Genomic DNA, 461,373 nt, shown 5'->3' with positions numbered 1-461,373 from the left:
CATCGTGGTGCTGGAAAACGACCTCTACACCCGGACCGACAAGGCCCGTGTGGACGCCGCCCTGAACGCCGCGAAAACCGTGATCGTCGCCGACCACCAGAAGACCGCCACCACCGACCGTGCCCAGCTGGTGTTGCCGGCGGCGAGCTTTGCCGAAGGCGACGGCACGCTGGTCAGCCAGGAAGGTCGCGCCCAGCGCTTCTTCCAGGTCTTCGACCCGCAATACCTGGACGCCAGCATCCTGGTCCACGAAGGCTGGCGCTGGCTGCATGCCCTGCGCGCCACCCTGCTGAACCAGCCGATCGACTGGACCCAACTGGACCACGTCACCGCCGCCTGCGCGTCGAGCAGCCCGCAACTGGCTGCCATCGTCGACGCCGCGCCGTCCGCCGCGTTCCGCATCAAGGGCATGAAGCTGGCCCGCGAGCCGCTGCGTTACTCCGGCCGCACGGCCATGCGCGCCAACATCAGCGTGCACGAACCGCGCACCCCGCAAGACCAGGACACCCCATTCGCCTTCTCCATGGAAGGTTACTCGGGCTCCGCCGAACCGCGCTCGCAAGTGCCGTTCGCCTGGTCGCCGGGCTGGAACTCGCCGCAAGCCTGGAACAAGTTCCAGGACGAGGTCGGCGGTCACCTGCGTGCCGGTGACCCGGGCAAGCGCCTGATCGAAAGCCAGGGCGATGGCCTCAGCTGGTTCGCCAGCGTGCCGCGCGCCTTCAACCCGGCACCAGGGACCTGGCAGGTCGTGCCGTTCCATCACCTGTTCGGCAGCGAAGAGAACTCTTCCAAGGCCGCACCGGTGCAGGAGCGCATCCCGGCCGCCTACGTGGCGCTGGCCAAGTCCGAAGCCGATCGCCTGGGCGTCAACGACGGGGCCCTGCTGAGCCTGAACGTGGCGGGCCAGACCCTGCGTCTGCCGCTGCGTATCAATGAAGCGCTGGGCGCCGGCCTGGTGGCGCTGCCCGCCGGCCTGGCCGGCATCCCACCGGCGATATTCGGCAAAACCGTCGACGGTCTGCAGGAGGCAGCGCAATGAGCTGGTTCACCCCTGAAGTGATCGACGTGATCCTGACGGTCCTCAAGGCCATCGTGATCCTGCTGGCCGTGGTGGTCGCAGGTGCACTGTTGAGCTTCGTCGAACGTCGCCTGCTGGGCTGGTGGCAGGACCGCTACGGTCCGAACCGCGTCGGCCCGTTCGGCATGTTCCAGATCGCCGCCGACATGGTGAAAATGTTCTTCAAGGAAGACTGGACCCCACCGTTTGCCGACAAGGTGATCTTCACCCTGGCACCGGTCGTGGCCATGAGCGCCTTGCTGATCGCCTTCGCGATCATCCCGATCACCCCGACCTGGGGCGTGGCGGACCTGAACATCGGCCTGCTGTTCTTCTTCGCCATGGCCGGCCTGTCGGTGTACGCGGTGCTGTTCGCCGGCTGGTCGAGCAACAACAAGTTCGCCCTGCTGGGCAGCCTGCGGGCCTCGGCCCAGACCGTGTCCTACGAAGTGTTCATGGGCCTGGCGCTCATGGGCATCGTGATCCAGGCCGGCTCGTTCAACATGCGTGACATCGTCGAGTACCAGGCGCAGAACCTGTGGTTCATCATTCCGCAGTTCTTCGGCTTCTGTACCTTCTTCATCGCCGGCGTGGCCGTGACTCACCGTCACCCCTTCGACCAGCCGGAAGCGGAACAGGAACTGGCCGACGGTTACCACATTGAATATGCCGGCATGAAATGGGGCATGTTCTTCGTCGGCGAGTACATCGGCATCATCCTGATCTCGGCGCTGCTGGTCACGCTGTTCTTCGGTGGCTGGCACGGTCCGTTCGGCATCCTGCCGCAATTGTCCTTCGTCTGGTTCGCCTTGAAGACCGCGTTCTTCATCATGCTGTTCGTCCTGCTGCGCGCCTCGATCCCGCGCCCACGCTACGACCAGGTGATGGACTTCAGCTGGAAATTCTGCCTGCCGCTGACCCTGATCAACATGCTGGTGACCGCTGCGATCGTTTTAATGAACGCGCCTGCGGCCGCGGTTCAGTGAGGATTTGACCCATGTTCAAATATATTGGCGACATCGTTAAGGGTACCGGTACCCAACTGCGAAGCCTGGTCATGATCTTCGGCCATGGCTTTCGCAAGCGCGACACCCTGCAATACCCCGAAGAGCCGGTCTACCTGGCTCCGCGTTATCGCGGCCGCATCGTCCTGACCCGTGATCCCGACGGCGAAGAGCGTTGCGTGGCGTGCAACCTGTGCGCCGTGGCCTGCCCGGTCGGTTGCATCTCGTTGCAGAAAGCTGAAACCGAAGACGGTCGCTGGTACCCGGACTTCTTCCGCATCAACTTCTCGCGCTGCATTTTCTGCGGCCTCTGCGAGGAAGCGTGCCCGACCACCGCGATCCAGCTCACGCCGGATTTCGAAATGGCCGAGTTCAAACGTCAGGACCTGGTGTACGAGAAAGAAGACTTGCTGATTTCCGGTCCCGGTAAAAACCCTGATTACAACTTCTATCGTGTTGCAGGTATGGCCATTGCCGGTAAGCCCAAAGGCGCCGCGCAGAACGAAGCCGAACCGATCAACGTGAAGAGCTTGCTGCCTTAAGGAAGAAAGATGGAATTCGCTTTCTATTTCGCATCGGGTATCGCGGTGGTGTCCACGCTTCGTGTGGTCACCAACACCAACCCCATCCATGCCCTGCTCTACCTGATCATTTCGCTGATCGCCGTGGCCATGACCTTCTTCGCCCTCGGCGCGCCGTTTGCCGGTGCGCTGGAAGTGATCGCCTACGCCGGCGCCATCATGGTGCTGTTCGTGTTCGTGGTGATGATGCTCAACCTGGGCCCCGCCTCGGTGCAGCAGGAGCGCTCCTGGCTCAAGCCCGGCATCTGGGCAGGGCCGGTGATTCTCGCCGTCCTGCTGCTGGGGGAACTGCTGTACGTGCTGTTCGCCCACCAGAGCGGCCAGGCCATCGGCCACACCACCGTAGGTCCAAAGGCCGTGGGCATCAGCCTGTTCGGCCCATACCTGCTGGTGGTCGAACTCGCCTCGATGCTGCTGCTTGCCGCAGCCGTCACGGCGTTCCATTTGGGCCGTAACGAGGCGAAGGAGTAATCACATGCCTGCTATCCCTCTCGAGCATGGCCTGGCAGTCGCCGGCATCCTGTTCTGTCTCGGCCTGGTCGGCCTGATGGTCCGTCGCAACATCCTGTTCGTGCTGATGAGCCTGGAGGTCATGATGAACGCCTCTGCCCTGGCCTTCATCGTGGCAGGCGCTCGCTGGGCGCAACCGGATGGACAGATCATGTTCATCCTGGTGATCAGCCTGGCAGCCGCCGAGGCCAGTATCGGCCTGGCGATCCTGTTGCAACTGTATCGCCGCTTCCACACGCTCGATATCGACGCTGCCAGTGAGATGCGCGGATGAACATGATCTTTCTGACTTTCGTATTTCCCCTGATCGGTTTCCTGCTGCTGTCGTTCTCCCGGGGACGCCTCTCGGAAAACCTCTCGGCACTGATCGGTGTCGGTTCCATCGGCCTGTCGGCGATTGTCGCTGCCTACGTGATCTGGCAATTCAACGTCGCACCACCTGAAGGCGGGCACTACACCCTGGTGCTGTGGCGCTGGATGGCGGTGGAAGGCTTCACGCCGAACTTCGCCCTGTACATCGACGGCCTGTCGATCACCATGCTCGGCGTCGTGGTTGGCGTGGGTTTCCTGATCCACCTGTTCGCGTCCTGGTACATGCGCGGTGAAGACGGCTACTCGCGTTTCTTCGCCTACACCAACCTGTTCATCGCCAGCATGCTGTTCCTGGTGCTCGGCGATAACCTGTTGTTCCTGTACTTCGGCTGGGAAGGCGTGGGCCTGTGCTCGTACCTGCTGATCGGTTTCTACTACACCAATCGCAACAACGGTAACGCGGCACTCAAGGCGTTCATCGTCACCCGCATCGGCGACGTGTTCATGGCCATCGGCCTGTTCATCCTGTTCCAGCAGCTGGGTACGCTGAATATCCAGGAACTGCTGGTCAAGGCCCCCGAGCACTTCAAGGTCGGCGATTTCTGGATCGTCCTGGCGACCCTGATGCTGCTGGGCGGCGCTGTCGGTAAATCGGCGCAACTGCCGCTGCAAACCTGGTTGGCGGATGCAATGGCCGGCCCTACCCCGGTCTCGGCACTGATCCACGCCGCAACCATGGTGACCGCGGGCGTCTACCTGATTGCCCGTACTCATGGCCTGTTCGCCCTGGCGCCGGACATCCTGCACCTGGTGGGCATCGTCGGTGGCGTAACCCTGGTACTGGCCGGCTTCGCCGCGCTGGTGCAGACCGACATCAAGCGTATCCTCGCCTACTCGACCATGAGCCAGATCGGCTACATGTTCCTGGCCCTGGGCGTCGGTGCCTGGGAAGGCGCGATCTTCCACCTGATGACCCACGCCTTCTTCAAGGCCCTGCTGTTCCTTGCTTCCGGTGCGGTAATCGTTGCCTGCCACCACGAGCAGAACATCTTCAAGATGGGTGGCCTGTGGAAGAAACTGCCGTTGGCCTACGCCAGCTTCATCGTTGGCGGCGCGGCCCTGGCGGCCCTGCCACTGGTCACCGCCGGTTTCTATTCCAAGGACGAGATCCTCTGGGAAGCGTTCGCCAGCGGTAACCAGGGCCTGCTCTATGCCGGCCTGGTGGGTGCGTTCATGACCTCGCTGTACACCTTCCGCCTGATCTTCATCGCGTTCCACGGTGAAGCCAAGACCGAAGCCCACGCCGGCCACGGCATTGCCCACTGGCTGCCGTTGTCGGTGTTGATCGTGCTGTCGACCTTCGTCGGCGCCATGATCGCCCCGCCACTGCACGGCGTACTGCCGCAAAGCGTCGGCCATGCCGGCGGCGAAGCCAAGCACAGCCTGGAAATCGCCTCGGGCGCCATCGCCCTGGCCGGGATCCTGCTGGCCGCCCTGCTGTTCCTGGGCAAGCGTCGTTTCGTCACCGCCATCGCCAACAGCGGCCTGGGCCGTGTCCTTTCGGCCTGGTGGTTCGCCGCCTGGGGCTTCGACTGGATCTACGACAAACTGTTCGTCAAGCCATACCTTGCGATCAGCCACATTCTGCGCAAAGACCCGCTCGACCAGACCATTGGCCTGATCCCGCGCATGGCCAAGGGTGGCCACACCGCCCTGAGCCGTACCGAGACCGGTCAACTGCGTTGGTATGCGGCTTCCATGGCGGCTGGCGCCGTGCTGGTTATCGGCGCCATCGTGCTGGTAGCGGTCTGATATGAACCTTGCGAACTTGCGAAAGGAAACGAGCCCGTCATGATTCTGCCCTGGCTAATCCTGATCCCCTTCATCGGCGGCCTGTTGTGCTGGATCGCGGAGCGCTCCAGCTCCACGCTCCCGCGCTGGATTGCGCTGCTGACCATGTCCCTGGAACTCGCGCTCGGCCTCTGGCTGTGGGCGACCGGCGACTTCACATTTGCCCCGGCGCCTGGCGCCGAGCCGACCTGGGCGCTTGAATTCAAGCACCTGTGGATCGCGCGCTTCGGCATCAGCGTGCACCTGGCCCTCGACGGCCTGTCGCTGCTGATGATCCTGCTGACCGGCCTGCTGGGTATCCTCTCGGTGCTCTGCTCCTGGAAAGAGATCCAGCGTCACGTCGGCTTCTTCCACCTGAACCTGATGTGGATCCTGGGCGGTGTCGTCGGCGTGTTCCTGGCGCTGGACCTGTTCATGTTCTTCTTCTTCTGGGAAATGATGCTGGTGCCGATGTACTTCCTAATCGCGCTCTGGGGTCACAGTTCCTCGGACGGCAAGAAGACCCGGATCTACGCGGCGACCAAGTTCTTCATCTTCACCCAGGCGTCCGGCCTGATCATGTTGGTGGCGATCCTTGGCCTGGTGCTGGTCAACTTCAACAACACCGGCGTGATCACCTTCAACTACGCCGACCTGTTGAAAGTGCAGATGTCGCGCACCACCGAGTACGTGCTGATGCTGGGCTTCTTCATCGCGTTCGCGGTGAAGCTGCCGGTGGTGCCATTCCACTCCTGGCTGCCCGACGCCCACGCCCAGGCGCCGACCGCCGGTTCCGTGGACCTGGCCGGTATCTTGCTCAAGACCGCGGCCTACGGCCTGCTGCGCTTTGCCCTGCCGATGTTCCCCAACGCCTCGGCCGAGTTCGCGCCCATCGCCATGACCCTGGGCCTGATCGGGATTTTCTACGGTGCGTTCCTGGCGTTCGCCCAGACCGACATCAAGCGCCTGATCGCCTTCTCCAGCGTCTCGCACATGGGCTTCGTGCTGATCGGTATCTACTCCGGCAGCCAGCTGGCCCTGCAAGGCGCGGTGATCCAGATGCTCGCCCACGGCCTGTCGGCGGCGGCGCTGTTTATCCTCAGCGGCCAGTTGTACGAGCGCCTGCACACCCGCGACATGCGCGAGATGGGCGGCGTCTGGTCGCGCATCGCCTACCTGCCGGCCATCAGCCTGTTCTTCGCGGCCGCCTCCCTGGGCCTGCCGGGTACCGGCAACTTCGTCGGCGAGTTCCTGATCCTGATCGGCTCGTTCGTCAGTGCCCCATGGATCACGGCCATCGCCACGTCCGGCCTGGTGTTCGGTTCGGTCTACTCGCTGATCATGATCCACCGCGCCTACTTCGGTCCGGCCAAGTCGGATGAAGTGCTGCGCGGCATGGACGCTCGCGAACTGATCATGGTGCTTGGCCTTGCGGTGCTGCTGGTATACCTCGGCGTTTCCCCGCAACCGTTCCTCGACACCTCTGCCGCCACGATGCATGGCGTGCAGCAGTGGCTCGGCACCGCCTTCTCTCAACTCGCTTCGGCCCGGTAAGAGCGCTATGGAATTCACGATTCAACACTTTATCGCGCTTGCGCCGCTGTTGATCACCAGCGCCACGATCATCGTGGTGATGCTGGCGATCGCCTGGCGGCGCAATCACTCACAGACCTTCCTGCTGTCGGTGGCGGGGCTGAACCTGGCCCTGCTGTCGATCCTGCCGGCCCTGAAAGTCGCGCCCCTGGTGGTCACGCCGCTGATCCAGATCGACAGCTTCGCCTGCCTGTACATGGCGTTGATCCTGGTCGCCACCCTCGCCTGCGTCACCCTCGCCCACGCCTACCTCGGCGATGGCGGTTCGGGTTACCCGGGCAACCGCGAAGAACTGTACCTGCTGATCCTGATGGCCGCCGCCGGTGGCCTGGTCCTGGTCAGCGCGCAGCACCTGGCCAGCCTGTTCATCGGCCTGGAACTGCTGTCGGTACCGGTCTACGGCCTGGTGGCCTACGCCTTCTTCAACAAGCGCTCCCTGGAAGCCGGCATCAAGTACATGGTGCTGTCGGCGGCCGGTTCCGCGTTCCTGTTGTTCGGCATGGCGCTGCTCTACGCAGAAGCCGGCACCCTGAGCTTCGTCGGTATCGGCCAGGCCCTGGCGGCCACCGGCCTGCCAAGCCCGATCGCGCAACTGGGCCTGGGCATGATGTTGATCGGCCTGGCGTTCAAGCTGTCACTGGTGCCCTTCCACCTCTGGACCCCGGACGTCTACGAAGGCGCCCCGGCACCGGTGGCGGCGTTCCTGGCCACCGCGTCGAAAGTGGCGGTGTTCGCGGTGATGGTTCGCCTGTTCCAGATCTCCCCGGTGGCCAGCAGCGGCGTGCTGAACGACGTGCTGACGATCATTGCCATCGTGTCGATCCTGTTCGGTAACCTGCTGGCACTGACCCAGAGCAACCTCAAGCGCCTGCTGGGTTACTCGTCCATCGCCCACTTCGGCTACCTGCTGATCGCGTTGATCGCCAGCAAGGGCCTGGCGGTGGAAGCCATTGGCGTGTACCTGGTCACCTACGTCATCACCAGCCTCGGCGCGTTCGGCGTGATCACCCTGATGTCCTCGCCATACAACGGCCGCGACGCCGACGCCCTGTACGAATACCGTGGCCTGTTCTGGCGCCGTCCGTACCTGACCGCCGTACTGACCGTGATGATGCTGTCCCTGGCCGGCATTCCGCTGACCGCCGGCTTCATCGGCAAGTTCTACATCATCGCCACCGGTGTCGAGGCGCACCAATGGTGGCTGGTCGGCTCCCTGGTGCTGGGCAGTGCCATCGGCGTGTTCTACTACCTGCGCGTCATGGTCACCCTGTACCTGATGGAACCGAACCTGCGTCGCCACGACGCCGAGCTGCACTGGGAGCAGAAGGCAGGCGGCGTGATGCTGCTGGCTATCGCCGTACTGGCGTTCTTCCTGGGCGTGTACCCACAACCGTTGCTGACCCTGGTCCAGCAAGCGGGCCTGGTGGGCTGATCGCCTCGGCAGCACCGCTGTGAAAAAACCCGTATCGCGAGATACGGGTTTTTTTATGGCTGGGTTCTGAAGAATGACAAATCGTGGCGAGGGAGCAAGCTTCCTCGCCACGGGCCAGGTGTGTCAACAGGCGCTTTTAGCCGCGCGTCAGCGCAAAGTGCAACGAGCTTTTACCCCGGGTCTTGCAGCTTGCACGAAGCCGGAACTTACCACTCATCCAACTCTTTGTTTTACCTGTACTTTTTTATAAGCGCTGGCTGGCATGGCTGATGCAATTTACCCCGTACGCGGCGTCGGCGCTTGAAGCCTACCCGCAACCGTGAATTGCCAGGAGCTACTTATGAACGCCATCGACCTTTTGAAAGCCGACCATGAACGCGTGAAAGCGATTCTGACCCAACTGAGCGAATCCACTGATCGCGCCATCAAGAAACGCACCGATCTGTTGGCGAAACTGGAAATGGAAGTGACCATCCACACCCGCCTGGAAGAAGAGATCCTGTATCCGGCTTTCAAGCAAGCGGGTGGCAAGGACGAAGCGGAAATGTATTACGAGGCCAAGGAAGAGCATCGCACCGTCGACTCGCTGGTGCTGCCGGACCTGAAAGCCACCGATCCATCCCAGCCTGAATTCGCCGGTCGGGTGAAGGTGGTCAAGGAACTGCTCGAACACCACATCGAAGAGGAAGAAAAGGAGATGTTCCCCCAGGCCAAGAAAGTCTTGGGCAAGGCCAAGCTGGATGCCTTGGGCGCGGAAATGGAAACCATGAAAGCGCAGTACAAAAAGGAACTGGGCAGCGCCAACCTCGCCGCCTGATCCTTGCCTCGAATGCTTCAGCCGTCTCCGGACGGCTGAACGTCGTTATGGGGTCCTGTACTAACCGATCCAGCCCCGTGCGTCACGGCTGCATCTGTTCGCGCAGAAACTCCACCAGCGCCTGTACCGGGCGCGAGCCCTGCCGATGTTGCGGGTAAACCGCTGACAGCGTCAGTGGCTCGGTCTCGTAACCCTCCAGCACCCGGGTCAATCGACCGTCCTTCAGTGCATCGCCGAGAATGAAGGTGGGCAGGTAGGTGATGCCCATGCCGGCAATGGCCGCGTCCCGAAGCAGGTCACCGTTGTTGGCCCGCATGCGTCCGGTGACATCCAGGGACAAAGGTTTGCCACGTCCTTCGAAGCGCCATTGGACTTGCCGGCTGTGACCATAAGGCAGGCAATCGTGATTGCGCAGGTCTTCAGGTCGCTCGGGCGTACCGCGTTCTGCCAGGTAGGCCGGGCTGGCGCAATACAGCCGCTCGATGCTGGCGATACGCCGGGCAATCAGCGTCGAGTCCTCCAGCACGCCAATGCGCAACGCCAGATCGTAGCCCTCCCCCAGCAGATCCACCGAGCGGTCGCTCAAATCCACTTCGACGCTGACGTCGGGGTAGCGTTGCAGGAACACCGGCAGCAGGCTCCCCAGGTGCGCCACAGCGAACGACAGCGGCGCGCTGAGGCGAATGGTGCCGCGGGGCGCGTCGGTCTGGCCGCTGATGCCCTGCTCCACCTCTTCGATTTCACTGAGCAGGCGCAATGCTGATTCGTAATAACGCTGGCCCAAGGGGGTAATGTCCAGGCGCCGCGTCGAACGATTGAGCAGGCGCACGCCCAGACGCTGCTCCAGCTCCATCAGCTTGCGGCTGACGAACTGCTTGGACAGCCCGAGCGTGTCCGCCGCCGCGGTAAAGCTGCCCGACTCCATGACCTGGACGAAAATGCGCATGTCTTCGAAGGGGTTCATTGGGGATCCGTGGGTGAATAATCAAGAACTTTATAAAGGTGTTCAGGGTGAACTCAACCCTGTGGCGAGGGGATTTATCCCCGTTGGGCTGCGCAGCAGACCTGATTACTGACTCCGGTAAACAGTCTGACACACCAGGTGATCAACTTTGGGGCTGCTACGCAGCCCAACGGGGATAAATCCCCTCGCCACAGGTTTTCGCCAGGCAAAAAGATGCCCGCACGATGGCGGGCATCCGTTTAGCCTGTGAGCTCAGCTTACTTGGCGGTCAGCGCCGAGTAGCTGTTCATCAGGTTGCGGTAGTTCGGAATGCGCTGGGACAACAGGTTGCCCAGGCCTTCGATGTCGTTGCGCCAGTCACGGTGCAGCTCGCAGGCCACCGAGAACCAGTTCATCATTTGCGCGCCAGCGGCGGTCATGCGGACCCAGGCGGCTTGTTGCACGGTTTCGTTAAAGGTGCCCGAAGCGTCGGTGACGACGAACACGTCAAAACCTTCAGCCAGTGCCGACAGGGTCGGGAACGCTACGCAGACGTCGGTCACCACGCCAGCGATGATCAGTTGCTTGCGGCCGGTGGCCTTGATCGCCTTGACGAAGTCTTCGTTGTCCCAGGCGTTGATCTGGCCTGGACGCGGGATGTACGGTGCGTCCGGGAACATTTCCTTGAGTTCCGGCACGATCGGGCCGTTCGGACCTTTTTCGAAACTGGTGGTCAGGATGGTCGGCAGTTCGAAGAACTTCGCCAGGTCAGCCAGGGCCAGCACGTTGTTCTTGAACTCGTTGGGCGAAAAGTCCTGGACCAGAGAGATCAGGCCAGTCTGGTGATCGACCAGCAGGACCACAGCGTCGTCTTTGTTCAGGCGGTTGTAGCTGGGAACATTGCTCATGGGATGACTCCTTTGGATGGATGTTACAAGTCCTGTGGGAGCGGGCTTGCTCGCGAATGCGTCGGCACATCCGACGACGTCGCAAGCTGACACACCGCTTTCGCGAGCAAGCCCGCTCCCACAGGGGGATGTTGGTGTTCGTCAGAACGCGAAGCAGGAACAGCCGAACGCGCCCCAGAAGCCTTGGAAATCGCTGACCGGAACGTTCGACAGGCGTGCCCGTTCATGGCTGTGGGCGTGCACCGTGCACGGCCCGCTGCACTGGTGGACTTGCGCCTGCAACGGCGAGCTCGGGCGCCAGTGACCAGGGACCTTGACCACTGGCGACCAGTCCGGCAGCACCGGAACGCTGGCCGGGCCGAGCTTCTCGAAATCGCCGGCGGCGTAGACCACCTTGCCGCCCACCACCGTCAGCACGGACTCGATCCACTTGATGGCTTCTTCCTCGACGCTGAAGAAGTCCGCGCTCAGGGCTGCCACGTCCGCCAGCTGGCCGACCTTGATCTGGCCTTTCTTGCCCTGCTCCGAGGAGAACCAGGCGCTGCCGTGGGTGAACAGTTCCAGGGCGGTCAGGCGCGGCAGACCTTCTTCGTGCAATGCCAGGCCGCCGACGGTGCGGCCGCTGACCATCCAGTACAGCGAGGTCCATGGGTTGTAGCTCGACACCCGGGTGGCGTCGGTGCCGGCGCCGACCGGCACGCCTTCGGCCAGCATGCGCTTGATCGGCGGCGTGGCTTCGGCGGCCTTGGCGCCGTAGCGGTCCACGAAGTACTCACCCTGGAAGGCCATGCGGTCCTGGATGGCGATGCCGCCGCCCAGCGCGCGGACCCGCTCGATGTTCTGCGGGGTAATGGTCTCGGCGTGGTCGAAGAACCACGGCAGGCCGTTGAACGGGATGTCGCGGTTGACCTTCTCGAACACATCGAGCATGCGGCTGATGGATTCGTTATAGGTGGCGTGCAGACGGAACGGCCAGCGCTGTTCCACCAGGTGCCGCACCACCGGTTCCAGGTCTTGCTCCATGCTCGCCGGCAGGTCCGGACGCGGTTCGAGGAAGTCCTCGAAGTCGGCCGCCGAGAACACCAGCATTTCGCCGGCGCCGTTATGCCGCAGGAATTCGTCGCCCTGGTGCAGCTTGACGCTGCCGGTCCAGTTCTTGAAGTCGCTGAGCTCTTCCTTGGGTTTCTGGGTGAACAGGTTGTAGGCGATGCGCACCGTCAACTGCTGTTCCCGGGCCAACTGCTCGATCACGGCGTAATCGTCCGGGTAGTTCTGGAAACCACCGCCGGCATCGATGGCGCTGGTCAGCCCGAGGCGATTGAGTTCACGCATGAACTGGCGGGTGGAGTTGACCTGGTACTCCAGCGGCAACTTCGGTCCCTTGGCCAGGGTCGAGTAGAGGATCATCGCGTTAGGTCGCGCCACCAGCATGCCGGTCGGCTCGCCGTTGCTGTCACGCACGATCTCGCCGCCGGGCGGGTTCGGCGTGTCGCGGGTGTAGCCGGCCACGCGCAGCGCGGTGCGGTTGAGCAAGGCGCGGTCATACAGGTGCAGGACGAACACCGGGGTGTCCGGGGCCGCCTGGTTGAGTTCTTCCAGGGTCGGCATGCGTTTTTCGGCGAACTGGAATTCGTTCCAGCCGCCCACCACACGCACCCATTGAGGCGTCGGCGTGCGGTCGGCCTGGTCCTTGAGCATGCGCAGAGCATCGGCCAGGGACGGCACGCCTTCCCAGCGCAGTTCCAGGTTGTAGTTCAAGCCACCCCGGATCAGGTGCAGGTGCGAGTCATTGAGCCCGGGGATGACGGTGCGGCCCTTGAGGTCGATGACCTGGGTGCCGCTGCCGCGCAGGGCCATGGCTTCGGCGTCGGTGCCCACGGCAACGAATTTGCCCTGGCTGATCGCCACGGCGCTGGCCCGGGGGTTTTCCCGGTCGACGGTGTGGAACTGGCCATTGAACAGAATCAGATCGGCGTTCATAGGGTTTTCCTTCAACGATCAAAAATAGAAATTGTGGCGAGGGGATTTATCCCCGCTGGACTGCGAAGCAGTCCTGAAAGAGCGGCCGCTACGCGACCGAGCGGGGATAAATCCCCTCGCCACAACAGTGCTCGGCGCAACACTCAACAAGCTAAGGCTCCAAATGCTCATGCGCCTTCGAAGCCTCCATCCACGGTGCGAACAGACGGGTCGCCAGCGGCATGCACACGTAGCAGACCGAAAGCACGATGGTCAGGGTGATCAAGAACGTCGCGACCACGTAGTTGGAAAGAATCGCGTGGAGTTGCAGCACGGGCCCCCAGATCAGCGGCACCAGCAAGGTGTGCGGCAGGATCACCAGCAAGGTCACTACGGCCTGCTTCCAGCGCGGTGGCGGTGTGGCGGCGTCCGCCAGCGGGGTGAACCAGAACTCCTTGTGGGACGCGACTTCGGTCTGGTCGCCATCGGCCAGCAACGGCGCCGCCTCTTGCACCAACTCGCTGCGCTCGGGCGAATCCAGCCAGCGCTGCAAGGCCTCGGTGGAACAGAAGCGCAGCACGCAGGTGAACAGCGACAGGCCGTCCTGCTTGCCTCGCACCACGTCCACCCCCAAGTGCCCTGGCCAGCCACCGGCGACGCGCACGATGCGCCGCAGCCAGGCCTCGTAGGCCGCGTCCTGGCCGGCCTTGATCCGGTGCTTGACCACCAGGGTGACGATTTCGTCGACGCCAGGCTTGGCCTTGGGCTCAACGGTTTGCAATTCAGACATGACGAAGCACTCCAACAAAGCGCGTGTTCATCGCCAGGCGGCCAGGGCCGGCGATGAAGACGCTGGTAAATACAATCAGCAGCAACCAACCGAACTGCCCTTCTTCCAGGCTCCACTGCGGGTGCACCACCAGCAGCGCCACGGCCAGCAAAAACAGGATTGGCAGGCAGGCCAGGCGCACCAGCACGCCGGCCATGATCAGCAGCGGGCACACCACTTCGGCGAAGATCGCCAGGATCAGCGTGGGCGCCGCGCCAAGGTGAAACGGGTCTTCGATGCGGGTCAGTTCGGCGCTGTAGTGCAACAGCTTCGGCAACCCATGGACCCACAGCAAAAACAGCGCGCCACTGAGGCGCAGGAACAGCAAGCCCAGATCCTGCATCGGGCGTTCATCGGTGATGTTCATCGGTGGGCTCCGTCCGAATCTGCGTAAGCCGCGGCCGGCAACGGTTGGGACATGTGGGTGGCAATGCGCGAGCGCAGCCAGCGCTCGGCAGGGTCGTTGTCATGCACGCCGCTCCAGACCATCGACAGTTCCGCCGCGTTGATCTCGAACGGTGGGTCCTCGGCCCGCAGCGCGCAGCCTTCGACCAGGGCACAGGCGGCATAGTCGGGCACGGTGGCGATCAGCTCGGTGCCTGCCAGCAAGGCGCGCAAGCCACTGAACTGTGGCACCCCGAGCACCACCTTGCGGGTCCGGCCGATGCGGGCCAGGTCCAGGTCGATGTTGCCGCTCAGGTCGCCCGAAAACGACACCATGGCGTGGGGCCTTGCGCAGTACTCATCCAGGGTCAGTGGCCCTGGGCGATTGTCGCCGCGCAAGACCTTGCAGGGGATGTCCCGCAGCTTCTTGCGCTTGGCATTGGCCGGCAAATCGGTGGTATAGCTGACGCCCACGCTGATTTCGCCACTGCCCAGCAACGACGACATCAGCAGATAGTTGGCCCGACGCACCACCACGATGATGCCCGGCGCTTCTTCACGCAGTTGGCTGAGCAAGGGTGGAAACAGGCCGAACTCGGCATCGTCCGACAGGCCGATGCGAAACACATCGCAACTGGTGGACGGGTCGAACGCCTTGGCCCGGCTGACCGCGCCGGAAATCGTGTCCATGGCCGGTTGCAGTTCCCGCAGAATGGCCAGGGCCCGAGGCGTCGGCTCCATGCCACGACCGTGGCGGATCAGCAACGGGTCGTCGAACAGATCCCGCAGCCGCCCCAACGCCGCGCTCACCGCCGGCTGGCCCATGAACAGCTTCTCGGCGACGCGGGTCAGGTTCTTTTCGAACATCAGCGCCTCGAAGATCACCAGCAGGTTCATGTCGAGACGGCGTAAATCGTTGCGGTTCATCGGGTTATTTGATCCTGTTGAATGGCCAGGGATGGGTGAAGTCCCTGTGGGAGCGAGCTTGCTCGCGAAGGCGTGCCGACCTTCAACATCCTCGTCGACTGACCCTGCGCTTTCGCGAGCAAGCTCGCTCCCACATTAGGTTTTGTGGCTTGCCCCAAGCATCAGGGCAGCCCCCTTCAGCCCCGGATAAACGCCAGCAAATCAGCGTTCAGACGGTCCTTGTGGGTATCGGTCAGGCCATGGGGCGCGCCGGGGTAGACCAGCAACTGAGCGTTCTTGAGCAGCTTGGCGGCGGCGATGCCGGCGGCTTCGATCGGCACCACCTGGTCGTCGTCGCCATGCACCACCAAGGTCGGCACGTCGATGCCGCGCAGGTCGTCGGAAAGGTCGGTTTCCGAGAACGCCTTGATGCAGTCATAGGTGTTCTTGTGCCCGGCGAGCATGCCTTGCATCCAGAACCAGTCGATCATGCCCTGGGAGACTTTGGCGCCCGGACGGTTGGCGCCAAAAAACGCGCTGGCCACATCCTTGTATAGCTGAGAACGGTCGGCCAGGGAGGCCTGGCGGAAGCCGTCGAACACCTCGATGGGCAAGCCGCCCGGGTTGGACGCGGTCTTGAGCATCAGCGGGGTCACCGCCGAGATCAGGCCGAGCTTGGCGACGCGCGCGGCACCGTGGCGACCGATGTAGCGCGTCACTTCGCCACCGCCGGTGGAGAAGCCCAGCAACACCGCGTCCTTCAGGTCCAGTCGCTCGATCAGCTCGGCCAGGTCGTCAGCGTAGGTGTTCATGTCGTTGCCGTCCCAAGGCTGGCTGGAGCGACCGTGCCCACGGCGGTCGTGAGCGATCACCCGATAGCCGTTGGAAGCCAGGAACATCATCTGCGCTTCCCAACTGTCCGAGTTCAATGGCCAGCCGTGGCTGAACACCACCGGTTGCCCACTGCCCCAATCCTTGTAGTAGAGCTCGGTGCCGTCGCGGGTGATGAAGGTACTCATGCCATGATTCCTTGAGGTGAGTGAATGGCTTCATGGTCTGGTCAGCAGGGGTGTGAGCGTGAGTTAAACGTTGTTAATTTTTTGTCGGAGCAAGACCCTCCCGCGATGAGGGTGTGACGTTTCCTGCGGGCCGAAGCGGCTTCATCACGAGCAAGCTTTTGCGCCTGCAAGGCTCTAAACCGTTGCACTTGCCGACAAACCTGAGGAACATGCTCGGGTATACCCGCCCTGCACCGGGACAGAATATCGAGCGCATGATGAGTCAATCCCCCAGCCTGCCCGTCGACCAGACGGTGCATTTCGGCCCTTACCGGGTCCACCCTCGACAGCGCCTGGTGATGGAAGCCGGGCAACCGTTGCGCCTGGGACGACGGGCGGTGGATATCCTGCTGGTGCTGCTCGAACACGCCGGGCAGGTGGTGAGCAAACAACAACTGATCGCCCGCGTCTGGCCCAAGAGCGTTGTCGAAGACACCAACCTGCGGGTGCACGTCGCGGCGCTGCGCAAGGCCCTGGGCGACGGCCAGGCTGGCCAGCGCTACATCATCACCGTGGCGCAGCGCGGCTACAGCTTCGTGGCCCCCGTGTCATTGGCCCCTCTTGAACCATCGGCGCCCACGCCCCACCCTTCCCTGGCGCACAACCTGCCGCTGCGGCACACGCGAATGATCGGACGCCACGCCCTGCTGGAAAACCTGGTGGCGCAACTGCCGCGCAAACGCTTCATCACCCTGGTGGGCACCGGCGGCATCGGCAAGACCACCGTTGCCCTGCGGGTCGCCGAACGGCTGATCGGCCGCTACCGTGATGGCACCTACCTGCTGGACCTGGCCCCACTGAACGACCCGGTCATGATCGCGCCCAACCTGGCGGCGCTGCTGGACCTGCCGTTGCAGGACGGCGACCCGCTGGAGACCATCACCCGGCAACTCAAGGAACGGCACCTGCTGCTGGTCATCGACAACTGCGAACACCTGATCGACGCCGTCGCCCAGCTCAGCGAAACCTTGCTGCGCGGCGCCCCGCACCTGCACATCCTCGCCACCAGCCGCGAAGACCTGCGTGCCGAAGGCGAACACGTCCAGCGCCTGGACGCCCTGGCGTTCCCACCGCCGGAAATGCCCATCGAAGGCTTCCCGGCCCTGGCGTACCCGGCCTTGCAGTTGTTCGCCGAGCGCGCGATGGCCAGCCGCGACGACTTCGAGCTGACCGACGCCGACGTGCCGCTGGTGGTGGACATCTGCCGGCGGCTGGACGGCATTCCCCTGGCCATCGAACTGGCCGCCGCGCAGATCAGCCGCTTTACCGTGCAACAGCTGCACCGGCAACTGCTGGACAGTCTGGCCTTGCTTCACAACAGCGGCGATGCCGCCCCTCGCCAGCAGACCTTGCGCGCCACGCTGGACTGGAGCTTCGCCCTGCTCACCCCTTGCGAGCAAACCTGCCTGCGACGGCTGGCGGTGTTCATGGGCAGTTTCAACCTGGTCTCGGCGGCGGCGGTGATCGTCGGCCAGCAGGTGGCGCCCGAGCAGGTGCTGGTGTCTGTCAGCCAGTTGGTGGCCAAGTCATTGCTCAACGTCGAGATCGGCGACGAAGAGGTGCGCTACCGCCTGCTGGACACCACGCGCAGTTATGCCCTGGAAAAACTCACCGATGCCGCAGAACTGTCCGCGAGCCGGGAACGTCACGCCGAGCGCTGCCTGACGCTGATGGAACAGGCCGAGGACGATTGGCAGACCACCCCGACGCGACTGTGGATCGGCCGTTACGCGGCCTATCGCGACGACATTCGCGCGGCGCTCGACTGGGGGTTGGGCGCGCAAGGTGTGCGGGCCGTGGCGATCCGCCTGACCGCCCGAACCTTGCCGCTCTGGCAGGAGTTGTCCTTGCTCAAGGAGCATGGCCTCTACGTCAGCAAGGCGCTGGCCTTGCTGCGGGCCACGCCCACGCCATGTCCGAAGCTGACCCTTGCCCTGGAACTGGCGCACGGCAGCTACCGTTACCACACCGAAGGCGGCACCCCGGCCACCATCAATGCCTTCATCACGGCGCGTCGGCTGGCCCGGCAAAGCCAGGACCTGGCCGGCGAATTGCGGGCGGTGTCCGGCCACATGGCGGTCAACCTCAGTTGCGGCAATTACCGCCAGGCGCTGGAGCAGAGCCAGGATTTCGACCGGCTGGGGCCTCAGGGCGACCCGATCCTGTCCCTCAGCGCCCAGCGCCTGCGTGTCCTGGCGCTGCACTTCGCCGGGAACCAGGCCGTGGCCCGCCGCGACGCCGAGCAGGTGATCCAGCGCATGGCCCAGAGCGGGCATCTGAGCCGTTTCACCCACGGTTTCGGCGTGCAGTACGACCAGAGTGTGGCGTCGCTGACCATTCTGGCGCGCATCCTGTGGCTACAGGGCTTCGCCGAGAAAGCCCAGCGGACCGCCGACCTGGCGTTGCAGATTGCCTTGCAGATCAACCATGGCACCTCGATCTGCTACACCCTGGCGCTGGCCAGTTGCGTGATAGCCCGCTACAACGGCGATCACGCAACCGCCCAGGACAGGCTCGACCTGTTGCAGCACCAGACGAAAAAGCACTTCGTGATGTTCTTCCACGACTGGGCCCGGCATTACGTCCGCGCTTTCGATAACCCGCCGCCGGAGATCGACTCGACCAGCGCGCGGTTGGTCCAGGACATCGTCACCACCCTGCGCGCCGATTGCGTCACCCCGGCACAACTGGAACGCGCCCACAGCGGCGCGGCGGGCTGGTGTGCGGCGGAGATCCTTCGGGCCGACGCGCAAACCCTGCTGGCACGCAACGACCCCGCGCTGGAGGCGCGTGCCGAAGAACAATTGCTCAAATCACTGGCGGTGGCCCGGCGAGACAACGCCCTGGCCTGGGAACTGCGCAGCGCCACGACCCTGGCGCGGCTGTGGCAACGTCGGGGCCAGGACCTGGACGCACACGGGTTACTCGGCCCGGTCTATCGGCGCTTCACCGAAGGCTTCGACACCCCCGACCTAATGGAGGCCGACGCGCTGCTCCAGGCCTTGTCGGGGCGGTGCGGGCCTTGAATGCAAGGGTTTGACGGCGTCCTGCAAGAGGTAGCGCCGGTGGTACAACGACCACTGGCCGCTGCGCCGGAGCTTTTCCAGGGCATAGGCGCGCGTGGTATTGAGCCAGAAAAACCGGACGCCATTGGCACAGGCCTCGACCATCACCAGGGACTGGCTGGCCAGGCGTGACAGCAACCACGGCAGTTGATCCACGCCCAGCTCCGGGCAACTGATGACCGCCATCGCCGCCTTCAGGGTAAAGGGCCGCTCAAACACCGCCAGCCGTTGGAACACCCGTTGCTCGGCGGCGCTCAGGCGTTCGAAACTCCAATCCAGCATCGCCTCCAGGCTTTGATGCCGGGCCACCGCGGTACGCCGCCCGTGGCTCAACAACGACAGCCCCTGCTCCAGTTGCTCCAGCACGCCGGCCACGCCCAGCACCCCGACCTGGGCCGCCGCGAGTTCCAGCGCCAGCGGCAAGCCGTCCAGGCGCTGGCAGATTTGCGCGATCGCCACCAGGTCGCGGTCGGTGGCGGCGAACCCTTGCTGCCGGGCGCCAACCCGTTCGATCAGCAGCTGCGTGGCCGGGCTCGCCAACAGTTGCGGCTCAAGTTCAAGGGGCGACACCCGTGCCAGGCCTGGCAACTGCACGGTGCATTCATCGACCATGTTCAAGGCTTCGCGGCTGCTCAACAGCAATGTCACACCGGGCGCCGAGGCGCCCACCCTCAGCGCCAGCTCCCGACAGGCCTGCAACAGATGCTCGCAGCCATCGAGCACCAGCAACAGGCGCCGGGCTTGCAGTTGCCGGATCAGGGCGTCGGGCGCGAGCCCCAGGGCCTGCGCCACGTGTGCCTGCAACTGGTGCGGCTCGGTGAGGGCGGCCAGGTCGACAAACCAGGCGCCGTCGGCAAAATGCTCCAGCAACAGCTCCGCCACCCGCAGCACCACGGTGGTCTTGCCGACGCCACCCGGGCCGGTCACGGTGGTCAGGCGCTGACGGGGCACGTCGGCCAGCAACCGCCCCAACACTTTATCGCGACCGATCACCGGGCTCAGCCGGGCCGGCAGGTTGTGTCGTTCAAGGTCGGTCGTCGGGGCCAGGGAGGCGGCAAGGCAATAGCCTTGCCGGGGATCGTTGAGAATGTACTGGCTGCCGTCCTGCCCGTCGCCAAAGGCTCGGCGCAGGGCGGCGATGTGCACCCGCAGGTTGATTTCCTCGACGACGCTGTCCGGCCAGACGCGGGTCAACAAGGCTTGCTTGCTGACGTAGGCGCCGGCGTGCTCCACCAGCACCTGGAAAATGTCCAGGGCCCGCCCCCCCAGCACAAGCGGTTCGCCATCGCGGGTCACCAGACGTTGCTGGGGGTAGAAGACAAACGGACCGAAGCCCACCGCCGCTTCGGTATCGGGTGTGACGAGACTGTTCATGAGCAATCAAGCGCCGGATCACCGCGGCGGGCATGACGTCGCGAATCAACGAACGCGTCTGCCCCGGCTCCTGCACATCCTTTCCAGAGGGTGTGCCGTTATCTTGGCAGCCATCGTTTGCAGAACAATGCTGGCACAGGACGCACCACGGACATGACGATGCCCTGGACGGACATCTTCGGCTCAACTGAACTGTTGGCGGTACTGGACGGGGGTCAGGCCGAGCTTTTCACTGAACAGCGAGCGCATGTGCCGGACACTGCCGAAGCCGCTGCGAAAGGCCACGGTCTTGAGCGGCAGGTCGGTGCTTTCGAGCAACTGGCGGGCCCGGTCAATGCGCGCGCCTTGCAGGAACTCCATCGGGGTCATCTTCACTTCGCGAGCGAACAGCCGGGCGAAATGCCGCGAGCTCATGGAAGCCAGCGCCGCCATGCGCTCGATGGTGAACGGTTCCTCCAGGTGTTCCATGACATGGTTCTGCACCCGGGTAATGGCCGATTCCTGCGCCGCCACCGCGGCCACCAGCGGACTGAACTGCGCCTGGCCGCCCTGGCGCTTCATCACCACCAACAACACCTTGGCCACGTCCAGCGCCACTTTGCGGCCGTGATCCTGGGCAACGATGGACAGCGCCAGGTCGATACCGGCGGTGACGCCACCGGACGTGATCAGGCGCCGGTCCTGCAGGAAGATTTTATCGGTCTCCACCAGCGCCTTGGGGAAACGCTGGATCAGCCGCTCGGTGTAGTGCCAGTGGGTGGTGACGCGGTAACCGTCAAGCAACCCGGCCTCGCCCAGTACAAAGGCGCCGGTGCAAATCGAGCCGTAGCGCGTGGCCCGCTGCGCGGCGGCCTTCAGCCAGATGTGCAAGCCCGGGTGCCGGTCGTTGTAGGCGCCCGGCCCGCCCGGCACCAGCAACACGTCGTAGGCGGCCCACGCCTGGTCGATGTGGATGTCGGCCTGCACGGTCACGCCGTTGGAAGCGCGCATCGGGCCGCGCTCGGTGCCCAGGGTCAACAGTTGATAATGGTTATCCGCGTCGAGGTACCGATTGGCAATCGAAAACACTTCCAGCGGCCCGGCCATGTCGAGCAACAAGAAATCGGGGAACAGCACCATTGCAACGGTTTTCATCAGTAGAAACGCCAGGAAATCAGAGAGACACAGTAAACGTTCAAGCCCACAAGGTCGGTGGAGGGGCATTATGACGAAGCCAAGCGCCGGGGGCGAGCTGACTATTGTCCACTCACAAGAGACAGTATTTCGTTTTTCATCTACTTATCGAAGATTACGATAACCATTAATCTTCTTCTGAACCCGGCGAACGGCCCAGCCGCCGCCCACAGACATCAGGAGAATCCATCATGCTGACCCTTCGCAAAGCTTCGGATCGCGGCATCGCCCGCCACGGCTGGCTGACCTCGTTCCACACCTTTTCTTTCGCCAACTACCGGGACCTCAACCAACAGGGCTTCTCCGACCTGCTGGTCATCAACGATGACCGCGTCGCCGCCGCCAAAGGTTTCGGCCAGCATCCCCATCGGGACATGGAGATTTTCTCCTACGTGCTCGAAGGCGCGCTGGAACACAAGGACACCCTGGGCACAGGCTCGGTGATTCGCCCCGGCGACGTACAGTTGATGAGCGCCGGCAGCGGCGTGGCCCACAGTGAGTTCAACCACAGCGCGGACGAACGGGTGCACTTCCTGCAAATCTGGATCGTGCCCAATGTCAGCGGCGCCAAGCCACGCTACCAACAGGAGCACTTCAGCGCCGAGCAGAAACGCGGTCGCCTGCAACTGATCATCTCCCCGGACGGCGCCGACGGCTCGCTCGAGGTGCGCCAGGATGCACGGGTCTATGCCGGGCTGTTCGACGGCAACGAAAGCGCCACCCTGACCTTGGCACCGGACCGTTACGCCTATGTGCACGTCGCCCGGGGCTCGGTCGAACTCAATGGCCTGTCACTGCAGGAAGGCGACGGCGTGCGAGTCCGCGAGGAACAGGTGCTGACATTGAGCAACGGCGTGGATTCGGAAGTGCTGGTGTTCGACCTGCAACCGCGGGAACTGCCGCAAATGCCATGAGCCGCGACAGGGCTCCGGGCATGACCGAGGCAACGTTCAAGCGACCGCAATACCCCACAAGGCGCAGGCCTCGTCCGACAAGACGAGGCCTCGGCGCATTCCCCACCCGCAGCGTTTATTTGCGCGCGAACGTCGAACGGTAGCTGCCCGGCGGCACGCCGAAGAAGTCCCGGAAGCGCCGTTGGAAGTGCGGCGAGCTGACGAACCCCGTTGCCACGGCGATTTCCGTCACCGAGCGATTGGTCTGCTGGATGAGCTGGCGGGCGCGGGTCAGGCGCAGCTCCAGGTAGTAACGCGTCGGGGTCGCCCCGAGAAAACTGCAGAAACGCCGCTCCAGCTGGCGCTTGGAAATCTTCACGCAGGCCGCCAGCTCATCGATCGTCAGCGGCTCCTCGACGTTTTGCCACATCAATTCCAAGGCCAACTTGAGGCTTTCCGGCAGCGTTGGGTCGGTCTCGACGAACACCGGCGGCAGGTCCGACGCATCGCCCGATTCATCACAGCGCAGGATTTCCTCGATCGCACCCACCAGCGCCTCGCCGCCCGTCTGGCGGATCAACTGGAGCATCATGCGCAACGAACTGTTGGCCCCGGCGCAGCTGACGCGTCCGCGGTCCAGGACATAGGCACGGCTGGACACTTTCACGTTGGGGAACACTTCGGCCATCATCGCCCGGCTTTCCGGGTGGACGGCGCACTCGAAACCCTCCAGCAGGCCGGCGTCGGCGACAAAGAACACACCGTTCCACAGCCCGCCCATGATCGCCCCGGCCGTGGCATTGGCGCGCAGCTTGCGGCGCAGCAACGGATGACCTTGCAGTTTCACGCGAAAACCGCCGGCGACGATCATCACGTCCTGGTTTTCCGGCATCTGTGCCAGCTCGATGTCGGTCGAGATGACAATTCCCAGGTCACTCGTCACCTGCCCACCCGAGACGCCCACCGTCAGCACCTCATAGAGGGGCTTGTCGCTCATCAGGTTGGCGGTCACCAGCGCATCGACCGCGCCGGTGAAAGACATCATCGAGAAATTGTCCATCAATACAAACGCGACGCGAATGGGCGCTTGGCTGGCCGGGGTCGCCCCCTGGGGTCGATAAGCCATGTTCTTGTTTTTAAGTACGCTCTCGAATGCGCTTGGCATAGGGCCTCGTGAATACAGAAGACGATCAGGACTTGCTTCACTTTTGCGTTCGCGCAAAGGCGGCAGGGCCATCCGCGCTATTTTCCAGCCTGGCCGCGTTCGCTGCAATCACCTTGCTGCGCGGCGCAGCGGCCGGTCCAAATTACGCTGAATGGTCTCAAGTGCCTACGACTTTGGTCGATATACCGGGTGTGGGCATGGGCGCTTTTCCCTTTCCAGAAACTCGCAACGCCAACCGCTATCGTTTCCGCCGTTCCAACATCAAAAATATTCCGCGGGAGAAGTCATGAATATCAAGCAAAAGCTGACATGGGCGTTCGCGACCATTGCCTGCCTCCCGGTTATCCTGGTGGCGGTGCTCGTCGTATTGAACCTGCGAGACGCGGCAAAGACCAACTTCCTGGACAGCAGCGGCCGCGAGATCCGCCAGATCGACAACGGGATGAAGATGTTCTTCGACGGCATCAGCCAAAACGTCGAGTTCTTCGCCAAGGATCCGCGGATTGTCTCGGCCAAGGGATTGAAGAACTATTCGAGCGCCGACGCCGCACAAATTCCCCTGACGGAAACCAACCAGCAGTTGCTGGCGATCTTCGACGGCTTCGCCAAGTCCCATCCGACCACCGCGTACCTTTCCCTGGGCCAGAATGACGGCGGCTACGCCAGCTGGCCTGACGACGCCAAGTTGTCCAACTACGACCCGCGCGTGCGCCCCTGGTACAAGGCTGCCCTGGCCTCGCCCGGCACCACCACCCGCACCGACGCCTACTATTGGGCGCCGGACGACGTGACACTGATCTGCACGGTCCACACCGTCACCGACGCCAACGGCAAGGTCATCGGCGTTGTCGGCCTGGACGTGTCGCTCAAGCAACTGACCGAACTGGTCAAGGCCATCAAGCTGGGCGACAGCGGTTACCTGATGCTGATCGAGGGCAACGGCAACGTGCTGGTGGATGCCAGTGACGCCAAGCACAACTTCAAGCCCCTCGCCGACCTCGGCCCCAACTATGCCGAACTGGCCAAGAGCGGCGACGGCGTGACTCAGATCGAGATCGACGGCGTGCCCTACATGGCCAACGTGGTCAGTTCCAAGGGCCTGGGCTGGCGCTTCATCGGCCTGATCAAGCGCGACGAAGTGATGGCCGAGGCGTCGAGCCTGACGTGGCTGATCGCAGTGATTGCCGCCGTACTGGCCGCGGTGTTCGCGGTGGTCGGGGCGAGCTTTGCCAGCGTGATCGTGCGTCCGATCCGCGGCGTGGCCAACGGCCTGCAGGAAATCGCCGAAGGTGAAGGCGACCTGACCCGTCAGCTCAGCGTGCAAGGCAAGGACGAAACCGCCACCCTGGCGAGCTGGTTCAACCAGTTCCTGGGCATGATCGCCCAGCTGGTGCAACGCATCGGCAGTGCGTCGTCCGATCTGCAGAGCGCCGCCGCCGATACCAGCGATGTCGCCCAGAACATGAACGAAGCCGCCGGGCGCCAGCGCCAGGCCGTGGAACTGGTGAGCACCGCGTTCAACGAAATGGTCGCCACCGCCAACGAAGTGGCGCGCTCGTGCAGCGAAGCCGCCTCCAGTGCCGACACCGGCTACCGTGACGTACACGACGGCCAGCATCACATCGGCGAAGCCACCGGCAGCGTGTTGAAACTGAGCGAGGACCTGCAGAAGTCGACCCAGACCATGCAGGCCCTGGAGCAGGACAGCAAGAACATCAACACCATCCTCGACACCATCCGCTCGATTGCCGAACAGACCAACCTGTTGGCCCTCAACGCCGCCATCGAAGCCGCGCGCGCCGGCGACCAGGGCCGCGGGTTCGCCGTGGTGGCCGATGAAGTACGGGCACTGGCACGGCGCACCGCCGACTCCACCGGCGAAATCGACAGCCTGCTGGGCAACCTGGCCCGACGGACCCAGGAAGTGACGCAGCAGATGCAGAGCAGCCTGCAAGTGTCGCAAACCAGTGTCGAGCGCATCCAGCAGGCCCGCGACAGTTTCGACAAGATCCGCCACTCGGTGGACTCGATTCGCGACCAGAACACCCAGATCGCCACGGCCGCCGAGGAACAGCATCAGGTGGCGGAAGACATCAACCGGCACATCGCGCAGATCCATGCCGACGCCCAGTTGGTCGAGGAATTCGCCCACTCGGCACAAACCGGTTCGGGCCGCCTGACGGACATTTCCGGGCAGCTCAAGGGGCTGGTGGGACGCTTCAAGTTCTAAGAGATGGCCCCAAGGGAGCCAGGGACGGCTCCGGGGTCAGACTGTCTAATGCATCGCCTGATCGATCAATCGTCATCAGCGACGATGCTCCTGCAAAAACTGCCAACGAAACCGGTGCCCCTCACCGTCCATCAAGGGCACCGGCCCGCCCCATCACTCAACGCCGGCGATCATTGCTGGCCCGTTGTCGCGGACGCCGTCTGGTTGCCGAACATGGCTTCGAAACGCGGCTTGTTCGCGGCGTAGTACTCGGCAACCACTTTGTCAGCCGAGCTGTCGCGGGCGCTGGCCATCAACTTCTCAAGATCAGCCTGGGGAATCTTGAAATTGGCGAAAAACCGCGCGACGTCAGGGTGCTGCGCGCTGAAGCCTTTGCGGGCAACGGCGTGGATCTGCTCGGCGCCGCCAAAGATCTGCTTGGGATCATCGAGGTAGCGCAGCGACCATTTGGAGAACATCCAATGGGGACTCCAGGCGTTGATCAGTGACCACCGGTCACGCTTGAGGTTGCGGTCCAGCTCGCTCAGCATGCCGGACTCCGAGGACGCGACCATCTTGTAGCCATCGAGCTTGTAGGCCTGGATGGCTTTCTCGGTGAGCTTGTACTGCCCATTGCCCACTTCGGAGGTGAGGATCTTGCCGCCGAGTTTCTCCCGCACCTCAGGCTTGTTGAGGTCTTCGACGCTGGCCAGTTCGCTGGTGGGAACGGACGTCGGCACCGCCATGCCGATCCGCCCCTCATACAGCCAGCCCAGGTCTTCGAGCTTGTCCTGGTACTTGTCATAGAACGACTTGTGCGTGTTCGGCAGCCAGACCATCGGAATCAGGTCGATGCTGCCGTTGGCGAGTGCCTGGAACTGAATGCCGATATCGGCCAGGACCAGCTTGACCGGTTGCTTGAGATGGTCTCGCAGGGCCGTGTCTGCCAGTTTCACGGCGATTTCCGTATCCGACCAATTCACCCACCCGATCCGGATAGGCGTGGGTTCCTCGGCTTGTGCAACCAGGCAACTGGAGGCCATCGCCAGGCCGGCGAGCCAGCCGATACAGCTTCTACTGGATAACGTGATCATGGTGCGTCTCCGCGTCTGTATTAATGGTTATTGGCAGGGCAGTAGAAAAAATTTCAAGCCGATAGTAATCCCGGCCTTGGGGTTGGGCAAGGGAAATGTACACCAGTGTCACAACCGTTGACACAGGTGAACATTGCACATACCGTCATGTCAAAACCCAGCCTGATGTTCTGTTCCCGGAGCGCAACACCATGTCCAGCGATCCCTTGCTGCAGCCCTACCAGATCAAACACCTGACCCTCAGAAACCGGATCATGACCACCTCCCATGAGCCGGCTTACCCAGTCGACGGCATGCCGAAAGACCTGTATCGGGCCTATCACGTCGAACGTGCCAAGGCCGGCGTGGCATTGACCATGACCGCCGGGTCCGCCGCGGTATCGCGGGACAGCCCGCCGGTGTTCAACAACGTGCTGGCGTACAAGGACGAAGTGGTCAAATGGATGAAGGACCTGACCGACGAGTGCCACGAGCATGGCGCGGCGGTGATGATTCAACTGACCCACCTGGGGCGGCGCACACGCTGGGACAAGGCCGACTGGCTGCCGGTGGTCTCGCCCTCGCATCGCCGCGAGGCCTCGCACCGGGCCTTCCCGAAAAAGCTGGAAGACTGGGACATCGATCGCATCATCAAGGACTACGTCGACGCCGCCGAGCGCATGAAGGCGGCCGGACTCGATGGCTTGGAATTGCAGGCCTACGGTCATCTCATGGACCAGTTCTGGTCGCCCCTGACCAACGACCTCGATGGCCCCTACGGCGGTTCGTTGGAGAACCGCTTGCGCTTTACCTTCGATATCCTGCGCGGCATCCGCCAACGCTGCGGCGAAGACTTCCTGCTGGGGATTCGCTACACCGGCGATGAAGACCTGCCCGGCGGTTTCGGGGCCAGCGACGGCCTGCGGATCTCCCATATGCTCAAGGACAGCGGCCTGGTCGACTTCCTCAACGTCGTTCGCGGGCACATCGACACCGACGCCGGCCTCACCGATGTGATCCCGATCCAGGGCATGCGCAATTCCCCGCACCTGGACTTTGCCGGCGAGATCCGCTCGGCCACCGGTTTCCCGACCTTCCACGCCGCCAAGATTCCCGACGTCGCCACGGCACGCCACGCCATCGCCTCCGGCAAGGTGGACATGATCGGCATGACCCGCGCGCACATGACCGATCCGCACATCGTGCGCAAGATCATTGAAAAACGCGAAGAGGACATCCGCCCCTGCGTGGGCGCGAACTACTGCCTGGACCGCATCTACCAGGGGGGCGCGGCGTATTGCATCCACAACGCCGCCACCGGGCGCGAAACCACCATGCCCCACGAGATTTCCAAGGCGCCGCTCAAGCGCAAGGTGGTGGTGATCGGCACCGGCCCGGCAGGCCTGGAAGCGGCACGGGTGGCCGGTGAACGCGGGCATGCCGTCACGGTGTTCGAGGTGGCGGACCAACCCGGCGGGCAGGTCCGCCTGACGGCCCTCAGCGAACGCCGCCGCGAGATGATCAGCATCATCGAATGGCGCATGGCGCAATGCGAACGCTTGGGCGTCAAGTTCCACTTCAACACCTGGGCCGAGGCCGAGACGGTATTGGCCGAGGAACCGGACGTGGTGATCGTCGCCACCGGCGGCCTGCCCCACACCGAGGTGCTCAAGCACGGCAATGAACTGGTGGTGTCGACCTGGGACATCATTTGCGGCGACGTCAAACCCGGCAGGAACGTGCTGATCTTCGACGACGCGGGCGACCACGCCGCGCTGCAGGCGGCCGAAGTCATCGCCAGCAGCGGCGCGAAACTGGAGATCGTCACACCGGACCGGTCATTCGCCCCGGAAGTGATGGCGATGAACCTGGTGCCCTACATGCGCAGCCTGCAAGACCTGAACGTCACCTTTACCGTCACCTACCGGGTCGACACCGTCGAGCAACGCGACGGGCAACTGGTGGCCACCTTCGGCAGCGATTATGGCCAGGTACACAAGCAGCGCGTGGTCGATCAGGTGGTGATCAACCACGGCACCCTTCCCCTCGATGATCTGTACTTCGAATTGCGCCCTTACTCGCGCAACAACGGTGCGGTCGAGCAGCAGGATCTGATCGCCGGCAAGCCCCAGAACATCGTGACCCACCCGGAAGGCCGCTTCCAACTGTTCCGCATCGGCGATGCCGTGTCGGCACGCAATACCCACGCGGCCATCTATGATGCACTGCGCTTGCTCAAGGACATTTGAGGTCTTGCCCCCCTGTGGCGAGGGCTCTTGCCACAGGGGTTATCCGTCTCAGCCGTGAAGCCCTTTGCGAGCCACCGCCGCCCCGGCCTGCAAGGCTTGGCCGAGGTGTTCTTCGAAGCGGCTGTCGGCCATTGACTGCAACGCCGCGGCCGTGACGCCCCGATAGGCCACCAAGGCCTCGATCATTTGCTGCGCGTCATGGGTTTGCAGCAGTTGGCTGCTATTGACCACCACGTTCCTGGCGGCCAATTGCGCGATATCGGCAGGCAGGCCGGCGGCCATTGCCTGGTTGGCCAGCGCGGTCATCAGCAAGGCCGGAAAAGCCGGGCCGGTGCCCGACAGCGCAGACAGGTAGTCGATGAACCCCTCCTCCCGGACCTCTGCCGCCGTGCCCACGGATTCGAACAGTTGCTGCACCAGCTCTCGCGTCGCGGTGTCCACCGTCCCCGAACAGAACCAGGGCGTAAAGGACTGCCGGATTTCCACCGCCGCGTTGGGCATCGCCCGCACCACCGCCGAAGCCGAGGTCTGCGTGGCAATCGCCTGCGCGGTGATCCCGGCCATCAACGAAATGACGACCTTGCCTGTCGCATCGATGTCCAGGCTGGCGAAATGCTCGGGTCGCACGGCAATGATCACCACATCGCTGCGCGCCACCAAGGCCTGGTTGTCCGTGACCAGGCATACACCTTGCCCGGCCAGCGGATAACTGCCCGAGCGGTTGGAGAGCACCAGGTTAGCGGCCGGCAGCCGCGCAGTGGCCAGCAACGCGTGGGCGATTGCCCCGCCCAGCCAGCCGGTTCCGCCGATGATGCCCAGGGTCTTACTGATCATCACCCGCCCCTTCCTCGAACGTCTCTGCCAAGGGCACGAAGACCCCCGGTTCTTTTTCGGCGTAGCCGAACTTCCCATAGAAACGATCCAGCTCGCGCTGCTTGGGCACCTTGCCGGTGAAGATGCTCACGTAATGCGGAATACGCTCGAAACGCGTGGTGATCAGCTCACGGGTGTTCATGCTGATGTAGCCGATCTGGGTCAGATAGATCGTCCGGGCCCGGGTGTCGGCCCCCTGGCTGTCGTAGCCAAAACGCTTGAACATGCTCGCCAGCGCATTCATCCGCTGTTCATCCACGGTAGCGACTTCCTGGGCCACCTCCGCCGACTGCAGCGCCCAACTGCGCACCGCGAACTCGAATTGGGAGTCGAACAGTTGCGGGTTGAGCCAGCACTCGAACACGTTCAGGATCGCTTCGGAAATGCTCTCGGCATAACTTTCGGTCTGGCGGATCAGTCCGCCGGTGTTGGTCTCCCGCCAGCGAGAGAGCAAGGCCGCCAGCAACTGTTCGCGATCCTCGAAAAACCAGTAGAAGCTGGTTCGCGACAGACCCAGGCGCTTGGCGAGCGGCATGACCCTGACGGCGTCGATGCCCGATTCCTTCAAGGCGTCGTAGGCGGCCTCCAGCCAACCTTCCGGCGACCCGCGCCAACCGCTGTCCTGGGCCTTGCCACGCGCCTTCCCTAACTGGGACATCTCGCTTCACCTTCTTCAAAAAACCTGAACCGAATGTACCCTGCCGACCGAAAAATGTACATCTGAGTACATTTCATTGACCAAACAGTTGAGAGCAGGCAGGCTTGATCCGGTTCGTGTTCTTCGGTGCAAACCCCGCCCATGAACGCCCACAAGCCCCGTAGCGGAATGTGCCCATGCAACCCAGCGAGATGGATAAAAAGGTCAAGGGCTATCGACGGTTGATCCCGTCCATGACCGCCCTGTTGGAGTTCGAAGCCGTGGCGCGGCTTGCCAGTTTTACCCTCGCGGCCCAGGAGCTGGGTGTGACCCAGGCGGCCGTCAGCAAGCAGATCCGCCTGCTGGAAGATACGCTGGGCACCAAGCTGTTCCATCGTCTGCACCGCGCCATCAAGCTGACACACGAGGGCTATCTGCTGCATTCGGTCGTGGCCGAATCCATTCACCGCATGGCCAGCGTATTCGACAAGATTGCCGAGGGCATCGGCGAACAGGAGATCACCCTGGCCTGCACCGGGGCGTTTTCCCACATGAGGATCCTGCCTCGGTTGATGTCGCTGCGTACGCTGCAACCGCAATTGAAACTGCGCTTGATCACGCCGTTGCTTTCGACGGGCGCCTATCGGGATGACGCGGACCTGGCCATCCGCTTCGGCAACGGCAAATGGGATGACGGCCGCTCGATCTTCCTGTTCGACGAAGAAGTATTTCCCGTGTGCTCGCCCGCCTGGCTGGCGGCCCACCCGGCGCCAACGTCGATCGATGATTTCCTGGACGTGGCCCTGATCGACTCCGACGCCACCCTCGAAGGCTGGATGACCTGGAACGGCTGGTGCCGGGAACTCGGGGACATGCATCCCAAGCTGAATTATTCACTGCGGTGCAGCGCCTACAACGACGCGATCCAGGCCGCTCTCCAGGGGTACGGCATCGCGCTGGGCTGGGGCCGACTGATTGCGCACCTGCTCAACAGTGGCGAACTGGTCAGGATCACCCCCTACGTGGTCAAGCCCAAGGACGCCTACTACGTGGTCGTGCCCACCGGTCGAGAACCGGGCGCGATCACTCCCACGTTAGTTGATTGGTTACAGGACGACAGCCACCTGAAACATTGATCGACCGTAATACTTTGCTGGCATAACTGCGGGTTATGCCAAGGTGAAAATAAAGCGCGTTGACGGAAAAATACCCCGTTTCGATACTGTACTGGCCGCCCACTTAGCGACTTTTATTAGTTCGAGCGAGATCCCTCAATGACCCTCAGCGCCGTGAAAACCCACCGTGAACTTCTGACTGATCGCGAAACCGGGCACGGCCTGCCCGGCGGCCTGTTCGGTCGACAGGATGTCTTCGAAAACGACGTGGATATCTTCTTTACCCAGCATTGGATACTGGTCGGTGTGACCAGCGACATTGCCGAGCCCGGGGATGTCTCCACCCTCGACATCGGCAAGTCTTCGATCCTCCTGATACGCGACGATGACGAGCAGGTGCAGGCGTTTCGCAATGTCTGCCGGCATCGCGGGGCGCGCTTGAAGCCGGCGGGCAAATCCACCGTGGGCCTGTTGGTCTGCCCTTATCATCAGTGGACTTATGACCTGGACGGCAGTTTGAAACATGCCGCGCACATGGGCCAGAACTTCGACCCTACCTGCAAGCGCCTGATACCGGTTCACACCAAAGTAGTCGGCACGCATATATTCGTTTGCCTGGCTGACGAAGCGCCGGAAGATATCAGTTACCTTGACCACGTCATGTCACCGCGCTTTGCCCAATACGAACTTACTTATTCAAAGATTGCCCATGAATCGGAAATTATCGAGAACGGCAATTGGAAGTTGGTCATCGAGAATAACCGTGAGTGTTATCACTGCGCCGGTACTCATCCCGAACTGACAGCATCGTTCCTGCCGGAAGATTTCGGCTTCTGCACCGACGGGCTCAGCGAGGACTCGCTTCAGGTGCTCGACGAATACCACCGTCGCAATGCCGACACCAAGCGCAACTGGGAGAACGAGGGCTACCTCTGCGACGCCGTCGAACACCTGGGCGAGGACGTGGTCACTCAATTCCGCTCGCAACGCCTGGTCATCGCCGGCCATGGCGAATCCCAGACCCTCGATACCCGAGTGGCCTGCACGCGCCTGTTCGGCCACCTCACCCGCCGTGACCTGGGAGACATGCACCTGTGGACGCACAACTCATGGACGCACGTCATGAGCGACCACGCCGTGATCTCCTACATCATCCCCCTGGCACCGGACAAAACCCTGGTGCGGACCAAGTGGCTGGTCCACGCGGACGCCATCGAGGGCGTGGACTACCAGTTGGATAAACTGACCGAAGTCTGGGCCGCGACCAACCTCCAGGACGCCAGCCTCGTGGGCATCACCCACAGCGGCACCCAGGACCCGGCCTACGCACCGGGACCGTTCTCGGCCTTCACCGAATCCTATGTCGATCAGTTCTCGCGCTGGTACTCGGCGCGCCTGGCCGCCCATGGCGTGTGAGCAATGGACATGACAACTTACGAAAACCTTGCCCCCCTTGAGCCTACCGACGCTGCCAGACGCTTTACCGACCCACAGATGTGGAGCACGTTTGGCGCGCAATGGAACAGCGGCGAACAGAAAACCCTGGTGTGCTGCGCCGTGTACCCGGAAACCCATGACGTGAAGACGTTCGTGTTTCGCTGCGCGGACTTCAGCGCGCTGAGTTTCGAAGCGGGCCAATTCATCACGCTATCACCGGTCATCGCGGGCCAGCCCATCGCCCGCTGCTACACCGTGTCGTCGTCCCCCACTCGCCCGTTCGCGTTCGCCATCACCGTCAAGCGGGTGCCGGGCGGGCTCGTGTCGAACTGGCTGCACGACCGCCTCCAGCCCGGGGACTGCCTGCGCGCGTCCGGCCCGGCGGGGAGCTTTACCCCGGTCGGCATTCCGGCGAAGAAATGGCTCTACCTGTCGGCGGGCTCCGGCGTGACGCCCCTGATGTCGATGACCCGCACAGCCTTCGACATGGCCAGCGACCTGGACATCGTCTTCGTGCACAGCGCCCGTACGCCGACCGACATCATCTTCCACGACGAACTCCAGGGCATGCAGGCGCGCATGGCCGGCCTGCGCGTGCTGCACGTCTGCGAAAGCCCGGGCACCATCGTCGACTGGCAACACCCCATCGGCCGGCTCGATTTGCCTTTGCTCAGCCAACACGTCCCGGACTTCAGGGAGCGCGAAGTGTTCACCTGCGGCCCTCAAGGCTACATGGAGGCCGTCAAATCGCTGCTCAAGGACGCGCGGTTCGATTTCGCCCACTACCACCAGGAAAGCTTCGACATCACGGTGCTGAACGCAGAGCCGGTGATCGAACAAGCGCCTTCGCTGGATCAGGCGAGCCTGTTCACGGTGACCCTGTCCCGCTCGGGAAAGACCTTCACCATGACCGGCACCCAGACCGTGCTGAGTGCCGCCAAGAAAGCCGGCGCCATCGTGCCCTCCTCCTGCAGCCAGGGCGTGTGCGGCACCTGCAAGACGGCGCTGCTCGAAGGCACGGTGGACATGAACCACAACGGCGGGATCCGCCAACGGGAAATCGACAAGGGCCTGCGCCTGCTGTGCTGCAGCAAGCCGACGTCGGACCTGGTGATCGATCTCTGACAAGCTCTGCTGGAGCCCCTGACGAGCCCTGTGGGAGTGAGCCCACAGGCTTGATCGGTCTGGGTGCAGGCACCGCCTGCCAAGGAAAAAATCATATTGCCATCAGGCGACCTTGCAAAAACACCATGCCCGTCTAGATTCAAGACTGTCTTCACCGGCATGACCGCACGGTCATGAAAACCAGCCATCGAGGCGAGGGAATCCATTGATCTGAAACGCACCAGACGCTGCTTTTAATTGCTGACACGGACTCTGTCAAAAATAAAAGAGGGATGCTTGATGAAGCGCAGCCGTTGGTTTCGTGCGCTCTCGAAAAGAGGGCCAGCCGGTTTTTTCTGGCTGTCGTTGTTTGGCTTCTCGGGCCTGGTCATCGCCAGTTTCCTGCTGTTCGAGCAACAGCTCCAGGATGTGCTGACCCACCTTACCCTGTTCCTGCCCTCGACCCCGGCCCAGACACTCGGCCTGGCGCTGCTGCTGATCGCCCTGCTGGCACTGGACGTGGTGCTGCCGGTGCCTTCCAGCATGGTGGCCCTGCTGGCCGTGGCGATGCTCGGCAGCCTCGGCGGCTACTTGGCGATTTTCATCGGTCTGTGCCTGGGGGCCTGGCTGGGTTACGCGCTGGGGGCCGGATACTTTCGCCTGCTGTCCGGGCGCCTGGGCCTGCACCAGCGTCAGCCGGGGCACATGGCGTATCGCTTGGGCACGTTGTCGTTGGTCTGCCTGCGTGGCGTGCCGGTGTTGGCGGAAACCTCGGTGGTCGCCGCCGGCATGCAACGCTACCCACTGCGCGCGTTCATGCTGGTCACCACCCTGGCGAACGCGGGCCTGGCCCTGGCCTACAGCGCAATCGGCACCTTCCTGGTGGAACAGAACGCGTTGCTGGTGACCCTGCTCGCCGGCATGGTATTGCCCGGGCTGTTCATCGCCGGCCACAGCCTGTTCAAGGCCTTGCGTGGCAATGCCCCGGAGCAGCCGCTGCGTGGGCGCTTCGAGGTCCGTTACGACTACCCGGTGCTGTTCACCGATCATCTGTTCGACCCACTCAATCCTTGCCTGCATCGTCAGCTCACCGCCCAGGCCAGTGGGCCGGTGACGGTGCTGATGTTCGCCGATGAACTCCTGCTGCAAAGCGCCCCACAATTGCGGGAGCAGATCGACGGCTACTTTGCCGTCCATCGGGCGGACCTGCGCTTGCAGGCGGCACCCATTGCGGTACCGGCCGGTGAACTGAGCAAGGACGCGCAAGTGTTGCAGCAGCTGTACCTGGACATGCTGCACCACGGGCTGGACCGGCATTGCTACGTACTCGCCCTGGGCGGCGGCGCGGTGTTGGATGCAGTGGGCTACGCCTGTGCGACCTTCCATCGCGGGATTCGCCTGATCCGCATCCCGAGCACAGTGCTCGCGCAAAACGACGCTGGCATCGGGGTCAAGAACGGGATCAACGCCTTCGGCCAGAAGAACCTGCTGGGCGCCTTCTATCCCGCCACCGCCGTGATCAACGACTTCCAATTGCTGACCAGCCTGGGCCGGCGCGACCAGATCGCCGGGCTGGCCGAAGCGGTAAAAGTCGCGCTGATCAAGGACGTGGTCTTTTTCCAATGGATGGAGCAACACACCGACGCCCTCGCCCACTTCGACCACGCGGCCAGCCGCTACGCCATCCGCCGCTGCGCCGAACTGCACCTGGCGCACATCACCGGGGCGGGCGATCCTTTCGAGCGCGGTAACGGCCGGCCGCTGGACTATGGGCACTGGGCTGCGCACAAGCTGGAGAACCTCAGCCAGCATCGCCTGCGCCATGGCGAGGCCGTCGCGGTGGGCATGGCCCTGGACGGGCTCTACGCCAATGCCTTGGGGCTGTTGAGCGATGCCGACAGCGACCGGGTCCTGCGCCTGTTGATCACGCTCGGCTTCTGCCTGAATCCGCCGGAGCTGGACTTGAAGGATGCCCAGGGCCGTTCACAGGTGCTGCTCGGCCTGGAGGAGTTTCGCCAGCACCTGGGCGGGCAGTTGTCCATTCCCATGCTCAGCCGCATCGGCGAATCGGTGGACCTGCATGAAATCGACACCGCGCGAATGGAGCAGGCGCTGCAACGGCTGTCCCGCGGCTTCGATCCGGCCCCGATCCTCAACGCAGGCTGCGCGCAATGAACTCGCCGGCGCTGAACCTGAAGACCTGGATGACCCTGGGCCGGGTGTCCAACCTGCCGACGGTGTGGACCAATGTCATGGCGGCCGCCCTGCTCGCCAGCAATGCCGGCGCCCTGGCACCGCCCTCGTCGCTGGTGTGGGTGTTGCTGTTGGCCGCGCTGTCACTGCTGTACCTGGCCGGCATGTTGTTGAACGACCTGTTGGACGCCGACTGGGACCAGCAACACCAGAACCCCCGCCCCATCACCCTCGGGCTGGTCAGCCGCCAGCAAGTGAGGTTGGCCACCACGCTACTGCTGGCACTGGCCGCCGCCGCGTTGCTGGGCCTGAGCCAACGGGTCGATCAACCGCACTGGCTGCTGGGCAGCGCCGCGCTGCTGGTCGGCTGCATCCTCGGCTACAACCTGCTGCACAAGAAATACACCCACAGCGTCTGGCTGATGGGCGCCTGCCGCTCGACGCTCTACCTCACCGCCGCCGCCAGCCTGGCGGTGCCGCCGGAACCGATCTGGCTGTGCGCAATCTTGCTTGGCGTGTACATCAGCGGCCTGACCTACCTGGCCCGCCAGGAACACCGCAACCAGTTGCTCAGCCGTCTTCCCCTGGCCTTGATGCTCAGCCCGCTGGCCCTGGCGTTCTATGGCGACAACGCCTGGTTCTGGCCGGTGTTGCTGCTCTGGCTGGGTTGGCTGGGCTGGCACTACTGGCGCCACCTGGCCAACCCTCGGCACCGGCAAGTGCGCGCATTCATCGGCGCGGGCCTGGCCGCCCTGCCGCTGTTCGATGCCTTGGTGCTGGCCGTGGCGGACCAGCCACTGGGCAGCCTGATCGGGGTCTTGGTGTTTTTCCTGCTTCCCCACTTGCAGCGCTGGATCAAACCGACATGAACACGGACGTTAATACGCCGTCATCGACGGCCCTCGACCTGCGCCAGGACTGCCTCGCCGAGTATCGCCAGGTTTTCAGCCTGCAACTCGATGACAGCGAGTTGCAGTGGTGGCGCCAGGCGCAGGCACAACTGGCGCAACACCCGGACGCCAGCACCGCGGCGCTGTTGAGCAGCCAGTGCAAGCGCCATCTCAAGGACCATCCGCTGCCCGGCTGTGGCAGTTGGAGCAACGTGCAACTGGCGCGGGCGTTGTTACTGGCGCAAGCGCTGGAGCAACACACCCCGGCCGAGCAAGTGCCCTTGTTGCGTCAACTGTTCCTGTGGGGTGACGACCAGGAAAAGATCGCCACGCTCAAGGCCCTGGACTGGCTCGACAGCCAAGGGCTCTGCGTGGAGCTGGCGTTGCAGGCCGGGCGCACCAGCAACAGCCAGGTGTTTGCCGCCCTCGCCCTGGACACCCGCTACCCGTCACGCCACTACAGCGAACGGGCCTTCCATCAACTGGTGCTGAAAGCGCTGGGCATGGGCCTGGACGTTCGGCGCCTGGTCGGCCTGGAGCAGCGCCAGGGCGTCGCCCTCAACCAGCTTGCCCTCGACCTGCTGGACGAACAACTCGCCGCCCAGCGAACGGTGTCACCGGGGCTGCCCCTGGCGATTGCCTTCAACCTGCTCAGCCCGGCGCAACGCCAGCGCCTGGTTGGCCTGAACCAGCAGCAATGCCTGCCGCCGGAATGGCACGACCACCTGGCCGAACGCCCGGCGAACTGATGCCCCACGGTCCGATTTTTCCTGATGAGGATTCACCATGCCGCGCTATTTCGACCCGCATATCCATATGGTCAGCCGCACCACCGACGACTACCAGAACATGGCCGCCGCCGGCATCACCGGGGTCATAGAACCCGCCTTCTGGCAGGGCCAGGCCAGGACCAGCGTCGGCAGCTTCATCGACTACTTCGACACCCTGCTGGGTTGGGAACGCTTTCGCGCCAGCATGTTCGGCATCCATCACTTCTGCACCATCGGCCTCAATCCCAAGGAAGCCAATGACCTGTCGATCGCCTACGAAGTGCTGGACATCCTGCCGCGCTACCTGGTGAAGGATGGCGTCGTGGCCGTCGGTGAAATCGGCTACGACGACATCACCCCTGAAGAGGATCGCTTCCTGGCCGCCCAGTTGGAACTGGCCAAGCAATTCAACCTGCCGGTGCTGGTCCACACCCCGCACCGCGACAAGATCGGCGGCACCAAGCGCACCCTGGCGGTGATACGCGAAGTGGGGATTGCCGAGCATCAAGTGATCATCGACCACCTCAACGAACTGACCCTGCCCCTGGTGCTGGACAGCGACTGCTGGCGCGGCCACTCCATCTACCCCAACACCAAGATGTCGGAACAGCGCATGGTTGCCCTGCTGCAGCAGTACGGCACCGAGAAAATGGTCGTCAACAGCGCCGCCGACTGGGGCATCAGCGATCCACTCAAGGTGCCCAAGACCGGCCAGGCGATGCTGGCGGCCGGCTTCAGCGAAGCCCAGGTCGAACAGGTGCTGTTTCACAACCCGGTGGATTTCTTTGCCCAGAGCGGCCAGTTGGACAAATCGCTGGTCAGCACCCCGCTGCCCATCGACCAGCGTCGGCAATGGCAGGAGAACTCCGCCCTGCGGGCCAGGAACCGGTGATCAAATGATGGCCGGCAACGGTTGGGCGGCCTCGCAAGTCGGGTATTGCAGCAATGTACACCCGACTCGCGACCTGGCCGGGCTGCGCGCCTGCATCGAAAGCCATTTCCAGCAGGTGCGAAGCCTGCGCGGGTTGGACGAACAGGACAGCGGACTGTGGATCAGCGCCCTCGCCGCTGCGCAGCTACAGCAAAAATCGGCTCGCATGGACTTCCTCAAGCTGCTGCAACGCAGCGGGCTGCGCCTGACGTCGCTCAACGGGTTTCCCTACGGCCAGTTCCATGAAGGAGCGGTCAAAGCCGAGGTCTACCAGCCCAGTTGGGCCGATCAGAAGCGCCTGGCGTACAGCTTGAACCTGGCCTGGATTCTCGCGCAGGCCCTGCCGCCGGACTGTCACCAAGGGGTGATTTCCAGCGTACCGCTGGGCTATGCCGCCACCTGGAACCCGATATTGCAGGAGCGCGCCGAATACCACCTGCGCCAACTCACCGCCTCGTTGGCCAGGCTGCATCGGGAAACGGGCAAGAAAATCGTGTTCTGCCTGGAGATGGAACCGGACTGCGTGCTGGAAAACACCGACCAGGCCATCGCCTTCTTCCAGGCCGTGCAAGCCACGGACCCGCACCACGATCACCTGGCGCTGTGCTTTGACGTCTGCCACCAGGCCGTGATGTTCGAGGACTGTTATCAGTCCCTGAACACGCTGCGCCAGGCCGGGGTGCCCGTCGGCAAGATCCAGCTGTCCAACGCGCTGATCTGTCGCCTGCCGGCGGATGTCGAACGCCGCAGGCACGTGCTCGCGACCTTGGGCGACTTCGCCGAAACCACCTACCTGCATCAAGTGAAGGCGCGCGACAGCCAGGACCGACTGTCGGCCTGGGCGGACCTGCCCATCGCCCTCGACGCCTGCGCGAACAACCCACGGCCACACCCCGAACTGCGGATTCACTTCCACATTCCGCTGTTCAGCGAACAGCTGCTGTTGCCCGAACTCAGCGGCAGCCAGGTCGCCCTGGCGCAAACCTTCGACTTCCTGGCCGACCACGGCGATTTCCGCCCGGTCCTGGAAGTGGAAACCTACAGTTGGGGTGTCTTGCCGGCGTCGTTGCGGCCCACCACCGAGCAAGCCCAGCTCCAGGGCATCGCGGCGGAACTGCATTGGGTCGAAGCGCAACTGCACCAGCGCCAGTTGCTGCAGTACCCGGCGCAAGAGGCCTACGCCAATGCCCGCTGAGCGCCCCCGGCAGCCGCTGCTGCTGATCAATGTGGTGGGGCTGACCCCAGCGCTGCTAGGGCCGGCGACGCCCCACATCAATGCCCTGTTGAAAACCGCCAGGATGGCCCACCTGCAACCGGTGTTTCCAGCCGTCACCTCGACGGTGCAGGCGTCGATCCTCACCGGCCAGGCGCCTTCGAAACACGGCATCGTGGGCAACGGCTGGTACTTTCGCGATCAGGCCGAAGTGCGTTTCTGGCTGCAACCCAATACCCTGATGCAAGGAGAAAAGGTCTGGCAGACGCTCAAGCGCCAGCTCCCCGGCTTTCGCTGCAGCCAGTTGTTCTGGTGGTACAACATGTACGCGGACGTGGACGCCGCCATCACCCCGCGTCCTCACTACCCTGCCGACGGACGCAAGCTGTTCGGCCTGTATTCGTCGCCGGCCACGCTGCACGAACGCATCGAAGCGCAGATCGGCGAGTTTCCGTTCCCCAGCTTCTGGGGCCCGGCGGCGGGCATCGCCTCAAGCCGCTGGATCGTCGATTGCGCCATCGCCGAGTTCCAGCTCGATCGCCCCGACCTGCAGTTGATCTACCTGCCTCACCTCGACTACAGCCTGCAACGCCTGGGCCCCGATCACCCGTCGATTGCCGACGAGGTGCGGGCCATCGACAGTGAAGTCGGTCGCCTGCTGGCCTTCGCCCAGGCACAAGGCGCGGCGGTGATGCTGCTGTCCGAGTACGGCATCGAAGCCGTCCGGCAATCGATCTCCATCAACCGGCTGTTGCGCGCCGAAGGCTGGTTGCAGGTGCGCCAGTCGCTGAGCTGGGAGCTGCTGGACCCCGGCGCCAGCGCGGCCTTCGCGGTGGCCGATCACCAGGTCGCGCATGTCTACGTGAAACAGGCGCAGGACATCCCCCAGGTCAAGGCGCTGTTGCAGCGCCAGCCCGGCATCGAGCGCGTACTGGACAAGGCCGAACAGCAAGCCTGGCAACTGGACCACCCACGCAGCGGCGAGCTGGTGGCCGTGGCCGAACCGGGCCATTGGTTCGATTACTACTACTGGTTCGACGACCGCAAGGCACCCGACTTTGCCCGCACCGTGGACATCCACCGCAAGCCAGGCTACGACCCGGTGGAACTGTTCGTCGATCCGGCCATTCGTTTCCCCAAATGGAAAGTGGCGCGCCGCCTGCTCCAGAAAAAGCTCGGCTTTCGCTACTACATGGACCTGATTGCGCTGGACACCGGACTGGTTCGCGGCAGCCACGGACGCCTGCCCGACACCCCACAGACTGGCCCGCTGCTCATCACCAATTGTGATCTGCCGTTGCCGCAGCACCTTGCAGCCACGGCAGTGAACCAACTGCTCCTCGAACACTTCCTGGGGCGCTCTCCTACCGACACGGCCAATGCCAAGGAGCTTCCATGCGGCGAGCCATTTCCATAACTGTTCTCAGTGCCCTGGCCGGTTTGGCTCAGGCCCAGAACCCCACCACCTTCGATTGCAGCAATTTCCTGCAATTTGGCCCCAACATCGACCAGACGCGGGCGGCATTTGCCAAGAGTCCCGAGACCATGGCCTGGAACTGGTTCGTATGCCTGAACCAGCCGGCCGCCGGAAGTCCCAACCTCGAATGGGAGACCATGAAACCCTCCGACCAGGTCTACCTGCCCAATGGCGCCAACCCCGGCGCCTACGCCAACCGCGTGCCGCCGCCGGACGCGGTGCTGCAGCAGGCCAAGTCCCAGGGCATGGACACCCAACGCCTGATCCACAACCTCAATGCCACCCAGCAGGTCGATGGGCTGATCCTGCAAATGGGCGGTGCCGTGCCCGCAGACCAACAGGGCAACGCGGTGCGTTTCCAGTTGCTGATGGGCCAGGACACCTACGACTACATCCTCAAGAACAACGTCTACAACATGAACGGCCAGGCGGCACTGGCGAACAACCTGACCTTTCCATCCACGGCCTGGGAGCTGAAATCCGCCTGGCTGTGGGTCGGCACCGACACGGCCTACAAGCAGACGCTGCAAAAAGACGGTTATTACATCGCCCAGGCCTATTACAAGAATGACGACGGCACCTACACGGTCGGCTACGCCGCCCTGAGCGGCCTGCATGTGGTCAACAAGCTGGACGCCAACTGGGTCTGGACCACCTTCGAAAACGTCAACAACAGCAAGTACACCGTGACCAACGCCGCGCCGTCCGCGCCGATGACCAACACCACCGGGCCGACCCCGGCGGCCAAGCCGGTCAATACGCAATTCCAGGCCAGCACCCCGGCCTTGTCGCAGTACGAACTGATCGGTGTGGAGTTCAAGCCCATCACCCAGGTGCTGGCCAACTCCCAGCTGGAGTCGGCGTTCCAGAGCACATCATCGTGCCTGGCCTGCCATGGCACCGCCGCCTATTCGATCGATCAGGGCTACTTCAATTTCGCCATCGCGCACAAAGGCGGCATCGCCTACCCCACCACTCCGCTGCCGGACTCGGCTTTCGCCGGTTACAAAAAACTGGACTTTGTCTGGTCGCTGAAACGCGCCCAGTGGCAACGCTAAGGAGCATGACATGAGCGTATTGAATTTCCCCCGCATCTACCTAAACGGGCACATGTTCTGGAACCCGCCGACGGCCAATAACAATGATGTGCTGCCGCTCTACGACGCGGTCAAGATGGACATCAACTGGCCGTTCGTGGAAACGTACGGGATCACGCCGGACAACGCCCCCACCACCCTGATGCCCTGGGCGATCAAACCCGTGGAGACGGTCCCGACCTATGTGGCGCAGGTGCCGACCAATGGCAGCCCGACGCCGTTCATACCCGCCGAATGGGACCTGTTCGGCGACAATGCCTGCGGCACGGTGAGCTACAACCAGACTCAATCGGTGGTCATCGGCGGCGAGTTGCAGGCCAACACCTACATCGACCAGGATGCGCTGGTCGGCAAAAGCTACCAGTTGTACGGGAACCCTTTTGGCACCACCGGCCCGTCCGCGGCTCGCTTCGTGGACATCAGCCCGTGGCAGAACACCTTCACCGCGCTGTATTTCGACAAGCTGGTGCTGGGAGACGAAACCTGCGGCCTGACCCTCAATCGCCAGTACCGCATGCTGGACCGTTTTCTCAACTTCAAGTGGGCGCACCTGGGTGGCCTGTCGTATGTCACCACCACCTGGCAGAGCTGTTTCACCCAGGACAGCCTGGAATGGGCCGTCGGCAACTCGTCCCTGTTGAACAACCTGCAACAGCAGATGAAACAGCAAAACGCCCAGGGCCTGATGTTCAGGTTTTCCACCTACCTGACCTGTTACGACCGGAACGGCGTGTTCAATGATTTCCCGCCGATCGACACCCGCTCGACGACCAAGGAGGCCATGGAAAAGGTGACCAGGATGTATGAGGCGGGCCTGGCCAACGTCTCCAAGATTTTCTTCAACCCCGCCTACAGCCGCACCGTGGCCACCCTGGGCCTGTGGTTCGCCAACGAATACCCCACCGCACCCGCCGGGCCGCGCCTGGTGCCCGTCGATGCGGTCGACCTTTATCAAGGCACCCAGTCGCAACCCATGACGCTGGGGGTGACGTCGGCGCAGATCACCGGCAACACCTTGTCGCTGGATCTGGCGAACACCTTCCCGTTCTATCCGGTCGACCCCAAGGCGCCGATCCTGACCGCCGAAAAATACCAGGCCGGCGACTACCAATTGGGCGCGCGCCAGAACGGTGTGTTCACCCCGGTGGTCAATTTCGGCTTCGAACAATACCGGCAATCGGCCTTCGACCAACGTTCGGGCCTGCTGGACTTCACCCTCAGCGACGCAGACAAGGCCACCTTGCAGTCAGGCCCGCTGGAACTGCACCAACAGGGCCCGGCACCGGCGTCCCCTGTGATCGCCGCCGCCCAGCAGGAGTGGACTGCCGAGGTGATCGAGAGCGGCAGTTTCATCGACGTGGGTGACCACAAGACACTGCAGATCATGGTGCAGAAAAACGGCGTGCCAGCCGCCAACACCACGCTGTGGGTGGCGGAGTACGGCAATCCCTACAGTGTGACCACCAGCGACTACTACCTGGCCTTCAGCAATGCGGCCGAGTTCATACTGTTCTACGACAATCCGTCGGACCGCACATTGAACACCGCCAACCTGCCACGGTTCGAGAACGCCCCGCCGACGTCCCCTTACCTGGCAACCGGCAGTGGTCGCCGGCTCACCGCCCTGCAATTCGTCGACACGCCGACGGGCACGCCCATCGGCTATCAAGCGTTCCTGCACGGCCCGAGCAGTGCGATCGCGGTCGACCTGCGTCCGTGCCTGGCCTTCGACGCTGCCACCTACACCACCGCGAAGCTGGACAACAGCCAGGCCAGCCCGATCGACTATTCGTACGTCACGACGACCACCGACGACAATGGCATCGCCCAGCTGAGCTTCCGCGCAGTGGCGCCGGGCTTTCCCACGTTGCGTTTTTTCGTCAAGGAAGACCAACACGACCCCGTCATCCCCTTCAGTTTCAAACTGCCCCAAGCCTACATCGACTTCCTCGCCCCACTGCGGGTCCTGCCGCTGGACGTCAAGCTGCAACAGGACTTCGTCAACACATGGAACGACCTGTACAAGGACCCGAACGCGCCCAAGAAACTGTGGGACACCTTCATTTTTCCCCGCGTCCTGCAAACGTTCTATTACCTGTACCCGATCATGAACAAGTACATGCCGCTCGACTCCCAGACCCGGGTCGAAGGTGCCATCGACCAGTTGATCGTATTGATCAGCAAGCCATACCAGGAAGAAAGCACGCTCTCGATGCCCATCACTCGCGACATGTCACAAAGCCGTCGCGCCGTCCTGGAGCTGTGGGCCAAGTTCCTGGTCAAGCGCAACTACCCGCCCATCGCGCTGAAGATGAGCGACTACGACAAGCTCTGACGGTTTGACAGGATCACCGGGTGGCATGCCAGCCACCCGGCACTTCACAGGAGTGTCATATGAAAGCCAGCATTGTGAAACGGCTGTTGCTGCTGACCCTGCTGCTCAGCCCCGCACTTTTTGCCCAGCCAGACAGCGGGGCCGTCTACTTCACCATGGGGGTGCACAACAACGAAGGTTGCAACGCGCAGAACGGCAACTGCATCACCGAACGCGCACCGGGCGACCCCTCCGATCCGTTTTTCCCGGCGTTCTGGATCAGCGACTGGACCCTGTACCGGGTCATGCACAACTACCAGAAGAATCCGCCGCCCTATAGCAATCCGCCCAGCACCCTCACCCCGGCGGATTACACCGTGTCACGGGGGACCAGCTACTACGACACCACGTACATCCCGCCGGATGGCGACGGTTTCGGTGCGATGATGGAGCACTACGAGAAATACTGCCTGCCGATCTTCCCGATCAAGAACAACAACTACACCTGCTCCTTCGTGTCCCTGGGCAACAAGGCGTACTTCCTGACCTACCCGCAGGACCGCCCCAAGGACATGCCGGCCTGCTGCATGTTCTCGCCGATGAATCATCCACCGCGCCAGGACTTCATCCAGCATCTGCCCTACAGCGCCGAACGCAGCAAGCACCTCGATGGCAGCGTGCAGGCCTACGCCCTGGATCTCGATTCACCGCAAGGTCCGATCCTGTTCGGCTACGCCTTCTACAAGCAGATGTCGGGGCAGCCGCCCTATCGGCCGCCGCAGTCGTTCTACTTCTCCGGTGACACCAGCGTCGCCAACGCGCCCATCGTCAGCCAGAACTACACCCACTTTCGCATCGCCAAGCCCGATCCGGCCCAGACCTGGGCACAGGTGGCCGCCATGTGCCCGTCGAACCCGCCGCCCTGCCAACTGTTCGAGCCTGCGGCGTCCCAGAGCAATGGCCAGAAGGCCCAGTGGAACAAGCTGATGCAGCGCAAGCCCTGAACACTTGACTCAAGGCGTTGAAAGGGTCAGCGGCAAAGGGACTGACTGTGGCGAGGGCGCTCGCCTCCGTGAATCGACTCAAGACGAAGGATTGCCATGAAAACGTTCACCGTGATGTTGCTGGGGCTCGCCAGTCTGCCGGCCCTGGCCCTGGATCAAACCCAGACCTCAACCGAACCTACACAGGCCAGCAGCCTTGATTGCCAGCCCCCCACCACGGCGCCGGCAGCCACTGCCAGCCAGGACCTGTTCGATCAATACAGCTGGCAGTTGTTCATTGCCTTGAACTGGCCCGCCCAGAACGGCCAGCGCGGTGACCCCGATTGCAGCAAGCAACCCGGGGCCTCCGGCTACACCGTCTGGCAAACCTACAAGACCGTCGAAGACATCTTCCTGCCGCAGGGCGCCAATCCCGGCCCCTGGAATACCCCGCAAAAAGCCAAGAGCCTGGGCATCATCAACATCGCGGCCTTGAAGAACAGCACCCAGGTCAATGCCGTCGACCAGGCCGTCGGTGGCTGGCTGATCGACCAGGCCGGCAACCCGACCTACTACGACATCTCCGCCAACGAGACTTCCTACGACTACATCGTCAACAACCAGTACTACAACGCCGACGTGGTCTCCAAGGCCAACAACATCAACTTTCCCAACGGTGTCATCGAGGTCAAGTCGAGCTGGCGCATTCTTACGCCCAAGGACAATGCCAGCCACTACCTGACCCAGTTCGCCCGCGTCGCCACCTTCGACGCCCAAGGCCAGCGCACCGGGGTCACCGAGGCCTACCTTGGTTTGGTGGGGCTGCACCTCATCACCAAGGTGAACGGCTACCCGCAGTGGATCTGGTCAACCTTCGAGCAGATCGACAACGTCCCTCCCAAGCAGCAGGTGCACGGCCAGTGGGTCGATCAGCCGGCAACCGGCACCGCCTATGCCTACTTCAACGCCGATGCCCCCGCCGCCAGCCTCAACCAGTCGCCCTGTGACTGGCAGGCCCAGGGCGCGCACCTGGTCTGCGTGCCCAAGCCAGGCACGACCTTCCAGACCCCGAACCCGCTGAACCGGGTCACGCCGATTGCCGAGGTGACCAATGGCGTCAACGCCCACTACCGCAGCCACCCGGACCTGCAGAAAAGCGTGCTCAAGTACTACCAGCTCATCACCACCCAACGCCCGTTGATGCCCGACAACCCCAGCAACCCACTGGGCCAGCCGACCCCGGCCCTGGCAGCCAACGTGACCATGGAGAGCTACATCCAGCCCAACAGCAGTTGCATGAACTGTCACTCCATGGCGACACCGGTCAAGAGCCCCTACAAATCGGACTTCTCCTACCTGTTCAAATTCGCCAATTCGCCGGTCATCAAACCCATCAAGGACGAGGAATAGCGCATGAGTATCCTGAACGGACCACGATTGAATTTCTGGGGCGGCATTCGCACGGACGTTAGCTTGCCGAACAACTCGCCCACCATTCCCTACGACGGCAATGACGACTGGCCGCTGTTCGACCTGACCACCTCGACCCTGGCACCGGGCGCCCAGTCCTACACCGATGACCAGTTGAACGACATGATCAACGCCCCCAATGGCAACTACTACACCGCCGGCGGCTGGAATCACTATGGGCAGCACGTCGTCGACATGCAGAACGCCTTGATCAGCTCCCAGGGCGTTGCGGGCAGCATCAGCACCACCGGCGACCTGGTCGGCCAGCCGGTCTACCTGCTCGGTTCAGTGGACCCGGTGACCCGACAGCCCCCGGTTTCCGGCCCGATGATGGTGGACCTGGACCCCACCGCCTCGACCACCACGCAGATTTTCGCCGGTGGCCTGCAAATCGGTGGCAGCAACGATATCCAGCTGTTGATCCACAACGACACCGTGTGCAGCAGCTTTGACGTGAAGGGCCGTGTGCTGCTGCCAGCGAAAATGGACGCACCGGGCTCCTTTCACGCCAGCGGCACGTTCCAGCTGACCTTTCCCCTGAGCAGCATCGTCATCTGGAACCAGAACAGCGCCGGCCTGCGCTCGATCATCCAGGCCCCGGGAGCGACCGGGATCGTGTTGCGCTTCGTCATGTTCGAAATGTGCCCCACGATGACCACCGCCCAACTGGACGCCGACTACGCCGCCGGCCAATACACCCCAACCCGAGCATCGGGCGGGTCATTGGCACACTGGCACCGGCCTTCGCCGACGAACCGCTGGGTTGCCCGCCGGGCCGGCAGTTGGTCAACCAGAGTACCCAGAACGCCGGTTATGCCGACCTTGGCAGCAACAACGGCTACCTGAGCATCGACATGGTGAACCTCATCCCCAAGCAAACCTTCCGCGCCGTAAGGGATGACATCACCAGCCCCATCGGGCCCAACGCCAATTACGGCACGGTCACTATCAAGGCCGGGACCACCGCCCTGGCGACCCTGGACCCGACCAGCAGCCCGCTGCTCGACTACTACGTGTACGGCGGCATTGTCGACCTGCCCATGACCGCCGCCCAACAGCAAGCGGTGCGCACCAGCGCCCTGGCAATCACCGCGCCCGGCCAGGTCGCCGGCACCACGCTGCAAGCCACCGAGTCGACCTATCGGATCTACGCCGACCAGCGCAACGTCTATCTCGAGGACTACCCCAACGGCCTGTCGATCACCCTTCAGGTCCGGTACCTGGGCGCTGCGGTGCCCAACACCACGGAAATCGACCTGCAGGCCGCCCCACCTGAGGCCTATGACCAGCCGCAATATTGGGATTTCCTTGAGTTCCCCTCCTCACTGACGATCAATGCTGGCCAACTTTCCGTCAGTTTCCCCGTCACCCTCAAGCCCGACAGCGCTGCACAGGCGGGTTTCGTCGCACTGACCTGCACGGTCAAAGGCTTCGCCAGCAGCGCCTACTTCACCAACTTGCGCAAATACGCCCAGACCGACTTCGGCATTCCCGCCGGCACCACCATCACCTGGCCGCTGATGTACCCCAACGTGCTGCGCTTTCACTACCTGGCCTTCCCCGCCATGTCGCGCTACATCCCGCTGAACCAGCCCGATGCGATCATGGGCGCCAAGAACCCCATCCTCGCCCGAACCTCGGACGCCTACAAAGGCACCACCCTGTTCATGCCCGTGGTGCGCTCGATGTCGCCCTGCCAACGCGCGCTGCTACGGGCCTACCTCACCGGTGAACCGTGGCAGCCACCGCAGTAGTCGCCCCTTCACTCACACGGAGAAACGCCCATGCTCATTCATGTCCCAGCGCACCCCAGCGAAACCCTGTGCGCGAGCAGCGTGGTCGCCGAGGGCCTGCTGAACCCTCGCGGCCTCTGCGTGCAGGCCGATGGCAGCCTGCTGCTGGTCGAGGCCGGCTCAGGCCTGCCGGACCAGACGTTCAGCGGTCGTATCAGCCGGCTAAGGCCGGACCCACACAGCGCCGGTGCCTACCTGCCTGCGCAAATCCTCGCCGACGGCTTTCGCGCCATGAACATGCAAGCACGCATGTTGCGCGATGAAATCATGGGGCTGTCGGACATCGCCTGCGGCGACGGACGCTGCCTGGCCAGCCAGACCGATTACGTGGCGGGCTCCAAGTTGCTGGACCTGCAATACACACCGCCCGAGCCGGTGTTCCACAGCCGCGGCAATCTCAACGCCCTGTGCTACCACCCGTCCCGCCGCAGTTGGCTGGCCGTCAAACCCGACACCAACCAACTGGTCGAATTCATCCCTGGCCAGGACGAACGCTTGCTGGTCCAACTGCCCGACCTCGACCAGGGCCAGGAAGCCGTGCCCGTCACCCTGGTGCACGAACCGACGACAGACGCCGTACTGATCAGCCTGTTCTCTGGAGAACTGCACAGCGACCCTCACCGCAAAGGCATCGACTTCGCCGATAAGGCCGGCCGGGTCATCCGCGTCTGGCCAGACAGCGGGCAGATCGACCCCCTTATCGATGGCCTGCAACTGCCCACCGGACTGGCCCTGTGCCCGGACGGCAATCTCCTGGTCCTGGAACTCTGCGACAGCCTGCAACAACCCCTGCCACCGGACTGGAACGGCGCCCCCCTCCACGGCGGCTTCACGCGTTTCAGCGGTCGACTGCTGCGCTGCAACCTGCACACCGCCGACGTCACCGTCCTCGCCCGCGACCTGGACACCCCCTCCAACCTGTGCGTGGTGGACGGTGCGGTATTGATCAGCGAAGGCATGGGCTTGACGGGACGGCCGTTACCGGCGCCGGGGGGGCGGATTGTGCCGTTGGGTGGGAGGGTGCGGCGGGTGGTGATTTGAGAGGACTGAGGGGATGTAGGCACGCGCCCGACCTGTTTTGGGTTGGGCTGGATGCGGGAAACACACCGTGTGAGCACGGGGTCGCTTTGCGCAGGTTTTACGCAGGCACAAAAAAGCCGATCTAGCTGATCGGCTTAAGTGTCTGATTTTACTCAGAAAATATGGTCGGGACGGAGTGATTCGAACACTCGACCCCTAGCACCCCATGCTAGTGCGCTACCGGACTGCGCTACGCCCCGACTAGGCGTGAATCTTGTTTCGCTTCTCAGCGGAACGCTCAGGAATATATCGCAAGCTTTTGAAAACTGGAAGTATTTAAAAGCAGAAATTTTATTTCTTGAGCACCACCAGCACATCTTCAAGCTCGGCGATCATCTGGCGGATCATTTGTTTGTACTGGGTAGTGTCGTCTTTGGCCTCGTCACCCGACAAGCGCAGGCGTGCGCCGCCGATGGTGAAGCCCTGGTCATAGAGCAGCGCGCGGATCTGCCGGATCATCAGCACGTCCTGTCGCTGATAGTACCGGCGGTTTCCGCGGCGCTTGACCGGGTTGAGCTGAGGAAACTCCTGCTCCCAATAGCGCAGCACGTGCGGTTTTACCGCACACAGCTCGCTGACTTCACCGATGGTGAAGTAGCGTTTGCCTGGGATGACGGGTAGCTCGTCGTTATGACTTGGTTCCAGCATAAGCCTCAACTCGGGCCTTCAACTTCTGCCCTGGACGAAAGGTGACCACACGGCGAGCCGTGATCGGGATTTCTTCTCCCGTTTTTGGATTGCGGCCAGGCCGCTGGCGTTTGTCCCGCAGGTCAAAATTGCCGAAACCGGACAACTTGACCTGTTCGTTGTCTTCAAGAGCGTGCCTGATTTCTTCGAAAAACAGTTCAACCAGTTCTTTGGCTTCCCGTTTATTCAGGCCCAGCTCCTCATACAGACGTTCCGCCATCTCAGCTTTCGTCAGAGCCCCCATACGTCACTTCCTTAACGTGGCGTTCAACCTGGTTTCGAGCGAGGTGAGGATGTTTTGCGTTGCGGTATTCACCTCATCGTCGTTAAGAGTGCGCGATGGATGCTGCCAGGTCAAGCCGACTGCAAGGCTTTTTCTATGCGGATCAATGCCTTTACCCTGATACACGTCAAATAGCCTGAGGTCCGTCAGCCACTCGCCTGCATTTTCACGAATTACGTCCAATACAGCACTGGCCGCCACTTCGCGATCAGCCAGCAAGGCCAGGTCACGACGTACTTCAGGAAAGCGCGATAACTCCTGGAATTTCGGCATTTTCCCCAGTGCGACTTCGGCCAGGATCAGCTCGAAAACGAACACCGGCCGATCGAGGCCCAGGGTTTTCGACAGTTCAGGGTGAATGGCGCCGACATAGCCGACTTCACGCCCATCCCGCTCGATGCGCGCAGTCTGCCCCGGGTGCAGGGCCGGATGCTTGCCCGGCACGAAAGTGAACGCGTCGAGCGCACCGGCGAAACCGAGGACCGCTTCCACGTCAGCCTTGACGTCGAAGAAGTCGACGCCGTCGCGACCTTGCGCCCAACCTTCCGGCAGGCGGCTGCCACAGACGACACCGGCCAGCATCGGCTCCTGCTTCAAGCCGTCCAACTGACCGACAAAGCGCAGGCCGCTTTCGAACAGGCGCACGCGATCCTGTTGGCGGTTCAGGTTGTGCTGCAGCGACTTGACCAGACCCGGCCACAAGGACGAGCGCATGGCCGCCATGTCGTTGGAGATCGGATTGGCCAGCAACAGCGGCTCGACGCCGGGACTGAACAGCTCGAATTGGCGCGGATCGATGAAGCTGTAGGTGATCGCTTCCTGGTACCCACGGGCCACCAGCAGGCGCCGCAGTTCCGGCAGGCCGCTACGGGCTTCAGCCTTGGCCTGCGGGGCCAGGCGGGCTTGCGGGTAGCGGACCGGCAGACGGTTGTAGCCGTACAGGCGGGCCAGCTCTTCGATCAGGTCGACTTCCAGGCTGATATCGAAGCGGTGGCTGGGCACCTCCACACGCCACTGCCCTGCTCCGTCGGCGCTGATGCCCAGGCCGAGGCCACTGAGCAGACGCTCGACTTCGCTGGCGTCCATGTCCATGCCCAGCATCTGGGAAATGCGCTGGGCACGCAGGGTGACCGGAGCGATCTTGGGCAGGTGCTGTTCGCTGACGGTTTCAATGATCGGGCCGGCTTCGCCGCCTGTGATCTCCAGCAGCAGGCCAGTGGCGCGCTCCATGGCTTCACGGGCCAGTTGCCAGTCCACGCCACGCTCGTAACGGTGCGAGGCATCGGTGTGCAGGCCATAGGAACGCGCCTTGCCAGCGACCGCGATCTGGTCGAAGAACGCACTTTCAAGGAACACATCACGGGTCGTCGTGGAGACACCGCTGTGCTCGCCACCCATCACGCCGGCAATCGCCAGGGCGCGGGAATGGTCGGCAATCACCAGGGTATCGCTGCGCAGGGACACTTCCTGGCCATCCAGCAATACCAGCTTCTCGCCCTCTTCAGCCATGCGGACACGGATGCCGCCATTGATTTCGGCGAGATCGAACGCATGCAGCGGTTGACCCAGCTCCAGCATCACGTAGTTGGTGATGTCGACGGCGGCGTCGATGCTGCGCACGTCGGCGCGGCGCAGGCGCTCGACCATCCACAGCGGCGTCGGCTTGGACAGATCGACGTTACGGATCACACGACCCAGGTAACGCGGGCATGCCGAGGGAGCCAGCACTTCGACCGAACGCACTTCATCGTGCACAGCCGGCACGGGCGCGACCACCGGACGTGTCACCGCCGTGGCGTACAGCGCGCCGACTTCACGGGCCAGGCCGGCCAGGGACAGGCAGTCCCCACGGTTCGGCGTCAGGTCGACCTCGATGCTCGCATCGTCCAGGCTCAGGTATTCACGGATGTCCTGGCCGACCGGCGCATCGGCTGCCAGTTCCATCAGGCCATCGTTGCCTTCGCCGATCTGCAGCTCGGCCTGGGAGCACAACATACCGTTGGACTCGACGCCGCGCAGCTTGGCTTTCTTGATCTTGAAGTCGCCCGGCAGCTCGGCACCGATCATGGCGAACGGGATCTTCAGGCCCGGGCGCACGTTTGGCGCGCCGCAGACGACCTGGAAGGTCTCCGCGCCATTGCTGACCTGGCAGACCCGCAGCTTGTCAGCGTCCGGATGCTGCTCGGTGCTCAGCACCTCGCCCACCACCACACCGCTGAACGCGCCGGCAACCGGCGTTACGCTATCGACCTCAAGGCCGGCCATCGACAGGCGAGCAACCAGCTCGTCCCGGCTAACCTGCGGGCTTACCCAGCCGCGCAGCCATTGTTCACTGAATTTCATCCTGCTCTCCTAATAGATTCGTTACGGGCCCGCGACCTAGCGAAATTGCGCAAGGAACCGCAAGTCGTTGTCGAAGAACAGGCGCAAGTCATTCACACCGTAACGCAGCATGGCCAGACGTTCGACGCCCATGCCGAAAGCAAAACCCGAGAATTCTTCCGGATCGATCCCGGACATGCGCAGCACGTTCGGATGAACCATGCCGCAGCCCATGACTTCCAGCCAGCCCGTCTGCTTGCAGACACGGCAGCCTTTGCCACTGCACATCACGCATTCCATATCGACTTCGGCGGATGGCTCGGTGAACGGGAAGTACGAAGGGCGGAAACGTACCGCCAGCTCTTTCTCGAAGAACACCCGCAGGAACTCTTCGATGGTGCCTTTGAGGTCGGCGAAATTGATGTCGCGATCCACCAGCAGGCCTTCGACCTGGTGGAACATCGGCGAGTGGGTGATATCGGAGTCGCTGCGATACACACGGCCCGGGCAGACGATGCGGATCGGCGGACGTTGCGACTCCATGGTGCGGACCTGTACCGGCGAGGTATGGGTGCGCAACAGCATGTTCGCATTGAAATAGAAGGTGTCATGCATCGACCGGGCCGGGTGGTGGCCTGGGATGTTGAGCGCTTCGAAGTTGTGGTAGTCGTCTTCGACCTCGGGGCCTTCGGCAATGCCGTAGCCGATGTGGGTGAAGAACTGCTCGATGCGTTCCAGGGTCCGGGTTACCGGATGCAGGCCGCCGGAGGTCTGGCCACGGCCAGGCAGGGTCACGTCGATGGACTCGGCGGCGAGCTTGGCAGCCAGGTCGGCCTCCTCGAACAACGCCTTGCGCGCATTGAGGACTTCTGTGACACGTTCCTTGGCGACGTTGATCAGCGCACCGACTTGCGGACGCTCTTCGGCCGGCAGGTTCCCCAGGGTCTTCATCACCTGAGTCAACTCGCCCTTCTTACCAAGGTAGTGAACCCGGATTTGCTCCAGGGCATTGATATCTTCAGCGCTTTGCACAGCCTCTAGTGCTTGAGAGACCAGCGCATCCAGGTTTTCCATGTACAGACTCCAGATACAAAATAGGGGAAGAGCTTTAAGGCTCTTCCCCTATTTATGACGTTTAACACCCAGGCCCACAGAGGTGGACCCCGGTGACTGCCGGGGGTACTTAAACCAAGGTGGCTTTAGCTTTCTCGACAATCGCAGCAAACGCCGCTTTTTCGTTCACTGCCAGATCAGCCAGAACCTTACGGTCGATCTCGATGGACGCCTTTTTCAGGCCAGCGATCAAACGGCTGTAGGACAGACCGTTGGTACGAGCACCAGCATTGATACGAGCAATCCACAGAGCGCGGAACTGACGTTTTTTCTGACGACGGTCACGGTAGGCGTATTGGCCTGCCTTGATTACGGCTTGCTTGGCAACACGGAATACGCGGGAACGCGCACCGTAGTAGCCTTTAGCAAGTTTCATAATTTTCTTGTGACGCTTACGGGCAATGACGCCACGCTTTACACGAGCCATGAGTTACTTCCTCTATTCTTGATCCAAAAATTAACGAAGGCGCAGCATGCGCTCGACTTTTGCCACGTCAGACGGATGCAGCAAGCTGCTACCGCGCAGTTGACGCTTACGCTTGGTCGACATTTTGGTCAGGATGTGGCTCTTGAAAGCGTGCTTGTGCTTGATACCGTTAGCAGTTTTCAGAAACCGCTTAGCAGCACCACTCTTGGTTTTCATCTTTGGCATGTTCGGATACTCCGCATTCAGTTGATAAACATAATCGCAAGGCCTGCCGTGCCCTGGTGATTACTTCTTCTTTTTCGGGGCGATGACCATGATCAGCTGGCGTCCTTCCATCTTAGGATGCTGTTCGACCGAACCGTACTCGAGCAGGTCTTGTTCAACCCGCTTGAGGAGTTCCATCCCCAGCTCCTGGTGGGCCATCTCACGGCCGCGGAATCGCAAGGATACCTTGGCCCTGTCCCCGTCACTCAGGAAACGTACCAGGTTGCGCAGTTTTACCTGGTAATCCCCTTCCTCCGTCCCTGGACGAAACTTGATTTCTTTTACCTGAATCTGCTTCTGGTTCTTCTTCGCCGCGGCAATCTGTTTCTTCTTCTCGAAGATCGACTTGCCGTAGTCCATCACCCGGCATACCGGTGGGACTGCGTCTGCGGAAATTTCTACCAGATCAAGCTTGGCTTCTTCAGCAATTCGAAGCGCTTCATCAATCGAGACGATGCCAATCTGCTCGCCGTCAGCGCCAATTAACCGAACCTCGCGTGCCGAGATATTCTCGTTGATCGGGGCTTTCGGTGCAGCTCGTTTATCTTGTCTCATATCACGCTTAATAATAATTACTCCGAATCTGGGCGACCACGCCGGGAAACCGCTTGCGCGAGAAACTCGGCGAATTGGGCGACGGGCATCGAGCCCAGGTCAGCACCTTCACGAGTACGCACAGCGACAGTCTGCATCTCGACCTCCCGATCTCCGATAACCAAGAGAAAGGGAACCTTGAGCAAAGTATGCTCGCGGATTTTAAAGCCGATCTTTTCATTTCTCAAGTCAGACTTGGCACGAAATCCGCTTTGGTTGAGAGTTTTTTCGACCTCGGCGGCAAAATCTGCCTGTTTATCAGTGATATTCATGATCACTGCCTGGGTCGGCGCCAGCCACGCGGGGAACGCGCCCTCGTAGTGCTCGATCAGAATCCCGACGAAACGCTCGAAGGAACCGAGGATCGCGCGGTGAAGCATGACCGGGTGCTTGCGACTGTTGTCTTCGGACACGTATTCGGCGCCCAGACGGATCGGCAGGTTGAAATCGAGCTGCAAGGTACCACATTGCCACACGCGACCGAGGCAATCTTTCAGCGAGAATTCGATCTTCGGACCATAGAAGGCCCCCTCGCCCGGCTGAAGCTCGTACGCAAGGCCCGCGCTGTCGAGGGCTGCGGCCAGTGCCGCCTCGGCGCGATCCCACAATTCGTCGGAGCCGACGCGTTTTTCCGGACGAGTGGACAGCTTCATCTCGACTTCGGTGAAGCCGAAGTCACGGTAGACGTCCATCGTCAGCTTGATGAACGCGGCGGATTCGGCCTGCATCTGCTCTTCGGTGCAGAAGATGTGCGCGTCGTCCTGGGTGAAGGCGCGCACGCGCATGATGCCGTGCAAGGCACCCGATGGCTCGTTGCGGTGGCAGGCACCGAACTCAGCCAGGCGCATCGGCAGCTCGCGGTAGCTTTTGAGCCCCTGGTTGAACACCTGCACGTGGCAAGGGCAGTTCATCGGCTTGATCGCGTAGTCGCGGTTTTCCGACTGGGTGGTGAACATGTTGTCGGCGTAGTTGGCCCAGTGCCCGGATTTTTCCCACAGGCTGCGGTCCACCACTTGCGGTGTCTTGATCTCCAGGTAGCCGTTTTCACGCTGGACCTGGCGCATGTACTGCTCGAGCACCTGGTACAGGGTCCAGCCGTTCGGGTGCCAGAACACCATGCCCGGCGACTCTTCCTGGGTGTGGAACAGGCCCAGGCGCTTGCCGATCTTGCGATGGTCGCGTTTCTCGGCCTCCTCGATGCGCTGGATGTAGGCTGCCAGTTGCTTCTTGTCGGCCCAGGCCGTGCCATAGACGCGCTGCAATTGCTCGTTCTTGGCATCGCCACGCCAGTAGGCGCCGGACAGCTTGGTCAGCTTGAAGGATTTCAGGAAGCGGGTATTGGGCACGTGCGGGCCACGGCACATGTCGACGTATTCTTCGTGGTAGTACAGGCCCATGGCCTGCTCGTCCGGCATGTCTTCCACCAGACGCAGCTTATAGTCCTCGCCACGGGCCTTGAACACTTCGATGACTTCGGCGCGCGGCGTGACCTTCTTGATGACGTCGTAATCTTTCTCGATCAGCTGCTGCATGCGCTGTTCGATGGCGGCCATGTCTTCCGGCGTGAAGGGACGCTCGAAGGCGATGTCGTAATAGAAGCCTTCGTCGATGACCGGCCCGATGACCATCTTCGCGCTCGGGTACAGCTGCTTGACCGCATGACCGACCAGGTGCGCGCAAGAGTGGCGAATGATCTCCAGCCCCTCTTCATCCTTGGGCGTGATGATTTGCAGCGTAGCGTCGCTGTCGATGACGTCACTGGCGTCGACCAGCTTGCCGTTGACCTTGCCGGCCAGGGTGGCCTTGGCCAGGCCCGCACCGATGGATGCGGCGACCTCGGCTACGGAAACCGGGTGGTCGAATGAACGTTGACTGCCGTCGGGAAGAGTAATAGTTGGCATGGCGCCTCCTCTCCTAGTGGTGACCCCTACCAAAGGTCACGTGGGTTGGGATGAGCCAGTACAAGATCCAGTCCAGGCCATTCAATGACGAACGCCTGCCTTACAGCGGCAGGAGCCTTGCGGCCAACCGTGGAAACCGAACCAGAGTGACTGGGATTCAAATCAGGGTTAAATCGAACATTTGCCGCCACCGGGACCCGTGGTCATCCGGGGCCTTGAAAATACCCGAGCCCGGCATGCTAGCACAGATGAACGGTCATCGCCGCGCTCGAATCGCCGCCAGCGTAAATCCACGGTTTTTATGCCACAGTGCTGAACTGAAACGAGCCCAACGCCTCAGATAACAAGACATTGACCCAAAAGGAGCATCTTCGCATGCGTCTGAATACCTTGCTCGCAGCCGTCGCCCCCCTTGTCCTGCTGCTTCCGCTGTCCGCCCATGCCGACTGGCCCAAGGGCGAGCGCGACAAATACATGGCCCAGTGCACCCAAGCGGCTACACCACAGATCGGAGAAGCGGCGGCCAAATCCCATTGTGCGTGCGGCGCCGATGCGATCAAGTCCTACCCGGCCGCCGATATCCAGGCCCTGATGGACAACAAGGCACCCGAGGCCCTGCAACGCAAAGCCCTCGGTGAAATCGCCAAATGCAAGGCCCAGGCTCCGGCGAAAAAGTGAGCCAGGCAGGCTTTTGAGGTGACCCTGAATCGATAAAACCTGCCGAATCAGCCTTTTTTCCGACGATTAACGCAGGTTTTACAGCTTTTTTTATCGCCTTTACTTTCCGCTGACAGCCTTTAAAACCGGGGCTTCCAGCGTGTTCAGACGGTAAAGAAAACACGACTGATTGGCAAACAGCGCCTGCGGGGGGCTCCCAAATCGAACATTTCGACTATGATACCCAGGTGTGCCCAGTTGGCCTGAGCAGCACAGTACACTGAAAATATATGTTTCTTGGAGATACACCATGTCTAATCGCCAAACCGGCACCGTTAAATGGTTCAACGATGAAAAAGGCTTCGGCTTCATCACTCCTACAGGTGGCGGTGACGACCTGTTCGTACACTTCAAAGCTATCGAAAGCGACGGTTTCAAGAGCCTGAAAGAAGGCCAAACCGTTTCCTTCGTGGCTGAGAAAGGCCAAAAGGGTATGCAAGCTGCACAGGTTCGCGGAGAGTAATTTCTCGGCGCGCTAAAAAACCCCGTCCATGTGACGGGGTTTTTTATGGGCGGCGGTAAACCTTACGCTTAGCCGCAGTTGACTCGATTGACCACCAGCTTGGCATCGGTCGTGAGGTTCAGCCGATCGGAACGGTACTCGAGCGTCACCATGTCATTGGGCTTGAGGATGCGAGCGTTCTGCGCCCCGGCGCGCGTACGGGCCTGCTCCAGCAATTGCGGCGAGGCCTGCTTGCCAATGGCGAATTCAGCGCCCTTGGCGTCGCAGCGGCCGTTACCGGCTTCGGTGGCCACTGGATCGGGGGTCGACTCGGATGTGCTGCTGCAACCGCTCAAGAGCGCAACGACCAGCGCAGTACTCAATGACGCAAGCTTCCAAGGCATGAAGCCTCCTTTCTTGATAAATAAACAGAGAACGTGCGACAGCCTAAACGGCGCTTTGGTTTCAACACCGGCCCTATCAGCCTGCCACCTGCGAAAACCGGCAGTTTGCCTGAGGCCAACGCCCCGTTCAGCGCTCAATCGTGACTGAATATGAACGCCGCTCAGTAAACGTCGATGTAATCGAAGGGTGGATTCGGCCAGTTGTCTTTCAGCGCGTTATAGATCTGCATCACCCAGACCTCATCGCTGGCGGCGACCCACCCCACGTAGCCGGAACCTTTCGCCCAGGTCTCGAGGCGGAACAGCAAGCCACCGATATCGGTGCCACCGACCACACCCGACGACAGGTAGGCGATGCCCTCCCGGGTCACACGCAGCTGGGTATGCTCATCATCGCTGGCTGAGGCAAGCAATTGGCGAACCGCCTCCAAGGTCAGGCCGCCTGGCGCGTTCAAATCGATCTGCACTGCAGCTCTCCCTGAAAGAATCAAAGGCCAAGTGTCGCACAGCCCTCCCCTGATGCCTAAGTCGCAGTGCCAAACCCCGGGCAAAAATGTTTAACTCAGCCCACAGCCCTCCAACGCGCGAGCATCACCATGAGCACCCTCAGCATCGAAGCCACCATCAAGGCCAAATGGTCGGAGGGCCACAGTTCCTATAGCCCGAGCAGCCCGGAAGAGCTGGCGATCATCGGCATAGAACTGTTGGTGAAGGAGTTGGGAACGGAAGTCGCCCGCGGCTTTATCCAGCAGGCATTCGAGCGCTATCCGAGCCTGATCGATGCGGTGGATTGAGGCGACATGAAAAACCCGTGGGAGCCGAACGGGCCCCACAGGTCTGTTGCTTGAGACCGCTTACTTGAGCCGCGCCAGGCGCTCGGTCAGCAGGTCGAAAAAGCCCTGGGCATCACCGTTCTCGACCCAGAAGGCGTTCTTCGGCGCTTTCAGGCCATCGTACCAATCGACGATGGTCTGGCCGAACGTCGGGCCCTCGCGACTGTCGACCACGACATTGACCGAACGACCAGTGAACAGTTGTGGCTTGAGCAGGTAGGCAATCACCGTCGCATCATGCACCGGGCCGCCTGTCAGGCCATAGTGTTCCATGTCGCCCTTGATGTATTCGTTGAGGATGTCGCCGACCAGTTTGCTGGCATTGTTGTTGACCGCCGCGATCTGCTTCAGGCGCGCTTCGCTGGTGAGCATCTTGTGGGTCACGTCCAGCGGCAGGTACGTCAGTTTCACCCCGCTCTTGGCCACCACTTCGGCCGCTTGGGGATCGGCGAACAGGTTGAACTCAGCCACCGGCGTGATGTTGCCGCCGTTGAAGTGCGCGCCGCCCATGATCACCACTTCCTTGATGCCCTGGACAATGTCGGGCTCCTGGACCAGCGCCAACGCCAGGTTGGTCTGCGGACCGAGCATGGCAATGGTGATGCTATGGGGTTTGGCGGCCTTGAGGGTGTCGATCAGGTAGTTGACGGCGTTGCCCTTGGCCAGGCCTTTCTTCGGCTCGTGCACGGTGACGCCCGACAGGCCTTCCTTGCCATGGATGTTCTCGGCGTAGATCGGCGTACGCATCAGCGGCTTCGGCGCCCCGGCATAGACCGGCACCTCTTCGCGCCCTGCCCATTCCCGCGCCAGGCGAGCGTTGCGCGAGGTCTTGTCCAGGCGCACATTGCCGGCGACGGTGGTCAGGGCGCGGATGTTCAGTTCCTCCGGCGAAGCCAGGGCGAACAACAGCGCCACCACGTCATCGGCGCCAGGATCGGTGTCGATGATCAAGTCGATTTTTTCCGCCGCGTGGGCGCTCGTAGCGGTGATCAGGGACAAAAGCAGCAGGCTCCGGAACAGGTGATGCATTTTCTGAGCATAGCGGTGCATGGCGCACTCCTTGTGCAAGGTTGAAAGAACACGACAACGACGGGTTAGAACGTGACCCCAGCGATCAGCACGATGTTGCAGTACGGAGAGCATTCTCCTGTGCGAATGATCGCCCGAGCCTGTCGGCTAAGAATCTTGAACTGCTCGTGGCTGCCCATCGTCCGCGTGCCCAGCGCACCCTCGGCCTGCAGGGCATCCAGTGTCGTCAGGGCCGCGGGTTGCTTCTCGAGGATTTCTTCGGCCAGGACATGGCTTTCCACCTGCATCTCACTGAGCACCACTTTCAGGGTGCTGACAAAATCAGGAATGCCATGGGTCAACGCCAGGTCGATCAACTCGACGCCTGGCGGCACCGGCAGGCCGGCATCGCCGATCACCACTTTGTCGCCATGACCCAGCGAAGCGATCAGTCGCGACAGTGCCACATTCAACAACGGAGTCTTTTTCATGCCTTGAACGCCTGTACTTCCTGCAAGGTGGGGATAGAGGGCTGCGCGCCCGCGCGGGTGACCGACAGCGCGGCGGCAACCTGGCCGAAACGAATCGCCTCGACCTCGCTTTTGCCGCTCGCCAGGGCGGCGGCGAAACCACCGACAAAGGTATCGCCTGCCGCCGTGGTGTCCACTGCCTTGACCCGGGGCGCCGGGAAATGCTCGAAGCTGCTGCCGTTGGCGAACATCAGGCCCTGGGCCCCAGGGTCACGATCACCTTGCCGGCGCCCGCACTCATCAACTGCGTCGCGGCGGCTTCGGCGGTGTCCAGGGAGTCCACCGCCAACCCGCTGAGGACCGCGGCTTCGCTTTCATTGGGGATGAGGTAATCGACGTAGCCGTACCAGTGCGCCGGCAACGCATGGGACGCCGGTGCCGGGTTGAGAATGACGATTTTGCCCAGTTCGCGGCCACGCTTGAGGGCGTGCCCCACGGTGGCGTCCGGCACTTCGAGCTGGCAGATGATCACATCGGCGCCTTGCAGCACCTCATCGACGCTGTCCAGCACGGCGGGAGTCAGCGCACCGTTGGCACCGGCCACGATCACGATCGCATTCTGGCTGTTGTCATCGACCACGATCAGGGCCACGCCACTGGAGCCTTCCACGACACCGACCGCCTGGCAATCGATCCCCTCGTCCAGCAGTGCTCCACGCAATTGCTGGCCGTAGGCATCGCTGCCCACGCACCCGACCATGGCCACCTGCGCGCCCAGGCGCGCGGCCGCCACCGCTTGGTTGGCGCCCTTGCCGCCGGGGATGGTGGAGAACGACTGGCCGATCAGCGTTTCACCGCCACGGGGCAGGCGCGGTGCCCGGGTGACCAGGTCCATGTTCAGGCTGCCTATTACCACTACTTTTGCTGGCATACATCAGTACTCATCAATTCGGTTCAGCGGTATTGGGCGAATGTGCCGGACAGCGGCGCAGTCGACTCTCGCAAGACAATGCTGGGCGTCACGATCCGCTGGTCAGTGGCGAGGCCCGGCGTCGCGATGCGGCGCAGCAGCACCTCGGCGGCCATTTCGCCCAGTTGCAGGATCGACTGCCCGACCGTGGTCAACGCCGGGTAGACGTAGCGGCTCATCTGGATGTCATCGAAACCGATCACCGACAATTCGCTGGGCACGCGCACGTTGCGCTCAGCGGCGGCGCGCAGCACGCCGATGCCGATCATGTCGTTGGCCGCGAAGATCGCGCTGGGCGGCTGCCGGTCAAGCAGTTCGGCGGCGGCACGGTAGCCACCGGTGCTGGTGAAATCGCTTTCAAGCATGTGTTCGACCGGCCGTTCGATCCCCGCCTCTTCCAGCGCCCGGCAGTAACCCGCCAGGCGCATCTGCGCCACACTGGTGTCGGCCGGCCCGCCGATGAAGGCGATGTCCCGGTGGCCCAGTTCCAGCAGGTGGCGGGTCGCCAGGTACGCGCCGAACTCATGATCGATGCGCACCAGGTCGGCGTCGATGCCGTCGAGCCCACGGTCGACGATCACCATGGGTGTACGCACCCCAGTTAAGCCTTCCACCAGGCCGACATCGCCGCCGGCCGAGGCGACGATCAGGCCGTCGATGCGTTTTTCCAGCAGCACCCGCAGGTAACTGCGCTGCTTGTCCGGGTTGTCGTCGGAATTGCACAGGATCACGCAGTAACCGTTGCGCTCACAGTAATCCTCGATGCCCCGGGCCAGCTCGGCGAAATAAGGGTTGAGGCTGTTGGGCACCAGCAGGCCGATGGTCGCGGTGGTCTTGGCCTTGAGCGAACGGGCCACCGCGCTGGGCACATAGTCCAGGCGCTCGATGGCCGCCTCGACCTTGCGCCGCACCTCCTCACTGACCGGCCGCGTCTTGTTCACCACGTGGGACACGGTCGTGTAGGAGATCCCCGCGAGCGCCGCCACATCCTTGATCGTTGCCATGGTTCAGCCTCGCCGACTGGCGCGATGGCTGCGGTAGGTATCGAGCACGACCGCCACCACGATCACCGCACCGGTGATGATGCGCTTGGTCGGCTCGCTGGCGCCGATCTGCGCCAGGCCTGCCGCGAGCACCGAGATGATCAGCACGCCAAAGAAGGTGCTGATGACCGAGCCACGCCCGCCCATCAGACTGGTGCCGCCGATCACCACCGCCGCGATCACCTGCAATTCGAGCCCGGAACCGGCGTTCGGGTCTGCGGCTTCCAGGCGCGAAATCTGGAACAGCGCCGCAACACCCGCAAGCAGGCCCATGAGGCTGAACACCAGAATCTTGTACGGCTTTGGATTGATGCCCGCCAGGCGCACGGCCTCTTCGTTGGTGCCGATGCCGATCAGGTAGCGACCGAACACCGTGCGGGTCAACACGGCCTGGGCAATGAAGATCACCAGCAAGGCGATGATGAACGAAGGGGAAATGCCGAAGGCAATCGGGTTGGACAGCCAGGCGAAGGAATCGCCGATGTAGGCGGTTCGCGAGCCGGTCATCTGGTACGCCAGGCCCCGGGCCATTTCCAGCACGCCGAGGGAGACGATGAACGACGGGATCCGCCATGCCACGGTAATCGAGCCGGTGACCGTGCCCGCCAGCGCCGCCACGGCCATGCCGAGCAAGGCCGACGGCCAGACGCTCCAGCCCCAGCCGAGGACGGCCACGCTGACGGTCGAGGCCGCCAGCGCCAGCACCGACCCCACCGACAGGTCGATGCCGCCGATAATCAAAATGAACGTCATGCCGACCGCCAGCACCATGAGGTCGGGAATCTGGTTAGCCAGGGTACTGAAGGTGTCGTACGACAGGAAATGGCTGCTCAGGGTCGAGAACAGCGCGACCATCGCCAGCAACGCGCCGGCCAGGCCCAGGTAAGTGCCCAGGCCATAGAAGTTGCCACTCGATTTACCGACGGCGGATACGGTTTTCATGAGAGTTCCCTAGGCGCTGCCTCGTTGAGCAACGCATCACGTTTCTGGTAGCCGGCGAACGCGGCCGCCAGCAAGTCATCCTGGGTCCAGCTGTCGCGCTCGAAGGTGTCGATCAGGCGCCCGGCGGAGAGCACGCCGATCCGGTCGCAGATCAGCATCAGCTCGCGCAGGTCACTGGACACCACGACCAGCGCCTTGCCCTGGCGAGTCAGTTCACCGAGCAACGCATAAATGTCGAACTTGGCACCCACGTCGATGCCACGGGTTGGCTCGTCGAACAGCAGCACCGAACAGTCGCGTTCGAGCCAGCGGCCGATCACCACCTTCTGTTGATTGCCGCCCGACAGCTCGGACACCAATTGCGTGGGGCTGGAACTGCGGATGCGCATGGCATCGATCTGCCGCTGCGCAAGGCTCAGCTCTGCATCGCCATTGACGACGCCGGCACTGGAAATCTCCGGCATGTTGCCCAGCGCGATGTTGGCGGCGATGGATTGAGTCAGCAACAGGCCTTCGCCCTTGCGGTCTTCGGTGATCAGCGCGATACCGTGGGCCACCGCATCGGCCGGGGAGCGAATGCTCACCGCCTTGGCTGGCGAACCCAGCGCCACGCTGCCGCTGTCGGCGGTATCGGCACCGAAGATCAACCGCAACAGCTCGGTACGCCCGGCCCCGATCAGGCCGGAGATGCCGAAGATCTCGCCGCTGCGCACTTCGAAGGACACATCGCGGACTTTGTCGGAACGGGTCAGGCCCTTGACCGTCAGCGCCGGCGCACCGATCTGGCGGGGGCCCAGGTCGATATGCTCGCCCAGCTCCCGGCCGACCATCAGGGTCACCAGTTGCTCACTGTTGTAGTTGGCCATCGGCTCGACGCAGACCAGGTTGCCGTCACGCAACACCGCGATGCGCTGGGCCACCCGTGCCAGTTCTTCGAGGCGATGGGAAATGTAGATGATCGACACGCCCCGAGCCTGCAGGCGGGTGATCTGTTCGAACAGCATCTCGACTTCCCGCGCCGTCAGCATGGCGGTCGGCTCATCGAGAATCAGCACACGGCAATCGCCGATCAGGTTGCGGGCGATCTCGACCATCTGCTGGTGGCCGATGCCCAACTCACCCACCGGCGTGTCCGGATCGATCGCATCAAGCCCCACTTGGGCCATGGCCTCGATGGCTGCCTTGCGCAATTGCTTGCGGCTGATCCAGCCACCGCAACTGGGCAAATTGTCGAGAAACAGGTTCTCCGCCACGGAAAGGGTCGGCAGCAGGTTGAGCTCCTGCATCACCATGCGTACGCCCAACTCTTCCGCCTGGGTACGGCTGCCGGGACGATAGTCCTGCCCCAGAAATTGCATCTGCCCGGTCGTCGGCGTCACCAGCCCGCCGATGATCTTGGACAAGGTGCTTTTGCCGGCGCCATTTTCACCGGTCAGCGCCAACACTTCCCCGCGCATCAACGTCAGGTCGATGCCGGTCAGTACTGGCTGGGCATAGGTTTTACCGATGCCGCTGACAGACAGGACAGCGTTCGGGTCAAAAACGGACATAAAGACTCTCCATGCGCTCGCCCGGATGGGCGAGCACCGCTACATCGCCAGGATGATTACTTCGTAACCAGCTCGACCGGCGTTTCGATCACGCCGTTGGCACCGCTGTCGACTTTCTCGCCCTTGAGCATCTTCAGGGCCGTCTCGATGCCGAACACCGCCTGCTTGGCAGCGAACTGGTCGGCCGTGGCCAGGACGCGACCGTCCTTGAGCATCGGCTTGATGGCATTGATGTTGTCGTAGCCGACCACTTGGACCTTGCCCGCCTTGCCCGCCGCGCGCACGGCGGAGACGGCGCCGACCGCCATGCTGTCGTTGCCGGCCAGCAGCGCCTTGATGTCCGGGTATTCGCTGAGCATCGAGGCGGCCACCTGGTTGCCCTTGTTGATTTCCCAGTCGCCCGATTGCAGGGACACGACCTTGATCTGCGCCGCTTCCATCGCGTCCTTGAAGCCTGCGGTGCGCGCCTGGGCGTTGGTGGTGGTGGAAACACCTTCGATGATGCCGACTTCGTCACCGGCCTTGAGCTGCTTGGCCAGGTATTCACCGACCAGGCGGGCGCCCTTGCGGTTGTCCGGGCCTACGAACGGCACATTGATGTTCTTGCTCTTGACCACGGCGGGATCGAGTTGGTTATCGATGTTGATAACCGTGATACCGGCGTCGACGGCTTTCTTGATCACCGGCACCATCGCCTTGGAATCGGCGGGTGCGATGACCAGTGCATCGACCTTGGACACGATCATCTGCTCGACGATACGGATCTGGTTGGCTGTGTCGGTTTCATCCTTGATCCCGTTGGAGATCAACTCGAAATCGGCGGAGTGTTCCTTCTGATAGGCCTTGGCGCCGTCTTCCATGGTGAGGAAGAACTCGTTGGCCAGGGATTTCATGACCAAAGCGACCTTGGGTTTTTCAGCGGTCTGGGCAAATGCCGAGGAGAGAGGCAGCGCAGCGGATGCGGCCGCGAGCATGGCGACAGCGAGGAGACGTCCAGCGAATGGCAACTTCATGGGTTCACTCCGATCTTATGATTATTGTGGGCAAATCAATGCACGGAACGCCGCGCAAACGTTTGCGTGAAGTGAACTATGGTAAGGGTTTGCTGATTTGTCAACGTCGCGATAGGCGCGATCGAGTGCCCGGCCCAGGCCACCGGTTGAAGGTACAGCGGTCGGCTTTATCTGTCGCGGCTGCAAATAAAAATTCTCCTCCTACATCAAAACGCCAAAAGCGCTGTCAGACGATTTTCTTGAATTTTAAGTAGTTGCGTAAATGCCTACGGTTAAATACTGTATGCACGTACAGCTTAATAAGGATAATCCTGTGGCCCCGCCCTCCGCTGCAACTTCCCCTTTAGACGCCTACGCACGACTCGCCCTTCGCGTCTCGAAAATCATCAACGGTCCCACCGCCCAAAAAGCCAAGTCCGCCCTGATCTTCCGTCTTCCCGATGAGCCGGTGGAAGAGTGGGAACGCCTGCTGGAAGAAATCGACGAGAACGACAACGTGACCCTCGCCTATCGCGACGATGGCGGTGTGCAGGTTTTCTGGGTTGTGCCGAAGGAAGATTGAGCGTGATGAGTGTTCGCTGTTTTGCTTTATTGCTGGCTTTCGCCGCGATGGGGGCACAGGCCGCTGCGCCGCGCACCTTCAACGAAGCCAAGAAAATCGCCTGGAAACTCTACGCGCCGCAATCCACCGAGTTCTACTGCGGCTGCAAGTACACCGGCAATCGCGTGAACCTGGCGGCTTGCGGCTACGTGCCGCGCAAGAATGCCAGCCGCGCCGCGCGCATCGAGTGGGAGCACATTGTCCCGGCGTGGCAGATCGGCCATCAGCGCCAATGCTGGCAGGAAGGCGGCCGCAAACAATGCACCCGCTACGACCCGGTCTATCAACGAGCCGAGGCCGACCTGCATAACCTGGTGCCGAGCATTGGCGAAGTGAATGGCGACCGGAACAATTTCAGCTTCGGCTGGCTGCCGGTGCAGAAGGGCCAATACGGTTCGTGCCTGACCCAGGTGGATTTCAAGGCCAAGAAGGTCATGCCCCGCCCTTCCATTCGCGGCATGATCGCCCGCACCTACTTCTACATGAGCAAGCAGTACGGCCTGCGCTTGTCGAAACAGGACCGACGCCTGTACGAAGCCTGGGACAAGACCTACCCGGTCGAAAGCTGGGAACGCCAACGCAACCAGAGTGTGGCGTGCGTCATGGGGCACGGTAACGAGTTCGTCGGGCCGGTGGACCTCAAGGCCTGCGGCTGACTCACCCGAGTGACAACGCAATCGGCTGTGGGAGCGAGCTTGCTCGCGATGGCAGTGTATCAGCCAACATCAATGCTGACTGATCCGACGCTTTCGCGAGCAAGCTCGCGCCCACCGTTGATGGGGTGCTGCCCGATTATTGGGCCGTCGGGTAATCCACCACCAGGGTCTCGATGTTGCGCTTTTTCGCCCGGACCAGGGCAGCGGTGATTTTCTCCTGACCTGCTTCAGCGTCGGCCTTGGAGTTGAATGGGCCGACCAGCACCCGCTCCTTGCCATTTTCCCGCACCACGGTCGACATGAAGCTGTGCTCGATGAGCCACCCGGTCAGGTCGCTGATCGCTTGCGGGGTCTCGCCTCGAACCTCGACCGCCCATTGCGGCGCGGCAGCGGCAGCCGGCGCGGAGGTCGCGGCGGGTTTGGGCTTCGGTGCCTCGGCGTCACGCCCTTCACCACACCCAGCCAGCATCAATACCGCGATAACCCAAGCCAATTTGCGCACAACGTTTCCCCTGGAAGACATGAGGCACGGATTTTAACACTCACATCCAGCAAGAACCCCGCGAACGACGCTCAAAACACGAGAATCCTGCCCGACGTCTCTGTATAGTCGCACCCTGGGAATTCACTCTGGGAATTAATGCTGCGTCTGCACGTCAGAAAGAGGCACCCACGTTGTGACACTTAGCACTAATCTATAAGCAGTACCGACATCTGCACTGTCTGAATCAGGTGCCCTATAAAGCAATCAAGGAGAACACCATGCTGATACTCACCCGCAAAGTCGGTGAAAGCATAAACATTGGTGACGACATCACGATCACCATTCTGGGCGTTAGCGGCCAACAAGTCCGGATCGGCATCAACGCCCCGAAAAACGTCGCGGTACACCGCGAAGAGATCTACCAACGTATTCAGGCAGGCCTCACCGCCCCCGACAAGCCGCAAACGCCCTGAGCCTTGCAGCAGTCCGTAGCCAGCCCGTTTGCATCGCCGCAATGGCTGGCTAAAGATTCAGGCCGATCGAGCCTTACCCCGATCCACCCCGCCTCTTGATTGTCGTCCAGCCCGTGAACCGATACTAATGGCATGGCTCGTAGCCTGGCTGTCAGACGTTTCGTTTTAATGGCGGTGAAGCAGGCGCGCGTGGCAGCTCAGCCCAGGCTCACACCCCGCGCCATGCCGGTGGCCGCCACCACCATCAAGACCAGCAGCAAGGCTTCGATGTGGCTGACCCGGGCAAACCGGCCAGCCCGTGACGGATCGACAGCCATGCCCTTGGCCAAGGCTATGCGCCATTTGACCAGGGCGATCATTGGCGCGATTTCCAGCAACAGGATCAGCAGCAACAGCGTCATCTTCAGGTGAAACAGCGGTTGATGCAGGTAGTAGTCAGAACCTTTTTCGAACCCCGCGAACGCCCGCATCCCCCCGGTCACCAACAGCACCAGCGCCGACACGCCCCACACGTTATCCGCCACCAGCACGTTGCGAACCGCGTCCGCGCCATCCGCCACGCGCCGCAGTGCCGTGCCGCGCGTCAGCACCGCCCAGAAGCCAAGGGCGAAGGCCAGGAGATGAATTGCCGCGAGAGACCAATGAGCCAACATGAGAGAGGCGCCTGTCAGTGAACGTCGGGTCGACCTGACAGTACTAGCTCATAAAACAATGATTGCCAGGGTTGGCATGCAAAAAAACTGTGGGAGCGGGCTTGCTCGCGAATGCGGCGTATCAGTCAACAAATCACTCACTGATACACCGCATTCGCGAGCAAGCCCGCTCCCACAGGGGTATTGCGAACGCTAAAAGATTTTAGTCGGCCAGACGCCAGGTCGTGCCGCCCTTCCCGTCTTCCAGCACCACGCCCATGGCGGTGAGCTGATCGCGGATACGGTCGGATTCGGCCCAGTCCTTGTTGGCCCGCGCGGTCAGGCGCGCCTGGATCAATGCCTCGACCTCGGCGGCGTCCACGCGGCCTTCGGCACCGGCCTGGAGGAAGTCATCCGCCTCGAGCTGCAACACCCCCAGCACATTGGCCAGTTCCTTCAGGCGTGCCGCCAGGCCCGCCGCCGCATTGAGATCGCTCTCGCGCAGGCGGTTGATCTCACGCACCATTTCAAACAGCACCGCGCAGGCTTCCGGCGTGCCGAAGTCGTCGTTCATCACTTCGGTAAACCGCGCCACGTAGGCTTCGCCACCAGCGGCAGGCACGCTCGGCAGGCCTTTCAACGCATGGTAAAAACGCTCCAGGGCGCCCTTGGCGTCCTTGAGGTTGTCTTCCGAATAGTTGATGGCGCTGCGGTAGTGACTGGACACCAGCAGGTAACGCACGACCTCGGGGTGGTACTTGTCGAGCACGTCGCGGATGGTGAAGAAGTTGTTCAAGGACTTGGACATCTTCTCGCCGTTGATCCGGATCATGCCGCAATGCATCCACGCGTTGGCGTAGGTCTTGCCGGAAGCCGCTTCGCTCTGGGCGATCTCGTTCTCGTGGTGCGGGAACTCCAGGTCGCTGCCGCCGCCATGGATATCGAAGGTCTCGCCCAGGCAGCAGGTGGACATCACCGAGCACTCGATGTGCCAGCCCGGGCGCCCGGCGCCCCACGGCGATTCCCAGCTCGGCTCACCCGGCTTGGCGGCTTTCCACAGCACGAAATCCAGCGGGTCTTCTTTCGACTCGCCGACCTCGATGCGTGCGCCGATGCGCAGGTCTTCGATTTTCTTGCGCGACAACTTGCCGTAGCCCATGAACTTGGCAACGCGGTAATACACGTCGCCATTGCCCGCTGCGTAGGCATAGCCCTTGTCGATCAGGGTCTGGATCATCGCCAGCATGCCGGGAATGTGATCCGTGGCACGAGGCTCCAGGTCCGGCTTGAGGATATTGAGGCGCGCCTCGTCCTCGTGCATGGCCTCGATCATGCGGGCGGTCAACGCATCGTAGGGCTCGCCGTTCTCGCGGGCCCGGTTGATGATCTTGTCTTCGATGTCGGTGATGTTGCGCACATAGGTCAGGTCATAACCGCTGTAGCGCAGCCAGCGGGTTACCAGGTCGAAGGCGACCATGCTGCGGCCATGCCCAAGGTGGCAGTAGTCGTACACGGTCATCCCGCAGACGTACATGCGCACCTTGTTGCCATCCAGCGGCTTGAAGACTTCTTTGCTCTTGGTGAGCGTGTTGTAGATCGTTAGCACAGGGTTTCCCTTAAGACTTGATCACTGACCCCAGGAATCACGCAAGGTCACGGTACGGTTGAAGACCGGACGACCGGGTTTTGAGTCCTTGATATCCGCGCAGAAGTAACCTTCGCGCTCGAACTGGAAACGGTCTTCCGGCTGTGCGTTGCCCAGCGATGGCTCGGCACGACAACCGGTGAGTACTTGCAGGGAGTCAGGGTTGATGTTGTCCAGGAAGCTGGCGCTGTCTTCGGCCTTCTCCGGGTTCGGTGAACGGAACAGGCGATCGTACAGGCGCACTTCGCACTCGACGCTGGCGGCAGCCGGCACCCAGTGGATCACGCCCTTGACCTTGCGCCCTTCCGGGTTCTTGCCCAGGGTGTCCGGGTCATAGGAGCAGCGCAGCTCGACGATGTTGCCATCGGCATCCTTGATGGCTTCGTCGGCGCGGATCACGTAGCTGCCGCGCAGACGCACTTCACCGGCTGGTTCCAGGCGCTTGTAGCCCTTTGGCGGCTCTTCCATGAAGTCGTCGCGGTCGATGTAGATCTCCCGGGCGAACGGCAGGACGCGCACGCCCATGTCCTCTTTCGGATGGCACGGCAGCTCGAGGTTCTCGACCTGGCCTTCCGGGTAATTGGTGATCACCACCTTCAGCGGGCGCAGCACGCACATGGCGCGCGGGGCGCTGTGGTCGAGGTCGTCACGGATGCTGAACTCCAGCATGCCGAAGTCCACCACGCCGTCGGAACGGTTGGTGCCGACCATCTCGCAGAAATTGCGGATCGATTTCGGCGTGTAGCCACGACGCCGGAAGCCCGACAGCGTCGACATGCGCGGGTCGTCCCAGCCGTTGACGTGCTTCTCGTCCACCAGTTGCTTGAGCTTGCGCTTGCTGGTGATGGTGTAGTTCAGGTTCAGGCGGCTGAATTCGTACTGGCGCGGGTTGGCTGGCACGGGCAGGTGCTCGAGGAACCACTCGTACAGCGGACGATGGCTTTCGAATTCCAGGGTGCAGATCGAATGGGTAATGCCTTCGATGGCGTCCGACTGGCCGTGGGTGAAGTCATAGTTGGGGTAGATGCACCACTTGTCACCGGTCTGGTGGTGATGGGCGTGGCGGATGCGATACATGATCGGGTCGCGCAGGTTCATGTTCGGCGAGGCCATGTCGATCTTGGCGCGCAACACCCGCGCACCGTCCGGGAACTCACCGGCGCGCATGCGGGCGAACAGGTCGAGGTTCTCTTCCACGCTGCGGTCACGGAACGGACTGTTCTTGCCCGGCTCGGTCAGACTGCCACGGTATTCCTTGGCCTGCTCGGGGGTCAGGTCGCAGACATAGGCGTTGCCGGCCTTGATCAGCTCCACCGCCCAGTCGTGCAGTTGGTCGAAATACTGCGAGGCATAGCGCACTTCACCGGACCATTGGAAGCCCAGCCACTTGACGTCGCTTTCGATCGCGTCGATGTATTCCTGGTCTTCCTTGGCCGGGTTGGTGTCGTCGAAACGCAGGTGCGTGACGCCACCGAACTCCTCGGCCAGGCCAAAGTTCACGCAGATCGACTTGGCATGGCCGATGTGCAGGTAGCCGTTGGGTTCCGGCGGGAAACGGGTGACGATCTGTGTGTGCTTACCCGAATCCAGGTCCGCCTGGATGATCGGGCGCAGGAAATTGACCGGCACGGCCGGGCCGGTCTTGGAATTCGAGGTAGGGTCGACAGTGGGCTTGCTCATAGGATCCTTGAACAGACAAGTGCGCGGCCGGGTGCGGCCTGATAAATCAAAGCCCGTATCATAGCCGATGCTGTCAAGCACCTGACAGGCCAGGCCGGCAAACGATTGAATTTAATCGACGACCCGATGAAAAACAGCCTCGAAATTCGTGCCTGGCAGGCTAAACTGCCCAGCCTGGCCGATCATAGCCAGACCGGTTGCGGGCCTCACGGCCCCAAAACCCAAGAATTCCTAGAAAGAGTAGCGATCATGAGCAAAGTCAAACTGACCACCAACCACGGTGACATCGTTCTGCAACTGAACAAAGAAAAGGCGCCGCTGACCGTCGCCAACTTCATCGAGTATGTCCAGGCCGGTCACTACACCAACACCGTCTTCCACCGCGTCATCGGCAACTTCATGATCCAGGGCGGCGGTTTCGAGCCAGGCATGAAGGAAAAGAAAGACAAGCGCCCAAGCATCCAGAACGAAGCCGACAACGGCCTGCCGAACAAGAAGTACAGCATTGCCATGGCCCGCACCATGGAACCGCATTCGGCCTCCGCGCAGTTCTTCATCAACGTGGCAGACAACAGCTTCCTCAACCACAGCGCCAAGACCGTACAGGGCTGGGGCTATGCCGTGTTCGGTGAAGTGATCGAAGGCACCGACGTGGTCGACAGCATCAAGGGCGTTTCCACCACGTCCAAAGCTGGCCACCAGGACGTCCCGGCAGAAGACGTGATCATCGAGAAAGCCGAGATCATTGAGTGATACTACTGATTTCAGATTTGCATCTGGAAGAGGAGCGCCCGGACATCACCCGGGCGTTTCTGGATTTACTCGCCACCCGCGCCCGCTCGGCGCAAGCGTTGTACATCCTGGGCGATTTTTTCGAAGCCTGGATCGGCGACGATGCCATGACCCCGTTCCAGCGCTCCATCTGCCAGGCCCTGCGCGCATTGAGCGACAGCGGCACGGCCATCTTCCTGATGCACGGCAATCGCGATTTCATGCTGGGGCAGGCCTTCTGCAAGGCCGCTGGTTGCACCCTGGTCAAGGACCCGAGTGTCGTGCAGTTCAACGGCGAGCCGGTGCTGCTGATGCATGGCGACAGCCTGTGCACCCGCGATGAAGGCTACATGAAGCTGCGGCGCTGGCTGCGCAACCCGGTCACGCTGTTCATCCTGCGCCACCTGCCCTTGGGCAGCCGGCAGAAACTGGCGCGTAAACTGCGCAGCGAAAGCCGGGCACAGACACGGATGAAGGCCAATGACATCGTCGACGTCACGCCTGAAGAAATCCCGCGGATCATGCAGCAGTACGGCGTACAGACCCTGATCCACGGCCACACCCACCGCCCCGCCATCCACAAGCTGCAACTCGGCGAACATGCAGCGAGACGCATCGTGCTGGGGGATTGGGACAAGCAAGGCTGGGCGCTGCAGGTGGATGAACAGGGCTACACCCTCGCCCCCTTCCCCTTCACCCCTGCGCCCCAACTGGCAGGCCCCACTCACTGAGCCGTCCTTTCTCTACCGTGAGAGTGGAAGCTGCTTGCGAAGCATTCTGTGTGTTCACCACAGATCCCCTTGTGGGAGCGGGCTTGCCCGCGAAGAGGGTGGATCAGTTGATGAAGATGTTGGCTGACCCACCGCCTTCGCGGGCAAGCCCGCTCCCACCAGAAGATCGCCCCCACTGAAGAATCAATGTCCCGCCGAAGCCGGCCCCGCCTTCGCCGCAAACGGCGGCTTCGCCAACCACACCAACACAATCAACCCCATGAACGCCCACCCCAACAACGTGAAGTAATCCACGGTGGAGAGCATGTACGCCTGACTGGTAAGAATCTGATCGAGCTGGGCATACGCCGGCGCGCTCGCGCCGCCGAGCTGGTTGAGGGCCTCGCGGGTACTGGGTTCGAACGTGCTGATGTTCTCGCTCAGGTAGGCATGATGCATGTCGGCCCGACGGATCCAGATCCAGGTGGTGAGCGACGCCGCAAAGCTGCCGCCCAGGGTCCGCAGGAACGTCGCCAACCCGGCGCCATCGGCAATCTGGTGCGGCGGCAGGTCCGACATCAGGATGCTCAGCGTCGGCATGAAGAACAACGCCACGCCGATGCCCATGAACAACTGCACCAGGGCGATGTGCTGGAAGTCCACTTCGTTGTTGAAGCCTGCCCGCATGAAGCAGCTCAGGCCGATGGCCAGGAACGCCAGCCCGGCCAACAGGCGCAGGTCGAACTTGTGGGCGTACTTGCCGACGAAGGGCGACATCAGCACCGGCAGGATACCGATGGGCGCCACCGCCAGCCCGGCCCAGGTGGCGGTGTAGCCCATCTGGGTCTGCAGCCACTGCGGCAGGATCAGGTTGATGCCGAAGAACCCGGCGTAGCCACCCACCAGCACGATGGTGCCGATACGGAAGTTGCGATAGGCGAACAGCCGCAGGTTGACCACCGGATGGCGGTCGGTCATTTCCCAGATCACGAACACCGCCAGGGCGATCACCGAAATCAACGCGCCAATGATGATGAAGTTCGACTCGAACCAGTCCAGGTCGTTGCCCTTGTCGAGGATCACCTGGAGCGCACCGACGCCGATGATCAGCGTGATCAACCCGACGTAGTCCATCGGCTGGCGACTGGTGACCACCGGACGCGCCTTGAGCTGCTGCTGCACCACCATCGCCGCGAAAACACCGATGGGGACGTTGATGAAGAAAATCCACGGCCAACTGTAGCTGTCGGTGATCCAGCCGCCCAGGATCGGACCGGCAATGGGCGCCACCACCGTGACCATCGCCAGCAACGCCAGGGCCATGCCCCGCCTGGCCGGCGGGTACACGGCAATCAGCAAGGTCTGGGTCATCGGGTACAACGGCCCGGCCACCAGGCCCTGAAGCACGCGGAAGCCGATCAGCTCGGGCATCGAGGTGGAGATACCACATAGAAAGGAAGCGAGCACGAACAGCATCGTCGCCCACAGGAACAGCTTCACCTCGCCAAACCGGCGGCTCAACCAACCGGTCAACGGCAGCGCGATGGCGTTGCTCACCGCGAACGAGGTGATCACCCACGTGCCCTGCTCCGAGCTGACGCCCAGGTTGCCGGAAATGGTCGGCAAGGCCACGTTGGCGATGGTGGTGTCGAGCACTTGCATGAACGTCGCCAGCGACAGCCCGATGGTACTGAGCAACAGGCTGGGCGGTGTGAAGGACGCGTTATTGCTCATTACGAAACCCTATGAAGCGAAGGTGGCGGAATCGTCCAACTCAAGACACAGATACAGAACCTGTGTGAGCGGGCTTGCCCGCGAAGGCGATTCCACATTCAATAATTGCTGCCTGAAACTGCGCATTCGCGAACGAGCCCACTCCCACATCGGGCCCGGGCGCTCGCAGGATCGGTGTTCACTGCAATTGCCCGTGGGAGCGCGCCATCAAGGGCTAACGCTGTACCGTCTTGCTTGCCGCGGCGCTGTTCTCGTGGATCAGCCGGGCAATCATCGCGTCGGCATCGGCCAGTTGGCGGTCGTAGACCTGGGTGCTGAAGGTGGCCTTCTGCGGAGGCTGTTGAGCCAGGACCGGGCCGCTCTGGTCGTGCAGGTTGACGTTGACCAGGGTCGACAAGCCGATCCGCAAGGGATGCTCGCTCAGTTCCTGGGCATTGACATGAATGCGCACCGGCACCCGCTGGACGATCTTGATCCAGTTACCCGTGGCGTTCTGCGCCGGCAACAAGGCAAACGCGCTGCCGGTGCCGGCACCGAGGCTGTCGATCGTGCCGCTGTATTTCACGTCGCTGCCGTAAAGGTCGGTCTCGATCTCCACGGGTTGGCCAATGCGCATGTCACGCAATTGGGTTTCCTTGAAGTTGGCGTCGATCCACAACTGGTCCAGCGGGATCACCGCCATCAACGCCGTCCCCGGCTGCACCCGCTGCCCCAACTGCACGGTACGCTTGGCGACGTAGCCGGTGACCGGTGCGATCAAGGTGCTGCGGGCGTTGGCGAGGAAGGCCTGGCGCAGTTGCGCGGCGGCGGACTGCACGTCGGGATGGGACGACACCACGGTGTCATCCACCAGGGCGCTGGTGGTCTTGAGTTGCTGCCGGGCATTGGCCAGGGCATTTTGCGCCGAGGTCAGGTCGTCCCGGGCATGGGAGAGTTCTTCCTGGGAGATCGCCCCGCCGGCCGCCAGGTTGCGGCGCCGGTTGTAGTTCTCCTGGGCTTTCTGCACCTCGGCTTCCTGGGCATTGACCTGTGCGCGCATGCCGTCGACGTTGCTGTACAAGCCACGCACCTGGCGCACGGTGCGGGCCAGGTTGGCCTGGGCACTCTGCAGCCCGACTTCGGCATCGTTCGGGTCGAATTGCACCAGAATCTGACCTTCGCGCACCAGGTCACCGTCGTCGGCGCCGATGCTCACCACGGTGCCGGTGACCTGCGGCGTGATTTCCACCACGTTGCCGTTCACATAGGCATCGTCGGTGCTTTCGTTCCAGCGCCCGTACAGCTCGTGCCAGGCCCAGACGCCCAGGCCGCAGAGGATGACGATGACCGCGAGGGCCAGCAGCATGACCTTGCGCTTGCGCGGGTTGCCGCTGTCCTGCGGGTTTTGGGTAGGTTGCGTAGTGTCGGCAGTGGCCATGACAAGTCCCTCGAATCAGTTATTCGGCGCAGAGGCCGGTGTGGCCGCGGCCAGGGCCTGGGGTTCGAAACCACCGCCCAGGGCCTGCATCAGCTGGATCGACAGGTCGATCTGCTCGGCATTCAGGTTCGCCAATTGACGTTGGGCCTGGAGCAATTGCTGCTCGATGCTCAGCACGTCCAGGTAATTGCCGATGCCCGAGCCGTAGCGCTGGACCACGGTGTCGTATGAGCTTTGGGCGATATCAGTGGCATGTTGCTGGGCGCCAATCTGGCGGGCGATGTCACGCAGCTGGTTGATGGTGTCGCTGACATCCCCCAGGGCCTGGACCAGGCTTTTGTTGTACTGCGCCACCGCCAGGTCGTAGTCGGCGTCCCGGGCATCCAGGTCAGCCCGCAGGCGTCCGCCATCGAAGATCGGCAGCGAGACCGTCGGCGCCACGTTGAAGAAACGACTGGGCGAGCCGAACATCGCATCGCCCAACAGTGACCGCACCCCCGCCGCCGCGCTCAGGTTGAGGTTGGGGTAGAAGTTGGTCTTGCCGGCCTCGATGTCCTTGCTCGCCGCTTCGACCCGCCAACGAGCGGCCACCAGGTCGGGGCGACGGCCCAGCAACTCGGCCGGCAGGTTTGACGGCAAGGCGACCGCGCTCGATTGCAGCACGTTGGGCCGGGCGATTTCGCTGCCCCGGTCCGGGCCTTTGCCCAACAGCACCGCCAAGGCGATCTTGGCGCTTTGCAGGCGTTTCTCAGCGTCGATCAAGGTCGCATCGGCGCTGGCCTCCAGGCTTTCGGTCTGCTGGAACTGGTACTCGCTGTCGATCCCGGCGTTGAGACGGCGCTTGCTCAGGTCGAGCATCTGCCGGGTGCGCTTGAGGTCTTCGGCCGCCAGGTCACGAATGATGTGGGCTTGGCCCAGGTCGCTGTAGGCCCGGGCCACATCGGCGGCCAGGGTCAGTTGCGCTGCCTGGCGGTCGATCTCGGCGGCACGGGCCTGGCCCAGCGCGGCTTCCCAGGCGGCCCGCTGACCACCCCAGAGGTCGAAGGTGTAATTGAAGTTAACCCCCAGCGTGCGCAAGGTGCTGTAGGCACCGCCCTCGCCCGCCGGGTCCTCGTCGCGGGACAGACGCGAACGGCTGACACCGCCGCTGGCATCCAGGGTGGGCAGGCGCGCCGCATTGGCGGCGTAGGCGGCGGCACTGGCCTGATGCACCCGGGCGCTGGCGATCTGCATGTCCGGGCTGTCGCGCAAGGCTTCACGGATCAGGCCGTCGAGCTGCGGGTCGCCCAGGCTTTTCCACCAATCGTTTTTCGGCCATGCGGCCGGCGACAACTTGACACCGTTCAGCGATTGCCCGGCCTTGAGGCTCTGGGCCTCAAGGCTGACGCCTTCGGTCTTCAGGCCGCTATAGCTGGCGCAACCGGCCAGGCTCATGGCGAGCAGCACCAGGCTCAGGCGGGTACGCAAGGTCTTACGCTTCATTTGTCCCCCAATCGCAACACGGTGATGGGATCACCGGCGGCAAGCAGAATTTTCTTGAGAATCTGTTCGAGGGTTTGCAGCTCCTCGCGGCTGATGGCGCTGGCCAACTGGTTCATGGCGTCGGCACCGATCACCGGCAGCCGATCCGCCAGGGCCTGGCCGGCGTCGGTCAGCACCAGCAGCACTTGCCGCCGATCATCCACCGAACGTTGACGAGCGAGGAAACCTTTCTGTTGCAAGCGATCGAGCATGCGGGTCATCGAACCGCTGTCCAGGGACAGGTAGCGACACAGCTCGGCGGGTGTGTCGATGCCGTGCTGGGCCATGATGATCAACACCTTGAACTGCGCGGCCGTGATGCCGACGGGTTCCATGTGGGTATCGATGATCCGATCCTTGAGCAGCGCGGCGCGTCCGAGCAGCATGCCGAGATGGCACTTGTGGAATTCGTCTGGGGTGAAATGCTTCATCTGAGCACCGTTTGCTGCCTAGGCAGTGAATGTATGTCGAGATATTACTGCTTAGGCAGCAAATGTCAAATAAAATAGTTAGCTTGCTATTCATGAGGGCAGGCACAGAAACAAAATGTGGGAGCGGGCTTGCTCGCGAATGCGGTGGGTCAGCCAACATCTTCATCAGCTGATTCACCCTCTTCGCGAGCAAGCCCGCTCCCACATTGAGGTTTTGGGGAACGGTTAGAAATCGCGCTTGTAGAAGATGTCCAGGGAGCTGGCGACCCCACTGGCGGCTTCGAGGTAGACCTTTTTGCTGAGCTTGTAACGCAAGGCGATGGTGTTGGCCGGTTCGAACACGCCGACGCCGTAGCGCAGGCTGAGTTTTTCCGACAGGTTGCCGCTGGCGACCACACTGGTGGTATCGCCGCTGCCCTGGGTGTCGAGTTGGAAATCACTGATGCCCAGGTTGTTGGCCAGGCTGGTGGTCACCCCGGCACTGCCCATCAGGCCCAGACCCAGCGCCGCTTGGGCGAGCATGTTGTTGTCCTCGCCCGTGGTGCTCAGCGGCCGACCCAGCACCAGATAGGACAGCGCCTGTTCCTGGCTCATGGCCGGTTCCGAGAAGATCTGCGTGGTCGGCTGCTCGGCGCTGCCGCTCAAGCGGATGCCGGCAATCACATCGTCGGTCTGGCGGATTGCCTCGATGTCCAGGTAAGGCTGGTCGATAGGCCCAGCGAACAGCAGGCGCGCGCGACGGACCGTCAGCCGTTGCCCATAGGCCCGGTAGCGACCGTCGTTGAGCCAGAGTTCGCCGCGGGTGTCCATGTTGTCGCCGATGTGCACCTGGCCTTGGACGTTGGCGGTCAGGCCGAAGCCTGCAAACGCGAGTTTGTCCTGGCCGACAATCACGTCGATGTCCATCGCCATGGCCATCGGCGGCTTGCCCTCCTCGGTCTGGTGCCCAACGATCACCGTGTCGTCCGAGACCTTGACGGTGGAAGGTGGCAGTTCGCGAATGGTGATCTCACCCTTGGGCACCAGGACCTTGCCGGCAATGGCCAGCCGTTCGCCTTGCAGGGTGATGTCGAGGTCCGGCGCCACATCCAGCACCGCGTACGGCTCGACCGTGACCGGCAAATGCGAGCCCTTGAGCGCCAGGTTCATGCTCAAGGCCTCGCCCCAGCCGATGTCCCCGGTCAGGCTGCCCTGCCCGTCCTTGCCGCTTTTCCAGTCACCGTTGAGCCGCATTGTGTCGCCGGCGATCATCGCGCGCACCTGCAGGGCTTCGAGGCTGACCGGCAGTTGAGGCCCGGACACTTCGCCGTCGCTGAGCACCAGGTTGCCGTTGACCTGGGGCGCCAGCAAGCCCCCGGACAAGGTCCCGCTGCCGTTCAGGTGGCCGGTGAGGGTTTGCACCATCGGCACGAATGGCCGGGCCACGGACAGGTCCAGGCCGGTCAGGCGGAACGAACCGCTGAGGGGTTTGCTGGCCGGCAGCGGGTTGATTTGCGCCTGGAGCATCAGCTCACCGAGCCGGGCGCCGACGAAATTCAGTTGGGTGTCGATGCGCTTGGGGGTCAGGCGGCTGTCCAGGGTCAGGGTCTGGTAGGGGAAGTCCAGCCACGGCGCCTGCTCGTGTTCCTTGTCGCGGATGCGCAACGTGCCGCCACTGGCGTCCACCAGGATCCGCCCGTTCGGGCCGCTGGCCGGCAAGTCCAGTTGCAGGTCGGCATTGAGCTGGCCCTTCCAGGCGAAATCCTTGGGCATCCACTGGGCCAGGCTTTCGATGGGGAACTGCTTGAGGTGATAGCGCAGCTTCGGCTCCGGCATCAGCCGCTGGTCTTCACCACACAGGCTGGCCTGGCCGGAACGCCAGCAATGGGCGCCCACGTTGAGCGTGCCGTTGGCCAGGCGCTCCAGTTTCGCCGGGGCTTGCAGGCGCCAGGCCTGGCCGCCGGCCTGGACGTCACCGCTGGCCAGGCGTCCGCGCCAGTTGCCCTGGTCGAGCCGGCCATCCAGCGCCAATGTCGTGTCGAGTTGCGGCCCCTGCAAGTCCAGGGTGAGTGTCTGTTGCTTGATATCACCCTGCCCGCTGACGGTCAGCACACCCAGCGCCGTGTCGCCGGCGCGAATGCCACTGGCCTTGAGGTCGACCTTGCCTCGCTGCGCTTTGTCCAGGGTTGCGTCCAGGTTCAGACGTTGAAGATGGTTGTCCTGAAACGCCAGTTGGGTGCCTTGCAGGCCGAGCTTGCCCTGAGGGGCCTTGAGTGTCCCCGCGACCTCGACGCGCCCCATGACCTGGCCGCGCAATTGCGGCCAGAGCTGGGCCAGACGCGCGAGCTTGATGTCGACCTGGCCGGTGAGCGTCTGTTGCAGGCTGGCGCTGCCGTTGATGCGGTTGTCCCCCAGGCGGATGTCCAGCGCGCTGAGGTTCCATTGTTCGCCGGCGCCGCTGGCCCGGGCCTGGAACAGCGCCGGTTGACCGCGCAGCTTGCCCTTGAGGTCCAGGTCCGCGTCGAGGTTGAGGGTGCCGTTGTTGATCGACCCCTTGCTGCGCAACGGCCCCGCCAGGGTGCCGGGCAATTCGCCGAGCCAGTACGCCGGGTTGATGGCCGACAATGCCAGGGCCGTGTCCCAGGCAATACCCTCGGCAAATTGCAGGTCCAGGTGCCCTTCGGCCTTGCCTTGGCCGGCGGTGAGCTCAAGTTGCGGCAAATGGATCTGGGTCAGGTCGCCGCTGAACGGGCTGCCCAGGCTGAAGACGCCGGCGGGCCCATCCAATGCGGCCTGGAAATGGCCGAGGTAGTTGCCATCGGTGTACGAGACTTCGCCGTCGAAGCGGCGCACGCTCACTTGTGGCTCATCGATCAGCGGGTAAAGCCGATGCCAGGGGAAATCCAGCCAGGCGATCTTGGCGTCGGCGCTCAGGCCCTCGCGCCAGTCCACCTGGCCGCTGAGCTTGAGGCTCTGCTGCTCGCCAGCGTCCAGGTCCAAGGCGGCGATCTGCGCGCCTTTGGCGTCCACCTTGCCTTGCAGCAGCAACGCCACGGGGCCTTTCTCGGCCGGCAGGGTCGCCTTGCCGAGCAGTTGGTAACCGGTGTCCAGGTCGCCCTCGCCGGTCAACTCGAGCTGATTGAGCACCAGGGTGTCCGGCAGGTCGGCGCTGGCCTTGAAGCCGTCGGCGGTGATGCGCACCTTGGCCGGCAGGTGGTCGGCCAAGGGTTGCAGCTCGCCCACCAGACGGCCTTGCAGGTAACCGCGGCTGTCAGCGCTGAGGTTGAGCGTCTTGAGCAGGTCGCCATCGACGTTCAAGTCCAGGGTCCAGGGCACGCCTGTCGGTGCGGGCAGAGTCAACTGGCCGGCGGCCTTCAGCGGCCAGTCCGCGCCGGGCTTCAGCAGACCGGAAAGCTGTAGGCTCAGTGCGTCGCGTTGCAGTTGCAGCGAGTCGATCCGCAAGCCCTCGGCCGTCCAATGGGCCGCCAATTGCAAGCCCTTGAGTTGCTCGCTGCCATTGAACAGCAGGCGAGCGACCTGCACCTCTCCCAGTTCGATGGCCACCGGCAAGTCCAGGTCGGGCAAGCTGATCGGACCGCTGCTCGGCTCATCGGCGGAAGGCGGAAATTGCAGGCTGATCTGATCGGCCTTGAGCCGTTCGATGCACAAGGTCAGACGGGTCAGGCACAGCGGCGACCAGGCGAAGATCAGCCCATCGATTTCTACCCGACTGCTGTCCTGTTGCCACAGCAGATGATCGGCGCTCCATTGCCCGCCAAGGCGCCCCTGGAAATTGTCCACGCTCAGCCCGGGCACCAGGCCAAGGGCCCAGCGGCTGCCGAATGCGCTGCCCAGGATAAGGCCCAGCGCCAATACCACCACGGCCAGCAGCGTACCCAACGCCAGCAGCGTTACCTTCAAACCACGACTCACAATTCGGGCCCCATGGAAAAGTGCAAACGAATGCCACCCTCATCGTCCAGCGCATGGGCCAGATCGAGGCGGATCGGGCCCACCGGCGACACCCAGCGCACACCGATACCCACGCCGGTCTTGAGGCTTGGCAATTCAAGATTGTTGAACGAATTGCCCTGGTCGACGAAGGTCGCCACCCGCCATTTCTCTGCGACCGAATACTGGTATTCGAGACTGCCGGCCACCATGTAGCGGCCGCCGATGCGATCACCCTCGGCGTTCTCCGGTGACAGGCTCTGGTAGTCGTAGCCACGCACGCTCTGGTCGCCGCCGGCAAAAAAGCGCAGGGACGGCGGGATGGATTTGTAGCCATTGGTGGCGCTGCCCCCGACCTGGGCGCGGGCCAGCAGGCGGTGCTTGTCGAACACGGTGGTCAGGCCCTTGACCATGGCGGTGCCGTAGACGAGGTTGTTGTCCGAACCCAGCCCTTCCTTGGCGACCTTGGTGTCGAACTGCAAGCGGTAGCCGTTGTGCGGGTCGATGCGGTTGTCGCTGCGCAGGTAGGAATAGCTGACGCCCGGCATCAGCAACGTGCTCAAGCCCGAATCGTCGCCGAGGCGGTATTCCTCGCGCTGCCATTTGAGCGATACCACCCGTTGCCAGCCGCTGGGCAACTTGCTGTGCCATTCCGGGCCGACGGTCAGCAGCTTGCTGAGGGTGTCGGTGCCGGCCAACTCTTCGTACTGGTAGCCGCCGGCGTAGCGCAGCTTGTCGGTCAGCGGTGGGTCCAGCGGCACGTCGTACCACAGGCCGACGTTCTGTCGGGGCGCCGAGACTTCGGCCTCCCAGCCATAACTGTGGCCCTGGGGATTGACCCAGTGACGCGTCCAGTTGGCCTTGGCCCGCGGGCCGACGTCGGTGGAAAACCCCAGGCCCAAGCCCATGGTACGGGGCTTGCGGGTGTCGAGCTTGACCGCCACCGGGATCACGTTATCGGTGGCCGCGGTCGGTGCCGCGTCGACCCGCACGCCTTCGAAGTAGCCGCTCGACTGCAAGGCCTGGTTGAGCTCGGCAATGAGTTCGGAGTCGTAGGGGGTGCCCGCCTTGAACGGCACCATGCGCCGCAGCAGGTCTTCGTCGAACGGCGTATCGCCCTCGAAATTCACCGGGCCCAGGGCGTAACGCGGGCCGCTGTCGTAGATCAATTCGATGTCGGCGATACCGGCCTGGGGGTCCACGGACAATTGCTGGCGAGTGAATCGCCCACTGAAAAAACCGTAGCGCGAGGCCTGGTTCTGGATCAGTCGCTTGGCGTCTTCGTAACGACCGTGGTTGAGCACCGCACCGGGCTTGAGGCCGGGATCGTCCGGCAGGCGAAACGCCTTGAGGGACGCCGCCGGGCCCTCGACGCGCAGGGTCACGTTGCGCAGATGCACCGGTTCGCCAGGGTCAATGCTCAGGACCAGGCGCGGGTCCTTGCCGCCCTTGACCTCGCTGTCGATCTGCGGCTGGTAGTAGCCCAGCGCCTGGGCAGCCTTGCGGGCCTGCTCCTCGGCGCCGCGGCTGAAGCGCAACAGCGCCTCTTCGTCGCGATCGCCCACCCCACCGATGTAACCTTCTACGTTGGCCTTGAGTGCGTCGTTGGCCGGCTTGACCCGTACCTCCAGTTCACTGTTCGCCAGCGCCGCGCAGCTGAGGGACAGCATGAGCACGCCGCTGGTCATTCTTCCTGAAACATTCATGGAGCGGATGCTATCACGGGCTTGGGAGCCTGATAGAGCCAGACTCGTCCTAAAAGTTCGTCCGATCAGGCCGTTGCGCTGTGCAGGACCTGCGGATTGGCGTGGAAAAACACGTGTTCGCGGATCGGTCCTACGGCAATCTCGCCGATTTCCTCGTAGCCTTGGCGCTTATAAAAATCCAGGTAACGGGGGTTGCCGGTGTCCAGCACAACGCCTTGGGAATGCTCATCCACCGCGCACCAGTTGTGCACGGCCGTGAGTAATTGCTCGCCATAATGCTGGCCTTGGAACTGTGGGTGAATGCCCAGCAACGGCAACACATGAACCGCATCCGACGGCAGGCAGGCCGTGACCGCCGCGTGGTACTCCAGGTAGCGCCGGGTGCAGCGAAACCCCGTGCTCAACACCATGCGCAACCGCCACGCCCAGCTTTCGGTGATGCCCAGGCGCCGCTGTGGCGGGGCGATCAAGGCGATGCCGATAAGCCGGTCATTGACCAGCAGGCCGATGGCCGGCAGGTCCTGGAGAAAATGCTGCTTCACCAACTCCCGCACCGTGGCCCGCACTCGCTGCTCGTAGCCGGGACGCTCGGATTCGAACAGGAAGCTGAAGGTCGGCTCATGGCGATAGGCCTGGTACAGCAACGAACGGGCTTCGCGGGAATAACCGCTGTCGAGCATATGGATGTCGGCGAGGGCGGTGGCGGTTTCAGGCATGGTGGCGGATCTCCTGGGCGGGCTCGGTGAGGCCCTGCTCTTATTGACTACGAACCCGGCAGGGCTGTGATCGTTCCTACAAGCAAAGGACATTAGCAGCGCATTTGTCCTACTGCCACGCTGGCCCCCTTCCGACATGTCAGCTAGCATCGCAGTTTTGCCAGGACTGCCGACCATGAAGATCGTCTCCTTCAACATCAACGGGCTGCGCGCCCGTCCTCATCAGCTGGCGGCGCTGATCGACAAGCACCAGCCGGACGTGATCGGACTGCAGGAAACCAAGGTCCACGACGAGCAGTTCCCGCTGGCCGAGATCCAGGCCCTGGGTTACCACGTGCACTACCACGGGCAAAAGGGCCACTACGGCGTCGCCCTGCTCTCCCGCCAGCCGCCACTGAGCCTGCACAAGGGTTTCGAAAGCGACGACGAAGACGCCCAGCGGCGTTTCATCTGGGGCACCTTCGCCGATGCCAACGGTGTGCCGGTGACGATCATGAACGGCTATTTCCCACAAGGTGAAAGCCGCGACCACCCGACCAAATTCCCCGCCAAGGAGCGGTTCTACAACGACTTGCAGCAATTGCTGGAAAGCCGCTTCAGCAACGATCAGCCGGTGGTGGTGATGGGCGACGTGAACATCTCCCCGCAAGACTGCGACATCGGCATCGGCCCGGACAATATGAAGCGCTGGCTGAAAACCGGTAAATGCAGCTTCCTGCCGGAAGAACGCGAGTGGATGGCCCGCCTGAAGAACTGGGGCCTGGTGGACAGCTTCCGCCACCTGAACCCGGACGTCTGCGACCGCTTCAGCTGGTTCGACTACCGCAGCCGCGGCTTCGAAGACGAACCCAAGCGCGGCCTGCGCATCGACCTGATCCTCACCTCCCAGGGGCTGCTGCACCGGGTCAAGGATGCCGGCGTCGACTATGAACTGCGGGGCATGGAAAAGCCGTCGGACCATGCACCGATCTGGCTGCAACTGAGCTGACCGCAACCACAGGTACTGGGCCACCACAGGGGTTGGGGTTTGCCTTGAGCCTGTGATCGCCACAGAATCCATTGTGGGAGCGGGCTTGCCCGCGAAGGCGCCGGGTCAGTCGATGGCGAGGTTGGCTGTAACGCCGTCTTCGCGGGCAAGCCCGCTCCCACAGGTTTTTTGGGTTTGCCTTGAGTCTGTGATCGCCACAGAACCCATTGTGGGAGCGGGCTTGCCCGCGAAGGCGCCGGGTCAGTCGATGGCGAGGTTGGCTGTAAGGCCGCTTTCGCGGGCAAGCCCGCTCCCACAGTTTTTTTGGGTTTGCTCTGGGTCTGTGGTCGCCACAGAACCCATTGTGGGAGCAACTGTCTTACCTCTGCCACCCGTCACCGCCATTCAGTGCCGTCTCGAAGCATGACATTCAGTCTGATTAGCAATATTCGCATGCAGGCGATGAGCGCGACTTTCGCGCTCTTGCCTCGCCCTCGAAGTGCTTCGTACCGGGCCTTGAAGTCGGCGTGATAGCGGATGACAACCCAGCACGACATATAAAGCGCACGTCTGACCCGCGCTCTTCCTCCGTAAATCTGACGTTTGCCGCTGTGATTGCCACTGTCGTCGTTGTAGGGGGCGATTCCCGCCAGGGACGCGATCTCTCTGCGATCAAGCTCACCGAGCTCAGGCAGGTAAACCAACAAACTAGCAGTCGCCACAGTGCCGATCCCTTTAACTGATGTGAGTCGGTCGGCTTTCTCCGCATCCAGCTTACGCATGCTTTGATTAATGGCTTTGCCAAACTGCTTGATTTGGATTTGCAGGTAGCGAATATGATCTTTGATCACCTCGATAACCGCCGGAAGCTGAGCCTGCTGTAGCCGGCGCTTGTTGTCATCTCGTTGTTGGACGAAGTGTTCGCGCAGCTGAATCAGCTCCCGCAGTGCTTCACGCTCAGGTGAAATGGGCTTTTCGTGAGACGCATGCAGAGCTTCGGCAAAATCGGCAAGAACAGCCGCATCGATGGGGTCGGTCTTGGCATTCTTGCCCATTGCTACGGCGAAGGCTCTAGCCCGACGAGGGTTGATCCTGAGCACATTGAAACCTGCCTCCTGCAGTGCTGCCATAACCTTTCGTTCATAGCCGCCCGTGGCTTCCAGTAACACCCGGCCAATCGTGTACGGGCTTAGCTGTTCGACCAGTTGTGCAAAACCCTCAGGCGTATTGGGGACCTCGTAGCCTTGGTTCTGTGGTCGAACCCAAACGACGAGATTTGATTTGGATATATCGATACCGACCCAGGAAATCATGGCAAAACCCTCTTACACTCAGAAATGAGAGTGCTCTGGCTTTGCCCACGCTTGTGATTCGAGTGCCGCTCGTCCAACTGTTCGGGCTTATGGGCCAGAGTAGAAAGGTAGATGGCAGCTTTGCTCCCACTCGTGCTTCAAGCACCGCGGACTCACAGCTTGCCATCTACCCCTCTCACCCCAGAGTTTATTCCCTTACTCAGACACAAGCGGGCTTGCCCGCGAAGGCGGTGGGTCAGTCGATGGCGAGGTTGGCTGCAAGGCCGCTTTCGCGGGCAAGCCCGCTCCCACAGTTTTTTTGGGTTTGCCTTGGGTCTGTGATCGCCACAGATGGAACGGTCGCCTTGCTGTCATCTTTCAGTCACCTGACTGACTTAATCTTCCGGCACTTCCTCAGGTTCTGAAGGTGCCGGCATGCGGCTGTGGTTGGGTGTGTTGATGGGGCTCTGGTTGCCGCTCGCGACATGGGCCGGCAGCTTGCCGGTGCCTGAGCGTGGACCGGCACTGCGCATCCAGGGCTCCAACACCATCGGCGCGGCGCTGGGGCCGGCGTTGGTCAAGGGCTTGATGGAAGATCAGGGCCTGCTCAAGGTCAGTGCCGAAATCACCGGCCGGGATAACGAACAGCGCATCGTCGGCCAGACCCGCGATGGTCGTCGGGTCGAAGTCGACATCGCTGCCCACGGCTCCAGCACCGGTTTCACCGCCCTCAAGCAGGCCAGCACCGACCTGGCGGCCGCATCCCGGCCGATCAAGGACAGCGAGCTGAAGGAATTGTCCGCCCTCGGCGATCTGAAAAGTCCTGCCGCCGAGCAGGTCATTGCCATCGACGGCCTGGCGATCATCCTTCATCCCCAGAACCCGCTGCGTCAGCTCGATACCGTGCAACTGGCGAAGATCTTCAGCGGCGAGGCAAAGACCTGGGAAGCGGTGGGCAGCGTGGGCGGGCCGATCCACCTTTACGCCCGGGATGAACAATCGGGCACCTACGACACCTTCAAGGAACTGGTGCTCAGCCGACAAGACAAGCGGCTGGATCCTACAGCGCGACGCTTCGAATCCAGCGAACAGTTGTCGGACGCCGTCAGCCAGGACCCGCAAGGCATCGGTTTCATCGGTTTGCCCTACGTACGCCAAGCCAAGGCACTGGCGATCGTCGACGGCGATTCCCAACCCATGTTGCCGCTGAACACCCTGATCGCCACCGAGGACTACCCGCTGTCCCGCCGGCTGTTCTTCTACCTGCCGCCGTGGGACCAGAACCCCTGGGCCCAGGCATTGGTCGACTTCACCCAGAGCGACAAGGGCCAGGCCATCGTCGCGGCCAACGGCTTCATCGCCCAGACCGTACGGGCCATGTCGGTGACGCCAAACGCGCTGATGCCCGAGGGTTACCAGGCCCTGAGTCGCCATGCACAACGCCTGTCCGTGAACTTCCGCTTCGAAGAAGGCAGCGCCAGCCTCGACAACAAGGCCCACCAGGACCTGGGGCGGGTGCTCGACTACATAAAGCAGCACGGCAAGCTCGATCGACGCGTGACGCTGGTGGGTTTCGGCGACGCCAAGGACGACCCGGCACGCGCCGACCTGTTGTCCAAACTGCGGGCCATGGCCGTGCGCCGCGAACTGGTCAAGAACGGCGTGACACTGCGCGAGGTACGTGGCTTCGGCGCGCTGATGCCGGTGGCGGCCAACAGCGAGGATGAAGGCCGGATCCGCAATCGGCGGGTGGAGGTGTGGGTTTATTGAGACCTTGGCAGCTCCCTGTGTCCCTGTGTCCCTGTGGCGAGGGGATTTATCCCCGCTGGGCTGCGAAGCAGCCCCAAAGCCAGACGCTGCGGTGTGACAGAGGAACCGTGTCAGCCGGTTTTACGACTGCTTCGCAGCCGAACGGGGATAAATCCCCTCGCCACAGGAAACGCGTGTTTACTCCGTTCGTTTCGGTGTAGGCACAGGCGCCCTTACCTTGCGCCATTGCCTACAACTACGCCAGAATCCGCCGGCTTGTGCACCTTGGGGCTGGGTTTTATCGTTTCCCGGTCGCTGACAAATCAGTGATCGGGTTTGGTAGCCCGGGGAAAACTAAGGTTCACAGCTTCGGCAACTACATTCTGCTGACGATCGTGTCAGCAGATTTGTTATGGCAGCTGTGCGCAGGGCGCCCTTGTGGCGCGCTGGGGTTTCCTTGGTACCCGGTCTACCAACCTGCGTATAGCCGCCACCTAATGTTTGGTAGCAATAGGTTGTGGCTCCATAACCAAGGAGTTTCATCCATGTTCAAAGTCACCCCCAACCCACCGGAAACCGATCCGGACTCAAGCGCCTTCGACAAAGCCGCCGACCGCGCCCTCGACTTCTACCTCAAGCCCAAGCCCACAGAACCCACCTCCGATCCAGGCCAACTTTTCACCGTCGTCAACGGCATCGACACCGAATGCCTGCTTGCCAACCTCAGCGAAACCCTGGCGTCGGCCAATGCGATGGTCAGCGACCTGGCGTTTGAACTGGACGGCTCCAGGCGGCATGTGGCGCTGGGCATCCAGCAGTTGATCGAGCTCGGCAGCCTGCTGGCGAACCGGGCGCTGGATAACGTCGACCCGCGTTAGTCAACCAACACATAACCCTTGTGGGAGCGGGCTTGCTCGCGAAAGCGGAGTGTCAGGTACCCTTCATCAACTGACACACCGCCTTCGCGAGCAAGCCCACTCCCACAGGGTTTGAGTCGATCACACTATTGGGAGTAACTATCGCTTCGCCAACTCCATGATCATCCGCGACAACAGGTAAACCCGCGGCACCACGCTCTCCACCTCGGCGTATTCCTCGGGGGTATGAATGTTGCCGCCGACGATGCCAAAGCCGTCCAGCGTCGGCGTGCCGACGCCGGCGGAGAGGCTGGCATCCGCCGCGCCGCCGCTGCCTTCTTCGGTGAGTTTGCGGCCCAGTTCGCCATAGATGCCTTGGGCCATCGCCATCAGGCGATCCGATTCCGCCGTCTGTGGCATCGGTGGCAGGCCGCGCTTGAGGCTGGTGGTGACCTCGGTGTCGGCGATCAACTTGTCTTGTGACACCCGGGCCAGGTCTTTTTCGAGGCGGTCGAACTCTTCCGGCACCGCCGCGCGCACGTCGGCCTTGGCGCTGGCCTTGTCGGGAATCACATTGGTGCGGTCACCGGCCTGGATCACCGTGAAGTTGATGGTGGTTTTCTTTTCGGCATCGCCCAGCTTGCCCAGTTGCAGGATCTGGTGCGCCGCTTCCATCGCCGCATTGCGCCCCAGCTCCGGCGCAACACCGGCGTGGGACGCCTTGCCCTTGACCTCCAGCAACGCCGTGGCACTGCCCTTGCGCCACACCACCAGGCCATCCGCCGGGCGGCCCGGCTCGAGGTTGAGGGTCACGTCATGGGCCTTGGCGGTTCTTTTGATCAGGTCGGTGGCGGCGTCCGAGCCGGTTTCTTCGCTGGCATCGAGCAGGAAGGTGATCTGTGCGTAGTCCTTGAAATCCAGATCCTTGAGGATCTTCAAGGCGTAGACCCCAGCGACGATGCCGCCCTTGTCATCCATCACCCCCGGCCCGTAGGCCCGCCCATCCTTGATATGGAACGGACGCTCGGCGGCAGAGCCCTCCTTGAACACGGTGTCCATGTGGGCCATCAGCAGAATCTTCGCCTTGCCGCTGCCCTTGAGGGTCGCAAGGATGTGCTGGGTGCCGTCCGAGTTCGGCACTTTCTCGATGGTGGCGCCCAACTTTTTCAATTCTTCGATGGTGATGTCGCCAACCTGGGTCAGGCCCGGCACATACCCGGAACCGGAGTCGATGTTGACCAGTCGTTCCAGCAGTTTCAGGGCCTCGCCCTTGTACTGTTCGGCGTGGGCCAGGACCTGCTGCTGGGGCTGCGCGAAGGCAACGGGCGAGAGCGCGCCGAGGGCCAGGCTCAGGCCGAGGCTGACGGCCAGGCGGGTGCGAAGAGCGGTCATCGTCATGATTTCATCCTTGTTCGTTGCGAAAGAGTGCACAGGCACCCTACCCGACTCTGGACCAGGGCTCTAGACCGCAGAGGGCTGATTGGGACATTTGCCGAGGCTTGCCTCATCAAAAGGCTTGGCTCGCCGTGAATTTTGGCTATACATGACAAGGGGGTCCGGCACATCCCGAGGAAGGAGGCCCATGGGCAGTTACCAGGTGTTGATCATCGGCAGCGGGTTTGGAGGCCAGTGTGCGGCGGTCAATCTGCTCAAAGCAGGGTTCGAGGATTTCCTGATGCTCGAGCGTCGGGACTTTTTCGGCGGCACCTGGTGCCAGAACACTTACCCTGGCGCGGCGGTGGACGTTCCCTCTCCCCTGTATTCCCTGTCGTTCGCCGCCTACGACTGGCGCCAGATGTTCGCCGGGCAGGATGAATTGCACCGCTACACCCAAACCGTGATCGCGCGTTTCAAGCTGCGGGACAAAGTGCGGCTGGGGACGAACGTAGAGCGTGTGGAATGGGACGACAGCGCCCGGCAGTGGGTGGTCCAGACCAACCACCAGGTCTATCGCGCACAGTTCCTGATCAATGCCACCGGGCCCCTCAGCCAGCCGGTGATCCCGGCGTTCGACGGTCGGGAGCGCTTCAAGGGCCAGGCCTTTCATACCAACCAGTGGGACCCTGCCTACGACTATCGCCACAAACGCGTGGCCATTGTCGGCAGCGGTGCCAGCGCCGCCCAGGTGATTCCGGCCATCGCCCCCCAAGTCGAGCACCTGCACGTGTTCCAGCGCACGCCGCACTGGGTGCTGCCACGTCCCGATCACACGTTCAACCGCCTGGAGCGCTGGCTGCTGGGCCTGGCCCCGGTGCGCACACTGTTGCGCTGGTCGATCTACTGGCAATTCGAGACCCGCGTGATTGCCTTCAAGTATTCGCGGCCGGCGGTGCGCATGGTCCAGCGCAAGGCATTGAAACTGCTGAAACGCCAAGTGCCCGACCCGCAGCTGCGCAAGCGCTTGACACCGGACTACCTGATCGGCTGCAAGCGCGTCATCCTCTCCAGCACGCTGTACCCGGCGCTGTGCCGGCCCAACGTCAGCGTGCACGGGCAGGAACAAGGCATTGCCGCCCTCGACGAAACCGGCATCATCACCCGCGACGGCCGGCACATCGCCTTGGACCTGATCGTCTGGTCCACCGGCTATGACGCCACCGACGGGGTGATTTCCTACCCGGTGACCGGCAAGCACGCCACCGAGCTGCGCGCAGTCTGGGACCCATATCCACGGGCGTACCTGGGCACCAGCCTGCCGGGCTTTCCCAACCTGTTCATCGTTACCGGGCCCAACACCGGCATCGGCCACACCTCGGCGCTGTTCATCATCGAAGCGCAGATGAACTACATCCTCGACTGCATCCGCACGGTGAAGCGGCAAAACCTGCGCTGCATCGAAGTGCAGCCAGCGGCGGAACGACGCTACACGGACATGATCCACCGGGAAATGCAGCGCACGGTCTGGAAGTCCGGAGGCTGTCACAGCTGGTATCAAAGCAAAAGCGGCCATGTGATCGCGATGTTCCCGGGTTTCAGCTTCACTTATTACTGGCTGACCCGCCGGCTGAAGCCGGCGGATCACATCCTGTCGTAACCCATGGAGGGCGTGACATGCTGGTGTTGTGCGCAGTTCTTGCCGTGTTTATCGCCTGGAGCTGGTTGACGTATCCGGGCATCGGCCATGTGTTGTATGACCTGAGCATGGCCCTGGAGGCGCGACTTTACCGGTTGCACAAGATCACCGTGCCGATCAGCGAGATGACCGTATCGACCTGGCAGGGCGGACCCTATGAAGCGTCCGGCAGCATCCTGATGCTGCACGGCTACAGCGCTGACAAAAACCTCTGGCTGCGCTTTGCCCGGCACTTTGTCGGCGACTACCGGGTGGTGGTTCCCGACCTGGCCGGCCATGGCGAGACCGGCTTCAAGGCCGGCGGCGGTTACGACATCCCGACCCAGGCCCGGCGCGCCATCGAGTTGCTCGACGCCTGCGGGCTGGACAAGGTCCATGTGATCGGCAACTCCATGGGCGGCTACCTCGCGGCATGGCTGGCGGCCACCTATCCCGAGCGCGTATCGACCCTGGCGCTGATCGACCCCGCCGGCGTCACCGCACCCGAGCCGAGCGACATGGAGCGTCACCTGGCCGCAGGGCATAACCCGTTCCTTGTGCACTCGCGGGATGAGTTCGCGCCGTTCTACGCCATGACCATGGCCTCGCCGCCCTGGGTGCCGAGCGTGGTGCTGGCGGCATTGGCGCAACGCTACGAGCAGCGCCGGGATGAACTGGCGGAGATCTTCGTCGACTTTCGCGCCAGCCCGCCGATGGAACCGCGCCTGTCCCAGATCCGCGCGCCGTCGCTGTTGCTCTGGGGCCGCAAGGACCGGCTGATCGACGTCAGCAGCGTGCCGGTGTGGAGCAAGGGTATCGCGGACCTGCGGGTGGAAATCTGGGACGGGGTCGGCCACATGCCCATGGTCGAGAAACCAAGGAAAACCGCGGCGTTGTACCGGGAGTTTCTCAAGGGTCTGGGGCAGTAGCCGCCCCCTGGCACCGGTCAGTCCCTGGCAGAATGAAGTCCTGAAGATTCTTCGTTTGTCGGCACCGGCGAAGGCTGCGATCTTTCGTGCAACTTCTTCCTCCCGATAGCCATAGCCAGGAACGCCCACCATGAGCTTCGTCAGCCCCGACCTGATCCGTCAACGCTTCTCCCGAGCGATGTCCGACATGTACCGCGACGAGGTGCCGTTGTATGGCGCGTTGATGAAGCTGGTGGAGCACACCAACGCCCAGGTGCTGGCCGAAGACCCGTCACTGGCCGCGCACCTGCGCAGCACCGGCGAACTGCAACGCCTGGACCTGGAACGCCACGGTGCGATCCGCGTCGGCACCGCGGCAGAGCTCAACACCCTGGGGCGACTGTTCGCGGTCATGGGCATGCAGCCGGTGGGCTACTACGACCTCACGCCGGCCGGGGTGCCGGTGCATTCCACCGCGTTCCGCGCCGTGCATGAAAGCGCGTTGCAGGTCAGCCCGTTCCGGGTGTTTACCTCCCTGCTGCGCCTGGAGTTGATCGAGAACACCGAACTGCGAGCGTTTGCCGAATCCGTGCTGGCCAGGCGGCAGATCTTCACCCCTGGCGCGCTGGAACTCATTGCCCTCGCCGAACGTGAGGGAGGCCTGACCGAGCCCCAGGCGGACGACTTTGTCCGCCAGGCCCTGGAAACCTTCCGTTGGCACCACAGCGCCACTGTCACGGCGGACCAATACCGACAACTGAGCGCGCAACATCGGCTGATCGCCGACGTGGTGGCCTTCAAGGGCCCGCACATCAACCACCTGACGCCGCGGACCCTGGACATCGACATCGTCCAGGCCCAGATGCCCGTGCAGGGCATCACGCCCAAGGCGGTGATCGAAGGCCCGCCCCGTCGCCAATGCCCTATCCTGCTGCGCCAGACCAGCTTCAAGGCCCTCGATGAACCCGTCGCTTTCACCGATCAGCCCGACGGCCAGGGCAGTCACAGCGCCCGTTTCGGCGAAATCGAACAACGCGGCGCCGCCCTCACGCCCAAGGGCCGAGCACTCTACGACCAACTGCTGAACGCGGCCCGCGATGCGCTGGGCGAGTTCCCCAACGAGGCCAATGCTCTACGCTACGACGCATTGATGAGCGAGCACTTCGCGGCCTTCCCGGACGACCACGAAGCGCTGCGTCACCAGGCACTGGCCTACTTCCGCTATTTCGTGACGCCAGAAGGCCTCGCCGCCAAGGGCACCCTCGAACCGCAGGCCCCTCTGGAACGCTTGTTGGAACTGCGCTACCTGCGCGCCGAACCCCTCGTGTACGAGGATTTCCTGCCCGTCAGTGCCGCTGGCATCTTCCAGTCGAACCTTGGCGACGCCGCCCAGAGCCACTACGCCGGGCAATCCAACCGCCAGGCCTTTGAAGAAGCCCTGGGACGCTCGACCATTGATGAACTGGGGCTGTATGCGCAGACGCAGCAGCGCTCGATCGATGAATGCATGGCCGCGCTGGGCGTGTAGGAACGGACTGTAGGGTACGTCGGCAGGAAACTGCGTTGATCCGCGCAAGCCTTGAGGCGCTTTTCCTGCCCAGATGCGATAGCCATAGGCCGACAACTCACTCAATAGATTGATTTATATGATCTTTTAAGAAATGGCATAGCTCTTGATAACCGTCGGGTCCCCTGGCACGACTTCCGTCCCAGGCTATCCAGGAAGGAGAGCATCCATTGGCTACCCCCGCGTACATGGTTATCAAAGGTCGTAAGCAAGGCCTGATCACAGCCGGTGCCTTTTCGGCCGAATCGGTTGGCAACATCTACCAGGAGGGTCGTGAAGACCAGATCATGGTGCAAGGTTTCCAACACCACATTACCCGCCCGCGAGACTCCCAATCCGGTCAAACGACCAGCCAGCGCGTGCATCATCCTCTGATCATCACAAAAGTGTTCGACAAGGCCACGCCTCTGCTACAGCAAGCGCTCACAAGTGGTGAAACCTTGGAAAAAGTCGAGATCCAGTGGATGCGGACTTCGGCTGAGGGCACCCAGGAACACTACTTCACCACCACGATGCTTGACGCGGTCATCGTCGAGATCAAAGACTACATGTTCAACTGCCAGGATCCGGCGAACGCGCACTTCACCCATCTGGAAGACGTGCATTTCTCGTATCGCAAGATCACCTGGAACCACGAGGTCTGCGGCACGATGGGCAGCGATGACTGGCGCGCACCTGCCGCAGGCTAGGTCCAGCCAGATGCTCGATGCACCCGCCAGGGCTGGTTTGGCGGTGTGCACGGGAAGAGGAGAACATTAACGCCAAGGGTGTTCGCCCAGTGCAATGGCCTCGGCATTCCATGCACTGGTAAAGAGCCTGACACTGGGCGAACGGACACAATCATAGTGGAAGCTGCAGAGTATGTCCGCCGACCACGTTTAAATAATTGTTTATGTATGGCGCACTGTTTAAAACTCAGGGTTTTATTACAGTGCCGAGTGCAACCACCGTGTCGGTAACACTTATACAGACACGTCTACAAAAACAATCAAGCAGTACAAAAAAACTTCATGCCGAGTCCTGCAACGGGACTCGGTAAGTTAAACAGCCATTGACCCGTCTCTTCTAAAATCGGCAACGCCGAGCACTTAAGCGCCCCGCAACCGAGTGAACGGGCATACAACGCATCAACCACGCCGTGCGGTTTTCTGCGCGTCGGTATCCCCCGCCTGTTCATCGCCGCCCTCATGCTTGCGCTTGGCCGGATCATTAGGGCGTAGCGCGTCGTTGTCGCGCTCCACCTCACCGGGCATCGCCGGTTCGTCAGGGTTGTGCTGGGTGGATTCGGTGCGGTGTTTCATGACGGACTCCTTGAGTCTTGTTCAAGCGTGCAATCAGGCATCGGGGTCGTCGACTTCTTGTGCGACGTTGGCCTGCGGGGAGCGTTGGTGCAGTTGCTCGGCCTTGGTCTTCAACGCCTGCCACTGCGCCAGGTCGATGGCACCCTGGCCGAACAGGTCGTTGGCCACCTGCATCAGCGCGGTGAAATGAGCATCGGGCGATTGCTGCCAATAGGCCTGGTCGTCGAACAGCCGCTGCCAATCGGCCAGCGACCCAGGTGTGAGGTCATCGCTCATAGCGGGCTCCTGCGAGACGTTCATAAGCTATGAGGGCCGAGGTTCGCGGGGAGTTCCGGCGATTATCAATAGCCAGTCATTTCCAGATAGCCGTTGCCGCCGTGGCTGCCCTCCAGCCGCACCGGCCCTTCCCAATAAGGAATGCGCAGGTCCATCCAGGCGGCAGGGTTCAAGGCTTCGGTGGTCACGTCCAGGTGCTTGCCGGGCACCTTGATCGACCAGCGCACCGGCATTGCACGGCCGGCGACCTTGGCCGTGCCCAGCGGCGCCAGCTCGATGTCACCGGCCTGCAACGCTTGCGAATGGCCCTGGGCATCGATCCAGGTGCCGGTAAGGTAGGGCGCGCCGTCCTTGTGGCGCATGCGGTAGAGCATCAGGTGTTCGCCGCTGTCCAGGTGCAGGGAGAACCAGTCCCAGCCAGTCTGGTTGGCCGTCAGCGGTTGGCTGCTCCACTCCCGATCCAGCCAGGCCGGGCCACTGACCGTGTAGCGCTGGCCGTCGATTTCCAACTGGCCGCTGGCCTGGAAAAACGGCTGGCTGTAGTAATACGAAGCCTGGCCCTGCTCGGACTTCTGGCTGAAACCGTTGTCCCCCTGCAGCACCAACGGTCGGGTCGAAGTAAGCCGCAGTGCGTAGCTGAACCGCGAGTCGTGGGCCTTCAACTGCATATCCGCCAACGGATCGGCACCCGACGCCTGGGTGCCGAACTGCCAGTCATCGATCCAGGCATTGAAAGGCACCGCCTGCACCCCGGCCTGCCCTACGCCACCACGGGCATAACGCTCGGCGGCATGGTGCACGGTGGCGGACGTGACCGCCGCGTGACCGAGCCAGATCGTCTGGTTGCGCCAGCCGTCGGCCTGGGGCGCGGCGTCCAAGGCGCTGCGAAACAGGGTCCACTGCACGCCGAAGTCACGGCCCTGAGCGTCCTTGAGATTGGCGGTGACGTACCACCACTCGATACGAAAGCCTTCGTGGGCGCCATGATCGGCCGGGAAACTGAACGTGCGCCCCGGCACCACCGGGGTGAAGGCGACGGCCTGGTCGCCGAGGCCGGCAAAGCCCTTCTCCGGCGCCGGCGGGTTGTCGCAGCCGCCGAGCAACGACGCCAGCAGCATCAGGCCAACGCTGAGCTTCATGGGCCCTCCTCGGAAAAATGCCTGAGCAAATCCGCAGGTTGCGTACGGTACAACGCGTACAGCGGCCAGGCCGATGCCAGCAGCGTGGCGAACATCGCCAGGGCCAGCAAATGGGCCAGTTGCAATGGGAAGACCTGCAACGGCAGCCGCCAACCAAAGGCCTGCACGTTGATCACCGTGTCCAGGCACCAGGCCAGGGCGATGCCCAGCGGCAAAGCGAGCACCAGGGTCAGCAACGCCAGCAGCCAGGTCTGGCCGAGGTTGAGCAGCATCAACTGGCGGCGGGTCACCCCCAATGCCCACAACGGAGCCAACTGGCCGAGACGACTCTGGCTCTGGGTCAGCAGGCTGATGAACAACGCGACGCCGGCGACCGCCAGGGTCAGGCTGTTGAGGGCGGCGGTGGCGGCAAAGGTGCGCTCGAACACCTGGGTCGACCAGCCTTTGAGCCGGGCCTGATCGACGATACGGCTGTCATCCAGGTGGAAGCGACTTTGCAACGCGTTCACCAACGCCGGGATCGCGGACGGCTCGATCCGCAGATTGAAGCGATACGGCGTCAAGTGCGGCCAGTGCGCCAGCAGGTGGTCGGCGTTGATCAGCACGTGGCCCTTGGGGTTGCCGTAGTCGGCGTAGATCCCGACGATCCGTGGCGTCCATGGCCCCTGCGGGGTCGGCAGGGTCAAGCGCTCACCGATCGTCACCTTGAGACGCCGCGCCAGTTGCTCACTGAGCATCAGCGTGTCGGCATCGGCCAGTTGCGCCCACGGGTCGCCGTCGGACGCCTCCAGCAGTGGCCAGTGCTGGCGATACGCAGGGTGATCGATGATGCCGAAGAGGTCTGTCGGCCACCCGCGCAGGGGCACCGAGACTTGCCAGTTGGGCAGCACCGCGGTGACGGCCGGTTGCTGCTTGAGCCAGGCGTGCAGCGCTGCGGCCTGGAGCGGGGTTTGCGGGCTGACATACAACTCCGAGGTCAGCCGTTGTTCAAGCCAATGGTTGAAGGTCTGGCGGAAACCCGAGGTCATGCTGCCGGCGCCAATGTTCGCCGCCAACGCCAGCAACAAGGCCATCAGCGCCAGGCTCAGCGTCGGCAGTTGCTGGCGACAATCGGCGAGAAACCACTGCCCCAGCACCGAGCGGCTACGACGCAACAACCCATCCAAGGCGCCGTTGAGCAGCACGGGCAAGGCCAGGGCGGCGCCCAGCAACAGCGCCGTCATCAAGACAAAACCGCTGGCCAGACTGTCGCCCCAGATCAACGCCGACGCGCCGATCGATGCGACCAACGCCGCTATCCAACCCTGGCGGCGCAACCGGCGTGCATGGGCCTGGTGCCAGGCCTGGGGGTTGGCCAACGCCAGCAAGGGCAGGCGCGCCGCCCGCAGCAGGCTGTCGGCCCCGGCCAGCAGCGCACCCAGCAGGCTCAGGCCGATTCCGCTGAGCCACCACCACGGGCTGAGGTTCAAGTGCCCGGCCACTTCGGCGCCGTACAACCCGCGCAAACTCGCAGCGACATCCGGCAATAACAGGCTCGCCAGCCAATACCCGCTGAGCACCCCGGCCACGCCGCCGAGCAACGCCAGCACTCCCAGTTCAAGGGCCAGGCTGGCGACCAGTCGCCGCGCACTGACCCCGCAGGCCCGCAAGGTTCGCAGCAGGCCGCGGCGTTGCTCCAGCGCCAGGCCGATCGCCGCGTGAGCAATGAACAGCCCCACCACGAACGACAGAAACCCCAGGGCATCGAGGTTCAGGTGGAAGCTTTCGGTCAGGCGCGACAGGTTATTTTCTTCATCGGCGCGCTTGAACTGCAACCGGCCATTGAACGCCTCCGGCAAGGCTGCGTTGAAGGCGGCGGGCAGCAGCAAGCGCGACACCTGGTCCGGCAGCCCGAGGGCTTGCTGGGCAAAGCCGATGTCCATCAACAGCATGCCTGGGGCCATGTCCGGCTGGACGTGCAAGGGTGGCAAGGATCGTCCATCGACGGTCCGAGGCCGATCGCCCTCGCCCATCCCCAGCGCTTGCAGGGTCTGCGGGGCGATCCAGGTGCGCCCCGGATCGCTGAAAAACGCCACCACCTCGCTCATGTCCCGCGCCTGCCCTGCCAGTGCCGCACCGGGCGGCAGCGACACCGGGTCGATGCCCATCAGTTGCAGGCGCAGGTCATCGTGCCCTTCAAGGTTCACCCGGGCCTGCACCACCGGCGACACCGGCCAGCCCTGGCGGCGCAGATCGACAAACCACTGCTGGGGAAACGGCCCGCCGCCGGGGGCGCTGAGGCTGGCCTGCGGCTCGCCGCCGATGAGCTGGCTGGCCCGGGCGTAACTGTCCCGGGCCTGACTGTTGAGTGCCAGCACGCCGGTCAACAGGCTGGTGGCGAGCCACAGCCCGGTGAGCACGCTGAAAAATTGCACCGGATGCCGGCGCCAATGGCTGAGCAGCGCCTTGAGGGTCTGAAGAAAAATCATCACCCCTGGGCCACCTGCGCGAGCCGCCCCCCCTGCAACACCACACGCTGCGCCAGGCGGGCGGCCACCCGAGGGCTGTGGGTCACCATCAACAGGCTGGTGGGACTGTCGGCCAGCAATTCCAACAACAATTGCAGCACTTCGTCACTGGTGGCCTCGTCAAGACTGCCAGTGGGCTCATCGGCCAACAACAACGGCGGGCGCGATGCCAGCGCCCGACCCAGCGCCACCCGTTGCTGCTGGCCGCCGGACAACTGCTCGGGATAACGCCGCAGCAGATCTGCGAGGCCAAGCCGCCGCACCAGGTGCGCCTGCCACGCCGGGTCGTGCCGACCACACAGCCGCGCCTGGAACGCCAGGTTGTCCGCCACCGACAGGCTGCTGATGAGGTTGAACTGCTGGAACACCAGGCCGATTTCCGTACGCCGCCAGTTGGCCAGCTGACTTTCGCTCATGCCGTCGAGCCGGTACTCGCCACTGCGGATGCTGCCGCGATCGACCTTGTCCAGCCCGGCAACCAGATGCAACAACGTGCTCTTGCCGCTGCCGGACTCCCCCATCAACGCCAGGCTGCTGCCCGGCGCCAGCGTCAAATCGACGCCCTGCAACACCGGCAGCGGGCCCTGGGGCGTAGGGTAGCTTTTGAAAACGTCGCGGACTTCCAGCATGGACAGGCTCGGATGGGAAACGTGAGGCTCAGGATAGCGGAGTTATGCGCCAAGCCCCTTCGTTGGTGCATTGTTATTGCGCTCGCCCGCTTGTCAGAGGCTGGAGGCACGTTCGTTTAGCGTTAATTTCCAGCGATCAGTCAGGGCCCGACCTGGCACGATCCCACAGGCCCAACAGTGGGCGACCTGATCAATGCCCCACGGCCATTTCTGCCTGGGTCGGTTTCGGGGTGACGATGTGGCTCAGGTCGATGTGCCGCCAGGCCGGTTTCGCCCCCAGGCGCGCGTTGAAGCGGTAGTTGAAGGTGAAATCGTCATCGGTAGGCTGGACCAGCGACCTGCCATAGACCGACTCGACGCCAGCAGTGTCGTAGCCCATCAACTGCAACAGGGTCGGGAAGATGTTGTAGTGACTCGAACGGTCCTTGTTCTGCGCCAGGGCATCACGCCAGTCGAGGGTGTGCAAGGCCTTGCCCTGGATGACCACCAACGGCACCAGCCCCTCCTCTGCCACCGGGTCGCCGCCGCAGTGGGTGTTCAGGCCCGGGTTGCCGCGCTCATGCAGGTCCTGGCCATGATCGGAGGTGTAGATCACCACGGCATGGCTCAGGTCGGCCTGCTGGAAAATGCGCCTGAAGAACTCCCCGACATTCCACAGCAACGTGTTCTGATAGGCATTGCGGTACAACACCCAATCGTCGTTCTGGCCGTTGAAACCGTCGCGCTTGCCGGTGTCGGCCACGTCCTGATACTGCCCGCGCGGCAGGGCCGGTCGATAGCTCATGAAATCGTCGGGGTATTTGTCGTGGACCGGGAAGTGCGCGCCCATCTTGTTGATCACCACCAGCTCGGCCTGGCCGTCACCCAGCAGTTCGACCAGCTTCGCCGCGGCCGCCATGTCGCGGTCGCGTACGCGCACCTGGTCGAACTGGACGAAGGCGTCGATGTCCTGTTTTTCCAGGTCGGTCATCAGGTTCTGCAAGTTGCCGCCGGTGCGCTGGGCGTCGATGTAGACCGTGCGCAGGCCCGCTTTCCTGGCGTACTGCCAGATCGATGGCAGGGTGCTGTTGATGCGCATGTAGTCGGCGCGCGTGCCGCCATAGCGCAGGGTGACGTTGGTGTCGGCGCTGCAATTGGCGATGGAGGCGGCATAGCCGTAGTTGAAAATTTCCACGCCGTCCGGCGCCGTTTCCAGGCCACTGTGCACGCCGGAAGGGGTATTGATGTCGAGGTAGTTGCCGGCAATGCTTTCATCGATGATCAGCACGATATCGTGGTCGATGGGCGCCGTTGACCGCGCAATATCCACCGGTTCCCGAGGGCCGACGGTGTTGTGCCAGGCCTCGTAGAGAAACAGGTTCAAGTAGGCCAGCGGCGTGTACATCACCGGTAACCCGCGGGCACCTTCCCCCGCCCGTACGAACAGCACCCCACTGAGTAACAGCACGCCCAGCACCGGTGCGGCGATGGGCAGGTGTCCGGGGATCGCCAGCCGCCGCCGCGGCTTGAGCCCGACACCCAGCAACAGCAACAGGCCTCCGGCCATGGCGCTGATGATCACCTCACGGTACTGGTAGGCCGCCTCCTGGATGAACCCACCCGAATACACCAGCGACACGAACTGGCTGTAGGTCAGGTAGCTGTCGGTGACCCGCGTGTACACCTCGAAGAACACCGCCGAGACGAACAACACCAGGGCGAACAGGTGCCGCACAAGCGCCAGGCGAATGTGCGCGGCCAGCCATAAGGCAATCACCAGCACCACGAACATCGCGCCGAACAGCAGTGTGGCAACACCCACGCCCAGCGCGCCCAGACGATCGAGGTAGTACTCGTGACCCCGAACCAGATATAGCACCAGCAACAGTTCCTTGAGGTATCGGGTCATGACGTTCTCGGTGGGGTCGCGACGTTGAAAAGAGGCGCGTTCCGGCGCCAGTAAAGCGGCGCTTTTGCGGTGCCCGGACAGGCTTCGTTTCTGCACAGTAGCAGCGGCCTTCCAAAGTGCAAGAAATGCCCTGACCAACGAGCGCGTCAAAAAAAAGTTAGCCCAAAAATGACACGATTAAGGCTCTTAAAATCGAAAAATCTATGGATTATGACCGTTCATCGCTTTCTTAAACGCCTCTAAAACCCTTTAAAACCGAGACTTTTCCAAGACAGTCAATAACTTGATATCAAAAGGCCCTGTTCTTTCGAGTTTTGCCAACACTGACAACTGTCATTTTGCTGACACGCTTTTCTGAGGCTGCGCTATACCCCCTCATAACAGTTTCATCCGAGTTACATAAACAGGTTTTTTCGAGGCGCGCCAAGAATGGACGTGAGCGTATTTGGAACGGGGTATGTGGGGCTGATCCAGGCCGCCGCGCTGGCCGATGTCGGGCATCGCGTGCTGTGCATCGACATCGACCCGAACAAGATCCGGCAACTGCAACAAGCGGTGCCGCCTATCAGCGAACCGGGCCTGTCCGGCTTGCTCGAAGAGAACATCAAGGCCGGGCGGCTGGCGTTCAGTTCCCAGGCCAGCGATGCGGTCAATCACGGCGAATTGATCTTCATCGCCGTCGGCACGCCCGCCGATGAGGACGGTTCAGCCGACCTGAGCCATGTGCTGGGCGTCACCCGCCAGATCGCCGACTTCATGGACAGCGACCGCACCTTGATCATCAAGTCCACGGTGCCGGTGGGCACGGCCGACAAAGTTGCCGACTGCGCCCGCCAGGCGCTGGCACGCCGAGGCCTGAAGCAACTGAATGTGCGGGTGGTGTCCAACCCCGAATTTCTCAAGGAGGGCAGCGCCCTCGCCGATTGCATGCGCCCGGACCGGATCATCGTCGGCACCGCCGATCAGTTGGCCCGCGACCAGATGAGCGAGCTGTACGCGCCCTTCTGCCGTAACCACGAAAAACTGATGTTCATGGACAACCGCAGCGCCGAACTGACCAAGTACGCCGCCAACGCGATGCTCGCCACACGCATCAGCTTCATGAACGAGCTGGCCAACCTCACAGAACGCCTGGGGGCCGACATCGAAGCGGTGCGCAAAGGCATCGGTTCAGACCCGCGCATCGGCTATCACTTCATCTACCCCGGCTGCGGCTTCGGTGGCTCGTGCTTCCCCAAGGACCTGCGAGCCCTGCTGCACACCGCCGAACAGAGCGGCATGCCCCTGCGCCTGCTGCGTAGTGTCACCGACGTCAACGACAGCCAGCGGCACATCCTCTTCGAGAAACTCGCCAAGCAGTTCCCCGACGGCCTGTCCGGCAAGTCGATTGCCATCTGGGGCCTGGCCTTCAAGCCCAACACCGATGACATGCGCGAAGCCCCCAGCCGCTACCTGATGGAAGCGCTGTGGCGCGAAGGCGCCCGGGTCCAGGCCTATGACCCGGAAGCCATGTCCGAATGCCGCCGTCTCTACGGCTACCGCAAAGACCTGAACCTGTGCGCCACCCGCGATGACACCCTGGAAGACGCCGACGCCCTGGTGATCTGCACCGAGTGGAAAAACTTCCGCGTAGTGGACTTCGACCTGCTGGCCAGCAAGTTGCGCGCCCGCGTGATCATCGATGGCCGCAACCTGTACAACCCCGAACACCTGGCCGCCGCCGGGCTGTTGTATCGCGGCATCGGCCTGCGGCACACCCCGCCGGACACCGCTGCACCAGGGCCGCAAGCGTGAATGTCCTGGTGACCGGCGCAGCCGGGTTCATCGGTGCACATTGCGTGCTGCGCCTGCTGCGCGACGGCCATCGGGTGTGCGGGCTGGACAACTTCAACGACTACTACGACCCGCAGCTCAAGCACGACCGCGTTGCCTGGGTGCACGAGCAGGCCGGCGAGTTCCCGCTGGCCCGGATCGACTTGAGCGACGCACCGGCCATCGATGCGCTGTTCCAGCACCACCGCCCGGAGGTGGTGATCCACCTCGCCGCCCAGGCCGGCGTGCGCTATTCCCTGGAGAACCCGCGGGCCTATGTCGACAGCAACCTCGGCGGTTTCCTCAACATCCTGGAAAGCTGCCGCCGCTACCCGGTCAGGCACCTGATCTACGCCTCTTCCAGCTCGGTGTACGGCGCCAACCCGCACACCCCGTACTCGGAGCAGGACAACGTCGACCATCCGTTGTCGCTGTACGCGGCCAGCAAAAAAGCCAATGAGCTGATGGCCCACAGCTACAGCCACTTGTTCGGCATCCCGTGCACGGGGCTGCGCTTCTTCACCGTATACGGCCCCTGGGGCCGGCCGGACATGTCGCCGATCCAGTTCGCCCGCGCCATCACCGAAGGTCGGGTGCTGTCGCTGTACAACCACGGCGAGCACCAACGGGATTTCACCTACGTCGACGACATCATCGAGAGCATCGCCCGGCTGGTCGACCGCCCGCCCCATGTCACGCCCCAAGACGCCTGCGAACAACCGGGCCCGGCCACCAGCCGGGCGCCCTGGCGGATCTTCAACATCGGCGGGCAGCACCCGGTGGCGCTGCGCAGCTATGTGGCGCTGCTGGAAAAACACCTGGGCCGCAGCGCCCGCATCGAACTGCTGCCCCTGCAAGCCGGGGACGTACTCAACACCTGCGCCGACGCCAGTGGCCTGGCGCGGGCCACCGGGTTCCAGCCGCGCATCGAATTGGACGAAGGCCTCGGCCGCTTCATCGCCTGGTTTCTGGAGTACTACGCGCGGCCTGCTGCCCACCCGCCGCTCGCGGCTGAACCTGCGCACGAACCTCAGCGGAGGAGTCTATGACCCGACATGAGCATGACCTACCGATCAACGCACCCGGACGCGACAAACGTGTCGACCCCGACCACCGCAGGCGCCTCGACGCGGCCATCCACCGCCAAGGCCGGGGCTGGCTGACCGGCCGCGACGGCGGCCGGCCCTGGACGGTCTCACGGACCAATCGGGTGATGGCCTGCCTCGGTGCCCTGACGATTCTGCTGATGCTCTGCCCATTGCTGCTGGGCCTGGCGCTGCTGGTCAAGTTCTCAAGCCCGGGGCCGGTGCTGTTCGTGCAGAAGCGCACCGGCTACCGCGGCCGAGTCTTTGGCATGTACAAGTTTCGCACCATGGTCGCCGACGCCGAAGCCCTCAAGGAGTCGCTGCGCCACCTCAACAAACACGGCGTCGATGCCATCGACTTCAAGATCGACAACGACCCGCGCATCACGCCCATCGGCCGGTTCCTGCGACGCAGCAGCCTCGACGAACTGCCGAACCTGATCAATGTAGTGACCGGCGACATGCGCCTGGTGGGCCCGCGGCCGACCTCGTTCAACGCCTACCGCTACAAGGACAACCACCTTGTGCGCCTGAGTATCTACCCCGGCATGACCGGCCTTTGGCAGATCTCCGGGCGCAGCAATATCGACTTCGACCAGCGCGTGGAATTGGACCTCAGCTATATCGCCGAGCAAAGCCTGATGCTGGATTTGAAGATCCTGATGATGACCCCCTTCAAAGTGTTCAGCGGCCACGGAGCGAGTTAAATGGACGGTTCGACGAATATTCTCACCATAGCAAGCCCGAGCGAGACCAACCTGACCTCGACCGTGCTCGACCCTTCCTTGCGGATACTGCTGCTGACGGCCGCCAACACCGGCACCGGCACCAGCACCAGCGCCATGGCGCTGGCCGCTCAACTGGCGCAGATGAGCACGGGGCGCGTGTTGCTGGTAGATGCCAGCCATTCGCCGCGCAACCTCAGCCAGCAACTGTCGCTGTACAAGGAGCGTGGCTTCAGCGACCTGCTGTTCAACAGCCTCGCCCCGCCCCTGTTGCAGGACTGCGTGGTGCAGATCTCCAGCCTGCCCTTCGACTTCCTGCCGCTCGGACGCCTGGGCCGCAATGCCGAACGCCTGAGCCCCGAGCAACTGCGCCCGCTGTTCCGGCAACTGGCGGCGCAGTACCGCTTCGTGGTGATCGACGCCGACGCGGTGTATTCGGCCTGCGACACGCTGGTGCTCAGCACCCAGGTGGACGGCGTGGTGCTGGTGGTGCGCGGTGAAGACACCCGGTGGGAAGTGGCCCAGGCCACTCGCCAGCGCTTGTCCCAGGCCGGCGCGAAGGTGGTGGGCAGCGTGTTCAACCGCCGCAAGTACTACATGCCCAAATGGCTCTACAACAACCTGTAAGCGTGCAGAAGGATGACGAGATGAACGCCAGAATACTTGTCCTGCTGTTGCTGCCGCTCGCCGGTTGCTCCAGCACCACCGATACCCGTTCGATGCCGGTGCAGATCCTCACGGCCGCGCCGGCCAACGCCCAGGCCACCGACATGCCCAAGGTCGAGCAGACCCTGCGGCCTCAGGATGTGCTCGATGTGATCTTTCACATCAGCACCACCGGCCCACAGGCCTACCGCGTACAACCGGGTGACCAGGTGGCCCTGAACTTCACCGCCGCCAGCCAGCTCAACGGCACGCAACAGGTCATGCCCGATGGCAGCATTGAACTGCCGGGCGCCAACACCGCGGTCAAGGTCGCCGGCTTGACCACCGACGAAGCCCGCCTCGCGGTGCAACGGGCCTACGACCAGAAAATGCTCTTCCAACCCAACCGCAACCAGTTGACGGTGCTGGTCACCAGCCCGCTGGCCGGCGAGAACAACCTGCGCAGCACCTTGAGTCACCCCGGCACCGGCATGAGCCGGGAAATCACCGTGGGCCGGGACGGCTATGCGAGCTTTCCGGAAATCGGGGCCGTGCCGCTGCAAGGCATGACCGTCACCCAGCTGGAGGCGTTTCTCAATGAGCGTTACGCCCAACTGCCCGGGCACATGACCGTCGATGTGCTGCTCAAGTCCACCGCCGGCAACGAGATCTACGTGCTCGGTGAAGTCGCCCAACCCGGCTCCTACCCCATCCGCCGGCCGATCTCGGTGCTTGAGGCGCTGACCCTGGCCCGCGGCACCAACGTCAAGGCCCGGCTCGATTCGGTGGTGATCATGCGCCGCAACGGCAACCAGGTCGAAGCCCGGCATTACGACGTGGAAAAAGCCCTGAGCGGCGACGCGTCGCAAATCGCCTACCTGCAACCCGAAGACATGCTGTTCGTACCCAAGACCAAGCTCGCCAGCGCCGGCGAACTCGCCAGGCAACTGGCCGACGTGGTGCTGTTCCAGGGCGTGGGGGTCAGCTTCGGCTACCGCCTCGATAACAAAGGCAGCAACAGCAACTGACCCAGGTGATCGACATGAATCCCAAGGAAAATTATCTGCACGAGTTCTTCAGGATCTTCTTCGCCAACAAGCAGTGGGTGAAGCGTGTTTTCCTGATTTTCGCCGTCATCGCCCTGGTGTTGCCGCTGATGCTCAAGCAGAGCTTCGATATCACCGCCCAGGTGATCGTGCAGTCGAAAAAAATCTCCCAGGGCGACGCCACCACGTCGCTCAACCAGGAGAACGCCACGTTCATTCCACCGTCCCTGGCGGACATGGAAACCGAGAGCAATATCCTCCGTTCGCCCGCGCTGATCCGCCAGACCATCAGCACCCTGCGCGATCAGGGCGAGTACACGCCCAGCCCCGGCATCTTCAACAGGTGGGTGAGCGATCCGTTCAAGCGCTACATCACCACGCCACTGCGTGAGTACGCCATCAACCCGCTGCGCGACGCGCTGGGGCTGGAGGTGGATCCGGTGCGTGACACCGTGCTCGATACCCTGACCGACGAAGCCGTCGAAAACCTCAAGATCGAGACCCTGCCCGGCTCCAACGTCATCTCCATCGTCTACAGCTTCGGTGACCCGGCCCAAGGCACCCGGTTCGTCGCACAACTGCTGCAGAACTACCTCGCCAGTCGCCAGGAACTGCAATCGATCGAGCTGCCGCAAACCTTCTACGAACAGAAGAAAAGCCAGTACCAGCATCGCCTCGACGGCCTGGAAAGCACCCGCCTGACCTTGCTCGAAGGCGTCGGCTCGGCGGATCCGAAGGAGGAAATCACCTTCCGCCTGAACGCCATCAACACCGAAGAACAGGCCCTGAACCTGTACCAGGATCGCCTGCTGCAAAGCCAACGCTGGCTCGACTACCTCAAGACCAGCCTGGCGTCGGCGAACAGCTCGCGGTTCAACGACTACACCTTCCCGTTCACCTTCACCACCACCGTGGACAACATCGCCTTCGAAGACCGGGAAATCAAACAGTTGGGCGAGCAACTGACCGGCCAGGTCGCCCGCTACATGAATGACCTGGCGATCTTCCAACCCGGCAGCGAACCGATGCTGCTGGCCCGGGAGCAGATCGTGCGCACCCGCCAGCAGTTCCTGAAGGTGGTGAGCAACCGGATCCAGGAACGCACCACCGACCTGGCCGTGGTCAGCTCGGTGATCAACCAGAAGGTCGAGCGCATCGCCGAGTTCAAGGAACGCATCCACCAGTTGCAGGAAACCCAGAGCAAGCTGCGGCAGATGGACACCGAGATCGACGCCCTGCATGCGGCGTTCTCCACCTACGCCCAACGGTTCGCCGAAGCCAGCACCGCCCGTTCGCTGGACAGCGACCTGTCCAACGCCCGGGTCCTGAGCCCACCCTTCGAACCGACCGCCCCGGCGTTCCCCAAACCGATGCTGATCATCGCGTTCGGCCTGTTCAGCGGCCTGTTGCTGGCGATCGCCCTGGTCTATGTGCGTGAGTTCTTCGACCATCGCTTCAAGCATCCGGCCCAGATCAGCCAACAACTGGATGTACCGGTGCTGCTGGTGATCAACGAGCAGTCCCCCGACCAGGTCAACCCGCACCGCAACTGGAGCCTGCCCAGCCTTGTCCATTGGGTGCGCAATTGAACGCGCCGTTCGGCCCGACCCGCCACAGCAGCCCCCTGTCGATCATTCACCTGCTCGACAGCGGCGGCTTCTACGGGGCCGAGCGGATGCTGCTCGATCATTGCCTGGCCACGCCCGGACAGCACCAGGTGCTGTTCCTGGCGGCGCCGCCGACCTTGATCACGCGCTTTCGCCAGGCCGGGGTCGACTGCCGCCATTGCGCCAATTGGGCCGAGCTGTTGCAGCACCTGCGCCAGCGCCGCGAGGACCGGCCGCTGATCAACACCCACAACTTCAAGGGGCTGTTGTTCGGCTGGTCCGCCGCCACGTTGCTGCGCCTGCCACTGGTGATCACCCAGCACGGCTTCACCCCGCGCAGCCCCAAGCAGCGCTTCTACACCTGGCTGAGCCTGCAACTGTGCCGCACCGGCTCGGTCAAGCGAGTGGTCTGCGTGGCCGAGAGCATTGCCGCCCTGCACCGCCAGGCCAGCGTGCGCGCGTCGAAACTCGACGTGATCCCCAACGGCTTGCCGGCGGTCACCGCGCCGCCGGCCCACCGCGCCGATGAACAGCGCTGGCGGGTCGGCTACGTCGGGCGCTTGAGCAGCGAGAAAGGCCCGGATCTGTTCCTCGACGCCATGATCCCGCTGTGCCAGCGGCATTCGTCACTGCATGCGGTGATGCTCGGCGACGGTCCGGAACGCCAGACGCTGCTCAAGCGCATCAACGACGCCGGCCTGCCGACGCGCATCGAGCTGCCGGGCTACCAGACCGACATGAACGCCTGGTGGAGTCGCCTCGATGCCCTGGTGATCAGCTCGCGCACCGAAGGCACGCCGATGATCCTGCTCGAAGCCATGCAGGCCGGTGTGCCGGTGGTGGCGTTCGGCGTCGGCGGCATTCCCGATGTCCTGCAGGACCGGCACAACGGCCTGCTCGCGACACCGGCCGACAGCCACGCACTGGCGCAACAGATCGAGACGCTGTTCAGCGAACCGCCCCTGGCGCGGATCCTCGCCGACAACGCCCGTCGCACCCAGCAGGATCGCTACGACCTGCGCACGCTGGCCGAGCGCTGGTCGCAGCTCTACATCCGCACGGCACAGGAGGCTCACCCATGATCGTCCCGCTCTCGATCATCAGCCTGCTGGGCCTGGCTTGCCTGGCGTTGCTGGCCAGTCCTTATCCGTTCCTGGCGCCAGGCGCGGTGCTGGGCCTGGTCGGTGTCGCCGTGCTGTACCGCAAGCCCGGCTGGGGGCTGCTGGGCATCGCCGCCCTGGTGCCCTTCGAAGGCCTGTTCAAGGACAACGCTTTCTCCGGCACCAAGTTCTTCGGCCTGGCCCTGGCGCTGATCCTGATGTTGCAATTGGCTGTGCACCAGATTCCCGCCACGCGCCTGCGCAGCAACATCTGGCGGCCGTTGATCGGCTTCATGCTGCTCTACGGCTTGAGCATGCTGCTGACGGAAAACATGGACTTGTCCATGACCCATTTTCGCGAACTGAGCGTGGGCCTGATCCTGTTCGGCATCACGTTGCTGATCGGCCGCGAACTGAACCTGGACATGTTTTGCCGCCTGGTGACGTTGAGCGTGACCGCCACCTGCGTGCTCGCGATGTTCTCGGCCAAGTACCAGGACCAGGGCCGCGCGTCCGGCCTGCTGGAAGACCCGAACGCCTTTGCCCTGCTAATCGCTTTCACCGTGCCACTGGCCCTGCTGCTGATCGTGCGTGGCCCGTACCTGCTGTACCGGTTGTTCTGGGGTGGCTGCCTCGTCCTGCTGCTGGGCGGGATGACCAAGACCGAATCGCGCTCGGGGTTGGTGGTGCTGCTGCTCAGCCTGATCATCGGCCTGTACCACTACCGCGCGCAGTTGCCACGGATCCGTCCGCGGCACCTGGGGTTCGCGATGCTCGGGCTGGCGCTGATGGTCCCGCTGGCGGTCGCGGTGCTGCCGGCCGGCTACGTGGCACGCATCCAGTCGCTGAGCATCCTCAGTGCCGGCGCCAATGCCCACAAGGACGAGTCCCTCGGACGGCGCGCCTCGTACATCGTGGTCGGCAGCCAGATGATCCGCGAGAACCCGGTGCTGGGCGCAGGCCCTGGGACCTTCCCCCTGCACTACGCACCCACCGGTTACGCCAAGGCGTTCTCGGCCAATCGCAAGCTGGGGGACCTGTATCGCCGGGCCCACAACACTTACCTGGAGATTTTCAGTGAGATCGGCATACCGGGCGGCTTGATGTTCGTCGGCATGCTCGGCCTGGGCCTGTACAACCTGATGCACGCCCGCCAGCTCTGGCTGCAACGCCGGGACTGGGCGCAAGCCGACCTGCTGACGCACCTGGGCATGAGCTTCCTGTCGCTGACCCTTTTCCTGATGTTCCTCAGTGCGCCGAACCACAAGTTGCTGTGGATCATGCTCGCCCTCACCAGCGTGCTGCGCTACGAAGCCGAACAGGGCGCGCCACGGGAGACCCAGCCATGAAGCGGATCAGCATCGTCATCCCGATGTACAACGAGGCCCGACACATTGGCCGGACACTGCTGGCGGCCCGGGAAGCGGCGCGTCAGGCCGAGCTGGAGTGCGAGCTGATCGTGGTGGACAACGGTTCCGACGACCGCGGCCCACACATCGCCAGCGAGCTGGGCGCACGGGTGCTGATCGTGCCCGGCGTGCACATCGGCGCGCTGCGCAACCGCGGTGCGGCGGTGGCTCACGGCGACTGGCTGGCGTTCATCGACGCCGACATCGAAATGCCGGCCAACTGGCTCAAGCTGCTGCTGGAACTCGAAGGCCAGCAGGGCGATGTGCTCGGCCTCGACCTGGACACGCCGCGCCAAGCCCCCTGGTTCGCCGAAGCCTGGCAACGTCGCAGCCAGCGTCCGGGGGCCCATCGCCTGCACCGGGTGCAGTGGCTGCCCAGCGCCAACCTGTTGCTGCGCCGCACCTGGTTCGCCCAGATCGGCGGTTTCGACGAAACCCTGCGCACCGGCGAGGACAAGGATTTTTCCCTGCGTCTGCGCCAGGCCGGCGCGCAGCTGCTGCTGGTCAACGAAAGCGTGGCCCTGCACTGGGGTTACGAAGGCAGCTGGCGCGAATGGATGAGCAAGGAGTTGTGGCGCCAGGGCAGTCATCTGCAACTGCTGCGCAGCCATGGCCCGAGCCTGCGGCTGTTGCGCTTCCCGGCGCTGTCCGTGGGCGCCTGGGCGCTGGACGTCCTGGCCCTGCTCGCCTTGCTCCAGGGCCAGCCGCGCCTGGCCCTGATGCTGCTGCTGATCACCGCACTCCCGCCGCTGTTGCTCAGCCTGCGCCAGAGCCGGCGTGACCCGCGCCTGACCTTGCAACTGTGGGCCTTGCATGGGGTGCGCCTGCACCTGACCGGCGCCGCGCTATTGCTCAATCTTTGTCATTGGACCGTCAGGAGACCTGCCCGTGGCTGAATTCATCTATTGGTCGTGCCTGTTGCTGCCGGTGTACGCCTACCTTGGCTACCCGGTGATCCTGAGCCTGCTGGCCCCCTTGTTTCCGCTGCGCTACTACGCCAAAGCGGTGCCGATGGACGTCAGCATCGTGATTGCCGCCCATAACGAGGCGCGGCACATCGAACAGAAGTTGCGCACCTTGCTGGCCCAGGATTACCGGGCCCATTCGCTGCAGATCATCCTGGCCAGCGACGGCTCCAGCGACGACACGGTGGCCTGCGCGCGCAACGTGGCGGACCCGCGCATCACCGTGCTCGACCTGCCCCGCCAAGGCAAGGCCGCCGCCCTCAACACCGGGGTGGCCCACAGCCGCGGCGCGATCCTGGTTTTCACCGACGCCGACAACCAATGGGCCACCGACACCCTCGGCCACCTGTTGGCGCCGCTGAGCGACCCGGAAGTGGGCGCGTGTGCCGGGCACATGGAAATCCCCGTGCCAGGCAAAGGCCTGAGCCTGGGCGACAGCCTGTATCGCCACTACGAAGGCTGGCTGCGCCGGGTGGAAAGCCGCACCGGTTGCATGGTGTCGGCCGACGGTGCGCTGTTGGCACTGCGGCGCGAACTGTTCGAACCCATACCGGCGCAGGTCAACGATGACTTCTTCCTCAGCACCTGCGCGCCGGCCGCCGGCAAGAGCATCGTCTATGCGCCACGGGCTCGGGTGCTCGACCAGGGCGTGGACGAGGCCGACAAGCAGTTCCGTCGCCGCCAGCGGGTCACCGTCGGCGGCCTGCAAAGCCTGGCCCAGCGGCGCGCGCTGCTCAACCCACTGCGTCATGGGCTCTACGCCATCGGGTTGATCAGCCACAAGTTGATCCGCCGCCTGGCGCCGGTGCTGTTGCTGCCGTTGCTGCTGAGCAATGCCTGGCTGTGGAACGAGCATCCGTTCTATCGCCTGAGCCTGCTGGCACAACTGATCGGCTACAGCATGGCGCTGCTCGGGCTGATGGACTCGCAGCACCGCCTGCCCAGACCCTTTCGCCTGGCCGCGTTCGTGCTGGTGACGCTGGCGGGCATGAGCATCGGGCTGTGGCAGTTTCTGCGGGGCCAGCGCTACAGCCAATGGAACCCCGAGCAGAACCGCTGAAAAGGAGGATGGCCGATGTCGATCAAACACGTTTTCAAGCGCACCGGCGGTTGGCTGTACCTGAACACGGCCCTGGGTCGCGGGCCCCTGCGCGGTGCCGGGGTGATCCTGATGCTGCACCGGGTGCTGAGCAACGACCGCGCCGCCGAACTGCCCCATCGCAACGAGCTGTGCGTCGGCCCGGAAGCCTTCGAGCACCTGCTGCTCTGGCTGCAACGCCACTTCGATTGCGTGCCCTTGATGACGCTGCTGCTGGCCGACCCGGAACACGTGCCAAACCGCCCACGGGTGGCACTGACCTTCGACGACGGCTGGCGCGACAACGCCATGAATGCCTTTCCACTGCTGCGCCAGTACCAGGTGCCGGCGAGTATTTTCCTGTCCACGGACTTCATCGGCAGCCGTCAACATTTCTGGTGGGAAACCCTCGGCGAAACCCTCTGGGGCAGCCACGGCCAGGTGGCGCGTCACTCGCTGATCGAACATTTGCATCAGGTCGGCCGGCCACTGCCGGTGCTGCTCGATGACATCGACGACGACCGCCGCAGCCTGGCGCTCGTGCACTACCTGCAAAGCCTCAAGAGCCTCGACCCACAGGTGCTGAGCGACCTCACCGAAAGCTGTCCCCATGGCGCCCAGCCCCAGGCGCTGGACTGGTCCCAAGTACGCATGCTGGAAGACTCCGGCCTGATTCGCTTCGGCCCTCACGGCGCCAGCCACGCGATCCTCACCGGGCTGGACGACCAGCGCCTGCACGAAGAACTGTCGCGCAGCCGCATCGCCCTGGAAAACGGCTGCGCACAACCCCTGCCGGTGTATTGCTACCCCAACGGCGACCACGATGCCCGCGTGCGCCAGCAGGTGGCCGCCCACGGTTATCCGTTTGCCCTGGGTACCGAGACCGGCCTGTACCGCCACGACGGCGACCCCTTGAACCTGCCGCGCTTCGGCGTCAGCCAACGCAACGCTCATCACCCTGAACTGCTGGCCTGGCGAATTCGCCGAGGAACACGCTCATGAGCCGTGGTCATTACCTCAAGCATCTGCTGTTGAGCATGGGGACGCGCCTGGCGATGATCGGCCTGCGCCTGCTGCGTAATGTGCTGCTGGCACGGGTGCTCGGGCCCAGCGAACGGGGACTGTTCGCCCTGCTCAGCACCCTGCCGGACCTGATCAGCGCCGCCACCAGCGGCGGCCTGAACTCCGCCGTCGGCTACCAGGCAGCGCAGCAGCGTTCGATGGGTTTGTTGCTCAGCCAGGTGCTGGTGTTCGGTTGCCTGCTGGCCGGGCTGCTGACCTTGCTGGTGGTGGCGCTGGCGCGCGAGTTTGGCACTGACCTGGACGTCACCACACAATTGGGGTTACTGGCCTGGCTGCTGTTGCTCGCCGTGCCGTTGACCGTGCTCAAGAGCGGCCTGCTGACCCTGCACAACGCGTCCGGCGGCGTCGGCGCCTTTAATGCCCTGCGCCTGGTGGAATCGGTAGCGCCGCTGTTGCTGTTCCTGGCGTTGTTCTGGCTCTGGAAAGACGCGGCCCTGGAAGCGGCGTTGATCAGTTGGCTGGCCGGCCTGAGCCTGGTGGTGCTGGCCGGTTGGGTCTGGCTGTGCCGGGACCAGGACGTCACCCTGCAATGGGATCGCAGCGGCCAGAACGAGCTGCTGCGCTACGGCGCCCGCAGCCACCCGGACCTGTTGTTCCAGCAAGTGATCTTGCGCTCCGACTACCTGTTCATCGGCGCCCTGCTGGGCAGCACCGCCCTGGGTCACTACGCGATGGCCAGCGCCGCCGCCGAGCTGCTGCTGATCGTGCCGGAAGCCGTCACCACACCGCTGATGAAGCGCCTGTTGCAGCAGGACCGGGACATGCAGCGCCTGACCCCACTGGCCTTGCGCCTGACCGCCACGGTGATGCTGGGGGCCTGCCTGAGCATGGCCTTGATCGGCGAATGGTTGATCGTCACCTTGTTCGGCGTCGCCTACCAACCGGCGTATCCGGCGCTGCTGGCACTGCTGCCGGGGCTGTTCGGGCTGTGCTACGCGAGCATCCTGCGCCTGGACCTGCTGGGCAAGAACCGGCCCGGTGCTGTCTCGTTTTTGATGGGCTTGGGGGCGCTGCTGAACCTGGCGCTGAATGTGTTGCTGATCCCGCGCTATGGCATCGTCGGTGCCGCCGCCGCATCGTCCATCGCCTACCTGGGCGTGACCCTGGCGCTGCTGGCGATGTATTGCCGCCTCAGCGGCGTGGCGCCGTGGCAGACACTGATCATCCTGCCCAGCGATTTACTGCCGATGCGCCAGATGCTACTGGGGAAATCGGCATGAAGTTTCCTGGCGCCTGGCCGTGCGCCTTCGCGAGCTGGCTCGCATCCACAGGCGCGGCACCGAACCCTGTGGGAGCGAGCTTGCTCGCCAAAAGGACGACGCGGCACTGGGCGTTGGGCGCCTGCCTGTGGGCGCTGGCGCTCTCGGCCCATGGCGCATCCATGGCCTGGACCGGCATTCGCGACGGCAGCCTGTACTTGCAGACCGATCGGCCAGACACCGTGACCGTGCGCTGGGTGCCGGCCTGGCAAGCCAACGCCAATGCCGAGCATATCTACCTGCTCAATGGCCAGGGCCGCCTGGTGGGTGAACGCCTCATCAAGGCCGAGCAGGAACGCGGCGAGCAGCAATGGCCCTTGCTGCCCGGCCCCGCCAGCTATCGGCTGGAAATCCCCGGCTACAGTTTCCGTCGCTATACCCTTGAACACGATGCACGCACCCAGGCGCTGTTCGCCCCGGCCAAGGTGCACTTCAGCGCCGAAGCCCATGACGGCGACGAACTGTACTTCAAGGTCGCCGCGGGCGAGCGTGCCGTGCTGGCGGGCAAGTTCCACGGTGGCGTGCGCGGCCTGCAAGCCCGGCGCGTGGCCGACGGCAAACAACTGCAACTGAACCTCAAGCCGTACCCCGCCTATTGGCAGTTCGACCAAGTGGCCCTGCCGGTCGCCGACGTCGAGCAGGTCTGGCGCCTGCACTTGCTGGGCAACGGCAAGGCGGCGTTCTGGCTGGACGGCACTGCCAACCTGTTCGCCCAAGCCCCGGCGCAACTGCAGCCGCTTCGCGAAGACCCGGGGCACGTGCAGTTGAAGGTCTACCCCGAGGTGCTGGGCGACACGCCGAAACTGGGGGTTTCGCTGCCTTACGTCATGCCGCCGCCCGCCGCCTACGCGGTCATCGATGCACTCAAGCCCCAGGCGGCCAGTTACTACAGCATGGTCGACGTGACTGCCGCCAAGCCCGACCACGAGGATCGGTTCCGGCGCCTGTACCAGGATCGCTTCGGCATCAACCAGGACATTACCCTGCTCGCTGGCAGCGGACGCAAGGCCGACCTTGTGGCCGATCGGACCAGCAACAGCGGCCTGCAAGCCTGGCTCAAGTCCACCCGCGCCCTGGGCGGCAAAGGCGTGCATTACTTAGGTTTCGCCGATGAGCCGAACCTCAACTACCCCGACTTCGCCAGCTATCAGGCGGTGTTCGAGAGCATGGCCAATGAGGTCCGCGCCCTGCCCGCCAACGTCCGCGCGGGGGTGCGCATCGCGATCCCGGCCAGCTCCCGGTTCACCAACGGTCCGCTGGCCGAAAACGCCGCCGACAAACGCGGCATCGACTGGGCCCGGCGTCTGCTGGCCCGGTACGGCGACCAGGTCGATGCCCTGGCCTGGCACGAATGGATGATTCGCGACCTGCTGGCGACGCGGGTGTATCGCAGCAGTGTGCGGCGCGCGGCCAGGCTGGTGGGCCTGGACGCCACGGGCCGGCCACGCAAGGCGCTACTGCTGGACCAGACCAATATGTCCAGCGGCTCGAGCCTGAGCCCCTACGACCAGGAAACCCACTACGCCGCCCTGTGGTGGACCTCGGTGGTGATCAACGCCTCCGCCGATGGCCTGCTCGACATGCTCAACTGGTTCCAGGCCGCCGACGAGCCGGAGTACCCCAAGGGCATGGTGAGGGTCCTGGACAACGATCGCTTCGAGCTCAAGCCGGTGGGCCTGGCCCAGCAGTTCATCCAGCAGCACTGGTTCGACCAGGTGTTACGCCTGGACAACGACGCCTTCGAAGTCGACGCACTGGCCATGGCCACCGGCATGCAACGCGGCCTGCTGGGCGTGAACAAAAGCACCCGGGCGCAACAGGTCGATATCGACGCCGGGCTCTGTCCACAGGCGCAGGCAACCCTGGTGTATTTCGGCCCGGACAACCGCAGCCGCAGCGCCTCATTCACCTGCGAAGTCGGACAAATCCATTTTCTATTGCCAGGGCAAACCCTGTTTGCCCTGGGCTGGACCACCTCTTCCATTCCTCAACCCGCCACCCGTCAGGAGGCACCATGAACGTACTGCAGAAACTGCGTGATCGCATCCAGAAGAAAGGCCTGCGCGCCGTGTTCAAACAGGTGATCCGGCACTTCGTGTTTTTCCACTCGCAACTGGTGTGGCTGGAACACGACGTGCGAGTCCCGCTACCGCCCCATAACCTCAAGCCCTACCCGCCGGCGCGCCGGGAATTCATCACGGTCAGCAATGCCGACGCGTTTGCCAAGTACTTCGGCGACCGCGTCGAAACCATGCGCGAACTGGCGGCCGAAGGCTACACCGGCTTGATGTACCTGGATGGCCAGGGCGACGCCGTGGGGTTTGCCTGGGGCAGTACCCGAGATTATTTCGATCGGCATTTCTATCGCTGCCTGTTCCCGATCAAGCCGGGCGAGTATTTCCAGTTCGGTGGGGAGATGACCCGCGCTTACTGGGGAACCCAGATGTCGGCGGACGTCCAGCAGGACATGTGGAGGATCATGGCGGAAAAAGGCTGCACCAAGATGGTCGATGTCTGCGACTTGCAGAACATCCCGGCGATCAAGATGCACATCCGCATGGACTTCAAGGAGCGCGGCCAGATCACTCACGTGTATTGCCTGTTCGGGCGTTGGCGCTTCTTCCGCGATACGTTCTACACCGGCTCGGTGCTGGATACCTTTCGCAAACCGGCCCAGCCCGCCCCCACGGCGGCGGCGGCCTGATGGCAATCCGCTTCGAATGGCGACGCTCACTGCTCGCCACGGACTTCCCGGCTACGGCTTATGAGCAGCTGCGCACCCGGGTGGCCGACTACACGCCGTTCAATAACCTGGCCTGGCTGCAAGCGGCGGAACTGGCGCTGCAACCCGGTCAGGACCTGCACGTGCTGCTGGGCTGGCAAGACCAGGCGCTGAGCCTGTGCCTGCCCCTGGTCAGCGCGCGCGAGCGCATCGGCGGGCTGCGGTTCCGGGTGCTGCGTCACCTGGGTTATCCGCTGGCGGACCGCATCGCCCTGCTGGTGCGCGTCGACGCTGACAGCATGGGCCAGGCGTTGATGCAGATCCGGCAACAACTGCCCCACGCGTTGCTGCAATTGAATGAAGTGGTCGAGGCCGTTGGCGAGCAAAGCGCGCTGAGTGCCTGGATGGCATTGAGCTCCACCGGGGAGCGACGGTTGAGCTGCCGGGTCCCGGTGCATCTGATCAGCGACAGTGACCATCAGGAAATTTCCGGCGATCCACGCTATAAGTTACGTAAGGCACGCAAGCGTATCGCCGCATGCGGCGCACAGATCCGTCGACTGACCCCCGATGCCATCAGCATGGGCCTGCTGCTGCAGGAACTTGCCGAGGTCGAGTCGGCCAGTTGGAAAGGTGAAGAAGGCGTCGGCATTTTCTCCGACCCGGTGCGCCGGCAATGGATGAAACACGCCTTCACCGCCCTCGCCGCCCAAGGCCTGGTGCGCGTGGTGGTGCTGGAGCTGGAAGGACGCTGCATCAGCTACCGACTGGGCCTGCTGGAACAGGGCCGACTGTACGACTACAACCTGGCGTTCCTGCCGGAGCATGCCGACCTGGGCAGCGGCCGGGTACTGCTGGAGGAATGGATCCGCTGGGGGCTGGAGGACAACTGGCGCTGGGTCGATGCGTCCCGGGTCAGCCTGGAAAACTCCAGCCATCAACTGCATGAACGCATGACCGGACAATTGGAACACTGGCGTTGGAGTTTTTATTCATGGCAACCCGGCGGGCTGGTCCTGGGGTTCGCCTTGCGACTATGGAAGAGTCTCAAGCCATGGCTACGCAAGCGCCCGGCCGCCGCAACACCTTTGCCCCCCACTTCCAAGCGCCAGGAGAACGTGAATGCCTCAACAAGTGATCGTCAACGCTGACGATTTCGGGCTCTGCCTCAGTGAAAACGCACTCATCCTGCGAGCCTTCGAGGCCGGCGTGATCAGCTCCGCCACCGCCATGGCCAACATGCCAGGGTTCGAACAGGCTTGCGAGCTGGCCCGTCAACCCCTGCTCAACGGACGTATCGGCTTGCATTTCAACCTCAGCCACGGTGCGCCGCTGAGCCAGGCAATCACCTCGCGACCCGCGTTCTGTGCCCCCAACGGCGAATTCGACCTCAACGTGTCGCGCTACTGCCTGCGCCTGGGTTCAAAAGACCTCGCGGCGGTGCAAGACGAACTTGAGGCGCAATGGCAACATTGCCTGGACCACGGCCTGCACCCCAGCCACCTCGACTCCCACCAACACGTGCACAACATCTGGCCCATCGGCGAGCTGGTGGCCCGTTTCGCCGAGCGCCATGGCGTGCCCATCCGCTTGGCGCGCAACCTGGGGGCAAACCTGAACGTGCCCAAACGCATCTTCAAGACCCTACTCAACCGACGCATGCGCAGCCTCAGCGGCGCGACGGCCGACTACGTCTGCACCCCGGCCGACCTGGACCACGCAGCACCGCCGGAGCATGGCTCACTCGAAGTGATCGTCCACCCGCAGGACCTGGACGGCGACTTCGGCGACGCCAGCCTGGCACCCGGCGAATCACTGACCCAGGTGCTGCACAAGCGCCTGGCGGGCGTGCCCAAAGTGCCCTACGGCAGCAAGCGGCAGCCTCTGAGGTTGGCTGAGTATGGGGACGTGCACTGACCGGCGGATAATGGACATCACGCTGCCCCCAACCGGTTCGCCACTGGCATCCGTCGCCGCCGCGCCCGCCTGTTCCATTCGTCCGGGTCTGGTCTCTGGAGGCCTGAGTCATCATGGCATCGTCCTCAATGTTTTAGGGGGTCAAGTTTTCGAGTGAGGCGAAGCCAAAGACTTCGGTATGGGCCGTGAAAGTCTCTATAAGGCCTTCGCTCCGGGGGCGAAGCCGCGCTTTGATACCGTACTCAAGGTCGTCCACGCAATGGGTATCGATTGATGTGCACGCCCCACTCCCACGCAGAATCCGACGACCGCATGAGCGAAAGCCCGCAACCGTCTGAAATCACGCCATCCTTCGGGCGAATCTGTTAAAAAGCATCTTCTGTCTTGAGTAGCGAAACCCTTTGATGCGTGCTTTTTTTCTTCCTCGTCCTGATCGGCGCTGGCTGGCGATGCTGTGCATGGCGGCCATGGTCGTCGGGCTGCCGGTGGGCTGTGCGGTGTTGCAGCACAAGGAGCGCGAGCTGGTGTTCAGGATCGAGCCCGGCACGGCCAGTTGGTTCAACGGCTTGCCGAGCAGCGTGCAGGAGTTTGACCTCAGGCCCAGTCAGTTCAAGGCCGGGGAGAATATCCACGGCTGGTGGTGGCCGGCCGAGCGCAAGAGTGCGCCGGCGATCCTGTACCTGCACGGTGTGCGCTGGAACCTGACCGGGCAGTTGTTTCGCATCCAGCAATTGAGGGACCTGGGCTTTTCGGTGCTGGCAATCGACTACCGGGGATTTGGCAAAAGCCATGGCGACCTGCCCTCGGAAGCCAGTGTCTACGAAGACGCCCGGATCGCCTGGGCACGCCTGGAAACGCTGCAACCCGACCCGGCGCTGCGGCTGATCTATGGCCACTCCCTGGGCGGTGCCGTCGCGGTGGACCTGGCAGCGGAACTGGGCCAAAAAGCGGCGAAAGACGGCAGCGTCGTAGCGGCCCGGGGGTTGGTCATCGAATCCACCTTCACGTCCCTGGGCGATGTCGCCACGGCCATGGCCGACACGTCGCTGCCGGTACGCTGGTTGCTGTCGCAGAAATTCGATTCCATCGACAAGATTCATGAGATCAACATGCCCTTGCTGGTGGTCCATGGCGCCGCCGACCGCTACGTACCGCCACGCTTCAGCGAACAGCTGTTCAACGCCGCCCAGGAGCCCAAGCGCCTGCTGCTGGTGCCGGGTGCCACCCACAACAACAGCATGAGCCTGGCCGGCCGGCAGTATCGCCAGGCACTGGACGCCTTGCTCAAACCCCGCCCTTCCCCTGTGGCCGGAACGCCCCAGGTGAACGCCGCCAAGGCCGGCTGAGCCGATCCGCCAAAGGGATGGGTCGACGGGCAGGCCGCCTTCGCGAGCAAGCTCGCTCCCACAGATGAGTGCAGTGAATCAAGCACCTGCAAACACCACCAACCCCCTGTGGGAGCGAGCTTGCTCGCGAAGGCGGTGGGTCTGTTTGCTGAGAGGCTGGGTGGGCTGATGCCTTCGCGGGCAAGCCCGCTCCCACAAGGCTCGCGCCAGCCGCAAGGCTCGAATCCACCCCAATCAACCAGGGGGCTGGACGAAAAAAAACGGCACCTCTCGGTGCCGTTTGTCTTTCACTGTCAGACGCTTTACTTGCGGGCCGCTTCCCACGACTTCAGCAGTTCGCTGTAGCTCACGGTCTCACCTTTAGGCTTCTCGTTCGCCAGCTTCGGCTTCGGTGCCCCCGGTTGATCGAACCAGTACTGCGCATCGCGCTCCGGGTTCATTTTCGGGGCGCAGGTGGCCTGGGCCTTGGAGCGTTCCAGGCGCGTCATGATCGCGTCCTGGTCCTTGGCCAAGCCGTCGAGCGCCTGTTGCGGGGTCTTCTCGCCGCTGGCCGCTTCGGCGATGTGGCTCCACCACAGTTGCGCGAGGCGCGGATAGTCCGGCACGTTGGTCCCGGTCGGGGTCCATTGCACGCGGGCCGGGCTGCGGTAGAACTCCACCAGGCCACCGAGCTTGGGCGCCAGGTCGGTCATCGCCTGCGAGTTGATGTCCGACTCACGAATCGGCGTCAGGCCAACGATGGTCTTCTTCAGCGACACGGTTTTCGACGTCACGAACTGCGCGTACAGCCAGGCCGCCAATTTCTGCTTCTCAGGCGTGGACTTCATGAAGGTCCAGGACCCCACGTCCTGATAACCCAGCTTCATGCCCTCTTCCCAGTACGGACCACGCGGCGAAGGTGCCATGCGCCATTTCGGCGTGCCGTCGGCGTTGACCACCGGCAGGCCCGGCTTGGTCATGTCGGCGGTGAAAGCGGTGTACCAGAAGATCTGCTGGGCGATGTTGCCCTGGGACGGCACCGGGCCGGACTCGGAGAACGTCATGCCCGCCGCTTCCGGTGGCGCGTACTTCTTCAGCCAGTCGACGTATTTGGTGGTGGCGAACACCGCCGCCGGGCCGTTGGTATCGCCACCACGGGTGACGCTGGAGCCGACCGGATGGCAGTCCTCGACGCGAATGCCCCACTCGTCCACTGGCAAGCCATTGGGCAGGCCCTTGTCGCCGCCGCCGGCCATGGAGAACCAGGCATCGGTGAAGCGCCAGCCCAGTGATGGGTCTTTCTTGCCGTAGTCCATGTGGCCGTAGACGCGCTTGCCGTCGATTTCCTTGACGTCTTCGCTGAAGAACTTGGCGATGTCTTCATAAGCCGACCAGTTCACCGGTACGCCCAGCTCGTAGCCGTACTTCTCCTTGAACTTGGCCTTCAGGTCCGCACGCTCGAACCAGTCGGCGCGGAACCAGTAGAGGTTGGCGAACTGCTGGTCGGGCAGTTGATACAGCTTGCCGTCCGGCGCAGTGGTGAACGAGGTGCCGATGAAGTCCTTGAGGTCCAGGGTCGGCGAAGTGAAGTTCTTGCCTTCGTTGGCCATCAGGTCGGTGATCGATTCAGTCTTGCCGTAGCGAAAGTGCGTACCAATGAGGTCCGAATCGTTGACCCAGCCGTCATAGATATTTTTGTCCGACTGCATCACCGTCTGCATCTTTTCCACCACGTCGCCTTCTTGCAGCAGGTCGTGGGTCAACTGGATCCCGGTGATTTCGGTGAAGGCCTTGGCCAGTACCTTGGACTCGTATTCGTGGGTGGTGAGGGTTTCCGACACCACGTTGATCTTCATGCCACGAAACGGCTCAGCGGCCTTGATGAACCACTTGAGCTCTTCGAGCTGCTGCTCGGCTGTCAAGGTTGACGGTTTGAATTCACTGCCGATCCATTTTTTAGCGGCGTCTTCATAGGCGTCAGCCCAGGCCACAGCGCTCAAGCCGCTGAGTGCCAGTGCGGCTGCCAATGAAACGCTATGTCGCAGCTTATTGTTTTTATTGAACATAGAGACCTCCTGTTTGGATTTGAGAGCCTGATCGTCAAATACGCGCGACTAGCCCCACCGCATCACTGCCAACAGCCACACCCAAGACAACGCGAACGCTGTCCAGATGCTCCAGTCGGTGGCGCCGATGACCAGCAGATGCAGGTAGGCGCTACCGAGAAGACCGATAAACAACCGATCGCCACGGGTCGTGGTAATCGGCAGGAAACCACGCCGAGGGATGCTCGGCGAACGCAACTCCCAAGTGGTCATGCCGATCAGGAACAAGGCGATGACCCCAAAAAACGCCGCCGTCGGGACGGTCCAGTTCATCCATTCCATCATCGACTCCTCAGACCCGGCCCAGGGCAAAGCCCTTGGCCACGTGGTTGCGAACGAACCAGATCACCAGCATGCCCGGCAGGATGGTCAACACCCCCGCCGCCGCCAGCACGCCCCAATCGATGCCGGACGCCGACACGGTGCGGGTCATGACCGCGGCGATCGGCTTGGCATTGACCGAGGTGAGCGTGCGGGCCAGCAACAATTCGACCCAGGAAAACATGAAGCAGAAGAACGCCGTCACACCGATGCCGGAGCCGATCAACGGGATGAAGATCTTGGCGAAGAACTTGGGGAAACTGTAGCCGTCAATGTAGGCGGTCTCGTCAATTTCTTTCGGCACCCCGGACATGAAGCCTTCGAGGATCCACACCGCCAGCGGCACGTTGAACAGGCAGTGGGCCAGGGCCACGGCGATGTGGGTGTCGAACAGCCCGATGGACGAATACAGCTGGAAAAACGGCAGCAGGAACACCGCCGGCGGCGCCATGCGGTTGGTGAGCAGCCAGAAGAACAGGTGCTTGTCCCCCAGGAACCGGTAGCGCGAGAACGCATAGGCCGCCGGCAGCGCCACGGCCAGGGAAATCACCGTGTTCAGGCTCACGTAGTACAGCGAGTTCAGGTAACCGGTGTACCAGCTCGGGTCGGTGAAGATCACCTTGTAGTTGTGGAAAGTGAAGTCCTGGGGCCACAGGGTCAGGCTGCCGAGGATCTCGGTGTTGCTCTTGAACGACATGTTCAGCAGCCAGTAGATGGGCACCAGCAGGAACAGGATGTAGATCAGCAATGGAACCAGCTTTTTCTTGCTCATCGTGCGGGCCTCAACGGTTGGCGTCGGAGTGCGTCATGGCGGTATAGAACAGCCACGACACCAACAGAATGATCAGGAAGTACACCAGGGAAAACGCCGCTGCCGGGCCCAGGTCGAATTGGCCGATGGCCATCTGCGTCAGGGTCTGGCTCAGGAACGTGGTGGCATTGCCCGGCCCGCCGCCGGTGAGCACGAACGGCTCGGTGTAGATCATGAAGCTGTCCATGAAACGCAGCATCACCGCGATCAACAGCACGCTCTTCATCTTCGGCAACTGGATGTGCCGAAACACTGCCCAGTTAGAGGCCCGGTCGATCCGCGCCGCCTGGTAATACACGTCGGGAATCGCCCGCAGCCCCGAGTAGCAGAGCAAGGCCACCAAAGACGTCCAGTGCCAGACGTCCATCACCAGCACGGTGACCCAGGCGTCCATGGTGTTGGCCGCATAGTTGTAGTTGATGCCCAGGGCGTTGAGGCTCGAACCCAGCAGGCCGATGTCGGCGCGGCCGAATATCTGCCAGATGGTGCCCACCACGTTCCACGGAATCAGCAGCGGAATCGCCAGGATGATCAGCACCAGGGACGACCACTTGCCCTTGGTCGGCATGGTCAGGGCGATGGCGATGCCCAGCGGGATCTCGATCAGCAGCACGCACGCCGAGTAGATGAACTGGCGCAGCAACGAGTCGTGCAGGCGCGGATCGAGCAGCACCTGCTTGTACCAGTCGGCACCGACGAAGTAGCGGCTGGACTGGTCGAAGATGTCCTGCACCGAGTAGTTGACCACCGTCATCATCGGGATCACGGCGCTGAACGCCACCAGCAGGAACACCGGCAGCACCAGCCACCAGGCTTTGTTGTTCTGCACCTTGTTCATGGCTGCACCTCGCTCAACGGTTCCAGCAGGTATTCATCGGCATAGACCATCAACCATTGGGCCGGAAAACTGATGTACGCGGTGCCTTCCGGCACAGGCTTGTCTTCGGCCAGGCGCACTTTCAAAGGCGCGCCATCGAGGTTGAGGGTCAGGATCTTGTAAGTGCCCAGGTCTTCGACGTGGACGACTTGCGCGCGCATCGCGTCGTCGTAGGGGCCGTCCCAGACATGGACGAACTCTGGCCGGATGCCGACCTTCAGGCGCTTGCCCTGGGCCTCGGCCACGCGCTGTTGCAGGGGGCCCGACAAAGGCAGGTGGGTCGAGGCAAAACCGACGCCTCCGGGTTGCGCCGTGACCTCGATGAGGTTCATCCCCGGGCTGCCGATGAAATAGCCGACGAAAGTGTGGCTCGGACGCTCGAACAAGTCCCGGGGTGTGCCGAACTGGACGATCTGGCCGCCATACATCACGGCGATCTTATCGGCGAAGGTGGAGGCCTCCAACTGGTCGTGGGTGACGTAGACCATGGTGATGTTGAACTGCTCGTGGATCTGCTTGAGCTTGCGCCGCAGCTTCCATTTCAGGTGTGGGTCGATCACTGTCAGCGGTTCGTCGAAGAGGATCGCTGACACGTCGTCGCGCACCAGCCCGCGGCCCATGGAGACTTTCTGCTTTTCGTCGGCGGTGAGGTTGCGCGCCTTCTTGTCCAGCAGGTTCTGCAGGTCGAGGACTTCGGCGATTTCCTGCACCTTGGTGTGGACCCGCGCCTCGGCCAGCCCCTGGTTGCGCAGCGGGAACGCCAGGTTGTCGAACACCGTCATGGTGTCGTAGACCACCGGGAACTGGAACACCTGGGCAATGTTGCGCCGCTCCGGGCTCAGTTCGTTGACGGCCTTGCCGTCGAACAGCACCTGGCCCTCGGACGGGCTGAGCAGGCCGGAAATGATGTTGAGCAAAGTGGATTTGCCGCAGCCCGAGGGCCCGAGCAAGGCATAGGCGCCGCCCTGCTCCCAGATGTGGTTCATCTCGCGGATCGCATAGTCTTCGGGGCTCGCCGGGGTGCTGGTGTAGCTGTGGGCGAGGTTCTGCAAACGAATTTCAGCCATCAGGCAACCCTCGCGATGCGCTGGCCCGGCGCCTGGACCAACTTGCCCTGGGCATCGAAGACAAACAGTTTATGGGTCGGGATGTAGATGCGGATCGGCGCATCCACGTCGTATTCATGGACGCCGGGCAAGTGCAGCACCAGCAGGAAATGCTCGTTGCGCACATGCAGGAACGTTTCCGAACCACTGATCTCGGCCACCTCCACGGTCACCGCCAGCTCGAGGTCGTCGTCGTTGCTTGGCACCAGGGAAATATGGCTGGGGCGCACGCCGAAACGGAACTCACCCTCGCCCACCGGCCGCAGGTCGACGTTCAGCGGGAAGTGCACGAAATTGGCGAAACTCACCTCGTTGCCCGCGATGCGGCCCGGCATGAGGTTGATCGGCGGCTCGGAAAACAGCTCGGCGGCCAGCACGGTTTGCGGCTGGTGGTACACCGAGGACGATTTGCCGCTCTGGATGACCCGGCCTTCGTGCAGGATCGTGGTGGTACCGCCCAGGGCCAAGGCCTCGTTGGGCTCGGTGGTGGCGTAGACGGCAATGGTGTGGCGGGCCTGGAACAACTCGCGCATTTCCTGGCGAAGTTCCTCGCGCAGCTTGTAGTCGAGGTTCACCAGCGGCTCGTCGAACAGAATCAGCTCGGCGTCCTTGACCAACGCCCGGGCCATGGCGGTGCGCTGCTGCTGGCCGCCGGACAGCTCCAGCGGATGGCGCTTGAGGAATTTCTCGATGCGCAACATCCTGGCGGTTTGCAGCACCTTGTCCTGGATCACCTCGTCGGACACACCCGCCTGGCGCAGCGGCGAGGCGATGTTTTCGAAGACGGTCATGGTCGGGTAATTGATGAACTGCTGATAGACCATCGACACATTACGCAGCCGCACGGGCTTGTTCGTGACGTCGACGCCGTTCATCAGCACGCGTCCGCTGTCGGGCTTGTCCAACCCGGCCATCAAGCGCATGAGGCTGGTCTTGCCGGACAGCGTGCGGCCCAGCAGGACGTTGAAGGATCCGGGTTCGAAACTCAGATTGGCATCGTCGATCCAGGTCTGGCCTTCGACGGTGCGACAGATGTGCTCAAGCTTTAATGACATGGCTCGGCCTTTTTATTATTTGGAGTCAAGCGACCCGAGCTTCAAAGCGAAAGCCGTGCCAGAAAATGCAAGCCATTGATCTAGCTGCGTCTACCTGGGATTTCTCAAAGTTACGTGTTCGTTGATGAACAAAAGTGAACAACTCGGATTGAACAACTGAACAGTTCGAGCCTTGACAATGAACAAATTTGAACAACACTGACTGGAATGCTTTAGCCGGGCCGCAGGCAATCCTCCTGTGGGAGCGGGCTTGCCCGCGAAGCGGTATATCAGCCGACACGTGTATAGCTGAGCCACCGCTTTCGCGAGCAAGCCCGCTCCTACATGGGAATGTGAATTGAGTCTTATCCAGACCTGCCCCTGCACAAGGAGTATGTGCGAGACTCACCACCACAATAAAAACAGCACCTGCGAGAGTGCCCCATGGCCGCACCTGCCCCCGCCTTGTCCCACGAGGCCATCATCCAGGCCTCCTGGTCCCGTTGCCGCGCTTTCGGCCTGAACCATCAGAGCATACCGGCCTTCGACCCGCTGCCCGCCGATGGCATCGCCCAGTTGCTGGAGAGCCAGCATTCACTGGTGCAGACCACCCACCAGGAAGTCTTGCCGTACTACGAGAACATCCTGAGCAACTCCAACTGCCTGATCATGCTGACCGACAACCAGGGCCAGGTCCTGACGTCCTGGGGCACCCAGCGTTTCATCGAGCCCAAACTGGCCCACGGCTTCAGCGCCGGGGCGAGCTGGATGGAACGCTGCACCGGCACCAATGCCATCGGCACCGCGCTGGCCTGCGAGCAGGCCGTGCACATCGAGCACGATGAGCATTTCCTCAAGGCCAACCGTTTCATGACCGGCTCCGCCGCGCCGATCTTCGACGCCGAGCGCAAGGTCATCGCCGTGCTGGACGTCTCCAGCGACAGCTACCTGCCGCCCTCCCACACCCTGGGCATGGTCAAAATGATGAGCCAGACCGTGGAGAACCGGCTGATCCTCAACCTGTTTCGCGGCGAACACTTTCAACTGACCTTCAACACCGGGCTGAACAACCTGGACAGCCAATGGGCCGGGCTGCTGATCTTCGACGAGAGCGGCCAGGTGCTTTCCGCCAACCGCCGGGCCGACAACCTGCTGGGCCTGAGCCTGTCACGGGTCAGCATCGAAAGCCTGTTCAAGGTTTCGTTGCTGGAGCTGCTGAACCAGCCCGATGGCCTGCCGTTCGCCCTGCAAGCGTCCAGACGCAACCGCTTCCAGTGCCTGCTGCGGCGGCCGAGCCAGGTTTCGATCAAGGCGCGGGTATTCACCGAAGCCCCCCCTTCGCCGGCCCCCGCGCCCGCCGCCAACATCATCAACCTCAACACCCTGCACTTCGGCGACAGCCGTGTGGAAAAAGCCGTGCGCCAGGCCGAGCGCCTTCTGGAGAAAGACATTCCGCTGCTGATCCATGGCGAGACCGGCGTCGGCAAGGAAGTGTTCGTCAAGGCCCTTCACCAGGCCAGTTCGCGCTGCAAACAACCGTTCATTGCCGTCAACTGCGCAGCGATTCCCGCCGAGTTGGTGGAGTCGGAACTGTTCGGCTACGAAAAAGGCGCCTTCACCGGCGCCAATCAAAAGGGCAGCATCGGCCTGATCCGCAAGGCCGACCGCGGCACGCTGTTCCTCGACGAGATCGGCGACATGCCCCTGCCGACCCAGGCTCGGCTGCTGCGGGTGTTGCAAGAGCGCTGCGTGCAACCGGTAGGCAGCGCCGAGCTGTTCCCGGTGGACATCCGCATCATTTCCGCCACCAACCGCTCGCTGCGTGAACAGGTGCAATTGGGGCGCTTTCGCGAAGACTTGTACTACCGCATCGGCGGCCTGACCCTGGAACTGCCACCGCTGCGCGAACGCAGCGACAAACAGGCCCTGTTCAAACGCCTTTGGGAACACCACCGTGAACCGACCCAATGGGCCGGCCTGAGTCGGGAGGTGCTGGAGCTGTTCGACCGCCACCCGTGGCCGGGCAACCTGCGCCAAGTCAGCAGCGTGCTGCAAGTCGCCCTGGCCATGGCCGAGGAACAGCCGATCCGCCCGGAACACCTGCCGGACGACTTCTTCGTCGACCTTGAAATGGAGCCGGTAGACACCCCCGAACCGCTGGCGGTGGACTTGAACGATGCCGAGGACTTGAACAGGCAGTTACAGGCCGTCGGCGGGAATATCTCGCATCTGGCGCGACGGCTGGGGGTCAGCCGCAACACCTTGTACAAGCGCCTGCGCCAACTTGAAAACTGAGACGAAACCTGTGGGAGCGAGCTTGCTCGCGATAGCGTCAGTTCAGCCAATAATGCAGTAATTGACAGGCCGTCATCGCGAGCAGGCTCGCTCCCACATAAGGTTCGTTTCACTGACTGTCCAACGTGTCAGTCGAACGCGCCGTTCAGCACTTCATAGATAATGCCGCTGGCGATGGCCACCAGGATCAGGTCGGTGCCTACCTGCTGCCATTCATAACCGTCGTAGTGCGGCAACCGGCCCAAGAGGCGTGAATCGAGTTTCTTGGCAATGCCCGGTGGCAGCGGCTTGCCCCGGGCGAGGTTTTTCTGGATCCCCGGCGGCAACGCAGGCCCCGGACTCCAGTAGTCACGATAGCCACCGATCACACCCAGCACGCCGCCGCGGTCGATACTGGGGCCGTTATGCCAGTCGCCGCCACCTCGGTTACCCTGCCCTCCCGGGTTGCCTTGATTGCCCTGATCGCCCTTGTGGCCTTGCCCACCCTTGCCTTGGCCATGGCCGGGCCCTTGGTCGAATGGGGCATTGCCCTTGCCGTTACCTGGGTCTGCCACGACAACCCCAGGCCCGGCCACCAGGGCGAAGCAGGTCAGTACAGCCATCAACGAGCGCGATTCAAACATGATGGTTCTCACTAAAAAGGGAAGATGGCTGCCTATATAGACGCCAAGGATGATATTAGTCGCCTATCACGCTACACGCCGCTGGCATGGCTGTTGGTCGCCGTGCTGGCCGCGCCCATCGGCAACAGGTCAGCCTGCAGCTGGCATGCGCCACCAGTTTGATCGGCATCGCCGTGATCGTGATGTACAGGAACGCGACACCCGCGCCAGGCGCCTATGGCGTCGATTCGCAATAAGCGGCACGGGTACCAGCTGGACGGCGACTCGAATGTCCCGGTTTGTATTATCAATGACTTATTGCTAAGGCATGGTTGGCACGTTGCAGCGTCGTCGCGGGGTCTGGGCTAGGGCTTCCACGGCAAACCGCCATCCGTCGCCTCTCCAATAACAAGATCAACCGGTGACCGTGTCTGGCTTAGGGTTTGCTTCGGCTTGCTCCAGCAGCCAAGAACGACGTGATTCTGACGCGGCGGCAAATCAATCAAGGCTAGGGTCAGCAAACGGAGATGTACCGTGTCAACTCTCAACGAAATCGCAGCGAACCACGCGAGAATGGCAAAGGCAAAGGAAGAAGAGTCGATACGGCTGGGGGCGCTCCAGGGGCAAATAGTCGGTAGCTTTGAAATTTCGCCGATTGAGGAGAAACAGCCGATACCGTTGCACTTCATGGCGGGTGTACCGGAACATGGCTTCGCAGAGGCCGCTGCGCTGGCGTTCTGACGGGCGACGCGAATACTGCTTCTTGTGGCGAGGCTGGCGCCCTCGCCACGGATTCCTGCTTCAGGTGAGAACTCTGCGCACAGTGATGCCCATCACAAATTGAACGGCCGCTTCAGCGAGCAGGGGCATTTTTCCATCCGAACGATTATAAAGCCGAGCACAGGATTTCTCGGAAGAACAACGTCGTTTAATGGAACACCAGGAGCAGCAAAAAATGAGCGCAACCGAACACGTGCACAGCAGCGCAAAATACAGCGCCAAATGGCAGGAACGCTTCAACTTCTTTGACACCTATGGCGCGCCCACCGACCCGCGCTACAAGGAAGCCCTCAAGAAGCTGCCCGGCTTCAAGAAAAAAATCCTCATCAATGCCAACGTGATCGCGTTTTTCTTCGGTCCCATCTACCTGTTCGTACTGGGCCTGTGGAAAAAGAACCTGGCCCTGCTGGGCATCATATTGCTGGTCAACATTGTGCTGAGCGTGATCTTCGCGGCCCTGGGCATGGACTTCCCCAAGCCGCTGAACGCCGGCCTGAACGGTGCCACCTCGGTGATGTACGCCATCATGACCAACTACGCCTACTACTTGAAAGAAGTCAAAGGCGAGCAAGGCTGGAACCCGTTCCAAGGGATGAGTTTGCGGTAGCGATTTTGCTTGGCGAGGGCCCGCACTTCTCCACGGATGTGCAGGCCCTCGCGCCTCAAGCTATTGAGGCCCGCGAAACTGATGACGGGTATTGCCACTCACGACAGTGTCGAAGTAGTTCTTGAACGCCTCTTCGAACAAGGCTGAGGCGGGGAACACGAACAGTGAATGTTCAGGTACTCAATAGCATCAGGGAAACCGGCGCAGGCCAGACTTGGGGCTCAAAAAAACCCGGCGCAGTGGCCGGGCTTCAGGAGCAAAGGCATCATCATCGAGGGTCGGGATGCTCGGTCGTCACCGAATCGGCGGCATTCACATCGGACATATCCTCTTCGATAGGTGCGTCGTCGTCCGGCGGCAGCGGGACTTCAGGTGCATCCTTGCTGGGGTCGTGACCTGTTTCGTTATCGGTGCCGCGCGTGACTTCCTGCTGGGACCTGTTTCCAGGCGCATTTTCGTCGATTTCCATGCTGGCTCTCCATTCTGGCGCGCGGGACAGCCGCGCTAAAACATAAGAGGCAGCGGAACATCGCAAGTGCGGGGCAATGGATGAACGGCGCAGGGCGTTGTGGGTGCTCAACCGTTCTATTCCAGCACTCACGAAGAACCGGGCGGAATGCCGTCCTTGTTGAAATCCTTCAGACGCTCACGCTCTTGCTCAGTGGCATGAGCCGGCGTGTCATTGTTGGGTTGTTGCTGTTCTTTTTCATCTGCCATGGCGTTGCCCTCCGAGTGATACCCCGTTGGGCTGCCTGCGGTACCGGCAGTTCAATTTGTTTCGAGTGGCCGGGCAGGCTGCGCCGAGAGCGGAACATCGAAGACCCGATCGAACGCCCACTGGAACACCAGCGAATAAAAAAAGAAGAACACGAACAACCCCAGGTTGGTCACCAGCGCCAGCCACAGGCTGATGCCCAGCCACGCCGCGATCACCGGGGTAAGGATCAGGGTCAAGCCACCTTCGAACCCCAAGGCGTGAAGCAACCGTCGCCGCCAACTGCGATGACGGTTGTGCTGACGGCGTTCCCACCATTCGAACAGACCGTTGAAAAGCATGTTCCAGGCCAGTGCGACGGCAGAAATCACCAGTGACAACAGGGTCGAATACCCCATGCCCTGGCCATAGATCAGCGCCAGCGCCGGTGCCACGAACAGCACACCGCCGGCTTCATAGAGTACGGCCTGGAGGATTTTACGGGGCGCGCCTTGCATGGGGTGATCTCCTGTTGGCAGTGCGAGACCACAGCCTGGCAAGTTGAGCCGACGCGTACAAATGAGCTAAATTGAGCCACGCTCAACCCGAGTAATCCAGCCGCCCATGTTTGCCAAACTGCCCCTCACCGCCTTGCGCGGCTTCGAGTCTGCCGCACGGCTGGGCAGCTTCAAGGCGGCGGCCCAGGAGCTGCATGTCAGCCCGGCGGCGATCTCCCATCAAGTCAAGAGCCTCGAGGCATTCCTGGGCGTGCGATTGTTCGAACGCTCCAGCCAGAACGTGCGCCTGAGCGCCGACGGCGAGCGCCTTCACCCACAATTGCACCGCGCCCTGCTGGACATCCAGCACGGCTTGCAGGCGCTGTCACCGCCCTGCGCTTCACAGTCGCTGGTGGTGAGCACCACCCCGGCGTTCGCCAGCCTGTGGCTGATCCCTCGGCTCGGGGACTTTCATCGGTTATACCCGGAGATCGACGTGAGGCTGCATAGCAGCAACGAGGTGGTCGACCTGCTCCGCGACGCCAGCATCGACCTGGCCATCCGCGCCCAGTTCACGCCTGATCCTCAGCTGTTCCAGCAACCGTTGCTGGAAGAGTTCTTCGGCGCCTACTGTCGCCCCGACTGGCAACCGCCCACCGCCGACTCCCCCGTGGAGTTGATCGACGTGCCCTGGCTGAGCAGTTCAAACGAAGCGGTCGATTGGCCGACCTGGTGCGCCAAGGCAGGCACCCCGGACTGGCTGGGTACCGCGCGCTTTCGACGCTACGACGAGGAGCAGCATGCCCTGCAGGCCGCCATCGTCGGGCATGGCCTGGTGCTTGCCAGCAATGTATTGGTTGCAGAAGCGGTCGCACGTGGACAACTGGTCGGCTATCGGCCTGACGTTCGCCTGGCTGGCGCGCGATACAGCGTAGTGTGCGTGCCGGGGCGGGAACGCCAGTCGGTGGTGCACGGGTTCAGTGAGTGGTTGCGGGGACAGGCGCTCACGGCGCAGACGGGGCATTAACCCGGGGCCCTACACTGTCTTCAGGTCAATGAAGAACCCTGCGGCTCTCGCCAATCCTGATGCGATCGAGCGCCCTGTTCAAAGCATCCAAAGCGCCCAATAGCGCCTTCGCCTCGGCTTCCCGACCGTCGCCCCAAAGACGTTCCGCCATCTTGTTCAACGCCTGGATGGAGCGCTCAATATCGGCAGCCGTCACGGCGGTGCTTTCCTGATGTTTCTTCGGCATTGCCTTACTCTCTTCGGAACCTGGATCAAGACGCTCCACTGTACGCTGGGCTCATGTGCAAGCCGAGCCCTATACTTGCGCTGGACTTTCCGAACGTCTACCCAAAATGCGCCCAGGGAGATGACCGATAGGAAACCAAGGACTGACAAGGGGAAGCGAGCAATGAGTACGCTTGAAAGAGCAATATCGATTTCCGCGCTGGCCCATGAAGGGCAAACCGATAAAGGGGGGGCTCCTTATATCCTGCATCCGTTGAAAGTCATGTTGCGTCTATCCGGTGACGAAGAACGCATCGTCGCGGTGTTGCACGACGTCGTCGAAGACACTGCCGTTACCTTGGCAGACCTGCGCGATGCAGGCTTCAGCGAAGCGACTCTGAATGCCATCGATTCACTCACCAAGCGCGACGGCGAAACCTATCAGGCCTTTATCGAACGCGCCGCACGTGACCCTATGGCGCGCCGGGTGAAACTGGCCGACCTGGCGGAGAACAGTGACTTGTCACGCCTGGGCACACCCAGCCAAAAAGATCTGGAGCGCATTGCAAAGTACCGTGAGGCCATCGATTACCTGGCAACGCAAGCGTGACACCCCTGACCCTTATCACGAGCAGAAGTGGGAGATGATCCCCAACGCCAGATCAGGGCTGCACTTGCGCTGCAAGTGACTGGATCATTTACTGATTACCGCTTTAGTAACGTCGCATATTTTTTCAACACGTCAGATTCAGAGAGGCCTGCGACGATCTCCAGCAGCTTCTGGTTGTGCTCCAGATACAACACGTTGTATTTCAAATCAACGGGAAACGTGAGATTGGCAATAGCTGCTGCGGGAAGCTCGAATACCACCGTCACAACCTCCCCACGAGTAGGGCCTAACGTGCCTATTTTGTAGAACGTCTTCCCGTCGGAAATTTGTACATCGGAACTGCCCTGGGCCCTGTAGGACACCTCAAGGGAAGCACCTTGCTTCAAGGAGCTCAACTCTTCGATTGTCTTTACCTCCACCCTGAAGGGTGCATGGTTAAACGCCCCTGCTGCTTCGACTATTTTCCTGAAATCAGTCCGTGGCTGTTTCGACTCTTTGTACGGCTCGGACCAATTCATGTCCGCAGACACGATCAGACTTGCATCCCGAGTAATATCATGGTCTCCAGGCGTACCGGGAAGAATGCTCCTCGAAACATCCTTCGCAGCCAGTTTTATAGAAAAAACATCTAGCGTTTCATGGGTCAGATAAAATCTAAATAGCACATCGAGCCTTGAAGGAGCCAGAGAGTACGCCGAAATCGGCCCGGGGTATTCAGGGCGTTGAATTACATAGCTTTGGATATTTTTTTCAAGCCAGGCAACTGATCGAGTAGCCAGTCGCAAGGGTGCCTTGCTTTTAGAAAACTGCGCATAATCATACAAGGCAATGGTTGCAATCAAATTACCATTCAGCACCGCAATCCGTTCGTTTACCGGATACTCTTCAAACAACACATCCTTGCCAACAGTCCTGGCAAAACCTCCTTTGTCAACGGGCATCGAGTATGACAAATAAATCGCTTCAGCCTTGTTTTTGTAGTAGATGTTTCCCGTCTTTTTTGCCATTTCCATATAAAACTCAAGCGCAATGCCTTGGGTAAAAGCAGATACCCAAGGCGCCCTGAGCTGGAAAGGCCACGCATCTATGTAATCATCCATAAAGGCATAAAAGAGACCGCCACCTCTCATCTTTTCAAAAACTCTCAACTTTTTTTCACACGCCACAGCACCGGCAAGGTCACCGGACAGTGCCGCCTCAAGACCCCGTATTGCCAGCTTGCTTGGGGACCTGAAATTCTTTGTCCGACTGGACATCCCCACTGTCGCATCACACTCCTTGCTGGTTCCAAATGCCCAAGGATAATTGGGCGAGCCCTCTGCATAAAACTTGAGTAGATCTGACTGCTGCGCTTGTACAGAAGCACAGGACATCGCCAAACAGAAGAAAAGAAACAGCAGTTTTTTTGAGTTTATTAGCATAGTCACGTACAGCCTTATAAAAATCCCACGCAAGATCATCAGTGCGCCCATTAACCACCCGCAGCCTGACCCCAGCTCGCGGACGGAACAGAGTTGGTCCATCAGGAAGATTTGGCGCAGACGTCTCAACGCCGGCCATAACAGAAACCAGCGCGGAGCTCCAGACAACCCTACTTGAGCCCCCATTGCAATTTTTCGTATGCAGTGCGGGCCTCGAATCGCCCCCTGCATTCCGCTCAACGGATGATAGGACCAAACCCCTCATTTACAAGAAATTTAATCGACGCACAGCGGTGAAAATCCCCAGAACGCCCCCCAAAAAATCGATGAATTGTCGAAGACTCCTACAGCACTCTCCCATTGGTAACATCCACACTGGCCTCATTGCCTCCAGCTGCTACGCTCAGTCCCGAGGTGCAAACCCACCATCCAGCCTGGAGGATGAAAAACCCGAAAGCGTGCACGCTAAGCGCACGTGACCGCAACCTTGAATGAGAAATAGCTGCCGGACAGCAGCTTGATAATGATACAGAGGACGTATGAATTTTCGGCTCGACATACAAGCCCTCAGAGGGCTTGCCGTTGCATTTGTAGTGATGGACCACCTGGGTTTCACCGCTTTAAAAGCTGGATTTCTAGGCGTAGATATATTTTTTGTCATTTCCGGATATTTGATTACCGGAATCATCGCCAGCAAAATAGCCAGTGGCGACTTTCGTCTTTCTGAATTTTATTACAAGCGCGCCAAACGCCTGGTACCGGCCGTCTATGTAACAATTTTAGCCACCTGCATCGGCGCCTATCTGTTATTAACACCGATGGAAAACAGGAACCTGCTCTCTCAAGTTGCAGGAGCGGTGACCTACACTACCAATTTTGTTCTATTGAATCAGACTGGATATTTTGATGCCGATGCGTCCACCAAGCCATTGCTGCACTTATGGTCTCTGGCTGTCGAGGAACAGTATTACCTGATTTTTCCACTTATTCTTATTCTCAGCCCCGCTCGCCTCTGGTTGCGCATTGTTATCACTGTCTTAATCGGCAGCCTCCTAGCCTGCCTGTACCTGAAACAAACCCATCCCTCAGCGACTTTTTTCCTGCTGCCCACTCGTTGCTGGGAATTATTGATCGGCTCGGGCGGCTATCTGGCTGCCCAGAAATTCAACATAAAGATTCCCCGCCCCGTATTTTTACTGGCCATCCTCGCAGTTCTAATCATCCCCACGATGGAAATTAAATGGGGCCACCCAGGACCGGCAGCAGTTGTTGTATGCCTCTCGACCCTCTTCATCATCTGGGCCAATAGCACGATAGCCAATACGTCCATTTTTATCAAACCACTTGTCAAGCTTGGCGACATTTCCTACTCCCTGTACCTAGTGCATTGGCCGGTCATTGTTTTCGCACACGCGGTACTGCCTAATGAGCTTACACTGTTTAGTCAAATATCCTTGTTTCTAGTATCGCTGTTATGTGCGGGGGTTCTTTACATCTTCGTTGAGCAACCCAGTCGTCGGTCCCTGATTCCTCAAGCCGGACTGACATGGACGATAACTCTCGGAGCGGCCGTACTGGTATCAATCCAATACACCGCAACCCGACACAACAATAATCAAGTAGATTTCGACGCTTTGTTACGGCCCAATTACGGCCTTGATAGAGCTTGCGACAACTATCTGTTCAAGAACGATGAAAAATGCCGAACCTCCACCCCGGCTCGCAATATAGTCTGGGGCGATTCCTATGCCATGCACACCATCGAGGGAGTTAAGAACCACAGAAAAGGAGGGATCGCACAGGCGACCTACAGCGCTTGCCCTCCCTTCTTGGATACTGCGCCTTACAACCCGGCACGAGCAGATGCAGGGAAGCTAGCAAATTACTGCATAGCATTTAACGACACTGTATTTTCTGCGATCAAAGCAGACAAAACCATTGAGACGGTCATCCTTGCCGCCTCTTTTTGGCAATACACCGTGCCCACCAACAAAATGCTGACAAGGGACGAACAAGACAAGGGTTCGACTCGCATAGTGCCTACAAGCCTTGATCAAGTTGAAAATGACCTGGGCAGGACCATCAGCGAGCTTAAGCGGATCGGCAAAGAAGTCATCGTCATTGGCCCACCTCCCTCCGTAGGCAATGAAAATATCAGCTGCATGCAGCAGCAGCTGTCCAACAGCACAACTGCACACGACTGCACCATCCCATTAAAGAACTACAGGGAATACAACGCCGGCGTCCTTACGTTGCTCGATACCATTGAAACGAAATACGCGATACGGGTCATTCGTCTAAGCAATGCACTGTGTGATGACACGGTTTGCCGCACCGTTGTAGACGGAGTGCCCATGTACCGTGATTCAGGGCACTTGTCATACGTAGGTTCTGCAAAAGCTTTCGATATCCTTGCGAACACGAAAAATCTTTGGTGAAAGCCATCCTCGGCAGGAGCCTGACGCGTGAAAGCAGGCTCCGTGTTTGTTTGGAAAGCGCGATTTTACAAAGACGCCTATGGGCAGGTAACAGCCTTTCGAGACTGCTTCTTGGTCCACAGCAGACGACCGTTGATTCTTCCCTCAGACCACGATTCGGTAACCAAAGCGCAATTACCGCCCAGGTTCTCGACAAACGTCCTTGGGTAGCCTTCAGGCTCATCTCCACCAAGACGCATCCAGTTCGGATCGGTCGAAGTCACTGTTTGATAAGGCATGCAGGCTACCAGTGTGACCAACAAAAGAGCCAAAACTACTTTTCCCATACCAGTCCAACCCATTCGGCAACAGACAGCTTTATTGCCATCCGGCCATCTTGAAAACAGCCACCACCTGAACGGGCATTCGCAACCCCATCGATCTTGTGACAACGCTATTTAAATCCCCTGGCAACTGGCCTTTCGTCCTTTGGGAGGAAGAACGCGACGCACACGCTGCGTAACGCCTCCACACCACCGCTCGGGCCTTGCCCGGCAAGGAGGACCGCATAGCTGAATACCTGATGGGGCCGACCAATAGTGCGCCAGGTCAGGCTGGCTTTAGGTTGCTTTCATTTGTCGAGATTTAGCAACTCGCACATCCGCTCCCCTAACATTCCACGTAACCACGCACCATGAAACTCAATATTTTCCAGCGAGGTACCGTGCGCTAACGGGTATTCGAAAACCCTACCCTTCGCCCCCCGATAAGCGACGAGAAAATAGCCATCGTGATCAAACGCTGCGAGCACGCAAGGACGGATATGAATGATTTGGCTAAATGGCACGCGCACTTCAGTGGCTTTTAGGCCACGACGAGTGATGGTGAGGGTCAACATCTGCTGGTTTTCGTCAAACGTGAAAGCCCGCACTTGAGACGCAGGGACAATCCACGCAAAGAACGCACCGATGAGCACTGCACTGGCCAGCATTAACAGAATAAAGGATGACCCTGTGAGGCTCTCACCATGGTCAGGCTGCACCCCATGCATGACCTCCGGCCCTGGGAAAAGGAACGTCACAAGCCCATAGGCCGGTAAAAGCAGAAGCAACGCAAGAGAGAAGCCAAAAACGCCCATGCCATTGCTTTCGATAATGGGTATTTCAGGACCGTAATACCAGATAGGTGGGTGGGCAGTGCCCGGCACGCCAGCAGGCGCTGCTGTAACGCTAGCGGGTCTTCGATGATTCATCTGGCTGTCTCAAGGATTGCGGCGCAGACGTTACCACTACTAGCGGACAGCCTGGAAACGGATCACGGGACTTTTTTCAATATGTCGCCCCATCCATTCTCACTTTTCCGGGGTGATCAGATCATCACTCGAGCGGCCATCCAAAGCTGGCATCGGGTCTATTTGAACTCCAGCCACGACGCTCGCAAGAGCCGTGTAGGCGGAACCAACCCGAGAAAAGGCCTCCTTCCAAAGGCAACCTGAGACCTCGCCAGCAACCACCAGCATCATCATTTTGGTTGTGGCGGCGTCCAGCTCTAAAAGTGACTGGTGTGCTTCGAATCGAAAGGTGTCATTGGACATGGTAAACCGTTTGCCCCCCTGCTCTTAGCAGCGGCGCCTCCTGCCTGAGTTCTTGCGGGTTTGCCCCAACAGTTATACACCTAACGCTTCGTACAAGAACAAGTGGTTCGTCTATGACCAAGCAATATCCGGAAGGGAATGGGGGAAAAGACGATTGAGTACGTCGAGGTGGGCGCCGAATTGGCGTTCTGAGGTGGGGGTTTTGCAAGAGTTTTGCAAATGGCAGAAAGCAAAAAGGGGCTACCGTTTCCGGTAACCCCTTCTAGACCGCCCAGCAGAGCGGATTTTGTTTGGTAGGCGCGATTGGACTCGAACCAACGACCCCCACCATGTCAAGGTGGTGCTCTAACCAACTGAGCTACGTGCCTGCTGTGAGGCGGCATTCTACGGAATTCCAAAGGGGTGTCAACACCTTTTTTTCACCTAACCCTATGAATATGCAAAATATTTAATTTCGCCCACGCGACGAAGATATTGCAGTGGCTGGCGGCCGATTTTTATCTCGGGTAGGATCGGCGCATTCGTAAAAAATATAAAACAGAGGTTGCAGAATGGCGAACACATCCTACCCAGCGTCCTATTATGCTGCGTCGGCCAACCCGGCTCCGTCGCGCCCAGCCCTGCAGGGTGAGGTCGAGACGGATGTGTGTGTAATCGGTGCGGGGTACACCGGCCTGTCCTCTGCGCTGTTCCTGCTGGAAAACGGCTTCAAGGTCACCATCCTTGAAGCGGCCAAGGTGGGCTTCGGTGCGTCGGGTCGCAACGGTGGGCAGATCGTCAACAGTTATAGCCGTGACATCGATGTGATCGAACGCAGCGTCGGCCCTCAACAGGCGCAATTGCTGGGCAATATGGCGTTCGAGGGCGGACGGATCATTCGGGAACGAGTGGCCAAGTATCAGATTCAGTGCGATTTGAAGGACGGTGGCGTGTTTGCCGCCCTGACCGCCAAGCAGATGGGCCACCTGGAGTCGCAGAAGCGCTTATGGGAGCGTTTCGGGCATACCCAGCTGGAGTTGCTGGACCAGCGTCGCATTCGCGAGGTGGTGGCTTGTGAGGAGTATGTTGGCGGCATGCTGGACATGAGCGGCGGGCATATCCATCCACTGAACCTGGCCTTGGGTGAAGCAGCGGCCGTCGAGTCGCTCGGCGGGGTCATCCATGAGCAGTCACCTGCAGTGCGTATCGAGCGCGGCGCCAGTCCCGTCGTGCATACGCCTCAGGGTAAGGTCAGGGCCAAGTTCATCATCGTGGCCGGCAATGCTTACCTGGGCAACCTGGTGCCGGAACTGGCTGCCAAATCCATGCCGTGCGGCACCCAGGTGATCGCGACCGAGCCACTGGGGGACGAGTTGGCCCACAGTCTGTTGCCGCAGGATTACTGTGTCGAGGACTGCAATTACCTGCTCGACTACTACCGACTGACCGGCGACAAGCGCCTGATCTTCGGGGTGGCGTGGTGTACGGCGCCAGGGACCCGGCGAACATCGAGGCCATCATCCGACCGAAGATGCTCAAGGCGTTTCCTCAGCTCAAACAGGTGAAGATCGACTACGCCTGGACCGGAAACTTCCTACTGACGTTGTCACGTCTTCCTCAGGTCGGGCGCCTGGGGGACAACATCTACTATTCCCAGGGCTGCAGTGGCCATGGCGTGACGTACACGCACCTGGCAGGCAAGGTCCTGGCCGAGGCGCTGCGTGGTCAGGCTGAGCGTTTTGATGCGTTTGCCGACCTGCCCCACTACCCGTTCCCCGGCGGCCAACTGCTGCGTACGCCGTTTGCGGCGATGGGTGCATGGTATTACGGGCTGCGGGATAGACTCGGATTCTGAGGCTCACGCTCATAACCAGCCATCAGGAAATCGAGTTGCCTGCCTGTTCGGCAGGAAAGAAGTCACCGAGCAATTCAATGAAGGACTGACGCAACCACCGGTTCGCCGGATCATGGTGGAAACGCGTATGCCAATACAGGTGGATCTCATAACCACCGATGTCCCAAGGTAGCGGGACCAGGCGTACGTCGGTGATTTCGGCGAACCGCCGGCCTACCGCCAGGGGAACGGTGGCGATCATGTCGGACTCCGCCACCAGGAAAGGCACCCCCATGAAGCGTGGCAGGCTGAAACGCACCCGGCGTGAAATACCGTGGGCTGCCAGCTCACGATCCAGCACGTCCATGCCCCGCCCTTCCGCCTGGACCGCGACATGCACAGCGGCCTGATACTGTTCGGCGCTCATGCTGTCGCCGATCGTCGGATGATCGCTGCGTACAATGCACACGAAGGAGTGGCGGTACAGCGCCCGATGCCGGATCGAGGTGTTGAGCAAGCGTGGGAAATAACCGATCGCCGCGTCCACTTCGCCTGCGTCCAATCCCTCTTCCAACTGCTCGGAGGACAAGGCCAGGGTCCGAATCCGCAATTGCGGCGCCTTCCTGTCGAGCATGCGCATCAATCGGGGCAGGAACACCATTTCACCAATGTCCGACATACACAGCACCAACTGGCGTTCGGAATGCTCGGCGACAAACCCGGTGGATGGCAGCACGTCGCTGCTGACCATCTCCAGGATCCGTTGCACGGGCTCAGCGATCTGCAAAGCCCTGGCGGTAGGCTGCATGCCCCGGGAAGTACGGATGAACAGCGGATCATCGAACAACGCTCGCAACTTGGACAAAGCGAAGCTCATGGCCGGCTGGCTGAGGCCCATGAGGTCGCCGGCCAGTGTCACGCTCTGTTTCTTGCGTAACGCATCGAAGACTTTCAGCAGGTTGAGGTCGACATCTTTAATATCCATATTTTGGATTTTATCTATAAGCAAAATAAGGTTTTCGGATTCTAGGGTGAAGCCTAGACTCGTTACAAGATCGTTAACGCGATTAACCAATTTGCGAGTCCTATAACAATAAACGGAGCTCACCATGCCCAAGAAGCTGCGCAGCAATTTCCCCCACGGGTCTTACTTATGGGCCGTGCGCGCTGCCCAGTGGCGTGCCTTGGGCATTGACGAAAGCGAGCTGGAGAAAACCAAGATCGCGATCGTCAATTCCTCGTCGAACCTGGCGATCTGTTTCAGTCACCTGGACGGTATCGCCGCCAGGATCAAGCAATCGATACGCGATGCCGGCGCCCTGCCCTTCGAGATCCGCACCGCGGCGCCCAGTGACTTCATCACCGGGGCCGGCGCTGGAGGCGCCTACATGCTGGCCGCGCGCGACCTCATCACCAACGACATCGAAGTGGCGGTAGAAGGTGCTCAGCTCGATGGCATGATTTGCCTGGCTTCCTGCGATAAAACGGTGCCGGGCCAACTGATGGCCGCGGCCCGGCTGAATATTCCGACGCTGATCGTGATTTGCGGGTATCAACCCAGCGGCGAATACCAAGGCCAGCACGTCGACATTGAAGACGTGTTCATCAGTTCCATGCACGTAGTCACCGGCAAACTCCCGGTCGAAGAGTTGGTGGGCATGACCCGCAATGCCATCAAGGGGCCAGGCGTGTGCTCGGGCATGGGCACCGCCAACTCCATGCATCTGGTGTGTGAAGCCCTGGGCATGTCCCTGCCCGGCAGTGCGCCCATTGCCGCTAACAGCCCGCAGATGTTCGATTTCGTGGACCAGGCCGGCAAGCGCATCGTGGAAATGGTCGCAGAGGACCTCAAGCCCCGCGACATCCTCACTCCGGGCGCCTTCGCCAACGCGGTGGCGACCATGCTTGCCGCCGGAGGGTCGGTCAATACCATCAAGCACATGCAGGCAGTGGCCGCCGAAGGCGGGATCGAGGTGGATGTCTATCAGCTTTTCAAGGACCTGGGTCAACAAGTACCCGTATTGGTCGGCGTGCGCCCGGTAGGTCAGCACAGCATCGAGCAGATGGAAGCCGCAGGTGGCGGGCGGGCGCTACTCAAGCGCCTGCAGCCGCTGTTGCACGGCGATGTGCTGACTGTCACCGGCAAGACGCTTGCGCAAAACCTGGAAGGGGTCAGCGTCGACGACGCCGAAGTGATCCGTCCGCTGGACAACCCTTTCGCCACCCGGCCGGCGATCGTGATGCTGCGCGGCAACATCGCGCCCCAGGCCGGCATCGTCAAATATGGCATCGACCCGGGCAAAATGCGCCGCTTCAAAGGCCCCGCGATCTGCTTCGAGCGCTCCGCCGATGCTATCGAGGCCTTGCAGGATGGGCGCATACAACCCGGCCATGTGGTGGTCATGCGCGGTGCGGGCGTGCGCGGCGGCCCGGCCATGGGCGGTGGCGCCTCAAGGGTGGTGTTCGCCATCGACGGCGCCGGCCTTGGCGATCATGTCGCGATGCTGACCGACGGTCATCTCTCGGGGTTGGTCTGCAAAGGCCTGGTGGTGGCTGAAGTGGCGCCAGAAGCCGCTGTCGGGGGCCCGCTGGCGTTGATTGAAAACGGAGACATCATCGACATCGACCTGGACCTCCACACCCTGAATGCCGCCATCAGCGACACTGAAATGGAGGCCCGCCGGGCCCGCTGGCAGCCTCGGGCACCGCAGTTCGGCGGAGGCTGGCTGGATATCTATCGCAACAGCGTCTCGGCCATGGAGCACGGTGCCGTATTGATCAAGCCGCTCGACCGCACCGACCAGCGGGAACCGCAGTGATGAGATTGCTCGACGACGAAAAAGCCATGCTCGCCGGCGATCAAGGCCCGGCGGTGCAGAAGGCCATGGACCTGCTCGTGCGCTATGGCGAAGCCCTGGGCGCGCGATACCTGGTGAACACCCGCAACGTGGCCGGGACCATCGGCGCCACGACGCCGTTCCTGCGTCATTACGCCGAGCGCGAAGGCGGCATGGACGCCGTGTTCAGCGAGTTCAATCTCGACAGCGCCGAAGTGGTCAAGATCCCTAGGGTCAAGGTGCCCAGCAGCCACCTGCAACAGGGCATCGACCCGCACCACGCCGAACGCCAGGGCGTCAGCGAAGACGTGGTGCGTATCTACGAGACAGGCCAGGCCTACAGCAGCAGCCTGGGCGTTCAGCCCTTGAACACGTGCACGCCCTACCAGGTAGGAAACGTGCCAGTGAAAGGCGAACACTGCGCCTGGATGGAATCCTCCGCCGTCATCTACATCAACTCGGTACTTGGCGCGCGTACCAACGCCGAAGGCCGGGAAAGCACCGGCGCGGCGATGCTGACCGGCAAGATCCCCCATTGGGGCCTGCACCTCGATGAAAACCGTCGCGGTAGCCACCTGATCCATCTGCAGACCGATGTGACGACCACAGCCGACTGGGGGCTGCTCGGCTACTGGGTGGGTGAACAGGTGCAGGATCGCATCCCGGTCATCGAAGGCGTGACGCACCAACCCAACTTGGCTCGTCTCAAGCACTTCGGCGCTGCGGCGGCCTCCAGCGGCGGCGTGGAGATGTACCACCTGGTGGGTGTCACCCCCGAAGCCCGCACCCGCGAGCAGGCATTCGGCGGATCCCGGCCTTCGACGATCCTGAGCTTCGGTGAAGCCGAACGGCGCTGGGCCTACGAACAAGTCAACGTCACCGCGCGAGATGCGCAGGTCGACTTCGTCATGCTTGGCTGTCCGCACTACAGCCTCGAACAGATCTGGGAAGTCTGCCAACTGCTCGAAGGCCAACGCCTGAGTCCCAATACCGAACTCTGGCTGTTCACCGCCGCATCGATCAAGCACCTGGCCGACGTCGCCGGTTATACGCGCATCATCGAACAGGCGGGTGGGCACGTGATGACAGACACCTGCTCCGCGATTGGCAGGGTGATTCCCAAGGGCACCCGGGTAGCGGCCGTGGACTCGGCCAAACAGGCCCATTACCTGCCCGCGATCATGGGTATCCAGGCGTGGTTCGGCACCACCGCCGACTGCGTCGAGGCGGCCATCGAAGGCCGCTGGCAAGGAGGTTTGCAATGAGCACACCCTTTACGATCAAAGGCCGCAAAGTGGTCGGCGGCTGCTTCGAAGGCGAAGCGTTGGTGACCCATGAGCGCATCTCCGGCTGGGGCGGCATCGACCCGCGCAGTGGCACCGTCATCGAAACACGTCACGAACTCAAGGGCATCAGTTTTGCGGGCAAGGTCCTGGTGTTTCCCGGTGCCAAGGGGTCGTCCGGCTGGTCCTCGCAGTTTCATATCGCGCGCCTCGCCGGTGTCGCGCCCGGCGCCATGCTGTTCAATGAAATGACCGCGAAAATAGGCCTGGGGGTTGTCGTCGTGCACGCACCCGCCATGACCGACTTCACCGAGGATCCGCTGGGCCGGATCCGCACCGGAGATTGGGTGCGCGTCGATGCCGACGCCGGGATCGTCGAAGTGACCCCGCAACAACCCCGCCCAGCCCAACCCATAGAGCAACCACTGGACAGGACGACGCGACCGCCAGACCCGTCGTAGCCCACAACTATTTTGTTTGCCGAAACAACCACCACCGAGGCCTCTGGCCAACGGTTTCGGGCTCGGCCGCCCTTTTGTCACCCCAAAGGTAATGTCATGGCTCATGTTATTCGCACGGTGCGTCGCACCAGCGCCCCCACCGTTCAACGCCTGCAGGCCGACGTCTGCATCGCCGGCGCCGGCATCTCCGGCATTTCCGCCGCCCTTGAAGCCGCCGCCCTCGGCAAGCGCGTGGTGCTGTTCGACGCCCTGCCGATGCTGGGCGGCCAGGCGGTCGGCTCGATCATCGGCACCTTCTGCGGCTTGTTCTCCAATGGCCCGAACCGTCAATTGCTGACCCACGGCATCGCCGACGGCATCCTGCGTGACCTGGGTGCCTCGGGCGACCTGCACCAGGCCATTGGTCCGCTGACCACCGTGGTCTACTACGACGAAGTCGCCCTGGGCCGTTGGATGGGACAAAAGGTGCTCGACGCCGGTATCACCGTGGTGCTCGGCGCGGTATTGCGGGATGTCGTACGCGAAGGCCCGCGGGTCCAGGAAGTGGAGTTGGCCACCCGCTATGGCGACGTACGCGTGGCGGCCGACGGGTTTATCGATGCCAGTGGCGATGCTGCGCTGGTCTGGAATGCCGGGTTTGCCTGCCGCGAACCGGATACACCAATCTACGGCACTCAAATGTTCGTGCTGGAACACATTAATGAAGCACACCTGCCTACCCGCGCGCAGTTCACCGAACGGGTCAAACAAGCAGCCAGGCACTACGGTATCGAGCGCGATGATGGCTTGTTCTTCCAGTTTCCCGGCCGGGGTACGGCGGCGTTCAACATGACTCACATCGAAACCCCGTTGGACCCGATTGCCGCGTCCCACGTCGCCATCGCCGGTCGCCAACAGGTGGAACAGGTGATCGAGTTCCTCAAGGCGGAATACCCCGAGGCCTATGGCAAGGCCAGAGTGCGCTCGTATGCACTGCCAGGCATTCGCCAGACGCGCTGGATTGTCGGGCTGCATCACCTGACGGCCGATGAAGTACGGGCCGCCACGATGTTCCCGGACGCAGTGGCTCGCACCTCCTGGCCGGTGGAATTGCACGGCAATACCAGCGGTTATCAATGGGAACCCTTCGGCGACGATCACATCCACAGCGTGCCGCTGCGCAGTATGCTCCCCGAGGGCAGCGACAATCTGGTGGTCGCCGGCCGCTGCATCGACGCCGACGCGGCCGCGCTGTCGAGTGTGCGCGTGATGGGACCGTGTATCGCGATGGGCGCCGCGGCCGCTCATGCGCTGGACCTTGCGGGCCCCGGCGGCCGGCTGGCCGATATACCCGCCCACGCGTTGCGTGAGCGACTTGCGTTCAACCTGGAATAGCTTTTTCAAGCGGTTCGATGCGACCGTCGTGCAAACGCGGGCGCCACTCCAACAACAATAAGAAATGCGGTGGAGAACGTACATGTCACAGTCACGCCCCCTGGATGTCGCGGCACTCATAGAAGGCCGCAAATTGTCACGTTTCAACTATGTGGTGATCCTCGTCTCGGTCCTGATCACCTTCCTCGACGGTTTCGATCTGCTGGTGCTCTCGCACACGGCGTCCTATATCGCCGATGAGGTCGGCCTGGACAAGATCCAACTGGGCGAAATCTTCTCCATCGGCCTGCTGGGGATGATGCTCGGCGGGTTCTTCTTCGGCTACCTGGGCGACCGCATCGGGCGCCGCCCCACGATCCTGTTCTCAAACTGCGCGTTTGGCCTGCTGACCTTGCTGTTTGTCATGGCCGACAGCTATGAATCGTTGATGGTCCTGCGCTTTTTCAACGGCTTTGCCCTGGGCGCCATGCTGCCCCTGTGCTGGGCGTTGAACATTGAGTTCGTCCCCAAGCGCTACCGCTCCACGGTCGTCACCGTGATCATGGTCGGTTTCAGCCTTGGCAGCGCAGTAGCCGGGCCGCTGACGGTATGGCTGGCGCCGCATGTCGGATGGCAAGGCGTATTCGTGTTCGGCGGCGTGCTGACGCTGCTCGCTTGGGTGCTGTTGCTGTTCACCCTGCCCGAATCGGTTCGTTTCCTGGCCAGCAAGCGCAAGGCGCCGGAGAAAATCGCGGCGATTCTCAAGCGCATGGACCGGCACCTGGATGTACGCCCCGACGACCAGTTCGTCCTGCTGGACGAGCCGGACATCGGCCGCCAACCCTTTCGTGTCAGCCAACTGTTCATCGGCCGCCTGAAATGGATCACACCGATGATCTGGCTGGGCTACTCCGCCAGCTCCATGGCCATGTACTTCCTCGCCTCCTGGAGCCCGTTGGTCTATCAATACGCAGGATTCGATCGCGCGACCGCGTCGTGGGTCAGCTCGATCGCGTCGTTCAGCGGGGCGATGGCGGGGCTGGTGATGATGCGCTTCGTCGACACCCGCGGGCCCTACATGGTGATGGTCTATCCGCTGCTGGCCTTGCCTTTCCTGCTGGTACTCGGCGTTACCGGCATGCAGGGCACCGCCTTCCTGATGCTGAGCCTGGCCGGCGGCCTGTTCGTCAAAGGCTCACACTACGGCATCCTCAGTATTGCCGGGATCTTCTATCCCAGCGCCATCCGCGCCAATGGCGCCGGCTGGGCCACGTCAATTGCCAAGATCGGTTCGATCCTAGGCCCACTGCTCGGTGCCTACGTGCTCAACAGCGGCCTGCCGGTGGTGAAGAGTTTCCTGGTATTGGCGATTTGTCCGGCCCTGCTCTCCGTCTGCGCTTTCGTCATCGGACGGCTGGTTGAAAAAGGCGAGCCTTCTGCCGCCGAGCCAGTACCGGACACCTCCCAAGCCTGACGCCTGGGCTTCAGAACATAACGATTCGTAAAACGCCACGGCCAACACCGTGGCCCGGAAGACGTGTGCGCAAATTTCGCCTCATTCCATTCCTGGAGACCAATAACAATGATCAGGATCCCGTTTTTACTGCTGTCACGACGCAACACTGCCCTGGCCGCCAGCGTTCTGCTCCTCATCAGCCAACCGGCAAATGCAGAATTTCTGAAAGACAGCACCGCAACGCTGACCACCCGCAACTTCTATCTGAACCGCGACTTCCGACAAGACAACGCACCTCAGTCCAAAACCGAGGAATGGGCCCAGGGCTTCATCATAGATTTGCGGTCCGGTTACACCGAGGGCTCCGTCGGTTTCGGGCTGGACGCGCTGGCTGAGTTGGGTGTGAAGCTGGACTCCGGTGCAGGGCGACGCGGCTCAGGCCTGTTGCCCTACGGCCCTGACAGCAATGAGCCAACCGACAACTACAGCGAATTGGGCGCCACCGCCAAGGTACGCCTCGCCAAGAGCGAGCTGAAGATCGGCACGCTTATGCCGACCCACCCGCTGGCCTTCTACAACGATATGCGGCTATTGCCCTCGACATTCGCAGGCGGATTACTGACCTCCAATGACATAGACCGATTGACCTTCACCACCGGACGCCTGACCAAGGGCAATGCGCGCGATTCATCCAGCAACGATGACATCGGTTATGCGGGCCAGAAATCCAGCCATCTGGATCTGGTAGGGGGGACTTTGCGCTGACCAAGGAACTGACGCTGCGTTACCATCACGGCGAACTGGACGATATTTATGTCCAGCAATTTGCCGGCCTGATCCACACCCTACCCCTGGGTGAAGGCGTCAGCCTGCGCAGTGACCTGCGGTATTTCGATAGCCGCGATACGGGCAATGCCAAGGCCGGGCGCATCGATAACCGCAACTTCAACGGCATCGTCACGTTGGGTGTGGCAGCGCACAAGTTCTCCATGGGTTATCAGGAAATGCGCGGGGATACGGCGTTTCCTGTCATCGAAACCGGCACGCCCTACGTGGTGAACCTGGTCACCTACAACAGCTTCACCAAGATCGGCGAAACCTCCTGGCAATTGCGTTACAACTATGATTTTGCCGCCTTGGGCATACCCGGGCTGACGTTCATGACGCGTTACGTAAAAGGCACAGGCGTGGAAAGTCGTACGGTCAGTAGCGGCACTGAATGGGAACGCGATACCGACATCACCTACGTGATACAGAGCGGCGCGCTCAAGGGCCTGGACCTGCGCTGGCGCAATGCGACCTTTCGCTCCAGCAATGGCTTGACGCAAGACCTGGACGAAAACCGGCTCATTGCCGCCTATACCTGGAAACTCCGGTAATCAAGGGACCATTGCGATGATGAATCGACGGGAATTACTGGGCAGTTCGCTGGCGCTGGCTTCGTTGGCCACGATCGCACAAGCGCAGGAGATGACGCTGGCGATGACCAACGACGACTTGCTGCAGCAACTGCAACGCGACCTCGAGAAACACGCGGCCCTGGGTGACAAAGGCAGTGGGGGCAAAGGCGACCGTGCGACAGCCGATTGGATTGCATCGCGGCTCAAAGCGTCCGGGTACGTCGTCGAAGAGCAGAACGTGTCGCTCCCGTACTTCGAATCAGTGCGTTCCGAGCTCGCCTGGGAAGGGCATAAAGTCGAGGTGAAACCCCAACCTGTCGTGGTGTCGACGTCGGCGGCAGGGCTGACTGCAAAGGCCGTCCTGATCCATGACCCCTCCCAGGCGCCCGAGGCTTCGGGAAAGATTGCAATACTGGTGCTGCCCCATGACAAACATGCGGCGCTGTTCATGGGGCAGGCGGGGCGTTTTCTTGAGGCCGCCGTCAAGGCAGCTCCTGCCGCCATCGTCATCGTCCCGGTCGGGCCGACAGGAGGGATCGTCGGTCTCAATACACGACTGAAACCGATGGCCGATGTGCCCATCGTCGTCATGGCCCCCAGTGACCTGCCGTCATTGATACCGGCAATCGTGCAGGACAGAAGCATCACGCTGACAGTGTCGGGGCAGGCAAGCCAGCGCGACACCGTCAACCTGATAGGACGAAGAGTGGCAGGCAAGAAATGGTTGGTCATTTCCACGCCACGCACCGGCTGGTTCTCCTGCGTGGCCGAGCGCGGCACGGGAACTGCCGCTTTTTTGCATCTTGCTCAATGGGCAGCGAAGCGCTTTGCCGACCACTCCATCTGTGTCATCAATTCCGGTGGCCATGAAATGGATTTTGCCGGTATGCACAAAGCCGTGCCGCTCGCGCCGTCACCAGAGGCCACGGCGATCTGGACCCATATCGGCGCAGGCTTGGCTACGCGCGACTGTCTCGACCTGGCGAGCCGGGACAAGCCCTTCTTCCTACCCTCCGCTGACCCGCAACGCGCGTTGATGGTATCGCCTGCGCTCATGGACAAGGCGACACGGGTATTCGCCGGTCTGTCGGGCTTGGAGCGCCCCCTCAATGCCTTGAAAGGCAAAGGAGAACTATCCGGCATCATCGAGCGCGGATACCTCAATGCCTTCGCGGTGCTGGGCGTACATCGCTGGTTCCATACCCAGGAGGACACCCTGGAAAAAGTCGATGCCTGCCTCTTGGTACCGGTGGTGGAAGCCCATAAAGCCATGATCGAAGCCTTTTCTTGAAGGCACGTCGAGGCACGCCGCTCGGCCTGGCGCCGGGCGGCATATTTGAATGTTTGACTGGAAAAATCGGGGTGGGTACTGAATTCAATGGAAGCCAAAAACGAAAAAAGCGGCCTTAGGCCGCTTGTTTCGTAGCTTCAAGGCGTTCAGTGGGCCTCGAAGCAGATATGGCGCAGCGGACGGGACTCGAACCCGCGACCCCCGGCGTGACAGGCCGGTATTCTAACCGACTGAACTACCGCTGCGTATCGCTGTGGACTTGCGTCCAGTTAACTCGTCTGACCAGCCCCTTGGGATTGATCTCGAACCAGGCGAACCTGCTTCGGAAAATATGGCGCAGCGGACGGGACTCGAACCCGCGACCCCCGGCGTGACAGGCCGGTATTCTAACCGACTGAACTACCGCTGCGCGTCGGTGGAGGCTTTTGACAGCTTCCATCTTGCTTTCGCAAGACTCTCTTGAAACATGGTGGGTGATGACGGGATCGAACCGCCGACATTCTGCTTGTAAGGCAGACGCTCTCCCGGCTGAGCTAATCACCCTTTGCTTTGCTGAGGCCGCGAAATTTACGCAGGTACCGAAGCTAAGTCAATAGCAGGGTTGAAGTTTTTTCAAAACAGTTTCAAGCGCCGCGCGCCCATGGACTTATTTGTAAATCATCTTCTTGGTCATGCCGCCGTCCACCACGAACTCCTGGCCCGTGACAAAACCGGCATTGCGCGACAACAGCCATGCCACCATCGCCGCCACGTCCTCCACGGTCCCTACCCTGCCCGCCGGATGTTGGGCGTGATCGGAATCGGTGAGTGGCTCTGCACGGCGCTGCGAAGGGTCGCGCGCATCGATCCAGCCAGGACTGACGGCGTTGACGCGGATCTCCGGCCCGAGGCTGATCGCCAGGGCATGGGTCAGGGCCAGCAGGCCGCCCTTGCTTGCCGCATAGGCTTCGGTGTCCGGCTCCGATTGTGCGGCGCGGGTCGAGGCCAGGTTGACGATCGCGCCGTTGTGGGCACGCAGGTACGGCGCACAATGCTTGGCCAGCAGCATCGGCCCACCCAGGTTCACCGCCAGGACCCGATTCCAGTAGGCCAGGTCCAGGCTTTCCAGGGTGATGTTGTGCGGGTCGGCAATGGCCGCATTGCACACCAGCGCATCGAGACGGCCGAACTGGCCAAGCACCTCGGCGATACCGGTGGCGACCTGCGCCTCGTCCGCCACGTCCATGGCGATGAACCAGGCGTTGTCGCCCAGGGTCTTCGCAACCTTGGAACCGCGCTCGCGATCCAGGTCGGTCAACACCACCTGCCAGCCTTCGCAAATTAACCAGGCAGCAATGCCCAGGCCGATGCCCCGCGCGGCCCCCGTGACCAGTGCAACCCGGCCGTGAGTGCCGCCCGGCGGCGTTGCCAACTCGATCACAAGGCCGCCAACCCGCGACCCAGGTCGGCTTGCAGGTCGGCCACGTCTTCCAGGCCGACCGCAACGCGAATCAGGCTGTCACGAATACCCGCCGCTTCACGCTCCTGGGGCGACAGGCGACCGTGGGACGTGGTGCTCGGGTGGGTAATGGTGGTCTTGCTATCGCCCAGGTTGGCGGTGATGGAAATCAACCGGGTCGCGTCGATGAAGCGCCAGGCGCCCTCCTTGCCCCCCTTGACCTCGAAACTCACCACTGCACCAAAGCCGCGCTGCTGGCGCTGGGCCAGGTCATGCTGCGGATGGCTCTTGAGACCGGCGTAATGGACCTTCTCGATGCCGTCCTGCTGCTCCAGCCATTCGGCCAGGGCCTGGGCGTTGGCACAGTGCGCCTTCATGCGCAGGCCCAGGGTTTCCAGGCCCTTGAGGAAGATCCAGGCGTTGAACGGGCTGAGGGTCGGCCCGGCAGTGCGCAGGAACCCCACCACTTCCTTCATCTGCTCGCCGCGACCGGCCACCACGCCACCCATGCATCGGCCCTGGCCGTCGATGAACTTGGTCGCCGAATGCACCACCACGTCAGCCCCCAGTTTCAGCGGCTGTTGCAGCGCCGGGGTGCAGAAGCAGTTGTCGACCACCAGCATGGCGCCCTTGGCATGGGCGACTTCCGCCAGCGCGGCAATGTCCACCAGCTCGGCCAAGGGGTTGGAGGGCGATTCAACGAACAACAGCTTGGTGTTGGGCTTGATCGCCGCGTCCCAGCCGGACAGGTCCGCCAGGGGCACGTAGTCGACTTCCACGCCAAAGCGCTTGAAGTATTTTTCGAACAGACTGATGGTCGAACCGAAGACACTGCGCGAAACCAGGACATGGTCGCCGGCGCTGCACAGGCTCATCACCACCGCCATGATCGCCGCCATGCCGGTAGCGGTAGCGACCGCTTGCTCGGCGCCTTCCAGGGCGGCAATGCGCTCTTCGAAAGCGCGCACGGTCGGGTTGGTGTAGCGCGAGTAGACGTTGCCTGGCACCTCGCCAGCAAACCGCGCTGCCGCATCGGCGGCCGTGCGGAATACGTAGCTGGAGGTAAAGAACATCGGATCGCCATGTTCGGCTTCCGGTGTGCGGTGCTGACCCGCGCGCACCGCCAGGGTGTCGAACGCTACGCCCTCAAGGTCGCTGTCCAGCCGACCGGCATCCCAATCCTGACTCATGCTGCCACTCCTTCAAATCGCAAACCGGCCCCTCGGGGCCGGTTCGTCACTCAGTTGTTGTACAGATCGATGATCGCACTGACCGCCTGGGTCTTGGCCTTGGACGCATCGTTACGCGCGTGCTCGATCCGGTTCAGGTAGGCCTCGTCGATGTCGCCGGTGACGTACTTGCCGTCGAACACCGCGCAATCGAACTGCTCGATCTTGATTTTGCCGCCGCCCACCGCTTCGATCAGGTCCGGCAGGTCCTGGTAGATCAACCAGTCGGCGCCGATCAGGTCGGCCACGTCCTGGGTGCTGCGGTTGTGCGCGATCAGTTCGTGGGCACTCGGCATGTCGATGCCGTAGACGTTCGGATAACGCACCGCCGGAGCGGCCGAGCAGAAATACACGTTCTTGGCGCCGGCTTCGCGGGCCATCTGGATGATCTGCTTGCACGTGGTGCCGCGTACGATGGAGTCATCCACCAGCATCACGTTCTTGCCGCGAAATTCCAGCTCGATGGCGTTGAGTTTCTGGCGTACGGATTTTTTCCGCGCAGCCTGGCCCGGCATGATGAAGGTACGGCCGATGTAGCGGTTCTTCACGAAGCCTTCGCGGAACTTGACGCCCAGGTGGTTCGCCAACTCCAGGGCCGCCGTGCGGCTGGTGTCCGGGATCGGGATGACCACGTCGATGTCATGGTCCGGGCGCTCGCGCAGGATCTTCTCGGCCAGCTTTTCGCCCATGCGCAGGCGGGCCTTGTAGACAGAGATGCCGTCGATGATCGAGTCCGGGCGCGCCAGGTAGACGTGCTCGAAGATGCAGGGGGTCAGGCTCGGGTTGGTCGCGCATTGGCGGGTGTGCAGCTTGCCGTCTTCAGTGATGTAGACCGCTTCGCCTGGGGCCAGGTCGCGAATCAGGGTGAAACCGAGCACGTCCAGGGACACGCTTTCGGAGGCGATCATGTACTCGACGCCTTCGTCGGTGTGACGCTGGCCGAACACGATCGGACGAATGCCGTGGGGATCGCGGAAGCCGACGATACCGTAGCCGGTGATCATCGCCACCACCGAGTAGCCGCCGACGCAACGGTTATGCACGTCGGTCACCGCCGCGAACACATCTTCCTCGGTAGGCTGCAGCTTGCCGCGCTGGGCCAGCTCATGGGCGAACACGTTGAGCATCACTTCCGAGTCGGAACTGGTGTTGACGTGGCGCAGGTCCGATTCGTAGATTTCCTTGGCCAGCTGCTCGACGTTGGTCAAGTTGCCGTTGTGCGCCAGGGTGATGCCGTATGGCGAGTTGACGTAGAACGGCTGGGCCTCAGCCGACGTCGAGCTGCCCGCCGTCGGATAGCGCACGTGGCCGATACCCATGTGGCCGACCAGGCGCTGCATGTGACGCTGGTGGAACACGTCACGCACCAGGCCGTTGTCCTTGCGCAGGAATAACCGGCCGTCATGGCTGGTCACGATACCGGCAGCGTCCTGGCCGCGGTGCTGGAGCACGGTTAGCGCGTCATACAGCGCCTGATTGACGTTCGACTTACCGACGATACCGACGATGCCACACATGCGACGCAACCCCTACTTAATGGATCTGAACTGAACAGCACTCACTGCGGCGTTTTGGCCATCGGCAAGAGCTGCTCCTTGAACGGTATTTCAGCGGGTACGCTGATACCGCTGGCAAGCCACTGACTGCTCCAACCCAGAATCAGGTTTTTAGACCAGTCTGCGACCAATAGAAATTGTGGCACGAGCCGGGACTCCTGCCACCACGTATCCTGCTGCACCGGCCCCAAGCTCAGGAGCCCGACGGCCACGACCACCAGCAACGCGCCACGCGCCGCGCCGAAGGCCATGCCCAGGAACCGGTCCGTCCCGGAAAGCCCGGTGACGCGAATCAGTTCGCCGATCAGATAATTGATCATTGCGCCGACCAGCAAGGTGGCGATAAACAAGATGGCACAGCCCGCGATCACGCGAGCCGACGGGGTTTCGATGTATCCGGCGAGGTACTGGGACAGCGAGCCACCAAACATCCAGGCCACGACTCCCGCGATGATCCAGGTCAGCAGCGAGAGGGCTTCCTTGACGAAGCCTCGGCTCAGACTGATCAATGCGGAGATGGCGACGATCGCAACGATCGCCCAGTCAACCCAGGTAAATGGCACGGTGCAGCCTGCAGACGGATAAGGCGGCGCATTTTAGCAGAGCCCAGGGCTGTCGGTAAGCTGCGTGATTCAAATCAGCTAAATCGCCGGTCAACCACGCTCTGGCTGGAAACGTACCACGAAACCCTTGAGGTTCTGCTGGCGCCCGAGCAGGTCACGCAGGCGATCGGCCTCGGCGCGCTCGATCAACGGCCCGACAAATACCCGGTTCTTGCCATCGGCGGAGCGGATATAAGCGTTGTAGCCCTGGCTGCGCAGGTTTTTCTGCAAGCTTTCAGCACTTTCGCGACTGGTCAGGCTGGCCAGTTGCACCGACCAACTGACCGACAGGCCGTTGGCATCCACACGGCTTTGCGTGGTGTCCGGCTTGGCGGGTGCGGCGGTAATCGGCTGGGTCGGGGCCGGCTTGACGGCAGGCGCCGCCGGAGCAGGCGTCGGCGCGACGACCGGTTTGCTCGGCGCTGGCGCAGCGGGTGCGGGTGCGGGTGCGATAGGCGTCGACGGCGCAGCTGGCTGCTGCGCCAGCTCCTCGTCACTCGGTACAGGTTCCTGGGGCAGTGCCTGTGGTTCAGGCACCGCCACCGGCTCTACCTGCACGGGCGGCACGGCAGGCGCCTGGGGCGCAGCCGGCGCATCCACCGTGATCTGGCGCTGCTCGTCCTGGCGGGAAAACAGCATCGGCAGGAAAATCACCGCCAGGGCCACCAACACCAGGGCACCGACCATGCGCTGCTTGTACGCCTTATCCAGCATTGCCATCTGCCGCGTCCTCCGTGGAGCGCCGGGCCAGCCATTGAAGGGCCTCGGCAACACAAAAAAATGATCCGAACAACAGGATCTCGTCATCGGCCGTCGCCGCGGCGCACTGCCCTTCCAGCGCGGCGGCCACACTGCCATAGCTTTGTACAGCAGCACCGTGACGCTGCAAAGTGGCCTGCAACTCGGTCGCCGGACGCGAACGCGGCGAGTCCAGCGGCGTCACCGCCCATTGCTGGACACTAGCACCCAACGCCTCGACAACGCCATCCAGGTCTTTGTCGGACAGCAGTCCGAATACCGCCAGGCGCCGCCCACGACCGGCCGCCGGGCCAGACGCTCGGCCAGGTACTGCGCGGCATGGGGATTGTGCCCGACATCCAGCAACAGGTTCAGGCGCTTGCCCTGCCACTCGAACTGGCGACGATCCAACCGCCCGACAACGCGCGCTGCCTGCAACGCCTCGGCAATCTGCCCCGCCTCCCACGGCAAGCCGAGCAGCAAGTAGGCCTGAAGCGCCAGCGCGGCGTTTTCCATCGGCAGGTCCAGCAGCGGCAGGTCACGCAGTTCCACTGGCTGGCCCTGGGCATCGCTGCCGCGCCATTGCCAGTGCTGCTCGGTCATTGCCAGGTCAAAATCCCGCCCACGCAGGAAGAATGGGCAGCCCAGCTCGCGGACCTTGTCCAGCAGCGGTTGAGGCGGATCGAGGTCGCCGCAGAGCGCAGGTGCGCCCTGGCGAAAGATACCGGCCTTCTCGAACGCCACGGATTCGCGGGTATCGCCCAGGTAATCGGCATGGTCCACGCCGATGCTGGTGACCAAGGCGATGTCGGCGTCCACCAGGTTGACCGCATCCAGGCGCCCGCCCAGGCCGACTTCCAGCACCACGGCATCGAGGCCTGCCCGAGCGAACAGCCAGAACGCCGCCAGGGTGCCCATTTCGAAATAGGTCAGGGAAGTCTCGCCCCGCCCGGTTTCCACCGCGGCAAAGGCTTCGCACAGTTGGGCGTCAGTGGCCTCGACGCCGTTGACCTGCACCCGCTCGTTGTAGCGCAGCAGGTGCGGCGAACTGTAGACACCGACGTTCAACCCCTGGGCCCGCAGCAGCGAGGCCAGGAAGGCGCAGGTCGAACCCTTACCGTTGGTGCCGGTAACGGTAATGACCCGGGGCGCCGGCTTGGCCAGTCCCATGCGGGACGCTACCGCTTGCGAGCGCTCCAGCCCCATGTCGATGGCCGACGGATGCAACTGCTCGAGGTAGGCAAGCCAGTCGCCCAGGGTACGTTGGGTCATAGGCCTGCAGGCACCGGCGGAACCACGATCGGCTCGACGGGAGCGGCGACGAACTTCGGCGTCGGCAGCCCCATCAGTTGCGCCAGCAGGTTGCCCAGGCGCGGACGCAGTTCCTGGCGATGGATGATCATGTCGATCGCACCGTGCTCCAGCAGGAACTCGCTTCGCTGGAAGCCTTCGGGCAGTTTTTCACGCACGGTCTGCTCGATCACACGCGGGCCGGCAAAGCCGATCAGCGCCTTAGGCTCGCCGACGATCACGTCGCCCAGCATGGCCAGGCTGGCGGAGACACCGCCGTAGACCGGGTCGGTCAGCACCGAGATGAATGGAATGCCTTCTTCACGCAAGCGTGCCAGCACCGCGGAGGTCTTGGCCATCTGCATCAGGGAAATCAGCGCTTCCTGCATCCGCGCACCGCCGGAGGCGGCGAAGCAGATCATCGGGCAACGGTTTTCCAGGGCATGGTTGGCGGCACGAACGAAACGCTCGCCAACGATGGCACCCATGGAACCGCCCATGAAGGAGAACTCGAACGCCGAGACCACCACCGGCATGCCCAGCAAAGTGCCGCTCATGGACACCAGGGCGTCTTTCTCGCCGGTCTGCTTCTGGGCAGCTGTCAGGCGGTCCTTGTACTTCTTGCCGTCGCGGAACTTCAGGCGGTCCACCGGCTCCAGGTCGGCGCCGAGCTCTTCACGACCCTCGGCGTCCAGGAAGATATCGATACGGGCACGCGCGCCAATGCGCATGTGGTGGTTGCACTTGGGGCACACGTCCAGGGTCTTTTCCAGCTCCGGGCGATACAACACCGCTTCGCAGGAAGGACATTTGTGCCACAGACCTTCAGGCACCGAGCTTTTCTTCACCTCGGAACGCATGATCGAAGGGATCAGTTTGTCTACTAACCAGTTGCTCATGCTTTCTTTCTCCAGTACCGGCGGCCCGAACGCTCTGGTTCGCGGCCCCGCGTATGCCCTTGAGCTAAATTCATTGTGCGGCGAGGGCCGAAGGGCCGCCACGGTCAGCGCGAAACATGACCTGCGTGCAACCCAACCTTCCTCAGCCATCCCGGCAACCGCTTCATCGTGGTTGCCACTACGCTATCGGCCCACCCGGAGGCGGTGCCTGCCTGCTGTGTACAGTGCAGGTATGGACGGCGGCAGTCTGCCAGCCGTCACATTGGCGACTGGCTGCTGCGTACAGCCGCCATGAACGCGCGAATCCTTGCCGGATCCTTGATCCCCTTGCCCTGCTCCACGCCGCCGCTCACATCGACCGCATACGGACGAACCTGGCGAATGGCCTCGGCCACATTCTCTGCCGTCAGGCCACCGGCCAGGATAATCGGCTTACTCAGCCCCTTGGGCACCAGTGACCAGTCGAACGCCTCGCCAGTACCCCCGGGAACGCCTTCCACGTAGGTGTCCAGCAAAATACCGCTGGCTCCGGCGAAGGTCTCGCATGCGGCGGCGATGTCATCGCCCGCCTTGACCCGCAACGCCTTGATGTACGGGCGGTGCCAGCCCTCGCAGTCCTCCGGGGTTTCGTCGCCATGGAACTGCAACAGCGCCAGCGGCACCGCATCGAGTATCTCGCCCAGCTCGCAACGACTGGCATTGACGAACAGCCCGACCGGGGTCACGAACGGCGGCAAGGCCTGGATGATTGCCCTCGCCTGCTGCACCGTCACCGCCCTCGGGCTCTTGGCGTAGAACACCAACCCGATGGCATCGGCTCCGGCCTCGACCGCCGCCAACGCGTCCTCGACGCGGGTGATCCCGCAAATCTTGCTGCGAACGGCCGACATGTCGTGAAAACTCCAAGGCAAATCCGTGAAAGTCCCGGATGGTAGCAAATGCTGCGAAAGGCGTCAGCCGTCGAGTTCCGAGAAGCCGGTGAGGAAATGTGGCCCGATGTAACGCTCGGGCAACTCGAATTCATCGCGGTATTCCACCTGCACCAGGTACAGGCCGAACGGATGCGCGGTCACCCCGCCGGAGCGGCGGATACGGCTGTCGAGCACTTCCTTGATCCACTCCACTGGGCGTTCGCCGGCGCCAATAGTCATCAACACACCGGCAATGTTGCGCACCATGTGGTGCAGGAATGCGCTGGCGCGGATGTCGAGCACGATCATCTTGCCGTGCCGCGTCACGCGCAGGTGATGCAGCTCCTTGATCGGCGACTTGGCCTGGCACTGGCCGGCGCGGAACGCGCTGAAATCATGCACACCGACCAGATACTGCGCCGCCTCGGCCATGCGCTCGACATCCAGCGGACGGTGGTTCCAGGTGATTTCTTCGTTCAGGTGCGCCGGGCGGATCTGATCGTTGTAGATCACATAGCGATAACGCCGGGCGATAGCCTTGAAGCGCGCGTGAAAGTGCGCCGGCATCACCTTGGCCCAACTGACGCTGACATCGTGCGGCAGGTTGATGTTGGCGCCCATCACCCAGGCCTTCATCGAGCGCTCGACCTGGGTGTCGAAATGCACCACTTGGCCGCAGGCGTGCACGCCTGCGTCGGTACGACCGGCACAATGCAGCGACACCGGCGAGTCGGCGACTTTGGACAGCGCATTCTCGAGGGTTTCCTGCACCGTCAGCACACCAGAAGCCTGGCGCTGCCAACCCCGATAGCGCGAGCCCTTGTATTCAACGCCCAGGGCGATCCGGAAAAAGCCGTCGGCCGCCATTTCGGCGGCCGGATTGTCTATGTTTGCCAAGGAATTACAGCCTGCTGAGGGACGCAAAGGCGGGCATTATAAGGCCGATGGCTTGGGATGCCAGTCCGGCGGGTGATCTGTGTTGAATGGGCTGGCGCTATCGCGAGCACGCTTACTCCCACAGGGGTTCAGATGGTTTTCAAACCAAGACAAGTCCTTGTGGCGAGGGAGCTTGCTCCCGCTCGAGTGCGCAGCGCTCGCAAAAGTGCTCGACGTGCCATAGAGAGGCCTGCTTCGCAGCCCAGCGGGAGCAAGCTCCCTCGCCACAAGAGCAGCGTGAATGACCCACAAATAAAAACGGCAGCCTCACCGGCTGCCATTTTTTGTATAACCACTGATTCACGCCAGGCGCGACAACATCTCCTGCGCTTCGCTCTTCTGCGTAGCATCGCCTTCGCTAAGGACTTCGCCGAGGATGTCCCGGGCGCCATCATTATCGCCCATGTCCATGTAGGCCTGGGCCAGGTCGAGCTTGGTCGCCACCTCGTCGGTGCCGCTGAGGAAGTCGAAATCCGGCTCGTCCTCGGCGCCGGCCAGCGCATCTTCGGCGGTGAAGGTTGGCTCGCTCAGGCTGTCCGACAGGCGGTCCAACTCGGCATTGACGTCGTCCAGCTCGGACTCGAAGGCGTCCTTCGGCGCGCCAGGGACATCCATTTCGTCAGCCAGGGACAGGTCGAAATCCGCGGGCAGCTCGAGATCGTCGGACGGAGTGTCGAGCAACGCAGGCGCATCGGCCGGCGGCAAGTCGAAGCCCTTGAGGTCGTCGCCCAGATCCAACAGGAAGTCCTCGTCATCGAGGGCTGCGGTCGGGGCCGGGGTATCGGCGCCCAGGTCCAGGTCGAACTCGGACAGGTCATCGAGGCTCTGGTTGGCTTCGGTCTGCTGCTTGAGCACCGACTCGAAGCTCAGGTCGTCGTCTTCCGGGAATGCATCCAGCTCGGCGATCGGCTCGGCGGCCGGTGGCACCGGCGTCGTTTCCAGGTCATCCAGGCTCAGGTCAAAGGCACTGTCCAGTTCCTCATCGGACAACGGCTTGTCTTCCAGCAGGTCCTTGACGTACTGCGCATCCAGCTCGGCGGCCAGTGCCGCCGCAGCCAGGCCGGCGCCGGTCGCCACGACCATGGCAGGGAAACGGCTCTTGAGCTGCTCGACCTGGGCGTAGTTGTCGCCGTTGGCCACGAGCTGGCGCTCCTGGGCGACGAACGCATCGCGATCGCCTTGCTGGCCGTAGACTTCCATGAGCTTCAGCCGCAGGTCACTGCGCTGGGGTTCGGCCTTGATGCCTTGTTCCAGCAGGTCGGCGGCCTGGTTCAGGCGACCGCGGTCGATGTGGGACTGGGCCAGGGGCAACACGTCATCCGAAGGCTCGGCGGCAGGCGCCACCAAGGGCGCGGCAATCGGCGGCGTGACAATCACCGGGGCAACGAGCGGGGCCGGCTTGGGCACTGGCGCAGGCGCCGGTTTTGGCTCGAGTTTGACGCTGGGAGGTGGAACTTCAATGCCCTCGAAGCTGCTCGGGGGCAGATCGAGCTCCGGGGAGAAGTCGGCCTCCTCCTCGAGGGCTCGGGCCATGCGCAAATGTTTCTCGGCTTCCTGCTGGGCCTTGCGGCGGCGGGCGAGCAACAACAGCAGCAACAGCAGGATCAACACGCCGCCGCCCACCAGGCCCAGCAGGACCGGGTTGGTCAGCAGATCGTTGTACTTCTGCTCATTGGAAGCCGCCGGCGCTGGCTCGATCGGCGTGGCCGGCGGTGTCGCTTCCGGGGTGGCGGCCGGTGCGGGAGCAGCCTCGGGCGCGACAGTCGGAGCCTGCGCCCCCGGCGTTTGCGCAGCCGGTGCGGGGGTCAATTGCGCGGACATCGCCGGGGCCGCTTCACCCGCAGGCGGCACTGCGCCACCTTCGGCCTGCATCTTGGCCAGCTGATTGTTCTTCAATTCGATCAGGCGTTGCAGCTTGTCCAACTGGCTTTGCAGGTCGGCCATGCGGCTTTTCAGCTCTTCGTTGTCCCGGCGGGCCGAATCGAGGCTCTCCTGGGTCACCGCCAGCTTGTTGCTCAGCGCCTGGGCATCACCGGCAGCGCCCTTGCCCTTGCCGCCCGCCTTCGCCGACTCGGCCGACACCAGGCTCAGGTTATCGCGACCAGCGGCCTGGGCCGGCGCGCCTTCACCGCGGCCACGCCGGGTTGCATCCAGCTGTTGCTGGCCCGCGCCCGCCACGCCACGCCGCCCCGAACGCCAGGCGGCGTTCTGCGCGGCGACTTCGGCAATGGCCTGGGGCTGCGGCAGCGCGGTGCTTTGCACCGAGTCTGGCAAGCGCAGCACCTGGCCGGTCTTGAGCAGGTTGATGTTGCCGTTGATGAATGCATTCGGATTCAACGCCTGGATCGCCAACATGGTCTGCTGGACCGACCCGCCGTTGCGCACCTTGGCGGCGATTTCCCACAGGGTGTCGCGCGGCGTGGTGGTGTACTGGGAAGGCTTGGTGGCACCGGTGACCGGCGTGGACACCACCTGAGGCGGTTTCGCCCGGGCAGCATCCGCCGCCTGCGGGGAGAACTTGGACGGGTCGAGCAGCACGCTGTAGTCGCGCAACAGGCGACCGTTGGGCCACATCACCTGCACCAGGAACTTGACCATCGGCTCGGACAGCGGCCGGCTGGAGGTGACCCGCAAGACGCTCTTGCCATTGGCGTTGATCACCGGCGTGAAGCTCAGGTCGTTGAGGAAGGCTTGGCGGTCGACGCCGGCCTTGGCGAAGTCTTCGGGCGAGGCCAGGCTCGGCACGACTTCGGCGGCGGTCAACTGCTGGACGTCGAGCAGCTCGATCTCGGCGACCAGGGGCTGGTTCGGCGTCGACTTCAGGGTCAATTCCCCAAGCCCGAGCGCCTGCGCCATACCGGAGGACAGCGCCGAGGCGGCCGCTATTGCTAACACCAGTTTGCGAACTTGAACCATAGCCTCTTCCTTTGTTTGAACATTCCTCGGCCAGCGAGAAGGTATTGATGCCGCTGCCGTAAGGCATTGCGCGCAGCCCCGAAGCGACGGTGCGCGCGATCGTTTCACTCATGTCCCGGGAAGCCCCCGGAGGGAGGTTCGCCTTCAGCTCTCTGGCCAAGCATAGCGCCCAGCTAGAACCATTCGACAAATTGACGCCAAGTATCTTTTACAGCAAGTCTTTTATCAACAACTCAGCGACCTGCACCGCATTGAGCGCCGCGCCTTTGCGTACGTTATCTGACGTCAGCCACATATTTAGTTCAGCCGGATCGTCGATACCCAGTCGCACACGCCCGACGTAGACCTCATCCTGCCCCACCGCATCGCCCACCGGCGTCGGGTAGTCGCCCGCCTCCACGAGCTCGATACCCGGCGCAGCTTCGAGGGCCGCATTGACCTTCGCCAGGTCGACGGCATCGGCCGTCTGCACCGTCACGCTAAAGCTATCGCCAAAAAACACCGGCGCTTGAATGCAAGTACCGGAAATCTTTAACAAAGGTTGCTCCAGCACCTGGCGCAATTCGCGCACCAGGCGCTTTTCCAGCAGCGTGTGACCCTGCTCGTCCGGCGTACCGACCTGGGCCAGCAGGTTGAACGCCATCTGCCGATCGAAAAAGGTCGGCTCCAACGGGCGGGCGTTGAGCAGTTCGGCGGTCTGGCGCGCCAACTCGTTCACGGCGACACGGCCCTGGGTGGACACGGCGAGGTGGGCGGTCACGCTGACGCGCTGCATCACCAGACACTCGCGCAGCGGCGCCAGCGCCATGGCCAGTACCGTGGCCGAAGCGCTCGGGCTGCTGACCTGGAAAGGTTTTGCCAGGCCGGCCAGCACCTGGGCGTTAGCTTGCGGCACGATCTGCGGCGCCTGCTCCGGCGGCAACGCACCGGACAGATCGACCAACGCACAGCCGGCCGCCGTGGCACGCGGGGCGAAACTCAGGGTCACCGCCGGGCCTGCGGCGAAAAACGCCAGTTGAACCTTGCTGAAATCAAATTCAGCGACCTCCCGCACCCGCACGTTCTTGCCACGAAACAGCACCGAGCTGCCGGCCGACTCGCTGCTGGCCAGCAAATGCAGGTTGCCGATCGGGAAATCGCGCTCTTCGAGAATCTGGACAAGGGTTTCGCCGACAGTACCGGTGGCGCCGATCACGGCAATATCAAAGGACTGGCTCATGGGTCTACCTCAGGTAACACGGGGGGAGCGGCACTTTACCGGGTGGTGGGTATGCAGGCAATTGGCTGGGGGACTTGCAGTGCCTGGACTGGCCTCCTCGCGAGCAAGCTCGCTCCCACATGGGATTTCGCGGCGAACAAAGAACCTGTGGGAGCGGGCTTGCTCGCGAAGACGGGGGCACATTCAACGCAGGTGCAAACTGACATACCGCTTTCGCGAGCAAGCCCGCTCCCACAAGGACGCGTTTATCTGTAACCATAAAAAAACCCGCACCTTTCACAAGGCACGGGTTCTTTCACAGCCACATCGAATCAACGCTCGAGCAGGATCCGCAGCATGCGGCGCAGCGGCTCGGCCGCACCCCACAGCAACTGGTCGCCGACGGTGAAGGCACCGACGAATTGCGAACCCATGTTCAGCTTGCGCAGACGCCCCACTGGCACGTTCAGGGTGCCGGTGACCTTGGTTGGGCTCAGCTCCTGCATGCTGATGTCGCGGTTGTTCGGCACCAGCTTGACCCATGGGTTGTGCTGGCTGATCAGCCCTTCGATGTCGGCGATCGGGACGTCTTTGTTCAGCTTGATGGTCAGCGCCTGGCTGTGGCAGCGCATGGCACCGATGCGCACACAGATGCCGTCCACCGGGATCGGGCTCTTGAAGCGGCCCAGGATCTTGTTGGTTTCAGCCTGGGCCTTCCACTCTTCGCGGCTCTGGCCGTTAGGCAGTTCCTTGTCGATCCACGGGATCAGGCTGCCGGCCAGCGGCACGCCAAAGTTCTCGGTCGGATAGGCATCGCTGCGCATCGCCTCGGCCACCTTGCGGTCGATGTCCAGGATGGCGCTGGCCGGGTTGGCCAGGTCATCGGCGACGGCGGCGTGGGTCGCGCCCATCTGCTTGATCAGCTCGCGCATGTTCTGCGCACCGGCACCGGACGCCGCCTGGTAGGTCATGGCGCTCATCCACTCCACCAGGCCGGCCTCGAACAGGCCGCCCAGGCCCATCAGCATCAGGCTGACGGTGCAGTTGCCGCCGATGTAGTTCTTGGTGCCCGCATCCAACTGCTGGTCGATGACCTTGCGGTTCACCGGATCGAGAATGATCACCGCGTCGTCCTGCATGCGCAGGCTGGAAGCGGCGTCGATCCAGTAACCCTGCCAGCCGGCTTCACGCAGCTTGGGGAAGACTTCGCTGGTGTAGTCGCCGCCCTGGCAGGTCAGGATCACGTCGAGGGTCTTGAGCTCTTCGATGCTGTAGGCATCCTTGAGCGCGCCGGTATCCTTGCCCACGGACGGGCCCTGGCCACCTACGTTGGAGGTGGTGAAAAACACCGGCTCAATGAGATCGAAATCCTGCTCTTCCAGCATTCGCTGCATGAGCACGGAACCGACCATGCCGCGCCAACCGATCAGACCTACACGTTTCATCGCAACTACACCTATACAAAAGTGGGCCACCGTCGAAGCAGTGGGCCCGAAAGATTACAGATTCCGCAGCGCGGCGACTACTGCATCGCCCATTTGCTGCGTACCGACTTTGGTACAACCGGCCGACCAGATATCGCCTGTGCGCAAGCCCTGGTCCAACACCACGCTGACCGCCTGCTCGATGGCGTCGGCCGCGTCACTGCGGTTGAAGCTGTAGCGCAGCATCATCGACACCGACAGGATGGTCGCCAACGGGTTGGCGATGCCCTGCCCGGCGATGTCCGGCGCCGAACCGTGGCATGGCTCGTACATCCCCTTGTTGTTGGCATCCAGGGACGCCGACGGCAACATGCCGATGGAACCGGTGAGCATCGACGCTTCGTCGGACAGGATGTCGCCGAACATGTTGTCGGTGACCATCACGTCGAACTGCTTCGGCGCACGCACCAGTTGCATGGCGGCGTTGTCGACGTACATGTGGCTCAGCTCGACGTCCGGGTAATCCTTGGCCACCTGCTCGACCACTTCGCGCCACAGTTGGCTGGACGCCAGCACGTTGGCCTTGTCCACCGAGCACAGCTTCTTGCCCCGCACGCGGGCCATGTCGAAACCGACCCGGGCGATGCGGCGGATTTCGCTTTCGCTGTACGGCAGGGTGTCGTAGGCCTGGCGTTCGCCATTATCCAGCTCACGGGTGCCACGGGGGGCGCCGAAGTAGATACCGCCGGTCAGCTCACGAACGATGAGGATGTCCAGGCCCGAGACAATTTCCGGCTTCAGGCTCGAAGCATCGGCCAGTTGCGGGTAGAGGATCGCCGGACGCAGGTTGCCGAACAGGCCCAGTTGCGCACGGATCTTCAGCAGGCCGCGCTCGGGGCGGATGTCACGCTCGATCTTGTCCCATTTCGGGCCGCCCACGGCGCCCAGCAGCACGGCATCGGCCGCACGGGCACGCTCCAGGGTTTCATCGGCCAGCGGCACGCCGTGCTTGTCGATGGCTGCGCCACCGATGACGTCGTGGCTGAGCTCGAAGCCCAGGTCGTACTTGTCGTTCGCCAACTCCAGGACCTTGACCGCCTCGGCCATGATTTCCGGGCCAATACCGTCGCCGGGGAGAATCAGAATCTGCTTGCTCATGCTTTCCTCGTTTGCTCTATCGGCACGCACCAGGTTCTAAACCCAGGTCGCACCAGGAAAAATGCTATCGCTCGGCCCACAGCACCAGTACATCTGTACTGAACGAACCATCGGCCTCAATCTCAAAATATTCACGCACTTCATCGCCCATCGCACGCTGCAGCGCCAGAATCGCCCCGCGCATCACCTCGGGGGTGCGCATGCGCTCGACCCAGGACTGGTATTCCAACCGCAGGCGCTGGCGCGAAAGACTGCGGGTGTACAGCCCCGCCTCGCTGACCTGGCGCAACCACTCGTCAGCCGAATAGTCGCGCACATGGCTGGTGTCGCGCAGCACTTCGATGCTTTGCAGGTAAGTGTCCAGCAACGGTGTGCCCGGCGACAGGATATCGATGAACGCCATCACCCCACCCGGCTTGAGCACGCGGCGCACTTCGCGCAACGCCAGGCCCAGGTCGCTCCAATGATGCGCCGAATAGCGGCTGAACACGAAGTCGAACTCGCCATCAGCGAACGGCAGGCGCTCGGCGGCACCGCGCACCGTGGTGATGTTGTCCAGGCCACGGTCCGCAGCCGCCGTGGCCACGACATCGAGCATCTGCTGTGACAGGTCATAGGCCACCACTTCACCGGCCAGCGGCGCCACGTGGAAACTCACGTGGCCGGCACCGCATCCCAGGTCCAGCACACGCGCCTGCTCATGACCGGCCAGCTCCGCCTTCAGCAGCGCGAACTCGGCGCCCTGGGCGTGCACGGCACTGCTCAGGTAGGCCGAGGCCTGTTCACCGAATTGTTTCTGTACAACCTGACTGTGGGCGGTGCTGGTCATGGGCACTTCCTTTTTTGGGGTTAGCCTGGTGGTGTTTTTGCTGCCGTCTTCGAGGGCGAGCCCGCGCCCACACTGGATGTTCGCAAAACTTTGTGGGAGCGGGCTTGCCCGCGAAGAGGCCGGCCCTGCCTATTTAAAGCTCAAATCAATCAGGCATCGCGAAACAGCCAAGGCTGGCTCGCCCGGTGCCTGGCCTCGAACGCGGCAATCGCATCGCTGTCCTGCAGGGTCAGGCCGATGTCATCCAGGCCATTGAGCAGGCAATGCTTGCGGAAGGCATCGATCTCGAACCCCAGCACCTTGCCGTCGGGACGGGTGACGGTCTGGGCCGCCAGATCGATCTGCAACTGGTAACCCGGGTTGGCTTCGACCTGCTGGAACAGCTCGTCGACTTCAGCGTCGCTCAGGATGATCGGCAGCAAGCCGTTCTTGAAGCTGTTGTTGAAGAAGATGTCGGCGTAGCTCGGCGCGATGATGCTACGGAAACCGTACTCTTCCAGGGCCCACGGCGCGTGCTCGCGGCTCGAACCGCAGCCGAAGTTCTCGCGGGCCAGCAACACGCTGGCGCCTTGGTAACGCTCGGCGTTGAGTACGAAATCCTTGTTCAGCGGGCGCTTGGAGTTGTCCTGGTACGGCTGGCCCACATCCAGGTAGCGCCACTCATCGAACAGGTTCGGGCCGAAACCGGTGCGCTTGATGGACTTCAAGAACTGTTTGGGAATGATCTGGTCGGTGTCGACGTTGGCACGATCCAAAGGCGCGACAAGACCGGTGTGCTGGGTAAAAGCTTTCATGCTGCGCTCCTTCAGATCAATTCGCGGACGTCGACGAAACGGCCGTTGACAGCCGCTGCCGCGGCCATGGCCGGGCTCACCAGGTGCGTACGGCCACCGGCGCCCTGACGGCCTTCGAAGTTACGGTTGGAGGTGGAAGCGCAATGCTCGCCCGACTCCAGGCGATCCGGGTTCATCGCCAGGCACATCGAGCACCCCGGCTCACGCCATTCGAAACCGGCCTCGATGAACACTTTGTCCAGCCCTTCCGCTTCAGCCTGGGCTTTCACCAGGCCCGAGCCTGGCACCACGATGGCCTGCTTGATGGTCGAAGCAACCTTGCGGCCCTTGGCGATCACCGCGGCAGCGCGCAGGTCTTCGATCCGCGAGTTGGTGCACGAGCCGATGAACACGCGGTCGAGCTGAATGTCGGTGATCGCCTGGTTGGCGCTCAGGCCCATGTATTTCAAGGCACGGACGATAGAGTCGCGCTTGACCAGGTCCATCTCCTTGGCCGGATCCGGGACGTTCTGGTCAACGGCCAGGACCATTTCCGGCGAAGTGCCCCAGCTGACCTGCGGTTTGATCTGGGCGGCGTCGAGTTCGACCACGGTGTCGAAGTGGGCGTCGGCGTCGGACACCAGGTCCTTCCAGGCTTCGACCGCCATGTCCCACTCCGCGCCTTTTGGCGAGAACGGACGACCCTTAACGTATTCCACGGTTTTTTCATCGGCCGCCACCAGGCCCACGCGGGCACCGGCCTCGATGGACATGTTGCAGATGGTCATGCGGCCTTCGACGGACAAGTCGCGAATCGCGCTGCCAGCGAACTCGATGGCATGGCCGTTGCCGCCGGCGGTGCCGATCTTGCCGATCACCGCCAGGACGATGTCCTTGGCAGTCACACCGAACGGCAGCTTGCCTTCGACGCGAACCAGCATGTTTTTCATTTTCTTGGCGACCAGGCACTGGGTGGCGAGCACGTGCTCGACCTCGGAAGTACCGATGCCATGGGCCAGGGCGCCGAATGCGCCGTGGGTGGAAGTGTGCGAGTCGCCGCAGACCACGGTCATGCCGGGCAAGGTCGCGCCCTGCTCCGGGCCGATGACGTGGACGATACCCTGGCGCACGTCATTCATCTTGAATTCGACGATGCCGTACTCGTCACAGTTATCGTCGAGGGTCTGGACTTGCAGGCGCGAGACCTGGTCGGCAATGGCCGCGATGCCGCCCTTGCGCTCCGGGGTGGTCGGTACGTTGTGGTCCGGGGTGGCGATGTTGGCGTCGATGCGCCACGGCTTGCGCCCAGCCAGGCGCAGGCCTTCGAAGGCTTGCGGCGACGTCACTTCGTGGATGATGTGACGATCGATATAGATCAGCGCCGAGCCATCGTCGCGCTGCTTGACCAAATGCGAATCCCAGAGCTTGTCGTAGAGCGTTTTGCCGGCCATCAGACGGTTCCTCATCAGCTTGTTTCTATGCCCCGGGCCTTGAACGTTTCAATAACCCTTTGGCTTGTGAGGCTGATGCTATGGGGTTACATTGAATAACTCAAATTCATATTTTTTATACTTTGCATAACCAACTGGAATTCGACCCCGACCGCCATGGACCTCGCCAACCTCAACGCCTTTATTGCCATCGCCGAGACGGGCAGTTTCTCCGGTGCCGGTGAACGCCTGCACCTGACCCAACCGGCCATCAGCAAGCGCATTGCCGGCCTGGAACAACAACTCAACGTACGCCTGTTCGACCGCCTGGGCCGTGAAGTGGGCCTGACCGAGGCCGGCCGCGCGCTGCTGCCACGGGCCTATCAAATCCTCAATGTACTGGACGATACCCGCCGCGCCCTGACCAACCTGACCGGCGAAGTGACCGGGCGACTGACCCTCGCCACCAGCCACCACATCGGCCTGCACCGCCTGCCACCGCTGTTGAGGGCATTCACCCGACGCTACCCACAGGTGGCGCTGGATATTCAGTTCCTGGATTCGGAAGTGGCCTACGAGGAAATCCTCCATGGCCGGGCGGAGCTGGCGGTTATCACCCTCGCCCCCGAACCGCACACGCTGGTGCGTGCCACGCCGGTCTGGGACGACCCGCTGGATTTCGTGGTGGCGCCGGAACATGCGCTGCTGGAAAACGGCGCCGTCAGCCTCGCCGACATCGCCTTGCACCCCGCGGTCTTCCCGGGCGGCAATACGTTCACCCATCACATCGTGCGACGGCTGTTCGAGGCCCAGGGCCTGACGCCCAACATCGCCATGAGCACGAATTATCTGGAAACCATAAAGATGATGGTTTCCATCGGCCTGGCCTGGAGCGTTTTGCCGCGCACCATGCTCGACGAACAGGTGGCGCGTATTCCTTTGCCAGGCATACAGCTCACTCGCCAGCTAGGCTATATCTTGCACACCGAACGGACGCTGTCGAATGCTGCACGGGCCTTCATGGCGCTACTGGACGCACAAATCGATCTGCCAGGGACTCAGGCATAGGTTGTGCGACGCCTGTAGCGCCACGCCACCCGCGCTTAAGTCCCAAACCTGCCCAAGGCTCGCCAGAGAATGCCCAAACCCGTAGATCCCCTACCGCCCCTGCCGCGTATCCAGGCGCTTGACCCGAAGCGGTCCGAGCAAAGCTGGGACAGTGCGCCACAGTTGCTGGCCGCGCTCAACGGTGCGCGGCTGGGCGCCTGGTCGTGGGACATCGAGACGGGCCAGATCAGTTGGTCCCGCGGAACCCAGGCACTCTTCGGCTTCGACCCGCGCCAACCGCTGCCGGCGGACATGGACTACCTGGACCTGTTGCTGCCCGAAGATCGCGCCCGGGCCATCCGCGCCTTTCGCGCCGCCGTGGCCGGCGCGCCGCTGGAACAGGCGATGCACCACCGCATCGTCTGGCCCGACGGCAGCCTGCACTGGCTGGAGATCAGTGGCAGCGTCCAGCCTGACAAACACGGGCGCCCGCGCATGATCGGGGTGATCCGCGAGATCACTCACCAGCGCCAACGCGAGCAGGCGTTGCGCAGCTCGGAGAAACGCTTCGCCACGCTGTTCCACCTGTGCCCGAACATGGTGCTGCTGACGCGCCAGGAAGACGGCCTGATCAGCGAGGTCAACCAGTACTTCGAAAGCCTGTTCGGCTGGCCGGTCCATGCCGTGATCGGCCGCACGACCCTGGAGCTGGGTCTGTGGGTAGACCCCAGCCAACGACAGAAACTGGTGCAGGCGACCAAGGCCAAGGGCGAACTGGTCAGCATGGAAGTGGAGTTCCGGGCCAGTAACGGCCAGATCCACAACGGCATCCTCAGCGCGCAGAAGGTCGAGCTCGAGGGCCAACCCTATCTGCTGAGCACCTTTCTCGACACCACCGAGCGCAAACTCGCCGAACAGGCCCTCAAGGACAGCCAGGAGCGCCTTGACCTGGCCCTCGACTCGGCGCAACTGGGCACCTGGGACTGGCACATTCCCAGCGGCATGCTCTACGGCTCCGCACGCGCCGCGCAATTGCATGGCCTGGAGCCCAAGGCGTTCCATGAATCGTTCGATGCGTTTTTCGAAGGGGTGCCCGATGAAGAACGCAACAATATGCGCAATGCCTACCGCAGCCTGCGCGAAGGCCCGGCAGGCAACTACCAACTGACCTACCGCGTGCAACTGCCGGACGGCAGCTCCCGCTACCTGGAAAGCCGCGCGCGCCTCTACCGCAACGAAGACGGCAGCCCCTGCGCATGGCCGGCACGCTGCTGGACATCACCGACCAGGTCGAGCGCGAACAGAGCCTGGCGGCCTCGGAAGAGAAATTCGCCACGCTGTTCCAGGTCAGTCCCGACCCGATTTGCGTGACCCACCAGGACAGCGGCCGGTTCCTGGAGATCAACTCCAGCTTCACCCAGACCTTCGGCTGGAGCGCCAAGGACGTGATCGGCCTCAGCGCCGACGAAATCGGCCTCTGGGAAGCCTCGGGCAGCAGCCTGCAGCGCATCGAACGAGTGATTCGCGAGCAATCGCTGAGCAATGTCGCCATCGTCGTCCACCACAAGGACGGCCAGCCACTGACCTGCGTGATCTCCAGCCGGCAGATCAACGTCGGCAACCAGCCCTGTATCGTCACCACCCTGCGCGATATCACCCACCAGCAGCGCTCGGAAGCGGCCCTGAAGGCCAGCGAGGAAAAATTCGCCAAGGCGTTTCACTCCAGCCCCGACGCCATCACCATCACCGAACGCGAAAGCGGCCGCTACCTGGAGATCAACGACGGCTTCTATCGCCTGACCGGCTACCGTGCCGACGAGGTGCTGGGCCGCACAGTCTATGAAGTGGGCATCTGGGCCGATGAAAAACAGCGCACGGCGTTGCTGGCCGAGCTGCAACTCAAGGGCCGCGTGCACCACCGGGAAATGCTCGGGCGCAACAAGCGCGGGGAAATCCTCACGGTGGAGGTGTCCGTCGAGCCGATCACCCTGAACGAAACCGCCTGCCTGTTGCTCACCGCCCGAGACGTCAGCCTGCTGCGCAATGCCGAAGCGCAGATCCGCCACCTGGCCTACCACGACCCGCTGACCAACCTGCCCAACCGCGCCCTGTTGATGGACCGCCTGAGCCAACAGATCGCCCTGCTCAAGCGCCACAACCTGCGCGGTGCCCTGCTGTTTCTCGACCTGGACCATTTCAAGCACATCAACGACTCCCTCGGCCACCCCGTGGGCGACACCGTGCTGAAGATCATCACGGCGCGACTGGAGGCCAGCGTACGCCTGGAAGACACCGTGGCCCGACTTGGCGGCGACGAGTTCGTCGTGCTGCTCAGCGGGCTGGAGGGCAACCGTGCCGCCGTCAGCGAGCAAGTGCAGAAACTGGCCGACACCCTGCGTGAGCTGCTCTCGGAGCCGATGTTCCTCGATGGCCAGCGCCTGCAAGTCACGCCGAGCATCGGCATGGCGCTGATTCCCGACCACGGCTCCACGCCCGCCGACCTGCTCAAGCGCGCCGACATTGCGCTGTACCGCGCCAAGGATTCAGGGCGCAACACTTCGCAGATGTTCCACGCCACCATGCAAAAAGCCGCCAGCGAACGGCTGCGAATGGAAACCGACCTGCGCCAGGCCCTGGCCCGTGGCGAATTCAGCCTGCACTTCCAGCCCCAGGTCGACGCCCGGGACAACCGCATCGTCGGCGCCGAAGCCCTGGTTCGCTGGCATCACCCGGAACTGGGTGCCCAGTCGCCCAACGAGTTCATCAAGGTGCTGGAAGACAGCGGCCTGATCCTCGAAGTCGGGACCTGGATCCTCGATGAGGCCTGTGTCGGCTTCAAGGACCTGATCGCCCGGGGCAGGATCGACCCGCGGCGATTCAGCCTGTGCGTGAACATCAGCCCCCGGCAGTTCCGCCAGAGCGACTTCGTCGAACGCATCGAAAGCAGCCTGGTCACCCACGGCCTGCCCTTTTCCATGCTCAAACTGGAGATCACCGAAGGCATCGTGATCCAGAACCTGGACGACACCATCGGCAAGATGCGCCGGCTGAAAAAACTGGGGGTGAGTTTCGCCATGGACGACTTCGGCACCGGCTACTCATCACTGACCTACCTCAAGCGCCTGCCGGTAGACACGCTGAAAATCGACCAGTCGTTCGTGCGCGACGCCACCTGCGACCCCAACGACGCTGAAATCATCCGCGCCATCGTCGCCATGGCCCACAGCCTGAACCTGGAAATGATCGCCGAAGGCGTGGAAACCCTGGAACAACTGCAATTCCTGCAAGGGCTCGACTGCCATCTGTACCAGGGCTACCTGCACAGCCGGCCGCTGCCGCTGGAGGCGTTTGAACGGCTGCTGCCCTGAAGGTGAAAGGCTGGACATGAAAAAGGGCGCCTTTCGGCGCCCTTTTTCAGTGGCGATGCATCAGTTCTGCAACGCAGGTTGTTGCTGCACCCCGTTGATTGGGATGCGCTTGGCTTTCGCCTCTTCCGGGATGACCCGCAACAGGTCGATGCTCAACAGACCGTTGCTCAGGCCAGCGGACTTGATCTCGATATGATCCGCCAACCGGAAGGACAGCTTGAATGCACGCTGGGCGATGCCCTGGTGCAAGTAGGTCACGCTGTCGTTGCTGGCCTCGCGCTTACCGCCGCTGATGGTCAGCACACCTTTTTCCACCTGCAGGTCCAGGTCTTCTTCCCGGAAACCTGCGGCGGCGACCACGATACGGTATTGATCATCACCGTATTTTTCCACGTTGTAGGGTGGATAGCTGCTGCCTGGTTCGTTGCGCAGCGCGGTTTCGAACAAGTCGTTGAAACGGTCGAAACCTACCGAGGAACGGAACAGTGGGGCCAGCGAAAATGCAGTACTCATGATTCAAATCTCCTGAAAAATTCAGCAAGGTTTTTTGTCTCCGCGACCCGAATTCGGCATCGCGTAACCCCTATCTAGGGGCCGCCAAATACTTTTCAAGAGCTTTTTTTGAAATTTTTTTCAGGCCGCTTCCGTGCGCTTCACACCCAACAAATGCCCCACCGCTTCCAGCTCGGTCTCCCGGCGCAACGCACTGAACAACGTCACCGCCTCGGAGTAATTGCGCGTCAGCATCGCCAGCCACTGCTTCAATCGGCCAGGGGCCTGGCGGGGCGTCAGTTGCTCGACCACTTGCCCCCAAAAATCTTGCAGCATCGGTTGCAGTTCGGCCCAGGACATCGGCACCACTTCTTCGCCGGCCCGGGCAGCGGCAATCTGCCGAGCCAGGTCTGGACGGGAAACCAGGCCGCGACCGAGCATGATGTCGTCGACGCCACTGATTTCGCGGCAACGCCGCCAATCCTCGACACTCCAGATATCGCCATTGGCGAACACCGGCACCTTGACCACGTCCTGGACTCGGGGAATCCATTCCCAATGAGCCGGTGGCTTGTAGCCGTCGGTCTTGGTCCGCGCATGCACCACGATGTGCTCTGCACCGCCCTCGGCCAGCGCCGTGGCACACACCAGCGCGCCGTCCGGGCTGTCGAAGCCCAGGCGCATCTTGGCGGTTACCGGAATGTGCCGGGGCACTGCGCGGCGTACGTGTTCGACGATCTGGTTGAGCAGTTCCGGCTCCTTGAGCAAGACCGCCCCACCGCGGGATTTGTTCACGGTCTTGGCCGGGCACCCGAAGTTCAGGTCGATCACCTCAGAGCCCAGCTCGCAGGCCAACGCTGCGTTCTCCGCCAGGCACACCGGGTCGGACCCCAGCAATTGCACCCGTAGCGGCACGCCGGCGGCGGTCCGAGCCTGGGTCAGCAGCTCCGGGGCGAGCTTATGAAAGTACGCCGGCGTGAGCAGGCGATCGTTGACGCGGATGAACTCGGTGACGCACCAGTCGATTCCGCCAACGCGGGTCAGAACATCGCGCAGGATGTTGTCGACCAACCCCTCCATGGGCGCCAGGGCAATTTGCATGAAACACACACTCAACGGAAAAACGTGCGGCAGTTTACCGGATTTTGCCCACATATCCGGCATTCAGCATAAATCCCTGTGGGAGCGGGCTTGCTCGCGAAAGCGGTGGGTCAGTTTGCATTGATGTTGAATGTACCGCCGCATTCGCGGGCAAGCCCGCTCCCACAGGTTGATCGTTGGCGGACACAGGATGTGTGTCCACCGTAAATCCTTTGTGGGAGCGGGCTTGCCCGCGAAGGCGGTGGGTCAGCTGGTGATGACATCAGGCGCGACCTGGGACTCCAGCGCCGGGCCGTATCCGTCGATGAACTCCGCCGGCATGCGCTTGGGCCTGCCGCTGGACAGCTCGATGCAGACAAAGGTGGTTTGGGCCCGCAGCAAAGTGGCGTTGTCACGGGGGCGGACCAGTTGGAAGTGCCGGGTCATCTTCAGGCGCTGGTCCCAGTCGACGATCCAGGTGGCCAGTTGCAGCTCATCGCCCTCATAGGCCGCCGCCAGGTAATCGATTTCATGCCGCACCACCGCCATGGCGCGGTCCAGGCGCCGGTATTCCACCAGATCCAACCCCAGGCGCTGTGAGTGGCGCCAGGCGCAACGTTCGAGCCAGCTGACGTACACCGCGTTGTTGGCGTGACCCAGCCCGTCGATGTCCTCGGCATTCACTTGAAGATCAATGATGAACGGCGTTGCCCGATCCCAGCCCATGCCCCTCTCCCGGTCGAATATGGATCGGGGCAGTGTACCGGATGCTCAAGCCGATTGCCGCGCCTGCAAACTGCGCCCGGCCAGCAGGGACAGCACCCCGTCGATGACCCGCGGATCAGCCAGTACCCGCTGGTGCCCACCCTGGGGCAGCCGCAGCAGGCGACTGTCGAACCAGGCCTCATGAATCACCTGCGACTCTTTGACCGAGACCGACGTATCGTCCTCGGCATGGACGATCAACCCTGGGATGTCCAATTGGTAGTGCGCCACGTCCATCTTCGAGGCCGGCATGCCTACGTCGAGTTCCACCTGACGGATGAATGCCGAACGTGCCTGGGGCGGCAGGCCCATCATCCGGGCAAAGCCGCGCAATATGCCAAGAATGCGCGCGGGGGCGGCGATGCTCACCAGCGTCTCGGTGCGTAACCCCAACTGGACCGCCAGCATGGCGCTGGCACCGCCCATTGAATGACCGATCACTGCTTGCAGCGGCGGCAGTTCCGCGGCGGCTTCAAGCATGGCCCGGGCAAACAACAGGACATTCGCCTCGCGCCCCGGCGAACGGCCATGGGCCGGACCATCCAGCGCCACCACCGTGTAGCCGGCGTCCACCAGCGCCGTGATCAGCGCCGCGAACTGCGTGGGCCGCCCTTCCCAGCCATGCATCAGCAGGACGGTCGGGCCTTTGCCCCAACGCAGGGCCGAAAGCCCGAAGCGCAAGGTGATGCGCTCGGACGTTGCCAGCAATGGCAGTTCCCAGTCCCGTGGCGGCAGGTTTCGCGGACGCATGAACAGCGAGCGCATTTTCTTCGCCACCAGGCGCGGCGCTACCCGCCCAAGCGTGCCATTGACACCACGAATCCAGCTCAACCTGTCCATTGCTCATCTCCAGGGCTTGCGCCTTAGCTCATCGCACCGCCGATTTGGCAGCGCGCAGCAAACGATCCGATAACTCTCCAGGGCCCAGCGCCCGCGCCAGGGACAAGCCGCCGACCATCAGGGCGATGTCGGCCAAGGCCTTGTCGGTGTCTTCGGGGCTGGCCGCCAACTGCGCAGCCATGAGTTCTATGTGTTCATTGAGCACCGCGCGAAACTCATCCGGCAGGCGTCCGAGCTCACCCACCGAGGCCGGGATCGGGCAGGCTTGTTCGCTGGAGTCGCGGTGCTTGCGCGACAGGTAGAACGCCGCCGACAGCGTGCGCCGCTCTTCACCGGTCAGCCCTGCGTCCAGGCCGGCGATCAAGTCGCGACGATGGCTGAGCAACTGCTTGAACGCCTCCAGCATCAGGGCATCCTTGCTTTCGAAGTGCGCATAGAAGCCGCCCACCGTCAGACCCGCCGCGCCCATCACCTCACCCACGCTCGGCTCGGCCGGGCCATGCTTGATCAACGCCGCACTGGCGGCCTTGAGAATGCGTTCGCGGGTTTGTGCCTTCTTATCGCTCATCGTCGCCTCCGAATATTACGATTGAAATATTATCCGTATAATAATTTTCCTCAAGCGGAATATCTGCCCGTCGGTCAGAAGCCTGTTTTCAAAGGTTAGGAGAATTGGCCGAACGCCAGACAAACAAAAGGGCCATTCAAGAATTGAATGACCCTTATAAAATCCCGCAGAGCGGGTAATCGTGGCGTCCCCTAGGGGACTCGAACCCCTGTTACCGCCGTGAAAGGGCGGTGTCCTAGGCCACTAGACGAAGGGGACACAAACCTTCTGAACATGATCAGCGCTGAGAACTGATCGCTTCAAGGCCGGTGTGGCCAGACCTTGAAGTGTAAATTGGTGGAGCTAGACGGGATCGAACCGTCGACCTCTTGCATGCCATGCAAGCGCTCTCCCAGCTGAGCTATAGCCCCAGGTTTTTCGCCTCGCGGCGGAGCGACATCTTGCAACATCGCTTCTGTAAAACTGGCGTCCCCTAGGGGACTCGAACCCCTGTTACCGCCGTGAAAGGGCGGTGTCCTAGGCCACTAGACGAAGGGGACGCAAACCCTTCTATACCACTGATCAACGCTGAGTGTTGATCGCTTCGAGGCCGGTGTGGCCAGACCTCGAAGTGTAAATTGGTGGAGCTAGACGGGATCGAACCGTCGACCTCTTGCATGCCATGCAAGCGCTCTCCCAGCTGAGCTATAGCCCCTCATCGCTGAGGACGGGGCGAATCTTAAGGGCGTATCGGAGGGCTGTCAAATTTATTTTCAACAAATTTGAAAATTTTTTGCCGGGATAACAATCACTTACCGACAAACCCCGGAAAACCGGGGTGTGCCCTGCCTCATCGACCGCTTAAGCGATCGCGCCCAGCAGTTTTTCCCACTCCTTGTTTTCCTTTTTCGACACGCCGCCGAGCAGATCAATGGCCTGGCGCAGGCGGAAACGGGTCAGGTCCGGCCCGAGGATTTCCATCGCATCGAGCACCGACACAGAACTGGCCTGGCCCGTGATGGCGGCGAACATCAGCGGCATGGCATCACGCAGCTTCAACTCCAGGGACTCGACCACGGCCTGGATGGTCGCAGTGATGCTGTCCTTCTCCCATTGGCGCAAGCTCTCAAGCTTCCACAGGATGAGTTGCATCAACTGGCGCACTTGGTCGCCCGAAAGTTTCTTCGATTCGAACAGCTTCGCATCCGGCGTCACGCCACCGGCAAAGAAGAAGCCGGCCAGCGGTGCGATCTGACTGAAGGTCTCCACCCTGCCCTGCACATGAGGGGCGATCTTCATCATGTAGTCGGGGTTCAGCGCCCATTTCTGCACGCGCGCGGCGAACTCTTCCACCGGCAGGTCCCGCAGCCACTGGCCGTTGAGCCAGGACAGTTTCTCGATGTCGAAGATCGGGCCGCCCAGGGAAACACGCGACAGGTCGAAGTGCTCGACCATTTCCTGTAGCGAGAACTTCTCGCGCTCGTCCGGCATCGACCAGCCCATGCGCCCCAGGTAATTGAGCATCGCCTCGGGCATGAAGCCCATGCGCTCGTAGAACGTCACCGAAGTCGGGTTCTTGCGCTTGGACAGCTTGCTCTTGTCCGGGTTACGTAGCAGCGGCATGTAGCACAGCTGCGGTTGTTCCCAGCCGAAATACTCGTAGAGCAGGATCAGTTTCGGCGCCGATGGCAGCCATTCCTCACCGCGCAACACGTGGGTGATGCCCATCAGGTGGTCGTCGACCACGTTGGCCAGGAAGTACGTCGGCAGGCCGTCGGTCTTCATCAGCACTTGCATGTCCATGCGATCCCACGGGATCTCGACGTCGCCACGCAGCATGTCCGGGACCACGCAGACGCCCTCGGACGGCACCTTCATGCGGATCACATGGGGCTCGCCAGCGGCCAGGCGGCGGGCGACTTCTTCCTTGGACAGCAGCAACGCACGCCCGTCATAGCGCGGGGTTTCGCCGCGGGCCATCTGCTCGGCGCGCATCTGGTCCAGCTCTTCGGCGGTACAGAAACACGGGAACGCATGCCCCATGTCCACCAGTTGCTGGCAGTACTGCTGGTAGATCGCACCGCGCTCGCTCTGGCGATACGGACCATGGGGACCGCCCACATCCGGGCCTTCGCTCCAGTCGATCCCCAGCCAGCGCAGGGCGTCGAAAATCTGCTGTTCGGACTCACGGGTCGAACGCAACTGATCGGTGTCCTCGATGCGCAGGATGAACTCACCGCCGTGCTGCTTGGCAAAGCAATAGTTGAACAAAGCGATGTAGGCGGTGCCGACATGGGGATCGCCAGTGGGCGAAGGCGCGATGCGGGTGCGGACGGTGGTCATGGCATGTCTCGGAAAAGAAGATAAAAGCGGAGGTCAAACAGGGGGCGAATGGTAACAGGCGATGGCGGGCGGGCTCCAGTGAGAGCGGGATTTGTGTGGCTCGTCGTCGGACCGAGTCGCGCCCATCGCGAGCAAGCTCGCTCCCACAGAAGACCGCTTGCAGCCTGGACGACGCGGCCCACTGTGGGAGCGAGCTTGCTCGCGATGAGGCCCTTAAGGTCGCCACACAACCTCAGACAGCCAGCAACCGCTCACGCAACTTGCCGATCTCGTCGCGCAGTTGCGCCGCCGCTTCGAACTCCAGGTCCCGGGCCAGTTGGTACATCTTTTCTTCCAACTGCCGGATGCGTTTGGTGATTTCGCTCGGCGAGCGCAGTTCGGCTTCGTAGCGGGCGCTTTCCTCGGCGACTTTCGCCATGCCCTTGCGCTTCTTGCTGCGAGAGCCGGGCACGGTGGCGCCTTCCATGATGTCGGCGACGTCCTTGAACACCCCTTTTGGCGTGATCCCATTGGCCAGGTTGAAGGCAATCTGCTTGTCGCGGCGCCGTTCCGTCTCGCCGATGGCCCGCTCCATGGAACCGGTGATGCGATCGGCATAGAGAATCGCCCGGCCGTTGAGGTTACGCGCGGCCCGACCGATGGTCTGGATCAGCGAACGCTCGGAACGCAGGAAGCCTTCCTTGTCGGCGTCCAGGATCGCCACGAGCGACACTTCCGGCATGTCCAGGCCTTCGCGCAGCAAGTTGATGCCCACCAGCACATCGAAGGTGCCCAGGCGCAGATCGCGGATGATCTCAACCCGCTCCACCGTGTCGATGTCCGAGTGCAGGTAACGTACCCGCACGCCGTGGTCGGCCAGGTAGTCGGTGAGGTCTTCGGCCATGCGCTTGGTCAGCGTGGTGACCAGCACCCGCTCTTCCAGAGCCACGCGTTTGGTGATTTCCGAGAGCAAGTCGTCGACCTGGGTCAAGGCCGGCCGCACCTCGACCTGCGGGTCCACCAGGCCGGTCGGTCGCACCACCTGCTCGACCACCCGCCCCGCGTGCTCGGCCTCGTAGTTGCCCGGGGTCGCCGAGACGAAAATCGTCTGCGGGCTGACGCTTTCCCACTCATCGAAGCGCATCGGCCGGTTGTCCAGTGCCGACGGCAGGCGGAAGCCGTACTCCACCAGGGTTTCCTTGCGCGAGCGGTCGCCTTTGTACATCGCGCCGACCTGGGGCACGCTGACGTGGGACTCGTCGATCACCAGCAAGGCATCGGCCGGCAGGTAGTCGTAGAGCGTGGGCGGCGCAGCACCCGCCGGACGCCCCGACAGGTAGCGCGAGTAGTTCTCGATACCGTTGCAATAGCCCAGCTCGAGGATCATCTCCAGGTCGAAACGGGTTCGCTGCTCCAGGCGCTGGGCCTCCACCAGCTTGTTGTTCGTGCGCAGGTATTCCAGGCGCTCCTGCAGCTCGGCCTTGATCCCTTCGATGGCGTCCAGCAGGGTTTCCCGTGGCGTGACGTAGTGACTCTTGGGGTAGAAGGTGAACCGTGGCAGCTTGCGGATCACCTCCCCCGTCAGCGGGTCGAACGCCGAGAGGCTCTCTACTTCATCGTCGAACAGCTCGATGCGGATCGCTTCCAGGTCCGATTCGGCCGGATAGATATCGATCACGTCACCGCGCACCCGGAACGTCGCCCGGGCGAAATCCATGTCGTTGCGGGTGTATTGCAGATCCGCCAGGCGGCGCAGCAAGGCGCGCTGGTCGAGTTTGTCGCCACGGTCCACGTGCAAGACCATCTTCAGATAGGTTTCCGGGCTGCCCAAGCCGTAGATGCACGAGACGGTGGTGACGATGATCGCATCCTTGCGTTCCAGCAGCGCCTTGGTCGCCGACAGTCGCATCTGTTCGATGTGGTCGTTGATCGAGGCGTCCTTCTCGATGAAGGTGTCCGACGACGGCACGTACGCCTCGGGCTGGTAGTAGTCGTAGTAAGAGACGAAGTACTCCACCGCGTTGTTGGGGAAAAACGCCTTGAACTCGCCATACAACTGAGCCGCGAGGGTCTTGTTCGGCGCCAGCACCAGGGTCGGGCGCTGCACCTGGGCGATCACGTTGGCGATGCTGAAGGTCTTGCCCGACCCGGTCACACCGAGCAGCGTCTGGTGCGCCAGCCCGGCCTCGATGCCTTCGACCATCAGGCGGATGGCTTCCGGCTGGTCGCCGGCGGGCTGAAATCGGGTGACTAGCTGGAATTCAGACATGACATAACCCCTGGATTCACTCCTGCTGGCCAACCAACAGGAACGAGAAAGACCGAAACGACTGATGTCGCCCGAGGAAAAAACTGGAATGCACACAATGTGGAGGTGAATGCCTTCGCTTTCAAGACGAACGTCCTACACGCCTTGCAGACTTTGACGTCGAGAAGAGACTAACGGTCGAAAAAAATCGAAAATACTTACCGTAAAAACCGAATCGCCTGTCGCCCTGCCCTGTGATGGCCTCTATACTAGCTCCCCGTTTGTGCACCGCTCTAGTGCATCCGGCTGGAGCGCGACACGTCCCCCCTCACTCCATTCAGAGCCGCGCAATAATGAGCCTGTTTTCCGCTGTCGAATTGGCACCCCGCGATCCCATCCTGGGCCTCAACGAAGCATTCAACGCCGATACCCGTACCAATAAGGTCAACCTGGGCGTGGGTGTTTACTGCAACGAGGAGGGGCGCATTCCACTCCTGCGCGCCGTGGTCGAAGCCGAGACGATTCGCGTGGCTCAGCATGTCTCGCGCGGCTACCTGCCGATCGACGGCATCGCGGCCTACGACCAGGCGGTCCAGACCCTGCTGTTCGGCAAGGACTCCCCGCTGATCGCCGCCGGCCGTGTCATCACCACCCAGGCGGTCGGTGGCACTGGCGCCCTGAAGATCGGCGCAGACTTCCTCAAGCAACTGCTGCCCGACGCCGTCGTGGCCATCAGCGACCCGAGCTGGGAAAACCACCGCGCGCTGTTCGAGACCGCCGGCTTCCCGGTGCAGAACTATCGCTACTACGACGCCGCCACCCATGACGTGAACCGCACCGGCTTGCTGGAAGACCTCAACGCCCTGCCCGACCGCTCGATCATCGTGCTGCACGCCTGCTGCCACAACCCGACCGGCGTGGACCTGAGCCCGCAAGACTGGAAAAACGTGCTGGCCGTGGTCAAGGCCAAGAACCACGTTCCATTCCTGGACATGGCCTACCAGGGCTTTGGCGCGGGCATCGACGAAGACGCCGCGGCCGTGCGCCTGTTCGCCGAGTCGGGCCTGACCTTCTTCGCCTCCAGCTCGTTCTCCAAGTCGTTCTCCCTGTACGGCGAGCGCGTAGGCGCCCTGTCGATCGTCAGCGAGTCGAAAGAAGAAAGCGCCCGCGTGCTGTCCCAGGTCAAGCGCGTGATCCGCACCAACTACTCCAACCCACCGACCCACGGCGCCAGCATCGTTGCCGCCGTGCTCAACAGCCCTGAGCTGCGCGCCCAGTGGGAAGCGGAACTGGGCGAAATGCGCCTGCGGATTCGTGGTATGCGCACCCAGATGGTGGACATGCTGGCCAAAGCCGCGCCGCAGCATGACTTCAGCTTCGTCGCGCGCCAGAGCGGGATGTTTTCCTATTCCGGCCTGACCGTTGAACAAGTCACCCGCCTGCGCAACGAGTTCGGCATCTATGCCCTGGACACCGGCCGCATCTGCGTGGCGGCGCTGAACCAGAACAACATCGGCGCGGTGACCCAGGCCATCGTCCAGGTGATCTGAGGCTTGCTCATTAAAAGCAGAACCAGGTGAGATCTGTGGGAGCGGGCTTGCTCGCGAAGGCGATATGTCAGTTGAAATATTCTTAGCTGACACACCGTATTCGCGAGCAAGCCCGCTCCCACAGCGTTTTTATGTTTCTTGCATTTAAGGCTGGCTGAAGCGGTAACAGGTGAGCAATGGACCGCTGACCGCCCCTGCAACGCGCCAATCATCACCCAAAGCTTGACTTCTCTTTTCCAATCAGTAACATACGCGCCATTCCGCGATAGCTCAGTTGGTAGAGCAAGTGACTGTTAATCACTGGGTCCCTGGTTCGAGTCCAGGTCGTGGAGCCAGACAGCAATAAAAAAGCCCCTGAATCGAAAGGTTCAGGGGCTTTTTCATGGGCCAAAGAAAAACGCTGCTGGCTGAAAAAGCTCGTCGAGGTCGCTACCGGAACAATAATCCGGCGCCAAAAAGGCATTATGGTCTGAATCCTGCTTTGTTTTCCTGCAACCCAGGCTGTCACGTGAGCGTCATGGCGGTGCCGCACACTGACGCTGTCCGTCAACAACAGCTTCATAACAACAAGGACGAAGCTATGCCCACGCAAAATCCCCATCGCATCGTTGGCCTGTGCACTTCCAGCAAGGTCTACAACGCGCTCACAGAACTCAAGCACCTAGAAGGCCACCGAACCGCCAAGTTCATTTCACTGCTGGCGGAGAACCTGGTGCGCAAAGGCGTGCTCCATGAGCAGGAAGTGGTGCACATGCTCGATCTGGTGGTCGATTGAGCGACATCGATTCCCACTATTGAGCCGGTTGATTTTTCGTTACCGCGGCTGAGTCGTAAGGTAACCCCATCGATTGATGGAGGTTCCCATGCCCAAGGTTCAAATCATGTCTGTCATTGGCAGTGCCGTCCCCGCCCCGCTCAGGGAGCGCGGTCTGCTGGCCTGCTGGTATCTGGTGCAAGATGGCGTAACCATCAGCGGCCCGCTGACTTCACTGCCCGCCGCCCAGGCCATGTCGCAACGCATCGGCCCGTACCTGCTGACCGCCTAGGGCAACTGCACCCGAGGCGCGGTTTCGACGAACAGCGCCCAGCACGACAGGAACAACGCGGCGATCAACGGGCCGATCACGAACCCGTTCAACCCGAACACCGCCAGCCCGCCCAACGTCGAGACCAGCACCATGTAGTCGGGCATCTTGGTGTCCTTGCCCACCAGGATCGGTCGCAGGAAGTTGTCCACCAGGCCGATCACGAATACCCCGAACAGTATCAGCACCACGCCCTGCCAGATGGCCCCCGAGAGCAGGAAGTACACGGCCACCGGCGCCCAGACCAGGCCTGCCCCCACCGCTGGCAGCAGCGACAGGAACGCCATCAGCACCGCCCAGGGCAACACCGTCGGAATGCCCAGGATCCAGAAGATCAACCCGCCCAGCGCGCCCTGGGTGATCGCCACCAGCAGGTTGCCTTTCACCGTCGCCCGCACCACGCGGTTGAATTTCAACTGCAGGCGCCGCTTCTGGTGTTCGGCCAGCGGCACCGCGGCACGCACCTTGCGCACCAGCTCAGGGCCATCGCGCAGAAAGAAGAACAGCAGGTACAGCATCACCGACAGGCTGACCAGGAACTGGAAAGTGCCCTGGCCGAAGCTGAACGCCTGGGTGGCGAAGAACTCACTGCCTTGCATGGCGCTCTTGACGATCTTGTCACGCAGGCCATTGAGGTTGCCCAGGCCAAAGCGGTCCAGCAGGTGCTGGAAGTACGGTGGTAACGCATCCTTGAAGCGGGCCAGGTAATCGGCAATGTCCAGCTCTCCGCTCTCCAGGCTCTTGTACAGCGCCGCGCCTTCCTGAACCAGCAGCAAGCCGATGACGATCACCGGCAAAATCGCGATCACCACGCACGTGCTCAGGGTGAACAACGAGGTGACGTTGCGCTGCCAGCCGAACTTCAGTTGCAGCCGCCGTTGCATCGGCGCAAAGACGATGCCCAGGATCACCGCCCAAAACACCGCGCCGTAGAATGGCAACAGGATCCAGATGAAAGCCAGGGTGACCAGGACCAGTAACAGCATCTGGGATTTGTTTTGCAGCATCTTTCGATTCATCAGCTTTCCATGTCCTGAGGCGGGTTACACATTAGTCAGCCAGGAATCGCCGGAGTGCCGTCGGTTCTGCGCTTGTGCCTTGATCCACATCAATAAGGCCCGGTCCGGCGTGGCGTACCCTCGCCGCTTTTTGCGACCGACGCCACCATGACCCTCGCCGCCCCTGAACTGCTCGCCCCCGCCGGCACCCTGAAGAACATGCGTTATGCCTTCGCCTACGGGGCGGACGCGGTGTACGCCGGTCAACCGCGCTACAGCCTGCGGGTGCGCAACAACGAATTCGACCACGCGAACCTGGCCCTGGGGATACGCGAAGCCCAGGCCATGGGTAAGCGCTTCTACGTGGTGGTGAACATCGCCCCGCACAACGCCAAGCTGCGGACCTTCCTCAAAGACCTGGAGCCGGTGATCGCCATGGCGCCGGACGCGCTGATCATGTCCGACCCGGGTTGATCATGCTGGTACGCCGGCATTTCCCGCAGATGCCCATCCACTTGTCGGTGCAGGCCAATACCGTGAACTGGGCGAGCGTCGAGTTCTGGCAGCAACAGGGCTTGAGCCGGATCATCCTGTCCCGGGAGTTGTCCCTGGAGGAAATCGCCGAGATCCGCCAGCAGGTGCCGGCCATGGAACTGGAAGTTTTCGTCCATGGTGCGTTGTGCATGGCTTATTCGGGGCGCTGCCTGCTGTCGGGCTACCTGAACCGGCGCGACGCCAATCAGGGCAGTTGCACCAACGCTTGCCGCTGGAAGTATTCGGCGCAGCCGGCCACCGAGAACCTGGTGGGCGACATCGTGCAAACCTATACGCCCGAGCCGACCCTGGGCATCGGTGCCCCCACCGACCAGGTGTTCCTGCTCCAGGAGGCGAACCGGCCGGAGGAATCCATGCCAGCCTTCGAGGACGAGCACGGCACTTACATCATGAACGCTAAGGACCTGCGTGCCGTGCAGCACGTCGACCGGCTGGCGCGGATGGGCGTGCACTCACTGAAAATCGAAGGCCGCACCAAGTCGCACTTCTATTGCGCCCGCACCACCCAGGTGTACCGCCGGGCCATTGATGACGCGGTGTCCGGCCGCGACTTCGACCGCACCTTGATGACCGACCTGGAATCCCTGGCCCAACGCGGCTACACCGAAGGTTTCCTGCGACGCCATGTGCATGATGAGTATCAGAACTACCAGAACGGCAGTTCGGTGTCGGCGCGCCAGCAATTCGTCGGCGAGCTGACCGGCGAACGGCGCGAGCGCCTGGCCGAAGTGCGGGTGAAGAACCGCTTCGGCCTGGGAGACCATCTGGAACTGATGACCCCCAAGGGCAACTTTCATTTCGACCTGCACCAGTTGCAGGACATCAAAGGCCAGGGCATCGACGTCGCACCGGGGGACGGGCACGTGGTGTATGTGCCGATTCCAGATGCGGTGGACCTGCAGTTCGGGTTGTTGATGCGGGATGTGCGCTAGGCTCTGTTTGAAAAGTCTTGAGACGAAGGTCAGGCAAGGCGAAAACCGGAGAGGAAGCGGAGTTTACTGGAGTAAATGAGCATTCCGAGCCGGTTTTCAACGCAGCATGAACGAGTATCAAGGCTTTTCAGACAGAGCCTAGGCCTGGTGCTGCCGCCATTCCTTGTGAAAGCAAGTGGTGTGTCAGAAGTGAATACATTGCCTGACACGCTGCATTCGCGAGCAAGCCCGCTCCCACTGGGGCCAGTATTGGCCGTTGGACCGCGACAGGAACTGCCGAAGGCTGCGATCCTCCCCGACCGATAGGGCCCGGCTGCCCGGGCGTCACATCTGGATCGGGCGCGAAAGATCGCAGCCTTCGGCAGCTCCAGCCGGTCAGATGCGGAACTGGCCGACCAATTTGCCCAGGCGCTGGCCCAGCTCGTTGAGGCTGCGGGAGGTCTGGGCGCCGAGCTGGGTTTCGTCGGCAACATTGTCCACTGCGACGGCGATCTGATGCACGCTGCGGTTGATTTCCTCGGCCACCGCGGTCTGCTCTTCGGCGGCACTGGCGATCTGGGCGTTCATCGAGTTGATGGTGCCGATCAACTGCGCCATGGTGTCCAGGGACGCGCCCGCCTCGTTGGCCCGCACCGACGTGCCGTCGCCGGCCTCGCTGGAGCGGCGCATCGCCTCCACGGCAGCATGGGTGCCTGATTGCAGGCGGTCGATCATGCCCTGGATTTCCTGGGTGCTTTGCTGGGTCCGGCTGGCCAGGGCCCGCACCTCATCGGCCACCACCGCGAAGCCACGCCCCGCCTCCCCGGCACGCGCGGCCTCGATGGCGGCGTTGAGGGCCAGCAGGTTGGTCTGCTCGGCAATCGAACGAATCACCCCGAGCACGCTGACGATCGAGGACACGTCCTGTTGCAGGCTGTCCAGGGACACGCCGCTGCTGCGGATATCGTTCACCAACGCATGAATCTGCTGGATGCTACCGGCCACCACGCGCTTGGCCGACTGGCCTTCTTCGTCAGTCTGCTGGGCGGCGACGGCCGCGCCCTGGGCGCTGCGTGCCACTTCCTGGGCGGCCGAAGACATTTCGTTGATCGCCGTGGCGACCTGGTCGGTTTCGTGGCGCTGGCGCTCCATGGCCTGCTCCGAGCGCTGGGCCTGCTCGGACACTTGCGTCACCAGCCCGGTCAGTTGCGAGGTCATGTCGGTGATCTGCCGCACCAGGCCGTGGATCTTGTCGACGAAGCGGTTGAACGAACCGGCCAGTTGGCCGAGCTCGTCCTGGCTGGTGATCGCCAGGCGCCGGGTCAGGTCGCCCTCGCCCGCCGCGATGTCATCGAGGTTGTCCTTCATCAGGTGCAGCGGCCGCAGGATGGTGTTCGCCAGCAGCAGGCCCACCACGGCAATCACCAGCAACACCACGGCGGCGATGCCGACGATGCTCAGGATCACACCCTGCACGCGTTCATGGACCTTGGTCTCCACCAGGGCGACCTGGGCTTCGATGCCGTCCAGGTTGACCGAGCTACCGACCGCCATGTCCCACTTGGGCAGGTATTCGGTGTAGCCGAGCTTGGGCACCAGTTCCTGGCTGTTGGGCAGTGGCGAGCTGTATTCGAGGTAGTGGGTACCGTCCTTGGCGACTTTCACCAGGTCACGGTTGACGTAGACCCCGTTGGGATCGCGGTTGTCCTTGAAACTCTTGCCCACGCCGTCGGCGCTGTTGGCCTTGAACAGGCGCACGGTCTCGGAGTCGTAGCCGAAGAAGTAGCCGTCCTTGCCGTAGCTGATGTTCGACAGGAGCTTGATCGCCTGGGCCCGCGCCTCGTTGTCACCGGCAGCGGCGGCATCGTACAGCGGCTTGATGGCGGTCAACCCCACCGCCACGTAGTTCTGCAGCGTCGCCTTGGCCTCCGCGAGCAGGCGTTCGCGCGTCTGCTGCACCTCTTTGCCGGCCTGCTCCGTTAGGATGAAGGCCGTGGTCAGGCTGATGATCACCGCAGACAACAGGACCGGCAGTATTGCCAGGGACAGGACTTTAGCCTTCAGGCTCAGGCGCATGCTGTTCACTCTTGTTGGTGTTATTGGCGTGGTTAGCTGGGTTAGCGGCAGCGCACGGCAAAACTGTAGGACAAGGTGAAAAAGCTTGGCGCGAATGGTCTACCGATTTGTCATCGGATTTAATGGCCTCTTCGCGAGCAAGCCCGCTCCCACACTGGACTGCTGGCAGCACCTATTGGGTGTTCACAGCAGATCTTTTGTGGGAGCGGGCTTGCTCGCGAAGGGTTCGGCTCGGTCCTGAGCCTGTTTGAATATCCCTTACAACACCATCGCCGCCACCCAACCAAACGCCAGCAAGGGCAGGTTGTAGTGGATGAAGGTCGGGACCACCGTGTCCCAGATATGATGGTGCTGGCCGTCGATGTTCAGGCCGGAGGTCGGGCCCAGGGTCGAGTCCGAGGCAGGCGAGCCGGCATCGCCCAGGGCACCGGCGGTGCCGACGATGCAGACGATCGCCAGTGGGCTGAAGCCCAGTTGCAGGCACAGCGGGACGAAGATCGTCGCGAGGATCGGCACCGTGGAGAACGACGAACCGATCCCCATGGTCACCAGCAGCCCGACCAGCAGCATCATCAGCGCACCGATGCCCTTGTTGTGGCCGATCCAGGCCGCCGAGGCCTCCACCAGGCTCTGGACTTCACCCGTGGCCTTCATCACTTCGGCAAACCCCGAGGCGGCGATCATGATGAAACCGATCATCGCCATCATCTTCATGCCTTCGGTGAACAGGTCGTCGGTCTCACGCCAGCGCACCACGCCCGACAGGGAGAAAATCAGGAAGCCGACCAGGGCACCGATGATCATCGAGTCCACCAGCAACTGGATGGCGAACGCCGCCGCCACGGCCAACCCGGCCACCATCAGGCTCATCGGGTTGTAGCGCACCGCCACTTGCTCGACCCGGGCGATTTTCTTCAGGTCGTAGACGCGTTTCTTGCGGTAGCTGAACAACGACAGCAACAAGCCGAACACCATGCCCAACGCCGGGATGCCCATGGCGTGGGTGACGTTGATGCCGCTGACGTCCACACCGCTGCGGGCGATGTTGGCGAGCAGGATTTCATTGAGAAAGATGTTGCCAAAGCCCACCGGCAAAAACATGTAGGGAGTGATCAGGCCGAAGGTCATGACGCAGGCGATCAACCGGCGATCGAGTTGCAGCTTGGTCAGCACATAGAGCAGCGGTGGCACCAGCAGCGGGATGAAGGCGATGTGGATCGGCAGGATGTTCTGCGAGGCGACCGCGACGGTGCCCAACAGGCCGATGAGGACCCATTTGACGCCGGACCCGCCGGCGGCGTCCTGACGGTCCACCATGGCCAGGGCTTTGTCCGCCAGGGCGTGGGCCATGCCGGATTTGGCAATCGCCACGGCGAACGCGCCGAGCAACGCGTAGGACAGCGCCACCGTCGCACCGCCCCCAAGGCCGGCGTTGAACGCCTTGAGCGTCGCGTCGATGCCCAAGCCCCCGGTCAAGCCCCCCACCAGCGCGCCAATGATCAGCGCGATTACCACATGCACACGAGACAAGCTGAGCACCAGCATGATGCCAACCGCGGCAATTACTGCATTTATCATCGTTACCTCAAAGCACAGCGATGGAAAGCCACCGGACAAAAAGGGCGCGACTTTGCAGGAAGCGGCGGCAAGCTGCAAGGGCCAAGGTGGTGATTTGTGCCAGCCACAAAGCGCCGGGCCTCTCTCCGTCAAATGTGGGAGCGGGCTTGCCCGCGAAGGCGGTGTATCAGCTAAACATTCATGACTGACACTCCGCCTTCGCGGGCAAGCCCGCTCCCACAGGGGGATTTGTGCCAGCCACAAAAGGCGAGCCCGCTCCCACAGTGGCAAGTGCAGGCTTCAGCGCTTGGACAGTTCGATCACCACCTTCAACCCACCCCACTCACTGGCGTCCAACACCAGCCTGCCGCCCCAGCTGTCGACGATGTCGCGCACGATCCCCAGCCCCAGGCCATGGCCATCGGTCTGTTCATCCAGTCGGGTGCCACGGCTGAACACCTGGTCGCGGCGGTCTTCAGGGATGCCTGGGCCGTCGTCTTCCACGGCCAGGCTGAATCCCCGGCCGTCTCGGTCACCGTTAGGCGCACTTCGGCGTCGGCCCATTTGCAGGCGTTATCCAGCAGGTTGCCCAGCAGTTCCAGCAGGTCCTCGCGGTCCCATGGCAGGTGCAGGCCAGGAGGGCCGAGGTAACTTAAATGCAAGTGTTCGCCGTGGATCATATTGAGCGTCGCCAGCAGGCCAGGCAGTTCGGCGTCGCAATCGAGGTGGGCGCCGGGCAACGCATCGCCGGCCAACCGGGCGCGATTGAGCTCACGGTTCAGGCGCTGGCGTACCTGTTCCAGTTGTTCGAGCAACAGCTTGCGCAATTCGGGGTGCGGGTCGAGTTTCTCGTTCGACGCCAGGCTTTGCAGCACCGCCAAGGGTGTTTTCAAGGCATGGCCGAGATTGCCCAGGGCATTGCGCGAACGCTTGAGGCTGTCCTCGGTGTGGGCCAGCAGATGGTTGATCTGCGCCACCAGCGGTTCCAGTTCGCGCGGGACCTGCTCGTCGAGCTGCGAACGCTGGCCGCGTTGCAACTGCGCAATCTGCTCCCGGGCCCGGTCCAACGGGCGCAAGGCCCGACGCACGGTGAGGCGTTGCAGCAACAGGATCAGCAGCAGCCCCGCCAACCCCAGGCCCAGGCCGATCTGCTGCATCCGGCGGAAACTGTCGCGCACGGGGGTGTAGTCCTGAGCGACGCTGATGGAGATCGCCTGGCCCAGGCGCCGGTAATCGGTGCGCAACACCAGCAGCTTCTGGCCCTCGGGGCCCAGTTGCAGGTTGCTGTGCAGGCCCGGATGGTCGAGCCGGGGCAGTTCCTGGTCCCACAGCGAGCGGGAACGCCAGTGGGCATCGGCAAAATCGATGCGAAAGTAATGCCCGGAAAACGGCCGCTGGTAGGCCGGCGACAAGCGTCGCTCATCCAGTTGCAGGCCCTGCGGGCCACGCACCAACGCCACCAGCAGGTTCTCGCTGTCGTTGCGCAACCCGGCTTCCAGGTAACGCTGCAAACCCAACTCGAACAGCCACAGGCTGGTTTGGGCCAGGACCAGGCCCACCACCACCATCACACCGATCAGGCCCAGGCTCAGGCGGCGCTGGATGGATCTCACGGCAGGTCGCTCATTGGGCCTGCCCGCCGAACAGGTAACCCTGGCCGCGACGGGTTTCGATCACGCTGCGGCCCAGTTTGCGTCGCAAGTGATTGACGTGGACCTCCAGCACATTGGAATCGCGCTCGGTTTCACCGTCGTACAGGTGCTCGGCGAGATGACTCTTGGACAGGATCTGCTCGGGGTGCAGCATGAAATAGCGCAGCAGCCGAAACTCGGCGGCGGTCAACTGGATGTCGGTGCCGTCGCGGATCACGCATTGACGCCCCTCGTCCAAGTGCAGCCCGGCGGCCTGGAGCGTCGGCTGGTTGAACTGGCCATGGGAGCGACGCAGCAGCGCCTGGATCCGCAGGTGCAGTTCTTCGGGATGAAAAGGCTTGGTCAGGTAATCGTCGGCCCCGGCCTTGAGGCCTTCGATGCGCTCGGCCCACGAACCGCGCGCGGTCAGGATCAACACCGGCGTGGCCAGGCCACCGGCACGCCATTGGGCCAGCACCTCAAGGCCCGGCACGCCCGGCAGGCCCAGGTCGAGGATGATCAGGTCATAGGGCTCACTGCTGCCTTGATACACCGCGTCGCGCCCATCGGCGAGCCAATCGACGGCGTAGCCCTGCCGTGTCAGCCCGGCCATCAGCTCGTCGGCCAAGGGAACGTGATCTTCCACCAGAAGCAGGCGCATCAGTCTTCCTTATCTTTGAGTAAACGGCCGGTCGCGGCCTCCAGGTCCAGTTCGCGCACGACGCCGTCGGTGTCCAGCAGCTCGACCTCGTAAATATAGACGCCGTGCTTTTCTTCCAGCTCGGCCTCCAGCAGCTTGGCCCCGGGATGAAGGTCCAGCGCCTGTTGCAGCAGTTGCTCCAGCGGCAGGATCACGCCCTGCTGACGCAGGTGCAGGGCTTCGTCCTGGTCCAGGTCCCGGGCCACCACCACCGAACAGACCGCCAGCAGCGCCAGCGCCCAGCGGCTGCGGGCGCGTAAATTAAGCTTCATTACGTATCCTGATGATTCTTGAGTACCTTGCCGGTGACGGCGTCCAATTCCAGGTCCCAGTCGATGCCTTTGGGATCGCGCAGCTCCACCTGGTAAATGTACTTGCCGTACTCTTCTTCCAACTCGGAGTCGGTGACGGTGGCACCCGGGTGTTCGGCCAGGGCGGCGGCGTCGAGTTTTTCAAAGCTCAGGATGGTACCAGCGTCTTGCAGCTTGCGGGACTCATCGGCCCCCAAGTCGCGAGCGTGAGCCAGGCCCGCGTTGAAGGCCATGAGGGTCGCGATGAATAAGGCAGTCAGGCGGTTCATGGGTTGTCTCCTTTTTATAGTCGTCACCTTGGAACTGTATCGGGGTGAACTTAACTGAAACTGAATTGCCATCATCGAACCCAGGTCAAAGTCGCGATCCCTGTGGGAGCGGGCTTGCTCGCAAAGGCGTCAGTACATCCAACATCGATGCAAGCTGGCCCACCCCATTCGCGAGCAAGCCCGCTCCCACAGATAGAGTGTGTCGCTATAATCCTTCGCTTGCCCAAGTCACGAGACCGGTATGACAGCCATCCACATCAAGTTCCCCGCCCTCACCCTCAAGGCCGGCCCTCGTGCGCTCGCACGCATCCGCCAGGCCGGCCTGAATGCCGCCGACGTCGGCACGTTGCCAGGTGCCGCCGGGGGCCCGAAAGCCCTGGGGATCCAGGGGCTGGACCTGGCGCTGTTCGGCGAGTGGCTGCCTGCCGCGCCCCGGGAACGCTCGCTGATCGGGGCCTCGGTGGGTTCCTGGCGCTTCGCCAGTGCCTGCCTGCCGGATGCCGCCGAGGGAATCCGACGCCTGGGCACCTTGTACAACGAACAGAGCTTCGCCAAGGGCGTGACCATGGCCGGCGTCAGCCAGAGCTCGCAACGCATGCTCGACGACCTGCTCGAAGGCCGCGACAACACGATCCTCGAAACCCCGCACTACCGGCTCAACATCATGGTGGTCAAGAGCCACGGCTGGCTGGCACAGGACCATCGCGGGCGACTGGGCCTGGGGTTATCGTCGGTGATTGCCGACAACCTGCGCGGCCGTGCAAGGCTTTCAAGGCACTTCGAACGCCTGATCATCCACGACCCGCGCCGGGCTCCGCCGCTGCATCCGCTGGAGGACTTTCCGTCCCGCTTCGTGCCGCTGGACGCCTCGAACCTGCGCCAAGCGCTGCTGGCATCGGGCTCGATCCCGATGGTGATGCAGGGGGTGCGCGACCTGCCCGGTGCCGGCGCCGGCACCTACCGCGACGGTGGCCTGCTGGATTATCACCTCGACCTGCCCTACAGCGGCAACGACATCGTGCTGTACCCGCACTTCACCGACCGGGTCATCCCCGGCTGGTTCGACAAAGGCCTGCCTTGGCGTCGGGCCAGCGTCGAACGCCTGCAGGACGTGCTGTTACTGGCGCCGTCACGGGAATACCTGGCTCGCCTGCCCTACGGCAAACTGCCAGACCGTAACGATTTCAAGCGTTTCATGGGCGATGACCCGAGCCGCCGCACCTACTGGCGCAAGGCGATGGACGAGAGTCGCCGCCTCGGTGACGAGTTTCTCGAGCTGACCGTCAACGGTGGCCTGGCCGAGCGATTGCTGACCCTTTAGTCAGCATGGCCGCGCACCACCGTTGGCAACCTGATAAACTGCGCCGCCTGCCTCGCGACTGATCTTTCAAAGAGCCCGAACCTGTGGAAATTTTCAAAGAATTCACCTTCGAATCCGCCCACCGCCTGCCCCACGTGCCGGACGGCCACAAGTGCGGGCGCCTTCACGGGCATTCGTTCAAGGTGGCGATCCACCTGAGCGGCGACATCGACCCGCATACCGGGTGGATCCGCGACTTTTCAGAGATCAAGGCGATCTTCAAGCCGCTCTACGAGCGTCTGGACCACAACTACCTCAATGACATCCCCGGCCTGGAAAACCCCACCAGCGAAGTACTGGCCAAGTGGATCTGGAACGAGCTGAAGCCATTGCTGCCGGAACTCAGCGCGATTCGCATCCATGAAACCTGCACCAGCGGCTGCATCTATCACGGCGAGTGACCCCACGCTGTTCCCGTGGCGAGGGAGCTTGCTCCCGCTGGGCCGCGAAGCGGCCCTTAAGCCTGGGGCTGTGTCGTCAGGTCGATCGTTGTCGCCGCTTTCGGGGCTGCTGCGCAGCCCAACGGGAGCAAGCTCCCTCGCCACAACTGTGCTCTCCTGCCATCCTGCATTGGCCTATGCTCTACCCCCTGAACCCTTCTCGGCGGAGCATCGACCATGACCGACTGGCAGCTGGATCAGGTATACGACTTCAACGGACATTCCATTCGCTACGCCATCCAGGGTGACGGGCCACCGCTGGTGTTTGTCCATGGAACGCCCTTCTCGTCCTATGTGTGGCACCGGATCGCCCCGCTCTTCTTTTCCACCCACCGGGTGCATTACTTCGACCTGTTGGGCTACGGCCAATCCGCGCAACCCGATGCCGATGTGTCCCTCGGCGTGCAGAACCCATTGCTCGCGCAGTTGCTGGCGCACTGGGGCTTGGACTGCCCGGATGTGGTGGCCCATGACTTCGGCGGCGCCACCGCGCTGCGCACGCATCTGCTCAATGGTAAGAACTACCGCAGCCTGACGCTGATCGACCCGGTGGCGCTATCGCCCTGGGGCTCGCCTTTCGTGCAGCACGTTCGTCAGCACGAAGCGGCCTTTAACGGCCTGCCCGATTACATCCAGCGGGCCATCGTGCCGACCTATATCCGCGGCGCGATCGAACGGGACATCCCGGACCGGGAGCTGGCGCCCTACGTCCAGCCCTGGCTCGGCGAGACCGGCCAGGCGGCGTTCTATCGGCAGATCGCGCAAATGGACGAGCGCTACACCCGCGAAGTCGAGGGGTTGTACACCAGCGTACGTTGCCCGACGCAGATTCTCTGGGGAGAGAATGACCAATGGATCCCCATCGAACGCGGCCAGGCCCTGCAACGGTTGATTCCGGGCGCACAACTGCTGCCCGTCCCCAATGCCGGGCACCTTGTCCAGGAGGACGCGCCAGAGGCGATCGTGGCGGCGGTGTTGCGATATATAGGCGCCAATGCGGACACCCCAGTGTCCGGGACGCGGGGCTGACCGTCGCGCGCGATGTACTGCGTAAAGGGCACTCGCCACTCTCTGGCGTATGTGCTATTGATCAGCGCCATGGGGGCTCGCTCCGCTGACGCGCCACTCCAAGACCTCTGAAAGGGACTCGCCTGATGCACATCATCAACGCCCGCCTGCGCAACCACGAAGGCTTGCATGAACTGCACCTGGAAAATGGCCTGATTGCCAGCGTCGCCCGCCAGACCGAGGCCCCCAGCCTGGGCCCTCAGGACCTCGATGCCGGCGGTAACCTGGTGGTGCCGCCCTTCGTCGAGCCGCACATTCACCTGGACGCCACCCTCACCGCCGGCGAGCCGCGCTGGAACATGAGCGGCACGCTGTTCGAAGGCATCGAGTGCTGGGGCGAACGCAAGGCCACCATCACCGAGGAAGACACCCGGACCCGCGCGCGCAAAACCCTCCAGGCCCTCGCCGCCCACGGCATTCAGCATGTGCGCACCCACGTCGATGTCACCGATCCCCAGCTCACCGCCCTCAAGGCGATGTTGCAGGTGCGCGAAGAGAACCGCCATTTGGTCGACATGCAAATCGTCGCGTTCCCCCAGGAAGGCATCGAGTCCTACCGCAACGGCCGCGAGTTGATGGAAGAAGCGATCCGCATGGGCGCCGACGTGGTGGGGGGCATCCCGCACTTCGAGTACACCCGCGACCAGGGCGTCAGTTCAGTGAAATTTTTGATGGACCTGGCCGAACGCACCGGTTGCCTGGTGGATGTGCATTGCGACGAAACCGACGACCCGCATTCGCGCTTCCTCGAAGTGCTGGCCGAGGAAGCTCGCAGCCGCGACATGGGCGCTCGGGTCACCGCCAGCCACACCACTGCCATGGGCTCCTACGACAACGCCTACTGCGCCAAACTGTTCCGGCTGCTCGGGCACTCGGGCATCAGCTTCGTGTCCTGCCCCACCGAGAGCATCCACCTGCAAGGCCGCTTCGACACCTTTCCCAAGCGCCGCGGCGTCACGCGGGTCAACGAACTGCTCGAAGCCGGGATGAACGTGTGCTTCGGCCAGGATTCGATCGTCGACCCGTGGTACCCCCTGGGCAACGGCAACATCCTGCGGGTACTGGAAGCCGGGCTGCACATCTGCCACATGCTCGGCTACCGCAACCTGCAGAGCGCCCTCGACCTGGTCACCGACAACAGCGCCAAGGCCATGGCCCTGGGCGAGCGCTACGGGCTGGAACCCGGACGCCCGGCGAACCTGCTGATCCTCTCGGCCGACAGCGATTATGAAATGATCCGCAGCCAGGGGTTGCCGCTGTACTCGATTCGCAATGGCGAGGTGCTGATGAAGCGGCAGATGCCGGTGGTGGAATTCGGAACGCAGTTGGACTGACCTCTGATGCCGTCCCGTGGGAGCGAGCTTGCTCGCGATGGCGGTCTATCAATTGATACTGGGGTGACTGATCCGGCGCTATCGCGAGCAAGCTCGCTCCCACAGGGGTTCAGCGTTGTACATCAGATTGATGACTACTGAAGATCCACTGTGGGAGCGAGCCTGCTCGCGATGAGGCCATCAGCCTCACGACTCCCTCAAGGCATGACCCTGGCCGCCCCAAACAGACTCACCCGCACCAACTCTCCACTCTCTTCCTGCAACAGAATCGGCGCCGTGCCGCCCGGCATCACTACGCTGACCGGCCCCGCTGTCACCCAACCCACCCGCCACGCGGCGCAGGCCACGGCGCTGGCACTGGTGCCCGAGGAGGCGGTGGGCCCTTCGCCGCGCTCGAACACCCGGGCCGCCAGTCGCCTTTCGGCTTCGCGCCAGCCCCATTGCAGGTTCACCCCCAGCGGACAGGGAACCCCGTCGCCACCGGGCGCGGCGAACGCGATGCGGGTCAGTTCCTGCAAGAGTGGCGCAGCGCCCATCTGCGCATTGGCCGGCAACGCCTCGGCATCCTCCACCAGCGTCACGCAGTGCGGGTTGCCCAGGTTGACGAACTGACTGTGGCCCCAGGCCGGGTTCAACTCACAGAGCGCAGGTACTCGACTGAGGTCTCGTTGATCGAAGGTCACACTGTCCACCCCTTGGGCACCCACTGCCTGCGGCCCGAACAGTGGCTGCCCCAGGTCCAGCCAGAAGCCTTGCAGGCCCTCGAACTCAGCGGCACGCACCGAAGTCTGCAACGGTGAAAAGCCTTGGCGCTTGTCATGATGAACCTGCAGCACACATTCGCCATCGTCCGGCATCAAGCCCTGCTCTCGCAGCGCCTGGGAGAAAATCGTCAGACCGTTGCCGCTGCGTTCGGCCAGGGTGCCGTCGGTGTTGACGATCAACACATCGAACGGTGGTTTCTCCTGGAAGGGCCCGATCAACAGACCGTCGCTGCGATGGTCCTTGGCCCCCGCCGGCTTCTCGCCCGGCGCCCAGGCACAGAACGCCTGTATCGCCGCCGCAGCCCAAATTTCTCGTACCTGTGCGGCAAGGGCCGCCGTCGGCGGCAAGGCCACACCGCAAGCCCGCACCTGTTGCGGGGAAACCACCCCGTAGAGATTGCCGCGTGCATCATAGAACTGCGTCATGAATCGGGTCCGGAAGCTGCCAGATGAGCCGCCACTTTAAGGGCCCAAGCCCCAAAAGCACACCTCATACACGCAAAAACAGCGGTCGTAACCTGTCAGTTCCGACAGGTGCGCACTGACCAGGGGAACCCGTATTTTGGCTCTTCCAACCCAGGCACAAGGACGCCCCTCCCATGACCCGCAAAGCCTCTTCCAGCCCCATGGCCGAGCTCTACAGCGAAGGCCGCAAACATTTCATCGAACTGGTGCCCGACGGTGGCGCGCGCCTCGATGCCCTGTTCCACACCGCGCCGGCACTCGGCGAACTGGCGGTGGGCGTGGTGTACGGTCATCTGCAGAGTCGCCCCGGCCTCGACCCACGCTTGCGAGAAGGCGCAACGCTGGCCGCCATCGTTGCGGCCGGCATGGTCGGGCCGCCCCTGAGCGTGCATTTCAGGACCGGTCTGGCGTCCGGCCTCGCGCCGGGGGAAATCGTCGAACTGGTGGTGCAAGCCTCGGCGTTCACCGGTTTCCCCAGGGCCGTTTCCACCGCCGATCAGCTCAACCGGTTGTTCGCGGAGCTTGGCCTGGCTTCACCGCCGCCGCCCACCCCACGCGAGGTCGCCCTGACCTTTTGCGATAACGTGCGCAAAGGCCGGCCACCGATACCGGTGGATCCCGCAGTCAAGCGCGCGCTGCGCCGGGCCAAGCACTTGTCGGCCCATGCCACGTCGGCGCGAAGGGTGATCGTCGAATGCATCGATGAGCCCGCATCCCTGACCGCGCTCCTCGCTCTGGATATCGAGGCGGACCAGGTGGCGCGTATCCAATTGTTCGAGGAACGCTAAAGCCACCGGATGCAAGGAGGATACGGCGGCGTTCTGGCACCTTGGGGTCGCGGTGCGGTCAGTGGATATGCAAGCATAGGCCCCTTGCCTGCGTCACCCGACCGCACTGCCCGAAAACCAAGGACGATTCATGACCGCCATTACCCCTCCGCCCACTTTTGTCCCCGGACGCCTGGAACAGATGTCCACCCGCCTTGCCTACCTCATCGCCGGCGTGGGCATTGCGGCCTGGGCACCGCTGGTGCCCTACGCCAAGGCACGGGCGAACCTGGATGAAGGCACACTCGGCCTGCTGTTGTTGTGCCTGGGTGTGGGTTCGATCCTGGCGATGCCGATTTCCGGTGCGCTGGCGGCGCGGTTCGGTTGCCGCCGGGTGCTCAGTGGCGGCACGATCCTGGTCTGCCTGGCGCTGCCGCTGCTGGCGACGATGACTTCATTGCCCTGGCTGGTGGCGGCCTTGTTCCTGTTCGGTGCCGGGCTCGGTACCGTGGACTCCACCGTGAACCTGCAAGCGGTGATCGTCGAACGGGCCAGCGGCAAGACCATGATGTCGGGGTTCCATGGCATGTTCAGCCTCGGCGGGATCGTCGGTGCCGCCGGGGTGAGCGCGCTGCTCGGCCTGGGGTTGTCGCCCCTGGGGGCGACGCTGGTGGTCAACGCCTTGTTGCTGGTGGCGTTGTTCAAGGCCGCGCCGCACTTGCTGCCCTATGGCAGCGAGAGCTCGGGACCGGCGTTTGCGATTCCCCACGGCGTGGTGCTGTTTATCGGCATCTTGTGTTTCATCGTGTTCCTGGCCGAAGGCGCTGTGCTGGACTGGAGCGCGGTGTTCCTGACCACCGAACGTGGCGTGGAGACGGCCTATGCCGGGCTGGGGTATGCCGCGTTCGCGCTGACCATGACGGTGGGCCGGCTGACAGGCGACTCCGTGGTGCGTCGCCTGGGACCCAAACGCATCATCATCTACGGCGGGACCCTCGCAGCGACGGGGTTCCTGTTGGCAACCCTGGCACCAATGTGGCAAGCGGCGCTGCTGGGGTATGCGTTGGTGGGGGCCGGTTGTTCGAACATCGTGCCGGTGCTGTACACCGCGGTCGGCAAGCAGACGCTGATGCCAGAGGCCATCGCGGTGCCGGCCATCACCACGATTGGCTACGCCGGCATCCTGGCCGGCCCGGCGTTGATCGGTTTCGTGGCCCATGGCAGCAGCCTGAGCGTGGCCTTCGGGCTGATCGCGCTGGCGCTGGTGGCGGTGGCAGCCAGCGGCAAGGTCCTCAAGGTCTGAGGCCTGGCCAGCCCTTCATGCCCCACGGATCGCTGTCGGGCTCGATCACCCGCGCGGGCTTAAGCCTCGGGCATCTTGCGGAAACCGACCGCCAAACGGTTCCAACCGTTGATGGCGTTGATCGCCACGGTCAGGTCGACCATTTCCTTGGGATTGAAGTGTTCGCTCAGCAGAGCGTAGTCGGCGTCCGGTGCGTGGGTGTCGCTCAGGCGCGTCAGGGCTTCGGTCCAGGCCAGTGCGGCGCGCTCGCGGCCGGTGAAGAACGGCGCCTCGCGCCAGGCAGTGACGGCGTAGAGGCGCCGTTCGGTCTCGCCGTCCTTGCGGGCGTCGGCGGTGTGCATGTCGATGCAGAAGGCACAGCCGTTGATCTGCGAGGCACGCAGCTTGACCAGTTCGATCAGGGATTTTTCCAGGCCCAGTTTCGAGACGGCGGTTTCCAGGGCGAACATCGCTTTGAAAGCGTCAGGAGAAGCGGTGTAGAAATCGATGCGCGGTTGCATGGTGAACTCCAGAACAAAGGTGGGTGTGGCGCTACGTTAGCCCTGCAATAGCGCAAGACAAATAGCCAATTGTTGGGAAGTTCGGGTAGCCAATGGGCCCATCGGCGCGACTTATGCGCAGGGGCCATGAACCAAAAAGGGCTGGCAAATATCGCCCCTGTGGCGAGGGAGCTTGCTCCCGCTCGACTGCGCAGCAGGCGCAAGGATTCTGGGGTCGCTACGCAACCCAGCGGGAGCAAGCTCCCTCGCCACAGGGGGGCGGGGCAACTTCAGGATTCGCTCAAGCCCGGCTACGCAGCCACTGCAGAAAGCGCTTCTTGGCGATCGGCTTGGGGGCTTCGCGCGTCAGGTTCTCGGCCAGGTGGATGCGCACGTCCAGCAGGTTCTTCATGGCATCGCTGATGTCACGACGGGCCTCCAGGCACGGCTTGAGGTAGGTGTTCTCGATGCGATAAAGGCTGCAGAACGTCTTCGCCGAAAAGTTCGCCAGCGTGGCTTGCTCGGCGACGATGCCCGCTTCGCCGATGACCTCCCCCGGGCCCATGCGTCCGCCTTCGAGCGTCAGGCCGTTGCGCACGAGGGTGACGCTGACCACGCCGGATTCGATGATGAACAGGTGATCGCTGACCTCTCCCGCCGGCAGGATCATGTCGCCGGGGCGGAAGGTCTGCAGGGTCATGTTCTGGCTGAAGGTGTCCTTTTCCTCCTGGCGCAGGGTGGAGAAAATGCTCGAACTTTCCAGCAATGCCCTGGGCCGCGAGAACGCGCTGGCCGACGCGCTTTCCGTGGTGGACAACAGGCTGATGCCCGACGCCCGCAGATGCCGGAACGCCAGATCGTACAGTTGATTGCGCACGTCGCGCTTTTGCCCCATCGAGGCCACGAACCCGCTGATTTCGTATTCCGCCCCGCTGCTGCCGGAGGACTTGAGCGTCACGCAGGGTGCCGGGCTGGCGAGCAACGCACGGCAGCCGATCATGGCACGCTCGAGCGCTTCGATGACCTTTTGCGGCCGGGCGTGCGGGCTGACCTGGACGCTGATGGACAAACCATGCACGTCGCTGGGCCGGCTGAAGTTGATGATCTTGGCCTTGGCCGCCAGGGAGTTGGGGATCACCGCCATGCTGCCCTGGGAGGTCTGCAACCGCGTGGCCCGCCAGTCGATGTCGGTGACCCGGCCTTCGGTGCCGTCGATGGAAATCCAGTCATCGAGTTGATAAGGCTTGGTGGTGTTGAGCACGATTCCGGAAAACACATCGCTCAGGGTGCTCTGCAAGGCCAGGCCGACGATGATCGCCACCGCGCCGGACGTCGCCAGCACGCCCTTGACCGGCAGGTCCAGCACGTAGGCCAGGGCCGCGATGACAGCGATCAGGAAGATCACCGCGCCGAGCAGGTCCTGCAGCAACCGCCCGGTGTGGCCGACCCGTTGCATCATCGCCGCACCGATCAACTCCGTCAGGGTCCGCGCGGCAAACAACCACCAGGCAATCTGCAAACCGGTGGCCGCCAGATGCCGGGGCACGTCGTCGACCCACTGCGCCGGCACCATCGGGTTGAGGCCTTCGTTGAACAGCAGCACGCTGAACAACGAGAAAATCACCAGCCGCGTGCCGATTTTCCAATAGGTCCGCTGCGCGCTGACCAGTCGCCACAACAGCAGGTCGAGCACCAGCAACACCAGGGCACAGAGCAACGGGTGGTCGGAGATCAAGGACAGCATCGGGACAGCTCCAGGCAGGTCATCGACGGCAAGAGTGGCACAGATTGCGCAGCCTGTAGAAGACACCGCGAAACCCCATTGTGGGAGCGGGCTTGCTCGCGAAGAGGGTGGCAAGTTCGACAAAGATGTCGACTGTGACTACGCCTTCGCGAGCAAGCCCGCTCCCACAATGGATCGGTGTCGTTAGTTATTCAATCTGCAACACTTGTGCGCTTCAACCCTCCATCCGCCCAAAGCGCCCGGAATGGAAATCGCCGAAGGCCTGGTGGATTTCCTGCTCGCTGTTCATCACGAACGGACCATGGCCGACGATCGGCTCGTCGATGGGCTCGCCGCTGAGCAGCAGCACCACCGCCTCGTTATTGGCGTGCAGGCTCAACTGGTCGCCGGCCCGATCGAACAGGGCCAGTTGACCGGCCTCGACCCGTTCGCGGCCGTTGGCCTGGACCGAACCGCGCAGCACCACCAGGGCCGTGTTGTGACCTTCGACCAGGTCAAGGGTGAGGGTCTTGCCGGCGTTCAAGCGGATGTCCCAGACGTCGATGGGCGTGAACGTCCTGGCCGGCCCCTGCTGTCCGTCGAATTGCCCGGCGATCAGGCGCAGGCTGCCGGCGTCGTCCTTGAGGGCGATGTTGGGAATGTCGGCCTTGAGGATCGTCTGGTAGCCGGCCGGGGCCATTTTGTCCTTGGCGGGCAAGTTGACCCACAGTTGGACCATCTCCATGAACCCGCCCTGCCGGGCGAATGCTTCGGAGTGGAATTCCTCATGAATGATGCCGGAAGCGGCGGTCATCCATTGCACATCACCGGGGCCGATCTTGCCGCCGCTGCCCGTGGAGTCACGGTGTTCCAGCTCGCCCTGGTAGACAATGGTCACGGTTTCAAAGCCGCGATGGGGGTGCTGGCCGACCCCACGCCGTTCAGTGGTGGGGGCGAATTCGGTGGGGGCCGCGTGATCCAGCAGCAGGAACGGGCTGATGTGCTTGCCCAGGTGGTCGTAGGAAAACAGCGTGCGGACCGGGAAGCCATCGCCGACCCAATGCGGTCGGGGGCTGGTGTAGAGGCCAATGATGTTTTTCATGCCGTGTCTCCCAATCAGGGGTAGCGATTCGATGACACAGCTTAAAACCCAACCCTTTGACGCACTAGACCGCAAAAACCAGCTTTAGCGTTCCATTAAAAGAACGATCCCCCTGTGGGCGCGAGCCCGTTCACGCCCGCCGCTGCCTGGCAAAAAGTGCTTAGAGATGATTGCGCTTGGCGAAATCCGAGAGCCCCACCAGCGATTTCAGCCCGAGCTTTTCCAACAGGCGGGTCTTGTAGGTGCTGACGGTCTTGGGGCTCAGGAACAGGCTTTCGGCAATGTCCTTGCCGCGCATCCCCATCGCCAGCATGCGCAAGATGGACAGTTCCCGCGTGGAGAGGCTTTCCAGGGCCTGCTGTTCGGTGCGCTGCTGGAAGTCGAGGCGCACGGACAATTGTGGAAAGTAGGCATAGCCGGACTTCAACGCATGGATGGCCTTGATCAGTTCCTTCAGGTCGCTTTTCTTGGTCACGAAGCCCCGCGCTCCGGCCGAGATGCAACGGTTGCAGAAATGCTGGGCATCCTGGGCGGTGAACACCAGCACGCTGCACGCGGGAAACTGGCCCATGATCCAGACCAGCAGGTCCAGACCGTCGAAACCGTTCATCACCAGGTCGAGGATCACCAGGTCTGGCGCGCCCTCCTTGATGAGGTCCCTGGCATCGGCCACGCCACTGGCATCCCTGACACGGTGGAAGCCTTCGTTCTGGCAAATGAGCCGCAGCGCCCCTCGGATCACAGGGTGGTCATCCACGATCAATACGTCTTTCAAGGCTGTTCCCCAGTCAATATAAAAGGCGCCGATGCCATGTTTGCAGCGGACTGTTCCACAGGTGACTGGCCTTGCCACCTGTCAGGGCCGACAGTGCGGACCAACGGCCCACCTCAACCACCACGGCCTTGCCTCAAGGACCGTCCCCAGGGTTGCATCGGCTCGCTGGCCGGGGGATCGACCCGCTCCGTCACCCGCCGCAACGCGGCCAGGTCAGGCAACGGGGCGTGACTCAGGTGCAGGCTGGAACGGCGCACGGCGGGCACCGGCGACAGGCCGATCTGCTGCACGTTGTAGAGCATGGCGTGACGCACCTGCGGGTTGTAGAGGATGAAATCGTGCAGGTCCAGCGCCCCCTCCGCCAGCCCGGCGTTGACCACCACCAGGTCGAAGGGCTCGCTGCCGTACTCCACCAACGTCAGCAGCGCTTGCACGTCGCTCACCGGGACAATCCGGAAGTAGCCCTGTTGATTGAACAGGCGTTCCAGCACGATTCGATGGGTATGTTGAGTGTCGGCAATCAGGATACGTAGTGCTTTATTCGGCATGGCAGGCATTCCAATAGCAACGCGCCCGGCGGGAACCGGCTCGTAAACAGTAAGGGGCGTCAGGCTAGAGGAAGCTTTTGAGAGGCGCTGTAGGACTATTCCCAAATTGAAGAAGGACGCATTCCTCATGACGTTGGGATTCGTCCCAGTAAACCCTTTCATGCGCCCCCCGGACCGGGCATCGCGGCCATGTGTCGCGCCAGTCGCTGCGCCAGTTGCTCCATGACCACGCGCAGGTCTTCCACGGCGGGCGCCAGTATGCTCCGGTCGGCGGCGCGGCAGGCGCTTTCCAAGGCTTCACAGGCGTCGATCAGCGGCTGGGCGTTGATCATCCGCGCGCCGCCCTTGATCCGATGCGCCAGGTCCGCCAGGCCCGGCAAGTCGCGCTGATCGGACAGGCGCAGCAGCCGGGCTTGATCTTCGACATGGCTGCTGAGCAGTTCGCGCAGCAGCTGCCTGAGAGAGTCGGTGTCGCTGCCGGTCAGTTGTTCGAGGGTGGACAGGTCGAAACCGGCGCTGGGCGACGATGGCGCCGCCTCCGGCAGGACCTGGGCCAGACGCGCGGCGAGCTCCCTCAGGCCGATGGGCTTGAACAGGCAGTCGTCCATCCCCGCTTCGGCGCAGCGTTGCTTCTCTTCTGGCAGGGCATTGGCCGTAAAGCCCAGGAGCAGCGTTGCCGGCACGTTACGGGCGCGCTCCTCGGCCCGGATGGCGCGGGCCAGGTCGTAACCGCTCAACAACGGCATGTTGCAGTCGGTGATGACCACGTCGAAGGGTTCGCTGCGCCAGGCCCGCAGGCCTTGCTCACCATCCGCAGCAACCTGGACGTGGTGCCCCAGGTAGCTCAGTTGCTGGCTCAGCAGCAAGCGGTTGGCCGGGTAGTCGTCGACCACCAGGATCTTCAGAGCCCGAGCCGCCACCGCAGCCTCAGTCTCAGTCTCGGCGCGCGGCACGCCGGGCCGGGCGTCGAGCACCGGCAGGCTGAGCAGCACCTCGACCTGCGTGCCCTGTCCCGGCACGCTGCTCAACCTCAGGGTACCGCCCATCATTTCGCACAGGGTTCGACTGATCACCAGACCCAGCCCGGAACCGCCGCGGGCCGACGAGGCATTCTGACCGGCCTGGCTGAACGGGCTGAACAGCCGCCGCTGATCTTCAAGCGAAATCCCGCAGCCGGTGTCCTCGACCCGCAGGCACACGTCCAGGCGTTCACCCTTCAGGCCCGGTTCGCCGCGGACCTTCAGGCGGACCTCGCCCTGGTCGGTGAACTTGATGGCGTTGCTCAACAGGTTCGAGACGATCTGCTTGAAGCGTAGCGGATCGATCAACACATCGCGCTGGAGCGTGGCCTCCACGTCCAGCAGCAGACGCAGGTGTTTCTGTCGGGCCAGCCCGTCGAACATGCGCGCCATCGACTCGATCAGCTCATGCAGAGCGGCGCGTTCCGGCATCAACGTGAGTTTGCCGGACTCGATGCGGGCAATGTCGAGGATGTCGCCGATCAAGTCCAACATGCCGCGGGCCGCCGTTGACGCAACTTCGATGGCGGACCGGTCGACGACGCCCTGGTCGGCTTTTTTCTGCGCCAGCTCCAGCATGCCGATCACCGCGTTCATCGGTGTGCGGATTTCATGGCTCATGGTCGCGACGAAGGTGGTCTTGGCGCGGTTGGTGTCGTCGGCGCTTTGCTTGGCCACGCGCAACTGCTCCAGCAGGCGCCGCAGGTAGACGACCCAGCCCAGGGTCACCAGCAACAACAGCGCTGCGATGGCGAAGCCGCGCAGGATGGTCGTGCGGTTACGCAGCCAGTAGCTGTCATCGATCACCACTTCACTGCGCCAACGGTTGGTCAGTTCGTCCATTTCCTCGGGGGAAATGCTCAGCAGCGCCTTGTCCAGGATCGAATGCAGTTGCGTCGAGTCTCGCCGGGTCACCAGGGCCACGCGAGCCGGCAAGGTGCCGACGGTGCTGGTGACCTGCAACCGGTCGCGGTACTGGCGGGAAATCAGGTAGCGGGCGCTGATCAACGAATTGACCGCGCCCTCCACCGTGCCGGCGGCCACCATCGCCATGGCGTCGGCGGTGTTTTCAGCCGGCACCAGGTGCACGCCGGGAAAGGTTTCCGAGAGGTAGTCACGCAGCACGTTGCCACGGATCAGCGCCAGCCGCTTGCCGTCCATCTGGTCCAGGGTCAGCGCGACCTTGCGCGGCGTCACCAGCACGAACGGGTTGGTCAGGTACGGTCGGGTGAAGCGCAACTGGTCTTCCAGTTCGGGGCTGACGGGCGCGGCCGCCAGCACATCGGCCTGGCCACTGCGCACCTGCTCGATGAGCTCGTTGAGCGAACCGCCGCGCAGCAGATCGAACTTCAGGCCGGTGCGCAGGCTGATCCTGGCCAGCACGTCGGCGCTGATACCGCGCAACTGGCCCTGGTCATCGATGAACGTCAGCGGTGGGAAATGCTCGTTGACCGCCACCCTGATCCGCGGATGGGTGTCCAGCCAGCGCTGCTCCTTGACACTGAAATGCAGCGCCTGCTGCCCCGGCACGCTGGCGCCGCCGGCACTCCAGCGGCGCAGGATGCTCATCCGCTCGCCAGCTGGAATGGCTTGCAACGCGGCGTTGAGGATACGCAGCAGGCGCGTGTTGTCGCGGCTGACCGCGAAGGCGAACGGCTGCACCTCCAGGCGAGAGAAATCCGCCAGCTGGACATTGTTCAGGTAGTTCTTGCTGATCAGGTAATGGGCGCTGATCGAATCCCCCAGGTAGACGTCGGCCTGTCCGAACGCCACGGCGCCGATGGCGCTGAGGGTCGAGGGGTACAACTGCAAGGACGCCTCGGGATAAAACGCCTTGACGGTGTCCGGCGGCAAGTAGTGGTACAGCATCGCGACGCGCTTGCCCGCCAGGTCCGGCGGCAAGTCCTGGCTGTCGTCGGTGCGCGCCACGAGGGTAGGCAGGTCATCGGCATAGGCTTGGGACATCGCCAGGTCCGGGTCGCCGGCCTCGAAGCCATTGGCATTGCCGAGCAGGTCGATCTCGCCGCCACGCAGGGCCTGGAGCGATTCGGCCCGGGACGGATAGCGCTGGACCACCACCTGGACGTGCAAGAGCTGCCCCAGCAGTTGCGCATAGTCGGCGGTCAGGCCTTCGTAGTGGCGCCCGTCGCCGGTCATGCCGAACGGCGCATAGTCCGGCGCCGACTCGCCCAGCCGCAACGTGCCTTTCTGGCGCAGCCAGGCCCAGTCCGCCGCGCCCAGGGACACCGAATAATCGTCCACGTTCGAACGCCCGAGCACCTGCAACGACTCGGGCGCCGCCTCCACCGGTGGCGTCACACTCAACGAGCCCAGCAACAGCGCCGCCAGGCCTGTGCGTAGAAGCTGCATCATCGGGGTCAGGTTGTATCGCTTGGCGTAGTCGGCCCGGGACGCCGCCGACTGCGTTCGAGTCGGGACACCCGGCTGATGGGTTCAGACTGCCAATACGGGAGAACAGCGAACCGTCCATGGGCCTGTCAAATGGCGGCAGGCGTGGACTGAGTGTAGGAAATTTCTGAGGATTTGCCTGCCATGCAGCGCAAATTCAGGTGGAGCGCTTTCGCGGGCAAGCCCGCTCCCACAGGACTTTGGGTTTGCCTTGAGTCTGTGGTCGCCACCTAGCCCATTGTGGGAGCGGGCTTGCCCGCGAAAGCGGCCGCACAGCCAACATCGCCATCGACTGCCCCAGCGCATTCGCGAGCAAGCTCCCACGGGGAGTCTGGCAGTGGGCGGTTACGCCGACGCCAGGTGCAGGTCTGGCACCGGGCGCGCTTGCCCGCGGTGCTTGCCATGGTCATACAGCGAGCCGGCGATTTCATCGGCGCGCACCGGCAGGATCGACAGCAAGGTGTCGCTCAAGCCATGGCTGGCCTGGCAGAAGCCCTGCATGTAGATGGCCGCCTTGCAGCGTTCATCGGTGATCAACTTGTAGTGCCGGTCCACTTCGAAATCGCCCAGGTACGGCGCCAGCGGGGCCAGCAGCGAACGGTGCATCTGCCGCTCATAACCGGTGGCGAGCACCACCGCGTCGTAACGGCGCACGGTCAGTTCGCCGGTGGCGCTGTTGCGCACCGCCAGCTCGATACCGGCGTCGGTGGCCGTGGCTTTTTCCACGGTGGTCAGGGTACGGAAGGCATGGCGGGCCACGCCGGAGACTTTCTGGCGATAGAAAATCCCGTAGATGCGCTCGATCAGGTCGATGTCCACCACCGAATAGTTGGTGTTGTGGTACTCGTTGACCAGGCGCTCGCGCTCGCTGTGGGGCTGCTGGAACACCAGGTCGGTGAATTCCGGCGAGAACACCTCGTTGACGAACGGGCTGTCATCCGCCGGCTTCAGGGCCGAGCCACGCAGGATCATGTCGACATGGACCGACGGGAAGCTGTCGTTGAGGTCGATGAAAGCCTCGGCGGCGCTCTGCCCACCACCGATGATGGCCACTTTCATCGGCTGGCCGCTCATGCACGGCTGGGTTGCCATGCGCTCCAGGTATTGGGAATGATGGAACACCCGGCGATCGTCCTTGAACGCCTTGAACGCGTCCGGGATGCGCGGCGTGCCGCCGGCGCTGACCACCACCGAACGGGCGGTGCGGACGAATTCCTCGCCCTGGCTGTCACGGGAAATCACCCGCAGCGCCTCCACCTGCTGGTGGTGCAGCACCGGCTCGATACGCAGCACTTCCTCGCCATAGCGGCTCTGTTCGGCGAACTGCGCGGCGACCCAGCGCAGGTAGTCGTTGAACTCCATGCGGCATGGGTAGAAGGTGCCCAGGTTGATGAAATCCACCAGGCGCCCGTGCTGCTTGAGGTAATTGACGAACGAATAAGGGCTGGTGGGGTTGCGCAGGGTCACCAGGTCCTTGAGGAAGGAAATCTGCAACTCGCTCTGGGTCACCAGGGTGTTGCCATGCCAGCGGTAATCGGCCTGCTTGTCGAGGAACAGCACGTCCAGCTCGCCCTGGACCGGCCCTCGCTCCTGCAACGCAATGGCCAGTGCCAGGTTCGAAGGGCCGAAGCCAATGCCGATCAAGTCGTGAACGATGGGCGATGCAATTGCCTGTGTCATTCCAGTGTCCTCTGGAGAAGCCCCTCAACAGGGCGCGAAAAGCCTGGGGGTAACCGACCGGCCCGAGTGCAGGGCCGGCAAGTCGTCTGTTGAGAGGAACGAGGACAAGGAAAAAAAATTTACCGCTGCGCGAATCGCCAGCGGCAAATCAAGGCGTGTCCCACTGTCGCACCCGAACGCGACAGTGCTTCATGGCATTGACGATGTGCTTCTCCACCAGCGCCCGGGAAATGCCCAGGCGCTCGGCGATCTGCGGGTGCGACAAGCCTTCGAGCTTGCGCAACAGGAAACTTTCGCGGCACAGCGGCGGCAACTCGGCCAGGGCGCGCTGGAGCATGTCCAGGCGCTGGCCGTGATCGAGACAGGTGTGGGGCGATGGCGTGAAGAAGCGTTCTTCGCTGTCCAGCACGTCCAGGGATTCGACCTGGCGCAGGGTGTTGCGCCGATGGCCGTCGATCACCAGGTTCAACGCCGTGCGATACAGGAAGGCCCGCGGCTGTTCGATGGGCGTGTCGCTGGCGCGCTCCAGAACCCGCACATAGGCGTCATGCACCACATCCTCGGCCGCCTGGCGGCTGCCCAGCCTGGCGTTCAGGAAACACACCAGCTCGCGATAGTAGTTTTCCAACATGACTCCCGTGCGCAATGGCTGCGACCGCTATCCCTGTGTCCACTCGGCGTGCCTGGAACAGGCAGTGGCACGATAGTGGCAGATTCAATCGCGTAATTTATAGTAATTCTCATATAGATTTAAAGCTGTGGCGAGGGGATTTATCCCCGTTGGGGCGCGAAGCGTCCCCGTTGAGGGCTCCCTGGCGTATCAGACGCGAAGAGTTGACAAGTTTTAGGGGCGCTTCGCGCCCCAACGGGGATAAATCCCCTCGCCACATCATCGGCGCCTTCCTCAACCTGCTACCAAGTGTTTCAACCAGTAAATTCCCGCCCAAAACGCTCGTTTACCAGAACAGCCTCCCGTCCCTGCCCCTGCTACGACGGGCTTGAACCCATCGGCCGGAACCCTGCATGAAACGTCCCCGCCCTACCCGACGCGCCTGGCTCCTTACCATCACCCTGCTGCCCGCCGTCGCCTTCGCCGCCTGGCAAGCCGTCGCGCCGACGCCCACCGCCCGGGCGACCGCCGCCGTCAGCCGTGGCGACATCGAAAACAGCGTCACCGCCCTCGGCACCCTGCAACCGCGCCGCTACGTGGATGTCGGCGCCCAGGCGTCCGGACAGATCCAGAAGATCCACGTGGAAGCCGGCGACGAAGTGCGCGAAGGCCAGTTGCTGGTGGAAATCGATCCGTCCACGCAAAAAGCCAAACTGGACGCCGGGCGCTTCGCCATCGAAAACCTCAAGGCCCAGTTGCAGGAGCAACGGGCGCAACACGACCTGGCCCAGCAGAAATCCCGTCGCCAGCAACAATTGCAGGCCGGCGGCGCAACCCGCGAGGAAGACGTGCAGACCGCCCAGGCCGAGGTGCGGGCCACCCAGGCGCGCATCGACATGTTCCAGGCCCGGATCCGCGAAGCCCAGGCCAGCCTGCGCAGCGACGAAGCCGAGTTGGGCTACACACGGATCTACGCGCCCATGAGCGGCACCGTGGTCGCCGTCGGCGCCCGGGAAGGCCAGACGCTCAACGCGCAGCAACAGACCCCGCTGATCCTGCGCATCGCCCGGCTGACGCCCATGACGGTCTGGGCCGAGGTCTCGGAAGCCGACATCGGTCACGTCAAACCGGGCATGAACGCCTACTTCACCACCCTGGCCGGCGGCACCCGGCGCTGGAGCAGCAGCGTTCGCCAGATTCTCCCGGTGCCGCCGCGCCCCCTGGAAGCCAGCCAGGGCGGCAGCCCCACCGGTGGCCGCAGCGGCAGCGAGCGCGTGGTGCTCTACACCGTGCTGCTGGATGTCGACAACGCCGACCGCGCCCTGATGACGGACATGACCGCCCAGGTATTTTTCGTCGCTGCCCAGGCCCGCGACGTGCTCAGCGTGCCCACCGCCGCGTTGCAGGATGCCGCCGGCCAGGTGCTGGTGGTGGCCGATAATGGCGACGTCCAACCACGCACGGTACGCACCGGCATCAGCGATCGACTGCGCACCCAGGTGCTCGAAGGCCTGAATGAAGGCGAACGGGTGCTGATCGGCCCGGCGCCCGGCAGCGGAGGCTGAATGGACACGCCCCTGATCGAACTGCGGGACATCCGCAAGGCTTACGGCGGTGGCGACAGCCCTCGGGTGGAGGTGCTGCGGGGCATCGACCTGTCGATCCATGCCGGGGAATTCCTGGCAATCGTCGGGGCGTCCGGCTCCGGCAAATCGACACTGATGAATATTCTCGGCTGCCTCGACCGCCCCACCAGCGGCGAGTACCGGTTCGCCGGCGAAGACGTCGCCCGTCTGGGCAGCGACGAACTGGCCTGGCTGCGGCGCGAAGCCTTCGGATTCGTGTTCCAGGGCTACCACTTGATCCCGTCCGGCACCGCTCAGGAAAACGTCGAGATGCCGGCCATCTACGCCGGCACCTCGGCCGCTGAACGCCACGCACGGGCCCAGGCGCTGCTCGAACGCCTGGGCCTGGCGAGCCGCACCGGCAACCGTCCGCACCAACTCTCCGGCGGGCAACAGCAACGGGTGTCGATTGCCCGAGCGTTGATGAACGGCGGTCACATCATCCTCGCCGACGAACCCACCGGCGCCCTCGACAGCCAGAGCGGCATCGAAGTCATGGCCTTGCTCGATGAACTGGCGAGCCAGGGCCACGTGGTGATCCTGATCACCCATGACCGCGAAGTGGCGGCACGGGCCAAGCGCATCATCGAAATCCGCGACGGGTCGATCATCAGCGACAGCGCCAACGGCGCGCCCGCGACGCCCTGCGCCAACCCAAAGGCGTTGCAGGCCGTGGACCTGCGCCAGCGGCTGAGTGCCGGCAGCGAACACAACGGCGCCTGGAAAGGCGAACTGCTCGACGCCGTGCACGCCGCGTGGCGGGTGATGTGGATCAACCGTTTCCGCACCGCCCTGACCTTGCTCGGCATCATCATCGGCGTGGCGTCGGTGGTGGTGATGCTGGCGGTGGGCGAAGGCAGCAAGCGCCAGGTGATGGCCCAGATGGGCGCCTTCGGCTCCAACATCATCTACCTCAACGGCATCGCGCCCAACCCGCGCGCCACCAAGGGCATCATCAGCGAACAGGACCTGGCCGCCCTCGCCGCCCTGCCCGAGGTGCAACGCATCATGCCGGTCAACGGTGCCGAAGCCAGTGTGCGCTTCGGCAACCTCGACCACAAAAGCTACGTCGGCGGCAACGACACGCACTTTCCGCTTATCTTCAATTGGCCGGTGGTCCAGGGCAGTTACTTCAGCGATGCCGATGAGCGCAGCGCGGCGGCGGTCGCCGTGATCGGCCACAAGGTCCGGCAGAAACTGCTCAAGGACGTCGCCGACCCCATCGGCCGCTACATCCTGATCGAGAACGTACCGTTCCAGGTGGTCGGCGTGCTCGCGGAAAAAGGCGCCAGCTCCGGCGACTCCGACGCCGACAACCGCATCGCCGTGCCCTACTCCGCCGCCAGCGTGCGACTGTTCGGTAGCCGGCACCCGGAATACGTGGTGATCGCCGCCCGGGACGCCGGCAAGGTCCGTCAGGCCGAACAGGCGGTGTCCCGCACCCTGTTGCGCCTGCACGACGGCCAGCAGGATTTCGAACTGACCAACAACGCCGCGATGATCCAGGCCGAGGCGCGCACCCAAGGGACGCTGTCGCTGATGCTCGGGGCGATTGCTGCGATTTCGCTGCTGGTGGGCGGCATCGGCGTGATGAACATCATGCTCATGACCGTGCGCGAACGGACCCGGGAAATCGGCATTCGCATGGCCACCGGCGCCCGCCAACGGGACATCCTGCGCCAGTTTCTCACCGAAGCGGTGATGCTCTCGGTGGTCGGAGGCCTGGCCGGCATCGGCCTGGCCCTGCTGGTGGGCGGCGCGTTGCTGCTGGGCAAGATCGCGGTGGCGTTCGAATGGCTGGCGGTGTTCGGCGCCTTCGGTTGCGCCCTGGCCACCGGTGTTGTGTTTGGCTTCATGCCGGCCCGCAAGGCCGCCCGCCTCGACCCCGTCGCGGCCCTCACCAGTGAATGAATGCATGCCGATGAAAGCGCACCTGACCCTCCTGGCCGCCAGCCTGCTACTGGCGGCGTGCAGCACTCCGTTGTCGCCCCCGGACAGCGGCATCCAATCGCCATCGACCTGGCAGCACCTCGAAACTCCCGCCGCCGAGGCAGACAACCGGCAATGGTGGACGCAATTTGGCAGCCCACAACTCAATCGTCTGATCGAGCAGGCACGCCTGGACAGCCACGACCTCGCCGCCGCCATGGCACGGGTTCGCCAGGCCCAGGCCAACGCAGTGATCGCCGGTGCGCCCCTGCTGCCGGAACTCAAGGCCGGGCTCAACGGCACGCGCCAGGAACTATTGCGCGGCAAGGGCTACAGCCAACTGGACGTGGACCGGGACAACCGCTCGCTGGATTACTACGACGCCAACCTCAGCGCCACCTATGAGCTGGATTTCTGGGGAGGCAAACGCGCGGCCCGGGACAGCGCGCTGGGCACCCTGGCGGCCAGCCGGTTCGACCGGGCGACCGTGGAATTGACCCTGCTCAGTGGCGTCGCCAACAGCTACACCCAGGCGCTGTCCCTGGGCGAACAACGACGCATCGCCGAACTGAACCTGGCCAATGCCCAAAGCGTGCTCGACCTGGTGCAGACCCGCTACGACGCCGGCAGCGCCACCGCCGTGGAACTGTCCCAGCAGAAAGGCCTGGTGGCAGCGCAGCAGCGCCGGCTGCCGCAGGTGCAGCAACAGGCCCGGGAGGCGCTGATCACCTTGGCGACGCTGTTGGGGCAGCCGGTGCAGGCGGTCCGCCTCGATGCCGAGGACTTCGACCGCCTGCACTGGCCGTCCATCGACGCCGGCGTGCCCAGCGACCTGCTGCGCCGCCGCCCGGACATCGCCGCCGCCGAAGCACGCCTGAGCGCCGCCGAAGCCGACATCCGCGTGGCGCGCGCGGCAATGCTACCCTCGATGACCCTGGGCCTGAGCCTCGTCAGCGGTGCCGACATCGCCGACCAGGTGTTGCGCAACAACGTCTACAACCTCACCGCCGGCCTGGCGGCGCCAGTGTTCAACAACGGCCGCCTGAAAGCCGAACGGGACAAGGCCACCGCCCGCCAGGAAGAGCTGCTGCAAACCTACCGCGCGGCCATCATCAACGGCTTCGCCGACGTCGAAAAAGCCTTGAACGGCATCAACGGCCTGGAACGACAACGGCAGTGGCAAGCCGAAGAACTGCAACAGGCCCAGAGCGCCTTCGACATCGCCCAGCGCCGCTACCAGGCCGGCGCCGAAGACCTGCTCACCGTACTGGAAACCCAACGCACCCTCTACGCCGCCCAGGACATGAACGTGCAACTGCGCCTGGCCCGAGTCCAGGCCAGCGTGGCGCTGTACAAGGCGTTGGGTGGGGGGTGGCGGGTGATGTAACATCCCTCAACTCCTCAAGCCAAGCCACACACACCTGTGGCGAGGGGATTCATCCCCGCTGGGCTGCGCAGCAGCCCCAAACCGGCTCACTCAATACCCCTGACACACCGAGGTGCCGGCTCTGGGGCTGCTGCGCAGCCCAACGGGGATGAATCCCCTCGCCACAACTGCGTTCTCTTCAGCGCTGTTGAGGCTGCAATGTAGGACTCCCCAGCCAGGCTACATCGCCTTGCGCCGTGGCAAGCGAGCGCTGGGCATCCAGCAAATGATTTGAGTTGGCAGAACTGCTAGCAAACCGCGCCCTGGACATCGCCGCGCCGCGCTAAACGCATACCTCCAAGCCAAGTGACACCCGTGGCGAGGGAGCTTGCTCCCGCTGGGCTGCGCAGCAGCCCTAAGATCTTGCGGTCGCTGCGCAACCGAGCGGGAGCAAGCTCCCTCGCCACAAATAATTCCCGCCCCTGTTCATCCAATCAGAAAGGTTAAGCAGGCTTGGCCTTGAGATTGCGCGCATACCACGGTCGTTGCGGCACCCGGCGAAACAGTTCGGAGAGCTTTTTGTCATCGCTGCCGAAGGTGATGCGCAGGGCCAGTTTCATGGTTTCCGGGTCCATTTCCACCGAACGCCCCACTTGCAGCCCCGGCGTGGTGCTGCAACCGTGGGTGTCCGGGCCCAGCCAGGGGTCGGCAATTTCCACCCAGCGGCCCGGGGCGAACCAGGGTACGCCGTTGACGTCCAGGCGGCTCACTTCGCCGGGGTGGAAACGTTCGTGGGCACGAAACCAGTCTTCGAGACGATCATCGATCCAGCCGTGAAAGGACCAGAACACCGGGTTCACGTGGGAAGAAAACGGGTCGCCGAGAAAGTCGTTTTCCGCTGCATACCAGCGCTGGGCAAAGTCGGCCGGGTCACGGGCGAACGGCACCGGGTGGCCGTTGGACGGGTCCCTGGGCACCGAGGCCCAGCGCATGTGCAGCCAGTCGTGCAGCCCCAGTTCCATCTCCGAACCCAACTGGCCCAAGGTCAGTTTCGACAGGTAGCGCGGGTCACGGTAGCGCGATTCCCAGACCTGGAAATTGCTGTGGTAGGTCTCGGCCGTCTTGATGTCGCTCACCCATTGGGCGTACTGCTCGTCGCCGTCGGCCAGCCAGGTGGGCGGCAAGGCCGTGCCGTCGTGGTTGTCGAAATAGCGGGCGAACCCAATGCGATCACGCGCCAGTTCCGGTTGCGGCAACGGGAAGCGCGGCCAGGACGGCAACGGCTGGAACGAGCGCGCCGTGCCCAGCATGTGCCGGTGCATGAAGAAGAAGTCGATGCCCGAGCCGTTGCGATCCTTGCGCGGCCCGCGAGCGTCGCGCTCCTGGCCCCTTGGTCCGGGCTGCCAGCCGATGCCGCGCAAGGCGTTGCGCTTGTCTTCGTCCAGGGTGTGCCATTTGTCCCGCGTCGCATGCCAGAGTTGATGGAACAAGCGATGCTCGGGCGACACCAACCAGGCCAACAGCGCCGGGCTCAGTGGCACGCGGTCGCGGGCTTCGGGAAATGGCTGCTTGACGGCGATGAAGCGGTTGTCGAGTTCCGGCTGGGCCAGCGGACGATCCAACGACCACGCGCGCCCGCTGAGGGTCGCGGGGCCGGCATTGCCGAAACCGGCCCAGACTTCGTCCAGGGTCATGATGAATTCATAACGCGGCACGCCGCTCGCCCCATCGACCAGCCGCCAGCTCAACTGCCGGGGGTCGGTTCCGGCCAGGTCACCCAGCACCCGGTAGCGCGGCTCGCCGCCGCTGCGCAGCCGCTCGGCGGTGTCGAGGCAGCCCACCAGGCCACGGCCCTTGTGGGCGATGTCGAGGAAGAGCTGCAGATCGTCGTCCGGCACGCCCGCAAGGCCGGCCTCCTGCCCGCTGAAACGGATCGTCCAGATCCCCCGCAACGTATCCGCCTGACGCTGGCCCGCCACATTCGCCACATCGAAGGACGCCTCGCCGGGGGTGATGGTCGGGTCCGGGCGGGTCAGTTCGCGATGTCCGTAATACACCGCAGGCACAGCGGCACCGGTCAGTGCCAGGCCTGCCATGAACCCTCGTCGAGAAATCGTCATTGCCTTACCTGTGTTCAGCCCTGGGGTGGGCGTTATCCAAGCTAGGACGATGGCTGGGGGGACAAATTTAAAGACTGTGGGGGCCTCTTCGCGAGCAAGCCCGCTCCCACAAAGGTCAGCCACCTGGAGGAGATCCCCTGTGGGAGCGAGCTTGCTCGCGAAGAGGCCCTCCCAGACCGCTAAATTTCCCCACCGATCACTCGTTCTTCCCAGACAGCAAAGGCGAACCTGACTGAGATCGGCAATGACAACACGACGTTCGAAAAAGGCGCTGTTCACCGGCGTGCCCCTGGCCCTGGCATTGGTGGTGGGCGGTGGCCTCGCGGCCTGGGACTACGGGTGGCGGGACAACCCCGGCTACCCGGTCAAGGTGATGAAAGAGGCTCGGGCGCTGCATGAGCGCCTGCTCTCCTTCGACAGCCACATCACCGTGCCGCTGGATTTCGGCACCGCCGGCCACGAAGCCGACAAGGACGGCGACGGCCAGTTCGACCTGGTGAAAGCCAATCGCGGCCAGTTGTCCGGCGCGGCGCTGACGGTGTTCGGCTGGCCGGAGTTGTGGAACGGCCCCAACGCGCCGCACAAGCCCACCGCCGGCTTCGTCGAGGAGGCACGCAACCAACAGGAAGTGCGCTACAAGATCATCACCGGGCTGGTCCGCGACTACCCCAACCAGGTCGCCATCGCCTACACCCCGGAGGATTTTCGCCGGCTGCACGGTGAAGGCAAGTTCGCGATTTTCATCAGCATGCTCAACGCCTACCCCCTTGGCGATGATCTGAACCTGCTGGACCTGTGGACGGCGCGAGGCATGCGCATGTTCGGCTTCAGCTACATCGGCAACAACGACTGGGCCGATTCCTCGCGCCCGCTGCCGTTCTTCAACGACTCGCCGGATGCCCTTGGTGGCCTGTCGGACATCGGCAAGCAAGCGGTGACCCGCCTGAATGACCTCGGTGTGATCATCGACGTGTCGCAGATGTCGACCCAGGCCCTGGAGCAGGTTGCGCAACTGAGCCGCACACCGCTGGTGGCCTCGCATTCCGCGCCACGGGCGATGGTGGACATCCCGCGCAACCTCAGCGACAAGGAACTGCAACTGATCAAGCGCAGCGGCGGCGTGGTGCAGATCGTCGGCTTCTCCCAGTACCTGCGCCCGCTCACGCAAAAGACCCAGGACAAGCTCAACGCCCTGCGCGCGCGTTTCGATCTGCCGCCGCTGCCCAACCTGGCCATGGCGCTGATGCCCGGCGATCCGATCATCGCCGCCTGGCCCGAGCAGAAGTTCGGTGAATACGCCGCCCAGCTCTACGGCATCCTGGAAGAAGAACCCAAGGCCAGCCTCAAGGACCTGGGGGACGCCATCGACTACACCGTGCGCAAGATCGGCATCGACCACGTAGGCATCAGCTCCGACTTCAACGAAGGCGGCGGCGTGAAAGGCTGGGAAAACGTCGGCGACATCCGCAACGTCACCGCCGAATTGCTCACCCGCGGCTACTCCGAAGCCGACATCGCCAAACTCTGGGGCGGCAATTTCCTGCGGGTCTGGGATCAGGTCCAGAAGGCCGCGCGACCGGCCGTGGCCTCGAACCAGAAGGTCGGCCAGCCATGAATGAACGCCGCACGTTCCTGAAGCGGGCCGGGATCCTCGCCGCCGGCCTACCCCTGGCCAACAGCCTGCCCGCCACGGCCGGCACCCCATCGCTGCCGTCGCTGCCCCGGGATAAATGGGCGCAACTGCGCTCGTTGTTCGACCAGGATCCGGACTACCTGCATTTCGCCAACTTCCTCGTCACCACCCACCCGCGCCCGGTGCGCGAGGCCATCGAGCAACACCGCGCCGCCCTCGACAAGAACCCCGGCCTGCAGATGGACTGGGACCTGGGCATCACCGAAGCCCGCGAGGAAAACGTGCGCACCTGGGCCGGCCGCTATCTGCAAGCGGGCCCCAAGCAGATCGCCCTCACCGGCAGCACCACCCAGGGCCTGGCGATGATCTACGGCGGGGTCCAGGTCAAGCCTGACCAGGAAATCCTCACCACCGTCCACGAACACTACGCCACCCACACCATCCTCGACCTGCGCGCCCAACGGGACGGCACCCGCGTGCGCAAGATCAAGCTGTTCGAGGACGCCCACCGCGCCAGCCACGATGAGATCCTGGCCGCCATCGACCGCGCCATCCGCCCGCAAACAAGGGTGCTGGGCATGACCTGGGTGCACTCCGGCAGCGGCGTGAAGTTGCCCATCGACCAGATCGGTGCGCTGGTGGAGCGGCACAACCAGGGCCGCCGCGATGACCAACGCATCGTCTACGTGGTGGACGGCGTGCACGGGTTCGGCGTGGAGGATCTGGGCTTTGCGGCGATGAACTGCGACTTCTTCATCGCCGGCACCCACAAGTGGATGTTCGGCCCGCGCGGCACGGGGCTGGTGTGCAGCCGCAGCGACGAACTCAAATACGTCACGCCGATCATCCCGACCTTTTCCGAAGCCACGGCGTTTTCCACCGTCATGACCCCGGGCGGCTTCCATGCCTTCGAGCACCGCTGGGCGGTGGACGAGGCGTTCAAGCTGCACCTGGAGCTGGGCAAGGCCGAGGTACAGGCGCGCATTCACGCCCTCAACAGCTACCTGAAAAAACAGCTGGTGGCGATGCCGCAGGTTGAACTGGTCACGCCGTTGAGCCCGGCGCTGTCGGCCGGCTTTACCTTTTTCCGCATCAAGGGCCGCGAGAGCGGCCAGGTGGCCGGCGACCTGATGAAGCAACGCGTGATCGTCGACGCCGTTCACCGCGATGCCGGGCCGGTGATACGCACCGCACCGGGCCTGCTCAACAACGAAGCCCAAATCGATCGTTTCATGACGCTGTTGAACCAGGCGATCTGACCCGCGCTTGTTGGACTTTAATCGAGAGAAAAAAATGAACCGTTTTCCACTGAAGGTACTTGCCGCATTGGCCTTGGTCGCCCCGCTGCCCAGCGGCGCCGAAGCGTCTCAACCGGGCCAGGTGTTTCGCGATTGCAAGGATTGCCCGGAGATGGTCGTGTTGCCCACCGGCACCTTCCAGATGGGCACCCCGCCGGACGAAGTCGGCCGCGAGCCGGACGAAGGTCCGATGCACCCGGTGACGTTCGCCCGGCCGCTGGCGATCAGCCGCTTCCACGTGTTGAAGGGTGAATGGTTCGCCTATTTGCGCGACACCGGCTACACGATGCCCGACGGTGATGACCGCCCTGGCCGCGCCTGCAAGGCTGGCATCCCGGATTACCAGGGCAGCGACCCGCGCAAGCAATACAGCGACCGCCACCCGGCGGTGTGCATGGACTTCAACGAGGCCAATGCCTACGTGGCCTGGTTGTCGAAGAAAACCGGCAAGCCCTACCGACTGACCAGCGAGTCGGTGCGCGAATACGCCGCGCGCGGCGGCACTACCGGGCCGTTCCCCTTCCCGTTCGATGAAGGCAAGGACTACAGCATCGCCCGGCATGCCAACACCTACGGCGCCGCCGATGGCTTCAACTTCACCTCGCCGGCCGGCAGCTTCCCGACCAACGCCTTCGGCGTGTACGACATGCACGGCAATGTCTACGAGTGGACAGCCGATTGCTACAACGACAGCTACACCGGCGCCCCGAACGACGGCAGCGCCTGGCTCGACGGCGACTGCAAGGTGCGGCGTATCCGTGGCAACGACTGGGGCGAGGCGCCAGTGTTTTCCCGCTCGGGCAACCGTAACGCGGCGTACCCCGATGCGCGTGGGGATTGGCTGGGGTTTCGGGTGGTGCGGGATATGTAGCCCGTGAATTCACTTGTGGAGTGCACTTTGTGGCGAGGGGATTTATCCCCGCTGGCGCGCGCAGTGCCCCCATAGCCTGGACATGCGTTGTGTCGGACGGGTTGAGGGGACGAGAGGCCGCTGCGCGGCCAGCGGGAGCAAGCTCCCTCGCCACGGACACCGGTCGCTAAATCCCATGTTCTTCCAACCGTTCTACAGGGGGGCGCGACACAACCGGCGCGCTCCGTCCTCAAGCCCTTGCGATGAATACCTGCGGGGGCCTTCGCCCTTTCTTCAAGCAGGGAAACCGCCATGAACCAACCAACACGCGGGGTGATGCACGAGCTGTTCACGCTGCTCAAACCTTTCCGGCTGATTGTCATCGGCGCCATTGCGCTGGGCATGCTTGGCGGGCTCAGCGTCACGGTGCTGCTGGCGACGATCAACCAGGTCCTGCACGCCGACAACGGCCTCAGCACCACGGTGGTCGGCGTGTTTGCCGGGCTGTGCCTGCTGGCGCTGACCAGCTCGATCTTCTCGGACATCGGCACCAACTATGTCGGCCAGAAAATCATCGCCAGTTTGCGCAAGACCCTGGGGGAAAAAGTGCTGTCGGCGCCCATCGAACAGATCGAGCGCTATCGCAGCCATCGCCTGATCCCGGTGCTGACCCACGACGTCGACACTATCAGCGACTTCGCCTTCGCCTTCGCCCCGCTGGCCATTTCCCTGACCGTCACACTCGGTTGCATGGGTTACCTGGCGCTGTTGTCGTGGCCGATGTTCCTGGTCACGGTGGTGGCGATCCTGATCGGCACGGTCATCCAGTACATCGCCCGGGGCCGCGGCATGCAGGGTTTCCTGAACGCCCGCGAACACGAGGACGAACTGCAAAAGCACTACAACGCCATCGCCGAGGGCGCCAAGGAACTGCGCATCCACCGCCCCCGTCGCCAGCGCATGTTCGTCTCGGGCATCGAACGCACCGCCGACACAATCTGCGACACACAGATCCGCTCGGTGAATATCTTCGTGGTCGCCAAGACCCTAGGCTCCATGCTGTTTTTCGTGGTCATCGGCCTGGCCCTGGCGCTGCAATCGCTGTGGCCAAGCGCGGACAAAGCGGTGATGAGCGGTTTCGTGCTGGTGCTGCTGTACATGAAGGGGCCGCTGGAACACCTGATCGGCACCCTGCCGATCGTCAGCCGCGCGCAGATCGCCTTCCGCCGGATCGCCGAGCTGTCGGAACGGTTTTCCTCGCCCGAACCACACCTGCTGCTCAGCGACCCGGGCAACCGCAAGGCCTCCGTGCGAAGCCTGGAACTGAACAACGTGGCCTACAGCTTCCCGTCGGTCGAAGGCGCCACGCCCTTTCGCCTGGGCCCGGTGAACCTGCGCATCGACCAGGGCGAGATCATTTTCATCGTCGGAGAAAACGGCTGTGGCAAGACCACGCTGATCAAGCTGTTGCTGGGCCTGTATGCCCCGCAACAGGGGGAAATCCGCCTCAATGGCCGGGCGGTGACCGACCTGGACCGCGACGACTACCGCCAACTGTTCACAACGATCTTTGCCGACTACTACCTGTTCGACGACGTCGTGCAGGGCGAGACCCACATCCCCGACGACGCCAACCAGTACCTGCAACGCCTGGAGATCGCCCACAAGGTCAGCGTGCGCGACGGCACCTTCACCACCACCGACCTGTCCACCGGCCAACGCAAGCGCCTGGCCCTGGTCAACGCCTGGCTGGAAGAACGCCCGGTGCTGGTGTTCGACGAATGGGCCGCCGACCAGGACCCGACTTTCCGGCGGATTTTCTACACCGAGCTGCTGCCGGACCTCAAGCGCCTGGGCAAGACCATCATCGTGATTTCCCACGACGACCGTTACTTCGATATCGCCGACCAGTTGGTGCGTATGGAAGCCGGCCATGTCGTCACCGAGCTGCAACCGGCCTGACGGTGAACATTTCTTTAAAAAAAGACGCTGGGTCTTTCCGGTTTACCAAAGGCCCAACGTCTTACTAGCAGCCAATAGAAATAGTTCTCAGTAACATTCTGACGAGAAAAAATAATGCCAGCACCGCTAGGACTGAAACCGCTCACCCAGGCTCTACTGATCCGTCATTCGTTTCGACCGCATGTCCCGGTCCTCTGCGCGCTGGTCCTGGGCCTGCCGCTGACGGCCCAGGCCCAGAGTCTGCCGATCAACATCCAGGCGCAACCGCTGGGCAGCGCGTTGCAGGAGTTCGGTCGCCAGACCAACCTGCAAGTGCTCTACAACCCGGCCGACGTCAGTGGCCTGCGCAGCACCGCGGTGAGCGGTGACCTGGAGCCGGCCGCCGCCATGGCCCGGTTGCTCCAGGGCACCCCGATCGCCTACAGCGTCCAGGGCAACAGCATGACACTGCGCAGCCGCAACGATGGCGCGGGCCTGGACCTGGCGCCGATCAACATTTCGGGCACCCAGGAGTCGGCATGGGGGCCGGTGGATGGGATCGTCGCGAAAAAAACCGGCACCGGCACCAAGACCGACACGCCGCTCAACGAAGTGCCGCAGACCGTCAACGTCATCACCCAGGACGAGGTCAAGCTGCGCGGCTCGCAGAGCGTCACCGAAGCCCTGCGCTACACCGCCGGCATGACCGGTGGCGGTTTCTCCGACCGGGTGACGATCTTCGACGAACCGACTTCCCGCGGCTTCATTCCGACGCCGCTGTACCTCGACGGCCTGCACCTGCCCTACGGCGGCGGCAGCACCGGCGGCGCCCTGCAGATCGACCCGTACACCCTGGAGCGCATCGAAGTGCTCAAGGGTCCGGCCTCGGTGCTCTACGGCCAGAACCAGCCGGGCGGGATCGTCAACATGGTCAGCAAGCGCCCCACCGCCACGCCGTTGCATGAGGTGACCCTGGGCGCCGGCGACAACGACCGCAAGAAGCTCGGCTTCGACCTGGCCGGCCCGCTGGATGACCAGGGCGAATTCCTCTATCGCCTGACCGGCGTGGCGGAGGATTCCGGTTCGGAAATCGACTACGTCGAGAAAAACCGCATGCTCCTGGCGCCGAGCCTGACGTGGAACCCGAGCGACGAAACCAGCATCACCTTCTTCGCCCAGTACCAGAAAGACCACGACACCCCGTCCGCCCAGGGCCTGCCCGCCTCCGGCACGGTGCTGCCGAACCCGAACGGCAAGTACAGCCGCTCGACCTTTTTCGGCGAGCCGGACGTGAACAAGTACAACCGCGAGCAGTTCGTCGTGGGCTATGAGGCCTCCCATGAACTCAATGACGTCTGGACGCTGAAGCAGACCGCGCGTTACGCCCAGGTCGATGACCAGTACGTGGATCCGCTGCACGGCTACGGCTTCATCGCCAACCCGGTCACCGGGGCCAACGACCAACGCTACATGCGCCGCTACGGGGTGGACTGGTCGCAGACCAACAAGGTCTACAACATCGATACCACTGCCCAGGCCAAATTCCACACAGGGGCACTGGACCACACCGTCTTGCTGGGCGTGGACCACTACCATTTCGAGTCGAAGTTCCTCGGCCTGTACGATCGCAGCGCGTCGGCCATCGACATGTACAACCCGGTGTACGGCGGCGCGATCAATTTCAGCTCGCCCTACCGCTGGGACAACACCGTTCGCCAGACCGGGCTGTATGTCCAGGACCAGCTCAAATGGGACAAGTGGTTCCTCACGCTGGGCGGCCGCTATGACTTTGCCGAAACCGACAACAAGCGTCCGCTTGACGGGACCAGCACCAAGACCCGGGATGAAAAATTCAGTGGCCGGGCCGGCTTCGGCTACCTGTTCGATAACGGTCTGACGCCTTATGTGAGCTACTCGGAGTCATTCCTCCCCGTCACTGACACCGGGTTTGGCAACACCGCGTTCAAGCCGACGACAGGCAAGCAGTACGAAGCCGGGATCAAGTACGAACCCAAGGCTATCGACGGTTTTATCCAGGTGTCGGTCTACGACATCGTGCAAAAGAATGTGGTGACGTCCAATCCGCTCACCCCCGGCTTCAGCGGCCAGTCCGGTGAAGTGCGTTCCCAGGGCATCGAGTTGGAAGGCAAGGTCAACCTCAACAAGAACGTACGGGTGATCGGTTCGGTGTCGCGCAACGACATCGAGTACACCAAGGACAACGATGGTCGCGAAGGCCGTCACCCGGCCAGTGCGCCACCCCTGACCGCCTCGGCCTGGATCGACTACACCTTCACCGGCGCCAGCCCCCTGGCCGGTCTCGGCGCGGGCATCGGCGCACGGTATGTGCGCGAGAGCTACGGCACCGACTACGAAGGCGCATTCACGATTCCGTCCTACACGGTCTACGACGCCATGATGTCCTACGACTTCGAGAAATCCCCGCTGCACATCAAGGGCGTGAGCGTGCGGATGAACATGGAAAACCTCGAGGACAAGAAATACGTCGCCAGTTGCCGCAGCAACTGGGACTGCTACTACGGCCAGGGCCGCACCCTCACCACCGACCTGACCTACAACTGGTAACCCTCACCGCCGCAAAGGATTGCGGCTGAGGTTGTCTGGACTGCCGTCTTCGCGAAGAAGAGGCCAGGCCTGTCCAACATCTCCATCAACTGACCCACCGCTTTCGCGGGCAAGCCCGCTCCCACAAGGGATTTACGGTGAACACACATCTGTGGTCGCCAACGATCAACCTGTGGGAGCGGGCTTGCTCGCGAAGACGGCGGTACATTCAACATCAATGCAAACTGACCCACCGCTTTCGCGAGCAAGCCCGCTCCCACAAGGGATTTACGGTGAACACACATCTGTGGTCGCCAACGATCAACCTGTGGGAGCGGGCTTGCTCGCGAAGACGGCGGTACATTCAACATCAATGCAAACTGACCCACCGCTTTCGCGAGCAAGCCCGCTCCCACAAGGGATTTACGGTGAACACACATCTGTGGTCGCCAACGATCAACCTGTGGGAGCGGGCTTGCTCGCGAAGACGGCGGCACGGTCGCATCATCACTCACTGACCCATCGCTATCCCAACTGCGTTTCCACGCGATCCCGCCCAGCCTGCTTGGCGGCATACACGCCCGAGTCGGCCCGTAGCAACAAGGCATCGGCGCCCTCACCGGCGCGCCAGGTGGCGATGCCGAAGCTGGCGGTGACGATTCCCACGTCCTCGATCGGGGCCGAGCGCAAGCCTTCCCACAGTCCCAGGGCCAGGGCATAGGCACTCTCGCTGTCCGTGTCCGGACACAACACCACGAACTCTTCCCCACCCAATCGGCAGAACACATCGGTACGTCGCAACCGCTGGGCAACCCGCTGGCAGACCGCCTGCAACACCCGGTCGCCCACCGCATGGCCATGCTGGTCGTTGATGCGCTTGAAGTGATCGATGTCCAACATGATCACCGCCAGCCCCCCGGAACCGCGCTCGACCCGGGACATCTCCGAGGTCAGTCGCTCCTGGAAATAACGGCGGTTGCGAATCCCCGTCAAGGCATCGGTAACCGACAGCGCCCGCAGTTCTTCCTCCACCCGCTTGAGGTCGGAAATATCCGAGATGTAGCCGTGCCACAACACCCCGCCGCCGGGCAGTTCCTCCGGCGTGGCCTCGCCCCGGACCCAACGCAGGCCCCGCTGCGGCAACTGCAGCCGGTATTCTTCACGCCAGGGGCTCAGGGTATCAGCCGACGCACGAATCGAGCTGCGCACGCGGCTGGCGTCCAGGCAATGAATGCGCGAGAAAATCGCCTCGGCGTTCTGCACCAGCACGTGCGGCTCCAATTCGTAGATGTCGCGAATGCCGTCGCTGGCGTAGATCACACTGAAACGGCCGTTGAAATCCATCTTGAACTGATAGATGCCGCCCGGCACATGGGCGCTGAGTTTCTTCAGCAACAGGTCCCGTGCCGCCAAGGCTTCGTGGACGCGCTTGCGTTCGGTGATGTCGATGCAGATCGCCAGGTGCCCGACCCACAGCCCTTGGTCATCGAGCATCGGCGTGGCCAGCATGTTCACGGTCAGATGGCTGCCGTCGCGACGCACCAGGGTCCATTCCCGTGCCTGCTGGCCGCCCTGCTCGCCCCCCTCGAGCAACATCGCGTGACAGGTGGGGATCGGCTTGCCGAAACGCGCACCGAGCTGGGCGGCCCGGGCCTGGAGTTCACGCGGCACATGCAGGCTTTCGAGGGTCATGCTTTGCAGGACCTCGCTGCTGGGGTAGCCGAGCATCTGTTCGGCGCCGGCGTTGAAAGTCGTGATGACGCCGCGCAGGTCCGTGGCGATGATCGCCACCTCCGTCGCCGCATCCAGCACCCCGCGCAACTGGCCATGGGTGCCGCGCAGTTCCTGCTCCCTGGCCCGCAATTCGCGGGTGCGTTGCTCCACCAGTTTCAGTGCCCGTTGCCGCTGGCTGACCAGCACGTAAAGCAAGGCGCTGAGCAACAGGCTGAGCAAGCCACCCAGCACCACCAGGCTTGCCGCCGATGAGTGGTTGGTTGTCAGGAACGTCCGGCTGGGCCGCAGCTCCACCCGATAATCGCGATCGGCCAGACGCACCCGGCGGGTCTCCGACAATTCGCTGTGGCCGGCCGGGGTGGGCGATTCGAACAGGGCTTCCTCGCGATCGTCCGCAGACAGGTCGATAACCCGCATCGACAGATTGTCATGACCGGCCGTCGGCAGGCCGTCGCCCGCCAGTTGGCGCATGCTGATGGCCGCGACCACATACCCGAACGGTTCGGTGGCCCCTGGTCGGGTGACCGGTGCCGCCAGCAACACGCCGCGGGTGAAGGCCGGATCGACGCCAATCAGGTCCAGTGGCTGTGAAACCGCCAGCCGGCCACTCTGCCGCGCCCGGTCCAGGGTGGCCCGCCGAACGGGCTCGAACAGCAGGTCCATGCCCAAGGGCGAGCCATAGGAGGCCTGGCTTTGCACGTAGAGCACCGGCACATACTCGTCCCGCTCGGCGGCCGGCCGCAGACCACCGCTGCCGTCGGCTTCACGGACGGTGAAGTTTATCGAGCCTTCGGCCCGCGCCTGCTGTTCGAACGCCAGCCGTTCGTCCCGTCGCACCCTGGGCGCCCAGGCAAGCGCCCGGGTACGTCGCAACAAGGCTTCGGCGTACCCGCGGAATTCGTCATTGGACACCGACTCCGAGTTGGCGAAGAAGCGCCGCAGGCCATCCAGACGCTGCTCCTGCTCCTGGAAGCGCTCCTCGATCCGGCTGAAACGCTCCTCGGCCTGCAGTTCGAAGCGCTGGCGCAGTTGCTGGCCGAACAGGTTCATCATCGCCCAGCTCAGCACCGCCGTCAGAAAGCTGCCGGCCAGCAAGACCAGCGTTGCCACGAGCCAGGCCGAGACGTCTTCGCTGATAAAGCCCAGGATCCTGGGGCGCACCTGATGCAAGGCCATAAACACGACTCAAAAAGGGCCAGGCAGTAGGTTCAACCCGGCCACAGGCTAAGTTATAGCTATTAGCCATCATTTTGACCAGCCCCAAGATGAGCTGAAAGCCTTGAGTTACAAGGCCTGCGTGGATCCAATCAGCAATCGATCAACGGGCCGTGATCCTCCAGGCACGGTGGATCTTGCCGTTGCGGGCAAAGTCCGGATCGATGGTCTTGGCGGTGATTTCCTCCACCGCGTAGCGCTCGCCGAGGTTGTCCTCGAGCTGGAACTTGCGGAAATTGTTGGAGAAATACAGCACGCCACCCGGTGCGAGGCGGGCCATGGCCAGGTCCAGGAGCTGGACGTGGTCGCGTTGCACGTCAAAGATCCCTTCCATGCGCTTGGAGTTGGAGAAGGTCGGTGGATCGATGAAGATCAGGTCGTATTCGTCGCGACTGGCTTCCAGCCAGGCCATGACGTCACCCTGTTCCAGGCGGTTCTTGTCGGAAAAACCGTTGAGCGAGAGGTTGCGTCGCGCCCAGTCCAGGTAGGTTTTCGACAAGTCGACACTGGTGGTGCTCCGAGCACCGCCCTTGGCCGCATGGACGCTGGCGGTCGCGGTGTAGCAGAACAGGTTGAGGAAGCGCTTGCCGGCCGCCTCTTTCTGGATCCGCAGGCGCATCGGCCGGTGGTCGAGGAACAGCCCGGTGTCCAGGTAGTCGGTGAGGTTGACCAGCAGCTTGACGCCACCTTCGTTGACCTCGGTGAACTTGCCCTGGGCGCTCTGGCGCTCGTATTGCTTGGTGCCGCTCTGGCGTTCGCGACGCTTGATCACCACGCGGCTCTTGTCGACGCTCAGGGCCTGGGGAATGGCCGCCAGGGCATCGAACAGCCGGGCCGAGGCCTTTTCCGGGTCGATGGATTTCGGCGCGGCGTATTCCTGCACATGGACCCAGTCATGGTACAGGTCGATGGCCATGGCGTATTCCGGCATGTCGGCATCGTAGACCCGGTAGCAGTCCACACCTTCACGTTTGGCCCACTTACCCAGCAACTTGAGGTTCTTTTGCAGGCGATTGGCGAACATCTGCCCGCCTTCGCTCAAGCGTGCCTGCTCCACCACCGGGGCGGGGACAGGAGCCGGCTTGATCGGGTTGCCATTCTTGTTGTACTGGCGCTCCTGCGTTGCCGCGGGCGCTTGCTGGTCAAGGAGGGCCTGCTCGCGCTCGGCCTGACGCTGTTCCGGGGTGCGACGCTCGCCGGTGACGAACTGGTCCGGCAGCACCTTGATCAGCAACAATTTGCACGGCAAGGCGCCGTTCCAGAACGAATACTGCTTGTGGCTGCGGATGCCCATGCGCTTGCCCAGGTCCGGCGCGCCGGTGAACACCGCGGCCTCCCAGTTCAGGCAGGCCTGGCGTAGGCGCTCGCCGAGGTTCTGGTAGAGGTAAAGCAGGCTCGCTTCGTCGCCAAGCCGCTCGCCGTACGGAGGGTTGCAAATGACCAGGCCTTTCTGGTTCTGGTCCGGGCGGGGTTCGAAGGTGGCGACTTCGCCCTGATAGATCTTGATCCACTCGCTCAAGCCGGCACGCTCGACGTTGTTGCGGCCCGGCTGGATCAGCCGTGGATCAGCCTCGTAGCCGCGAATCCACAGCGGCGGCTTGGCCAGCCCGGCGGCAGCGCGGGCGGTGGCCTCTTCGTGGAGTTTCTTCCACAGCGCCGGCACATGGCCGAGCCACGCGGTGAAGCCCCACTGCTGGCGACGCAGGTTCGGCGCCATGTCGGCGGCGATCATGCCGGCTTCCACCAGGAACGTGCCCACGCCGCACATCGGGTCGGCCAGCGCCCCGCCTTCGGCGGCGATGCGCGGCCAACCGGCCCGGATCAGGATCGCGGCGGCGAGGTTTTCCTTCAGCGGCGCGGCGCCCTGCTGCAAGCGATAGCCGCGCTGGTGCAGGCTGTGGCCGGAAAGATCGAGGGACAGGATCGCTTCGCCACGGTCCAGGCGCAGGTGGATGCGCAGGTCCGGGTTGAGCTTGTCGACGGACGGCCGCTCGCCCGACGGGGTACGCAGCTTGTCGACGATGGCATCCTTGACCTTCAAGGCGCCGAAGTGGGTGTTGTCGATGCCCGAACCGTGTCCGCTGAACTCCACCGCCAGGGTGCCGTCGGCCAGCATGTGGTCTTGCCAGTCGACGTCCAGCACGCCGTGGTACAGGTCGTCGGCGTTCTTCATCTCGAACCGCTTGAGGACCAGCAGCACCCGGTTGGCCAGGCGCGACCACAGGCACAGGCGGTACGCGGTCTCCATGTCGGCCATGCCGCGCACGGCCGAGGTGTGCTCGCGCGCCTCTTCAAGGCCAAGCCCGACGGCTTCCTCGATAAGCAGGCCTTCGAGGCCCTTGGGGCAAGTGAGGAAGAGTTCGAAACGGTCGGACATGGGGATTCCAGCGCCTTTGGCTAAGTGGACCGGGCAACGCATTGCCGGGTCGGGTTCAGTCAGGTGCTTTTCTCAAGAGCACCCGCGTGGCACGAAGGTGTGCCGCTCCACCCTCGCCGCTCAGGTTAAAAGAGCTTAGATGCGGGGGCAGATAAAAAATTCTGTGCAACAAATTGTGAAAACCCGACCCTTTCGTCGAATAGTACCCGAGTGCAACGGAAGGACATTCTCATCCGGGTCAGGACCGCGCCTTTGAGCGCAGGGCTGATCATACAGGGGTCTTGCTCAAAAGCGGACGCTGAACATCAAGTTACTTATCGCCCTAACATCTTTATTGTTACGTGCTTATGACAAAACGATCATTCCATCCATGTGACGCTTTGGTTAGAACTCAACACAGGTTGACGTCGCCACGGCGCCAACACCTTGGCTCGTCACGCCGGCAACGAGCCACCAACGGCAGAATGATTCTGCCCCGGCCCCGACAAGGGCCGACGCTAAAGAAACAGTCAACAAGTGAGGGCAACACCCTATGAGAAGACTTAAGCGTGATCCGTTGGAAAGAGCATTTTTACGCGGTTACCAATATGGCGTTGGTGGTAAATCCCGTGAGCTTTGCCCCTTTACTCTACCGTCAGTACGTCAAGCCTGGATCAACGGCTGGCGAGAAGGACGCGGCGACAACTGGGACGGTATGACCGGCACTGCGGGTATCCATAGACTCAACGAACTTCACGCCGTCGGCTGACACAGGGCTTAACACTCGAGAACTCGACAATCTGATGTGCCAATCGATTTAACCACGCGCGTCCCATCCGGACGGCGGGCTACGGCCCAGGGGCTCCTTCGAGGAGCCCTTTTTATTGCCGGAATCTTATGAACAACGCCGATGCCTGGCTGTGAACACAGGTGTGGCGAGGGTGCTTGCTCCCGCTGGGCTGCACGGCAGCCCAAACACCATGACACACGGTGATTCAGTCATATCGCGTTAGCAGATTTCGGGAGTGCTTCGCACTCCAGCGGGAGCAAGCTCCCTCGCCACAATGGATTTGCCCGATTTTCAGAAAGGCTGAATCAACCCAACGCCGCAATCGCATCCACCGACTCACGAATCAACGCCGGCCCCTTGTAGATGAAGCCCGAATAGATCTGCACCAGACTCGCACCGGCGCTGATCTTCTCGGCGGCATGCCGTCCCTCGGTGACCCCGCCCGCCGCGATGATCGGCAAGCGCCCCGCCAGTTCGGCGGCCAGGACCTTCACCGTGTGGGTGCTCTTGTCACGCACCGGCGCGCCAGACAAGCCGCCCGCCTCGTCACCGTGTTCCAGCCCTTCGACACCTTCGCGCCCCAGGGTCGTGTTGGTGGCGATCACCGCGTCCATGCCGGTCTCAACCAGGGCCTGGGCCACCTGGGCGGTTTCTTCGTCGCTCATGTCCGGGGCGATCTTGATGGCCAGCGGCACATGCCGGCCATGGATCACCGCCAGTTCCGCACGACGACGGGCCAGGTCGGCCAGCAGTTGCTTGAGGGAGTCACCAAATTGCAGGCTGCGCAGCCCCGGGGTGTTCGGCGAGCTGACGTTGACGGTCACGTAGCTGGCGTGGGCGTAGACCTTGTCCAGGCAGATCAGGTAATCGTCGACGGCGCGCTCCACCGGTGTGTCGAAGTTCTTGCCGATGTTGATCCCCAGCACGCCCCGGTACTTGGCCGCCGCCACCCGGGCGAGCAGATGGTCGACACCGAGGTTGTTGAACCCCATGCGATTGATGATCGCCTCGGCTTGCGGAAGGCGGAACAGCCGCGGCTTGGGGTTGCCCGGCTGCGGACGCGGGGTGACGGTGCCGATTTCCACGAAACCGAAGCCCAACTGGGCGAACCCGTCGATGGCCGTACCGTTCTTGTCCAGCCCCGCCGCCAACCCGACCGGGTTAGGGAATTCCAGGCCCATCACCGTCACCGGCAGTTTCGCCGGGGCCTTGCACAGCAAACCGTTAAGCCCCAGCCGCCCGCCCGCGCCGATCAGGTCCAGGGACAGGTCGTGGGAAGTTTCGGGGGAAAGTTTGAACAGCAGCTCACGGGCCAGGGTGTACATGGGCGGGTTTGACTCGATCGACGAAATGAGCCGCGGATTATAGCCGGGGTGGAGCGCTGGGAGCGAGCAGCCGATGGCTGCCCACTCTTGGGCTGGATCAATCCGTGGTCGTTTCCTGCAGCGTATGGGTGTTGCTGGTTTGCTTCAGGTTGGCAAAGATAAGTGGAAAGTAAAGAAACATCATCATCACGGCGAAACAGCCATTGAGAAGATGGCCCTGGGTATCCTCTCCGAAGTCGTACTCGCTCAACAAAGCGCCTGCCGCACCTACGACCAGACTGACAGCGTGGCCATACGATAGGCGTGCCCCCGCCACATTCACGAATGCATCGGCTAATTGAGTCCTGGTGGGCCACTGAACACCCGCGCGAACCTCCAACGCCATTTGTCGTAAAGACTCCGGATCAGAAAAGACCGAATCCGACCCTGGCTGGGGGGATAGCACATGCCAACTCTTGCAGATAATCAAGGTAGACACATCGGCTACCATTCCGAGCGCATTCAATCCGGCTTTGATAGCGTCCGCCCCGAAATCGTGATCCATCGCCTCGACGGCCCTGGCAGGCCCACTCAATGGCATGACCTTACCCAGTTCCGCCAATGCAAATTGAAACGCGCCATAAGCCGCTGCTGTAACAGCGGTTGACGCTGCGTTCGCGGAACCTGCGTTGTCTTTCAAAGGGAAAAAGGATTGAGCCAGCGCCCGGGCCATGATGTACACGACCCCGCCGGCCATTGCAGGGAAAAGCTTTGACGCCGTTCCCGTGAGAACGGCCGCGACACAGCCTCCCAGCGCTGCAGACGCTATGCACACACTCCCCAGCCGAGATTTCCAGCTCGCCTCCCCTGAGACCTCTCTGCGGATAGCCCCCATCAGCGTCAACGCTGGCCCCGTCATTGCCAGCGCCACAGCCGCCCATGCCCGCGTGGCCTCAGGTGTATCACCCGCACCCAGAGCGTGTTCGACGAGATAGCCAACGTACTCGCGCAACAAGGTGGTCAGCGCAATGATTACCCCCGTGTTCCCGGCGACATTCAACAGATTGAGACCTGGCCCCTTGGCGGATTCGAGCAGTTCCATGCCAGCCTCAAGTACAGACTTCAAGCGATCCTCACGATTTTCGCAGCCTTCGGCCCTTTCATTTATTAAATCAAAAATTGCATGGCTGTCAGGCTCGTGAAGCGTTACACCGGTTTCGACAAATTGCGTAATCTGATCGGTTACATCGCGATCGTACTGTCCCAGGTCGGCAGAGAGTTCCTTCAGCGAGGCCGTCGTGGCATTACCCAGATGCACAAAACCCATTGCGACATGTTTAGGCGCCCCCAATTGGTCCAATTGAAAATCAGTAGTGTCCAGCAGTACAGATTCAAGCGTCGCTGATGTTTCTACCGAACTAGTTGAAGATGAAACGAAATCACTTCGGGCGACATCTGTAGAAATGCTCGCACCTTGTCCAATTTGCATGGTTATTTTTCCTTGCTCTCATATAAACCATCAAAACTTTCTCACCACTCACTCCTCTCCCACGCCTCATCCCCCATCGGCTCAAACACCTCACGCATCCACCCCGTGACAAACACCTCCATGGCAAACGCCAGCCCATTGGCGCCGCTGATCTCTTTGTAGAGCCGGGACTTTTCCAGCCCCTCGTCCTTCAATCGAAACAGCACCTGCAACGTGACCGCCTTCAATGCGCTTGCGGTGGGGTACGCCGCGGTGTCGCCGTCTGGCCCTCGCAGCCCGCGCAAAAATTCATAGAGGGCCTTTTCGCCCTGCCCCTCCATCCCTAACAGCCATTGATACAGTTGCTCGAACCCAGGGTCAGGGCGCTTGGTGGCGGTCAATGGTTCATGGGCGGCCAGCAAGCGCGATTCCAATGTTTGCACCGGGGAGCCGGCGTCGCGATCGAGGGCAACGGTGCCGGGTGTGGGTTCAATCTTCACAAGGCACATCGGCAGGCGCGGTTTGTGGGGCGAAACTGGCGCACAGCGCCGACAGGGCTTGCAACGCGGCCTGGTCCAGCACGCGCACCGAATCCGGCAAGTCGGCAATGCTCGCCAACAAGCGCGGCGCGAGCCGCTCGCGCGTGGCTTCCAGGTCGAACTCCAGCAGTTGATCCGCCAGCCGCAGCACGTAGCGATCCTGCGGGTGGTACTCCAGGTGCAGTTCACCCGACCAGTGCTTGCCCACGCACTCGCGCATTTCATCGCCGCGCGGACGACAGTGTTGCGGCAATAACACCTGCAACACCGCGTCGCTGTCGCCGGCTTGCCCGACCAGCCAGCGCGCCAGCATGTCGTCCAGCCATGGGGGCTGGTCCAAGGCCTGGGCGAGCAGATCGCCCGCAGCCCGGATCAGTTGCTGGTGCAGTTGTTGGCCGAGGGTTTGGGCGGTCAACAAGCCTTCCGCCAACTGCCCGGCCGCCCGCAGGATGCCCTCGGCATACCCCTGCCGGAACGCCTCGGCGTGTACCGCTTCGGCCTCGCGCCGCGCCTGTTCGAGACATTCTCGGGCCCGGCGCTGGGCTTCGAGTTGCAGGCGTCGACGGCGGCGGGCAGCAGCGATGTCCTCGCGGGCCAGGTGCACGTCTTCGTCAACGGGCAGGTCAGCGATGGATCGGATCGAGTCGAGCATGCTGCACCGCCAGGAAGAAAAGCGTCGGGTCCGGTTCAGGGACCGGCCACTGCCGATGCAAGCCCACGACCGGTTCGGAAAACTGCAAGGCCAGGCACTCCAGCAGCCACGGTGGGACCTGCCTGTGCCAGCCCCACAGCGCATTGAGGCCGGCCGCTTCGACCTGCTCGATTGAAACCGGCAGGCCCGCGACCGGCAGGCCGCCGCGGGCCCCTAGGCGACAGCCGGCGAACCGGCGCACCGACGCCGGCAGGCATCGCCATGCCGCCCCTCGCGCCAACGCGGGCCACAGCCGATAGGCCCCCATCAGCAACGCCACGCAGGGCAACTGCCGCCACTGGCGAACCCACTGTTTTGCCACGCCGCCCAGCGCTGTCGAAGGCAGCGCCAGTGGCAGCGCCAGCCCATCACGCAGCATGTCATTGAGCCGCCGGCGCGCCTCTTCGCCCTCGAAGTCCGGCGGCACCACCAGGCGCTGCGGGTGCAGATAAGCCAAAGGCTCGACGAGAAGACGCCGCAGGCATTCAACGTCCGACATCACGTCGCCTCACACCGGCAAAGTGGTAAAGCCAGGCCGCTCCACCAGCCACCAGTAGTCCGCTCATCACCCCCAACAACCACGGCCAGGGCGAATACCCTTGGGTGGTCAACCGCGATGGCGCAACGTGCTGGGTCGGCGAGCGCCTGGACAGCACCACCGAGATGTTCTCGTAGTCCACCGCGGCGAAACTGTTCTTGAGGAAACGCTTGATGTCGTTGATCAGCAATTGCGCCTCGACGTCGCGCTCATGCAACACCATCGCCGAGAGGTGCACAGGCGCAGGCTTGCGACCGCCCTCGCCGGCGTCCAAGTCATAGCTGATGTGGACCCGCGCCGACACCACCCCTTCGAGCACCCCCAGCGATTGCTCGACGCGCTGTTCCAACGCCGAATACAACCGGGCCTTTTCCGCGCGGGGCGAGGCCACCAGGGCGTCGGCGGGAAACATCTCGGAGACTTGCAGGCGCGGCCTGGAAGGCAGCGCGTAGAGGTTGAGCAGGTCGACGGCGGCGGCAAAATCCAGTGGATCGATCTTCACCGCGTAACCGGTCTTGCCGGTGTCAACCTTCACCGCGGCAATGTTGTTGCGCTGCAACACCGACAGCACTTCGTTGGCCTGTTGCTGATCCAGACCCTCCAGCAGGCTCGGCTGGCGGCACCCCGCCAGGGCCAGGCACAGCAACACGCAACAAAGGCTCGTTCTCATGAAGCACGCAACAGGGTTTCGGCGGTGCCCACGGCCTTGCGCACCATCACGTTGAGCAAGTTGATGTCGACGTTGTATTGCCCGGTCAGCTCCTGCAACTGGGCCAACACGTCAGGGTCGGTGACGTCGGGGCGGCGCAGCAACTGACCAATAGCCGAGACATCCTGCCCGCTGTCAACGAAAGCCCTGGCATAGCTGTCGATCAGTCGCGACTCCAGCGAAACGATCGGCCCCTCCTGGGGGCCATGCAATTCAGCGATGGCCAACCGCTCGATGGCCGCCGGGTAAAGACTTTGCAAAGGCATACGGTGCACTCATGAAAGGGCCATCGTCACACGCGATGGCCAGCCGAAAGAGAAAGCGTCAACGCGCCGCCTGGATGATCGCCATGTCGATGTCCTTGAAGCCCTTGATCGTGTTGGTCTGGGCGTTGCGAAAGACCGTGTACGAGGAAAACGCGGTCTGGTAGGCCGCCAGCAGCCCGGGGTCGGACGCATCGTTTTTCAGCTTCTCCAGCGCTTCGTCCAAGGCTTCCTTGAGTTTCTTCGCACCCTCTTCGAATGCCGCGGCCTGCTCACCGAGAAAGTCATCGGGGAATGTGATGGGGAGTCCGATACCAGCCATGCGTCACCTACTCTGTCTGATTTAGAAAATGCCAGGACGAAGACCCCGTCTTGACGTAGCCCTGGGGGCCGGTTTGAAACGACTTGCCCTTGAGCGCGTCGTCCTTGAGCTCGACGGTGAAGTGCACGTAGCGATCCCCCCACTGCCGGTAAAAATCGTCGACGTACTGGCGCGCCGCAGCCAGCTCGGCATCTTGCAAGTTGCCCTCGACGGCGAACGTGACACTGTCGCTGTGCTCGACCCGGCTGAACGCCAGCGAGAGGCGTTGCAAACCACTCTGGGCCAGGTCAGCCAGCCTTCGGTCGTCCTGCATCTGCAGCACGACATCGCGGGCATACGGCGTCGCCGCCAGCAGTGTTTCGAGCAGGCGCGCCTGGCTGTCGGGCGTGAGCAGGTTGCGTTGTGCGCTGAGCCACAGGCGCGGCAATGACGGGTCCTTGAGATCGAGCACATGCCAGGCCAGTTGCGGGTCATGGTCGATCAGCACCTGCTCCAGCCGACGCCGCTCCTGCTCCAGCAGCAGCACCGTCCCCTCGAAGCCGGGGCGGCGAGTCAGCACCTGACGGCTCCAGCCGGCATCGCGCTCGCTGGAGACAAACACGTACACCGCCCCATCGCGCCCACCCAGCACCTGTACCTGGGCACTGGCGCCGGCAATCAACGCGCGAACGGCGGTTTCAGGCGCCGGTCCCGGTCGCGCCACGAAGCCGAGCCCAATCGCCAGTGCAGCCAGCACCAGGCCGCAGGCGATCCAACGGGACCGTGGGCTGTTCCACGCGATGGGGGCGGCTGCATGATCAGGCGCAGCGCTCGGATGCTTGAAAAGATCGGGCGCCCAACCTTCGTTCTGGGCTCGCAAGGCGATGTACAAACCACCGACCTGGACCCTGGCCTGGAAGGCCGCATGGCGAACCTCGACCGAATCGCCGAGCACCCGCAACGGCACGCTCTGCGGCGTGGCCTGGTCGGCCAGCACCTCGAAGTTACAGCCACCGGTCTGCAGTGGAACGAAAATGGCCTCGGCAGGCACACCGGCCGAAAGCGCGCCCTCCTCCAACAGGTCCACCGCCCCGACCACGAACACCGTGGTGCCTTCGCCCAGCGCAAACTCGCAGCCCTGCAACGGGCCATTGAGTATCCGCAGGACGCAAGGCTGTAGCGTAGGGGCCGTCGGCACTGTCACCGTCCAAACTCCAGGGCAGTCGAATGAGCCGCCATGGTAGGCACTGCGCAAACAGGCTTCCTGATCGAAATCTGCCGGTTGTGCCGCGCAAGGGATCAGAATCCCGAGAAAGCCCCGTGGCGAAGCTCATCCGTCCGACGGTTCGGTTGCAGGTCGTCCTGGCTGGCCCTGAGTGAGCGCTTGGTAGCGCTGCCAGACCTTGCGCGCATAGCGCAGGCGTGCGGCCTGGCGATGGGGTGAGTTGCCCGCGTTGTAAGCGCCGACCGCCGTCCAGTTGTAGCCATGGCGGGCGATGAATTCGGCCAGCACCGACGCCCCGACTTCCACCGACAGGCACGGTTCTTCCAGCAAACGCCGCTCGGTGATCCCCTGGCGTTGCAGACGCGGCAGATGGCTGCTGTTGACCTGCATCAGGCCAATGTCGCGGGTGCCGTTGCGGTTGTGGTTGATCGCGCCGGGCTGCTGCCCCGACTCGACCTCGGCAATCGCTTGCAGCAGCTCGGGTTCGATGCCATGCAACTGCCCGGCCTTGCTCCAGCACCAGGCATTGGCCTGCGTCACGCCCAGGCCCAGACCGAGACACACCGGCCAGCACAACCAAGGATTGCGACGCCCCTTCATGCCAGGCGCCGCTCGCCGGCCCTGGTCAGCTGCTCGTCAATGCGCCCCTTCAACAGTCGGGCCCGGACACAATCGGGATCGTGCGCCAGGCACTGGTCGATGACGCTCGCAGCCAGTTCGTTACGGCGCCAGAACCAGTGATGCCAGGCGTGAAAGTACAACACGTCCGCCTGATCGGCCGACAACAGGCAGCGTCGAAACAACACCTCGGCCGCCTGTTCGCAGCCGCGCAGACTGGTAAGCAAGGCCAATCGCGTCAACGCCGGCAGGCTGCCGGGGTCCAGTGCCAAGGCCTTGGAAACCGCCACATGGGCCTCTTCGATGGCCCGCTCCTGATCGACCACCCCGATCATCGCCTGCCCGAGCCAGACATCGGCCATGCCGCACCACGGTGGCGCGTACCCGGCATCGAGGTTCACACACTGCCTGAACAGCACCGCCGCATCGCGCAGGCTCTGGACCGTGTGTCGTTGCACTTGGCACAGCCCGTTGAGATAAGCCACCGCCACCGGATAGGCACCACACCGATCACCCACCGGGCGCAGGCCGGGCACGCGCTGGGCCACCAGACACGTCAGCGCGCCCAACGCCTCGCCGGCATCGCGGGCGTCCAGCGTCTGCCCATGGAGCAACGCCTGGTCGGCGCCGCGCATCAACTCGACCGACCACAGCGGCGCCGCGCTCGACCCGCTGAAACGCCCACTCAGGCAGTAATCCACCGACAACCGCCCGACCCACGAACGCACGTCCTCCACGGCCCCACAGGCCGCGATCAAGCCCGAGGGAATAACCCGCAACGCCTCGCCGAACGCCACGCTCAACTGACGGATCATTACATCCTGCAGATCCAGCGCCGCCGTCTCATCCAGATTGCGAAACGGCAGCACGGCCAACGAAGGCGCCGTAGCCCTCGCCTGGCTTGGCCCATCGAGCGCCACCACCGGGCAGGTGAATCGATACCCCTGGCCGTACACCGTCGCGATGAAATCCTTGTTGTCCCTGAGCAACTTGCGCAAGGCATAGATGCAGCGGGTCAACGATTCCTCGGCCGTGTCCATGCGGGGCCAGACCTGGTCCAGCAGGTGGTCCTTGCCGACCACCGAACCCGCCGAACCCAGCAACAGGCGCAGCACGTGCAATTCTTTGGGGGGAACATGGACACCTTGTCCGTCTCGCGTCAGCGTTCCATCGCTTTGCAATAGCCAGTGGTCGAACACGAATGATCCGACCGGCGTTTGATCAGTTGCACTGTCCATACTCTGAGATTTCTCTATAGAAAGTTACTGAAGCGCAATTGAGCCTGCCGGGTGGGCAGGCTCGGGATGGCGAGGTGCGTGACTATAGGAAGTTGACTCAGGCTAATCCGTAGGAAAAAACAACTTATGTCACAATGAAAACACGACCAGGCTTGTAGGATTATTCCACCAGCAGCAACCCAAAGCCAACCAACAAAAAACAACGAAGCACTTAAACTTCGACAACTGAAAAAAGTGAACTCAGTAATTCCTGAGTTGCGAATAGGGTTTAGCCTTGCCCGCCCCCAATGTAAGAATTTCGCTATTATCTTGCCAACCGTGACTTTTATAGAAATAAAAGCAGTCTTCACCTTCCGCCGTCTGCTTATACATCATCTGCATCCCAACACCATTCAGCAGAAGACTCGACTCCAGCAGAACCTTCCTTGCATCATCAACGTTATCACACTTGAAAAAAGTAGTTACTCGCTCACTCAATTCCAACAAAAGCAAGGCAAAACCCCGATTATCATTGTATTGTCTAAAATCTGAAGTCGATGCATGAATCACTTTATTTCCGGCCACTGCCAAATCGACGATTGGCTCACGCAAATCCCATAGCACCCCATCGTAACCTTGAAATCCGTTACCCTCCACGAGAGCCCGAAGACTGTCCATTGCCCATTCGGGATATGTAGCATCAGCTTGCTTTAATGAAAAATCTTTATTGACATTCTCCTTCCCAAATAATTCAGTCGTTTTTATGCCAGGAGCAATATTAACATTCAGCATACCTCGCTGCTCCGCCTCTACCTTTAGATCTTTGAGCGCGTCATGCTTAAACGAACAGAAAATTATATCCTCCAGTGGAAATTTATCAGCCTGCCTAACTCCCTCACATACCAAATCCAATATTTCGGAGACCACTGTCGAATCTTTTATTTCAATATTCAACAAAATAGGTCGCTGCTCATATTTCGCCAATACATCATTAGCATTATTGACGAGCTCAGCCACTTCTAAAAACGTGGGCATAACCTCTCCATCGCGCCCTATCGACACCTCTCTCAACTGATCAATCGTTTTTTTACCGACTAGATATGAGTCTTTCGTCTCACCAAAAGGTAACTGAGCGCCCGTACGATCTGCTCCGTACTCATTGCGCCAAATTTCATCATCATGCGTAACAACAACAGTGCCATCCGCCGCTTTGAAGATATCAATTTCAATAGCGTCTGCGCCCTGCATGATGGCAGCCCTGATGCTAGAGATACTGTTTTCGGGAGGCAACTCCTTTGGAAAGGTGGAGCCAAACACACTCGTCGGACCTAGACCCCGATGGGCAACAAGCAATAGGTTATTCCCCGTACGCTCTCTAAGCAGGTCATTATTACCTCTAGACTGTAACATCTCCTGAATTTCCTGCTCGTTTAAATCAAGACGCGACTCACCCAGGGCTAGTGAACTAACTCCATCACAGACCGAAACCAGAGAAGAAATACCCGCACCAGCAGAAGCCTGACAAAACATAATAAACCTCAAGCACCAAAAAACAACATCGACAAAACATTAAATCAACAAAACGACAATATTTAAATCATTACCTCCTCAACACGTCCTGCACAGTATTAATTATGTCCATAACAGACCTCCATCTTGCCACCTGATCTGGAGGAACCTCTATATCAAACTCCTCACCAATCAGCACAACAATTTCCACCACCCCATAGAGTCGACATTCAAGTCTTCAACTATTCTCAAGCAACTTTCCAAGTTACACGACACACCCAAATACTCGGACAGTATATAAGCAACCTTAGCCTCAACAGAAATCTCAACGACCGACAAGCCCATCCACAGCACCTACACGAATTAAAAATTCAACATCGCCCGCAACATATCCGCAAACTGATTCAAATGCGCCGACAGCGTCTTGTTGAAGTTGTCGTGGTAGGCATTGGCGTTCGAATACTTCTGGGTCAACGATTGCAGCAGGTTCTTCATACGTTCTTCCTGGGCGTTGAAGCCGGTCTGCCACTGGTTGTACTTGGCGGTGTCCCAGGTCACGGTGCCGCCGCTGGCGGGCAGGCCTTCCTTCATGAGGGTGAGCGGGTCAAGGTCGATGACCACGCACCAGGTGCCGTCGCCGTTTGGCTTGAGACACCTGCCGGGCAGGCCCAGGGCCTTGAGCCATTTCTCGGCTTCGTCCTTGCTGGCGCCGCCTTCCCCGGGTTTTGGAAACAGCACGGAGGCCGGGTTGGGATGGCTGTATTTTTCGATCAGCCGGGTCAGTGCGGCGCGCAGGGCACCGGCATCGAGCTTGACGTCCTTGCCGTCGTTCGCACCTTCGATCCAGTCCTTCATCTGCGCGGTGATCTCGGCGTTGAAGTCGGCGAAGAAGTCCGAATAGGCGGCGATGATGTGCTCGTAGCCGGCGAGGTAGCCGTTTTTGATCAGGTCGATCAGTTCGAGGAGCTTTTCGAAGAAATCGTTCGAGGAATTGATCGAGGCGTCCAGGGCCTCCGCGATCTCGATGGGTTTGTCCTTGTCCAGGTGCACCTTGAGATCGCGCAGGATTTCGCCTTGTTTGCTTTCGAGCTGGCGAAGCCGGGTTTCGTCCAGAGCACTCATGCAGCCGGTCATGGCCGCGCTGCACTGACGCAATTGCAAGCTCCACAACTGCGACCGTGTGCGCTTGGCGTGGATCTGTTCGAAGGCCTCTGCGAGATCCATCTTCGCCAAGCCTTCGGCCGTCAGGCTCTTCAAACGACCGATCGTGTCTGCCGAGCATTCGAGCATTCGTTGGAGGTGGCGATTGAGCGTCTTGAAAGAACGCTCCAATACGTCCACCGGTTGGAAGGCCGACTGACCCATCGCGCTCATTTCAGGCGGGGCCGGCGCGGGATCCGAATGATCGGCATAGGTCGCTTGCCGAGGCGTTTGGGTGACACCTTGTATGTCCATCTTATGAATGCCCTCAAGCGGTAACGGCACGCACGACGTCGGCGCGTGACTGGAAAAGCTGCATCACCATGTCCATCAGCTTCTGCAACAACGCGGCTTCGGCCGCGTCTTTCTGCGCGACTTCATCGGCCAGGCTCTTCTGGCTGTTCTGCGCGCTTTGCTGCAGCACTTCCTGCTCCCGGGCGGCGTGCTCGGTGAGGCGCACCACGTTGGCCACTACCTGGCTTAAGTTCATCGACATGGCGCCGAGGGCGCGGCCGATTTCCAGTTTTTTCTCGATGCCCTTGCTGCCCATCTGGCTCAGCCAGTCGGAGGTCTGGCCGACCTTCTGGGCCTTGAGGATCTCACCGTCGAACCAGGCCTGTTCCTGGGGCGTCAGGGTGGCGCCCTTGGGTTTGAAATCGACGGTGGTCGGACGGGCGAAATCATCCAGGGTATTGATCTTGTAGGTGGTTTTCGGGTCCCAGTCCTCCCGCTGGCGCTGCAGCTTGAGGTCGCGTTCGAGGTTGCCGGCGTCCAAGGCGTTGCGCCTGTGCAGATCGATGTCGGCGTGTTTCAGCGCCTGCCCGTGGAGGGTCTTGACCATGGAAAAACCGGCGACTGCGCCGGACACCACGGCAGCGGTGATGGCGCTGTACAGCGCCGCCTGGCCGGATTCGACGATGGCCCTGCCCTGGGCCTTGGCCGCGTCGGACGCCATGACGGTGAAATGGCCGCGCAGTTGCGCGTTGGCGACGCGCGCGATGTTCAGCGCGATGATCGCGGCCACCAACACGTTGGCGTGTTTTTCCCAGGCGCCGGGGTCGAAGATCAGTTCGTTGCGCGCATCGTCGCTGAGCATCATCGAGGCCGCCATGAAGTCTTGCCCATCCGCTTCGGTGGGCTGATAGGCGTTGATTCTGCGTTCGAGCTCAGTCGGCGCGATGAAGCTGTCGCGTTCGAGTACCTGACTGGCGGTGGCCGCGTCGAACACGGCGGAACCGGAGCGATACGATTTGGACGGGTGCTCTGGGTTGGCATCGACCCGTACAGGGGCGATCCCGGTCGTAGCGTAAGGATTGATCATCTCGGATACCTGGGGTCAGTGATTGATTTCAAACATGCCGAACCATGCTCAGGCTCGCGGCATGGCTGCGTTGCAGGTCGGCGAAGACCTGTTCGATCTGTCGGGTCCTGTCGCGCATCGCTTGCCCGTAGTCCTCGACCACCTGGGTCAGGTACCGGCTGATTTCCTCGCTGATCGCCATGCGCACTCGCACGTCCGCCAGGTGCACGGCGGCCTGGGCCTGGTGCTTGCCGCTCTGGATCTGCAACCCGCCCTGCACCGCCACGCTGCCGAATTCGGTCAGGGCCTGGGCGATCTCCAGGTTCGCGGCATAACGGGCCAGCGTCACCGGATCGGCGCCGTGGGTGATGAAACCACGCAGTTGGCTCAGCGCCTGCGTCAGGGCGTTACCGACCGACGACGCCATCTGCTTCATGGCTTGCACGGCGGCGGGTGCTGCCTGGGCGGCCACGGAAGCGAGTTTCGAAGCGACGGCACTCACCATTGGCCCGATCACCTGCACGCCGACAATGGCGACCAGGGCCACCGCTGCCAGGGTCGAGATCACGCCCTGGATCATGCCGGCGATCTGCGCGATGTCCCGGGCCTTTTCGGGATCGACGCCGAAATCGATCAAGAGCTGGGTGTAGAGCTCGGTGAACCGCTTGATGGCTTCCTGCATCGCGTCGGTCAACGGTTTCATGGCCTCGGCCATGAACGACTTGCCGGTTTTTGCCTCTACCACCACATCGGCAAACATCACAACCATGCCAACCACCCCGACCACGATCAACGGCAAGTTGCCGGTCATGACCCCGGCAACGATAGTGACAGTGGCCACTAGCGCACCGATGATCTTGCCGATGCAGCCCATGGTTTTCTGGAGTGCCTCGGCCTTGCGGACTTCCTCCAGATATTTATCCGACTCACGCTTCATGTGCTCCTGAAGCTTGGCCTGCAATTCCTGGAACAGCTCCTGGCTGAGTTCCTCTTTGTTCTGCGCCGCCTCGCCCAGCAACTCGATGATCTTGAGGCGATTGAGCAACGCCAGCGCGCTGCTGCTGAGGGCTTTTTCATCCGTCTCTTGCGTGGCGGAGCCGCTCATGCCGGACACCACTACCCTGGCGACCACACCGCTCAAGGTGTTGGCAAAGGCATTGGCGATGCCGATCAATTTCAGGTGGGCCTCGGTCGCCGCGCTAAAGGCTTGGGTGTGGCTCGCCAACTCGCCCTTGAGCTGGTCATGGCGGCTCAGTTCTTCAGCGTACTCGGCGGACCCTGGGTCCAACTGCGCCAGCCGGGCTTCGCTTTCGGCCAGCAAGCCCTGCGCATGCACGAGCCGCTCATGCAATTGCTCGAGATGCTCCTGGCTGCTGCCGACCTGCCCTTCGGCCGCCGCCCAGGCCTGGAGTGCCGCGGCGTAATCGGCCGAGAGGCTTTCCAGCCCCTGCTGCCGGGCGCTCGCCATGCTCTGCAGCATCGCCAGGCGGTTCTTCAGTTTGTTGACGTCGACTTCACCGATCAGCTCGCTGATCATCGCCATCAACAAGGTGAACAGGTCGCCATTGGTCTCCTGCCTGTTGCCGTCGGCTCGCAGCGGCGGATGCAGCACGGGCCGGCCCAGGCTGGCGGTGGACGGGCCACCCTGGCCTTCGTAGCGCACCGACATCAGGTCCTCCAGCGCCTTCTGGCCCGCCTCGCGGTACTGCGTGGTCCTGGCGGCCTGGCTGGCGGCGGCGCCGTAGCGCTCAAAGACCTCGGCGCGGTTCATCGTGACGCCCGGGTACGCGGGGCGGGTAATCTCACTCATGTTCAGTCCTCCGAACATTGCTGTTCCATGTGGGCCAAGGTGTCGAGATACACCTTGGCCTGCTCGCGCAGCGTGTCTTGCGTGGCGTGCTCAAGCACGTAGTCGAAACACAACCGGGCCTTGCCAACCTTGCCCAGGGCCAGGTGGCACTGGCCGGTGTAGAGCATTGGCCGGTAGTCGTCCTTGCCTTGGGCAAAGGCAATCGCATACAGGTCGATCGCTTTCTGGTGGTCTTGCTTGAGCTGGTGCACGGCCGCCAATCCCATCCAGTAATGGCTGTTGTAGAAGTCGTAGATGCACAGGAAGTGGAAGAACTTCTGCGCATCGTCCAGGCGCCCCTGCTCGTAGAACTCGAAGGCGAAGGCATAGAGGCTGGCCATGTGTTCGTCACTGATGCCTTGCACGTCTTTCAACGCCGCGCCCGCGAGCACCGCATCGACGACCTCCAGGGCCACCTGCTCGTCTTGTTGTTTGTTGCGACTCATCGGCCCCACTCCTGAAAAAATGCCAGCGTCGCTGACGGGTGCATTGAGCCAAACCGCGGGTGGGGGGCGCTGCCAAATTGCGCTCATTGCGGTGAGTGCCTTCCCCTGGTCGGCAGAAATCTTTTGTGGCGAGGGGATTTATCCCCGCTGGGCTGCGCAGCAGCCCCAAAACGGCAAACTCAATTGACATGACGCACCGCGTTGTCTGGTTTAGGGCCGCTGCGCAGCCCAGCGGGGATAAATCCCCTCGCCACAGGGTTGTGCATGAGCCTGGGCGCACATCGGCCTCACGCCTGCTCCACCTGCTCCAGCCAGATCAGCAAGCGCAGCACTTGCTCCACTTCCTGCACCTGGAGAAAGCTGTAGCGCTGGTGGGTCTTGAAAATGCGCCGGGCCAGGGTCACGTCGTTGACCACCGGCACCCCCACCTCCTTGGCGTACGCCCGCACGGCCAGGGCGCGCTGGTTGGTTTCCATCAGGGAAATGAACGGCAGCAAGGTGATTTCCGGGCGGAAGTACACGCCGATGGCGATGTGGGTCGGGTTGGCGATGATCATGCGCGAGCTGCGCACGTCGGACTTGACCTGCTCCGACAGCAGCTCCATGTGCAGGTCGCGGCGGCGGCCCTTGATCTGCGGGTTGCCGTCCTGCTCCTTGTGTTCGCGCTTGACCGAGTCCTTGTCCATCATCTGGTCCTTCATGAACAGCCCGTACTCGCACAGCGCATCGAGCACGACGATCAACACGACACAGGCCAGGAACGCCAGCACCAGCACCAGCAGCAAACGTCCCCAGATCGCGAACAGATCGGGGGCCTGGGCGAACAGTTGGGCAAATAGCAGCGGCCGTTGCGTGACCCAGACGACCCATAGCGCCAGGGCGAAACTGCCCAGGTACAAAAGCGCCTTCACGGTGTCCTTGACGGTGCGCAGGCTGAACAGCTTCTTGAAGCCATTGACCGGGTTCAACGCGCCAAAATTGAGTTTCAACGCTTCGCTGGCCAAGGCAAAACCGCTTTGCAGCAAGGCCGGCACGGCGCTGGTCAGCACGCACACCAGTAACAGCGGCAGCAACGCTTCCAGCCCCAGCAGCACCCACATCATCGAGTACGCTTGCAGGTCGGCGTCAAAGCCGCTGTCGATGATCCGCCGGTAGACCTCCATGACCTCGACCAGCGAGCTGTTGAAGACCAGGTAGCTGATACCGCACAGGGTCAGGCAGCTGATGACCAGGTCCTTGGCCTTGAACGTCTGGCCTTTGCGGGCCGCATCCCGGAGCCGCTTGGCTGTGGGTTTTTCAGTCTTCGAGGCGCTGGACGACATGCCCGCCCTCTTCAACATCCAGGTAGTCGGCCAGGCCTGCGGACATGCCGCCCATGCGCAGCACTTCATCCGGCAGGTGCACGCCGAAGTACAGCATCAACACCACCAGCGCCACCAGGCTCTTGACCGTCAGCGACACCGAGAACGCGTTCATCTGCGGCGCATAGCGCGAGAGCAAGCCGAGCAGGGCTTCACTGACCAGCAACGCGGCCACCACCGGTGCACTGATCACCAGGGTCTTGCCCACCAGCATGTCCAGCAGGGCATGGATGGCCGGCAGGTTCATCGCGCAACCACTCACCGGCGCGCACAGGCGATAGCTCTGGGCAACGGTTTCAAGCATCAACAGCAGGCCGCCACCTTCCAGGTACACCACCGCGGCGAACAACTGGAGAAAGTTCGCCAGCTCCGAGGTGTCGACGCCGTTGGCCGGGTCCACCGTGCTGCTGAGCATCGCGCCGCGCTGGTTGTCGATCAGGTTGCCCATGGCATGCAACACCCAGAACGGCCAGCACAACAGCCCGCCCAGCAGCACGCCAATGCTCGCCTCACGCAGCATCAAGCCAAGAAACGCCAGGCTGTCGAGGGCGGGCACGGGCACGCCCACATAGGCCCAGAACCCCAGTGCCACCAGCACGATCACCGCCTGGCGCGGCACGCCGGTGAGCACACCGCTGTTGAGGAACGGCAGCATGAAGAACATCGGCGCCAGGCGTGCCAGGCCCAGGAGCGCGGCGGCAAACCCGGCGTACAGCTCAAAGAACAAGGTCATCGACATCGGCCTAGTCCAACGCCAGGCGGATGACTTCGCGACTGAAATCCAGCAGGGTTTCGCCGTACCAGCCCGAGAGCAGGAACAGGCACGCGGCGACCGCCAACAACTTGAACCCGAACGGCAGGGTCTGCTCCTGCAACTGGGTCACGGTCTGGATCAACCCCACCACCAGGCCGACCACCGTGGCGACGATGATCGGCCAGGCCACCATCAACAGGATCAGGTACAGGGTCTTGTTACCGGCATAGACCAGGTCGTTCATCGTCCGCCCCTATGCCAGCAAGGTCAGGTATTGCTTGACCAGTCCGGTGGACAGCAGCGCCCAGCCATCGAGGGCGACAAACAGCACCAGTTTGATCGGCACCGAGATGATCACCGGGCTCATCATCATCATGCCCAGCGCCAGCAGGATGCTGGAAATCACCAGGTCGACGATCACGAACGGCAGGTACAGGTAGAAGCCGATCTTGAAGGCGCTTTTGATTTCACTCAACGCATAGGCCGGCAGCAGCGAAAACAACGACGGCGCCAGGTCATCCTCGGCATACCGGTCGGCGTCGGCATCGACCTGGCCCGCCTGGGCGCGCTCGAAGAACAGCGCCAGCTCCGGGTCGGTGTACCGACGCAGGTAATCCTTGTAGCTGCCCAGGCCGTTCTCGGCGAAATTCACCACCGACTCGAGGTCGGTAAAGACCACCGCCTCGTGCTTGTAATAGTCATGGCCCTGCTTCATCACCGGCGTCATGACGAAGATCGCCAGCATCAGCGCGATCGCATTCAGCGCCATGTTCGAAGGCACCTGCTGCAACCCCAGGGCGTTGCGCACGATGACGAAGACGATGGAGAACTTCAGGTAGCACGTGCCCGCCGCCACCAGGAACGGCAACAGCGAAGCGAACGCCAGCAGCGCGATCAGCGAAACGTCATTCATCGCTGCCGTTCCGATAGACCTTAAGCAGCTCAACGCCCAACTGCGCCTCCATTTGCACCAACTCCCCCACGGCCACGGGCCGGCCATTGGCGCGAATCTCGATGTGCTGCGCGGCATCGGCGGCCAGTGGGATCAGTTGCCCGTCGATGAATTGCGACAGCCGCGCCAAGTCGATGTCGCAGCTCGCGAGGACGAACTCCAGGCGCACCATCAGCGCGCTCGGATCGACGGCCGGGCCAGGTGACGGGGGGATCGGTGGATCGGCATCGGCCACGCTCGGTTGCATGTGTAAGCCCTCTTCGGTGAATGTGAAAACGCCCAGGCAACGGTTTGCCAGCAAACCGTGCTGAGTCCGCTCGGTGATGCGCAGGACATCGCCTTTGTGCAGGCGCCGAAGCCTTGCAGCGCGCAGTTCACTGACGCCCAACTGCAACACCAGGCGCATCGGCAATGCCTGGAGCCAGGCGTGTGACCCTGGCTCGACCACGCGGCCCCGCGGCGGTAAGCGTGTGACCCACACGCGCCCGCGAGGCGTGTCGAGCCAGGGCAGGTCGTGCGTCGGGCATCGCGTTCTTTCAACGCCTTCGATGTCCGCCAGCCGGCTGTAGCGCAGTTCGTCCACCGCCAACGGCAAGGGCCGAGGCACCGCACGGAACAAAGCGACGATGCTCGACAACGGGCTCTGGCGCCCCACCCACGACGGCGAGGTCGGCAGTGCTCGATGCAGCCAGTCATGGGCCAGGATCAGCCCGTGCCAGTCCCCGCCGTCGCCCTGCGCGCGAAACTGGATGAAGCCCGAGCGGTCGGGCACCCGGCCCAACCCAGCCGTCCGACCGGCCCGGCGCCAACGCTCGATCGCTTGCGTGCAGGCATGCAGGCGGGAATCGACCCGCCGCAGCTTCAAGGCCCTCACGCTGGATGTTCCGGCGCTTCGTCCTGATCGTCATCCGGCGTCTGCTGCGACCCCTGGCGCGGTTGTTCGCCGTCACTGTCGGTCAATCGCCAGGCCGGCTCCCGCGCCTGGGCGAAAGGCTCCTTGAGTTGCTCCAGGACCAGAGCATTGCTGGGGCTGAGCATCAGGCGAGCGGACTCGTCCGGCAGCCGATGGATCGTCACCTGGCCGCTGGCCGCACCGTTGTTGAACGGCACCTGCAGCAATCCCGGCGAGGTCATCACCCCTGCGTCCGGCGCTGTCGGCATGACCACGGGAGCAAGTGGCGCCGGGATGGCGCCGGGCACAAGACGGACAACCTGCGAATTCGGTGCGGACATGCGCAGCGCTTGCTCGACAGCCGCGAACGGCTCGGCCGGCGCCGGCTCCATCGGTGCCGCCTGCATGGGTAGATTCGTGTACTCAACGGCCATTTCCAGCCGTGACGACACCGCCACTGACATCGCATCGGACAACGGGCTCGCCTGTGGCAAAGGCTTCGCGGTCACGCTTCGCTCATGCACGACATCCCTCGCGACCGTGCCGCTCAGCGACGCGTCGCGGTGCTGAACGGCGTCGCCCTCCTGAACGATAGGCATCGCATGCCGAGCCAACCCCCGACCGCTGTCCAACTGGCGTCGGGGGAAACCCGGCAACGCCGCCAGAAGGTCCAGCACCCCCTGGGGCAAGTCCTCTTCCTGCACCGGGACGAGCATGTCCCGCGGCTCGTCCAGTCGCCCTTCACCAACGGGCTCCAACGTCTGCACCGGCCGAGCGGGCGCCCCGACAATCTGATTCATCGCCTCATCCCCGTCATGTCTTCCTGCTCCCGTTCTTCCTGGCGTATCTGCACCAGCCGTTGCCGGCGGCGTTGCTGCTCGACCGCACCCTGAAGCTGAAGGTGCTTGCGCTGCAACGAACGCAGGCACTCGCGCTGGGTTTGCACCTGTTGCTCAACCGCTCCGCACTGCTGGTCGACGCGGTCACGCTCGACCCGCAGCAGATCGATCCGTCGCCGGATGACGGCCTGGGTACGCAGCAGCGCCAACAGTTGCCCGTGATCCAGCACGCAGTCATTCGCGCGGTGGCTGGCCAACAGTTCAAGCAGCGCCGCCTCTTGCGTCTCGAAGCCGCGCCGTTCCTGCAACAACGGCTGCAATTGCCGCTGGGCGCGCAGCAGCGCGTGCTCACCGCGCTGTTGGCGCCACTGACTGAGGGCCAACAGGCGGCGCCCATCAAGCGAGGATGTCATGCAGGCGGCGCAGGGTTTCATCGGGCTCGCAGCGCTCATCCGTGGGCTGGCGCAGCCACTGCTCGAGGGCGTCGCGGCATTGCATCGCCCGGTCGTTGGCCGCATCCGCCCCCGGTCTGTACTCGCCCATGTCGACAAACACCTGCAACTGTTCGAGACGGGCCAGCGTGTCCCGGGCAGACGCGGCCAATTGCCGAGCCTGCGGCGTGGTGACTTGTGTCGCCACGCGGCTGACGCTGCGCAAGACGTCGATGGCCGGGTAATGCCCCTTGGCCGCCAGCGCACGGCTGAGGTAGACGTGGCCGTCAAGGATCGAGCGAATCTCCTCGGCGATCGGGTCCGGTTCGTCATCGCTTTCCAGCAGCACCGTGTACCACGCGGTGATGCTGCCTCCAGCGGTCACGCCGGGGCGTTCCAGCAGGCGCGGCAAGGCATCGAACACCGAGGCCGGAAAACCGCGCCGCGCCGGCGCTTCACCGGCCGCCAGGGCCAGGTCGCGGCGCGCGCGGGCGTAGCGGGTCAGCGAATCGAGCAACAACACCACGCGCCGGCCCTGGTCACGAAAGTACTCGGCGATGGTGGTGGCCTGCAGCGCCGAGTTGCAACGATCCACCGAGGAAAAATCCGAGGTGGCGTACACCACCACGCAGCGCGAACGCTGGGGCGACTCGCGCAGGTGCGCGATGAACTCGGTCACCTCCCGCCCACGCTCGCCGATCAGGCCGATCACGAAGACCTCGGCATCGGTGTGCGCGATCAGCATGTTGATCAAGGTGGTCTTGCCGGACCCGGCCGCGGCGAAGATGCCGAGGCGCTGGCCGACGCCGCAGGTCAGCAGGCCGTCGATGGCGCGAATGCCGGTGGGCAACGGCTGCGCCACCGGGCGCCGCTGCTGGTACGACGGCGGGTCGGCGTCCACCGGGCAGTCCCGTTGCGCCACGGCCGTCGACGGTGCCAGGCGCTCGACGATGCGGCCCTGGGGATCGACCACACTGCCGAGCAAGGCATCGCTGCAGGTCAATTGCAAGGTGGCGCCAGTGGGCACGATCATCGACTCCCGGGACAGGCCTTTCGCCTCGCCCAGCAGGCTGAGCAGCACGGCGCCGGGCTTGAAGCCGATGACCTGCGCCCGGGCCGCCACCTCGGGCGAGCGCCAGTGCCGACGCACTTCACAGACCTCCCCCACCACCACCTCGCCCAGCGCCGCCTCGATCAGCGGGCCGCTCAGGCGCAGGGGATGGGCGGCGTGTCGTTCCAGGCGCAGGTTCATTGACGAACGATCTCCCTACAGCGTCTTGATGACATTGACCGAAACGGTCTCGGAGATTTCGCCGAACGACATGACGTCCAGCTCCCGAAAGCGGCCCTCGATCAGTTTCTTGATGTAGCGCCGCACATCCACCGAGCACAGCAGCACCAGGTCTTTGTGGGCGATGTGCAGGCTGTCCAGGCCAACACTGAGGCGGTCCATCAGCTCTTCCGATTCGGCCGGCTCAAGGTTGAGGAAGCTGCCGCCGGAGGTTTGCCGGATGCCTCGGCGCACTCCCTCTTCGAACTCCGGCGACAACAGCAGCACGCGCAAGTCGTTGCCCTGGGCAAACTTGTTGCTGATGTAGCGGGCCATGGCCCCGCGCACGTGTTCCACCAGCGCCAACACGTCTTTTTCCCGGGAGGCCCAGTGCGCGAGCGATTCAAGGACAAGCTTCATGTTGCGCACGGAAATGCGCTCGCCGATCAGGCGCTGCAGCACTTCGGCGATCTTCTGCACGGTGACGTGGCGATACACTTCCTTGAGCAGGTCGGGATAGCGGCTTTCCATTTCGTCGAGCAGTTGCTTGGTTTCCTGCACACCGAAAAACTCGCGGATGTTGCGCGCCAGCAACGTGACCAGGCAGCGATAGCATTCCTCGTCCGCCGGGCGCAGGTGATAGCCCAGTTGCTGCACCCGCTCGCGGTCGGCCGCGCCAACCCAGACCCCGCCCTGGCGATTGCTGTCGTTGCCGCGCACCAGGGCGAACCCCAGGGGCTCAAGCTCGGGTGAATAGTCCAGCAGGCGCCAGTGGTCGAAGTGAATGTCGAATTGTTCGGCGCGCACCTCATTGATCAGCACCGCCACTTGATGCGCCGGCAGTGCTTCGCTGGCCCGCAGCCGGGGTTCGGGAATGCGCAAGCCGTAGTCGACGAAGAACTGGCTGCGAAAGCGCGCGGCCCACCGCTGCTTTTCCAGCGCCGGCAAACGTGCGGCGGGCACCAGCAGCATCAGTGCGACGGTCTCCGTGGCGATGTGGTCGACGTCTTCGAGCAAGCCAGAATCGGCCTGCGGCGCGTCCTGACCGGCGGGTTCGGCGCGCTGTTCTGCCGAGCCCTGGCGCCAGGCCTTGCGCTGGCGCACGAACACCACCAGCCCGAGCGCGCTGGCGATGGCCAGGAAGGTCAGCAAGGGAAAACCCGGCAGCAGGCCGACGCCAACCGCCAGCAACGCGGTGACACCGAGCACGAACGGGTTGCCGAGCATCTGGCTGAGCATGTTGCGACCCAGGTTGCTGTCGTCACCGTTGACCCGAGTGACGATGAACCCGGCGCCGATGGCGATCAGCAGCGCGGGAATCTGCGCCACCAGGCCATCGCCGATGGTCAACAGGGTGTAGGTCGACAGGGCCATGGACATGTCCATGCCCAATTGCCCGACACCGATGGCCATGCCGCCGATGAAGTTGACGAAGATAATGATGATGCCGGCGATGGCATCGCCCTTGATGAACTTCATCGCGCCGTCGAAGGAGCCGTACAACTGGCTTTCACGCTCCAGCACGCTGCGTTTCTCCCGGGCCTGGGCGGCATCGATGGCGCCGGCCTTGAGGTCACCGTCGATGCTCATCTGCTTGCCCGGCATGCCGTCCAGGGAGAAGCGTGCGGCCACCTCGGCCACCCGCTCCGAGCCCTTGGTGATGACGATGAACTGGACAATGGTGACGATGGAAAAAATCACGAAGCCCACCACCAGGCTTTCACCGATCACGAAGTCACCGAACGAGGCGATGATCTCGCCGGCGTCGGCCTGGCTCAGGATCAGCCGGCTGGTGCTGATCGACAACGCCAGGCGGAACAACGTCGTCAGCAACAGCAATGCCGGGAACGTCGAGTAGCTGAGGATGCGCTCGATGTAGAACGAGCCCATGAACACCAGCAGCGAAATGACGATGTTCAGGCCGATCAGCGCGTCCACCAGCACCGTGGGCAACGGGATGATCAGCATGGCGATGATCATCACCATCAGGCTCAGGATCAGCAGTTCCGGGCGCGCGCTGACGTTGCGCAAAAACACATTAAGCATTCAGGCCAGGCTCCGGGACGGCATCACGGGCAACCGCCGGCGCGGCGCTGTTCGAGGCATTCATGGGCATAGGCGACATCGGCCAGGCGGGTGAACTGTTGGGCCAGGCGCACCGGCGCGTCTTCATCGACGAACAACGACGGCGGCAAGCGCAGGCTGAGCCGGCGCACGGTCTGCAACAGCGCCGAACGGTCACGGTGGGAACTGAGCAGCACCGGCTCGCCCACCGCACCGAGCAGCCATTGGTCGAGGTCATCGGGGTAGGCCAGCACGCCGAACAGGAACACCAGCCAGTCAGCCTCATCGGCGTTGTGCCGGCAGACGAGTGCATCGCCCAGCAACGCGTCGATGAACAGCCCGTCGGTCGAGCGCAGGTGCTTGAGGTCGGTCAGTCGTCCCAGCAATTGGCCGAACTCGGCGTGGGAACAACTGGGGTCCTGGGCGCTGATGTCGGTGAGCAACGCGGCCTCGATGAAGGCCAGCACGTTCATGCGCTGCGACGGTCCGTACAGGGCGATCCAATCCTGGTAGGCATTGAGCGGGCCGTCGTCGGATTCGAGAAAGTCGCGGTAGGTTTCCCGCAGCAGGCCGGCCCGCACCGCCATGCTCGCGCCGAACATCCGCGCCTTGAGCGCCGCGTTGATCCCGGCGTTCATGCGCTTGGGCGAGCCTTGGGCAACCACCGTCTGCAACAGCGTTTCGAGGCGCTGGCGGGTCGGACTTTGCAGGTTGTGTCGGCGCAACAACGCCCGCAGCACCAGGGCCAGGTCGCTGTCGTCGGGGAACAGTTGCCGCGCCATGTCCAGCAGCCAGGCCACCGGTTTGTCCGCCAGCCGCGCCAGGCTCAGCACCTGCCGCGCCTTGGGCACGGTGTCGTCCTCCAGCACGCGTTCGAAGGTGTCGGTCGGCGTTTCGGACTTGAGCTCGAACAAGCGCCGGCCACGGAATTGGGTGAGCGCCGCCGACAGCTCGTCGCTGATCTGCACCATGCGCTGCGCCACCGCCGCCGTGGCGCTGTCGTCCGCGTCCGCCCAGGCGTCGACCGACGGCTGCGGATGCTCGGCGGCCTTCTCGCTGTTCAGGCGGGCCTGGGCGGAGCGTCCGCCCATGGAAACCGGCGGCAGGCTCATGGTTGCGACAGCCTGAAGTAAGAACGCCGCAAGCGCTCGTGCTGCTCCGGGGTGAGCAATGGGCCGCCCGGCTCGCTCGTGTCAGGTTCAAGGGCCTGGCGAATTTCCTGGGGTTGGATCAGGAACACCCGCACGGTGTTGGCCGAGCGGCTCTGGCGATAGCTGAACAACCTGCCGAGCCACGGGATCGAGCCCAACACAGGGACCCGGCCGATCTGCTCGCCGTGGTCGTCACGGGTAAAGCCACCCACCAGCAGGCTCTTGCCCTGGGGCACCCGCGCCACCGTGTTGATGCGGGTACGGCCCACCGTCGGCAACGCGCCCTGGCGCTCGTCCTGGGCCGGGCGCTCGACCTCGTTGCCGTCCTCGATGTTGAGCGACATCTCGATCTCGTCGGCCTGGGCGAAGCGCGGCAGTACGCTGACCAGGGTGCCGTAGGTCACGTGTTGCAGGTCGACGCTGCGCTCCCCCACCAGCGGCGCATAGAAGGTACGGTTGTTGTCGAAGATCGCCGGGACGTTTTCCTGGGTCAGGATCACCGGGCGCGACACGACGTTGGCCCGCTGGGTGCGCTCCAGGGCCAGTACGCGGGTGACGAACGACGCACCGTCTAGGGTGGTCGCCGAACCGGCGTTGAGCGAGGCACTGAACGTACCACCGGATTTCACCGCGCCTTGCCAGTTGATGCCCAGTTGGTTGAGCTCATCCTTGTGCAGGTCGATGATCCACAACGACAGCTCGACGTGGCGCTTGGGTGTGTCCAGCGCGTTCACCAGGTTCTCGATAAAGCGCACCTGTTCCGGCAGCCCCTTGACCAGCAGGCTGTTGGTGTCCGGGTAGGCCACCACGCGAATGTTGCCGGCGGCCACTTCCCGCGCGAGGATGCGCGGCGCGGTGGGGTCGTGTTCCGAGGCCGTGTTCGCCAGGCCTTCGAGGGGAAACACCGGCATCATCGCCCGCGACCGTGGCCCGGGCGCCTGGGCCACCGTGGGCTCGACCGGCTGCGGCTCACCGCGCAACAACGCCTCGATCACGCTGGCCAACCCCGGCAGCGTCACCTTGTCATCGCGCAATTCGTACTGGCGATCGCTGACGAAGGTATTGCGCACCTGGATCACGCCGATCTGCTGCTTGCCCAACAACAGCTCCGAACGCTGGTTGTCCATCAACTGCGCGGCCTGTAGCACCAGGTCGACGTAGATCGGCGGCCCGGACACGTGAAAGGTGCGCAGGCCGTCGTTGCGCAACGGGTAGCGTGGGTCGTGCAGCCCGGATTGCTTGAGAAACGCCAGCAGCTTGGCCACCGTCAGCGTCTGCAACGAGGCCATCGAGCTTTTGATTTCCGAGCCGTCGTACAGGTAGATCGCCTGACCGTCGCTGTACCAGATCAGGCCCATTTGCGCGCTGATGCGCTCGAACGTCTGCTGTGGCGTACGCAAGTCGAAGGTGCCGCCCACCCGCTTGGCCGCCGCCACCTTGCTGACGATGACAGGCTTGCCGAGCACGCCTGACAGCTCGCTGAAAAACGTTCGCGCACTCTGCTCGCGAGCTTCGAAGCTGTAGACGTCGGCCCACGCCGCGAGGGGTGCGAGCAGCAGGAGCAAGGACAGGGACAACGCGCGACGGCTCATCGGTTCACTTGCCCGGCAGGTAGGTGATGTCGGCCAGGCTGCTGGGGGCGAACCCCACCAGCTCGCGCACTTCTTTGGAGAAATGCGAGGAAGAGGCAAAGCCGAACGCCAGCGCGACGTCGGTCAGCGAACCGTTGCCCAGGCTCATGTCCAACAACGCCTGGGCCGTGCGCCACCCGCGCAAGGCCGGTTTGGCCGCGCTGCCCAGGGCCTGCCGGCAGAGCCGGCGAAAGTGCGAGACCGACACCCCGTAGCGCTGCGCGAGGGTGTTGAGCTTTTCGCTGCGGGTGCCTTGCTCCAACAAAAAACGCACCAGGCCGTAGCTTTCATGCTGGCGCAACAACGGTGCAACGGCGTGATAACCCGGGGTGCCACCCAGCGCCTGTTCAATGAACCAGCGCTCGAGCCGCGCCGGAGTCCGCACGACGTCATCCGCCACCGGCAACAAGGCCCATGGCGCGACCTCGGTTCTTTTCGCGGCGAAGGCATCGCTCATGTCGAAGAACGCCTGCAACTTCACCAGCGGCGCCGGGCAGACCGGCAGCACGTGCAATTGGTCACCGGAAAACCGCAACGGGTCGCGCAGCACCACCAGCCCTTGCCAACCGCTCGGCAGGGCCTGCCGCTGCCCGCCCCCTGCGCTGTCCAGCGCCACCGCGCCCTGGACGACCCGCAGGTGCACCACCCGCTCGCGCGGGTCAGTCAATACCGTGGAGCGAGATGATGTGTCCTGCACCGGTGTCTCCTCTGCAACGTGGCGAATGGAAGGAGCGACAGGATGAAAGGCGCGGCGCCTGAAATCTTGATGCAAAGATGATGAGCACCGGGCTGGCATATGCCTTGCACCCTTTTCGTTCATCGGTGCCCATGCCGTTGCCGGGATGAGTGCCACACGGTTTTGAGGACAAGGGCGCCGTCATCCAGCCGGATGGCGGCGCTTTCATGTGGAAGGTGATGCGCGATGAATGAAGTTCCAGCCAACCCCCTGGCCTGGGTCAATGGCAGCGATGCCCCGGAAAAGAGCGCGGTCAATCTTGGCTTCATGGCCCTGAGCGACTGCGCCCCCCTGGTGGTGGCCGCCACCCAGGGGTTCGCCCAGCCCTACGGCCTGACCCTGAACCTCAAGCGCCAGGCATCCTGGGCCAACCTGCGGGACAAGCTGGTCAGTGGTGAAATCGACGCCGCCCACAGCTTGTACGGCCTGGTCTACGCGGTGCACTTGGGCATCGGCGGCGTGGCGCCCACCGACATGGCCGTGCTGATGGGGCTGAACCAGAACGGCCAGAGCATCAACCTGTCCCACGGCTTGCAGGCCCAGGGCGTGACCAGTCCTGAGGCACTGGAACGGCATGTGCACCAATCTCGCCCGAAACTGACCTTCGCCCAGACGTTTCCCACCGGCACCCATGCCATGTGGCTCTATTACTGGCTGGCGGCCCAGGGCATCCACCCCTTGACCGACGTCGACAGCGTGGTGGTGCCGCCGCCCCAGATGATCGCCCACTTGCAGGCCGGGCGGATCGACGGCTTCTGCGTCGGCGAGCCCTGGTGCGCCAGCGCGGTGAAGCAGAACCTGGGGTTCACCCTGGCAACCACCCAGACCATCTGGCCCGACCACCCGGAAAAAGTCCTAGGCTGCACCCGCGCGTTCGTCGAGCAGTACCCCAACACCGCCCGGGCCCTGGTGATGGCGATCCTCGAGGCCAGCCGCTTCATCGAGCAGAGCAGCGAGAACCGCCGCAGCACCGCACAACTGTTGAGTGCGCCGCAATACCTCGACGCCCCGCTGGACTGCATCGAACCGCGCTTGCTGGGGATCTATGCCGACGGCCTGGGCAACAGCTGGCAGGATCCTCACGCCATGCGCTTCCATGCGGGCGGCGCGGTGAACCTGCCGTACCTGTCCGACGGCATGTGGTTCATGACCCAATTCCGCCGCTGGGGCTTGCTGCGCGAGGACCCGGACTACCTGGACGTGGCGCGGCAAGTCCAGCAACTCACGCTGTACCGTGAAGCCTGCGCGGCGCTGGACATCCCCGCCCCGCTGCCGGACATGCGCAGCAGCCTGTTGATCGACGGCACCACCTGGGACGGCACGGACCCGGCCGGGTATGCCAAAAGCTTCAAGCTGCACGCCTTGAGCGATGCCGCCGCCCTTTTCGCCAGTCGCTGACAGGAGCCTTCCACATGCTGCGTATCCTGCTGATCAATGACACCGCGAAAAAAGTCGGGCGCCTGAAAGCGGCCCTGATTGAAGCCGGGTTCGAGGTGATCGACGAATCCGGCCTGACCATCGATTTGCCCGCACGCGTCGAAACGGTGCGTCCGGACGTGATTCTGATCGATACCGAGTCACCCGGACGCGATGTGATGGAGCAAGTGGTGCTGGTCAGTCGCGACCAGCCACGACCGATCGTCATGTTCACCGACGAGCACGACCCTGATGTGATGCGCCAGGCCATCAAGTCGGGGGTCAGCGCCTACATCGTCGAAGGCATCCACGCCGCGCGCCTGCAACCGATCCTCGACGTGGCCATGGCCCGCTTCGAAAGCGACCAGGCCCTGCGCGCCCAACTGCTGGCCCGCGACCAGCAACTGGCCGAACGCAAGCGCATCGAACTGGCCAAGGGCATGCTGATGAAGATGAAGGATTGCAACGAAGAACAGGCCTACACCCTGATGCGCCGCCAGGCCATGAGCCGCCAGCAGAAGCTGATCCAGGTGGCCGAGCAGATCATTGCCATGAACGAACTGCTCGGCTGAACGCCCCGCGGCGCCTGGCCCGACGCCTTCGCGAGCAAGCTCGCTCCCACATGGGCTCTAGGGTTAACACTGCCTTTGTGAACACCCCAAGTCACCTGTGGGAGCGGGCTTTAGGGTGAGCACTGCCTTTCTGAGCCCCCCAAGTTACCGTGGGAGCGAGCTTGCTCGCGATAGCCCTCACAGGTTGGCACAGATCTCGCTTAAGCAACCTCACAGGTAACCAACGGCGGTTGCCCCACCTACGACAAAGACGTCGCACACCCTTTTCGCCTGGCTTGGCGACTCGGGTTGCGGCGTTTTTTTGCTTTGGCCCCAACGTCCGGGGTCGGTGGGGGTCGCCGTTGTGGCGCACCACCTCGAAGCACTGACTCATTTTCGAGACTTTAACCGCTGAGGTGCGCGATGAATTCAAGCTTCTGGAAATCCGGCCACACCCCGACCCTGTTCGCGGCCTTCCTGTATTTCGACCTGAGTTTCATGGTCTGGTACCTGCTCGGCCCATTGGCGGTGCAGATCTCGACCGACCTGCACCTGACCACCCAGCAACGCGGCCTGATGGTCGCCACGCCGATCCTGGCCGGCGCGGTGCTGCGCCTGTTCATGGGCCTTCTGGCCGATCGGATTTCGCCAAAGACTGCCGGCATGGTGGGTCAGGTGATCGTAATCAGCGCATTGTTCTGCGCCTGGAAGCTGGGCATCCACAGCTATGAACAAGCCCTGCTGCTGGGCCTGTTCCTGGGGGTGGCCGGGGCTTCGTTCGCCGTGGCCCTGCCGTTGGCCTCGCAGTGGTATCCGCCCCAGCACCAAGGCAAGGCGATGGGCATCGCCGGTGCCGGTAACTCGGGCACCGTGCTCGCCGCGTTGATCGCGCCGATCATGGCCGTGACGTTCGGTTGGACCAATGTGTTCGGTTTCGCCCTCATCCCCCTGGCGCTGACCCTGGTCCTCTTCGCCTGGCTGGCCAAGAACGCTCCCGAGCGCCCCAAAGCCAAATCCATGGCCGATTACCTCAAGGCCCTGGGCGACCGTGACAGCTGGTGGTTCATGTTCTTCTACAGCGTGACCTTCGGCGGCTTCATCGGCCTGGCCAGCGCCCTGCCCGGCTACTTCAACGACCAGTATGGCCTGAGCCCGGTGACGGCCGGCTACTACACCGCCGCCTGCGTCTTTGGCGGCAGCCTGATGCGGCCCTTGGGCGGCGCCCTGGCCGACCGTTTCGGCGGCATCCGCACCTTGCTGGGCATGTACACCGTCGCGGCCATCTGCATTGCCGCGGTGGGCTTCAACCTGCCGAACTCCTACGCCGCCCTGGCCCTGTTCGTCTGCACCATGCTCGGCCTGGGTGCGGGCAACGGCGCGGTGTTCCAACTGGTGCCGCAACGCTTCCGTCGCGAGATCGGCGTGATGACCGGGCTGATCGGCATGGCCGGCGGCATCGGCGGTTTCGCCCTGGCGGCGGGCATGGGTGCGATCAAGCAGAGCACCGGCAGCTACCAGATGGCGCTGTGGTTGTTCGCCAGCCTCGGCGTCCTGGCCTGGTTCGGCCTGTACGGCGTCAAGCGTCGCTGGAGAACCACCTGGGGTTCGGCCGCCGTCACCGCCGCCCGGGTGTAAGCCAACTCCATGAGCCTGCAACTGAGTTTTGCCGAAGCCAGCGCCATCGGCCCACGGGACGAAAACCAGGACGCCCTGCGCCTGGTCACCCCGGCCCCGGCCCTGGCCGCCAGCAAGGGCTACCTGTTCGCCATCGCCGACGGCGTGAGCCAATGCGCCGACGGCGGGCTGGCGGCCCGGTCGACCTTGCAGGCGCTGGCTCTGGACTATTACGCCACGCCACAAACCTGGGGCGTGGCCCAGGCACTGGATCGCCTGCTGCTGGCGCAGAATCGCTGGCTGCAAGCCAACGGTGGCGGGCAACCGCTGCTCACCACCGTCAGCGCGCTGGTCCTGCGGGGCCGTCGCTTCACCCTCGCCCATGTCGGCGATTGCCGGGTCTACCGCTGGCACGCCGATCATCTGCATCGCATCAGCGAAGACCACGTCTGGGACCAACAGGGCATGCAACATGTGCTCAAGCGAGCGTTGGGGCTGGATCAACACCTGGTGCTGGATTTCCTCGATGGCGAACTGCGCCCCGACGAAACTTTCGTCCTGCTCAGCGACGGCGTCTGGGCCGCCCTGGGGGACACGGCCATCGCCGGCGTCCTGCGCGACCAACCGGACCTCGATCGCGCAGCGCAGACCCTGGTCAACGCCGCGCACCTGGCCGGCAGCCAGGACAACGCCAGCGCCTTGCTGGTGCGCGTCGACGCCTTGGGCGAAGCGAGCATCGGCGACGCGCTGATCCAGTTGCAGCAATGGCCCCTGCCCCCAGCGCTGAAAGCAGGCCAGGCCTTCGAGGGGTGGCAGGTCGAAGCTTTGCTCGGTCAAAGCCAGCAATCACTGCTCTACCGGGTGCACGACGGCCAGGGCCAGCCATGGCTGTTGAAAACCCTGCCCGGCCAGCTCCGGGACGACAGTCGGGCCGGGCAAGCGCTGCTCTCCGAAGAATGGTTTCTCAGGCGGGTCGCCGGTCGACAATTTCCGGAAGTCCATGGCGTGCCCCAGCGCCAGCACCTGTATTACGTGATGCGCGAATACCCCGGCGCGACCCTGGCCGAACTGTTCGACCAGGGTGGCCCGTTGCCACTGGCACAATGGCTGGACCTGGCGCAACGGCTGGTGCGCGCGGTGGGGCTGCTGCATCGACGACAGATCTACCACCGCGACATCAAGCCGGAAAACCTGCACCTGGGGGACGATGGCGAATTGCGCCTGCTGGATTTCGGGCTGGCCTACTGCCCGGGGCTGTCCGAAGACCAGGCCAACGTCTTGCCCGGAACGCCCAGCTACATCGCCCCGGAAGCCTTCGCCGGCCACGCGCCGACCGCTCGGCAAGACCTGTACGCCGTGGGCGTGACCCTGTACTTCCTGCTGACCGGCCACTACCCCTATGGCGAGATCGAGGCGTTCCAGCGGCCGCGCTTTGGCGTGCCGGTCAGTGCCCACCGTTATCGACCGGACCTGGCGGAATGGCTCGGGCAAAGTCTGGAGCGCGCCGTGGCGGCAGACCCGGACGAGCGTTTCGAAACCGCCGAGGAATGGCTGCTGTTGCTGGAACAGGGCGAACGTCGCAGCTTGAGCGTAAGGCCCCGGCCACTGTTGGAACGCGAGCCGCTGAAGGTCTGGCGCACGTTGGCGCTGCTGTCTCTGGTGGTGAACATCGTGCTGCTGTTCCTGGTATTTCACAGCTGAGATCCTGTGGGAGCGGGCTTGCCCGCGAAGGCGTCAGCACCTTCAGCATGGATGTTGACTGACGCACCGCTTTCGCGGGCAAGCCCGCTCCCACAATGGATCCGATGCAGGAGCAAAGCTTACGCCGCGATGCGCCAGCCCCAACGCTCCATTACCGGGCAATACGCTTTGATTCGGTGCAATAAATCCCGCCATTGCGCGCCCGACCAGCGGCCCGCCCAATAAATCCGCACCCTCGGCCCACTTGGCACAACCACTGCATAACCCCTGGCAACAGACATAAGGCAACGCCTCCAACGATGAGGGCGGTGCCTCCCGAGAGAACGGGACCAGGACAAAGGCGTCCTCGCTAGCTTGCTAGCGGGACGCCTTTTTTGTTTTCGAAAAAATGGCCGAGTCAGCCCGATCGCCGTGATGAAACGGGCATGAGCTCGCGGAGAACCCTGATGAAAAAACTCAAACTGGTGATGATCGGCAACGGTATGGCCGGGGTTCGGACCCTTGAAGAATTGCTCAAGCTGAGCAACGAGCTGTACGACATCACGGTGTTCGGCGCCGAGCCCCACACCAACTACAACCGTATCCTGCTGTCGCCGGTGCTGGCCGGCGAGCAGACGTTCGAAGAGATCGTGCTCAACGACCTGAGCTGGTACCAGGACAATCACATCAACCTGCTGCTCAACCGCAAGGTGGTGCAGATCGATCGGGTCAAGCGCCGGGTCATCGCCCAGGACGGCACCGAGGCCGAGTACGATCGCCTGCTGATCGCCACCGGTTCCACGCCGTTCATCCTGCCGATCCCTGGCCACACGCTCGAAGGCGTCATCGGCTACCGCGACATCGCCGACACCCAGGCCATGATCGACACCGCCAAGACCCACAAGCACGCCGTGGTGATCGGCGGCGGCCTGCTGGGCCTCGAAGCCGCCAACGGCTTGAAGCTGCGGGGCATGGACGTGACCGTGGTGCACCTCGGTGACTGGCTGCTGGAGCGGCAACTGGACAAGACCAGCGGCCAATTGCTGCAAAGCGCGCTGCAAGAGCGTGGCCTGACCTTTCGCCTCAACGAGCAGACCCAGGCCCTGCACGACGCCGGCAACGGCCGGGTCGGCTCGGTCCAGTTCAAGAACGGCGACATCATCCCCGCCGATCTGGTGGTGATGGCTGCCGGCATCCGCCCCAACACCGAGCTGGCGGAAAAGTCCGGCATTCCGTGCAGCCGCGGAATCCTGGTCAACGACACGATGCAGACCTACGACCCGCGCATCTATGCCATCGGCGAATGCGCCAACCATCGCGGCACGGCCTATGGCCTGGTGGCCCCGCTGTTCGAACAGGCCAAGGTCTGCGCCAACCACCTTGCGCAACTGGGCTTTGCCACCTACAAGGGTTCGGTGACCTCGACCAAGCTCAAGGTCACCGGCATCGACCTGTTTTCCGCCGGGGACTTCATGGGCGGCGAAGGCACCGAGACCATCACCCTCTCCGACCCGATTGGCGGCGTCTACAAGAAGCTGGTGATCAAGGACGACGTGCTGGTCGGCGCCTGCCTGTACGGCGATACGGCGGACGGCGGCTGGTATTTCCGCCAGATCCGTGAAAACGCCGGGATCAGCGAAATCCGCGATCACCTCATGTTCGGTGAAAACGCCTTGGGCGATGTCGGCCACCAGGGCCAGGACAAAGCCATGAGCATGGCCGACAGCGCCGAAGTCTGCGGTTGCAACGGTGTGTGCAAGGGCACCATCGTCAAGGCGATCCAGGAACACGGGCTGTTCAGCGTCGATGACGTGAAAAAACACACCAAGGCCGCCAGTTCCTGCGGCTCCTGCGCCGGCCTGGTAGAGCAGATCCTGATCAACACCGTGGGCGGTGCGGCGGACGTCAAGCCGAAAAGCGAGAAAGCCATCTGCGGCTGCAGCGACCTCAACCACGGCCAGATCCGCCAGGCGATCCGCGACGAACACCTGCTGACCATCGCCGGCACCATGAGCTACCTGAACTGGCGCACCCCCAACGGCTGCGCCACCTGCCGCCCGGCCCTGAACTACTACCTGATCTCCACCTGGCCCGGCGAAGCCCAGGACGACCCACAGTCGCGCCTGATCAACGAACGCGCCCACGCCAACATCCAGAAAGACGGCACCTACTCGGTCGTGCCGCGGATGTGGGGCGGCGTGACCACGCCGGCGGAGTTGCGCCGCATCGCCGACGTCGCCGATAAATACAGCGTGCCCATGGTCAAGGTCACCGGCGGGCAACGCATCGACTTGCTGGGCATCAAGAAGCACGACCTGCCGGGCGTCTGGAAAGACCTCGACATGCCGTCCGGCCACGCCTACGGCAAGTCCATCCGCACCGTGAAGACCTGCGTGGGCAGCGAGTTCTGCCGCTTTGGCACGCAGAACTCCACCCAGCTGGGCATTGAACTGGAGCACGACCTGTTCAACATGTGGTCGCCACACAAGGTGAAGCTGGCGGTCTCGGGCTGTCCACGCAATTGTTCGGAGGCGGGCATCAAGGACGTCGGCATCATCGGCGTCGACTCCGGCTGGGAGATGTACATCGGTGGCAACGGCGGGATCAAGACCGAAGTCGCCGAGTTCTTCGTCAAGCTCAAGACCGCCGAAGAAGTCCGCGAATACAACGGCGCATTCCTGCAGCTGTACCGCGAAGAAGCCTTCTACCTCGAGCGCACCGTGCACTACATGCAGCGGGTCGGCATGGAGCACATCAAGAAAGCCGTGCTGGAAGACCCGGCTCGCCGCAAAGCGCTGCATGAACGCCTGAAATTTTCCCTGGCCCTGGAACAGGACCCATGGAAACAGCGCCTGGAACAACCCCAGCTGAAAAAAGAGTTCGAAGTCATCCCCGTGAAGAACCTGGAGGTGCCGGCATGAACTGGCTGGATATCTGCGCATTGGAAGAGATCAACGCCCTGGGCTCACGCATCATCCAGGGCCCGAAAGGCGATATCGCGATTTTTCGTACCAGCGACGATGAAGTCTTCGCACTCGACGACCGTTGCCCGCACAAAGGGGGGCCGTTGTCCCAGGGCCTGATCTACGGCAAACGCGTGGCCTGCCCATTGCACAACTGGCAGATCGACCTGCAAAGCGGCGAGGCCCAGGCGCCGGATGTGGGCTGCGCCCATCATCATTCGGCCCGTGTCGAAAACGGCCGGGTCCTGCTGGCGCTACGGGACGCAAGCTGATGAGCCACCAAACCACTGCCTCGACCTGCTGTTACTGCGGGGTCGGTTGCGGCGTGCTGATCGACCATGACGACGAGCGCATTCTCGGCGTCAGTGGCGACCCCACCCACCCGGCCAATTTCGGCAAACTGTGCAGCAAGGGCTCGACCCTGCACCTGACCGGCGACCTCGCCGCCCGCGCCCTGTACCCCGAACTGCGCCTGGGCAAGGGCCTGGCCCGCGCCCGTACCGACTGGGACAGCGCCCTGGAGCATGCCGCCAGCGTCTTCGCGGCCACTATTGCCGAGCACGGCCCCGACAGCGTGGCGTTCTACATTTCCGGCCAGTTGCTGACCGAGGACTACTACGCGTTCAACAAACTCGCCCGGGCCTTGGTCGGCACCAACAACATCGACAGCAATTCGCGCCTGTGCATGTCTTCGGCCGTGGTCGGCTACAAGCGCAGCCTCGGTGCCGACGCCCCGCCCTGCAACTATGAAGACCTGGCACTGAGCGATTGCGTGATGATCGTCGGCAGCAACATGGCCTACGCGCATCCGATCCTGTTTCGTCGCCTCGAAGAAGCCAAGTCCCGCCGTCCGCAGATGAAAATCATCGTCATCGACCCTCGGCGCACCGACACCTGCGACCTGGCTGACCTGCACCTGGCGATCCTGCCGGGAACCGACGTCGCCTTGTTCCACGGGATTTTGCACCTGTTGCTGTGGGAAGACTGGGTCGACCGCGATTTCATCAAGGCCCACACCGAAGGCCTGGCTGAATTGAAGAACCTGGTGCGCGACTACACCCCGGCCATGGTCGCCCAGGTGTGCGGCATCAGTGTCGAACAACTGCACCAGTGCGCCGAATGGGTCGGCACCGCGCCGAGTTTCCTGTCGCTGTGGTGCATGGGCTTGAACCAGTCCACCGCCGGCAGTGCGAAGAACAGCGCGTTGATCAATCTGCACTTGGCCACCGGGCAAATCGGCCGTCCGGGCGCGGGGCCGTTCTCGCTGACCGGCCAGCCCAACGCTATGGGCGGACGGGAAACCGGCAGCCTGTCGAACCTGTTGCCCGGTCATCGGGAAGCCAACAACCCGGAACACCGCGATGAGGTCGCCCGCTACTGGGGCGTCGAGCAATTGCCTGCCAACCCGGGCTTGAGCGCCATCGAGCTGCTCGACGAAGTGCGCAGCGGCAAGATCAAGGCCTTGTGGATCGCCTGCACCAACCCGGCCCAATCGATGCCGGACCAGACGGCGGTACGGGACGCGCTGCAAGCCTGTCCGTTCGTGGTGTTGCAGGAAGCGTTCCGCACCACCGAGACCGCCGCCTTCGCCGACCTGCTGCTGCCCGCGGCCAGCTGGGGCGAGAAAGAGGGTTCGGTGACCAACTCCGAACGGCGTATTTCCCACGTTCGCCGGGCGGTCAACGCGCCCGGTGAAGCACGCCCGGACTGGGCGATTACCGTGGACTTCGCCCAGCGCCTGGAACAACGCCTGCGGCCGGGCCAGCCCAGCCTGTTCGACTTTGCCAGCCCGGCCCAGGTGTTCGACGAATACAAACACCTGACCCGCGGGCGCGACCTCGACCTGTCCGGCATCAGTCATGCCCTGATCGATGAACTCGGCCCCCAGCAATGGCCCTTCCCGGAAGGCGCCACGACCGGCACCGCGCGCTTGTACGAAGACGGGATCTTTCCCACCGACAGCGGGCGCGCGCGATTTGTCGCCGAACCGTATCGTGCCGCCAGGGAGCTGCGCGACGTACGCTACCCCTTAACCCTGAACACCGGGCGGCTGCGCGATCAATGGCACGGCATGAGCCGCACCGGCACCGCCGCACAATTGTTCGGTCATGTGAATGAAGCCGTCCTCAGCCTGCACCCTGACGAACTGCAGCGCCATCGCTTGCAGGCCGGCGACCTGGTCAGCCTGAAAAGCCGGCGCGGCGCGGTGGTCGTGGCCGTGGACAGCGACGAAAGCGTGCGTCCCGGCCAGGCGTTCCTGCCCATGCACTGGGGCGACCGGTTCCTCAAGGGTGGGGTCAACCGCCTGACCCAACCGGCCTTCGACCCGTTGTCGAAACAGCCGGAACTCAAGCACAGCGGCGTACGCCTGGAACCGGTGAACCTGCCTTGGCAGTTGTTCACATTGATCGAGGGCGATGTTCAACAGCATCTGGAGACGCTTCGACCGCTCTGTGAGGCGTTTGCCTACGTCAGCCTCAGCCTAACCGGCCGTGAACGCCCGGCGCTGGTGATTCGCGCGGCCAGCGCCGCAGCGCCCGATCCCGAACTGCTGCAGGACATCGACGAGCAACTGGGGCTGATCGACGGCCCGGTGCTGGCCTACGACGATCCGCGTCGTGCCATCGGCAAACGGGTGCGGATCGAGAACGGTCGCATCACCGCCATCCGCCTGGCCGGCGAAACCCTCGCCCGGCACTGGTTGCAGAATCTGTGGCAGGAAGGTCGCAGTGATGAACAACTGCGCCGCTGGCTGCTGGCGCCATTGAGCGCTCCGCCAGGCAATGTCGGCGCGGCGGTGGGTGGCGGTAGCGGCGGCAAGACACTGTGCAACTGCTTGAACGTCAGCCAGCGCGCGATCTGCGCCGGCATCGAACGCGGCCTGGACTTGCAGGGGCTGAAAAAGGAATTGGGCTGTGGCACGCAATGCGGTTCCTGCGTACCGGAAATCAAGCGCCTGCTGGTTGCCTCGGCGCAACCGATGGCCGCTCTCTCGTGAGGAAAACACTATGAACGCAAAAGTCTGGCTGGTGGGTGCAGGTCCTGGCGACCCTGAGTTGCTGACCCTCAAGGCCGTGCGTGCGCTGCGCGAAGCCGACGTGGTGTTGATCGACGACCTGGTCAACGAGGCGGTGCTGGAACATTGTCCCGGTGCCCGCGTCATCGCCGTGGGCAAGCGCGGCGGCTGCCGCTCCACCCCCCAGGCGTTCATCCATCGACTGATGCTGCGCTATGCCCGCCAGGGCAAATGCGTAGTGCGCCTAAAGGGCGGCGATCCGTGCATCTTTGGCCGTGGCGGTGAAGAAGCACAGTGGCTGCAGGCGCAAGGTGTCGAGGTGGAGTTGGTCAATGGCATCACGGCGGGCCTGGCCGGGGCCACCCGCTGTGACATCCCGCTGACCCTGCGCGGCGTCGCCCGGGGCGTGACCCTGGTGACCGCCCACACCCAGGACGGCAGCAGCCTGAATTGGCAGGCACTGGCGCAAAGCGGCACGACCCTGGTGGTGTACATGGGCGTGGCGAAGCTGAACGAGATCCGCGAGCAGTTGCTGGCCGGTGGCCTTGCGGCAAACACGCCCGTGGCCATGATCGAAAACGCCTCCCTGCCCCACCAGCGTGATTGCCGCAGCGACCTGGCCTCGATGGAAGCCGATGCCAACGCGTTCCAGCTCAAGAGCCCGGCGATCCTGGTGATCGGTGCGGTGGCCGGTGCTGCCGAACTCACCGCATCACAGCCTGCGTGGGTTCAGGCTTCGGCGCTGTAACAAACAACACCCAGCCTAATGTGGGAGCGAGCTTGCTCGCGATAGCATCGGGTCAGCAGCATCAATACTGGCTGACACACCGCTATCGCGAGCAAGCTCGCTCCCACAGGTTTTGTGTTTAACCAACTGTTTTGCGGCAACGCCCCCTCATTTTCATAAATCCCAGGCAAAGAAAAGCCCGGCCTAAGCCGGGCTCTTCCAAAGCTGTGGGCTAATTACTTAGCTTGGGCTTCAACCTGCGCTTCTACGCGACGGTTAACAGCACGACCAGCTTCAGTGGCGTTGTCAGCAACTGGGCGGGATTCGCCGTAGCCAACGGACTGAACGCGGGACGATTCAACACCGTACTGGTTGGTCAGAACTTGCTTGACGGCGTTTGCACGACGCTCAGACAGTTTCTGGTTGTAAGCGTCAGGACCGACGGAGTCAGTGTGACCTTCAACAGTAGTGGTGGTGGATGGGTACTGCTTCATGAAGTCAGCCAGGTTCTTGATGTCGCCGTAGCTGTTAGGCTTGACGACCGACTTGTCGAAGTCGAACTTGACGTCCAGCTCAACGCGTACAACTTCAGCAACGGCTGGGCAGCCGTCAGCGTCAACAGTGACGTTGGCAGGGGTGTCTGGGCACTTGTCGACGTTGTCGCACACGCCGTCGTTGTCGCTGTCGGAGCAGACTTCAGCCGGAGCTGGAACTGGAGCAGCAGCAGGCTTGGAGCCGCCACCGAAGTTCACACCGATACCAACGCTTGGCGCCCACTCGGTGTCGCCTTGGTCGATGTTGTATTGAGCTTCAACGCCAGCACGGGCGTAGAAGTTCTCGGTGAAGTACAGCTTGGCGCCGCCACCAACGTTGGCGAAGGTAGAACGGTTACGACCGTTGCTGCCATTCTGGTCGATGCTCTGGTCGGAGAAACCGGCCGAGACGTAAGGACGCAGCATGTCGCCTGGGTTGTTGAAGTGGTACAGAGCGTCCAGGGCAGTGTTGGCGCCCTTGACGTTGGTGCCGTCGTCGGTACGTGCGTTGTGCACTTCGTCGTAGGCCAGACGCAGTTCAACGTCGTCGGTCAGGAAGTAACCGATCGAACCGCCGAACAGGTTGCCGTTGTTCTTGAAGTTACGAGCGCTGTCGAATTGTTCTTTCTTGGCGAAGCCTTCGATTTCAACTGCGCCTTGGCCTTGTGCCAGAGCGCCGAACGAAGTGGCAGCAATCAAAGAACCAATGGCAAAGCCCAAGGTGTTTTTCAGTTTCATCCGTTAAATCCCCATCTGGTGATTGTGAAGCAGTCCCGCAAACCGGGGACAACTCGGCGGCAAGTCTATCAGAACTTGCCTACACGTAAGAGATATTTGCGCCGAACTAAGTTTCAGCAATGCCTGCAAATTTCTCACGCAATTTGTCAAGAGCGCGCTTGTAACGCATTTTTGTCGCGCTCAAACCCATGTGCATTATGTCTGCGATCTCCTGGAACTCCAGCTCTGCGACAAATCGTAGCACCAGAATTTCCCGATCAATCGGGTTTACATGGACCAACCAGCGATCGAGTCCACCCTTCTCCTCGGGTTTGGGCGCCTTTTCCTCAGACGCTTCTTCAAGAGGGTCCAGGCTCAGAGCGTCCATCAAGCGACGCTTTCGCCGTTCCTTACGGTACTGCGTGATGCATTCGTTGTAGGTGATGCTGTAGAGCCAGGTCTTGAACTTCGATTTCCCCTCGAAGTTCTTCAACCCATACAGCACCTTCAACATCACCTCCTGACAGACATCGTCAGCATCGCGATCGTTCCCCAGGTACCGTGCACAAACGTTAAATAATGTCCTTTGGTAGCGGCGCATCAACTCTTCATAGGCGCGCGTTACGTGGAACAGCTCCGTATGCGCGCGGGCAACCAACTCCTCATCGGAGAGATCACGGGGGTCGTAGCGCGTGGACAGCGATTGGGGTTTGTTCAAAACAGGTCGGGCCGACAGTCTAGGTCAATGTGCGCCGCAGCCTGGAGATAGCAGGCATTTTGCGGCGGCATACATTAGCAGGGTTTGCCGGGTTAGCGGCTACTCACATGCTGTTCCAGCAGGATCCGATTGGAGAGCGACACCAGTTCGCCCTCGTCGGTCAGCAATGTGGTTTTCACCGTGCCGATCTCTTCGATCTGACCTTCGACCTCGCCAACACGCACCTGTTGCCCAACCTCATACAATTCACGCACATAGATTCCCGCGAGAATCTGACCGGCGATTTCCCGGCTTCCCAACCCCATGGCCAGCGCAACGGCCAGACCAACGGTAATCAAAACGATCACGATCACGTGGTTGAGCAGGTCTGTCTTGACCTCCAACTGGCTGATCGCAACCGAGATACTGATGATGATCACCAGGCCCTGGGCGATTCGCCCAACGCCGGCGGCGTAGTCCAGCCCCACGCCTTCGGCGGCGCCACGCACCAGCCCGTTGGCCAGTTGGGCCAACAGGACACCCACCAGCAGCACCAGCGCGGCGCCGAATACTTTCGGCAAATACAGCGCAAGCATGTCCAGCGTAGCTGAAACTCGCTCAAGTCCAAGGGATTCAGCCGCCGAAACCAGGAAAATGAGCAATACGAACCAATAGACGATCTTGCCGACCAGGGTCGAAATGGGCACCTGGATGCCGCCTCGCGACAGCAACTTGGTCAGGCCGGTGCCGCCCATCAGGCGATCGAGGCCCAGTTTGGCGAGCAGTTTGGAGAGCAGTGTATCCAGCAATTTGGCCACGACGAAACCGAGCAACAGCACCACCAGGGCGCCGAAGAGGTTCGGGATGAAGTTGGCCACCTTGGTCCACAACGCGGTCATTGCCGTGACGAGGCTCTGGGTCCAGAGATCAAGTTCCATATTCAATCAGCCTTATCAGCGGTGCGAGTAACAGGTTTACGGCGGGAAACCGGCGCGACATGGGCCGACCCGTTGTTCAAGGCGATCATCAGCGCGGGCAGCCAACGGCCCAGCAGGCTGAACAGATCACTGGCGCCGACCTGGCGGTTGGCGGTTTTCAGTACACGTCCCAGGCATGCGTCGTCGTCCCGGCTGGACGGCGAAGCCTTGAGCATGTCGCGCAAAGACTGTTCAAACGGATCGTGCATACGCACCTCTCGTGATGTCTGTGGAAGACGCGATCAGATTTCGTCGGGTCACATGAAGCCTCATCACACCCAGCGCAGACGCCGGAACAGCCACCACTGTCCCAGCGCCACACAGACCATCAGCAAGCACGCGACCAGGAAACCGTAGGGGCTCGCCGAGAACGGGATACCGCCCACATTGATGCCCAACAGGCCGGTCAGGAAACTCATCGGCAGGAAAATCCCGGTGATGATGCCGAAGCGGTACATGGTGCGGTTCATGCGCACCGACAGGCGCCGGTCTTCGGCCTCCAGCACAAGCCCCACGCGCTCGCGAGTCAATTCCAGCTCCTCGAGGTAACGGGTCAGGCTGTTGTTCAATTCGTTCCAGTAATCGCCATCGTCTTCGACGAACCAGGGCAGTTTCAGCCGGGTCATCTGGGCGAAAATGTCCCGCTGCGGCGCCAGGAACCGCTTCAACCCGGCCGCCCTTCGACGGATGTGCAAAATGGCGTCGTGCTCGGGGGTGTACCGTTCGTCGGTATCGAGTTTTTCTTCCTCGCCATCGACGATTTCCGAGAGACAGGTGACCAGGTCCTGCACCTTGTTGGTGAGGTACTGGGCCATATAAAGGATGAGTTCCGACGCGGTCTTCGGCCCCTTGCCCTCGGCCAGTTGCGCCAACAGCTCATCGGTGGCCCGCAGCGGTCGCAAACGCAGGGAGATCACACGCTGGGCAGCGGCGAAGATCCGCACCGAGACCATGTCTTCCGGCTCGGCCCCCGGATTCAGGTTGATCCCCCGCAGGAACAGCAGCAGCTCGGCGTTAGGCAGGGGCAGCAGGCGCGGACGGGTGTTCTCTTCCAGCAGCAGGTCGCAGTTGAATTCGCTCAGGCCGCTGGATTTGCGCAACCAGGTGTGAGTTTGCGGATGACTGCGATCCCAGTGCAGCCACAGGCTTTCGTGGGCCTGCAACTGCAATTCGTCGAGGTCGGTCCGGGCAATGGAACGCGCGCCGCCCTTACCGTCCAACACCAGGGCATGCACCAGCCCCCATTGCGCGTTTTCTTCCTCGAACATCCTCATCCCTTATGGCTGTAGCGCTTCATTCAGGCATTTTCAACGGGCTTGGCGAGACGATCACGCCGTTGTTGTCCGCGTACACATACTCGCCCGGACGGAACGTCACGCCGGCAAAGGTCACCGCTACGTTGAGGTCGCCGATGCCGCGCTTGTCGGTTTTCATCGGATGACTGGCCAGGGCCTGGACGCCGAGGTCGGTCTGGGCGATGACGTCGACGTCGCGGATGCACCCGTAGATCACCAGCCCTTCCCAGCCACTCTTCGCGGCTTTTTCCGCCAGCATGTCACCCAGCAAGGCCCGACGCAGAGAGCCGCCACCGTCCACCACCAGCACCTTGCCGGCGCCCGGTTGCTCAACTTGCTCCTTGACCAGCGAGTTGTCTTCGAAGCACTTGATGGTCACGATTTCGCCGCCGAAGGAATCGCGGCCGCCGAAATTGCTGAACATCGGCTCCAGCACCTGAACCAGGTCCGGGTAGGCATCGCACAGGTCGGGCGTGAGGTAATGGTTCATCGAACAACTCCTGTAAGGCTGGAACGTCAGACTGAATGAGCAACCGTTTGTGACCGAAACCGCTTCAAGCGTCATATCTTAGCCGCAAGCCGACCAGAGCGAAATGCTCTTGTCAGGGCCTTCGCCTCAAACCGCCTCGGCCAGACTGGGTTGTTCTGCCATCAACGGCGCACAGGGGTTTTCCAGCCAGCGCGCCACCAACGGCCAGACATCCGTGTGCGCGGCCTTGCTGACCAGCATCTCGACATGCCCGAAATCTTCACTGAACCCCTGTGCCCGGCCCAGGCAGACAAACTGCTTGTGCTCGGAGCCGATCTGTTCGAAGAGCTTGCGGCAGGCCCAGGTCGGGTCCTGGTGATCGCCTGCGGCACTTACCGCCAGCACCGGCACCTGGACATCGGCCAAACCGGCCCACCAGTTCTTCTCGGCATCGCCGAAGCGCCCGAACAGGCCATACCAGCGCATGCTTTCCAGGGCCAGGCCGATGGGCTCGTCCTCCGGACCACGCTTGAGCCGTGAGCCGGACAGTTGAGCAAAGCGCTTGAGAATGAAACGCCCGCTCCATTCCACCGGCGGGATCTTCAGCGGCCAGTAGGTGCGGCTGACCTGGGTGCCGAAAAACGCCGCCGACGCCACGGCCGGCTCGCCCAGGTAATGGCCGCCTAGCGCCGCCGCCAGGGTGATGCCGCCCAAGGAGTGGCCGATCCAGTGCGGCACTTGCCCACTTTGCTCGCGCACGAAAGCACCGATGGCGGGCAAGTCGTAGCGGGCGTAATCAGCTACACGGTTGTTGCGGTAATCCTGGTTGCGCTGGGACAGCCCATGGCCGCGCATCTCCGGAATCCAGACATCGAAACCCAGGCGCGTCAGGTACGCCCCCAGGCCGAGGCCCTTGGGGAATACCAGAAGCGGCGGTTGGAGAAGCTGCCGTGCAACAGGATCACGGGAACGCCGCGGGTCTGGCCGGCGTCGGCCATGCCCAGGCGGGTGACGGCCAGTTCGACGCTGTAGTCCGGGCTGTTGCCGGGCTTGAGGCGATAAACGTCTTCGCTCAGATCACCGCGTCGCTCGGCGCTGATCAGGGCGACAGGAAAAAGGTTGCTGCTGCTTTGCATAATGCTCTTGCACAAAAAAAGACGACTGTGGGAGTGAGCTTGCTCGCGATGGCGGTGGATCAGCAAAATAATCTTGGCTGACACTCCGCTATCGCGAGCAAGCTCGCTCCCACAAAGGTTACCCGGCTTACATCACCGGTGAGGCCCCTTCACTCAATCAGACCGCGCCCTGCCCCTCGGCCAGGAAGAACCAGGTTTCCAGCACGGAGTCGGGGTTCAACGAAACGCTTTCGATGCCCTGTTCCATCAGCCACTTGGCCAGGTCCGGGTGGTCCGAAGGGCCCTGGCCGCAGATGCCGATGTACTTGCCGGCCTTGTTGCAGGCGGCGATGGCATTGGCCAGCAGCTTCTTGACCGCCGGGTTCCGCTCGTCGAACAGGTGCGCAATGATCCCCGAGTCGCGGTCCAGGCCCAGGGTCAACTGGGTCAGGTCGTTGGAGCCGATGGAGAAACCGTCGAAGAACTCGAGGAATTCTTCCGCCAGGATGGCGTTGGACGGCAGTTCGCACATCATGATCACGCGCAGGCCGTTGTCGCCACGGGCCAGGCCGTTCTCGGCCAGCAGGTCGACCACCTGGCTCGCTTCACCGAGGGTACGCACGAACGGCACCATGATCTCGACGTTGGTCAGGCCCATCTCGTTGCGCACACGCTTGAGGGCGCGGCACTCGAGCTCGAAGCAATCACGGAACGATTCGCTGATGTAGCGCGAAGCGCCGCGGAAGCCCAGCATCGGGTTTTCTTCTTCCGGCTCGTAGAGCTTGCCGCCGATCAGGTTCGCGTATTCGTTGGACTTGAAGTCCGACAGGCGCACGATGACCTTTTTCGGGTAGAACGCCGCTGCCAGGGTGCTGATGCCTTCTACCAGTTTCTCGACGTAGAAACCGACCGGATCGTCGTAGCCGGCGATGCGCTTGTCGACGCTGTCCTTGATTTCAGGGGGCAGGCCGTCGTAGTTCAGCAGCGCCTTGGGGTGCACGCCGATCATGCGGTTGATGATGAACTCCAGGCGGGCCAGGCCCACGCCGGCGTTCGGCAACTGCGCGAAGTCGAAGGCGCGGTCCGGGTTGCCGACGTTCATCATGATCTTGAACGGCAGCTCCGGCATGGCGTCCACGGAGTTCTTCTTGATGTCGAAGCCCAACTCACCTTCGAAGATGTAGCCGGTATCGCCCTCGGCGCAGGACACGGTCACGCCTTGGCCATCCTTGAGCAGTTGGGTCGCGTTGCCGCAACCGACCACGGCCGGGATCCCCAGCTCACGGGCGATGATCGCCGCGTGGCAGGTGCGCCCGCCGCGGTTGGTGACGATGGCGCTGGCGCGCTTCATCACCGGTTCCCAGTCCGGGTCGGTCATGTCGGACACCAGCACGTCGCCGGCCTGGACCTTGTCCATTTCCGAGACGTCGTTGATGATCCGCACCTTGCCGGCGCCGATGCGCTGGCCGATGGCGCGGCCTTCCACCAGCACGGTGCCGGTTTCCTTGAGCAGGTAGCGCTCCATGACGTTGGCCTGGGTGCGGCTCTTCACGGTTTCCGGACGGGCCTGCACGATGTACAGCTTGCCGTCGTCACCGTCCTTGGCCCATTCGATGTCCATCGGGCACTTGTAGTGCTTCTCGATGATCATCGCCTGCTTGGCCAGCTCGCTGACTTCGGCGTCGGTCAGGCAGAAACGCGCGCGCTCGGCCTTGTCCACGTCGACGGTCTTGACCGAACGACCGGCCTTGGCTTCGTCACCGTAGATCATCTTGATGGCCTTGCTGCCCAGGTTGCGGCGCAGGATGGCCGGGCGGCCGGCAGTCAGCGTGCCTTTGTGGACGTAGAACTCGTCCGGGTTGACCGCGCCTTGTACGACGGTTTCACCCAGGCCGTAGGCGCCGGTGATGAACACCACGTCACGGAAGCCCGACTCGGTGTCGAGGGTGAACATCACGCCGGCGGTGCCGGTTTCGGAACGGACCATGCGCTGCACACCCGCGGACAGGGCGACCAGCTTGTGGTCGAAGCCCTGGTGCACGCGGTAGGAAATGGCACGGTCGTTGAAGAGGGAAGCGAAGACTTCCTTGGCGGCGCGGATGACGTTTTCCACGCCACGGATGTTCAGGAAGGTTTCCTGCTGGCCGGCAAAGGACGCGTCCGGCAGGTCTTCGGCGGTGGCCGAGGAACGTACGGCGACCGCGATGTCGGGATTGCCTTCGGACAGCTTGGCGAAAGCGGTGCGGATCTCGCTGTTCAGTTGCTCGGGGAACTCGGCTTCCATGATCCACTGGCGGATCTGGGCGCCGGTCTTGGCCAGGGCATTGACGTCATCGACGTCCAGGGCATCGAGCGCATCGTGGATCTGCTTGTTCAGGCCGCTCAGTTCCAGGAAATCACGATAAGCCTGAGCGGTCGTGGCGAAGCCACCTGGCACCGATACGCCGGCACCGGCGAGGTTACTGATCATCTCGCCCAGGGATGCGTTCTTGCCCCCCACATGCTCCACATCATGGACGCCGAGCTTATCGAGGGAAACTACGTACTCTACCAAGGTGATCTCTCCACTAACTGTGTTGGAAAAGCTCAAGGCACCGACGGCTCCAGGGGAGCGATTGCCGGCGATATGGCCTGGACCTGGAAAATAAGTGAGAATGCGGGCCACTGGCGGCCGGCAAATCGCGCCTATCATATCCAAGAATCGTCACTAGCTCACTAGGGCCCAAGGCGCAAATGAAACGATCTGCTTTCTTTATCTCCGACGGCACCGGCATCACGGCCGAAACCTTAGGTCAAAGCCTGTTGGCGCAATTCGAAAACATTACCTTCACCAAGCTGACACGTCCGTACATCGACAGCGTCGACAAAGCGCGGGCCATGGTACAGCAAATCAATAAAGCCGCCGAAACCGACGGTTTCCGCCCGATCATCTTCGACACCATCGTCAATCAGGACATCCGTGAGATTCTCGCAACGTCCAATGGTTTCATGATCGACATCTTTTCGACCTTCCTGGCGCCCCTGGAGCAGGAACTGAGCGAACACTCCTCCTACTCGGTCGGCAAGTCCCATTCCATCGGGCACAACTCCAACTACATGGAGCGGATCGAGGCGGTCAACTTCGCGCTGGACAACGATGACGGCGCCCGCACGCATTATTACGACAAGGCCGACCTGATCCTAGTGGGCGTGTCGCGTTGTGGTAAGACGCCGACGTGCCTGTACATGGCGATGCAGTTCGGCATCCGCGCGGCCAACTACCCGCTGACCGAAGAGGACATGGAGCGCCTGCAACTGCCCAGCGCCCTGCGCGCCCACCAGCACAAGCTGTTCGGCCTGACCATCGACCCGGACCGCCTCACCGCGATCCGCAACGAGCGCAAGCCCAACAGCCGCTATTCGAGCTATGCCCAGTGCGAGTTCGAGGTGCGCGAAGTGGAAAATCTTTTCCGGCGGGAAAATATTCCGCATATCAATTCCACGCATTTTTCCGTGGAAGAGATATCGGCGAAGATCCTGGTGGAGAAAGGGGTGGAGCGGCGGTTCAAGTGAGGTAGAGGCCTGGAACCAAAACCTGTGGGAGCGAGCTTGCTCGCGATAGCGGTGTGTCAGCCGCATGAATGTTGCCTGACACTTCCCAATCGCGAGCAAGCTCGCTCCCACATGGGTTCTGCTATGACTGCAGGATTTGTATTCCCCTGCTTTCCTCCTGTGGAAAGCAGCTCCCACAGGTTCTACCTCAATGAACCACAGCCGCCTGTTCTTCCATTTTCTTGCGCAGGCTCAACGGGCGCATGTCGGTCCAGACTTCTTCGATGTAGGCCAGGCATTCCTTCTTGAAGCCGCTCTTGCCGACGGTACGCCAGCCTTCGGGAACGGCCTTGTAGTCCGGCCAGATCGAATACTGCTCTTCGTGGTTGACCACGACCTGAAAGACGATGTCCTCGCGGTCGAATACTGACGTCATGGGTGTCTCTCCATCTTTGCTCGAGGTTCACTGCGGCGCATGCGCAGCCAGGGTATGAAAGGAACGTTTGGGGCCGGATGAAAATTAGGCGTCGCTGACGGCCGCGCTCAAGGCTCGCCCGAAAATGTCGGCGATCCGGTCGATGTCGGCCGCGGTGACGATCAGCGGTGGCAGGAATCGCACCACGCCGCCCTGGCGTCCGCCCAGTTCCAGGATCAGCCCGCGCTTGAGGCACTCGCGCTGCACCCGTGGCGCCAGGCGGCCATCCACCGGCGGATGGCCCTGGGCGTCCGGCGTGCCGTGGGGGTCAACCAGCTCGACGCCAAGCATCAAGCCACGACCGCGGATATCACCCAATTGCGCAAAGTCGCGCTGCAGAATGCGCAGGTGCTCGCTCAGGCGCTCACCCATGGCGGTCGCGTGGGCCGGCAGGTCATGCTCCACCAGATAGCGCATGACCGCCGAGCCGGCGGCCATCGCCATTTGGTTACCCCGGAACGTCCCGGCGTGGGCGCCCGGCAACCAGGTGTCGAGCCAGTCGCGGTAGACCACCACCGCCAGCGGCAGGCTGCCGCCGATGGCCTTGGACAGTACCACCACGTCCGGGATGATCCCGGCATGCTCGAACGCGAACATCTTGCCGGTCCGACCGAAGCCGCTCTGGATTTCATCGACGATCAGCGCCACGCCGGCCTGCTCGGTGATCCGCCGCAAGCCGCGCAGCCAGTCGAGGTCGGCCGGTATGACCCCGCCCTCGCCTTGCACCACTTCGACGATCACCGCCGCCGGCAATTGCACCCCGGCCTCGGGGTCGTTCAACAGGTTGTGCAAGTAATGCAGGTTGGCCTTCACGCCTTGCGCGCCGCCCAGCCCGAACGGGCAACGGTAATCGTAGGGGAACGGCATGAACTGCACGCCATTGCTGAGCAAGGCACCCAGGGGTCGCTTCGGCCCCAGGCTGCCCATCAGGCTCAGCGCGCCCTGGCTCATGCCGTGGTAACCGCCCTGGAACGACAGCACGGTGCTGCGTCCGGTGGCGGTGCGCACCAGTTTGAGGGCGGCCTCCACCGCGTCGGTGCCGGTGGGGCCGCAGAACTGGATCTTCGCCTCGGCCGCCAGCGCCGCCGGCAGCAGGCCGAACAGGTCCTGGACGAAGCGATCCTTGACCGGTGTGGTCAGGTCCAGGGTGTGCAGGGGCAATTCATCCGCCAGCACCTGCTGGATCGCCTCGATCACCACCGGGTGGTTGTGCCCCAGCGCCAGCGTGCCGGCGCCGGCCAGGCAATCGATGAACGTACGCCCCTCGACGTCTTCGACATGCAAGCCGCGGGCACGCTTGAGGGCCAGAGGCAGGCGCCGGGGATAGCTGCGGGCATTGGACTCCTGGCGGTTCTGGCGGGCCAGCAGCGGCGACTCATTGAATTGATAGAGTGTCTCGGCCGGCTCCGGGCTGAGCCGGGCCGGTGGTGCTTCGATAAGGCTGTTGGCGACTGGCATCTCTCGACCTCGCTGTGCACACATGTGCAGGTTTCCTGATGTGGAAACGCACCAGCGAGGCCGGGATTTAGCCTGTGGAGAAAAAGCTCGTCCCAGGTAAGGGGGTCAGCCCGGCAACGACTGCACCGGCACCGTCAACTCGACTCGCAACCCGTCCGTCCGGCTGTCGAAATGCAGGCCGCAGCCGCAACGCTGGACGATGGCCTGGACAATCGCCAGGCCCAACCCGCAGCCCGTGCTCTGGCCGTTGCGCCAGAAGCGTTGGGTCAGGTGCTGGATGTCGTCGGCGGCGATGCCCGGCCCATGGTCGCGCACTTGGAAGCGAACCCGCTGGCCGACCATTTCCAGGTTCAACTGCACTTCGGTATCGCCGGGGGTGTGGCGCAAGGCGTTATCCAGCAGGTTGCGCACGGCAGCGATGGAGAGCACCGCCGGCATCTGCACCGGCGCTTCGGACAACCCTGGGGCCAGTTGCAGCTTGATCCGCCGGGAATCATGGCTGGCCGCGTCCTGGATCGCCAATCGCGCGACCTGCTCGGCATTGCACTGCACGCCATCGTCGAACGACAGGCTACCCTCCACCCGCGCCAACAGCAGCAACTGCTCCAGGGTTCGATGCAGGCGGTCGGCGCCCTCCTCGGCCCGGGCCAGCGACTGGTCGCGGGCGGCGCCTTCGGTCATGCGCGCGACCTGCAGGTGGGTCTTGATGGCCGTCAACGGGCTGCGCAGTTCGTGGGCGGCATCGCCGGTCAGCCGCCGCTCACGCTCGAGGGTCTTGCCAATGCGCTGGAATAACTGATTCTGGGTCTCCAGCAGTGGCCGCAGCTCGCTGGGCAGCGGATGGATCTGCAGCGGCTCCAGGGAATCGGCGTTGCGCCGCATCAACGCGTCGCGCATGCGATTGAGCGGCGCCAGGCCCTGGCCGATGCCCAGCCACAACAGGCACAGGCAGCCGAGCAGCGCCACGCCCACCGGCACCGAGGCCGCCAGGAGGATCGACATGTTCAGGGCCTCGCGCTCGATCTGGCGGTCGGCGGTGGTGATACGCACGTCACCTCGGGCCAGGGTGAAGCTGCGCCAGGGCGCGCCGTCGATCATCTGGTCATGGAAACCCATTTTCTCCGCTTCCAGGGCCTGCTCCGGGGTGCCATGGCTGCGCGCCAGGATTTCCCCACGCAAGGAACTGACCTGGCAGGCCATGCCCCCGGGGATGCTCAACTGCTCGGCGCTGAAGTGCGTGCCGTCGCCCTTGCTGGGCAACGGTGGCAACTGCTCCAGCAGGCCGGCGACCATCCGCGCCGACGCCACCAGGCGCTGGTCGAGGGAAAACATCATCTGGTTGCGCAGGTCGCTGAGCATCCACGCCGCCGCCAGGGCCCAGATCAGGGCGAAGGCCGCGCCGAGGGTCAGGCTCAGGCGCAATCGCAGGCTCATCACTTGGAAGACTCCCCGCCATCGGCAGGCCCCAGGCGATAACCCAACCCGCGCACGGTCTCGACGATCCCGTTGCCCAGCTTGCGCCGCAGGTGATGGATATGGACATTGAGGGCGTTGCTCTCCAGTTCGTCGTTGAAACCGTAGACGCTGTCCTTGAGTTGCTCGGTGGACAACACCCGGCCGCGACTGTGCAGCAGGGCCTGCAACAACGACTGCTCGCGCCGGGACAAGTCCACCGGCTGGCCGTCCAGCAAGGTTTCCCGGCTGCTGGGATCGTACGTCAACCGGCCGTGTTCGATCAGGTTGACGCTGCGCCCCGCCACGCGCCGCAACAGGGTGTGCAGGCGCGCCGCGAGTTCGCGCAGGTCGAAAGGCTTGAGCAGGTAGTCATCGGCGCCGGCCTGCAAGCCGTCGACCCGATCGGTCACCGAGTCCCGCGCGGTGAGGATCAACACCGGGATCTCCAGGCCTTGCTGGCGCAGTTGCTTGAGCAGTTTCAGGCCGTCCTCGTCGGGCAGCCCCAGGTCCAGCACCATGACGTCGAACTCGGCCACGCCGACCATCGCCCGCGCCGCCGACGCCGTGGCAACATGCTCGACGGTCAGGCCCTGGGCCGTAAGGCCGGCGACGATGCCGCTGGCGATCAACTCATCGTCTTCGCAGACCAGTACGTGCATGGTAAGCCCCGTGGAAAAAGGTACATTAGGCCGCCGGCCGATTAAGCCGACATTATGCGACGAGTCCGCCCGATTTGGGCGATCATTGCGGCCGAGGCCCGGTTGTCGTCGGGTTAATCGACGGTTAATCGCCGGCCGCCATTGTGCATTCCACTTGCTTCGTTCTAAGGCTTTATCCATGCGTCGATTGTTTTTGTTGTGGCTGTTGCTGATTTCGGGCCTGGCCCAGGCCGCCAATCCCTTCGAGACCAAACCCGATTTCCTGCCGGTGGAAAAGGCCTTCGTGTTCACCTCCGAACGCCTGGACTCCGGCGAAACGCAGCTGTTCTGGCAGATCGCCGATGGCTACTACCTGTACCAGCAACGGCTCAAGTTCGACGGCCTGGCCGAGGCGCAGAAACCCAGGCTGCCGGAGGGTGAAGCCCACAGCGACGAGTTCTTCGGCGACCAGCAGGTCTATCGCCAGGCCTTGGAACTGAAGATCCCGGCCGGCGCCACCGGCAAGATCAAGGTCGGCTTCCAGGGCTGCGCCGACGCGGGCCTGTGTTACCCACCCCAGACGCAAATCGTCGATCTGGGCGGCGCCGCACCTGTGGCCGCCGGCAACCAGGCGCCGGACCAGGCCCTGGCCAGCGGCCTGCAACAACGGGCATTGGGCTGGAGCCTGCTGGTGTTCTTCGGCCTGGGACTGTTGCTGGCGTTCACCCCGTGCTCCCTGCCCATGCTGCCGATTCTGGCGGGCCTGGTGGTGGGCAGCGGCGCCGGCCCGCGGCGCGGCCTGGCGCTGGCCGGCAGCTACGTAATCAGCATGGCCCTGGTGTACGCCGCCATGGGCGTATTGGCCGCGTTGCTGGGCGCCAACCTCCAGGCGTTGCTGCAGCAGCCGTGGCTGCTGGGCACGTTCGCGGCGATCTTCGTGCTGCTGGCGCTGCCGATGTTCGGTTTCTTCGAGTTGCAGTTGCCGGCCGCCCTGCGCGACCGCTTGGAAAACGCCGGGCGCCAGCGCCGCGGTGGCAGTCTGGTGGGCGCCGGCATCCTCGGCGCACTGTCCGGTCTGTTGGTGGGGCCGTGCATGACCGCCCCGCTGGCCGGCGCGCTGTTGTACATCGCCCAGGGCGGCAATGCGCTGCACGGTGGGCTGATCCTGTTTGCCATGGGCCTGGGCATTGGCCTGCCGCTGTTGCTGCTGGTGACCGTGGGCAATCGCTTCCTGCCCAAGCCCGGCGCCTGGATGAACCTGCTCAAGGGCTTGTTCGGCTTCCTGTTCCTGGGCACGGCCCTGTTGATGATTCGCCCGGTGATCGATGGCTCGCTGTGGATCGGGCTGTGGGGCGCGCTGTTGTTGATCGCCGCGTACAGTGCCTGGCGCCAGACCGAAGGTTTTGGCCGCGCCGCCTATGCCTGCGGCAGCGCCTCGTTGCTGTTCGGCCTGTGGGGCAGCGTCCTGGTGGTCGGTGCGGCGGGCGGCAGCGATGACTTCTTCCAGCCGCTCAAGGTCTACACCGCCACCGCGCCGGGCGGCTCGGTCGCCAAGGCCCATGACGCCTTCGTCACGGTCAGTGAGCCGGCGGCCCTGCAACAGCAATTGGACGAGGCCAAGGCCCAGGACCAATGGGTGCTGCTGGACTACTACGCCGACTGGTGCGTGTCCTGCAAGATCATGGAAAAACAGGTGTTCGGCCGCGCCGACGTGCAGGACGCCTTGAACGGCGTGCGCCTGCTGCGCCTGGACGTCACCACTGACAACGCCGCCAGCCGCGCGTTACTGGGCCGCTACCAGGTGCCAGGGCCGCCGAGCCTGTTGTGGATCGGCGCCGACGGTGAAGAACGCCGCAGCCAGCGGATCACCGGGGAAGTCGATGCCAAGGCCTTCCTGGAACGCTGGAACGTCACCAGGGATGCCCGCTGATGCTCACGCTCACCCTCGGCACTTTTGCCATCGCCCTTAACCACCTGCTGCTGATCAGCGCCTTGGCGCTGGCGACCTTCGTGGGCTGGCGGGTCGCCAAGCGCGGTGGCGAGAACCCCGAGTCGGTGCTGTTCGTGCTGTTTTTGCTCGGCCTGCTGGCCGCGCGGGTCGGCTTTGTCGTCGCCTACTGGAACCATTACCAGGACGATGCCTGGCAAATCGTCGACCTGCGCGACGGCGGTTTCCTGGCCTGGCCGGGGGTCGTCGCGGTGTTAATCGGCGCATTGCTGTGGGCGCGGCGGCGCCCGGCCCTGCGCCGGCCGTTGGGTTTCGGCGTCGGCAGTGGCTTGCTGTTCTGGCTGGTGGCGTCCCTGTCGCTGACGATCTACGAACAGGGCACGCGGCTGCCGGACATCGACCTGCGCAGCGCCGACGGGCAGACCGTCAAGCTCGGCGACTATCAGGGCGCCCCCCTGGTGATCAACCTCTGGGCCACCTGGTGCCCGCCCTGCCGGCGTGAAATGCCGGTACTGGAAGAAGCCCAACAGCGGCGTCCGGACCTGACGTTCCTGTTCGTCAACCAGGCCGAAAGCATGCAGAGCGTGAGCACCTACCTCGCCACCCAGGGCTTGAGCCTGGACAACGTGCTGTTCGACGGCAGCGGTCGCCTCGGCCAGGCCGTGGGCTCCATGGCACTGCCGACGACGCTGTTCTACAGCGCCGACGGTCGCCTGCTGGGCAGCCACCTGGGCGAGCTGTCGGAAGCGAGCCTGGCCCGCGCCCTGGAAAATTTTGAAGCGCCGGGTTCGCCCGTGCCGCCCCACCCTGTCACAAGGAAATCGCCATGCCCCGCCTCCGCCACCTGCTGACCCTGGGCTTTTCAGCCGCGTTGCTGCAAGCGCCGCTGCTGCAGGCCGAAGAGCTGCCCGCGGCGATCAAGAAGATCGAAGCCAAGGGCGCGAAGATCATCGGCACCTTCGACGCCCCGGACGGCCTGCGCGGTTACGCGGCGCAATACCAGAACCGAGGCATGGCCCTGTACCTGACGCCGGACGGCCAGCACGTGCTGCTGGGCAACCTGTACGACGCCGACGGCAAGGACCTGAGCGTGGAACCGCTGCAAAAACTGGTGTATGCGCCGATGGCCAAGGCCATGTGGGCGAAGATGGCCGCCAGCCATTGGATCGCCGACGGTAACCCGGACGCGCCGCGCACGGTGTACCTGTTCAGCGACCCGAACTGCCCGTACTGCAACATGTTCTGGGAGCAGGCGCGGCCCTGGGTCAAGGCCGGCAAGGTGCAACTGCGCCACATCATGGTGGGGATCATCCGCGAGGACAGCCCAGGCAAAGCCGCGGCACTGCTGGCGGCCAAGGCCCCGGAGAAAGCCCTGGAGACCCACGAGAAGGCCGGCAAGGGCAGCGCCCTCAAGCCCCTCAAGGACATCCCGCCGGCCATCCAGGCGAAAATGGACGCCAACCAGCAGTTGATGGACGAACTGGAACTGACCGCGACCCCAGCGATTTTCTACCTCGACGACAAAGGCGAACTGCAACAACAGCAAGGCGCGCCTTCGCCGGACAAACTGGTGAAGATCCTCGGGCCGAAGTGATGTCGGCTGGGCGGGCTTGCTCGCGATAGCGGTCTGTCTGTGCCGGTGATGCTGGCCGGGCGGGCCCCTTCGCGGGCAAGCCCGCTCCCACAGAGATCTTTGCCAGGCGCAGATTGTGTGAACATCCCCCATTAATGGTGGGAGCGGGCTTGCTCGCGATAGCGGTCTGTCTGTGCCGGTGATGCTGGCTGGGCGGGCCCCTTCGCGGGCAAGCCCGCTCCCACAGGGATATTTGCCAGGCGCAGATTGTTTGAACATCCCCCATTAATTGTGGGAGCGGGCTTGCTCGCGAAGGCCAAGGTCAGCGGCGCAGGAACTCCAGCAATACCTGCGTCACGAACTCCGGGTTTTCCAGGTTGGAGATATGCCCCGCCTCCGGGATCAGCACGTGGGGGCAGCCGATCCGCTCGGCCATCTCCAGCGCTTCGGACGGCGGGCGCGGCTTGTCCTGGTCGCCGCACATCACCAACGTGCGCCCGGCGTCCAGTTCAGTCAGGCGCGGGAGGATGTCGTCCCGGCCAAAAATGATCCGGCCCAGCGGCACGATGCTGTCGCGCAGGCGCTCGGTCGGCAGCGCCGCCAGGGTCGCACGAAACTGCTGGTACAAGGAGGACTGCGGATCGATGCCTGGACGGAAGAAAATTGGCACGACGATGTCCAGCAGCGGTTCGGGAATGCTGCCGCTGGCTTCGATCTTGTCGAACAGCGAGAAGTAGTACTGGCGGGTCGGCTCCGGCTCGACGCCCACGTAGGTGTCCATCAGCACCAGGGACTTGACCCGCGTCGGCGCCGCAAGCGCCAGCCGCGCGCCCCACATCCCGCCCACCGACAGCCCCACCAGGTCGAAGCCGTCGACCTGCAAGTGATCCATCAAGGCCAATGCCTGGCGAGCCAGGTCGTCCAGCGAGGTCATGCCTTCGGGCAATTGCCCGGATTGGCCGTGGCCCCACAGGTCCAGGGCGATGACCCGGTAATGCCGGGACAACGCCTCGATCTGCGGCGCCCACATGGTGTGGTCCCACAAATAGCTGCTGCCCAGCAGCACCACCGGGCCATGGCCCTGATCCAGGTAATGAAGCGGTTGTCCGTCAACGGTTGCAAAAGGCATCGGCGACCTCCTTGTATGAATGAAAAAGGCCTGGAGAGACTGGGCCGTGCAAGGCGAGGCGTCAACCTCGGGTTGCGGCGCATCACGCACGACCGCCTTCGCGAGCAAGCCCGCTCCCACAGGGGCTCAGTGTTCACAAGCCTGGTGTGGGAGCGGGCTTGCTCGCGAAGAGGCCCTCACCGCCACCGCCGCCCTACAGCCCCTCCAGCTCGGACATCAAGTCGTTCAGCCGATCCACCTTCTCCCCGGTGATTTCACTGGCCGCCAGCCCCTCGATGTAACGGGCCAGCGCTTGCACCGTGCTGCATTCGAACATCGCCCGCAGCGGCACCTCGCGTTGCAGGGCCTTTTGCACCCGTGAAGCGATTTGCGTCGCCAGCAGCGAATGCCCGCCCAACTCGAAGAAGTTGTCGCGTACCCCCACCCTCTCGACCTTCAGCACCTCGGCCCAGATGTCCGCCAGGATCTGCTCCAGTTCATTGCCGGCCGCCTGGTAGTCCTGGCTTTGCAACTGGCCGATCTCCAGGGCCGGCAAGGCCTTGCGGTCGAGCTTGCCGTTGGCGTTGAGCGGCAGGCGCTCGAGCCACAGCCAGTGCAGCGGCACCATGTACTCCGGCAGTTCGGCCCGCAGCCGCTGCTGGATACGCTCCAGGCGTTCACTGGGGCTCAGCGCCGTATCGGCGGCCACCAGGTAACCCACCAAATGCTTGCCATGGACGCCTTCCTGCACACCCACCGCCGCGTCGCGCAGTTCGGGTTGTTCGTGCAGGCGTGCCTCGATTTCCCCCAGTTCGATGCGATAACCGCGCACCTTCACCTGATGGTCGATGCGCCCGACGTACTCCAACACCCCGTCAGGGCGCCGCCGGGCCAGGTCGCCGGTGCGGTACAGCCGCTCTCCCGGCGCCCCGAACGGATTCGGCACGAACACCGGCGCGGTGCGCAAAGGATCGCTGACATACCCGCGCCCCACCCCGGTGCCGGCCACGCACAACTCGCCGACGGCGCCCAACGGCACCAGGTCCAGCGCGCCGTCGAGCAGGTACAAGCGATTGTTGTCGGTGGGCGTGCCGATTGGCAGGTAGGTGCCACGGGTCGAGGCCAGGTCCACGCGGAAGAACGCCACGTCATCGGAGCACTCCGCCGGACCGTAGGCGTTCACCAACCCGATGGCCGGGTAGCGCAACAGCCATTGGTGGGCCAGCTCCGGTGGCATCGCCTCGCCGGTGGGCAGCATCCAGCGCAGGCCATCCAGGCCGATGCGCTCCTGGGCGAGCATGCCCTGGATCAACGACGGCACGCTTTCCAGCACCGTGATGCCCTGCTGCTGCACGTGTTGCAGCAAGCCTTGCGGGTCATGGGCGATGGCATTGGGCACGATGTCCACCCGCGCGCCGAACAGCGGCCCGGCGAGGAACTGCCACACCGAAATGTCGAAGCTCTGGGACGCCGTCTGGGCGATCACGTCGGCTTCGCTCAACGCCAGGTACGGCACCTTGCTGAGCTGGTTGTTGAGCATGCCCCGTTGTTCCACCATCACGCCCTTGGGCAATCCGGTGGAGCCGGAGGTGTAGATGACGTAAGCCAGGTGCTCCGGCCCGCTGTAGATACCAGGGTTTTGCACCGACGCAGCGCTGGCCTGCACCTCTTCCCACACCAATAGCTTCGGCCGCCCGGAACAGGCGAACGCGTCCAGCAGGGCCAACGCCTGGGCGCGGCAGGCCTGGCTGCACACCAGCAACGGCGTGCGGCTCAGCTCGATGATTCGCCCCAGGCGCTGGCTCGGCAGGCCCGGGTCCAGGGGCAGGTAGCCGGCACCGGCCTTGAAGCTGCCGATGATCATGCCCAACAGGTCCGCGTCCCGCTCGGCCAGCAACGCCACCGGCTGGTCGGGACCGACGCCGGCGGCCACCAGCGCATGGCCGAGGCGATTGCTGCGGGCGTTCAGTTGCGCATAGGTGTGCGTCACGTCCAGGCAACTGACGGCGATGCGCTGGGGATGGGTCGCCACCTGGGCTTCGAACAGTTCGACGTAGCTGTGTTCCAGCGGGTAGGCCCGCTCGCTCCGGTTGCAGCCATGCACCAGCAAGTCCCGTTCCTGGGCGCCAATCAACGGCAGCTCGGCCATCTCCCCGTGGAACCCGTCCACCAAGGCCAGCAACAGGCGCTTGAACTCCGCCAACAAGCCCTGGACGGTGGATTCGTTGAAGTAGCGCTGGTCGTAGGAAAGGTGCAGACCCAGGTCATCCCCGGATAACAGACCGCCGTCAGCGGGAAGTTGGTGTGGGTGCGGCCCGAGTCCGAGGTGGCATTGAGACTCTGGGCGCGGTCCAGTACCGAGACCTCCACCGGTGCGTTCTCGAACACGAACAGGCTGTCGAACAGCGGCTGACCCTTGGGCAACTCGCTGACCTCCTGGATGCTCACCAACGGCAGGTATTCGTACTCACGCAACTGCATGTTGCTGTCCAGCAGGCCGCCGAGCCATTGGCGCACGCTGCACGGCTGATGGTCCTCGGGCATCTGCACCCGCAAGGCGACGCTGTTGATAAACAGGCCCACGGTGCGCTGCATCTGCGGCAGTTCCACCGGACGCCCGGCCACGGTGACGCCGAACAGCACGTCGCGGTCGCCGCTCACACGCCGTAGCACCAGGGCCCACGCGCCCTGGGCAAAGGTGTTGACCGTCAGTTGATGGGCCTGGGCCAGTTCCCGCAGGCGCGCACCGTCCCGGGCATCGAGGCGGGTGTAGCAGTCGCCGACGATCATGCCGCCGCTGTCACCGGCGTGTTCGCGCAGGAACGGCCGGTCGGCGGGGATCGGCGTGGTCCGCTCGAAGCCTTGCAGGTTGCGCTGCCACCACTGCCGGGCCTCGGCCAGGCTCTGGTGTTGCAACCAACCGATGTAGTCGCGGTAGCGCGGCGGCACGGCCAGCCGGGGTTCGCGGCCCTCACCGAGGGCCGTGTAGAGCTCGAAGAAATCGTCCATCAGCAGCGAACGGCACCAGGCATCGATGAGGATGTGGTGGTTGCTCATCATGAACCAGTAGCGCGCCGCGCCGACCCGGATCAGGCGCAAGTGGAACGGCGCCTGGTTCAACAGATCGAAACCGGCCTCGCGCTCGTCCTTGAGCAAGGTTTGCAGCCTGGCTTCCTGCTGGTCTGGCGACACCTCGCTCCAATCGAGGTAATCCACCGGCGTGCGACCGGGCTTGTGGATGATTTGCAGCATGTCTTCGCCCACGTTCCAGCAGAACGAGGCGCGCAGGGCTTCGTGCCGGGTGATGACCGCTTGCCAGGCCTGGGCAAAACGCTGCGGGTCGAGTTCGCTGTTGATGCGGTAACGGTCCTGCATGTAGTACAGGCCGGTGCCTGGTTCCAGCAAGGTGTGCAGCAACATGCCTTCCTGCATCGGCGTCAGCGGGTAGACATCCTCGATCTGCGCGGCGGGAACCGGCAGGCTGTCGAGCTGGCCCTGGGTCAGTTTCGCCAGGGGGAAATCCGAGGGCGTCAGGCCGCCCGCCTCATCCGAGAGGCAATGGGCGATCAGTTGCCGCAGCTCATCGAGGTAAGCCTCGGCCAGCTGGCTGATCGCGTGTTCGTCGTGGCGTTCGCGGCTGTAGGTCCAGCGCACCACCAACTCGCCACCGCTGACCTGGCTGTCGATGCTTAACTCATTGGGCAGCGGCGCGTCGGCGTCGTGGATCGCCCCGAGAGGTGCGTCCAGCGCTCGGAACAGTGCGTCGTGGCCCAGGGTCTGGTCGAGCTGGCCCAGGTAGTTGAAGGTGATCGACGCTTGCGGCAAGACGGCCATGGCCTCGCGCGTGGCCTCGTCGGCCAGGTAGCGCAGCACGCCATGGCCGAGACCTTTGTGGGGCACGACGCGCAGCTGTTCCTTGATGGCCTTGATCGAGGCCCCCTGGTCGTTGACCTCGGGGCGCAGGCGCAGCGGATAGACGTTGGTGAACCAGCCCACGGTGCGGGTCAGGTCGAGGTCATCGAACAGCGCCTCGCGGCCGTGCCCTTCGAGCTGGACCAGCACCGACTCATGGCCGCTCCAGCGGCACAGCACCCGGCTCAACGCCGTGAGCAACAGATCATTGACCTGGGTGCGGTAGGCACTCGGCGCCTGTTGCAGCAGTTGCCGGGTCAGCTCGCGGTCCAGGTGCACGCTGACGGTTTGCGCGTGACGCTCCAGGCGACCGCCGTCAGGGTGCGCGCACGGCAGCGCCTGCGCCGGGCCACTCAAGCGTTCTCGCCAGCCGTCCAATTCTTCGCGCAGGGATTCGCTGCCGGCGTAAGCCTGCAGGCGCGCCGCCCAGTCACGAAACGGGCTGGTCTTGGCCGGCAACTGCGGCGCCTGGCCGGCGGCCAGCTGGCGGTAGGCGGTTTGCAGATCGTCCATCAGCACCCGCCACGACACACCGTCAACCACCAGGTGATGGATGACGATCAACAGCCGTTGCCGGCCTTCGGGCAACTGCGCCAACAGCGCGCGTAGCAACGGCCCGGTGGGCAGCTCCAGACTGCGCTGCGTTTCGGCGAACAAGCTCTCGCAGGCTTCCAGGGACGTGACCTGGACCGACTCCAGCCACCGCGCCTCGGCCAGCGGCTGGTGTGCGGCGCGCCAGTGTCCGGTGGTGGCGTCGAAGCCCAGGCGCAAGGCATCGTGCTGTTCCACTACGCTGCGCAGCGCCTGCTCCAGGCACTGCGGGTCGAGGGCGCTGGTCGGTTCCAGCAACAGCGCCTGGTTCCAGTGATGACGGTTCGGCATCGGCGTTTCGAAGAACCAATGCTGGATCGGCGTCAGCGCCGACTCACCGCTCACCATGCCCTGCTCGGCGCGCACCTGCTCGACATGACTGGCCACGGTCGCCAGGGTCTGCACGGTCTGGTGCTGGAACAAGTCCCGGGGCGTGAAATGAATGCCCTGCTGCCGGGCGCGACTGACGACCTGGATGGACAGGATCGAATCGCCGCCCAGTTCGAAGAAGTTGTCGTTGAGGCCGACCTGCGCGACGTTCAGCACCTCGCCCCAGATCGTCGCCAGGGTCTGCTCCAGGGCACTGGCCGGCGCCACATAGTGCTGGCGGTTGAGCTCCGGGTCCGGCGCCGGCAAGGCGCGGCGGTCGAGCTTGCCGTTGGCGGTCAGTGGCATGTTCGCCAGCAGGATCAAGTGCGTGGGCACCATGTAGTCCGGCAGTTGTGCCTTGAGCTGGCTGCGCAAGGCTTCGCGCAATGCCGCCTGTTGCCCGGCGTCCTGTTCGGCGATATCGCTCACCAGATAGGCCGCCAGTTGCTTGCCTCCTGGCAGGTCAAGGGCGAGCACCACCGCTTCGCAAATCGCCGGGTGTTCCAGCAGGCGGGTTTCGATTTCCCCCAGTTCGATGCGGAACCCCCGGACCTTCACCTGGTGGTCGATCCGCCCGAGGTATTCCACCTGGCCATCGGCGCACTGGCGCACCAAGTCGCCGGTGCGGTACAGGCGCCCGCCAGCAGTGGCGAACGGGTCGGCGACGAAGCGCTCGGCGGTCAAGCCCGGACGCTGGTGATACCCCTGGGCCAGCCCCGCACCGCCCACATACAACTCGCCGGTGGCACCCTGGGGCACCAGCGCCAGGTGCGCGTCGAGGATGTAGGCCACCCGCGCGCCGACCACGCTGCCGATCGGCACGCTCGCAACGCCCTCCTCCAATCGCTCCGGCGCCAGGCTCGCCAACGGCATCACCACGGTTTCGGTCGGGCCGTAGGCGTTGAAGAACAGGCTCGGGCTGAATGCCGCCCGGATCCGTTGCAGGTGCTCCCCCGTCAGCGCTTCGCCACCGGTGATGCACATGCGCACCGGCAGGGTTTGCCCGTGGCTCGCCAGCCATTGCGCCAACTGGCTGCCATAGCTGGGGGTGAAGCCGAGGACGTTGACCCGATGCGCGCGAATCAACCCGCAGATGCCCTCGGCGTCCCACTGCCCCTGGGCCCGCAAGACCACCTGGGCACCGCTGAGCAGCGGCACCAGCAGGCGCTCGGTGGCGGCGTCGAAGTTGATTGAATAGAAATGCAGCTCGCAATCGTCCGGGCGCATGCCGAAGCGTTGGATCACGGCCTGGCAGTGCATGGCGATTTCCCCGTGGGACACCACCACGCCCTTGGGCTGGCCGGTGGAACCAGAGGTGTAGATCAGGTAGGCCGGGTGCTGCGGCAAGGTGTTCGACGGCGGCGCCTGGTCCGGGTATTGCGCCAGCGCCGGGCTGTCGTCTTCCAGGCACCAGCACGCCACGCCGTCGGGCAACGGACCGAGGGCCTGGAACAGGGCCCGGTCACTGAGCAGCAAGCCAACGCCGCTGTCCGCGATCATGTAGTGCAAGCGGTCCAGCGGATACTCCGGATCCAGCGGCACGTAGGCGCCGCCCGCCTTGAGGATCGCCAACAGGCCGATGACCATCTCCAGCGAACGCTCCAGCGCCAGGCCCACCCGCACCTGCGGCCCGACGCCGCGCTCGCGCAGCACCCAGGCCAGGCGATTGGCGCGGCGGTCCAGCTCGCCGTAGCTCAGGGTCTGCTCGGCGAAGGTCAGGGCCGGCGCTTCGGGCCGGGCCTGGACCTGTTTGTCGAACAACCCGTGGAGGCACTGGTCCAGACGATGCTCACCGGGTTCGACCCCGAGGCTGTCGAGCAACTGTTGCTGTTCCTCGGCGGCCAGCAGCGGCAGTTCACCCAGGCACCGGGCCGGGTCGGCCAGCAGCGCCTCCAGCAGATTGCGCCAGTGCCCGGCCATGCGGGCGATGCGCGGCTCGTCGAACAGGTCGGTGCTGTAGGTCAGGCAGCAACCCAGGCGATGATCGAGGTCGGTGACCTCCAGGTTGAGGTCGAACTTGGTGGCCCGGGCGTCGTTGGCCAGGTATTCGACGCTCATCCCGGCCAACGTGCGGCGCTGCTGGAATTCCCAGCGCTGCACGTTGCACATCACCTGGAACAGCGGGTTGTAGGCGGCGCTGCGTGGCGGTTGCAGGGCTTCGACCAAGTGATCGAAAGGCAAGTCCTGGTGAGACTGGCCTTCGATCACCGTGTGCCGCACCTGCTCGAACAACTCGCTCACGCTCATCTGCCCGTCGAGTTGGCAGCGCAGCACCTGGGTGTTGAGGAATGCGCCGATCAGCCCTTCGCTTTCCGGGCGAATGCGGTTGGCCACCGGCGCGCCGATGCGCAAGTCGGTCTGGCCGCTGTAGCGGTAGAGCAGCACCGCGAGGGCGGCGGTCATGGTCATGAACAGGGTCAGGCCGTGTTCGGCATTGAAGGCATGCACCCGCGCCGCCAGGTCATCGCTGAGGTCGAAACGAAACAGCTCGCCGCGATGGCTTTGCACTGGCGGGCGCGGACGATCGCCGGGCAACTCCAGCAGCGGGTGTTCGTCGCCCAGTTGCGCGGTCCAGTAGTCCAGTTGGCGTTGCCGCTCGCCGGACTCCAGCCACTGGCGCTGCCAGACGCTGTAGTCCAGGTACTGCACCGGCAAGGGCTCCAGGGGCGACTCGCGGTCATCGACAAACGCTTCGTACAAGGCGCTCAATTCGCGGGCGAAAATGTCCATCGCCCAGCCTTCGGTGACGATGTGGTGCAGGGTCAGCACCAGGTAATGTTCACGCTCGCCGGTCTTGACCAGGCAGGCGCGCAGCAATGGCCCGGTTTCCAGGTCGAAGGGCCGGTGGGCCTCGCTGTCCGCCAGTTGTTGCACGCGTTGTTCACGGACGTCGGCGGCCAGGGTCGAGAAGTCCTTCCAGTCCATGCGCAGGCCTGTCTCGGCGTGCACCTGTTGCCGGGCAACCCCGTCGATGCTCGGGAAGGTGGTGCGCAAGGTTTCGTGGCGCAGGATCAACGCCTGCAACGCCGCCTCGAAGCGCCCGACGTCGAGCACCCCGCGCAGGCGCGCCATGCCGCCGACGTTGTAGGCCGGGCTGTCCGGTTCCATCTGCCAGAGGAACCACATGCGTTGCTGGGAATAGGACAGCGGCACCGGTTGGCCGCGGTCGACCTGCTCGATGGGGGGCTGGCGGTTGGTCTGGCCGCTGGCCTGGATCAAGCGCACCTGTTCGGCGAAGGCCCCCAACTCGCTGGCCTCGAACAAGACCCGCAACGGCAGCTCGACGTCGCAGACCTGGCGGGTGCGGGAGATGATCTGGGTCGCCAGCAGCGAATGGCCGCCCAAGGCAAAGAAATCATCCCGCAGGCCAATCCGTGCAAGCCCCAGGACGTCGCGCCAGATTCCGGCGATCTGCTGTTCGAGGGCGCTGGTCGGCTCGACGTGTTCGCGCACCTGCCAGTGCGGCTCGGGCAAGGCGCGCCGGTCGAGCTTGCCGCTCGGGCCCAGGGGCATGGCGTCCAGGCGCAGCAGTTGGGCCGGCACCATGTAGTCCGGCAACTCGGCGGCCAGGGCGGCCTTGAGCCGGGCGTGGATGGCATCCTGGTCTTCGGAGACATCGGGGGCGGTGTAGTAGCCGATCAGTTGCGGGCCCGCCGAGGTGTCCCGCACCAACACCGCAGCCTGGGCGACACCGGCCTGGGCCAACAGCCGCGCTTCGACTTCCTGGGGCTCGACGCGAAAGCCTCGTAGCTTGACCTGTTGGTCGAGGCGACCCATGTACTCGATCACGCCCTCGGCGTTCCAGCGCGCCCGGTCGCCGGTGCGGTACAGCCGCGTGCCCGCCTCGCCCAGCGGGTCGGCGACAAAGCGCTCGGCGCTCAGGCCGGGACGGGCAAGGTAACCACGGGCCAATCCCAGGCCACCGATGCACAATTCGCCCGGCACACCGGCCGGCACGGGATTGAGTTCGTCATCGAGGATGCGGCACAGCACGTTGCCCAGTGGCCGACCGATCGGCGAGTGCTCGCCATCGGCCTCGGTGCAGTGCCAGTGGGTGACGTTGATGGCAGTTTCGGTCGGGCCGTAGCGATTGTGCAATTGCGCAGCCGGCAGGTGCGCCAGCACCCGGTTGCGCAGCTCGGCCGACAAGGCTTCGCCACCGCAAAAGACGCGACGCAGGCTCGTGCAACGGGCGCTCAACGGTTCGTCGATGAACAGGCTGAGCAGCGGCGGCACGAAGTGCAGCGTGGTCACGCCAAACTGTTGCACCAGCTGGGCGATGCGGTGCGGGTCGCGGTGTTCCCCCGGGCCGGCAAGCACCAATTGGCTGCCGGTGAGCAGCGGCCAGAAGCATTCCCACACCGACACGTCAAAGCTGATCGGCGCTTTTTGCATCAGCACGTCGGTTTCATCCAGCCCATAGGTGGCCTGCATCCATTGCAGGCGCTCCGCCAGGGCCGCGTGGGTGTTGCCCACGCCCTTGGGCTGGCCGGTGGAACCGGAGGTGTAGATCACGTAGGCCAGGTGATCGCCATGCAGGTGCAGGCCCGGTGGGTTGCTCGGCCATTGTTCCAGGTGCAAGGCGTCCAGGGCGATGACGCTGACGCCCGCGCAGGCGGGCAAACGATCGAGCAAGGCGCTCTGGGTCAGCAGCAGTTCGACACCACTGTCCTCAAGCATGTAGGCCAGGCGCTCGGCCGGGTAATCGGCATCCAGCGGCACATAGGCACCGCCGGCCTTGATGATCGCCAGCACGCCGACGAGCAACTGCGGCGAACGCTCGGCGGCAATCGCCACGCAGACATCCGGGCCAACGCCTTTGTCGCGCAGGTAGTGCGCCAGTCGATTGGCCTGGGTGTGCAACTCGGCGTAGTCCAGGCGACCGCCGTCCCACAGCAACGCTGTGTGCCGCGGCGTGCGCCGGGCCTGTTCGTTCAACAGCTCCGGCAACCACTGGCTGGCCGGCGCGCACGGCGCCGCGCTCCACTGCCGTTGCTGGGCGTATTCATCGGCGCCGAGCAACGGCAGTTCGCCGATGGCTTGTTGCGCATCGGCACAGACCGCGCGCAACAGGTTGCCGTAATGCTCGGCCAGGCGAGCGATGGTCGAGGCCTCGAACAGGTCGTCGGCGTAGTCGAACGACAGGGTCAGCCGGCCGTGGCGATCCTCTTCGCTGTGCAATTGCAGGTCGAACTTAGCTTCGCGACTGTGCCACGGCAACTCATCGGCCAGCAGCCCCGGCAGGCGACGCAAGGCGCCCAGGTCGCGTTGCTGATGGTTGAACATCACCTGGAACAGACCCTGCTCCCGAGCCTGGGGAAACGCTTCCAGCAGTTGCTCGAACGGCAGGTCCTGGTGGGCCTGGGCGCCCAGGGTGGCCTCCCGCGCCTGGCCCAGCAACGCGGCGAACGGCTGCCGCGAATCCACCTGTCCGCGCAGCACCTGGGTGTTGATGAAGAAGCCGATCAGACCCTGGGTTTCCAGGCGTGGCCGGTTGGCATTGGGCACGCCGATGCGGATGTCGGCCTGGCCGGTGTAACGCTGCAGCAGGACCTGGAAAACCGCCAGCAACAACATGAATGGCGTCGCGTCGTGGGCCAGGGCCGTTTGCCGTACTGCGTCGCTCAGGGCCTTTTCCAGGCGCAAGCCATGCCGCGCGGCACGGCGCCGAGAGTGGGCGCGGCGGGGATGATCCGTGCTCAGCGCAAGAGTCGGGTGCTCATCGCCCAGTTGCTGCCGCCAGTAGGTCAATTGGCGTTCGGCCTCGCCCTCGGCGAGCCACTGGCGCTGCCAGTTGCCGTAGTCGGCGTACTGCAACGACAGCGGCGCCAACGCGGCAACCTGCCCCTGGCAGGCCGCCGCGTACAGCCGCGAGAACTCATCGACCAGGATGTTCATCGACCAGCCGTCGGCGATGATGTGGTGCAGCGTCACCAGCAGGTGGTGGTCCTCGTCGTCCAGACGCACCAGGCGGACCCGCAGCAACGGGCCCTTTTCCAGGTCGAACGGGGTGCTGGCTTCTTCCTCCCGGATCTGGCGTGCGCGGGCGTCGCGCGCGTCCCTCGGCAGGTCGCGCAGGTCGAATACCGGCACGTTGAACTCCACCGCCGGATCAATCTGTTGCAGGGCGACGCCGTCGCGTTCCAGGAACCGTGTGCGCAAGGATTCGTGGCGCTCGATCAGGTGCTGGAAGCTGCCGCGCACGGCCTCTTCATCCAGCTCACCGCGCAGGTGCAAGGCGCCGGGAATGTTGTAGGCGCCGCTCGCGGGATCGAGCTGCCAGGTGATCCACAAACGGTTCTGCGCCAGGGACTGCGGCAGCGCGTGGTGGCGCGCCAAGGTGCCGATGGGGTCCTGGGCCCGACCATTGGCCGAGGGCAGGCTGGCCACCGCGGCGGTGAAGGCGGCCAGGGTCGGGGCCTCGAACAGCAACCGCAGGTTCAGCGCCATTCCCAGGGCTTCACCCAACCGTGCAATCACCTGGGTCGCGGCGATGGAGTTGCCGCCCAGCAGGAAGAAATGATCGTCAGCCTGGACCTGTTCGACCTGCAACTGCTCGCACCAGAGCTGGCCGATCAGCGTTTGCAGGGACGTTGACGGCCCGGCCTCGGCGACCGCCTCCGTGGCCTGCGACGGAAACCGCGCATAGCTGTCGAGGCTGCCGTCCGCCAACCGGGCACGGCAGGCCGAGCGCTGCAACTTGCCGCTGGACGTCTTGGGCAAGGCGCCGGGGTTGAGCAGCGCCACCACGCTCGGGGCTTGCTGGCAGGCCTCGGCCACGGCTTGGCGAATGGCCTTGATCAAGGTGTCGGGCGCCAGGAGTTTCTGCACGCTGCGGCTGATTTCCACGGCAATGCCAATGCCTTCCTCACCGTGGTCATCGACCGCGAACGCTGCCACCCGGCCCTTGCGCACCGCCTCGACCTCGCGCTCGACGGCTTGCTCGATGTCCTGGGGATACAGGTTGTGCCCGCGCACGATGAGCAAGTCCTTCAGGCGGCCGGTGATGAACAGCTCGCCGCCGCGCAGGAAGCCCAGGTCGCCGGTGCGCAGCCAGGTGCGACCGGCGTGCTGGACGAACGTCTGGGCGCTGGCTTCGCGATTGCGCCAGTAGCCGTGGGCGATGCTGGGCCCGGCGGCCCAGACTTCGCCGACCTGGTTGTCTTCGCGCACCTGTAACGTGGTGGGTTCGACGATCAGCACGGCATGGCCCGGCTGGCTGACACCGCAACTCATCACCGCACTGCCCTGCCCCGGCTCGACACGGTTGAGCGCCAGTGCCGCGTCGTCCACCCGTAGCGAAGGAATGCCTTGGCGACGCGGCGTGCCGGCCACGAACAGGGTGGCTTCCGCCAAACCATAGGAGGCCATGAAACTGGCCTCGGTGAAGCCGCACGGGGCGAACTTTTCAGCGAAGCGTTGCAGTGTATCGAGGCGAATCGGCTCGGACCCCGAATAGGCCACGCGCCAACCGCTCAGGTCGAGACGCTCCAGGGCCGCCTCACTGACCCGCTCGCTGCACAGCCGGTAGGCGAAGTCCGGGCCACCGCTGATGGTGCCACCGTACTCGCTGATCGCTTCGAGCCAGCGCAGGGGCCGGGCCAGGAAGTAGCCAGGCGACATCAGTACGCACGGCACACCGCTGAAAACCGGCTGCAACAGCCCACCAATCAGGCCCATGTCGTGGTACAGCGGCAGCCAGCTGACGATGACGTCATCGGGGTTCAGGTCGATGCCGAAACCCTGGCGGATCAACAGCTCGTTGGCCACCAGGTTGCCGTGGCTGACCTGCACGCCCTTGGGCAAGGCGGTGGAGCCGGAGGTGTATTGCAGGAAAGCGATGTCATCGTCCTGCAACGTGGGTGGCAGCCATTGCTCGGCGAGCCTGGGCTGCAACGTATCGACGCACAGCACCGGCGGCGCCGATTCGAGGGCTTGCAAGGGCTCGCGCAAATCGCTGCTGGTGAGCAACAGGCGCGGCTCGGCGTCGGCGATGATCGACAGCAGGCGCTCCTGGTGATGACGGCGCGCGGACTCCGGTGGATAGGCCGGCACCGCGATCACGCCGGCGTACAGGCACCCAAAGAACGCCGCGACGTAATCCGGGCCGCTGGGGAACAACAGCACCGCACGTTCGCCGAACGCCGCTTCGGCCTGCAAGGCGGCGGCGATGGTTCGGGCACGCACATCCAGGTCGCGGTAACTCAACACCACACCCTGCTCCGGGGTATCGGCAAGGAAGCGCAGGGCCACCCGGTCCGGCGTCAACGCGGCGCGGCGCTGGAGGGCATGGGCCAGGGTGCTGGGGAGTTCGAACGCGTCGGTCATGAGGTTTCCTGCCTGAAATTCGGCTTGCAAGTGGTATCGGGTGTTCTTCCATCCAACCAAGGGAACGGATGCCACGGGCAAAGAATTAGTCGGCGATCGCGTGCGCCAACCCTGTCAGGGGTGTGATCCGACTGCGGCAATGGGTCGCGCTTCAGGCGCTGGACTTACACGCTGCAATAATTCTTTTTCTCAATTGACAATCATTATCATTAAGCCTAATTTGGCGCTCGATGCGTAGGACAGGTCGGACAGATCATTCGTCCTGCTAACTTTTTGCAGCAAGGTGAATTCCATGACGGAACAAGTATCCACAAGCAGGTGTGAGTCACCGTTACTTCAGGCGTTCGTCGATAATCGCTTGATCCTGGTCAAGATTGCCGCGCGTATCACCGGGTGCCGGTCCCGCGCGGAAGATGTGGTGCAGGACGCGTTCTTCCGACTGCAATCGGCACCGCAGATCACCTCGTCGTTCAAGGCACAGCTCAGCTACCTGTTCCAGATCGTGCGCAACCTGGCGATCGACCACTATCGCAAGCAGGCGTTGGAGCAGAAATACGCGGGGCCGGAGGAGGAAGGCTTGAACGTGGTGATCCAGGGTGCGTCGCCGGAAACCTCCCACATCAACTTCTCCACGCTGGAGCACATCGCCGATGCGCTCACCGAACTGCCCAGCCGAACCCGCTATGCCTTCGAGATGTACCGCCTGCACGGCGTGCCACAGAAAGACATTGCCAAGGAACTGGGCGTCTCGCCGACCCTGGTGAACTTCATGATCCGCGACGCCCTGGTGCATTGCCGCAAGGTGTCCGGGGTACGCGGGGACACCTTCGCCCGGCGATAAGCGCCGGGCCATCGGACAGCCCCTTCGCGGGCGGACTCGCTTGCACAGGTGTCCGCCGCACGCCCTACCCTACATCAGTGAGCAACGGTCAAAAAACCGCTCCCGCCCCAGGATCATCAGCGCCGCGCGCTTGTGGGGGAAGTCGAATTCCTTTTCACAGTGGAAACACTGGTTGTGCAGGTGCCCGATCATCCGCGCGTTGTCAGCCCGGGGTTCGGCCACCACGCGCTGGGTGCGCGGGTCGTCGAGGAACAGGTAATGCACCAGCGCCGACAACCAGCTCGCCACCTTGTGCGGCCCGCGGTGCTGTTCCTCGCCCACCAGCATGTGGATGCCGCGATCGTAGTGCCCGGCCTCATAGAACGGCGCAATACGGTCTTCCTTGGCCCAGTAGGCTTCGAAATAGGCGAACGGCTGGTCATCGAAACAGCCGATCAGGGTCAGCACACGGGGATCGTCCGCCAGCGTGTCCAGGTACTCGCGATGCTGCGCCAGGGTGCCCTCCTCCTGCCAGAAGCTCGCCACCCGCGGGCTGTTCTGCCAGCGGTTGAAACGCTCCAGGTCCTGCTCGATCTCCAGGGTACGCAGTGATACCCAGGCGCCCAGCCGCGCGTCGAAGCGCCGGTACACCTCGCCACGCGGCTTGACCGGCCGGCGCGGATGACGCCGGCCATCGGTGATGATCATCTGCTGCGGGTAACTGCCATTGAACGACTCCCCCAGCCAGGGTTGCGGCAACTGCCAGAACATCGTGCGCTCGCAGACGTATTCGCCGGGACGCCCGGCGCTGGTCAACAGGCCACTGAGCAAGGCTTCGCCGGGGCGCTCCTGAAGGTGCCAGACCAGGCGTCGACAGTCCGGGTCACGGGCAAACAACCAGTAGCAGGCCGCCCAGAGCGCCGGGCCCACGGGACGGTCGTGGACCTCCTGCAAGTGGACATGCAACTCGGGCCCGCGCTCCAGACGCAGCCGGATCAGCGGCGCGCCTTCAAGCATCAGGCTCAGGTGGCGTTCGGTTTCATCGGCGCCGAGACGGCGCCCGCCGGGCAGGGGCAACGCCATGGGCTGGTTGAGATTGGACATGGAAAGGGGCTCGCGTAGTCGTCGGTAGTCAACGAGGGACGTGAGCCGCGCCGGGAAATTTAGGGCCCGCTCAGTGGGCGTGCGTGGGCACCAGCTCGATCTGGTACGGCTTGAAGATCTTCAACAGCTGGCCGTTGTCCCGCAGCGTCTGCAACAGTTGCGCAAACGCCTCGCTGGTAATGGGTGCCTGGGGCCGGATCAGGGCGTAATGGTGGTAGACCTGATCGATACGCTCGGACACCAGCAATTGCGGGCCGACCTCAGGATTGCGCAGCACATAATCGTTGAGGTACGAGCGAGTCACCAAGGCGATGTCGGCGCGCCCGCGCAAGACCATCAGCAGGTTGCTGTCGTGGGAGTACGTCAGGGTGGCGTTGTACTGGCCGGCGAGGAACTTGGAGTCGGCGTTGAATTCGGCAAAGGCGTAGTGGTAACCGCTGAACAGCGCCAGGCGCTTGCCCCTCAGGTCGGCGAAATAATTCTGCTGGCGGTCTGGCTGGTGCTGGGCGACGAAGACTTCGGCGTCTTCCAGGCCCATGTCGACCGCCGTATGCGGCACATCCTGCCAGCCCCAGTCGGGGTTCTCGAAAATCGCCATGTCGACCCGGCCCTGCTTGAAGTCGTTGAAACGGCGAGGTATGGAGGTCGGGACCAGGACGAACTGATAGGTTGCCTGCGATTGATTCAAGGCCTCCACCATCTGCGGCAGCAGGCCCGTGTCGGCACCGTTCTCGGGACGAACGGTGTAGGGTGGAAAATGCGCGGCACCGATCCGGACCAATTGCGCCGCCGAGGCCGGCAACGCCAGGAAAGCGGCCAGGGCAGCCAGCAGCACACGGGAAGTCATCCCCATCGGCGAAAACGTCAAGATCCCCACTCCCCAAAAGTACCCGTCAATACAATCAAGCTAGGCGGTTTCAGCCGCTTAGCCAGCCCTATGGCGATTTAAAGCACCGCTTGATTATTGTTTTTCTTCAAGCACCAGGATCAGGGCTTGCTCGGCCAGCTCATCGAGACTCAAGTTGCCTTCGGCGCGAAACCAGGTGGTGGTCCAGGACAATGCGCCGGTGAGGAAACGTCGGGTAATGAACACGTCTCCGCGAATATACCCGGCCGCCTTGGCCTGGCCCAGAACCTCGAGCCACAAGTCTTCATAAATGTCGCGCAGGGCCAGCACCTGCCGTTGCCCGTCCTGGGACAGCGAGCGCCATTCGTAGACCAACACGGCCATCGCCTCGCCGGTGCCGCCCATGATCGACTGCAATTCACAGCGGATCAGCGCCAGTACCCGTTCGCGCACGCCACTCGCCTCGGCCAGCGCGGCCCGCATCAACGCCGTGTTGTAGCGCACGGTTTCTTCCATCACCGCCCGCAGGATCTCGTCCTTGCTCTTGAAATGGTGAAAGATGCTGCCCGACTGGATGCCCACGGCGCTCGCCAGGTCGCGCACGGTGGTGCGTTCGAAGCCCTTGTTGCGAAACAGATGGGCAGCGCTCTGGAGCAGTTTGCCACGCGCGCTCTGCGGGTCGGTCAGTTGCCCGTTGTCGACCAGCTCGTGCATCACATCCAGGGCTTTTTGCTCGTCCACCCATTCTCTCCTACAGTCGATCAACCTATGCGCGGCCGCGTCCCAATCAACAGAGCTGCGCGGGCAATTTAAGCCGACCCAGGCCACCAAGCAAGCGCTCGGGTGGAAAACCCGCAGCCGTTTACAGACCAAGCGCTTGCTTGGTAGTCTCGAGCCACGCTTGCCGGAGGGAATCTCATGCCAGGAACGATCCGCATCGGTTGCGCCAGCGCCTTCTGGGGCGATACCTGCAGCGCCGCCGCGCAACTGGTCGAAGGAGGCGCGCTGGACTACCTGGTGTTCGACTACCTGGCGGAAGTCACGATGTCGATCCTGGCCGGGGCGCGCCTGAAGGATCCCCAGGCCGGCTATGCCACGGACTTCATCGAGGTGCTCACGCCACTGCTCCCGCGCTTGCACGCCGAGCGGATCCGCGTGATCAGCAACGCCGGCGGAGTCAATCCCCAGGCCTGCGCCGCGGCGCTGCAAGCGGCGTGTGACCAGGCGGGCGTGCCGTTGAAGATCGCCGTGCTGCTGGGCGATGACTTGCAAGGGCAATGGGATCGGCTCGCCGGCCAGGGCCTGCGCGAGATGTTCAGCGGCGAGCCCCTGCCGCCCGCGTGCGTGTCCAGCAACGCCTACCTCGGCGCGCCGGGCATCGTCGAAGCCTTGCGCCTGGGCGCGGACATCGTGATCACCGGGCGGGTGGTGGACAGCGCCGTGGTCAGTGCCCCTCTCGTACATGAATTCGGCTGGGCCTGGGACGACTACGACAAACTGGCCCAGGCCGCGCTGGCAGGCCACCTCATCGAGTGCGGGGCACAATCCACCGGCGGGAACTTCACCGACTGGCGGGAGGTACCGGACTACGAGCACATCGGCTTTCCCATCGTCGACGTTAGCGCCGATGGCCAATTCATCGTCACCAAGGCCCCCGGCACCGGCGGGCTGATCACGCCACTGACAGTCGGCGAGCAATTGCTGTACGAGATCGGCGACCCGCAAGGCTACCTGCTGCCCGACGTGATCTGCGATTTCAGCCAGGTCCGGCTGATCCAGCAAGGCAAGCATGCGGTACGCGTCCATGGCGCCCGGGGCCTGCCGCCCAGCGACCAGTACAAGGTCTGCGCCACCGGGCTGGACGGCTACCGCTGCACCGCCACCTGCCTGATCGCCGGTATCGATGCGGTGGCAAAGGCTGAACGGGTCGGCCAGGCAATTATCGCCAGGACCTCGCAGATGTTCAGCCAGCGCGGCTGGGCGCCCTACCGCGAGGTGAACGTCGAGTTGTTGGGCAGCGAAGCCACTTACGGTCAGCACCGCCGGCGCCAGGACACCCGTGAAGTGGTGCTCAAACTGGCGGTTCGGCACCCGGACAGGCAAGCGCTGGTGCTGTTTTCCCGGGAAATCGCCCAGGCTGCCACCGGCATGGCACCCGGGCTGACCGGCATGGTGGGTGGCAGGCCGACGGTGTCGCCGTTAATCCGCCTGTTTTCGTTCCTGATCGACAAAGCCCACTGCACGCTCGCGATTGAATGCCAGGGGCAACGCCACCCGTGCCCCCTGCCCCCTCTCGACACCTTGCAAACCGACGACCTGCCGCTCGCCGCAGACGTGCCCAAACCCCAGGGTCGGGCCGATGCCAGCGTGCCGCTGGTCAAGCTGGCGGTGGCGCGCTCCGGCGACAAGGGCAACCACGTCAATATCGGCGTGATCGCGCGTGCGCCCGAATACCTGCCGTGGATCGCCGAAGCCCTGACGCCGGAAGTGGTGGTCGACTGGATGAGTCACGTCCTTGACCCGTTGCTGGGCCGCGTCGAACGCTGGTACCTGCCGGGCACCCATAGCCTGAATTTCCTGCTGGAAAACGCCCTGGGCGGCGGTGGTGCCGCCAGCCTGCGCGGCGACCCCCAGGGCAAGGCGCTGGCCCAGCAGTTGCTCGATATCCAGATACCGGTGCCGCAAAGCATCGCCGATCAACTCGACTAGCGCGTTCGCATCGAAAAAGGAGAACGGTCCATGCCGGTCATCGAAACGCTGCTTGACCCTCACAGCACCGACTTCGCCCGCCACCACGCGGCCATGCTGGCGGGCGTCGAGCAACTGCGCGCGATCGAACAGGCCGTGCTGGAAAAAGCCGCCCAGGCCCAGGACACCTTCGACCAGCGCGGCCAGTTGTTGCCGCGCCAGCGCCTGAACCTGCTGCTGGACCCCGGCGCGCCGTTCCTCGAACTGGCGAGCCTGGCCGGCTACAAGCGCCATGATGACAAGGATGGCAGCCAGGCCGGCGGTGGCCTGATCGCCGGGATCGGCCATGTGTCCGGCGTACGGGTGCTGGTGGTGGTCAACAACAGCGCGATCAAGGGCGGGACCATTTCCCCCAGCGGCTTGCAGAAAACCCTGCGCCTGCAACAGATCGCCATGGAAAACAAACTGCCGGTCGTCACCCTGGCCGAAAGCGGCGGCGCCAACCTCAACTATGCCGCGCAGATCTTCGTCGAAGGGGCGCGCTGCTTTGCCAATCAGGCACGGATGTCGGCCATGGGCCTGCCGCAGATCACCGTGGTCCATGGTTCGGCCACCGCCGGCGGGGCCTATCAGCCGGGGCTGTCGGACTACGTGGTGGTGGTGCGCGACAAGGCGCGGTTGTTCCTGGCCGGGCCGCCGCTGCTCAAGGCCGCCACGGGCGAAGTCGCCAGCGAAGAGGAACTCGGCGGTGCGCAGATGCATGCGCAAGTGGCAGGCACCGCCGAATACCTGGCGCAGGACGATGCCGACGGCATACGCCTGGCCCGGGAGATCCTCAGCTTGCTGCCCTGGAACGCGCAACTGGCGCCCTCGCCCGAACGGACCTGGGCCGAGCCGTTGTACCCCGCCGACGATCTGCTGGGGCTGGTGCCCGACGACCCGAAGAAGCCCTACGACGTGGCGGAAATCATCGCCCGCATCGCCGACGGCTCGGCGTTCCTGGCGTTCAAGCAAGCATTCGACCCGCAAACCGTTTGCGGCCATCTGCACATCCGCGGCCATGCCTGCGGCGTGATCGGCAACAACGGCCCGATCACCGCCAAGGGCGCCAGCAAGGCCGCGCAGTTCATCCAGTTGTGCGACCAGAGCCGCACGCCGCTGCTGTTCCTGCACAACACCACCGGCTTCATGGTCGGCACCGAATCGGAACGACAAGGTGTGATCAAGCATGGCGCCAAGATGATCCAGGCCGTGGCCAATGCCCGGGTGGCCAAGCTGACGGTCGTGGTGGGCGGCTCCTACGGCGCCGGCAACTACGCCATGTGCGGTCGCGGGCTGGACCCGCGCTTCATCTTCGCCTGGCCCAACAGCCGCACGGCCGTGATGGGCGGCGCCCAGGCCGGCAAGGTGCTGCGCATCGTCACCGAGGCCACGCAGATCAGGCAGGGCGTGAGCCCCGACCCGAAGATGCTGGACCTGCTCGAACAGACCACCGCGCAAAAACTCGACAGCCAGTCCAGCGCCCTCTACGGCAGCGCCCACCTTTGGGACGACGGGCTCATCGATCCGCGTGACACCCGCACACTGCTGGGCTACCTGCTGGACATCTGCCACGAAGCCGAGCGGCGGTCGCTGCAAGCCAACAGCTTTGGCGTGGCCCGTTTCTGACCCGGTGATGGACTTGCGACCACGGAGAACAAAAAAATGATCTTCAGCCAGGAACACGAAGCACTGCGGCGTAGCGTTTGCCAGTTCGTCGAGCGCGACATCAACCCCTACGTCGACGAATGGGAGCAAGCCGGGCAGTTCCCTATCCACGAGGTCTTGCGCAAGGCCGGCGACCTGGGTTTGCTGGGCATTTCCAAGCCCGAACAGTTCGGCGGCATGGGCCTGGACTACAGCTATTCGATCGTCGCGGCCGAAGCGTTCGGGACGATTCATTGCGGCGGCGTCCCGATGTCCATCGGCGTACAGACCGACATGTGCACGCCAGCGCTGGCGCGTTTTGGCTCCGATGCGCTGCGTGAAGAGTTCCTGCGCCCGGCCATCCGTGGCGAACAGGTGGGCTGCATCGGCGTTTCCGAGATCGGCGCCGGTTCCGACGTCGCCGGGCTCAAGACCACGGCCCGCAAGGACGGCGACGATTACCTCATCAACGGCAGCAAGATGTGGATCACCAACGCCCCGAGCGCCGACTTCATGTGCCTGCTCGCCAACACCTCCGACGACAAGCCCCACCACAACAAATCCCTGATCATGGTGCCCATGCGCAGCCCCGGTATCAGCCTCGGCGAGCCCCTGGACAAACTCGGCATGCGCAGCTCGCAGACCGCCCAGGTGTTCTTCGATGACGTGCGCGTGCCGCAACGCAATCGAATCGGCCAGGAAGGCGCCGGGTTCATGATGCAGATGCTGCAGTTCCAGGAAGAACGGCTGTTCGGCGCGGCAAACATGCTCAAGGGCATGGAGCGTTGCATCGACAGCACGATCGAGTACTGCCGGGAGCGCAAGACCTTCGGCAGCGCCCTGATCGACAACCAGGTGATCCACTTTCGCCTGGCGGAACTGGCCTGCGAGGTCGAATGCCTGCGGGCGCTGGTCTACCAGGCCACCGAGCAGTACATCAACAGCCAGGACGTGACCCGGCTGGCGTCCATGGCCAAGCTCAAGGCCGGACGCCTGGCCCGGGAAGTCACCGACAGCTGCCTGCAATACTGGGGTGGCATGGGCTTCATGTGGGACAACCCGGTCGCCCGGGCCTACCGCGACGTACGGCTGGTGTCCATCGGCGCCGGGGCCGACGAGATCATGCTGGGCATCCTCTGCAAGCTCATGGGGACGTTGCCGGGCAAGCAGCACTGAAAGCGGCCCACCAGACACCGCAGAACCCAGGACAGAACCCATGCCCGTCTTCAGCAAACTGCTCATTGCCAACCGCGGCGAAATCGCCTGCCGGATCCAGCGCACCGCCCAGGCCCAGGGTTATCGCACGGTCGCGGTGTTCAGCGAAGCCGACGCCGATGCGCGACATGTGCGCGTGGCCGATGAGGCCGTGCTGATCGGCCCGGCCTCGGTCCAGCAGTCCTACCTGGATCCGACGGCCATCCTCGAGGCGGCCCGGCGCACCGGCGCCGATGCGATCCACCCCGGCTACGGCTTCCTCGCCGAAAACGCCGGGTTCGCCAGGGCCTGCGCGGCGGCCGGTATCGTGTTCATCGGTCCCAGTCCCGAGGCCATCGAACGGATGGGCAGCAAGCGCCGCTCGAAAATCGCCATGCTCGCCGCCGGCGTGCCTTGCATCGCGGGCTATGAAGGTGAAGCCCAGGACGACGACAGCCTGTGCCGGGAAGCCGCGCGCATCGGCTACCCGCTGATGATCAAGGCCAGCGCCGGTGGAGGTGGCCGTGGCATGCGCCTGGTGCAGCGGGCCGAGGACCTGCCTGAACAACTGCGCATCGCTCGCGCCGAGGCGCTGCACGGGTTCGGCGACGCTGAACTGATCCTCGAACAGGCACTGCTCGACCCGCGTCATGTGGAAATCCAGATTTTCGGCGACCACCACGGTCAACTGATCCACCTCGGCGAGCGGGACTGCTCGATCCAGCGGCGCCACCAGAAAATCATCGAAGAAGCGCCTTGCCCGGTCATGACCGCCGAACTGCGCCAGGCCATGGGCAATGCGGCGCTCATGGCGGGCCGCGCGGTGGACTACGTCGGTGCCGGGACCGTGGAATTCCTCTTGGCCGCGGACGGTCGGTTCTACTTTCTGGAGATGAACACCCGCCTGCAAGTCGAACACCCGGTCACCGAACTGATCACCGGCCAGGATCTGGTGGCCTGGCAACTGGACATCGCCGCCGGCCTGCCCTTGCCGCTGCGCCAGGACCAGGTACACCTGGACGGGCATGCCATGGAGGTGCGCCTGTACACCGAAGACCCCGCGGCGGATTTCCTGCCGCAGACCGGCCGATTGATCGGTTGGGAGCCCCCCACGGGCGAGGGCGTGCGAATCGACCACGGTTTGCTGGAAGGCCAGGCCATCACGCCGTTCTACGACTCGATGCTGGGCAAACTGATCGCCCACGGCGCCACCCGCGAGCAAGCCCGACGCCGATTGCTGCGGGCAGTGGAAGATTGCGTACTGCTGGGCGTGCAGAGCAATCAGCGGTTGCTGGCGGCGTTGCTGGCGCATCCGCGCTTCATCGACGGCGACGTCGGCACCGGTTTCATCGAGCAGCACTTTGCCCGGCATGTCGCCCTCCAGGCATCGACGCCATCCGCCGAACAACTCGCCATCGCCACGGCCCTGTTCTATCAATGCGCCCGCGCCCGGCATGCCGCCGACCTGGGCGGCTGGCGCAACAACGCCGGCTCGGCGCTGCGTTACCGGATCGGCATGGGCGAGCGCGACTGGACCCTGGACCTGCTGGCCAGGCCCGACGGGACGCTGAGCATCCACGGCGCCGAACGCTCGGTCGAACTGAAATGGCTGGAGGTCGACCAGTCTGGCGCCGTGCTGATGCTCGATGGCCTTCGCCAACGCCATCGCTGGCGCCTCGACGGCAACGATCTGTGGTTGTTCACCCGCCCCGGTGGCCTGCCGCTGCAAGACCGGACCCGCGCCCCCATCACGCCCGCCGCCAGCGCCCCTGGCGACGGCCTGCTCAAGGCCCCCATGGACGGCGCGATCGTCGAGGTGCTGGTCAGCGAAGGCACGCGGGTTCGCCAGGGCCAGCTGTTGCTGGTGCTGGAAGCGATGAAAATGGAGCACCCCCTCAAGGCGGGCTTCGACGGAGTGGTCAGGCAATTGCAGGTCGCGCCCGGCGAACAGGTCAGGCAGCAGCAGGTTTTGTTGCGAGTCGAGACAGCGCACTAGGCGGATGCGCCGGGTTTGACTACGCTCAAAGCCATCAGCACGCCGATACCGGGAACCTTGCGATGCCTCACTGGCTGGTGATTGATCTGGAGGCCACCACCGATGAAGGTGGCTGGCCGGTAACCGAAATGGAAATTATCGAAATCGGCGCCACGCTGGTGAATCGTGACGGGCGTGAGGTCGATCATTTCCAGCGCTTCGTACGCCCCTTGAGACGTCCGCTGCTCACGTCCTTCTGTCGCGAACTGACCCACATCACCCAGGCCAACATCGACGGCGCCGCACCGCTGACCGAGGTCTGGCCGGCATTCGAACGCTGGTTGGCGCCGTATCATTCGAACCTCGAAGGCTGGGTCAGCTGGGGCGACTACGACCGCAAGCAACTGCTCCAGGAATGGCAGCACCAACACCTGCACAGCGTGCTGGGCCAGTTGCCGCACATGAACCTCAAGCAGCGCTTCGCCAAGGCCCGTCGCCTGGAACGCCCCCTGGGCCTCAATGCCGCGTTGCAACTGGCGGGCCTGCAATTCTGCGGTCAACAGCACCGCGCGCTGGAGGATGCCCGCAACACCGCGCGGCTGTTGCCATTGGTACTGCCGGGTTGAGGGGCGAGCCCGAACCCGCTCGGCAGATGACGAACACCGACGCCTTGTGCATACTGGCCGGCCTTTTTCAGCCCCTTTTTCGAGGAATCGCCCATGTTTAAAGTCAACGAGTACTTCGACGGCACCGTCAAGTCGATCGCTTTTGGCACTGCCGAAGGCCCTGCGACCATCGGCGTCATGGCACCGGGCGAATACGAATTCGGCACGGCCCAGCGGGAAATCATGCACGTCGTTTCCGGCGCCCTGACCGTAAAACTGCCAGGCAGCAGCGACTGGGAAACCTTCGCGGCGGGCAGCCAGTTCAACGTACCGGCCGACAGCAAGTTCCAGCTCAAAGTGGCCGTCGACACCGCTTACCTGTGTGAATACCGCGGCTGACCGTCAAGCAGCCACAGAGTGTCGGTATGAGAAACAAAAATGCCCGTGTCCAATGACACGGGCATTTTTTTCAAGCGCAATACTTACTCAAGCACCTCAACCGGCATGCCGACTTCCAGCCGGCCATTGCCGTCATTGACCAGGTTCTGGCCAAACATCGCGCCGTCAGGGGTCGAGCGGTATTGCTGCAAGGTCGCGAAAGGTTCGCGGTTGGGGTCGCGATCACCGGTTTGCGGATCGACCGTGGTCATGATGCAACGCGAACATGGCTTGACCAGCCGGAACTCCACGTCGCCGATACGAATGCGCTTCCAGCCATCCTCGGCAAACGCCTCGCTGCCCTCGACCACCAGGTTGGGGCGAAAGCGCAGCATTTCCAATGGACGCCCGACCCGATTGGACAGGTCCTGCAATGAGGCCTGGCCGATGAGCAGCAGCGGAAAACCGTCGGCAAACGCGACCTTGTCGTCATCCTTGCCATAACCGGCGGCAGTGGTGCGCGCCAGTTCCACCGGCACATGCACCAACCGCGTGGGGTTGCCAATGAACGCACTGACCCAGGCGGCCGCCTCGTCGCCGGCGTCCGGTACCCGCAAGGTGTCGCGCCAGATGATCACCCCGCGCAGTGACGCCTCGACCGTGGACGGCAGCGCCACGTCGAGGGTGCCATGGCCCGGTGCGCTGAGCGTCAGCCCACCGGCCTCATTCCACAAGGCCGAGAGCTGGCTCATCTTCGCCACGGCCCGCTGGGTCAGGAAACGCCCCGTGCCTTCGTCCACCAGCATCCAGCGCCGGTCACCGTCCAGCCCGAGCTTGTCCAGACCAATCCCTTGCAGGGACTGGCCCTTGCCGGACTTCAACGGATAACGGTACAGCGCGCTCAGCCGCAACATGGTCAACTTCCCTGGGGGCGAAAAAGTGCCACCTTATACGAGCCGACCGTTGAAGCAAACCACCCAGCGACCTCAGTCAAGCGACAGGCGTTGGCGTACCACATCCACCAGTTTGTCCGGCTGGAATTTGGAGAGAAAATTGTCGCAACCCACCTTCTTGACCATCGAGTCGTTGAAGCTGCCGGACAGCGAGGTGTGCAGCACCACGTAGAGCCCACGCAACCGCGGATCGTTGCGGATCTCGGTGGTCAGGCGGTAGCCGTCCATTTCCGGCATTTCGGCGTCGGTGAAGATCATCAGCAACTTGTCGGTCATCACCTCGCCAGTATCGGCCCAGGCCTTGAGCATGTTCAGGGCTTTCAAGCCATCGCTGGCGATGTGCATCTTCACCCCCAACTGACCCAGGGTGTCGCGCAACTGCGACAGCGCGACATTGGAGTCGTCCACCAGCAGCACTTCGCGGCCACGGGCACGCTCCAGCACCGGGTCTTCGAGTTTGTCCCGGGAGACCTTGGCGTTGTACGGCACGATTTCGGCCAGGACCTTTTCCACGTCGATGATTTCCACCAACTGATCGTCCACCTTGCTGATGGCCGTCAGGTAGTGCTCGCGTCCCGCGCTGCCCGGAGGTGGCAGGATCGCTTCCCAGTTCATGTTGACGATGCGGTCGACGCCGCCTACCAGGAACGCCTGGACCGAACGGTTGTACTCGGTAACGATGATGGTGCTGTTGGCACCCGGCACCAGCGGCCGCATGCCGATGGCCTGGGACAGGTCGATCACCGGCAGCGTCTGGCCCCGCAGATTGACCACGCCACAGACGAAGGGATGGCGCTGGGGCATCAGCGTCAGCTTCGGCAGTTGCAACACTTCCTGGACCTTGAACACGTTAATGGCGAACAGTTGCCGGCCCGCCAGGCGAAACATGAGAATTTCCAGGCGATTCTCACCCACCAGTTGGGTTCGTTGATCTACTGTGTCGAGAATGCCGGCCATCGATGACTCCTGGGCTTGTTCGGATGAATCCAATGAAAGGGATATCGGCTGGGTACGCCGGATCTTGACCCCTGATAAAATACAAGCGCGGGGCATTGATGTCACATTAACATCATGCTTTACTGGCGCAGCATTTTCATCCGCTATTTTCCCCGCTGCGCGACCTCGGTTTGCGCATTAGGTTCCGCTGCCTAAGGGATTCCCCTAGGCACAATCAGGTCCAACCTGATATTCCCGCTATCCAATAGCCATTAATGTGACGCCATTCTCATTGCTGAACGGAGTCAGGCTTCTGTGCGCGACCCCAGGACATCGGATTCCGGCCTTGTAGCCGAGCCCACCCGTGCAATCGTTTGCGGGTTCGTCGCCGTTGATCGGCCCGGACCTCATGCCGCGCGCGTGTCCGTCGTCGACCTTGAGATCCAGCCGTTCGCTGTACACGGTTTTCTTTCGCCTGACATGATGTTGTGGAGATAAGCATGCCGAATGATCGCAGGAACTGGAATGAGCGCCTGCCCGAACTCCTGGTCGAGGCCGAGACGCTGTTGGCCAAGTCGGAAGAGTGCCTGAGCCATTTGCAATTGATCAGCAATGACAGGGATGCGATCGACTGCATGCTCAGTACCTTGCTGAAACTGGCAGGCAAGGCCAATGCCCTCGCCCTGGAAGCCCTTTCGGAATTCTCGCTGCACATCCATGGCCTGCTCAGCCATGCGCAGAACCACATGGAACTGCATGACCAGGCCCTGTGCGCCTTGAAGGACTGCTTCACCCTGATGGCCTGGCAACTGGAACTGGTCGACCACACCACCGGCACGCTGGGCCTGGATCGCAGCGAACAGACCTCGCTGATCGAAGCCTTTGCCTTCCAGGTTGGCCAGAGCCCCTGCGAGGCGCTGGCTGCCTCGCGCCCACTGGCCTTGGTGCATTACGCCCAGAAACAAGCCTGACTTCGATGCCGACGGCGCGATGCCGAGCGCGACCAACGTTGCGCGAAGTGGTAGTATCTCTCACGTCAGTCGCTTCACGACCGCGCCGTCATGGCCGCCAACCGAAGCGGCCCTCGACCTGAAACGTTTACCCAACCCGGCCTGTCAGATGCGCTGACCGGCCAGCCCGCAGCGAACATCATTGGCTCCATCCGCTATGTACGCCAGCCTCAAGTCATTCATCACCTGGCCTCCCTCCCGAGAAAATGCCCGCCGCTTCACATTGTTGTTGTGCGTCTGCTCTGCCTTGGGCTGCCTGCTGACCTACCTGTTCGCCCATACATTGCCGCTGAGCGTGGTGGTGCTGAACCTGGTGGCCGTGGCCTGTGTCTGGATCGGCCATCGACTGTCGCGCAAATCCATCAAGCTGCAGCCCCAGGAACTGGCCGACCGCTTGCTTGAAGTCCAGGAAAACGAACGCCATCGACTCAGCCGCGAATTGCACGACGACATCGGCCAACTGCTGACCGCCGCGAAACTGCAAAGCGAATGGCTCAAGCAGCGGATTCCGGAAGAGTTGCAGGGCCAGTGCGCCATCCTCTGCGACACCCTCAGCGAGACCCTCGACAAGGTCCGCGACGTGTCAGCGATCCTCAACCCCAGGCAGTTGGCCAGCCTGGGACTGGAAGCCAGCCTGCGGGCGCACCTGCTCAAGACGCTGGCCAATGCGCCGGTGAAATGGAGCCTCGATTGCCAACAGCGCATGACCGGCATTCCCGAAGAAATGTCGGTCGCCGTGTTCCGGATCACCCAGGAAGCGGTCACCAACATCCTGCGCCATTCCCGCGCGACCAACCTGCTGGTGCGCCTACAACGCCTACCGGATGGCCTCACCCTGCTGATCAGCGACGATGGCCAGGGGTTCGCCCCGGCCACCCACCCTGGCCGCGAAGGCCAACGCGGCATGGCCGGCATGTCGGAGCGGGTCGAGCAACTGGGCGGCACGCTCGAGGTCACTAGCGAGGCCGGCAAAGGCACTCACATCGAAGCACGCTTCCCCTGGGCGCCCCGCGCCCTGGAGCGGGCCAGCAAGAATAAGGTTCTCCATTGATCTGTAATTTGCTTCTGGTCGATGACCACTCCCTGATCAGGGCCGGCGTACGAGCCCTGGTCATGGATATCCCAGGCTACGCGGTCATCGGCGAAGCCAGCGACGGCAAGCAGTTGGTGGAGCTGGTGGAACGGCTCGAGCCCGACATCGTGTTGCTGGACATCTCCATGAAGGACACCGGCGGCCTGGAAGCCTTGCAGCAACTCAAGCGGGTGCGCCCCCACAGCAAGGTACTGATCCTGTCCATGCACACGGATCCGGCGCTGATCATGCAGGCGCTGGAATGCGGCGCCCACGGCTACCTGCTCAAGGACACCACCGTCAATGAGCTGAAACATGCCCTGGAAGCGCTGCGCAAGAACGAGCGTTACCTGAGCCCGGCCATTGCCCATACCGTGATCAACCAGGCGCTGACCCGCGTCCAGAAACGTCAGCCCGAACCTGCCCAGACCCATAACCTGACCGCGCGCCAGCTGGAAATACTGCGGCTGATCGTGCGCGGCAAGTCCACCCGGGAAATCGCCAACGGCCTGAGCCTGAGCATCAAGACCGTGGAAACCCACCGGGCGCAGATCATGAAACGCCTACAGATCCATGACGTCGCCGGCCTGGTGTTGTTCGCGGTACGCGAGCAGATCATCAGCCTGGACGATTGAGCGCCGCCGAGCCTCCCAACAGCGGCGAATCGGTCGGCAGGTGCACGCGCAGCGCCTTCGGGCGCACCGTGAAACGCAGCGTGTCGACCTGCAATGGCTCACCGTCCAGGTTCATGTCCAGGCCCTGGGCGACCTTGATCTCCACCCAGGGCAAGCGGGCGCGCACGAACATGTTGTCGATGCCCAGCCCGCCCGCCAGCAAGTCCTTCAACGTGCCGACCACCTCCTGGGGCGCCGGCAAAATGCTGACATCCAGCAGCCCATCGTCCGCCAACGCCTCGGGGCACAGTACATGCCCTCCTCCCGCTTGCCGGCCGTTGCCGATGCCGAGCGCCAACAGATCCCCCGCCCAATGGAAATCAGGCCCCTGCAGCTCGCCATAGGCGGCGCTCAGCTCACTGAATCGCGATAGGCCGGTGAACAGGTAGGCGGCGCCTCCAAGGACCTTCTTGAGGTCTTCGGACGTGTTGGCGGTAACCTGGCTGCCGAAGCCGCCCGTGGCCATGTTCAGGAACATCCGCCCGCCGACCTCGCCCAGGTCAACGGGCTGGGCGGCCACGTCCAGCAAGTCCAGGGCCTGTTCCGGTTCCAGCGGCACACCGGCGGCGCGGGCAAAGTCATTGGCGGTGCCCAGCGGCATCAGCACCAGGCTGGCATCGCCGGGATTGAGGGCCATCGCCTCGGCGATATCGCGCAAGGTTCCATCACCGCCGCCGGCAATCAATTGCTCGTAGCCCGCCGCCAGGGCTTCCTCGACGCATCGTCGGGCATCCCCGGCCTCCCAGGTCAACCGCACCGCCAGGTCCCACCCCTGCTCGCGCTTGAGCATCACGGCCGCGCGAACCTCTTCGTTGAGCGCTTGCTTGCCATGCAAAATCAACAGCGCCTTGCCCTTGCTCATCGTCGTCTCCGTCATTGGAAGGTTCAGCAAATGGGACCACTCATTGCGCCGAAAAAGCCCGGCCTGGCTCAATTTAATGGAAAAATCGCAAACGACTGCCCAAGCGAACCCCATGCGCAGGGGTGGCCCGACCGATACTTCTGCATTCGAAGAGTTTTCTTACAAGACCCGGCGAATCAGCTCAATTGACCCTCCAGCGCTATTGAGACAACTTGGCATTCTGTTTTGCCAGACCGGTAAAACGCTCATCACCACACAAGGAAGTGCCAGACCATGAATAGATACGTCACGGCCCGTCGGGGCCGGATCAAGGGTTCTGAACGTAATGGCCAAGGGGATGAACCGTCCCATGCATAGCCGTGAATACAAGCTGTCGCCCCCACAGCTCGCGTCTTTTGGGAGCGGACGGGCCGCCCCTCAAAACGATTGCAAGCATTGCAGTCATCCCGCTGGAGGAGTTGATTTGGAACCGCGCGTCGTTGAACTGGAAACCCACCTCAAGTACATCCGCAAAGACATGGATGAGATTCGCACCGACGTCAGGGTGATCCGCCACAGGCTGGCCTACTCGGCTGGCGCGGCGGCGGTGGTCCTCGGTCTGTTGGGCTGGGTGGCCAACAGTCGCTTCGACCAACTGGTGGCACTGCTCACGGGATAATGGCCATGCAAGCGAGGGCCCGGGTATCCGTCCCGGGCCCCACGACACTGCACGGCGCTAGCCCAGGACTTCGCTCAGGGGGATGAAACCCACTTCGTCGCCTTCGACCAGGGTCTGCCCTTCCAGCACCTCGACCAGCCCTTCGGCCCAGGCCGCGCTGCGCAGGACACCGGAGCTCTGGTTGCGATAGATGATCGCGCGACCATTCTCCATTCGGCCTCGCAAGTACTCCCGTCGGCTGCCCGCCTTCGGCCAGGCGAAACCGGCCGGCACCTTGAACTTGAGCGGCATCACCGACTCGACACCCTGGCGCCTGAGCAGATAAGGCCGTGCCAACAGCGCGAACGTCACCAGAGTCGAAGCCGGGTTCCCAGGCAGGCCGATCACCGGCACGCCACGGTAGTGCCCGAACGTGAGCGGTTTCCCAGGCTTGATGGCAAGCTTCCAAAGCGCCAGCTCACCGTCCTCGCGCAAGGCAATGCCCAGGAAGTCCGCCTCTCCCACCGATACGCCACCGGTGGACAGGATCAGGTCGACATCCGACAACTGCGCCAGGCGTTCACGGGTGGTCGGCAAGTCGTCGGGCAGGATACCCGCGTCGACCACCTCACAGCCCAGACCTCGCAGCCAGCCACACAGCAGCACGCGGTTACTGTTGTAGATCTGGCCCGGCCCCAGTGGCTCGCCCGGCTCGACCAGCTCGTCGCCGGTTGACAGGACAGCCACACGGACCTTGCGCACCACCTCCAGCGATGCGCACCCCAGGGATGCCGCCAACCCCAGTTCGACCGGCCCCAGGCGCGTACCCGCCGCAAGGACCTGCTCACCGACGGTGGTTTCCTGCCCCTGAGGGCGGATGTTCTGGCCAATGACCATGGGTTCGGTGAAGCGAACGCGCTCGTCAGCTTCGACCACGGCATTTTCCTGCATCTCGACGCAATCCGCGCCAGCAGGAACAGGCGCCCCGGTGAAGATTCGCGCACAGGTTCCGGCCGCCAGCGGCGCCGGGGCCTGACCGGCAAAAACCCGCTGGCTGACCACCAACGGCTCGTCTTTGCAGTCCGCCAGCCGCAAGGCATAGCCGTCCATGGCGCTGTTGGGCCATGGCGGCAAATCAAGGGTCGACACCAGGTCCTGCGCGAGCACCCTTCCCTGTGCCGCAGCCAACGGCAATGTTTCGCGCTCGACGATCGGCGCGGCTGCCGCCATGTCGAGCAAGCGCTGCAACGCCACTTCGACAGCCATCAAGGCCCCGGCCTTGCCCGGTTTACCCACGGGATTCACACGGCGCCGCCTGTTTCAGATGAGGCACGAAATTACAGGGTCGGTGCCGTGCATCCAGTTGTTCAGCCAGGATCCCATCCCAACCGGTCCGCACCGCATTGGTGGAACCCGGCAGGCAACACACCAGCGTGCCATTGGCCAGGCCGGCCAGGGCCCGCGACTGGACGGTGGAGGTGCCGATGTCCGCCACGGAGATCTGCCGGAACAACTCGCCGAAGCCATCGACCTGCTTGTCCAGCAGGCACGTGACCGCTTCAGGGGTGCTGTCGCGCCCCGTGAACCCGGTGCCGCCGGTGATCAGCACCACCTGCACCACGTCCTCGGCGATCCAGGTCGCGACTTGCGCGCGGATCTTGTACAAATCATCTTTGAGCAGGACCCGCGCCGCCAGGTTGTGGCCGGCCGCCATCAGCCGATCGACAAAGACCTGCCCGGAGGTATCGGTTTCCAGGGTACGGGTATCACTGACTGTCAGCACCGCGATATTGAGCGGCACGAAAGGTACATCAGCCTTGGCTTTCATAGGCTCGTCCAGTTGTAGGGGAAACAGGCCGGTGTTATATCACAGCGCTTCATTTATTCGCCCGTGCGGAGACACAACATGACCAACACGCCCCTGCCCCCCTGCTCGATCCTGCTGCTGGCAGGCGGACGCGGCCAACGCATGGGCGGCCAGGACAAGGGCCTGCTGGAGTGGCAAGGCGAGCCATTGATTGCCCATCTCCACCGCCAGACCCGCGCGATAAGCGACGACCTGATCATTTCGTGCAACCGCAATCCGGCACGCTACGCGGTGTACGCCGACCAACTGGTGCATGACGACGAGGGTGACTTTCCCGGCCCGCTGGCAGGCATCCGCGCCGGCCTCAAGGTGGCCCGACACGCACAGTTGCTGGTGCTGCCGTGTGATGTGCCGCAAATCGATGCCGGCCTGCTCGACAGCATGCGCCGGGCGGCCAGCCAGCACCCAGACAAACCGCTGATGGTGCGGCACGGCGAGCATTGGGAACCGCTGCTGTGCGTCATCCCACTGACATTGGCCGACACCTTCGAGAAGGCCTGGCACGACGGCGAACGCAGCCCCGGCCGGATCATGCGCACGCTGCACGCCGTTGCCTTGCAATGCCCCGCCGACGACCCGCGACTGGCCAACCTGAACACGCCGGAATTACTGACCCGTTACAAAGGCGTGTCAGATTGACACTAGCCAGGAACTTGCGCGCGTTGTATACGTCTGAGGGTTAGTAACTTGAAGAATCCATTTCGGAGAAACACCATGACTCAACGGACCCTCGCCACTTTCATGCTTGCTCTGGGCCTCGCCACCCTCGCCGGTTGCGCCTCGCCAACAGTGATCACCTTGAATGACGGTCGCGAAATCCAGGCCGTCGACACACCCAAGTACGACGAAGAAAGCGGCTTCTATGAATTCGAGCAACTGGATGGCAAGCAAACCCGCGTGAACAAGGATCAGGTTCGTACCGTCAAGGATCTGTAATCTTCGACGCTGGCGTCTGCTGTGAAATAGCGGCGCATTGCTGTTGACCAAAAAAACCGGCGCCTGCCTTTTTTCAAAGGCAAGCGCCGTTTTTTTTTATGGGACCGTTCTAGAGAAAGCAGCCGTGGTGAACGGAAAAGTTTCGATCAGGGCAACTTAGCCTGTGACCAGAGCCCCGCCTCAGCTCACCACTGCAACGTAATACGGCTCTCGAACACCCGCTCCTGACCACTCAGCGGGTCGTTAAAACGCAGCCCCTGCGCCAGCAGCTTGAGCGGGTTGGCGTAATCGTCCTCCACATCCCGCAGCACGTCGGGGTAGAAGGGATCGTTGCAGATACCCGCCCCAAGGGCATTCATGTGCACCCGCAACTGGTGCTTCTTGCCCGTGACCGGAGACAGGCCATAGCGCCACAGCTCGCCGTTTCGCTCCAGGACTTCGATGGCCGTTTCAGTATTCGGCTCGCCCGGCCCCTCACACATCCGAAAGAACGGCTCGCCATCGATCATTCGGCTTTTATGCACGCGGGGAAAGCTCAACCCAGGCAGCGCCGGGGCAATGGCCTGGTAGTGCTTTTCGATCTGCCGGGTGGGGAACAACGCTTGATACGCCGAACGACTGTCGGGGTTGGCGGAAAACAGCACCAGGCCGGCAGTGTGTCGATCGATTCGGTGCAACGGCACCAGGTGGGGATTGTCCAGGCTTCGGATCAGCCGCCGCAACAAGGTTTGCTCGACATATTCGCCCGCCGGCGTGACCGGCAGGAAATGTGGTTTGTCTGCCACCACCAGGTGTTCGTCGGCGTACAGGATCGACTCCACCACCGGGATCGGCTTCTCGTCGGGCACTTCACGGAAATAGTGGATGCGCAGGCCCTCACGGTACGGCAGGTCGGCACGGATCGCGTTGCCCTCCCCGTCCAGCACCCGCCCGCGAGCGATCCGGTCCAGCCATTGCTCGCGGCTGATGGCCTTGAAATGTTCGCACAGGCACTCCAGCACCGTCGGCCAGGAGCCCGGGGGCAGGTACAACGTGCTGGCCTGATGGTGTGCAGCGGAAAATGATGAAACCATGGAAAACTCTTGAGCCTTTTCGCAGGGCGGTATTATCCACCAGTCGCGCCAGCCCGCCCAACAATGATTGCTTCAGGCCGGGACCGACGCCGGTTTGGCTGCCGCCTCGGTGAACTCCTTCAACCAGCGCAACACCTCCACCGCCTCCCAGCGACCAGGGTCGTACAATGCGTACAGCAAGCCCTGGTAACCCACTACATCCAGTTGCTTGTGATAGCCGGCACGCTGGAACAACGCCTCGATCTCGGCGAAACAGGTGTTGAAATGCAATTTATTGAAAGGTGTCTTGCCTTCGGTGACCAAGCCATCCAGGCGCAGTTCCAGGACCGCCTCGCGCACAACGTCCGCGGACATCCTGTTTACGCTGCTTTTCAGTTGTTCGACATTGACCAAGGGAACGCACTCCAGATAGCTGTATGGACATACAGTAACCGAAGAATACAGCTTACGCCAATGACCGCGGGCGAATGGAAGGTGCGAACGGTTCAAGCAGGAACGCGGCCACCCGGTCGGGATCATCGAAAGGCCAGTCCAGCTCCGCGCCGGTATCGGTTCGCCGCAGGACCGGGATCCGCAGTCCATAGGCCTCGGTCAGCATCTCGCTCTCGGCGATGTCCACCAGTTCCACCAGCAATCCATGCTCGACGAAAGGCATCAACACACCCTCGGCAACTTCACACAAGTGACAACCCAGGGTGCCGAGCAGCTGGCATTCAGGAGACATGGCAGGTAGACCCAAAAAAGATAGACGGTCATTCTAGGCCCGCACCGGGAAACCGTCGAGCCGCTGCCTCGCTTCAGGGTGTTTCGGCAAAACGCTGATGCAAATCACTGAAGATTGAGGCTTTTGCGGCGAGGCTGGGTGCCTTTCCCCGCTACGCTGTCAGTTGTCGTCTTGAAACGGAGTGCCCCTTGTTTGCCAATCTGCTGATCATTCTTGCCTCATCCCTGGTGGTCATCGCCTTGTTCCGACGCCTGCGACTGCCGCCCGTGCTGGGCTATCTCTGCGTCGGGCTGGCCGTGGGGCCGACCGCGCTGGACTGGGTGAACGACAGCGAAGAACTGCCCGACTTGGCCGAACTCGGGGTGGTGTTCCTGCTGTTCTCGTTGGGGCTGGAGTTTTCCCTGTCGAAAATGCTCGAGCTGCGTCGGGTGGTGTTCGGCCTCGGCAGCCTGCAAGTACTCGCCACGGGGACGGTCCTCGCCGGGCTGTTGGCCTTCTCTGGCGCGCCCCTGGCCGCGGCGCTGTTGCTGGGGGCAGGGCTGGCCTTGTCGTCCACCGCCATCGTCAGCAAGGAACTGACCAGCCTGGGGGAAATCTTCAGCAGCCATGGCCAGAACGCCATCGGGGTGTTGTTGTTCCAGGACGTCATCGCCGTGCTGCTGTTGACCCTGGTGCCGGTATTCGCCGGCAGCAGCGAGCACCCGTGGTATTGGGCGCTGCCACTGACCCTCGGCAAGACCCTGGTGCTGTTCGCTGGTTTGTTGCTGGCCAGCCGCCTGCTGCTGCCCCGATTGTTCCATGAGGTGGCTGCCTCGCGGTCCGCAGAACTGTTCGTGCTGCTGGCCCTGGTGATCGTGCTGCTGACGGCATGGCTGACTCACCTGCTCGGCCTGTCCCCCGCCCTGGGGGCATTCCTGGCGGGCATGTTGCTGGGTGAAAGCCACTACCGGCATCAGATCGAGGCCGACATCCGCCCCTTCCGCGACATCCTGCTGGGGCTGTTCTTTGTCAGCATTGGCATGCTGATCGACCTGCAATTGTTCGTCGACGACGGGCTGTTGATCCTCGGCCTGACGCTCGGCCTGATGCTCATCAAGGGCTGCGTGGTCGCTGCCTTGGTGAAGTGGCGCGGCAGCGACGGTGAAACCGCCTGGCGCAGTGGACTGGCCCTGGCCCAGGGTGGCGAATTCTGTTTTGCCCTGATGGCGCTCATGCAGCAGAACCGCCTGATGCCTGCCGACATCAGTGGCCTGCTGCTGGCCGCGACATTCTGCTCGATGCTGCTGACCCCGCTGTTGCTGCGTGCCGCCCCCCACATCGCCGCCCGCCTGCACCGCAAACCCAACCAAGAGGCACAACTGGAGCAGATCAGCGCGCTCAACGCCGGGCTGTCAGGGCATGTGGTCATTTGTGGTTACGGCCGCGTCGGCCAGTCCATCGGCCGGTTCCTGCGGCGCGAAGGCCTGGCGTTCGTCGCCCTGGATGACGACCCGGTGATTATCCAGGAAGCCAGCGTCGACGAACGCTGCGTGCATTACGGCGATTCGCGCCGAGGCGACCTGCTGGGAGCGGTCGGTTTGAATCGTGCGAGGTTGCTGGTGATTGCCGTGGACAAGACCGACATCGCCATCACCGTGCTCAAGGAGGCACGGCGGGTCAACCCGCAGGTGCCGATCCTGGTCCGCACCCGCGACGACAGCCAGCTGGCCGAGCTGCAAGCGGCCGGGGCCAGCGAAGTGGTCCCGGAGTTGCTCGAGTCGAGCCTGATGCTGGCCTCCCATGCCCTGATCATGCTCGGCCTGCCCGAGCAGCAGGTCCGCCATCACGTGGACCAGGTTCGGCACGACCGCTATCGCCTGCTGCACGGCTTCTACCCGGGCGACCAGGACAAGGCGCCCTAGTGCATCGGTCAGTCCTGGCTGATGGCGCCGATCTTGTGAATCGACAAATCGGCGCCGTAATACTCTTCTTCCTGGCTCAGGCGCAGCCCCAGCAGCCCCTTGATGACGCCATACACCGCAAAGCCGCCGGCCAGGGCAATGCCGACGCCCAGCGCCGTGCCGATCAGTTGGCTGGCCAGGCTCACGCCGCCCAGGCCGCCGAACGCGCCTTGGCCAAAAATGCCGCAAGCAATGCCGCCCCAGACACCGCACAGCCCATGCAGTGGCCAGACCCCGAGCACATCATCGATCTTCCATTTGCCTTGGGCGGCGGTGAAGCACCAGACAAACAACGCACCGGCGATGGCGCCGGTGGCCAGCGCACCTACCGGGTGCATCAGGTCGGAACCGGCGCAGACCGCCACCAGGCCGGCGAGCGGGCCGTTATGCAGGAAGCCGGGGTCATTGCGCCCCACGAGCAATGCCGCCACGGTACCGCCGACCATCGCCATCAACGAGTTGACCGCCACCAACCCGCTCACCCCCGGCAGGGTCTGAGCACTCATCACGTTGAAGCCGAACCAGCCGACAATCAGGATCCACGACCCCAGGGCCAGGAACGGAATGCTCGACGGCGCGAACGCCACCAGTCGACCGTCCCGGTAGCGGCCATTGCGCGGCCCGAGCAGGAGTACCGCGGCCAGTGCCAGCCAGCCGCCCATGGCATGCACCACCACGGAGCCGGCAAAGTCGTGGAAACCAGCACCGAAGCGGGCTTGCAGCCAGGCCTGCACACCAAAGTTGCCGTTCCAGACCAGGCCTTCGAAGAACGGGTAGACGAACGCCACGATCAGCACCGTGGCGCACAACTGCGGAGCGAACCGGGCACGTTCGGCAATACCGCCGGAAATGATCGCCGGGATGGCGGCGGCGAACGTCAGCAGGAAAAAGAACTTCACCAGGCTGTAGCCATGGTCGGTGCTGAGCACCGCCGCAGGTTGCATGAAGGTCACGCCGTAGGAAATCCAATAGCCGATGAAGAAATAGGCCAGGGTCGAAACAGCGAAGTCGCTGAGAATCTTCGACAGCGCATTGACCTGGTTCTTTTGCCGGACCGTTCCCACTTCCAGGAACGCAAAACCGGCATGCATGGCCAGGACCATGACCGCACCCAGCAGGATGAACAGTGTGTTGGAGCTGTGGACCAGACTGTCCACGGCACTTTGCATATTTTCCATGGTGATGGCAGACCTGAAAAAGTGGAGAAAGGCACCAAACCGGTTCGCTCGCGCCGACGACGCACCAAGTTGAAACGCGTGGCCGGCTTTGGCCAGCCAGGCGAACCGCTTTGGTGCATCGAAACGGCTGAAACGCAGTCCCGCTTCAAGGCGCTTCGCGGGTTTTGATTATTTGGGTTAAGGTTTTCGGGCTCGCGCCCAGCTTCAGCGCACCAGCGCGGGCTGACGCACCAGTACATGGCAAAAGCCAGAGCAAAAGTTGTACCAGTCACTTTCACTGAACCTTCCGGCAAGGCTCATACTCGAACGCTTCAGACGTCACTTACGGAGATTCACCCCATGGCCAGAACCCAGGCACAGACTGCTCAAGAAATCCTGAAGGAAGATTTTCAGACGCTGGTCAACGACACGGAACGCTTGCTGGACCACACCGCAACGCTGGCGGGTGACCAGGCGGACGTGCTGCGCAGCCAGATCCAGGAAACGCTTTTGCGCGCCCGTGAAACGCTCAAGCTGACCGAAGATTCCATGCGCGAACGTGGCCAGGCGGCCGTGGACGCCACCGAGGAATATGTCCAGGCCAACCCTTGGCAATCCGTCGGCATCGCGGCGGGCGTGGGCTTTCTGATCGGCCTGCTGGCGACCAGACGCTGATGATCGGCCTCGACGAATCCGGCTCGCCCGAAGCGGGCACCGCCCCCACGGCACGTCGCCTGAGCGCAGCCTTCCTGGGTTTGCTGCACAGCCATGTCGAATTGTTCGGCATCGAATTGCAGGAGCAGAAAGCGCGCACCGTCAGCCTGCTGTTGTTCGCGGGCCTTGCCCTGGTGTTCGCCTTGCTCCTGCTGGTAGGGCTCTCGGCCCTGGTGCTGATCCTGGTGTGGGATACCTATCGCCTGGCGGGCATCATCGGCCTGTGCCTGTTCTACCTGTTGGCGGCGCTGTTCTGTGGCCTTCGGTTGCGAGCAGCGATCTATGACGAATCGTCGCCCTTCCATGCCACCCTTGAAGAATTGGCCAACGATCGGGAGCGCCTGCTGCCATGAGCCTGCCTGATATCCCTCAAGCCCAGACCCGCCAGGAAATGCGCAAGGCGCTGGTGCGCCTGCGCATGGAGATGCATCGCCAGGAGATCCGCCAGGAAACACGCCAGTTGCTGCTCCCCCTGCGACGGGTACGCGGCCTGTCGCAGAGCTGGCACGAAGGCTTCGGCATCAAGCACGCGCCATTGTGGGGCGTGGCGGCGGTGTCGCTGCTCGGCTTTTTCACCGGCAGGCGCACCCGCGCCGGGCGTACCGGCGGCCTCACCGGTTTGGTCCGGCTGGCCACGACGCTGCTGCCGTTGATCAAATTGGCCAAGAGCGCGCGCAAACCCTGAGGCAACGGTGACAAGGGCAGGTAAATCGACTTGCCCTTGCACCATGCCTCACGAACCGGGAAGCTAGGGCATCGACCCTATCAAACGGAGCAACCGGCCTTGGATTGGCACACCCTGCTGACACGCGAACGCCTCGGAAAACCCCTTCACAGCCCGCAAGAGCTGGGCCGCAGCCCCTTCCACAAGGACCACGACCGGATCATCTTTTCCGGCGCCTTCCGCCGCCTGGGGCGCAAGACCCAGGTGCATCCGGTGTCCAGCAACGACCACATCCACACGCGCCTGACCCACTCGCTGGAAGTCAGTTGCGTGGGGCGCTCCCTGGGCATGCGCGTGGGCGAAACCATCCGCAGCGCCCTGCCCGACTGGTGTGAGCCGAGCGACCTGGGCATGGTCGTGCAATCGGCCTGCCTGGCCCACGACATCGGTAACCCACCGTTCGGTCACTCGGGCGAGGATGCCATCCGCTATTGGTTCCAGCAGGCCGCCGGGCGAGGTTGGCTGGATGCCATGAGCGAAGCCGAGCGCGGCGATTTCCTGAATTTCGAAGGCAATGCCCAGGGCTTTCGCGTGCTTACCCAGCTTGAATACCATCAGTTCGACGGTGGTACGCGGTTGACCTACGCCACCCTAGGCACCTATCTGAAGTACCCCTGGACCGCTCGCCACGCCGACTCCCTGGGCTACAAGAAGCACAAGTTCGGCTGCTACCAGAGCGAACTGCCGCTGCTGGAGCAGATCGCCAACAAACTCGGCCTGCCGCAGATCGAGGACCAGCGCTGGGCCCGGCATCCGCTGGTGTACCTGATGGAGGCCGCCGATGACATCTGCTACGCGTTGATCGACCTGGAAGACGGCGTGGAAATGGATCTGCTGGAATACCCACAGGTGGAATCGCTGCTCCTGGACCTGGTGGGGGACGACCTTCCGGACACCTACCGCCAGTTGGGCCCGCAGGATTCCCGGCGGCGCAAACTGGCGATCCTGCGGGGCAAGGCCATCGAGCACCTGACCAACGCCGCCGCCCGGGCATTCGTCGAACAGCAGGAGGCGTTGCTGGCCGGCACGCTGCCGGGGGACCTGGTGGAGCACATGCACGGCCCGGCCAAGCGCTGCGTGCTGAATGCCAAGGACATGGCCCGCAAGAAAATTTTCCAGGACAAGCGCAAGACCCTGCATGAGATCGGCGCGTATACCACGTTGGAGATCCTGCTCAACGGGTTCTGCGGCGCCGCACTCGAACAGCATGGCGGCCGCACGCCTTCCTTCAAGAACCGCCGCATCCTCGACCTGCTGGGCAACAACGCCCCCGACCCGAATGGCCCACTGCACGCGGCATTCCTGCGCATGATCGACTTCATCGCCGGGATGACGGACAGCTACGCCAGCGACATGGCCCAGGAGATGACAGGCCGCACGCGTCAATAAAAGGTGTGGGAACGACGGTTTGATGGGCCTGGCCCAACCCTGTGGGAGCGGGCTTGCTCGCGAAAGCGGTGGGTCAAATTGCGACGGTATCGAATGACCTGCGCCTTCGCGAGCAAGCCCGCTTTCACAAGGGATTCATGCAAGTTTCACAGGCGAAAACACGGAAAACCTGTCAGCAACATTCAATAAGCCCTGCACGCCACTTGTTTGCATAAACATCCCGCGAAAAGAAACACCTCTTCACAAAAAAGCCTTTATTTCTCCGCCCTGTTTGACCCACCTACTAAAAAACCGATTACATCGTAATATCTTGCCTCTTTTTTTGTAGGAAACTTCTGAAATTGAAGTTGGGTGCCCGTCTCTTCGTACGACCCTGGCTGTAACTGGGCTAAGGTGCGCGCTTTATTAAGCTCGCAGGGTATTTTATTCATGAACTCCGTTTTCATTGTCGACGATCATCCGGTCATCCGCCTCGCCGTTCGCATGCTCCTGGAGCATGAGGGCTATAAGGTCGTGGGGGAAACTGACAACGGCGTCGATGCGATGCAAATGGTGCGCGAATGCATGCCAGACCTGGTGATCCTGGACATCAGCATTCCAAAACTTGACGGGCTGGAAATCCTCTCGCGCTTCAACGCCATGACCACGCCCCTCAAGACATTGGTGCTCACGGCCCAGTCGCCGACCCTGTTCGGCATCCGCTGCATGCAATCGGGCGCTTCCGGCTATGTGTGCAAGCAGGAAGACCTCAGCGAACTGGTCAGTGCCATCAAGGCCGTACTGTCTGGCTACAACTACTTTCCGAGCCAGGCCTTGAACCCGATACGCCCGGATGATCCGCGCAGTATAGAGCTGGATCTTTTCAAGAGCGTCAACGACAGGGAGTTGATGGTCCTGCAACTTTTTGCCCAGGGCCGCACTAACAAGGAAATCGCCAAGGGCATGTTTCTGAGCAATAAAACCGTCAGTACCTACAAAAAAAGACTGATGCAGAAACTCAAGGTCAAGTCCCTCGTAGAACTGATCGAAATGGCGAAACGCAACGCACTTGTGTGAGAAGAACAGGATGCTCAGACGCATAAAGGAATGCCTGCTGCTAGTGAGTGCAGGGTTATATGCAAGTGTCCTCGCGGCGGCGCCAGCCATGCCCGAGCACCTGACGCTGCTGGGCCGCTCGACGGCGGCTGCGTCGATCCAGCTCGACGACGCCCAGAAGGCCTGGCTGCAGGGTCGGCGTGAATGGGTCCTGGGCACGTCCGCGCCCGACTATCCCCCCTTCGACCTTTCCACCAGCGGCCACGACTACGAAGGCATGACCGCCGACTATGCCGGCCTCCTCGCCCAGGCAACCGGCCTGCCCATGAAGGTCCTGCGTTTCGAATCCCGCGACGCCGCCGTGGCAGCGCTCAAGGCCGGGCAGATCGACCTGCTGGGCACCGCCAATGGCTTTGAAGCCCGCCAGCCCGACATCCTGCTGTCGACGCCCTATGCCGTGGACCAGCCGGTGCTCGTCACTCGCGCCAATGAAAGCCGTTCCCTGGCCGAAGGCCTCGAAGGCCTGCGCCTGAGCATGGTCTATCACTACCTGCCCCTGGAGGAAATCGAGCACCTGTACCCCAAAGCCCACCTGACCACCTACCCCTCCTATCAGAACGCGATCAACGCCGTTGCCTTTGGCCAGGCCGACGTCTTCCTCGGCGACACCCTGTCCACCCATTACATGATCAGCAAGGGCTACCTGAGCAACATCCGCATGGCCAGCTTCGGCAAGCATGAGGCCTTTGGCTTCGGGTTCGCGGTGCGCCGCAGCGACACCCGCCTGTTGGAGATCATCAATGCCACGCTGAACCAGATTCCCCTCGCCGAACACACCAGCATCGCCAAGCGCTGGAGTGCCGGCAGCGACATGTACCTCGCCGATCACCGGATCCAACTGACCGACCGCGAACAACGCTGGCTGGCGGCGCATCCGGTGGTGCGGGTGGTGGTGAATGAACATTCCGCGCCCTTCACCTTCTTCGATTCGGACGGCGCCTTGCGTGGGATCAGCGCCGACCTGCTGGAGTTGATCCGCCTGCGCACCGGCCTGCGCCTGGATATCCAGCGTCGCCAGAGCGACAGCGAGATGATCGCCGCGATCCAGGAAGACCAGGCCGACCTGATCGCCGCATTCCTGCCCAGTAGCGAACGGCAGCAGAAATTGAAGTTCAGCCGACCTTACCTCGACAGTTCGTTCGTCCTTCTGACCCGTAAACAGTCCGGCACCCCGGCCACGCTCGACCAGTTCGGCAGTCGGAGCCTGGCCATCGCCAAGGGCAACCCACTGATCGAATGGCTGCGCCAGCACTTTGCGGACATCAGGATCGTCGAGGCAGACGGCACCCTGGGGGCCATGGAGATGCTCGCCCAGGGCCAGGTCGACGGCGGGGTCAGCTCGTTGGTCATGGCTAACTACTTCATCTCGTCCCACTCCTGGCGCGACACATTGCAGATCAACAGCACCGTCGGCACCCAGCCGGCCCTGTTCGCCCTCGCCAGCGCCAAAAATGCCACCGAACTCAATTCCATCCTCGACAAGGCCCTGACCAGCATCGACCCCGATCAACTGGGGGTGATCAACAACCGTTGGCGCGGCTACGTCTCGGCGTCGCAACATACCTGGCGCACCTATAACCGCCTGTTCTTCCAGATCGTCGCAGGCGTCGGCCTGCTGTTGCTGCTGTCGCTGGCCTGGAACGCCTACATGCAGCGCCAGATCCGGCAACGCCAACGGGCCGAGCTCGCCCTCAACGACCAGTTGGAATTCATGCACGCACTGCTCAACGGCACGCCGCACCCGATCTACGTGAGGGACCGCAACGGCTGCCTGCAAAGCTGCAACGACAGTTACCTGCAAACGTTCGACGCCAGGCGCGAAGACGTCATTGGCAAGAACGTGATGCCGGGGGCCATGAGCAATGCCTTCGAGGCGCAGGAGTACCAGGCCGACTATCAACGGGTGATGGCCGAAGGCACCCCGCTGATCGTCGATCGCCCCCTGCACATCGGGGACAGGGAACTGACCATCTATCACTGGATCCTCCCCTACCGGAACTCGGCCGCGCAGGTGCAGGGCATCATCGGCGGGTGGATCGACATCAGTGAGCGACGCCAGCTTTTCGAAGAGCTGCGGGCGTCCAAGAAGCAGGCCGAAGACGCGAACCGCGCCAAGAGCACCTTCCTGGCGACCATGAGCCATGAGATCCGCACACCCATGAACGCGGTGATCGGCATGCTTGAACTGGCCCTGAAACAGACCGACAAGGGTCATGTGGACCGTTCGACCATCGCCGTGGCCTACGAATCGGCCGCCGGCATGCTGGAGCTGATCGGCGACATCCTGGACATCGCCCGGATCGAATCGGGCCACCTGAGCCTGGCACCCGAGCGCGTCAACCTGCGGGCCATGCTGCAATCGGTGATCCGGGTATTCGAAGGCGTGGCGAGGCAGAAAAACCTGGCGTTGTCGCTGCAGTTCGACGCCGCCGAAGGCAACCCGGACGTGTCGATCGACCCGTTGCGCTTCAAACAGGTGCTCTCGAACCTGATCAGCAATGCCCTCAAGTTCACTGAACAGGGCCGGGTGCTGGTCAAGGTCCGGTTGTCACCCACCGACCAGGACGACGTCCTGCACTTGCACCTTGAGGTCAACGACAGCGGCATCGGCATCGGCCCGGCAGACCTCAAGCGCCTCTTCGAACCCTTTGCCCAGGTCGACAACAATGGCCGGATGGCGCGCAAGGGCGCCGGACTGGGGCTGGTGATCAGTCGCAACCTGTGCCAGATGATGGGTGGCAACCTGCACATGAACAGCCAGCCCGGCCTTGGCACCCAGGTCCAGGTCCGGCTGCGGCTGAACGTCTTGCCAGCGGCGCCGGCCGGCGTGGCCGCCGAGCCGATCATCGAAACGGCGGCAGGCGTGCTGAACGTCCTGGTGGTGGACGATCACCCGGCCAACCGCCTGCTGATGTCACAGCAACTGGAGTACCTCGGCTACCCCTATCAGGTTGCCCATGATGGCGCCCATGGGTTCGAGGTCTGGCAGCAAGGGCATTTCGACCTGGTCATCGCCGACTGCAACATGCCCATCATGAGCGGCTATGAATTGGCGCGTTCGATTCGCCGCGAGGAGTCCGAGCAGCAACGCCCTCCCTGCACCATCCTGGGGTTCACCGCCAATGCGCAGCCGGAGGAAAAACAACGGTGCCAGGACGCGGGAATGGACGACTGCCTGTTCAAGCCCATCAGCCTGAGCGCCCTGAGCCAGTGGATCAAGGCCGTCAAACCCAGCCGGCAGGCCCGGGTTTTCAGCCTGCAAGGCCTGCAAGCACTGACCGGCGGCGATCCCTCGTCCACCCACCGCCTGCTGAGCGAGATGCTCAACAGCAATCGCCTGGATCGCCAGGAGCTGCTCGACGTGGCCCGGAGCGGCGAGCGCCAGGCCTTGAGCGAGACGGCGCACAAGATCAAGGGGGTCGCCCGGATCATGCAGGCGACGTCGTTGATCCAGCGTTGCGAGGCACTGGAACAGGCCTGTCAGCCCGCCTCGGCACCGCAGCGGATCAGCGAATGCGTCGAAGCCCTCGACCAGGCCATGATCGACGTCGGGGTTGCCCTCCAAACAGCACTCGCCAAGGCACGATAACCCAGCGTTTACTATGCTGTTGCCTGAGCAGTGCGTACCAGGGGTGTTCTCGATCAGCGTCCCCTCCACGCGGAAACACCCTTTGAGAACGCCCCTTACACTTGGAGTGACTGCAATGCCCAGCGCACCGCGTACGGATAAACGCCGGTTCCCCCTGCACGTCCATATCAGCGTGATGTTCACCCTGCTTCTGCTGCTGACCGGCGTGGTACTGGGCATTTTCAACTATCGGCAGACCACGCAAATCATCCTCTCCAGCAGTGAAAAACTGTTCAACCGGATCGAGCAGGACGTGCGCCTGGATTTGTACGACACCTACGAACCGATCCGCCACCTGCTGGGTCTGCTGGCCGATTACCCGGCCACGCGCTCACCCCGGATGGAGCAACGCCTGGCCTTGCTCGGGCCCTTCAGCCAGGCGCTGCGGGACAATCCGAACCTGGCGTCGTTGTACCTGGGTGATGCCCTGGGTGATTTCCTGATGGTCCGGCCGTTGCGCAGCGCGGCCCTGAAAACCGCCGTGGGCGCCCCGGCCGACGCGGCCTACCAGGTCTGGACCGTGGAGCGAGCGACGTCCGACGGCTCGGTTCGCGCCCAGTCGCTGTTCTACGACGAACACCTGACGCTCATCGATCACCGGGACATCGCTGAAGAGACGTTCGATCCGCGCAATCGAAGCTGGTTTCGCAGCGCCGCTGGCTCCGCCGAGCAGATCACCACCGAGCCCTATCTGTTCTTCTCCACCCACACCATCGGCACCACCCTGGCCCGGCGCAGCGGCGAGCAAGCGGTGATCGGCGCCGACCTGACACTCGCGGCGCTGTCACAGACCCTGGCCAAGCACAAGGTCACCACCGACACCGAGATCGTCCTGCTCGACCCCAAGGGTAACGCGGTGGCCTATCCCGACAGCAGCCGACTGGTGGCGGACGCTCAATCCGCGCGCCTGGTCAAGGCCCGCGACCTCAACCCGGCCATCGCCGCCACCCTCGACGACAGCACGGGCACGTCGCGCCTGGAGGCCGCCGGACGGCGCTGGATCGTATCGCACAGCCACATGCAGGAAGGCGGACCGCAAGGCCTGGAACTGGCGCTGCTGGTGCCCGAGGACGAACTGCTCGACGAGGCCTATCGCATGCGTTGGCAAGGCGCGCTGATCACCCTGGCCACCCTGCTGTTGTGCCTGCCGCTGGGCTGGCTGACATCGAGGATCCTGGTCAAGCCGCTGCGCGCGTTGGTGCAAGAGGCCGATGCCATTCGCAGCTTCGACTTCAATTACCCGGTCTCGCGGCGCTCACCGGTGCTGGAAGTCGACCAGTTGAGCGTGTCGATGGCGCGCATGAAGGAGACCCTGGCCAGCTTCTTCAAGATCACCGCCAGCCTGCGCGCCGAGACCCGCTTCGCGCCGCTGCTGGAGCGGGTGTTGTTCGAGACCGTGGCCATCGGCCAGGCCCAGGCCGGGCTGATCTACCTGCGCGAAAACGATGACAATCGGGTCAAGCCGTATGGGCTGGTGATCGAAGGTGTCCCCCGGGACCTGGCAGCGTTCAAGCTCAACAGTTACGAGCTGCAGGCCGAGCGCAGCCCGCAATGGCTCCAGCAACTGGCTGTCTCGGACAATCTGGTGACCTCCCTGGGCTTCGAACAGGCGGCCGACCTGCAAGGTGTCCTGAGGGCGATGGACGCTCCCCGGGCCCACCTGATCGGCATCCGCTTGCGCAATCGCCACCAGGAAACCGTCGGCGTCCTGGTGTTGCTGATCAACGACAGCGGCACCGAAGCCGACCTGGAAAAGCTGCAACCGGACCGCATCGCGTTTCTCCAGGCGGTGTCCGGGGCCGCCACCGTCAGCATCGAAGGCCAGCGCCTGCAAGCCCGACAGAAGCAATTGCTGGATTCGTTCATCCAGTTGCTGGCCGGCGCGATCGACGCCAAGAGCCCCTACACCGGTGGCCATTGCCAGCGGGTGCCGGTGCTGACCCTGATGATCGCCGAGGCCGCGGCGGCGAGCCAGGCGTCGGCGTTCGAGGCGTACCAGCCAACGGAAGATGAATGGGAAGCGCTGCACATCGCCGCCTGGCTGCACGATTGCGGCAAGGTCACCACCCCCGAATACGTCGTCGACAAGGCCACCAAGCTGGAAACCCTGAACGACCGGATCCACGAGATTCGCACGCGCTTCGAAGTGCTCAAGCGAGACGCCTGGGTCGACTACTGGCAAGCGATGGCGGCGGGCGGCGACCCGGCCTCACTGGCGCAGCAACGCGATGCGACATTGGCCAGCCTCGATGACGACTTTGCCTTCGTCGCCCGCTGCAACCTGGGCTCCGAAGCCATGGTCGACGCCGACCTGCAGCGCCTGCAAAACATCGCCCAACGCCCATGGCAGCGCACGCTCGATGACCGCCTGGGGGTGTCCTGGGAAGAAAACCGCCGCCAGGCGCGCACGCCCCCGCCGACGTTGCCCGTCACCGAAGCGTTGTTGGCGGACAAGCCAGAGCACCTGTTCGAGCGTCACGAAGCCGAGCTGATCCCGGCGGACAACCCGTGGGGCTTCAAGCTCGACGTGCCGCGCTGGAAGTACAACCGCGGCGAACTCTACAACCTGAGCATCACCCGCGGCACGCTGACCCGTGAGGAGCGCTACGTCATCAACCATCACATGGTGCAGACGATCCTGATGCTCAGCCAACTGCCCTTCCCCAGCCACCTGGACAACGTGGCGGAAATCGCCGGCGGCCATCATGAAAAGATGGACGGCAGCGGTTACCCCAAGGGACTCAAGCGCGAGGAAATGAGCCTGCCGGCCCGCATGATGGCAATCGCCGATATTTTCGAAGCGCTGACGGCAGCCGACCGGCCCTACAAGAAGGCCAAGAAACTGAGCGAAGCCCTGGGCATCATGGCCACCATGTGCCGCGACGCCCATATCGATCCGCAGTTGTTCGGCTTGTTCATCGAAGAACAGATCTACGCCCGCTACGCCGAGCAGTTTCTCGACCCGCAGCAGATCGATGAGATCGACCGGGACGCCCTGCTGGCCCGAGCGGGATTACGACCATGCTGAATCGCACCGCACCCCGTGTTGGAGCAAACCTGCCGGCCCACCGCAAGGTCATGCACCCGACAGGGCCCGCGCGATGGCGGGCCAGCCTTGCTCCAGCCGGTTGGCCTCGTTCAGCACTCGGTCAGGCGCAGGAAAATCGCCGCCATCGCTTCGATGCCGGCCTGATCGTGCTCGGTAAAACGCGCCAGTTTCGGGCTGTCCAGGTCGAGCACGCCAATCAGGCGCCCGTCCTTGACCAGAGGCACCACCAGCTCGCTGTTCGACGCGCTGTCGCAGGCGATGTGCCCGGGAAACTGGTGGACATCTTCAACCCGCTGGGTCTGTCGGGTCGCCGCCGCCGCGCCGCACACGCCCCGGCCGAAGGGAATCCGCACGCAGGCGATCTGGCCCTGGAACGGCCCCAGGACCAGCTCGTCGTTGCGATTGAGGTAGAAACCGGCCCAGTTCAGGTCCTCCAGCTGGCTGAACAGGAACGCCGAGAACTGTGCCGCGTTGGCGATGAAATCACGCTCATCGGCCAACAGGGATTGCAGCTGTGCCGATAACAGACCATAGCCGTCGAGGCCCTGGCCGGTGCTCTTCAAATCGATCATGCCTTGTGCTCCAAGAGTTTGAGCCCTACCCAATAACGGGCGAACTGGTAGGCGCAACGTCCGTTGCGGTTGCCGCGGCCGGTGGCCCAGCGCACCGCCTGCACGTCCAGCGCCTCGTCGCGCTGCCAGGTCAACCCGGCCTTGGCCGCCAGCTCACCGATCCAGTGCTCCACCACGTCGAGGAAATGCTCCTGGGTAAATGGATAGAACGACAGCCACAGGCCGAAGCGGTCGGACAACGCGATCTTGTCCTCCACGGCTTCGCTGGGGTGCAGCTCGCCATCGACTCGCTTCCAGTTCTCGTTGTCGCTCTCCTTTTCCGGCACCAGGTGACGGCGGTTGGAGGTGGCGTACAACAGCACGTTATCCGGTGCCTGTTCGAGGGAGCCGTCCAGGACGCTTTTGAGCACGCGGTAATCGCCTTCGCCGGACTCGAACGACAGGTCATCGCAGAACAGCACGAAACGCTGTGGCAGTTTCGCCACCTGCTCGACCACCCGAGGCAGGTCGGCCAGGTGGTCACGCTCGATCTCGATCAACCGCAAGCCATGCTGGGCATGTTCGGCCAACAGCGCACGCACCAGGGACGATTTGCCGGTGCCCCGCGAGCCCCAGAGCAGCGCGTGGTTGGCGGGCATGCCGTCGATGAACTGGCGGGTGTTGCGCCCCAGTTGCTCGACCTGGCGATCCACGCCGATCAAGTCCGACAGGCGCATGTCGAGGCTGACCTGAAGCGGCAGCAGGAAACCGCTGCGCCCATCCCGTTGCCAGCGGGCGGCCAGGGTCTGGGTCCAATCGATGGCGGGGCGCGGCGCAGGCAACAAGGGCTCGATCCGGGCCAGCACCGCATCGGCGCGTTCAAGAAAAGCATTCAATCGAGAGTCCACGTCTTTTCCTCGGACTGGTTCACGGTAATGATGGCGCTGCAGCGACGAAACGCCTTACCCAATGGCGGGTCTACCCCAAATAACATAAACCGGCCACGCCGGAATTCAGCGATGATCAGCTATGCTTGAGCGGCGAAGGGAAACGTAAGTGGTTCATCACTCAATGGACATCAGATTCACCCAGCGGCTGTCCTACAAACAGGCCCGCCTGACCGTCCTGGTGGGCTTCGTGCTGGGCACCTTATTGAGCCTGATGCAGATCGGTATCGATTATGCCAGCGAAGACGCCTCGATCAACCGTGAAATCCTGTCGCTTTTGGAAATCAGCCACAACCCGGCCTCGCGCATCGCCTACAACATCGACGCGGAACTGGCCCAGGAGCTGTCCCAGGGCCTGTTGCGTTCACCGGCCATCATCGGCGCCGAACTGGTGGACAACAACAAGACGGTGCTGGCCAGCGTCAAGCGACCCGAACTGCAAAGCAGTTATCGATTCATCAGCGACTTCCTGTTTGGCGCCCAGCGCCAGTTCGAGGACCGTCTCTACCTGGACCATCTGCCTGACGAGTCCCTCGGCGTGCTGCGCCTGGATGTCGACACCTACTCATTCGGCAGCCGCTTCCTGCGCCGGGCCGAAGTCACCCTGCTCAACGGGTTCGCCCGTAGCCTGATCCTGACCGGCCTGCTGCTGGCGCTGTTCTACGTGATGCTGACCAAGCCCCTGGTACGGGTCATCCGCGAGCTGAGCAGTCGCGACCCGGGCAGCAGCGAACAGAGCCGCCTGGAATGCCCCGCCGGCCACCAATACGACGAAATCGGCGTGCTGGTGTCAGTGGCCAACCAACAGTTCGAGAACATCTCCACCGAAATCCAGCAGCGGCGCACCGCCGAAAACCGCCTCACCGAATACCTGGCGCAACTGGAAAACATCGTCTCGGCGCGCACTGCCGAACTCAAGGCCATCAACGCCCGCCTCAGCCAGTCCAACGAAGAGCTGGAAGTGGCCCGGCGTACCGCGCTGGACATGGCCGAGGCCCGCTCTGCCTTCCTCGCCAACATGAGCCACGAGATTCGCACGCCGCTCAACGGCCTGCTGGGGATGATCGCCCTGTCCCTCGACGGCCCGCTGACGGCCGAACAACAGCAGCAGTTGTCGATTGCCCACGACTCGGGCAAGGTCCTGGTGGAACTGCTCAACGACATCCTCGACCTGTCGAAATTCGACGCCGGTCAGTTGGAACTCGAGCGCATCCCGTTCGACCTTGGCTCGCTGGTCGAAGACACCGCCAACCTGCTGTCGCAGAATGCCGCCCCCAGCGTCGAGCTGGCCTGCCTGATCGACCCGCAGTTTCCAGCCCAGGTCCTGGGCGACCCGACGCGGGTACGCCAGATCGTCAGCAACCTGCTGTCCAACGCGTTGAAATTCACCCGCTTCGGCCGGGTCGATGTGCGCTTGAGTCAGCACGAAGGGGGGGTGCGGATCGAGGTCTGCGACACCGGCATCGGGATTCCCCAGGAAGCACAGGCCAGGATCCTGCAACCGTTCACCCAAGCCGGCGCCGGGATCACCCGCCAGTTCGGTGGCACCGGGCTGGGCCTGGCACTGACCTACAACCTCTGCGAAGCCATGCAGGGCCGGTTGACGATCAGCTCCGAGGCCGGCTTCGGCAGCCAGTTCTGCGCCGACCTGCCCCTGCCCTGCCACACCCCGGCGCCGTCGGTCGAACCACTGCGCGGCAAGGTCGTTGCCATCACCGACAGCAACAGCGGGCTGGCCGAGTTGCTGGGCATGCTGTTGCCCGGCTGGGGCCTGGACTATCTACGGCGCTCCGTGGATGACGGACTGCTGGGGCTCGAACCCGACGTGCTGATCACCGACTGCCCGGAGTGCCTGTTCAACCTGCGGCCGACCTTCGACGCCCCGATCCTGCTGGTAACCGCCTACGGCAGCTTCATGCCCAGCGAACAGGCCGCGGCCCTCGCCCCGCTGTTGCAACAGGCCCGGCCGTTGGCGCGTCATGCGCTGTACCAGATTCTGCGCCGAGCCCTGCAAAGCGAGGAAACCACCATCAACGATGCCCGGATCGATACCCTGGCGCCCTCCAGGCGTGGCCGGGTGTTGCTGGTGGAGGACAATCCGGTCAACCAGTTGGTGGCCAAGGGCATGCTGGGGAAACTGGGCTGCGAAGTCACCATTGCCGCCCACGGTGTCGAAGCCCTGGACCAGCTCGAACAGCATGTGTTCGACCTGGTGCTGATGGACTGCAACATGCCGGTGATGGATGGCTACGAGGCCAGCCGGCAGATCCGGCGCAGTGGTCGCTGGTCGCAGTTGCCGATTGTCGCGCTGACGGCCAATGCCATGCCCGAGGAACGCGAGCGCTGCCGCGCGGCGGGCATGAACGACTACCTGTCCAAGCCGTTCCGCCGCGAAGAACTGGCGGCGATCCTGGACCAGTGGGTGCCCACTACGTCAGCGCTCTGATCTGCCCCAATAAATGATCGAGACCGTCGCGCAGTTCCCCGAGGCGGTCCAGGTCAATCCCGCTGTCGCATAACAGGCGGGCCTTGAGCGGCCCGACCTGCTCTCGCAAGGCCCGCCCCGACTGCGTCAGGCTCAGGTGCACCTCACGCTCGTCCCGAGGCGAACGCTGGCGCTGGACCAGCGCCAGTTGCTCCAGGCGCTTGAGCAGCGGCGTCAACGTGCCGGAGTCCAGCGACAAGCGCTCGCCCAGGGCCTTGACGGTGGGTTGTTCCGGCGCCGTTTCCTGCCATTCCCACAGCACCAGCATCACCAGGTATTGCGGGTACGTCAGGCCGAGCTGGTCGAGCATCGGCTTGTAGCCACGGATCACCGCCCGCGAGGCGGCGTACAGCTTGAAGCACAACTGGCTGTCGAGCTTCAGCGCATCGGCTGGCAACGGGTTCATTTGAGCAGTGCTTCGATCTCGCCAGTCAGGTCCTGGGGCTTGGTGGTCGGGGCGAACCGCTTGACCACCTGGCCGTCCTTGCCGATCAGGAACTTGGTGAAATTCCACTTGATGCCCTTGGACCCCAGCACCCCGGGGGCCCGTTGCTTGAGCTGGACAAACAACGGATGGGCGTTGGCCCCGTTGACCTCGATTTTCTTGAACAGCGGGAAACTCACACCAAAGTTCAGCTCGCAGAACTCGCTGATCGCCGCCTCGTTACCCGGTTCCTGCTTGCCGAACTGGTTGCAGGGAAAGCCCAGCACCACCAGGCCCTGGTCCTTGTAGGTCTGCCACAGGGCCTCGAGCCCTTTGTACTGTGGGGTGAATCCGCACTGGCTGGCGGTGTTGACGACCAGCACGGCCTTGCCGGCGAAGTCGGCCAGGGTCTTTTGCTCACCCTGGAGGGTGGTGCACGGGATGCTCAGCAGGTTGTCGCTCATGGCAAGGCTCCAAAGGAATGGGACTGGCGTGCAAGATAGCGAGCAATTCAATTGTGTGCAATTTAATTACAAGCAAACAGCACTGGAACATCTTGGGCTGTTGCCGACAACGGACATGTGGCGAGGGGATTTATCCCCGCTGGACTGCGAAGCAGTCCCCCTCGGTCCGTCTGACAAACCGCATGCTCAGGCCTTGGGGCGCTTCGCGCCCCAGCGGGGATAAATCCCCTCGCCACACGTCTATTCACGGGGGACGAGATCCAGGCACACCGAGTTGATGCAATAGCGCAGGCCCGTGGGCGGCGGGCCGTCGGGGAAGACATGGCCCAAGTGTGCGTCGCATCTGGCACAGACGACCTCGGTGCGGATCATGCCGTGGCTGATATCCCGCACTTCCACCACCGCACTTCCCTCTATCGGCGCATAGAAGCTCGGCCAGCCACAGCCGGAATCGAATTTGGTCTGCGAATCGAACAACGGTTCGTTGCAGCAGATGCAGTGGTACACGCCGTCGGTCTTGGTGGCGTTGTATCGACCGGAGAACGGCCGCTCGGTGCCTTTCAGCCGGCAGACGTTGTACTGCTCCGGGTCGAGCATGGCACGCCATTCTTCAAGGGTTTTCTCCAACTTTTCCATCGTCCTACCTCGGCAATTGAAAAAGCCCGATCCGACGCTTTTCCGCGGATCGGGCGGCACGTATGATTGCGCCTCGTCAGACGCCAGTCTGGCAGTCACGCCATGCGCATTCAAACGGATTGTGACGCCCATACCGCGTCAGGCCTGGGCACAGGCGCAGGATCCCCAGTACGGTAGTTCACTCACCGCCTGGATCGTTCATTTTCAGGAACACATCGCCATGCAGGTCAGCAAATCGAACAAGCTCGCCAACGTCTGCTACGACATTCGCGGCCCGGTGCTCAAGCACGCCAAGCGCCTGGAAGAGGAAGGCCATCGCATCCTCAAGCTGAACATCGGCAACCCGGCGCCCTTTGGTTTCGAAGCGCCCGATGAAATCCTCCAGGACGTCATCCGCAACCTGCCGACCGCCCAGGGCTACAGCGATTCCAAGGGCCTGTTCAGCGCCCGCAAGGCCGTGATGCAGTACTACCAGCAGAAGCAGGTCGAAGGTGTCGGCATCGAAGACATCTACCTGGGCAACGGCGTCTCCGAGCTGATCGTGATGTCGATGCAGGCGCTGCTCAACAACGGCGACGAAGTGCTGGTGCCAGCGCCGGACTACCCACTGTGGACCGCCGCCGTGAGCCTCTCCGGAGGCAACCCGGTGCATTACCTCTGCGACGAGCAGGCCAACTGGTTCCCTGACCTTGCGGACATCAAGGCCAAGATCACACCGAACACCAAGGCCCTGGTGATCATCAACCCGAACAACCCGACCGGCGCCGTGTATTCCAGGGAAGTGCTGCTGGGCATGCTGGAGCTGGCCCGCCAGCACAACCTGGTGGTGTTCTCCGATGAAATCTACGACAAGATCCTCTACGACGATGCCGTGCACGTGTGCACCGCGTCCCTGGCACCGGACCTGCTGTGCCTGACCTTCAACGGCCTGTCCAAGTCGTACCGGGTCGCCGGCTTCCGTTCCGGCTGGATCGCCATCTCCGGTCCCAAGCATCACGCCCAGAGCTACATCGAAGGCATCGACATGCTGGCCAACATGCGCCTGTGCGCCAACGTGCCGAGCCAGCACGCAATCCAGACGGCACTGGGCGGCTACCAGAGCATCAACGACCTGGTATTGCCCCCGGGCCGGTTGCTGGAACAGCGCAATCGTACCTGGGAGCTGCTCAACGACATTCCCGGCGTCAGTTGCGTCAAGCCGATGGGCGCGCTGTATGCCTTCCCACGGATCGACCCGAAAGTCTGCCCGATCCACAACGACGAAAAGTTCGTCCTCGACCTGCTGCTGTCGGAAAAGCTGCTGGTGGTCCAGGGCACGGCCTTCAACTGGCCGTGGCCGGATCACTTCCGTGTCGTGACCCTGCCGCGGGTCGATGACCTCGACCAGGCCATCGGCCGGATCGGCAACTTCCTCAAGTCCTACCGCCAGTAAGCCAGACAGCGTGCGAGGCCTCCTTGCCTCGCACGCTGTCTGATTCAGCAACATATCCGTTCCGATGACGCCGACTGGCCTTCTACACTCAAGGCTGGATGGCCGGCGCGCACCCCCGTTCAACGTTCACGGGGGCTGGCGCCCCATTTTTTTTCCCTCGTCACTTTCAGAAAAGTCTTTCAATCATTTAGGACGCCTGTAGGACACAGTTTGAAATAGTCGCTCAGTTGAATCGCCTGCGGCAGCACCTTATATACCCCGCATGACGCTACATCTTAAGCATGAGGAGAATTCCACCACCATGATGCGCATCCTGCTGTTCTTGGCCACTAACCTGGCGGTCGTGCTGATTGCCAGCATCACCCTGAGCCTTTTCGGCTTCAACGGGTTCATGGCGGCCAATGGGGTTGACCTCAACCTCAATCAGCTGCTGATCTTCTGTGCGGTGTTCGGTTTCGCCGGTTCCCTGTTCTCGCTGTTCATCTCCAAGTGGATGGCGAAGATGAGCACTGGCACCCAGATCATCACTCAGCCGCGCACTCGCCATGAACAATGGCTGTTGCAAACCGTCGAGCAGCTGTCCCGCGAAGCCGGTATCAAGATGCCCGAGGTCGGGATCTTCCCCGCCTACGAGGCCAACGCCTTCGCCACTGGCTGGAACAAGAACGACGCCCTGGTCGCCGTCAGCCAGGGTTTGCTCGAGCGGTTTACACCCGACGAAGTCAGGGCCGTGCTGGCCCACGAGATCGGCCACGTCGCCAACGGCGACATGGTGACCCTGGCGTTGATCCAGGGCGTGGTGAACACCTTCGTGATGTTCTTTGCCCGGATCATCGGTAATTTCGTCGACAAGGTGATCTTCAAGAACGAAGAAGGCCAGGGCATGGCCTACTACATCGCGACCATCTTTGCCGAGCTGGTCCTGGGTATCCTCGCCAGCGCCATCGTCATGTGGTTCTCGCGCAAGCGCGAGTTCCGCGCTGACGACGCCGGTGCACGCCTGGCCGGCACCGGTGCCATGATCGGCGCCCTGCAACGCCTGCGAGCCGAACAAGGCTTGCCGGTACACATGCCCGACACCCTGAACGCCTTTGGCATCAACGGTGGCATCAAGCAGGGCCTGGCGCGCATGTTCATGAGCCACCCGCCTCTGGAAGAGCGGATCGAAGCCCTGCGCCGTCGCGGCTGAGCATGATCGTTCCCACGCGCTGCGTGGGAACGCAGCCTGGGACTCTATGTGTCCCAAGGCTGAATGCGGAGCGTCCTTTTGGGGCGCTCACCCGCGCTTCAACGACTGGAAATCCGATACACCCGCTCATCCAGCCTCGTCACACCCGCCTGCAAAAACTTCCAGCTCTCCCCCAGCACATCCTGCACCTGCAAGACCTCCAACTGCCAGGCACCTCCCAGCAGCCGTTGCACCTCGTCATCTCCCACGGAGAACGGTGGGCCAGGCATTTCATCCTGGTTGTAATCGAGGGTAATCAACAGGCCGACGCCGCGGGGCAAAATGCTCTGCAGGTGAGCCGCATACTGTTCCCGCATCGGCACAGGCAAGGCGATCAGCGCCGCGCGGTCGTACAACGCCGAACAGTCAGCCACATCACCCGGCTCCAGGGCGAAGAAATCACCGCAGCGAATCTCGATACCGGCGGCACGAAAGACCTTGAATGCGCCCTCCTCGCTCACGCTCGGCTCAAGCTGATGCTCAAGGAAAAAATCAGTCGCGGCCTTTTCCGACAACTCCACCCCCAGCACCGAATACCCTTGCTGGGCGAGCCAGATCAGATCCAGGGTCTTGCCGCACAGCGGCACCAGCACACGACTGCCCTGGGCCACCCCCAGTTGCGGCCAGAAACGTTGCAGGTAAGGGTTCACCTGCGGCGAGTGAAAGCCGATCTGGTTCGATGACCAACGCTTGTGCCAAAACTCGGGCTCCATGTTTCCCTCCAGAAATTCGATCAAAACGGGCTAAAACTTATATTAGATTCCGATCATAGTCCTGACGGAAGATGACGGCATCTTAACGCTCAGGAGCCCGCTCATGCTGCCCAGCCTGTTTATCTCCCATGGCTCACCGATGCTCGCGCTGGAGCCTGGCGCCAGCGGCCCGGCATTGGCTCGCCTCGCCGCACAATTGCCCCGGCCCAAGGCCATCGTCCTGGTGTCCGCCCATTGGGAGAGCGACGAACTGTTGGTCAACGCAAACCCGCAGCCTCGCACCTGGCATGACTTCGGTGGCTTCCCTCCGGCGCTGTACCAAGTGCAATACCCGGCAGCAGGCGACCCGGCGTTGGCGGCCCAGGTCGCAGAGCTGCTCAACGCCGCGCACCTACCGGCACGCCTCGATACCCAGCGGCCCGCCGACCGTGGCGTCTGGGTGCCGTTGTCCTTGATGTACCCGAGGCCGACATCCCGGTGGTGCAGGTGTCTCTGCCCAGCCGCCAGGGTCCCGCGTTGCAGACCCGGGTCGGCCAGGCGTTGGCAAGCCTGCGCCAGCAAGGTGTGCTGCTGATCGGCTCCGGCAGCATCACTCATAACCTGCGCGACCTGGACTGGAATGCTGGCCCTGAAAGCGTCGAACCCTGGGCCCAGGCCTTTCGCGACTGGATGGTCGAGAAACTGGCAGCCGACGACGAGCCCGCGCTGCATGACTACCGTCGCCAGGCACCCCATGCCGTGCGCAGCCACCCCAGCGATGAACACCTGCTGCCGCTGTATTTCGCCCGGGGGGCGGGAGGCGTGTTCAGCGTTGCCCACCAAGGGTTCGAGATGGGGACGCTGGGAATGGACATCTACCGGTTTGACTGACCGGTAGACCGACTCGCCCCCTTCGCGAGCAAGCTCGCTCCCACAGGGGTATGTGTCGGCGGTGGGGGTGAGCGGCTCGCGAAGGCCTCAACGCCCTTGAGCGCCGTCACCCGGCAACAGGCAAAAAAAATCCCCGAACCAGTCGGGGATTTTTTTCGCTCAATCAGCCCAGGGGCCGATCAATCTTCGCGGTAGCGACGCAGCTTGAGTTGCTTGCCGGCCACGCGGGTGTCCTTGAGCTTGGTCAGCAGTTTTTCCAGGCCATCTTCCGGCAGTTCAACCAGGCTGAAGCTGTCACGCACCTGGATGCGACCGATGGCCTCACGCGCCAGGCCACCTTCGTTGAGGATGGCACCCAGCAGGTTCTTGGCCGCGATGCCGTCACGGGCACCCAAAGCGGTACGGCAGCGAGCGCGGCCTTCGGCCAGCGGGATCGGTGCGCGACGCTCACGGTCACCACGGTCCGGACGATCGCCACTGCGCTCAGGACGGTCGCCACGCGGTGCGCTGTTCGGCACCAGTGGACGTTCCTTCTCGATGGCCGCCAGGTTCAGCGCCTGACCATTGGTGGCCTTGCGCAGCAGGGCAGCAGCCAGGGCACGCGGAGTGCAACCGATGTCGGCAGTCAGGCGGTCGAGCAGATCACCATGGGTCGATTCGGCATCGGCCACCAGCGGCGACAGGCTGTTGGTCAGTTTCTTGATGCGCGCATCGAGCACGGCCTGGGCGTCCGGCAGGCGAACCTCGGCCACTTTCTGGCCGGTCACACGCTCGATCACTTGCAGCATGCGGCGCTCACGCGGGGTGACCAGCAGCAGTGCACGACCTTCGCGACCGGCACGGCCGGTACGGCCGATACGGTGGACGTAGGATTCCGGATCGTACGGCATGTCCACGTTGAACACGTGGGTGATGCGCGGAACGTCCAGGCCACGGGCAGCCACGTCGGTCGCCACGACGATGTCCAGGCGGCCATCCTTGAGGGAGTCGATGACGCGCTCACGCTGGTTCTGGGCAATGTCACCGTTCAGCGCGGCAGCCTTGTAGCCTTTGGCTTCCAGGGCGCTGGCCAGGTCCAGGGTCGCTTGCTTGGTGCGAACGAACATGATCAGGGCGTCGAAATCCTCGACTTCCAGCAGGCTCAGCACGGCAGAGGTCTTCTGGTCAGCGTGAACCAGCAGGTGAGCCTGCTCGATCGCGGTGACGGTCTGGGTCTTGCTCTGGATCTTGACGTGTTTCGGGTCTTTCAAGTGACGCTCGGCGATCGCACGGATCGACTGCGGCAAGGTGGCCGAGAACAGGACGGTCTGACGGGTTTCCGGCATGGCCTTGAAGATGACTTCCAGGTCGTCCATGAAGCCCAGCTTGAGCATTTCGTCCGCTTCGTCGAGAACCAGGTGGTTCACGGTGGCGAGGACTTTCTCGTCACGACGCAGGTGGTCGCACAGACGGCCAGGGGTAGCGACAACGATTTGTGCGCCATTACGGATTGCTTTCAGTTGTGGGCCCATCGGCGCGCCGCCGTAGACAGCCACAACAGTCACGCCTGGCATTTGCTTGGCGTAGGTTTCGAAAGCGGTTGCAACTTGCAGCGCCAACTCACGAGTTGGGGCCAGGATCAGAGCTTGCGGCTCGCGCTTGGACGGATCAATGCGGTGCAGGATCGGCAGGGCGAACGCGGCGGTCTTACCCGTGCCGGTTTGCGCCTGGCCAATCATATCGTGACCGGCGAGGATGATCGGGATCGACTGCTGCTGAATGGCCGAAGGCTCTTCATAGCCGGTAGCGACTACTGCAGCGACAATATTGGGATGAAGTTCAAGAGCGGCGAAGCCGCCGATTTCCTGGGTCATGGGTCTGCCTCTAAGTGCATCCGCAAAGACCCATGCTCCAAAGCTGCGCATGCCGTGTTGAGACTCAAGAGTCGCCCTGGCAGCTTTGTCGGCGGGGATTTGCGAAAACGAATGAATGAAAAAGAACGTCGTGGGTGTGTCCGTTGTGCGGACATGCAACCGAAGTTGCCTTCGAAATTGCGCTACCTTGACGCGGCCCGGCTAAAGGCCGGCGCGCACTATACCGGAATTCGCCCGAAAAGGGAGCTTTTTTTAATCCAGCTGAAACGCTTCACCTCAGTAATGTGGCAAGGAGATTTATCCCCTCGCCACAGGAGCCGCCACGTTTCAAGTCGCCGGCCGAATCGCCTTGATCAGCGGCAGCAAGGAATAACCCAGCTGTGGCGAGAGCGCTTCGGCGCGGGCCACCAGGCCTTGCATGTCCAGTGCCTGGTCCAGGTCCGCCGGGACGATCAGGATCACGTTGCCCTCCTTCACTGGCAGTTCCCAGTAATGCCGGTGGTACAAGCCGCGCAACAGCGCCGCGCCCAAGGGCTTGCCATCGTCGGTGGCCCATTGGTTGATCACCAGCCAGCCGCCCGGGTTGAGGCGTTTCTGGCAGTTTTCCAGGAAGCCCCAGGCCAGGTGCCCGACGCCAGGGCCGACGTCGGTGTAGAGGTCGACGAAAATCAGGTCCGCCGGCTCGGCGGTCTCCAATAGCTCCAGGGCGTCGCCGATGCGGATGTACAGGCGCGGATCGTCATCCAGGCCCAGGTATTCAATCGCCAGGCGGGGCACGTCGGGACGCAGCTCGATGGCCTCGACGTCCTCCAGCGGCAGGAACTTGAGGCAGGCCTGGGTCAGCGTCCCGGCCCCCAGCCCGAGGAACAAGGCACTGTCCGGTTGCTCATGGCACAACGCCCCGATCAGCATGGCGCGGGTGTAATCGTATTCGAGCCAACTGGGGTCGGCCGTGAACACGCAGCTTTGCTCGATGGCATCGCCGAACTCCAGAAACCGGTAATCGGCCACTTCGAAGACCCGGATCATGCCGAACTCGTCGTGCACCTCGGCGAGCAGATGCTCGACGCGTTCCTCTGTCATTTCATCTCCTGATGGTTGCCGCACCGGCGGCGCAAAAGCTGTGATTGTCCGCGAAGCCACGCAAACAGGTCACGCACTAATTTGCTGCTAACATGGCTGTCCGAGCGTAAACCACCCTAGAGATCATGATGAGCCAACCCTGGAGCCCTGACAGCTGGCGCGCCCTGCCGATCCAGCAGCAACCCCGTTACCCCGACGCCGCGCACCTGTCGCGGGTGGAGCAGACCCTGGCCAGTTATCCACCGCTGGTGTTTGCCGGTGAAGCGCGGGAGTTGCGCCGTCAGTTCGCCGAGGTGACCCAGGGCCGGGCGTTTTTGCTGCAAGGTGGCGATTGCGCCGAGAGCTTTGCCGAGTTCTCGGCGGCGAAGATCCGCGACACCTTCAAGGTCCTGCTGCAAATGGCGATCGTCATGACCTTTGCCGCCGGCTGCCCGGTGGTCAAGGTCGGGCGCATGGCCGGACAGTTCGCCAAGCCGCGTTCGGCCAACGATGAAACCATCGACGGTGTCACGCTGCCAGCGTACCGGGGCGACATCGTCAACGGCATCGGCTTCGACGAAAAAAGCCGCGTACCGGACCCGGAGCGACTGCTGCAGTCCTACCACCAGTCCACGGCCACCCTGAACCTGTTGCGCGCCTTCGCCCAAGGCGGCTTCGCCGATTTGCACCAGGTGCACCAATGGAACCTGGACTTCATCGCCAACTCGGCCCTGGCGGAAAAATACAGTCATCTGGCCGACCGCATCGACGAGACCCTGGCCTTCATGCGCGCCTGCGGCATGGACAGCTCGCCACAACTGCGCGAAACCAGCTTCTTTACCGCTCACGAGGCGCTGCTGCTCAATTACGAAGAAGCCTTCGTGCGCCGCGACAGCCTGACCAACGACTACTACGACTGCTCGGCGCACATGCTCTGGATCGGCGACCGGACTCGCCAGTTGGACGGCGCCCACGTCGAGTTCCTGCGCGGGGTGAACAACCCGATCGGGGTCAAGGTGGGGCCGAGCATGGACCCTGACGACCTGATCCGCCTGATTGATGCGCTCAACCCGGACAACGACCCGGGCCGCCTGAACCTGATCGCCCGGATGGGCGCCAACAAGGTCGGCGATCACCTGCCGCCGCTGTTGCGTGCCGTGCAGCGCGAAGGCAGGCAGGTGCTGTGGAGCTCCGACCCCATGCACGGCAACACCATCAAGGCCAGCAGTGGCTACAAGACCCGGGACTTCGCGCAGATCCTTGGCGAAGTGAAACAGTTCTTCCAGGCCCACGAGGCGGAAGGCACCTATGCCGGCGGCATCCACATCGAGATGACCGGGCAGAACGTCACCGAATGCATCGGCGGCGCACGACCGATCACCGAAGATGGGCTGTCGGACCGCTACCACACCCATTGCGACCCACGGATGAATGCCGATCAGTCGTTGGAGCTGGCGTTCCTGATTGCCGAGACGTTGAAGCAGGTCAGGCGCTGAACCTGACCGTTTTGTAGGGCCTGGCCTATGGCTTTCGCGAGCAAGCCCGCTCCCACATTGGACCGAGTCGGTCACTGATTTGGTGAACTCAACAAATCCTGTGTGGGAGCGGGCTTGTTCGCGAAATGGCCAGTTCAGTCACCACTTGACTGAGCCAATGCCTGGGCCAACCGAACCCCACTCACCCGCTGGCAGTTGAGCTGGACCCGCTCCAACCCCAGCCACCGGGCCATGCGACGCAGGTTCAGCGCCAGGGCCTGCACACCCTCCTCGTCCAACCCCGGTGCCTCCTCGTGCACCGCATGCACCGCCAGTCGGCCCAAGGCCCGCTCTGCCCGCAGGTCGACCCGCGCCGCGATGCGTTCGTTGTGCAGGAACGGCAAGACGTAGTAGCCATACACCCGCTTGTGCACCGGGGTGTAGATCTCCAGCCGGTAACGAAAATCGAACAGCCGCTCGGTACGGCTGCGCTCCCACACCAGGGAATCGAAAGGTGACAACAAGGCGCTGGCCGCCACTTTGCGAGGGATTTTCGCCGAGGGTCGACACCAGGCCACTTGCTTCCAGCCCTGCACCTGGCAGCGCACCAATTCGCCGGCCTCCTCCAGCTCGGCCAGGCGCCCACGGCAGTCCGCCGGTTCAAGGCGAAAGTAGTCGCGCAGGTCCTTTTCCGTACCAACCCCCAGGGCGTCGGCGGCGCGCATCAGCAACGCCCGTTGAGCCTGGGCCTCGTCCGGCGGCGCCTGTTGCAGAATTTCGGCGGGCAACACCCGTTCCGGCAAATCGTAGAGCCGCTCGAAGCCTCGCCGCCCCGCCACCGTCACTTCGCCTGCGGCGAACAACCATTCCAGGGCATGCTTCTCCTCGCTCCAGTCCCACCAGGGCCCGGCCTTTTCCTGGCGCGTGGACAAGCTGCCCGCACCCACGGCGCCCTGCGCCCGGACCGACGCCAGCACCCGACGAATCACGTCCTGGCGCTCCTGCCCGAAACGCGCCAACTGCTGGTAGATCCCCTCGCCACGGGCGGCACGCTGCATGCGCCAACGCATCAGCGGATACAACGCCATCGGCAACAACGACGCTTCATGACCCCAATATTCGAACAGCGTCCGGCGTCGGCCTTGGCTCCAGGCCGCCTGGTCGAGTAAATCGGGGTTGTAGGTACCGAGACGGGAGAACAGCGGGAGGTAGTGCGAGCGCACCAGCGCATTGACCGAGTCGATCTGCAGGACGCCGAGGCGTTCAATCAGGCGATTGAGGCGCGAGGGTTGCACCGAAGCTGGCGGCGACCGCCCATCGAATCCTTGGGCGGCCAACGCCAGACGCCGGGCCTGTTTGAGGGTAAAGGACAGCGTCGCGGGCATGGAGATCTCCTTGTCTGCTCGCAACCTACCTCACCAATAAGGGGTTTGTGTAGGGAAGGATGGCTCATTTGTGCATCGGGTCATCCCAGAATGGCCGGACCACTTCCCGTTCCACGTCGGCACGGCTGACGCCAATGTCCTTGAGTGCCTCGTCGCTCATGCCGGCCAGCAGTTCACGTTCGTGGTGCAATTCGTACCAGCGGCTAAACTTGTGCATCAGCGCGCTGAGCGAGAAGCCATGGGAGAGTTTGTCTACCAGTAGATATCCTTTTTGACCTTTCATCGTGATGTCCTCCGTTGGGGATGGCTCAAGTCTCGCGCCAACGCTAAGATCAATCCAACGAATGTTTTTTATGCAATACATCTCGGAGATTGATCAATTGTCGAGTTACCCGAGCATCGATACGGAAGTGCTGCGCACCTTCGTCGCCATCGCCGACCAGGGCGGTTTCACCCGCGCCGGCGAATTGGTCAATCGCACCCAATCGGCCGTCAGCATGCAAATGAAGCGGTTGGAAGAGGATGTGCTGCAGCGGCGGCTGTTCGAGCGTGACGGGCGCCAGGTCAAGCTCACCGCCGAAGGCCAGGTGCTGCTCGGCTACGCCCGGCGGATCCTCAAGCTGCACAGCGAGGTGTTCAATACCCTGCGCGAACCGCACATGGTCGGCACGGTGCGCATCGGCACGCCGGACGACTACGTGATGCGGTTCCTGCCGGGGATCCTGCAGCGCTTTGCCCAGTTCTATCCCCTGATAGAGATCGAGGTGCACTGCGAGTCGTCCAAGCAATTGTTGCTTCGCCAGGACCTGGACCTGTCCATCGTCACCCGCAAACCGGGGGACGAAATCGGCCAGCTGCTGCGCAAGGAACGTTTTGTCTGGGCCGAAGCCGCGTGCTTCAACGTTCACGAACAGACGCCGTTGCCACTGGCGATGTTCAACAGCGATTGCTTCTGCCGGCAGTGGGCCTGCAACGCGCTGGATGCCATGGGCCGCGAGTATCGCGTGGCGTACAACAGTTCGAGCCTGTCGGCGCTCATGGCAGTGGTGGGCGCGGGCCTGGCCATCACCGCCCAGCTGGAAAGCCTGCTGACCCCGGACATGCGCGTGCTGGGCGAGGCCGAAGACCTGCCGGAATTGCCCGAGGCCAGCATCATGCTGATCCGCAACCTGCACAATCCGTCGCCGATCACCGAGTGCCTGGCCGAGCACATTGTCGAGGGCTTCAAACTTTAAGGGCGAGCAGCACCGCGCACAGCACCAGGAAACCGCAGAACAGCCCGCGCAGCAGCCGCTCGGGCAAGGCATGGGCCACCTTCACGCCCCAGCTGATGCTCAACAGGCCACCGACGGCCAGCGGCAGGCCGATGCTCCAGTCCACCTCGTGATGGAAGGCATACGTGGCGAGGGTCACGCCAGTGCTGGGCAAGGCCAGCGCCAGGGACAACCCTTGGGCAACGACCTGGGTGGTGCCGAACAGGCTGGTCAGGATCGGCGTTGCAACGACCGCCCCGCCCACACCGAACAACCCGCCCATGGCACCGGACGCCGCCCCCAATACACCGAGCCATGGCCAGCCATGACGCATCTGCGCCGAAGGCGGTGCCGTCGCGGTGAACATGCGGGCAAGGTTGTAGAGCGTCAGCGCCACCAGGAACGCCACGAAACCGATCCGCATGCTCTGGGCATCGATACCGACGGCCCAGATCGATCCGAGCCAGGCAAAACAGAAGCCCATGGACGCCAACGGCAGGACATGGCGCAGTTCGATACGATTGCGCTGGTGATAACGCCACAGCGCGAGCATGACATTGGGCACCACCATGACCAGCGCCGTGCCTTGGGCCAGTTGCTGGTCAAGCCCGAACCATACGCCCAGCACCGGAATCGCAATCAGCCCGCCACCGATGCCAAACAATCCCCCAGGGTGCCCAGCGCGGCACCGAACAACAGAAACACCACAAACTCGATCACAGACGACTCCCCTTTCACCAAGGCGCTTATCCTACGCAGTCGCCGCCAGCGAGGGAACGCAACATCTGATCAGATCGTCAGAATTATCTGGCGCATTAAAGATTCGCCCGCTAGATTCAGCTCATCTCTGTTTGAAGGTTCTGCCATGACCACCCAGCGCGACACCCCCGAAGCTTGCGGAGCCCTGTTGCTCGACAACCAGGTCTGCTTCGCCCTGCATTCCACCTCCTTGATGATGACCAAGGTCTACAAGCCGTTGCTCCAGGCACTGGGCCTGACGTATCCGCAATACCTGGCAATGATGGTGCTGTGGGAAAAAGATGGCCTGACTGTCGGTGAAATCAGCACCCGCCTGCTCACCGATCCCGGCTCCCTCACCCCATTGCTCAAGCGCCTGGAAGCCGAAGGCCTGTTGAGCCGCACCCGCAGCCGCGAAGATGAACGCGTGGTGATCGTCGAACTCACCGAGCAAGGCCGTGCCCTGCGCGAAAAAGCCCTCGGCATCCCCCAATGCATCCTCGCCGCCAGCGGCCAGACCATGGAGCAGTTGAAAAAACTGCAACTCGAGCTCCAGGCATTGCGCAGCCATCTGCAAGACACCCTGTAGCCATCAGAACGTCCCGGTGGAGCGAGCCGATTCAGCACTTCGATAGCTGACACACCGTTTCGCGAGCTGGCTCGCTCCCACCCTGGATCTTGGATAGGCGTACGTCCAGCCGCCCCCCTGCTCGCGAAAGCGCCAGCCCTTCCACCAAAAACCTCCCTCACCAAAAAAAACTCACCTCCTTCAAACAGCTCTAACTCAATAGTTTCAGCCTGATGAAAGGCCTTTCGCCAAAACTTTCTTGAAAATTTATCTTGCGCGCAAAACATTAGCGCTATACATTCTCTTCACGCCTACTTAGCGCGCAAACATTTAGCGCAAAACATCAACCAGAAATGAGGATTTCACCATGCAAACACTCTATACCGCCATCGCAACCTCCACCGGCGGCCGTGATGGCCGTGCGATCTCCAGCGACAACATCCTCGACGTCAAACTCGCCACCCCCAAGGAACTCGGCGGTGCCGGCGGTGCAGCAACCAACCCTGAACAACTGTTTGCCGCCGGTTACTCGGCCTGCTTCATCGGCGCGCTGAAATTCGTCGCCAGCCAGGGCAAGCGCAAGATCCCGGACGACGCCTCGATCACCGCCCACGTCGGCATCGGCCAGATCCCCGGCGGTTTCGGCCTCGACATCGACCTGCACATCAGCCTGCCGGGCCTTGATCAAGCCGATGCCCAGGCGCTGGTCGACGCAGCCCACCAGGTCTGCCCGTACTCCAACGCCACCCGTGGCAACGTCGATGTGCGCCTGCACGTCACGGTTTAACCCACCATTCCCGAATTCGAACCTAAGGACGCTCACATGAACACGCTCAGCAAAGCCTTGACCGGTACCCTCCTCGCCCTCAGCGTCAGCAGCGCTTTCGCCAACGGCATCGTGGAACACAACACCCAGGCATTTCTCGATGCGCTGAACGCCGGCACCGGCAAGCCACTGGAACAACTGTCGCCCAAGGACGCTCGCGCCGTGCTGGTGGGCGCCCAGGCCGGGGTCAAGCTGACCTTGCCCAAGGCCGATGTCAGTGAGAAGACCATCCAGGCCGATGGCCAGTCGATCAGCCTGACCATCGTCCGTCCGGCCGGGGTCAAGGGTGAGTTGCCCGTGTTCATGTTCTTCCACGGCGGCGGCTGGGTGCTGGGCGATTTCCCGACCCACGAGCGACTGGTTCGGGACCTGGTGGCGGGTTCGGGTGCTGTCGCGGTGTTCGTCAACTACACGCCTTCACCCGAGGCGCATTACCCGGTGGCGATCAACCAGGCCTACGCCGCGACGAAATGGGTGGCCGAACACGGCAAGCAGATCAATGTCGACGGCAAGCGCCTGGCGGTAGTCGGCAACAGCGTGGGTGGCAACATGGCGGCCGTCGTGGCCCTGATGGCCAAGGACAAGGGCACCCCGGCGATCCGCTTCCAGGCGCTGTTGTGGCCAGTGACCGACGCCAGCTTCGAGACCGCGTCCTACAACCAGTTCGCCGAAGGGCATTTCCTCAGCAAGAACATGATGAAATGGTTCTGGGACAACTACACCACCGACGCCGGGCAACGCAGCGAGATCTATGCCTCGCCGTTGCGGGCCAGTACCGCGCAGCTCAAGGGCCTGCCGCCAGCGCTGGTCCAGACCGCCGAGGCCGATGTCTTGCGTGATGAAGGTGAAGCCTATGCGCGCAAACTGGACGCCGCCGGAGTGCCGGTCACGGCCGTGCGCTACAACGGAATGATCCACGACTACGGTTTGCTCAACGTGGTTAGCCAAGTGCCAGCGGTGCGCTCGGCGATGTTGCAAGTGTCGCAAGAGCTCAAGCAGCACTTGAAGTGATTGCACGCCGAAACTTTTGTGGCGAGGGAGCAAGCTCCCTCGCCACAGGCGATTGGGTGCCTAGTCCTGAAATAAAAAAGCCCGACTCGATGGTCGGGCTTTTTCATGCAAAGGCTTCGCTTATTTAGCGCGGCCTTTGTAGGAACCGCCTTCGCGGGTATCGATCTCGATCATGTCACCGATTTCGATGAAGTCGGCCACCGACAGTTCGGTACCGTTCTTCAGTTTGGCAGGCTTCATGACCTTGCCGGAAGTGTCGCCGCGAGCGGAACCTTCGGTGTAGTCAACCTGACGCACGATGGTGGTCGGCAGCTCTACGGACACCAGGCGCTCTTCGAAGAACACGGCTTCGCAGACGTCGGTCATGCCTTCTTCCACGAATGGCAGAACGCTTTCGATGTCTTCGGCGTTCAGCTCGTACATGGTGTAGTCAGTGGTGTCCATGAACGTGTAGGTGTCGCCGCTGATGAAGGACAGGGTCGCTTCCTTGCGGTCGAGGATCACGTCGTCCAGTTTGTCGTCCGCACCGTAAACGGTTTCGGTCTTGTAACCGGTCAGCAGGTTCTTCAGCTTGGTCTTCATGATCGCGCTGTTACGACCCGACTTGGTGAATTCAGCTTTCTGAACCAGCCAAGGATCGTTGTCGATACGAATCACGGTACCGGGTTTGAGTTCTTTACCAGTTTTCATTGCGAATATCCGAATTTGGATGGGATTTACAAAAATCTAGGCCGCGTATCATATCCAATTTCCATAAAACTTCACCAGCGCCGCGGCAAGATCGGGTCGCGAGGCCTGTTCCAGACACCACGCCTGGGCATGTTCGGCCAGTTCCTGCTGCTGTTGGCGGGTCGATCGCCAGTGTTCGGCCATGTCCTGGCCGGCATTCCAGGCCCGCCAAAGACCGCTGATCGCATTTTGCGCCGCCTCCGAAAGACCCTGGGTGTACAGCCTGAGGAACGCCTCGAGTTTTTCCAGGTGAACGTCTTCTTCCTGCTGGTAGATATGCCAGAGCAGTGGCCGGCCGGCCCATTGGGCACGGACGAAGGAGTCTTCGCCACGCACCGCATTGAAATCGCAGCACCACAGCAGTTGATCGTATTCGTCCTGGCGGATGAACGGCAGCACCTGCACCGTCAGGGCGCCGCGTCGATGCACCGCACCCACGGCCAGGCCATCGACCCCGAGCCAGCGCTGGACATCCCCCACCACCCGCCCTTCGGGCACCAGCACGTGAAACGCCTGGGTATCGGCGGCCATGGCGTCGAACCAACTGGCGAGCCCGGTGTTTTCATAGGCAAACAGCGAGATCAGGCACGCATCGGGCGACCGATCGACGCCCAGCCCCTGTAGGAAAAGCGTCTGCGCCTGGGCATCCAGCTGAAATTGCCGACGGCGCTCCAGCAGGCCCGCTTCGCGCAGCAAGCCTCCGGTGCCCTGCGCAAAGCCCGGGAAAAAGAAATACTTCTGCACGTGGTGGTACTTGACCGACGGCAAGCCGTGGCAACCGATTACCCAGTCTTCGGCACTCAGGTAGTCGAGGTTCATCCACAACGGCGGTGTCGGGCGCTCGGCCATTGCGTCCATGTAGGCACTTGGCAGTTGGCAAGCGAACGCGGCAATCACCACGTCGGCGGCTTCGGTGGTCGGCCATTGCTGCGGCCAGTGGCGCACCTCCACACCCTGCTGCCATTGCTCGGACAACGTGGTGTCGACCTCCGGGCACAGCCGCTCGAACGCCCGCAGGTCGTCGACCCACAGCCGCACCACGCATCGATGCTCGGCCACCAGTTGCCGAGCCAGGCGCCACGTGACGCCAATGTCGCCAAAGTTATCGACGACGGTGCAAAAAATATCCCAGCGCACGGTCATTCCCGACTCCCTGTGGCAAAGGCCTGATTGTCCCGAATAAACCAGGCATGCAGAAGAGCCGACGGCGATTAATCTTCATGCGACAATCACTCCCTGCCCATGCCCCTGCCAGGAAGCAGCCATGTCTGATTACCCGCCCGCCCCACGTCTTTCAGCCTTGAAACTGACCGTCAGTATTGCCCTTGGCCTGTGGCTGGGGTTCCTTGCCATTGTCCTGACGGGCTGGCTCATGTCGCGATTGTTCCTGGGTGAAACCCTGGCGCCGGTCGCCGCAGCCGTGCATCAACTGGCACAACCACCGGCGGCGCAACCGGCCCCGCCACCGCCCACGCCAATGTTCGAGCAATACCAGCAGAACCTGCAACGCAACGAGCAGCGGCAAGCGCTGGACCAGGTCCGCAACAACCCCCGCAACCTGTCCAACCCCAAGTGCCAGTTCTGGTTGCAACAGGACCAGAACGCGCCCAGCGAAAAAAGCCGCGCCAACGTGCTGCAATTCTGCGAATGAGCATGAACAAACAGACCGTCCACCAACTGATCCTGGACAAGCTCAGGATCGATCTCGACATCGCCGAACGCGCGGCCCTGACCGCGTATGAAACCGCGACCCATGAAGAAAACATCGCCGAGAACAAATACGACACCCTCGGCCTTGAGGCCGCCTACCTCGCCGCCGGCCAGGCCAGGCGCGTGGAGGAAATCCGCCAGGCCCTCACCCTTTGCCAGAACCTTTCGCCCAGGCCCTACAGCGAGCAGCGCGGGATCGAGGTCGGTACGTTGATCGGGCTGGAAGATGAAGACGGCCGCCAGCAGTGGCTGTTCCTGGGGCCGGACGCGGCGGGGTTGAAGGTCTCGCTGGTGGGCCAGCCGATCACGGTCATCACCCCTCGCTCGCCGCTGGGCCGGAGCCTTCTGGGCAAGTTCGAAGGGGATGAAGTGGAGATTGTCGTGGCGGGCGCCCGGCAACAGTTCGCTGTCACCGAGGCGATCTAGAAACCTGGCTTAATGCACGGGCAGTTCGACGCCGTCGAACAGCTCTTCGAGTTCCTGCTTGTTGTGGCACTGGATGGCCTTGGCCATGACTTCACGGGTCAGGTGCGGTGCGAACTTCTCGATGAAATCGCACATGAAGCCACGCAGGAAAGTACCGCGACGGAAACCGATCTTGGTCACGCTGGACTCGAACAACTCGCTGGCATCCAGCACCACCAGGTCATTGTCGAGCTTGGTGTCGACCGCCATCTTGGCCACGATGCCCACGCCCAGGCCGAGGCGCACGTAGGTCTTGATCACGTCGGCATCGGCGGCGGTGAACACCACCTTGGGGGTCAGGCCGCGATGGCTGAAGGCTTCGTCGAGCTTCGAACGACCGGTGAAACCGAAGACGTAGGTCACGATCGGGTACTCGGCCAGGGCTTCGAGGGTCAGCTTCGGCAACTTGGTCAGGGGATGGCCCTGGGGCACGACCACACAGCGGTTCCAGCGGTAGCACGGCATCATCACCAAGTCGCCGAACAGTTCCAGGGCCTCGGTGGCGATGGCGAAATCCACGGTGCCGTCGGCGGCCATTTCAGCGATCTGCATCGGCGAGCCCTGGTGCATGTGCAGCGCCACGTCCGGGTATTGCTTGATGAAGTTGCTGATCACCGGCGGCAGTGCATAACGGGCCTGGGTGTGGGTGGTGGCGATCGACAGGGTGCCCTTTTTCTCGTTGGAGAACTCCTGGGCGATCTGCTTGATGCTTTCGACCTTGCGCAGGATCTCGCCGGCCGTGGTGATGATGCGCTCGCCCGCCGGGGTTACGCGGGTCAGGTGCTTGCCGCTGCGGGCGAAGACTTCGACGCCCAGTTCGTCTTCCAACAGGCGGATCTGTTTGCTGATGCCGGGTTGTGACGTGTACAGGCTCTGGGCAGTAGCGGAAACGTTGAGGTCGTGGTGCGCCACTTCCCAGATGTAGCGCAGTTGTTGAAGCTTCATATGTATCCCTCAAAGCAGTTGGACGCCACGGGCATCAGCGACGGTATATAACTATATGAAAGGTTTTGGCAATAAATCTAGAACTTTTTATAAAAAGCCATCATTTAGCCTCAAGCCTCTCCCTGGCGTCGACGCTGCACCAGCGGCACGAGGTAGACCGGCACCCGGGACAACTGCAATACCCGGGCGGCAGTCCTGCCCAGGGGGCTTTCTCCATTGGCCCCCTGGCAATGACTGCCGACGATCAGCAAATCGACCGAGAGCTTCGCAGCCTGCTCGAGGATGACCTGGGAAGGATCACCCTGGAAAACCCTGACCGACTTGATCAGTTGCAAGTCCTGCTGCCCTTCGCCCAACTCCTCGCGAAAACTGTCGAGCACCCGTTGCTCAATGTTGGCCATCACCGTATTCAGACCTTGGCGATGAAATTCGTTCAGCGCCTGCTCGTCGAGATAGCTTTGCAACACCGATTCGGCGAACAACCCCATCGGCTCTACCGCATGCACCACATACAACTCGGCTTTAAACGTCCGTGCCAACGCCAAGGCATGCTGCATCACATAAGGGGCGTAGAGCCCCAGGTCTGTGGCGTACAGCATCGAACGAATCATGTGACCTCCTCGCGTGCCAGAATGGCGGAGATGGATTGAGCTTAGCAGCGCCTTCGCCAGCACGACGTGCGGCTTAGCGTCCTGAACAACCGGTCGTCAGGGCTTCACCTCGTTACTGATGCCGTGGGGGACATGCCCCGTGGCGACCACCTCACGGGCCAATTCGCAGTGGCCGGTCTGGTCGTCGAAAAACACGTCGGCGGCGAAGGCTTCAAGGAATGCCGACTTGGTCAGGCCGCCAAGGAACAGCGACTCGTCCAGGCGAATATCCCATTCACGCAAGGTTCGGATGACCCGCTCGTGAGCCGGTGCCGAACGGGCCGTCACCAGCGCCGTGCGAATCGGGCAGGCGTCCTCGGGAAACTCGCGTTGCAGGGCATTGAGCGCAGCCAGGAAACCCTTGAACGGTCCGCCTCGCAATGGCTCGCGGGCCGCCTGCCGTTCGCTGGCCTGGAACGCTTCGAGGCCACCGGCCTGATAAACGCGCTCCGACTCATCGGAGAACAGCACCGCGTCGCCGTCGAACGCGATGCGCAATTCCTCGCTGGCGGCGCGGCTGGCACCGCCGGAGAGAATGGTCGCCGCGGCGAACCCGGCATCAAGGGCACTGCGCACGTCTTCGGCATGGGTGGACAAGAACAGGTCGCAGCCGAACGCCTTCAGGTAGGGATAAGGACTGCGGCCGCCGACGAACGCGGCACGCGAGATCGCCAGGCCATAGTGACCAATCGAATTGAACACCCGAAGGCCGGTATCGGCACTGTTGCGCGAGACCAGCACCACTTCGACCCGGGCACGCCCCAGGTGCGCATTGAGGCTCAGCAGTTTCTCCACCAGGGCGAACGCGTCTCCCCGCGCCAGGACTTCATCTTCGTGCTCGATCTGGTATTGCCGGTAGGCCTCGACGCCACTGGACAGGTACACCTTGTGGCTTTCGCTGAGGTCGAACAACGCCCGCGATGAAATCGCCAGCACCAGCTTGTCGTCAATATTGTTTGCCATGTCGCCCCCCCATCCGCGCTCAGCGGTTATGCCGATCCATGAACGCCAACGCCTGGTACAAGGCTTCGATTTTCGGCAGCGCACACCCCGCCGCTTTCGCCGCCGCCAACGGCCGGGCGTAGATTGCCTCCAGTTCCAGCGCGCGTTTGTGCAGATGATCGTGGTGCATGCTCGGCCAGTAGTCGGGCATCTTCTCGGTCATCGCGAACAGGTAGTCGGCGTAGCCCGGTGCGATGTGATGACCGCAGGCCTGGGCCCCCTGCACCACTTCGCGCATCAATGCCTGGATCAGCTCGCGACTGGCGGCATCGGCCATCAACGGCGTGGTGCTGGCCCCCAGCAACACCGAGAGACCGTTGTAGGGCACGTTCCACACCAATTTCTGCCAACGGGCCTGTTGCAGGTCGGCCATGGCCTGGGCATCGATGCCGGCATGGCGAAACAGCGTCGCAGCCTCTTCGACAATCAGCATGCGTTCAGCCTGATCGCCGCACGGGCCGCTGTGGTAACCGATGTTGACCGCGCCCAGCGCCTGGTGGGTGATGACACCGGGACCGGCCCGATGAACACAGATCAGGCAGAGCCCGCCCAACAGGTGCAGCGAGTCGGGCAGCAAGGGGCGCAGCGCCTCCTCGACATCCAGGCCGTTCTGCAATAGCAGGACCTTTGCCCCGGGCGCAGCCGCCTGGCGGATGACCGGGGCCAACTCGGCGTTGCTGGTGGTTTTGGCGCCCACCAGCAACCAGTCGCAGGGCGGCATCTCGGCCGCCGAGCGGTAGGCCTGGACCGGGTTGAGGGCCAGTGCACCATGAACCGCACTGTCGACCTGCAACCCGCCTTCGGCCACCGCATTGAACTCACTGCGTAACAAGAAGTGCACGTCAAAACCGGCACGCGCCAGCATCACGCCATAGAACCCGCCAATGGCCCCGGTGCCGATCATGCCGATCCGCGGTTTAACACCTGCCTGCATCTTTGCGCTCCTCTGGTAAACGGCCCTGCACATCATTGCACAGCCCCCCGGGACTCGGGGACTTATCCCACCGGGGATAAATCCCCTTCAAACCGGCCCCTGCCCATTGTCGAGCCCCCTCGTAACGCGATAAGGTTCGGCTCCCCGACGCGCTTAAATCCGCTGTGCACCGCCGCGCGGGGATCGCTGGCGGCCGGCACCCGTGACCTGACGAGTAACACGATGGCTGATTTACCGATCAATGACCTTAACGTCGCCTCCAACGAGACCCTCATCACGCCTGACCAGCTCAAGCGCGATATCCCCCTGAGCGACGCTGCCCTGCGCACCGTGACCAAGGGCCGGGAAGTCATCCGCAATATCCTCGACGGCAGCGACCATCGCCTGTTCGTGGTCATCGGGCCCTGCTCGATCCATGACATCAAGGCCGCCCACGAATACGCCGAGCGCCTGAAGGTCCTGGCGGCGGAAGTGTCCGACACCCTGTACCTGGTGATGCGGGTGTATTTCGAGAAGCCGCGTACCACCGTCGGCTGGAAAGGCCTGATCAACGACCCGTACCTGGACGACTCGTTCAAGATCCAGGACGGCCTGCACATCGGTCGTCAGTTGTTGCTGGACCTGGCTGAAATGGGTCTGCCCACCGCCACCGAAGCGCTGGACCCGATCTCGCCGCAATACCTGCAGGACCTGATCAGCTGGTCGGCCATCGGTGCGCGCACCACCGAATCCCAGACTCACCGCGAGATGGCGTCCGGCCTGTCGTCGGCGGTGGGCTTCAAGAACGGCACCGACGGTGGCCTCACCGTGGCCATCAACGCCTTGCAATCGGTTTCCAGCCCTCACCGCTTCCTGGGCATCAACCAGGAAGGCGGCGTGTCGATCGTCACCACCAAGGGCAACGCCTACGGTCACGTCGTGCTGCGCGGTGGTAACGGCAAGCCGAACTACGACTCGGTCAGTGTCGCGCTGTGTGAACAGGCGCTGAACAAGGCAAAGATCAAGCCGAACATCATGGTCGACTGCAGCCACGCCAACTCCAACAAGGACCCCGCCTTGCAACCGTTGGTGATGGAGAACGTGGCCAACCAGATCCTGGAAGGCAACCAGTCGATCATCGGCCTGATGGTCGAAAGCCATCTGAACTGGGGTTGCCAGGCGATCCCGAAAGACCTCGCCGACTTGCAGTACGGCGTCTCCATCACCGATGCCTGCATCGACTGGAGCGCGACCGAAAACACCCTGCGCAGCATGCACGCCAAACTCAAGGACGTGCTGCCCAAGCGTCAGCGCGGCTGATCGAGCGTCTTCCCTATCAGGAAGATCGAGGCAAAAAAATGCCGGGCTGAAAAGCCCGGCATTTTTCATTGGGGAATCCGTCTTCGGTCAAAGCTTCGCAGCGTGCCGCTGGTGACGCTCCATGTAGCGCTCCACGTAGGAGCAGGACGGGATCACCGTGTAGCCCATCTCTTCGGCGTACTGCAGCGCCTTTTCGGTCAGCGCCGCCGCAATGCCCCGGCCGCGCAGGGCGTTGGGCACGAAGGTGCGATAGATGTCCAGGGTCTGCTTGCCCAGGTCCATATAGGTCAGATAGGCACGATGACCGTCCACGGTGGTCTCGAATTGATGACCAGCCTGGTCATGGTGGATGGACAACGCCTCGCTCATCACTACTCCTCGCGGGTCTGAATGCTGACCCCTACCTTACCGATGTTTTTCCGGCGAAGGAACATCTACGCCACCCCGTGCCTTCCTGGTCACCGAGCGCCAAAACCGATCCGCTCAAACCCGAGCACGTCGTGAATAGTAGGCACCAATGACGCAAATGCTCAAGACACACCTGTCATCGAAGGGGTAACCTCGTCGGTTTTATCGACCGGGCGCCATCGCCGTGCTGAAGTCGGTGTCGCGGTGCAATAGCTGAACATCGCCAGTTGTTGAGTCTTGAGACGAGCGCCGGTAGTTAAAGTCACCGCCAAGACCCAATAAAGATGCCTGGGAGATTGCGCAAAAAATGTACAAAAGTCTAGGCGAATCAATCAACAACGACGTTAGCGGGCCTTTGGGGAGTTGATCCCGGCGCGGAACTTTTCTTCATCTAGACACTCCAGTCTGGGGCTTGGCGCTGGTGCTTGTTCAACAGCGCACAGAAAAGTTGCTCGAAAAAGAATCACCGCCTACAATTTTTTTGCTTCTTGCGTTACGTCAGTTTACTTACTACAAGTAATGGGTAGTATGTACGCCGGCTAACTCCCCAGTCTGGGGAGACAGTCACTAATAGAAAGTCCTTGAAGGGGAACACGATGAACAACGTTCTGAAATTCTCTGCTTTGGCCCTGGCCGCAGTTCTGGCTACCGGTTGCAGCAGCGCATCGAAAGAAACCGAAGCACGTCTGACTGCTACCGAAGACGCAGCTGCTCGCGCCCAAGCTCGTGCAGACGAAGCTTACCGTAAAGCTGATGAAGCTCTGGCTGCTGCTCAAAAAGCACAACAGACTGCTGACGAAGCTAACGAGCGTGCTCTGCGCATGCTGGACAAAGCTAGCCGCAAGTAATAGTCCTTCGGGATTGTTATCGAGCCGACCCATTCATGGGTCGGCTTTTTTATTGCCCGGTGTTTTTTTCGGGTAATAAAAAACCCGCCGACCTCGCGAGACGTCGGCGGGTTGCCTTGGAGCGTTATTACTGCTGCAGGTCGATCGGTGCACTCGAGACCATCGGGGCCGACGTGCTCGGCACGGCGATCTCCACCGGCAGGCCATCTTCGGCCGCCACCACGTCCCGCACCACATCCCAGTTCATGCGCAGGTTGCTGGTGATGTCTTCGCGCTTGAGCATCGCGTTGATCACCGCCGTGTGCTTGTCCACCACCGACGGGTTGCCGTTGTCATCCAGCGGCGTGTGGGCTTCGAGGTAAACCTTGCCGCCGCTCAAGCCCAGTTTGTAGGGGTCGTTGATGATCCGCACCGACGTGCCCACCGGCACCATGCCGGCCATTTCCAGGACGTTGTTGTTGAACATCCGGAAGCAACCGTGGCTGGTACGCATGCCGATGCCGAATTTCTTGTTCGAACCATGGATCAGGTAGCCCGGGGTGCCCAGGGTGAACTTGAAAGGCCCCAGCGGGTTATCCGGGCCGGCCGGCACCACATTCGGCAGCGGGTCGCCATCGGCGGCGTGCTCGGCCTTGATCGAGGCTGGCGGGGTCCATGTCGGGTTAGGCGTCTTGGCAATGATGCTGGTGTGGGCGATCGGCGAGCCCCAGCCTTCACGGCCGATCCCCAGCGGGAAGGTGTAGACCACGTTCCGGCCCTTGGGGAAGTAGTAGAGGCGGTACTCGGCCAGGTTGATCACGATCCCCTCGCGCGGCCCCGGCGGCAGGATGAAGCGGGTCGGCAGCACGATCTCGGTGCCCGCGCCCGGCAACCAGGGGTCGACGCCCGGGTTGGCCGCGACCATCTCGGTGTAGCCCAGGTCATAGGTGGTGCCCAGGTCGGCGAAGGTGTCTTCGTACTTGGCCTTGATGACTTGCACCTGGCCGATGATGTCTTCACCCGGCGGTGGCAAAGGCAGCTCCAGTGCTGCAACGGGGCCGGCCATACACAGGGCGGCTAGAGACAGGCAGCGGGCGACGGCAGGCAAGCGCGGCAACATCCGGGAAATCCTTCGCAGATCGAACAGAGGGTATGAAAGCGCCGATTGTACACCGCAGCCTGTTACTTCGGGGAGGGCGGCATCAAGGCGTCCGATGTGCAGCAGATCGAGGGCTGCACAGACTCCCGCAGGCATTACAGCTCGAACCGCAGCTCCGGCCAGATCGGCGAGGTGCCGCGCTTCTGGGATTCGAGGATCGCCCGGCACAAGGAACACAGGCGATGGTCCTGGAAGATCCGCCGATCGACACTCGACCAGCGCGGCTGGGCCGGCAGCAGGCTGCCGCAGAGCGTACGGTCGGCGGAGCCGCCAAGTTCCAGCTGCCGAGTTACCAGATGCACCCGCACTTCCTGGCAGGCGAACAGGTCCAACTGCTCGTCAGGCTCGATCAGTTGGTAGGCAAACAAGGACCAGGCGGGACGCGGCATCGGGGGCTCCAAATCGGGGGCGCCACATTAGCCGAAAGCCCGCCTCTAGAAAAGCGTCAAAGCAGCGGTTTCAGCGTCGGCCAGACATTTTCCAGCAACTTGCCCTGGGCGGCGACGGACGGGTGCAATCCGTCGCCCTGCATCATCCCCGGAACACCGCCGACGTCCTTGAGGAAAAACGGCACGAGGGGGACTTTCTTCTCCTCGGCCAGGGTGCTGTAGACCTGGGCAAACGCATCGGTGTACCGCCGCCCATAGTTGGGCGGCAGTTGCATGCCCAGCAGCAGGACCTTGGCACCGCTGGCACGGGCGCTGTCGATCATCGCTGCAAGGTTTTGTTGCAATTGTGTTGGCGGTTGTCCGCGCAAGCCATCGTTGCCTCCCAGTTCCAGGACCACCAGGTCCGGTTTATGGGCTGCAAGCAGCGCCGGCAGCCGCGCCTGGCCTCCCGCGCTGGTGTCGCCACTGATCGACGCATTGACCACTTTGTCGTCAAAACCCTCGGCCTTGAGCCGTTGTTCAAGCAACGACACCCAGCCCTGCCGGGTATCCAGGCCGAAAGCCGCGCTGATACTATCGCCAACGATCAGGACTGTACCCGCCGCTGCGTTCTGGACCATGCACATCAAGGCCAGGCCGGCACTCAAAAACCACACACGCATCGGATTCTCCATGGGCTCAAGCATTCTCACCGCGACGGACCTTAGCAAAGTGGTCTCCAGCGCGGAAGGTGAACTGACCATCCTGCACGAACTCAGCCTGGAACTGAACAAAGGCGACAGCCTGGCGATCGTCGGCGCGTCCGGCTCCGGCAAATCCACCCTGCTGGGCCTGCTGGCCGGCCTCGACCTGCCCAGCAGCGGCGAGGTCACGCTCGCCGGCCAGGCCCTGAGCGCCCTTGATGAAGACCAGAGGGCGCGGATCCGCGCCGAGCACGTAGGCTTCGTCTTCCAGTCGTTCCAGTTGCTCGACAGCCTCAACGCCCTCGAAAACGTCATGCTGCCGCTGGAGCTGGACGGGCGCAAGGACGCCCGCGAACGCGCTGCCGAACTGCTGCAACGGGTCGGCCTGGGCCAGCGCCTGACCCACTCGCCCCGCCAGCTCTCCGGCGGCGAGCAGCAACGCGTGGCGATTGCCCGCGCCTTTGCCGCCGAACCCGATGTGCTGTTTGCCGACGAACCGACCGGCAACCTCGACAGCCACACCGGCGAGCGCATCAGCGACCTGCTGTTCGAACTGAACAAGGAACGCGGCACGACCCTGGTGCTGGTCACCCACGATGAACGCCTGGCCCATCGCTGCCGGCGCCTGATCCGACTTGAAGCCGGCCAGATGGTCGCGCCCCTGGAGCCTTGATGGCACGCTTGCCGCTGTTGCGCCTGTTCAGTCTTGCTGTTCGTCAATTGCTGCGCGACGCCCGCGCCGGCGAGTTGCGGGTGTTGTTCTTCGCCCTGCTGGTGGCGGTGGCGGCGAGTACCGCCATCGGCTACTTCGGTGCCCGCCTCAACGGCGCGATGATGTTGCGTGCCACCGAATTCCTCGGCGCCGACCTGCTGCTCGAAGGCAGCTCGCCGGCCCGCGCGGAACAGATCCGCAGCGGCACCGAGCTGGGCCTGGAACATGCCCGGGTGGTGGAGTTCTCCAGCGTCGTCGCCACTGACAATGGCATCCAGTTATCCAGCGTTAAGGCTGCCGATGACCTCTACCCATTGCGCGGCGAGCTGAAAAGCGCCGCCGCGCCGTTCGCGCCGGAAGAAACCGGCGGGCGTCCGAGCCCGGGCGAAGCCTGGGTCGAGTCCCGGCTATTGACGGCCCTGGACCTGAAGATCGGCGACAGCATCGACATCGGCAACAAGACCCTGCGCCTGAGCCGGGTCCTGACCTATGAACCCGATCGCGCCGGGAATTTCTATAGCCTCACGCCGCGGGTCATGATCAACCTCAAGGACCTGGACGCCACCGGCGTGGTGCAACCCGGCAGCCGTGTCAGCTATCGCGACCTGTGGCGCGGCCCGGCGCCGGCGCTGCAAACCTATCGCGACCTGGTCAAGCCAGGCCTTGAGCCTAACCAGCGCCTGCAGGATGCCCGCGACGGCAACCGGCAGATCGGTGGAGCCCTGGGCAAGGCCGAGCGCTACTTGAACATGGCCAGCCTGGTGGCGGTGCTGTTATCCGGCGTCGCGGTCGCGCTGTCGGCCAACCGTTTTGCCACCCGCCGTTTCGATGCCAGCGCCCTGCTGCGCTGCCTGGGTTTGTCACGCCGGGAAACCATGGTGCTGTTCAGCCTGCAATTGGCAGTGCTCGGCCTCCTGGCCAGCATCAGCGGCGCCCTACTCGGCTGGATCGCCCAATTGGGCCTGTTCGCGCTGCTGCATGACCTCTTGCCCACGGCGGTTCCGCCAGGGGGCGTGCTGCCGGCAATCGCCGGGATCGGCACCGGCCTGGTGGCCCTGGCGGGGTTTGCCCTGCCACCGTTGGCCGCGCTGGGCCGGGTGCCGCCGCTGCGCGTGCTGCGCCGGGACATGCTGCCGATCCCGTCCAGCACCTGGGTGGTCTATGGCGCCGCATTGGGCGCCCTGGGCCTGATCATGTGGCGCCTGAGCCTGGACCTGGTCCTCACGTTCGCCCTGCTCGGTGGCGGCGTCGTCGCGGCGCTGGTACTCGGTGGGCTGTTGCTATTGCTGCTCCAGAGCCTGCGTCGCCTGCTGGCCCGCGCCGCCCTGCCCTGGCGGCTCGGCCTCGGCCAACTGCTGCGCCATCCCCTGGCGGCGGCCGGCCAGGCCCTGGCATTCGGCTTGATCCTGTTGTCCATGGCGCTGATTGCGCTGTTGCGCGGCGAGCTGCTGGACACCTGGCAAAACCAGTTGCCGAAGAACGCGCCCAATTATTTCGCCCTGAACATCCTGCCCGACGACAAGCAGGCCTTCACCGACAAGCTGGTGGCGCTGTCGGCACAATCGGCGCCACTCTACCCCGTGGTGCCGGGGCGTCTGATCAGTATCAATGGCGAGCCGGCCAGCGAGCTCGTCACCAAGGACTCCGCCGGTGACCGGGCCCTGCAGCGCGACCTGAGCCTGACCTGGGCCGCGGACCTGCCGGCGGGCAACGTCGTCACGGCCGGCACCTGGTGGCCGCAACAACCACCAGACGATATCCCGGGGGTTTCGGTGGAAGGCAAAGTCGCCGACAACCTCAAGATCAAGCTCGGTGATCGCCTGGTCTTCAGCGTGGGCGGCGTCAACCGCGAAGCGAAGGTCACCAGCCTGCGGGAAATCAACTGGGACAACTTCCAGCCCAACTTCTTCATGATCTTCCAGCCCGGAACGCTGAAGGACCTGCCGGCCACCTACCTCACCAGCTTCTATCTGGCGGCGGGCCACGACCAGCAGATCGTCGACCTGTCCCGGGCCTTCCCGGCGGTGACGATCCTGCAAGTCGAGGCGCTGCTCGAACAGCTGCGCAGCATCCTGGCCCAGGTCACCCTGGCCGTGGAATATGTGCTGCTGTTCGTCCTGGCGGCAGGCATGGCCGTGCTGTTCTCCGGCCTGCAGGCGACCCTCGATGAGCGGATTCGCCAGGGTGCGCTGTTGCGGGCCCTGGGTGCCGAACGACCATTGCTGGTCAAGGCCCGACGCATCGAATTCGGCCTGCTGGGCGCGGTCAGCGGTTTGCTCGCGGCCCTGGGCTCGGAGCTGGTGAGCCTGGTGCTCTACCGCTACGCGTTCGACCTGCCATGGCATCCGCATCCGTGGCTGCTGTTGTTGCCGTTGGTGGGCGCTTTGTTGATCGGCGGCGCCGGGGTGTTCGGCACCCGACGAGCGCTCAATGCCAGCCCGCTGACAGTGTTGCGCGAGGGTTGATAGACTTCCGGCTTCGCCATTACAAGAAGTTGCCATGAGCCGCTATCGCCCACCCCGCACCGCCGGCACCGCGCTGATCACCCCCGAAGGTGAAGCGCGGATGCGCGCGGAGTTCCATGAGCTGTGGCATGTGCGCCGCCCCCAGGTGACCCAGGCGGTCAGCGAGGCGGCGGCCCAGGGTGATCGCTCGGAAAATGCCGAGTACACCTACGGCAAGAAAATGCTGCGGGAAATCGACAGTCGCGTGCGCTTTCTCACCAAGCGCCTTGAAGCGCTGAAGGTGGTCAGTGAAAAGCCCAGCGATCCCAACAAGGTGTATTTCGGCGCCTGGGTCACCGTCGAGGACGAGGAAGGCAAGGCGTCGCGCTATCGCATCGTCGGCCCTGACGAACTGGATCTGAAACAGAACCTGATCAGCATCGACTCGCCACTGGCCCGGGCCCTGATTGGCAAGGCCCTGGATGCTGAAGTCAAGGTCCAGACACCGACCGGCGAAAAAATGGTCTATATCGTCGACATCACCTATCCGTAAGGGCCGAACACCTCAACGGCGGGTAATCAGCCCCTGCCGCGCGACACGGGTCAGTTGCCGGATCATCTCGGGGGCGTCCGCCGCGCTGGGTGATTGGATAACGGCCAGGTCGAAACTGTCATTGGCGAAACGCGCCAAGGATTCACCGTCTTCGACAAACTGGATCAGGAAAGCGGCCGGCCCGTGGTTACGTCGCGGCCAGCCGTCAAGATAGCGCAGCAACGTGGGCTGGTGGGTGCCACCCAGGAGGATTTTCGGATTGCGTTGCACTAGGTTCGCCGTGATGGGCGCAAGACGTACAAGGGGGCTGGGTGCATTCATCGTGTCGTGTCTCTGCCTCAAAAGTCTGCATGGCAGGTGAGAGGCAACACCGAACCAGCGCTTTAGCGGTACTTCGAAGCCGCGTAACCCGGCTTCTGTCGGTAACTGGATGAGTCACCTGGCGCCCCGCAAGTAGCTGTTTAAATCGGCGCATGAGCGGCATCCTAGAGAAGCTGACCGGGCGGTGTCAAGAACGGCGGCAGGGTCACCCTGCGGGAGCGGCACGACCATGGCGGCTGTCAGCCGCAAAAGAAAAAGGCGCTTTCCTCGAAAAAGGAAAGCGCCTTTGTTTTCAGTTGAGCATCAGCCGGCGATGGCTCGATCCACCGACAGTTTGCCAGCGCCTTCGACCAGGATGGCAACGCTGCCCGCCAACAACGCCAGGGCAAACTCATAGCCGTTGTTGGCCATGAACAAACCGTTACCAATGTGCACCGAGAAAATCGCCACCAGTGACAGGAAGGCCAGGCCCAGTGCCGCCGGACGGGTCAGCAGGCCGATGATAAGCGCCAGCCCGGCGAAAAACTCGGTACCGCCGGCCAATGTCGCCATCAGGTAGCCAGGGGTCAGGCCAATGCTTTCCATCCATTGCGCCGTGCCAGCCAGGCCGTAGCCGCCGAACAGGCCGAAGAGCTTCTGTGAACCGTGCGCGGCGAAGATGATGCCGACGGCAATACGCAGGACAGTCAGGCCGTAGCCGGCACGGGTGGACATTATTTTGTTGATCAGCGAGCTCATGGGTTCATCCCTAGATGTGTGGTGGTTGGACGCCATATTAATCAAAAAAACTTGTGCTAAAAGCGCAAAAATTGCGACACATCAATCAATTTAATTGATCATTTCCGTAAAGCGACCTTCTGCCCGTTCGGCTCCAGGGACTCTCGCTCCCGATCAAAAGCCAAATAGTATTTGTTCACGCTATTAACGTAGCTGACGGCGCCCATTCCCACCTGCTCCATGGCAATGCGCTCGACCTGGAAGAACCACTGGTTGGGATTCAACCCCCGTCGCCGGGCTTCGGCGCGCATGCCCTGGACGCGCTCCGGCCCCATGTTGTAGGCGGCCAGGACGAATGCCATGCGCTCGCGCTCATTGAGCTTGGGGCTGGCGAAAAACTTGCGGCGAATCATGGCCAGGTACTTGGCGCCCGCCTGCACGTTGGCGTCGAGGTTCTGGATGTTGTCCACCCCCACCCGTTGGGCTGCCGACGGGGTGATCTGCATCAGCCCGGTGGGGCCACCGCTCCCGCGAGCGCTGGGTTGCAGGGCTGACTCCTTGAAGGCCAGGGCCGCCAGGTTGAGCCAGTCCATGCCCTGGGCCTCGGCATGTTTTTGCAACACCGGACGCAGCTTCTCCAGGCGCTGGCGATCGGCGCGGGCCAGCGGATAGTGAACCTGGTACAGCCGCCGGTAGATGCGCAGGAACGCTGCGTCCTGGTTGTCCGGCACTTTGTAGGTCGCCAGGAACCGGTCGATGCTAGCCCGGAGCATGGCGGCATCACGACGCACGAACCAGTATTCATCGCCGGGCTCGCCGATCAGCACCTGGCGGTCGAAGCGCAACTTGGGAAGAATCTTGCCCCAGCGTTCGGCAATGGGTTGCTCGACGATGGTTAGATGGAAAATCCCGCCCTGGACCATCTCCAGCACATCTTCCACCGCCAGGGTCGGGTCGACCCATTCGATTTTCACCGGCGGCAATTTGAGCAGGGCCAGTTTCTGGTTGATCTGGCTCACCGCATCCCCCGCCGCACTGCCGTTGGGCAGGGCCAGGGTCTTACCGGAAAGTTGTTCCACGCGGTTGTAGCGCTTCTCACCCTTGATGCCCACCAGCAGCAATGGCACATCGCTGCGGATCGGATCGCTGGGGCTGACCGCATGGCTGGCCAGGGGCTCGAGCAGCTCGCCGGGGGCCACGAGATCGCCCTCGCCACGCTGCAACGCACCGAGCAACTGATCCTTGGCCTTGGGGATGATCTTGAGGGTGATTTCCTGGCCGTCCCGGGCGTGACCGTTGAGGTACTGCTCGAAGGCGCGTAACCGGTGGTATTCGACACCGATGGGCTGGCCCTGGACTTCGCCGGAGCTGTTGCGACTCTGGTTGACCAGCACCTTCAGCACCCGGCTGCTGCGGATTTGCGCCAGGTCGCGTACGGTGCCCGGCGCCACGACCTGCACCGGCCCAGGCAGCCGCGCGTCCGCCGGGATCGGCAAGAGCAGCGAGCAACACAGCAGTAGCAACGCCTGGGGACGTGTCATCCACTCTCCGGAAGGAACACTGCCGGCCGCCTCGAAAACGAGGCCGGGGCCGACAGAAACAGAGCGCTTGGGGCGCTGAAAAGTGCGAAAGACTGGCACAGTGATAGCGTTTATACCAACCCGACCTGTCTCGCGGCCTCAACAGACAGCCACAACTCGTTGTAGTTCTTGGCTTTTCTTATAAATCTACAGCTCTGATATGCTTTCCGGCCTTTGGGCCGAGGTAGCACCATGCAACTCATCGATATCGGCGTCAACCTGACCAACCCCAGTTTTGCCGATAAACATCAGGCAGTGCTCGACCGCGCCTATGAATCGGGGGTCTGCCAACTGGTTTTGACCGGCACCAGCATCGAGGGCAGCGAACAGGCCCTGGCACTGTGCGAGCGCCTGGATGAGCGCGGCGAGCATCTGTTCGCCACTGCCGGCATTCACCCCCACAGCGCCAGCGACTGGACCGCCGACAGCGCCAGGCACCTCAAGGACCTGTTGAGCCACGACCGCGTGCGGGCGGTGGGTGAATGCGGGCTGGATTTCAACCGCGACTTTTCCCCCAGGCCGCAGCAGGAGAAGGTGCTGCAAGAGCACCTGGCCCTGGCGGTCCAACTGCAATTGCCGGTGTTCCTCCACGAGCGTGACGCCAACCAGCGGCTGCTGGACATCCTGCGGGATTTTCGCGACCGGTTGCCGGCCGCCGTCGTGCACTGCTTCACCGGTGAAAAAAAGGCCCTGTTCAACTACCTCGACCTAGACCTGCACATCGGTATCACCGGCTGGATCTGTGATGAACGCCGGGGCACGCACCTGCATCCGTTGGTGCGCGACATCCCTCGCGGCCGCCTGATGCTCGAAAGCGACGCGCCATACCTGTTGCCGCGCACGCTGCGACCCAAGCCGAAGAACGGCCGGAACGAACCGGCCTATCTGACCGAAGTGTTGCGCGAAGTAGGGTTGCACCGCGGCGAAACCCCGGAAGACCTGGCGGCCCATACCACTGCGTGCGCACGGGCGTTTTTTGGATTGCCCGTCCTATCGGTTTAAACACACCTCTGTGTGGGAGCGGGCTTGCTCGCGAATGCACTAGACCCGTTCATCCTGCTGTGAATGACCCACCGCCTTCGCGAGCAAGCCCGCTCCCACAGAGGGTTTCGGGGTGTCTGTTGACCCACATCAACCTCCCAGCCCTGGGGGAGCGGCACAATAATGGCACCTTGCCAAAACTGTTTCCGCTATCAGAGAAGACCTTCCATGGGTGCCTGGCTTAGCAATATCTCACTGAAGTACAAATTCTGGGCGGTCAACGCGGTCGCCTTTGTCACCACCCTGCTGCTGGTGCTCTACGCAGTGCACCTTGAACAGCAGGCGCGCAATCATGCGGCCCAGGCCAATGCCCAGGCCCAGGCGTACCTGTTGGGCGCCTGGCCGGCCGGGCAGGCGCTGCCCAAGGTCGGCACCGTCCTGGCGCTCCAGCGCGACCAGGTACCGGTGTTCAATGAACAGCCGCTGCCGGCACTGACGCAAGCCAACGGCTGGGTCGAACTGGATGCCAGCCCGCTGTTGGGCGATGACCCGCTGCTGGGCGCCGAAGTGATCCGGCGCGGCGACGGCCAACAACTGGCCATCCTGGCCCATGGCGTCAGCCTGGGCCAGGTGTTTGGCGAACGCTTCAGCCAATACGCCGTGGCGGTATTCGTGCTGATGCTGGCAATGCTGGGGGCCTCGCAACTGTTGATCCGCTTCCTGCTCAGCCAGCTCAACACGCTGAAGGACGTCATGCTGCACGTGGAAAAAACCGGTGACCTGTCCGCCCGCGTCCCCTTGGCCTGCAAGGATGAAGTGGGCCAGATGGCGGCCGCGTTCAATGCCATGCAGGCCGGTTATCAACGGGTCGTGGACACCGTCGCCAGCACGGCTCGGCAGTTGGACACCGGCGCGGCACGCCTGGCGTCGAGCATGACCGACGTGCGCCACGGCATGCTCGGCCAGCAGAGCGAGACCGACCAGGCCGCCACGGCGATCAACGAGATGTCTGCCACGGTCTACCACATCGCCCAGCACGCCAGCGCCACCCGTGACCTGTCGAAGACCGCCGACACCTTGGCCGGCAACGGTCATGACGTGGTGAGCCGCGTTCAGCAGTCGATCACCGGGCTGTCCTCGGGGGTGCAACAGACCGCCGAGATGATCCAGCGCCTGGCCGAAGACAGCCAGAAGATCAGTGGCGTGGTCAGTGTGATCCACAGCATTGCCGAACAAACCAACCTGCTGGCGTTGAACGCTGCCATCGAGGCGGCACGGGCCGGGGAAATGGGACGGGGCTTTGCCGTGGTCGCCGATGAGGTCCGCAACCTGGCCAAGCGGGTGCAGATTTCCACGGACGAAATCACCACCATGATCGTGGCCCTGCAGGCCGGTACACGGGACGCCGTGGACTTCATGCAGGAGAGCTCGTACAAGGCCGACGACTGCGTGCAACAGGCCCGCGAGGCCGGCGATGCGTTGGCGCAGATCACCGCCGCCGTGGCCCAGATGCGCGAGAGCAACACCCAGATCGCCGTCGCGGCCGAACAGCAGAGCCAGGTTGCCGAGGACATGAACCGGGCGGTGGTGAGCATTCGCGACGTCACCGAAAACACCGTGCGCCAAACCGTCGACTCGGCCACCACCAGCCATGAGCTGGCGACCCTGGCGGGCGAGTTGAACAAAGCGATCGGGCAGTTGAAGTTTTAGGGCGCCAATCCTACCGGCCTGGGGTGGCTGCTGTTTGTGGCGAGGGGATTTATCCCCGTTGGGTCGCGCAGCGGCCCCAAAGCATTTGACCGAGGTACCCAACCTTACGGAGGCGCCTTTGAGGGCGCTTCGCACCCCAACGGGGATAAATCCCCTCGCCACAAAAAGTGGATCTTCCCAACACCTGTTTCGCCCTATCACATCGATAGCCAAGCGCGATTCGCCGCTTCACCCGGCCGGGCCTATTCTTGGGTTATTCGATTTCGTGAACTCAAGGACATGCATCATGGGCAAACGTCACCCTCACTTACCCGCTTGGCAATGGCGCACCTGGCCCGCCCCTGACCGCCAACCGACCCACCAGGTGTTGCACCTGATGGCGGTGCCGCTGTTCATCATTGCGTTCCTGCTGCTTGTGTCCGGGGTGTTCAGTGCCAGCGCGGCGGACATCGCCATCGGCACCATCGGCGTGGTCGCCGCATTGGGGTTGCAGCGCCACCATCCGTGATCCATCGCCTCAGGCGAAAATCGTCACCGTCTGCCGGCTCAAGGCGATCAAGCGGCCATCGGCGCTCCAGAATTTGGCGGCGACATGGCCGTAGCCATCCTGGGCATGGTCGATCTCGGCCAAATACTTGCACCAGTCCAGGGTCGTCAGCTCCAGCAACGGCTGGACAAACTCGATGGTCCAGGTCAACGTGCTGCCCGGGGCCATTTGCTTGAGATGAGGCAGCAATGCCGGTGGCCAGGCATCCACCAGCGCCAGGATGTGGCTCTCGTTCAACGGTTCTTCTTTCACGTCACCGCGCAGACGCACCCAACCACCCATGCTGAGGGATGTGTTGCCGGTGAACGGCAAGCCACCGACGCTCCAGCACATGGCCAGGTGACGCATGAATTCAGGGGTAGCGCCCTTGACGTAAGGCAGCTCCTGGCACTGTTCCACGCTCTTGAACTCCGGCGCCGGGTCGGCCTGAACCGCCACCACGGAAGAACGCGAGGCACCAAAACTGCCCTGCACCACCGTCACCACCTGGCCGTTCTGCACGGCGCGCCCCAACACCTGGCTCACCGCCTTGCCTTCGCGCAGTACATCGACTTCAAAGCTGACCGGCACATCCGGCTCGACCGGGCCGACAAACGTGATCGCGAGTGAACGTACCGGGCGATCCGCCGGCACCCGGGCACGCATCGCCTCATACTGCAACGCCGCCACCAACCCGCCAAACGTGGCGCGCCCCTGGCCCCATTCAGGCGCGATGGTGACGGCCTCTGGTTGACGGCGCACGGCATCGATCAAATCGGAAAAGCGCATGACGACCTCGAAAGCAGGGAAAAGAGATGAAGGGATCTTAACCAGCGCCGGCAAGCGGCACAGCGCTCATTCCGGCCAAAGAGACTGGCAGATAAGCCGCCGCTATTGAATCAGTGGGAGCGAGCTCGCCCCCACACAGGGAAACTCAGGATTTTTCGAAGCAGCTCGCAATGAGCTTATCGAGCACCCTGTCGGACTTGGCCTCGGCCTTTTCCATCGTGCGCTGCCAGGTGGGCACGCAGGATCGCAGGTCGGCCTCTTCCTCGGCCCTGGCCAGCCATTGCCAGCAGTCGTGCCAGTCACCCAGCGCGCCCTGGGCGGACTTGAGCCGTGGCATGGCCGCCTCGGGCAAGCGGTCGAGTTCAGGGTAGGCTTCGAGGGCGTAGCGCACACGCTTGATCAGCAGGCGCAACCGGTGACGGTCATGGGCAGGGTCGCGCAAAGCTTCACCGAGTTTTTGCCATTGTTTGTCCAGGCGCTTTTCGATGCGCTTGCGCAAGCCCTTGAGCAGCCCCTCCCGCTGGGCAGCGCGAATGAAGCGAGGAAAGGCATCGAGGATCATCAGCAACTGGCCCAGCTCCGGGCTGCCGGCCACGCTGGGGTACGCGTCGGCCATCAGCGCCCGGCGGCGGCGCGCCGCCTCCACTTGGCCATGTTGTTCGAGGTAGGCCGCCAGGACTTCCCGGTCGCGCAACGGCGTGGTCAGGGTGCCGACCGCGGAAGCGGCGGTTTCCAGCTGTTCGACCCCGGGCAAGCCACGCAGCGGACGAAGCAGACTGCGCAGGCGGCGGACGGTGGTCCGCAGGTCATGCAGCGCTTCGCTGTCGGTATGGGCATTGAGGCGGGCCTGACAGGCCAGCAGGCGGACTTCCAGGCCCAGTATCCGGGCCACCAGCCGATCGATCATGGACACTACTCCGTAAGCAGCTTAGCGCTGCGGACTACAAGTGAGGAACACGGTGCGCCCTTCACTTGTAGCCTGCAACCCATCGCTTGTCGCTGCTTTTAACGTCCTGTAATGGATTCGCGGGGCTCAACGGCCAGCGCGAGACTCACGAATGTAGAAGCGCGCCTTCTCGGCTTTTTTGGAGCAACCTTCGAACGCTTCGAATTGCTGCTGGGTCTTGGCGCCGGTCAACAGCGACAGTGCCTTGGAGTAGCTGACGGTGCCGGCAAAGCCTTCGGCCTTGGCCAGGTCCAGTTCATGCCAGGCGGCATCGAGCTGGGTACCGCAGCTGTCACGGTAAGCGGTCTTGGCCGCGCAACCGGTCAGGGCCAGAACCATCAGGGAAGCTACCAGGGGAAGGCAGATCCGGGCTTTCATCATTACACCTCGAGTCAGGTAAACAGTCGTGCAGGTAAGACGGTTTCGCCGGCAAAAAGTGCCGAGGCCAGCCGCGTATATTCCAGCGTGGGCGAGCATACGCAAATGCCACGGCGGCGTGTCAAAAAACGACGCCTGCGCCACAACGATTGAGCCAAGCCGCTGATCAGTGCATTGTTGAAGTCTGTTCGACAAGAGGCCGGGTCATGACAAAACGTGTCGCATTGGTACTGGGATCGGGCGGCGCCCGGGGCTATGCCCATATCGGGGTGATCGAAGAAATCGAACGACGTGGCTACGACATTGCCTGCATCGCCGGTTGTTCGATGGGCGCGGTGGTCGGCGGGATCTATGCCGCCGGCAAGCTCAAGGATTACCGCCACTGGATTGAAAGCCTCGACTACCTGGATGTCCTGCGGCTGGTGGACGTGAGCTTTCGCCTGGGAGCGATTCGCGGCGAGAAAGTCTTCGGCCAGATCCGCAAGATCGTCGGCGAACTCAACATCGAAGACCTGCGCATTCCCTACACCGCCGTTGCCACCGACCTGACCAACCAGCAGGAAATCTGGTTCCAGGAAGGCTGCCTGCATCAGGCGATGCGTGCCTCGGCGGCCATCCCCAGTCTGTTCACCCCGGTGATGCAGGGCAACCGCATGCTGGTGGACGGTGGCCTGCTCAACCCGCTGCCGATCGTGCCGGTCGTGTCGAGCCATTGCGACCTGATCATCGCGGTCAACCTCAACGCCACCAACCAGAAGCAGTACAAGCTCCCGGTCATCCAGCGCCCCGCCGCGTTCCGGCGACGCTTCGACACCCTCGTCAGCTCGCTGGGTTCGCGCCTGCCGTTTCGCCGCAAGCAGGCCGAGCAACTGTTGCTGCTGGAACAGGAGGCGCTGAAGGCCGAGGCGGCCGAGATCAATCCCTGGCTGGAATCGGCGGAACCCGAAGGCCAGCAACCGGCCGCGGCGCCCGAGGCCGAAGGCGCGCCGAAATCCGCCACGGGTTCGTTCATCATCGACAACGTCGGTCCGGCCTCGTTGCTGGATTTGATCAACCAGAGTTTCGAGGTGATGCAGACGTCATTGGCCCAGTACAAGATTGCCGGTTATCCGCCGGATGTACTGATCAACGTGCCGAAGCGGGTGTGCCGTTTCTTCGAGTTCTACAAGGCCCCGGAGCTGATCGCGCTGGGGCGGGAGATTGCCAGCGACACGCTGGATCGGTATGAGAATGAGCAGAAATAGATATGATCATCGCCACGCTCTGGTGGCGAGGGGATTTATCCCCGCTGGGGCGCCAAGCGCACCCCCTCAATCGTTCTGCTCCACTCCAAGGCCTGGTTTGGGGCTGCTTCGCAGCCCAGCGGGGATAAATCCCCTCGCCACAACGGCGTTTGACTGAAGCCCGATGGGTTAAGGCCCACCCTCCCCCAACAACCGATACCCCACCCCCGCCTCGGTCGCGATGAAGCGAGGCCGGGTCGGGTCGTCGGCCAGTTTCTGGCGCAGGTGACCGACCACGATCCGCAGGTAATGGCTGTCTTCGACATGGGTCGGGCCCCAGATGTCCTTGAGCAGTTGCTGCTGGGTGATGACCCGCCCCGGGTGCCGCGCCAACTGCGCCAGAACCGCATATTCCTTACGGGTCAGGGCCACCTCGGCGCCATCCAGCAACACCCGTCGGTAGGCCAGGTCCACCGTCAGCGGGCCGAATCGCAGCGCCGCTTCCTCAGGCGCCCCGGCCGGGGCCTGGCGCAACAGGGCGCGGATGCGGGCGAGGAACTCCTGGATCCCGAACGGCTTGGTCACGTAATCATTGGCGCCGTTGTCCAGCGCTTCGACCTTCTGCGCTTCGCTGGCTCGCACCGAGAGCACCATTACCGGCACCGTCGACCATTGGCGCAACTCGCGCAGCACCTGCTGGCCGTCCATGTCCGGCAACCCCAGGTCGAGCACCAGCAAATCGGGCTTGTTCAGCGCCGCCTGGGCAAGCCCTTGCGCCCCCGTGCCGGCCTCCAACACCTTGTAGCCTTGGGAGGCCAGGCTGATACGCAAGAACTTGCGGATCTGCGGTTCGTCATCGATGACCAAGAGGGTCGCGGTCTGGTTCATGGGGCTCGTTCAACGCTGGGTGGGTAGCAAGCGGCAAGCATATCGCAGGGCCGCTCAGGCTTCATCGTCCAGGCCCGGTTGCGTCTGCAACGGCAGGTGCAAAGTGATGCAGGTGCCGCGCCCGTCCAGGCCATCACCCACGCTGATGCGCCCACCATGGGCGCCGACCATGCCCTGACAGATCGCCAACCCCAGCCCGGTGCCCTGCCCGCCGCGGTCGCCACGGGCAGCGGTGTAGAACATGTCGAAGATCTTCTCCCGCTCTTCTTCGGGAATGCCCGGCCCTTCATCGGCGACGGCAAAGAACACCTCGCTGTCCGTCGCCCCGGCACTCAACCGGAGCCGCCCGTGGGCCGGCGAGAAACGCGCAGCGTTCTCCAGCACGTTCACCAGCGCCTGCTCGATCAGCGCCGCATGGACGTACAGCAACGGCAGTTCAGGCGAGGCTTCAACCGCAAGCGCCAGGGGCGCCAACACCGCGCGCAGGCGGTTCAGGGCACTGCCGACGATATCGGCCGGCGACACCCAATCGCGCGCCAGTTTCAGCGCGCCGTGCCCCAGGCGGGTCATGTCCAGCAGGTTCTGGATATAGCGGTCCAGTCGTTCGGCCTCATCGCGCGTCCCTTCGAGCAATTCGCGGCGGTCCTCCAGCGGGATCGCCTCGCCCAGCGCCAGCAGGCTGTCGATGCTGCCACGCATGGCGGTTAGCGGTGTGCGCAAATCATGGGACACCGACGCCAGCAAGGCACTGCGCAACTGTTCGGTTTCCCCGTGCAGGCGCGCCGCTTCCAGGTCCTGGGCCAATTGTGCCCGGGCCAGCGCCTGGGCCAATGGCTGGCTGAGAGCCGCCAGCAAACGGCGGCGCTGGCCACTGAGCTGCGAGCCTTCCATCGGACACACACCCAGCAAGGCCAGCGGGCCGCCCTCTGCCGACAGCGGCCACCACCACCAGCGTCCGGATGGCAACGTCCCGGTGCCGGCGCCGGCCGGTTGATCGTGCTGCCAGGACCAATCGGCGGCCGCGCGTTCGGCTTCGGTGAACGTCAGCGGTTCGCCGCTCTCGACCTTCCAGTGACCTTGGCCGTCGCGGTTGAGCAGGCACAGTTGCAAGTCGTGCCCGCCACCGAGGTGCTGCGTGGCGGCGCTGATGACGGCCTGGCGATCGGTAGCGGCGGTGAGCTTGCGCGACAGGTCGAGCAGTTCACTGGTTTCCTGCTGGGTGTCGCGCAGCGCCTGCAACTGGCGACGCTGGCGGGCGGCCAGGTTGCCGGTCAACGCCGCCATCAAGAGAAAGAACACCAGGGTCAGCACGTCTTCTTCGCGCTGGATAGTGAGGGAAAAATTGGGCGGGATGAACAGGAAGTCGTAGGCCAGGAACGACAGCGCCGCACAAGCCAGCGCCGGGCCGAGGCTGCTGCGCACGGCCACCAGCAACACCGCCATCAGGAACACCAGGGAAATATTGGGCAACGCCAACACCCCCGAGATCCCCCAAGCCAGGGCACTGGCCATGACTGTCGCGACCAATGCCAGCACGTAATCGAAGCCGGTCTGCACGCTGCTTGAACGCACACGAGCCGGGCGCGGTTGTTCGTCGCCGTCCAGCACGTTGATTTCCAGGCCTCGGGCATCGCGCAGCAGCCGTGAGGCCAGGCCACCGCCCAGCCAACGTCGACGCAGACGAGGGCTGGACTGGCCCACCAGCAACAGTGTGGCGCGACGTTCGCTGGCATGCTGGATCAGTGTCCGGGCCACCTCCGCGGCCCGTAGTAGCACCACTTCGCCACCCAGGCGTTCGGCCAGTTGCTGGGCATTCTGCAAGCGCTGGCGCGAGGCTTCGTCGCGGACACTGCCGTTGTCCACGTGCACCAGGCTCCATGGCAAATGCCGCCGCTGGGCGACGCGACTGGCGTGGCGTACCAGACGCTCCGCCTGGAGGTCACCGTCCACGCCCACCAGCAATCGCCCACGCACAGCCGGAGCGGCCTGGCCCAGTTGTCGATAGCCCTGGGCCAGATCGTTATCGACCTGGGCAGCGGCGGTCTGCATGGCCAGCTCGCGCAAGGCGGTCAGGTTGGTCTGGGTGAAGAAGGCGTCGATGGCCGCGCGAGCCTGTTCCGGTACGTAGACCTTGCCATCGCGCAGGCGCTCCAGCAGCTCGCGCGGCGGCAGGTCGATCAGCAGCAACTCGTCGGCCTCCTGCAGGACCCAGTCCGGCAGCGTCTCGCGCACCTGCACGCCCGTGATGCCGCGCACCTGGTCGTTGAGGCTTTCCAGGTGCTGGACGTTGACGGTGGTGTAGACATCGATACCGGCGGCGAGCAGGTCCTGGATGTCTTGCCAGCGCTTGAGGTGGCGGCTGCCCGGGGCGTTGCTGTGGGCCAGCTCATCCACCAGGGCCAGGGCCGGCCGGGCCGCGAGCAGACCGTCGAGGTCCATCTCCTCGAGCATCACGCCGCGATACTCCGAACGCACCAGCGGCTGCTGCGGCAGGCCGCCCAACAGCGCTTCGGTTTCACTGCGTCCGTGGGTCTCGACCACACCGGCAATCACCTTCACGCCCTGGCGCAGTTGGGTGTGGGCCGCTTGCAGCATGGCGTAGGTCTTGCCCACGCCGGGCGCCGCGCCAAGAAAGACCTTGAGCCGGCCACGGCCGTTGCGCGGTAGATGGGCTAACAGTGCGTCGGCGCGGCCGGAATCGCTCATGTTGGGGGTCTCGTTCAGGCATTAATCAAGCCCTTGTGAGAGCGAGCTTGCTGGCGATGGCGGTGGGACAGTCGCCACTCAGGCCGACTGATACAAAGCCATCGCGAGCAAGCTCGCTCCCACAGGGTTTACAGCTTTTGCAGCGCCAGGTTCAGCGCCAGGACATTCACCACCGGCGGACCCACCAGGGGTTGCTCGACATGGGCATCGAGCAGTTGCTCCAGCGTCGAGAGCGGCAGGTTGCGCGCCGCAGCGACACGCGCCAGTTGATAGGCAATTGCGCTCGGTGGCAAGTGCGGGTCCAAGCCACTGCCGGAGGTGGTCAGCAGCGCCAGCGGCACCGGGCCTGCGCCGGGCACCTGCAACTTCTCGGCGTCGGCGATCACTCGTGCCGCCAGGGCCGGATTACTGGGTGACAGATTGCTCGCGCCACTGGCGACCGTGGCGAAGGCCGCGGCCGATGGCCGTGGATGAAACCAGGCGTCGCCCGTGAAGTCCTGGGCGATCAACAACGAGCCGCGGACCTTGCCCTCGGCATCCCTCACCAGGCTGCCGTTGGCCTGGGCGGGAAACGCGACTTGCGCCACGCCCGTGACCACCAGTGGGTAAGCGACACCGGTGACCAGGGTCATCAGCAGAATCAGGCTCAGGGCCGGGCGTATCAGAGTGGACATTTCAAACTCCTCGAATCAGAACACACAGGTGTGGCGAGGGCGCCTGCCAGAAGCGCAGTCACCTCAAACCAGCCTCAACGCCGTCAACGCCATGTCGATCAGCTTGATCCCCACGAACGGCACCACGATCCCGCCCAGGCCATAGATCAGCAGGTTGCGCCGCAACAAGGCCGCCGCGTTCGCCGCTTGCACCCGTACGCCGCGCAAGGCCAGGGGGATCAGCACCACGATGATCAGGGCGTTGAAGACAATGGCCGACACAATCGCGCTTTGCGGGCTGCTCAGGTGCATCACGTTCAACACGCCGAGCTGTGGATAAATCGAGGCGAACAGCGCCGGCAGGATCGCGAAATACTTGGCGATGTCGTTGGCGATGGAGAACGTCGTCAGCGCACCACGGGTCACCAGCAATTCCTTGCCGATCTGCACCACGTCCAGCAACTTGGTCGGGTCGCTGTCGAGGTCGACCATGTTGGCCGCTTCCCGCGCCGCCTGGGTGCCGTCGTTCATTGCCATGCCGACATCGGCCTGGGCCAGGGCCGGGGCGTCGTTGGCACCGTCGCCGCACATCGCCACCAGCCGACCGTCATTCTGCTCATGGCGGATGCGCGCCAGTTTTTTCTCCGGCGTGGCCTCGGCCAGCACGTCGTCGACGCCTGCCTCTGCGGCAATCGCGGCGGCGGTCAGCGGGTTGTCCCCCGTCACCATCACCGTGCGGATGCCCAACTTGCGCAACTCGGCGAAGCGTTCGCGAATGCCTGGCTTGACCACGTCCTTGAGATGAATGACACCCAGCAGCTTGCCGTCCATGCACACCAACAACGGCGTGCCACCGCTCTGAGCGATTTTGTCGACTTCCCGGGCCAATGCCGCCGGCAACTCGTTGCGTGGCATACCGATGAACTCCAGCAGCGAATCCACGGCGCCCTTTCGATAAATGCGCCCTTGGTAATCGACCCCGGACAAGCGCGTTTCGGCGCTGAACGGCACGGCGGTCAGCGACTCGAGGCCAGGTTCGGGCAGCGGATGCAGGCCTCGCAGAAACTCGACGATAGACTTGCCTTCGGCCGTATCGTCGGCCAGCGAGGCAAACAGCGTACCTTCGGCCAACTCCCTGGCGCTCACCCCAGGGGCGGCATGCACCGCGGCACAGCGTCGGTTGCCAAAGGTGATGGTGCCGGTCTTGTCCAGCATCAGCACATGCACGTCCCCCGCCGCCTCCACCGCGCGACCGGACTTGGCGATCACGTTCAAGCGCACCAGCCGATCCATGCCGGCGATACCGATGGCCGACAGCAGCCCACCGATGGTGGTGGGAATCAGGGTGACCAACAGTGCCACCAGGAACACCAGTGGCAGGCTGCCGTTGGCGAAATGGGCGAAGGGTTGCAGCGTCACCACCACCAGCAGGAAGATCAACGTCAGGCCAATCAGCAGGATGTCCAGTGCCACTTCGTTCGGGGTTTTCTGGCGCTTGGCTCCCTCCACCAGGGCGATCATGCGGTCCAGGGTGGACTCGCCAGGGTTGCTGGTAATGCGCACCAGCAACCAGTCGGAGACCAGCCGAGTGTTGCCGGTGACCGCCGAACGATCGCCGCCGGACTCGCGGATCACCGGCGCCGACTCACCCGTGATCGCCGCCTCGTTGACGGCAGCGATGCCTTCGATCACCTCGCCGTCCCCGGGAATCATCTCCCCGGCCGCGACACGCACCACGTCGCCCTTGCGCAGACGGGTAGCGGGCACCACTTCAAATCCGTTGGCGGTCTGGCGCCGTGCGCTCAGGCCTTCGCTGCCGGCCTTGAGGCTGTCGGCCCGCGCCTTGCCGCGCCCCTCGGCCAAGGCTTCGGCGAAGTTGGCGAACAGTACGGTGAACCACAGCCACAGAGCGATCTGCACGGCGACGAACGTCGGCACCGCCGTGTCGGGAACGAAGCACAGCACAGTGGTGAGGATGGCGGTCAGTTCCACCACCAGCATCACCGGGGCCCGGTGCAACTGGCGTGGGTCGAGCTTGACGAACGCTTGCACCAGCGCTGGCCGCCACAAGGACGAGAAGTTGGTTTTCAGGGGTTCCGACGTCTTGGCGACGACGGCTTTGCTCATCGGCATATTCATCATCAATTCCTCAGAAGCCCATGCTCAGGTGTTCGGCGATCGGCCCCAAGGCCAGGGTCGGCAGGAAGGTCAGGCCGCCCACCAGCAGAATCGTCACGGTCAACAAAGTGACGAACAGCGGGCCGTGGGTGGGGAAGCTGTTCTGCCCGATCGGCGCGGTTTTCTTCAGTGCCAGGCTACCGGCCAACGCCAGCACCGGCAGGATGTAGCCGAAACGACCGATCAACATGCCCAGGCCCAGCATCAGGTTGTGGAAAGGGGTATTGGCGCTGAACCCACCAAAGGCCGAGCCGTTGTTCGCCCCCGCCGAGGTGTAGGCGTACAGCAACTGGCTGAAACCGTGGGCACCCGGGTTGCTCACCGCGGCTGCCGGCCCGGGCAGGCTTGCGGCGATGGCGCCCAGCACCAGCACACTCACCGGCATCACCAGCAGGGTGACCACCAGCAACTGAACTTCCCGGGCGCCGAGCTTCTTGCCCAGGTATTCCGGTGTGCGGCCGATCATCAACCCGGACAGGAACACCGCGATCAGCACGTTCAGCAACATGCCGTAGAGCCCTGCGCCGACACCGCCGAAAATCACCTCGCCGACCATCATGTTCACCAGCGCAACCATGCCGCTCAGCGGGTTGAGGCTGTCGTGCATGCCGTTGACCGAGCCATTGGAGGCCGCCGTGGTGGTCACCGACCAGAGCACCGTCGCGGTGGTCCCGAAGCGCGCTTCCTTGCCTTCCAGCGACGCGGTTTGTTCGACGGCGGGGTTGTTCAAGGTCGGGTTGGGCTGGTACTCGGCCCACAGCGACGTGGCACCGCCGATCAGGAACAGCACCAGCATGCAGGCGATGATTGCCCGGCTCTGGCGCAGGTCCTTGACGTAATGGCCGAAGGTGAACACCAGCGCGGCGGGAATCAGGATGATCGACGCGAGCTCGAACAGGTTGCTCCAGGCCGTCGGGTTCTCGAACGGGTGCGCCGAGTTGACGCCGAAGAACCCACCACCGTTGGTGCCCAATTGCTTGATCGCAATCTGGCTGGCCGCCGGCCCCAGCGGGATCACCTGATCGGCGCCCTGCAGGGTCATCCCATGCACATAGTGAGCGAAGGTCTGCGGCACGCCCTGCCACACCAGGAAGAGCGCCAACAGCAGGCACAACGGCAACAGCCCGTAAAGGGTGGCGCGGGTCATGTCGACCCAGAAGTTGCCCAGCGTCGCGGCGGACTTGCGCCCGATCCCGCGACACAACGCTACCAGCACCGCCAGTCCGGTGGCGGCGCTGACAAAGTTCTGCACCGTCAGGCCGACCATCTGGCTCAGGTAGCTCACCGACGCCTCGCCACTGTAGGACTGCCAGTTGGTGTTGGTCATGAAACTCACGGCCGTGTTGAAAGCCTGGGTCCATTCCATGTCTGGCAGTTGTTCGGTGTTGAGCGGCAGATGCCCTTGAAACAGAAGAATCGCAAACAACAGCACAAAGCCCGCCAGGTTGAACGCGAGCAAGGCCAGGGTGTATTTCTGCCAGCTCTGCTCAGCGCCGGGATCAACGCCTGCCAGCCGATAGCAACCCCGCTCCACGGGTCCGAGAACCGGAGAGAGCCAGGTACGCTGGCCCTCCATCACCCGGTAGTAAAAACGCCCCAGCAACGGTGCTGGAATCAGCACCAGGGCGAAAAAAGCGAGGATCAGCCCGAAATCATAACCGTGCATAGCCGCTCCTAGTTCCGATCCGCGCGCAACAGCGCAACCAGCAGGTAAATGAACAGCGCCACTGCCAACAGCAGCGACACCCCGTCCAGAACACTCATGGGATTTCTCCGTCGTACGGCGTCGTGCCGTGTGTGGAGTGATTGTCGACAGGGAGGGCGTAAAGGAACGAGATCGAGAGAGCGGTTGGGGGATAAAGAATCTGTAAAAAATCGGCGGAATCGATGGTTGGGCGGGCTTCTTCGCGAGCCAGCCCGCCGACTGCTCAGCGCAAGTCCAGTGTGGGAGCGGGCTTGCCCGCGAAGGCGGCACCATCAGCGCCAACGCCCTCAACTGGCGCACAACAGGGGCACATCAAGCAAGGAACATCCCCGATACGACAGGATTTCACCCATTGCGACCGCCCCCGACACACTGGCACGTCCACTGCACTGCCTTCCCCAGCGCTTTTGCTATGGATCGAGGGGAGCCACCGATGAACACACAACTCAAACCCACGCTGGGCACCCTGCATTTATGGGGGATCGCCGTCGGGTTGGTGATATCCGGCGAGTATTTCGGCTGGAGCTACGGCTGGGGCGTGGCCGGGACACTGGGTTTTCTGGTGACGTCATTCATGGTCGCGGCCATGTACACCTGCTTCATCTTCAGCTTCACCGAACTGACCACGGCCATTCCCCATGCCGGCGGACCGTTTGCCTACAGCCGTCGTGCCTTCGGCGCGAAAGGCGGATTGATCGCCGGGCTGGCGACGCTGATCGAGTTCGTCTTCGCGCCGCCCGCCATTGCCTTGGCCATCGGGGCCTACCTGAACGTGCAATTCCCGGCGCTGGACCCCAAGCACGCGGCGGTTGGCGCCTACATCGTGTTCATGGGCCTGAACATCCTCGGGGTCAAGCTGGCCGCGACGTTCGAACTGATCGTCTGCGTCCTGGCGGTGGCCGAGTTGCTGGTGTTCATGGGCGTTGTCGCCCCGGCCTTCAGCTTCAGTCACTTCGCCTTGAACGGCTGGGCCGGTTCCGACGTATTCGGCGCCCCTGCCATTGCCGGGATGTTCGCCGCCATCCCGTTTGCCATCTGGTTCTTCCTGGCCATCGAAGGCGCGGCCATGGCGGCCGAAGAAGCCAGGGACCCGAAACGCACCATCCCCAAGGCCTACATCAGTGGCATCCTGACCCTGGTGGTGCTGGCGATGGGGGTGATGTTCTTCGCCGGCGGCGTCGGTGACTGGCGCACCCTGTCGAACATCAACGACCCGCTGCCACAGGCCATGAAAACCGTGGTCGGCGAAAGCTCCGGCTGGTTGCACATGCTGGTGTGGATCGGCCTGTTCGGCCTGGTGGCGAGTTTCCACGGCATCATCCTGGGCTACTCGCGGCAGTTCTTCGCCCTGGCGCGCGCCGGCTACCTGCCCGCCTCCCTGGCCAAGCTCTCACGCTTCCAGACGCCACACCGCGCCATCATCGCCGGAGGCCTGATCGGCATTGCCGCTATCTACAGCGACGGCCTGATCAACCTCGGCGGCATGACCCTGACCGCCGCGATGATCACCATGGCGGTGTTCGGTGCGATCGTCATGTACATCATGAGCATGCTCAGCCTGTTCAAACTGCGCAAAACCGAGCCCAACCTGGAGCGCACCTTCCGCGCGCCGGGCTACCCTCTCGTGCCGGGAATCGCCCTGGTATTGGCGGTGGTATGCCTGGTGGCGATGGCCTGGTTCAATGCGCTGATCGGCCTGATCTTCGTCGCGTTCATGGCGGCGGGCTTCGTCTACTTCACCCTGACCGCACAACTGCGAGCGGCGGCTCCAGCCGATGCAATGCTGACCGGGCCTTGAGGTGAAGCCGGCCGAACGGGCGTAGTATGGAACCACTGCGAACGAGCTTCGCTCATAAGTGGTAGGCGCGGCAGATTGGCGAACAGACGCCCACTGGCCGCGCCCTCAAGGAGAGCCCTATGCCCTGGTATGCCTGGTTGATTCTGATTGTTGCAATCGGCTCGATCGTTGGTGGTCTGATGATGCTGCGCGACACCGCCAACAAGGTCGAGTTGACGGACGAACAACGCAAGCGTGTTGCCGAGCGCAACGCCGAGATGGACGCGAAGGAGGCCAAGGATCGTTGAGTGCTGGCTGCTGGCTGCTGGCTGGCACAACACTGTGGAGTGCTGCCTGACACAAAACTTTTGTGGCGAGGGGATTTATCCCCGTTGGGCTGCGCAGCAGCCCCAAAACCTGTCACGCGGTCTATCTGATCGACTGGGTGGGTTTTAAAAGGGGCCGCTGCGCGCCCCAGCGGGGATAAATCCCCTCGCCACAGAAGGCCGCGTCCTGTCCGCCTACTGCGTTACTTCTCCCAATCCGCCCTGGCGATGTGCAAGCCATGCAACCCCTTGTACGCCGCCCGCTCAGGCTGGCTCCAGCCTTCCAACAATGCGTCGTCCAACCGATAGATCTCCACCCCCAGTGGCCGACAGACGCTCAATGGATCCTGCGCATCCGGCCCCCACATGGCCAGTGACAGGTCACCGCCCGGGCAGGTGGACAGGGCGCACAACAGATCAATTTCGGCAAAGAACTCCAGGTAATCGCCCTTCTGTGCCGGACAGGCCTTCATGAAGTACATGTCGTCATGGTTCAGCCCGGTGCACTGGAAGATATTCAGCACGTCGTGTACATCGAACTCGGTCAAGCCGTGGGGCAACACCGCGCGAGTCAGGTTCGAATGGCAGTGATGGTGGAAATCCTCGCCGGTCAGCATCTTGTTGACGTAAGGGTCGCAACGCGTGCCCAGCAGATCGTGCAACCGCCCCCCGTGCTCGTCGATGCCATAACCGGCCAGGCTGTCGTCGGTGATGGTCACCAGCGGCCGCAGGAACGGCAAGTTCGACCACAACCGGTCGTGGGTACTGACATGGGCGCCCTGCAACTGCCGGGTACGCGCGGCCCACAATCGCTCCCGCGGGTCGTGGGCGTTCCAGACGTTGAAGTCGCCGACCTGCGGGCCCTGCGGCGTGGTGACACGAAAGACGTGCCCGGCGGGTACATGCCAGGCACGGCCAGTGCGAATGGGGACTTCGAACTGCTCGATCAGCGTGCGCTGGTCCTGCCGGGTACGGATTCGGTCGTAGAAAGGCTTGTCCACCTGGAGGGCGGAACCTTTGCTGACCTGGTAGGCAGCTGGGTAGTCTTTGTACATGGCAAGGCTCCTTGATCGCCTGTTAGCGAGCGGCCAATGAGGCTATGAGGCTGCTCATCCAACGGGATATGAACGGTGAGGTCGAGTCCAGCGTCATGCTTCAGTTTGAATGGCCTATAAGCGGCAAAAAAGTGGATCAATTCACTCAAAGAGCGAACCCACGCAGCCCGCTATCGATAAAACGGAAAAAGCCAGTCCCATCGACTGGCCATTCCTTTTGATTCAGCTCAATTCACTTCCAGTTTATCCCGATTTTTGTCCAGGATTGCCTTACCAATGCCCTTGACCTCCAACAACTCTTCGACTGATGAAAAAGCACCATTACTTTCACGATATGCAACAATTGCATCAGCCTTCGCCTTACCTATCCCAGTCAGCTCACGCTGAAGCGTCGTAGCATCTGCCTGGTTCAAATCCACCTTGCCCTCTTGCGAAGACACCGAGCTCTGCACCACAGGAGGTATTGCCACCTCGGGCTTGACCACTGCGGTCGCGCCTACCGCGACCGAGGCATTGGCCAGGAGGGCAAAAATCAGCGGGTAAAAATATCCTTTACGCATAAAATGAAGCTCCTTGATACCGTCAAGAGGAAGCAGCTTTGTGACGCTGCATTCCAAACTTAGGCGATGATTGAGGGCTGTCAAAAAGGCGACCATTGCAAAAAATGTAATAACGAGGCGTATTAGACTTTCAGGGGCTCACGCGAAATGGGTAGGTCAATCGCATCCCACGCCAGCGAAACGGTGACGGCAAAAACACATCGATGCTCAAGCTAAGGCCACCTACTTCGAGCTGCGAAATCCCCTGCAAGGGCCCCTGCTCCCGAGTTTATCAATCGCCATGACTCTTTCGCTTTGCCTGTAGCACAGAAAAATTTGAGCAGTTACTTTATTATCAGCCGCTGGATCAATGGCTTATAAGCCAATAATCTAACGAAACTTGCCAACACAGGGTGGTGTTCCAACCATCCAATGGAACGGATAACAATGAGCGATCATAAAGATTACTTCGTGCATTCCCACGCTTTATGCGAAACCTCCCAGATAGGCAAAGGCACTCGGGTTTGGGCCTTCACCCACTTGCTACCCGGGGCCAAAATCGGCCAGGACTGCAATATCTGCGACCACGTGTTCATCGAAAACGACGTCGTCGTAGGAGACCGGGTAACAATCAAATGCGGTGTTCAGCTGTGGGATGGTGTTTCCATCGGAGACGATGTGTTTATTGGTCCCAACGCCACATTCACCAATGACCGCTTTCCAAGAAGCAAGGTCTATCCTGAAAGCTTCGACAGAACCGTAATAAGCAAAGGCGCCTCCTTGGGCGCCAATTGCACTATTCTTCCAGGAATAACTATTGGGGAGAACGCGATGATTGGCGCAGGGGCGGTGGTCACCCGTTCAGTGCCCGCCAATGTCACGGTGGTGGGTAACCCAGCAAAGATACTGCAGCGCAAGGATGAAGGCCAAAACCAGGCTTGAACGAGCCTTTGGACGGTTTCGGCACCCAAACAGAATGGGCACATCCTCAATTTTCCTGAAGGTGTGCCCTGCGCATTTATCGAACGTCTTTATCATCGTTCAAGAACAAGCGGGGCAGAGACCGTTGCTTACCCTGACCAGTGAACGCTCAGCCTTGATCAAGGGTCGCGTCGTCTTTGCTGGTGGATCCAGTCCACTATTTCTCCATCGGGTGCATAACCACTGACTGTATCGCGCAACAACTGGCGTACACGCGAATAATCGTCAGTCTCGACGGCGGTGATCAACTCAGCCAATTTACCCTTCAACGCATCCCAAGGTATGAAGTCTTCATTGGCACTCATAATCATCGGATGAGAAGTTTGCACTACGTTATCGCCAATCAATAACTCTTCGTACAACTTCTCTCCAGGCCGCAGCCCCGTGAACTCTATGGCAATGTCTCCATGGGGGTTCTTTTCCGAACGCACACTGAAGCCCGACAGATGAATCATCTTCTCGGCCAGTTCGACGATCCTGACCGGTTCTCCCATGTCCAATACGAAAACATCCCCCCCATCCCCATGGCCCCGGCCTGAATAACCAGTTGTGCAGCTTCTGGGATCGTCATGAAATATCGGGTGATTTTCGGATGAGTGACGGTCAGCGGTCCACCTGACTTTATCTGCTTATGGAACAAAGGGATGACCGAACCTGACGAGCCGAGAACATTACCGAAACGAACCATCGTGAAACGGGTTTTATTGACACGTGATACGTTGGCATTATCGCCAAAAAGCACCGGTGCTATTTCCCGGCTAAGCGCCTGCAGCGTTAGCTCTGCCAGACGTTTGGTACTGCCCATGACGTTGGTAGGACGTACAGCCTTGTCTGTGGAAATCAAAACAAAATTGGCAACCCCTGCCTGCAGAGCCGCTTGGGCGGTATTCAATGTACCAATGACGTTGTTCAGAACACCTTCGGCAATATTATGTTCGACTATAGGAACGTGTTTATAGGCTGCTGCATGGTAGACAGTGTTCACTTGCCATACATTCATCACGTCAAGCAGTTTACGCGGGTTGGTTACTGAACCCAGGATCGGCAAAAGACGTACGGAAAGGGACTTCCTGGCAACCTGCTGCTCCAACTCGGACAAGATGCTGTACAGATTGAACTCGCTATGTTCGAACATTATTAATGTCGACGGGCGCAATTCAAGTATCTGGCGGCACAGTTCCGAGCCGATCGACCCTCCGGCGCCCGTCACCATAACCACCTGCTCCTTGATGCAATGCTCGAGCAAGCTCTCCTGGGCCGGTACTGCATCACGGCCTAACAGATCGGCGATATCGACTTCCTGAATGTCGTCAACTTTTACGCGCCCGCTTGCCAAGTCCATAAAGCCGGGAATACTGCGTACGTGAAGGGGGAAGCCTTCGAGGAAGCCCAAGATCTCACGACGCCTTACCCGGTTTGCCGAGGGAATGGCCAGTAGAATTTCCTGAGCCCCCGTGACATCGATCATGCGCTGAATGTTTTTGGGTTTGTAGACCTGCAGACCCGCGATCACCCGATCGGCGATACTGCTATCGTCGTCGATAAACGCTATCGGACGCATGACACGCCCCATACGCAGTGCAGCTACCAATTGGTTACCGGCAGCACCTGCGCCATAGATGGCGACCTTTGGCAATCCATCGTCACGATTCGTGAAAGGAACATGCTGCGCCGCCGTGAACCAGTCGCCCAGGAAGTACTGACGCATCGCCAGGCGCAGTCCGCCAATCATGATCAGACTAAGCCACCAATAGTTGAAGATGATCGACCTGGGCACAATGTTCTGATGATTGCTGTACCAGAAGACGACGATCCCCAGAATCAACGAAGAGAGGCTGACAGCCTTGATGATGGCGATAAGTGCGTCATTGCCAAAGTACCTCATCACCGCGCGGTACATTCCAAAACGGATAAACAACGGAATCGCGATGGCCGGCGCACTCAGGAACAGAACCTGATGGGCAGTGAATGGATTGATCAGCGCATCGACGCCCAAACGCACCACAAACGAAAGCCACAGCGCCAACCAGACCAGAACGATATCCGCAGACACTTGAATCAAGCGCTTCTGCCGGCGCGATAGCTCCAGCAAGAAAGTTCGTAATTTATCCATAAATCCTTTGGGTACCTAATAAAACGGCTGAACAGTCAGTCTCTTCTCGATGAAGATCCAGAGGCCAGAAACCTAAACCAGTTTCTGCTGAGTACCCTCTGCCAAGCCAGCTCGAAACTTCAGTGCCAGTAAAATCAAAGGTACATACGCTACCAGTACCCCAACAACGCCTTGCACAACCCCCTCGACCACCAGGAAAGCCATAGGCAGCAGCCACAGCAGATTAAGTGCCCCCACTGTCAATGTCACAGGCAAATGTTGCTTGTAATGCCGCGAGGCGAATTGGTAGGCATGGCTGCGATGAGCTTCGTAGAGCTTTTCTCCTCTCAGTAGACGGCGAATCAGCGTCACTGTTGCATCCACGATAAAAACGCCGAGCAAGATCAGCCAGGCAAAAAACAGATCAGACGATATCCAGGCAGACTGAAGTGCAAAAATGCCCAACGTGATACCCAGGAAACCACTCCCGGCATCGCCCATGAAAATCCTCGCAGGCGGGTAATTCCAGCACAGGAAGCCCAGCACAGCACTGGCAAGCAACAACGGACCGACAACGTTGCCAGCACCCTGCAACCCACCTAGCAGCGCAGCACTCAGGCAGACCGTTATAGCCTCGACACTGGCGATCCCGTCGATACCATCCATAAAATTATAAAGATTCAACATCCAGACCAGGAACAACGCCGCAACCACATAACCAAAAACACCCAACTCCACGTTCATGCCGAACATGGAAAGCGGTGCAAGGCCACCGACCCAGTATAACGCCCAAAACGCGGCGATAAAGTGACCCAACAGGCGCCATCTGGCAGCAATATGCCCATGATCATCCAGAAAACCCAGGATAGCCACCAACGATCCTGCCCCTAAGAGCGCCGCGACCGGATTCAATGGCAGGATGCCCAGGAAAAACGATGCCGCCACCGCTGCGAAAAAGCATAGGACAATTGCCACCCCGCCGCCTCTGGGCGTGGGTGCAGTATGGGAACTGCGGGCGTTAGGTACGTCTATAAGACTGCGAGCCAATGCATACCGACGCAGGACCCAGGTCAGCAGGAAGGAAGCAATCGCGATAACCGGCAAAACGAACCACAGCATTAAAAACTCCTTTATTCAGACTGTTCCGGTCTTGAACGACACTTTTCTGCGGACAACATAAACTCCCGTGCCGACCTGACAAGCTCATTGCGAGAAGAAAAAGGTGGTGTCCACCCTAATAGTTTCATCGCCTTTGCGGGGTTGACAACGAAAGATCCACACAACTGGGTTACCAAAGCACGCTTACCGACGAGCTGGCCGGCCGCATAAATGAGCTTGACAGGAAAATAGAAAACCCGGGGCCGCTTCCCCATGCCAACAGAAAGAGCATCAATGATTTCCGGCAAGGCGAGGTCGTCACCGTCGGATACAAGAAATAACTCTCCAGCGGCATCGGGATGAATGGCGCACACGCGTATAAAATCAGTCAAATTATCAAGAGAGATCATGCTTCTTCGGTTGGCGACCCCAGAAAAGGGCAAGGGCAAACCGCTCCTGACGAGTTTCAACAGACGTTGGAAATTACCCGGCGCATTGGCCGCATAAACAAGGGGCGGACGGATAATAACCAATTCCATCCCACTGGCACCCTCTATGTATGCACGGCTGAGGGCGACTTCGGCCTCGTACTTGGATAAAGCATAATCCTTGACGGGGGTGGCAGGGCTGGTTTCGTCAATAGGCGCTAATCCGGTTTCGACCCCGTTGACACCAATAGAACTGACGAAAATAAAGCGCTTGACTCCGCGCTGCTCCGCAATGGAGGCGAGCCTCAAGGTGAAGTCTCTGTTCACCTTGAACATCGCCGAGACATCCTTGGCGGCTTTGCCAAATTGATGCGCCCTGCCCGCGAGATGGACAACGATATCTACGCCAGACAACGCTTCGGAAAGGAACTCTTCATTGTCCAGCTCACCGAACAGGCATTCATAATCTGCGGCGGCCGCCGAAGGCTTGCGCATAAGCGCACGCACGGCAAACCCCTTTGCCTGAAGATCAAGACACAAAGAACGCCCAATAAAGCCACTTGCCCCCGTCACTAGGATCTTCATTTTTTGTTCACCAGCATAATAATTTCATCAAGCCAGCCGGCCAGGCTATAGCGATGATAAATATGAGGATCAACAGCCTTATAAGGCCGTTCAAGAAACGCCTTGCTGATAACGGGTTCCCAACGATCAATGACAAGAATATTATCTTCAGCGTAAAAATCGTACTGTTTAACGCTTGCGTTGGTGGTAACCAGCTTCTTCCTTGCCCCTAATGTTTCCAACGTACGCATGGTCAACCCCGTCTGCTGAGGATGCTCTATATCGAGTATCGCATTTGAAACGTTAAAAACACGCTGAACCTCAGACTTGGGTATCGACGCGAATTTGAAATTACTTTTCCTGGCATTCCGATAGGCGCGATTAAAGCAGCGATAGAACCAATAAACCCAATTGGCCTGCAAGTAAAGATACCAATATCTTTTTGTTGACGCATCCAATTGGCGATCTATTTTATCGACAATAAAAAACCGATCGGTGTGTGCTGTACCAATAAAACTTATATCGTATTCTGTCTTCGTCTCGACGACAGCATTAAAACCCGCCGAAAAAAATAAAGGCCGAAAATTGACATTGTACTTTTCAGCATCATTTTTATCGAAGGTAAACACACTATCAAAATACTTTAGATTATGAAGCGTCTGTTGTCGATTGGAAAAAGAATCCCACATATATAGGATAAATTTTGCCTTTGGATACCGTTCACGCCACGCAGAAAGTGTTTTCGCAGAGAGCGTCTGTCCATTGACAACAAAAACGTAGTCAAACTCCGTATGAACGGAGTTCATCTGTCGTTCATAATATCGATCGGCAGCGCCGATTACCCACGCGTGACGAAACTTTGTGAGCGCCTTTAGAAAAGGCGATTCGAATGGACGGTCCAATAGAAAAGTGACGCTGGCGCCCTGTTGCTCCAGTTCTCCCTTTATCTCGGACTCATAACCAAAAAACATCGGAGCCACGTATAAGACGTTTTTATTCTTTAACAATTCATTCACACCAACGTCGCTCGCTGTTTAACGATTTTTGCAGGCATGCCGGCGACGATGACATTTGCCGGCATACTCGTCAGCAACACCGAGTTGGCGGCCACCGTAACATTATCGCCCACCGTTATCCCCCCAGCACTTTCGCCCCGGCACCGACTACCACATCGTTACCAATAACGGGACGGTGGTCCGCGTCGTAGGTAAAATCCAGATCCTTGGCGCCCAGCGTCACGCCTTGATAGATAACAGCGTTTGCGCCTACGCTGACAGCACCGATAACGGTTCCCTGGGTATGGGGGAAAAACAGGCCCGGACCAATTTTGCAGGCAACCGCTATTTCTATCCCAAAGACGGTGTAATTCAACAAGGAAAAAAACCGGCCGATTATTTTCAGCCCGTTGGAATTCATTGAATATGCTAGCCTGTAGAGCAGCACGGGAGCAAATCTAGGAGAAACCATAGCCAACACCAACTTTATCTTTGACCTGGTCGCAGGAGCCTTGAATAGTGCCCTCTGCCTCTCAATGTCTGCGCACAACAGACGCCACAAACCCGGGTTGTCCTGCTCCATGGCAAGCTCCTTAATTCATCAACTTTCGAGCGCGTAATTCTTGATTAGCCTTTTCCAGCTGATCCTCTGGCAGCGGCTGCTGGAGCACCCACTCAGCGAAGCGCTTGAGACCTTCTTTCAGCGTAATCTTGGGATGAATACCGAGCAACTTATTCAACCGTTCAATATCAGCGTAATTATGACGAATATCGCCAACTCTAAACTGCCCGGTCACTTGAACATTCGGTTTTTTCCCGAACGCGACTGTCAACTCCTCGGCGACTTCCTTAACAGAGGTGGCAATCCCGCTACCAACATTAACGACGGTATTGGGTGATTTTTCAACAAGCAAACCCGCAACCAACGCATCTGTCACATCATCGACATGCACAAAATCGCGGCTCTCGAGGCCATCTTCGAAAAGTGGAAGAACGGTATCGCGACGAATCTTGGTGGAAAATATGGACAATATGCCAGTGTACGGATTATTGAGCGACTGTCGCTCACCGTAAACATTCTGCAAACGGAAAATCGTATAATCTATGCCCATTGACTGACTGCCAATCCTGACAAGATCCTCTTGCGCATACTTGGTCGCTGCATAGAACGAGGACGGGGCGATCAGATCCGTTTCCTTCGTCGGTACAAGTTGCAATGCATCGCCTGTAAAGGGGCAAAGAGGTTCCCACATTTGTTTACTCAGCGCGTCAGCGGAACGAGCGGTCGGGCATACACGCTGTTGAGTGAGAGAGTTGATATAGGCCCCCTCTCCATATACCGAACGACTTGAGGAGAGAATGATTCTCTTAACACGATGCGCCGGTAACTTGCCCAGGACGTCAAACATCAAGGCAGTGCCTTGGGAGTTAACCTCGTTATAGCGGGCAATCTCGTACATCGATTGACCAGTGCCGGTTTCTGCCGCCAAATGGACGATGCCGTCAACGCCTTCAAGCGCCTTTGTCCAATCTTCTCGCGAAGTGACACTTCCGCGAATGAACTCGATGCCTTCACCATTCAACCAATCGAGGTCAACAGGTAGACTGCCATGCACCTGAACGGTTAGAGGATCCAGAATTCTAACGGTATGGTTCGTTTTCAACAGTTTGGGAACGAGGTGCGAACCTATGAACCCTGCACCACCAGTGATTAGAATCTTTTTCATAACGGTACCTCTATCCATCAACAGTAAAACATCTTTGCGTCTGACATGGGCGCTTAGGGTGCGTCTTGCCGCGCGTATTTTTCATGTCTACCGGAACGGAGGCCGGCAAAAACATACAGAGAACAGCAGATAAAAAATTGGAACAATGTCGGCAACAGGAAAAACATATCATAGAAAATTGAAAACACGAGAATCTGAAAGGCTACCGAATAAGCAAAGATCCCCCAGGGTCGCCCCCTGAGCGAGACCTTGTATACACAGCAGCAAACCAATTGAATCAGCGCAACAAATATAAAGCCACCCAAAGCCCCGGTATCCGATACGAAGCCTGCATAAATGGTAGAGGTATTCAAATTGTTATCCACAAACGTGAACAGATCGTTCCTGGCATCCAACTCAAAATACGCCTTCACAATCGAAGGCAGCATATTGGACATCGAATAGGATACCGACCAGTTTGGAATCACAGTATCAATGTTGTGGAAAAAATTACTGAGCCCGGCTGTCAGGTAGACGTAAAACCAGAGAAAACCGCTGGGCAAGGCATCAAACACTTCTCCGGATTGACCAGATACCAAATAGGCAAAGGGGTTTGAGGTTTGCCGCATATCACCCAAGTAGCCAAAAATCACCACAACCGCCACAGCAACGACAGCCAGCGAAAGTATCTTCTTAGAGGATACCTTCGTCAGTAGCAACGCAACACAAACGACCTGAATCAATCCGCTCAGCAGAATACCGCGGCCCAACATCAACACCGGCCATAGCAAAAGAACTAGAATCAATACAGCCATTTTTTTGGAGTGTTTTTTTATAGACAAATAAGTCGCCATTGACAGCACCTGCAGATAGCAGGCATTCATGACTCCATGGAGGGAAGGCACACCGAACTCGGTGTACAGTTTATTAATACCCACCAAACGCCAATAAAGAGGCACGCCCCCCGAATAATAAATCTCGAAAGCGGTGCCAAGAAACCACACACACCCTAACAACATTAAAAAACGCGACACGACACTTATATAAAAATCGGTCTGTGCTTCACTGGGAACTTCGATCTTTTTCCGCCCCCTTAAAAGCAAATACAATAACAATATGCTGACCATATTCATGATTATCACCATCAGTCCCACCGCCGAGGGGGAGACCAAATTTGTGGTCAAGTCAAAAAAATACAGCAACAGGACCAGCGACCACATGGCAATATAAACAAATGCAGGGTTCAGCATAGTCGTTTATACCTGTCGCTTTAGGGCATTTTTCAGCCGGGGCAGCACCCCCGAAACAACGTTGAAAATCATGGGGCGACGCAGAATCCCAAAAAGCAAATTGGTCATTGTTCGTTTGTTTCCGGATGAATACTTCAGGAATAACGGACGCAGCGCCTCGACATTGGCCTTGTTCTTCTTAACAACCTGCCTGAAAAGCTCACCTAGAAGATAACGGTAGCCACCTTGTTGGCACGCTTCCCTAATGGCCGGATCATGTTCATAGCGTTTGGCAATGAGATCGACGGTCAGCAGAGACTCTTGCAGCAATTCGAATGTCCTGTCGCTAGCCCCTAGACCATGCTTACGATACTTGCCATAGACACCCGGGAGTTCACGAATTTCGCCTTGCAACGCGACTTCAATATAAAAGATCCAGTCTGAAACGACGGGAAAGAGCGGATCGAAGCCGTGCGTAGGACACGAAGAACGTCTAACCATGACCGAAGAAGCACCTGGAATACCCCCCTTCGATATTAAATCGTGGACGTTATTGATTCGCTCTTTTTCAGTAGTATTGGTACGAAAAATCAACGCACCATCAGCGTGATTAAAAATATCCACAGGATGGTAAGACAGTACGACCTTGGGATCCTCGAAAAGCGCCACCTGGGCCTTCAACTTCCCGGGTAAAAACAGGTCATCGCCACCTAGCACTGCGACCAGCTCTCCGCTGCAGGCAAAAAAAGCCGCATTGGAGTTGCCGGTAATGCCGAGATTCTTCTCATTCAAGACCGGCACAATCACATCAGGATATTTATTATAAAAGTCCAGAATAACTTCGCGCGTACCGTCTGTAGAGGCGTCGTCTGCTACCACAATCTCGAAATTGTCATAGTCTTGCGTCAATACACTCTCGATCGTTTCCGCAATCAGATGCTGCTGATTGTAAGTAATGATCATCACAGAAACTTTTGGATTATAAATATTCAACGCAAGCGCCTCAACAGAAAAACCATTATCCAGCAAATCCTTCAGCCAACTAGCCCGTCAGCTTTCACTTTCTTCAACTCCATCGTAACGAACAGCATTAACAACGCCCAGTAAACTGCATAGTTCACCGCGTGAGCCAGAGACACTCCCTCCAAGCCCAATAATTTTGTAAAAACGACCGTCATGACATAAAAAGAAATTGCAGAAAGCACTTCGGAAAAGATAAAGAGCTTGAACATGGCCTTACCCAGCATGACATAAGCAAGGATCCAGCTACCTATCTTGAGAGTATCGCCAACGATCTGCCAGGCGAAAAGACTCCTCATGGGCAGGAAATCCGCTGTAAACAACACATGTATGATGAAGTCACGCAAGACAAAGATAATCAGTCCGCACAACGCGGCACAGGGCAATATGACACGGTAGCCCAATAGAACTTCCGCTCTTATCGCTTCCCGGCTTTCCAATTCAGAAAGCCTGGGCAAATAATAAACGCTGAGGGTCGTTGTTACGAGCATGAGGTAGGCGGCACTAAGACGCCACATGGCTTCCCAGTAGCCGGCCGCATCCCAACCAAATGATGAACCCAGGTAGTTTCGCACGAAGATATGGCTGACCGGTACGCAAATAGCTGATGTAAGGGCCATGGCCGTATATTTCAGAAAATTTTTGGCCACTGCATAATCGACGCGCCCCACCATATAGTTAAAGCGAAACCAAGGCGCTTTCAGACAAATAACAAGAGTCACAAAAAAACTAATTGATTGATAAATAGCCAGAGCTATCAACGCACCATACAGGCCGAAATACATTGATAAAGCCGTAGTTACTAGAAAGGCAAAGACGCTTCCAGCAATATTTGCGAAAACGTAACGAAGCAGATCTTTTTTACCGTTAAGTATCGCCAGCAAAAGCGCATTTAATGTAAAGAATACCAGCGTAGCCGCAAACCATCTGAAGACACCGCCAAAGTCGGAGTTCTTTAGAAATGCAACCGCCAGCTCATCACTGAATATCATTATAACGACACTGCAAAGCAGTGAGCCTAACAAGGCTATAGTCCCAGCACTCCGCCAGACGGCGTGCTGCTTGTCCTCGTTATAATGATATTCCGCCGTGTACTTCGTAACACCTGTATTAATAGCACCACTGGCAAAAGTAGTGATCATTTGAATAGCGTTTTGAAACTGCCCAAGCGCTGCATAACCCACAGGACCAACGTAGATGGCCAGGACTTTATTTATTCCAAGCAACGTCAACATTTTAACGAGTACGGCAACCCCGTTAAGCAGACTTGTTTTTATCAGCGTCATTAGCCTTCAACCAAGGCCATTAAAACTATTGCAGGCATCAATCACAGCGCTCGCGTCTTCGAGGGTCATGGTGGGACCAATCGGAAGGCTGAGTACCTCGTCGTGTATCCTCTCGGTTAACGGGAACGACTGGCTATTCCAGTTTTTGTAAGCAAGCTGTTTATGCGGAGGTATTGGATAATGTATCAATGTCTGGATACCTGATGCAGCCAAGTGCTTCTGCAAAGCATCACGGTGCTGGCAGCGAACAACATAAAGATGCCAGACATGGCCTTCAAAATCCAAGGGAGACACATTTTCCTGGATGGGCAGACGGATCGCAGCATTACGGATACCGTCACTGTACGCACGCGCAATCTTTCTGCGACTTTGAATATCAGTCGACAGATATTTTAATTTAACGCTCAACATTGCGGCTTGTATTTCATCAAGCCGGCTGTTGACACCTTGGTAGATATTCTTGTATTTCTCGTGAGAGCCATAATTGCGTAGTGCTTTTAGTACTGTAGCCAGTTCCGGGTCATTCGTGGTAATCGCCCCAGCATCACCCAGTGCGCCGAGATTTTTCCCTGGATAGAAGCTGAATCCGGCTGCATCGCCCCAACTACCGGCCACTTTTGCGTCAATACTCGCACCGTGCGCCTGTGCGGAGTCCTCCAAAACCAAAAGATTATGCTTTTTTGCGATACTCATGATACTTGGCATATCAGCCAAGCGACCATAAAGATGAACGGGAATAATTGCCTTGGTTTTGGGGCCGATAGAAGACTCTATCAACGCCGGCGAAATGTTCAAGGTTTCATCAGGCTCAACGAGCACAGGGGTCAAGCCATTTTCGGTAATGGCCAGGACACTCGCTATATAAGTGTTGGCAGGGACGATCACTTCATCGCCTTCGGTCAACCTGCCGAGGAGCTTCCACGCTCTCAAGGTTAGCGTCAGCGCGTCCAGCCCATTCGCTACGCCAAGACAAAATTGCACGCCACACGCCTTCGCAAAATCACTCTCGAAGGCCTCCAGCTCTTTTCCTTGAATATACCAGCCAGAATCGATGACTCGCGCACAGGCAGCTTTGAGTTCGGAAGCGTAGGCCGCGTTTACATCTTTCAAACTTAGAAACTCAATCATTAAACACCTGTTCTTTGCGTGTAGATCAAATCAGCTGGCTTCAAGAGCAAGCCGGGATCAAACAGCCTTATTGGATACGGCAGCGGCGGCTACTAAATTAGTAAATTCTTTGTAATTTCGAATATAGTCTTTTTCGTCATATTCATGGCTGGCGAATACGACCAACACACAGTCCGGGCTAAAATCATGCATTTCCCGCCAGACAAGATTATTGATCAGAACCCCTTTTGTCGGCGAGTCCAACCAGATCTCTTCCTTCGTCACGCCGTTATCCATCAACATCCGGCACTTTCCCGAAACACACACGGCCAGTTGACGAAGATCTTTGTGCGCATGAAACCCTCTGCTGACCTCAGGTTGCGTGCCAAAAATATAATAGACGCGTCTAAACTCAAATGGTATCTGACTCGACTTTTCCAAGGCGATCAGACTTCCTCGGCTATCCCCAATAATGTCCAGCGTCAGCGCTTGAGTACTGCCGGGGGTATACAGACTTGGAAGATCAGCGTCTTTCAACGGGCTCGCCTGCCTGTCTTTTTCACTGATAATAAAATCAGCCCCAGCAGGCCAGTCGATGCCTAAATCAGGGTCGTCCCACTTGATGCTGCGCTCAAGTTCTTTACTGTAGACATCCGTGGTCTTGTATAAAAAGTGCGTGTTATCTTCCAACGCTACAAAGCCGTGTGCGAATCCTTCAGGAATCCACAGCATGCGATGGTTTTCTGCGCTTAGCTCGGCCCCCACCCATTTCCCATAGGTGGGCGACCCCTTGCGAATATCGACAGCAACGTCATAGGCCGATCCCGAGACAACTCTGACCAACTTACCCTGAGCGTGGGGTGCGAGCTGATAATGCAAACCGCGAAGAACGCCCTTCTGCGAGGAGGAATGGTTGTCTTGAATAAAGCTTCTGGGTATGGGCAAACCTAACTTTGAAAGCTCGTCGTGAAAACGCGGTTCATTAAAACTTTCAAAAAACCAGCCCCGTTCATCCCTAAAAACCGTCGGTTCTATAATCACTACGTCCTGCAAATCGGTTTTTAGCAATTTCATGGAGTGTTTCCTTAACCAACTGGGCACATCAAAATAGGGTTCAGACTTGATAACCTGGAGATTTTTTTGCCGACTTCCCGCCCAGGTGATGGACCGAAAGCGCTGCCAAGACACCCAGCATCAGGCCGAGGACCAATGCCAGCAACACAACAAGTGTTCTTTTCGGCTTGATAGCCTCTTGTGGCACTTCAACATCGCCGTCATAGCGGTACATATCGATTTTCAGGGGGGTGACTGCCAGCTTTTCAAAAAAGCTCTTCTTGGCTTGAAGGTCCCTCAAGCCGGACAGGAATGCGTCATTGGAAGACCTGCCCTCTATGCTTTTTATTTCAGCCTTAAGCGCCTCGACGCCTCTCAAGAAGCTCATTTCCCCTGTCATGTTCGTGGTTGCCGCGTTCGGGGTACCATCGAATATCATCGTAGGTTTCTGCACGCCAACCGCCTCAGCGACGCCTAGCGACGCTCGTAATTTGACCAACGTATCCGCACGCATGGCCTCACCTGTTTCACGCTTGGCATCTATCTCCCGCCCCATATTCTGGGCACGGACCTTGGCTTCATATGAAACGTTCTTGGTGATTTCGTTGACTGCTTGTAATTCTGCATGCCTGATATATTTCTTGACCCAGTCCACTGACTGTTCTGCGTTACCCGTCTGGGCAATCACGGAGTAGCGACCCACCTCATCAGCCGTAACCGGAGTCACCTTCAGTTTCTTCAGGAACTCGGCGTACAACGCATCCTGCGAGCGTTTTTTTTCATCTTCACTCAGCGATGGAAGGTACGTACTTTCAAAAAACTCCTGGCGCAGCGTCTCGGAGAGTAGATTTCGCACAAATAAACGATATACATGCTCAATGGTATAGGGCTCAAGCTCGAATTCCTTGGTACGCCCTGCATTTAACTCGGCAATATCACTTTGGGTCGGAGGCACCAGATAGGCGCGGGCCTCAAAGACTCGCTCGCTGAAAAACGCATACATCAGCCCCAGGACAACGGCAATAGCGGTTACGCTGATAATGACCCACACTTGGCGCCATAACGCTCGCGCGATCTGGAAGGCATCAAATTCATTGGCGTATTGATTATTCGCAGCATCACTTTGCATAGTCTTTAAGCCTTGTTTTATCTACTTCAGCACGCTGTTGAGAGCGAGTTTGAGTTTTCTGCCCATTCCACAGCGACTGTCATTAAGCAGTCGCTGCGTCGATGTGCTACTTAAGATCTATTAAGCAACAGGAAATGAATCCTGGTGCGGATGGGTATCGATTAACTCAAAAGCTTGGAAAGATAGTGGCCGTATCCGGTTTTTTTAAGGCGTTCAGCCTGCTCAGCCAATTGCGCTCTGTTTATCCAGCCGTTGGTAAAAGCTATCTCCTCCAGGCAAGCTACTTTAAGGCCCTGTCGTTGCTCAATGGTATGAACGAAATGGCTGGCCTCCAGAAGAGAATCATGGGTCCCTGTGTCAAGCCATGCAAAACCGCGGCCGAGCATTTCCACACGGAGTTTCTTGCGCTCCAGGTAGACACGATTGACGTCGGTGATTTCCAACTCACCGCGGGCAGAAGGCTTTATGCTCTTTGCTATGCCAACCACATCATTATCGTAAAAATAAAGACCAGTGACGGCGTAATTTGACTTGGGAGCGACGGGTTTCTCTTCGATGCTGAGGGCACGTCCCGAGTCATCGAACTCCACTACCCCAAAACGCTCCGGATCAGACACGTGATAACCAAATACTGTTGCGCCTTCCTTTTGATGGGTGGCCGAACGCAAATTATCCGAAAAGTGTTGCCCGTAAAAAATGTTGTCACCCAAAATCAGGCAGCAAGGATCGTTACCGATGAACGCTTCACCAATAATGAACGCCTGGGCCAGGCCATCGGGACTTGGCTGCTCGGCGTAGGTCAATTGAATACCGTAAAGGCTGCCATCACCCAGCAGCTTCTTGAAACAAGGCAAGTCTTCGGGGGTGGAAATAATCAAGATCTCCCGCATCCCCGCAAGCATCAGCACTGAAAGCGGATAAAAAATCATCGGCTTATCGTAGATCGGCAACATCTGTTTCGATACACCGAGCGTCAATGGGTGCAACCGAGTGCCCGATCCACCAGCGAGAATGATCCCTTTACGGTTTGTTGTTGTCATTTATTCATTACTTCCCTAAGCATTCGGGTGACGCCGCTCTGCCAATCCGGCAGATGCAGTGAAAATTGATCGCGCAGTTTCTGGGTATTCAAGCGTGAGTTCAGCGGGCGTTTTGCCGGGGTTGGATAAGCATTGGTTTCGATGGGATTTACTGCGCTTACCATCAACGGCTCGCCATGGCTACGGGCGAAATCGATGACGTGACTGGCGTAGCCGTGCCAGGAAACCTCTCCACTCGCGACCAAATGATAAATGCCGCTAGAGCCCGCCCCTTCATCCAGTCGCCGAATCACCAGGGCAGTGACATCAGCAATGAGATCCGCCCCAGTTGGCGCGCCAATTTGATCGGCAATGACGTTTAATGTTTCGCGTTCTTTCGCCAGACGTAACATGGTCTTGGCAAAGTTATTACCGCGAGCACCATATACCCAACTCGTACGCAATATCAGGTAGTTGCAACCAGATGCGATAATCGCCTGCTCGCCGGCCAGCTTACTGGCACCGTAGTGGTTGACCGGTGCCGTGGGATCTGTTTCCTGCCAAGGCCTGCTCCCTTGGCCATTGAAGACATAATCCGTGGAATAGTGAATAAGCCAGGCATCCAGCGATGCAGCTTCCTGTGCCATTATCCGACAGGCGTCGCCATTTATACGATCAGCCAGCTCAGGTTCGTCGTGCTCAGCCTTGTCCACAGCCGTGTAAGCGGCTGCGTTAACGATGATGTCCGGGCTGACTTGCCGAATCGTCTCACGCAGAGCGTCAACATCGGTCAAATCACCACAAAGCCCATCCACTGTTTGACGATCCAGTGCAATCACATCTCCCAGTGGCGCAAGTGAACGTTGAAGCTCCCAGCCTACCTGCCCGTTTTTCCCAAGCAGAAGGATCTTCATGATTCACTCGAAGGATCGTTGTAGTGCTGGTCAATCCATTGCTGGTAGCTTCCGCTCTTTACATGCGCCACCCACTCGGTGTTGTTCAGGTACCACTCCACAGTCTTGCGAATGCCACTTTCAAACGTTTCCTCAGGCACCCAGCCCAACTCCCGTTGAATTTTACTCGCATCGATGGCGTAACGCTGATCGTGGCCAGGGCGATCCTGAACGTAGCTGATCAATTCGGCATGGGGACGGTAAGGCGAGCCCGGACGCAACTCATCCAGCAAGGCGCAAAGGGTGCGCACGACCTCGATGTTCTGTTTCTCGTTATGGCCGCCGATGTTGTACGTCTGGCCGACGACACCCTCGGTCACGACCTTGTAGAGGGCCCGAGCGTGGTCTTCCACATAAAGCCAATCCCGAACCTGGTCGCCTTTGCCATATACGGGCAGCGGCTTCCCCTCAAGTGCATTGAGGATGATCAGAGGAATCAATTTTTCGGGGAAATGGTATGGGCCGTAATTGTTCGAACAATTGGTGACCAGCGTCGGTAAACCGTAAGTACGGGCCCATGCGCGTACCAAGTGATCGGAGCTTGCCTTGCTGGCCGAATACGGAGAGCTGGGTTGATAAGGTGTCGTTTCGGTGAACAACTCTTCGGGGCCTTCAAGATCGCCGTACACTTCGTCTGTGGAAATATGATGAAAACGAAAGCCGGGCTTGCGCGCCTCATCTAAAGTGGCCCAATAATGGCGCGCCGCTTCCAATAAGACATAGGTGCCGATAATGTTGGTCTGGATAAATTCCGATGGCCCGGAAATGGAACGATCCACATGGGACTCAGCAGCCAGGTGCATGATGGCATCCGGTTGATGCTCTCTCAAGACCCGGTCAATGGCTGCACGATCGCAGATATCGACATGCTCGAATGCATAGCGAGGACTCTGGCACACATCAATCAGGGACTCGAGATTGCCGGCATACGTCAGCTTGTCGACATTCACGACAGAGTCAGCCGTGTCGGAAATGATATGCCGAATGACGGCCGAACCGATGAACCCTGCGCCGCCGGTGACTAGAATTTTCACGCGAAACCGTACCTTGAGTTGACGACAGGGCTGCCAACCGAGCGCTGTCTAATCCTTGAATACGAAGCCTAGGCCTCGTTACCCCGACTGGCGCTTACATGTGCCATGTTGCGGTCAAGCGGTGCATTTTACAGGTAAATAAATGATTTACTAATGGATATAGACCGACAACTCCTGAGCTGTCTGTAGGAACCTTCCTATTTTTTTGTTAAATAAGCTGCTTTCGCGAAGATCGCATCAGACGAGTGACAAGCCATCCCAATAATGGGCCAATTAACATGCCCATCAACAGTGCAAGAACGATGATTACAGAGACAGGTAGCTCAGGCCCGCTCCAACCTAAGAATAGCAAGGAAACCGATTGCTGATTTTCCAGCACGAACGCCAGGACAATCAGAATCACCAGCAACAGAAATACGGCAAGTACAACACGCTTTAGATTACGCATGGCCTGCCCCTTGGTTAGTAGCCTTCAATCCGCCTCCTCCTCTTCGTTGACACGATCCCTGAGCTCCTTGCCCGGCTTGAAATGAGGGACGAATTTACCGTCGAGGCTGACGGACTGACCGGTCTTGGGGTTGCGACCCACCCGAGGAGCGCGGTAATGCAGGGAAAAGCTGCCGAAGCCACGGATCTCGATACGATCTCCAGTCGCCAGGCATTGGGACATTTGTTCAAGCATTGTCTTGATGGCCAGCTCTACATCCTTGGATGAGAGTAGCCCTTGATGGGTGACAATTCGTTCGATCAACTCCGACTTCGTCATATTTTTCCCTTCTTTTTCAAGCAGCTAGATCAGCGCTTCAAAGGTTTTAGCATGCCCGGAGGATTTTGAACAGCCCAAGTATTGACATATCGCCTACAAGCTCAGCCTGCCCCTTTTTTGGGCAGATGGGCGTCATTTCAGGCGCTAACGACACATGACCAGCATCGTGCGAGTCAGGTAGCCTGCCGGATTGAAGCCGAAGGGATATTGGTCGTCGTCCCTGGCGTCATCGGATCGGGTAATCACCTTGTAGCCCGCCCCCTTGCATTCCTTCGCTGCCCGCTTCTGGCACTTTTCCCAGCCCGAACCCAACCCCGAGCAGTCGACCTCGATACCACTGACACCACGCACGGCATGCGTCTTTGCACTGGTAGAGCAACCTGCCAGGGCCGCAACCAACAGCACGAGAAAGAGTCTGTTCATTCAAATCCCTATCACCCCAGCACCTCAAGGCAACCCTTAGTCGTTATATAGATGATTGATCTGCATAACAAAAGAGACAGTTTTATTAAGGGATAGGTTTCATGGCCAACGTGAAACCCCGGCTCCTTAAGAAACCAAGGCAAATCGCGGCCACAAAAAAGGGCGACCGAAGTCGCCCTTTTTCTATGGTCTGACAGAACTCAGTTCTGTTTTTCCATTTGTGCACGCAGCAGGTCGCCCAGAGTGGTAGGACCAGCAGCGACGCTGTCCGAAGCTGGCTTGTCGCGCAGGCTTTGGATAGCTTCTTTCTCGTCTTCAACGTCTTTCGACTTGATCGAGAGCTGGATTACGCGGCTCTTGCGGTCAACGCTGATGATCTTGGCTTCTACTTCTTCGCCTTCCTTCAGGACGTTGCGCGCGTCTTCAACGCGGTCACGGCTGATTTCGGAGGCTTTCAGAGTCGCTTCGATATCGTCGGCCAGAGTGATGATGGCGCCTTTGGCGTCAACTTCTTTCACGATGCCCTTAACGATTGCGCCTTTGTCGTTCTCTTGAACGTACTCGGAGAACGGATCGCTTTCCAGTTGCTTGATACCCAGGGAGATGCGCTCGCGCTCTGGGTCAACCGACAGGATAACGGTGTCCAGCTCGTCGCCCTTCTTGAAACGGCGTACGGCTTCTTCGCCCACTTCGTTCCAGGAAATGTCGGACAGGTGAACCAGGCCGTCGATGCCGCCGTCCAGACCAATGAAGATACCGAAATCGGTGATCGACTTGATGGTGCCGGAGATTTTATCGCCCTTGTTGAACTGGCCAGAGAAGTCTTCCCATGGGTTGGACTTGCACTGCTTGATGCCGAGGGAGATACGACGACGCTCTTCGTCGATGTCCAGAACCATGACTTCCACTTCGTCGCCGACTTGTACGACTTTCGAAGGGTGGATGTTCTTGTTGGTCCAGTCCATTTCGGAAACGTGTACCAGGCCTTCAACGCCTTCTTCCAGCTCAGCGAAGCAGCCGTAGTCGGTGAGGTTGGTAACACGAGCGGTGACGCGGGTGCCTTCTGGGTAACGGGCTTTGATAGCAACCCATGGGTCTTCACCCAGTTGCTTCAAGCCCAGGGAAACACGATTGCGCTCGCGATCGTACTTCAGAACCTTGACATCGATCTCGTCGCCAACGTTGACGATTTCCGAAGGATGCTTGATACGCTTCCAGGCCATGTCGGTGATGTGCAGCAGGCCATCGACGCCGCCCAGATCAACGAATGCGCCGTAGTCGGTGAGGTTCTTGACGATACCCTTGACCTGCTGGCCTTCCTGCAGCGATTCCAGCAGAGCTTCACGCTCGGCGGAGTTCTCGGCTTCCAGGACGCTGCGACGGGAAACGACAACGTTGTTGCGCTTCTGGTCCAGTTTGATGACCTTGAATTCCAGCTCTTTGCCTTCCAGGTGCGTGGTGTCGCGCACTGGACGGACGTCAACCAGGGAACCTGGCAGGAACGCACGGATGCCGTTAACGTCGACAGTGAAGCCGCCTTTAACCTTACCGTTGATAACGCCCTTGACCACTTCCTCAGCTGCGAAAGCCGCTTCCAGAACGATCCAGCATTCAGCACGCTTGGCTTTTTCACGGGACAGCTTGGTTTCACCAAAGCCGTCTTCAACCGAGTCCAGCGCAACGTGAACTTCGTCACCGACGTTGATGTTCAGTTCGCCAGCGTCGTTGTAGAACTGCTCAAGCGGGATGAGTGCTTCAGACTTCAGACCAGCGTGAACGGTTACCCAGCGAGCCTGGTAATCGATATCGACGATAACACCGGTGATGATGGAGCCAGCCTGAAGGTTCAGGGTTTTTAGGCTTTCTTCAAAGAGTTCCGCAAAGCTTTCGCTCATTTTAATTCCTGATGATTGGGGCGAAGGATACGCCCGGCTCCACACCCCAGACGGTGTGGGTTAGTTTCATGTAGAAGAAGCACCGCAGGACTATGACTGGTCCCCTGCAGAGCTTCCTGGTCACCCGGCGAGATCGCGCAGTGCGATTTCGCTCATGATGCGTTGCAACACCTGATCGATGGACAACTCCGTGGAATCCAGCTGTATCGCATCGGCCGCCGGCTTGAGCGGGGCCACTGCGCGCTGGGTGTCACGCTCGTCGCGTGCACGGATCTCATCTAGCAGACTCGACAGACTAACATCCTCGCCTTTGCCCTTCAACTGCAAATATCGACGACGAGCCCGCTCCTCCGCGCTGGCGGTGAGGAAAATCTTCAAGGGCGCTTCAGGAAATACCACCGTGCCCATGTCACGACCGTCGGCCACCAACCCTGGCAGCTCCTGGAAAGCACGCTGGCGTTGCAGCAACGCTTCGCGCACCGCCGGCAGCGCAGCCACCTGGGAAGCCCCGGCCCCCACGCTTTCGGTGCGAATGACATCGCTGACTTCATCGCCTTCCAGGATGATGCGCTGCAACTGGCCATCGGTGGCTGCGATGAACTGGACATCCAGGTGCGCGGCCAGAGCCTTGAGCAACTCCTCGTTGGTCAGGTCGACACCATGGTTCGCCGCGGCGAATGCCAGCAGGCGATACAAGGCACCCGAATCCAACAGGTTCCAGCCCAGTTGCCTGGCCAGGATCCCGGCCACGGTGCCCTTGCCCGAACCGCTCGGGCCATCGATGGTGATGACCGGTGCCTTGATGATCACGACTGCGCCTCTTGTGCTACTCGAATGCCGACCTGTGCGCACAGCGCCAGGAAATTCGGGAACGACGTGGCGACGTTGGCGCAGTCATGGATGCGAATCGGCGCGCTGGCGCGCAACGATGCAACGCTGAAGGCCATGGCAATGCGGTGATCGCCGTGACCATGGACTTCGCCGCCGCCGATCTGGCCGCCGTCGATGATGATGCCGTCCGGTGTCGGTTGGCACTTCACGCCCAGGGCCAGCAGGCCGTCGGCCATTACCTGGATACGATCCGACTCCTTGACCCGCAGCTCTTCAGCACCGGTCAGCACTGTGCGGCCTTCGGCACAGGCAGCGGCCACGAACAGCACCGGGAACTCGTCGATGGCCAGCGGAACCAAAGCCTCCGGAATCTCGATACCCTTGAGTTTAGCCGCTCTTACGCGAAGGTCCGCCACCGGTTCACCGCCCACTTCACGCTGGTTCTCCAGGGTGATGTCGGCGCCCATCAGGCGCAGGATGTCGATCACGCCGGTGCGGGTCGGGTTGATACCCACATGTTCGAGCACCAGTTCGGAGCCCTCGGCGATGGACGCGGCCACCAGGAAGAATGCCGACGACGAGATATCGCCAGGGACTTCGATGTGAGTCGCGGTCAGCTTGCTGCCGGACTCGACCGACGCAGTTGCGCCGTTGACGGTGACCGGGTAGCCGAAGCCACGCAGCATGCGCTCGGTGTGATCACGAGTGGGCGCAGGCTCGGTCACGATGGTCTTGCCTTCGGCGTAGAGACCAGCCAGCAGCAGACAGGATTTCACCTGCGCACTGGCCATCGGCATGGTGTAGGTCAGCCCCTTGAGCTTGTTGCCGCCACGGATGGTCATCGGTGGACGACCTTCGGCAGCCGTCTCGATGACCGCACCCATTTCCCGCAACGGGTTGGCGACACGGTTCATCGGCCGCTTGGACAGCGAGGCGTCGCCGGTCAGCGTGCTGTCGAAATCCTGCGCGGCCAGCAGGCCGGACAGCAGGCGCATCGACGTCCCGGAGTTACCCAGGTAGATCGGCCCAGGCGCTGGCTTCAAGCCATGCAGCCCGACACCGTGGATGGTCACGCGACCGTGGTGCGGACCTTCGATGACCACGCCCATGTCGCGAAACGCCTGCAGCGTCGCCAGGGCGTCTTCGCCTTCGAGGAAGCCTTCCACCTCGGTCACGCCTTCGGCCAGGGAGCCGAGCATGATCGAGCGGTGGGAAATCGATTTATCGCCCGGTACACGAATACGCCCACTCAGGGAGCCACCAGGTTGTGCCAGGAAAATCAGATCGTTGGAGTTCATAGCGTCCACATAGGCCCGACGGGCCAGGATTTTACTGAAATGCTCGCGGGCCACCCTGGCGCGTGTGAAAACGCCCAGCAATTGGTGCCCGTCCCCTGCATCGACCGCGTCGCGCAAGGCGTCGAGATCGCTGCGAAATGTATCGAGTGTGCGCAGGACAGCTTCACGGTTGGCGAGGAAGATGTCGTGCCACATGACCGGGTCGCTACCGGCGATTCTCGTGAAATCGCGGAAACCGCCGGCAGCGTAACGGAAGATCTCAAGATTTTCATTGCGTTTGGCCAATGAATCCACCAACCCGAACGCCAACAGGTGCGGCAAATGGCTGGTGGCGGCCAAGACTTCATCGTGGCGCTCGACCTGCATATGCTCGACGTCGGCGCCCAGCTCGCGCCAGAGGCGGTCCACCACCGCCAACGCAGCCGGATCGGTCTGCTCCAGCGGCGTCAGGATCACCTTGTGCCGGCGAAACAGCTCGGCGTTGGAGGCTTCCACCCCGCTCTGCTCGGAACCGGCAATCGGGTGCCCCGGCACAAAGCGCCCCGGCATCCCGCCGAACGCCAGGGTGGCCGCCCGCACGACATTGCCCTTGGCACTGCCGACATCCGTGAGGATGGCGCGCCCCAGGTCCATGGTCGCCAGGCGCGCCAGCAGTTTTTCCATGGCCAGGATCGGCACCGCCAACTGAATCACGTCCGCGCCCTGGCAGGCGACCGTCAGGTCGTCTTCACAGCGATCCACCACACCCAACTCGACCGCCAGCTTGCGTGACTGCGGGTCCAGGTCGACGCCGACCACCTCCCGGCACAGCCCACTTTCGCGCAATCCCTTGGCAAACGAACCACCGATCAGCCCCAGGCCGACCACCACCAGGCGCCCGATCATAGGAACAGCAGGTTGCAATGAAGTGACATCAACCACGAGCCAGGACCTTGCTCAACGCCTCCAGGAAACGGCTGTTCTCCGCCGGCAGCCCAATAGTGATGCGCAGGTGGTTCGGCATGCCGTAGTTGGCCACCGGACGCACGATCACGCCCTCACGCAACAACCCCTGGAACACCGGGGCGGCGACACGCCCGAGGTCGACGCAGATGAAATTGCCTTTCGAGGGGATCCAGTCCAGGCCCAACTCGCGGAAACCGGCTTCGAGCTGCTGCATGCCGGCCTCATTGAGACGACGGCTCTGCGCCAGGTATTCCTCGTCCTGCAACGCGGCACAGGCCGCGGCCAGTGCGAAGCTGTTGACGTTGAACGGCTGGCGCACGCGGTTCAGCACATCGGCCACCACGGCCGTGGACAAGCCGTAGCCAACCCGCAGCGACGCCAGGCCATAGGCCTTGGAGAACGTGCGCGAAACCAGCAGGTTCGGGTAGGCCGCTAGGAAATCCAGGCCATCAGGCAGGTCGCTGCCTTCGGCGTACTCGATGTAGGCCTCGTCCAGCACCACCAGCACATGCTCCGGCACGTCCTGCAGGAAGTCATCCAGGGCCTGGGCATCGAACCAGGTGCCGGTCGGGTTGTTCGGGTTGGCGATGAAGACCACCCGGGTGTTGGCGTCGATGGCCGCCAGCATCGCCGGCAGATCGTGCCCCCACGCCTTGGCCGCCACCACATGGGCGTCGGCGCCGACAGCTTGCGTCGCGATCGGGTAAACCGCGAACGCGTGTTCGCTGAACACCGCATTGAGGCCCGGCGCCAGGTAGGCGCGGGCCACCAGCTCGAGGATGTCGTTGGAGCCGTTGCCCAGGGTCACCTGGTTCAGCTCTACGCCACAGCGCTCGGCCAGCAGGCTTTTCAAGGCAAAGCCGTTGCCATCGGGGTAACGGGTCAGCTCGGCCAGCTCGTCACGGATCGCCGCCAGCGCCTTGGGACTTGCGCCCAGCGGGTTTTCGTTGCTCGCCAGCTTGACGATGCTGGCCGGGTCCAGGTCCAGCTCGCGGGCCAACTCATCCACAGGCTTGCCCGGAACATAAGGCGAAAGTTGTTGCACGCCTGGCTGCGCCAGTGCGAGGAAGTTGCCACTCATTTGCTATCCGCCCTTAAAGAACTGCCTTGGGGTAGGAACCCAGCACCTTGAGTGCCACTGCTTCCTGACTGATTTTCTCAAGCACACCTTTGACCAGAGGATCGCGGTGGTGGCCGACAAAATCGATGAAGAACACGTAGGTCCATTTACCGCTGCGCGACGGACGCGTCTCGATACGGGTCAGGTCGATGCCATTGTCATGGAACGGCACCAACAGCTCATGGAGCGCACCGGGCTTGTTGCTCATGGAAACGATGATCGATGTCTTGTCGTCGCCGGTCGGCGGCACTTCCTGGCTGCCGATCATCAGGAACCGCGTGGAGTTATCCGGGCGATCCTCGATTTTCTCGGCCAGGCGAGTCAACCCGTAGAGGCCGGCCGCCATATCGCCGGCAATCGCCGCCGAATTCCATTCGCCCTTGACCCGCTTGGCCGCCTCGGCGTTGCTGGAGACCGCCACGCGCTCGACGTTCGGGTAATGAGCATCCAGCCATTTGCGGCACTGGGCCAGCGACTGGGCGTGGGAATAGATCCGGCTGATACTGTCGGTCTTGGTGTTTTCACCGACCAGCAGGTGATGGTGGATGCGCAGCTCGACTTCGCCGCAGATCACCATGTCGTGCTCGAGGAAGCTGTCCAGCGTGTGGTTGACCGCGCCTTCGGTGGAGTTTTCCACCGGCACCACGCCAAAATTCACCGCGCCGGCCGCCACTTCGCGGAAGACTTCGTCAATGGCCGCCATGGGCTTGCTGATCACCGCGTGGCCGAAGTGTTTCAGGGCCGCGGCCTGGGTGAAGGTGCCTTCGGGGCCCAGGTAGGCGACTTTCAGCGGCTGCTCAAGCGCCAGGCACGAAGACATCACCTCGCGGAACAGCCGCGCCATCTCTTCATTGCTCAACGGGCCCTTGTTGCGTTTCATGACCCGCTTGAGCACCTGCGCTTCACGCTCAGGACGATAAAACACCGGCACTTCGCCTTCCGCCAACGACGCCATTTTCACCCGGGCGACTTCCTGGGCGCAGCGCGCGCGCTCGCTGATCAGCTCCAGGACCTTTTCGTCCAGGGCGTCGATGCGCAGGCGCAGCGCCTTGAGTTCCTGTTCAGACATCAGCCATGTTCCTTCTCGAACTCTGCCATGTAGGCCACCAACGCATTGACGGCGTTGATGTCCACGGCGTTGTAGATGGACGCGCGCATGCCACCCACCGAGCGATGGCCCTTGAGGTTCAACAGGCCACGCTCGTCGGCACCCGCCAGGAACGGCTTGTCGAGACGGTCGTCGGCCAGGCGGAACGGCACGTTCATCCAGGAACGATCGGTCTTGTTGATCGGGTTGCTGTACAGGCCGCTGGCATCGATGAACTCATACAGCGTGCGCTGCTTCACCTCGTTGAGCTTGCCGATCGCTTCGACACCGCCCTGCTCCTTGAGCCATTCGAACACCAGGCCGGACAGGTACCAGGCCAGGGTCGGCGGCGTGTTGTACATCGAGCCGTTGTCCGCCGCGACCTTGTAGTTGAGCATGGTCGGGCACAGGGAACGGGCACGGCCCAGCAGGTCTTCGCGAATGATGCTGACCAGGATGCCGCTCGGGCCGATGTTCTTCTGGGCACCGGCGTAGATCATGCCGAAACGGGACACGTCCACCGGGCGCGAGAGGATGTCCGAGGACATGTCGGCGACCAGCGGCACGTCGCCGGTTTCCGGGATCCAGTTGAATTCCAGGCCGCCGATGGTTTCGTTCGGCGCGTAATGCACGTAGGCCGCGTCCTTGGACAGGTTCCACTCGTTCTGGCCGGGAATGGCGAAATAATCATAGGGCTTGGCGGTGGCGGCGACGTTGACGTGGCCGTAGCGCGAAGCTTCTTCGATGGCCTTCTGCGACCAGATACCGGTGTCGATATAGTCGGCCTTGCCGTTTTCCGGCAGCAGGTTCAGCGGAATCTGGGCGAACTGCTGGCTGGCGCCGCCTTGCAGGAACAACACTTTATAGTTGGACGGGATGTTCAGCAGATCACGCAGGTCCTGCTCGGCCTTGGTGGCAATGGACACGAACTCATCGCTGCGATGGCTCATTTCCATGACGGACAGGCCCTTGCCATGCCAGTCGAGAAGTTCACCCTGGGCGCGCTTCAGGACCGCTTCAGGAAGCGCCGCCGGGCCGGCACAGAAGTTATAGGCTCTCTTGCTCACATCCAATCTCGCTCTGATCTGGTGGTCACATAAATCTTGTGTTCTGCCCCCCCTGTGGGAGCGGGCTTGCTCGCGAATGCGGTATGTCAGCCATTTAAATGTCGACTGACACACCGCATTCGCGAGCAAGCCCGCTCCCACAAGGAGAATGCGCAGTGTCGCAAATTTTCAAAAGGGACAAACAACAAGGGGCGAATCTTCATCCGCCCCCTGCGTGTCCGCTTAGTCCTGCGGTTCTTCTTCGTCTGCGGCGGCATCCAGCGACTGATCGCCAGCCGTATCGTCGACATCGGCACCGAGCGTGCCGTCGAACGCCACGTCATCCTCGCTTTCCAGCTCCTCGCCTTCGACTTCCGACGGCTCCTGGACCCGCTCCAGCCCTACTAGCGTTTCATCGCTGGCCAGCTTGATCAGCGTCACGCCCTGGGTGTTACGACCCAGGCTCGACACCTCGTCGACCCGCGTACGCACCAGGGTGCCCTGGTCGGAGATCAGCATGATCTCCTCGCCATCGAGCACCTGGACCGCGCCGACCAGACGACCGTTACGCTCGTTGCTGACCATGGCGATGACGCCCTGGCCGCCACGTTTGTACTCGGGGAATTCGCCGATGGCGGTGCGCTTGCCATAACCACGTTCGGAAGCCGTGAGGATCTGGCTGCCTTCTTCCGGGATCAGCATGGAAATCAGCTTCTGCCCTTCTGGCAGGCGCATGCCGCGCACACCGCGGGCGGTACGGCCCATGGCGCGGACATCGGACTCCTTGAAGCGCGTCACCTTGCCACCGTCGGAGAACAGCATGACCTCGCGCTCGCCGTCGGTAATGGCAGCGGAAATCAGCACGTCGCCCTCGTCCAGTTCCAGGGCGATCAAGCCGACGCTGCGCTGGCGACTGAAGGATTCCAGCGGGGTCTTCTTGACGGTGCCGTTGGCGGTCGCCATGAAGATGTAGTGGCCTTCGGTGTACTCCTCGACCGGCAACATGGTGGTGATGTACTCACCGTCGTCCAGCGGCAACAAGTTGACCAGCGGACGGCCACGGGCGGCACGGGAGGCCTCGGGGATTTCGTAGGTCTTGAGCCAGTACACCTTGCCCTTGCTGGAGAACAGCAGCAGCGTGGTATGGCTGTTGGCGACCAGCAGGTGGGCGATGTAGTCCTCGTCCTTGACGCCTGTCGCCGACTTGCCCTTGCCACCCCGGCGCTGGGCCTGGTAGGCAGCCAATGGCTGGGTCTTGGCGTAGCCGCCGTGGGAAATGGTCACCACGCGGTCTTCTTCCGGGATCATGTCACCCAGGGTCAGGTCCAGGCGCGCATCGAGGATCTCGGTGCGACGCACGTCGCCGTATTCGGCGCGGATCACTTCCAGCTCTTCGCGGATCACTTCCATCAGGCGCGTGGCGCTGTTGAGGATGCGGATCAGCTCGCCGATCTGGTTGAGGATCTCCTGGTACTCGGCCAGCAGCTTCTCGTGCTCCAGGCCGGTCAGGCGGTGCAGGCGCAGTTCCAGAATGGCCTGGGCCTGCTCCGGGGACAGGAAGTACTTGCCGTCACGCAGGCCGTATTGCGGATCGAGGTTTTCCGGGCGGCAGGAATCGGCGCCGGCGCGCTCGACCATGGTCATCACCGCGCTGGACTCCCAAGGGGTGCTGATCAGCGCTTCCTTGGCTTCCGACGGAGTTGGCGAAGCCTTGATCAGGGCGATCACCGGGTCGATGTTCGACAGGGCGACGGCCTGGCCTTCGAGGATGTGACCACGCTCACGGGCCTTGCGCAGTTCGAACACGGTACGGCGGGTGACCACTTCGCGGCGGTGACGCACGAAGGCTTCCAGCAGGTCCTTGAGGTTCAGGATCCGCGGACGACCGTCGATCAGCGCAACGATGTTGATGCCGAACACGCTTTGCAGCTGGGTCTGGGCGTAGAGGTTGTTGAGGATTACCTCGGGCACTTCGCCGCGACGCAACTCGATCACGACGCGCATGCCGTCCTTGTCGGACTCGTCACGCAGCTCGGTGATGCCTTCGAGTTTCTTTTCCTTGACCAGCTCGGCGATCTTCTCGATCAGGCGGGCCTTGTTCAGTTGGTACGGCAGCTCGGTGATGACGATCTGCTGGCGGCCGCCGACCTTGTCGATGTCCTCGACGGTCGAGCGGGCACGCATGTAAATGCGCCCACGACCGGTGCGGTAGGCTTCGATGATGCCGGCACGACCGTTGATGATCGCGGCGGTCGGGAAGTCGGGGCCGGGGATGTACTGCATCAGCTCATCGACACTCAGCTCGGGATTGTCGATGAGAGCCAGGCAACCGTCGATGACTTCACCGAGGTTGTGCGGCGGGATGTTGGTCGCCATGCCCACGGCGATACCGCTGGAGCCGTTGACCAGCAGGTTGGGGATACGGGTCGGCATGACCGCCGGGATCATCTCGGTGCCGTCGTAGTTCGGCACCCAGTCCACGGTTTCCTTGTGCAGGTCGGCCAGCAACTCGTGGGCCAGCTTGGTCATGCGCACTTCGGTGTATCGCATGGCCGCGGCGTTGTCGCCGTCCACCGAACCGAAGTTGCCCTGGCCGTCTACCAGCAGGTAGCGCAGGGAAAATGGCTGGGCCATCCGAACGATGGTGTCGTACACGGCGGTGTCACCGTGAGGGTGATACTTACCGATCACGTCACCGACGACACGGGCGGATTTCTTGTACGGCTTGTTGAAGTCGTTGCCCAGCTCGCTCATCGCGTACAGCACGCGCCGGTGCACGGGCTTCAAGCCATCGCGCGCATCCGGCAGCGCCCGCCCGACGATTACGCTCATTGCGTAGTCGAGGTAGGACTGTTTCAGCTCGTCTTCGATATTGACCGGTAGGATTTCTTTGGCCAGTTCGCCCATGAGAAGCCTGATTCCTTTTTCTGGTGAAACCTCGTCACATCCAGATGGGACGAACGAAGCTCGCCGCTGCCGAACAAATGCCGTGCAACGACTTACGACAAATCAACGAGTTATGCCATGGATCTGCGCAGTGAAGGCCGCCTCGCGAGGCAGCCTTGGAAACCGCCGGATGTTATCACAAGAGCCGCCACGCACCTATCCCCCAGATGCGCATGGTGCGTAGTTAGTTGACCGGTGACAGGCTGATATGGGATCAGAGGGGCTTAGAGGCGCTATGGATGGAGAACAAGAGCACAAATGCAAGGAATTTGTTGCCTGTAGAGGCCTCTTCGCGAGCAAGCCCGCTCCCACAGGGGATTTGTGTATGCCAGGGATGTCAGCCATAACACATTCCAGTGTGGGAGCGAGCTTGCTCGCGATGGCGACATTACTGACAACAACCGTCTCAATGCAGCCGCTTGCGGCACATCAACTGCGCCAGTTTCGCCGTATCGGGACGCTCGACGATGCCCTTTTCCGTGACGATGACGTCGATCAGGTCCGCCGGGGTGACATCGAACCGCGGGTCGAAGGCCTCGATGTCGGCGCCGATGCGCTGGCCCTCCATCTCCAGCAATGCGCGCCCATCGCCGTCCTCGAGCACAATGTCCTCGCCGCAGGCCAGGCTCATGTCGATGGCCGAGCTCGGCGCCACCACCATGAAGCGCACACCGTGATGCATCGCGCAGACGGCCAGTTGATACGTACCGATCCGGTTCGCCACGTCACCATTGGCGGCAATGCAGTCAGCCCCCACGATCAGCCAGGTCACGCCCTTGGTCTTCATGATATGGGCGGCGGCGGAATCGACGTTAATGGTCACCGGCAGGCCCTCCTCGGCCAGCTCCCAGGCGCTCAGGCGCGAGCCTGGCAGGCAAGGCCGGGTTTCATTGACATAGACACGCTCGACCATGCCTTCGATGAACGCGCCACGAATCACCCCCAGGGCGGTACCGAAGCCGCCGGTGGCCAGGGCCCCGGCGTTACAGTGGGTGAGGATGGCCTGGGCGTTGCCCTGGTGCTTGCGGATCAGGTCGACGCCGAGCTGGGCCATGGTCAGGTTGGCCTCGCGATCGCTCACATGGATCGCGATGGCTTCGGCCTCCAGCACCGCCAGCGGTTCGGCGTGCTCCTTCAGGCGGCCCAACCGATCACGCATCCGATCCAGCGCCCAGAACAAATTCGCCGCCGTCGGCCGGGCGGCAGCCAGCACGGCAAAGTCGGCTTCCAACGCGGCCTGCCAGTCACCGCCCTGCGTCATCCGGGCACGGGCGGCGAGCACGACGCCGTACGCTGCACAAATGCCAATGACGGGGGCGCCGCGCACCACTCGCGCACCAATGGCGTCGGCCACTTCGGCGGCGCTGGTGCAGGCGATCCAGTTTTGCTCGAATGGCAATGCCCGCAGATCTTGCAAGTACAGGACGCCATCGCGCCAATCGATGGCCTTCACCTTCTCCGCAGCCAACAGTCGATCGCGCATCCCTCACCCCGCACTCATGAACAAAAGCCGCCGATTATAGCGATCCCTCTGCGAAGACGCTCGGGTATACTTCGCCATCCTTTATACCCCATGGAACCGCTCCACGATGCCCAAGCCTGCCGTTGCGCTCGACTTATTATTGCTGCCGAGCTGGTTAGTGCCTGTCGAACCCGCCGGCGTAGTGCTCCAGAACCATGGCCTGGGCATTCGCGACGGTTGCATCGTATTTATCGGCCCGCGGACAGAAGCCCTCAAGTGTGACGCCGCAGAGGTTCGCGAACTGCCCGGCATGCTCCTGGCCCCCGGTCTGGTCAATGCCCACGGGCACGCGGCCATGACGCTGTTCCGTGGCCTGGCCGACGACCTGCCCTTGATGACCTGGCTCGAGCAGCACATCTGGCCGGCCGAGGCCAAGTGGGTCGACGAGGATTTCGTCCGCGATGGCACCGACCTGGCGATCGCCGAGCAGATCAAGGGCGGCATCACTTGCTTCAGCGACATGTACTTCTACCCCAAGGTGGCCAGCGAGCGCGTGCACAACAGCGGCATGCGCGCGCAACTGGCCATTCCGATCCTCGACTTCCCGATCCCCGGTGCGGCCAGCGCCGATGACGCCATTCGTCAGGGCATCGAGCTGTTTGGCGACCTCAAGCACCATCCTCGGATCAAAATCGCATTTGGCCCCCATGCGCCCTATACCGTGGGCGACGAGAACCTGGAGAAAATCCGCGTGATCGCCGAGGAGTTGGACGCGCCCATCCACATGCATGTCCACGAAACCGCCTTCGAAGTGCAGCAGGCTGTGGATAACACCGCCGAGCGACCGCTGGCGCGCCTGGGCCGGCTTGGCCTGCTGGGACCGCGCTTCCAGGCCGTGCACATGACTCAGATCAGCGATGAAGACCAGGCTTTGCTGGTAGAAAGCAATTGCAGCGTGATCCACTGCCCGGAATCGAACCTGAAACTGGCCAGCGGCTTCTGCCCGGTGGAGCGTTTATGGCAGGCGGGGGTCAATGTCGCCATTGGCACCGACGGCGCGGCCAGCAACAACGACCTGGACCTGCTGGGGGAAACCCGCACCGCTGCCCTGCTGGCCAAGGCTGTCGCCGGTTCCGCCACCGCCCTGGACGCCCACCGAGCGCTGCGCATGGCCACGCTCAATGGCGCGCGGGCGCTGGGCATCGAGTCCACCGTGGGCTCGCTGGAAGTCGGCAAGGCCGCCGACCTGGTGGCCTTCGACCTGTCGGGCCTGGCGCAGCAGCCGATCTACGATCCAGTGTCGCAGTTGATCTACGCCACGGGGCGCAACTGTGTGAAACACCTCTGGGTGGCCGGCAAGCCGTTATTGGAAGACGGCCGGCTGACGCGCCTCGACGAATCGCAATTGACCGCCACGGCCCAGGCCTGGGGGCGCCGCATCAGCGGACACGACGAATAACCACGCCCCTTGAGCCACCAGGCTCGGGGCACCTGACTTTCCCAGCTTTTCGAGGATCTGCACATGAGCAACGTCGACCACGCCGAAATCGCCAAGTTCGAAGCCCTGGCCCATCGCTGGTGGGACCGTGAAAGCGAGTTCAAGCCGCTGCACGACATCAACCCACTGCGGGTCAACTGGATCGATGAACGGGTCAACCTGGCTGGCAAGAAGGTGCTCGACGTCGGCTGCGGCGGCGGCATCCTCAGCGAGGCCATGGCCCAGCGTGGGGCGACGGTGATGGGCATCGACATGGGGGAGGCGCCGCTGGCGGTGGCCCAGTTGCACCAGCTGGAATCCGGCGTCAACGTGGAATATCGGCAGATCACCGCCGAAGCCCTGGCCGAGGAAATGCCCGGCCAGTTCGACGTGGTGACGTGCCTGGAAATGCTCGAGCACGTGCCGGATCCGTCCTCGGTCATCCGCGCCTGCTTCCGCATGGTCAAGCCGGGCGGCCAGGTGTTCTTCTCCACCATCAACCGCAACCCGAAGGCCTACCTGTTCGCCATCGTCGGCGCCGAATACATCATGAAGCTGTTGCCGCGTGGCACCCACGACTTCAAGAAATTCATCCGCCCGTCCGAGCTCGGCGCCTGGAGCCGCATGGCCGGCCTGACCGTCAAGGACATCATCGGCCTGACCTACAACCCGCTGACCAAGCACTACAAGCTGGCCGCCGACGTTGATGTCAACTACATGATCCAGACCCTGCGCGAGGAGTAAGGCGATGCGTCTCAAAGCGGTTCTTTTCGACATGGACGGCACGTTGCTCGATACCGCGCCGGACTTCATCGCCATCTGCCAGGCCATGCGCGCTGATCGCGGCCTGCCACCGATGAACCCGCAGCACATCCGCGACGAGATTTCCGGCGGCGCCCGGGCAATGGTCGCGGTGACCTTCTCCATGGACCCGGAATCGCCCGGGTTCGAGGACCTTCGCCAGGAATTCCTCGACCGCTACCTCAAGGGTTGCGCCGTGCACAGCCATCTCTTCGACGGCATGGCCCAGGTGCTGGCCGACATCGAGGCGGCCAACCTGATCTGGGGCGTGGTCACCAACAAGCCGGTGCGCTTCGCTGAACCGATCATGCAGCAACTGGGCCTGGCGCAGCGCTCGAAAGTGCTGATCTGCCCCGACCATGTGACGAACAGCAAGCCCGACCCGGAACCGCTGACCCTGGCCTGCAAGATGCTCGACCTGGACCCGGCCAGCGTGTTGTTCGTAGGCGACGACCTGCGGGACATCGAGTCCGGTCGCAGCGCCGGCACTCGAACCTGCGCCGTGACCTACGGCTACATCCACCCGGACGACAACCCCAAGCACTGGGGCGCTGACGTGGTGATCGATCACCCGCTGGCACTGCGCGAGGTGCTGGATAACGCGTTGTGCAGTTGCTGAGGCAAATCGAGTATCGCTCCTGTGGCGAGGGGATTTATCCCCGCTGAGGCGCGAAGCGCCTCCACAAACTGTCTGTCACCGCGATGAATCAAGTAAACGAAGGGGGTCGCTTCGCGACCCAGCGGGGATAAATCCCCTCGCCACAACAGCTCGTCACTACGCATCGTTATGTTTCGTGAGGTTTTTTTATGTTTGATTATTCCGCCCGCCCCGACCTGCTCCAGGGCCGGGTCATCCTGGTCACCGGCGCCGGTCGCGGTATCGGGGCTGCCGCTGCCAAGGTCTACGCGGCCCATGGCGCCACCGTGCTGCTGCTGGGCAAGACCGAAGCCAACCTGACCCAGGTCTATGACGAAATCGAGGCAGCCGGCCATCCGCAGCCGGCGGTGATCCCGTTCAACCTCGAAACCGCCCTGCCCCATCAATACGATGAACTGGCGGCCATGATCGAGACCGAGTTCGGTCACCTGGACGGCCTGCTGCACAACGCCTCGATCATCGGCCCGCGCACGCCGCTGGAGCAGTTGTCCGGGGAGAACTTCATGCGGGTGATGCACATCAACGTCAACGCCATGTTCATGCTCACCAGCACCTTGCTGCCGCTGCTCAAGCTGTCCAAGGATGCGTCCGTGGTGTTCACCTCCAGCAGCGTTGGCCGCAAGGGCCGGGCGTACTGGGGCGCCTATGGCGTGTCCAAGTTCGCCACCGAGGGACTGATGCAGACCCTGGCCGACGAAGTCGACAGCGTCGCCGCCGTGCGCGCCAACAGCATCAACCCGGGTGCGACCCGCACCAGCATGCGCGCCCAGGCCTACCCTGGGGAAAACCCGCTCGACAACCCGACGCCCGAGGCAATCATGCCGGTCTACCTCTACCTGATGGGGCCGGACAGCACAGGTGTGAACGGCCAGGCCTTCAACGCCCAGTAACACCGGGCTCGCGTCGCGACGACTTCCCGTCGCGACGCGCCTTTGCACGGCACGCAGCCAGGCGAAACGCCAAACCCTCGTCACCTCAGTGCCCCCGGCAACTTGAAACGCACACACAAGACCTTGATTTCCCATCGGTTTTTATTGAAATGAACCGAATGGCACGACTTTCGCTCTAAATATCCTCAAAACACGCCATGTTCGGCGGGTAACGGACGTTGAGACGAGACTTAGCCAGCCAGGGAAAGCCGACTAGACTCCTATCAGAGTCCTACGGGACTGATGGACCAGTACGACGCGCAGCCCAAAGCCGCCATACCCAGCCTGCCGGGACAGATTTAGCTTAGGGGCTAACGCCATATGAAAACGCCCATGCAGATGAACGCGATTGATTTTGACAGTGCCAAGTTGCAGCGCCTGGGCCTCGGCCAGCCGTCGCCGCTCGCGGCGCGCTCTGTCAGCCTGTCGCAATTGCGCCAGCAACTGGGCCAGCAATTGCAGACCAGCCTGGAGCCGCAGCGCATCCTGGGCTTGTTCTTCCGCGAGGTTCAGCGGCTCGTGCCTCTGGATGCATTGGCGTATCAACACAAGCCGAGCGATCTGCGCCTGGAGTTCGGCCAGCGTGGGCACCACACCGTCAGCTATAACCTCAGTCACGAAGGCGAACACTTGGGCGAACTGGTGTTTCGCCGCAACCAACGCTTCACCGACGCCGAACAGGCCGACCTGGAAGCGATGCTCTCCACGCTCTTGTATCCACTGCGCAATGCCTTGCTCTACCGCGCGGCGACCCAGAGCGCCCTGCGCGACCCCCTGACCGGCACCGGCAACCGCATCGCGATGGACCAGACGCTGATCCGGGAAATCGACATGGCCAAGCGCCATTCGCAGCCCCTGTCGTTGCTGATGCTGGACATCGACCACTTCAAGCATATCAACGACAACCATGGGCACAGCGTCGGCGATGACGTGCTCAAGGCCGTGGCCGAGTCGATCAAGAATCAACTGCGCAATGTGGACATGGTGTTTAGGTTCGGAGGCGAGGAGTTTCTGATCCTGCTGGCCAACACCAGCCGGGACGCCGCGGCCATGGTGGGTGAACGCCTGCGTCATGCCGCCCAGGTCCAGGATTACTTCGCCGGGGGCACCCGGATCGAACTCACCGTCAGCCTGGGCTGCGCCACCCTGCTGCCCGGCGAATCAGCCGAAAGCCTGTTGCGGCGAGCCGACAGCGCGCTGTATGTGGCCAAGCGCGAGGGGCGCAATCGGTTGGCGATGGCGGGTTGAAGCCAACCAAGTGAATAACATCATCACCTGAGGGAGCGAGCCTGCTCGCGATGAGGGCCTGACAGTCGACCTCCCCGTCGACTCTGCAGGCTCTATCGCGAGCTGACTCACTCCCCGAGGGGTTCAGCTATGTCCGGGAAACGGCTCAGCTGCCGGCCAGCGCGAGGCGCTCACGGTTGACTGGCGACTTGCCCACGGACTCCGAGTGTTCCAGTTGCATGCAACGCTCCAGGAACAGGTACATGTAGTCATAGCTCTTGCACACGGCCTGGCGCAGCTCCGTTTGCAGGGCCTTGCTCGGATTCATGCCCGCCAGCGTAACGATGATCTCCAGGGCTTCCCAAGGATGGGCATCGTCGTACTGGGCGTGCATCTTCAGCCACTTCATCGCCCGCTTGCGTTCCTCTTCGGCGAACGCCGCCGCGTAGACGCCGGTGGAGCACACCAAGGCCGACCACTCCCCAGTGGCGCCCTCGATGGCATAGTTGGTCGCGGCGATGGCCACGATCAGCGAGTCCGACGAACTGGTGTGCCAGCACCAGTGGCTCAGCGCATGAAGCTCCGGAGGCACTTGCTGGGCCTGCAGGTCTTCGAGGGTCACGCCATGGGCGGCGCTCCAGTTGACCCAGTAGTCGGCATGGTTGAGTTCGACACGGATATTACGCATCAGCCAACGACGGGCCATGTCCTCGCCGGGATGGCGGGCAAAGCGGGTCTTGGTGAGGTTCTGTGCCATGTATAAGGCGAACTGTTCAACGACCGGCCAACCACCAATGAGGTAGTGGCGCATGGTCTTGGCGCTGAGCTTGTTATCGCGCATGCGCTGATACAGCTCGTGTTCGACAACCCGGCGCTTGCTCTCGCTGCAATCGATAATGAGCTGCTGTGCCCATTTCGGATAGCTTTGGGCCTCCATGAGCGGGCCTGTTCGGTTGAATGTGTCGATCACTGTCTGGCTCCTTTTGATTGTGATTTTCCGGATCAACAAGAGGTTCAGCGGAACGTGCCGGGGGCCTTGAATAACAACGGCTGGGGCCGGGCCGGCCTACATTGCAACGTGTCACAGGTAAACAATTGCGGGCGTTCAATCACATACCCTTGAGCGTAATCCACCCCGATTTCCAGCAATGCCTGCTCGATCTGGGTGGTTTCAACAAACTCGGCAATCGTGCGCTTACCCATGACGTGGCCGATATGATTGATCACTTCGACCATTGCACGGTTAATCGGGTCGTCCAGCATATCCTTTACGAAACTCCCGTCGATCTTCAGGAAGTCTACAGGTAAATGTTTCAGGTAAGCGAATGAAGACATTCCGGCGCAAAAGTCATCCAGCGAGAAGTAACAACCCAAGCTCTTGAGTTCATTGATAAAGCGGATCGCACTGCCCAAATTCGAAATAGCGCTGGTCTCGGTAATTTCAAAACAAATCATTTCCGGGGGATCGAGTAGGCCGCGAATTGTTTACGCAAGAAGTCGAGGAACGCCTGATCTCCGATAGTCGTACCTGACAGATTAATCGCACACATGGCCATCGGTGCCTGCCGTGATTCATTCAGGCACTGGCGAATGACCTTGAACACGTTCTCCACCACCCAGCGGTCCAGGGAGGTCATCAGGCCATAGCGCTCCGCCGCGGGAATGAAGCTGTCGGGCAGGATCATCCGCCCGGCCTCGTCGTGCAGCCGCAACAGGATTTCGATGTGCCCGCCGCCATGGTCGCCAGGCCCCAACGCGGCGATTTCCTGGGCGTAGAGGCAGAAGCGGTTTTCCTCCAGGGCCATGTGCAGGCGCTGGACCCAGGCCATCTCGCCAAAGCGCAGGGACAGCTCCGAGTCGTCGGCATGGTAGACCTGGACCCGGTTGCGGCCCTTCTCCTTGGCCATGTAGCAGGCCATGTCGGCGGCCCGCAAGGAGGCCTCCAGGGTCGTCGGGGTCTGGGCGATGTGCACCAGGCCGATGCTCACCGTGGTCACGAACGGCCGGCCCTTCCAGACGAAATGCAGGTTCTGCACGGTCTGGCGCAGCCCCTCGGCGATTTTTTCCGCGGCCTCCGGCGAACAGTTTTCCAGCAGGATGCCGAACTCGTCCCCGCCCAACCGGGCCAGGGTGTCATTTTCCCGCAGCCCCGATTGCAGCAAGGCGCAGATATGGCGCAACAACTCGTCGCCCGCGGCGTGGCCGCAGGTATCGTTGACCAGCTTGAACTGGTCCAGGTCGAGGAACATCAAGGCATGGCGACCGACCTGGCGCGTGAGGTTGTGCAGGGCCTGTTCGAGCCGGTATTCAAACTCCCGGCGGTTGGCCAGCCCGGTCAATGCATCATGGGTGGCTTGCCAGGACAGGTTGGCGATGTACTGGCGCTCCTGGGTCATGTCGTGCAGCACCAGCACGGCGCCGCTGACGTTGCCCGCATGGCGGATCGGCGCGCCCACCAGCGTGACCGACACGGTGCTGCCGTCCAGGCGCTGGATCAGCTTGGAGTGTTCGCTGGCACCGCTGAGCCGGCCGCTGAGGATGTGCTCGATCAGGGTCAGCCCTTCCGCCTGGGCGTTGTCATCGAGCAAATTGAACAGCGCCGCCAGGGGCAGGCCCATGGCATGTTCGGCTTTCCAGTGGGTCATCGCCTCGGCGGCGGGGTTCATGTAGGCAATGGCTCCCTCGACGTCGGTGGTGATCACGCCGTCGCCGATCGATTGCAAGGTGATCTGGGCGCGTTCCTTCTCCAGTTGCAACGCATTGGCAAAGACCTGCCGCTGGGCCAGCAATTTGTGGGTACGCAGCAATGCCAGGACGATCAACCCCAGCGCCGTGGCGAAGTTGGTCACCAGCAACAGCCGCAGGATGAAGCGCGAGCCCTCGCCCAGCGCATCGCTGAATGCCTTGGCCGCCGGGGTGACGGAATCGTTGATGGCAAAAATCCGCGCCTTCCAGCCGCGGACATCGACCTCCGTCGCCTGGCCCGCGCTGATGCTGGCGTGCATCTGCTGGGCGACGTTATCCAGCTCGATCAGGTAGCCGTCCCCCACCGTCCACAGGTCGATGGCCTCTTCCAGGTAGCTGAAGTGACGAAAATTCAGATACAGCCAGATCAGGCTCGCCACGTCGTCCGGGTGATTGCCGCCCTTGAGGATGGCGGTCCTGGCCGCTTCCAGGTCCGGCGGCTGGCGGTCCAGCGCCACCCGCAGCTCATGCCCGCCCTCGGGAACGGCGATGGCTTGCTGGTACTTGAGGAAAGTGGCTTCGTCGCGGCTGTCGGCATAGAGGTTGAGGTAATAGATGGCGTCTTTCTGCCCCTTGGACCAGAGGCTCTCCCCCGCCACGTAACCGCGAACCGCCGACAATACGTAGAGACTCACGCCACCGAGCAATGCCTGAAATAGCACAACGGCAATAAAGGGCCAGACGATGCCCAACAATCGAGGCGTTCCGAGAGTCCGTTTTTGCTTCATGAGGTCCCTTGCACAGGCGTTGCCGATAAGCACCCGCGAGAAATCCGCTGCTAATTCCAGAGCCTAGGCTAGTTTTCGATCCTTGGAACGCCGGTAGGAAGAATCGAGGGGCTTTAGCTGGAAATTCAGTGAAGTCGGGGGTGTTTGGCTGATTTTTTTTCGATACTAAGCACAGAAAAGTGCCGGAAACTCAAGGCTGCTGTATCTGTTGCAAGTGACCGTAGAGTCGAGCGTACAAGCCACCTTCGGCAATCAGCTGCAAATGGTCGCCGTCCTCGGCGATCTGCCCACCATCGAACACCAGCACGCGGTCGGCCTGTTTCACCGCGGAGAGCCGATGGGCGATGATCAGCGTGGTGCGCCCGCGCAGGAAACGCGCCAGGGCCTGGTGGAGGTTGTACTCGGTGGCAGCGTCCAGCGCCGACGTGGCTTCATCGAGGATCACCACCCGCGGATCCGCCAATACCATGCGGGCGATGGCCAGCCGTTGCCGCTGACCACCGGACAGCCGAACCCCGGAACGCCCGACGATACTGTCCAACCCCTGGGGCAGCGCGCGCACGGTGGCATCGAGCTGGGCGATCTCCAGGGCTCGCCAACAGGCCTCGTCGGTGCACTCGCGGCCCATGGTGAGGTTGGCGCGCACCGTGTCGTTGAACAGCGCCGGATGCTGCAACACCACCGCGACATTCTCCCGGATGGTCTCCAGGCCAATCTCGTGTTGCGTCGCCCCGCCGAAACGGATGCTGCCCGCCTGCGGCGTGTACAAGCCCAGCAGCAGTTGCACCAGTGTGCTCTTGCCACCGCCACTGGCACCGACGATGGCGACTTTCTCCCCGGGCAGGATGGACAGGTTCAACTGGTTGAGCACCAATTCCTCGCCATAGCCGAAATCCAGCCCCTGAATGTCGATGCCCACCGTGTCACGGCCCTTGAACGGGTCGCTGCCGCCGGGGTACTGCGGCTCGTCGGCACGGGCCAACAGCTCATTGATCCGCGACAGCGCACCGCCCGCCGCATAAAAGGCGTACTGCAGATTGAGCAACTGCTCCACCGGGCCGATCATGAACCACAGGTAGCTGAACACCGCCAGCATCTGCCCGATCGACAAGTCCGAAAACAGCACGGTGAGCATGGCCGCGGCGCGAAAGATATCGATGCCGAACTGGAACAACAGGCCGGTGGCGCGGCTGGACGCGTCGGTTTTCCACTGCGAACTCACGGCGTAATCGCGAACTTCCCTTGCCCGCATGCCCAGGCGCCCGAGGAAAAAGCCCTGGCGATTGCCGGCGCGCACTTCCTGGATGGCGTCCAGGGTTTCCGTCAGGACCTGGGTGAAGCGCGAGGTGCTGTCGTTTTCCAGCTTCTTGAGGTGCTTGACCCTTTTCCCCAATTGCACCGTGGCGTAGATCACCAATGGGTTGAACAACAGGATCAGAAGCGCCAGTTTCCAGTGCATCCACACCAGGATCCCGGCGGTGCCCACCAGGGTCAGCATCGCCACCAGGAAACGGCTGAGGGTTTCACCGACGAACTTGTCGACCGTGTCCAGGTCGGTGACCAGATGCGCCGCCACGGTGCCGCTGCCCAGGCTTTCGTACTCGCCGAGGGAAATGCGCTTGAGCCGTTCGATCAGGCGGATGCGAATGCGGTAGACGATGTCCTTGGCCAACCGGGCGAACAGCCGCGCCTGCAACACGTTGAAGAGCAATGCACCGCAACGCAGCACCAGGGTCGCCAGCAGCATCAGCCCGATGTAGCCGGCCGCCTGCTGCCACCCCGCGGGCAACACCTGGTTCATCACGTTCAAGGCCGCATCGCCGCGCCCCAACAGCACTTCGTCCACCAACAGCGGCAGGAGCAATGGAATCGGCACGCTGCACAGCGTCGCCAGCACGGCCACGCCGTTGGCGATCCACAGGGCTTTCTTGTGCTTGAGGGCCAGGCGACGGATTTCGGCCCAGCTCAACCGATCGATGCGTTGCGGGGTTGGCGAGTGCTCCGGCCGGTCAGGCACAGGCGGCGCGCTCCAGCCAACGGCCCAGCAAGGGCGACAAGGATTCCAGGGGCTGGTAGCCGTTGGTCAACAACGCCAACTGACCGTCACGCTCGGCCAGCAGCGTGGGAAACCCGGCAATCCCCAGGTCCTGCACCCAGGTGAAATCGGCGGCGGTGGCCGCGTGCTGGTCGGCGCGATCGAAGGCGGCGGCGAACTCGATGCGCGGCAGCCCGGCCTGTTCGGCCAATTCCACCAGGACGCTGGCGTGGGTGACGTCGCGCCCCTGCACGTAAAACGCCTGCTGGATCAGCTTCAGCAGCTTGAAGGCCAGGTCCGGCGCCAGGTTGCGGGCGGTGACCACGGCGCGGCAGGCCGGCTCGGTGTCGTAGACAAACCCGTCCGGCAGCGCGCCTTCAAGCGTGAACGGCTGGCCGGTGGCCTGGGTGACCGCCTGCCAGTGTTCGAGAATGTAGCGTCGGGTCGTCGGCTCCAGCGCCGACCCGCTGCCGGTGCGCAAGCCGCCCACCACCAGGTGCAACTCCACCCCCGCCGCCTGCGCCTGCTCCACCAGCGCCTCGGCCACCGGTGCAAAACCCCAGCACCAGGAACACATCGGGTCCATTACATAGAGCAGGCGTGGCGCCATGGTTCAAGCCTCGGAAGATGACTGCTTGTAGTTGTAGCCGATCGGGTGCGGCAGGTTGCGGGCCTTGGCCAGTTCGATCTGCTTTTGCCGGTCGATGGCGCTGCGGCGGGTTTTCTCGCTCAGCGTGTCCCAGCAATGCGGGCAGCTGATACCCGGCACATAGTGCTCCGAAGCACGGTCTTCGACGCTGACCGGCGTACGACAGGCATGACATTGATCGTAGTCGCCTTCGCTGAGGTCGTGGCGAACGGTGACGCGGTTATCGAACACGAAACAGTCGCCACGCCACTTGGATTGTTCCTGGGGCACTTCTTCAAGGTACTTGAGGATGCCGCCCTTGAGGTGGTAGACCTCCTCGAAACCCTCGCCGAGCATATAACTGGAGGCTTTCTCGCAGCGGATGCCGCCGGTGCAGAACATGGCGACTTTCTTGTGGCGGGCCGGATCGAAATGGGCCTTGATGTACTCGGGGAACTCGCGAAAGCTGGTGGTCTTGGGGTCGATGGCCCCTTCGAAGGTGCCGATGGACACTTCGTAGTCGTTACGGGTGTCGATCAGCAGCACCTGCGGATCGCTGATCAGCGCATTCCAATCCTGCGGCTCGACGTAGGTGCCGACCTGTTTGTTCGGGTCCACGCCTTCGACGCCGAGGGTGACGATTTCTTTCTTCAGCTTGACCTTGGTGCGATAGAACGGCTGCTCGTCGCAGTACGACTCTTTATGGTCGATGTCGATCATGCGTGGATCGTTCTTGAGCCAGGCCAGCAACCCGTCGATGCCCTCGCGGGTGCCGGAGACCGTGCCGTTGATGCCTTCTTCGGCGATCAGCAGGGTGCCTTTGATGCCGTTATCGAGCATGGCCTTGAGCAGGGGCTCGCGCAGTTCGACGTAGTCTTCAAGGGTGACGAACTTATACAGTGCCGCCACGACAATGGGTTGTGTCATGGGTGTTTCTCCAGGTGGCTACCCTCGCAAAGGGTGAACCGGATGCGAAAAAAAAAGCGCCCTTGCAGGCGCGTTGCGGATTCTAGCAAATACACGGTGGCTTTAGGAGCACACCGGTGGCGAGGGAGCTTGCTTCCGCTCGGCGGCGAAGCCGTCGCCTGCGTTGTTCAGGGGGACCGCTTCGCGGTCCAACGGGAGCAAGCTCCCTCGCCACGGAAAGCGCGTTCACCACGGCAAGCGTCCTCGCCACAGCGCCTGAATCAGTGCTTGCTGCCACCTGCGCAGGTCGGCGAAGCGGGCGCGGCGTCGATCTGCGCCCACTCCTCGGGGGTGTAGGTGTGCAGCGCCAACGCGTGAAACTCGCCCATCAGCTCGCCCAGCGTGCCGTAGACCTTCTGGTGGCGCTTGACGCGATTGAGCCCCTCGAACTGCCGGCTGACCACCACGGCCTTGAAGTGGGTCTGTAGCCCACGGCTGTGCATGTGGCTTTCATCCAGCACTTGCAGGTGCTCGGGCTGCAACAGCCCGAGGGTCGATTCGATGCGTTGCTGCATGCTCATACCGGGCTCCGCTTACGGCTTTTTCTTGGCCGGCGCAGCGGCTTTTGGCTCGAGCTCGGCGGTCATGTCCGCCAGCAGCTTGTTGACCACCGGCACCGCGCTTTCAAGCTTGGCCTGGGTCAACTGGGCCGATTGCTGGGTCAGCTGCGGCATTTTTTCCAGGACTTTCTTGCCCAGCGGCGACTGGTAGAACGCCACCAGGTCCTTGAGCTCCGACTCGCTGAAGTTGCTGGTGTAGAGCTTGACCATGTCCGGTTTGAGCTTGTTCCAGCCGATGGCCTGGTCCAGCGCGGCGTTGGCCTTGGCCTGGTAGGTTTCCAGGGTGGCTTTCTTCGACTCGGGGGCCTTGGTCTGTTCAAAGCGCTGGGCAAACATCTGCTGCACTTGCATGTACACCGGGGTGCCCAGTTTGTCAGCGTGCGCCAGGGTCAGGAACGCTTCGGCGCTGGCGTTATGGCTGGCGGTATCGGCGAAAACAGGGCCGCTGGCACATACCAGAGCAACTGCGGTACAGATGGCACGAAGACGGGTCATCGAGTTTCCTTTCATTACAGGCGAGGTAAAACCCCAAGGGCGACCATTCTGCGCCTAATAAACGCCGGGCCTCAACCCCGACGCTTGTTGGGTCCGATTGACGGGCCGGACTCACCGCCCCTAGATTGACGGAACCGGCGCCGCCCAATCGGGCCTAAACTGCGCATTCAGCCTTAAAGGAGTTTGACCCGATGAGCCGTACCGAAACCGACAGCCTGGGCCAGGTTGAAGTCCCTGACGACGCCTACTGGGGCGCCCAGACACAGCGGTCCATGATCAACTTCGCCATCGGCAATGAACGCATGCCGCTGTCGGTGCTGCATGCCCTGGCGCTGATCAAGAAAGCCGCCGCGCGGGTCAATGACCGCAACGGCGACCTGCCCGCCGACATCGCCCGGCTGATCGAACAGGCCGCCGACGAAGTGCTCGACGGCCAGCATGACAACCAGTTCCCACTGGTGGTCTGGCAGACCGGCAGCGGCACCCAGAGCAACATGAACGTCAACGAAGTGATCGCCGGGCGCGCCAACGAGCTGGCGGGCAACCCCCGCGGCGGCAAGACCCCGGTGCACCCGAACGATCACGTCAACCGCTCCCAGAGCTCCAACGACTGCTTCCCCACCGCCATGCACATCGCCGCGGTGCAGGCCGTCCACAAGCAACTGTTGCCGGCCATCAGCGAATTGTCCGGCGGGCTGGCGGAACTGGCGGCGCGCCACCTGAAGCTGGTCAAGACCGGTCGCACCCACATGATGGACGCCACGCCCATTACCTTCGGCCAGGAACTGTCGGCGTTCATTGCCCAGCTCGATTATGCCGAACGGGCGATCCGTGCCGCATTGCCAGCGGTGTGTGAACTGGCCCAGGGCGGCACGGCGGTGGGCACCGGGCTCAATTCGCCCCATGGCTTTGGCGAAGCGATCGCGGCCGAACTCGCGGCACTTTCCGGCCTGCCGTTCGTCACCGCGCCGAACAAGTTTGCCGCGCTGGCGGGTCATGAACCGCTCACCGCGTTGTCCGGCGCGCTGAAAACCCTGGCGGTGACCCTGATGAAAATCGCCAACGACCTACGCCTGCTGGGCTCCGGGCCACGGGCCGGGTTCGCCGAGGTGAAATTGCCGGCCAACGAACCGGGCAGCTCGATCATGCCTGGCAAGGTCAACCCGACCCAATGCGAAGCCCTGTCGATGCTCGCCTGCCAGGTGATGGGCAACGACGTCACCATCGGCTTCGCCGCCAGCCAGGGTCACTTGCAGTTGAACGTGTTCAAGCCGGTGATCATCCACAACCTGCTGCAATCGATCCAGTTGCTGGCCGATGGCTGCAGCAACTTCCAGCAGCACTGCATCGCCGGCCTCGAACCGGATGCCGAGCAGATGGCCGCGCACCTGGAACGTGGGCTGATGCTGGTGACCGCGCTGAACCCGCACATCGGCTACGACAAGTCTGCCGAAATCGCCAAGAAAGCCTACAGCGAAGGGCTGACCTTGCGTGAGGCGGCGTTGCAACTGGGGTACCTGACCGATGAACAGTTCGACGCCTGGGTGAGGCCGGAAAACATGTTGGAAGCCGGCAGCCAGGGCTGAGCCTGGATGGACCGCGAGCAGGCCTTCGTGAGCCTGCTCGCGAAAAGCCCTGCCCTAGCGCCCCACCGCCAACCGCTGACGCCGCGCCCTGAGCCCGGCGATCAGCGAAGGCCCCAGCGCGACCAGCGCCGAGCCCAATACCACCAGCACCGCCCCGCCATACCCCAGCAGGTTGATCTGCTCGGCATGCACGTAGTCGGGCCACCACCAGGCCGCCAACGCCACGGCGGCGAAGGTCACCAACGGCGTAATCGCCAGCGTCGCACTGACCCGTGACGCCTCCCAGTGCGCCAGGGCTTCGGCGAATGCGCCATAGGCGATCAGGGTATTGAGGCAGCAGGCCAACAGCAGCCAACCTTGTACCGGGCTCAATTGCAACGCCTCCAAGGGATGCACCCAGGGCGTGAGCAGCAACGCGCAGAAGAGGTAGATCACCATCATCACCTGCAGTGAATTCCACACCGTCAGCAATTGCTTCTGCCCCAAGGCATAGAAGGTCCAGACCGTGGACGCCAGCAACACCAGCAGCACCCCGGCGGTGTACTCACTCAGCGATGTGAGCAACTCAACGAGGCGCTGGTTGAAGAACAGCGCGAAACCGATCAACAGCACCGCCAGGCCGATGCCCTGGCCGATGCTGAAGCGCTCCTTGAACACGAACAGACTGGCGACCAGCAGCATGATCGGGCCCATCTGCACCACCAGTTGCGCCGTGCCGGGGCTCAGACGGTTCAGGCCCATCAGGTACAACACGTAGTTGCCCACCAGCCCCAGCACCGCCATCGCCACCAGCCAGCCGCCCCTGGGGCCGAGCACCCGGCGACTGGGCAAACGACGGGTAGCCGCCAGGTAGATGAACAGCAGGCCGCCGGACACCAACAGGCGAAACCAGGTCACGGTGACCGGGTCCATCACGTGCAGCACTTGCTTGAGCTTGATCGGCAGGATTCCCCATAACAGGGCGGTCAGCAGGGCGAGAAACAGGCCGTAGACCCAGCGACCGGATGAAATATGCATGCAATCCTCGAAGCCCAGGACAAAAGAGCGTCTATTCTAGGCATGGATCACGGGGCAACACAGGGACAGTTGGTCACTAACAGTTCATGATAAGGGATGGCACATTGCCGCCTATCGGCTGCCCAAGCGCCCGCCAGCCACAACACATAAACTTCACTCCATCAGCTTTCGCCTTCCTTTGGAGCCGCTCATGCTTGGCAAACGTGCCGAAGACGTCGTCCCCGCGATGGTCTTTCCCAGTGACCGAATTTGCCGGGTGAACGGCCAATTTTATTTCAACACCCGGGAAGGTACGCATGAGGGGCCATTCCCCGATCGTGAAACAGCGGAACGCGAGGTCGCGGCGTACATCGAGCGCATGCTGCAACTGCCGCAAGTCGTGGGCTGAGCACTGCCTGAATAGCTCCACCCACCTATGACAGGCAGCTTGTTGAGACGAGAGAACTTGCTGTAGCGAGGGAGCCTGCTGTGGCGAGGGAGCCTGCTGTGGCGAGGGAGCTTGCTCCCGCTGGGCCGCGAAGCGGCCCCCCTCTTGCCCCCGTACCGTAGCGAAGGATTGACGACCGCTGCGCAGCCGAGCGGGAGCAAGCTCCCTCGCCACAAAACCTCTGTTAGCAGGGGTTATCCAACCGCCTCGAACAACCCCGTCGCCCCCATCCCGCCGCCCACGCACATGGTCACGACGCCGTAGCGCAGATTGCGCCGCTGCAGTTCGCGCACCAGATGCCCCACCTGCCGCGAGCCGGTCATGCCGAACGGGTGGCCGATGGAAATCGAGCCGCCGTTGACGTTGTACTTCTCGTTGTCGATCTCCAACCGGTCGCGGCTGTACAGGCACTGGGAGGCGAAGGCTTCGTTGAGTTCCCACAGGTCGATATCGGCCACCTGCAAGCCCTTGGCCTTGAGCAGCTTGGGCACCGAGAACACCGGACCGATGCCCATTTCGTCGGGCTCGCAACCGGCCACGGTAAAGCCACGGAAAAACGCCTTGGGCTTGAGCCCCAGCGCCAGGGCTTTCTCCAGGCTCATCACCAGGGTCATCGAGGCGCCGTCGGACAGTTGCGACGAGTTGCCCGCCGTGACCGAACCGTCCTCGGCAAACACCGGTTTCAGCCCGGCCAGGCTTTCGTAGGTGGTGTCGGGGCGGTTGCAGTCGTCATGGTCGACCACGCCATCGAGGATCTGCACCGCGCCGGTGTGCTTGTCTTCGACCCGGTACTTGACCGACATCGCAATGATTTCGTCGGCGAACAGCCCGGCGGCCTGGGCCTTGGCGGTGCGTTGCTGGCTCTGCAAGGCGTAGCGGTCCTGCGCCTCGCGGCTGACCTGGTAACGGCGCGCGACGACTTCGGCCGTCTGGCCCATGGGGAAATAAATCCCCGGCACCTGCTCCTTGAGGAGCGGGTTGATCAGGTTATCGGTGTTGACGCTCTTCATCGTCAGGCTGATGGACTCCACGCCGCCGGCCACGATGATGTCGCTGCAACCGGACGCGATCTGGTTGGCAGCGATGGCGATGGCTTGCAGGCCGGAGGAGCAAAAGCGGTTGAGGGTCATGCCGGCGGTGCCGGTGCCCAGTTGCGAGAGCACCGCGACGTTGCGGCCGATGTTGTAGCCCTGGGCGCCTTCATTGGAGCCGGCACCGACGATGCAGTCCTCGACGCTGGCCGGGTCGAGGTCATTGCGCGCCAACAACGCGTTGACGCAATGCGCCGCCATGTCGTCCGGGCGGGTAATGTTGAACTTGCCGCGAAAAGACTTGGCCAGGCCGGTTCGTACGCTATCGACGATCACCACTTCACGCATGGCGGTACTCCATTGTTGTAGTCGGTTGAGAGTGGATCGAGCATAGATCCACTGCATAACCGATCGCGACAATCATTCACCTCGCGTATGCGCCGCCATCGCCTATTTCCTGGATTTGCGTTTGCGCGCCTGCTTGTCGGCGCGCTCGAACGCATCCTCCAGCGCCTGGTTCAGAGTGCGCAACACTTTGACCCGGGCCCAACGTTTGTCGTTGGCCTCCACCAGTGTCCAGGGGGAAATCTCGGTGCTGGTGCGGTCCACCATGTCACACACGGCGGCCCGGTAGGCGTCCCACTTGTCGCGGTTGCGCCAGTCGTCCTCGGTGATCTTGAAGCGCTTGAACGGGATCTCCTCACGCGCCTGGAAACGTTCCAGTTGCGTCTCCTTATCGATGGCCAGCCAGAACTTGACCACCACCACACCGGCGTCGGCGATCTGTTCCTCGAAATCGTTGATCTCGCCGTAGGCCCTTAGCCAGTCGGCCCGGCTGCAAAAGCCCTCGACCCGTTCCACCAGCACCCGGCCATACCAGGAACGGTCGAACACGGTGAACTTGCCCCGTGCCGGCAGATGCCGCCAGAACCGCCACATATAGGGATGGGCGCGCTCCTCCTCGGTGGGCGCGGCGATCGGCACGATGCTGTATTGGCGCGGATCGAGGGCCGCCGCGACCCGACGGATCGCGCCGCCCTTGCCCGCCGCATCGTTGCCTTCGAACACCGCCACCAGCGCATGCCGGCGCATGCGTTTGTCCCGCAGCAGGCCGGCGAAGCGCGCCTGCTCGGTAATCAGCTGTTCTTCGTAGTCGTCCTTTTCCAGGCGCAGGGTCATGTCCAGGCTGTCGATCAGCGTGACCTGGTCGTCCAGTGCCGGCAGCGGCGCCACGGCGACTTTTTCCGGCTTGACCTTCGGCCGGTCCAACGCCTGGCGCAAACCTTCGAGCAGAATCCGCCCGACCGTCAGGCTGCGATAACAGCTGTCCACGCCCTCGATCACGTGCCAAGGCGCGTAGTCGCGACTGGTACGGCGCAAGACCCGCTCGCCGTATTTGACGAACTTGTCGTAGGTCTGCGATTGCTGCCAGTCCAGCGGGCTGATGCGCCAACTGTGCAGCGGGTCATCCTTGAGCCCCTTGAGCCGGGCTTTCATCTGTTTCTTGGACAGGTGAAACCAGAACTTGAAGATCAACGCGCCTTCGTCGCAAAGCATTTTTTCCAGGCGCTCGGCGGCGTTGATCGCCTGGTCGAGCCGCGGATCCTTGAACTCGCCATGGACCCGCCCCTGCAACATCTGGCTGTACCAGTTGCCAAAGAAGATCCCCATGCGCCCCTTGGCCGGGAGCATCCGCCAGTAGCGCCAGGCCGGAGGATGCGCCAGTTCCTCGTCGGTCTGCTGGTCGAAGGTGCGCACTTCGATCAGCCGCGGGTCCATCCACTCGTTGAGCAACTTCACCGTCTCACCCTTGCCCGCGCCTTCGATGCCGTTGATCAGCACGATGACCGGGAAGCGGCCCTGCTGCTGCAACTCGAATTGCGCTTCGAGCAGCGCTTCACGCAGGGCCGGGACCTCGGCCTCGAAGGTGTCTTTGTCGATGACGTGACCGATTTCAGCGGATTCAAACATGGGCAACTCCTTCCAAGGATCCGCCAAGACTAGCGGATTGGATGCCCTGCGGTGTAGCACCAGGCAGGATCATTCCCTACGCCTGGCATGACAATGCCTGTGCGCACGCTGCGCGTTCGGCTTTGTGGATCAGCTAGAATGGCCTCCCCGTTTTCACCGAGCCTGCCATGACGCCCATCCAGCAACACGCCCAACTCGACTGGGATGAACAGGGTCGCCCGCGTTCGCGGGTGTTCGACGACGTGTATTTTTCCGATCAGTCGGGGCTGGATGAAACCCGCTACGTGTTCCTTGAACAGAACCAGCTGGCCGAGCGCTTCGCCGCGCTGCCCGAGGACGGGCGCCTGGTGATCGGCGAAACCGGGTTCGGCACCGGCCTGAACTTCCTCTGCGCCTGGCAGTTGTTCGAGCAGTGCGCACCGGCCGGGGCGCGGCTGCATTTCGTCAGCGTCGAGAAGTACCCCTTGAGCCCCGAGGACCTGCGTCGCGCCCTGGCCCTCTGGCCGCAGCTTCAAGCCCAGGCGCAGCAGTTACTGGACCAATACGTGGCCATCCACCAGGGTTTCCAACGCCTGGTCCTGGCCAATGGCCGGGTGACGCTGACCTTGCTGATCGGCGACGCGCTGGAGCAGTTGCCGCAACTGGATGCCCGCATCGACGCGTGGTTCCTCGACGGGTTTGCACCCGCCAGGAACCCCGAGATGTGGACGGCCGAGCTGTTCGCCGAACTGGCGCGGCTGGCGGCCCCGGGATCGACCCTCAGCACCTTCACCAGCACCGGTTGGGTTCGGCGGTTGCTGAACGCGGCAGGTTTCAAGATGAAACGCACGCCCGGCATCGGCCATAAATGGGAGATCCTGCGCGGCGTGTTCCTGGGCCGGCCGGAACAGACACCGGCGCCGTCCGCGGCAAAACCCTGGTACGCCCGCCCCGCGGCCCTCGGCAACGAGCGTCGGGCATTGGTGATCGGTGGCGGCCTGGCCGGTTGCGCCAGCGCCGCCAGCCTCGCCGCGCGGGGCTGGCAGGTGACGCTGCTGGAACGACACGCCGGGTTGGCCGAAGAGGCGTCGGGCAATCCGCAGGGCGTGCTGTACCTCAAGCTGTCGGCCCACGGCACCGCGCTGTCGCAGATGATCCTCAGCGGCTTCGGCTACACCCGCCGTCTGTTGGAGCACCTGCAACGGGGCGTCGACTGGGACGGCTGCGGCGTCCTGCAACTGGCCTTCAATCACAAGGAAGCCGAGCGCCAGGCGCAACTGGCCGAGGCGTTCCCCGCTGACTTGCTGCACCCCCTGGCGCAGCCCGAGGCACAAAGGCTGTCAGGTATCGGCCTGGCCTGCGGTGGTCTGTTCTATCCCGAAGCCGGCTGGGTGCATCCGCCGGCGCTGTGCCGCTGGCAGGCCTCGGGCACCGCGATCGAGGTGCAAGCGCACCATGACGTGCTGCAATTGCGTCGCGTCGATGGCCAGTGGCAAGCGTGGGACGGTCAACGCTGCCTGGCCAGCGCGCCGGTGGTGATCCTCGCCAGTGCCGCCGAAATCAAGCGTTTCGAACCGGCCGCCGGATTGCCCCTCAAGCGCATTCGCGGGCAAATCACCCGGCTGCCGCAAACCGCGCGCAGCCAGGACCTGGCGACCGTGGTCTGCGCCGAAGGCTACGTGGCGCCGCCACGTCTGGGCGAGCACACCCTGGGCGCCAGCTTCGACTTCAACAGCGACGACCTGACCCCCACCGCCGCCGAACACGCCGGCAACCTGCAGATGCTCGAAGAAATTTCCGAGGACCTGCTCGAACGCCTCGGCGCCGCCACCCTGGACCCGCAACGGCTCGAAGGCCGCGCGGCGTTCCGCTGCACCAGCCCGGACTACCTGCCGATCGTAGGGCCCCTAGCTGACAGCCAGGCCTTCCACGAGGCTTACCACGCCTTGAGCAAAGACGCCCGGCAAGTGCCGGACATCCCCTGCCCCTGGCTCGACGGCCTCTACGTCAACAGCGGCCACGGCTCGCGCGGCCTGATCACCGCGCCCCTGTCGGGCGAACTAATCGCCGCCTGGCTCGACGACGAACCCCTGCCGCTGCCCCGAAGCGTGGCCGAAGCCTGCCACCCGAACCGGTTCGCGTTGCGAGCGTTGATTCGAGGCAAGGCCTGAACCACATAAGAATCCCTATGGAAGCCGTTGGCGACTCTCGAACGGAACGATGAATTCGTGAAAACTGCACTGGCCGTGATAAGCACCCCAGAATAAGCCCTATTCTGCCGTCGATGCAGATTCAGTCGGAGCTATCCAATATGCATCTCTAACCTCATCTAAAGCCTGCCATGGTTCAGGGCCGAACCTCGCATTTGGACAGCCGCCAGCCCCGTAGCTGGCCATGACGCATTGTGTAAAATCCTGCACGAACAGTAGAGTTCGCGCCACTGAATGGAGTTAGGGCATGGGCATGAATAAAATAATAAGGCTTATCGCACTGGCTGCGATTATCACAAGCGCTGCATGCAGCAAGCAGGATAACTTCAACACTTTGTCGCCAGGCGAGATGCTCAAGCCCATTTCCTTGCAAGCTCACAACAACCCTACGTGGGCAAGTTCTGACTCCCAGTACGAGAAATCGCAGAACCCTGCCAAATGGTCGCCTTATTTCTGGGCATCGAATGCAGCGGCGCTTCAGAGCATCGCCAATGACAAGCCTCGCCTTGAGGCGACGGTCAGGGCTCTGATGGATGAGATGAAGGCAAACTCGATTGTTGATAGCGATGGTAACTACCGAGTCATCTACCGGTTCCCATACGTCTTCGACAAGTACCCGATGTCGGCGCCTTGGTACTCGGCTTTCGGGAACGCGGCTATCGCTGTAGGCCTGATGCACATCAGGAACTCGACAGGGGACACATCGAACGATGGGTTGATTAATGAATACCTGGACACCATCGTCAAGAAGTATTCATACAAGACCCCTGAAGGAAACATATGGTTTGCTGAATACATCTCTGATGACCTCCCTGATGGCCATGTGAGCGTGATCAACGGTCACTTCTTCGTGGTCGCCGCCATGTATGAATGGAAGAGCATGAGTAAAACAAATCGGTACGACAGGCCAATATCCCAAGGATTGGATACCATGCGCGACGAGTTGCCAAAGTTCATTCAGGAAGGATACTTCTCATACGCTGATGGTTTCAAACACATGAAGGATTATGGTCAGCAGCGTGCAGTAAACTTCGCTGTTGCTTCCTGCAAACTCCGCGACGAAATATGCCCCATCGCTGTTCGGTATCAGAAGCTCTTCAATGAATGGTCGAAGTGATGGTCCTGTCGTTGGCGGTTACCCCATAGCAGGCCCATCCGCCATTCCTGCACTGCCGGTCGCACCTGCGTCGGCGACCATCAGTGCAGGGGCAGTACCATTAGCCCCGCCAGCTTCTGCATCGGCGTCATGCGAGAGCCCGCCGGAGCCGTCCCGTCCGTCGGCTTATAACGCATCGATCTAAAACTCACAGCAATCCCACCGGTCAGTTTCAGAGTACCCGCCCTTTCGGCGGACGTTGCTTGACCCCTCCCCAACGGAAAAACCGGTAAGGACTTATGTGCGGATTAGCTGGAGAGTTACGTTTCGATCAACAACCTGCGGACCTTGCGGCCGTAGAGCGAATCACCCATCACCTGGCCCCGCGTGGCCCTGACGCATGGGGTTTCCATAGCCAGGGGCCGATTGCCCTAGGCCACCGTCGCCTGAAGATCATGGACCTGTCGGACGGCTCGGCGCAGCCGATGATCGACAATCAGTTGGGCCTGTCCCTGGCCTTCAACGGCGCCATCTACAACTTCCCGGAACTGCGCGCCGAGCTTGAAGCACTGGGCTATGCCTTCCATTCCGGCGGCGACACCGAAGTGCTGCTCAAGGGCTATCACGCCTGGGGCGAGGCCCTCCTGCCCAAGCTCAACGGCATGTTTGCCTTCGCCATCTGGGAACGGGACGCCAAGCGGCTGTTCATCGCCCGCGACCGCCTCGGCGTCAAGCCGCTGTACCTGTCGCGCACCGGCCAGCGCTTGCGCTTTGCCTCGGCCCTGCCGGCCCTGCTCAAGGGCGGTGACATCAGCCCGATGCTCGACCCGGTGGCCTTGAACCATTACCTGAATTTCCATGCGGTGGTGCCGGCGCCTCGCACCCTGTTGGCCGGCGTCGAAAAACTACCGCCAGCCACCTGGATGCGGGTCGAAGCCGACGGCACCACCGAGCAGAAAACCTGGTGGACCCTGCCCTACGGCCCCCGCGCCGATGAGCAGAACCTGAACCTGGAAGACTGGATCGACCGCGTGCTCGACAGCACCCGCGAAGCCGTCGCCATTCGCCAACGCGCGGCCGTCGATGTGGGCGTGCTGTTGTCCGGCGGCGTCGACTCGAGCCTGTTGGTGGGGTTACTGCGCGAAGTCGGCGTGGAAGACTTGTCCACCTTTTCCATCGGTTTCCAGGATGCCGGCGGCGAGCGCGGCGACGAATTCCAGTATTCGGACCTGATCGCCAAGCACTATGGCACCCGCCACCATCAGCTGCGCATCGACGAAAAAGAGATCATCGAACAACTGCCGGCGGCCTTCCGCGCCATGAGCGAACCGATGGTCAGCCACGACTGCATCGCCTTTTACCTGCTGTCGCGAGAAGTGGCCAAGCATTGCAAGGTGGTGCAAAGCGGCCAGGGTGCCGATGAGCTGTTCGCCGGTTATCACTGGTACCCGCAAGTGGACGGCGCCAGCGACCCTTACGCGGCCTACCGTGCCGCATTCTTCGACCGTAGCTACGAGGAATACGCCGACACCGTGGAGCCCAAGTGGCTGACGGCCAATGACGCCGCCGGTGACTTCGTCAAGGAACATTTCGCCCAACCCGGCGCCGACGCCGCGGTCGACAAGGCGCTGCGCTTGGACAGCACGGTGATGCTGGTGGACGACCCGGTCAAGCGCGTCGACAACATGACCATGGCCTGGGGCCTGGAAGCGCGCACGCCGTTCCTCGACTACCGGTTGGTGGAGCTTTCGGCCCGGGTGCCGGCGAAGTTCAAGCTGCCCGACGGCGGCAAGCAGGTGCTCAAGGAAGCCGCCCGGCGCGTGATCCCCAGCGAGGTCATCGACCGCAAGAAGGGCTATTTCCCCGTGCCTGGGCTCAAGCACCTGGAAGGCGACACGCTGGCCTGGGTGCGCGAACTGCTGCTGGATCCGAGCCAGGATCGCGGCCTGTTCAACCCGGCCATGCTCGACCGCCTGCTCACCGACCCCAACGGCCAATTGACCCCGCTGCGCGGTTCGCGCCTGTGGCAACTGGCGGCGCTGAACCTGTGGCTCAGCGAGCAAGGAATCTGATTGATGAAACCCCACCCTACCGTTCACAACCAACGCCTCTTGCGGGGCCAGGCGCCTTCGTACGAACGTCTGCAGGCGCGCCTGGCCGAAGATGGCAGCGCAATGGGCGCCGACCCGATCGCCGTCCACTGCGGCTGGGGTCGGCTGCTGATCGGCCACACGTTCCCCGACCCGGCTTGCCTGGCCCAGGAACTGCTCAATGAGCAACCGGGCGAACGCGACATTGCCCTGTACGTCGCCGCGCCCCAGCAAGTCCTGGGGCTGGAACCGGCGCATCTGTTCCTCGACCCGTCCGACACCTTGCGCCTGTGGTTCAGCGATTATCGCCAGGCCACGCGGGTGTTCCGTGGGTTTCGCATCCGCCGGGCGCAAGGGGACGCCGACTGGCAAGCCATCAACCAGCTTTACCAGGCCCGCGGCATGTTGCCCATCGACCCGCAACGCCTGACCCCGCGTCACGAAGGCGGCCCGGTCTACTGGCTGGCCGAAGACGACGATACCGGCGCGGTGATCGGCAGCGTCATGGGCCTGAATCACCAGAAAGCCTTCAACGACCCGGAAAACGGCAGCAGCCTCTGGTGCCTCGCCGTGGACCCGCAATGCTCACGGCCAGGTGTTGGCGAAGTGCTGGTGCGCCATCTCATCGAGCATTTCATGAGCCGGGGCCTGAGCTACCTCGACCTGTCGGTGCTGCACGACAATCGCTTGGCGAAAAACCTCTACGCCAAGCTCGGTTTCCGCAACCTCTCGACCTTTGCCATCAAACGCAAGAACGGCATCAACCTGCCGCTGTTCCTTGGCCCGGGTCCCGAGGCTCAGTTCAACCCTTATGCGCGGATCATTGTCGAGGAAGCCCACCGTCGCGGCATCGAGGTCCAGGTGGACGACGCCGAGGCCGGGTTGTTCACCCTGGTCCACGGCAGCCGCCGGGTGCGTTGCCGCGAATCCCTGAGTGACCTGACCAGCGCCATCAGCATGACCCTGTGCCAGGACAAGAGCCTGACCCACAAGGTGCTGAAGAACGCCGGCCTGAACCTGCCGGCGCAACAACTGGCGGGCAATGCCGACGACAACCTGGCGTTTCTCGACGAGCACGAACGGGTCGTGGTCAAGCCGCTGGACGGTGAACAAGGCCAGGGCGTGGCAGTGGACCTGCGCACCATTGAAGAAGTACAAGCCGCCATCGAAACGGCCCGGCAGTTCGACAGCCGGGTGCTGCTGGAAAGCTTCCACGAAGGGTTGGACCTGCGAATCCTGGTGATCGGTTTCGAAGTGGTGGCGGCCGCCATCCGGCGGCCGGCGGAAGTGATCGGCGACGGCCGCCACACCATCGGCGCCCTGATCGAAGCCCAGAGTCGCCGACGCCAGGCCGCCACGGGTGGCGAAAGCAAGATCCCGATGGATGCCGAGACCGAGCGCACGCTCAAGGCGGCGGGGTTCGACTACGACAGCGTCCTGCCGGCCGGAGAGCACCTGTTCGTGCGGCGCACGGCCAACCTTCATACCGGCGGGGTACTGGAAGACGTCACCGGCATCCTCCACCCGACCTTGGCCGATGCGGCGGTACGCGCCGCCCGAGCGTTGGACATTCCCATGGTCGGCCTTGACCTGCTGGTGCCGGCGGCCGACCAGCCCGACTATGTGTTCATCGAAGCCAACGAACGCGCCGGCCTGGCCAACCACGAACCGCAACCCACTGCCGAACGCTTTGTGGACCTGCTGTTTCCCCATAGCCAGGCGGTGGCCTGAGCACCGTTCACAGTGGCGAGGGAGCTTGCTCCCGCTGGGTCGCGGAGCGCCCCCCTTCGATGCGAATGTCCGGATTATTCAGGGCTGGAGCTGCGACCGCTTTGCGTTCGAACGAGAGCAAGCTCCCTCGCCACAAGGCTCTTCTGCCTAACCTTATCGTCCGAGAGGAGTTTCCATGATCAGCAAAATTCCCGAACCGAATCTCGAATACCTGCAAAAAGTCTTGCTGGAAATGCTCGCCATTCCCAGCCCGACCGGCTTCACCGACACCATCGTGCGCTACGTTGCCGAACGGCTCGAAGAGTTGGGTATCCCCTTTGAAATGACCCGTCGCGGCACCATCCGCGCCACCCTCAAGGGCCGCAAGAACAGCCCCGACCGCGCGGTGTCCGCGCACCTGGACACCATCGGCGCCTCGGTACGGGCCATCAAGGACAATGGGCGCCTGACCTTGGCCCCGGTGGGCTGCTGGTCGAGCCGGTTTGCCGAGGGCAGCCGGGTCAGCCTGTTTACCGACACCGGCGTGATTCGCGGCAGCGTGCTGCCCTTGATGGCATCCGGGCATGCGTTCAACACCGCCGTGGATGAAATGCCCATCAGCTGGGACCACATCGAACTGCGCCTGGACGCCTACTGCACCACCCGCGCCGATTGCGAAACCCTGGGCGTGAGCGTTGGCGACTACGTGGCCTTCGACCCGTTGCCGGAGTTCACCGAAAGCGGTCACATCAGCGCCCGCCACCTGGATGACAAGGCCGGCGTCGCCGCGCTGCTGGCGGCACTCAAGGCCATTGTCGACAGCGGTGAGGAACTGCTGATCGACTGCCACCCGCTGTTCACCATCACCGAGGAAACCGGCAGCGGTGCAGCCGCCGCGCTGCCCTGGGACGTCAGCGAATTCGTCGGCATCGATATCGCGCCGGTCGCGCCCGGCCAGCAGTCGAGCGAACATGCGGTGAGCGTGGCCATGCAGGACTCCGGTGGCCCCTACGACTACCACCTGTCGCGGCACCTGCTGAAACTGGCCAAGGAGAACGAGCTGCCGGCCCGCCGGGACCTGTTCCGCTATTATTTCAGCGACGCCCACTCGGCCATCACCGCCGGCCACGACATTCGCACCGCCCTGCTGGCCTTCGGCTGCGACGCCACCCATGGCTACGAACGCACCCACATCGACAGCCTGGCCGCCCTCAGCCGCCTGCTCGGCGCCTACATCCTCAGCCCACCCGTGTTTGCCAGCGACGCGCAACCGGCCCAAGGCTCGCTGGACCGCTTCAGTCACCAGATCGAACACGATGCGCAGATGGAAAGCGATACCCGGGTGCCTTCGGTGGATAGCCTGCTGGGGCAACGGTCGGACAACTGAGTCGCCCGCCTTGCGGGGCGGCGTCAGCAAAACCGATTTCGCAAGCAAGCTCGCTCCCACAAAGGTTGCATGCCAATGTGATAGCGAGCTTGCTCGCGAAGCCGTCAGCGCACCCCGGCAAGCCCCCCAAGGCTAGCCGCAAACGCCCGTTGGCCGTAGCATCGCCTCATTGTCTAGCCGAGGTACCCCATGCTGATTCCCCACGACCAACTCGAAGTCGACACACTCACCCGCCTGATCGAGGATTTCGTGACCCGCGACGGCACCGACAATGGCGACGACACGCCCCTCGAAACCCGCGTACTGCGCGTGCGGCAAGCGCTGACCAAGGGCCAGGCGATGATCGTGTTCGATCCCGAGAGCGAACAATGCCAACTGATGCTCAAGCACGACGTGCCCAAGCACCTATTCGACTGAACAGGCCTTGCGCTGGGCGTGGGCTTTTTTCTTCTGGATCTTTTCGTAGATTTCGGAGCGATGGACATCGATGTGTCGGGGCGCTTCGACGCCAAAACGCACGGTGCCGCCGGTGACCGACAGCACGCGAACGGAAATGTCGTCACCGATGGAAATCAGTTCGCCCACAGCGCGGCTTAGTACGAGCATGGTTCTTGTCCTTAAGAATGTCTGGACCTCGACCATGCCCGGCCTGATTCAGCTTCTCAAGGCTCCCACGACAAATCAGTAAGGCCCTACAAGCAAAGCACTTCGGGCTGACGGAAACGTCCTGCAAAACCTGTATAGCGGCGTTTATTTCAGGTCGCCGAGAAGCGTGGCCCGAACAGGATCACGCTCGCCCCCAGCACGCAAAGCGCCACGCCGATCCAGTCCGAACCCAGCGGCCGCACCCGTTCCACCACGGCCAGCCAGCCAATCGAGGCGATGATGTAGATACCGCCGTAGGCGGCGTAGGCGCGACCGGCATAAGTGGCTTCGATGCGGGTCAGCAACAGGGCAAAGAGGGTCAGGCTGATCAGCGCAGGGGCGATCCACCAGGCGCTCTTGCCTTGGCGCAGCCACATCCAGAACGCGTAGCAACCGGCGATTTCAAACAGCGCGGCAAGAAAGAACCACAGGTAATTGAGCATGCAAATGTCCATCAGGAAGGCCGAATCGCGCCATCCTGAGGACACCGGGCCGCCAGGTCAACTCGGGTTCTGTCGAGCCTTGGCGCGCATCTTGTCGGCCATGACGGTCATTTCGTCGTAGAGCTTCTGCGGGGCCTGCTGCTTGAGCGCCCACGCCGCCCGCCCCTGCTCGTGGGGCAGGATCATGAACTGGCCCAAGACGACGTGCTGGTAGATGTAATTGGCGATGTCGGCGGCGCTGATGGGCGAGCTTTCCAGCAGTTTGCCAACCTGGGCCTTCATGGCCGGTGTCGGCCCACGGAAGGAGTCGAGCAGGTTGGTCTGGAAGAACGACGGGCACACCACGTGCACGCCGATTTCCTGCTGGGCCAGTTCAACCAGCAGGCTTTCCGACAAGGCCACCACGCCGGCCTTGGCCACGTTGTAGTTGCTCATGGCCGGCCCTTGCATCAGCGCGGCCATGGAGGCGATGTTGATGATTTTGCCGCGGCTCTGC

General features: G+C 62.4%; 382 protein-coding genes, 10 tRNA genes and 18 pseudogenes (2 of these 410 cut by a window edge). 167 read left to right on the top strand and 243 right to left on the bottom strand.

Annotated elements, in window-relative coordinates; translation table 11 throughout:
• The 9 genes from nuoG to KI241_RS09640 all read left to right on the top strand — a co-directional run.
• A protein-coding gene (gene nuoG / locus KI241_RS09680; RefSeq protein WP_212803623.1) for an NADH-quinone oxidoreductase subunit NuoG crosses the window boundary here: on the top strand, positions 1–1,039 show its final stretch. Its footprint begins 1,676 nt before the window's first position; 1,039 of the gene's 2,715 nt are visible here — the last part of the coding sequence; its start codon lies off the left edge, out of view; it ends in the stop codon at positions 1,037–1,039.
• Positions 1,036–2,043, top strand: a complete 1,008-nt coding sequence (gene nuoH / locus KI241_RS09675; protein WP_042729788.1) for an NADH-quinone oxidoreductase subunit NuoH — start codon at positions 1,036–1,038, stop codon at positions 2,041–2,043. The genes nuoG and nuoH overlap by 4 nt, the downstream gene beginning before the upstream one ends.
• An 11-nt stretch (positions 2,044–2,054) precedes the next feature.
• Positions 2,055–2,603, top strand: a complete 549-nt coding sequence (gene nuoI, locus KI241_RS09670) for an NADH-quinone oxidoreductase subunit NuoI (protein ID WP_003180051.1) — start codon at positions 2,055–2,057, stop codon at positions 2,601–2,603.
• A 9-nt stretch (positions 2,604–2,612) separates the two neighbouring features.
• A complete protein-coding gene (nuoJ, locus tag KI241_RS09665) occupies positions 2,613–3,113 on the top strand; it encodes an NADH-quinone oxidoreductase subunit J (protein ID WP_042729789.1) in 501 nt (166 codons plus the stop codon).
• A 4-nt stretch (positions 3,114–3,117) separates the two neighbouring features.
• Complete coding sequence (gene nuoK, locus KI241_RS09660; RefSeq protein ID WP_003180046.1) at positions 3,118–3,426, top strand: NADH-quinone oxidoreductase subunit NuoK; 309 nt, start codon at positions 3,118–3,120, stop codon at positions 3,424–3,426.
• A complete protein-coding gene (gene nuoL, locus KI241_RS09655) occupies positions 3,423–5,276 on the top strand; it encodes an NADH-quinone oxidoreductase subunit L (RefSeq protein WP_047737220.1) in 1,854 nt (617 codons plus the stop codon). Before nuoK ends, nuoL begins: the two co-directional genes overlap by 4 nt.
• Positions 5,277–5,315: 39 nt before the next feature.
• Positions 5,316–6,848 carry an NADH-quinone oxidoreductase subunit M gene (gene nuoM / locus KI241_RS09650; RefSeq protein ID WP_042732421.1) on the top strand — a complete coding sequence of 511 codons (1,533 nt, stop codon included), beginning with the start codon at positions 5,316–5,318 and terminating at the stop codon, positions 6,846–6,848.
• Between the two features lie 7 nt (positions 6,849–6,855).
• Positions 6,856–8,319, top strand: coding sequence for an NADH-quinone oxidoreductase subunit NuoN (gene nuoN, locus KI241_RS09645; RefSeq protein WP_042732422.1), 1,464 nt, complete (start codon positions 6,856–6,858; stop codon positions 8,317–8,319).
• A 340-nt stretch (positions 8,320–8,659) separates the two neighbouring features.
• Positions 8,660–9,136, top strand: coding sequence for a hemerythrin domain-containing protein (locus tag KI241_RS09640; RefSeq protein WP_042732423.1), 477 nt, complete (start codon positions 8,660–8,662; stop codon positions 9,134–9,136).
• An 82-nt stretch (positions 9,137–9,218) separates the two neighbouring features.
• Here the strand turns inward: KI241_RS09640 and KI241_RS09635 are convergent, their stop codons facing one another.
• The 7 genes from KI241_RS09635 to KI241_RS09605 form a co-directional block, all read right to left on the bottom strand.
• Positions 9,219–10,100: a LysR family transcriptional regulator gene (locus KI241_RS09635; RefSeq protein ID WP_212803622.1), complete on the bottom strand. Its 882-nt coding sequence runs from the start codon at positions 10,098–10,100 to the stop codon at positions 9,219–9,221.
• A 257-nt stretch (positions 10,101–10,357) separates the two neighbouring features.
• Complete coding sequence (gene ycaC, locus KI241_RS09630) at positions 10,358–10,987, bottom strand: isochorismate family cysteine hydrolase YcaC (protein WP_047737223.1); 630 nt, start codon at positions 10,985–10,987, stop codon at positions 10,358–10,360.
• Positions 10,988–11,128: 141 nt separating this feature from the next.
• Positions 11,129–12,967 carry an amidohydrolase gene (locus tag KI241_RS09625; RefSeq protein ID WP_212803621.1) on the bottom strand — a complete coding sequence of 613 codons (1,839 nt, stop codon included), beginning with the start codon at positions 12,965–12,967 and terminating at the stop codon, positions 11,129–11,131.
• 151 nt (positions 12,968–13,118) lie between these two features.
• Positions 13,119–13,736, bottom strand: coding sequence for an antibiotic biosynthesis monooxygenase (locus tag KI241_RS09620; RefSeq protein ID WP_042729762.1), 618 nt, complete (start codon positions 13,734–13,736; stop codon positions 13,119–13,121).
• On the bottom strand, positions 13,729–14,142 hold the full coding sequence (locus tag KI241_RS09615) for a DoxX family protein (protein ID WP_042729763.1): 414 nt from the start codon (positions 14,140–14,142) through the stop codon (positions 13,729–13,731). The genes KI241_RS09620 and KI241_RS09615 overlap by 8 nt, the downstream gene beginning before the upstream one ends.
• Complete coding sequence (locus KI241_RS09610; protein ID WP_047737226.1) at positions 14,139–15,086, bottom strand: LysR family transcriptional regulator; 948 nt, start codon at positions 15,084–15,086, stop codon at positions 14,139–14,141. Before KI241_RS09610 ends, KI241_RS09615 begins: the two co-directional genes overlap by 4 nt.
• Positions 15,087–15,262: 176 nt before the next feature.
• Positions 15,263–16,084: an alpha/beta hydrolase gene (locus KI241_RS09605; protein ID WP_047737228.1), complete on the bottom strand. Its 822-nt coding sequence runs from the start codon at positions 16,082–16,084 to the stop codon at positions 15,263–15,265.
• Positions 16,085–16,341: 257 nt separating this feature from the next.
• Between KI241_RS09605 and KI241_RS09600 the strand changes: the two genes are divergently transcribed.
• A complete protein-coding gene (locus KI241_RS09600; protein WP_053150976.1) occupies positions 16,342–19,149 on the top strand; it encodes a winged helix-turn-helix domain-containing protein in 2,808 nt (935 codons plus the stop codon).
• On the opposite strand, the gene KI241_RS09595 is transcribed toward KI241_RS09600, so the two are convergent.
• Both KI241_RS09595 and KI241_RS09590 read right to left on the bottom strand, forming a co-directional pair.
• Positions 19,096–20,562: a winged helix-turn-helix domain-containing protein gene (locus tag KI241_RS09595; RefSeq protein WP_053150979.1), complete on the bottom strand. Its 1,467-nt coding sequence runs from the start codon at positions 20,560–20,562 to the stop codon at positions 19,096–19,098. The two genes, KI241_RS09600 and KI241_RS09595, sit on opposite strands and share 54 nt — an antisense overlap.
• Positions 20,563–20,745: 183 nt before the next feature.
• Positions 20,746–21,696: a GlxA family transcriptional regulator gene (locus tag KI241_RS09590; protein ID WP_042729768.1), complete on the bottom strand. Its 951-nt coding sequence runs from the start codon at positions 21,694–21,696 to the stop codon at positions 20,746–20,748.
• A 230-nt stretch (positions 21,697–21,926) separates the two neighbouring features.
• Between KI241_RS09590 and KI241_RS09585 the strand changes: the two genes are divergently transcribed.
• Positions 21,927–22,649: a pirin family protein gene (locus tag KI241_RS09585; protein ID WP_047737234.1), complete on the top strand. Its 723-nt coding sequence runs from the start codon at positions 21,927–21,929 to the stop codon at positions 22,647–22,649.
• A gap of 115 nt (positions 22,650–22,764) precedes the next feature.
• Here KI241_RS09585 and KI241_RS09580 read toward each other — a convergent pair whose 3' ends face one another.
• Positions 22,765–23,793: a GlxA family transcriptional regulator gene (locus KI241_RS09580; protein WP_042729770.1), complete on the bottom strand. Its 1,029-nt coding sequence runs from the start codon at positions 23,791–23,793 to the stop codon at positions 22,765–22,767.
• Between the two features lie 8 nt (positions 23,794–23,801).
• Here KI241_RS09580 and KI241_RS09575 point away from each other — a divergent pair, with 8 nt between their 5' ends.
• Positions 23,802–24,083 carry a hypothetical protein gene (locus KI241_RS09575; protein WP_152622915.1) on the top strand — a complete coding sequence of 94 codons (282 nt, stop codon included), beginning with the start codon at positions 23,802–23,804 and terminating at the stop codon, positions 24,081–24,083.
• Complete coding sequence (locus tag KI241_RS09570; RefSeq protein WP_042729771.1) at positions 24,080–26,023, top strand: methyl-accepting chemotaxis protein; 1,944 nt, start codon at positions 24,080–24,082, stop codon at positions 26,021–26,023. The genes KI241_RS09575 and KI241_RS09570 overlap by 4 nt, the downstream gene beginning before the upstream one ends.
• Before the next feature lie 170 nt (positions 26,024–26,193).
• Here KI241_RS09570 and KI241_RS09565 read toward each other — a convergent pair whose 3' ends face one another.
• Positions 26,194–27,096, bottom strand: a complete 903-nt coding sequence (locus KI241_RS09565) for a glycine betaine ABC transporter substrate-binding protein (RefSeq protein WP_042729772.1) — start codon at positions 27,094–27,096, stop codon at positions 26,194–26,196.
• A 191-nt stretch (positions 27,097–27,287) separates the two neighbouring features.
• Here KI241_RS09565 and KI241_RS09560 point away from each other — a divergent pair, with 191 nt between their 5' ends.
• Entirely contained in the window at positions 27,288–29,324 is a 2,037-nt protein-coding gene (locus KI241_RS09560) for an NADH:flavin oxidoreductase (RefSeq protein ID WP_042729773.1), read from the top strand.
• Positions 29,325–29,372: 48 nt separating this feature from the next.
• Here KI241_RS09560 and KI241_RS09555 read toward each other — a convergent pair whose 3' ends face one another.
• Together KI241_RS09555 and KI241_RS09550 are read right to left on the bottom strand one after the other, a co-directional pair.
• Complete coding sequence (locus tag KI241_RS09555) at positions 29,373–30,158, bottom strand: pyrroline-5-carboxylate reductase dimerization domain-containing protein (protein ID WP_212803620.1); 786 nt, start codon at positions 30,156–30,158, stop codon at positions 29,373–29,375.
• Positions 30,148–30,855: a TetR/AcrR family transcriptional regulator gene (locus KI241_RS09550; protein WP_042729775.1), complete on the bottom strand. Its 708-nt coding sequence runs from the start codon at positions 30,853–30,855 to the stop codon at positions 30,148–30,150. The genes KI241_RS09555 and KI241_RS09550 overlap by 11 nt, the downstream gene beginning before the upstream one ends.
• 176 nt (positions 30,856–31,031) lie before the next feature.
• Here KI241_RS09550 and KI241_RS09545 point away from each other — a divergent pair, with 176 nt between their 5' ends.
• The 15 genes and pseudogenes from KI241_RS09545 (at position 31,032) to KI241_RS09475 (ending at position 50,662) form a co-directional block, all read left to right on the top strand.
• Positions 31,032–31,970, top strand: a complete 939-nt coding sequence (locus tag KI241_RS09545) for a LysR substrate-binding domain-containing protein (RefSeq protein ID WP_042729776.1) — start codon at positions 31,032–31,034, stop codon at positions 31,968–31,970.
• Positions 31,971–32,108: 138 nt separating this feature from the next.
• On the top strand, positions 32,109–33,365 hold the full coding sequence (locus KI241_RS09540) for an aromatic ring-hydroxylating dioxygenase subunit alpha (protein WP_212803619.1): 1,257 nt from the start codon (positions 32,109–32,111) through the stop codon (positions 33,363–33,365).
• Positions 33,366–33,374: 9 nt separating this feature from the next.
• Positions 33,375–34,511 (top strand): hybrid-cluster NAD(P)-dependent oxidoreductase, encoded by a 1,137-nt coding sequence (locus KI241_RS09535; RefSeq protein ID WP_212803618.1) that lies wholly within the window; start codon positions 33,375–33,377, stop codon positions 34,509–34,511.
• A 279-nt stretch (positions 34,512–34,790) separates the two neighbouring features.
• The gene (locus tag KI241_RS09530) at positions 34,791–36,665 is read left to right on the top strand and encodes a 3-dehydroquinate synthase (RefSeq protein WP_212803617.1); all 1,875 of its coding nucleotides are present in this window, start codon (positions 34,791–34,793) and stop codon (positions 36,663–36,665) included.
• The gene (locus KI241_RS09525; protein ID WP_212803616.1) at positions 36,662–37,552 is read left to right on the top strand and encodes a UbiA family prenyltransferase; all 891 of its coding nucleotides are present in this window, start codon (positions 36,662–36,664) and stop codon (positions 37,550–37,552) included. The genes KI241_RS09530 and KI241_RS09525 overlap by 4 nt, the downstream gene beginning before the upstream one ends.
• Positions 37,549–38,322, top strand: coding sequence for an EboA domain-containing protein (locus tag KI241_RS09520; protein ID WP_212803615.1), 774 nt, complete (start codon positions 37,549–37,551; stop codon positions 38,320–38,322). The genes KI241_RS09525 and KI241_RS09520 overlap by 4 nt, the downstream gene beginning before the upstream one ends.
• A gap of 37 nt (positions 38,323–38,359) precedes the next feature.
• Positions 38,360–39,243 (top strand): annotated as a pseudogene (locus KI241_RS09515) (TatD family hydrolase).
• The gene (gene eboE / locus KI241_RS09510; protein WP_212803614.1) at positions 39,240–40,469 is read left to right on the top strand and encodes a metabolite traffic protein EboE; all 1,230 of its coding nucleotides are present in this window, start codon (positions 39,240–39,242) and stop codon (positions 40,467–40,469) included. Before KI241_RS09515 ends, eboE begins: the two are co-directional and overlap by 4 nt.
• Positions 40,459–41,904, top strand: coding sequence for a nucleotide pyrophosphatase/phosphodiesterase family protein (locus KI241_RS09505; RefSeq protein ID WP_212803613.1), 1,446 nt, complete (start codon positions 40,459–40,461; stop codon positions 41,902–41,904). The genes eboE and KI241_RS09505 overlap by 11 nt, the downstream gene beginning before the upstream one ends.
• Positions 41,883–43,022 (top strand): hypothetical protein, encoded by a 1,140-nt coding sequence (locus tag KI241_RS09500; RefSeq protein WP_212803612.1) that lies wholly within the window; start codon positions 41,883–41,885, stop codon positions 43,020–43,022. The genes KI241_RS09505 and KI241_RS09500 overlap by 22 nt, the downstream gene beginning before the upstream one ends.
• A gap of 10 nt (positions 43,023–43,032) precedes the next feature.
• Positions 43,033–45,396, top strand: a complete 2,364-nt coding sequence (locus tag KI241_RS09495) for a hypothetical protein (protein ID WP_212803611.1) — start codon at positions 43,033–43,035, stop codon at positions 45,394–45,396.
• Between the two features lie 59 nt (positions 45,397–45,455).
• Entirely contained in the window at positions 45,456–46,379 is a 924-nt protein-coding gene (locus KI241_RS09490) for a hypothetical protein (RefSeq protein ID WP_212803610.1), read from the top strand.
• A 96-nt stretch (positions 46,380–46,475) separates the two neighbouring features.
• Positions 46,476–47,768 (top strand): hypothetical protein, encoded by a 1,293-nt coding sequence (locus KI241_RS09485; RefSeq protein ID WP_212803609.1) that lies wholly within the window; start codon positions 46,476–46,478, stop codon positions 47,766–47,768.
• A gap of 3 nt (positions 47,769–47,771) precedes the next feature.
• Positions 47,772–49,582, top strand: a pseudogene (locus KI241_RS09480) (hypothetical protein).
• Between the two features lie 30 nt (positions 49,583–49,612).
• The gene (locus tag KI241_RS09475) at positions 49,613–50,662 is read left to right on the top strand and encodes a hypothetical protein (RefSeq protein WP_212803608.1); all 1,050 of its coding nucleotides are present in this window, start codon (positions 49,613–49,615) and stop codon (positions 50,660–50,662) included.
• A 162-nt stretch (positions 50,663–50,824) separates the two neighbouring features.
• Here KI241_RS09475 and KI241_RS09470 read toward each other — a convergent pair.
• The 9 genes from KI241_RS09470 to thrS all read right to left on the bottom strand — a co-directional run bounded on the left by KI241_RS09470 (position 50,825) and on the right by thrS (position 58,292).
• A tRNA-Pro gene (locus KI241_RS09470) sits at positions 50,825–50,901 on the bottom strand.
• Between the two features lie 91 nt (positions 50,902–50,992).
• Complete coding sequence (locus tag KI241_RS09465; RefSeq protein ID WP_003179985.1) at positions 50,993–51,349, bottom strand: MerR family transcriptional regulator; 357 nt, start codon at positions 51,347–51,349, stop codon at positions 50,993–50,995.
• The gene (gene ihfA / locus KI241_RS09460; RefSeq protein WP_002553164.1) at positions 51,330–51,632 is read right to left on the bottom strand and encodes an integration host factor subunit alpha; all 303 of its coding nucleotides are present in this window, start codon (positions 51,630–51,632) and stop codon (positions 51,330–51,332) included. Before ihfA ends, KI241_RS09465 begins: the two co-directional genes overlap by 20 nt.
• 3 nt (positions 51,633–51,635) lie before the next feature.
• The gene (gene pheT / locus KI241_RS09455) at positions 51,636–54,014 is read right to left on the bottom strand and encodes a phenylalanine--tRNA ligase subunit beta (RefSeq protein WP_212803607.1); all 2,379 of its coding nucleotides are present in this window, start codon (positions 54,012–54,014) and stop codon (positions 51,636–51,638) included.
• Between the two features lie 36 nt (positions 54,015–54,050).
• Positions 54,051–55,067: a phenylalanine--tRNA ligase subunit alpha gene (gene pheS / locus KI241_RS09450; protein WP_042730072.1), complete on the bottom strand. Its 1,017-nt coding sequence runs from the start codon at positions 55,065–55,067 to the stop codon at positions 54,051–54,053.
• Between the two features lie 109 nt (positions 55,068–55,176).
• The gene (gene rplT, locus KI241_RS09445; protein ID WP_212803606.1) at positions 55,177–55,533 is read right to left on the bottom strand and encodes a 50S ribosomal protein L20; all 357 of its coding nucleotides are present in this window, start codon (positions 55,531–55,533) and stop codon (positions 55,177–55,179) included.
• Positions 55,534–55,563: 30 nt separating this feature from the next.
• Positions 55,564–55,758: a 50S ribosomal protein L35 gene (gene rpmI / locus KI241_RS09440; protein WP_002553160.1), complete on the bottom strand. Its 195-nt coding sequence runs from the start codon at positions 55,756–55,758 to the stop codon at positions 55,564–55,566.
• Positions 55,759–55,818: 60 nt separating this feature from the next.
• Positions 55,819–56,370: a translation initiation factor IF-3 gene (infC, locus tag KI241_RS09435; RefSeq protein WP_172679675.1), complete on the bottom strand. Its 552-nt coding sequence runs from the start codon at positions 56,368–56,370 to the stop codon at positions 55,819–55,821.
• Complete coding sequence (thrS, locus tag KI241_RS09430; protein ID WP_042730071.1) at positions 56,370–58,292, bottom strand: threonine--tRNA ligase; 1,923 nt, start codon at positions 58,290–58,292, stop codon at positions 56,370–56,372. Before thrS ends, infC begins: the two co-directional genes overlap by 1 nt.
• 375 nt (positions 58,293–58,667) lie before the next feature.
• Here thrS and KI241_RS09425 point away from each other — a divergent pair, with 375 nt between their 5' ends.
• Together KI241_RS09425 and KI241_RS09420 are read left to right on the top strand one after the other, a co-directional pair.
• Complete coding sequence (locus KI241_RS09425; RefSeq protein ID WP_042730070.1) at positions 58,668–58,970, top strand: hypothetical protein; 303 nt, start codon at positions 58,668–58,670, stop codon at positions 58,968–58,970.
• A gap of 289 nt (positions 58,971–59,259) precedes the next feature.
• On the top strand, positions 59,260–59,472 hold the full coding sequence (locus KI241_RS09420) for a cold-shock protein (RefSeq protein WP_003192493.1): 213 nt from the start codon (positions 59,260–59,262) through the stop codon (positions 59,470–59,472).
• A gap of 68 nt (positions 59,473–59,540) precedes the next feature.
• Here KI241_RS09420 and KI241_RS09415 read toward each other — a convergent pair whose 3' ends face one another.
• Both KI241_RS09415 and KI241_RS09410 read right to left on the bottom strand, forming a co-directional pair.
• Positions 59,541–59,855 carry an I78 family peptidase inhibitor gene (locus KI241_RS09415; RefSeq protein WP_042730069.1) on the bottom strand — a complete coding sequence of 105 codons (315 nt, stop codon included), beginning with the start codon at positions 59,853–59,855 and terminating at the stop codon, positions 59,541–59,543.
• A gap of 161 nt (positions 59,856–60,016) precedes the next feature.
• On the bottom strand, positions 60,017–60,322 hold the full coding sequence (locus KI241_RS09410) for a hypothetical protein (protein ID WP_042730068.1): 306 nt from the start codon (positions 60,320–60,322) through the stop codon (positions 60,017–60,019).
• 129 nt (positions 60,323–60,451) lie between these two features.
• On the opposite strand from KI241_RS09410, the gene KI241_RS09405 reads away from it, so the two are divergent.
• Positions 60,452–60,649 carry a hypothetical protein gene (locus KI241_RS09405; protein WP_042730067.1) on the top strand — a complete coding sequence of 66 codons (198 nt, stop codon included), beginning with the start codon at positions 60,452–60,454 and terminating at the stop codon, positions 60,647–60,649.
• Between the two features lie 60 nt (positions 60,650–60,709).
• Here KI241_RS09405 and KI241_RS09400 read toward each other — a convergent pair whose 3' ends face one another.
• The 7 genes and pseudogenes from KI241_RS09400 to KI241_RS09370 form a co-directional block, all read right to left on the bottom strand.
• Complete coding sequence (locus tag KI241_RS09400) at positions 60,710–61,738, bottom strand: nucleoside hydrolase (RefSeq protein WP_047737254.1); 1,029 nt, start codon at positions 61,736–61,738, stop codon at positions 60,710–60,712.
• Positions 61,739–61,782: 44 nt separating this feature from the next.
• The gene (rbsD, locus tag KI241_RS09395; RefSeq protein WP_212803605.1) at positions 61,783–62,187 is read right to left on the bottom strand and encodes a D-ribose pyranase; all 405 of its coding nucleotides are present in this window, start codon (positions 62,185–62,187) and stop codon (positions 61,783–61,785) included.
• Positions 62,184–63,097, bottom strand: a pseudogene (rbsK, locus tag KI241_RS09390) (ribokinase). The gene rbsD and the pseudogene rbsK overlap by 4 nt, the downstream one beginning before the upstream one ends.
• Positions 63,098–63,120: 23 nt before the next feature.
• Positions 63,121–64,140, bottom strand: coding sequence for a LacI family DNA-binding transcriptional regulator (locus KI241_RS09385; RefSeq protein WP_042730063.1), 1,020 nt, complete (start codon positions 64,138–64,140; stop codon positions 63,121–63,123).
• Between the two features lie 3 nt (positions 64,141–64,143).
• Positions 64,144–65,121 (bottom strand): ABC transporter permease, encoded by a 978-nt coding sequence (locus tag KI241_RS09380; protein ID WP_047737261.1) that lies wholly within the window; start codon positions 65,119–65,121, stop codon positions 64,144–64,146.
• Positions 65,118–66,671, bottom strand: a complete 1,554-nt coding sequence (locus tag KI241_RS09375; RefSeq protein ID WP_047737263.1) for a sugar ABC transporter ATP-binding protein — start codon at positions 66,669–66,671, stop codon at positions 65,118–65,120. Before KI241_RS09375 ends, KI241_RS09380 begins: the two co-directional genes overlap by 4 nt.
• A gap of 56 nt (positions 66,672–66,727) precedes the next feature.
• Positions 66,728–67,684 (bottom strand): sugar ABC transporter substrate-binding protein, encoded by a 957-nt coding sequence (locus tag KI241_RS09370; protein ID WP_042730060.1) that lies wholly within the window; start codon positions 67,682–67,684, stop codon positions 66,728–66,730.
• A gap of 283 nt (positions 67,685–67,967) precedes the next feature.
• Between KI241_RS09370 and KI241_RS09365 the strand changes: the two genes are divergently transcribed.
• Both KI241_RS09365 and KI241_RS09360 read left to right on the top strand, forming a co-directional pair.
• The gene (locus KI241_RS09365) at positions 67,968–68,246 is read left to right on the top strand and encodes a DUF1654 domain-containing protein (protein WP_212803604.1); all 279 of its coding nucleotides are present in this window, start codon (positions 67,968–67,970) and stop codon (positions 68,244–68,246) included.
• A 5-nt stretch (positions 68,247–68,251) separates the two neighbouring features.
• A complete protein-coding gene (locus KI241_RS09360; protein WP_042730059.1) occupies positions 68,252–68,941 on the top strand; it encodes an endonuclease I family protein in 690 nt (229 codons plus the stop codon).
• 136 nt (positions 68,942–69,077) lie between these two features.
• On the opposite strand, the gene KI241_RS09355 is transcribed toward KI241_RS09360, so the two are convergent.
• Positions 69,078–69,443: a hypothetical protein gene (locus KI241_RS09355; RefSeq protein ID WP_047737264.1), complete on the bottom strand. Its 366-nt coding sequence runs from the start codon at positions 69,441–69,443 to the stop codon at positions 69,078–69,080.
• 260 nt (positions 69,444–69,703) lie between these two features.
• Between KI241_RS09355 and csrA (KI241_RS09350) the strand changes: the two genes are divergently transcribed.
• Positions 69,704–69,898, top strand: a complete 195-nt coding sequence (gene csrA / locus KI241_RS09350; protein ID WP_003179932.1) for a carbon storage regulator CsrA — start codon at positions 69,704–69,706, stop codon at positions 69,896–69,898.
• 197 nt (positions 69,899–70,095) lie between these two features.
• Here csrA (KI241_RS09350) and KI241_RS09345 read toward each other — a convergent pair whose 3' ends face one another.
• The 3 genes from KI241_RS09345 to KI241_RS09335 all read right to left on the bottom strand — a co-directional run bounded on the left by KI241_RS09345 (position 70,096) and on the right by KI241_RS09335 (position 73,855).
• Positions 70,096–70,551: a DUF2214 family protein gene (locus KI241_RS09345; RefSeq protein ID WP_212803603.1), complete on the bottom strand. Its 456-nt coding sequence runs from the start codon at positions 70,549–70,551 to the stop codon at positions 70,096–70,098.
• A gap of 202 nt (positions 70,552–70,753) precedes the next feature.
• Positions 70,754–72,136 (bottom strand): cysteine--tRNA ligase, encoded by a 1,383-nt coding sequence (cysS, locus tag KI241_RS09340; RefSeq protein WP_042732375.1) that lies wholly within the window; start codon positions 72,134–72,136, stop codon positions 70,754–70,756.
• A gap of 21 nt (positions 72,137–72,157) precedes the next feature.
• Entirely contained in the window at positions 72,158–73,855 is a 1,698-nt protein-coding gene (locus KI241_RS09335) for a glutamine--tRNA ligase/YqeY domain fusion protein (RefSeq protein ID WP_042732374.1), read from the bottom strand.
• A 249-nt stretch (positions 73,856–74,104) separates the two neighbouring features.
• Between KI241_RS09335 and KI241_RS09330 the strand changes: the two genes are divergently transcribed.
• Together KI241_RS09330 and lpxH are read left to right on the top strand one after the other, a co-directional pair.
• Positions 74,105–74,608: a peptidylprolyl isomerase gene (locus tag KI241_RS09330; protein WP_042732373.1), complete on the top strand. Its 504-nt coding sequence runs from the start codon at positions 74,105–74,107 to the stop codon at positions 74,606–74,608.
• Positions 74,605–75,357, top strand: a complete 753-nt coding sequence (gene lpxH / locus KI241_RS09325) for a UDP-2,3-diacylglucosamine diphosphatase (protein ID WP_123578673.1) — start codon at positions 74,605–74,607, stop codon at positions 75,355–75,357. Before KI241_RS09330 ends, lpxH begins: the two co-directional genes overlap by 4 nt.
• Before the next feature lie 183 nt (positions 75,358–75,540).
• On the opposite strand, the gene KI241_RS09320 is transcribed toward lpxH, so the two are convergent.
• From KI241_RS09320 to KI241_RS09290, 7 genes are all read right to left on the bottom strand, one after another.
• Positions 75,541–77,070, bottom strand: a complete 1,530-nt coding sequence (locus tag KI241_RS09320; RefSeq protein ID WP_042731773.1) for a DHA2 family efflux MFS transporter permease subunit — start codon at positions 77,068–77,070, stop codon at positions 75,541–75,543.
• Between the two features lie 214 nt (positions 77,071–77,284).
• The gene (locus KI241_RS09315; protein WP_042731774.1) at positions 77,285–78,487 is read right to left on the bottom strand and encodes an HlyD family efflux transporter periplasmic adaptor subunit; all 1,203 of its coding nucleotides are present in this window, start codon (positions 78,485–78,487) and stop codon (positions 77,285–77,287) included.
• 15 nt (positions 78,488–78,502) lie between these two features.
• Positions 78,503–79,969, bottom strand: a complete 1,467-nt coding sequence (locus KI241_RS09310) for an efflux transporter outer membrane subunit (protein WP_042731775.1) — start codon at positions 79,967–79,969, stop codon at positions 78,503–78,505.
• On the bottom strand, positions 79,966–80,439 hold the full coding sequence (locus KI241_RS09305) for a MarR family transcriptional regulator (RefSeq protein WP_042731776.1): 474 nt from the start codon (positions 80,437–80,439) through the stop codon (positions 79,966–79,968). Before KI241_RS09305 ends, KI241_RS09310 begins: the two co-directional genes overlap by 4 nt.
• Before the next feature lie 225 nt (positions 80,440–80,664).
• On the bottom strand, positions 80,665–84,351 hold the full coding sequence (locus KI241_RS09300) for a translocation/assembly module TamB domain-containing protein (protein ID WP_042731777.1): 3,687 nt from the start codon (positions 84,349–84,351) through the stop codon (positions 80,665–80,667).
• Positions 84,348–86,075 (bottom strand): autotransporter assembly complex family protein, encoded by a 1,728-nt coding sequence (locus KI241_RS09295; protein WP_047737277.1) that lies wholly within the window; start codon positions 86,073–86,075, stop codon positions 84,348–84,350. Before KI241_RS09295 ends, KI241_RS09300 begins: the two co-directional genes overlap by 4 nt.
• Before the next feature lie 65 nt (positions 86,076–86,140).
• Complete coding sequence (locus tag KI241_RS09290) at positions 86,141–86,791, bottom strand: GNAT family N-acetyltransferase (protein WP_042732807.1); 651 nt, start codon at positions 86,789–86,791, stop codon at positions 86,141–86,143.
• Between the two features lie 175 nt (positions 86,792–86,966).
• Between KI241_RS09290 and xthA the strand changes: the two genes are divergently transcribed.
• On the top strand, positions 86,967–87,779 hold the full coding sequence (gene xthA / locus KI241_RS09285; RefSeq protein WP_053151357.1) for an exodeoxyribonuclease III: 813 nt from the start codon (positions 86,967–86,969) through the stop codon (positions 87,777–87,779).
• Between the two features lie 374 nt (positions 87,780–88,153).
• On the opposite strand, the gene KI241_RS09280 is transcribed toward xthA, so the two are convergent.
• Positions 88,154–89,071 (bottom strand): transposase, encoded by a 918-nt coding sequence (locus KI241_RS09280; protein WP_212803602.1) that lies wholly within the window; start codon positions 89,069–89,071, stop codon positions 88,154–88,156.
• Between the two features lie 414 nt (positions 89,072–89,485).
• Between KI241_RS09280 and KI241_RS09275 the strand changes: the two genes are divergently transcribed.
• Both KI241_RS09275 and KI241_RS09270 read left to right on the top strand, forming a co-directional pair.
• Positions 89,486–90,820, top strand: a complete 1,335-nt coding sequence (locus KI241_RS09275; protein ID WP_212803601.1) for a phosphate ABC transporter substrate-binding/OmpA family protein — start codon at positions 89,486–89,488, stop codon at positions 90,818–90,820.
• A gap of 524 nt (positions 90,821–91,344) precedes the next feature.
• On the top strand, positions 91,345–91,677 hold the full coding sequence (locus KI241_RS09270; RefSeq protein WP_042729743.1) for a DUF6124 family protein: 333 nt from the start codon (positions 91,345–91,347) through the stop codon (positions 91,675–91,677).
• A gap of 138 nt (positions 91,678–91,815) precedes the next feature.
• Here KI241_RS09270 and KI241_RS09265 read toward each other — a convergent pair whose 3' ends face one another.
• Positions 91,816–93,054 (bottom strand): M20/M25/M40 family metallo-hydrolase, encoded by a 1,239-nt coding sequence (locus tag KI241_RS09265; protein WP_212803600.1) that lies wholly within the window; start codon positions 93,052–93,054, stop codon positions 91,816–91,818.
• Positions 93,055–93,238: 184 nt separating this feature from the next.
• On the opposite strand from KI241_RS09265, the gene KI241_RS09260 reads away from it, so the two are divergent.
• The 4 genes from KI241_RS09260 (at position 93,239) to KI241_RS09245 (ending at position 97,872) form a co-directional block, all read left to right on the top strand.
• Positions 93,239–94,690, top strand: a complete 1,452-nt coding sequence (locus KI241_RS09260; RefSeq protein WP_212803599.1) for an NAD(P)/FAD-dependent oxidoreductase — start codon at positions 93,239–93,241, stop codon at positions 94,688–94,690.
• Positions 94,691–94,707: 17 nt separating this feature from the next.
• Positions 94,708–95,637, top strand: coding sequence for an alpha/beta fold hydrolase (locus KI241_RS09255; protein WP_042729740.1), 930 nt, complete (start codon positions 94,708–94,710; stop codon positions 95,635–95,637).
• 130 nt (positions 95,638–95,767) lie between these two features.
• A complete protein-coding gene (locus KI241_RS09250) occupies positions 95,768–97,144 on the top strand; it encodes a VOC family protein (RefSeq protein ID WP_042729739.1) in 1,377 nt (458 codons plus the stop codon).
• Between the two features lie 209 nt (positions 97,145–97,353).
• The gene (locus tag KI241_RS09245; RefSeq protein ID WP_042729738.1) at positions 97,354–97,872 is read left to right on the top strand and encodes an Hcp family type VI secretion system effector; all 519 of its coding nucleotides are present in this window, start codon (positions 97,354–97,356) and stop codon (positions 97,870–97,872) included.
• 438 nt (positions 97,873–98,310) lie between these two features.
• Here the strand turns inward: KI241_RS09245 and KI241_RS09240 are convergent, their stop codons facing one another.
• The 6 genes from KI241_RS09240 to KI241_RS09215 form a co-directional block, all read right to left on the bottom strand.
• Positions 98,311–98,484 (bottom strand): hypothetical protein, encoded by a 174-nt coding sequence (locus tag KI241_RS09240; protein WP_185057650.1) that lies wholly within the window; start codon positions 98,482–98,484, stop codon positions 98,311–98,313.
• 33 nt (positions 98,485–98,517) lie between these two features.
• A complete protein-coding gene (locus KI241_RS09235; RefSeq protein ID WP_123578667.1) occupies positions 98,518–98,760 on the bottom strand; it encodes a hypothetical protein in 243 nt (80 codons plus the stop codon).
• Positions 98,761–98,825: 65 nt separating this feature from the next.
• Positions 98,826–99,899, bottom strand: a complete 1,074-nt coding sequence (locus tag KI241_RS09230) for a lipocalin-like domain-containing protein (RefSeq protein ID WP_212803598.1) — start codon at positions 99,897–99,899, stop codon at positions 98,826–98,828.
• Positions 99,896–102,367: an FtsX-like permease family protein gene (locus tag KI241_RS09225; RefSeq protein ID WP_212803866.1), complete on the bottom strand. Its 2,472-nt coding sequence runs from the start codon at positions 102,365–102,367 to the stop codon at positions 99,896–99,898. Before KI241_RS09225 ends, KI241_RS09230 begins: the two co-directional genes overlap by 4 nt.
• The gene (locus tag KI241_RS09220) at positions 102,367–103,035 is read right to left on the bottom strand and encodes an ABC transporter ATP-binding protein (protein WP_047737297.1); all 669 of its coding nucleotides are present in this window, start codon (positions 103,033–103,035) and stop codon (positions 102,367–102,369) included. The genes KI241_RS09225 and KI241_RS09220 overlap by 1 nt, the downstream gene beginning before the upstream one ends.
• 190 nt (positions 103,036–103,225) lie before the next feature.
• On the bottom strand, positions 103,226–104,923 hold the full coding sequence (locus tag KI241_RS09215; protein WP_212803597.1) for a sulfatase-like hydrolase/transferase: 1,698 nt from the start codon (positions 104,921–104,923) through the stop codon (positions 103,226–103,228).
• Positions 104,924–105,352: 429 nt separating this feature from the next.
• Here KI241_RS09215 and KI241_RS09210 point away from each other — a divergent pair, with 429 nt between their 5' ends.
• The 18 genes and pseudogenes from KI241_RS09210 to KI241_RS09130 all read left to right on the top strand — a co-directional run bounded on the left by KI241_RS09210 (position 105,353) and on the right by KI241_RS09130 (position 124,722).
• On the top strand, positions 105,353–106,717 hold the full coding sequence (locus KI241_RS09210; protein WP_212803596.1) for a UDP-glucose/GDP-mannose dehydrogenase family protein: 1,365 nt from the start codon (positions 105,353–105,355) through the stop codon (positions 106,715–106,717).
• Positions 106,714–107,784 (top strand): NAD-dependent epimerase, encoded by a 1,071-nt coding sequence (locus tag KI241_RS09205; RefSeq protein ID WP_042729731.1) that lies wholly within the window; start codon positions 106,714–106,716, stop codon positions 107,782–107,784. Before KI241_RS09210 ends, KI241_RS09205 begins: the two co-directional genes overlap by 4 nt.
• The gene (locus KI241_RS09200; RefSeq protein WP_042729730.1) at positions 107,781–108,527 is read left to right on the top strand and encodes a sugar transferase; all 747 of its coding nucleotides are present in this window, start codon (positions 107,781–107,783) and stop codon (positions 108,525–108,527) included. The genes KI241_RS09205 and KI241_RS09200 overlap by 4 nt, the downstream gene beginning before the upstream one ends.
• Complete coding sequence (locus tag KI241_RS09195) at positions 108,528–109,172, top strand: CpsD/CapB family tyrosine-protein kinase (RefSeq protein ID WP_042729729.1); 645 nt, start codon at positions 108,528–108,530, stop codon at positions 109,170–109,172. It abuts the gene before it with no gap.
• Between the two features lie 20 nt (positions 109,173–109,192).
• Positions 109,193–110,218: a polysaccharide biosynthesis/export family protein gene (locus KI241_RS09190; RefSeq protein ID WP_042729728.1), complete on the top strand. Its 1,026-nt coding sequence runs from the start codon at positions 109,193–109,195 to the stop codon at positions 110,216–110,218.
• 14 nt (positions 110,219–110,232) lie between these two features.
• Complete coding sequence (locus tag KI241_RS09185) at positions 110,233–111,825, top strand: Wzz/FepE/Etk N-terminal domain-containing protein (protein WP_212803595.1); 1,593 nt, start codon at positions 110,233–110,235, stop codon at positions 111,823–111,825.
• The gene (locus KI241_RS09180; protein WP_123578663.1) at positions 111,822–112,925 is read left to right on the top strand and encodes a glycosyltransferase family 4 protein; all 1,104 of its coding nucleotides are present in this window, start codon (positions 111,822–111,824) and stop codon (positions 112,923–112,925) included. Before KI241_RS09185 ends, KI241_RS09180 begins: the two co-directional genes overlap by 4 nt.
• A complete protein-coding gene (locus KI241_RS09175) occupies positions 112,922–114,292 on the top strand; it encodes an O-antigen ligase family protein (RefSeq protein WP_042732882.1) in 1,371 nt (456 codons plus the stop codon). The genes KI241_RS09180 and KI241_RS09175 overlap by 4 nt, the downstream gene beginning before the upstream one ends.
• Entirely contained in the window at positions 114,289–115,248 is a 960-nt protein-coding gene (locus tag KI241_RS09170; protein ID WP_212803594.1) for a glycosyltransferase, read from the top strand. The genes KI241_RS09175 and KI241_RS09170 overlap by 4 nt, the downstream gene beginning before the upstream one ends.
• Positions 115,241–116,377 carry a glycosyltransferase family 2 protein gene (locus KI241_RS09165; protein WP_042728302.1) on the top strand — a complete coding sequence of 379 codons (1,137 nt, stop codon included), beginning with the start codon at positions 115,241–115,243 and terminating at the stop codon, positions 116,375–116,377. Before KI241_RS09170 ends, KI241_RS09165 begins: the two co-directional genes overlap by 8 nt.
• Positions 116,378–116,392: 15 nt before the next feature.
• Complete coding sequence (locus KI241_RS09160; protein ID WP_042728301.1) at positions 116,393–117,397, top strand: polysaccharide deacetylase family protein; 1,005 nt, start codon at positions 116,393–116,395, stop codon at positions 117,395–117,397.
• The gene (locus tag KI241_RS09155) at positions 117,394–118,698 is read left to right on the top strand and encodes an oligosaccharide flippase family protein (protein WP_042728300.1); all 1,305 of its coding nucleotides are present in this window, start codon (positions 117,394–117,396) and stop codon (positions 118,696–118,698) included. The genes KI241_RS09160 and KI241_RS09155 overlap by 4 nt, the downstream gene beginning before the upstream one ends.
• 161 nt (positions 118,699–118,859) lie before the next feature.
• Positions 118,860–120,755, top strand: a complete 1,896-nt coding sequence (locus KI241_RS09150) for a hypothetical protein (RefSeq protein WP_212803865.1) — start codon at positions 118,860–118,862, stop codon at positions 120,753–120,755.
• Positions 120,752–121,441, top strand: a complete 690-nt coding sequence (locus KI241_RS09145; protein WP_047737317.1) for a hypothetical protein — start codon at positions 120,752–120,754, stop codon at positions 121,439–121,441. The genes KI241_RS09150 and KI241_RS09145 overlap by 4 nt, the downstream gene beginning before the upstream one ends.
• Positions 121,441–122,610: a GNAT family N-acetyltransferase gene (locus tag KI241_RS09140; protein WP_212803593.1), complete on the top strand. Its 1,170-nt coding sequence runs from the start codon at positions 121,441–121,443 to the stop codon at positions 122,608–122,610. Before KI241_RS09145 ends, KI241_RS09140 begins: the two co-directional genes overlap by 1 nt.
• The gene (locus KI241_RS09135) at positions 122,582–123,376 is read left to right on the top strand and encodes a ChbG/HpnK family deacetylase (protein ID WP_042728297.1); all 795 of its coding nucleotides are present in this window, start codon (positions 122,582–122,584) and stop codon (positions 123,374–123,376) included. The genes KI241_RS09140 and KI241_RS09135 overlap by 29 nt, the downstream gene beginning before the upstream one ends.
• 163 nt (positions 123,377–123,539) lie before the next feature.
• A pseudogene (locus KI241_RS27755) lies at positions 123,540–123,650 on the top strand (transcriptional regulator); the annotation flags it as partial.
• A 130-nt stretch (positions 123,651–123,780) separates the two neighbouring features.
• Complete coding sequence (locus KI241_RS09130) at positions 123,781–124,722, top strand: alpha/beta hydrolase (protein ID WP_212803592.1); 942 nt, start codon at positions 123,781–123,783, stop codon at positions 124,720–124,722.
• Positions 124,723–125,024: 302 nt separating this feature from the next.
• Here the strand turns inward: KI241_RS09130 and KI241_RS09125 are convergent, their stop codons facing one another.
• Genes KI241_RS09125 through KI241_RS09100 form a run of 6 tightly spaced genes read right to left on the bottom strand, consistent with a single transcriptional unit; the run spans position 125,025 to position 130,976 of the window.
• On the bottom strand, positions 125,025–126,767 hold the full coding sequence (locus tag KI241_RS09125; RefSeq protein WP_042728295.1) for an ABC transporter substrate-binding protein: 1,743 nt from the start codon (positions 126,765–126,767) through the stop codon (positions 125,025–125,027).
• Positions 126,768–126,815: 48 nt separating this feature from the next.
• Positions 126,816–127,088, bottom strand: coding sequence for a DUF2160 domain-containing protein (locus KI241_RS09120; RefSeq protein WP_042728294.1), 273 nt, complete (start codon positions 127,086–127,088; stop codon positions 126,816–126,818).
• Between the two features lie 10 nt (positions 127,089–127,098).
• Positions 127,099–127,899, bottom strand: coding sequence for a carbohydrate ABC transporter permease (locus tag KI241_RS09115; protein WP_042728293.1), 801 nt, complete (start codon positions 127,897–127,899; stop codon positions 127,099–127,101).
• 10 nt (positions 127,900–127,909) lie between these two features.
• Positions 127,910–128,776 carry a sugar ABC transporter permease gene (locus tag KI241_RS09110; protein ID WP_042728292.1) on the bottom strand — a complete coding sequence of 289 codons (867 nt, stop codon included), beginning with the start codon at positions 128,774–128,776 and terminating at the stop codon, positions 127,910–127,912.
• Positions 128,773–129,882, bottom strand: coding sequence for an ABC transporter ATP-binding protein (locus tag KI241_RS09105; protein WP_042728291.1), 1,110 nt, complete (start codon positions 129,880–129,882; stop codon positions 128,773–128,775). The genes KI241_RS09110 and KI241_RS09105 overlap by 4 nt, the downstream gene beginning before the upstream one ends.
• Entirely contained in the window at positions 129,882–130,976 is a 1,095-nt protein-coding gene (locus tag KI241_RS09100) for an ABC transporter ATP-binding protein (RefSeq protein ID WP_042728290.1), read from the bottom strand. Before KI241_RS09100 ends, KI241_RS09105 begins: the two co-directional genes overlap by 1 nt.
• A 423-nt stretch (positions 130,977–131,399) precedes the next feature.
• Between KI241_RS09100 and KI241_RS09095 the strand changes: the two genes are divergently transcribed.
• A complete protein-coding gene (locus KI241_RS09095; RefSeq protein WP_212803591.1) occupies positions 131,400–133,250 on the top strand; it encodes a sigma-54-dependent Fis family transcriptional regulator in 1,851 nt (616 codons plus the stop codon).
• 128 nt (positions 133,251–133,378) lie between these two features.
• Here KI241_RS09095 and KI241_RS09090 read toward each other — a convergent pair whose 3' ends face one another.
• The gene (locus KI241_RS09090) at positions 133,379–133,873 is read right to left on the bottom strand and encodes an anti-virulence regulator CigR family protein (protein ID WP_042728288.1); all 495 of its coding nucleotides are present in this window, start codon (positions 133,871–133,873) and stop codon (positions 133,379–133,381) included.
• 513 nt (positions 133,874–134,386) lie between these two features.
• On the opposite strand from KI241_RS09090, the gene KI241_RS09085 reads away from it, so the two are divergent.
• Both KI241_RS09085 and KI241_RS09080 read left to right on the top strand, forming a co-directional pair.
• Positions 134,387–134,593 (top strand): hypothetical protein, encoded by a 207-nt coding sequence (locus KI241_RS09085; RefSeq protein WP_042728286.1) that lies wholly within the window; start codon positions 134,387–134,389, stop codon positions 134,591–134,593.
• Positions 134,594–134,807: 214 nt separating this feature from the next.
• Positions 134,808–135,239, top strand: a complete 432-nt coding sequence (locus tag KI241_RS09080; RefSeq protein WP_212803590.1) for a DUF2628 domain-containing protein — start codon at positions 134,808–134,810, stop codon at positions 135,237–135,239.
• A 268-nt stretch (positions 135,240–135,507) separates the two neighbouring features.
• Here KI241_RS09080 and KI241_RS09075 read toward each other — a convergent pair whose 3' ends face one another.
• Entirely contained in the window at positions 135,508–135,708 is a 201-nt protein-coding gene (locus KI241_RS09075; protein ID WP_042728285.1) for a hypothetical protein, read from the bottom strand.
• A 299-nt stretch (positions 135,709–136,007) separates the two neighbouring features.
• On the bottom strand, positions 136,008–136,451 hold the full coding sequence (locus KI241_RS09070; RefSeq protein WP_053150784.1) for a PACE efflux transporter: 444 nt from the start codon (positions 136,449–136,451) through the stop codon (positions 136,008–136,010).
• Positions 136,452–136,557: 106 nt separating this feature from the next.
• Here KI241_RS09070 and KI241_RS09065 point away from each other — a divergent pair, with 106 nt between their 5' ends.
• On the top strand, positions 136,558–137,457 hold the full coding sequence (locus KI241_RS09065) for a LysR substrate-binding domain-containing protein (protein WP_212803589.1): 900 nt from the start codon (positions 136,558–136,560) through the stop codon (positions 137,455–137,457).
• 25 nt (positions 137,458–137,482) lie between these two features.
• On the opposite strand, the gene KI241_RS09060 is transcribed toward KI241_RS09065, so the two are convergent.
• A complete protein-coding gene (locus tag KI241_RS09060; protein WP_042728282.1) occupies positions 137,483–137,683 on the bottom strand; it encodes a hypothetical protein in 201 nt (66 codons plus the stop codon).
• 162 nt (positions 137,684–137,845) lie between these two features.
• Here KI241_RS09060 and KI241_RS09055 point away from each other — a divergent pair, with 162 nt between their 5' ends.
• Complete coding sequence (locus KI241_RS09055; protein ID WP_212803588.1) at positions 137,846–138,271, top strand: GTP pyrophosphokinase; 426 nt, start codon at positions 137,846–137,848, stop codon at positions 138,269–138,271.
• A gap of 95 nt (positions 138,272–138,366) precedes the next feature.
• Here the strand turns inward: KI241_RS09055 and KI241_RS09050 are convergent, their stop codons facing one another.
• A complete protein-coding gene (locus KI241_RS09050) occupies positions 138,367–139,743 on the bottom strand; it encodes a D-glucuronyl C5-epimerase family protein (protein WP_212803587.1) in 1,377 nt (458 codons plus the stop codon).
• A 488-nt stretch (positions 139,744–140,231) separates the two neighbouring features.
• Here KI241_RS09050 and KI241_RS09045 point away from each other — a divergent pair, with 488 nt between their 5' ends.
• Entirely contained in the window at positions 140,232–142,130 is a 1,899-nt protein-coding gene (locus KI241_RS09045; RefSeq protein WP_212803586.1) for an acyltransferase family protein, read from the top strand.
• A 610-nt stretch (positions 142,131–142,740) separates the two neighbouring features.
• Here the strand turns inward: KI241_RS09045 and KI241_RS09040 are convergent.
• The 3 genes from KI241_RS09040 to KI241_RS09030 all read right to left on the bottom strand — a co-directional run bounded on the left by KI241_RS09040 (position 142,741) and on the right by KI241_RS09030 (position 144,071).
• Positions 142,741–143,361, bottom strand: a complete 621-nt coding sequence (locus tag KI241_RS09040) for a hypothetical protein (RefSeq protein ID WP_244868268.1) — start codon at positions 143,359–143,361, stop codon at positions 142,741–142,743.
• Between the two features lie 99 nt (positions 143,362–143,460).
• Positions 143,461–143,703 carry a hypothetical protein gene (locus KI241_RS09035; protein ID WP_047737331.1) on the bottom strand — a complete coding sequence of 81 codons (243 nt, stop codon included), beginning with the start codon at positions 143,701–143,703 and terminating at the stop codon, positions 143,461–143,463.
• Between the two features lie 291 nt (positions 143,704–143,994).
• Positions 143,995–144,071 (bottom strand) — tRNA-Val (locus tag KI241_RS09030).
• Between the two features lie 183 nt (positions 144,072–144,254).
• On the opposite strand from KI241_RS09030, the pseudogene KI241_RS09025 reads away from it, so the two are divergent.
• Positions 144,255–145,537 (top strand): annotated as a pseudogene (locus KI241_RS09025) (FAD-binding oxidoreductase).
• A gap of 22 nt (positions 145,538–145,559) precedes the next feature.
• On the opposite strand, the gene KI241_RS09020 reads toward KI241_RS09025, so the two are convergent.
• Entirely contained in the window at positions 145,560–146,501 is a 942-nt protein-coding gene (locus KI241_RS09020; RefSeq protein WP_123578648.1) for a LysR family transcriptional regulator, read from the bottom strand.
• A gap of 124 nt (positions 146,502–146,625) precedes the next feature.
• On the opposite strand from KI241_RS09020, the gene ilvD reads away from it, so the two are divergent.
• From ilvD to KI241_RS08985, 7 genes and pseudogenes are all read left to right on the top strand, one after another.
• On the top strand, positions 146,626–148,335 hold the full coding sequence (gene ilvD / locus KI241_RS09015; protein ID WP_123578647.1) for a dihydroxy-acid dehydratase: 1,710 nt from the start codon (positions 146,626–146,628) through the stop codon (positions 148,333–148,335).
• Complete coding sequence (locus KI241_RS09010) at positions 148,335–149,618, top strand: aconitase X catalytic domain-containing protein (protein WP_123578646.1); 1,284 nt, start codon at positions 148,335–148,337, stop codon at positions 149,616–149,618. Before ilvD ends, KI241_RS09010 begins: the two co-directional genes overlap by 1 nt.
• The gene (locus tag KI241_RS09005; protein ID WP_123578645.1) at positions 149,615–150,097 is read left to right on the top strand and encodes a DUF126 domain-containing protein; all 483 of its coding nucleotides are present in this window, start codon (positions 149,615–149,617) and stop codon (positions 150,095–150,097) included. The genes KI241_RS09010 and KI241_RS09005 overlap by 4 nt, the downstream gene beginning before the upstream one ends.
• A 96-nt stretch (positions 150,098–150,193) precedes the next feature.
• A complete protein-coding gene (locus tag KI241_RS09000) occupies positions 150,194–151,471 on the top strand; it encodes an FAD-dependent oxidoreductase (protein WP_123578644.1) in 1,278 nt (425 codons plus the stop codon).
• Between the two features lie 82 nt (positions 151,472–151,553).
• Positions 151,554–152,924 (top strand): MFS transporter, encoded by a 1,371-nt coding sequence (locus KI241_RS08995; RefSeq protein WP_123578643.1) that lies wholly within the window; start codon positions 151,554–151,556, stop codon positions 152,922–152,924.
• A gap of 108 nt (positions 152,925–153,032) precedes the next feature.
• Positions 153,033–154,285 (top strand): annotated as a pseudogene (locus tag KI241_RS08990) (OprD family porin).
• Between the two features lie 16 nt (positions 154,286–154,301).
• A complete protein-coding gene (locus KI241_RS08985; protein WP_123578641.1) occupies positions 154,302–155,597 on the top strand; it encodes a hypothetical protein in 1,296 nt (431 codons plus the stop codon).
• A 168-nt stretch (positions 155,598–155,765) separates the two neighbouring features.
• Here KI241_RS08985 and KI241_RS08980 read toward each other — a convergent pair.
• The 20 genes and pseudogenes from KI241_RS08980 to leuC all read right to left on the bottom strand — a co-directional run bounded on the left by KI241_RS08980 (position 155,766) and on the right by leuC (position 174,945).
• A tRNA-Asp gene (locus KI241_RS08980) sits at positions 155,766–155,842 on the bottom strand.
• A gap of 87 nt (positions 155,843–155,929) precedes the next feature.
• Positions 155,930–156,006: transfer RNA gene (locus tag KI241_RS08975), tRNA-Asp, on the bottom strand.
• A 58-nt stretch (positions 156,007–156,064) separates the two neighbouring features.
• Positions 156,065–156,140: transfer RNA gene (locus KI241_RS08970), tRNA-Val, on the bottom strand.
• 103 nt (positions 156,141–156,243) lie between these two features.
• Positions 156,244–157,017, bottom strand: a complete 774-nt coding sequence (locus tag KI241_RS08965; protein WP_042728275.1) for an SDR family oxidoreductase — start codon at positions 157,015–157,017, stop codon at positions 156,244–156,246.
• Complete coding sequence (locus KI241_RS08960; protein ID WP_042728274.1) at positions 157,014–158,225, bottom strand: O-succinylhomoserine sulfhydrylase; 1,212 nt, start codon at positions 158,223–158,225, stop codon at positions 157,014–157,016. The genes KI241_RS08965 and KI241_RS08960 overlap by 4 nt, the downstream gene beginning before the upstream one ends.
• A gap of 50 nt (positions 158,226–158,275) precedes the next feature.
• The gene (purF, locus tag KI241_RS08955; protein ID WP_042728273.1) at positions 158,276–159,781 is read right to left on the bottom strand and encodes an amidophosphoribosyltransferase; all 1,506 of its coding nucleotides are present in this window, start codon (positions 159,779–159,781) and stop codon (positions 158,276–158,278) included.
• Positions 159,782–159,822: 41 nt separating this feature from the next.
• The gene (locus KI241_RS08950; RefSeq protein ID WP_039593931.1) at positions 159,823–160,383 is read right to left on the bottom strand and encodes a CvpA family protein; all 561 of its coding nucleotides are present in this window, start codon (positions 160,381–160,383) and stop codon (positions 159,823–159,825) included.
• Positions 160,384–160,473: 90 nt separating this feature from the next.
• Positions 160,474–161,142 (bottom strand): SPOR domain-containing protein, encoded by a 669-nt coding sequence (locus KI241_RS08945; protein ID WP_212803585.1) that lies wholly within the window; start codon positions 161,140–161,142, stop codon positions 160,474–160,476.
• On the bottom strand, positions 161,126–161,365 hold the full coding sequence (locus KI241_RS27750) for a hypothetical protein (RefSeq protein WP_244868303.1): 240 nt from the start codon (positions 161,363–161,365) through the stop codon (positions 161,126–161,128). The genes KI241_RS08945 and KI241_RS27750 overlap by 17 nt, the downstream gene beginning before the upstream one ends.
• Positions 161,366–161,389: 24 nt before the next feature.
• Positions 161,390–162,432, bottom strand: a pseudogene (folC, locus tag KI241_RS08940) (bifunctional tetrahydrofolate synthase/dihydrofolate synthase); the annotation flags it as partial.
• Positions 162,429–163,349: an acetyl-CoA carboxylase, carboxyltransferase subunit beta gene (accD, locus tag KI241_RS08935; RefSeq protein WP_042732641.1), complete on the bottom strand. Its 921-nt coding sequence runs from the start codon at positions 163,347–163,349 to the stop codon at positions 162,429–162,431. The gene accD and the pseudogene folC, both read right to left, overlap by 4 nt.
• 257 nt (positions 163,350–163,606) lie before the next feature.
• Positions 163,607–164,239, bottom strand: coding sequence for a phosphoribosylanthranilate isomerase (locus tag KI241_RS08930; protein ID WP_212803584.1), 633 nt, complete (start codon positions 164,237–164,239; stop codon positions 163,607–163,609).
• 63 nt (positions 164,240–164,302) lie between these two features.
• Positions 164,303–165,127, bottom strand: coding sequence for a tRNA pseudouridine(38-40) synthase TruA (gene truA / locus KI241_RS08925; protein ID WP_003203852.1), 825 nt, complete (start codon positions 165,125–165,127; stop codon positions 164,303–164,305).
• A gap of 369 nt (positions 165,128–165,496) precedes the next feature.
• Entirely contained in the window at positions 165,497–168,112 is a 2,616-nt protein-coding gene (locus KI241_RS08920) for a FimV/HubP family polar landmark protein (RefSeq protein WP_123578637.1), read from the bottom strand.
• Positions 168,113–168,320: 208 nt separating this feature from the next.
• Positions 168,321–169,331: an aspartate-semialdehyde dehydrogenase gene (locus KI241_RS08915; RefSeq protein WP_042728367.1), complete on the bottom strand. Its 1,011-nt coding sequence runs from the start codon at positions 169,329–169,331 to the stop codon at positions 168,321–168,323.
• A 311-nt stretch (positions 169,332–169,642) separates the two neighbouring features.
• Positions 169,643–170,755 (bottom strand): aspartate-semialdehyde dehydrogenase, encoded by a 1,113-nt coding sequence (asd, locus tag KI241_RS08910; RefSeq protein WP_042728366.1) that lies wholly within the window; start codon positions 170,753–170,755, stop codon positions 169,643–169,645.
• Between the two features lie 54 nt (positions 170,756–170,809).
• Positions 170,810–171,892 carry a 3-isopropylmalate dehydrogenase gene (leuB, locus tag KI241_RS08905; RefSeq protein WP_042728365.1) on the bottom strand — a complete coding sequence of 361 codons (1,083 nt, stop codon included), beginning with the start codon at positions 171,890–171,892 and terminating at the stop codon, positions 170,810–170,812.
• A 64-nt stretch (positions 171,893–171,956) separates the two neighbouring features.
• Complete coding sequence (locus KI241_RS08900) at positions 171,957–172,721, bottom strand: class I SAM-dependent methyltransferase (protein WP_047737337.1); 765 nt, start codon at positions 172,719–172,721, stop codon at positions 171,957–171,959.
• A gap of 149 nt (positions 172,722–172,870) precedes the next feature.
• Positions 172,871–173,515: a 3-isopropylmalate dehydratase small subunit gene (leuD, locus tag KI241_RS08895; RefSeq protein ID WP_042728363.1), complete on the bottom strand. Its 645-nt coding sequence runs from the start codon at positions 173,513–173,515 to the stop codon at positions 172,871–172,873.
• An 11-nt stretch (positions 173,516–173,526) separates the two neighbouring features.
• Positions 173,527–174,945, bottom strand: coding sequence for a 3-isopropylmalate dehydratase large subunit (leuC, locus tag KI241_RS08890; protein WP_042728362.1), 1,419 nt, complete (start codon positions 174,943–174,945; stop codon positions 173,527–173,529).
• 156 nt (positions 174,946–175,101) lie between these two features.
• Here leuC and KI241_RS08885 point away from each other — a divergent pair, with 156 nt between their 5' ends.
• Positions 175,102–175,992 carry a LysR family transcriptional regulator gene (locus KI241_RS08885; protein ID WP_042728361.1) on the top strand — a complete coding sequence of 297 codons (891 nt, stop codon included), beginning with the start codon at positions 175,102–175,104 and terminating at the stop codon, positions 175,990–175,992.
• Positions 175,993–176,061: 69 nt separating this feature from the next.
• Positions 176,062–179,339, top strand: a pseudogene (locus KI241_RS08880) (EAL domain-containing protein).
• A 60-nt stretch (positions 179,340–179,399) separates the two neighbouring features.
• Here the strand turns inward: KI241_RS08880 and KI241_RS08875 are convergent.
• The 11 genes from KI241_RS08875 to uvrB all read right to left on the bottom strand — a co-directional run bounded on the left by KI241_RS08875 (position 179,400) and on the right by uvrB (position 187,654).
• Positions 179,400–179,852, bottom strand: a complete 453-nt coding sequence (locus tag KI241_RS08875; RefSeq protein WP_042728359.1) for an Hsp20 family protein — start codon at positions 179,850–179,852, stop codon at positions 179,400–179,402.
• 120 nt (positions 179,853–179,972) lie between these two features.
• Positions 179,973–180,932, bottom strand: coding sequence for a tRNA-dihydrouridine synthase (locus tag KI241_RS08870; RefSeq protein WP_212803583.1), 960 nt, complete (start codon positions 180,930–180,932; stop codon positions 179,973–179,975).
• Between the two features lie 246 nt (positions 180,933–181,178).
• Positions 181,179–181,637 carry a thioesterase family protein gene (locus KI241_RS08865; RefSeq protein ID WP_212803582.1) on the bottom strand — a complete coding sequence of 153 codons (459 nt, stop codon included), beginning with the start codon at positions 181,635–181,637 and terminating at the stop codon, positions 181,179–181,181.
• A 45-nt stretch (positions 181,638–181,682) separates the two neighbouring features.
• The gene (locus KI241_RS08860) at positions 181,683–182,516 is read right to left on the bottom strand and encodes an alpha/beta fold hydrolase (protein WP_042728356.1); all 834 of its coding nucleotides are present in this window, start codon (positions 182,514–182,516) and stop codon (positions 181,683–181,685) included.
• A gap of 28 nt (positions 182,517–182,544) precedes the next feature.
• Entirely contained in the window at positions 182,545–183,084 is a 540-nt protein-coding gene (locus tag KI241_RS08855) for a TetR/AcrR family transcriptional regulator (protein ID WP_042728355.1), read from the bottom strand.
• Between the two features lie 182 nt (positions 183,085–183,266).
• A tRNA-Glu gene (locus KI241_RS08850) sits at positions 183,267–183,342 on the bottom strand.
• A 76-nt stretch (positions 183,343–183,418) separates the two neighbouring features.
• Positions 183,419–183,494: transfer RNA gene (locus KI241_RS08845), tRNA-Ala, on the bottom strand.
• Positions 183,495–183,547: 53 nt separating this feature from the next.
• A tRNA-Glu gene (locus KI241_RS08840) sits at positions 183,548–183,623 on the bottom strand.
• Between the two features lie 79 nt (positions 183,624–183,702).
• Positions 183,703–183,778: transfer RNA gene (locus tag KI241_RS08835), tRNA-Ala, on the bottom strand.
• A 146-nt stretch (positions 183,779–183,924) separates the two neighbouring features.
• On the bottom strand, positions 183,925–185,406 hold the full coding sequence (gene gltX / locus KI241_RS08830) for a glutamate--tRNA ligase (RefSeq protein WP_042728354.1): 1,482 nt from the start codon (positions 185,404–185,406) through the stop codon (positions 183,925–183,927).
• Between the two features lie 232 nt (positions 185,407–185,638).
• Positions 185,639–187,654, bottom strand: coding sequence for an excinuclease ABC subunit UvrB (gene uvrB / locus KI241_RS08825; RefSeq protein WP_042728353.1), 2,016 nt, complete (start codon positions 187,652–187,654; stop codon positions 185,639–185,641).
• A 332-nt stretch (positions 187,655–187,986) separates the two neighbouring features.
• Here uvrB and KI241_RS08820 point away from each other — a divergent pair, with 332 nt between their 5' ends.
• The 4 genes from KI241_RS08820 to KI241_RS08805 all read left to right on the top strand — a co-directional run bounded on the left by KI241_RS08820 (position 187,987) and on the right by KI241_RS08805 (position 190,229).
• Entirely contained in the window at positions 187,987–189,183 is a 1,197-nt protein-coding gene (locus KI241_RS08820) for an amino acid aminotransferase (RefSeq protein ID WP_042728352.1), read from the top strand.
• 259 nt (positions 189,184–189,442) lie between these two features.
• Positions 189,443–189,518 (top strand) — tRNA-Asn (locus KI241_RS08815).
• 245 nt (positions 189,519–189,763) lie between these two features.
• The gene (locus tag KI241_RS08810) at positions 189,764–189,958 is read left to right on the top strand and encodes a hypothetical protein (RefSeq protein WP_042728351.1); all 195 of its coding nucleotides are present in this window, start codon (positions 189,764–189,766) and stop codon (positions 189,956–189,958) included.
• Between the two features lie 88 nt (positions 189,959–190,046).
• Positions 190,047–190,229 carry a hypothetical protein gene (locus KI241_RS08805; RefSeq protein WP_042728350.1) on the top strand — a complete coding sequence of 61 codons (183 nt, stop codon included), beginning with the start codon at positions 190,047–190,049 and terminating at the stop codon, positions 190,227–190,229.
• Here the strand turns inward: KI241_RS08805 and KI241_RS08800 are convergent.
• A complete protein-coding gene (locus KI241_RS08800) occupies positions 190,226–191,287 on the bottom strand; it encodes an AI-2E family transporter (protein WP_042728349.1) in 1,062 nt (353 codons plus the stop codon). The two genes, KI241_RS08805 and KI241_RS08800, sit on opposite strands and share 4 nt — an antisense overlap.
• Before the next feature lie 147 nt (positions 191,288–191,434).
• On the opposite strand from KI241_RS08800, the pseudogene yegQ reads away from it, so the two are divergent.
• Positions 191,435–192,753, top strand: a pseudogene (gene yegQ / locus KI241_RS08795) (tRNA 5-hydroxyuridine modification protein YegQ).
• 375 nt (positions 192,754–193,128) lie between these two features.
• Here yegQ and KI241_RS08790 read toward each other — a convergent pair.
• From KI241_RS08790 to KI241_RS08765, 6 genes and pseudogenes are all read right to left on the bottom strand, one after another.
• Positions 193,129–194,808, bottom strand: a complete 1,680-nt coding sequence (locus tag KI241_RS08790) for a methyl-accepting chemotaxis protein (RefSeq protein WP_042728347.1) — start codon at positions 194,806–194,808, stop codon at positions 193,129–193,131.
• A gap of 258 nt (positions 194,809–195,066) precedes the next feature.
• Positions 195,067–196,383 carry a Na+/H+ antiporter NhaC family protein gene (locus KI241_RS08785; RefSeq protein ID WP_161796091.1) on the bottom strand — a complete coding sequence of 439 codons (1,317 nt, stop codon included), beginning with the start codon at positions 196,381–196,383 and terminating at the stop codon, positions 195,067–195,069.
• Positions 196,384–196,665: 282 nt separating this feature from the next.
• Positions 196,666–197,978 (bottom strand): annotated as a pseudogene (locus KI241_RS08780) (sensor histidine kinase).
• 10 nt (positions 197,979–197,988) lie between these two features.
• Positions 197,989–198,657, bottom strand: a complete 669-nt coding sequence (locus KI241_RS08775; protein WP_042728344.1) for a response regulator transcription factor — start codon at positions 198,655–198,657, stop codon at positions 197,989–197,991.
• Positions 198,657–198,968 (bottom strand): PepSY domain-containing protein, encoded by a 312-nt coding sequence (locus tag KI241_RS08770; protein WP_042728343.1) that lies wholly within the window; start codon positions 198,966–198,968, stop codon positions 198,657–198,659. Before KI241_RS08770 ends, KI241_RS08775 begins: the two co-directional genes overlap by 1 nt.
• Positions 198,968–199,276, bottom strand: coding sequence for a PepSY domain-containing protein (locus KI241_RS08765; RefSeq protein ID WP_042728342.1), 309 nt, complete (start codon positions 199,274–199,276; stop codon positions 198,968–198,970). The genes KI241_RS08770 and KI241_RS08765 overlap by 1 nt, the downstream gene beginning before the upstream one ends.
• A 241-nt stretch (positions 199,277–199,517) precedes the next feature.
• Here KI241_RS08765 and KI241_RS08760 point away from each other — a divergent pair, with 241 nt between their 5' ends.
• From KI241_RS08760 to codA, 4 genes are all read left to right on the top strand, one after another.
• Positions 199,518–200,597 (top strand): patatin-like phospholipase family protein, encoded by a 1,080-nt coding sequence (locus KI241_RS08760; RefSeq protein ID WP_123578634.1) that lies wholly within the window; start codon positions 199,518–199,520, stop codon positions 200,595–200,597.
• A gap of 83 nt (positions 200,598–200,680) precedes the next feature.
• Positions 200,681–201,037, top strand: a complete 357-nt coding sequence (gene queD / locus KI241_RS08755; protein WP_003203918.1) for a 6-carboxytetrahydropterin synthase QueD — start codon at positions 200,681–200,683, stop codon at positions 201,035–201,037.
• 216 nt (positions 201,038–201,253) lie between these two features.
• Positions 201,254–202,105: an alpha/beta hydrolase gene (locus KI241_RS08750; RefSeq protein WP_123578633.1), complete on the top strand. Its 852-nt coding sequence runs from the start codon at positions 201,254–201,256 to the stop codon at positions 202,103–202,105.
• 125 nt (positions 202,106–202,230) lie between these two features.
• Positions 202,231–203,478, top strand: a complete 1,248-nt coding sequence (gene codA / locus KI241_RS08745; protein ID WP_212803581.1) for a cytosine deaminase — start codon at positions 202,231–202,233, stop codon at positions 203,476–203,478.
• A gap of 197 nt (positions 203,479–203,675) precedes the next feature.
• On the opposite strand, the gene KI241_RS08740 is transcribed toward codA, so the two are convergent.
• Positions 203,676–204,668 carry a diaminopimelate epimerase gene (locus KI241_RS08740; RefSeq protein WP_212803580.1) on the bottom strand — a complete coding sequence of 331 codons (993 nt, stop codon included), beginning with the start codon at positions 204,666–204,668 and terminating at the stop codon, positions 203,676–203,678.
• Positions 204,669–204,841: 173 nt separating this feature from the next.
• On the opposite strand from KI241_RS08740, the gene KI241_RS08735 reads away from it, so the two are divergent.
• Both KI241_RS08735 and KI241_RS08730 read left to right on the top strand, forming a co-directional pair.
• Positions 204,842–205,495 carry a carboxymuconolactone decarboxylase family protein gene (locus KI241_RS08735; RefSeq protein WP_042732209.1) on the top strand — a complete coding sequence of 218 codons (654 nt, stop codon included), beginning with the start codon at positions 204,842–204,844 and terminating at the stop codon, positions 205,493–205,495.
• A 130-nt stretch (positions 205,496–205,625) separates the two neighbouring features.
• Entirely contained in the window at positions 205,626–206,777 is a 1,152-nt protein-coding gene (locus tag KI241_RS08730; protein ID WP_212803579.1) for an MFS transporter, read from the top strand.
• A gap of 59 nt (positions 206,778–206,836) precedes the next feature.
• Here KI241_RS08730 and KI241_RS08725 read toward each other — a convergent pair whose 3' ends face one another.
• The 8 genes from KI241_RS08725 to KI241_RS08690 all read right to left on the bottom strand — a co-directional run bounded on the left by KI241_RS08725 (position 206,837) and on the right by KI241_RS08690 (position 217,143).
• Positions 206,837–207,277, bottom strand: coding sequence for a carboxymuconolactone decarboxylase family protein (locus tag KI241_RS08725; protein ID WP_212803578.1), 441 nt, complete (start codon positions 207,275–207,277; stop codon positions 206,837–206,839).
• A 280-nt stretch (positions 207,278–207,557) separates the two neighbouring features.
• Entirely contained in the window at positions 207,558–209,000 is a 1,443-nt protein-coding gene (locus KI241_RS08720; protein WP_042732781.1) for a mechanosensitive ion channel family protein, read from the bottom strand.
• A gap of 214 nt (positions 209,001–209,214) precedes the next feature.
• Positions 209,215–210,081 (bottom strand): pirin family protein, encoded by an 867-nt coding sequence (locus tag KI241_RS08715; RefSeq protein ID WP_047737364.1) that lies wholly within the window; start codon positions 210,079–210,081, stop codon positions 209,215–209,217.
• A gap of 160 nt (positions 210,082–210,241) precedes the next feature.
• Positions 210,242–210,856 (bottom strand): response regulator transcription factor, encoded by a 615-nt coding sequence (locus KI241_RS08710; RefSeq protein ID WP_042732779.1) that lies wholly within the window; start codon positions 210,854–210,856, stop codon positions 210,242–210,244.
• Positions 210,857–210,969: 113 nt separating this feature from the next.
• Positions 210,970–211,404 (bottom strand): response regulator, encoded by a 435-nt coding sequence (locus KI241_RS08705; protein ID WP_212803577.1) that lies wholly within the window; start codon positions 211,402–211,404, stop codon positions 210,970–210,972.
• A 158-nt stretch (positions 211,405–211,562) separates the two neighbouring features.
• A complete protein-coding gene (locus tag KI241_RS08700; protein ID WP_212803576.1) occupies positions 211,563–214,796 on the bottom strand; it encodes a transporter substrate-binding domain-containing protein in 3,234 nt (1,077 codons plus the stop codon).
• 381 nt (positions 214,797–215,177) lie between these two features.
• Positions 215,178–216,512, bottom strand: coding sequence for a SidA/IucD/PvdA family monooxygenase (locus KI241_RS08695; protein ID WP_212803575.1), 1,335 nt, complete (start codon positions 216,510–216,512; stop codon positions 215,178–215,180).
• Positions 216,513–216,660: 148 nt separating this feature from the next.
• On the bottom strand, positions 216,661–217,143 hold the full coding sequence (locus KI241_RS08690) for a sigma-70 family RNA polymerase sigma factor (RefSeq protein ID WP_042732749.1): 483 nt from the start codon (positions 217,141–217,143) through the stop codon (positions 216,661–216,663).
• A 392-nt stretch (positions 217,144–217,535) separates the two neighbouring features.
• On the opposite strand from KI241_RS08690, the gene KI241_RS08685 reads away from it, so the two are divergent.
• The 3 genes from KI241_RS08685 to KI241_RS08675 are packed head-to-tail and all read left to right on the top strand — an operon-like array spanning position 217,536 to position 222,063.
• The gene (locus KI241_RS08685; RefSeq protein ID WP_042732598.1) at positions 217,536–218,687 is read left to right on the top strand and encodes an efflux RND transporter periplasmic adaptor subunit; all 1,152 of its coding nucleotides are present in this window, start codon (positions 217,536–217,538) and stop codon (positions 218,685–218,687) included.
• A complete protein-coding gene (locus tag KI241_RS08680) occupies positions 218,688–220,658 on the top strand; it encodes a MacB family efflux pump subunit (protein WP_042732599.1) in 1,971 nt (656 codons plus the stop codon).
• 10 nt (positions 220,659–220,668) lie between these two features.
• Entirely contained in the window at positions 220,669–222,063 is a 1,395-nt protein-coding gene (locus tag KI241_RS08675; protein WP_123578627.1) for an efflux transporter outer membrane subunit, read from the top strand.
• A gap of 482 nt (positions 222,064–222,545) precedes the next feature.
• Here KI241_RS08675 and KI241_RS08670 read toward each other — a convergent pair whose 3' ends face one another.
• A complete protein-coding gene (locus KI241_RS08670; RefSeq protein ID WP_042731634.1) occupies positions 222,546–224,162 on the bottom strand; it encodes a hypothetical protein in 1,617 nt (538 codons plus the stop codon).
• 244 nt (positions 224,163–224,406) lie between these two features.
• Here KI241_RS08670 and pvdM point away from each other — a divergent pair, with 244 nt between their 5' ends.
• The 5 genes from pvdM (at position 224,407) to KI241_RS08645 (ending at position 232,470) form a co-directional block, all read left to right on the top strand.
• Entirely contained in the window at positions 224,407–225,777 is a 1,371-nt protein-coding gene (pvdM, locus tag KI241_RS08665) for a pyoverdine-tailoring dipeptidase-like protein PvdM (RefSeq protein ID WP_042731633.1), read from the top strand.
• Positions 225,774–227,054 (top strand): aminotransferase class V-fold PLP-dependent enzyme, encoded by a 1,281-nt coding sequence (locus tag KI241_RS08660; RefSeq protein WP_042731632.1) that lies wholly within the window; start codon positions 225,774–225,776, stop codon positions 227,052–227,054. The genes pvdM and KI241_RS08660 overlap by 4 nt, the downstream gene beginning before the upstream one ends.
• A 34-nt stretch (positions 227,055–227,088) precedes the next feature.
• Positions 227,089–227,964: a formylglycine-generating enzyme family protein gene (locus tag KI241_RS08655; protein WP_042731631.1), complete on the top strand. Its 876-nt coding sequence runs from the start codon at positions 227,089–227,091 to the stop codon at positions 227,962–227,964.
• 291 nt (positions 227,965–228,255) lie between these two features.
• Positions 228,256–229,905, top strand: coding sequence for a cyclic peptide export ABC transporter (locus KI241_RS08650; RefSeq protein WP_042731630.1), 1,650 nt, complete (start codon positions 228,256–228,258; stop codon positions 229,903–229,905).
• A gap of 114 nt (positions 229,906–230,019) precedes the next feature.
• Positions 230,020–232,470 (top strand): TonB-dependent siderophore receptor, encoded by a 2,451-nt coding sequence (locus tag KI241_RS08645; RefSeq protein WP_080922140.1) that lies wholly within the window; start codon positions 230,020–230,022, stop codon positions 232,468–232,470.
• A gap of 504 nt (positions 232,471–232,974) precedes the next feature.
• Here the strand turns inward: KI241_RS08645 and KI241_RS08640 are convergent.
• Both KI241_RS08640 and rlmKL read right to left on the bottom strand, forming a co-directional pair.
• Complete coding sequence (locus tag KI241_RS08640; protein ID WP_212803574.1) at positions 232,975–235,359, bottom strand: GGDEF domain-containing protein; 2,385 nt, start codon at positions 235,357–235,359, stop codon at positions 232,975–232,977.
• A gap of 142 nt (positions 235,360–235,501) precedes the next feature.
• The gene (gene rlmKL / locus KI241_RS08635) at positions 235,502–237,775 is read right to left on the bottom strand and encodes a bifunctional 23S rRNA (guanine(2069)-N(7))-methyltransferase RlmK/23S rRNA (guanine(2445)-N(2))-methyltransferase RlmL (RefSeq protein ID WP_042732477.1); all 2,274 of its coding nucleotides are present in this window, start codon (positions 237,773–237,775) and stop codon (positions 235,502–235,504) included.
• Between the two features lie 532 nt (positions 237,776–238,307).
• Between rlmKL and KI241_RS08630 the strand changes: the two genes are divergently transcribed.
• Positions 238,308–238,523, top strand: coding sequence for a ribosome modulation factor (locus KI241_RS08630; RefSeq protein WP_003223300.1), 216 nt, complete (start codon positions 238,308–238,310; stop codon positions 238,521–238,523).
• 326 nt (positions 238,524–238,849) lie between these two features.
• On the opposite strand, the gene KI241_RS08625 is transcribed toward KI241_RS08630, so the two are convergent.
• The 28 genes from KI241_RS08625 to KI241_RS08490 all read right to left on the bottom strand — a co-directional run bounded on the left by KI241_RS08625 (position 238,850) and on the right by KI241_RS08490 (position 265,763).
• On the bottom strand, positions 238,850–239,869 hold the full coding sequence (locus KI241_RS08625) for a quinone-dependent dihydroorotate dehydrogenase (RefSeq protein WP_123578622.1): 1,020 nt from the start codon (positions 239,867–239,869) through the stop codon (positions 238,850–238,852).
• 97 nt (positions 239,870–239,966) lie between these two features.
• Positions 239,967–241,337, bottom strand: coding sequence for a hypothetical protein (locus KI241_RS08620; RefSeq protein ID WP_234407858.1), 1,371 nt, complete (start codon positions 241,335–241,337; stop codon positions 239,967–239,969).
• Positions 241,338–241,378: 41 nt separating this feature from the next.
• The gene (locus tag KI241_RS08615; protein ID WP_212803573.1) at positions 241,379–241,825 is read right to left on the bottom strand and encodes a hypothetical protein; all 447 of its coding nucleotides are present in this window, start codon (positions 241,823–241,825) and stop codon (positions 241,379–241,381) included.
• A complete protein-coding gene (locus KI241_RS08610; protein ID WP_212803572.1) occupies positions 241,806–242,507 on the bottom strand; it encodes an HrpE/YscL family type III secretion apparatus protein in 702 nt (233 codons plus the stop codon). Before KI241_RS08610 ends, KI241_RS08615 begins: the two co-directional genes overlap by 20 nt.
• On the bottom strand, positions 242,479–243,045 hold the full coding sequence (locus tag KI241_RS08605; protein ID WP_042730848.1) for a secretion system protein: 567 nt from the start codon (positions 243,043–243,045) through the stop codon (positions 242,479–242,481). The genes KI241_RS08610 and KI241_RS08605 overlap by 29 nt, the downstream gene beginning before the upstream one ends.
• Positions 243,032–243,754: an EscJ/YscJ/HrcJ family type III secretion inner membrane ring protein gene (locus tag KI241_RS08600; RefSeq protein WP_042730847.1), complete on the bottom strand. Its 723-nt coding sequence runs from the start codon at positions 243,752–243,754 to the stop codon at positions 243,032–243,034. Before KI241_RS08600 ends, KI241_RS08605 begins: the two co-directional genes overlap by 14 nt.
• Entirely contained in the window at positions 243,751–244,059 is a 309-nt protein-coding gene (sctI, locus tag KI241_RS08595) for a type III secretion system inner rod subunit SctI (RefSeq protein ID WP_212803571.1), read from the bottom strand. Before sctI ends, KI241_RS08600 begins: the two co-directional genes overlap by 4 nt.
• A gap of 58 nt (positions 244,060–244,117) precedes the next feature.
• Positions 244,118–244,378, bottom strand: coding sequence for a type III secretion system needle filament subunit SctF (sctF, locus tag KI241_RS08590; protein WP_042730845.1), 261 nt, complete (start codon positions 244,376–244,378; stop codon positions 244,118–244,120).
• Between the two features lie 7 nt (positions 244,379–244,385).
• Positions 244,386–245,561 carry a PrgH/EprH family type III secretion apparatus protein gene (locus tag KI241_RS08585; RefSeq protein WP_212803570.1) on the bottom strand — a complete coding sequence of 392 codons (1,176 nt, stop codon included), beginning with the start codon at positions 245,559–245,561 and terminating at the stop codon, positions 244,386–244,388.
• Positions 245,562–245,687: 126 nt separating this feature from the next.
• Positions 245,688–246,182 (bottom strand): transglycosylase SLT domain-containing protein, encoded by a 495-nt coding sequence (locus tag KI241_RS08580; protein ID WP_047737394.1) that lies wholly within the window; start codon positions 246,180–246,182, stop codon positions 245,688–245,690.
• Entirely contained in the window at positions 246,179–247,438 is a 1,260-nt protein-coding gene (locus KI241_RS08575) for a winged helix-turn-helix domain-containing protein (protein WP_212803569.1), read from the bottom strand. The genes KI241_RS08580 and KI241_RS08575 overlap by 4 nt, the downstream gene beginning before the upstream one ends.
• Positions 247,439–247,678: 240 nt before the next feature.
• On the bottom strand, positions 247,679–248,947 hold the full coding sequence (locus KI241_RS08570; RefSeq protein WP_123578615.1) for a glycerophosphodiester phosphodiesterase family protein: 1,269 nt from the start codon (positions 248,945–248,947) through the stop codon (positions 247,679–247,681).
• 342 nt (positions 248,948–249,289) lie between these two features.
• Entirely contained in the window at positions 249,290–250,291 is a 1,002-nt protein-coding gene (locus KI241_RS08565; protein WP_244868266.1) for an IpaD/SipD/SspD family type III secretion system needle tip protein, read from the bottom strand.
• 103 nt (positions 250,292–250,394) lie between these two features.
• Positions 250,395–251,447 carry a cell invasion protein gene (locus KI241_RS08560; RefSeq protein WP_244868265.1) on the bottom strand — a complete coding sequence of 351 codons (1,053 nt, stop codon included), beginning with the start codon at positions 251,445–251,447 and terminating at the stop codon, positions 250,395–250,397.
• Between the two features lie 28 nt (positions 251,448–251,475).
• Positions 251,476–253,236 carry a type III secretion system translocon subunit SctE gene (gene sctE / locus KI241_RS08555; protein ID WP_212803567.1) on the bottom strand — a complete coding sequence of 587 codons (1,761 nt, stop codon included), beginning with the start codon at positions 253,234–253,236 and terminating at the stop codon, positions 251,476–251,478.
• Positions 253,237–253,238: 2 nt separating this feature from the next.
• Positions 253,239–253,721, bottom strand: a complete 483-nt coding sequence (gene sicA / locus KI241_RS08550; protein WP_212803566.1) for a type III secretion system translocator chaperone SicA — start codon at positions 253,719–253,721, stop codon at positions 253,239–253,241.
• 287 nt (positions 253,722–254,008) lie between these two features.
• Positions 254,009–255,043 (bottom strand): EscU/YscU/HrcU family type III secretion system export apparatus switch protein, encoded by a 1,035-nt coding sequence (locus KI241_RS08545; protein WP_212803565.1) that lies wholly within the window; start codon positions 255,041–255,043, stop codon positions 254,009–254,011.
• The gene (sctT, locus tag KI241_RS08540) at positions 255,018–255,821 is read right to left on the bottom strand and encodes a type III secretion system export apparatus subunit SctT (protein ID WP_123578609.1); all 804 of its coding nucleotides are present in this window, start codon (positions 255,819–255,821) and stop codon (positions 255,018–255,020) included. Before sctT ends, KI241_RS08545 begins: the two co-directional genes overlap by 26 nt.
• 4 nt (positions 255,822–255,825) lie before the next feature.
• Entirely contained in the window at positions 255,826–256,080 is a 255-nt protein-coding gene (locus tag KI241_RS08535) for an EscS/YscS/HrcS family type III secretion system export apparatus protein (protein ID WP_042732696.1), read from the bottom strand.
• A 9-nt stretch (positions 256,081–256,089) separates the two neighbouring features.
• The gene (locus KI241_RS08530; RefSeq protein WP_123578608.1) at positions 256,090–256,749 is read right to left on the bottom strand and encodes an EscR/YscR/HrcR family type III secretion system export apparatus protein; all 660 of its coding nucleotides are present in this window, start codon (positions 256,747–256,749) and stop codon (positions 256,090–256,092) included.
• Positions 256,742–257,662 (bottom strand): FliM/FliN family flagellar motor switch protein, encoded by a 921-nt coding sequence (locus KI241_RS08525; RefSeq protein WP_212803564.1) that lies wholly within the window; start codon positions 257,660–257,662, stop codon positions 256,742–256,744. Before KI241_RS08525 ends, KI241_RS08530 begins: the two co-directional genes overlap by 8 nt.
• Positions 257,659–258,480 carry a type III secretion effector protein gene (locus tag KI241_RS08520; protein ID WP_212803563.1) on the bottom strand — a complete coding sequence of 274 codons (822 nt, stop codon included), beginning with the start codon at positions 258,478–258,480 and terminating at the stop codon, positions 257,659–257,661. Before KI241_RS08520 ends, KI241_RS08525 begins: the two co-directional genes overlap by 4 nt.
• Positions 258,477–258,932 (bottom strand): type III secretion protein, encoded by a 456-nt coding sequence (locus KI241_RS08515; RefSeq protein WP_212803562.1) that lies wholly within the window; start codon positions 258,930–258,932, stop codon positions 258,477–258,479. The genes KI241_RS08520 and KI241_RS08515 overlap by 4 nt, the downstream gene beginning before the upstream one ends.
• Positions 258,916–260,202 carry a type III secretion system ATPase SctN gene (sctN, locus tag KI241_RS08510; RefSeq protein WP_212803561.1) on the bottom strand — a complete coding sequence of 429 codons (1,287 nt, stop codon included), beginning with the start codon at positions 260,200–260,202 and terminating at the stop codon, positions 258,916–258,918. The genes KI241_RS08515 and sctN overlap by 17 nt, the downstream gene beginning before the upstream one ends.
• A 15-nt stretch (positions 260,203–260,217) precedes the next feature.
• Positions 260,218–262,266, bottom strand: a complete 2,049-nt coding sequence (locus tag KI241_RS08505) for an EscV/YscV/HrcV family type III secretion system export apparatus protein (RefSeq protein WP_047737428.1) — start codon at positions 262,264–262,266, stop codon at positions 260,218–260,220.
• Between the two features lie 23 nt (positions 262,267–262,289).
• Positions 262,290–263,396 (bottom strand): type III secretion system gatekeeper subunit SctW, encoded by a 1,107-nt coding sequence (gene sctW / locus KI241_RS08500; RefSeq protein WP_047737431.1) that lies wholly within the window; start codon positions 263,394–263,396, stop codon positions 262,290–262,292.
• Positions 263,393–265,027, bottom strand: coding sequence for a type III secretion system outer membrane ring subunit SctC (sctC, locus tag KI241_RS08495; protein WP_212803560.1), 1,635 nt, complete (start codon positions 265,025–265,027; stop codon positions 263,393–263,395). Before sctC ends, sctW begins: the two co-directional genes overlap by 4 nt.
• Before the next feature lie 4 nt (positions 265,028–265,031).
• Positions 265,032–265,763, bottom strand: coding sequence for a helix-turn-helix domain-containing protein (locus KI241_RS08490; RefSeq protein WP_047737433.1), 732 nt, complete (start codon positions 265,761–265,763; stop codon positions 265,032–265,034).
• 225 nt (positions 265,764–265,988) lie between these two features.
• Here KI241_RS08490 and KI241_RS08485 point away from each other — a divergent pair, with 225 nt between their 5' ends.
• The 8 genes from KI241_RS08485 (at position 265,989) to cobA (ending at position 277,790) form a co-directional block, all read left to right on the top strand.
• Complete coding sequence (locus KI241_RS08485; RefSeq protein WP_123578600.1) at positions 265,989–267,200, top strand: CmpA/NrtA family ABC transporter substrate-binding protein; 1,212 nt, start codon at positions 265,989–265,991, stop codon at positions 267,198–267,200.
• Between the two features lie 14 nt (positions 267,201–267,214).
• Complete coding sequence (locus tag KI241_RS08480; protein ID WP_047737436.1) at positions 267,215–267,790, top strand: ANTAR domain-containing protein; 576 nt, start codon at positions 267,215–267,217, stop codon at positions 267,788–267,790.
• Between the two features lie 402 nt (positions 267,791–268,192).
• The gene (locus KI241_RS08475; RefSeq protein ID WP_042729590.1) at positions 268,193–269,404 is read left to right on the top strand and encodes a nitrate/nitrite transporter; all 1,212 of its coding nucleotides are present in this window, start codon (positions 268,193–268,195) and stop codon (positions 269,402–269,404) included.
• A 9-nt stretch (positions 269,405–269,413) separates the two neighbouring features.
• Complete coding sequence (locus KI241_RS08470; protein ID WP_212803559.1) at positions 269,414–271,084, top strand: bifunctional protein-serine/threonine kinase/phosphatase; 1,671 nt, start codon at positions 269,414–269,416, stop codon at positions 271,082–271,084.
• Between the two features lie 446 nt (positions 271,085–271,530).
• On the top strand, positions 271,531–273,984 hold the full coding sequence (gene nirB / locus KI241_RS08465) for a nitrite reductase large subunit NirB (protein ID WP_042729588.1): 2,454 nt from the start codon (positions 271,531–271,533) through the stop codon (positions 273,982–273,984).
• Entirely contained in the window at positions 273,981–274,298 is a 318-nt protein-coding gene (gene nirD, locus KI241_RS08460; protein WP_042729587.1) for a nitrite reductase small subunit NirD, read from the top strand. Before nirB ends, nirD begins: the two co-directional genes overlap by 4 nt.
• Positions 274,298–277,024: a nitrate reductase gene (locus KI241_RS08455; protein WP_212803558.1), complete on the top strand. Its 2,727-nt coding sequence runs from the start codon at positions 274,298–274,300 to the stop codon at positions 277,022–277,024. The genes nirD and KI241_RS08455 overlap by 1 nt, the downstream gene beginning before the upstream one ends.
• Positions 277,025–277,034: 10 nt before the next feature.
• Complete coding sequence (gene cobA / locus KI241_RS08450; protein WP_212803557.1) at positions 277,035–277,790, top strand: uroporphyrinogen-III C-methyltransferase; 756 nt, start codon at positions 277,035–277,037, stop codon at positions 277,788–277,790.
• Between the two features lie 215 nt (positions 277,791–278,005).
• Here the strand turns inward: cobA and KI241_RS08445 are convergent, their stop codons facing one another.
• The 8 genes and pseudogenes from KI241_RS08445 to ppsA form a co-directional block, all read right to left on the bottom strand.
• Positions 278,006–279,040 carry an OmpA family protein gene (locus tag KI241_RS08445; protein WP_042729584.1) on the bottom strand — a complete coding sequence of 345 codons (1,035 nt, stop codon included), beginning with the start codon at positions 279,038–279,040 and terminating at the stop codon, positions 278,006–278,008.
• Between the two features lie 106 nt (positions 279,041–279,146).
• Entirely contained in the window at positions 279,147–279,737 is a 591-nt protein-coding gene (gene sigX / locus KI241_RS08440) for an RNA polymerase sigma factor SigX (RefSeq protein WP_042729583.1), read from the bottom strand.
• A 92-nt stretch (positions 279,738–279,829) separates the two neighbouring features.
• Entirely contained in the window at positions 279,830–280,654 is an 825-nt protein-coding gene (locus tag KI241_RS08435; protein ID WP_003183617.1) for a mechanosensitive ion channel domain-containing protein, read from the bottom strand.
• A gap of 2 nt (positions 280,655–280,656) precedes the next feature.
• A complete protein-coding gene (locus KI241_RS08430) occupies positions 280,657–280,902 on the bottom strand; it encodes a hypothetical protein (RefSeq protein ID WP_047737446.1) in 246 nt (81 codons plus the stop codon).
• 63 nt (positions 280,903–280,965) lie between these two features.
• Positions 280,966–281,961: a zinc transporter ZntB gene (locus KI241_RS08425; protein ID WP_047737449.1), complete on the bottom strand. Its 996-nt coding sequence runs from the start codon at positions 281,959–281,961 to the stop codon at positions 280,966–280,968.
• Between the two features lie 25 nt (positions 281,962–281,986).
• Complete coding sequence (rraA, locus tag KI241_RS08420; RefSeq protein ID WP_042732263.1) at positions 281,987–282,478, bottom strand: ribonuclease E activity regulator RraA; 492 nt, start codon at positions 282,476–282,478, stop codon at positions 281,987–281,989.
• Between the two features lie 126 nt (positions 282,479–282,604).
• A pseudogene (locus KI241_RS08415) lies at positions 282,605–283,593 on the bottom strand (alpha/beta fold hydrolase).
• Between the two features lie 157 nt (positions 283,594–283,750).
• Positions 283,751–286,126, bottom strand: a complete 2,376-nt coding sequence (ppsA, locus tag KI241_RS08410; protein WP_042732261.1) for a phosphoenolpyruvate synthase — start codon at positions 286,124–286,126, stop codon at positions 283,751–283,753.
• A gap of 179 nt (positions 286,127–286,305) precedes the next feature.
• On the opposite strand from ppsA, the gene KI241_RS08405 reads away from it, so the two are divergent.
• The gene (locus KI241_RS08405) at positions 286,306–287,124 is read left to right on the top strand and encodes a pyruvate, water dikinase regulatory protein (RefSeq protein WP_042732259.1); all 819 of its coding nucleotides are present in this window, start codon (positions 286,306–286,308) and stop codon (positions 287,122–287,124) included.
• Between the two features lie 187 nt (positions 287,125–287,311).
• Here KI241_RS08405 and KI241_RS08400 read toward each other — a convergent pair whose 3' ends face one another.
• From KI241_RS08400 to KI241_RS08385, 4 genes are all read right to left on the bottom strand, one after another.
• Positions 287,312–287,539: an MbtH family protein gene (locus KI241_RS08400; protein WP_053146680.1), complete on the bottom strand. Its 228-nt coding sequence runs from the start codon at positions 287,537–287,539 to the stop codon at positions 287,312–287,314.
• An 84-nt stretch (positions 287,540–287,623) separates the two neighbouring features.
• Complete coding sequence (locus KI241_RS08395; RefSeq protein ID WP_042731912.1) at positions 287,624–289,036, bottom strand: aspartate aminotransferase family protein; 1,413 nt, start codon at positions 289,034–289,036, stop codon at positions 287,624–287,626.
• Positions 289,037–289,141: 105 nt separating this feature from the next.
• A complete protein-coding gene (locus KI241_RS08390) occupies positions 289,142–290,473 on the bottom strand; it encodes a sensor histidine kinase (RefSeq protein ID WP_042731911.1) in 1,332 nt (443 codons plus the stop codon).
• Positions 290,470–291,150, bottom strand: coding sequence for a response regulator (locus KI241_RS08385; protein WP_042731910.1), 681 nt, complete (start codon positions 291,148–291,150; stop codon positions 290,470–290,472). Before KI241_RS08385 ends, KI241_RS08390 begins: the two co-directional genes overlap by 4 nt.
• A gap of 178 nt (positions 291,151–291,328) precedes the next feature.
• Here KI241_RS08385 and dsbD point away from each other — a divergent pair, with 178 nt between their 5' ends.
• From dsbD to dsbG, 3 genes are read left to right on the top strand one after another with little or no spacing between them, the layout of a single operon-like run.
• Positions 291,329–293,059 carry a protein-disulfide reductase DsbD gene (dsbD, locus tag KI241_RS08380; RefSeq protein WP_212803556.1) on the top strand — a complete coding sequence of 577 codons (1,731 nt, stop codon included), beginning with the start codon at positions 291,329–291,331 and terminating at the stop codon, positions 293,057–293,059.
• Positions 293,059–293,928 carry a TlpA disulfide reductase family protein gene (locus tag KI241_RS08375; RefSeq protein WP_212803555.1) on the top strand — a complete coding sequence of 290 codons (870 nt, stop codon included), beginning with the start codon at positions 293,059–293,061 and terminating at the stop codon, positions 293,926–293,928. Before dsbD ends, KI241_RS08375 begins: the two co-directional genes overlap by 1 nt.
• Positions 293,904–294,671 carry a thiol:disulfide interchange protein DsbG gene (gene dsbG, locus KI241_RS08370; protein WP_047737462.1) on the top strand — a complete coding sequence of 256 codons (768 nt, stop codon included), beginning with the start codon at positions 293,904–293,906 and terminating at the stop codon, positions 294,669–294,671. The genes KI241_RS08375 and dsbG overlap by 25 nt, the downstream gene beginning before the upstream one ends.
• Positions 294,672–294,972: 301 nt before the next feature.
• Here the strand turns inward: dsbG and KI241_RS08365 are convergent, their stop codons facing one another.
• Both KI241_RS08365 and KI241_RS08360 read right to left on the bottom strand, forming a co-directional pair.
• The gene (locus KI241_RS08365) at positions 294,973–295,779 is read right to left on the bottom strand and encodes an alpha/beta fold hydrolase (RefSeq protein ID WP_053146669.1); all 807 of its coding nucleotides are present in this window, start codon (positions 295,777–295,779) and stop codon (positions 294,973–294,975) included.
• A 193-nt stretch (positions 295,780–295,972) separates the two neighbouring features.
• Positions 295,973–308,958: pseudogene (locus tag KI241_RS08360) on the bottom strand (non-ribosomal peptide synthetase).
• 292 nt (positions 308,959–309,250) lie between these two features.
• Between KI241_RS08360 and KI241_RS08355 the strand changes: the two are divergent.
• Complete coding sequence (locus tag KI241_RS08355; protein WP_042730202.1) at positions 309,251–309,799, top strand: RNA polymerase factor sigma-70; 549 nt, start codon at positions 309,251–309,253, stop codon at positions 309,797–309,799.
• Between the two features lie 69 nt (positions 309,800–309,868).
• On the opposite strand, the gene KI241_RS08350 is transcribed toward KI241_RS08355, so the two are convergent.
• The 3 genes from KI241_RS08350 to KI241_RS08340 all read right to left on the bottom strand — a co-directional run bounded on the left by KI241_RS08350 (position 309,869) and on the right by KI241_RS08340 (position 312,470).
• Positions 309,869–310,882 carry a GNAT family N-acetyltransferase gene (locus tag KI241_RS08350; RefSeq protein WP_042730201.1) on the bottom strand — a complete coding sequence of 338 codons (1,014 nt, stop codon included), beginning with the start codon at positions 310,880–310,882 and terminating at the stop codon, positions 309,869–309,871.
• Between the two features lie 70 nt (positions 310,883–310,952).
• A complete protein-coding gene (locus KI241_RS08345) occupies positions 310,953–311,729 on the bottom strand; it encodes a transporter substrate-binding domain-containing protein (protein ID WP_042730205.1) in 777 nt (258 codons plus the stop codon).
• Positions 311,730–311,843: 114 nt separating this feature from the next.
• Complete coding sequence (locus KI241_RS08340; RefSeq protein ID WP_042730200.1) at positions 311,844–312,470, bottom strand: TetR/AcrR family transcriptional regulator; 627 nt, start codon at positions 312,468–312,470, stop codon at positions 311,844–311,846.
• Between the two features lie 177 nt (positions 312,471–312,647).
• On the opposite strand from KI241_RS08340, the gene KI241_RS08335 reads away from it, so the two are divergent.
• The 6 genes from KI241_RS08335 (at position 312,648) to KI241_RS08310 (ending at position 320,276) form a co-directional block, all read left to right on the top strand.
• Positions 312,648–314,438, top strand: coding sequence for an acyclic terpene utilization AtuA family protein (locus KI241_RS08335; protein ID WP_047737475.1), 1,791 nt, complete (start codon positions 312,648–312,650; stop codon positions 314,436–314,438).
• 30 nt (positions 314,439–314,468) lie between these two features.
• On the top strand, positions 314,469–316,085 hold the full coding sequence (locus KI241_RS08330) for an acyl-CoA carboxylase subunit beta (protein WP_042730764.1): 1,617 nt from the start codon (positions 314,469–314,471) through the stop codon (positions 316,083–316,085).
• Positions 316,086–316,121: 36 nt separating this feature from the next.
• Positions 316,122–317,279: a citronellyl-CoA dehydrogenase gene (gene atuD, locus KI241_RS08325; protein ID WP_042730763.1), complete on the top strand. Its 1,158-nt coding sequence runs from the start codon at positions 316,122–316,124 to the stop codon at positions 317,277–317,279.
• 40 nt (positions 317,280–317,319) lie between these two features.
• Positions 317,320–319,293, top strand: a complete 1,974-nt coding sequence (locus KI241_RS08320) for an acetyl/propionyl/methylcrotonyl-CoA carboxylase subunit alpha (protein ID WP_042730762.1) — start codon at positions 317,320–317,322, stop codon at positions 319,291–319,293.
• Positions 319,294–319,355: 62 nt separating this feature from the next.
• Positions 319,356–319,898 carry an exonuclease domain-containing protein gene (locus KI241_RS08315; protein ID WP_042730761.1) on the top strand — a complete coding sequence of 181 codons (543 nt, stop codon included), beginning with the start codon at positions 319,356–319,358 and terminating at the stop codon, positions 319,896–319,898.
• 93 nt (positions 319,899–319,991) lie between these two features.
• Positions 319,992–320,276 (top strand): pyrimidine/purine nucleoside phosphorylase, encoded by a 285-nt coding sequence (locus KI241_RS08310; RefSeq protein WP_042730760.1) that lies wholly within the window; start codon positions 319,992–319,994, stop codon positions 320,274–320,276.
• Positions 320,277–320,359: 83 nt separating this feature from the next.
• Here KI241_RS08310 and KI241_RS08305 read toward each other — a convergent pair whose 3' ends face one another.
• Together KI241_RS08305 and KI241_RS08300 are read right to left on the bottom strand one after the other, a co-directional pair.
• A complete protein-coding gene (locus KI241_RS08305) occupies positions 320,360–321,169 on the bottom strand; it encodes an MOSC domain-containing protein (protein ID WP_042730759.1) in 810 nt (269 codons plus the stop codon).
• A gap of 72 nt (positions 321,170–321,241) precedes the next feature.
• Positions 321,242–322,165, bottom strand: a complete 924-nt coding sequence (locus KI241_RS08300) for a chemotaxis protein CheV (protein ID WP_042730758.1) — start codon at positions 322,163–322,165, stop codon at positions 321,242–321,244.
• Positions 322,166–322,644: 479 nt separating this feature from the next.
• Here KI241_RS08300 and KI241_RS08295 point away from each other — a divergent pair, with 479 nt between their 5' ends.
• From KI241_RS08295 to KI241_RS08285, 3 genes are all read left to right on the top strand, one after another.
• Positions 322,645–323,115 (top strand): hypothetical protein, encoded by a 471-nt coding sequence (locus KI241_RS08295; protein WP_042730757.1) that lies wholly within the window; start codon positions 322,645–322,647, stop codon positions 323,113–323,115.
• A gap of 196 nt (positions 323,116–323,311) precedes the next feature.
• A complete protein-coding gene (locus KI241_RS08290) occupies positions 323,312–324,205 on the top strand; it encodes a sensor histidine kinase (protein WP_042730756.1) in 894 nt (297 codons plus the stop codon).
• Positions 324,202–324,861, top strand: coding sequence for a response regulator transcription factor (locus KI241_RS08285; protein ID WP_042730755.1), 660 nt, complete (start codon positions 324,202–324,204; stop codon positions 324,859–324,861). The genes KI241_RS08290 and KI241_RS08285 overlap by 4 nt, the downstream gene beginning before the upstream one ends.
• Here the strand turns inward: KI241_RS08285 and yegS are convergent.
• The gene (gene yegS, locus KI241_RS08280) at positions 324,845–325,762 is read right to left on the bottom strand and encodes a lipid kinase YegS (RefSeq protein ID WP_212803554.1); all 918 of its coding nucleotides are present in this window, start codon (positions 325,760–325,762) and stop codon (positions 324,845–324,847) included. The genes KI241_RS08285 and yegS overlap by 17 nt on opposite strands.
• A gap of 349 nt (positions 325,763–326,111) precedes the next feature.
• Between yegS and KI241_RS27745 the strand changes: the two genes are divergently transcribed.
• Positions 326,112–326,420 (top strand): hypothetical protein, encoded by a 309-nt coding sequence (locus KI241_RS27745; RefSeq protein ID WP_244868264.1) that lies wholly within the window; start codon positions 326,112–326,114, stop codon positions 326,418–326,420.
• A 57-nt stretch (positions 326,421–326,477) separates the two neighbouring features.
• Here KI241_RS27745 and glp read toward each other — a convergent pair whose 3' ends face one another.
• Together glp and moaB are read right to left on the bottom strand one after the other, a co-directional pair.
• Positions 326,478–327,704 carry a gephyrin-like molybdotransferase Glp gene (gene glp / locus KI241_RS08270; protein WP_212803553.1) on the bottom strand — a complete coding sequence of 409 codons (1,227 nt, stop codon included), beginning with the start codon at positions 327,702–327,704 and terminating at the stop codon, positions 326,478–326,480.
• Positions 327,688–328,227, bottom strand: coding sequence for a molybdenum cofactor biosynthesis protein B (gene moaB / locus KI241_RS08265; protein WP_042731691.1), 540 nt, complete (start codon positions 328,225–328,227; stop codon positions 327,688–327,690). The genes glp and moaB overlap by 17 nt, the downstream gene beginning before the upstream one ends.
• Before the next feature lie 78 nt (positions 328,228–328,305).
• Between moaB and mobA the strand changes: the two genes are divergently transcribed.
• Together mobA and KI241_RS08255 are read left to right on the top strand one after the other, a co-directional pair.
• Positions 328,306–328,905, top strand: a complete 600-nt coding sequence (gene mobA, locus KI241_RS08260; RefSeq protein ID WP_042731692.1) for a molybdenum cofactor guanylyltransferase MobA — start codon at positions 328,306–328,308, stop codon at positions 328,903–328,905.
• Positions 328,906–328,980: 75 nt separating this feature from the next.
• Positions 328,981–329,202: a YgdI/YgdR family lipoprotein gene (locus KI241_RS08255; protein ID WP_003183689.1), complete on the top strand. Its 222-nt coding sequence runs from the start codon at positions 328,981–328,983 to the stop codon at positions 329,200–329,202.
• A 185-nt stretch (positions 329,203–329,387) separates the two neighbouring features.
• On the opposite strand, the gene KI241_RS08250 is transcribed toward KI241_RS08255, so the two are convergent.
• From KI241_RS08250 to KI241_RS08240, 3 genes are all read right to left on the bottom strand, one after another.
• A complete protein-coding gene (locus KI241_RS08250; protein ID WP_212803552.1) occupies positions 329,388–330,275 on the bottom strand; it encodes a pseudouridine synthase in 888 nt (295 codons plus the stop codon).
• A gap of 72 nt (positions 330,276–330,347) precedes the next feature.
• The gene (locus tag KI241_RS08245) at positions 330,348–330,668 is read right to left on the bottom strand and encodes a hypothetical protein (RefSeq protein ID WP_042731694.1); all 321 of its coding nucleotides are present in this window, start codon (positions 330,666–330,668) and stop codon (positions 330,348–330,350) included.
• A gap of 52 nt (positions 330,669–330,720) precedes the next feature.
• Positions 330,721–330,999, bottom strand: a complete 279-nt coding sequence (locus KI241_RS08240; RefSeq protein WP_047737489.1) for a glutaredoxin family protein — start codon at positions 330,997–330,999, stop codon at positions 330,721–330,723.
• A gap of 188 nt (positions 331,000–331,187) precedes the next feature.
• On the opposite strand from KI241_RS08240, the gene KI241_RS08235 reads away from it, so the two are divergent.
• On the top strand, positions 331,188–332,900 hold the full coding sequence (locus tag KI241_RS08235; RefSeq protein WP_212803551.1) for a monovalent cation:proton antiporter-2 (CPA2) family protein: 1,713 nt from the start codon (positions 331,188–331,190) through the stop codon (positions 332,898–332,900).
• Positions 332,901–332,908: 8 nt separating this feature from the next.
• On the opposite strand, the gene KI241_RS08230 is transcribed toward KI241_RS08235, so the two are convergent.
• Positions 332,909–334,117, bottom strand: a complete 1,209-nt coding sequence (locus KI241_RS08230) for an ammonium transporter (RefSeq protein ID WP_042731697.1) — start codon at positions 334,115–334,117, stop codon at positions 332,909–332,911.
• Between the two features lie 339 nt (positions 334,118–334,456).
• On the opposite strand from KI241_RS08230, the gene KI241_RS08225 reads away from it, so the two are divergent.
• From KI241_RS08225 to KI241_RS08195, 7 genes are all read left to right on the top strand, one after another.
• Complete coding sequence (locus tag KI241_RS08225) at positions 334,457–334,771, top strand: DUF883 family protein (protein WP_042731698.1); 315 nt, start codon at positions 334,457–334,459, stop codon at positions 334,769–334,771.
• The gene (locus KI241_RS08220; protein ID WP_123578582.1) at positions 334,771–335,163 is read left to right on the top strand and encodes a phage holin family protein; all 393 of its coding nucleotides are present in this window, start codon (positions 334,771–334,773) and stop codon (positions 335,161–335,163) included. The genes KI241_RS08225 and KI241_RS08220 overlap by 1 nt, the downstream gene beginning before the upstream one ends.
• Positions 335,160–335,495, top strand: a complete 336-nt coding sequence (locus KI241_RS08215; protein WP_042731699.1) for a hypothetical protein — start codon at positions 335,160–335,162, stop codon at positions 335,493–335,495. Before KI241_RS08220 ends, KI241_RS08215 begins: the two co-directional genes overlap by 4 nt.
• Before the next feature lie 99 nt (positions 335,496–335,594).
• Complete coding sequence (locus KI241_RS08210; RefSeq protein ID WP_047737490.1) at positions 335,595–336,923, top strand: deoxyguanosinetriphosphate triphosphohydrolase; 1,329 nt, start codon at positions 335,595–335,597, stop codon at positions 336,921–336,923.
• 429 nt (positions 336,924–337,352) lie between these two features.
• On the top strand, positions 337,353–337,979 hold the full coding sequence (locus KI241_RS08205; protein WP_042730435.1) for a response regulator transcription factor: 627 nt from the start codon (positions 337,353–337,355) through the stop codon (positions 337,977–337,979).
• 10 nt (positions 337,980–337,989) lie between these two features.
• Entirely contained in the window at positions 337,990–341,607 is a 3,618-nt protein-coding gene (locus KI241_RS08200) for a transporter substrate-binding domain-containing protein (protein ID WP_047737491.1), read from the top strand.
• Positions 341,608–341,722: 115 nt separating this feature from the next.
• Entirely contained in the window at positions 341,723–344,674 is a 2,952-nt protein-coding gene (locus tag KI241_RS08195; protein ID WP_042730437.1) for an HD domain-containing phosphohydrolase, read from the top strand.
• A 110-nt stretch (positions 344,675–344,784) separates the two neighbouring features.
• Here the strand turns inward: KI241_RS08195 and KI241_RS08190 are convergent, their stop codons facing one another.
• Positions 344,785–345,267 (bottom strand): GAF domain-containing protein, encoded by a 483-nt coding sequence (locus KI241_RS08190; protein ID WP_047737497.1) that lies wholly within the window; start codon positions 345,265–345,267, stop codon positions 344,785–344,787.
• Complete coding sequence (locus tag KI241_RS08185; protein WP_042730439.1) at positions 345,264–346,154, bottom strand: ATP-binding protein; 891 nt, start codon at positions 346,152–346,154, stop codon at positions 345,264–345,266. The genes KI241_RS08190 and KI241_RS08185 overlap by 4 nt, the downstream gene beginning before the upstream one ends.
• Before the next feature lie 163 nt (positions 346,155–346,317).
• Here KI241_RS08185 and KI241_RS08180 point away from each other — a divergent pair, with 163 nt between their 5' ends.
• Complete coding sequence (locus KI241_RS08180; protein WP_212803550.1) at positions 346,318–348,639, top strand: response regulator; 2,322 nt, start codon at positions 346,318–346,320, stop codon at positions 348,637–348,639.
• Here the strand turns inward: KI241_RS08180 and KI241_RS08175 are convergent.
• The 3 genes from KI241_RS08175 to msrB form a co-directional block, all read right to left on the bottom strand.
• Entirely contained in the window at positions 348,623–349,084 is a 462-nt protein-coding gene (locus KI241_RS08175) for a MarR family transcriptional regulator (RefSeq protein ID WP_042730441.1), read from the bottom strand. The genes KI241_RS08180 and KI241_RS08175 overlap by 17 nt on opposite strands.
• Entirely contained in the window at positions 349,081–349,566 is a 486-nt protein-coding gene (locus KI241_RS08170) for a glutathione peroxidase (RefSeq protein ID WP_042730442.1), read from the bottom strand. The genes KI241_RS08175 and KI241_RS08170 overlap by 4 nt, the downstream gene beginning before the upstream one ends.
• Before the next feature lie 240 nt (positions 349,567–349,806).
• A complete protein-coding gene (msrB, locus tag KI241_RS08165) occupies positions 349,807–350,202 on the bottom strand; it encodes a peptide-methionine (R)-S-oxide reductase MsrB (RefSeq protein WP_047737501.1) in 396 nt (131 codons plus the stop codon).
• A gap of 220 nt (positions 350,203–350,422) precedes the next feature.
• Between msrB and KI241_RS08160 the strand changes: the two genes are divergently transcribed.
• Together KI241_RS08160 and htpX are read left to right on the top strand one after the other, a co-directional pair.
• Positions 350,423–351,634 (top strand): pyridoxal phosphate-dependent aminotransferase, encoded by a 1,212-nt coding sequence (locus KI241_RS08160; RefSeq protein WP_042730444.1) that lies wholly within the window; start codon positions 350,423–350,425, stop codon positions 351,632–351,634.
• Positions 351,635–351,935: 301 nt separating this feature from the next.
• Positions 351,936–352,823, top strand: a complete 888-nt coding sequence (htpX, locus tag KI241_RS08155; RefSeq protein WP_042730445.1) for a protease HtpX — start codon at positions 351,936–351,938, stop codon at positions 352,821–352,823.
• A gap of 98 nt (positions 352,824–352,921) precedes the next feature.
• Here the strand turns inward: htpX and KI241_RS08150 are convergent, their stop codons facing one another.
• On the bottom strand, positions 352,922–353,575 hold the full coding sequence (locus KI241_RS08150) for a thiopurine S-methyltransferase (RefSeq protein ID WP_047737507.1): 654 nt from the start codon (positions 353,573–353,575) through the stop codon (positions 352,922–352,924).
• A gap of 103 nt (positions 353,576–353,678) precedes the next feature.
• Between KI241_RS08150 and KI241_RS08145 the strand changes: the two are divergent.
• Positions 353,679–354,445, top strand: a pseudogene (locus KI241_RS08145) (class III extradiol ring-cleavage dioxygenase).
• A 179-nt stretch (positions 354,446–354,624) separates the two neighbouring features.
• Here the strand turns inward: KI241_RS08145 and KI241_RS08140 are convergent.
• Positions 354,625–356,332: pseudogene (locus KI241_RS08140) on the bottom strand (DEAD/DEAH box helicase).
• 293 nt (positions 356,333–356,625) lie between these two features.
• Positions 356,626–357,381, bottom strand: coding sequence for a spermidine synthase (locus tag KI241_RS08135; protein ID WP_042728308.1), 756 nt, complete (start codon positions 357,379–357,381; stop codon positions 356,626–356,628).
• A 128-nt stretch (positions 357,382–357,509) separates the two neighbouring features.
• Here KI241_RS08135 and KI241_RS08130 point away from each other — a divergent pair, with 128 nt between their 5' ends.
• Positions 357,510–358,856 (top strand): 3-deoxy-7-phosphoheptulonate synthase class II, encoded by a 1,347-nt coding sequence (locus KI241_RS08130; protein ID WP_042728309.1) that lies wholly within the window; start codon positions 357,510–357,512, stop codon positions 358,854–358,856.
• 134 nt (positions 358,857–358,990) lie between these two features.
• On the opposite strand, the gene KI241_RS08125 is transcribed toward KI241_RS08130, so the two are convergent.
• Entirely contained in the window at positions 358,991–360,220 is a 1,230-nt protein-coding gene (locus KI241_RS08125; RefSeq protein WP_212803549.1) for a winged helix-turn-helix domain-containing protein, read from the bottom strand.
• A 64-nt stretch (positions 360,221–360,284) separates the two neighbouring features.
• A complete protein-coding gene (locus KI241_RS08120; RefSeq protein WP_042728311.1) occupies positions 360,285–360,503 on the bottom strand; it encodes a DUF1127 domain-containing protein in 219 nt (72 codons plus the stop codon).
• 97 nt (positions 360,504–360,600) lie between these two features.
• Between KI241_RS08120 and KI241_RS08115 the strand changes: the two genes are divergently transcribed.
• Positions 360,601–361,455, top strand: coding sequence for a LysR substrate-binding domain-containing protein (locus tag KI241_RS08115; protein ID WP_172679721.1), 855 nt, complete (start codon positions 360,601–360,603; stop codon positions 361,453–361,455).
• On the opposite strand, the pseudogene KI241_RS08110 reads toward KI241_RS08115, so the two are convergent.
• A pseudogene (locus tag KI241_RS08110) lies at positions 361,445–362,193 on the bottom strand (sulfite exporter TauE/SafE family protein). The gene KI241_RS08115 and the pseudogene KI241_RS08110 overlap by 11 nt on opposite strands.
• A 145-nt stretch (positions 362,194–362,338) precedes the next feature.
• Here KI241_RS08110 and KI241_RS08105 point away from each other — a divergent pair.
• From KI241_RS08105 to KI241_RS08095, 3 genes are all read left to right on the top strand, one after another.
• Positions 362,339–362,800, top strand: coding sequence for a MarR family transcriptional regulator (locus KI241_RS08105; RefSeq protein WP_212803548.1), 462 nt, complete (start codon positions 362,339–362,341; stop codon positions 362,798–362,800).
• 346 nt (positions 362,801–363,146) lie between these two features.
• Positions 363,147–363,566, top strand: a complete 420-nt coding sequence (locus KI241_RS08100; RefSeq protein ID WP_047737518.1) for an organic hydroperoxide resistance protein — start codon at positions 363,147–363,149, stop codon at positions 363,564–363,566.
• Positions 363,567–363,602: 36 nt separating this feature from the next.
• Positions 363,603–364,616 carry an alpha/beta hydrolase gene (locus KI241_RS08095; protein WP_042728316.1) on the top strand — a complete coding sequence of 338 codons (1,014 nt, stop codon included), beginning with the start codon at positions 363,603–363,605 and terminating at the stop codon, positions 364,614–364,616.
• A 120-nt stretch (positions 364,617–364,736) separates the two neighbouring features.
• Here KI241_RS08095 and KI241_RS08090 read toward each other — a convergent pair whose 3' ends face one another.
• On the bottom strand, positions 364,737–365,306 hold the full coding sequence (locus KI241_RS08090; RefSeq protein ID WP_003226785.1) for an elongation factor P: 570 nt from the start codon (positions 365,304–365,306) through the stop codon (positions 364,737–364,739).
• Positions 365,307–365,354: 48 nt separating this feature from the next.
• Complete coding sequence (earP, locus tag KI241_RS08085; protein WP_042728317.1) at positions 365,355–366,488, bottom strand: elongation factor P maturation arginine rhamnosyltransferase EarP; 1,134 nt, start codon at positions 366,486–366,488, stop codon at positions 365,355–365,357.
• 121 nt (positions 366,489–366,609) lie between these two features.
• Between earP and KI241_RS08080 the strand changes: the two genes are divergently transcribed.
• Both KI241_RS08080 and KI241_RS08075 read left to right on the top strand, forming a co-directional pair.
• The gene (locus KI241_RS08080; protein ID WP_042728318.1) at positions 366,610–366,996 is read left to right on the top strand and encodes a hypothetical protein; all 387 of its coding nucleotides are present in this window, start codon (positions 366,610–366,612) and stop codon (positions 366,994–366,996) included.
• 2 nt (positions 366,997–366,998) lie between these two features.
• Positions 366,999–367,481, top strand: a complete 483-nt coding sequence (locus tag KI241_RS08075; protein WP_212803547.1) for a GreA/GreB family elongation factor — start codon at positions 366,999–367,001, stop codon at positions 367,479–367,481.
• A gap of 9 nt (positions 367,482–367,490) precedes the next feature.
• Here KI241_RS08075 and cysB read toward each other — a convergent pair whose 3' ends face one another.
• From cysB to KI241_RS08055, 4 genes are all read right to left on the bottom strand, one after another.
• Positions 367,491–368,465 (bottom strand): HTH-type transcriptional regulator CysB, encoded by a 975-nt coding sequence (cysB, locus tag KI241_RS08070; protein ID WP_003183769.1) that lies wholly within the window; start codon positions 368,463–368,465, stop codon positions 367,491–367,493.
• A gap of 110 nt (positions 368,466–368,575) precedes the next feature.
• Positions 368,576–369,076, bottom strand: coding sequence for a universal stress protein (locus tag KI241_RS08065; RefSeq protein ID WP_042728320.1), 501 nt, complete (start codon positions 369,074–369,076; stop codon positions 368,576–368,578).
• A gap of 96 nt (positions 369,077–369,172) precedes the next feature.
• Positions 369,173–370,078 (bottom strand): 5'-nucleotidase, encoded by a 906-nt coding sequence (locus KI241_RS08060; RefSeq protein ID WP_047739510.1) that lies wholly within the window; start codon positions 370,076–370,078, stop codon positions 369,173–369,175.
• 19 nt (positions 370,079–370,097) lie between these two features.
• A complete protein-coding gene (locus KI241_RS08055; RefSeq protein WP_042728322.1) occupies positions 370,098–371,051 on the bottom strand; it encodes a putative 2-dehydropantoate 2-reductase in 954 nt (317 codons plus the stop codon).
• 222 nt (positions 371,052–371,273) lie between these two features.
• On the opposite strand from KI241_RS08055, the gene KI241_RS08050 reads away from it, so the two are divergent.
• Complete coding sequence (locus tag KI241_RS08050; RefSeq protein WP_047737531.1) at positions 371,274–372,350, top strand: 3-deoxy-7-phosphoheptulonate synthase; 1,077 nt, start codon at positions 371,274–371,276, stop codon at positions 372,348–372,350.
• An 87-nt stretch (positions 372,351–372,437) separates the two neighbouring features.
• On the opposite strand, the gene KI241_RS08045 is transcribed toward KI241_RS08050, so the two are convergent.
• On the bottom strand, positions 372,438–372,719 hold the full coding sequence (locus tag KI241_RS08045) for a GNAT family N-acetyltransferase (protein WP_042728324.1): 282 nt from the start codon (positions 372,717–372,719) through the stop codon (positions 372,438–372,440).
• A 635-nt stretch (positions 372,720–373,354) separates the two neighbouring features.
• Here KI241_RS08045 and oprI point away from each other — a divergent pair.
• Positions 373,355–373,606 carry an outer membrane lipoprotei OprI gene (gene oprI, locus KI241_RS08040; protein WP_025113130.1) on the top strand — a complete coding sequence of 84 codons (252 nt, stop codon included), beginning with the start codon at positions 373,355–373,357 and terminating at the stop codon, positions 373,604–373,606.
• Between the two features lie 127 nt (positions 373,607–373,733).
• On the opposite strand, the gene KI241_RS08035 is transcribed toward oprI, so the two are convergent.
• The 3 genes from KI241_RS08035 to KI241_RS08025 form a co-directional block, all read right to left on the bottom strand.
• Entirely contained in the window at positions 373,734–374,705 is a 972-nt protein-coding gene (locus tag KI241_RS08035; RefSeq protein ID WP_042728325.1) for a L,D-transpeptidase family protein, read from the bottom strand.
• 134 nt (positions 374,706–374,839) lie between these two features.
• Positions 374,840–375,133, bottom strand: a complete 294-nt coding sequence (locus tag KI241_RS08030; RefSeq protein ID WP_042728326.1) for a hypothetical protein — start codon at positions 375,131–375,133, stop codon at positions 374,840–374,842.
• Between the two features lie 56 nt (positions 375,134–375,189).
• On the bottom strand, positions 375,190–375,795 hold the full coding sequence (locus KI241_RS08025) for an arylesterase (protein ID WP_042728327.1): 606 nt from the start codon (positions 375,793–375,795) through the stop codon (positions 375,190–375,192).
• A gap of 10 nt (positions 375,796–375,805) precedes the next feature.
• Here KI241_RS08025 and KI241_RS08020 point away from each other — a divergent pair, with 10 nt between their 5' ends.
• Genes KI241_RS08020 through greB form a run of 3 tightly spaced genes read left to right on the top strand, consistent with a single transcriptional unit; the run spans position 375,806 to position 379,525 of the window.
• Positions 375,806–376,489: an ABC transporter ATP-binding protein gene (locus tag KI241_RS08020; RefSeq protein ID WP_042728328.1), complete on the top strand. Its 684-nt coding sequence runs from the start codon at positions 375,806–375,808 to the stop codon at positions 376,487–376,489.
• Positions 376,489–378,993, top strand: coding sequence for an ABC transporter permease (locus KI241_RS08015; protein WP_212803546.1), 2,505 nt, complete (start codon positions 376,489–376,491; stop codon positions 378,991–378,993). Before KI241_RS08020 ends, KI241_RS08015 begins: the two co-directional genes overlap by 1 nt.
• Before the next feature lie 34 nt (positions 378,994–379,027).
• Entirely contained in the window at positions 379,028–379,525 is a 498-nt protein-coding gene (gene greB, locus KI241_RS08010) for a transcription elongation factor GreB (RefSeq protein ID WP_042728330.1), read from the top strand.
• Positions 379,526–379,537: 12 nt separating this feature from the next.
• Here greB and KI241_RS08005 read toward each other — a convergent pair whose 3' ends face one another.
• The 3 genes from KI241_RS08005 to KI241_RS07995 all read right to left on the bottom strand — a co-directional run bounded on the left by KI241_RS08005 (position 379,538) and on the right by KI241_RS07995 (position 382,104).
• Positions 379,538–379,846, bottom strand: coding sequence for a hypothetical protein (locus KI241_RS08005; protein ID WP_024618163.1), 309 nt, complete (start codon positions 379,844–379,846; stop codon positions 379,538–379,540).
• Between the two features lie 303 nt (positions 379,847–380,149).
• Positions 380,150–380,584 carry a DoxX family protein gene (locus KI241_RS08000; protein WP_047737539.1) on the bottom strand — a complete coding sequence of 145 codons (435 nt, stop codon included), beginning with the start codon at positions 380,582–380,584 and terminating at the stop codon, positions 380,150–380,152.
• 98 nt (positions 380,585–380,682) lie between these two features.
• The gene (locus KI241_RS07995) at positions 380,683–382,104 is read right to left on the bottom strand and encodes a transglycosylase SLT domain-containing protein (RefSeq protein ID WP_123578578.1); all 1,422 of its coding nucleotides are present in this window, start codon (positions 382,102–382,104) and stop codon (positions 380,683–380,685) included.
• A gap of 231 nt (positions 382,105–382,335) precedes the next feature.
• Between KI241_RS07995 and KI241_RS07990 the strand changes: the two genes are divergently transcribed.
• From KI241_RS07990 to KI241_RS07980, 3 genes and pseudogenes are all read left to right on the top strand, one after another.
• Positions 382,336–383,145 carry a TatD family hydrolase gene (locus tag KI241_RS07990; protein WP_123578577.1) on the top strand — a complete coding sequence of 270 codons (810 nt, stop codon included), beginning with the start codon at positions 382,336–382,338 and terminating at the stop codon, positions 383,143–383,145.
• A 207-nt stretch (positions 383,146–383,352) separates the two neighbouring features.
• Entirely contained in the window at positions 383,353–384,834 is a 1,482-nt protein-coding gene (locus KI241_RS07985) for a methyl-accepting chemotaxis protein (RefSeq protein ID WP_123578576.1), read from the top strand.
• Between the two features lie 286 nt (positions 384,835–385,120).
• Positions 385,121–385,333, top strand: a pseudogene (locus tag KI241_RS07980) (terminase); the annotation flags it as partial.
• Positions 385,334–385,351: 18 nt separating this feature from the next.
• On the opposite strand, the gene KI241_RS07975 reads toward KI241_RS07980, so the two are convergent.
• From KI241_RS07975 to KI241_RS07965, 3 genes are all read right to left on the bottom strand, one after another.
• A complete protein-coding gene (locus KI241_RS07975) occupies positions 385,352–386,149 on the bottom strand; it encodes an acyl-CoA thioesterase domain-containing protein (protein WP_212803545.1) in 798 nt (265 codons plus the stop codon).
• Positions 386,150–386,294: 145 nt separating this feature from the next.
• Positions 386,295–387,056 carry a CHAD domain-containing protein gene (locus tag KI241_RS07970; protein WP_042728336.1) on the bottom strand — a complete coding sequence of 254 codons (762 nt, stop codon included), beginning with the start codon at positions 387,054–387,056 and terminating at the stop codon, positions 386,295–386,297.
• 126 nt (positions 387,057–387,182) lie between these two features.
• Positions 387,183–387,473, bottom strand: a complete 291-nt coding sequence (locus KI241_RS07965; protein ID WP_042728340.1) for a hypothetical protein — start codon at positions 387,471–387,473, stop codon at positions 387,183–387,185.
• Positions 387,474–387,679: 206 nt separating this feature from the next.
• On the opposite strand from KI241_RS07965, the gene KI241_RS07960 reads away from it, so the two are divergent.
• A complete protein-coding gene (locus KI241_RS07960) occupies positions 387,680–388,717 on the top strand; it encodes a patatin-like phospholipase family protein (protein ID WP_042728337.1) in 1,038 nt (345 codons plus the stop codon).
• A gap of 168 nt (positions 388,718–388,885) precedes the next feature.
• Here KI241_RS07960 and KI241_RS07955 read toward each other — a convergent pair whose 3' ends face one another.
• The 6 genes from KI241_RS07955 to kdpF all read right to left on the bottom strand — a co-directional run bounded on the left by KI241_RS07955 (position 388,886) and on the right by kdpF (position 396,885).
• Entirely contained in the window at positions 388,886–389,584 is a 699-nt protein-coding gene (locus tag KI241_RS07955; protein WP_047737555.1) for a response regulator, read from the bottom strand.
• A 54-nt stretch (positions 389,585–389,638) separates the two neighbouring features.
• Complete coding sequence (locus KI241_RS07950; RefSeq protein ID WP_212803544.1) at positions 389,639–392,290, bottom strand: sensor histidine kinase KdpD; 2,652 nt, start codon at positions 392,288–392,290, stop codon at positions 389,639–389,641.
• A 128-nt stretch (positions 392,291–392,418) separates the two neighbouring features.
• Entirely contained in the window at positions 392,419–392,964 is a 546-nt protein-coding gene (kdpC, locus tag KI241_RS07945; RefSeq protein ID WP_212803543.1) for a potassium-transporting ATPase subunit KdpC, read from the bottom strand.
• A gap of 63 nt (positions 392,965–393,027) precedes the next feature.
• Entirely contained in the window at positions 393,028–395,076 is a 2,049-nt protein-coding gene (gene kdpB / locus KI241_RS07940) for a potassium-transporting ATPase subunit KdpB (RefSeq protein ID WP_244868286.1), read from the bottom strand.
• A 16-nt stretch (positions 395,077–395,092) separates the two neighbouring features.
• On the bottom strand, positions 395,093–396,787 hold the full coding sequence (gene kdpA, locus KI241_RS07935) for a potassium-transporting ATPase subunit KdpA (RefSeq protein WP_212803541.1): 1,695 nt from the start codon (positions 396,785–396,787) through the stop codon (positions 395,093–395,095).
• A gap of 8 nt (positions 396,788–396,795) precedes the next feature.
• On the bottom strand, positions 396,796–396,885 hold the full coding sequence (kdpF, locus tag KI241_RS07930) for a K(+)-transporting ATPase subunit F (protein ID WP_003218754.1): 90 nt from the start codon (positions 396,883–396,885) through the stop codon (positions 396,796–396,798).
• Positions 396,886–397,259: 374 nt separating this feature from the next.
• On the opposite strand from kdpF, the gene eat reads away from it, so the two are divergent.
• A complete protein-coding gene (gene eat, locus KI241_RS07925) occupies positions 397,260–398,624 on the top strand; it encodes an ethanolamine permease (protein WP_042728058.1) in 1,365 nt (454 codons plus the stop codon).
• Positions 398,625–398,743: 119 nt separating this feature from the next.
• Complete coding sequence (locus tag KI241_RS07920) at positions 398,744–398,911, top strand: DUF2897 family protein (RefSeq protein WP_003183831.1); 168 nt, start codon at positions 398,744–398,746, stop codon at positions 398,909–398,911.
• A 221-nt stretch (positions 398,912–399,132) separates the two neighbouring features.
• On the opposite strand, the gene KI241_RS07915 is transcribed toward KI241_RS07920, so the two are convergent.
• Positions 399,133–399,984 carry a DUF1989 domain-containing protein gene (locus KI241_RS07915; RefSeq protein WP_042728059.1) on the bottom strand — a complete coding sequence of 284 codons (852 nt, stop codon included), beginning with the start codon at positions 399,982–399,984 and terminating at the stop codon, positions 399,133–399,135.
• A 227-nt stretch (positions 399,985–400,211) separates the two neighbouring features.
• Entirely contained in the window at positions 400,212–400,544 is a 333-nt protein-coding gene (locus tag KI241_RS07910) for a ComEA family DNA-binding protein (protein ID WP_212803540.1), read from the bottom strand.
• A gap of 426 nt (positions 400,545–400,970) precedes the next feature.
• Between KI241_RS07910 and KI241_RS07905 the strand changes: the two genes are divergently transcribed.
• A complete protein-coding gene (locus KI241_RS07905) occupies positions 400,971–401,465 on the top strand; it encodes an acyltransferase (RefSeq protein WP_042728061.1) in 495 nt (164 codons plus the stop codon).
• A 158-nt stretch (positions 401,466–401,623) separates the two neighbouring features.
• On the opposite strand, the pseudogene KI241_RS07900 reads toward KI241_RS07905, so the two are convergent.
• From KI241_RS07900 to mtnA, 26 genes and pseudogenes are all read right to left on the bottom strand, one after another.
• Positions 401,624–403,617, bottom strand: a pseudogene (locus KI241_RS07900) (nucleoside-diphosphate sugar epimerase/dehydratase).
• Between the two features lie 72 nt (positions 403,618–403,689).
• Entirely contained in the window at positions 403,690–404,715 is a 1,026-nt protein-coding gene (locus KI241_RS07895) for a glycosyltransferase family 4 protein (RefSeq protein ID WP_212803539.1), read from the bottom strand.
• Positions 404,716–404,726: 11 nt separating this feature from the next.
• The gene (locus KI241_RS07890; protein ID WP_042728064.1) at positions 404,727–405,707 is read right to left on the bottom strand and encodes an NAD-dependent epimerase/dehydratase family protein; all 981 of its coding nucleotides are present in this window, start codon (positions 405,705–405,707) and stop codon (positions 404,727–404,729) included.
• Positions 405,704–406,702, bottom strand: a complete 999-nt coding sequence (locus KI241_RS07885; RefSeq protein ID WP_212803538.1) for a hypothetical protein — start codon at positions 406,700–406,702, stop codon at positions 405,704–405,706. The genes KI241_RS07890 and KI241_RS07885 overlap by 4 nt, the downstream gene beginning before the upstream one ends.
• Positions 406,703–406,817: 115 nt before the next feature.
• The gene (locus tag KI241_RS07880; RefSeq protein ID WP_212803537.1) at positions 406,818–407,264 is read right to left on the bottom strand and encodes a hypothetical protein; all 447 of its coding nucleotides are present in this window, start codon (positions 407,262–407,264) and stop codon (positions 406,818–406,820) included.
• Between the two features lie 10 nt (positions 407,265–407,274).
• Positions 407,275–408,408, bottom strand: a complete 1,134-nt coding sequence (locus tag KI241_RS07875) for an NAD-dependent epimerase/dehydratase family protein (protein ID WP_212803536.1) — start codon at positions 408,406–408,408, stop codon at positions 407,275–407,277.
• Between the two features lie 53 nt (positions 408,409–408,461).
• On the bottom strand, positions 408,462–409,637 hold the full coding sequence (locus KI241_RS07870; RefSeq protein WP_042728068.1) for an O-antigen polymerase: 1,176 nt from the start codon (positions 409,635–409,637) through the stop codon (positions 408,462–408,464).
• A gap of 6 nt (positions 409,638–409,643) precedes the next feature.
• Positions 409,644–410,645: a glycosyltransferase family 2 protein gene (locus KI241_RS07865; protein WP_212803535.1), complete on the bottom strand. Its 1,002-nt coding sequence runs from the start codon at positions 410,643–410,645 to the stop codon at positions 409,644–409,646.
• A 5-nt stretch (positions 410,646–410,650) separates the two neighbouring features.
• Positions 410,651–411,922 carry an O-antigen translocase gene (locus KI241_RS07860; protein WP_047737566.1) on the bottom strand — a complete coding sequence of 424 codons (1,272 nt, stop codon included), beginning with the start codon at positions 411,920–411,922 and terminating at the stop codon, positions 410,651–410,653.
• A gap of 6 nt (positions 411,923–411,928) precedes the next feature.
• Entirely contained in the window at positions 411,929–413,050 is a 1,122-nt protein-coding gene (locus KI241_RS07855) for a DegT/DnrJ/EryC1/StrS family aminotransferase (RefSeq protein WP_042728070.1), read from the bottom strand.
• Between the two features lie 57 nt (positions 413,051–413,107).
• On the bottom strand, positions 413,108–414,103 hold the full coding sequence (rfbC, locus tag KI241_RS28040) for a dTDP-4-dehydrorhamnose 3,5-epimerase (RefSeq protein WP_212803534.1): 996 nt from the start codon (positions 414,101–414,103) through the stop codon (positions 413,108–413,110).
• A 40-nt stretch (positions 414,104–414,143) separates the two neighbouring features.
• Positions 414,144–415,211, bottom strand: coding sequence for a Wzz/FepE/Etk N-terminal domain-containing protein (locus tag KI241_RS07845; RefSeq protein WP_042728072.1), 1,068 nt, complete (start codon positions 415,209–415,211; stop codon positions 414,144–414,146).
• Between the two features lie 161 nt (positions 415,212–415,372).
• Positions 415,373–416,251, bottom strand: coding sequence for a glucose-1-phosphate thymidylyltransferase RfbA (gene rfbA, locus KI241_RS07840; RefSeq protein ID WP_042728073.1), 879 nt, complete (start codon positions 416,249–416,251; stop codon positions 415,373–415,375).
• Complete coding sequence (gene rfbD / locus KI241_RS07835; RefSeq protein WP_212803533.1) at positions 416,248–417,144, bottom strand: dTDP-4-dehydrorhamnose reductase; 897 nt, start codon at positions 417,142–417,144, stop codon at positions 416,248–416,250. Before rfbD ends, rfbA begins: the two co-directional genes overlap by 4 nt.
• Positions 417,141–418,217 carry a dTDP-glucose 4,6-dehydratase gene (gene rfbB, locus KI241_RS07830; protein ID WP_042728075.1) on the bottom strand — a complete coding sequence of 359 codons (1,077 nt, stop codon included), beginning with the start codon at positions 418,215–418,217 and terminating at the stop codon, positions 417,141–417,143. The genes rfbD and rfbB overlap by 4 nt, the downstream gene beginning before the upstream one ends.
• Before the next feature lie 208 nt (positions 418,218–418,425).
• Complete coding sequence (locus KI241_RS07825; protein WP_042728076.1) at positions 418,426–418,665, bottom strand: LapA family protein; 240 nt, start codon at positions 418,663–418,665, stop codon at positions 418,426–418,428.
• A gap of 24 nt (positions 418,666–418,689) precedes the next feature.
• The gene (gene ihfB, locus KI241_RS07820; protein ID WP_042728077.1) at positions 418,690–418,983 is read right to left on the bottom strand and encodes an integration host factor subunit beta; all 294 of its coding nucleotides are present in this window, start codon (positions 418,981–418,983) and stop codon (positions 418,690–418,692) included.
• Positions 418,984–419,127: 144 nt separating this feature from the next.
• Entirely contained in the window at positions 419,128–419,406 is a 279-nt protein-coding gene (locus tag KI241_RS07815; RefSeq protein WP_212803532.1) for a hypothetical protein, read from the bottom strand.
• Positions 419,407–419,606: 200 nt separating this feature from the next.
• A complete protein-coding gene (rpsA, locus tag KI241_RS07810; protein ID WP_042728079.1) occupies positions 419,607–421,301 on the bottom strand; it encodes a 30S ribosomal protein S1 in 1,695 nt (564 codons plus the stop codon).
• Positions 421,302–421,421: 120 nt separating this feature from the next.
• Positions 421,422–422,111 (bottom strand): (d)CMP kinase, encoded by a 690-nt coding sequence (cmk, locus tag KI241_RS07805; protein WP_047737581.1) that lies wholly within the window; start codon positions 422,109–422,111, stop codon positions 421,422–421,424.
• Entirely contained in the window at positions 422,108–424,315 is a 2,208-nt protein-coding gene (locus tag KI241_RS07800; RefSeq protein ID WP_042728081.1) for a bifunctional prephenate dehydrogenase/3-phosphoshikimate 1-carboxyvinyltransferase, read from the bottom strand. The genes cmk and KI241_RS07800 overlap by 4 nt, the downstream gene beginning before the upstream one ends.
• 28 nt (positions 424,316–424,343) lie before the next feature.
• On the bottom strand, positions 424,344–425,456 hold the full coding sequence (gene hisC / locus KI241_RS07795) for a histidinol-phosphate transaminase (protein ID WP_042728082.1): 1,113 nt from the start codon (positions 425,454–425,456) through the stop codon (positions 424,344–424,346).
• 13 nt (positions 425,457–425,469) lie between these two features.
• The gene (gene pheA, locus KI241_RS07790; RefSeq protein WP_212803531.1) at positions 425,470–426,564 is read right to left on the bottom strand and encodes a prephenate dehydratase; all 1,095 of its coding nucleotides are present in this window, start codon (positions 426,562–426,564) and stop codon (positions 425,470–425,472) included.
• On the bottom strand, positions 426,564–427,649 hold the full coding sequence (serC, locus tag KI241_RS07785) for a 3-phosphoserine/phosphohydroxythreonine transaminase (protein WP_042728090.1): 1,086 nt from the start codon (positions 427,647–427,649) through the stop codon (positions 426,564–426,566). Before serC ends, pheA begins: the two co-directional genes overlap by 1 nt.
• Before the next feature lie 222 nt (positions 427,650–427,871).
• Positions 427,872–430,535, bottom strand: a complete 2,664-nt coding sequence (gene gyrA / locus KI241_RS07780) for a DNA gyrase subunit A (RefSeq protein ID WP_212803530.1) — start codon at positions 430,533–430,535, stop codon at positions 427,872–427,874.
• Positions 430,536–430,980: 445 nt separating this feature from the next.
• Positions 430,981–432,057: an S-methyl-5-thioribose-1-phosphate isomerase gene (gene mtnA, locus KI241_RS07775; protein ID WP_212803529.1), complete on the bottom strand. Its 1,077-nt coding sequence runs from the start codon at positions 432,055–432,057 to the stop codon at positions 430,981–430,983.
• Between the two features lie 106 nt (positions 432,058–432,163).
• Between mtnA and KI241_RS07770 the strand changes: the two genes are divergently transcribed.
• The 5 genes from KI241_RS07770 to KI241_RS07750 all read left to right on the top strand — a co-directional run bounded on the left by KI241_RS07770 (position 432,164) and on the right by KI241_RS07750 (position 437,149).
• A complete protein-coding gene (locus KI241_RS07770) occupies positions 432,164–433,495 on the top strand; it encodes a TRZ/ATZ family hydrolase (protein ID WP_047737587.1) in 1,332 nt (443 codons plus the stop codon).
• A 63-nt stretch (positions 433,496–433,558) separates the two neighbouring features.
• Entirely contained in the window at positions 433,559–434,257 is a 699-nt protein-coding gene (gene ubiG, locus KI241_RS07765) for a bifunctional 2-polyprenyl-6-hydroxyphenol methylase/3-demethylubiquinol 3-O-methyltransferase UbiG (RefSeq protein WP_042728087.1), read from the top strand.
• A gap of 4 nt (positions 434,258–434,261) precedes the next feature.
• Positions 434,262–434,933: an N-acetylmuramic acid 6-phosphate phosphatase MupP gene (gene mupP, locus KI241_RS07760; RefSeq protein WP_047737590.1), complete on the top strand. Its 672-nt coding sequence runs from the start codon at positions 434,262–434,264 to the stop codon at positions 434,931–434,933.
• Between the two features lie 188 nt (positions 434,934–435,121).
• Positions 435,122–435,862 carry a YciK family oxidoreductase gene (locus KI241_RS07755; protein WP_212803528.1) on the top strand — a complete coding sequence of 247 codons (741 nt, stop codon included), beginning with the start codon at positions 435,122–435,124 and terminating at the stop codon, positions 435,860–435,862.
• A 360-nt stretch (positions 435,863–436,222) separates the two neighbouring features.
• Complete coding sequence (locus tag KI241_RS07750) at positions 436,223–437,149, top strand: GGDEF domain-containing protein (protein WP_042731749.1); 927 nt, start codon at positions 436,223–436,225, stop codon at positions 437,147–437,149.
• 145 nt (positions 437,150–437,294) lie between these two features.
• On the opposite strand, the gene KI241_RS07745 is transcribed toward KI241_RS07750, so the two are convergent.
• From KI241_RS07745 to KI241_RS07715, 7 genes and pseudogenes are all read right to left on the bottom strand, one after another.
• Entirely contained in the window at positions 437,295–438,098 is an 804-nt protein-coding gene (locus KI241_RS07745) for an iron-containing redox enzyme family protein (RefSeq protein WP_042731750.1), read from the bottom strand.
• Between the two features lie 44 nt (positions 438,099–438,142).
• Positions 438,143–440,601: pseudogene (locus tag KI241_RS07740) on the bottom strand (EAL domain-containing protein).
• Positions 440,602–440,791: 190 nt separating this feature from the next.
• Complete coding sequence (locus KI241_RS07735) at positions 440,792–442,618, bottom strand: ABC transporter ATP-binding protein (RefSeq protein WP_212803527.1); 1,827 nt, start codon at positions 442,616–442,618, stop codon at positions 440,792–440,794.
• Complete coding sequence (locus tag KI241_RS07730; RefSeq protein WP_212803526.1) at positions 442,611–443,246, bottom strand: DsbA family protein; 636 nt, start codon at positions 443,244–443,246, stop codon at positions 442,611–442,613. Before KI241_RS07730 ends, KI241_RS07735 begins: the two co-directional genes overlap by 8 nt.
• A gap of 3 nt (positions 443,247–443,249) precedes the next feature.
• On the bottom strand, positions 443,250–444,191 hold the full coding sequence (locus KI241_RS07725; protein ID WP_042731754.1) for a rhodanese-related sulfurtransferase: 942 nt from the start codon (positions 444,189–444,191) through the stop codon (positions 443,250–443,252).
• Between the two features lie 260 nt (positions 444,192–444,451).
• Positions 444,452–444,751, bottom strand: a complete 300-nt coding sequence (locus tag KI241_RS07720; RefSeq protein WP_041024552.1) for a BolA family protein — start codon at positions 444,749–444,751, stop codon at positions 444,452–444,454.
• 12 nt (positions 444,752–444,763) lie between these two features.
• Positions 444,764–445,285 carry a DUF2059 domain-containing protein gene (locus tag KI241_RS07715; RefSeq protein ID WP_042732949.1) on the bottom strand — a complete coding sequence of 174 codons (522 nt, stop codon included), beginning with the start codon at positions 445,283–445,285 and terminating at the stop codon, positions 444,764–444,766.
• Positions 445,286–445,476: 191 nt separating this feature from the next.
• Between KI241_RS07715 and KI241_RS07710 the strand changes: the two genes are divergently transcribed.
• Positions 445,477–446,871: a class II fumarate hydratase gene (locus KI241_RS07710; protein ID WP_042732950.1), complete on the top strand. Its 1,395-nt coding sequence runs from the start codon at positions 445,477–445,479 to the stop codon at positions 446,869–446,871.
• A 54-nt stretch (positions 446,872–446,925) separates the two neighbouring features.
• Here the strand turns inward: KI241_RS07710 and KI241_RS07705 are convergent, their stop codons facing one another.
• Complete coding sequence (locus KI241_RS07705) at positions 446,926–447,888, bottom strand: DMT family transporter (protein WP_047737595.1); 963 nt, start codon at positions 447,886–447,888, stop codon at positions 446,926–446,928.
• Positions 447,889–448,078: 190 nt separating this feature from the next.
• On the opposite strand from KI241_RS07705, the gene KI241_RS07700 reads away from it, so the two are divergent.
• A complete protein-coding gene (locus KI241_RS07700) occupies positions 448,079–448,276 on the top strand; it encodes a DUF6316 family protein (RefSeq protein WP_047737600.1) in 198 nt (65 codons plus the stop codon).
• Between the two features lie 233 nt (positions 448,277–448,509).
• On the opposite strand, the gene KI241_RS07695 is transcribed toward KI241_RS07700, so the two are convergent.
• Both KI241_RS07695 and pap read right to left on the bottom strand, forming a co-directional pair.
• On the bottom strand, positions 448,510–449,694 hold the full coding sequence (locus KI241_RS07695; RefSeq protein WP_212803525.1) for a thiolase family protein: 1,185 nt from the start codon (positions 449,692–449,694) through the stop codon (positions 448,510–448,512).
• Positions 449,695–449,796: 102 nt separating this feature from the next.
• On the bottom strand, positions 449,797–451,317 hold the full coding sequence (pap, locus tag KI241_RS07690; protein ID WP_212803524.1) for a polyphosphate:AMP phosphotransferase: 1,521 nt from the start codon (positions 451,315–451,317) through the stop codon (positions 449,797–449,799).
• 167 nt (positions 451,318–451,484) lie between these two features.
• On the opposite strand from pap, the gene mnmC reads away from it, so the two are divergent.
• From mnmC to KI241_RS07660, 6 genes are all read left to right on the top strand, one after another.
• A complete protein-coding gene (gene mnmC, locus KI241_RS07685; RefSeq protein ID WP_212803523.1) occupies positions 451,485–453,467 on the top strand; it encodes a bifunctional tRNA (5-methylaminomethyl-2-thiouridine)(34)-methyltransferase MnmD/FAD-dependent 5-carboxymethylaminomethyl-2-thiouridine(34) oxidoreductase MnmC in 1,983 nt (660 codons plus the stop codon).
• A gap of 286 nt (positions 453,468–453,753) precedes the next feature.
• Entirely contained in the window at positions 453,754–454,623 is an 870-nt protein-coding gene (locus tag KI241_RS07680) for a D-glucuronyl C5-epimerase family protein (RefSeq protein WP_123578566.1), read from the top strand.
• Between the two features lie 278 nt (positions 454,624–454,901).
• Positions 454,902–456,674 carry an N-acetylglutaminylglutamine amidotransferase gene (locus KI241_RS07675; RefSeq protein WP_123578565.1) on the top strand — a complete coding sequence of 591 codons (1,773 nt, stop codon included), beginning with the start codon at positions 454,902–454,904 and terminating at the stop codon, positions 456,672–456,674.
• Positions 456,675–456,677: 3 nt separating this feature from the next.
• Entirely contained in the window at positions 456,678–458,423 is a 1,746-nt protein-coding gene (gene ngg, locus KI241_RS07670; protein ID WP_047737608.1) for an N-acetylglutaminylglutamine synthetase, read from the top strand.
• 178 nt (positions 458,424–458,601) lie between these two features.
• The gene (locus KI241_RS07665; RefSeq protein ID WP_212803863.1) at positions 458,602–459,789 is read left to right on the top strand and encodes an osmoprotectant NAGGN system M42 family peptidase; all 1,188 of its coding nucleotides are present in this window, start codon (positions 458,602–458,604) and stop codon (positions 459,787–459,789) included.
• A 189-nt stretch (positions 459,790–459,978) separates the two neighbouring features.
• Positions 459,979–460,206 (top strand): YheU family protein, encoded by a 228-nt coding sequence (locus KI241_RS07660; RefSeq protein WP_024778700.1) that lies wholly within the window; start codon positions 459,979–459,981, stop codon positions 460,204–460,206.
• Here the strand turns inward: KI241_RS07660 and csrA (KI241_RS07655) are convergent.
• The 3 genes from csrA (KI241_RS07655) to KI241_RS07645 all read right to left on the bottom strand — a co-directional run.
• Entirely contained in the window at positions 460,195–460,395 is a 201-nt protein-coding gene (gene csrA, locus KI241_RS07655) for a carbon storage regulator CsrA (RefSeq protein ID WP_042730428.1), read from the bottom strand. The two genes, KI241_RS07660 and csrA (KI241_RS07655), sit on opposite strands and share 12 nt — an antisense overlap.
• 149 nt (positions 460,396–460,544) lie before the next feature.
• Positions 460,545–460,877 carry a YnfA family protein gene (locus KI241_RS07650; RefSeq protein ID WP_042730434.1) on the bottom strand — a complete coding sequence of 111 codons (333 nt, stop codon included), beginning with the start codon at positions 460,875–460,877 and terminating at the stop codon, positions 460,545–460,547.
• Positions 460,878–460,934: 57 nt separating this feature from the next.
• A protein-coding gene (locus tag KI241_RS07645; RefSeq protein WP_212803522.1) for an SDR family oxidoreductase crosses the window boundary here: on the bottom strand, positions 460,935–461,373 show its 3' portion. Its footprint extends 377 nt past the window's final position; 439 of the gene's 816 nt are visible here — the last part of the coding sequence; its start codon lies beyond the right edge, outside the window; its stop codon occupies positions 460,935–460,937.

The sequence above is a fragment of the Pseudomonas sp. Cab53 genome, assembly GCF_018325965.1.
Taxonomy (GTDB): Bacteria; Pseudomonadota; Gammaproteobacteria; order Pseudomonadales; family Pseudomonadaceae; genus Aquipseudomonas; species Aquipseudomonas chlororaphis_E.
This window is presented reverse-complemented; position numbering and strand designations above follow the sequence as displayed.

Excerpts from the sequence above, each read along its gene's own strand:
- rlmKL (WP_042732477.1), bottom strand. The coding sequence starts at position 237,775 with ATGTCCGACCGTTTCGAACTCTTCCTCACTTGCCCCAAGGGCCTCGAA.
- KI241_RS08305 (WP_042730759.1), bottom strand. The coding sequence starts at position 321,169 with ATGTTGCGGCTGAGCGCGCTGTACCGTTATCCGTTGAAGTCCGGCAAG.
- KI241_RS08915 (WP_042728367.1), bottom strand. The coding sequence starts at position 169,331 with ATGAGCCAGTCCTTTGATATTGCCGTGATCGGCGCCACCGGTACTGTC.
- KI241_RS09335 (WP_042732374.1), bottom strand. The coding sequence starts at position 73,855 with ATGAGCAAGCCCACTGTCGACCCTACCTCGAATTCCAAGACCGGCCCG.
- KI241_RS08105 (WP_212803548.1), top strand. The coding sequence starts at position 362,339 with ATGACCACCCAGCGCGACACCCCCGAAGCTTGCGGAGCCCTGTTGCTC.
- KI241_RS08610 (WP_212803572.1), bottom strand. The coding sequence starts at position 242,507 with ATGCTCGACTCGATCCGATCCATCGCTGACCTGCCCGTTGACGAAGAC.
- KI241_RS08425 (WP_047737449.1), bottom strand. The coding sequence starts at position 281,961 with ATGTTCGAGGAAGAAAACGCGCAATGGGGGCTGGTGCATGCCCTGGTG.
- KI241_RS09310 (WP_042731775.1), bottom strand. The coding sequence starts at position 79,969 with ATGAAGCGTAAGACCTTGCGTACCCGCCTGAGCCTGGTGCTGCTCGCC.
- KI241_RS09635 (WP_212803622.1), bottom strand. The coding sequence starts at position 10,100 with ATGAACCCCTTCGAAGACATGCGCATTTTCGTCCAGGTCATGGAGTCG.
- KI241_RS08505 (WP_047737428.1), bottom strand. The coding sequence starts at position 262,266 with ATGCTTAATGTGTTTTTGCGCAACGTCAGCGCGCGCCCGGAACTGCTG.
- KI241_RS08920 (WP_123578637.1), bottom strand. The coding sequence starts at position 168,112 with ATGGTTCAAGTTCGCAAACTGGTGTTAGCAATAGCGGCCGCCTCGGCG.
- KI241_RS08630 (WP_003223300.1), top strand. The coding sequence starts at position 238,308 with ATGAGAAGACTTAAGCGTGATCCGTTGGAAAGAGCATTTTTACGCGGT.
- KI241_RS08985 (WP_123578641.1), top strand. The coding sequence starts at position 154,302 with ATGATGAATCGACGGGAATTACTGGGCAGTTCGCTGGCGCTGGCTTCG.
- KI241_RS09625 (WP_212803621.1), bottom strand. The coding sequence starts at position 12,967 with ATGAACGCCGATCTGATTCTGTTCAATGGCCAGTTCCACACCGTCGAC.
- KI241_RS08175 (WP_042730441.1), bottom strand. The coding sequence starts at position 349,084 with ATGAACCCGTTGCCAGCCGATGCGCTGAAGCTCGACAGCCAGTTGTGC.
- KI241_RS09295 (WP_047737277.1), bottom strand. The coding sequence starts at position 86,075 with ATGAATGTTTCAGGAAGAATGACCAGCGGCGTGCTCATGCTGTCCCTC.
- KI241_RS09110 (WP_042728292.1), bottom strand. The coding sequence starts at position 128,776 with ATGAACAAGGTGCAGAACAACAAAGCCTGGTGGCTGGTGCTGCCGGTG.
- KI241_RS08655 (WP_042731631.1), top strand. The coding sequence starts at position 227,089 with ATGAACCGTTTTCCACTGAAGGTACTTGCCGCATTGGCCTTGGTCGCC.
- KI241_RS09565 (WP_042729772.1), bottom strand. The coding sequence starts at position 27,096 with ATGATCACGTTATCCAGTAGAAGCTGTATCGGCTGGCTCGCCGGCCTG.
- codA (WP_212803581.1), top strand. The coding sequence starts at position 202,231 with ATGCACATCATCAACGCCCGCCTGCGCAACCACGAAGGCTTGCATGAA.
- nirB (WP_042729588.1), top strand. The coding sequence starts at position 271,531 with ATGAAAAAACTCAAACTGGTGATGATCGGCAACGGTATGGCCGGGGTT.
- rpsA (WP_042728079.1), bottom strand. The coding sequence starts at position 421,301 with ATGAGCGAAAGCTTTGCGGAACTCTTTGAAGAAAGCCTAAAAACCCTG.
- hisC (WP_042728082.1), bottom strand. The coding sequence starts at position 425,456 with ATGAGTGGCAACTTCCTCGCACTGGCGCAGCCAGGCGTGCAACAACTT.
- KI241_RS07890 (WP_042728064.1), bottom strand. The coding sequence starts at position 405,707 with ATGAAGATCCTAGTGACGGGGGCAAGTGGCTTTATTGGGCGTTCTTTG.
- KI241_RS07710 (WP_042732950.1), top strand. The coding sequence starts at position 445,477 with ATGAGCCGTACCGAAACCGACAGCCTGGGCCAGGTTGAAGTCCCTGAC.
- KI241_RS07990 (WP_123578577.1), top strand. The coding sequence starts at position 382,336 with ATGCAACTCATCGATATCGGCGTCAACCTGACCAACCCCAGTTTTGCC.
- KI241_RS09055 (WP_212803588.1), top strand. The coding sequence starts at position 137,846 with ATGAGTACGCTTGAAAGAGCAATATCGATTTCCGCGCTGGCCCATGAA.
- KI241_RS09520 (WP_212803615.1), top strand. The coding sequence starts at position 37,549 with ATGAACACGGACGTTAATACGCCGTCATCGACGGCCCTCGACCTGCGC.
- KI241_RS09560 (WP_042729773.1), top strand. The coding sequence starts at position 27,288 with ATGTCCAGCGATCCCTTGCTGCAGCCCTACCAGATCAAACACCTGACC.
- msrB (WP_047737501.1), bottom strand. The coding sequence starts at position 350,202 with ATGGAAAAGTTGGAGAAAACCCTTGAAGAATGGCGTGCCATGCTCGAC.
- KI241_RS08160 (WP_042730444.1), top strand. The coding sequence starts at position 350,423 with ATGCAGGTCAGCAAATCGAACAAGCTCGCCAACGTCTGCTACGACATT.
- KI241_RS07960 (WP_042728337.1), top strand. The coding sequence starts at position 387,680 with ATGACAAAACGTGTCGCATTGGTACTGGGATCGGGCGGCGCCCGGGGC.
- KI241_RS08250 (WP_212803552.1), bottom strand. The coding sequence starts at position 330,275 with ATGGTTTCATCATTTTCCGCTGCACACCATCAGGCCAGCACGTTGTAC.
- KI241_RS09160 (WP_042728301.1), top strand. The coding sequence starts at position 116,393 with ATGTCGATCAAACACGTTTTCAAGCGCACCGGCGGTTGGCTGTACCTG.
- KI241_RS08350 (WP_042730201.1), bottom strand. The coding sequence starts at position 310,882 with ATGTCCAATCTCAACCAGCCCATGGCGTTGCCCCTGCCCGGCGGGCGC.
- KI241_RS09330 (WP_042732373.1), top strand. The coding sequence starts at position 74,105 with ATGAGCAAAGTCAAACTGACCACCAACCACGGTGACATCGTTCTGCAA.
- KI241_RS08375 (WP_212803555.1), top strand. The coding sequence starts at position 293,059 with ATGCTCACGCTCACCCTCGGCACTTTTGCCATCGCCCTTAACCACCTG.
- KI241_RS08015 (WP_212803546.1), top strand. The coding sequence starts at position 376,489 with ATGGCACGCTTGCCGCTGTTGCGCCTGTTCAGTCTTGCTGTTCGTCAA.
- KI241_RS09190 (WP_042729728.1), top strand. The coding sequence starts at position 109,193 with ATGAACGCCAGAATACTTGTCCTGCTGTTGCTGCCGCTCGCCGGTTGC.
- KI241_RS08445 (WP_042729584.1), bottom strand. The coding sequence starts at position 279,040 with ATGAAACTGAAAAACACCTTGGGCTTTGCCATTGGTTCTTTGATTGCT.
- sctN (WP_212803561.1), bottom strand. The coding sequence starts at position 260,202 with ATGAACCTGCGCCTGGAACGACACGCCGCCCATCCCCTGCGCCTGAGC.
- KI241_RS09005 (WP_123578645.1), top strand. The coding sequence starts at position 149,615 with ATGAGCACACCCTTTACGATCAAAGGCCGCAAAGTGGTCGGCGGCTGC.
- KI241_RS08225 (WP_042731698.1), top strand. The coding sequence starts at position 334,457 with ATGGCCAGAACCCAGGCACAGACTGCTCAAGAAATCCTGAAGGAAGAT.
- KI241_RS07905 (WP_042728061.1), top strand. The coding sequence starts at position 400,971 with ATGAGCGATCATAAAGATTACTTCGTGCATTCCCACGCTTTATGCGAA.
- KI241_RS08030 (WP_042728326.1), bottom strand. The coding sequence starts at position 375,133 with ATGCCGCGTCCCGCCTGGTCCTTGTTTGCCTACCAACTGATCGAGCCT.
- KI241_RS09280 (WP_212803602.1), bottom strand. The coding sequence starts at position 89,071 with ATGATTTCCTGGGTCGGTATCGATATATCCAAATCAAATCTCGTCGTT.
- KI241_RS08865 (WP_212803582.1), bottom strand. The coding sequence starts at position 181,637 with ATGGGCTGGGATCGGGCAACGCCGTTCATCATTGATCTTCAAGTGAAT.
- KI241_RS08625 (WP_123578622.1), bottom strand. The coding sequence starts at position 239,869 with ATGTACACCCTGGCCCGTGAGCTGCTGTTCAAACTTTCCCCCGAAACT.
- KI241_RS08195 (WP_042730437.1), top strand. The coding sequence starts at position 341,723 with ATGCCCAGCGCACCGCGTACGGATAAACGCCGGTTCCCCCTGCACGTC.
- eboE (WP_212803614.1), top strand. The coding sequence starts at position 39,240 with ATGATGGCCGGCAACGGTTGGGCGGCCTCGCAAGTCGGGTATTGCAGC.
- nirD (WP_042729587.1), top strand. The coding sequence starts at position 273,981 with ATGAACTGGCTGGATATCTGCGCATTGGAAGAGATCAACGCCCTGGGC.
- ihfA (WP_002553164.1), bottom strand. The coding sequence starts at position 51,632 with ATGGGGGCTCTGACGAAAGCTGAGATGGCGGAACGTCTGTATGAGGAG.
- sctI (WP_212803571.1), bottom strand. The coding sequence starts at position 244,059 with ATGCCTTTGCAAAGTCTTTACCCGGCGGCCATCGAGCGGTTGGCCATC.
- KI241_RS07695 (WP_212803525.1), bottom strand. The coding sequence starts at position 449,694 with ATGCGTGAAGTGGTGATCGTCGATAGCGTACGAACCGGCCTGGCCAAG.
- KI241_RS08095 (WP_042728316.1), top strand. The coding sequence starts at position 363,603 with ATGAACACGCTCAGCAAAGCCTTGACCGGTACCCTCCTCGCCCTCAGC.
- KI241_RS08080 (WP_042728318.1), top strand. The coding sequence starts at position 366,610 with ATGTCTGATTACCCGCCCGCCCCACGTCTTTCAGCCTTGAAACTGACC.
- KI241_RS08205 (WP_042730435.1), top strand. The coding sequence starts at position 337,353 with ATGAACTCCGTTTTCATTGTCGACGATCATCCGGTCATCCGCCTCGCC.
- KI241_RS08930 (WP_212803584.1), bottom strand. The coding sequence starts at position 164,239 with ATGTCGGCCGTTCGCAGCAAGATTTGCGGGATCACCCGCGTCGAGGAC.
- KI241_RS07970 (WP_042728336.1), bottom strand. The coding sequence starts at position 387,056 with ATGATCGATCGGCTGGTGGCCCGGATACTGGGCCTGGAAGTCCGCCTG.
- KI241_RS08645 (WP_080922140.1), top strand. The coding sequence starts at position 230,020 with ATGCCAGCACCGCTAGGACTGAAACCGCTCACCCAGGCTCTACTGATC.
- KI241_RS09385 (WP_042730063.1), bottom strand. The coding sequence starts at position 64,140 with ATGGCAACGATCAAGGATGTGGCGGCGCTCGCGGGGATCTCCTACACG.
- KI241_RS08060 (WP_047739510.1), bottom strand. The coding sequence starts at position 370,078 with ATGGCAAACAATATTGACGACAAGCTGGTGCTGGCGATTTCATCGCGG.
- KI241_RS08035 (WP_042728325.1), bottom strand. The coding sequence starts at position 374,705 with ATGTTGCCGCGCTTGCCTGCCGTCGCCCGCTGCCTGTCTCTAGCCGCC.
- KI241_RS07985 (WP_123578576.1), top strand. The coding sequence starts at position 383,353 with ATGGGTGCCTGGCTTAGCAATATCTCACTGAAGTACAAATTCTGGGCG.
- pvdM (WP_042731633.1), top strand. The coding sequence starts at position 224,407 with ATGACAACACGACGTTCGAAAAAGGCGCTGTTCACCGGCGTGCCCCTG.
- KI241_RS09105 (WP_042728291.1), bottom strand. The coding sequence starts at position 129,882 with ATGGCTGAAATTCGTTTGCAGAACCTCGCCCACAGCTACACCAGCACC.
- KI241_RS08605 (WP_042730848.1), bottom strand. The coding sequence starts at position 243,045 with ATGTCGGACGTTGAATGCCTGCGGCGTCTTCTCGTCGAGCCTTTGGCT.
- KI241_RS09620 (WP_042729762.1), bottom strand. The coding sequence starts at position 13,736 with ATGTCTGAATTGCAAACCGTTGAGCCCAAGGCCAAGCCTGGCGTCGAC.
- KI241_RS09475 (WP_212803608.1), top strand. The coding sequence starts at position 49,613 with ATGCTCATTCATGTCCCAGCGCACCCCAGCGAAACCCTGTGCGCGAGC.
- KI241_RS07815 (WP_212803532.1), bottom strand. The coding sequence starts at position 419,406 with ATGAACAGACTCTTTCTCGTGCTGTTGGTTGCGGCCCTGGCAGGTTGC.
- KI241_RS07700 (WP_047737600.1), top strand. The coding sequence starts at position 448,079 with ATGCTTGGCAAACGTGCCGAAGACGTCGTCCCCGCGATGGTCTTTCCC.
- KI241_RS08765 (WP_042728342.1), bottom strand. The coding sequence starts at position 199,276 with ATGAACCGCCTGACTGCCTTATTCATCGCGACCCTCATGGCCTTCAAC.
- KI241_RS08170 (WP_042730442.1), bottom strand. The coding sequence starts at position 349,566 with ATGAGCGACAACCTGCTGAGCATCCCGTGCACCACCCTCCAGGGTGAG.
- KI241_RS08220 (WP_123578582.1), top strand. The coding sequence starts at position 334,771 with ATGATCGGCCTCGACGAATCCGGCTCGCCCGAAGCGGGCACCGCCCCC.
- KI241_RS08330 (WP_042730764.1), top strand. The coding sequence starts at position 314,469 with ATGCCGGTCATCGAAACGCTGCTTGACCCTCACAGCACCGACTTCGCC.
- KI241_RS07730 (WP_212803526.1), bottom strand. The coding sequence starts at position 443,246 with ATGGCGCCACGCCTGCTCTATGTAATGGACCCGATGTGTTCCTGGTGC.
- KI241_RS09345 (WP_212803603.1), bottom strand. The coding sequence starts at position 70,551 with ATGTTGGCTCATTGGTCTCTCGCGGCAATTCATCTCCTGGCCTTCGCC.
- KI241_RS08000 (WP_047737539.1), bottom strand. The coding sequence starts at position 380,584 with ATGAGCTCGCTGATCAACAAAATAATGTCCACCCGTGCCGGCTACGGC.
- KI241_RS09155 (WP_042728300.1), top strand. The coding sequence starts at position 117,394 with ATGAGCCGTGGTCATTACCTCAAGCATCTGCTGTTGAGCATGGGGACG.
- KI241_RS08565 (WP_244868266.1), bottom strand. The coding sequence starts at position 250,291 with ATGGGTCAGTCGGCCTTCCAACCGGTGGACGTATTGGAGCGTTCTTTC.
- KI241_RS08580 (WP_047737394.1), bottom strand. The coding sequence starts at position 246,182 with ATGAAGGGGCGTCGCAATCCTTGGTTGTGCTGGCCGGTGTGTCTCGGT.
- KI241_RS08885 (WP_042728361.1), top strand. The coding sequence starts at position 175,102 with ATGGACCTCGCCAACCTCAACGCCTTTATTGCCATCGCCGAGACGGGC.
- KI241_RS07675 (WP_123578565.1), top strand. The coding sequence starts at position 454,902 with ATGTGCGGATTAGCTGGAGAGTTACGTTTCGATCAACAACCTGCGGAC.
- KI241_RS09230 (WP_212803598.1), bottom strand. The coding sequence starts at position 99,899 with ATGAAGCTCAGCGTTGGCCTGATGCTGCTGGCGTCGTTGCTCGGCGGC.
- KI241_RS07720 (WP_041024552.1), bottom strand. The coding sequence starts at position 444,751 with ATGAGCATGCAGCAACGCATCGAATCGACCCTCGGGCTGTTGCAGCCC.
- eat (WP_042728058.1), top strand. The coding sequence starts at position 397,260 with ATGAACACACAACTCAAACCCACGCTGGGCACCCTGCATTTATGGGGG.
- KI241_RS08730 (WP_212803579.1), top strand. The coding sequence starts at position 205,626 with ATGACCGCCATTACCCCTCCGCCCACTTTTGTCCCCGGACGCCTGGAA.
- KI241_RS09035 (WP_047737331.1), bottom strand. The coding sequence starts at position 143,703 with ATGTCCAATGACACCTTTCGATTCGAAGCACACCAGTCACTTTTAGAG.
- kdpB (WP_244868286.1), bottom strand. The coding sequence starts at position 395,076 with ATGCCGATGAGCAAAGCCGTCGTCGCCAAGACGTCGGAACCCCTGAAA.
- purF (WP_042728273.1), bottom strand. The coding sequence starts at position 159,781 with ATGTGTGGCATCGTCGGTATCGTCGGTAAGTCGAACGTCAATCAGGCG.
- KI241_RS09425 (WP_042730070.1), top strand. The coding sequence starts at position 58,668 with ATGCGTCTGAATACCTTGCTCGCAGCCGTCGCCCCCCTTGTCCTGCTG.
- ngg (WP_047737608.1), top strand. The coding sequence starts at position 456,678 with ATGAAACCCCACCCTACCGTTCACAACCAACGCCTCTTGCGGGGCCAG.
- KI241_RS08485 (WP_123578600.1), top strand. The coding sequence starts at position 265,989 with ATGAATGAAGTTCCAGCCAACCCCCTGGCCTGGGTCAATGGCAGCGAT.
- KI241_RS09225 (WP_212803866.1), bottom strand. The coding sequence starts at position 102,367 with ATGATTTTTCTTCAGACCCTCAAGGCGCTGCTCAGCCATTGGCGCCGG.
- KI241_RS07955 (WP_047737555.1), bottom strand. The coding sequence starts at position 389,584 with ATGAACCAGACCGCGACCCTCTTGGTCATCGATGACGAACCGCAGATC.
- KI241_RS08480 (WP_047737436.1), top strand. The coding sequence starts at position 267,215 with ATGCTGCGTATCCTGCTGATCAATGACACCGCGAAAAAAGTCGGGCGC.
- KI241_RS09530 (WP_212803617.1), top strand. The coding sequence starts at position 34,791 with ATGAAGCGCAGCCGTTGGTTTCGTGCGCTCTCGAAAAGAGGGCCAGCC.
- KI241_RS08995 (WP_123578643.1), top strand. The coding sequence starts at position 151,554 with ATGTCACAGTCACGCCCCCTGGATGTCGCGGCACTCATAGAAGGCCGC.
- KI241_RS07770 (WP_047737587.1), top strand. The coding sequence starts at position 432,164 with ATGCCCAAGCCTGCCGTTGCGCTCGACTTATTATTGCTGCCGAGCTGG.
- moaB (WP_042731691.1), bottom strand. The coding sequence starts at position 328,227 with ATGAAAGCCAAGGCTGATGTACCTTTCGTGCCGCTCAATATCGCGGTG.
- KI241_RS09315 (WP_042731774.1), bottom strand. The coding sequence starts at position 78,487 with ATGGCCACTGCCGACACTACGCAACCTACCCAAAACCCGCAGGACAGC.
- KI241_RS08455 (WP_212803558.1), top strand. The coding sequence starts at position 274,298 with ATGAGCCACCAAACCACTGCCTCGACCTGCTGTTACTGCGGGGTCGGT.
- KI241_RS08100 (WP_047737518.1), top strand. The coding sequence starts at position 363,147 with ATGCAAACACTCTATACCGCCATCGCAACCTCCACCGGCGGCCGTGAT.
- KI241_RS09550 (WP_042729775.1), bottom strand. The coding sequence starts at position 30,855 with ATGTCCCAGTTAGGGAAGGCGCGTGGCAAGGCCCAGGACAGCGGTTGG.
- KI241_RS08315 (WP_042730761.1), top strand. The coding sequence starts at position 319,356 with ATGCCTCACTGGCTGGTGATTGATCTGGAGGCCACCACCGATGAAGGT.
- ubiG (WP_042728087.1), top strand. The coding sequence starts at position 433,559 with ATGAGCAACGTCGACCACGCCGAAATCGCCAAGTTCGAAGCCCTGGCC.
- KI241_RS09060 (WP_042728282.1), bottom strand. The coding sequence starts at position 137,683 with ATGCCGAAGAAACATCAGGAAAGCACCGCCGTGACGGCTGCCGATATT.
- KI241_RS09135 (WP_042728297.1), top strand. The coding sequence starts at position 122,582 with ATGCCTCAACAAGTGATCGTCAACGCTGACGATTTCGGGCTCTGCCTC.
- KI241_RS08705 (WP_212803577.1), bottom strand. The coding sequence starts at position 211,404 with ATGCCGAATAAAGCACTACGTATCCTGATTGCCGACACTCAACATACC.
- KI241_RS08190 (WP_047737497.1), bottom strand. The coding sequence starts at position 345,267 with ATGATCGATTTGAAGAGCACCGGCCAGGGCCTCGACGGCTATGGTCTG.
- KI241_RS09045 (WP_212803586.1), top strand. The coding sequence starts at position 140,232 with ATGAATTTTCGGCTCGACATACAAGCCCTCAGAGGGCTTGCCGTTGCA.
- kdpA (WP_212803541.1), bottom strand. The coding sequence starts at position 396,787 with ATGCACGGTTATGATTTCGGGCTGATCCTCGCTTTTTTCGCCCTGGTG.
- KI241_RS08770 (WP_042728343.1), bottom strand. The coding sequence starts at position 198,968 with ATGAAGCTTAATTTACGCGCCCGCAGCCGCTGGGCGCTGGCGCTGCTG.
- KI241_RS08640 (WP_212803574.1), bottom strand. The coding sequence starts at position 235,359 with ATGGCCTTGCATCAGGTGCGCCCCAGGATCCTGGGCTTTATCAGCGAA.
- KI241_RS08620 (WP_234407858.1), bottom strand. The coding sequence starts at position 241,337 with ATGCAAATTGGACAAGGTGCGAGCATTTCTACAGATGTCGCCCGAAGT.
- KI241_RS09050 (WP_212803587.1), bottom strand. The coding sequence starts at position 139,743 with ATGGGCGCACTGATGATCTTGCGTGGGATTTTTATAAGGCTGTACGTG.
- KI241_RS09185 (WP_212803595.1), top strand. The coding sequence starts at position 110,233 with ATGAATCCCAAGGAAAATTATCTGCACGAGTTCTTCAGGATCTTCTTC.
- KI241_RS09320 (WP_042731773.1), bottom strand. The coding sequence starts at position 77,070 with ATGAGCAATAACGCGTCCTTCACACCGCCCAGCCTGTTGCTCAGTACC.
- rbsD (WP_212803605.1), bottom strand. The coding sequence starts at position 62,187 with ATGAAAAAGACTCCGTTGTTGAATGTGGCACTGTCGCGACTGATCGCT.
- mobA (WP_042731692.1), top strand. The coding sequence starts at position 328,306 with ATGACCAACACGCCCCTGCCCCCCTGCTCGATCCTGCTGCTGGCAGGC.
- KI241_RS09100 (WP_042728290.1), bottom strand. The coding sequence starts at position 130,976 with ATGTCATTAAAGCTTGAGCACATCTGTCGCACCGTCGAAGGCCAGACC.
- KI241_RS08670 (WP_042731634.1), bottom strand. The coding sequence starts at position 224,162 with ATGACGATTTCTCGACGAGGGTTCATGGCAGGCCTGGCACTGACCGGT.
- KI241_RS09290 (WP_042732807.1), bottom strand. The coding sequence starts at position 86,791 with ATGCCTGAAACCGCCACCGCCCTCGCCGACATCCATATGCTCGACAGC.
- sicA (WP_212803566.1), bottom strand. The coding sequence starts at position 253,721 with ATGAGTCGCAACAAACAACAAGACGAGCAGGTGGCCCTGGAGGTCGTC.
- KI241_RS08385 (WP_042731910.1), bottom strand. The coding sequence starts at position 291,150 with ATGCACGTACTGGTCTGCGAAGACGATGAGTTGATCGCCAGCGGCATC.
- KI241_RS09525 (WP_212803616.1), top strand. The coding sequence starts at position 36,662 with ATGAACTCGCCGGCGCTGAACCTGAAGACCTGGATGACCCTGGGCCGG.
- KI241_RS09420 (WP_003192493.1), top strand. The coding sequence starts at position 59,260 with ATGTCTAATCGCCAAACCGGCACCGTTAAATGGTTCAACGATGAAAAA.
- KI241_RS08215 (WP_042731699.1), top strand. The coding sequence starts at position 335,160 with ATGAGCCTGCCTGATATCCCTCAAGCCCAGACCCGCCAGGAAATGCGC.
- KI241_RS08475 (WP_042729590.1), top strand. The coding sequence starts at position 268,193 with ATGAATTCAAGCTTCTGGAAATCCGGCCACACCCCGACCCTGTTCGCG.
- KI241_RS09020 (WP_123578648.1), bottom strand. The coding sequence starts at position 146,501 with ATGGATATTAAAGATGTCGACCTCAACCTGCTGAAAGTCTTCGATGCG.
- KI241_RS09640 (WP_042732423.1), top strand. The coding sequence starts at position 8,660 with ATGAACGCCATCGACCTTTTGAAAGCCGACCATGAACGCGTGAAAGCG.
- KI241_RS08700 (WP_212803576.1), bottom strand. The coding sequence starts at position 214,796 with ATGATGCAGCTTCTACGCACAGGCCTGGCGGCGCTGTTGCTGGGCTCG.
- pap (WP_212803524.1), bottom strand. The coding sequence starts at position 451,317 with ATGTTTGAATCCGCTGAAATCGGTCACGTCATCGACAAAGACACCTTC.
- KI241_RS07920 (WP_003183831.1), top strand. The coding sequence starts at position 398,744 with ATGCCCTGGTATGCCTGGTTGATTCTGATTGTTGCAATCGGCTCGATC.
- KI241_RS08365 (WP_053146669.1), bottom strand. The coding sequence starts at position 295,779 with ATGCCTTTTGCAACCGTTGACGGACAACCGCTTCATTACCTGGATCAG.
- KI241_RS08130 (WP_042728309.1), top strand. The coding sequence starts at position 357,510 with ATGAGCCAACCCTGGAGCCCTGACAGCTGGCGCGCCCTGCCGATCCAG.
- KI241_RS08150 (WP_047737507.1), bottom strand. The coding sequence starts at position 353,575 with ATGGAGCCCGAGTTTTGGCACAAGCGTTGGTCATCGAACCAGATCGGC.
- KI241_RS09380 (WP_047737261.1), bottom strand. The coding sequence starts at position 65,121 with ATGAAAACCGTATCCGCCGTCGGTAAATCGAGTGGCAACTTCTATGGC.
- KI241_RS08820 (WP_042728352.1), top strand. The coding sequence starts at position 187,987 with ATGAGCCTGTTTTCCGCTGTCGAATTGGCACCCCGCGATCCCATCCTG.
- KI241_RS07875 (WP_212803536.1), bottom strand. The coding sequence starts at position 408,408 with ATGAAAAAGATTCTAATCACTGGTGGTGCAGGGTTCATAGGTTCGCAC.
- KI241_RS08810 (WP_042728351.1), top strand. The coding sequence starts at position 189,764 with ATGCCCACGCAAAATCCCCATCGCATCGTTGGCCTGTGCACTTCCAGC.
- KI241_RS09615 (WP_042729763.1), bottom strand. The coding sequence starts at position 14,142 with ATGAACATCACCGATGAACGCCCGATGCAGGATCTGGGCTTGCTGTTC.
- asd (WP_042728366.1), bottom strand. The coding sequence starts at position 170,755 with ATGAAACGTGTAGGTCTGATCGGTTGGCGCGGCATGGTCGGTTCCGTG.
- KI241_RS09150 (WP_212803865.1), top strand. The coding sequence starts at position 118,860 with ATGGCCTGGACCGGCATTCGCGACGGCAGCCTGTACTTGCAGACCGAT.
- KI241_RS08740 (WP_212803580.1), bottom strand. The coding sequence starts at position 204,668 with ATGACGCAGTTCTATGATGCACGCGGCAATCTCTACGGGGTGGTTTCC.
- KI241_RS09400 (WP_047737254.1), bottom strand. The coding sequence starts at position 61,738 with ATGCACCGCTATGCTCAGAAAATGCATCACCTGTTCCGGAGCCTGCTG.
- KI241_RS08600 (WP_042730847.1), bottom strand. The coding sequence starts at position 243,754 with ATGAGAACGAGCCTTTGTTGCGTGTTGCTGTGCCTGGCCCTGGCGGGG.
- KI241_RS09200 (WP_042729730.1), top strand. The coding sequence starts at position 107,781 with ATGACCCGACATGAGCATGACCTACCGATCAACGCACCCGGACGCGAC.
- KI241_RS07950 (WP_212803544.1), bottom strand. The coding sequence starts at position 392,290 with ATGAGCGATTCCGGCCGCGCCGACGCACTGTTAGCCCATCTACCGCGC.
- KI241_RS08435 (WP_003183617.1), bottom strand. The coding sequence starts at position 280,654 with ATGGAACTTGATCTCTGGACCCAGAGCCTCGTCACGGCAATGACCGCG.
- leuD (WP_042728363.1), bottom strand. The coding sequence starts at position 173,515 with ATGAAAGCTTTTACCCAGCACACCGGTCTTGTCGCGCCTTTGGATCGT.
- KI241_RS08240 (WP_047737489.1), bottom strand. The coding sequence starts at position 330,999 with ATGTCTCCTGAATGCCAGCTGCTCGGCACCCTGGGTTGTCACTTGTGT.
- KI241_RS09465 (WP_003179985.1), bottom strand. The coding sequence starts at position 51,349 with ATGCTGGAACCAAGTCATAACGACGAGCTACCCGTCATCCCAGGCAAA.
- KI241_RS08800 (WP_042728349.1), bottom strand. The coding sequence starts at position 191,287 with ATGAATCGAAAGATGCTGCAAAACAAATCCCAGATGCTGTTACTGGTC.
- KI241_RS08615 (WP_212803573.1), bottom strand. The coding sequence starts at position 241,825 with ATGTGCCTTGTGAAGATTGAACCCACACCCGGCACCGTTGCCCTCGAT.
- KI241_RS08530 (WP_123578608.1), bottom strand. The coding sequence starts at position 256,749 with ATGAATGACGTTTCGCTGATCGCGCTGCTGGCGTTCGCTTCGCTGTTG.
- KI241_RS08545 (WP_212803565.1), bottom strand. The coding sequence starts at position 255,043 with ATGTCGTCCAGCGCCTCGAAGACTGAAAAACCCACAGCCAAGCGGCTC.
- pheT (WP_212803607.1), bottom strand. The coding sequence starts at position 54,014 with ATGAAATTCAGTGAACAATGGCTGCGCGGCTGGGTAAGCCCGCAGGTT.
- KI241_RS09140 (WP_212803593.1), top strand. The coding sequence starts at position 121,441 with ATGGCAATCCGCTTCGAATGGCGACGCTCACTGCTCGCCACGGACTTC.
- KI241_RS09535 (WP_212803618.1), top strand. The coding sequence starts at position 33,375 with ATGACAACTTACGAAAACCTTGCCCCCCTTGAGCCTACCGACGCTGCC.
- pheA (WP_212803531.1), bottom strand. The coding sequence starts at position 426,564 with ATGTCTGAACAGGAACTCAAGGCGCTGCGCCTGCGCATCGACGCCCTG.
- KI241_RS09000 (WP_123578644.1), top strand. The coding sequence starts at position 150,194 with ATGGCTCATGTTATTCGCACGGTGCGTCGCACCAGCGCCCCCACCGTT.
- sctW (WP_047737431.1), bottom strand. The coding sequence starts at position 263,396 with ATGAGCCTGCCGCCGGTTTCCATGGGCGGACGCTCCGCCCAGGCCCGC.
- KI241_RS09595 (WP_053150979.1), bottom strand. The coding sequence starts at position 20,562 with ATGAACAGTCTCGTCACACCCGATACCGAAGCGGCGGTGGGCTTCGGT.
- nuoI (WP_003180051.1), top strand. The coding sequence starts at position 2,055 with ATGTTCAAATATATTGGCGACATCGTTAAGGGTACCGGTACCCAACTG.
- KI241_RS07975 (WP_212803545.1), bottom strand. The coding sequence starts at position 386,149 with ATGCGCTTTTCCGATTTGATCGATGCCGTGCGCCGTCAACCAGAGGCC.
- KI241_RS08945 (WP_212803585.1), bottom strand. The coding sequence starts at position 161,142 with ATGGCAATGCTGGATAAGGCGTACAAGCAGCGCATGGTCGGTGCCCTG.
- KI241_RS09585 (WP_047737234.1), top strand. The coding sequence starts at position 21,927 with ATGCTGACCCTTCGCAAAGCTTCGGATCGCGGCATCGCCCGCCACGGC.
- KI241_RS09605 (WP_047737228.1), bottom strand. The coding sequence starts at position 16,084 with ATGAGTACCTTCATCACCCGCGACGGCACCGAGCTCTACTACAAGGAT.
- KI241_RS08725 (WP_212803578.1), bottom strand. The coding sequence starts at position 207,277 with ATGCAACCGCGCATCGATTTCTACACCGCTTCTCCTGACGCTTTCAAA.
- dsbD (WP_212803556.1), top strand. The coding sequence starts at position 291,329 with ATGCGTCGATTGTTTTTGTTGTGGCTGTTGCTGATTTCGGGCCTGGCC.
- KI241_RS08720 (WP_042732781.1), bottom strand. The coding sequence starts at position 209,000 with ATGCTGTCCTTGATCTCCGACCACCCGTTGCTCTGTGCCCTGGTGTTG.
- KI241_RS09495 (WP_212803611.1), top strand. The coding sequence starts at position 43,033 with ATGAGCGTATTGAATTTCCCCCGCATCTACCTAAACGGGCACATGTTC.
- nuoL (WP_047737220.1), top strand. The coding sequence starts at position 3,423 with ATGAACATGATCTTTCTGACTTTCGTATTTCCCCTGATCGGTTTCCTG.
- KI241_RS08805 (WP_042728350.1), top strand. The coding sequence starts at position 190,047 with ATGCCCAAGGTTCAAATCATGTCTGTCATTGGCAGTGCCGTCCCCGCC.
- KI241_RS07910 (WP_212803540.1), bottom strand. The coding sequence starts at position 400,544 with ATGCGTAAAGGATATTTTTACCCGCTGATTTTTGCCCTCCTGGCCAAT.
- nuoK (WP_003180046.1), top strand. The coding sequence starts at position 3,118 with ATGCCTGCTATCCCTCTCGAGCATGGCCTGGCAGTCGCCGGCATCCTG.
- pheS (WP_042730072.1), bottom strand. The coding sequence starts at position 55,067 with ATGGAAAACCTGGATGCGCTGGTCTCTCAAGCACTAGAGGCTGTGCAA.
- KI241_RS09075 (WP_042728285.1), bottom strand. The coding sequence starts at position 135,708 with ATGGAAATCGACGAAAATGCGCCTGGAAACAGGTCCCAGCAGGAAGTC.
- KI241_RS08750 (WP_123578633.1), top strand. The coding sequence starts at position 201,254 with ATGACCGACTGGCAGCTGGATCAGGTATACGACTTCAACGGACATTCC.
- KI241_RS08355 (WP_042730202.1), top strand. The coding sequence starts at position 309,251 with ATGACGGAACAAGTATCCACAAGCAGGTGTGAGTCACCGTTACTTCAG.
- KI241_RS08125 (WP_212803549.1), bottom strand. The coding sequence starts at position 360,220 with ATGCCCGCGACGCTGTCCTTTACCCTCAAACAGGCCCGGCGTCTGGCG.
- kdpF (WP_003218754.1), bottom strand. The coding sequence starts at position 396,885 with ATGAGTGTTCTGGACGGGGTGTCGCTGCTGTTGGCAGTGGCGCTGTTC.
- truA (WP_003203852.1), bottom strand. The coding sequence starts at position 165,127 with ATGGCGGCCGACGGCTTTTTCCGGATCGCCCTGGGCGTTGAATACAAG.
- yegS (WP_212803554.1), bottom strand. The coding sequence starts at position 325,762 with ATGAGCAAGGGCAAGGCGCTGTTGATTTTGCATGGCAAGCAAGCGCTC.
- KI241_RS07845 (WP_042728072.1), bottom strand. The coding sequence starts at position 415,211 with ATGCAAAGTGATGCTGCGAATAATCAATACGCCAATGAATTTGATGCC.
- KI241_RS08320 (WP_042730762.1), top strand. The coding sequence starts at position 317,320 with ATGCCCGTCTTCAGCAAACTGCTCATTGCCAACCGCGGCGAAATCGCC.
- KI241_RS09540 (WP_212803619.1), top strand. The coding sequence starts at position 32,109 with ATGACCCTCAGCGCCGTGAAAACCCACCGTGAACTTCTGACTGATCGC.
- KI241_RS09250 (WP_042729739.1), top strand. The coding sequence starts at position 95,768 with ATGAGCTTCGTCAGCCCCGACCTGATCCGTCAACGCTTCTCCCGAGCG.
- rraA (WP_042732263.1), bottom strand. The coding sequence starts at position 282,478 with ATGAACCATTACCTCACGCCCGACCTGTGCGATGCCTACCCGGACCTG.
- KI241_RS08055 (WP_042728322.1), bottom strand. The coding sequence starts at position 371,051 with ATGCAGGCAGGTGTTAAACCGCGGATCGGCATGATCGGCACCGGGGCC.
- KI241_RS08050 (WP_047737531.1), top strand. The coding sequence starts at position 371,274 with ATGGCTGATTTACCGATCAATGACCTTAACGTCGCCTCCAACGAGACC.
- KI241_RS08255 (WP_003183689.1), top strand. The coding sequence starts at position 328,981 with ATGACTCAACGGACCCTCGCCACTTTCATGCTTGCTCTGGGCCTCGCC.
- KI241_RS09370 (WP_042730060.1), bottom strand. The coding sequence starts at position 67,684 with ATGAAGTTGCCATTCGCTGGACGTCTCCTCGCTGTCGCCATGCTCGCG.
- KI241_RS08180 (WP_212803550.1), top strand. The coding sequence starts at position 346,318 with ATGGACATCAGATTCACCCAGCGGCTGTCCTACAAACAGGCCCGCCTG.
- KI241_RS07965 (WP_042728340.1), bottom strand. The coding sequence starts at position 387,473 with ATGAAAGCCCGGATCTGCCTTCCCCTGGTAGCTTCCCTGATGGTTCTG.
- KI241_RS08515 (WP_212803562.1), bottom strand. The coding sequence starts at position 258,932 with ATGACATCCTCGCTTGATGGGCGCCGCCTGTTGGCCCTCAGTCAGTGG.
- KI241_RS08575 (WP_212803569.1), bottom strand. The coding sequence starts at position 247,438 with ATGGACAGTGCAACTGATCAAACGCCGGTCGGATCATTCGTGTTCGAC.
- KI241_RS07895 (WP_212803539.1), bottom strand. The coding sequence starts at position 404,715 with ATGCTGTGGTTCGTTTTGCCGGTTATCGCGATTGCTTCCTTCCTGCTG.
- KI241_RS07725 (WP_042731754.1), bottom strand. The coding sequence starts at position 444,191 with ATGACACAACCCATTGTCGTGGCGGCACTGTATAAGTTCGTCACCCTT.
- oprI (WP_025113130.1), top strand. The coding sequence starts at position 373,355 with ATGAACAACGTTCTGAAATTCTCTGCTTTGGCCCTGGCCGCAGTTCTG.
- KI241_RS07660 (WP_024778700.1), top strand. The coding sequence starts at position 459,979 with ATGCTGATTCCCCACGACCAACTCGAAGTCGACACACTCACCCGCCTG.
- KI241_RS27745 (WP_244868264.1), top strand. The coding sequence starts at position 326,112 with ATGCATAGCCGTGAATACAAGCTGTCGCCCCCACAGCTCGCGTCTTTT.
- KI241_RS08900 (WP_047737337.1), bottom strand. The coding sequence starts at position 172,721 with ATGACCAGCACCGCCCACAGTCAGGTTGTACAGAAACAATTCGGTGAA.
- KI241_RS08695 (WP_212803575.1), bottom strand. The coding sequence starts at position 216,512 with ATGACACAGGCAATTGCATCGCCCATCGTTCACGACTTGATCGGCATT.
- csrA (WP_003179932.1), top strand. The coding sequence starts at position 69,704 with ATGCTGATACTCACCCGCAAAGTCGGTGAAAGCATAAACATTGGTGAC.
- KI241_RS09360 (WP_042730059.1), top strand. The coding sequence starts at position 68,252 with ATGAGTGTTCGCTGTTTTGCTTTATTGCTGGCTTTCGCCGCGATGGGG.
- KI241_RS08680 (WP_042732599.1), top strand. The coding sequence starts at position 218,688 with ATGGACACGCCCCTGATCGAACTGCGGGACATCCGCAAGGCTTACGGC.
- accD (WP_042732641.1), bottom strand. The coding sequence starts at position 163,349 with ATGAGCAACTGGTTAGTAGACAAACTGATCCCTTCGATCATGCGTTCC.
- KI241_RS09215 (WP_212803597.1), bottom strand. The coding sequence starts at position 104,923 with ATGACCCGATACCTCAAGGAACTGTTGCTGGTGCTATATCTGGTTCGG.
- KI241_RS07750 (WP_042731749.1), top strand. The coding sequence starts at position 436,223 with ATGAAAACGCCCATGCAGATGAACGCGATTGATTTTGACAGTGCCAAG.
- KI241_RS07860 (WP_047737566.1), bottom strand. The coding sequence starts at position 411,922 with ATGACGCTGATAAAAACAAGTCTGCTTAACGGGGTTGCCGTACTCGTT.
- KI241_RS09260 (WP_212803599.1), top strand. The coding sequence starts at position 93,239 with ATGGGCAGTTACCAGGTGTTGATCATCGGCAGCGGGTTTGGAGGCCAG.
- KI241_RS09095 (WP_212803591.1), top strand. The coding sequence starts at position 131,400 with ATGGCCGCACCTGCCCCCGCCTTGTCCCACGAGGCCATCATCCAGGCC.
- rplT (WP_212803606.1), bottom strand. The coding sequence starts at position 55,533 with ATGGCTCGTGTAAAGCGTGGCGTCATTGCCCGTAAGCGTCACAAGAAA.
- KI241_RS08335 (WP_047737475.1), top strand. The coding sequence starts at position 312,648 with ATGCCAGGAACGATCCGCATCGGTTGCGCCAGCGCCTTCTGGGGCGAT.
- KI241_RS09305 (WP_042731776.1), bottom strand. The coding sequence starts at position 80,439 with ATGAAGCATTTCACCCCAGACGAATTCCACAAGTGCCATCTCGGCATG.
- KI241_RS09170 (WP_212803594.1), top strand. The coding sequence starts at position 114,289 with ATGAAGCGGATCAGCATCGTCATCCCGATGTACAACGAGGCCCGACAC.
- KI241_RS08660 (WP_042731632.1), top strand. The coding sequence starts at position 225,774 with ATGAATGAACGCCGCACGTTCCTGAAGCGGGCCGGGATCCTCGCCGCC.
- ilvD (WP_123578647.1), top strand. The coding sequence starts at position 146,626 with ATGCCCAAGAAGCTGCGCAGCAATTTCCCCCACGGGTCTTACTTATGG.
- KI241_RS07915 (WP_042728059.1), bottom strand. The coding sequence starts at position 399,984 with ATGTACAAAGACTACCCAGCTGCCTACCAGGTCAGCAAAGGTTCCGCC.
- KI241_RS08120 (WP_042728311.1), bottom strand. The coding sequence starts at position 360,503 with ATGAAAGGTCAAAAAGGATATCTACTGGTAGACAAACTCTCCCATGGC.
- KI241_RS07755 (WP_212803528.1), top strand. The coding sequence starts at position 435,122 with ATGTTTGATTATTCCGCCCGCCCCGACCTGCTCCAGGGCCGGGTCATC.
- KI241_RS08690 (WP_042732749.1), bottom strand. The coding sequence starts at position 217,143 with ATGTTGGAAAACTACTATCGCGAGCTGGTGTGTTTCCTGAACGCCAGG.
- nuoM (WP_042732421.1), top strand. The coding sequence starts at position 5,316 with ATGATTCTGCCCTGGCTAATCCTGATCCCCTTCATCGGCGGCCTGTTG.
- KI241_RS08855 (WP_042728355.1), bottom strand. The coding sequence starts at position 183,084 with ATGAGCGATAAGAAGGCACAAACCCGCGAACGCATTCTCAAGGCCGCC.
- KI241_RS08295 (WP_042730757.1), top strand. The coding sequence starts at position 322,645 with ATGCCGAATGATCGCAGGAACTGGAATGAGCGCCTGCCCGAACTCCTG.
- KI241_RS08395 (WP_042731912.1), bottom strand. The coding sequence starts at position 289,036 with ATGCCAGTCGCCAACAGCCTTATCGAAGCACCACCGGCCCGGCTCAGC.
- KI241_RS09220 (WP_047737297.1), bottom strand. The coding sequence starts at position 103,035 with ATGCTGGAAGTCCGCGACGTTTTCAAAAGCTACCCTACGCCCCAGGGC.
- KI241_RS09485 (WP_212803609.1), top strand. The coding sequence starts at position 46,476 with ATGAAAACGTTCACCGTGATGTTGCTGGGGCTCGCCAGTCTGCCGGCC.
- KI241_RS09505 (WP_212803613.1), top strand. The coding sequence starts at position 40,459 with ATGCCCGCTGAGCGCCCCCGGCAGCCGCTGCTGCTGATCAATGTGGTG.
- KI241_RS08135 (WP_042728308.1), bottom strand. The coding sequence starts at position 357,381 with ATGACAGAGGAACGCGTCGAGCATCTGCTCGCCGAGGTGCACGACGAG.
- rfbC (WP_212803534.1), bottom strand. The coding sequence starts at position 414,103 with ATGAAATTGCTAAAAACCGATTTGCAGGACGTAGTGATTATAGAACCG.
- KI241_RS08560 (WP_244868265.1), bottom strand. The coding sequence starts at position 251,447 with ATGATCAATCCTTACGCTACGACCGGGATCGCCCCTGTACGGGTCGAT.
- mnmC (WP_212803523.1), top strand. The coding sequence starts at position 451,485 with ATGACGCCCATCCAGCAACACGCCCAACTCGACTGGGATGAACAGGGT.
- KI241_RS09120 (WP_042728294.1), bottom strand. The coding sequence starts at position 127,088 with ATGGAATGGATGAACTGGACCGTCCCGACGGCGGCGTTTTTTGGGGTC.
- KI241_RS09275 (WP_212803601.1), top strand. The coding sequence starts at position 89,486 with ATGCGGCTGTGGTTGGGTGTGTTGATGGGGCTCTGGTTGCCGCTCGCG.
- rfbD (WP_212803533.1), bottom strand. The coding sequence starts at position 417,144 with ATGAAGATCCTTCTGCTTGGGAAAAACGGGCAGGTAGGCTGGGAGCTT.
- KI241_RS09265 (WP_212803600.1), bottom strand. The coding sequence starts at position 93,054 with ATGACGATGACCGCTCTTCGCACCCGCCTGGCCGTCAGCCTCGGCCTG.
- KI241_RS09270 (WP_042729743.1), top strand. The coding sequence starts at position 91,345 with ATGTTCAAAGTCACCCCCAACCCACCGGAAACCGATCCGGACTCAAGC.
- KI241_RS08715 (WP_047737364.1), bottom strand. The coding sequence starts at position 210,081 with ATGAAAAACATCATTGGCCTCTACACCAGCCCCCGACCGCATTGGGTC.
- KI241_RS09365 (WP_212803604.1), top strand. The coding sequence starts at position 67,968 with ATGCACGTACAGCTTAATAAGGATAATCCTGTGGCCCCGCCCTCCGCT.
- KI241_RS09125 (WP_042728295.1), bottom strand. The coding sequence starts at position 126,767 with ATGTTCAATAAAAACAATAAGCTGCGACATAGCGTTTCATTGGCAGCC.
- KI241_RS08400 (WP_053146680.1), bottom strand. The coding sequence starts at position 287,539 with ATGACGTCAGTATTCGACCGCGAGGACATCGTCTTTCAGGTCGTGGTC.
- KI241_RS09240 (WP_185057650.1), bottom strand. The coding sequence starts at position 98,484 with ATGAAACACCGCACCGAATCCACCCAGCACAACCCTGACGAACCGGCG.
- mupP (WP_047737590.1), top strand. The coding sequence starts at position 434,262 with ATGCGTCTCAAAGCGGTTCTTTTCGACATGGACGGCACGTTGCTCGAT.
- gyrA (WP_212803530.1), bottom strand. The coding sequence starts at position 430,535 with ATGGGCGAACTGGCCAAAGAAATCCTACCGGTCAATATCGAAGACGAG.
- KI241_RS08685 (WP_042732598.1), top strand. The coding sequence starts at position 217,536 with ATGAAACGTCCCCGCCCTACCCGACGCGCCTGGCTCCTTACCATCACC.
- uvrB (WP_042728353.1), bottom strand. The coding sequence starts at position 187,654 with ATGTCTGAATTCCAGCTAGTCACCCGATTTCAGCCCGCCGGCGACCAG.
- KI241_RS08200 (WP_047737491.1), top strand. The coding sequence starts at position 337,990 with ATGCTCAGACGCATAAAGGAATGCCTGCTGCTAGTGAGTGCAGGGTTA.
- KI241_RS09255 (WP_042729740.1), top strand. The coding sequence starts at position 94,708 with ATGCTGGTGTTGTGCGCAGTTCTTGCCGTGTTTATCGCCTGGAGCTGG.
- KI241_RS09235 (WP_123578667.1), bottom strand. The coding sequence starts at position 98,760 with ATGAGCGATGACCTCACACCTGGGTCGCTGGCCGATTGGCAGCGGCTG.
- KI241_RS08860 (WP_042728356.1), bottom strand. The coding sequence starts at position 182,516 with ATGGACAGGTTGAGCTGGATTCGTGGTGTCAATGGCACGCTTGGGCGG.
- KI241_RS08290 (WP_042730756.1), top strand. The coding sequence starts at position 323,312 with ATGTACGCCAGCCTCAAGTCATTCATCACCTGGCCTCCCTCCCGAGAA.
- KI241_RS09070 (WP_053150784.1), bottom strand. The coding sequence starts at position 136,451 with ATGCAAGGCGCGCCCCGTAAAATCCTCCAGGCCGTACTCTATGAAGCC.
- KI241_RS09415 (WP_042730069.1), bottom strand. The coding sequence starts at position 59,855 with ATGCCTTGGAAGCTTGCGTCATTGAGTACTGCGCTGGTCGTTGCGCTC.
- nuoH (WP_042729788.1), top strand. The coding sequence starts at position 1,036 with ATGAGCTGGTTCACCCCTGAAGTGATCGACGTGATCCTGACGGTCCTC.
- KI241_RS08300 (WP_042730758.1), bottom strand. The coding sequence starts at position 322,165 with ATGGCCGGCATTCTCGACACAGTAGATCAACGAACCCAACTGGTGGGT.
- KI241_RS08230 (WP_042731697.1), bottom strand. The coding sequence starts at position 334,117 with ATGGAAAATATGCAAAGTGCCGTGGACAGTCTGGTCCACAGCTCCAAC.
- KI241_RS09405 (WP_042730067.1), top strand. The coding sequence starts at position 60,452 with ATGAGCACCCTCAGCATCGAAGCCACCATCAAGGCCAAATGGTCGGAG.
- KI241_RS07880 (WP_212803537.1), bottom strand. The coding sequence starts at position 407,264 with ATGGAGCAGGACAACCCGGGTTTGTGGCGTCTGTTGTGCGCAGACATT.
- KI241_RS08310 (WP_042730760.1), top strand. The coding sequence starts at position 319,992 with ATGTTTAAAGTCAACGAGTACTTCGACGGCACCGTCAAGTCGATCGCT.
- KI241_RS07650 (WP_042730434.1), bottom strand. The coding sequence starts at position 460,877 with ATGCTCAATTACCTGTGGTTCTTTCTTGCCGCGCTGTTTGAAATCGCC.
- htpX (WP_042730445.1), top strand. The coding sequence starts at position 351,936 with ATGATGCGCATCCTGCTGTTCTTGGCCACTAACCTGGCGGTCGTGCTG.
- greB (WP_042728330.1), top strand. The coding sequence starts at position 379,028 with ATGAGCCGCTATCGCCCACCCCGCACCGCCGGCACCGCGCTGATCACC.
- KI241_RS09080 (WP_212803590.1), top strand. The coding sequence starts at position 134,808 with ATGAGCGCAACCGAACACGTGCACAGCAGCGCAAAATACAGCGCCAAA.
- KI241_RS08535 (WP_042732696.1), bottom strand. The coding sequence starts at position 256,080 with ATGAACGACCTGGTCTATGCCGGTAACAAGACCCTGTACCTGATCCTG.
- KI241_RS09145 (WP_047737317.1), top strand. The coding sequence starts at position 120,752 with ATGAACGTACTGCAGAAACTGCGTGATCGCATCCAGAAGAAAGGCCTG.
- KI241_RS07715 (WP_042732949.1), bottom strand. The coding sequence starts at position 445,285 with ATGACCCGTCTTCGTGCCATCTGTACCGCAGTTGCTCTGGTATGTGCC.
- rfbA (WP_042728073.1), bottom strand. The coding sequence starts at position 416,251 with ATGACAACAACAAACCGTAAAGGGATCATTCTCGCTGGTGGATCGGGC.
- atuD (WP_042730763.1), top strand. The coding sequence starts at position 316,122 with ATGATCTTCAGCCAGGAACACGAAGCACTGCGGCGTAGCGTTTGCCAG.
- KI241_RS08570 (WP_123578615.1), bottom strand. The coding sequence starts at position 248,947 with ATGTTTTGTCAGGCTTCTGCTGGTGCGGGTATTTCTTCTCTGGTTTCG.
- KI241_RS08775 (WP_042728344.1), bottom strand. The coding sequence starts at position 198,657 with ATGCGCCTGCTTCTGGTGGAAGATCACGTTCCCTTGGCCGACGAGCTG.
- thrS (WP_042730071.1), bottom strand. The coding sequence starts at position 58,292 with ATGCCAACTATTACTCTTCCCGACGGCAGTCAACGTTCATTCGACCAC.
- KI241_RS07870 (WP_042728068.1), bottom strand. The coding sequence starts at position 409,637 with ATGCTGAACCCTGCATTTGTTTATATTGCCATGTGGTCGCTGGTCCTG.
- KI241_RS08470 (WP_212803559.1), top strand. The coding sequence starts at position 269,414 with ATGAGCCTGCAACTGAGTTTTGCCGAAGCCAGCGCCATCGGCCCACGG.
- KI241_RS09115 (WP_042728293.1), bottom strand. The coding sequence starts at position 127,899 with ATGAGCAAGAAAAAGCTGGTTCCATTGCTGATCTACATCCTGTTCCTG.
- KI241_RS08065 (WP_042728320.1), bottom strand. The coding sequence starts at position 369,076 with ATGATTCGTTCGATGCTGTACGCCACAGACCTGGGGCTCTACGCCCCT.
- KI241_RS09580 (WP_042729770.1), bottom strand. The coding sequence starts at position 23,793 with ATGCCAAGCGCATTCGAGAGCGTACTTAAAAACAAGAACATGGCTTAT.
- mtnA (WP_212803529.1), bottom strand. The coding sequence starts at position 432,057 with ATGCGCGATCGACTGTTGGCTGCGGAGAAGGTGAAGGCCATCGATTGG.
- csrA (WP_042730428.1), bottom strand. The coding sequence starts at position 460,395 with ATGCTCGTACTAAGCCGCGCTGTGGGCGAACTGATTTCCATCGGTGAC.
- KI241_RS08520 (WP_212803563.1), bottom strand. The coding sequence starts at position 258,480 with ATGAATCAGATTGTCGGGGCGCCCGCTCGGCCGGTGCAGACGTTGGAG.
- sctE (WP_212803567.1), bottom strand. The coding sequence starts at position 253,236 with ATGAGTGAGATTACCCGCCCCGCGTACCCGGGCGTCACGATGAACCGC.
- KI241_RS08025 (WP_042728327.1), bottom strand. The coding sequence starts at position 375,795 with ATGCGTGTGTGGTTTTTGAGTGCCGGCCTGGCCTTGATGTGCATGGTC.
- KI241_RS09610 (WP_047737226.1), bottom strand. The coding sequence starts at position 15,086 with ATGAACCGCAACGATTTACGCCGTCTCGACATGAACCTGCTGGTGATC.
- gltX (WP_042728354.1), bottom strand. The coding sequence starts at position 185,406 with ATGACCACCGTCCGCACCCGCATCGCGCCTTCGCCCACTGGCGATCCC.
- sctF (WP_042730845.1), bottom strand. The coding sequence starts at position 244,378 with ATGGCTGGTATCGGACTCCCCATCACATTCCCCGATGACTTTCTCGGT.
- leuC (WP_042728362.1), bottom strand. The coding sequence starts at position 174,945 with ATGGCCGGCAAAACGCTCTACGACAAGCTCTGGGATTCGCATTTGGTC.
- KI241_RS08960 (WP_042728274.1), bottom strand. The coding sequence starts at position 158,225 with ATGAGTCAGGATTGGGATGCCGGTCGGCTGGACAGCGACCTTGAGGGC.
- KI241_RS09010 (WP_123578646.1), top strand. The coding sequence starts at position 148,335 with ATGAGATTGCTCGACGACGAAAAAGCCATGCTCGCCGGCGATCAAGGC.
- sctT (WP_123578609.1), bottom strand. The coding sequence starts at position 255,821 with ATGTCGATGACCTTGTTCTTTGAGCTGTACGCCGGGTTTGCCGCCGCG.
- KI241_RS08075 (WP_212803547.1), top strand. The coding sequence starts at position 366,999 with ATGAACAAACAGACCGTCCACCAACTGATCCTGGACAAGCTCAGGATC.
- KI241_RS08870 (WP_212803583.1), bottom strand. The coding sequence starts at position 180,932 with ATGCAAATTGCCCTGGCGCCCATGGAGGGGTTGGTCGACAACATCCTG.
- KI241_RS09490 (WP_212803610.1), top strand. The coding sequence starts at position 45,456 with ATGAAAGCCAGCATTGTGAAACGGCTGTTGCTGCTGACCCTGCTGCTC.
- KI241_RS09065 (WP_212803589.1), top strand. The coding sequence starts at position 136,558 with ATGTTTGCCAAACTGCCCCTCACCGCCTTGCGCGGCTTCGAGTCTGCC.
- xthA (WP_053151357.1), top strand. The coding sequence starts at position 86,967 with ATGAAGATCGTCTCCTTCAACATCAACGGGCTGCGCGCCCGTCCTCAT.
- KI241_RS08045 (WP_042728324.1), bottom strand. The coding sequence starts at position 372,719 with ATGAGCGAGGCGTTGTCCATCCACCATGACCAGGCTGGTCATCAATTC.
- KI241_RS09090 (WP_042728288.1), bottom strand. The coding sequence starts at position 133,873 with ATGTTTGAATCGCGCTCGTTGATGGCTGTACTGACCTGCTTCGCCCTG.
- KI241_RS09590 (WP_042729768.1), bottom strand. The coding sequence starts at position 21,696 with ATGAAAACCGTTGCAATGGTGCTGTTCCCCGATTTCTTGTTGCTCGAC.
- KI241_RS08760 (WP_123578634.1), top strand. The coding sequence starts at position 199,518 with ATGACAGCCATCCACATCAAGTTCCCCGCCCTCACCCTCAAGGCCGGC.
- nuoN (WP_042732422.1), top strand. The coding sequence starts at position 6,856 with ATGGAATTCACGATTCAACACTTTATCGCGCTTGCGCCGCTGTTGATC.
- nuoJ (WP_042729789.1), top strand. The coding sequence starts at position 2,613 with ATGGAATTCGCTTTCTATTTCGCATCGGGTATCGCGGTGGTGTCCACG.
- KI241_RS07825 (WP_042728076.1), bottom strand. The coding sequence starts at position 418,665 with ATGCGTAATCTAAAGCGTGTTGTACTTGCCGTATTTCTGTTGCTGGTG.
- KI241_RS08405 (WP_042732259.1), top strand. The coding sequence starts at position 286,306 with ATGAAACGATCTGCTTTCTTTATCTCCGACGGCACCGGCATCACGGCC.
- KI241_RS08790 (WP_042728347.1), bottom strand. The coding sequence starts at position 194,808 with ATGCGCCTGAGCCTGAAGGCTAAAGTCCTGTCCCTGGCAATACTGCCG.
- KI241_RS09040 (WP_244868268.1), bottom strand. The coding sequence starts at position 143,361 with ATGAATCATCGAAGACCCGCTAGCGTTACAGCAGCGCCTGCTGGCGTG.
- sctC (WP_212803560.1), bottom strand. The coding sequence starts at position 265,027 with ATGAGCCGTCGCGCGTTGTCCCTGTCCTTGCTCCTGCTGCTCGCACCC.
- KI241_RS09210 (WP_212803596.1), top strand. The coding sequence starts at position 105,353 with ATGGACGTGAGCGTATTTGGAACGGGGTATGTGGGGCTGATCCAGGCC.
- KI241_RS09375 (WP_047737263.1), bottom strand. The coding sequence starts at position 66,671 with ATGTCCGTTTTTGACCCGAACGCTGTCCTGTCTGTCAGCGGCATCGGT.
- KI241_RS09500 (WP_212803612.1), top strand. The coding sequence starts at position 41,883 with ATGCGGCGAGCCATTTCCATAACTGTTCTCAGTGCCCTGGCCGGTTTG.
- ycaC (WP_047737223.1), bottom strand. The coding sequence starts at position 10,987 with ATGAGCAATGTTCCCAGCTACAACCGCCTGAACAAAGACGACGCTGTG.
- KI241_RS08005 (WP_024618163.1), bottom strand. The coding sequence starts at position 379,846 with ATGAATGCACCCAGCCCCCTTGTACGTCTTGCGCCCATCACGGCGAAC.
- cobA (WP_212803557.1), top strand. The coding sequence starts at position 277,035 with ATGAACGCAAAAGTCTGGCTGGTGGGTGCAGGTCCTGGCGACCCTGAG.
- KI241_RS08430 (WP_047737446.1), bottom strand. The coding sequence starts at position 280,902 with ATGCACGATCCGTTTGAACAGTCTTTGCGCGACATGCTCAAGGCTTCG.
- KI241_RS08090 (WP_003226785.1), bottom strand. The coding sequence starts at position 365,306 with ATGAAAACTGGTAAAGAACTCAAACCCGGTACCGTGATTCGTATCGAC.
- kdpC (WP_212803543.1), bottom strand. The coding sequence starts at position 392,964 with ATGTCCACTCTGATACGCCCGGCCCTGAGCCTGATTCTGCTGATGACC.
- KI241_RS09175 (WP_042732882.1), top strand. The coding sequence starts at position 112,922 with ATGATCGTCCCGCTCTCGATCATCAGCCTGCTGGGCCTGGCTTGCCTG.
- KI241_RS07800 (WP_042728081.1), bottom strand. The coding sequence starts at position 424,315 with ATGATCGGGCGCCTGGTGGTGGTCGGCCTGGGGCTGATCGGTGGTTCG.
- KI241_RS08345 (WP_042730205.1), bottom strand. The coding sequence starts at position 311,729 with ATGACTTCCCGTGTGCTGCTGGCTGCCCTGGCCGCTTTCCTGGCGTTG.
- KI241_RS09545 (WP_042729776.1), top strand. The coding sequence starts at position 31,032 with ATGCAACCCAGCGAGATGGATAAAAAGGTCAAGGGCTATCGACGGTTG.
- KI241_RS09195 (WP_042729729.1), top strand. The coding sequence starts at position 108,528 with ATGGACGGTTCGACGAATATTCTCACCATAGCAAGCCCGAGCGAGACC.
- KI241_RS09600 (WP_053150976.1), top strand. The coding sequence starts at position 16,342 with ATGAGTCAATCCCCCAGCCTGCCCGTCGACCAGACGGTGCATTTCGGC.
- KI241_RS07995 (WP_123578578.1), bottom strand. The coding sequence starts at position 382,104 with ATGACACGTCCCCAGGCGTTGCTACTGCTGTGTTGCTCGCTGCTCTTG.
- rpmI (WP_002553160.1), bottom strand. The coding sequence starts at position 55,758 with ATGCCAAAGATGAAAACCAAGAGTGGTGCTGCTAAGCGGTTTCTGAAA.
- KI241_RS08020 (WP_042728328.1), top strand. The coding sequence starts at position 375,806 with ATGGGCTCAAGCATTCTCACCGCGACGGACCTTAGCAAAGTGGTCTCC.
- earP (WP_042728317.1), bottom strand. The coding sequence starts at position 366,488 with ATGACCGTGCGCTGGGATATTTTTTGCACCGTCGTCGATAACTTTGGC.
- KI241_RS08735 (WP_042732209.1), top strand. The coding sequence starts at position 204,842 with ATGACCCGCAAAGCCTCTTCCAGCCCCATGGCCGAGCTCTACAGCGAA.
- KI241_RS09570 (WP_042729771.1), top strand. The coding sequence starts at position 24,080 with ATGAATATCAAGCAAAAGCTGACATGGGCGTTCGCGACCATTGCCTGC.
- KI241_RS08650 (WP_042731630.1), top strand. The coding sequence starts at position 228,256 with ATGAACCAACCAACACGCGGGGTGATGCACGAGCTGTTCACGCTGCTC.
- ihfB (WP_042728077.1), bottom strand. The coding sequence starts at position 418,983 with ATGACGAAGTCGGAGTTGATCGAACGAATTGTCACCCATCAAGGGCTA.
- KI241_RS08875 (WP_042728359.1), bottom strand. The coding sequence starts at position 179,852 with ATGAGTACTGCATTTTCGCTGGCCCCACTGTTCCGTTCCTCGGTAGGT.
- dsbG (WP_047737462.1), top strand. The coding sequence starts at position 293,904 with ATGCCCCGCCTCCGCCACCTGCTGACCCTGGGCTTTTCAGCCGCGTTG.
- cysB (WP_003183769.1), bottom strand. The coding sequence starts at position 368,465 with ATGAAGCTTCAACAACTGCGCTACATCTGGGAAGTGGCGCACCACGAC.
- KI241_RS07680 (WP_123578566.1), top strand. The coding sequence starts at position 453,754 with ATGGGCATGAATAAAATAATAAGGCTTATCGCACTGGCTGCGATTATC.
- KI241_RS07705 (WP_047737595.1), bottom strand. The coding sequence starts at position 447,888 with ATGCATATTTCATCCGGTCGCTGGGTCTACGGCCTGTTTCTCGCCCTG.
- KI241_RS07855 (WP_042728070.1), bottom strand. The coding sequence starts at position 413,050 with ATGATTGAGTTTCTAAGTTTGAAAGATGTAAACGCGGCCTACGCTTCC.
- leuB (WP_042728365.1), bottom strand. The coding sequence starts at position 171,892 with ATGAGCAAGCAGATTCTGATTCTCCCCGGCGACGGTATTGGCCCGGAA.
- KI241_RS09130 (WP_212803592.1), top strand. The coding sequence starts at position 123,781 with ATGCGTGCTTTTTTTCTTCCTCGTCCTGATCGGCGCTGGCTGGCGATG.
- KI241_RS09555 (WP_212803620.1), bottom strand. The coding sequence starts at position 30,158 with ATGATCAGTAAGACCCTGGGCATCATCGGCGGAACCGGCTGGCTGGGC.
- KI241_RS08675 (WP_123578627.1), top strand. The coding sequence starts at position 220,669 with ATGAAAGCGCACCTGACCCTCCTGGCCGCCAGCCTGCTACTGGCGGCG.